General features: G+C 40.9%; 448 protein-coding genes, 1 other RNA gene, 5 pseudogenes, 4 riboswitches and 2 other annotated features. Of the genes and pseudogenes, 82 read left to right on the top strand and 372 right to left on the bottom strand.

Features of this window, described 5'->3' with window-relative positions; genetic code table 11:
* From IQ19_RS08660 to IQ19_RS08650, 3 genes are all read right to left on the bottom strand, one after another.
* Nucleotides 1-241, bottom strand: a 241-nt coding sequence (locus IQ19_RS08660; protein ID WP_199749410.1) for a transposase, incomplete at its 3' end; no start/stop codon positions are given.
* Nucleotides 242-274: 33 nt separating this feature from the next.
* Nucleotides 275-979 (bottom strand): PAS domain-containing protein, encoded by a 705-nt coding sequence (locus tag IQ19_RS08655; protein WP_242020937.1) that lies wholly within the window; start codon nt 977-979, stop codon nt 275-277.
* A 90-nt stretch (nt 980-1,069) separates the two neighbouring features.
* Nucleotides 1,070-1,906 carry a hypothetical protein gene (locus IQ19_RS08650; RefSeq protein WP_242020936.1) on the bottom strand — a complete coding sequence of 279 codons (837 nt, stop codon included), beginning with the start codon at nt 1,904-1,906 and terminating at the stop codon, nt 1,070-1,072.
* A 150-nt stretch (nt 1,907-2,056) separates the two neighbouring features.
* On the opposite strand from IQ19_RS08650, the gene IQ19_RS08645 reads away from it, so the two are divergent.
* Nucleotides 2,057-3,115 carry a DUF3900 domain-containing protein gene (locus IQ19_RS08645; protein WP_144541953.1) on the top strand — a complete coding sequence of 353 codons (1,059 nt, stop codon included), beginning with the start codon at nt 2,057-2,059 and terminating at the stop codon, nt 3,113-3,115.
* A 32-nt stretch (nt 3,116-3,147) separates the two neighbouring features.
* Here IQ19_RS08645 and IQ19_RS08640 read toward each other — a convergent pair whose 3' ends face one another.
* The gene (locus tag IQ19_RS08640; RefSeq protein ID WP_144541951.1) at nt 3,148-3,357 is read right to left on the bottom strand and encodes a cold-shock protein; all 210 of its coding nucleotides are present in this window, start codon (nt 3,355-3,357) and stop codon (nt 3,148-3,150) included.
* A gap of 290 nt (nt 3,358-3,647) precedes the next feature.
* Here IQ19_RS08640 and IQ19_RS08635 point away from each other — a divergent pair, with 290 nt between their 5' ends.
* Nucleotides 3,648-3,938, top strand: coding sequence for a DUF6509 family protein (locus tag IQ19_RS08635; RefSeq protein WP_144541949.1), 291 nt, complete (start codon nt 3,648-3,650; stop codon nt 3,936-3,938).
* Between the two features lie 40 nt (nt 3,939-3,978).
* Here the strand turns inward: IQ19_RS08635 and IQ19_RS08630 are convergent, their stop codons facing one another.
* On the bottom strand, nt 3,979-4,374 hold the full coding sequence (locus tag IQ19_RS08630; RefSeq protein ID WP_144541948.1) for a cytosolic protein: 396 nt from the start codon (nt 4,372-4,374) through the stop codon (nt 3,979-3,981).
* 167 nt (nt 4,375-4,541) lie between these two features.
* Between IQ19_RS08630 and IQ19_RS08625 the strand changes: the two genes are divergently transcribed.
* A complete protein-coding gene (locus IQ19_RS08625) occupies nt 4,542-5,381 on the top strand; it encodes a GNAT family N-acetyltransferase (RefSeq protein ID WP_144541946.1) in 840 nt (279 codons plus the stop codon).
* Nucleotides 5,382-5,411: 30 nt separating this feature from the next.
* Here the strand turns inward: IQ19_RS08625 and IQ19_RS08620 are convergent, their stop codons facing one another.
* From IQ19_RS08620 to ku, 14 genes are all read right to left on the bottom strand, one after another.
* Nucleotides 5,412-5,903, bottom strand: coding sequence for a metallophosphoesterase family protein (locus IQ19_RS08620; RefSeq protein WP_277875305.1), 492 nt, complete (start codon nt 5,901-5,903; stop codon nt 5,412-5,414).
* Between the two features lie 100 nt (nt 5,904-6,003).
* On the bottom strand, nt 6,004-6,204 hold the full coding sequence (locus IQ19_RS08615) for a cold-shock protein (protein ID WP_110064024.1): 201 nt from the start codon (nt 6,202-6,204) through the stop codon (nt 6,004-6,006).
* A gap of 146 nt (nt 6,205-6,350) precedes the next feature.
* Nucleotides 6,351-7,793, bottom strand: a complete 1,443-nt coding sequence (gene cshA / locus IQ19_RS08610) for a degradosome RNA helicase CshA (protein ID WP_199749409.1) — start codon at nt 7,791-7,793, stop codon at nt 6,351-6,353.
* 308 nt (nt 7,794-8,101) lie between these two features.
* Nucleotides 8,102-8,302 carry a cold-shock protein gene (locus tag IQ19_RS08605; RefSeq protein ID WP_009332508.1) on the bottom strand — a complete coding sequence of 67 codons (201 nt, stop codon included), beginning with the start codon at nt 8,300-8,302 and terminating at the stop codon, nt 8,102-8,104.
* Between the two features lie 212 nt (nt 8,303-8,514).
* A complete protein-coding gene (locus tag IQ19_RS08600) occupies nt 8,515-9,393 on the bottom strand; it encodes a bifunctional 5,10-methylenetetrahydrofolate dehydrogenase/5,10-methenyltetrahydrofolate cyclohydrolase (RefSeq protein ID WP_144541942.1) in 879 nt (292 codons plus the stop codon).
* 86 nt (nt 9,394-9,479) lie between these two features.
* A riboswitch (ZMP/ZTP riboswitch) is annotated at nt 9,480-9,562 on the bottom strand.
* A 605-nt stretch (nt 9,563-10,167) separates the two neighbouring features.
* A complete protein-coding gene (locus IQ19_RS08595; protein ID WP_144541940.1) occupies nt 10,168-10,662 on the bottom strand; it encodes a hypothetical protein in 495 nt (164 codons plus the stop codon).
* 487 nt (nt 10,663-11,149) lie between these two features.
* The gene (locus tag IQ19_RS08590; protein ID WP_144541938.1) at nt 11,150-11,635 is read right to left on the bottom strand and encodes a Rossmann-fold NAD(P)-binding domain-containing protein; all 486 of its coding nucleotides are present in this window, start codon (nt 11,633-11,635) and stop codon (nt 11,150-11,152) included.
* Nucleotides 11,636-11,726: 91 nt separating this feature from the next.
* Nucleotides 11,727-12,695: a nucleoside hydrolase gene (locus IQ19_RS08585; protein WP_144541936.1), complete on the bottom strand. Its 969-nt coding sequence runs from the start codon at nt 12,693-12,695 to the stop codon at nt 11,727-11,729.
* 300 nt (nt 12,696-12,995) lie between these two features.
* Nucleotides 12,996-14,660 (bottom strand): glycerol-3-phosphate dehydrogenase/oxidase, encoded by a 1,665-nt coding sequence (locus IQ19_RS08580; RefSeq protein WP_144541934.1) that lies wholly within the window; start codon nt 14,658-14,660, stop codon nt 12,996-12,998.
* A 436-nt stretch (nt 14,661-15,096) separates the two neighbouring features.
* Entirely contained in the window at nt 15,097-16,587 is a 1,491-nt protein-coding gene (gene glpK / locus IQ19_RS08575) for a glycerol kinase GlpK (protein ID WP_144541932.1), read from the bottom strand.
* A 34-nt stretch (nt 16,588-16,621) separates the two neighbouring features.
* The gene (locus IQ19_RS08570; protein ID WP_144541930.1) at nt 16,622-17,446 is read right to left on the bottom strand and encodes an MIP/aquaporin family protein; all 825 of its coding nucleotides are present in this window, start codon (nt 17,444-17,446) and stop codon (nt 16,622-16,624) included.
* Between the two features lie 190 nt (nt 17,447-17,636).
* Nucleotides 17,637-18,182: a glycerol-3-phosphate responsive antiterminator gene (locus IQ19_RS08565; RefSeq protein ID WP_144541928.1), complete on the bottom strand. Its 546-nt coding sequence runs from the start codon at nt 18,180-18,182 to the stop codon at nt 17,637-17,639.
* 66 nt (nt 18,183-18,248) lie between these two features.
* Nucleotides 18,249-18,908, bottom strand: coding sequence for a phosphatase PAP2 family protein (locus IQ19_RS08560; protein ID WP_144541926.1), 660 nt, complete (start codon nt 18,906-18,908; stop codon nt 18,249-18,251).
* A gap of 392 nt (nt 18,909-19,300) precedes the next feature.
* On the bottom strand, nt 19,301-20,155 hold the full coding sequence (gene ku, locus IQ19_RS08555) for a non-homologous end joining protein Ku (protein ID WP_144541924.1): 855 nt from the start codon (nt 20,153-20,155) through the stop codon (nt 19,301-19,303).
* A 146-nt stretch (nt 20,156-20,301) separates the two neighbouring features.
* Here ku and IQ19_RS08550 point away from each other — a divergent pair, with 146 nt between their 5' ends.
* Nucleotides 20,302-22,131 (top strand): DNA ligase D, encoded by a 1,830-nt coding sequence (locus IQ19_RS08550; RefSeq protein WP_144541922.1) that lies wholly within the window; start codon nt 20,302-20,304, stop codon nt 22,129-22,131.
* A gap of 125 nt (nt 22,132-22,256) precedes the next feature.
* Here the strand turns inward: IQ19_RS08550 and dapF are convergent, their stop codons facing one another.
* The 7 genes from dapF to ribD all read right to left on the bottom strand — a co-directional run bounded on the left by dapF (nt 22,257) and on the right by ribD (nt 30,272).
* Nucleotides 22,257-23,240, bottom strand: coding sequence for a diaminopimelate epimerase (gene dapF / locus IQ19_RS08545; RefSeq protein ID WP_144541920.1), 984 nt, complete (start codon nt 23,238-23,240; stop codon nt 22,257-22,259).
* A gap of 376 nt (nt 23,241-23,616) precedes the next feature.
* The gene (locus tag IQ19_RS08540) at nt 23,617-24,861 is read right to left on the bottom strand and encodes an EAL and HDOD domain-containing protein (protein ID WP_144541918.1); all 1,245 of its coding nucleotides are present in this window, start codon (nt 24,859-24,861) and stop codon (nt 23,617-23,619) included.
* A 253-nt stretch (nt 24,862-25,114) separates the two neighbouring features.
* The gene (locus IQ19_RS08535) at nt 25,115-26,413 is read right to left on the bottom strand and encodes an NCS2 family permease (protein ID WP_144541916.1); all 1,299 of its coding nucleotides are present in this window, start codon (nt 26,411-26,413) and stop codon (nt 25,115-25,117) included.
* Nucleotides 26,414-26,798: 385 nt separating this feature from the next.
* Nucleotides 26,799-27,278 (bottom strand): 6,7-dimethyl-8-ribityllumazine synthase, encoded by a 480-nt coding sequence (ribH, locus tag IQ19_RS08530; protein WP_144541914.1) that lies wholly within the window; start codon nt 27,276-27,278, stop codon nt 26,799-26,801.
* A gap of 15 nt (nt 27,279-27,293) precedes the next feature.
* Nucleotides 27,294-28,487 (bottom strand): bifunctional 3,4-dihydroxy-2-butanone-4-phosphate synthase/GTP cyclohydrolase II, encoded by a 1,194-nt coding sequence (locus IQ19_RS08525; protein WP_144541912.1) that lies wholly within the window; start codon nt 28,485-28,487, stop codon nt 27,294-27,296.
* Nucleotides 28,488-28,518: 31 nt separating this feature from the next.
* The gene (ribE, locus tag IQ19_RS08520; protein WP_144541910.1) at nt 28,519-29,172 is read right to left on the bottom strand and encodes a riboflavin synthase; all 654 of its coding nucleotides are present in this window, start codon (nt 29,170-29,172) and stop codon (nt 28,519-28,521) included.
* Complete coding sequence (gene ribD, locus IQ19_RS08515) at nt 29,172-30,272, bottom strand: bifunctional diaminohydroxyphosphoribosylaminopyrimidine deaminase/5-amino-6-(5-phosphoribosylamino)uracil reductase RibD (RefSeq protein WP_144541908.1); 1,101 nt, start codon at nt 30,270-30,272, stop codon at nt 29,172-29,174. Before ribD ends, ribE begins: the two co-directional genes overlap by 1 nt.
* A gap of 585 nt (nt 30,273-30,857) precedes the next feature.
* On the opposite strand from ribD, the gene IQ19_RS08510 reads away from it, so the two are divergent.
* Nucleotides 30,858-31,661 carry an EcsC family protein gene (locus tag IQ19_RS08510; RefSeq protein WP_144541906.1) on the top strand — a complete coding sequence of 268 codons (804 nt, stop codon included), beginning with the start codon at nt 30,858-30,860 and terminating at the stop codon, nt 31,659-31,661.
* Nucleotides 31,662-31,704: 43 nt separating this feature from the next.
* Here IQ19_RS08510 and IQ19_RS08505 read toward each other — a convergent pair whose 3' ends face one another.
* The 9 genes from IQ19_RS08505 to IQ19_RS08465 all read right to left on the bottom strand — a co-directional run bounded on the left by IQ19_RS08505 (nt 31,705) and on the right by IQ19_RS08465 (nt 39,999).
* Nucleotides 31,705-32,280 carry a TlpA disulfide reductase family protein gene (locus IQ19_RS08505; protein ID WP_144541904.1) on the bottom strand — a complete coding sequence of 192 codons (576 nt, stop codon included), beginning with the start codon at nt 32,278-32,280 and terminating at the stop codon, nt 31,705-31,707.
* A gap of 98 nt (nt 32,281-32,378) precedes the next feature.
* On the bottom strand, nt 32,379-33,167 hold the full coding sequence (locus IQ19_RS08500) for a hypothetical protein (protein WP_144541902.1): 789 nt from the start codon (nt 33,165-33,167) through the stop codon (nt 32,379-32,381).
* 301 nt (nt 33,168-33,468) lie between these two features.
* Nucleotides 33,469-34,809 (bottom strand): S8 family peptidase, encoded by a 1,341-nt coding sequence (locus IQ19_RS08495; protein WP_144541900.1) that lies wholly within the window; start codon nt 34,807-34,809, stop codon nt 33,469-33,471.
* Between the two features lie 278 nt (nt 34,810-35,087).
* Nucleotides 35,088-35,933, bottom strand: coding sequence for a patatin-like phospholipase family protein (locus tag IQ19_RS08490; RefSeq protein ID WP_144541898.1), 846 nt, complete (start codon nt 35,931-35,933; stop codon nt 35,088-35,090).
* An 89-nt stretch (nt 35,934-36,022) separates the two neighbouring features.
* A complete protein-coding gene (locus IQ19_RS08485; protein WP_144541896.1) occupies nt 36,023-36,799 on the bottom strand; it encodes an ABC transporter permease in 777 nt (258 codons plus the stop codon).
* Complete coding sequence (locus IQ19_RS08480) at nt 36,796-37,701, bottom strand: ABC transporter ATP-binding protein (protein WP_144541894.1); 906 nt, start codon at nt 37,699-37,701, stop codon at nt 36,796-36,798. Before IQ19_RS08480 ends, IQ19_RS08485 begins: the two co-directional genes overlap by 4 nt.
* Nucleotides 37,701-37,901 carry a PLD nuclease N-terminal domain-containing protein gene (locus IQ19_RS08475; protein ID WP_144541892.1) on the bottom strand — a complete coding sequence of 67 codons (201 nt, stop codon included), beginning with the start codon at nt 37,899-37,901 and terminating at the stop codon, nt 37,701-37,703. The genes IQ19_RS08480 and IQ19_RS08475 overlap by 1 nt, the downstream gene beginning before the upstream one ends.
* A gap of 662 nt (nt 37,902-38,563) precedes the next feature.
* On the bottom strand, nt 38,564-39,646 hold the full coding sequence (locus IQ19_RS08470) for a helix-turn-helix transcriptional regulator (RefSeq protein WP_242020935.1): 1,083 nt from the start codon (nt 39,644-39,646) through the stop codon (nt 38,564-38,566).
* Between the two features lie 14 nt (nt 39,647-39,660).
* Nucleotides 39,661-39,999, bottom strand: a complete 339-nt coding sequence (locus IQ19_RS08465) for a DUF4870 domain-containing protein (protein ID WP_144541891.1) — start codon at nt 39,997-39,999, stop codon at nt 39,661-39,663.
* 490 nt (nt 40,000-40,489) lie between these two features.
* Between IQ19_RS08465 and IQ19_RS08460 the strand changes: the two genes are divergently transcribed.
* The 4 genes from IQ19_RS08460 to IQ19_RS08445 all read left to right on the top strand — a co-directional run bounded on the left by IQ19_RS08460 (nt 40,490) and on the right by IQ19_RS08445 (nt 44,472).
* Nucleotides 40,490-41,269, top strand: a complete 780-nt coding sequence (locus tag IQ19_RS08460; protein WP_199749431.1) for an undecaprenyl-diphosphate phosphatase — start codon at nt 40,490-40,492, stop codon at nt 41,267-41,269.
* Between the two features lie 37 nt (nt 41,270-41,306).
* A complete protein-coding gene (gene uptA / locus IQ19_RS08455; protein ID WP_144541887.1) occupies nt 41,307-41,891 on the top strand; it encodes an undecaprenyl phosphate transporter UptA in 585 nt (194 codons plus the stop codon).
* A gap of 579 nt (nt 41,892-42,470) precedes the next feature.
* Nucleotides 42,471-43,595 (top strand): amidohydrolase, encoded by a 1,125-nt coding sequence (locus IQ19_RS08450; RefSeq protein WP_144541885.1) that lies wholly within the window; start codon nt 42,471-42,473, stop codon nt 43,593-43,595.
* Between the two features lie 316 nt (nt 43,596-43,911).
* On the top strand, nt 43,912-44,472 hold the full coding sequence (locus IQ19_RS08445) for a GNAT family N-acetyltransferase (protein WP_144541883.1): 561 nt from the start codon (nt 43,912-43,914) through the stop codon (nt 44,470-44,472).
* Nucleotides 44,473-44,554: 82 nt separating this feature from the next.
* On the opposite strand, the gene IQ19_RS28060 is transcribed toward IQ19_RS08445, so the two are convergent.
* Together IQ19_RS28060 and IQ19_RS08440 are read right to left on the bottom strand one after the other, a co-directional pair.
* Nucleotides 44,555-44,713 carry a hypothetical protein gene (locus tag IQ19_RS28060; RefSeq protein WP_199749406.1) on the bottom strand — a complete coding sequence of 53 codons (159 nt, stop codon included), beginning with the start codon at nt 44,711-44,713 and terminating at the stop codon, nt 44,555-44,557.
* 403 nt (nt 44,714-45,116) lie between these two features.
* A complete protein-coding gene (locus IQ19_RS08440) occupies nt 45,117-45,278 on the bottom strand; it encodes a DUF2639 domain-containing protein (RefSeq protein ID WP_242020934.1) in 162 nt (53 codons plus the stop codon).
* Between the two features lie 210 nt (nt 45,279-45,488).
* On the opposite strand from IQ19_RS08440, the gene IQ19_RS08435 reads away from it, so the two are divergent.
* Together IQ19_RS08435 and IQ19_RS08430 are read left to right on the top strand one after the other, a co-directional pair.
* Nucleotides 45,489-46,598: a mechanosensitive ion channel family protein gene (locus IQ19_RS08435; protein WP_144541879.1), complete on the top strand. Its 1,110-nt coding sequence runs from the start codon at nt 45,489-45,491 to the stop codon at nt 46,596-46,598.
* A 343-nt stretch (nt 46,599-46,941) separates the two neighbouring features.
* Entirely contained in the window at nt 46,942-48,309 is a 1,368-nt protein-coding gene (locus IQ19_RS08430) for an MATE family efflux transporter (protein WP_144541877.1), read from the top strand.
* A gap of 270 nt (nt 48,310-48,579) precedes the next feature.
* Here the strand turns inward: IQ19_RS08430 and IQ19_RS08425 are convergent, their stop codons facing one another.
* Nucleotides 48,580-49,353: an SDR family oxidoreductase gene (locus tag IQ19_RS08425; RefSeq protein WP_144541876.1), complete on the bottom strand. Its 774-nt coding sequence runs from the start codon at nt 49,351-49,353 to the stop codon at nt 48,580-48,582.
* A 239-nt stretch (nt 49,354-49,592) separates the two neighbouring features.
* Between IQ19_RS08425 and IQ19_RS08420 the strand changes: the two genes are divergently transcribed.
* Entirely contained in the window at nt 49,593-50,072 is a 480-nt protein-coding gene (locus IQ19_RS08420) for an Hsp20/alpha crystallin family protein (RefSeq protein WP_144541874.1), read from the top strand.
* A 27-nt stretch (nt 50,073-50,099) separates the two neighbouring features.
* Entirely contained in the window at nt 50,100-50,597 is a 498-nt protein-coding gene (locus IQ19_RS08415) for an Hsp20/alpha crystallin family protein (RefSeq protein ID WP_144541872.1), read from the top strand.
* Here IQ19_RS08415 and IQ19_RS08410 read toward each other — a convergent pair.
* From IQ19_RS08410 to IQ19_RS08380, 7 genes are all read right to left on the bottom strand, one after another.
* Complete coding sequence (locus tag IQ19_RS08410) at nt 50,594-51,091, bottom strand: GNAT family N-acetyltransferase (RefSeq protein WP_144541870.1); 498 nt, start codon at nt 51,089-51,091, stop codon at nt 50,594-50,596. The two genes, IQ19_RS08415 and IQ19_RS08410, sit on opposite strands and share 4 nt — an antisense overlap.
* A gap of 156 nt (nt 51,092-51,247) precedes the next feature.
* Complete coding sequence (locus tag IQ19_RS08405; protein WP_144541869.1) at nt 51,248-52,006, bottom strand: CAP domain-containing protein; 759 nt, start codon at nt 52,004-52,006, stop codon at nt 51,248-51,250.
* 439 nt (nt 52,007-52,445) lie between these two features.
* Entirely contained in the window at nt 52,446-52,922 is a 477-nt protein-coding gene (locus IQ19_RS08400) for a FixH family protein (RefSeq protein ID WP_144541867.1), read from the bottom strand.
* Between the two features lie 34 nt (nt 52,923-52,956).
* Entirely contained in the window at nt 52,957-54,360 is a 1,404-nt protein-coding gene (locus tag IQ19_RS08395) for a sensor histidine kinase (RefSeq protein WP_144541865.1), read from the bottom strand.
* Nucleotides 54,357-55,037, bottom strand: a complete 681-nt coding sequence (locus IQ19_RS08390) for a response regulator transcription factor (RefSeq protein WP_199749404.1) — start codon at nt 55,035-55,037, stop codon at nt 54,357-54,359. Before IQ19_RS08390 ends, IQ19_RS08395 begins: the two co-directional genes overlap by 4 nt.
* Nucleotides 55,034-56,014 (bottom strand): YncE family protein, encoded by a 981-nt coding sequence (locus tag IQ19_RS08385; protein WP_144541863.1) that lies wholly within the window; start codon nt 56,012-56,014, stop codon nt 55,034-55,036. The genes IQ19_RS08390 and IQ19_RS08385 overlap by 4 nt, the downstream gene beginning before the upstream one ends.
* A 181-nt stretch (nt 56,015-56,195) precedes the next feature.
* On the bottom strand, nt 56,196-56,462 hold the full coding sequence (locus IQ19_RS08380; protein ID WP_144541861.1) for a hypothetical protein: 267 nt from the start codon (nt 56,460-56,462) through the stop codon (nt 56,196-56,198).
* 116 nt (nt 56,463-56,578) lie between these two features.
* Here IQ19_RS08380 and IQ19_RS08375 point away from each other — a divergent pair, with 116 nt between their 5' ends.
* Nucleotides 56,579-56,821: a DNA alkylation repair protein gene (locus tag IQ19_RS08375; RefSeq protein WP_144541859.1), complete on the top strand. Its 243-nt coding sequence runs from the start codon at nt 56,579-56,581 to the stop codon at nt 56,819-56,821.
* 61 nt (nt 56,822-56,882) lie between these two features.
* Here the strand turns inward: IQ19_RS08375 and IQ19_RS08370 are convergent, their stop codons facing one another.
* From IQ19_RS08370 to IQ19_RS08360, 4 genes and pseudogenes are all read right to left on the bottom strand, one after another.
* The gene (locus IQ19_RS08370; protein WP_144541857.1) at nt 56,883-57,719 is read right to left on the bottom strand and encodes a hypothetical protein; all 837 of its coding nucleotides are present in this window, start codon (nt 57,717-57,719) and stop codon (nt 56,883-56,885) included.
* 356 nt (nt 57,720-58,075) lie between these two features.
* Nucleotides 58,076-58,225: pseudogene (locus IQ19_RS28055) on the bottom strand (DUF2188 domain-containing protein); the annotation flags it as partial.
* Nucleotides 58,226-58,307: 82 nt separating this feature from the next.
* Entirely contained in the window at nt 58,308-59,240 is a 933-nt protein-coding gene (locus IQ19_RS08365) for a CobW family GTP-binding protein (RefSeq protein WP_144541855.1), read from the bottom strand.
* Entirely contained in the window at nt 59,233-59,634 is a 402-nt protein-coding gene (locus IQ19_RS08360; RefSeq protein ID WP_144541853.1) for a hypothetical protein, read from the bottom strand. The genes IQ19_RS08365 and IQ19_RS08360 overlap by 8 nt, the downstream gene beginning before the upstream one ends.
* A 116-nt stretch (nt 59,635-59,750) precedes the next feature.
* Between IQ19_RS08360 and IQ19_RS08355 the strand changes: the two genes are divergently transcribed.
* Nucleotides 59,751-60,365 (top strand): class I SAM-dependent methyltransferase, encoded by a 615-nt coding sequence (locus IQ19_RS08355; RefSeq protein ID WP_144541851.1) that lies wholly within the window; start codon nt 59,751-59,753, stop codon nt 60,363-60,365.
* Between the two features lie 120 nt (nt 60,366-60,485).
* Here the strand turns inward: IQ19_RS08355 and IQ19_RS08350 are convergent, their stop codons facing one another.
* The 3 genes from IQ19_RS08350 to IQ19_RS08340 all read right to left on the bottom strand — a co-directional run bounded on the left by IQ19_RS08350 (nt 60,486) and on the right by IQ19_RS08340 (nt 63,446).
* Nucleotides 60,486-61,415: an LCP family protein gene (locus IQ19_RS08350; RefSeq protein ID WP_144541849.1), complete on the bottom strand. Its 930-nt coding sequence runs from the start codon at nt 61,413-61,415 to the stop codon at nt 60,486-60,488.
* A 143-nt stretch (nt 61,416-61,558) separates the two neighbouring features.
* Nucleotides 61,559-63,037: a lmo1851 family serine protease gene (locus tag IQ19_RS08345; protein WP_462936490.1), complete on the bottom strand. Its 1,479-nt coding sequence runs from the start codon at nt 63,035-63,037 to the stop codon at nt 61,559-61,561.
* Between the two features lie 202 nt (nt 63,038-63,239).
* Nucleotides 63,240-63,446: a heavy-metal-associated domain-containing protein gene (locus tag IQ19_RS08340; protein WP_144541845.1), complete on the bottom strand. Its 207-nt coding sequence runs from the start codon at nt 63,444-63,446 to the stop codon at nt 63,240-63,242.
* A gap of 435 nt (nt 63,447-63,881) precedes the next feature.
* Here IQ19_RS08340 and IQ19_RS08335 point away from each other — a divergent pair, with 435 nt between their 5' ends.
* On the top strand, nt 63,882-64,127 hold the full coding sequence (locus IQ19_RS08335) for a hypothetical protein (protein ID WP_144541843.1): 246 nt from the start codon (nt 63,882-63,884) through the stop codon (nt 64,125-64,127).
* A gap of 22 nt (nt 64,128-64,149) precedes the next feature.
* On the opposite strand, the gene IQ19_RS08330 is transcribed toward IQ19_RS08335, so the two are convergent.
* Both IQ19_RS08330 and deoD read right to left on the bottom strand, forming a co-directional pair.
* A complete protein-coding gene (locus IQ19_RS08330; RefSeq protein ID WP_144541841.1) occupies nt 64,150-65,040 on the bottom strand; it encodes a M15 family metallopeptidase in 891 nt (296 codons plus the stop codon).
* Nucleotides 65,041-65,246: 206 nt separating this feature from the next.
* Nucleotides 65,247-65,951 carry a purine-nucleoside phosphorylase gene (gene deoD / locus IQ19_RS08325; RefSeq protein ID WP_110064081.1) on the bottom strand — a complete coding sequence of 235 codons (705 nt, stop codon included), beginning with the start codon at nt 65,949-65,951 and terminating at the stop codon, nt 65,247-65,249.
* Between the two features lie 152 nt (nt 65,952-66,103).
* Here deoD and IQ19_RS28935 point away from each other — a divergent pair, with 152 nt between their 5' ends.
* Both IQ19_RS28935 and IQ19_RS27720 read left to right on the top strand, forming a co-directional pair.
* Nucleotides 66,104-66,232: a hypothetical protein gene (locus tag IQ19_RS28935; protein WP_277875301.1), complete on the top strand. Its 129-nt coding sequence runs from the start codon at nt 66,104-66,106 to the stop codon at nt 66,230-66,232.
* Between the two features lie 13 nt (nt 66,233-66,245).
* A complete protein-coding gene (locus IQ19_RS27720; RefSeq protein ID WP_158638750.1) occupies nt 66,246-66,398 on the top strand; it encodes a hypothetical protein in 153 nt (50 codons plus the stop codon).
* A 60-nt stretch (nt 66,399-66,458) separates the two neighbouring features.
* On the opposite strand, the gene IQ19_RS08320 is transcribed toward IQ19_RS27720, so the two are convergent.
* A complete protein-coding gene (locus IQ19_RS08320) occupies nt 66,459-66,767 on the bottom strand; it encodes a YodL domain-containing protein (RefSeq protein WP_144541838.1) in 309 nt (102 codons plus the stop codon).
* 447 nt (nt 66,768-67,214) lie between these two features.
* On the opposite strand from IQ19_RS08320, the gene IQ19_RS08315 reads away from it, so the two are divergent.
* Nucleotides 67,215-68,084, top strand: a complete 870-nt coding sequence (locus IQ19_RS08315; protein WP_242020932.1) for a glycerophosphodiester phosphodiesterase — start codon at nt 67,215-67,217, stop codon at nt 68,082-68,084.
* 64 nt (nt 68,085-68,148) lie between these two features.
* Here IQ19_RS08315 and IQ19_RS08310 read toward each other — a convergent pair whose 3' ends face one another.
* Entirely contained in the window at nt 68,149-68,919 is a 771-nt protein-coding gene (locus IQ19_RS08310) for a sporulation protein (protein WP_144541836.1), read from the bottom strand.
* A gap of 491 nt (nt 68,920-69,410) precedes the next feature.
* The gene (locus IQ19_RS08305) at nt 69,411-69,584 is read right to left on the bottom strand and encodes a YozD family protein (RefSeq protein ID WP_009332582.1); all 174 of its coding nucleotides are present in this window, start codon (nt 69,582-69,584) and stop codon (nt 69,411-69,413) included.
* A gap of 196 nt (nt 69,585-69,780) precedes the next feature.
* Between IQ19_RS08305 and IQ19_RS27715 the strand changes: the two genes are divergently transcribed.
* Nucleotides 69,781-69,945, top strand: coding sequence for a hypothetical protein (locus IQ19_RS27715; protein ID WP_158638749.1), 165 nt, complete (start codon nt 69,781-69,783; stop codon nt 69,943-69,945).
* Between the two features lie 37 nt (nt 69,946-69,982).
* Here IQ19_RS27715 and IQ19_RS08300 read toward each other — a convergent pair whose 3' ends face one another.
* From IQ19_RS08300 to IQ19_RS08230, 15 genes are all read right to left on the bottom strand, one after another.
* Nucleotides 69,983-70,678 (bottom strand): hypothetical protein, encoded by a 696-nt coding sequence (locus tag IQ19_RS08300; protein ID WP_144541834.1) that lies wholly within the window; start codon nt 70,676-70,678, stop codon nt 69,983-69,985.
* 232 nt (nt 70,679-70,910) lie between these two features.
* On the bottom strand, nt 70,911-71,132 hold the full coding sequence (locus tag IQ19_RS08295) for a YozE family protein (protein WP_144541832.1): 222 nt from the start codon (nt 71,130-71,132) through the stop codon (nt 70,911-70,913).
* A gap of 345 nt (nt 71,133-71,477) precedes the next feature.
* The gene (locus tag IQ19_RS08290; RefSeq protein ID WP_242020931.1) at nt 71,478-71,672 is read right to left on the bottom strand and encodes a hypothetical protein; all 195 of its coding nucleotides are present in this window, start codon (nt 71,670-71,672) and stop codon (nt 71,478-71,480) included.
* Between the two features lie 123 nt (nt 71,673-71,795).
* The gene (locus tag IQ19_RS08285) at nt 71,796-72,080 is read right to left on the bottom strand and encodes a YokU family protein (protein WP_144541830.1); all 285 of its coding nucleotides are present in this window, start codon (nt 72,078-72,080) and stop codon (nt 71,796-71,798) included.
* Nucleotides 72,081-72,090: 10 nt separating this feature from the next.
* Nucleotides 72,091-73,521 carry a lysine 2,3-aminomutase gene (gene kamA, locus IQ19_RS08280; protein ID WP_144541828.1) on the bottom strand — a complete coding sequence of 477 codons (1,431 nt, stop codon included), beginning with the start codon at nt 73,519-73,521 and terminating at the stop codon, nt 72,091-72,093.
* A gap of 193 nt (nt 73,522-73,714) precedes the next feature.
* On the bottom strand, nt 73,715-75,151 hold the full coding sequence (locus IQ19_RS08275) for a sigma-54 interaction domain-containing protein (protein WP_144541992.1): 1,437 nt from the start codon (nt 75,149-75,151) through the stop codon (nt 73,715-73,717).
* Nucleotides 75,152-75,555: 404 nt separating this feature from the next.
* Nucleotides 75,556-76,425 carry a putative beta-lysine N-acetyltransferase gene (gene ablB / locus IQ19_RS08270; RefSeq protein ID WP_144541826.1) on the bottom strand — a complete coding sequence of 290 codons (870 nt, stop codon included), beginning with the start codon at nt 76,423-76,425 and terminating at the stop codon, nt 75,556-75,558.
* A gap of 251 nt (nt 76,426-76,676) precedes the next feature.
* Entirely contained in the window at nt 76,677-77,954 is a 1,278-nt protein-coding gene (locus IQ19_RS08265) for a peptidase (protein WP_144541824.1), read from the bottom strand.
* 54 nt (nt 77,955-78,008) lie between these two features.
* A complete protein-coding gene (locus tag IQ19_RS08260; protein WP_144541822.1) occupies nt 78,009-78,671 on the bottom strand; it encodes a 3-oxoacid CoA-transferase subunit B in 663 nt (220 codons plus the stop codon).
* Nucleotides 78,656-79,348, bottom strand: a complete 693-nt coding sequence (locus IQ19_RS08255; protein ID WP_144541820.1) for a CoA transferase subunit A — start codon at nt 79,346-79,348, stop codon at nt 78,656-78,658. The genes IQ19_RS08260 and IQ19_RS08255 overlap by 16 nt, the downstream gene beginning before the upstream one ends.
* A 1-nt stretch (nt 79,349) precedes the next feature.
* Nucleotides 79,350-80,708, bottom strand: coding sequence for an aspartate aminotransferase family protein (locus IQ19_RS08250; RefSeq protein WP_144541818.1), 1,359 nt, complete (start codon nt 80,706-80,708; stop codon nt 79,350-79,352).
* Nucleotides 80,709-80,946: 238 nt separating this feature from the next.
* Nucleotides 80,947-85,155 carry a tetratricopeptide repeat protein gene (locus tag IQ19_RS08245; RefSeq protein WP_158638748.1) on the bottom strand — a complete coding sequence of 1,403 codons (4,209 nt, stop codon included), beginning with the start codon at nt 85,153-85,155 and terminating at the stop codon, nt 80,947-80,949.
* A 132-nt stretch (nt 85,156-85,287) separates the two neighbouring features.
* A complete protein-coding gene (locus IQ19_RS08240; RefSeq protein WP_144541814.1) occupies nt 85,288-86,265 on the bottom strand; it encodes a S66 family peptidase in 978 nt (325 codons plus the stop codon).
* A 472-nt stretch (nt 86,266-86,737) separates the two neighbouring features.
* The gene (locus tag IQ19_RS08235; protein WP_144541812.1) at nt 86,738-88,204 is read right to left on the bottom strand and encodes an NAD(P)/FAD-dependent oxidoreductase; all 1,467 of its coding nucleotides are present in this window, start codon (nt 88,202-88,204) and stop codon (nt 86,738-86,740) included.
* Nucleotides 88,205-88,891: 687 nt separating this feature from the next.
* Complete coding sequence (locus IQ19_RS08230) at nt 88,892-89,056, bottom strand: YjcZ family sporulation protein (protein ID WP_144541810.1); 165 nt, start codon at nt 89,054-89,056, stop codon at nt 88,892-88,894.
* Between the two features lie 193 nt (nt 89,057-89,249).
* Between IQ19_RS08230 and IQ19_RS08225 the strand changes: the two genes are divergently transcribed.
* Both IQ19_RS08225 and IQ19_RS08220 read left to right on the top strand, forming a co-directional pair.
* Nucleotides 89,250-90,341, top strand: coding sequence for an SGNH/GDSL hydrolase family protein (locus IQ19_RS08225; protein WP_144541808.1), 1,092 nt, complete (start codon nt 89,250-89,252; stop codon nt 90,339-90,341).
* A gap of 37 nt (nt 90,342-90,378) precedes the next feature.
* Nucleotides 90,379-90,978 carry a DUF502 domain-containing protein gene (locus IQ19_RS08220; protein WP_144541806.1) on the top strand — a complete coding sequence of 200 codons (600 nt, stop codon included), beginning with the start codon at nt 90,379-90,381 and terminating at the stop codon, nt 90,976-90,978.
* Nucleotides 90,979-91,029: 51 nt separating this feature from the next.
* Here the strand turns inward: IQ19_RS08220 and IQ19_RS08215 are convergent, their stop codons facing one another.
* The 4 genes from IQ19_RS08215 to rsgA all read right to left on the bottom strand — a co-directional run bounded on the left by IQ19_RS08215 (nt 91,030) and on the right by rsgA (nt 93,719).
* Nucleotides 91,030-91,527 carry a PTS sugar transporter subunit IIA gene (locus IQ19_RS08215; RefSeq protein WP_144541804.1) on the bottom strand — a complete coding sequence of 166 codons (498 nt, stop codon included), beginning with the start codon at nt 91,525-91,527 and terminating at the stop codon, nt 91,030-91,032.
* 18 nt (nt 91,528-91,545) lie between these two features.
* Complete coding sequence (msrB, locus tag IQ19_RS08210; protein ID WP_144541803.1) at nt 91,546-91,986, bottom strand: peptide-methionine (R)-S-oxide reductase MsrB; 441 nt, start codon at nt 91,984-91,986, stop codon at nt 91,546-91,548.
* Nucleotides 91,983-92,522, bottom strand: coding sequence for a peptide-methionine (S)-S-oxide reductase MsrA (gene msrA / locus IQ19_RS08205; RefSeq protein WP_144541800.1), 540 nt, complete (start codon nt 92,520-92,522; stop codon nt 91,983-91,985). Before msrA ends, msrB begins: the two co-directional genes overlap by 4 nt.
* Before the next feature lie 138 nt (nt 92,523-92,660).
* Nucleotides 92,661-93,719 carry a ribosome small subunit-dependent GTPase A gene (gene rsgA / locus IQ19_RS08200; RefSeq protein ID WP_144541798.1) on the bottom strand — a complete coding sequence of 353 codons (1,059 nt, stop codon included), beginning with the start codon at nt 93,717-93,719 and terminating at the stop codon, nt 92,661-92,663.
* Between the two features lie 387 nt (nt 93,720-94,106).
* Here rsgA and IQ19_RS08195 point away from each other — a divergent pair, with 387 nt between their 5' ends.
* On the top strand, nt 94,107-94,877 hold the full coding sequence (locus IQ19_RS08195; protein WP_144541796.1) for a DUF4397 domain-containing protein: 771 nt from the start codon (nt 94,107-94,109) through the stop codon (nt 94,875-94,877).
* A gap of 76 nt (nt 94,878-94,953) precedes the next feature.
* Here IQ19_RS08195 and IQ19_RS08190 read toward each other — a convergent pair whose 3' ends face one another.
* The 9 genes from IQ19_RS08190 to ilvA form a co-directional block, all read right to left on the bottom strand.
* Nucleotides 94,954-95,538: a YpmS family protein gene (locus IQ19_RS08190; protein ID WP_144541794.1), complete on the bottom strand. Its 585-nt coding sequence runs from the start codon at nt 95,536-95,538 to the stop codon at nt 94,954-94,956.
* Nucleotides 95,528-96,373, bottom strand: coding sequence for an SGNH/GDSL hydrolase family protein (locus IQ19_RS08185; RefSeq protein ID WP_144541792.1), 846 nt, complete (start codon nt 96,371-96,373; stop codon nt 95,528-95,530). The genes IQ19_RS08190 and IQ19_RS08185 overlap by 11 nt, the downstream gene beginning before the upstream one ends.
* A gap of 121 nt (nt 96,374-96,494) precedes the next feature.
* Entirely contained in the window at nt 96,495-97,073 is a 579-nt protein-coding gene (locus IQ19_RS08180) for an SCO family protein (RefSeq protein ID WP_144541789.1), read from the bottom strand.
* Between the two features lie 304 nt (nt 97,074-97,377).
* Nucleotides 97,378-98,994: a sensor histidine kinase gene (locus IQ19_RS08175; protein ID WP_144541787.1), complete on the bottom strand. Its 1,617-nt coding sequence runs from the start codon at nt 98,992-98,994 to the stop codon at nt 97,378-97,380.
* A gap of 229 nt (nt 98,995-99,223) precedes the next feature.
* A complete protein-coding gene (locus IQ19_RS08170) occupies nt 99,224-100,069 on the bottom strand; it encodes a DegV family protein (protein WP_144541785.1) in 846 nt (281 codons plus the stop codon).
* A 153-nt stretch (nt 100,070-100,222) separates the two neighbouring features.
* On the bottom strand, nt 100,223-100,474 hold the full coding sequence (locus tag IQ19_RS08165) for a DUF2535 family protein (protein ID WP_144541783.1): 252 nt from the start codon (nt 100,472-100,474) through the stop codon (nt 100,223-100,225).
* Between the two features lie 346 nt (nt 100,475-100,820).
* Nucleotides 100,821-101,573 carry a twin-arginine translocase subunit TatC gene (gene tatC, locus IQ19_RS08160; RefSeq protein WP_144541781.1) on the bottom strand — a complete coding sequence of 251 codons (753 nt, stop codon included), beginning with the start codon at nt 101,571-101,573 and terminating at the stop codon, nt 100,821-100,823.
* 340 nt (nt 101,574-101,913) lie between these two features.
* On the bottom strand, nt 101,914-102,111 hold the full coding sequence (locus IQ19_RS08155; protein ID WP_144541779.1) for a twin-arginine translocase TatA/TatE family subunit: 198 nt from the start codon (nt 102,109-102,111) through the stop codon (nt 101,914-101,916).
* A 147-nt stretch (nt 102,112-102,258) separates the two neighbouring features.
* Entirely contained in the window at nt 102,259-103,527 is a 1,269-nt protein-coding gene (gene ilvA, locus IQ19_RS08150) for a threonine ammonia-lyase IlvA (RefSeq protein WP_144541777.1), read from the bottom strand.
* A gap of 173 nt (nt 103,528-103,700) precedes the next feature.
* Here ilvA and IQ19_RS08145 point away from each other — a divergent pair, with 173 nt between their 5' ends.
* Complete coding sequence (locus tag IQ19_RS08145; protein WP_144541774.1) at nt 103,701-103,937, top strand: hypothetical protein; 237 nt, start codon at nt 103,701-103,703, stop codon at nt 103,935-103,937.
* Between the two features lie 60 nt (nt 103,938-103,997).
* On the opposite strand, the gene IQ19_RS08140 is transcribed toward IQ19_RS08145, so the two are convergent.
* The 26 genes from IQ19_RS08140 to IQ19_RS08015 all read right to left on the bottom strand — a co-directional run bounded on the left by IQ19_RS08140 (nt 103,998) and on the right by IQ19_RS08015 (nt 135,755).
* A complete protein-coding gene (locus IQ19_RS08140; protein ID WP_144541772.1) occupies nt 103,998-104,729 on the bottom strand; it encodes a lysophospholipid acyltransferase family protein in 732 nt (243 codons plus the stop codon).
* Nucleotides 104,730-105,166: 437 nt separating this feature from the next.
* The gene (locus IQ19_RS08135) at nt 105,167-105,652 is read right to left on the bottom strand and encodes a dihydrofolate reductase (protein ID WP_144541770.1); all 486 of its coding nucleotides are present in this window, start codon (nt 105,650-105,652) and stop codon (nt 105,167-105,169) included.
* Nucleotides 105,649-106,443, bottom strand: coding sequence for a thymidylate synthase (locus tag IQ19_RS08130; RefSeq protein WP_144541768.1), 795 nt, complete (start codon nt 106,441-106,443; stop codon nt 105,649-105,651). The genes IQ19_RS08135 and IQ19_RS08130 overlap by 4 nt, the downstream gene beginning before the upstream one ends.
* 135 nt (nt 106,444-106,578) lie before the next feature.
* Entirely contained in the window at nt 106,579-107,280 is a 702-nt protein-coding gene (locus IQ19_RS08125; RefSeq protein ID WP_144541766.1) for an anthrax toxin lethal factor-related metalloendopeptidase, read from the bottom strand.
* A gap of 258 nt (nt 107,281-107,538) precedes the next feature.
* A complete protein-coding gene (locus IQ19_RS08120) occupies nt 107,539-108,150 on the bottom strand; it encodes a TerD family protein (RefSeq protein ID WP_144541764.1) in 612 nt (203 codons plus the stop codon).
* A gap of 52 nt (nt 108,151-108,202) precedes the next feature.
* A complete protein-coding gene (locus tag IQ19_RS08115) occupies nt 108,203-109,309 on the bottom strand; it encodes a toxic anion resistance protein (protein ID WP_144541762.1) in 1,107 nt (368 codons plus the stop codon).
* Between the two features lie 2 nt (nt 109,310-109,311).
* The gene (locus tag IQ19_RS08110; protein WP_144541760.1) at nt 109,312-110,955 is read right to left on the bottom strand and encodes a YceG family protein; all 1,644 of its coding nucleotides are present in this window, start codon (nt 110,953-110,955) and stop codon (nt 109,312-109,314) included.
* 589 nt (nt 110,956-111,544) lie between these two features.
* A complete protein-coding gene (locus IQ19_RS08105) occupies nt 111,545-112,327 on the bottom strand; it encodes an HAD family hydrolase (RefSeq protein WP_242020939.1) in 783 nt (260 codons plus the stop codon).
* A gap of 2 nt (nt 112,328-112,329) precedes the next feature.
* A complete protein-coding gene (locus IQ19_RS08100; protein WP_144541757.1) occupies nt 112,330-113,448 on the bottom strand; it encodes a cysteine protease StiP family protein in 1,119 nt (372 codons plus the stop codon).
* Nucleotides 113,441-114,817: a phosphoribosyltransferase family protein gene (locus IQ19_RS08095; RefSeq protein WP_242020929.1), complete on the bottom strand. Its 1,377-nt coding sequence runs from the start codon at nt 114,815-114,817 to the stop codon at nt 113,441-113,443. Before IQ19_RS08095 ends, IQ19_RS08100 begins: the two co-directional genes overlap by 8 nt.
* Complete coding sequence (locus IQ19_RS08090) at nt 114,744-115,955, bottom strand: HpcH/HpaI aldolase/citrate lyase family protein (RefSeq protein WP_144541755.1); 1,212 nt, start codon at nt 115,953-115,955, stop codon at nt 114,744-114,746. The genes IQ19_RS08095 and IQ19_RS08090 overlap by 74 nt, the downstream gene beginning before the upstream one ends.
* 136 nt (nt 115,956-116,091) lie before the next feature.
* Nucleotides 116,092-116,862 carry a TerC family protein gene (locus tag IQ19_RS08085; RefSeq protein WP_144541752.1) on the bottom strand — a complete coding sequence of 257 codons (771 nt, stop codon included), beginning with the start codon at nt 116,860-116,862 and terminating at the stop codon, nt 116,092-116,094.
* A 92-nt stretch (nt 116,863-116,954) separates the two neighbouring features.
* Entirely contained in the window at nt 116,955-117,536 is a 582-nt protein-coding gene (locus IQ19_RS08080) for a TerD family protein (protein WP_144541750.1), read from the bottom strand.
* Between the two features lie 110 nt (nt 117,537-117,646).
* Nucleotides 117,647-118,234, bottom strand: a complete 588-nt coding sequence (locus IQ19_RS08075; protein WP_144541748.1) for a YpjP family protein — start codon at nt 118,232-118,234, stop codon at nt 117,647-117,649.
* 21 nt (nt 118,235-118,255) lie between these two features.
* Nucleotides 118,256-119,434 carry an LL-diaminopimelate aminotransferase gene (locus tag IQ19_RS08070; protein WP_144541988.1) on the bottom strand — a complete coding sequence of 393 codons (1,179 nt, stop codon included), beginning with the start codon at nt 119,432-119,434 and terminating at the stop codon, nt 118,256-118,258.
* A 318-nt stretch (nt 119,435-119,752) separates the two neighbouring features.
* Nucleotides 119,753-120,526 carry a class I SAM-dependent methyltransferase gene (locus tag IQ19_RS08065; protein ID WP_144541746.1) on the bottom strand — a complete coding sequence of 258 codons (774 nt, stop codon included), beginning with the start codon at nt 120,524-120,526 and terminating at the stop codon, nt 119,753-119,755.
* A 566-nt stretch (nt 120,527-121,092) separates the two neighbouring features.
* Entirely contained in the window at nt 121,093-121,527 is a 435-nt protein-coding gene (locus tag IQ19_RS08060) for a BrxA/BrxB family bacilliredoxin (RefSeq protein ID WP_144541744.1), read from the bottom strand.
* Nucleotides 121,528-121,940: 413 nt separating this feature from the next.
* The gene (gene ilvD, locus IQ19_RS08055; protein WP_144541986.1) at nt 121,941-123,611 is read right to left on the bottom strand and encodes a dihydroxy-acid dehydratase; all 1,671 of its coding nucleotides are present in this window, start codon (nt 123,609-123,611) and stop codon (nt 121,941-121,943) included.
* A 354-nt stretch (nt 123,612-123,965) separates the two neighbouring features.
* Nucleotides 123,966-125,102, bottom strand: a complete 1,137-nt coding sequence (locus IQ19_RS08050) for a conserved virulence factor C family protein (RefSeq protein WP_144541742.1) — start codon at nt 125,100-125,102, stop codon at nt 123,966-123,968.
* A gap of 375 nt (nt 125,103-125,477) precedes the next feature.
* Entirely contained in the window at nt 125,478-127,358 is a 1,881-nt protein-coding gene (locus tag IQ19_RS08045) for an ABC-F family ATP-binding cassette domain-containing protein (RefSeq protein ID WP_144541740.1), read from the bottom strand.
* Entirely contained in the window at nt 127,355-128,002 is a 648-nt protein-coding gene (locus IQ19_RS08040) for an HD domain-containing protein (RefSeq protein WP_144541738.1), read from the bottom strand. Before IQ19_RS08040 ends, IQ19_RS08045 begins: the two co-directional genes overlap by 4 nt.
* A gap of 270 nt (nt 128,003-128,272) precedes the next feature.
* The gene (locus IQ19_RS08035) at nt 128,273-129,121 is read right to left on the bottom strand and encodes a DegV family protein (RefSeq protein WP_144541736.1); all 849 of its coding nucleotides are present in this window, start codon (nt 129,119-129,121) and stop codon (nt 128,273-128,275) included.
* A gap of 100 nt (nt 129,122-129,221) precedes the next feature.
* Nucleotides 129,222-130,076 (bottom strand): amidohydrolase family protein, encoded by an 855-nt coding sequence (locus IQ19_RS08030; RefSeq protein ID WP_144541734.1) that lies wholly within the window; start codon nt 130,074-130,076, stop codon nt 129,222-129,224.
* An 11-nt stretch (nt 130,077-130,087) separates the two neighbouring features.
* On the bottom strand, nt 130,088-133,168 hold the full coding sequence (locus IQ19_RS08025; protein WP_242020928.1) for a GNAT family N-acetyltransferase: 3,081 nt from the start codon (nt 133,166-133,168) through the stop codon (nt 130,088-130,090).
* A 251-nt stretch (nt 133,169-133,419) separates the two neighbouring features.
* Entirely contained in the window at nt 133,420-133,953 is a 534-nt protein-coding gene (locus tag IQ19_RS08020; RefSeq protein ID WP_144541732.1) for a hypothetical protein, read from the bottom strand.
* A 113-nt stretch (nt 133,954-134,066) separates the two neighbouring features.
* Nucleotides 134,067-135,755, bottom strand: coding sequence for a formate--tetrahydrofolate ligase (locus IQ19_RS08015; protein WP_144541730.1), 1,689 nt, complete (start codon nt 135,753-135,755; stop codon nt 134,067-134,069).
* Between the two features lie 181 nt (nt 135,756-135,936).
* Between IQ19_RS08015 and metA the strand changes: the two genes are divergently transcribed.
* Nucleotides 135,937-136,845 carry a homoserine O-acetyltransferase MetA gene (gene metA / locus IQ19_RS08010; protein ID WP_144541728.1) on the top strand — a complete coding sequence of 303 codons (909 nt, stop codon included), beginning with the start codon at nt 135,937-135,939 and terminating at the stop codon, nt 136,843-136,845.
* A 200-nt stretch (nt 136,846-137,045) separates the two neighbouring features.
* Here the strand turns inward: metA and IQ19_RS08005 are convergent, their stop codons facing one another.
* Nucleotides 137,046-137,738 (bottom strand): AIM24 family protein, encoded by a 693-nt coding sequence (locus tag IQ19_RS08005; RefSeq protein ID WP_144541726.1) that lies wholly within the window; start codon nt 137,736-137,738, stop codon nt 137,046-137,048.
* Nucleotides 137,735-138,439, bottom strand: coding sequence for a class I SAM-dependent methyltransferase (locus IQ19_RS08000; RefSeq protein WP_144541724.1), 705 nt, complete (start codon nt 138,437-138,439; stop codon nt 137,735-137,737). The genes IQ19_RS08005 and IQ19_RS08000 overlap by 4 nt, the downstream gene beginning before the upstream one ends.
* Nucleotides 138,440-138,592: 153 nt before the next feature.
* Here IQ19_RS08000 and IQ19_RS07995 point away from each other — a divergent pair, with 153 nt between their 5' ends.
* Nucleotides 138,593-138,811, top strand: a complete 219-nt coding sequence (locus tag IQ19_RS07995; RefSeq protein WP_144541722.1) for a DUF3892 domain-containing protein — start codon at nt 138,593-138,595, stop codon at nt 138,809-138,811.
* 50 nt (nt 138,812-138,861) lie between these two features.
* Here the strand turns inward: IQ19_RS07995 and mntR are convergent, their stop codons facing one another.
* The 4 genes from mntR to IQ19_RS07975 all read right to left on the bottom strand — a co-directional run bounded on the left by mntR (nt 138,862) and on the right by IQ19_RS07975 (nt 145,095).
* A complete protein-coding gene (gene mntR / locus IQ19_RS07990) occupies nt 138,862-139,287 on the bottom strand; it encodes a transcriptional regulator MntR (RefSeq protein WP_144541721.1) in 426 nt (141 codons plus the stop codon).
* 145 nt (nt 139,288-139,432) lie between these two features.
* Complete coding sequence (locus IQ19_RS07985) at nt 139,433-141,595, bottom strand: DNA topoisomerase III (protein ID WP_144541719.1); 2,163 nt, start codon at nt 141,593-141,595, stop codon at nt 139,433-139,435.
* 150 nt (nt 141,596-141,745) lie between these two features.
* Nucleotides 141,746-144,640 (bottom strand): type I pullulanase, encoded by a 2,895-nt coding sequence (gene pulA, locus IQ19_RS07980; protein ID WP_144541982.1) that lies wholly within the window; start codon nt 144,638-144,640, stop codon nt 141,746-141,748.
* A 164-nt stretch (nt 144,641-144,804) separates the two neighbouring features.
* Nucleotides 144,805-145,095 carry a hypothetical protein gene (locus IQ19_RS07975; protein WP_144541717.1) on the bottom strand — a complete coding sequence of 97 codons (291 nt, stop codon included), beginning with the start codon at nt 145,093-145,095 and terminating at the stop codon, nt 144,805-144,807.
* A gap of 318 nt (nt 145,096-145,413) precedes the next feature.
* Here IQ19_RS07975 and cspD point away from each other — a divergent pair, with 318 nt between their 5' ends.
* Nucleotides 145,414-145,614, top strand: coding sequence for a cold-shock protein CspD (gene cspD, locus IQ19_RS07970; protein WP_009332654.1), 201 nt, complete (start codon nt 145,414-145,416; stop codon nt 145,612-145,614).
* 67 nt (nt 145,615-145,681) lie between these two features.
* Here cspD and IQ19_RS07965 read toward each other — a convergent pair whose 3' ends face one another.
* Both IQ19_RS07965 and IQ19_RS07960 read right to left on the bottom strand, forming a co-directional pair.
* Nucleotides 145,682-145,858 (bottom strand): zinc-finger domain-containing protein, encoded by a 177-nt coding sequence (locus tag IQ19_RS07965; protein ID WP_144541715.1) that lies wholly within the window; start codon nt 145,856-145,858, stop codon nt 145,682-145,684.
* 26 nt (nt 145,859-145,884) lie between these two features.
* A complete protein-coding gene (locus IQ19_RS07960) occupies nt 145,885-146,541 on the bottom strand; it encodes a ribonuclease H family protein (RefSeq protein ID WP_144541713.1) in 657 nt (218 codons plus the stop codon).
* A gap of 188 nt (nt 146,542-146,729) precedes the next feature.
* On the opposite strand from IQ19_RS07960, the pseudogene IQ19_RS07955 reads away from it, so the two are divergent.
* The 3 genes and pseudogenes from IQ19_RS07955 (at nt 146,730) to IQ19_RS07945 (ending at nt 148,896) form a co-directional block, all read left to right on the top strand.
* Nucleotides 146,730-147,405: pseudogene (locus IQ19_RS07955) on the top strand (queuosine precursor transporter).
* Between the two features lie 163 nt (nt 147,406-147,568).
* The gene (locus IQ19_RS07950; protein ID WP_144541710.1) at nt 147,569-147,976 is read left to right on the top strand and encodes a reverse transcriptase-like protein; all 408 of its coding nucleotides are present in this window, start codon (nt 147,569-147,571) and stop codon (nt 147,974-147,976) included.
* Nucleotides 147,976-148,896, top strand: a complete 921-nt coding sequence (locus IQ19_RS07945; protein WP_144541708.1) for a DMT family transporter — start codon at nt 147,976-147,978, stop codon at nt 148,894-148,896. Before IQ19_RS07950 ends, IQ19_RS07945 begins: the two co-directional genes overlap by 1 nt.
* A 44-nt stretch (nt 148,897-148,940) precedes the next feature.
* Here IQ19_RS07945 and IQ19_RS07940 read toward each other — a convergent pair whose 3' ends face one another.
* Nucleotides 148,941-149,204, bottom strand: coding sequence for a DUF6123 family protein (locus IQ19_RS07940; protein ID WP_144541706.1), 264 nt, complete (start codon nt 149,202-149,204; stop codon nt 148,941-148,943).
* 151 nt (nt 149,205-149,355) lie between these two features.
* The gene (locus IQ19_RS07935; protein WP_144541704.1) at nt 149,356-149,817 is read right to left on the bottom strand and encodes a divergent PAP2 family protein; all 462 of its coding nucleotides are present in this window, start codon (nt 149,815-149,817) and stop codon (nt 149,356-149,358) included.
* Between the two features lie 230 nt (nt 149,818-150,047).
* Between IQ19_RS07935 and sspL the strand changes: the two genes are divergently transcribed.
* Nucleotides 150,048-150,185 carry a small, acid-soluble spore protein L gene (gene sspL / locus IQ19_RS07930; protein ID WP_026581140.1) on the top strand — a complete coding sequence of 46 codons (138 nt, stop codon included), beginning with the start codon at nt 150,048-150,050 and terminating at the stop codon, nt 150,183-150,185.
* 443 nt (nt 150,186-150,628) lie between these two features.
* Here sspL and IQ19_RS07925 read toward each other — a convergent pair whose 3' ends face one another.
* The 13 genes from IQ19_RS07925 to IQ19_RS07875 form a co-directional block, all read right to left on the bottom strand.
* Entirely contained in the window at nt 150,629-151,519 is an 891-nt protein-coding gene (locus tag IQ19_RS07925; protein WP_144541702.1) for a 5'-3' exonuclease, read from the bottom strand.
* A 266-nt stretch (nt 151,520-151,785) separates the two neighbouring features.
* Complete coding sequence (locus tag IQ19_RS28435; protein WP_242020927.1) at nt 151,786-151,929, bottom strand: hypothetical protein; 144 nt, start codon at nt 151,927-151,929, stop codon at nt 151,786-151,788.
* Nucleotides 151,911-152,387 (bottom strand): hypothetical protein, encoded by a 477-nt coding sequence (locus tag IQ19_RS07920; protein WP_242020926.1) that lies wholly within the window; start codon nt 152,385-152,387, stop codon nt 151,911-151,913. The genes IQ19_RS28435 and IQ19_RS07920 overlap by 19 nt, the downstream gene beginning before the upstream one ends.
* 90 nt (nt 152,388-152,477) lie before the next feature.
* A complete protein-coding gene (locus IQ19_RS07915; RefSeq protein ID WP_144541700.1) occupies nt 152,478-153,314 on the bottom strand; it encodes a sulfurtransferase in 837 nt (278 codons plus the stop codon).
* Complete coding sequence (locus IQ19_RS07910) at nt 153,311-153,502, bottom strand: hypothetical protein (protein ID WP_144541981.1); 192 nt, start codon at nt 153,500-153,502, stop codon at nt 153,311-153,313. Before IQ19_RS07910 ends, IQ19_RS07915 begins: the two co-directional genes overlap by 4 nt.
* A 32-nt stretch (nt 153,503-153,534) precedes the next feature.
* Complete coding sequence (locus IQ19_RS07905) at nt 153,535-154,284, bottom strand: nucleotidyltransferase domain-containing protein (protein ID WP_144541698.1); 750 nt, start codon at nt 154,282-154,284, stop codon at nt 153,535-153,537.
* A gap of 25 nt (nt 154,285-154,309) precedes the next feature.
* Nucleotides 154,310-157,975: a dynamin family protein gene (locus IQ19_RS07900; RefSeq protein ID WP_144541696.1), complete on the bottom strand. Its 3,666-nt coding sequence runs from the start codon at nt 157,973-157,975 to the stop codon at nt 154,310-154,312.
* A gap of 534 nt (nt 157,976-158,509) precedes the next feature.
* Nucleotides 158,510-159,073, bottom strand: a complete 564-nt coding sequence (locus tag IQ19_RS07895; RefSeq protein WP_144541694.1) for an isoprenylcysteine carboxyl methyltransferase family protein — start codon at nt 159,071-159,073, stop codon at nt 158,510-158,512.
* Nucleotides 159,074-159,077: 4 nt separating this feature from the next.
* Nucleotides 159,078-160,163, bottom strand: a complete 1,086-nt coding sequence (locus IQ19_RS07890; protein WP_144541692.1) for a type III polyketide synthase — start codon at nt 160,161-160,163, stop codon at nt 159,078-159,080.
* A 232-nt stretch (nt 160,164-160,395) separates the two neighbouring features.
* The gene (locus tag IQ19_RS07885; protein ID WP_144541690.1) at nt 160,396-161,169 is read right to left on the bottom strand and encodes an SDR family NAD(P)-dependent oxidoreductase; all 774 of its coding nucleotides are present in this window, start codon (nt 161,167-161,169) and stop codon (nt 160,396-160,398) included.
* A 76-nt stretch (nt 161,170-161,245) separates the two neighbouring features.
* Complete coding sequence (locus IQ19_RS28050; protein ID WP_199749402.1) at nt 161,246-161,392, bottom strand: hypothetical protein; 147 nt, start codon at nt 161,390-161,392, stop codon at nt 161,246-161,248.
* Nucleotides 161,393-161,503: 111 nt separating this feature from the next.
* Nucleotides 161,504-162,814, bottom strand: coding sequence for a nucleobase:cation symporter-2 family protein (locus IQ19_RS07880; protein WP_144541689.1), 1,311 nt, complete (start codon nt 162,812-162,814; stop codon nt 161,504-161,506).
* Nucleotides 162,811-163,413 (bottom strand): xanthine phosphoribosyltransferase, encoded by a 603-nt coding sequence (locus IQ19_RS07875; RefSeq protein ID WP_144541686.1) that lies wholly within the window; start codon nt 163,411-163,413, stop codon nt 162,811-162,813. The genes IQ19_RS07880 and IQ19_RS07875 overlap by 4 nt, the downstream gene beginning before the upstream one ends.
* Nucleotides 163,414-163,549: 136 nt before the next feature.
* Nucleotides 163,550-163,651, bottom strand: a riboswitch (purine riboswitch).
* 371 nt (nt 163,652-164,022) lie between these two features.
* Between IQ19_RS07875 and IQ19_RS07870 the strand changes: the two genes are divergently transcribed.
* The 3 genes from IQ19_RS07870 to IQ19_RS07860 are packed head-to-tail and all read left to right on the top strand — an operon-like array spanning nt 164,023 to nt 166,327.
* Nucleotides 164,023-164,172 carry a cytochrome c oxidase subunit 2A gene (locus IQ19_RS07870; protein WP_144541684.1) on the top strand — a complete coding sequence of 50 codons (150 nt, stop codon included), beginning with the start codon at nt 164,023-164,025 and terminating at the stop codon, nt 164,170-164,172.
* Nucleotides 164,173-164,195: 23 nt separating this feature from the next.
* Nucleotides 164,196-164,672 (top strand): cytochrome c oxidase subunit II, encoded by a 477-nt coding sequence (locus IQ19_RS07865; protein ID WP_144541682.1) that lies wholly within the window; start codon nt 164,196-164,198, stop codon nt 164,670-164,672.
* Nucleotides 164,672-166,327: a b(o/a)3-type cytochrome-c oxidase subunit 1 gene (locus tag IQ19_RS07860; protein ID WP_144541681.1), complete on the top strand. Its 1,656-nt coding sequence runs from the start codon at nt 164,672-164,674 to the stop codon at nt 166,325-166,327. Before IQ19_RS07865 ends, IQ19_RS07860 begins: the two co-directional genes overlap by 1 nt.
* 50 nt (nt 166,328-166,377) lie before the next feature.
* Here IQ19_RS07860 and IQ19_RS07855 read toward each other — a convergent pair whose 3' ends face one another.
* The 3 genes from IQ19_RS07855 to IQ19_RS07845 all read right to left on the bottom strand — a co-directional run bounded on the left by IQ19_RS07855 (nt 166,378) and on the right by IQ19_RS07845 (nt 169,297).
* The gene (locus IQ19_RS07855; protein WP_144541679.1) at nt 166,378-167,298 is read right to left on the bottom strand and encodes a DMT family transporter; all 921 of its coding nucleotides are present in this window, start codon (nt 167,296-167,298) and stop codon (nt 166,378-166,380) included.
* A 67-nt stretch (nt 167,299-167,365) separates the two neighbouring features.
* A complete protein-coding gene (locus IQ19_RS07850; RefSeq protein ID WP_144541677.1) occupies nt 167,366-168,877 on the bottom strand; it encodes a carboxypeptidase M32 in 1,512 nt (503 codons plus the stop codon).
* Nucleotides 168,878-169,063: 186 nt separating this feature from the next.
* Complete coding sequence (locus IQ19_RS07845; protein WP_144541675.1) at nt 169,064-169,297, bottom strand: DUF2249 domain-containing protein; 234 nt, start codon at nt 169,295-169,297, stop codon at nt 169,064-169,066.
* A gap of 172 nt (nt 169,298-169,469) precedes the next feature.
* Between IQ19_RS07845 and IQ19_RS07840 the strand changes: the two genes are divergently transcribed.
* Nucleotides 169,470-170,630 carry an MFS transporter gene (locus IQ19_RS07840; protein ID WP_144541673.1) on the top strand — a complete coding sequence of 387 codons (1,161 nt, stop codon included), beginning with the start codon at nt 169,470-169,472 and terminating at the stop codon, nt 170,628-170,630.
* Between the two features lie 6 nt (nt 170,631-170,636).
* On the top strand, nt 170,637-170,777 hold the full coding sequence (locus IQ19_RS28045; protein WP_199749400.1) for a hypothetical protein: 141 nt from the start codon (nt 170,637-170,639) through the stop codon (nt 170,775-170,777).
* Between the two features lie 25 nt (nt 170,778-170,802).
* Here the strand turns inward: IQ19_RS28045 and IQ19_RS07835 are convergent, their stop codons facing one another.
* Nucleotides 170,803-173,169: a nitric-oxide reductase large subunit gene (locus IQ19_RS07835; protein WP_144541671.1), complete on the bottom strand. Its 2,367-nt coding sequence runs from the start codon at nt 173,167-173,169 to the stop codon at nt 170,803-170,805.
* A 215-nt stretch (nt 173,170-173,384) separates the two neighbouring features.
* On the opposite strand from IQ19_RS07835, the gene IQ19_RS07830 reads away from it, so the two are divergent.
* The 5 genes from IQ19_RS07830 to IQ19_RS07810 are packed head-to-tail and all read left to right on the top strand — an operon-like array spanning nt 173,385 to nt 176,111.
* A complete protein-coding gene (locus IQ19_RS07830) occupies nt 173,385-174,074 on the top strand; it encodes a Crp/Fnr family transcriptional regulator (protein ID WP_144541669.1) in 690 nt (229 codons plus the stop codon).
* A gap of 24 nt (nt 174,075-174,098) precedes the next feature.
* The gene (locus IQ19_RS07825; protein ID WP_144541667.1) at nt 174,099-174,341 is read left to right on the top strand and encodes a DUF2249 domain-containing protein; all 243 of its coding nucleotides are present in this window, start codon (nt 174,099-174,101) and stop codon (nt 174,339-174,341) included.
* The gene (locus IQ19_RS07820; RefSeq protein ID WP_144541665.1) at nt 174,338-174,544 is read left to right on the top strand and encodes a DUF2249 domain-containing protein; all 207 of its coding nucleotides are present in this window, start codon (nt 174,338-174,340) and stop codon (nt 174,542-174,544) included. The genes IQ19_RS07825 and IQ19_RS07820 overlap by 4 nt, the downstream gene beginning before the upstream one ends.
* Nucleotides 174,545-174,557: 13 nt before the next feature.
* The gene (locus tag IQ19_RS07815; protein ID WP_144541663.1) at nt 174,558-175,799 is read left to right on the top strand and encodes a hypothetical protein; all 1,242 of its coding nucleotides are present in this window, start codon (nt 174,558-174,560) and stop codon (nt 175,797-175,799) included.
* 12 nt (nt 175,800-175,811) lie between these two features.
* Nucleotides 175,812-176,111 (top strand): metal-sulfur cluster assembly factor, encoded by a 300-nt coding sequence (locus IQ19_RS07810; RefSeq protein WP_144541661.1) that lies wholly within the window; start codon nt 175,812-175,814, stop codon nt 176,109-176,111.
* Between the two features lie 42 nt (nt 176,112-176,153).
* Here IQ19_RS07810 and IQ19_RS07805 read toward each other — a convergent pair whose 3' ends face one another.
* The 9 genes from IQ19_RS07805 to IQ19_RS07770 form a co-directional block, all read right to left on the bottom strand.
* Nucleotides 176,154-178,088, bottom strand: coding sequence for an ATP-dependent DNA helicase (locus IQ19_RS07805; RefSeq protein ID WP_144541659.1), 1,935 nt, complete (start codon nt 178,086-178,088; stop codon nt 176,154-176,156).
* Between the two features lie 244 nt (nt 178,089-178,332).
* Nucleotides 178,333-178,500, bottom strand: coding sequence for a hypothetical protein (locus IQ19_RS28040; protein WP_199749398.1), 168 nt, complete (start codon nt 178,498-178,500; stop codon nt 178,333-178,335).
* 339 nt (nt 178,501-178,839) lie between these two features.
* Nucleotides 178,840-179,979 (bottom strand): THUMP domain-containing class I SAM-dependent RNA methyltransferase, encoded by a 1,140-nt coding sequence (locus IQ19_RS07800; protein WP_144541657.1) that lies wholly within the window; start codon nt 179,977-179,979, stop codon nt 178,840-178,842.
* Between the two features lie 438 nt (nt 179,980-180,417).
* Nucleotides 180,418-180,808, bottom strand: an RNA gene (gene rnpB, locus IQ19_RS07795) — RNase P RNA component class B.
* Between the two features lie 81 nt (nt 180,809-180,889).
* On the bottom strand, nt 180,890-181,189 hold the full coding sequence (gene gpsB, locus IQ19_RS07790) for a cell division regulator GpsB (RefSeq protein ID WP_144541655.1): 300 nt from the start codon (nt 181,187-181,189) through the stop codon (nt 180,890-180,892).
* A gap of 77 nt (nt 181,190-181,266) precedes the next feature.
* A complete protein-coding gene (locus tag IQ19_RS07785; protein WP_144541654.1) occupies nt 181,267-181,836 on the bottom strand; it encodes an SLOG family protein in 570 nt (189 codons plus the stop codon).
* Between the two features lie 189 nt (nt 181,837-182,025).
* Entirely contained in the window at nt 182,026-182,412 is a 387-nt protein-coding gene (locus IQ19_RS07780; protein ID WP_110064181.1) for a CotD family spore coat protein, read from the bottom strand.
* Nucleotides 182,413-182,760: 348 nt separating this feature from the next.
* Nucleotides 182,761-184,014, bottom strand: coding sequence for a ribonuclease H-like domain-containing protein (locus IQ19_RS07775; protein WP_144541652.1), 1,254 nt, complete (start codon nt 184,012-184,014; stop codon nt 182,761-182,763).
* Nucleotides 184,004-186,304 (bottom strand): DEAD/DEAH box helicase, encoded by a 2,301-nt coding sequence (locus tag IQ19_RS07770; RefSeq protein WP_144541650.1) that lies wholly within the window; start codon nt 186,302-186,304, stop codon nt 184,004-184,006. Before IQ19_RS07770 ends, IQ19_RS07775 begins: the two co-directional genes overlap by 11 nt.
* Before the next feature lie 293 nt (nt 186,305-186,597).
* Between IQ19_RS07770 and IQ19_RS07765 the strand changes: the two genes are divergently transcribed.
* A complete protein-coding gene (locus IQ19_RS07765) occupies nt 186,598-187,290 on the top strand; it encodes a Crp/Fnr family transcriptional regulator (RefSeq protein ID WP_144541648.1) in 693 nt (230 codons plus the stop codon).
* Nucleotides 187,291-187,405: 115 nt separating this feature from the next.
* Nucleotides 187,406-187,876 (top strand): Hsp20 family protein, encoded by a 471-nt coding sequence (locus IQ19_RS07760; protein ID WP_144541646.1) that lies wholly within the window; start codon nt 187,406-187,408, stop codon nt 187,874-187,876.
* 153 nt (nt 187,877-188,029) lie between these two features.
* On the opposite strand, the gene IQ19_RS07755 is transcribed toward IQ19_RS07760, so the two are convergent.
* From IQ19_RS07755 to IQ19_RS07745, 3 genes are all read right to left on the bottom strand, one after another.
* A complete protein-coding gene (locus tag IQ19_RS07755) occupies nt 188,030-190,441 on the bottom strand; it encodes an ABC transporter permease subunit (RefSeq protein WP_144541644.1) in 2,412 nt (803 codons plus the stop codon).
* Nucleotides 190,434-191,297 (bottom strand): ABC transporter permease subunit, encoded by an 864-nt coding sequence (locus IQ19_RS07750; protein WP_144541643.1) that lies wholly within the window; start codon nt 191,295-191,297, stop codon nt 190,434-190,436. The genes IQ19_RS07755 and IQ19_RS07750 overlap by 8 nt, the downstream gene beginning before the upstream one ends.
* Nucleotides 191,298-191,609: 312 nt before the next feature.
* Nucleotides 191,610-192,233, bottom strand: a complete 624-nt coding sequence (locus IQ19_RS07745) for a YppG family protein (protein ID WP_144541641.1) — start codon at nt 192,231-192,233, stop codon at nt 191,610-191,612.
* A 386-nt stretch (nt 192,234-192,619) separates the two neighbouring features.
* On the opposite strand from IQ19_RS07745, the gene IQ19_RS07740 reads away from it, so the two are divergent.
* Complete coding sequence (locus IQ19_RS07740; protein WP_110064189.1) at nt 192,620-192,835, top strand: YppF family protein; 216 nt, start codon at nt 192,620-192,622, stop codon at nt 192,833-192,835.
* 19 nt (nt 192,836-192,854) lie between these two features.
* Here IQ19_RS07740 and IQ19_RS07735 read toward each other — a convergent pair whose 3' ends face one another.
* Together IQ19_RS07735 and IQ19_RS07730 are read right to left on the bottom strand one after the other, a co-directional pair.
* Nucleotides 192,855-193,232, bottom strand: coding sequence for a YppE family protein (locus IQ19_RS07735; protein WP_144541639.1), 378 nt, complete (start codon nt 193,230-193,232; stop codon nt 192,855-192,857).
* Nucleotides 193,233-193,304: 72 nt separating this feature from the next.
* Nucleotides 193,305-193,568 carry a hypothetical protein gene (locus IQ19_RS07730; RefSeq protein ID WP_144541637.1) on the bottom strand — a complete coding sequence of 88 codons (264 nt, stop codon included), beginning with the start codon at nt 193,566-193,568 and terminating at the stop codon, nt 193,305-193,307.
* Nucleotides 193,569-193,686: 118 nt separating this feature from the next.
* On the opposite strand from IQ19_RS07730, the gene IQ19_RS07725 reads away from it, so the two are divergent.
* Nucleotides 193,687-193,923 (top strand): hypothetical protein, encoded by a 237-nt coding sequence (locus tag IQ19_RS07725; RefSeq protein WP_144541635.1) that lies wholly within the window; start codon nt 193,687-193,689, stop codon nt 193,921-193,923.
* A gap of 39 nt (nt 193,924-193,962) precedes the next feature.
* Here IQ19_RS07725 and IQ19_RS07720 read toward each other — a convergent pair whose 3' ends face one another.
* Nucleotides 193,963-194,955: a DUF2515 domain-containing protein gene (locus IQ19_RS07720; protein WP_144541633.1), complete on the bottom strand. Its 993-nt coding sequence runs from the start codon at nt 194,953-194,955 to the stop codon at nt 193,963-193,965.
* A 294-nt stretch (nt 194,956-195,249) separates the two neighbouring features.
* On the opposite strand from IQ19_RS07720, the gene recU reads away from it, so the two are divergent.
* Entirely contained in the window at nt 195,250-195,861 is a 612-nt protein-coding gene (gene recU / locus IQ19_RS07715) for a Holliday junction resolvase RecU (RefSeq protein WP_144541631.1), read from the top strand.
* Nucleotides 195,862-195,901: 40 nt separating this feature from the next.
* Nucleotides 195,902-198,598, top strand: coding sequence for a penicillin-binding protein 1A (locus tag IQ19_RS07710; RefSeq protein WP_144541629.1), 2,697 nt, complete (start codon nt 195,902-195,904; stop codon nt 198,596-198,598).
* A gap of 319 nt (nt 198,599-198,917) precedes the next feature.
* On the opposite strand, the gene IQ19_RS07705 is transcribed toward IQ19_RS07710, so the two are convergent.
* The 19 genes from IQ19_RS07705 to IQ19_RS07615 all read right to left on the bottom strand — a co-directional run bounded on the left by IQ19_RS07705 (nt 198,918) and on the right by IQ19_RS07615 (nt 217,010).
* Nucleotides 198,918-199,448 (bottom strand): YpoC family protein, encoded by a 531-nt coding sequence (locus tag IQ19_RS07705; RefSeq protein ID WP_144541627.1) that lies wholly within the window; start codon nt 199,446-199,448, stop codon nt 198,918-198,920.
* Nucleotides 199,445-200,101 carry an endonuclease III gene (nth, locus tag IQ19_RS07700; RefSeq protein WP_144541625.1) on the bottom strand — a complete coding sequence of 219 codons (657 nt, stop codon included), beginning with the start codon at nt 200,099-200,101 and terminating at the stop codon, nt 199,445-199,447. Before nth ends, IQ19_RS07705 begins: the two co-directional genes overlap by 4 nt.
* A gap of 46 nt (nt 200,102-200,147) precedes the next feature.
* A complete protein-coding gene (locus IQ19_RS07695; RefSeq protein WP_144541623.1) occupies nt 200,148-200,858 on the bottom strand; it encodes a DnaD domain-containing protein in 711 nt (236 codons plus the stop codon).
* A 233-nt stretch (nt 200,859-201,091) separates the two neighbouring features.
* Nucleotides 201,092-202,387 carry an asparagine--tRNA ligase gene (gene asnS, locus IQ19_RS07690; protein ID WP_144541621.1) on the bottom strand — a complete coding sequence of 432 codons (1,296 nt, stop codon included), beginning with the start codon at nt 202,385-202,387 and terminating at the stop codon, nt 201,092-201,094.
* A 170-nt stretch (nt 202,388-202,557) separates the two neighbouring features.
* Nucleotides 202,558-203,742: a pyridoxal phosphate-dependent aminotransferase gene (locus IQ19_RS07685; protein WP_144541979.1), complete on the bottom strand. Its 1,185-nt coding sequence runs from the start codon at nt 203,740-203,742 to the stop codon at nt 202,558-202,560.
* A 60-nt stretch (nt 203,743-203,802) separates the two neighbouring features.
* Nucleotides 203,803-204,276 carry a cell wall elongation regulator TseB-like domain-containing protein gene (locus tag IQ19_RS07680; RefSeq protein WP_144541619.1) on the bottom strand — a complete coding sequence of 158 codons (474 nt, stop codon included), beginning with the start codon at nt 204,274-204,276 and terminating at the stop codon, nt 203,803-203,805.
* 15 nt (nt 204,277-204,291) lie between these two features.
* Nucleotides 204,292-204,462, bottom strand: a complete 171-nt coding sequence (locus IQ19_RS07675; RefSeq protein WP_144541617.1) for a YpmA family protein — start codon at nt 204,460-204,462, stop codon at nt 204,292-204,294.
* Nucleotides 204,463-204,723: 261 nt separating this feature from the next.
* Complete coding sequence (locus IQ19_RS07670; RefSeq protein ID WP_144541615.1) at nt 204,724-205,575, bottom strand: ComEC/Rec2 family competence protein; 852 nt, start codon at nt 205,573-205,575, stop codon at nt 204,724-204,726.
* Nucleotides 205,576-205,875: 300 nt separating this feature from the next.
* The gene (dinG, locus tag IQ19_RS07665; RefSeq protein WP_144541613.1) at nt 205,876-208,680 is read right to left on the bottom strand and encodes an ATP-dependent DNA helicase DinG; all 2,805 of its coding nucleotides are present in this window, start codon (nt 208,678-208,680) and stop codon (nt 205,876-205,878) included.
* Nucleotides 208,681-208,861: 181 nt separating this feature from the next.
* Nucleotides 208,862-209,245, bottom strand: a complete 384-nt coding sequence (gene panD, locus IQ19_RS07660; RefSeq protein ID WP_144541611.1) for an aspartate 1-decarboxylase — start codon at nt 209,243-209,245, stop codon at nt 208,862-208,864.
* A 12-nt stretch (nt 209,246-209,257) separates the two neighbouring features.
* Nucleotides 209,258-210,115 (bottom strand): pantoate--beta-alanine ligase, encoded by an 858-nt coding sequence (gene panC, locus IQ19_RS07655; protein ID WP_144541609.1) that lies wholly within the window; start codon nt 210,113-210,115, stop codon nt 209,258-209,260.
* Nucleotides 210,112-210,948: a 3-methyl-2-oxobutanoate hydroxymethyltransferase gene (gene panB / locus IQ19_RS07650; protein ID WP_144541607.1), complete on the bottom strand. Its 837-nt coding sequence runs from the start codon at nt 210,946-210,948 to the stop codon at nt 210,112-210,114. Before panB ends, panC begins: the two co-directional genes overlap by 4 nt.
* Before the next feature lie 462 nt (nt 210,949-211,410).
* Nucleotides 211,411-212,394 carry a biotin--[acetyl-CoA-carboxylase] ligase gene (locus IQ19_RS07645; protein ID WP_144541605.1) on the bottom strand — a complete coding sequence of 328 codons (984 nt, stop codon included), beginning with the start codon at nt 212,392-212,394 and terminating at the stop codon, nt 211,411-211,413.
* Nucleotides 212,367-213,578, bottom strand: a complete 1,212-nt coding sequence (locus tag IQ19_RS07640; protein WP_144541603.1) for a CCA tRNA nucleotidyltransferase — start codon at nt 213,576-213,578, stop codon at nt 212,367-212,369. Before IQ19_RS07640 ends, IQ19_RS07645 begins: the two co-directional genes overlap by 28 nt.
* Nucleotides 213,575-214,720 (bottom strand): N-acetyl-alpha-D-glucosaminyl L-malate synthase BshA, encoded by a 1,146-nt coding sequence (gene bshA, locus IQ19_RS07635; RefSeq protein ID WP_144541601.1) that lies wholly within the window; start codon nt 214,718-214,720, stop codon nt 213,575-213,577. The genes IQ19_RS07640 and bshA overlap by 4 nt, the downstream gene beginning before the upstream one ends.
* Nucleotides 214,717-215,433 carry a bacillithiol biosynthesis deacetylase BshB1 gene (gene bshB1, locus IQ19_RS07630; protein WP_144541599.1) on the bottom strand — a complete coding sequence of 239 codons (717 nt, stop codon included), beginning with the start codon at nt 215,431-215,433 and terminating at the stop codon, nt 214,717-214,719. Before bshB1 ends, bshA begins: the two co-directional genes overlap by 4 nt.
* Nucleotides 215,420-215,845 (bottom strand): methylglyoxal synthase, encoded by a 426-nt coding sequence (gene mgsA / locus IQ19_RS07625; RefSeq protein WP_144541597.1) that lies wholly within the window; start codon nt 215,843-215,845, stop codon nt 215,420-215,422. Before mgsA ends, bshB1 begins: the two co-directional genes overlap by 14 nt.
* A gap of 14 nt (nt 215,846-215,859) precedes the next feature.
* Nucleotides 215,860-216,663: a 4-hydroxy-tetrahydrodipicolinate reductase gene (gene dapB, locus IQ19_RS07620; RefSeq protein ID WP_144541595.1), complete on the bottom strand. Its 804-nt coding sequence runs from the start codon at nt 216,661-216,663 to the stop codon at nt 215,860-215,862.
* 14 nt (nt 216,664-216,677) lie between these two features.
* Nucleotides 216,678-217,010, bottom strand: a complete 333-nt coding sequence (locus tag IQ19_RS07615) for a nucleotide pyrophosphohydrolase (RefSeq protein ID WP_144541593.1) — start codon at nt 217,008-217,010, stop codon at nt 216,678-216,680.
* 464 nt (nt 217,011-217,474) lie between these two features.
* Here IQ19_RS07615 and IQ19_RS07610 point away from each other — a divergent pair, with 464 nt between their 5' ends.
* Nucleotides 217,475-218,347, top strand: a complete 873-nt coding sequence (locus IQ19_RS07610; RefSeq protein ID WP_144541591.1) for a YitT family protein — start codon at nt 217,475-217,477, stop codon at nt 218,345-218,347.
* Nucleotides 218,348-218,432: 85 nt separating this feature from the next.
* On the opposite strand, the gene IQ19_RS07605 is transcribed toward IQ19_RS07610, so the two are convergent.
* From IQ19_RS07605 to IQ19_RS07450, 32 genes are all read right to left on the bottom strand, one after another.
* Entirely contained in the window at nt 218,433-219,113 is a 681-nt protein-coding gene (locus IQ19_RS07605; RefSeq protein ID WP_144541589.1) for a zinc metallopeptidase, read from the bottom strand.
* 199 nt (nt 219,114-219,312) lie between these two features.
* Nucleotides 219,313-220,092: a sporulation protein YpjB gene (ypjB, locus tag IQ19_RS07600; RefSeq protein WP_144541587.1), complete on the bottom strand. Its 780-nt coding sequence runs from the start codon at nt 220,090-220,092 to the stop codon at nt 219,313-219,315.
* Nucleotides 220,093-220,203: 111 nt separating this feature from the next.
* Nucleotides 220,204-220,800, bottom strand: coding sequence for a lipoprotein heptaprenylglyceryl N-acetyltransferase LhaT (gene lhaT, locus IQ19_RS07595; RefSeq protein WP_144541584.1), 597 nt, complete (start codon nt 220,798-220,800; stop codon nt 220,204-220,206).
* 122 nt (nt 220,801-220,922) lie between these two features.
* Nucleotides 220,923-221,690, bottom strand: a complete 768-nt coding sequence (locus IQ19_RS07590; protein WP_110064218.1) for a menaquinol-cytochrome c reductase cytochrome b/c subunit — start codon at nt 221,688-221,690, stop codon at nt 220,923-220,925.
* A gap of 187 nt (nt 221,691-221,877) precedes the next feature.
* Nucleotides 221,878-222,552 (bottom strand): menaquinol-cytochrome c reductase cytochrome b subunit, encoded by a 675-nt coding sequence (qcrB, locus tag IQ19_RS07585; protein WP_009332736.1) that lies wholly within the window; start codon nt 222,550-222,552, stop codon nt 221,878-221,880.
* Between the two features lie 3 nt (nt 222,553-222,555).
* Nucleotides 222,556-223,062 (bottom strand): Rieske (2Fe-2S) protein, encoded by a 507-nt coding sequence (locus IQ19_RS07580; RefSeq protein WP_144541582.1) that lies wholly within the window; start codon nt 223,060-223,062, stop codon nt 222,556-222,558.
* A 149-nt stretch (nt 223,063-223,211) separates the two neighbouring features.
* On the bottom strand, nt 223,212-223,676 hold the full coding sequence (locus IQ19_RS07575) for a YpiF family protein (protein WP_144541580.1): 465 nt from the start codon (nt 223,674-223,676) through the stop codon (nt 223,212-223,214).
* 147 nt (nt 223,677-223,823) lie between these two features.
* On the bottom strand, nt 223,824-224,369 hold the full coding sequence (locus tag IQ19_RS07570; protein ID WP_110064221.1) for a ReoY family proteolytic degradation factor: 546 nt from the start codon (nt 224,367-224,369) through the stop codon (nt 223,824-223,826).
* 104 nt (nt 224,370-224,473) lie between these two features.
* A complete protein-coding gene (locus IQ19_RS07565) occupies nt 224,474-225,742 on the bottom strand; it encodes a tetratricopeptide repeat protein (RefSeq protein ID WP_144541578.1) in 1,269 nt (422 codons plus the stop codon).
* A 19-nt stretch (nt 225,743-225,761) separates the two neighbouring features.
* Nucleotides 225,762-226,667 carry a hypothetical protein gene (locus tag IQ19_RS07560; protein ID WP_144541576.1) on the bottom strand — a complete coding sequence of 302 codons (906 nt, stop codon included), beginning with the start codon at nt 226,665-226,667 and terminating at the stop codon, nt 225,762-225,764.
* A 114-nt stretch (nt 226,668-226,781) separates the two neighbouring features.
* A complete protein-coding gene (gene aroA, locus IQ19_RS07555; RefSeq protein WP_144541574.1) occupies nt 226,782-228,071 on the bottom strand; it encodes a 3-phosphoshikimate 1-carboxyvinyltransferase in 1,290 nt (429 codons plus the stop codon).
* A 49-nt stretch (nt 228,072-228,120) separates the two neighbouring features.
* Nucleotides 228,121-229,227 carry a prephenate dehydrogenase gene (locus IQ19_RS07550; RefSeq protein ID WP_144541572.1) on the bottom strand — a complete coding sequence of 369 codons (1,107 nt, stop codon included), beginning with the start codon at nt 229,225-229,227 and terminating at the stop codon, nt 228,121-228,123.
* A gap of 119 nt (nt 229,228-229,346) precedes the next feature.
* The gene (gene hisC / locus IQ19_RS07545) at nt 229,347-230,447 is read right to left on the bottom strand and encodes a histidinol-phosphate transaminase (RefSeq protein ID WP_144541570.1); all 1,101 of its coding nucleotides are present in this window, start codon (nt 230,445-230,447) and stop codon (nt 229,347-229,349) included.
* A gap of 250 nt (nt 230,448-230,697) precedes the next feature.
* Nucleotides 230,698-231,072 carry a chorismate mutase gene (gene aroH, locus IQ19_RS07540; RefSeq protein ID WP_144541568.1) on the bottom strand — a complete coding sequence of 125 codons (375 nt, stop codon included), beginning with the start codon at nt 231,070-231,072 and terminating at the stop codon, nt 230,698-230,700.
* A gap of 85 nt (nt 231,073-231,157) precedes the next feature.
* A complete protein-coding gene (aroB, locus tag IQ19_RS07535; RefSeq protein ID WP_144541566.1) occupies nt 231,158-232,243 on the bottom strand; it encodes a 3-dehydroquinate synthase in 1,086 nt (361 codons plus the stop codon).
* Complete coding sequence (aroC, locus tag IQ19_RS07530; RefSeq protein WP_144541564.1) at nt 232,243-233,415, bottom strand: chorismate synthase; 1,173 nt, start codon at nt 233,413-233,415, stop codon at nt 232,243-232,245. The genes aroB and aroC overlap by 1 nt, the downstream gene beginning before the upstream one ends.
* Nucleotides 233,416-233,792: 377 nt before the next feature.
* Entirely contained in the window at nt 233,793-234,566 is a 774-nt protein-coding gene (locus IQ19_RS07525) for a CheR family methyltransferase (protein WP_144541562.1), read from the bottom strand.
* A 129-nt stretch (nt 234,567-234,695) separates the two neighbouring features.
* Nucleotides 234,696-235,142 carry a nucleoside-diphosphate kinase gene (gene ndk / locus IQ19_RS07520; protein WP_144541560.1) on the bottom strand — a complete coding sequence of 149 codons (447 nt, stop codon included), beginning with the start codon at nt 235,140-235,142 and terminating at the stop codon, nt 234,696-234,698.
* A 246-nt stretch (nt 235,143-235,388) separates the two neighbouring features.
* Nucleotides 235,389-236,351 carry a heptaprenyl diphosphate synthase component II gene (hepT, locus tag IQ19_RS07515; RefSeq protein WP_144541558.1) on the bottom strand — a complete coding sequence of 321 codons (963 nt, stop codon included), beginning with the start codon at nt 236,349-236,351 and terminating at the stop codon, nt 235,389-235,391.
* A 76-nt stretch (nt 236,352-236,427) separates the two neighbouring features.
* The gene (locus IQ19_RS07510; protein ID WP_144541556.1) at nt 236,428-237,135 is read right to left on the bottom strand and encodes a demethylmenaquinone methyltransferase; all 708 of its coding nucleotides are present in this window, start codon (nt 237,133-237,135) and stop codon (nt 236,428-236,430) included.
* A gap of 3 nt (nt 237,136-237,138) precedes the next feature.
* Nucleotides 237,139-237,948 (bottom strand): heptaprenyl diphosphate synthase component 1, encoded by an 810-nt coding sequence (locus IQ19_RS07505; protein WP_144541554.1) that lies wholly within the window; start codon nt 237,946-237,948, stop codon nt 237,139-237,141.
* Between the two features lie 318 nt (nt 237,949-238,266).
* Nucleotides 238,267-238,503 (bottom strand): trp RNA-binding attenuation protein MtrB, encoded by a 237-nt coding sequence (gene mtrB / locus IQ19_RS07500; RefSeq protein WP_053434574.1) that lies wholly within the window; start codon nt 238,501-238,503, stop codon nt 238,267-238,269.
* A gap of 138 nt (nt 238,504-238,641) precedes the next feature.
* Nucleotides 238,642-239,208: a GTP cyclohydrolase I FolE gene (folE, locus tag IQ19_RS07495; RefSeq protein ID WP_144541552.1), complete on the bottom strand. Its 567-nt coding sequence runs from the start codon at nt 239,206-239,208 to the stop codon at nt 238,642-238,644.
* A 538-nt stretch (nt 239,209-239,746) separates the two neighbouring features.
* The gene (gene hbs / locus IQ19_RS07490) at nt 239,747-240,019 is read right to left on the bottom strand and encodes a non-specific DNA-binding protein Hbs (RefSeq protein ID WP_009332755.1); all 273 of its coding nucleotides are present in this window, start codon (nt 240,017-240,019) and stop codon (nt 239,747-239,749) included.
* Between the two features lie 614 nt (nt 240,020-240,633).
* Complete coding sequence (spoIVA, locus tag IQ19_RS07485; RefSeq protein WP_144541550.1) at nt 240,634-242,112, bottom strand: stage IV sporulation protein A; 1,479 nt, start codon at nt 242,110-242,112, stop codon at nt 240,634-240,636.
* Between the two features lie 353 nt (nt 242,113-242,465).
* Nucleotides 242,466-243,179 carry a hypothetical protein gene (locus tag IQ19_RS07480; protein WP_144541548.1) on the bottom strand — a complete coding sequence of 238 codons (714 nt, stop codon included), beginning with the start codon at nt 243,177-243,179 and terminating at the stop codon, nt 242,466-242,468.
* Between the two features lie 25 nt (nt 243,180-243,204).
* Nucleotides 243,205-243,408, bottom strand: coding sequence for a DUF2768 domain-containing protein (locus tag IQ19_RS07475; RefSeq protein WP_144541546.1), 204 nt, complete (start codon nt 243,406-243,408; stop codon nt 243,205-243,207).
* Between the two features lie 233 nt (nt 243,409-243,641).
* A complete protein-coding gene (locus IQ19_RS07470) occupies nt 243,642-244,712 on the bottom strand; it encodes an NAD(P)H-dependent glycerol-3-phosphate dehydrogenase (protein WP_144541544.1) in 1,071 nt (356 codons plus the stop codon).
* A 143-nt stretch (nt 244,713-244,855) separates the two neighbouring features.
* Complete coding sequence (gene der / locus IQ19_RS07465; RefSeq protein WP_144541542.1) at nt 244,856-246,166, bottom strand: ribosome biogenesis GTPase Der; 1,311 nt, start codon at nt 246,164-246,166, stop codon at nt 244,856-244,858.
* A gap of 244 nt (nt 246,167-246,410) precedes the next feature.
* The gene (locus IQ19_RS07460) at nt 246,411-246,596 is read right to left on the bottom strand and encodes a capping complex subunit for YIEGIA (RefSeq protein ID WP_144541540.1); all 186 of its coding nucleotides are present in this window, start codon (nt 246,594-246,596) and stop codon (nt 246,411-246,413) included.
* A 5-nt stretch (nt 246,597-246,601) separates the two neighbouring features.
* Nucleotides 246,602-247,489 carry a YIEGIA family protein gene (locus tag IQ19_RS07455; protein WP_144541537.1) on the bottom strand — a complete coding sequence of 296 codons (888 nt, stop codon included), beginning with the start codon at nt 247,487-247,489 and terminating at the stop codon, nt 246,602-246,604.
* Nucleotides 247,486-248,094: a YphA family membrane protein gene (locus IQ19_RS07450; protein WP_144541535.1), complete on the bottom strand. Its 609-nt coding sequence runs from the start codon at nt 248,092-248,094 to the stop codon at nt 247,486-247,488. The genes IQ19_RS07455 and IQ19_RS07450 overlap by 4 nt, the downstream gene beginning before the upstream one ends.
* A gap of 151 nt (nt 248,095-248,245) precedes the next feature.
* Between IQ19_RS07450 and IQ19_RS07445 the strand changes: the two genes are divergently transcribed.
* Nucleotides 248,246-248,389 carry a YpzI family protein gene (locus IQ19_RS07445; protein WP_144541533.1) on the top strand — a complete coding sequence of 48 codons (144 nt, stop codon included), beginning with the start codon at nt 248,246-248,248 and terminating at the stop codon, nt 248,387-248,389.
* A 45-nt stretch (nt 248,390-248,434) separates the two neighbouring features.
* On the opposite strand, the gene fni is transcribed toward IQ19_RS07445, so the two are convergent.
* The 9 genes from fni to prsW all read right to left on the bottom strand — a co-directional run bounded on the left by fni (nt 248,435) and on the right by prsW (nt 256,802).
* Nucleotides 248,435-249,496 (bottom strand): type 2 isopentenyl-diphosphate Delta-isomerase, encoded by a 1,062-nt coding sequence (gene fni / locus IQ19_RS07440; RefSeq protein ID WP_144541531.1) that lies wholly within the window; start codon nt 249,494-249,496, stop codon nt 248,435-248,437.
* A gap of 12 nt (nt 249,497-249,508) precedes the next feature.
* The gene (gene rpsA / locus IQ19_RS07435) at nt 249,509-250,648 is read right to left on the bottom strand and encodes a 30S ribosomal protein S1 (protein WP_144541529.1); all 1,140 of its coding nucleotides are present in this window, start codon (nt 250,646-250,648) and stop codon (nt 249,509-249,511) included.
* 275 nt (nt 250,649-250,923) lie between these two features.
* Nucleotides 250,924-251,505 (bottom strand): lysophospholipid acyltransferase family protein, encoded by a 582-nt coding sequence (locus IQ19_RS07430; RefSeq protein WP_144541527.1) that lies wholly within the window; start codon nt 251,503-251,505, stop codon nt 250,924-250,926.
* Nucleotides 251,502-252,182: a (d)CMP kinase gene (cmk, locus tag IQ19_RS07425; protein ID WP_144541525.1), complete on the bottom strand. Its 681-nt coding sequence runs from the start codon at nt 252,180-252,182 to the stop codon at nt 251,502-251,504. Before cmk ends, IQ19_RS07430 begins: the two co-directional genes overlap by 4 nt.
* Before the next feature lie 397 nt (nt 252,183-252,579).
* Nucleotides 252,580-252,765 carry a YpfB family protein gene (locus tag IQ19_RS07420; protein WP_394137267.1) on the bottom strand — a complete coding sequence of 62 codons (186 nt, stop codon included), beginning with the start codon at nt 252,763-252,765 and terminating at the stop codon, nt 252,580-252,582.
* 89 nt (nt 252,766-252,854) lie between these two features.
* Entirely contained in the window at nt 252,855-253,514 is a 660-nt protein-coding gene (locus IQ19_RS07415) for a flagellar brake protein (RefSeq protein ID WP_144541523.1), read from the bottom strand.
* Nucleotides 253,515-253,658: 144 nt separating this feature from the next.
* On the bottom strand, nt 253,659-255,008 hold the full coding sequence (ypeB, locus tag IQ19_RS07410) for a germination protein YpeB (protein ID WP_144541521.1): 1,350 nt from the start codon (nt 255,006-255,008) through the stop codon (nt 253,659-253,661).
* 14 nt (nt 255,009-255,022) lie between these two features.
* Nucleotides 255,023-255,853 (bottom strand): spore cortex-lytic enzyme, encoded by an 831-nt coding sequence (gene sleB / locus IQ19_RS07405; RefSeq protein WP_144541519.1) that lies wholly within the window; start codon nt 255,851-255,853, stop codon nt 255,023-255,025.
* Between the two features lie 259 nt (nt 255,854-256,112).
* Complete coding sequence (gene prsW, locus IQ19_RS07400) at nt 256,113-256,802, bottom strand: glutamic-type intramembrane protease PrsW (protein ID WP_144541517.1); 690 nt, start codon at nt 256,800-256,802, stop codon at nt 256,113-256,115.
* 155 nt (nt 256,803-256,957) lie between these two features.
* On the opposite strand from prsW, the gene IQ19_RS07395 reads away from it, so the two are divergent.
* Nucleotides 256,958-257,926, top strand: a complete 969-nt coding sequence (locus IQ19_RS07395) for an asparaginase (protein WP_144541515.1) — start codon at nt 256,958-256,960, stop codon at nt 257,924-257,926.
* Between the two features lie 60 nt (nt 257,927-257,986).
* Here the strand turns inward: IQ19_RS07395 and IQ19_RS07390 are convergent, their stop codons facing one another.
* From IQ19_RS07390 to IQ19_RS07355, 7 genes are all read right to left on the bottom strand, one after another.
* The gene (locus tag IQ19_RS07390) at nt 257,987-258,967 is read right to left on the bottom strand and encodes a YpdA family putative bacillithiol disulfide reductase (RefSeq protein ID WP_144541513.1); all 981 of its coding nucleotides are present in this window, start codon (nt 258,965-258,967) and stop codon (nt 257,987-257,989) included.
* Nucleotides 258,968-259,337: 370 nt separating this feature from the next.
* Nucleotides 259,338-260,612 carry a Glu/Leu/Phe/Val family dehydrogenase gene (locus IQ19_RS07380; protein ID WP_144541511.1) on the bottom strand — a complete coding sequence of 425 codons (1,275 nt, stop codon included), beginning with the start codon at nt 260,610-260,612 and terminating at the stop codon, nt 259,338-259,340.
* A 364-nt stretch (nt 260,613-260,976) separates the two neighbouring features.
* Nucleotides 260,977-261,555, bottom strand: coding sequence for a genetic competence negative regulator (locus IQ19_RS07375; RefSeq protein ID WP_144541509.1), 579 nt, complete (start codon nt 261,553-261,555; stop codon nt 260,977-260,979).
* 133 nt (nt 261,556-261,688) lie between these two features.
* A complete protein-coding gene (locus tag IQ19_RS07370) occupies nt 261,689-262,594 on the bottom strand; it encodes a MerR family transcriptional regulator (RefSeq protein ID WP_144541507.1) in 906 nt (301 codons plus the stop codon).
* 82 nt (nt 262,595-262,676) lie between these two features.
* Entirely contained in the window at nt 262,677-263,447 is a 771-nt protein-coding gene (locus IQ19_RS07365) for a metallophosphoesterase (protein WP_144541505.1), read from the bottom strand.
* A 24-nt stretch (nt 263,448-263,471) separates the two neighbouring features.
* Entirely contained in the window at nt 263,472-263,867 is a 396-nt protein-coding gene (locus tag IQ19_RS07360) for a hypothetical protein (RefSeq protein WP_144541503.1), read from the bottom strand.
* A 60-nt stretch (nt 263,868-263,927) separates the two neighbouring features.
* On the bottom strand, nt 263,928-264,560 hold the full coding sequence (locus tag IQ19_RS07355) for a CBS domain-containing protein (RefSeq protein ID WP_144541501.1): 633 nt from the start codon (nt 264,558-264,560) through the stop codon (nt 263,928-263,930).
* A gap of 145 nt (nt 264,561-264,705) precedes the next feature.
* On the opposite strand from IQ19_RS07355, the gene IQ19_RS07350 reads away from it, so the two are divergent.
* The 3 genes from IQ19_RS07350 (at nt 264,706) to IQ19_RS07340 (ending at nt 265,871) form a co-directional block, all read left to right on the top strand.
* Nucleotides 264,706-264,936: a spore coat associated protein CotJA gene (locus IQ19_RS07350; protein WP_144541499.1), complete on the top strand. Its 231-nt coding sequence runs from the start codon at nt 264,706-264,708 to the stop codon at nt 264,934-264,936.
* A complete protein-coding gene (locus IQ19_RS07345) occupies nt 264,933-265,193 on the top strand; it encodes a spore coat protein CotJB (RefSeq protein ID WP_144541497.1) in 261 nt (86 codons plus the stop codon). The genes IQ19_RS07350 and IQ19_RS07345 overlap by 4 nt, the downstream gene beginning before the upstream one ends.
* A 108-nt stretch (nt 265,194-265,301) precedes the next feature.
* The gene (locus IQ19_RS07340; RefSeq protein ID WP_144541495.1) at nt 265,302-265,871 is read left to right on the top strand and encodes a manganese catalase family protein; all 570 of its coding nucleotides are present in this window, start codon (nt 265,302-265,304) and stop codon (nt 265,869-265,871) included.
* 60 nt (nt 265,872-265,931) lie between these two features.
* On the opposite strand, the gene IQ19_RS07335 is transcribed toward IQ19_RS07340, so the two are convergent.
* From IQ19_RS07335 to IQ19_RS07315, 5 genes are all read right to left on the bottom strand, one after another.
* The gene (locus tag IQ19_RS07335; protein WP_144541494.1) at nt 265,932-266,390 is read right to left on the bottom strand and encodes a YpbF family protein; all 459 of its coding nucleotides are present in this window, start codon (nt 266,388-266,390) and stop codon (nt 265,932-265,934) included.
* Nucleotides 266,391-266,654: 264 nt separating this feature from the next.
* Entirely contained in the window at nt 266,655-267,377 is a 723-nt protein-coding gene (locus IQ19_RS07330) for a LysM peptidoglycan-binding domain-containing protein (protein ID WP_144541492.1), read from the bottom strand.
* Between the two features lie 75 nt (nt 267,378-267,452).
* Nucleotides 267,453-268,076 (bottom strand): CPBP family intramembrane glutamic endopeptidase, encoded by a 624-nt coding sequence (locus IQ19_RS07325; protein WP_144541490.1) that lies wholly within the window; start codon nt 268,074-268,076, stop codon nt 267,453-267,455.
* A 6-nt stretch (nt 268,077-268,082) separates the two neighbouring features.
* Nucleotides 268,083-269,582 (bottom strand): RecQ family ATP-dependent DNA helicase, encoded by a 1,500-nt coding sequence (locus tag IQ19_RS07320; RefSeq protein WP_144541488.1) that lies wholly within the window; start codon nt 269,580-269,582, stop codon nt 268,083-268,085.
* A complete protein-coding gene (locus IQ19_RS07315) occupies nt 269,579-270,640 on the bottom strand; it encodes a YpbB family protein (protein WP_144541486.1) in 1,062 nt (353 codons plus the stop codon). The genes IQ19_RS07320 and IQ19_RS07315 overlap by 4 nt, the downstream gene beginning before the upstream one ends.
* A 294-nt stretch (nt 270,641-270,934) precedes the next feature.
* Here IQ19_RS07315 and IQ19_RS07310 point away from each other — a divergent pair, with 294 nt between their 5' ends.
* On the top strand, nt 270,935-271,183 hold the full coding sequence (locus tag IQ19_RS07310; RefSeq protein ID WP_144541484.1) for a ferredoxin: 249 nt from the start codon (nt 270,935-270,937) through the stop codon (nt 271,181-271,183).
* Between the two features lie 157 nt (nt 271,184-271,340).
* On the opposite strand, the gene IQ19_RS07305 is transcribed toward IQ19_RS07310, so the two are convergent.
* From IQ19_RS07305 to IQ19_RS07220, 18 genes are all read right to left on the bottom strand, one after another.
* Nucleotides 271,341-271,925: an ECF transporter S component gene (locus tag IQ19_RS07305; protein ID WP_144541482.1), complete on the bottom strand. Its 585-nt coding sequence runs from the start codon at nt 271,923-271,925 to the stop codon at nt 271,341-271,343.
* A 162-nt stretch (nt 271,926-272,087) separates the two neighbouring features.
* Nucleotides 272,088-272,251, bottom strand: a riboswitch (FMN riboswitch).
* Between the two features lie 1,133 nt (nt 272,252-273,384).
* Nucleotides 273,385-274,329 (bottom strand): M23 family metallopeptidase, encoded by a 945-nt coding sequence (locus tag IQ19_RS07300; protein WP_144541480.1) that lies wholly within the window; start codon nt 274,327-274,329, stop codon nt 273,385-273,387.
* Between the two features lie 227 nt (nt 274,330-274,556).
* A complete protein-coding gene (locus IQ19_RS07295) occupies nt 274,557-275,822 on the bottom strand; it encodes a hypothetical protein (protein WP_144541478.1) in 1,266 nt (421 codons plus the stop codon).
* Nucleotides 275,797-276,348, bottom strand: coding sequence for an RNA polymerase sigma factor SigX (gene sigX / locus IQ19_RS07290; RefSeq protein WP_144541477.1), 552 nt, complete (start codon nt 276,346-276,348; stop codon nt 275,797-275,799). Before sigX ends, IQ19_RS07295 begins: the two co-directional genes overlap by 26 nt.
* A 195-nt stretch (nt 276,349-276,543) precedes the next feature.
* On the bottom strand, nt 276,544-278,328 hold the full coding sequence (locus IQ19_RS07285; protein WP_144541475.1) for an ATP-binding protein: 1,785 nt from the start codon (nt 278,326-278,328) through the stop codon (nt 276,544-276,546).
* Nucleotides 278,325-279,041, bottom strand: a complete 717-nt coding sequence (locus tag IQ19_RS07280) for a response regulator transcription factor (RefSeq protein ID WP_144541473.1) — start codon at nt 279,039-279,041, stop codon at nt 278,325-278,327. The genes IQ19_RS07285 and IQ19_RS07280 overlap by 4 nt, the downstream gene beginning before the upstream one ends.
* Before the next feature lie 344 nt (nt 279,042-279,385).
* Nucleotides 279,386-280,567, bottom strand: coding sequence for a c-type cytochrome biogenesis protein CcsB (ccsB, locus tag IQ19_RS07275; RefSeq protein WP_144541471.1), 1,182 nt, complete (start codon nt 280,565-280,567; stop codon nt 279,386-279,388).
* A 12-nt stretch (nt 280,568-280,579) separates the two neighbouring features.
* Complete coding sequence (gene resB, locus IQ19_RS07270; RefSeq protein WP_144541469.1) at nt 280,580-282,211, bottom strand: cytochrome c biogenesis protein ResB; 1,632 nt, start codon at nt 282,209-282,211, stop codon at nt 280,580-280,582.
* A gap of 20 nt (nt 282,212-282,231) precedes the next feature.
* Nucleotides 282,232-282,753, bottom strand: coding sequence for a thiol-disulfide oxidoreductase ResA (resA, locus tag IQ19_RS07265; protein ID WP_144541467.1), 522 nt, complete (start codon nt 282,751-282,753; stop codon nt 282,232-282,234).
* 237 nt (nt 282,754-282,990) lie between these two features.
* Nucleotides 282,991-283,716: a 23S rRNA pseudouridine(2605) synthase RluB gene (rluB, locus tag IQ19_RS07260; RefSeq protein ID WP_144541465.1), complete on the bottom strand. Its 726-nt coding sequence runs from the start codon at nt 283,714-283,716 to the stop codon at nt 282,991-282,993.
* A 256-nt stretch (nt 283,717-283,972) separates the two neighbouring features.
* Nucleotides 283,973-284,509, bottom strand: coding sequence for a spore maturation protein (locus tag IQ19_RS07255; protein ID WP_144541463.1), 537 nt, complete (start codon nt 284,507-284,509; stop codon nt 283,973-283,975).
* Nucleotides 284,510-284,516: 7 nt separating this feature from the next.
* Nucleotides 284,517-285,104, bottom strand: coding sequence for a nucleoside recognition domain-containing protein (locus tag IQ19_RS07250; RefSeq protein ID WP_144541461.1), 588 nt, complete (start codon nt 285,102-285,104; stop codon nt 284,517-284,519).
* Nucleotides 285,097-286,248 carry a D-alanyl-D-alanine carboxypeptidase family protein gene (locus IQ19_RS07245; RefSeq protein WP_144541459.1) on the bottom strand — a complete coding sequence of 384 codons (1,152 nt, stop codon included), beginning with the start codon at nt 286,246-286,248 and terminating at the stop codon, nt 285,097-285,099. Before IQ19_RS07245 ends, IQ19_RS07250 begins: the two co-directional genes overlap by 8 nt.
* Before the next feature lie 448 nt (nt 286,249-286,696).
* On the bottom strand, nt 286,697-287,587 hold the full coding sequence (locus IQ19_RS07240; RefSeq protein WP_144541457.1) for a superoxide dismutase: 891 nt from the start codon (nt 287,585-287,587) through the stop codon (nt 286,697-286,699).
* Between the two features lie 350 nt (nt 287,588-287,937).
* Entirely contained in the window at nt 287,938-288,426 is a 489-nt protein-coding gene (locus tag IQ19_RS07235; protein WP_110064283.1) for a YpuI family protein, read from the bottom strand.
* Between the two features lie 31 nt (nt 288,427-288,457).
* Nucleotides 288,458-288,877 (bottom strand): hypothetical protein, encoded by a 420-nt coding sequence (locus tag IQ19_RS07230; protein ID WP_144541455.1) that lies wholly within the window; start codon nt 288,875-288,877, stop codon nt 288,458-288,460.
* A 119-nt stretch (nt 288,878-288,996) separates the two neighbouring features.
* Nucleotides 288,997-289,587 (bottom strand): SMC-Scp complex subunit ScpB, encoded by a 591-nt coding sequence (gene scpB / locus IQ19_RS07225; protein ID WP_144541453.1) that lies wholly within the window; start codon nt 289,585-289,587, stop codon nt 288,997-288,999.
* Nucleotides 289,574-290,350 (bottom strand): segregation/condensation protein A, encoded by a 777-nt coding sequence (locus IQ19_RS07220; RefSeq protein ID WP_144541450.1) that lies wholly within the window; start codon nt 290,348-290,350, stop codon nt 289,574-289,576. The genes scpB and IQ19_RS07220 overlap by 14 nt, the downstream gene beginning before the upstream one ends.
* 237 nt (nt 290,351-290,587) lie before the next feature.
* On the opposite strand from IQ19_RS07220, the gene IQ19_RS07215 reads away from it, so the two are divergent.
* Together IQ19_RS07215 and IQ19_RS07210 are read left to right on the top strand one after the other, a co-directional pair.
* Nucleotides 290,588-290,689 (top strand): YjcZ family sporulation protein, encoded by a 102-nt coding sequence (locus IQ19_RS07215; protein ID WP_110064287.1) that lies wholly within the window; start codon nt 290,588-290,590, stop codon nt 290,687-290,689.
* 425 nt (nt 290,690-291,114) lie between these two features.
* Nucleotides 291,115-291,627, top strand: a complete 513-nt coding sequence (locus IQ19_RS07210) for a DUF309 domain-containing protein (RefSeq protein ID WP_144541448.1) — start codon at nt 291,115-291,117, stop codon at nt 291,625-291,627.
* A gap of 23 nt (nt 291,628-291,650) precedes the next feature.
* On the opposite strand, the gene IQ19_RS07205 is transcribed toward IQ19_RS07210, so the two are convergent.
* Complete coding sequence (locus tag IQ19_RS07205) at nt 291,651-292,022, bottom strand: GNAT family N-acetyltransferase (RefSeq protein WP_144541446.1); 372 nt, start codon at nt 292,020-292,022, stop codon at nt 291,651-291,653.
* A gap of 547 nt (nt 292,023-292,569) precedes the next feature.
* On the opposite strand from IQ19_RS07205, the gene IQ19_RS07200 reads away from it, so the two are divergent.
* Complete coding sequence (locus IQ19_RS07200) at nt 292,570-293,439, top strand: DUF1002 domain-containing protein (protein ID WP_144541444.1); 870 nt, start codon at nt 292,570-292,572, stop codon at nt 293,437-293,439.
* Nucleotides 293,440-293,480: 41 nt separating this feature from the next.
* On the opposite strand, the gene lysA is transcribed toward IQ19_RS07200, so the two are convergent.
* From lysA to spoIIM, 16 genes are all read right to left on the bottom strand, one after another.
* Nucleotides 293,481-294,800 (bottom strand): diaminopimelate decarboxylase, encoded by a 1,320-nt coding sequence (lysA, locus tag IQ19_RS07195; RefSeq protein ID WP_144541442.1) that lies wholly within the window; start codon nt 294,798-294,800, stop codon nt 293,481-293,483.
* A 250-nt stretch (nt 294,801-295,050) separates the two neighbouring features.
* Nucleotides 295,051-296,526 carry a spore germination protein gene (locus tag IQ19_RS07190; protein ID WP_144541973.1) on the bottom strand — a complete coding sequence of 492 codons (1,476 nt, stop codon included), beginning with the start codon at nt 296,524-296,526 and terminating at the stop codon, nt 295,051-295,053.
* The gene (spoVAEA, locus tag IQ19_RS07185) at nt 296,501-297,088 is read right to left on the bottom strand and encodes a stage V sporulation protein SpoVABEA (RefSeq protein WP_144541441.1); all 588 of its coding nucleotides are present in this window, start codon (nt 297,086-297,088) and stop codon (nt 296,501-296,503) included. Before spoVAEA ends, IQ19_RS07190 begins: the two co-directional genes overlap by 26 nt.
* 316 nt (nt 297,089-297,404) lie before the next feature.
* Nucleotides 297,405-297,827 (bottom strand): stage V sporulation protein AB, encoded by a 423-nt coding sequence (locus IQ19_RS07180; RefSeq protein ID WP_144541971.1) that lies wholly within the window; start codon nt 297,825-297,827, stop codon nt 297,405-297,407.
* Nucleotides 297,817-298,437 (bottom strand): stage V sporulation protein AA, encoded by a 621-nt coding sequence (locus IQ19_RS07175; protein WP_144541439.1) that lies wholly within the window; start codon nt 298,435-298,437, stop codon nt 297,817-297,819. The genes IQ19_RS07180 and IQ19_RS07175 overlap by 11 nt, the downstream gene beginning before the upstream one ends.
* Before the next feature lie 276 nt (nt 298,438-298,713).
* Nucleotides 298,714-299,472, bottom strand: a complete 759-nt coding sequence (sigF, locus tag IQ19_RS07170) for an RNA polymerase sporulation sigma factor SigF (protein ID WP_144541437.1) — start codon at nt 299,470-299,472, stop codon at nt 298,714-298,716.
* A gap of 12 nt (nt 299,473-299,484) precedes the next feature.
* Nucleotides 299,485-299,925 carry an anti-sigma F factor gene (spoIIAB, locus tag IQ19_RS07165; RefSeq protein ID WP_110064297.1) on the bottom strand — a complete coding sequence of 147 codons (441 nt, stop codon included), beginning with the start codon at nt 299,923-299,925 and terminating at the stop codon, nt 299,485-299,487.
* A 3-nt stretch (nt 299,926-299,928) separates the two neighbouring features.
* Nucleotides 299,929-300,279 carry an anti-sigma F factor antagonist gene (spoIIAA, locus tag IQ19_RS07160; protein ID WP_144541435.1) on the bottom strand — a complete coding sequence of 117 codons (351 nt, stop codon included), beginning with the start codon at nt 300,277-300,279 and terminating at the stop codon, nt 299,929-299,931.
* A 246-nt stretch (nt 300,280-300,525) separates the two neighbouring features.
* Nucleotides 300,526-301,689, bottom strand: coding sequence for a D-alanyl-D-alanine carboxypeptidase family protein (locus tag IQ19_RS07155; protein WP_144541433.1), 1,164 nt, complete (start codon nt 301,687-301,689; stop codon nt 300,526-300,528).
* A gap of 343 nt (nt 301,690-302,032) precedes the next feature.
* A complete protein-coding gene (locus IQ19_RS07150) occupies nt 302,033-303,337 on the bottom strand; it encodes a pyrimidine-nucleoside phosphorylase (RefSeq protein WP_144541431.1) in 1,305 nt (434 codons plus the stop codon).
* Nucleotides 303,338-303,372: 35 nt separating this feature from the next.
* Nucleotides 303,373-304,194, bottom strand: a complete 822-nt coding sequence (locus IQ19_RS07145) for a purine-nucleoside phosphorylase (RefSeq protein ID WP_144541969.1) — start codon at nt 304,192-304,194, stop codon at nt 303,373-303,375.
* Between the two features lie 258 nt (nt 304,195-304,452).
* The gene (gene deoB / locus IQ19_RS07140; RefSeq protein WP_144541429.1) at nt 304,453-305,637 is read right to left on the bottom strand and encodes a phosphopentomutase; all 1,185 of its coding nucleotides are present in this window, start codon (nt 305,635-305,637) and stop codon (nt 304,453-304,455) included.
* Nucleotides 305,638-305,913: 276 nt separating this feature from the next.
* Nucleotides 305,914-306,807 (bottom strand): site-specific tyrosine recombinase XerD, encoded by an 894-nt coding sequence (xerD, locus tag IQ19_RS07135; RefSeq protein WP_144541427.1) that lies wholly within the window; start codon nt 306,805-306,807, stop codon nt 305,914-305,916.
* Between the two features lie 9 nt (nt 306,808-306,816).
* Nucleotides 306,817-307,044 (bottom strand): YqzK family protein, encoded by a 228-nt coding sequence (locus IQ19_RS07130; protein ID WP_026584686.1) that lies wholly within the window; start codon nt 307,042-307,044, stop codon nt 306,817-306,819.
* Nucleotides 307,045-307,261: 217 nt separating this feature from the next.
* A complete protein-coding gene (gene fur, locus IQ19_RS07125) occupies nt 307,262-307,729 on the bottom strand; it encodes a ferric iron uptake transcriptional regulator (RefSeq protein ID WP_144541425.1) in 468 nt (155 codons plus the stop codon).
* 245 nt (nt 307,730-307,974) lie between these two features.
* Entirely contained in the window at nt 307,975-308,619 is a 645-nt protein-coding gene (spoIIM, locus tag IQ19_RS07120) for a stage II sporulation protein M (RefSeq protein ID WP_144541423.1), read from the bottom strand.
* A gap of 157 nt (nt 308,620-308,776) precedes the next feature.
* On the opposite strand from spoIIM, the gene IQ19_RS07115 reads away from it, so the two are divergent.
* A complete protein-coding gene (locus tag IQ19_RS07115; RefSeq protein ID WP_144541421.1) occupies nt 308,777-309,352 on the top strand; it encodes a GNAT family N-acetyltransferase in 576 nt (191 codons plus the stop codon).
* Between the two features lie 90 nt (nt 309,353-309,442).
* On the opposite strand, the gene IQ19_RS07110 is transcribed toward IQ19_RS07115, so the two are convergent.
* A complete protein-coding gene (locus IQ19_RS07110; protein WP_144541419.1) occupies nt 309,443-310,609 on the bottom strand; it encodes an endonuclease Q family protein in 1,167 nt (388 codons plus the stop codon).
* A gap of 1 nt (nt 310,610) precedes the next feature.
* Nucleotides 310,611-311,162 (bottom strand): NUDIX hydrolase, encoded by a 552-nt coding sequence (locus IQ19_RS07105; RefSeq protein ID WP_144541417.1) that lies wholly within the window; start codon nt 311,160-311,162, stop codon nt 310,611-310,613.
* Nucleotides 311,163-311,240: 78 nt separating this feature from the next.
* Between IQ19_RS07105 and mciZ the strand changes: the two genes are divergently transcribed.
* Entirely contained in the window at nt 311,241-311,375 is a 135-nt protein-coding gene (mciZ, locus tag IQ19_RS07100; protein ID WP_144541415.1) for a Z-ring formation inhibitor MciZ, read from the top strand.
* Nucleotides 311,376-311,473: 98 nt separating this feature from the next.
* Nucleotides 311,474-312,397: an aldo/keto reductase gene (locus IQ19_RS07095; RefSeq protein ID WP_144541413.1), complete on the top strand. Its 924-nt coding sequence runs from the start codon at nt 311,474-311,476 to the stop codon at nt 312,395-312,397.
* Between the two features lie 64 nt (nt 312,398-312,461).
* Here the strand turns inward: IQ19_RS07095 and IQ19_RS07090 are convergent, their stop codons facing one another.
* From IQ19_RS07090 to IQ19_RS07065, 6 genes are all read right to left on the bottom strand, one after another.
* Entirely contained in the window at nt 312,462-313,196 is a 735-nt protein-coding gene (locus tag IQ19_RS07090) for a hypothetical protein (RefSeq protein WP_144541411.1), read from the bottom strand.
* A gap of 73 nt (nt 313,197-313,269) precedes the next feature.
* On the bottom strand, nt 313,270-313,515 hold the full coding sequence (locus IQ19_RS07085) for a YqkE family protein (protein ID WP_144541397.1): 246 nt from the start codon (nt 313,513-313,515) through the stop codon (nt 313,270-313,272).
* A gap of 83 nt (nt 313,516-313,598) precedes the next feature.
* On the bottom strand, nt 313,599-313,970 hold the full coding sequence (locus IQ19_RS07080; RefSeq protein ID WP_144541395.1) for a VOC family protein: 372 nt from the start codon (nt 313,968-313,970) through the stop codon (nt 313,599-313,601).
* 299 nt (nt 313,971-314,269) lie between these two features.
* Nucleotides 314,270-314,938, bottom strand: a complete 669-nt coding sequence (locus IQ19_RS07075; RefSeq protein WP_144541393.1) for a CoA transferase subunit B — start codon at nt 314,936-314,938, stop codon at nt 314,270-314,272.
* A gap of 28 nt (nt 314,939-314,966) precedes the next feature.
* A complete protein-coding gene (locus IQ19_RS07070) occupies nt 314,967-315,656 on the bottom strand; it encodes a CoA transferase subunit A (RefSeq protein ID WP_144541391.1) in 690 nt (229 codons plus the stop codon).
* 234 nt (nt 315,657-315,890) lie between these two features.
* Nucleotides 315,891-317,078, bottom strand: a complete 1,188-nt coding sequence (locus IQ19_RS07065) for an acetyl-CoA C-acetyltransferase (protein WP_144541389.1) — start codon at nt 317,076-317,078, stop codon at nt 315,891-315,893.
* A gap of 205 nt (nt 317,079-317,283) precedes the next feature.
* On the opposite strand from IQ19_RS07065, the gene IQ19_RS07060 reads away from it, so the two are divergent.
* From IQ19_RS07060 to IQ19_RS07055, 3 genes are all read left to right on the top strand, one after another.
* Nucleotides 317,284-318,192 (top strand): hydroxymethylglutaryl-CoA lyase, encoded by a 909-nt coding sequence (locus IQ19_RS07060; protein WP_144541387.1) that lies wholly within the window; start codon nt 317,284-317,286, stop codon nt 318,190-318,192.
* A 198-nt stretch (nt 318,193-318,390) separates the two neighbouring features.
* Complete coding sequence (locus IQ19_RS28930; protein WP_258309328.1) at nt 318,391-318,522, top strand: hypothetical protein; 132 nt, start codon at nt 318,391-318,393, stop codon at nt 318,520-318,522.
* Between the two features lie 159 nt (nt 318,523-318,681).
* Nucleotides 318,682-319,608, top strand: a complete 927-nt coding sequence (locus tag IQ19_RS07055; RefSeq protein WP_144541385.1) for an alpha/beta hydrolase — start codon at nt 318,682-318,684, stop codon at nt 319,606-319,608.
* 142 nt (nt 319,609-319,750) lie between these two features.
* On the opposite strand, the gene IQ19_RS07050 is transcribed toward IQ19_RS07055, so the two are convergent.
* The 5 genes from IQ19_RS07050 to IQ19_RS07030 form a co-directional block, all read right to left on the bottom strand.
* Complete coding sequence (locus IQ19_RS07050) at nt 319,751-320,293, bottom strand: hypothetical protein (protein WP_144541383.1); 543 nt, start codon at nt 320,291-320,293, stop codon at nt 319,751-319,753.
* A gap of 361 nt (nt 320,294-320,654) precedes the next feature.
* Nucleotides 320,655-321,437 carry an HAD family hydrolase gene (locus IQ19_RS07045; RefSeq protein ID WP_144541381.1) on the bottom strand — a complete coding sequence of 261 codons (783 nt, stop codon included), beginning with the start codon at nt 321,435-321,437 and terminating at the stop codon, nt 320,655-320,657.
* A 240-nt stretch (nt 321,438-321,677) separates the two neighbouring features.
* A complete protein-coding gene (locus IQ19_RS07040) occupies nt 321,678-322,577 on the bottom strand; it encodes a carbon-nitrogen hydrolase (RefSeq protein ID WP_144541379.1) in 900 nt (299 codons plus the stop codon).
* A 33-nt stretch (nt 322,578-322,610) separates the two neighbouring features.
* Nucleotides 322,611-324,236, bottom strand: a complete 1,626-nt coding sequence (locus IQ19_RS07035; RefSeq protein ID WP_144541377.1) for an amidohydrolase — start codon at nt 324,234-324,236, stop codon at nt 322,611-322,613.
* A gap of 27 nt (nt 324,237-324,263) precedes the next feature.
* Nucleotides 324,264-325,619, bottom strand: a complete 1,356-nt coding sequence (locus IQ19_RS07030; protein ID WP_144541375.1) for an APC family permease — start codon at nt 325,617-325,619, stop codon at nt 324,264-324,266.
* A 708-nt stretch (nt 325,620-326,327) separates the two neighbouring features.
* Here IQ19_RS07030 and IQ19_RS28425 point away from each other — a divergent pair.
* Nucleotides 326,328-326,570: pseudogene (locus tag IQ19_RS28425) on the top strand (DDE-type integrase/transposase/recombinase); the annotation flags it as partial.
* Nucleotides 326,571-326,616: 46 nt separating this feature from the next.
* Here the strand turns inward: IQ19_RS28425 and IQ19_RS07020 are convergent.
* From IQ19_RS07020 to IQ19_RS06995, 6 genes are all read right to left on the bottom strand, one after another.
* Nucleotides 326,617-328,041, bottom strand: a complete 1,425-nt coding sequence (locus tag IQ19_RS07020; RefSeq protein WP_144541967.1) for an NAD-dependent succinate-semialdehyde dehydrogenase — start codon at nt 328,039-328,041, stop codon at nt 326,617-326,619.
* Nucleotides 328,042-328,081: 40 nt separating this feature from the next.
* Nucleotides 328,082-329,449 carry a 4-aminobutyrate--2-oxoglutarate transaminase gene (gene gabT / locus IQ19_RS07015; protein WP_394137321.1) on the bottom strand — a complete coding sequence of 456 codons (1,368 nt, stop codon included), beginning with the start codon at nt 329,447-329,449 and terminating at the stop codon, nt 328,082-328,084.
* Between the two features lie 42 nt (nt 329,450-329,491).
* The gene (locus IQ19_RS07010) at nt 329,492-330,865 is read right to left on the bottom strand and encodes a putrescine aminotransferase (protein WP_144541370.1); all 1,374 of its coding nucleotides are present in this window, start codon (nt 330,863-330,865) and stop codon (nt 329,492-329,494) included.
* A gap of 102 nt (nt 330,866-330,967) precedes the next feature.
* On the bottom strand, nt 330,968-332,461 hold the full coding sequence (locus tag IQ19_RS07005; protein WP_144541368.1) for an aldehyde dehydrogenase family protein: 1,494 nt from the start codon (nt 332,459-332,461) through the stop codon (nt 330,968-330,970).
* 848 nt (nt 332,462-333,309) lie between these two features.
* Nucleotides 333,310-333,555 carry a biotin/lipoyl attachment domain-containing protein gene (locus tag IQ19_RS07000; RefSeq protein ID WP_144541366.1) on the bottom strand — a complete coding sequence of 82 codons (246 nt, stop codon included), beginning with the start codon at nt 333,553-333,555 and terminating at the stop codon, nt 333,310-333,312.
* Between the two features lie 338 nt (nt 333,556-333,893).
* On the bottom strand, nt 333,894-335,240 hold the full coding sequence (locus tag IQ19_RS06995) for an APC family permease (protein ID WP_199749397.1): 1,347 nt from the start codon (nt 335,238-335,240) through the stop codon (nt 333,894-333,896).
* A 567-nt stretch (nt 335,241-335,807) separates the two neighbouring features.
* On the opposite strand from IQ19_RS06995, the gene speB reads away from it, so the two are divergent.
* The gene (gene speB, locus IQ19_RS06990) at nt 335,808-336,767 is read left to right on the top strand and encodes an agmatinase (protein ID WP_110067168.1); all 960 of its coding nucleotides are present in this window, start codon (nt 335,808-335,810) and stop codon (nt 336,765-336,767) included.
* 152 nt (nt 336,768-336,919) lie between these two features.
* Here speB and IQ19_RS28420 read toward each other — a convergent pair.
* From IQ19_RS28420 to IQ19_RS06945, 10 genes and pseudogenes are all read right to left on the bottom strand, one after another.
* A pseudogene (locus IQ19_RS28420) lies at nt 336,920-337,023 on the bottom strand (pyridoxal 5'-phosphate synthase glutaminase subunit PdxT); the annotation flags it as partial.
* Between the two features lie 90 nt (nt 337,024-337,113).
* Entirely contained in the window at nt 337,114-337,995 is an 882-nt protein-coding gene (gene pdxS, locus IQ19_RS06985; RefSeq protein ID WP_110067167.1) for a pyridoxal 5'-phosphate synthase lyase subunit PdxS, read from the bottom strand.
* 149 nt (nt 337,996-338,144) lie between these two features.
* Nucleotides 338,145-339,518, bottom strand: a complete 1,374-nt coding sequence (locus tag IQ19_RS06980; protein ID WP_144541364.1) for a putrescine aminotransferase — start codon at nt 339,516-339,518, stop codon at nt 338,145-338,147.
* 24 nt (nt 339,519-339,542) lie between these two features.
* Nucleotides 339,543-341,000, bottom strand: coding sequence for an aldehyde dehydrogenase family protein (locus tag IQ19_RS06975; protein WP_394137628.1), 1,458 nt, complete (start codon nt 340,998-341,000; stop codon nt 339,543-339,545).
* 239 nt (nt 341,001-341,239) lie between these two features.
* On the bottom strand, nt 341,240-343,378 hold the full coding sequence (locus IQ19_RS06970) for a sigma 54-interacting transcriptional regulator (protein WP_144541360.1): 2,139 nt from the start codon (nt 343,376-343,378) through the stop codon (nt 341,240-341,242).
* 133 nt (nt 343,379-343,511) lie between these two features.
* Entirely contained in the window at nt 343,512-343,766 is a 255-nt protein-coding gene (locus IQ19_RS06965) for a biotin/lipoyl attachment domain-containing protein (protein WP_242020925.1), read from the bottom strand.
* Between the two features lie 30 nt (nt 343,767-343,796).
* Nucleotides 343,797-344,087 (bottom strand): SAV0927 family protein, encoded by a 291-nt coding sequence (locus IQ19_RS06960; protein WP_144541358.1) that lies wholly within the window; start codon nt 344,085-344,087, stop codon nt 343,797-343,799.
* 26 nt (nt 344,088-344,113) lie between these two features.
* Entirely contained in the window at nt 344,114-345,397 is a 1,284-nt protein-coding gene (locus IQ19_RS06955; RefSeq protein ID WP_144541357.1) for a Glu/Leu/Phe/Val family dehydrogenase, read from the bottom strand.
* Nucleotides 345,398-345,747: 350 nt separating this feature from the next.
* Nucleotides 345,748-347,208 (bottom strand): Na+/H+ antiporter NhaC, encoded by a 1,461-nt coding sequence (nhaC, locus tag IQ19_RS06950; RefSeq protein WP_242020924.1) that lies wholly within the window; start codon nt 347,206-347,208, stop codon nt 345,748-345,750.
* Between the two features lie 329 nt (nt 347,209-347,537).
* On the bottom strand, nt 347,538-347,864 hold the full coding sequence (locus IQ19_RS06945; protein ID WP_144541353.1) for an iron-sulfur cluster biosynthesis family protein: 327 nt from the start codon (nt 347,862-347,864) through the stop codon (nt 347,538-347,540).
* Between the two features lie 144 nt (nt 347,865-348,008).
* Between IQ19_RS06945 and IQ19_RS06940 the strand changes: the two genes are divergently transcribed.
* Nucleotides 348,009-348,227, top strand: a complete 219-nt coding sequence (locus IQ19_RS06940; protein WP_144541351.1) for a CDGSH iron-sulfur domain-containing protein — start codon at nt 348,009-348,011, stop codon at nt 348,225-348,227.
* A 20-nt stretch (nt 348,228-348,247) separates the two neighbouring features.
* Here the strand turns inward: IQ19_RS06940 and IQ19_RS28035 are convergent, their stop codons facing one another.
* The 3 genes from IQ19_RS28035 to IQ19_RS06930 form a co-directional block, all read right to left on the bottom strand.
* Nucleotides 348,248-348,406: a hypothetical protein gene (locus IQ19_RS28035; RefSeq protein ID WP_199749396.1), complete on the bottom strand. Its 159-nt coding sequence runs from the start codon at nt 348,404-348,406 to the stop codon at nt 348,248-348,250.
* 105 nt (nt 348,407-348,511) lie between these two features.
* Nucleotides 348,512-348,847 (bottom strand): YolD-like family protein, encoded by a 336-nt coding sequence (locus tag IQ19_RS06935; protein ID WP_144541349.1) that lies wholly within the window; start codon nt 348,845-348,847, stop codon nt 348,512-348,514.
* Nucleotides 348,848-348,864: 17 nt separating this feature from the next.
* Nucleotides 348,865-350,124, bottom strand: a complete 1,260-nt coding sequence (locus IQ19_RS06930; protein ID WP_144541961.1) for a Y-family DNA polymerase — start codon at nt 350,122-350,124, stop codon at nt 348,865-348,867.
* Nucleotides 350,125-350,446: 322 nt separating this feature from the next.
* Here IQ19_RS06930 and IQ19_RS06925 point away from each other — a divergent pair, with 322 nt between their 5' ends.
* Entirely contained in the window at nt 350,447-350,653 is a 207-nt protein-coding gene (locus tag IQ19_RS06925) for a YqzH family protein (protein ID WP_144541347.1), read from the top strand.
* A gap of 62 nt (nt 350,654-350,715) precedes the next feature.
* Here the strand turns inward: IQ19_RS06925 and IQ19_RS06920 are convergent, their stop codons facing one another.
* Both IQ19_RS06920 and IQ19_RS06915 read right to left on the bottom strand, forming a co-directional pair.
* Nucleotides 350,716-351,510, bottom strand: a complete 795-nt coding sequence (locus IQ19_RS06920) for an SDR family NAD(P)-dependent oxidoreductase (RefSeq protein ID WP_144541345.1) — start codon at nt 351,508-351,510, stop codon at nt 350,716-350,718.
* A gap of 1 nt (nt 351,511) precedes the next feature.
* On the bottom strand, nt 351,512-352,486 hold the full coding sequence (locus IQ19_RS06915) for an MBL fold metallo-hydrolase (protein WP_144541343.1): 975 nt from the start codon (nt 352,484-352,486) through the stop codon (nt 351,512-351,514).
* A 610-nt stretch (nt 352,487-353,096) separates the two neighbouring features.
* Nucleotides 353,097-353,359: a binding site (T-box leader), on the top strand.
* Nucleotides 353,360-353,547: 188 nt separating this feature from the next.
* On the opposite strand from IQ19_RS06915, the gene proC reads away from it, so the two are divergent.
* The 3 genes from proC to namA all read left to right on the top strand — a co-directional run bounded on the left by proC (nt 353,548) and on the right by namA (nt 356,732).
* Complete coding sequence (gene proC, locus IQ19_RS06910; protein WP_144541340.1) at nt 353,548-354,378, top strand: pyrroline-5-carboxylate reductase; 831 nt, start codon at nt 353,548-353,550, stop codon at nt 354,376-354,378.
* An 85-nt stretch (nt 354,379-354,463) separates the two neighbouring features.
* A complete protein-coding gene (locus IQ19_RS06905) occupies nt 354,464-355,603 on the top strand; it encodes a glycosyltransferase family 2 protein (protein ID WP_144541339.1) in 1,140 nt (379 codons plus the stop codon).
* Nucleotides 355,604-355,712: 109 nt separating this feature from the next.
* Nucleotides 355,713-356,732 carry an NADPH dehydrogenase NamA gene (namA, locus tag IQ19_RS06900; protein ID WP_144541337.1) on the top strand — a complete coding sequence of 340 codons (1,020 nt, stop codon included), beginning with the start codon at nt 355,713-355,715 and terminating at the stop codon, nt 356,730-356,732.
* Nucleotides 356,733-356,996: 264 nt separating this feature from the next.
* On the opposite strand, the gene IQ19_RS06895 is transcribed toward namA, so the two are convergent.
* The 3 genes from IQ19_RS06895 to rnz form a co-directional block, all read right to left on the bottom strand.
* Nucleotides 356,997-358,334, bottom strand: coding sequence for a sodium-dependent transporter (locus tag IQ19_RS06895; protein WP_144541335.1), 1,338 nt, complete (start codon nt 358,332-358,334; stop codon nt 356,997-356,999).
* A 102-nt stretch (nt 358,335-358,436) separates the two neighbouring features.
* Nucleotides 358,437-358,652 (bottom strand) — a binding site (T-box leader).
* 88 nt (nt 358,653-358,740) lie between these two features.
* Nucleotides 358,741-359,286, bottom strand: coding sequence for a histidine phosphatase family protein (locus tag IQ19_RS06890; RefSeq protein WP_144541333.1), 546 nt, complete (start codon nt 359,284-359,286; stop codon nt 358,741-358,743).
* Entirely contained in the window at nt 359,287-360,225 is a 939-nt protein-coding gene (gene rnz, locus IQ19_RS06885) for a ribonuclease Z (RefSeq protein ID WP_144541331.1), read from the bottom strand. It abuts the gene before it with no gap.
* 462 nt (nt 360,226-360,687) lie between these two features.
* Here rnz and zwf point away from each other — a divergent pair, with 462 nt between their 5' ends.
* Complete coding sequence (gene zwf, locus IQ19_RS06880; protein WP_394137630.1) at nt 360,688-362,157, top strand: glucose-6-phosphate dehydrogenase; 1,470 nt, start codon at nt 360,688-360,690, stop codon at nt 362,155-362,157.
* A 365-nt stretch (nt 362,158-362,522) separates the two neighbouring features.
* Here the strand turns inward: zwf and gndA are convergent, their stop codons facing one another.
* The 6 genes from gndA to mce form a co-directional block, all read right to left on the bottom strand.
* Nucleotides 362,523-363,932, bottom strand: coding sequence for an NADP-dependent phosphogluconate dehydrogenase (gene gndA / locus IQ19_RS06875; protein ID WP_144541327.1), 1,410 nt, complete (start codon nt 363,930-363,932; stop codon nt 362,523-362,525).
* A 186-nt stretch (nt 363,933-364,118) separates the two neighbouring features.
* Nucleotides 364,119-365,420, bottom strand: coding sequence for a DNA polymerase IV (locus IQ19_RS06870; RefSeq protein WP_144541325.1), 1,302 nt, complete (start codon nt 365,418-365,420; stop codon nt 364,119-364,121).
* 125 nt (nt 365,421-365,545) lie between these two features.
* On the bottom strand, nt 365,546-366,022 hold the full coding sequence (locus IQ19_RS06865) for a chemotaxis protein CheW (RefSeq protein ID WP_144541323.1): 477 nt from the start codon (nt 366,020-366,022) through the stop codon (nt 365,546-365,548).
* Nucleotides 366,023-366,421: 399 nt separating this feature from the next.
* Entirely contained in the window at nt 366,422-367,540 is a 1,119-nt protein-coding gene (locus tag IQ19_RS06860; RefSeq protein WP_144541321.1) for a tripeptidase T, read from the bottom strand.
* Between the two features lie 78 nt (nt 367,541-367,618).
* A complete protein-coding gene (locus IQ19_RS06855; RefSeq protein WP_144541319.1) occupies nt 367,619-369,169 on the bottom strand; it encodes an acyl-CoA carboxylase subunit beta in 1,551 nt (516 codons plus the stop codon).
* A 3-nt stretch (nt 369,170-369,172) separates the two neighbouring features.
* Nucleotides 369,173-369,583 carry a methylmalonyl-CoA epimerase gene (gene mce / locus IQ19_RS06850; protein ID WP_144541317.1) on the bottom strand — a complete coding sequence of 137 codons (411 nt, stop codon included), beginning with the start codon at nt 369,581-369,583 and terminating at the stop codon, nt 369,173-369,175.
* Nucleotides 369,584-369,768: 185 nt separating this feature from the next.
* Here mce and prli42 point away from each other — a divergent pair, with 185 nt between their 5' ends.
* Entirely contained in the window at nt 369,769-369,864 is a 96-nt protein-coding gene (gene prli42, locus IQ19_RS27710) for a stressosome-associated protein Prli42 (protein WP_158638747.1), read from the top strand.
* 286 nt (nt 369,865-370,150) lie between these two features.
* Here prli42 and IQ19_RS06845 read toward each other — a convergent pair whose 3' ends face one another.
* The 17 genes from IQ19_RS06845 to IQ19_RS06765 all read right to left on the bottom strand — a co-directional run bounded on the left by IQ19_RS06845 (nt 370,151) and on the right by IQ19_RS06765 (nt 390,993).
* Nucleotides 370,151-370,681 (bottom strand): L,D-transpeptidase, encoded by a 531-nt coding sequence (locus tag IQ19_RS06845; protein WP_144541315.1) that lies wholly within the window; start codon nt 370,679-370,681, stop codon nt 370,151-370,153.
* Between the two features lie 27 nt (nt 370,682-370,708).
* On the bottom strand, nt 370,709-371,701 hold the full coding sequence (locus tag IQ19_RS06840) for an aromatic acid exporter family protein (protein ID WP_144541314.1): 993 nt from the start codon (nt 371,699-371,701) through the stop codon (nt 370,709-370,711).
* A gap of 127 nt (nt 371,702-371,828) precedes the next feature.
* Nucleotides 371,829-372,551 carry an amino acid ABC transporter ATP-binding protein gene (locus IQ19_RS06835; protein WP_144541312.1) on the bottom strand — a complete coding sequence of 241 codons (723 nt, stop codon included), beginning with the start codon at nt 372,549-372,551 and terminating at the stop codon, nt 371,829-371,831.
* Nucleotides 372,544-373,203 carry an amino acid ABC transporter permease gene (locus IQ19_RS06830; protein ID WP_144541310.1) on the bottom strand — a complete coding sequence of 220 codons (660 nt, stop codon included), beginning with the start codon at nt 373,201-373,203 and terminating at the stop codon, nt 372,544-372,546. The genes IQ19_RS06835 and IQ19_RS06830 overlap by 8 nt, the downstream gene beginning before the upstream one ends.
* A gap of 99 nt (nt 373,204-373,302) precedes the next feature.
* Entirely contained in the window at nt 373,303-374,094 is a 792-nt protein-coding gene (locus tag IQ19_RS06825; RefSeq protein ID WP_144541308.1) for a transporter substrate-binding domain-containing protein, read from the bottom strand.
* Nucleotides 374,095-374,293: 199 nt separating this feature from the next.
* Nucleotides 374,294-374,731: a BrxA/BrxB family bacilliredoxin gene (locus IQ19_RS06820; protein WP_144541306.1), complete on the bottom strand. Its 438-nt coding sequence runs from the start codon at nt 374,729-374,731 to the stop codon at nt 374,294-374,296.
* A 249-nt stretch (nt 374,732-374,980) separates the two neighbouring features.
* Nucleotides 374,981-376,096 carry a methylmalonyl Co-A mutase-associated GTPase MeaB gene (gene meaB, locus IQ19_RS06815; protein WP_144541303.1) on the bottom strand — a complete coding sequence of 372 codons (1,116 nt, stop codon included), beginning with the start codon at nt 376,094-376,096 and terminating at the stop codon, nt 374,981-374,983.
* Nucleotides 376,097-378,289 (bottom strand): methylmalonyl-CoA mutase, encoded by a 2,193-nt coding sequence (scpA, locus tag IQ19_RS06810; RefSeq protein WP_144541300.1) that lies wholly within the window; start codon nt 378,287-378,289, stop codon nt 376,097-376,099.
* On the bottom strand, nt 378,279-380,135 hold the full coding sequence (locus IQ19_RS06805; protein ID WP_144541297.1) for a methylmalonyl-CoA mutase subunit beta: 1,857 nt from the start codon (nt 380,133-380,135) through the stop codon (nt 378,279-378,281). Before IQ19_RS06805 ends, scpA begins: the two co-directional genes overlap by 11 nt.
* A 241-nt stretch (nt 380,136-380,376) precedes the next feature.
* The gene (locus IQ19_RS06800; protein WP_144541295.1) at nt 380,377-381,708 is read right to left on the bottom strand and encodes a dihydrolipoamide acetyltransferase family protein; all 1,332 of its coding nucleotides are present in this window, start codon (nt 381,706-381,708) and stop codon (nt 380,377-380,379) included.
* Nucleotides 381,709-381,856: 148 nt separating this feature from the next.
* Entirely contained in the window at nt 381,857-382,840 is a 984-nt protein-coding gene (locus IQ19_RS06795) for an alpha-ketoacid dehydrogenase subunit beta (protein WP_144541293.1), read from the bottom strand.
* Nucleotides 382,841-382,852: 12 nt separating this feature from the next.
* Entirely contained in the window at nt 382,853-383,848 is a 996-nt protein-coding gene (locus IQ19_RS06790; RefSeq protein WP_144541291.1) for a thiamine pyrophosphate-dependent dehydrogenase E1 component subunit alpha, read from the bottom strand.
* A gap of 81 nt (nt 383,849-383,929) precedes the next feature.
* Nucleotides 383,930-385,351 carry a dihydrolipoyl dehydrogenase gene (lpdA, locus tag IQ19_RS06785; protein WP_144541289.1) on the bottom strand — a complete coding sequence of 474 codons (1,422 nt, stop codon included), beginning with the start codon at nt 385,349-385,351 and terminating at the stop codon, nt 383,930-383,932.
* 15 nt (nt 385,352-385,366) lie between these two features.
* Nucleotides 385,367-386,476 carry a butyrate kinase gene (gene buk, locus IQ19_RS06780; protein ID WP_144541287.1) on the bottom strand — a complete coding sequence of 370 codons (1,110 nt, stop codon included), beginning with the start codon at nt 386,474-386,476 and terminating at the stop codon, nt 385,367-385,369.
* Between the two features lie 197 nt (nt 386,477-386,673).
* Nucleotides 386,674-387,768, bottom strand: coding sequence for a branched-chain amino acid dehydrogenase (bcd, locus tag IQ19_RS06775; protein WP_144541285.1), 1,095 nt, complete (start codon nt 387,766-387,768; stop codon nt 386,674-386,676).
* Nucleotides 387,769-387,843: 75 nt separating this feature from the next.
* Nucleotides 387,844-388,746, bottom strand: a complete 903-nt coding sequence (gene yqiS, locus IQ19_RS06770) for a phosphate butyryltransferase (RefSeq protein WP_144541283.1) — start codon at nt 388,744-388,746, stop codon at nt 387,844-387,846.
* A gap of 180 nt (nt 388,747-388,926) precedes the next feature.
* A complete protein-coding gene (locus IQ19_RS06765; protein WP_144541281.1) occupies nt 388,927-390,993 on the bottom strand; it encodes a sigma-54 interaction domain-containing protein in 2,067 nt (688 codons plus the stop codon).
* A 157-nt stretch (nt 390,994-391,150) separates the two neighbouring features.
* On the opposite strand from IQ19_RS06765, the gene IQ19_RS06760 reads away from it, so the two are divergent.
* Both IQ19_RS06760 and IQ19_RS06755 read left to right on the top strand, forming a co-directional pair.
* Complete coding sequence (locus IQ19_RS06760; RefSeq protein WP_144541279.1) at nt 391,151-391,387, top strand: DUF2627 domain-containing protein; 237 nt, start codon at nt 391,151-391,153, stop codon at nt 391,385-391,387.
* Between the two features lie 25 nt (nt 391,388-391,412).
* Nucleotides 391,413-391,550 (top strand): YycC family protein, encoded by a 138-nt coding sequence (locus IQ19_RS06755; RefSeq protein ID WP_144541277.1) that lies wholly within the window; start codon nt 391,413-391,415, stop codon nt 391,548-391,550.
* A 130-nt stretch (nt 391,551-391,680) separates the two neighbouring features.
* Here the strand turns inward: IQ19_RS06755 and spo0A are convergent, their stop codons facing one another.
* From spo0A to spoIIIAA, 23 genes are all read right to left on the bottom strand, one after another.
* Entirely contained in the window at nt 391,681-392,469 is a 789-nt protein-coding gene (spo0A, locus tag IQ19_RS06750) for a sporulation transcription factor Spo0A (protein WP_144541275.1), read from the bottom strand.
* A gap of 320 nt (nt 392,470-392,789) precedes the next feature.
* Nucleotides 392,790-394,079 carry a SpoIVB peptidase gene (spoIVB, locus tag IQ19_RS06745; protein WP_144541273.1) on the bottom strand — a complete coding sequence of 430 codons (1,290 nt, stop codon included), beginning with the start codon at nt 394,077-394,079 and terminating at the stop codon, nt 392,790-392,792.
* A 197-nt stretch (nt 394,080-394,276) separates the two neighbouring features.
* Nucleotides 394,277-395,959, bottom strand: a complete 1,683-nt coding sequence (gene recN / locus IQ19_RS06740; RefSeq protein WP_144541271.1) for a DNA repair protein RecN — start codon at nt 395,957-395,959, stop codon at nt 394,277-394,279.
* A gap of 168 nt (nt 395,960-396,127) precedes the next feature.
* Nucleotides 396,128-396,577: a transcriptional regulator AhrC/ArgR gene (ahrC, locus tag IQ19_RS06735; RefSeq protein ID WP_009332889.1), complete on the bottom strand. Its 450-nt coding sequence runs from the start codon at nt 396,575-396,577 to the stop codon at nt 396,128-396,130.
* Between the two features lie 202 nt (nt 396,578-396,779).
* Nucleotides 396,780-397,625: a TlyA family RNA methyltransferase gene (locus tag IQ19_RS06730; protein ID WP_144541269.1), complete on the bottom strand. Its 846-nt coding sequence runs from the start codon at nt 397,623-397,625 to the stop codon at nt 396,780-396,782.
* Between the two features lie 3 nt (nt 397,626-397,628).
* Complete coding sequence (gene dxs / locus IQ19_RS06725) at nt 397,629-399,524, bottom strand: 1-deoxy-D-xylulose-5-phosphate synthase (RefSeq protein WP_144541267.1); 1,896 nt, start codon at nt 399,522-399,524, stop codon at nt 397,629-397,631.
* Nucleotides 399,525-399,536: 12 nt separating this feature from the next.
* Complete coding sequence (locus tag IQ19_RS06720; protein ID WP_144541265.1) at nt 399,537-400,154, bottom strand: CNNM metal transporter family protein; 618 nt, start codon at nt 400,152-400,154, stop codon at nt 399,537-399,539.
* Nucleotides 400,155-401,013: 859 nt separating this feature from the next.
* The gene (locus IQ19_RS06715; protein WP_144541959.1) at nt 401,014-401,904 is read right to left on the bottom strand and encodes a polyprenyl synthetase family protein; all 891 of its coding nucleotides are present in this window, start codon (nt 401,902-401,904) and stop codon (nt 401,014-401,016) included.
* A 5-nt stretch (nt 401,905-401,909) separates the two neighbouring features.
* Nucleotides 401,910-402,143 (bottom strand): exodeoxyribonuclease VII small subunit, encoded by a 234-nt coding sequence (locus tag IQ19_RS06710; protein ID WP_110064367.1) that lies wholly within the window; start codon nt 402,141-402,143, stop codon nt 401,910-401,912.
* A 5-nt stretch (nt 402,144-402,148) separates the two neighbouring features.
* A complete protein-coding gene (xseA, locus tag IQ19_RS06705) occupies nt 402,149-403,489 on the bottom strand; it encodes an exodeoxyribonuclease VII large subunit (RefSeq protein ID WP_144541263.1) in 1,341 nt (446 codons plus the stop codon).
* 201 nt (nt 403,490-403,690) lie between these two features.
* Complete coding sequence (gene folD / locus IQ19_RS06700; protein ID WP_144541261.1) at nt 403,691-404,548, bottom strand: bifunctional methylenetetrahydrofolate dehydrogenase/methenyltetrahydrofolate cyclohydrolase FolD; 858 nt, start codon at nt 404,546-404,548, stop codon at nt 403,691-403,693.
* A gap of 100 nt (nt 404,549-404,648) precedes the next feature.
* The gene (nusB, locus tag IQ19_RS06695) at nt 404,649-405,038 is read right to left on the bottom strand and encodes a transcription antitermination factor NusB (RefSeq protein ID WP_144541259.1); all 390 of its coding nucleotides are present in this window, start codon (nt 405,036-405,038) and stop codon (nt 404,649-404,651) included.
* A gap of 288 nt (nt 405,039-405,326) precedes the next feature.
* Nucleotides 405,327-405,734, bottom strand: a complete 408-nt coding sequence (locus IQ19_RS06690) for an Asp23/Gls24 family envelope stress response protein (RefSeq protein ID WP_144541257.1) — start codon at nt 405,732-405,734, stop codon at nt 405,327-405,329.
* Between the two features lie 19 nt (nt 405,735-405,753).
* The gene (gene accC, locus IQ19_RS06685) at nt 405,754-407,106 is read right to left on the bottom strand and encodes an acetyl-CoA carboxylase biotin carboxylase subunit (protein ID WP_144541255.1); all 1,353 of its coding nucleotides are present in this window, start codon (nt 407,104-407,106) and stop codon (nt 405,754-405,756) included.
* A gap of 14 nt (nt 407,107-407,120) precedes the next feature.
* Entirely contained in the window at nt 407,121-407,618 is a 498-nt protein-coding gene (gene accB / locus IQ19_RS06680; RefSeq protein WP_144541253.1) for an acetyl-CoA carboxylase biotin carboxyl carrier protein, read from the bottom strand.
* 681 nt (nt 407,619-408,299) lie between these two features.
* Complete coding sequence (locus IQ19_RS06675) at nt 408,300-408,839, bottom strand: SpoIIIAH-like family protein (protein WP_144541251.1); 540 nt, start codon at nt 408,837-408,839, stop codon at nt 408,300-408,302.
* A gap of 3 nt (nt 408,840-408,842) precedes the next feature.
* Nucleotides 408,843-409,511 carry a stage III sporulation protein AG gene (spoIIIAG, locus tag IQ19_RS06670; RefSeq protein ID WP_144541249.1) on the bottom strand — a complete coding sequence of 223 codons (669 nt, stop codon included), beginning with the start codon at nt 409,509-409,511 and terminating at the stop codon, nt 408,843-408,845.
* Nucleotides 409,504-410,136, bottom strand: coding sequence for a stage III sporulation protein AF (spoIIIAF, locus tag IQ19_RS06665; protein ID WP_144541247.1), 633 nt, complete (start codon nt 410,134-410,136; stop codon nt 409,504-409,506). Before spoIIIAF ends, spoIIIAG begins: the two co-directional genes overlap by 8 nt.
* A gap of 11 nt (nt 410,137-410,147) precedes the next feature.
* A complete protein-coding gene (gene spoIIIAE / locus IQ19_RS06660; RefSeq protein WP_144541245.1) occupies nt 410,148-411,347 on the bottom strand; it encodes a stage III sporulation protein AE in 1,200 nt (399 codons plus the stop codon).
* 103 nt (nt 411,348-411,450) lie between these two features.
* The gene (gene spoIIIAD, locus IQ19_RS06655) at nt 411,451-411,840 is read right to left on the bottom strand and encodes a stage III sporulation protein AD (RefSeq protein ID WP_198029810.1); all 390 of its coding nucleotides are present in this window, start codon (nt 411,838-411,840) and stop codon (nt 411,451-411,453) included.
* 14 nt (nt 411,841-411,854) lie between these two features.
* Entirely contained in the window at nt 411,855-412,061 is a 207-nt protein-coding gene (gene spoIIIAC, locus IQ19_RS06650) for a stage III sporulation protein AC (RefSeq protein ID WP_110064378.1), read from the bottom strand.
* Nucleotides 412,062-412,153: 92 nt separating this feature from the next.
* Entirely contained in the window at nt 412,154-412,669 is a 516-nt protein-coding gene (spoIIIAB, locus tag IQ19_RS06645; RefSeq protein ID WP_110064379.1) for a stage III sporulation protein SpoIIIAB, read from the bottom strand.
* On the bottom strand, nt 412,670-413,593 hold the full coding sequence (gene spoIIIAA, locus IQ19_RS06640) for a stage III sporulation protein AA (protein WP_144541243.1): 924 nt from the start codon (nt 413,591-413,593) through the stop codon (nt 412,670-412,672).
* Nucleotides 413,594-414,004: 411 nt separating this feature from the next.
* Between spoIIIAA and IQ19_RS06635 the strand changes: the two genes are divergently transcribed.
* The 3 genes from IQ19_RS06635 to IQ19_RS28030 all read left to right on the top strand — a co-directional run bounded on the left by IQ19_RS06635 (nt 414,005) and on the right by IQ19_RS28030 (nt 416,435).
* A complete protein-coding gene (locus IQ19_RS06635) occupies nt 414,005-415,393 on the top strand; it encodes an alkaline phosphatase (RefSeq protein ID WP_144541241.1) in 1,389 nt (462 codons plus the stop codon).
* Nucleotides 415,394-415,484: 91 nt separating this feature from the next.
* The gene (locus IQ19_RS06630) at nt 415,485-416,171 is read left to right on the top strand and encodes an SIMPL domain-containing protein (RefSeq protein ID WP_144541239.1); all 687 of its coding nucleotides are present in this window, start codon (nt 415,485-415,487) and stop codon (nt 416,169-416,171) included.
* 96 nt (nt 416,172-416,267) lie between these two features.
* The gene (locus IQ19_RS28030) at nt 416,268-416,435 is read left to right on the top strand and encodes a hypothetical protein (protein ID WP_199749392.1); all 168 of its coding nucleotides are present in this window, start codon (nt 416,268-416,270) and stop codon (nt 416,433-416,435) included.
* A 43-nt stretch (nt 416,436-416,478) separates the two neighbouring features.
* On the opposite strand, the gene efp is transcribed toward IQ19_RS28030, so the two are convergent.
* From efp to IQ19_RS06610, 4 genes are all read right to left on the bottom strand, one after another.
* Complete coding sequence (efp, locus tag IQ19_RS06625) at nt 416,479-417,036, bottom strand: elongation factor P (RefSeq protein ID WP_110064382.1); 558 nt, start codon at nt 417,034-417,036, stop codon at nt 416,479-416,481.
* 23 nt (nt 417,037-417,059) lie between these two features.
* Nucleotides 417,060-418,121: a M24 family metallopeptidase gene (locus tag IQ19_RS06620; protein ID WP_144541237.1), complete on the bottom strand. Its 1,062-nt coding sequence runs from the start codon at nt 418,119-418,121 to the stop codon at nt 417,060-417,062.
* A gap of 2 nt (nt 418,122-418,123) precedes the next feature.
* The gene (aroQ, locus tag IQ19_RS06615) at nt 418,124-418,570 is read right to left on the bottom strand and encodes a type II 3-dehydroquinate dehydratase (RefSeq protein WP_144541235.1); all 447 of its coding nucleotides are present in this window, start codon (nt 418,568-418,570) and stop codon (nt 418,124-418,126) included.
* A gap of 328 nt (nt 418,571-418,898) precedes the next feature.
* Nucleotides 418,899-419,429, bottom strand: a complete 531-nt coding sequence (locus IQ19_RS06610) for a YqhR family membrane protein (RefSeq protein ID WP_144541233.1) — start codon at nt 419,427-419,429, stop codon at nt 418,899-418,901.
* Nucleotides 419,430-419,920: 491 nt separating this feature from the next.
* On the opposite strand from IQ19_RS06610, the gene IQ19_RS06605 reads away from it, so the two are divergent.
* Nucleotides 419,921-420,307, top strand: a complete 387-nt coding sequence (locus IQ19_RS06605) for an SA1362 family protein (protein WP_277875292.1) — start codon at nt 419,921-419,923, stop codon at nt 420,305-420,307.
* Nucleotides 420,308-420,338: 31 nt separating this feature from the next.
* Here the strand turns inward: IQ19_RS06605 and IQ19_RS06600 are convergent, their stop codons facing one another.
* From IQ19_RS06600 to IQ19_RS06585, 4 genes are all read right to left on the bottom strand, one after another.
* Complete coding sequence (locus IQ19_RS06600) at nt 420,339-421,223, bottom strand: patatin-like phospholipase family protein (protein ID WP_144541229.1); 885 nt, start codon at nt 421,221-421,223, stop codon at nt 420,339-420,341.
* A 188-nt stretch (nt 421,224-421,411) separates the two neighbouring features.
* The gene (gene splB, locus IQ19_RS06595; protein ID WP_144541227.1) at nt 421,412-422,437 is read right to left on the bottom strand and encodes a spore photoproduct lyase; all 1,026 of its coding nucleotides are present in this window, start codon (nt 422,435-422,437) and stop codon (nt 421,412-421,414) included.
* A 161-nt stretch (nt 422,438-422,598) separates the two neighbouring features.
* Complete coding sequence (locus IQ19_RS06590; protein ID WP_144541225.1) at nt 422,599-425,160, bottom strand: vitamin B12-dependent ribonucleotide reductase; 2,562 nt, start codon at nt 425,158-425,160, stop codon at nt 422,599-422,601.
* A gap of 494 nt (nt 425,161-425,654) precedes the next feature.
* A complete protein-coding gene (locus IQ19_RS06585; protein ID WP_144541223.1) occupies nt 425,655-426,491 on the bottom strand; it encodes a lipoate--protein ligase family protein in 837 nt (278 codons plus the stop codon).
* Nucleotides 426,492-426,672: 181 nt separating this feature from the next.
* On the opposite strand from IQ19_RS06585, the gene IQ19_RS06580 reads away from it, so the two are divergent.
* Nucleotides 426,673-427,056, top strand: a complete 384-nt coding sequence (locus IQ19_RS06580; RefSeq protein ID WP_110064391.1) for a rhodanese-like domain-containing protein — start codon at nt 426,673-426,675, stop codon at nt 427,054-427,056.
* A gap of 122 nt (nt 427,057-427,178) precedes the next feature.
* Here the strand turns inward: IQ19_RS06580 and gcvPB are convergent, their stop codons facing one another.
* Genes gcvPB through gcvT form a run of 3 tightly spaced genes read right to left on the bottom strand, consistent with a single transcriptional unit; the run spans nt 427,179 to nt 431,101 of the window.
* Complete coding sequence (gcvPB, locus tag IQ19_RS06575; protein ID WP_144541221.1) at nt 427,179-428,639, bottom strand: aminomethyl-transferring glycine dehydrogenase subunit GcvPB; 1,461 nt, start codon at nt 428,637-428,639, stop codon at nt 427,179-427,181.
* Entirely contained in the window at nt 428,632-429,978 is a 1,347-nt protein-coding gene (gcvPA, locus tag IQ19_RS06570) for an aminomethyl-transferring glycine dehydrogenase subunit GcvPA (RefSeq protein ID WP_144541219.1), read from the bottom strand. The genes gcvPB and gcvPA overlap by 8 nt, the downstream gene beginning before the upstream one ends.
* A gap of 16 nt (nt 429,979-429,994) precedes the next feature.
* Nucleotides 429,995-431,101 (bottom strand): glycine cleavage system aminomethyltransferase GcvT, encoded by a 1,107-nt coding sequence (gene gcvT, locus IQ19_RS06565; RefSeq protein WP_144541216.1) that lies wholly within the window; start codon nt 431,099-431,101, stop codon nt 429,995-429,997.
* A 161-nt stretch (nt 431,102-431,262) separates the two neighbouring features.
* Nucleotides 431,263-431,350, bottom strand: a riboswitch (glycine riboswitch).
* Between the two features lie 178 nt (nt 431,351-431,528).
* On the opposite strand from gcvT, the gene IQ19_RS06560 reads away from it, so the two are divergent.
* Both IQ19_RS06560 and IQ19_RS06555 read left to right on the top strand, forming a co-directional pair.
* A complete protein-coding gene (locus IQ19_RS06560; protein WP_144541214.1) occupies nt 431,529-433,217 on the top strand; it encodes a DEAD/DEAH box helicase in 1,689 nt (562 codons plus the stop codon).
* Nucleotides 433,195-433,989 carry a YqhG family protein gene (locus IQ19_RS06555; protein WP_144541212.1) on the top strand — a complete coding sequence of 265 codons (795 nt, stop codon included), beginning with the start codon at nt 433,195-433,197 and terminating at the stop codon, nt 433,987-433,989. The genes IQ19_RS06560 and IQ19_RS06555 overlap by 23 nt, the downstream gene beginning before the upstream one ends.
* A 54-nt stretch (nt 433,990-434,043) precedes the next feature.
* Here the strand turns inward: IQ19_RS06555 and IQ19_RS06550 are convergent, their stop codons facing one another.
* The 18 genes from IQ19_RS06550 to IQ19_RS06480 all read right to left on the bottom strand — a co-directional run bounded on the left by IQ19_RS06550 (nt 434,044) and on the right by IQ19_RS06480 (nt 442,644).
* Nucleotides 434,044-434,229, bottom strand: a complete 186-nt coding sequence (locus tag IQ19_RS06550; RefSeq protein WP_144541210.1) for a YqzE family protein — start codon at nt 434,227-434,229, stop codon at nt 434,044-434,046.
* Between the two features lie 118 nt (nt 434,230-434,347).
* Nucleotides 434,348-434,845 (bottom strand): shikimate kinase, encoded by a 498-nt coding sequence (locus IQ19_RS06545; protein ID WP_144541208.1) that lies wholly within the window; start codon nt 434,843-434,845, stop codon nt 434,348-434,350.
* Nucleotides 434,846-434,858: 13 nt separating this feature from the next.
* Nucleotides 434,859-435,242, bottom strand: coding sequence for a competence type IV pilus minor pilin ComGG (gene comGG, locus IQ19_RS06540; RefSeq protein WP_144541206.1), 384 nt, complete (start codon nt 435,240-435,242; stop codon nt 434,859-434,861).
* The gene (gene comGF, locus IQ19_RS06535; protein WP_242020923.1) at nt 435,232-435,711 is read right to left on the bottom strand and encodes a competence type IV pilus minor pilin ComGF; all 480 of its coding nucleotides are present in this window, start codon (nt 435,709-435,711) and stop codon (nt 435,232-435,234) included. Before comGF ends, comGG begins: the two co-directional genes overlap by 11 nt.
* A complete protein-coding gene (locus IQ19_RS06530) occupies nt 435,662-435,991 on the bottom strand; it encodes a phosphatase (RefSeq protein ID WP_144541204.1) in 330 nt (109 codons plus the stop codon). Before IQ19_RS06530 ends, comGF begins: the two co-directional genes overlap by 50 nt.
* On the bottom strand, nt 435,975-436,415 hold the full coding sequence (comGD, locus tag IQ19_RS06525; RefSeq protein ID WP_144541202.1) for a competence type IV pilus minor pilin ComGD: 441 nt from the start codon (nt 436,413-436,415) through the stop codon (nt 435,975-435,977). Before comGD ends, IQ19_RS06530 begins: the two co-directional genes overlap by 17 nt.
* Nucleotides 436,416-436,441: 26 nt before the next feature.
* Complete coding sequence (locus IQ19_RS27705; RefSeq protein ID WP_158638746.1) at nt 436,442-436,612, bottom strand: hypothetical protein; 171 nt, start codon at nt 436,610-436,612, stop codon at nt 436,442-436,444.
* A 44-nt stretch (nt 436,613-436,656) separates the two neighbouring features.
* Entirely contained in the window at nt 436,657-438,318 is a 1,662-nt protein-coding gene (locus tag IQ19_RS06520) for a recombinase family protein (protein ID WP_144541200.1), read from the bottom strand.
* A gap of 226 nt (nt 438,319-438,544) precedes the next feature.
* Entirely contained in the window at nt 438,545-438,808 is a 264-nt protein-coding gene (locus tag IQ19_RS06515; RefSeq protein WP_144541198.1) for a group-specific protein, read from the bottom strand.
* 14 nt (nt 438,809-438,822) lie between these two features.
* Nucleotides 438,823-439,086 carry a group-specific protein gene (locus IQ19_RS06510; protein ID WP_144541955.1) on the bottom strand — a complete coding sequence of 88 codons (264 nt, stop codon included), beginning with the start codon at nt 439,084-439,086 and terminating at the stop codon, nt 438,823-438,825.
* 1 nt (nt 439,087) lies between these two features.
* The gene (locus IQ19_RS06505) at nt 439,088-439,279 is read right to left on the bottom strand and encodes a MerR family transcriptional regulator (RefSeq protein WP_144541196.1); all 192 of its coding nucleotides are present in this window, start codon (nt 439,277-439,279) and stop codon (nt 439,088-439,090) included.
* Nucleotides 439,280-439,416: 137 nt separating this feature from the next.
* The gene (locus tag IQ19_RS06500; RefSeq protein ID WP_144541194.1) at nt 439,417-440,037 is read right to left on the bottom strand and encodes a hypothetical protein; all 621 of its coding nucleotides are present in this window, start codon (nt 440,035-440,037) and stop codon (nt 439,417-439,419) included.
* Nucleotides 440,038-440,134: 97 nt separating this feature from the next.
* Nucleotides 440,135-440,770 (bottom strand): M23 family metallopeptidase, encoded by a 636-nt coding sequence (locus IQ19_RS28925; protein WP_144541192.1) that lies wholly within the window; start codon nt 440,768-440,770, stop codon nt 440,135-440,137.
* Between the two features lie 11 nt (nt 440,771-440,781).
* The gene (locus IQ19_RS27700; RefSeq protein WP_158638745.1) at nt 440,782-440,940 is read right to left on the bottom strand and encodes a hypothetical protein; all 159 of its coding nucleotides are present in this window, start codon (nt 440,938-440,940) and stop codon (nt 440,782-440,784) included.
* 12 nt (nt 440,941-440,952) lie between these two features.
* Nucleotides 440,953-441,384: a hypothetical protein gene (locus IQ19_RS06490; RefSeq protein ID WP_144541190.1), complete on the bottom strand. Its 432-nt coding sequence runs from the start codon at nt 441,382-441,384 to the stop codon at nt 440,953-440,955.
* Between the two features lie 21 nt (nt 441,385-441,405).
* The gene (locus IQ19_RS27695; protein WP_158638744.1) at nt 441,406-441,543 is read right to left on the bottom strand and encodes a hypothetical protein; all 138 of its coding nucleotides are present in this window, start codon (nt 441,541-441,543) and stop codon (nt 441,406-441,408) included.
* Between the two features lie 2 nt (nt 441,544-441,545).
* Nucleotides 441,546-442,148: a replication-relaxation family protein gene (locus IQ19_RS06485; RefSeq protein WP_144541187.1), complete on the bottom strand. Its 603-nt coding sequence runs from the start codon at nt 442,146-442,148 to the stop codon at nt 441,546-441,548.
* On the bottom strand, nt 442,096-442,644 hold the full coding sequence (locus tag IQ19_RS06480) for a hypothetical protein (RefSeq protein ID WP_144541185.1): 549 nt from the start codon (nt 442,642-442,644) through the stop codon (nt 442,096-442,098). Before IQ19_RS06480 ends, IQ19_RS06485 begins: the two co-directional genes overlap by 53 nt.
* A gap of 152 nt (nt 442,645-442,796) precedes the next feature.
* On the opposite strand from IQ19_RS06480, the pseudogene IQ19_RS06475 reads away from it, so the two are divergent.
* A pseudogene (locus IQ19_RS06475) lies at nt 442,797-442,986 on the top strand (IS21 family transposase); the annotation flags it as partial.

Genomic DNA, 442,986 nt, shown 5'->3' with positions numbered 1-442,986 from the left:
TAGTTTGACGCATCGAGCGTATGCCAAAAAGATATTGAATGAACACCATTTTAATAAGGACAACAGGGTCAATACTAGGTCTCCCATTGTCTAAGCTATACTTATCTTTTACCAGGTCATAAATGAATTCAAAATCAATAGCTTGTTCGATCTTTCTAACCAGATGATCTTCAGGCACTAATTGGTCAAGAGCGACCATTTCTATTTGATTTCTTCCATCTTCTACGTGTTTTGATAACATTTGAATCCCCCACAAAAAATCTTTTCAACTTCATTATACAAAAAAAGCTTGTAGACGTGGTCCGTAAAGCAGACTTTGTCTACAAGCTGAACCTCTAACGGTTGTTAGAGGTTTTCTAATTTCATGCGCTATACCTGCTGCTATCCTGCCTGCAAGTGCCGCTTTCTCCGCTTCCTTAATTCCATTCAAGAATTGAAAAACTCCGATAACCCTTTGAATATTCCCATCCAGGTCCCTGATAATCCTTGTATTATTAATCCCATAATTTTTATCAAGTATTTCTCTATTTACTATAGCCTTTTCAGATCTTAGTGTCTCCAGCAAATTTATTTTCTCGTCTGGAATTTGCAATAGGTCTCTTATATGACGGCCAACTATATCTTCTTTACTCTTATGAAGATCTTCGCAAGCCTGTAAATTGCATAGAGTTACCACACCCTTTTTGTCAATAAAAACAATATGATGGGGAACGAGGTCAAGTATTGGTTCTAGAAAGTTTTCAATTTCAGTAAACGGAAGATCCACTAGCTTTTTATCAATATGCGACAGTTTGGTTTGCTGGATTCCCTCCTTATAAAAAATGGAATAGCATTCATCATTCCCCTTGTCAAGCTGCATTCCCATTTCAGCATCTCTATAAGAAAAGGAAAAAGGGAGCTGGCTGATGAGGTTTTTATAAAATTGAAGCTCTTTTTCTGTGCCCTGCAGTTTATTCAGGGCTCTTCCATTATCGTTCATTCGATACCTCTTTTAATAACATTAAGTCCTTCGTTTTTAATATAGAATAAATCTAATTATTTAAAAAATCTAATTTTAAGATCAAAAACACTATTTTTTTAATTGAGGAAACATATAAACGTTAAGCTTCCTAATCAGGATCATCAGTACAATAAGAATAATGCTAAAGAAAATCGGGTGCCAAAAAGAGTTTATATGCAATATTTCCATTTTTATAAGGATGATATGAAATAGGGAATCTGCAAGGAAAAGGATTGCGAGCCAAAGAAAGCGATAAAATTTTAAAATAATTAAAGTTAATAAAAATGCATAGATGATCCAAATTAAAACGTTAAAAGCAATATGATCCTGGTATGGCGATTCAAACCATCCGATCGTATACTTGTGTGTTTCAAATATGGCCTGCAAGTAAAAGGATACAGCTTGAAAGATAGTGGTGATGGCCATATAAATGGTTACAAATTGAATAAAAAAATCAGGTCCCTCGACTCTATTTCTCCACCATTTTATTATAAAAACAGATATAAACAAGATTACTACTGTGTACCAGGAGTTCCACCAATTATGCTTGTAAATCCCCAGCCAGAGGAAAAGCTCTTCAATTCCAAAGATATACACGATAATCAAAATAACCCACTTGAGATTAATACGGAAAGCTGCAATGGCCATAAGTATACTTGGAATAAAAAAGGCCTGAGAAATACTGGAGCCAAAAACATCATCATACCATTGGTTCGAAAAAACCCGCGGATAATAGGAATAGGCATCGCCTAAGATCAGAACAATGTACTCCATTAGAAAGGAAAGGCCCATGGTAAAAAAATATACAGCAAGATTAAGATGAAATTTAGTTTTCTTATATGTAATATACATGATCCATGCACTAATAAGGACCAAGCCAAGGAACCACAGTAAATTAGTTGACAATTTTTCCACTTCCAGTTTTTACTCGTTTCCATTATTTTGTTCATCAGACGCAAACATATACTTTACCAGCAAGAACTAAAACAAATTGACGTTGGTTCTCCCCTTTCCTATACTAGTAAAGTCAAATTAGAAGAAAAACAGGTGAATTAAATGGATTTTGAAATTAATTATTTATCTTTTTATGTGGTTCAGGTAGAAGGAAAAGGCGAAAACGCAGAAAAGTTCTCCAAACACTTTCAAACTCTTGATTCAGAGGATTACGAAAATAGTGCTTTGAAGGACTTTTTAGATGGAGAACTTGCAAAGATTTCAAAAAGGAAAGTTGAAAGACATCCGAAAACAGACCAGGCCCCTACTAAAATTGGGCGATTTATTGTGGAACCGGGACATGAATTAAGCTCCAACTCCAATTATAATCTTTTTAATCGCGTGAGAATGGCTGATACCAAGGAACTTTTCCGGGAGGCTAATGAACAAATCGTTAATGCCTATATTGATACAAGCGCTGTCCGTGGAGGAGTCTTGCTGGTGGCAAATGCAAAGCTGAGGAAATATTTCGATGAATCTTTCCTTTTTATCATGAAATGTGACTTTGAACCAAAGGTAGCATCTATTTCTGATGAGACTACCCTTATTAGAAATGTAGAAATGGCTATTACGACTAAAAATATGAAATCGATTCAGTACCCTTATATGCCGGAGGAAGGCATGATTGAGGAAGGAGAACTAAAAATCCACCAGTCTTCGCATGCTCGATATTTTGAAGACTTTTTAAGGTATGTAGACTATGAACCCTCCCTCCCGGAAATCGTTAAAACTCAAGTAATCGGAATGGTACAGGAACATATTGAAGAAACTTTTCAGCCAGAGAGCGAGGAAAAAGAACAGATGGAAGCGAGCATGGAAGTATGGGCTGCCAGCCCGAAAAGAGAAATACAAGAGAGATTTTCCTCTGACCAAGTAATCGAGGCGGCTGCACAAATTATAGAACATTCACCCGAGATTGAACTCAAGCTTAAAATGGATCATGTTTCCGTAAACAGCCTTCTCTCGGATTTCGGAGAAACCATTCATATGGCAAAGGTAAATGGCCGCTATGTACTGCTTATTGAAGCTGACAGTATTTTGTTTGAAAAGGGATTCTCCCCGATTGAGTTTTTAAAGCCTGATGAACTGGCTAATGTTATCGAGAAAATTAATCAAAAATAAAAGGGCGACTAAAAATAATCGCCCTTTTTTCATTATTTAGAAAAGATGCTGTTATTGTTAACGACCTGCAATTCTTTTGTCGTCTCGTTCATTTCACTTTTACAAATTGGACAGATAGGTACTTGGCTGCTTTTAAAATTGTCTCTCACCCAGCAGTTACAAGATTCTGATGAACATTCCCAGACCTTAACTTCCTCAACCTTTATTTCTTCCATATTCTTTCTGCCAAATCCCATTGCCATAGTCAGGCACCTCCCAAAGAGTAAGACCCTATACCCAAAATAAAAATCACTTGCTATATAAAGGGACAGAACTTACCGGCTCTATATAACAAGTGTTTACGGGCAATATTATATTCTTTTAACTAAAAATAGTATAACATATATAGGTTAACCTGTCAAAAAGATATACTTTTTAGTCAGCTTCATTTTACTCAAACTTATAAACAGAGTAAATACTATCATTCTCTTCGGGGAAAAGTGTATAATGACTTGTACAGAAGGTTATGTTTATGTAAGAAAGGGTGAAGGCCATGAACATTATAGGATATTCGGTTGAGTACATAAAAGATCCGACAGGCATCCTAGCCGGTGACCGCTACGAATTCTTTTTAGATATCGACGTTGATGAGGAAGATGAATTGTATTCAGTGAACGGCATAAAATTGAGAGTGCTTTTTTATAAAAACGACGAGGATGAAAGGATTCTAAATTACCACTTTCTCGAAAACCAGACAGGAAAGGTTTTAGAATTCGCATTGGACGAAGAGGAAGAGAAAACAGTTTCCCGCTTCTGCAGTGAAAACATTTCTCAAGCTGAATAAAAAGAGCAGGGTTCCCTGCTCTTTTTATTGTATATTATACCTAGATATTCTTGCCTTCCTCTGAAATGTGGTACATTAGGTGCGCTAAGTGTTGAATTGGCGTATAAACCTCTTCATCCTCATTCTGATCATTTTCCTCATTAAAGTCCAAATCATTCAGATGCAGTGCTGCAAATTGATAAAAGTCTTTTAATTCAAAAGCATAGCAAGCGCTCGGCTCTTCCTGGTCCTCTTCATATTGCAAAACCATATAGGATTCTTTGCCGTCATTATCAAGAGCATCGAAAAAAATAAAATAACCAATGTTGGTATCCAACTCAAATAAATGCCTTGTTCCACCCTCAGTGTATTGCTCAAAATCTTTTTCACTTAGTTTTTGAACATGCATAGGCTGTACCTGATCTTCTTTGTGGAAATTTACAGTATAAGTTTTCACGGATTCTCCCCCTCTACTCATCCCATGCTAACATAAAGAAAATTATATTCCTATTATTACCCTCTCTTAAAGGCTGTAACCTAATTTGGGTCTATTCGTTTGTAATTTTTTCCTATATGATATTTAAGAAGTAATTTAGACGGAGTAACTCCAGGGAGGCAGAAGAAGTGCTGGCAAATAAACAATTAGAAGATATTAGATCTCTGCAGCAAATATGCGAAGAGAAAGAAAATATTGAGTTAAAGCTAAATTGGGATAGCTTGCGGAACAGGCCTGATGGGCAGCAAAATGACCTTTTCCAATATGATGATAATGGAAAATTACTGGGTTATCTCGCTCTCTACACTTTCGGAGGGCCTATGGAATTATGCGGTATGGTTCACCCTGAATACAGACAAAAGGGTATTTTCAGCCAGCTGTTCAAGCAGGCAAGGCCTTCGCTGGAAAAAGCCAGCAAATTGCTTATTAATGCCCCCGCCAACTCTACTTCCGCAAAAAGCTTTTTAATATCCCGGCCCTGCACTTACTCTTTTTCGGAATACCAAATGAAACGCCAGGCAAGCAAGATAATAGCAGAAGTAAACCCGCAAGTAACTTTGCGAAATGCAATTGAAAGCGACCTCAAATTTCTCAGTTACCTGGATTCTGTCTGCTTTAATATCCCTGAGCAGGAGGCAATAGCTTTTAATAAAGAAGTTTGGCTTGGAGGAAATGAACCAACCTTTATCGTTGAATACGGAGGGAAAGAAGCTGGGAAAATAAGGATTCAAAAAGAAGAAAATGCAACTTGGATTTACGGTTTCGCCATTGAACCCTCTCTGCAGGGAAATGGAATCGGCAGAAGCGCACTTTCACAAGTTGTTATGAATGAACAAAACAAAGGGATTGAAAGGGTGCATCTTGAAGTAGCAGCAGAAAACGAGCATGCCCTTGGCTTGTACAAATCATGCGGATTTGAGCCATACGGCACTCAGGATTATTATGAATACGATCTAAATAAACTTTAAAAGTAGAAAACGGCTTTAAAGAGTCGTTTTTCATGCTTTTGAATCATAAAAGCTATGCCTGAGGTTCATTTTATCTTCTATTTCCATAATGCCAAATGAATATCGCGGCTGTCTGCGCTTGTCTGTGGGGGAACCCGGATTAAACAGCGTGAGTCCACCTTCCTCTTTATGGACCGGAATATGCGAATGCCCAAATATAATGATATCCACTCGATCTTTGCCAAAAGCCGCGATGCTTCTTTTTTCTGTGGTTTTCCCCTTCCCATGTCCATGAACCACCCCTATTTTATATCCTTCTATCTCAAGCAGAAGCCTTTCTCTAAAAAGACCGCATATCTCTTCGCTATCCGTATTCCCATATACACCTTCAACAGGCGCATATGCCTTTAATTTATGATATATATCAATGGTCTGCCAATCTCCGGCATGAATAATTAAATCGCAGCCATCGAGTTCCTGCAAAAGGACAGCCGGCAGCTTTTTCGCTCTTTTTGGCATATGGGTATCCGACACAATGATTATTTTAAAAAGTGCTCCTCCTCCCTATCAGCCGATCTAAAGTTCCTCTATTCCAGAGAAAAATAAAGGAGCCCCTTTTCAGCAAGGGACTCCTTTATTTGCATTATAACTTTGTTACATTAACAGCTTGAGGTCCACGCTGGCCCTGCTCTATGTCAAAGTTAACTTCTTGGCCTTCATCAAGGGATTTAAAGCCTTCTGTTTGAATTGCAGAGTAATGAACAAACACATCTTCTCCGCCTTCAACTTCGATAAAACCAAAACCTTTTTCTGCATTAAACCATTTTACTTTGCCTGTTGCCATTTTATTTCCTCCTAATATCTATAACTCACAGGGTGATATTTTACCCTGCATTTACTAATATGGGTAAAATAATCAGATTTTATAATAAGATGTTCAAAAAGTCCTTTAAAAATAGATGTAATGCCCTTTTTAAACACTAAAAATAATTATTTACTGCGATTTTTGCTGCGTCTGTCTCTTCCGCCTTTAAAATCTCTTCTATCCCGGCTGCCGCTTCTGGACCTGTCGCCAAATCTTCTTCCGCCACGGTCACCGCCTTTAGGCTTTCTCACACGGATAGGTTCAACAGCAGTCAATTTAACAGGTGTCACATCAGGACCCTTTGTCAGCAATTTCAAAGCAGCTGCCAGCATTGTAACAGAATCGGTATCCTCAAGAAGCGTTTCTGCCGCTCTCTTAAAGTCTGCATGTTCGCCTTTATCAATAACTTCCATTAACTTGTTGATGGTAGCCTGCTGATTGCCTTCAACCACATCCTTAAATGATGGTACCGGCTTTTTGGCCATTTTACTTTTTGTTACACTTTCAATAATTTTCAAATGATCAATTTCTCTTGGTGAAACGAACGTAATTGCAAGCCCTTTGTTTCCTGCACGTCCGGTACGGCCAATACGGTGAACGTAACTTTCCGGATCCTGCGGGATATCAAAGTTGTAAACATGGGATACGCCGGATATATCTAAGCCACGTGCAGCAACGTCTGTCGCAACCATAATCTCGATTGTCTGCTCTTTAAAACGGCGGATAACCTGGTCACGCTTTGCCTGAGGAATATCCCCATGAATTCCTTCAGCTGAATAACCCCTTTTAATAAGACCTTCTACTACTTCGTCTACCCGTTTTTTTGTTCTCCCAAACACAATCGCCAATTCCGGAGATTGAATATCCAAAAGATTGCAAAGCACATCAAATTTTTGTTTTTCATGCACTTCCATATAATATTGTTCAATATTTTTAACGGTCATTTCTTTTGCTTTTACTTTTACCATTTCAGGTTCCTGCATGAATTTTTCCGCAAGAGACTGAATTCTCCTTGGCATTGTAGCAGAGAAAAGAAGTGTTTGGCGCTCACCTTTAATTTCACTGAGGATTCGTTCAATATCCTCAATAAAACCCATATTAAGCATTTCATCTGCTTCATCCAAAACAACCATTTTAATGTTGCTTAAACGGATCGTTTTTCTTTCGATGTGGTCAATTAGCCTTCCGGGTGTTGCCGCAATGATTTGCGGGTGTTTTTTAAGGGCACGGATTTGGCGATTAATATCCTGGCCGCCATATACCGGAAGGGTTCTAACTCCTTTTACTTGTCCAATGCGATTCAATTCTTCAGCTACCTGGACAGCTAGCTCACGTGTTGGAGCAAGCACAAGCCCCTGAATGCCTTCATTAATATCTATTTGTTCTAATAGCGGCACTCCAAATGCAGTTGTCTTTCCTGTCCCGGTTTGTGCCTGTCCAATCATATCCTTGCCTTGCATACCGATAGGAATCGCTTGTGCCTGTATTGGTGTTGGTTCTTCAAACCCCATATTGGAAAGGGCTTTTACTATTTCATTACTTAAACCGAAATCTGAAAAAGTTGTCAAAATAAATTTTCCTCCTTGTACTAAAGCCTTTTGAAAAAGACCGTAACATTTAATTTGATGATGTTCACTACGTTACTAGGCTTTCCAGTTTGTATCTCTTTTTTACATTTCCAAATGTACTAATTTTAAACTTTATTTTGTAAGTGAAGTAATTATTTTAGAAGAAATGAAAAATGTTTTATTCCTAAAAAGCAGTTAGATGGGAAGAATCTGTTTAGAGGAATGCATGCAGACTACAAAGTGGATGAGTAAAATAACGTAAAAAGGTGATGCATGATTAGACATGCATCACCTCATTTTAAGCAAGATTATGCTTTTGTTACGTTTGCAGCTTGAGGTCCACGGTTACCTTCAACGATTTCGAAAGTTACGTCTTGGCCCTCTTCTAAAGTTTTGAAACCTTCAGTTTGGATAGCGGAGAAGTGTACGAATACATCTTGACCTTCTGAAGATTCGATGAATCCAAAACCTTTTTCTGCATTAAACCATTTTACTTTACCTGTGTTCATTTGTGTTGCCTCCTGAAAAATTGTTTTTCACTATAATGTACCATATAAACTTAAACATAAAAAAGTCGCAGCCGCCAGAAATGAGGATGAACGATCGCCTACATTTCTTTGCAGCTACGACTACTTATCCAAAAAGTATATAACGAACTTTACAGCGTTAACCTAATAATAAACGACGCATAGTCATAAGTCAATCTTTTAAGCGATCATTTTCAAATAGTGACAAATTGACTATTTGCGTCTTCCTTCTTTTTTCTCGCCTTTTCAGCCGCCTGGACTGTATGCTTTAAAAGCATGGAAATGGTAACCGGTCCTACTCCGCCTGGAACTGGAGTTATAGCAAAAGCTTTCTGGTGGCAGCTCACGTATTCAACATCGCCTATGTTTCCTTTGTTATAGCCAGCATCGAGGATTATGGCTCCTTCTTTGATCCACTCACCTTTTATGAAGTTAGGTTTGCCGACAGCAGCTATAACGATATCAGCCTGCTGAAGGATTTGCGGCAAGTTTCGGGTATGGGAATGGCATGTTGTCACGGTAGCGTTGCGATTAAGAAGAAGCGCAGAGACAGGCTTCCCCAGAATCGGGCTTCTGCCTACAACAACTGCATGCAGTCCATCTGCACCAAGCTTGTAGTAGTCCATAATTTCTAAAATAGCCGCCGGCGTACAGGAAGGGTATTCGCCAAATCCGAAGGCGGTTTGTCCGAACCCCAAACTAGTAACACCGTCAACATCTTTTTCGATAGCAATCGCTTCAAATGCTTGGCGTTCATCAATATGACCAGGCACTGGATGCTGCAGGAGTATTCCATGCACAGCCGGATCTTCATTTAATTCCGCTATAGTCTTAAGAAGTTCCTCAGTTGCAATATCCTTTGAAAGATGAATACGCTTGGAAATAATTCCGAGCTTTTCACAGGCATTGCCTTTCATTTTGACATATGTTTCCGATGATGGGTCATCCCCCACCAGAATGGTTGCCAGGCAGGGCTGTACACCGCTCAATTTCAATTCGGCGATTTTGCCTTTCAATTGTACCTTCACATGATTTGCGACAACGTTTCCATCAAGTATAAGCTTATTTTCCATGCATATCCCTCCAGATATGGAAAAGCGCATAATAAGGCAGACGGGCTTCTCCATTTAATTATGAAAAAAGAGACAAGGGAACCCCTTATCTCTGCCCAGACGACCGGCTATACATAGACGCAGCTCCCCAGCGGTTAATTCCGCATTGTCGTCAGTCACTGCGATTTGGTTTCTTATTCTAATAATGTCATCATACCATAAAAAACATATGTTTCAAGTTTTTTTACCAAAAACGTTCGTGTTTAAAGTAAAAAAAGAATAAAAAAGGACAGCAGTAACAATGCTGTCCTTAATAATGATATATTTGAGTTATTTAATTATGACCTAAAACAATGAAAGCCCTTCCTCTCTTCCATCCTTGCGGCTCCTAGACCGCGCCAGCGGGAATCAGGTATATCGGATTATTATCCGAATCGATGCTCTCTGAGATTTCAATTAATTAAAATGGTAAGAAACTTACTGAAGTAAAAAACGGAGAAGTGTCTGGTTTATAGAAGATGATTAAGAAGAAATTCGACATATAGCCGTCCACACAAATTATTTCTTAATTACAAACACATGCCTACTCTTTCAAAATCCTAAAGAGCATTAAACATAACAAAAAGCCGGACTTCCACACAAAATGAAGGAGCAATGGCGCGCCGACATTCAAGTGAATTCACGACTTCAAAATTGTACCTCAAATACTTCAATACCTATACTACCTCATAAATTTTGTTCTGTCAAGACAAAAAACTTGTCACCATTTGAATCATTCTAAAACTGTTATGCCTCTCAACCTTCCCCTTTATACTCCGTTACATCAAAGTAATCGGTTGTATCCTTATAGTCGTTATAATCAATATCAAGATCATGAAAAAAGCGATGGAGCTTAATAAGGGCTTCCTTATCCTTCGTGCCTCCCTGGACCTTTTCTGCCAAATTGCCGATCATGTTCAAATCCTGCTGCAAATCTTCATTTTCCGCTGAAAGGCTCTTTAGCGAGTTTGCAATTAATTCAGCTTGTTTCCGCTGTTTAGACCAACTGACAAAACGATCTCTGCCCCATCCAAGGGTTTCATTATAAAATGTATGGTTTGAGGCAATAAAATCCCCTAAATCACTGTACATCAAGTCCTGTTCAGCCATTTCTGCAGTTTTGGAACTTTTTTGCACCCGCGCTGTATTCTGTTCCTTGTTTAAATAAACTAGAACACTGTAAGCAATGGCGATGGCCATGATCATGCCTATTATGGAAAGAATTCGGTTAATTTTTTTACTTTTCAGCAAAGTTAAGAGCCTCCGCTTTTGTTGATTTTTAGTGAAACTAAATGGATTTTCTTTCATATTAATCATTAACAAACCTAAAGGACATTTTTTATTTTTCTTAGTTTGTTTAATAGAATCGGATTAAGTTATGAAAAATTTCATGTAAATCGGAAAAGGTAAATCCCAAGCTTTTCACCCGTTCTGTATTAATCGACCAAGAACCAGGCAGAGCATATGGCGAAGCATTATTTGCTTCTATCTCATCTGTTACTATTGCCTGTTATTTCTTCAATTTTACTAAGGAACTCGCTTAACGAGATATCTCCTTCGCTTCCTGGATTTAAGGCTCCGGTAAGCCCCGTCTCACCAACCCTGTATAGAAAATCTGCTGCTTCATCAGATAATATAAAGCTATATCTGGCTTCAGGTTCATGAATTCCTATTGGCTGCCCGTTCCTGATTTTTTCAACATGAAACTTCAGGCGGTTTGTATAATCATCCGTTCCGATTACGATCGGAAATCTTGCTGAAGATGATTGAAACCCCGGGTAATCAAATAGGACTGCTTCCCCAGCACGCTTGGCTTCCTGATAGCCTTCATACCCTTTATAAGCATTTCTTGGTCTATATGTAAAAGAAAATTGTTCCGGCTTAAAATGCCTTCTTTATGCAATGTCCCAAAATCGTAGACAGCCATTGAGGAGGTAAAGATATAATGTGCCACCTTTCCATCTAAAGCCTCTGCAGTGGCCTTCGCTTCTTGCGGGGAGAAACAGGATTGGTCATACACAACATTCCATTTCCTCCCCGAAAAAGCAGCACGCTGTGATTTGATATTTTCCCTGTCTATAATTAAACGCTCAACTTTGTCACCGAATGGATCTTTTGTAAGTCCTCGGGTAGCTATTGTTACCTTTTTCCCTTCTAGTAGCAGCTTTTCAACAAGCTTTTTTCCAAAAAATTGTGTGCCGCCCAAAACAAGAATATCATTCATGATGAGCTCTCCTTATTTGCAAATGGTTTCCTACTATTTCTATACTTAGGGGCTAATTCCCTTCATAAGAATAAAAAAGCCCTTAAGATGGTTAAAGGCTTTTGTTGTTCGTATTGGTTTGGAAAAGGAACACCTCCATAAAATCCATCACAAATCTTTCCACGTCTAGTTCAATCGCAATGTTATCAAGTGTTTCAGGCGGTTCTTCCTCAGGTTTCGGCCTAAAGTCTGCTATGCTTTTTCCTTTGGCTCTTCCAAAAAGCTCAACTGTAACCCTTCTCGGGATATACTTAACCATATCAGGATTCGTTAGCACACTTAACACCAGAACATCATGCAGCGGTGCCCCCTCTATTCCTGGAACTAGTTTTTTATATGCTTCATAGTAATAGTCATAGGCCGGCTTAATTAACTCTTTAAAGGGTGATTGGGTATTATTGGCCACAAAATTGATGGTTTCGGGACGAATCACGGCTTTATTAGTCACGTTTAATGGAAAAAGATATATGTTTTTTGCCTTTTCCAAAACTGAATTTGCAGCAATTGGATCTGCATAAAAATTTGCCTCTGCCTCTGCTGTGACATTTCCGGGTACAAGAAATGCACCGCCCATTAAATAAAGGGCATTTACGTTCTTATAGGCATCTTTTCCATAAAGTATCAGCGGCAAGGCCAGATCCGTTTGTCTTCCCAATCCTACAATTACGAGATTATTTTTATATTCATTTACTATCTGTATAACTTTATTGATATCAAATACATCCAAGCCCTCAAAATCCTCTGGCGGCTGTATAGGGCCAAGCCCTTCCTCCCCGTGAATTTCGGGATAGAAAACAGCTGTCTCCCCTGACAGCGGCCCACTGGCCCCTGCGATGACAGGGATGTCCTCCCTGCCGGCAAGCTTCAGTAAATAGGCAGTATTATTGATTGATTGCTCTTTCGTGATGTTTCCATATGCACTAACTACGCCAACAACATTTATATCCGGATGCTGAAGGGCATACATTAGCGCAAGTGAATCATCGACTCCCGAGTCAACAAACATCAGAACATTATGCATAGGCCACCTCCATAACTTATCTAGTCTATAATATGCCGCAGGAATGTACATTTTGTTAAAGAATGTTGTTTTCCTCTTTAAAGAAAAGGCTATATTAAAGCTTATTGTTGATTATGGTACACTTTTGATTGGAGTGGAAGGGGCGGGACTCCAGCGGGAGGAGCGAGTCAAAGGGAGAACCTGCAGGCGTGAATGCGCCGAGGAGGCTTCCGGAACGCCCGCAGTTCGCTGAGTCCCTGGATCGGAAATCAACAGGTAAGTTTAAAAGAGAGAAAGAAAAAACTCCCCAAAAGGAGAGTTTTAGTTTTGATCTGCCGGAATTGCAGCAAATCTGATTTCCTGGTTTAGCTGGTGTTTAAAATTCTTTTTTTCGGATAATTCCCATTTAAAGGAATCGGCCATATAATCTATAACTTGGTCTTGATAAGTCCTTACAGTTTCGATGTCAAAGAGAAGAGCACCTGTTCTGCGGTTAAAGAAATCGACTGGCGTTGCTGCCATTTCATGTTCAATCGCATATTTCAGCTTTGCCCATAATACAGTTGGCAGGCAAAAATCCTTTTCTTCGCTTCTTTTTTCCTTAATCATATTAAATAGGATTGGTACATTTGAACCGTACATACGAACAAGGAGAGAGGATTCTTCGTTTGTTAAGCCCATAGCTGCCCCTTTATCTGTCTGGAAATCAATGAATTCTTTAAATTTAACTGAGCCCCCGACATTCCCCCCGGAAATAGGCAGATTCTTCGTGACACTGCTGCTGTATGTTTGATTCAATTCCTGTTTAAATTTGTCCGCAAGCAGATCGACAATAGTCTCGGCCATTTTACGATAGCCCGTCAGCTTGCCGCCTGCGATTGTAAGCAAGCCTGTTTCTGATTCCCAGATTTCATCCTTGCGGGATATTTCAGAAGGATCTTTTCCCTCTTCCCATATAAGCGGACGAACACCAGCCCAACTGGATTCAATATCATCTACTGTAACCTTTACAGAAGGGAACATAAAATTGATTGCATTTATGATGTATGTTCTGTCACTTGTCATCATTTTCGGGTTAACCGGGTCTGAATCATAAAAAGTATCCGTTGTGCCCACATAGGTTTTTCCATCTCTTGGTATAGCAAAAACCATCCTTTTATCCGGTGTGTCAAAATATACTGCCTGTTTCAAAGGGAATTTCGACTGGTCTATTACAAGATGTACTCCTTTTGTCAGACGCAATGTTTTTCCGCTCCTGGAACCATCTTTCTCACGGATGGAGTCAACCCAGGGACCAGCTGCATTGACGGTTTTTCTTGCTTTTATTTCATGCTGTTTGCCTGTAAGCTGATCTGCAGCTAAAACACCGCATACTTTACCCTCTTCGTCATATAAAAGCTTTTCAACTTTCAAATAGTTAACAGGCAAGGCGCCTTTTTCAGCAGCAGCTTTCATTACTTCAATCGTTAATCGCGCATCATCTGTCCGATATTCCACATAATAACCGCCGCCTTTTAATCCGTCTTTTTTAACAAGCGGCTCTTTGGCCAAAGTTTCATGAACAGATAGCATGCTTCTGCGTTCAGACTTTTTAACGCCTGCCAAAAAGTCGTAAACCCTTAAGCCGATTGAGGTGCTGAATTTACCGAAAGTACCGCCCTTATGCATTGGAAGCAGCATCCATTCAGGCGTGGTGACATGCGGTCCGTTTTCATAAACGATTGCACGCTCTTTACCGACTTCCGCAACCATTTTTACTTCAAATTGTTTTAAATACCTTAAACCGCCATGAACGAGTTTGGTGGAGCGGCTGGAGGTTCCTGCCGCAAAATCCTGCATTTCCACAAGTGCTGTCTTCATTCCCCGCGTTGCCGCATCAAGGGCAATGCCCGCTCCGGTAATACCGCCACCGATGACCAGCACATCGAATTTTTCGGAAGTCAGTTTATTTATCATGTGATTACGATTTAAATTTGAAAATGTCATTGCTGTCTCCTCCTTAATGAAAAGGCTAGCTTTTTGTCTTACTACCCTTTATTTGCAGGGAATAAAAAAGAGACCACAAAATACATTATCGATTAGCCGATAATGATTTTGTGGTCTCTCCGCATCTCCTGCCGAACTATTAACTTGATTTCATTATAACATAAAGTGGTCTATTTGGGTACTTTTATTTGGGGTCCGTTAAACTTGCCTGTTGACTTCCCCTTCAGGCGCTCAGCAAACCGCGGGCGGGTCCGACGCTCCTCGGCGCATGACGTGCCTGTGGGGTCTACCTTTGACTCACTCTTCCGACAGGACATTGAATAAGCATCCTGAATAGGTACCGCCCGAAGAAAATGCGAATGCATTTTCGTTGATCTCGCGCCTTCCCCTCCAATCAACTGAATGCCAAAATCAGTATTTCGCTTTAACCTATCCTTTATTTAAAAGCGATCGCGGCCTCGACTGCTTTTTTCCATCCTCCATAAAGGTCAGTACGGACTTCCTCCGCCATTGATGGACTAAATGATTTGTCAATTGCCCATTGCTCAGCGATTTCTTCCTGGGAATTCCAATAGCCGACAGCCAGACCTGCAAGGTAGGCAGCTCCCAGGGCAGTGGTTTCATTAATAGTCGGCCTTTCAACAGGAACATTCAGAATATCAGACTGGAACTCCATTAAGAAGTTGTTTTTAACTGCTCCCCCATCTACGCGGAGCGTTTTTAATTCAATGCCTGAATCCGCTTCCATCGCGGATAAAACATCTTTAGTCTGGTAAGCGAGGGATTCAAGAGTGGCCCGGATAAAATGCTCTTTGGACGTACCGCGTGTCACTCCAAATACCGCACCTCGTACATCACTATCCCAGTACGGTGTTCCAAGTCCCACAAACGCAGGCACTACGTACACACCGTCCGTGGAGTCCACTTTTTTTGCATAGCTCTCGCTGTCTTTTGCATCCTTTAGCATTCTCATTCCATCCCGGAGCCATTGAATAGCAGAACCTGCAACAAAAATGCTGCCCTCCAGTGCATATTCGATTTTTCCGTCAAGCCCCCACGCAATGGTGGTTAGCAGGCCATGTTCCGAGCGGACCGCTTTTTCACCAGTATTCATAAGCATAAAACAGCCTGTTCCGTATGTGTTTTTGGCCATCCCTTTATCAAAGCACGCTTGTCCGAATAACGCAGCCTGCTGGTCTCCGGCTGCCCCCGCAATGGGAACTTCCTTCCCAAAGAAGTGATAATCAACCGTATGCGCATAAACTTCAGAGGAAGGCTTCACTTCCGGAAGCATTAATTTTGGAACCGCTAAAATATCAAGCAGCTCTTCATCCCATTTTAGATCATGGATGTTGAACATAAGCGTACGGGAAGCATTGGAATAATCGGTTACATGCACTTTACCGCCTGATAGCTTCCAAATAAGCCAAGTGTCAATGGTTCCAAATAATAATTTTCCCTGTTCAGCTTTTTCGCGCGCTCCTTCAACATGATCCAAAATCCACTTTATTTTTGTGCCAGAAAAGTAAGCATCAATTAGAAGCCCGGTTTTTTTGCGGAATAAATCGTTATATCCCTTTTCCTTCAGATCGTCGCAAATGCCGCTTGTTTGCCGCGATTGCCATACGATAGCGTTATAAACCGGAGCACCTGTTTCCTTATCCCATACAACCGTTGTTTCACGCTGGTTGGTGATACCGATGCCGGCAATCTGTTCAGGTTTGACTCCAGATTCTGAAAGGACGCCAGCGATAACAGATAAAATAGAACCCCATATTTCATTGGCATTATGCTCTACCCAGCCTGGCTTGGGAAAATGCTGAGTGAATTCTTTTTGCGCAGTATGCACAATTTCACCTTTTTTATTGAATAGAATCGCACGTGAACTAGTAGTTCCCTGGTCTAAAGATAAAATATATTTTTCCATTTAAAGCTCCCCCAATTCTTGTATATGCTATGCTTTATGCTGCCACTTTCGAAGAATCCATTTCTCCAGGCTGCTTTTTTCCTAAAGTATATGAAAGAATTAATACTATTATATTAACAGCTAGCACTCCCCATAACATACCGGAAGTCTTTCCTGCGAACATAAATTGGTAGAACACAGAGCCAAGTGCACCTCCAAGGACCGGACCGACGACAGGCACCCACGCATATCCCCAATTGGATTTTCCTTTGCCCGGAATCGGCAGCAGGAAATGGGCAATGCGGGGGCCTAGATCACGTGCCGGGTTGATTGCATAACCTGTAGTTCCTCCAAGGGACATGCCGATAACGACAATAAGGAGGCCGACAGCAATAGGGTTTAATCCTTCAGTAAATTGATTGGCTCCTATAAACATCAAGCCTAATACAAGAATAAATGTACCAATGATTTCACTTAATAGATTTGAAAAAGTATGCGGAATTGCAGGGCTAGTAGAAAAGACAGCAAGCTTCGCACCTTGATCTTCGGTTTCTTTCCAATGCGGCAGGTAGTGCAGGAAGACAAGAACGCCACCTAAAAAGCCGCCAATCAGCTGGGCGATGATATAGCCAGGCACATCTGGCCAAGGAAAATCGCCATTAAGCGCTAAACCAATCGTTACAGCCGGATTTAAATGTGCACCACTTATGGATCCGACTGCAAAAACACCCATTGTAACCGCGAGCCCCCATGCAATGGTGATGACAATCCACCCGCCATTAAATGAGAAGGTCTTTTTTAAATTCGCTCCAGCTACAACGCCTCCTCCAAATAGAATCAAAATCATTGTCCCAATTACCTCTCCCATAAAAGCAGACATTTTAAAATCCCCTTTCCAATATTGAGTGCATCGAAAAAAAAAAAGGAGATCCACGACAGAATAAACCCTGAAAGGTTAAACTGTGTGAATCTCCTAATCTCCGACACGTGAATTAACTTGTTAAATAGAGTATACAAGCCAATGAAAACGTTGTCAATCTTTTTTCGTGAAATATAATTTCAGGTTGTGTTCATGAGAAGATTTCCCATAAATCCATCTTGGATGTAGTAATTGCCGCAGCTCCAGCATCAAGAGCGTTCAATACTTCTTCCCTTGAACGGATTAGACCGCCGGCAAAAATTGGCGTATTCAAGCGTTCATTCACTTCTTTTATCATCCAAGGCATAGCACCCGGTAAAACTTCTATATAATCGGGTTTTGTTTTTTCTATCAGTTTATAGCTCTTTTCTAGAGCATGCGAATCAATCAGGAAAATTCTCTGGACCGCGATAACCCCTTTTTGCTTCGCTTTAAGGATTACGCTGGACTTGGTGGAGATTAATCCGTACGGCTTAAATTCCTGGCATATGTATTCAGTTGCATAATCATCGCTCTTAATTCCGTGAATCAGATCCACATGATAGATCATTTTTTTCTGGTGTTCTTTTGCCATCTGTGAAACATGCTTCAGCTGAGAGATATGCATGTCCAGAAAAACCCCTATTTCATAAGGGCATTTCAGGAACTTTTCAAACTCTTTCATGTTTGAAGAAGCAGGCAAAATCTTTTGATTCATTTTTTCCACTCCCGTTTCCGTTATTCTCCCTATGTTATAAGGAAAGTGGACAATTCTCAATACTTATTACAAATTTTTGCGGAACTCATAATAACGAAATCCTAATATCATAATCGTCAGCCATACACCGCCTGCAGCAAAACCTGCAATCACATCACTTGGAAAATGGACACCTAAATAGATACGGCTTAACCCGATTGAAACAATAAAAAATCCAAGCAGCAATACCCACGCAGTCTTCCATCTTCTTTTCTTTGCCAGATGAACAATCATATATGCAAGTGAACCGTAAAAGATGAACGAACCCATCGAATGACCACTCGGAAAGCTGAATCCCTGTTCCTCAATCAATGGCCTAATATCCGGGCGCTCCCTTTTAAAAATCCACTTTAATAATATATTGAAAAGCGCGCCAACTCCCGATGAAATAACCATAAAGAGTGCTAAAGAGCGCTTTTTAAAAATAAACAGCAGGACTGCTGCTATAATGACAGCAAAAGCCAGCCAATTTACAGAGCCCAGGAAAGTAATCACTTGCATGAACTCCGTAAGTCGCGGAGATATAAAAGCTTGAACATAGTTAATCACCCGCTCATCAAAACGGACGAGCTCTTTCTCTCGCAATTCATCAACAATCTCAATAAAAAGAAACAAAAACACGCCAAGAATAGCCGCTGCCGATGCAATATAGGTAATATTTTTTAAGGTTAACGCCTTCCAACTCATACACACAAATCCTTTTTAGTTATAGGATTACCACAAATTCGGGGAAAGTGAACGTGATTTTGGATTTTTATAAGAAGAAAAAGAATTTGTATTTATTTGAGGATTAACTCATTTGACCTTCACTACTTTTCAATGGCATTAATCACGATGATTAACTCCTTCAGCTTCTTTTTTTCGATTCCACGGGCACTATTCGCGGCCTTTAACTCCCTTCAGCTTCCCTTTTTCGATTCCCCGGGCACTATTCGCGCCCTTTAGTTCCGTTTAGCTTCTTTTTTTCTGTTCTACGAGGACAAATAATGCTTACGTTCCGGTATTTAAAAATATAAAAAAACCGATTTTACTTAAAGTAAAACCGGTTCAGATCTATCCCATGCGGGTATCCTACTGAATTAAGCTTGTTTTTTCACTTTTGTCTTTGCTGTAGCGCGTTTCTTTTTAGCTGCCGGTTTTTTCGGTGTTTCTTTTTCGGCCGGCTTTGTTTTATCAATGGATGCCTGCAGGGCAGCCATAAGGTCAGTAACATTGGCGGCTGGTTCTTTTTCAACAGGTGTAACGATTTCTTTTCCAGTCCGCTTCGCTTCGATGAGTTCAAGAAGCGCAGTCCGGTAATCATCATTATATTTTTCAGGCTTGAAGTCGGAAGTTAACTGGTCAATCAGCATGATCGCAGTTTCGATTTCTTTATCGGTTACTTTATCTTCTGCAGGTACATTTGGAACATCTGCCGCTTTGCGCACTTCATCCGGATAATGGATTGTTTCCATAACAAGGGTATTTTCATATACGCGGACAACCGCCAGCTGTTCCTTTGAACGGATGATGATTTTTGCCAAACCGACCTTTTCGGAATCCTCTAGCGCTTTTCTTAATAGTGAATAGGCTTTTCCTCCTCCATCTCCTGGAGACATATAATACGTACGGTTAAAATAAATCGGATCAATTTCCTGGATTTTAACAAAATCCATAATCTCAACGGCCTTGTCTTCATTTTCCTGTTTAAGCTTTTCGAGATCCTCATCCTCTAAAACCACAAATTTTCCTTTTGTGTATTCATACGCTTTGACGATATCCTCATTTTTAATTTCCACTTCGCAAACAGGACATGTCTTCTCATACTTAATTGGTGAATGGCATTCTTTATGAAGATTTCTCAGCTTTATATCTTTATCCTCTGTAGCCGCATGAAGCTTGATCGGAATATTAACAAGCCCAAAGCTGATGCTTCCTTTCCACATTGTATGCATAGTAAAACTCCATTCTTATTATGTTATATGTACTCTTAATTTGTGTTTTAACAAATTCGCACATACCCTTAAAGAATTGGAAACAGAGTAGTTTTTGCGGGAAAAGGTAAAACTAAAGTGGACTATCGGCAAGGAGGCCAACCCCAATGAGACCAATGCTTCCTACATTAACTTTTGATGTACCCGAAGGCGAGGAGTGGCTGTTTGAAGCCAAGTATGACGGATTCAGGGCTATTCTGCATTGGGGTCAGGAAATCAGCCTGACCAGCAGAAATGATAAACCATTATTAGACTTATTCCCTGAAATAAAAGCATTTTTGGAACAAAACAAAGAAAAGTTAGAGCCATTTCTTCCGCTAACATTAGATGGAGAACTGGTCTATTTAGAGAACGCCTATAAAGCTCATTTTGGTTCAATTCAGGTTAGAGGGAGAATGAGATCGGAAAAGAAGATAGCTGAAAAAGCTAAATCTGCTCCTTGCCGCCTTCTTATTTTTGATGTCCTGATGATAAAAGGCAAAAAAATCAGCAATAAAGAGTATCTTCTCAGAAAAGGGGAACTCGAGGCCCTTTTTAAAGATTGTGATTTGCCATTGAAACCTGATGAGACCAATCCTAAACTCATCCAATTAATCCCTAATTATCGAAGCTTTAACGAACTTTGGGAAAAGGTTGTCCTTCACGACGGCGAGGGAATAGTGGCAAAACAGACGAAAAATCAATGGGAAGAAGGCAAAAGATCATCTTTATGGCTAAAATTTAAAAATTGGAAGTATGTATCCTGCTTCATTACCGCCTACGAAAAATCAAATGGCTACTTTTATGCAGGCGTATTTCAAGGTGAAAAAATCTATCCTATCGGGCACTTTATCTTCGGCTTAAAACCTGATGAAAAACAAGCCTTGTTCCAAATAATCAAAGATAATAAAACAGATGAAGACAGCCGATATATTTACGTTGAACCGGCAATTTGCGTGGAAGTAAAATACCTGGAGATCTATGAAGAACAAATGCGCGAACCCCACTTCCACCAATTCCGATTTGATCTTAAGCCTGATGATTGTACGTATGATAAATTTATACAGCATCAAAAAAACCTGCCGCCAGAAATAGATATCACACATCCCGACAAGCCTTTGTGGGAAACTCCTTCTGTTCAAAAAATCGATTATATTCATTTTTTGCGGGAGATCGCTCCTTATATACTCCCATTTTTAAAAAACCGGCTGCTAACCGTCATCCGTTACCCGCATGGCATTTTTGGAGAACCTTTTTACCAGAAAAACTGCCCGGATTACGCGCCGGATTTCGTGGAAACAAAAATGTCTGAGGGCATTAACTATATTGTCTGCAACAATCTAAAGACTCTTCTTTGGCTAGGGAACCAGCTGGCATTTGAATACCATATTCCATTTAAAACAATTCACAGCAAAGGGCCCAGCGAGATCGTATTTGATTTGGATCCTCCTTCAAGGGATGCGTTTCCCCTTGCAATTAAAGCCGCTTTATATATTAGAGAGGTGCTTGATCACTTGGAGCTGATTAGCTTTGTCAAAACATCAGGCAATAAAGGACTGCAGATTTATATTCCCTTGCCTGAGAATACGTATTCCTTTAATGAAACGCGCCTGTTCACTAAATTTATAGCAGAATATCTTGTGTCCAAAGATCCGGATTCTTTTACAACTGAACGAATGAAGAAAAATCGGGGCGGCCGCCTTTATGTGGATTATATACAGCATGCGGAAGGAAAGACAATCATCGCGCCATATTCAGCCAGAGGAAATAAAGCGGCGACAGTCGCCACCCCTTTATTTTGGGAAGAGGTAAACGAGAGGTTAACGATGGAAAAATTCCAAATACCCAATCTATTGAAACGGATAAACAGTGGCGGGGACCCCTTCCACTCCTATTTCCAGACAAAAAATGTACAGAAGTTCTCGCCGGTGCTCGACTTTTTAAAACAGCAGCATTAGAAAGACTTGGCATAAAGCCAACCCATTTAGTTTCAGCAAGATCATAATTAAAAAAATCCATTATCGCTTTAGTATGTTATTAAAGTCAAACATAGCTAAAAAAAGGATAAGGCTTCCGCCTTATCCTACATCCATTCTTTTAAAAATTGCTGTGCATATTCCTGAAGCTTTGCATACTGTTTTATTTCATCAGCGAATTCCACTTTAGGCGACAGGGTAAATTCAGCCGGATTTTCCATATTCACATCTGCTTCAGAGCGGTATACATAGCTGGCATTCCCGATTAAGTCAATATACTGCCTTCCATTTTTCTCATGAACGACACAGCGCACTTTTCCGCCGTTATTATAAACTTCAACGGGTTCCCCTATTTCATTTAGGCCATTCATGCATGTAACTAGAGTTGAAGCGGACATTGCCGTCCCGCATGCATTGGTAAAACCAACGCCGCGTTCAAATGTCCGGACATAAATATGGCCTTTTTTTAGCGGTTTTACAAAACTGACATTCACACCATCAGGGAAGAATTCATTCGGTCCGTTCAAGTATTCGCTTATATTCTTTTGCAAATCAGAGGAAATATGCTCCTTATCAACAATTGAAACAAAATGGGGATTCGGGACTGCTAAAGCTGTAAAAGTTAATTCCTCAGAGATTTTGCTGATTTTTTCATTTATTAGTGTTTCTATTTCAAGGTTAAGCGGCAGGTCCTCCAAGTTAAAAGACACCGGTGAAATTTCTACCAGGTAAGTAGGAATTTCTTCAAAAATATCTTCCTGCTTTTTCACCTGCAGATCCGCTTTCATTGTCTCAATGATCGCTTCCTTCAAACCAAAAAGTTCACATACATAACGGGCAACACAGCGCAGCCCATTTCCGCACATGGAAGCTTCAGAGCCGTCCGGATTGAATACCCTCATCCTTGCGTCTGCCTTTTCACTTTTCAATACATAGAGAATACCATCAGCACCGAGGTCAGTGCTGCGGTCACACAACGCCTTTGCCAGCACGGCACGCTGTTCTTCAGTAAAATCATAAGTGTTGGATATTTCATCTATAATAAAGAAGTCATTTCCTGAGCCGTGGCATTTAATAAGGTCGATCTTCACAGTAAAACCTCCAAACAATTTCAAATAACTTATAGTAAGAGTGCCATAAAATCATTTATTATTCAATAATAGTTTTCTATATTATATTTATAATATACTATTTGGAGAATAAGATTCTTCCGCTGCATCCCAGGGAGCTCAGCAAACCGCGGGCGGTCCGAGGCTCCTCGGTGCATAACTCACCTGCCGGGTCTCTTTTAGATACGCTTTACCCACAGGACATTGAATAAGCATCCTCGAATAAACACCGACGAAGGAAATGCGAATGTATTTTCGAAGAGTCACTCCATCCGCTCTAATCAACTCAGTGCTAAAATCAACATTGAGCATAGCCATATGAAAAAAAGCCTGCAGATAGGCCAGTGCAGGCAGTCCATTATTGAAAGATATTTTCCGGGTTAAGCAATTTATTGGACCAATTCAATGATTCAGCATAAATTTTAAAAAGATCTTTTTCATCAATATTCAGCTTCTTGCATTTTTCACTGATTGTGCCCCATTGTGCTTTCTCCACAGCAACCGCAAGGTCAAGAACCTCTTTTAGCATATTGTCCCTTCCGTTTAGGGCTTCGCAAATATCATCCTGCAGAGGAAGGCCTGCCAAAATTTGATTCATCGGAATACTTAATAGTGAATCCATCAATGAAAACATTCCTGTCATAAAATAGCTGGATAAAGGGTTTTCACCTGATTTTAGCCTTTCAATTTCCTCGCACATTTTCGCTCGGGTCATAGATAATCTTATTGTTTCTTCAGCCATTTCTGATTTTTGGCTGGTTGTTTCCCTTACAGCCAATACATAAATCCATTTTTCGAGTTCAATCAGTCCAAGAAGAACAATCGCCTGACGGATCGAATTAATCTTTTGCTTTGGCTTGTATGTTGGCGAGTTTATTAATTTTAGCAGTTTATATGAAAGTGAGATATCTCTTTCAATTAACTCTGTAATACGATCAAGGTTTGGTTCTGCGCTGGAGAGGGTTTGAATCATTTCATAGAAAGAGTGAAAATAAGCAGGTACATCATGTGTTGACAAGATAACAGGCTTGGAAAAGAAATAACCTTGAAAATAATCATAGCCTTTTTTTCTCGCTTCCTCGTATTCCTCTCTTGTTTCAACCTTTTCAGCGACCATTTTAATATTCAGCTTTTTAACGAGCATTTCAATTCTTTCACGTATATTTTTCGGAGTATGGAGAAAGTCCACCTTAATAATGTCTGCATACTTTATAAGCCTGCTTGCATAGGGATTGCCTTCATTAATCACAAAATCATCAAGTGCAATTTTGTAGCCAAGCCCTTTCAGGTCCTTGCATACGTGAATTAGTTCCTCGCTGGGTTCAACAGTTTCCAGGATTTCAACAACGATTTCCCTGGGCCTGAAAAATGTAGGCAGCCTCAATTTAAGCAATTTTTCGGTGAAATTTATAAAGCATGGCTTGCCATCTGACAATTGGTCAATTCCAATATTCAAAAAGCTATTAATAATGACCTCCGCTGTTGCCTGGTCTCCATTTATGTCTGGAAAAGCATTATCCTGATTGTTTCTGTAAAGAAGTTCATAACCAAAAACCTCTTCTTTTACATTAAATATGGGCTGCCGCGCAACAAATACTTCCATCCTCATACCTCCGGAAACTAACTATTGCCGTATTTTTGTATTCTCATTCTATCCAAAAAGCTTTTATATTTCTGTCGAAACTTGTTGGAATAACAAAAAAATATGATCTTTCGCAAAAATAATTCTTTTTTCACTGGAAAAAGCTCACATTATGTCACTAAGGAAAGAACATTTTTATCCGAAGGAGCTGAGGACTCTATAGTCAGCAAAGCATGAAAAAAGGATGCCCTTTTTCAGGCATCCTTTCACTATATTAACTAATGACATGAAAAACAAAGTTAAACAAGAAAAGCACAGCAATTACATATAGCGAAACAGAGACTTCCTTTGCTCGTCCAATCGAAATTTTAAGAATTGGATATAGGATAAAACCAATTGCTATGCCATCTGCAATGCTGTATGTGAAAGGGATCATAGCAATAATGAAGAATGCCGGAAAGCTTTCACTTAAATCTTTTAAATCCAAATGGCGGATATTTTGCAGCATTAAACCGCCAATGATGATTAAAATGGGGGCAATTGCGCTATTAGGAATCAGCTTTATGACTGGGATAAAGAATGCCGATACCAGAAACAACAAACCTGTTGTTACGGTAGTCAATCCAGTCCGGCCTCCTGCTGCCATGCTAGCTGCACTTTCCACTGTCGAAACTGTCGGGCTTGTTCCAAAAATACCGGATAATAACGCTGAAACCGAGTTTGCCTGAAAGGCGCGAGTAAACTGTTCTGGTCTCTTGATAAAGCCTACATGCCCATGAACCAATCCGATATTTTCAAATACGAGCACCATTGTCAAAGAAAACACAGCAATCCAGAAAGTAATGGAAAGAACATTTTCAAATGACATCGCTCCGAAGACTTCCATATAATCTGAAATCGAGAACGATTTTCCCTCTGAACTTTGCACTTCTATCAGGCCAAAAGCCCATGCAATTATTGTGCCTGCTACAACCGTAATTAAAAAGTTGCCAGGTACGTTTCGCATAAATAAAATGATTGCAAGCAAGAAGGTTAAAATGGTTGCCAGTACGTGCGGATCTCCAAGTTCTCCAAGAGCAATGATGGAGTTTGTACCTTTTTCAACGATTCCGCCTTTTTCAAGTCCGATCAGCATTAAGAAAAGTCCCAATCCCACCGTGATCGCTTCTTTGAGTGATTGTGGAATTGATTCACTTAAAGTCTTTGCGAAACGCGAAAAGGCCACGAATACAAAGATAAGACCGGAAATAAAGACAACAGCCAATGCTTCCTGCCAGGAAAGATCCATGGATTGGACCATTGTGTATGAGAATAAAGCATTTATCCCCATTCCAGGCACAAGGAGGATCGGAACATTCGCCCAGAATCCCATAATAAGACAACCGGCAACCGACGTCAAAATCGTAGCCAGAATAGCGGCTTCCAAAGGTATTCCTGCTTCTGAGAGAATCAGAGAGTTAACAGCAATGATATAGACAATCGTAAAAAAGCCGATAGCTCCAGCCATTACCTCCCTTTTTACAGTTGTCCCATTTGAATCGAGTTGAAAAAGGTGGTTAAACCACTTGTTCATATATACTACCTATCTATTCAATTAGCCCTCTCCCTACCCGCTCTCCCCGATAAGCTGCTCTCTTCACACCAAAGAGGAGCCTGAAATATCAGGTGAGCCACAAGACAGTATTTTAACAAAAAATAAGCTGTCTGCCAATAGAAAGGTCAGACGTCTATTCAAATAAAGTGAAACTTCCATCAGTGGTAGCTTTATCCCACTGATGGTAAGTTGAGTCCCGCAAGAGGCAGGGTAACTCAGAATTTGCCACAGGACAAGGAAAGCTACGGCAGCTTTTGGGAGGACGTGGCGCCTTTAGTCTGAGTTCTGAAAGTCTGGCCTATACGGGAAGTTTTCCTCGTTTATCCTTCTTTGTTTTTCTTCAAGCGTAAATGCGGGGGGATTACTACCCGTTAATCTGCGATAATTGTTTATAAAGGTTGCCCATTTCAATGGCACCTGCAGCTGCTTCCCAGCCTTTATTTCCGGCTTTTGTTCCTGCACGTTCAATCGCCTGTTCAATTGTATCGGTTGTCAGAACGCCAAATATTACAGGTACTCCGCTTTGCATAGCAGTAGAAGCTACTCCTTTTGCCACTTCACCGCTGACATAATCAAAGTGTGGTGTCGCTCCACGGATTACTGTTCCAAGTGTAATAACGGCATCATATTTACCTGATTCCGATAGCTTCTTGGCTGCAAGCGGAATTTCAAATGCACCTGGAACCCAAACAACTGTTACATCTTCTTCATTTACACCATGGCGCTTAAGCGCATCTTCTGCTCCGCTCAAAAGCTTGCCTGTAATAAATTCATTAAAACGTGAAACCACAATAGCCATTTTTAATCCTGTTCCTACCAAATGTCCCTCAATTACTTTTTTCATCTCTTTATCGCTCCCTTAAAATTGTAATAAGTGTCCGAGCTTGGACTTTTTCGTTTTTAAGTAATTTTCATTCTCTGTTTTGGCAGGCATTTGCAGCGGAACGCGTTCGGCTACCTCTAACCCGTAGCCTCCCAAACCTGCTATTTTTCGCGGATTATTCGTTAAAAGCCGCATTTTTTTTACGCCTAAATCTCTAAGAATTTGAGCTCCGACTCCATAATCACGGAGGTCATCCTTGAAGCCCAGCTTATGGTTAGCTTCGACTGTATCATAGCCCTCTTCTTGAAGCTTATAGGCTTTCATTTTATTAATCAGGCCGATGCCCCGTCCTTCCTGTCTCATATAAAGAAGAATCCCTCTGCCTTCTTTTTCAATCTGCGTTAAGGCCGCTTCAAGCTGAGGCCCGCAATCACAGCGGTTAGAACCGAAGACATCGCCAGTAAGGCACTCCGAATGGACCCGCAGCAAAACAGGTTCATCTTCGTCGATTTCCCCCTTAACCAAAGCAACATGGTCTTTTCCATCGACAGTGTTTGTATAGCCTACAGCTCTAAAATCCCCAAACTCTGTTGGCAGCTGGATTTCCACTTCTCTTTTCACAATCGAATCATGCTTCAATCGATATTCAATCAATTGCTGAATGGTAATCATTTTTAACTCAAACTTTTCTGCCACTTTTTCAAGATCATCCACTCTTGCCATTGTTCCGTCATCTTTCATAATTTCACAAATAATCCCGGCTGGTTTAGCACCGGCAAGACGGGCAAGATCTACAGCAGCCTCTGTATGGCCTGCACGCCTTAGAACTCCGCCTTTTTTCGCTACTAACGGAAAGACATGTCCTGGACGGGAAAAGTCAGAAGGCTCAACATCTTCTTCTAGCATTTCCTTTATTGTAAAAGCACGCTCAAACGCACTGATTCCTGTTGTGGTTTTCACATGGTCAATGCTTACAGTAAAGGCTGTTCCATGACTATCAGTATTCACTTCCACCATTGGATTCAATTCCAGCTTTTCAGCCAATTCCTCGGTTATGGGAGCGCAAATCAAACCTCTTCCTTCTTTGGCCATGAAATTGATTGTATCAGGCTTCACATATTCGGCGATAGCCAGAAAGTCGCCTTCATTTTCCCTATCTTCATCGTCACAGACAATAATGACTTTTCCTGCTTTTAAATCTTCTAAAGCATCTTTAATTTCACTGAACATATCACTGCCCCCTCCTTCTGCTTGCTAGGTTTTATAAGAAGCCGTTTTCCTGCAAAAATTGCTCTGATATTCCTTTTTTGGGCGCGGCATGTTCCTGCTGTTTATTCATAAAGGAATACAGGTATTTGGCAAGCATATCAAACTCAAGATTGACGACATCTCCCACACTTTTGAAGCCTAGAACCGTCTCACTGGCCGTATGCGGGATGATTGATACCGTAACTGTATTCTCCTCGTTGCCAAAGACAGTCAGGGAGATGCCGTCCACGGCAATGGATCCTTTCATGACAAGCAAGTGGCTCAACTCCGGCGGAACCGAAATCTGAATATAGATCGCATTTTCACTCGCTGATTTTTTCATTATCTTGCCGGTGCCATCTACATGGCCTGTCACAAAATGCCCGCCAAATCGGCCATTGGCTGACATCGCCCGCTCCAAGTTAACTTTTGTTCGTTCCTTAATGGCTGATAGGGAGGTACTTTTGAATGTTTCCGGCATTACATCAGCCGAAAATCCATCCTTTGTAAATTCCGTTACTGTCAAGCACACGCCATTTACGGCTATACTGTCTCCCAATTGAAGATCTGTTAATATTTTAGAGGCATGAATGGCCAGTTTCATCGCTTTCCCCTGCTGCACTACTTTTTTTACAGTGCCAAGCTCTTCAATAATTCCTGTAAACATTAATCGGTTGCCTCCTCCCTTAAAGGTTTTGCTATAATTTTTAGGTCGCCGCCTATCCTTTCAACTTTTAAAAATTCCAGGCGAGGCGCTTCTTTTACATAATCAGCTCCACTTCCACCTACAAAAGGAATTGCTTCATTTCCTCCTATTATTTTGGGAGCCATATAAAGTATAATTTGCTGAAAAGCACTGTTTTTTATAAATGAAGCGTGGATTTCTGAACCTCCTTCAACAAAAAGAGTCATTATGCCTCTTTCTCCCAAATCTTTTAAAACATCAACTATAGGAACATGCCTGGAAGGAAAAGAGAAAATCTCAACGCCAAAGCTTTTAATATCTTCAGCCTTTGATTTGTCTATTTCGGACCCTGTATAAATAATGGTTTTCACAGCCTGATCACGAATGACATTGGAGTCGGCCGGGATTCTTAAATTTGTATCTAAAACGATTCGAATGGGATTTCGTCCGCCTTGGGGCAGCCTGGCGGTAAGAAGGGGATTATCGTGAATGATGGTATTTACACCTGTCAATATTGCGTCATGTTCATGCCGTAGCCGGTGGACATCCTGCCTGGATTCTGGAGAGGTAATCCATTTGCTGTCACCTGTTTTTGCAGCCGTTTTCCCATCAAATGACGAGGCTGCTTTAATCGTTACGTATGGTGTCTTTGTTTTTATAAAATGAAAAAACGGTTCATTGAGAGCGTCTGCTTCTTGTTGTAAAAGACCGGTAACAACTTCTATGCCAGCCTCTTGCATCCTGGCGATACCTTTACCCGCCACAAGCGGATTTGGGTCCACAGAAGCGATAAATACCCTTTTAATGCCTGAGTTAATAATTAAATCAGCACACGGCGGTGTCCTTCCAAAATGGCTGCACGGCTCGAGCGTAACATAAATATCAGCTCCTCTGGCATTTTCGCCAGCTGCAGCAATAGCATGGACTTCTGCATGGGGAGTACCTGCTTTAAGGTGAGCGCCCATCCCGAGTATTTCGCCATTTTTAACAACCACAGCTCCCACCTGGGGATTCGGGCTTGTTTGCCCTTTCGTTGCAGCTGCCAAGCTTAAGGCTAATTTCATATAATCAATATCGAGCAACTTATATTCAGCCTCCTTCCTTAATTTTTTCTCCAGTTAAGCAATTAACTATTTAAAAACGGCAAAACCCCGTACACCAAGGTGCTACGGGGCATAAAAATCACATGACGAAATAAGCGTTTAAACATTTCTTTTTTAAACGCAAACTGCTAATCATTCCTTCTCCCATCCAGACTTTCACTGTCGGCTTTGGAATTTCACCAAATCCACCGTTTTCATTAGAAAAGCGCAAGCGCCTCATTCACCCCCGACATGCACAAGACGAGCCTCACGGAAAGGCGTTCTTTGCCTTTGTGGGAGGATTGGCTTGTGACCTAGAGGGGGAGGCGCTGGAGCTAGACAGTAATCGAATCTAAATGCTTAAACTTACTGTCTAATAACGAAACCGGGTCACGGACTAAGAGGGCATACCCTCATCACCGCCGGTTGGGAATTTCACCCTGCCCCGAAGGAAATCCTATTCTATTATAAGATATCTTATCACGAATTATCGGAATATACAAAGAGAAATGGCTCAATAAATTGAAACTTTTGTGGCTATTGTACGTATTAATGCTATCAAGTAATTGAAAGGGCGCTGAAAATATGATTGAAACGAGAGAGCATTTAAGAATCGAGTTAAAAAAATGCGAAGACTGGGAAAAAGACCAGAGTGACTTATGGTTCTGGGAGAAGCTCGGGCGGCTTCCTTTCAAACTCATTGACAAATTCACACCCGAATTCATACAGAAAAAGGTTGGGGTAATGATTGATGAGCTAGGAACTTACATCCAATCAGGAGGCAGGTATTTAAGCTCGGTATCCTCTTTAAAAAGTTATTATTCAAATCAAAGTATTTATACTTTAAAAGATGTCAAGATACTGCCTATTGCAAGAATGGATGAAGCTGCTGCCAAACTGTCCTCCAACCGGAAAAGAGCAGCGGCATTTCAAGGGGCCAGTACAGGGATTGGAGGAATTTTTACTCTAACCATTGATATTCCCCTTCTCCTCGGCATCCAGCTTAAAACCCTGCAGGACATAGCTATCTGTTACGGCTTTGATCCTGGTGATAAAAATGAAAGAATGTTCATCGTCAAAATTTTGCAATTTGTATCCTCTGATATCGTTGGCAAGAAAGCCATTTTGCATCAGCTTTCAATGTTTGGCCCTAATGCAGACGAACCTAAAAGAGAAGTTGTTTCTGAGCTTCAGGGCTGGAGAGAGGTTGTATTTTCCTATCGGGACCAAATTGGCTGGAAAAAGCTCTTTCAGATAATCCCGATTGCCGGACTTCTATTTGGAGCTTTCATTAATCGTTCTGCCGTTAATGATATTGCAGAAGCTGGAATGATGCTCTACCGTAAAAGAGCAATCCTTAATCGCCTCGAACAGGAGAATCCTGAATAAAAAGCCGGAAAGCTGTTCACAGCTCTCCGGCTTTTCCAATAGTTTATGGAAGTTTCGTGATTTCCTTCTCCATATATTCTTCATTCAATGCTCCAAGAACTTTTGCTCTAATGACACCGTCCGAATCAATAAAGTAGCTTGTAGGATAAGCAAGCACTTCATAATCAGCACCAACAACCCCTTTTTCATCCATTGGTATGGTAAAAGTAAGGCCAAGTTCTTCAACAAACTTCTCGGCATCCCCGCTGCTTTTCTCCGTATTCGTAAGATTAACTGCAACAATATCAAAATTTTCATTTTTATATTTATTATAGAGCTTTTCCATATGCGGCATTTCCGCCCGGCATGGCGGGCACCAGCTCGCCCAGAAGTTCAAAAGGACCGCCTTGCCTCTTAAATCACTTAGCTTTACAGGGTTCCCATCCATATCTGTCAGCTCAAAATCCGGAGCAAGATTTCCTTTTTCCAGCCCAACAGGCAGATCTTCAGGATTTTCTATTTTTTCATACTTTTGCATTTGTTCAGCTTGTTCTACTACCCCTTTATCCTTAAGAATTGTTTTATCAACAATAAACAGCAAAAGGACAATAACTGCCGCTCCCAGCAAAAACTTTTTCATTTGGACACCTCTATATCAATTACTGTTATTCCCGTACATTGGCTAAATCTATCATACTATACGGGGAATAGGGAATCCATCTTTCTGCACTTTGCCTTTTAATGATTCCGGTAATGAAAAATACAAGCAAAAATAGCGTATATCCTGACTTTTTCTTCTGCAGCCACTCCGGCTTCAAAGGAAAGCACTGGTGTGTTAGGATCCTTAAAACGCTGCCCCCAGTCGAGCGGCATCCAGCCTTTGCGAAAGCGAGCAATTCTATTGAAGTCCCCTTTATAAACTTGCAAGTCAGTATAGAAGAAGGTTTTAGGAATATAGTATCTCTCATTGTTATGTTTATATATTAGATTTGGTCCTTCTTTTTTGAAAAATATCAATTCCTTTACTGAACCTTTGCCATCTAAAATTTCTATTCTAGTTTTCTTGAAAATGATTATGGCCTCAAGATCGTCAGCCTCATTAAAAATGCCCAGCTTTTTAGGAAAAAAACGATCGAAGGAATAGGGCAAGAACCATCGTAGTTTCCACATATGCATATCCCTGATTTCTCCTCTTCGCCTTCCTTCCGAGTCAAAAATGATCATTCTAAGAGAAGGCGCCGGCATAAAGGCAATCAGGGCATTAGATTGCGAAAGCAAGGGCCGCGCATATGGGCTACTATTGGATAAACTCCTTTCCACTGTCTCATCTGCCCTTTGCTTATTCAGCAAATAAATTTGATAGCAGAAAAAACTATAAATGACAAAGGGAATTACGAACAGAAACAAATTGATCCGGGGAGCGGCAATTATTGCATATATTAACAAAAACGAAGGAGGAACAAGTGCTGCAAGGCTGCTATTTAGTGAAATGTCAGCCGTGTTTCGGTAATATTGCTGGATATTCATCGTTTTGTCCTCCTGCTTTATATGATTCTTCTTTATTCTATTAATAAAATCTCGCAAAAATGAATTTTGGAAGGATTTTTTGCAGGAAAATGTTTTGCAATGTTTGATGACTTATTCGTCAAAAATTGAAATTCATTCGCAAAATTTGAAGTTTTATTCGGGGATTTTGAGAGTTTGTTCGTAATTTTTACTATTTTTTCGAAAGTTTCATTGTTTATTCGCAAAGTTCACAATTTCTCCTTCTATGTTGTATTCCATAATAAAAAGCTGACGGAAATTCCGCCAGCTCTTTTCTAAACTATTATTTTAAAGCATTGACTGCGTTAATTAAACCATGGCCTGATTTGGCATCATAGCCCGGCTCGAAGATGTCTTCAGAAGAAGACTGAATGATTTGTTTAACTTGGGCAGGTGTGATTTGGTCTTTGCCATGCTTGGCAATAATTACACCAGCTACAGCAGCAACTTTAGGAGCAGCCATTGACGTACCGCCTTTATAGCCATATTTTCCGCCTGGGATAGTAGAATACGCAAGATAAGTATTGTCCCTGCCAGCTCCAGTCGCAGGATCATAGTTCGGCCCCAAGTCTCCGCCCGGTGCCATTACATCAATTTTACCCACACCGTAGTTGGAATAGAAAGCAAGGTTCTTTAAAGCTCCTCCCGCAGACACTCTGATCATCAACTGGCTGCTGGGGCTCCTATGTGTTGCACCAGTATCAGTCCCGGAAAGCTGTCCTGGGCTCTTTAAATCAACAGCATTGTTTCCTGCAGAACCAACTACCGTTACACCTTTTTGAATGGCATATTTGATGGCTCTGTTGAACATTTGCACATCTGCAACTGTTTCACTTGTAGCATAATCCGGGTTTTGGAACCAGTCATAGCCGCCAAGAGACATGTTCACAACATCGACATTATCATCTGCAGCTGTTATTAATGCTTCTGCAATATGGGAAGTGGCTGCGCCGCCAGTAGGGCCGAATACACGGTAAGCCGCTACTTTTAAGTCAGGGCCGACACCCATTGTTCTGCCTTTCGCTGCAATTGAACCGGCTACGTGCGTACCATGGCTATTTTCATCCATTGCATCAGGATAGCCAGGAACAAATGACTTACCGTATGCATAGTTATCTTTTAAATCAGGATGGGTATAGTCAATTCCAGTATCGATAACACCCACTACGATATCTTTGCCAGAAGCAGTTTTTCCGGTTCCACCTGGAAGTTCCCATGACTTACCATTGTTTGTGACCTGTTTGATATCCCATTGAAGGTCGTTATATAAATCAGCGCTTTCCAATGGTAGGTCTGCTTCTACTGCTGGTGTTTCCGGATAAATAACATTTTCAGTTCCAGCAGCTGAAACCAGTGAAGACTTTTTTACTTCATTCAGGAAGTTAGGATTGCTGGATGTAACTTCAACAGCTCCTAGTTTATCAAGCTTATTTTCTACTTGACCGCCAGCCTTCTTCATTAAATCTGTATAGCCTGCTGGAAGCTTTGATTCATCCTTGAAGACCACCAGATATTTCTTCTCAATAGATTGTGCTTGTCCAATGCTGGCTGCACCAGCAAACACAGTCGATGCGCACAAAGCCAAACTTAATGCGCCTGCAAAGACACTCTTTTTCATATTCATTATTTAGACCCCCTTATAATTCCTAATTTTCATTATATTCAATATTATCCCTCTAGCAATCTTCGTATTTCGACACGAACCTTCTTAACTCTTCATCTTTCCACTACTAAAAACATAGATATCTTCCACTTTATACCATATATTAAAAATTCACGGATACTATAACCTATTTCCAACAGCCACCCAGCAGAAAAAAACATTTCACTTTTGTCGAAAATATCCTTCTATCTTCCTGCTATTAAATAATTAAAAGACCGCAGCTCAGTGGATGCGGTCTTTTAAAATTGCTTAATTTTTTCAAAGGATCTTCTGGCATCCTCATAACCTTTCAGATAAAGCTTTTCTAATTTCCGGGGATCCCGTTCCATTCGCCCAACTGCTAAGGGTTCCTGTGGCTGGATGACAAGGACGGTTCCCTTCTTTTCTTCCTGTTCAAGATAACGAAGTGTTTCGTTATAAATTTGATAACGGGCTGATAAAGCTTTCTGAAGCCCTGTATAATCCGGATACTTTCTTTTAACAAGGAACTCAAACTTTGATGGTTTTTTTAAATATCCCCTGTTTCTGGTTAAAATGACTATATTTTTTTTGAATCCATCTTGCTGGGCTTTCTTGATTGGGATTGGATCGCTGATTCCTCCATCCAGCAGAATACGGCTTTGAAAGTTTACTTCCGGTGCAATAAAAGGCAAAGAACTGGATGCTTTTAAAATTTTCACCAAGTCTTTTCCATAGTCTTCTTTCCTAAAATATACCGGTTCACCCGTATGGCAGTCCGTCGTTCCAATCACAAACTCAGACTGGTTTTTATAAAACTCATCATAGTGATAGGGAACGAGCTTATTGGGGATTTCATCAAAAATAAAATCCATGCCGAAAAACTGACGGGACTTAAAGTAGTTTCGCCATGAAATATAGCGCGGATCTGTCACATAATCAACATTCACAATTTTATTTCGGCCTTTTTGCTTGGATAAGTAAGAAGCGGCATTGCACGCACCTGCAGAAACGCCTATGACATATGAAAAAAAGAGCTCCTGCTCCAGGAAATATTCGAGGACTCCGGCTGTATAGACCGCCCGCATTCCTCCCCCTTCAAGAACCAGGCCTGTTTCACTGATCAATGGTAATCTTCCTTTCATTTTTTATAAAACTATACTATCAAAATAATTAACCCCAATATACAAATATGCCCAATAGAAGAGAACTTGCCTCAGGCAAGTTCTCTTTTTCGGAAGATTGCTATAGATGCAAAAAGGGACAGAATGATCATGAATAAGGAGATAAGAATGGTCGGCATCAATTCTTCCGGGAAACCGTTGCCCATTATAAGAGTATTTGTATAAACAGAGAGCAAAGCAGGACTCCAATCAAGCAAATGTGATAGGGAGCTGCTTACCAGGCTTAATAGGATTGTGATGCCCATAGTGATAAAACCAACAGCACCAGGCGATTGTAAAAAGCTATTGAAAAAAATTGTAATCGTTAAAACAAATGTCAGCCAAATTCCATAAACAAAAAAGGATTGTATAAAATCGGTGAAAGAAATAAACTCAAACAGGATTCCTACATAATACCAGGATAGAAAATACCCACAAAAATAGGAGAACCATATGAGCAGCATAACACCAGCCCACTTTGCTGTTACAAAACGGGCATAAGATACCGGCTTAACTAATATAATTCCTGCTACACCGCTTTTCCTTTCTCCGGCTATTACCCCCATAGTAATTAAAACAATAATTAGTACACCGAGTGTATTATACTGGCTAAGGCTTGCCGCGAGGGCTTCACCCGCAGACGGAACAGGGAGTTCTATAACAGCCCCCTCCGGCAGCCCGCCCAGCGAATCAATAATCTGCGGCATATAATATAATGTCATCGGCTCTTTTACAGCAATTAAAATAAAAGTAAGAGGAACCCAAATCCATTTATAATTCCGGACCATTTCGAGAAGCTCTTTCTTATATAGTGTCAGCCATTGCTTCATTTTTGCACCACCTTCATAAATACATCTTCAAGACTTGTTCTGCTAATCTCAAACTTAATTAAAGGCAAGTTTCGGCTGGTAATCTCTGTTAAGAATAACTTTTTTGCCCCTTCTACATCCTCAACGAACAAGCTGGCTTTTTCACCATTAATTTTTATAGAGGTAACTGGATAAAGAACGGATAATTCTTCGGAATATCGAGAAGTGTTTTCTTTAAAAACCAAGTCAATTTTGGCCTGCTGATGTTTATCTTTCAGTTGAGACATGGTCCCTGCTTCAACCAATTTACCATTATGGAGAAATAAAATTTCATCACAAACCTCTTCCGCATCATTCAATATATGGGTTGAGAACAGAATGGTTGTTTCTTTTTTCAGCTTTTCCATAAGCTCAAGCACTTCCCTGCGCCCAAATGGATCAAGTGCAGAAACAGGTTCATCAAGCATTACTAGTTTTGGACGGTGGATAATGGCCTGTGCAATACCCAGCCGCTGCTTCATGCCTCCTGAATACTTTCCGATACGACGATTTTTTGCATCAGCGATACCGACAAGCTCAAGAAGCTCCTGCGCTCTTCCTTTAGCTTCTTTATTGGAAAGCCCCGCAAGCTTACCTGTATATTCAAGAAATTCCCTGCCTGTCATCCAGTCATAAAAAACAGGATACTGGGGAAGATAGCCTATTAAACTTCGAAAATCCCCTTTTTCTGCTCCCTCAAAAACAATCGTTCCGGAATCAGGCTTCATAAGGCCCGAGAGCATTTTCAAAGTCGTTGTCTTCCCAGCTCCGTTAGCACCAAGAAGTGCTACGCACTTACCTTCTGTTAATTGGAAGTCCAGCCCCTTAATCACTTCCTGGTCCTGGAACCTTTTCTTTAATCCATTAATACTTACGACAGGCATCAGTAACTTCTCCTTCCAAAGATGAAATACATAATTGGTCCAAGCAGATTAATAAACAGAATGACTAAAGCCCATACCCATTTTGGTCCATCAGTTTTTTCTATTCTTACTAAATCAAAAATGGCAACAACCATTAAAATAAGCTGAATAATGACAATCGGAGCAAGAATTGCCCAGTTAATCCCTTCTAGTATTTCCATTTTAATTTCCTCCCTCGTTTGCTTTTGTCATCTATATGACGTGAAGCTTAAGAAATCGTTCACTGGAAAATAAAATTTATTAAATAAAAAGCTCTGCTATACTTGCCTGTTGATTTCGCTCAAGAAGCTCAGCGAACCGCGGGCGGTCCGACGCTCCTCTGCTACTTGCTTCTGCGGGGTCTCCCTTTGACACGCTTTTCCCGCAGGACTTTGGAAGAGCTTCCTCGAATAAACACCGCAAGAAGGAAATGTGAATGAATTTTCAAGGAGTCTCGCGCCTTCCGCTCCAATCAACATGTGCTAAAACCAACAATGAGCTTTTACATAGCCAAATAAAAAGAGGGTGTCCCAAAAGTATAAAGCTTTTGGGCACCCTCTTTTTTCCAAGAAAATAGCTCTATAAAATTGGCCTGTTGATTTCCGCTCCAGGGACTCAGCCAACGCGGGCGGTCCGGGAGCCTCCTCGGTGCATTCGCACCTGCGGGGTCTCCCGCTGACTCGCTTCTCCCGCAGGACTTTGAATAAGCTTCGCCGAATTTACACCGCACGAAGGAAATGCGAATGCATTTTCGAGGATCTCGCCCCTTCCGCTCAATCAACAGGGTGCAAAAACCTTTTGAGACAGCCTCTATAAATATATTAAAAATTCCAAAAAAACTGGATCAATCTCCTGTGTTTTCGTATACTGTCATCATATTGCGGATTTCATATACTACCTCATCAACAAGAGAAGGCGGCGAAAGGACTTTGGCCTGATTCCCCCAATTCAGCAGCCATTTTACCAAACCCTCACTGACAATTGCCTTGGCTGTTAAGATGAAATGTTCGTCATTCAGCTTGCGTATATCTGCATCTCTTCCAAATTTATCGATAATTACATTAATCAGATCATTATGGAATCGGATCTTTATCCACTCTTCCGACCCTGCATACATATGGAAGGTTGAGCTAACATATTTGGAAACATCAAAAGGCTCATATGGGAATTGTTCCTCCGTAATCCTCACATTGCGAAGCCGGTCAATCCGATAATGGCGAATTTCCTCTTTTGAAAAATAATAAGCTATTAAATAATAAAAATCGTTTACCCATGTTAGCGCCAATGGCTTTACTTTGTATTCCCCGCCATCATGGCTTAAAACAAATTCCTTGTTGATATTGTATCTTCCATATTGAAAGGTTACAATTCTCCGTTCGAAAATAGCTTCATGCAAGTCGTTGATAGCGAGGCGAACCATTTTGCTCTCGCTTTTAACAGACGAATCAATCAAAATTTCATTGTGCAGTTTTTTTGCATGATGCATGCTTGTCAGCTTTTTAATTTTGCGGATCAGCTGTTTCGTTTCATCTTTTGTTATGAATCTGGCAGAAGCAACAGCATCAATAAGCATCCGAAGTTCGTAGAGCTCAAACAGGCGATATTGATGGCTATAATATTTTGGCATACCTTCTTTTTCCTGATTGACCGTAATATCGAATTTCGCTTCGATGAGATGCTCAATATCATCTCTTAAAGAATTTTTATTCAGCCTTACATCCGGACCATATTCTTTTTTAAAGCACTCAGCGATGTCATCCAGGGTATACTCATTTTCTTCATCTGTCTGTTCCCTAAGAATCTCCATAAGCTTTAGCATTCTTTCTTTATTATCAATCCTGGTCATTTTATCACCCCTTGCACCTAAAATATAACGGATACAATATGTATTATTATCTATTAAAAAAAGCCCTGTGGCAACGGCCATGGGCTCTTCCTCCATCACTTCAAGATCCTGAAAACCAGCGGTATTCTGTATTCCTTTCCTTCATATGCTTTGACTGCAGCCACGATCGTGAAAATAAAGGCCAGAATCCCTACGATCCAAATAGTAATGACACCGATTAAAATAATCATTAAAACGACACTGATTGCACTATAAACAGTATAAGTAATCAGGAAGTTTAGGTATTCCTTTCCATGATAATCAACAAACTCCGAGTCATTTTTCTTCAAAAGCCAGATAATAAGCGGTCCGATAAAAGTGGTAAAAAAGCTGGTTACATAGATCGCAGCTGCTAAAAGCCTTTCATCATTGGAAGGCATTTTTAAATCGTTCATTCTGTTTCCTCCTAAAATTTCACCTTAATAAGATTAATTAATAATTCCTGCTTCTATATTATTTACGTTATTCATTCAAAAAGGTTTCATGAATTTTTAATTTCGGCTCTGTTAAACTTGACTGTTAATTTCCGCTCCAGCACTCAGCGAACCGCAGGCAGTCCGGAACACTCCTCAGCTACTTGCGCATGCGGTGTTTCCCTTTGACTCTTTCCGGTGCTTTGAATATACTTCCCAGAATTTACACCGCACGAAGGAAACACGAATGCATTTTCGACGATCTCACCCCTTCCGCTCCAATCAACAGAGGACCAAAATCAACAATGAGCTTTTACATAGCCTAATTTTTAAGCCTGCATTTCCTGAACCGCATAAGCCCGATTTTCAGTTCTCGATTGGGACTACTTGAATACACATGATAGAGACAGGCATCTTGCAGTTCTTTTGCTTAATTTTTGTTATTCAAACGTTTAGGAAGGTGATATAGATGATGTCAAAGCTTGAAGCCTTTATTCTTGGGATCATCCAGGGACTTACGGAATTTTTGCCCATTTCCAGTACAGGCCACTTGTACCTGGGGAGGCATCTTTTCGGGCTTGACGAAGCAGGCCTGTTCCTGGATACCATGCTTCATATCGGAACACTGCTGGCAGTCCTCGTCGTTTACAAAAATGAATTGCTCCAAATTTTAAAGAATCCGTTTGGCAAGTTATCCATGCTGCTTGTAATCGGCACAATTCCAGCAGTTATCGTCGGTTTATTGCTTAGTGACCTGTTCGATTCCATTTCCAAATCGGGGGTTACCATCGGCTGGGAATTTTTGTTTACCGGGTTCATTCTTTGGTTGGCTGACGGTATAAAAAAAGGTGCCAAAAAGATGGATAGCCTCAGCTACGGGGACGCCCTTTTCATCGGCACTTTCCAGGCAGCCGCCATTTTTCCAGCAGTATCCAGGTCTGGGCTAACCATTGCAGCTGGCCTTTTCCGGAAATTGGACAGGGAAACAGCCGCCTATTTTTCCTTTCTGCTTTCCATTCCTGCCATCGCAGGCGGTATCGTCCTCCAATTTGGCGAATTGATGTCTGGTCATACAGAAGCGGTAACTCTCGGCAGCATGCTTATGGCAACCTTGTCATCGGCTATCTTTGGATATATGGCCGTCGTTTGGATGATCAATTTTTTAAAAAGAAAATCGTTGAAGGTGTTTGCTGTTTACGTCTGGACTTTAGGCTTTACTGTATTAATCCTGCAGATGACCGGGATATTTTAATTCAACTTTAAAAACTCCTGCTGGGGAGGTTTTCATATTGAAAGAAATAATCAGCTATATTTTTGAAGTGCTTTCACAGCTAGGATATGCTGGGATTGCACTTGGCTTAATGGTTGAAATTATTCCAAGCGAAATAGTCCTAAGCTATGGCGGCTTTTTAGTCAGTACAGGCGACATTCACTTTGCCGGAGCCTTGCTTGCCGGGATTGCAGGAGGGACCCTTGCGCAGTTGTTTTTATACTGGCTTGGCACATACGGAGGAAGGCCCTTTCTTGATAAGTATGGGAAGTATCTATTGATCAAGAAAAGCCATTTGGATGCCTCTGAAAAATGGTTTGAGAAATACGGGACAGGGGTTATCTTTACAGCCAGGTTTATCCCCGTAGTCCGCCATGCCATTTCCATCCCTGCCGGCATTGCCAAAATGCCGCTTTCTGTTTTCACAGTCTATACAATAGCTGCAATGGTGCCATGGACTGTTCTCTTTTTATTGTTGGGAATGGAACTTGGAGATCATTGGAGAGATATTAAGGAATACGCGAAGCCCTTTATTATGCCGATTATAATCCTCGCCTTTTCATCCGGTTTGATTTATTTTCTTTATAAAAAGTGGAAAGAATGATGGCCTTTTATAGATTTACCGGTAAAAATGCTTAAGAATGAAAAAAATGAAATTTAAGAAAGAGTGTGGAATGGGCTGATTCCACGCTCTTTTATAGTTGGAAAAGCATTTATCATTAACTTCGGCTGAAAAAGTATCAACTGACTATATAAATATTGTCAACTATTGCAAAATATCGTCAACCTTTTAAATATATCATCAACTTATCCTGGCCATGCATAAATTACAAGGTGCTTGCTGGAAACGTTCTTTTTTTAAAGGCTCTGTTAAATTTGCCTGTTGATTTCAGCACGAGGCACTCCCTTTCCGCGGGCGGTCCGACGCTCCTCGTCGCTTTGCTCCTGTGGGGTCTCCCTTTGATCCGCACTCCCGCAGGAAATTGAATAAGCATCCTCGAATAAACACCGCACGAAGAAAATGCGAATGCATTTTCGAGGAGTTCGTGCCTTTCGCTCCAATCAACAGTGTGCTAAAAAACAACAATAAGCTTTAACAGAGCCTTTTTAAAAATTTCTGTTCCCCTTTTCGTTCCATTTTTGTAAAATAGAAAAAATACTACAGGACTAAAGGACGAAAACTATGACAAAAACCTTATTAAAAAATGCACAAATTTACCCGGTCACTTCAGCTTCTTTTCACGGTGACGCTTTGATAGAGAATGGGAAAATCTTAAAGCTTGGCAAAAACCTTAAAACTGATTCGAATGTAAAAATTATTGATTGCAATAACCTCCATCTTCTCCCCGGTTTCATAGATGTCCATACACATCTTGGCCTTTATGATGAAGGAACGGGTTGGGCCGGCAACGATGCAAACGAAACAATTGAGCCGCTTAGCCCGCATATCAGGGCAATGGACGGAGTGTATCCGCTGGACCCTGCTTTTTCGGATGCGGTGAAATACGGAATAACAACAGCCCATATTATGCCTGGCAGTGCCAACGTTATTGGCGGTACAACCTCTGTTATAAAAACCGCTGGAAAGAATATTCAAAAAATGATTATTAAGGAAACAGCCGGACTGAAGATTGCCCTTGGAGAAAACCCCAAGCGGATTCACAGTCAGGGAAATAAAGATTCCATCACCAGAATGGGCATAATGGGGATGCTTAGAGAAGCTTTTTATGAGGCGATTCATTGTGATAACCCGGAAGCGTTAAGATTTGCACCTCTTGTAAAAGCGTTAAAAAGGGAGATCCCAGTCCGAATACACGCCCATCGAGCAGATGACATTATTTCTGCCATTCGTTTTGCTGAAGAATTTAACTTGGATCTTCGTATTGAACATTGTACAGAAGGCCACTTAATTGCCGAGGAACTGGAGGGGATAAATTTAAAAGTATCTGTTGGCCCTACTCTAACAAGGCGGTCAAAAGTTGAACTGAAAAACAAAACATGGAAAACCTATCATCAGCTCACCGAACATGGAGTAGAAGTCTCTATAACAACAGATCATCCTTACACGCCTGTACAGTATTTAAATATGTGTGCGGCCATTGCAGTCCGGGAGGGTCTATCTGAGCAAAAAGCCCTGGAAGGCATTACAATTCTGCCTGCAAGAAATTTGCGAATTGATAACCAGCTGGGCAGTATTGAAGAAGGAAAAGATGCTGATTTGGTTCTATGGAGCCACCATCCCTTTCATTTTTTGGCAAAGCCAAAGTGGACCATCATAGGAGGAAATTTTGTGTTCAAAGAGGTGTGAATTTTTGTCGAAAATTACTGGTGTAATTTGACATAAAATCGCAAAAAAAATAATCAAAAAACCTATTTCCTTTTTGATTTTTTTTTAGTATTATACCTTAAGTGAAGTGAAAAATTTGCTTCTAAAATGACAGACAATCAAATATCGGAAACGATAGTTATAGGGAAGGCAAATGGTGCGCCACCAGGTTTATCTGGTTCTAGTGGGTTCGATTCCCACCCCGAAATTTTTTTGCAACATTATAAAAAATTTCGAGGGTGGACCGAAGGCTCTATTTGGCATGGAGTAGGACTGCCCTCAATTGGAGGGATAACCTATGCTCAAGAAACGTGATCTTCACGACTGCCATGCTTTGTATGATTTAATGACGCACCCTGATGTCTTCCCTTTTGTTCGCCAAAAAGCCAATTCCCATGATGAATTTATGTTTATAACAAAGCAGACAATCGAATCAGAAGAACGCGGTGAATTGATTTCACGCACAATTCTTGATGAATGGGGCGCTCCGATTGGGACGATTAATTTATACGACATCCAGGACAATGCCGGATTCTTAGGAACATGGCTGGGAAAGCCCTACCACGGGAAGGGCTACAACAAATTAGCCAAGGATGCCTTCTTTGAAGAGCTTTTTTATGAAACAGGCATTGAAACCATCTTCATGAGAATTCGAAAAGAAAATATCCGCTCGCAAAAAGCTGCAGAAAAGCTGCCTTATGTCATTTTTGCAAATGAAACAAGAAGGTCTGTGTATGATCAGTTAAATGCCAATGGCGATATTTACAATTTATATGAAATTCCAAAGGATTTATATATGCTGCATGTTATGCGGCAAGGTGTTGCAGCCCAAGAATCGTCCCAATTACTGGAGGCTTAGCAGATGTGAAAGCACTTGCTCTTTTGAACGAGTGCTTTTTATTTATATTAAGAAAAAACAGCTGCACCGAAATGGGCAGCTGTTAACTTGTTACACTGGATCCCTGTTCCTCTGCTTTTTCACTAATTCCCGTCTGTGACAGCAGATCTTCCAGTTCTTCATTTGTCAGTGTTTCAAATCGGCCATCGAAAAACATGACTTGGGTTTGATTCGGATTAATCCTGTTTAAATTAAAGCTCATCACCTTCTCCTCCTTCCTGAAAAATAAGTTGCAGACAGGAATAACAGTGTAATCCTAATTTGAAATGGTTTCTTTATTAATATATATATTCCACATTTGTAAGCGTTTTCATTCCTAGTTTTTAATAGTTCACATAATTGAAAAAATCCTGTGTCGATTTTATAACTTTTTATTCAGCCTGATTAAACCTTCAAGCAGGTGGGTTGAGGATTCATCATTCTGATGCCAAATCCTTGATTCAGGCTAATTACCTTTATGATATTCTTTTAAGAAAACTTCTGTGGGGATTTTTCGTCTGTATAGACCTTCTATAAAGAATATCTTTGGACTTACTTCTATTTTTTGTTGTCTGCCAGCATTAAAAAAGGTTCCCTGCTTCGAATTACAGGAAACCCTTATATTGCTATTCTGCTGCTTGTTTCTCCACTGAGGCATCATATAATTTTTTAACCACGAAGGTTTTGTAAAGCTCAAGTTTCCGTAACTCAACTGGATGCTTTGTGATTCCTTTTTCTCTAAGTTTTTGAATATACCATCCTTTTGCCCCCTGATATGCCACCTTCATCACCCTCTCAAAATGCTTGTCCATATAACTATATGCATGATCCGAAAATACAAGACTTCATCTAATTTTTGAAAAGATATCGATCTATGTTAAAATCCAATAAAAATAAACCTTTTTCACTATTAAACTATTTTTAAAAAGATGGTAAAGTAATCGGGTTATTTGTTTGACTGTTAGCATAGTAATAACCTTTGATATGGAGGATAAAGAATGGATTTTATTAACTTTGAAAATACATGGGTGCAGATAGGCATCTCAGCAGGTATTCTTTTACTGTTTTTAGCACTGAGAAAGGTTTTTACAACTTACGTTTTTAAAATGATTCTCTCTTTTATGCAAAAGAGGAAAGTTGAAACGGCAGCAAATATTTTAATTGCTTTTGAAAAGCCCGTTAGATGGCTTTTCGTCATTATAGGACTTCAGCTTGCTCTTAAATTCTTCCCTTATGATCTTATTGCCGATAACCGGGAAACACAGATTTTCCGGTCACTCTTTGTTTTATTGATCACCTGGGGTCTTTTTAATTTAAGTTCAACCATTACGCTCCTTTTCCCGCGCCTCATGAATAAGCTCGACATTAATGTCGATCGGATTGTTATTCCTTTTATAACGAAAATTGCAAAACTGATTATTGTTGTATTGGGCATTACAATTATTGCAGAGGAATGGAAATATAACATCAACGGATTTATTGCTGGTTTGGGGCTTGGCGGATTGGCTTTTGCACTTGCAGCAAAAGAAACGGTCAGCAACTTTTTTGGCGGTGTCATCATTGTGACAGAAAAGCCTTTTACCATCGGGGATTGGATTAAAACTCCAAGTGTGGAAGGAACAGTTGAGGATATTACCTTTAGAAGTACGAAAATCAGAACGTTTGCCCAGGCTCTTGTAACGGTTCCCAATTCAACGCTCGCCAACGAACCAATCATCAACTGGTCCAAAATGGGTAAAAGGCAGATTGCTTTCCATCTGGGCGTTACCTATACTACACCAAAATTTAAGCTCGAAAAATTGGTGAGGAGAATCGAGCAGATGCTCATTGACCATGAAGACATTCATAACGATACAATTCTTGTTAAATTTGATCGTTTTAACGATTCCAGCCTGGATATATACCTGTACTTCTTCACAACTGTCACTACATTTGCTGAGTACTTAAACATCAAAGAGGATGTTAATTTCAGAATTATGGACTTGCTTGAAGAAGAAGGTGTAGAAGTCGCATTCCCTACCCGAACACTAATTGTCCAGCAGGACGGATTGGCAGTTGGAGAACAGCAAGATCTGCTGAAAAAAGAACGATTGCATTCACATTCGTAAAAGAGGAAAAGTTAGTCTTTAGTTTAGGCTGCTTTCGCAAACTTTGTTGCTAAGTGAGGAGAGGTTGATTTCCGCTCCAGGATGCTCAGCGAACCGCGGGGGATTGAATAAGCTTCAGATTCCCTATTCCATAGAATAATGAAAGTGTCCCAATTGTTTGGGGCGTTTTTTTTTTTGCTTTTTTAGAATTTTATCAATCTAATTGTGTAGTTTGGGAATAGAATCAGCAGACTAATGGATAGAACAAAGGTTAAGGTTTATCCATACAAAAAAGATAAAAACAAGCCTGCTCCCCGTTTCTATGTTATAATTCTTTCGTCACTTCACAGAAAGAGGAAATTTCATGGATCAGACATACAACAAAAAAGAAAAACTGCGACAGCTTTTATTCATTTTAATTCCTATTCTTATTACACAGCTTGCCATGTATTCAATGACTTTTATTGATACTTTGATGACGGGACGCTACAGTTCAGATGATCTGGCAGGAGTAGCCATTGGCTCTTCCCTTTGGGTTCCTGTTTTTACTGGGCTGAGCGGTATCCTTCTGGCTGTTACGCCGATCGTTTCGCATTTGGTTGGGTCAAAGAAACAAGGTAATGTTGCTTTTTCCGTCATACAGGGTGTCTATTTGTCAGTTATTATGGCTCTCATTGTTTTAGCAGCAGGTGCATTTTCTTTAACACCCATTTTAAACGGGATGAACCTGGAAAGCCGGGTACACGAAACCGCATTTGATTATCTGGCAGCTTTAAGCACTGGATTGATTCCCCTATTTGTATACAATGTGTTAAGATCTTTTATCGATGCTCTCGGAAAGACACGGGTAAGCATGATCATCACACTCATATCCCTGCCTATCAACGTGGTTTTTAATTATTTGTTCATCTACGGAAAGTTTGGCTTTCCAGAACTGGGCGGCGCTGGAGCTGGTTTTGCTTCTGCAATCACCTATTGGCTGATTACCATTATCTCTTTATATATTATTCATAAACATACTCCTTTTTCATCTTATGGAGTATTCCGGAAATTTCATGCAGTATCTTTGGCAAAATGGAAGGAAATTCTATTGATCGGCATCCCTATTGGTTTATCGATCTTTTTCGAAACGAGCATATTTTCTGCCGTTACTCTATTAATGAGCAATTTTGAAACAGAGGTAATTGCCGCCCATCAAATTGCACTGAATTTCGCTTCTTTGCTGTATATGATTCCACTTAGCATCTCTATGGCTTTAACGATTGTAGTAGGTTTTGAAGTCGGGGCTGCAAGGTATGAGGATGCGAAAGAGTACAGCTGGATCGGTGTGGTCATTGCTGTTTTAATGGCATTGGTATGCGCTGCCATCCTTCTGCTTTTTCCGGAAGAAGTGGCTTCCATCTATACAAAAGATGCTAATGTCTTAAAACTGACGACACATTTCCTGATTTACGCATTGTTCTTCCAGCTTTCCGATGCCATACAGGCACCAGTCCAAGGGGCCTTGCGCGGTTACAAGGATGTTAATGTCACCTTTATTATGTCACTTATTTCCTACTGGGTGATCGGGCTTCCTTTCGGCTATTATCTTGCCAATTATACAAGCTGGGGAGCATATGGCTATTGGATCGGTTTAATTACCGGACTGGCTGCAGGTGCTATCACCTTAACGAGCCGCCTTATTTATATTCAAAAAAGGAAATTCCCTGCCGGTTTGCAGAAGAATTTTTAAAAGAAATGCTCTGTTAAACTTACCTGTTGATTTCCACTGCAGACGTTCGCTTTCCGCGGGCGGTCCGGAAGCCTCCTCGGGCCCAGCGTCTGTGGGGTCTCCCTTTGACTCGCTTCTCCCGCTGGACGTTGAATCAGCATCCTTGAATCATCACCGCACGAAGGAAATGCGAATGCATTTTCGAGGTCTTACCTTCCAATCAACAGGGTGCCAAGCTTAAACAGTGCCAAAAAGAAAACAAAAGCCATCGTGTTTTAGCGATGGCTTTTGTTATTCCTGAAATATTTTTCCCAAAACGTCTTTCCCGCCTGTAACAGGAATGATGCTGCCTGTAATGAAACCTGATTTTTCATCCGCCAGAAAACTGATTACCCTTGCGATATCCTCACCTGTCCCAGGCCTGCCCACAGGTGAGGCGCTGTCTTCAACTTTAGCGGTGTCTTCAATGTTTTTTTCCTTCCATTCTCCTATAATATCGCCGGGACATACCATATTTGCGGTTATTCCATTGCCGGCTTCTTCTAGCGCAATTGATTTTGTTAATGAAGCTGCGCCCGTTTTGGCAGCCGCAAAAGCAGAGCGGTAAATCCAGCCTGACGCTGCTTCCACCCTATCAAAACCGATGGTAACGATTCGACCCCACTTGTTTTCCCTCATCTTCGGAAGAAGCAGCTTGGATAAATAAAAAACTGCATTCAGATTTCCATTTATAAGGTAATTCCATTGTTCAAAAGTATAATCTGCCATCTCTTTCCGTTCATGGACGTATGGGCCGGCATTATGTATTAAAATGTCAATTGCGGGAAACTCGCTAAGTGCAGCCTCAGCCATCTTTTCACAATCCGAAGATATGGTAATATCTCCTTGAATAGCTATATTTCTTGTTCCATACTTCTCGGTCAGTTCATTGCATAATGAAACAGCTTCCTTTTGACTGCTACGGTAATTGATCACCAGATGGACACCATTTTCAGCGAGCGCAATCGCCGTTCTTTTACCGATCCCTGTTGCTCCTCCCGTGATTAAAGCTGCTTTATCTCTCACAAAATTACCCCTCAATTTATTAAAAATTTTATATACGCCATTAACAATATACTAGTAACTACGCTGTATTTATGCAAATAATAAGGAGTTTTTTCTTCCTGCCTTTTAATTATTTAAGGGGTAGGCAAGCTTTTGCAGTGAAATTTCTTAACGTATAGGCTCTTTTCAGCATAGTATAAAAAGACTTTAAATGCCTGGCTGAGCCTTGTCAGCAGTATAGCAAGGAAAGGATGAGAAGGATGTTCCCGTGGAATCTTTTTCCATTTAATAAAGATATGAAGAATCTTATGCAACAGATGAAACCGGAAGAGATAGATAAATATATCCAAAATATCATGGGGCAAATGTTCCCTCAAAATATGCAAGGGATGTCCGGCACCCCGGATTTTATGAAAGGATTTAATACAGCGGCGGCTGGCCAAAAACAGCCAAATCCTGCAGCTTTGGATTCCTCCGTATTTGAAACTCATGATCATGTTTATGTTAGAATGCTCATTAAAAAGGAAGATTGGCTCAAAGATATGAAGCTTTACCACACCTCAAATCAAATGATTATTGAACATATTCCTGAGAAGGATGATAAGCATATCATTACTCTCCCGGCCATTGTAAAAAGAAAAGGTTCAACTGCCCACTTTAAGGATGGATTTCTGGAGATTAAAATACCGAAAAACGTAGATATGCAATATTCAGAAATAGACGTAACCGAAATCCTTTAACTTCTCTGTTGAGAAAGGAGAACAAACATGGACATGGAAAAATGGACAGAATTGATTAAATTGTCAGCCCAGTATCAAGATCAAGATTTCTGGAAAGGCTTTTTGGCGCCGGAAAGTTCGGATTTAAACAAAAAACGCTCTTTTTCCGGCCTTGAAAAAGGAAAAATCAATACTTTCCTTTCCACCCAAGAAGTTTATCCCCGCTGTGATATGTATGAAGCCGGCGGAAGGATTATTATTGAAGCAGAACTTCCAGGACTGGAGAAAGACGACATAAAAGTAACCCTTATACAAGATGACCTTATTATTAAAGGAAAATGCAGCTCATTTCAGAATCATTTCCGCTATTTTTTAAAGGAAAGGCCGAGCAGAACTTTTGAAAAGAAGCTGACTATCCCTCTGCCCATTGATAAAAGCCGCATTGAGACCTCGTTCAGCCATGGAATTCTTTCGATCATCCTGCCGATCCGGAATGATGGGGATGAAAAGGTGCCTATTTATATGAAGAATGATGGAGCGAGCTAGCCCAAAAATTTATCATAGCAATAAAACGGATTGTCCCTGTCCATGTAAATGGTGCCAACTTTTGTATATTCATTCTTTTTAAACAAGCTTTGTGCCTTTTTATTTAGTGAGTATGTATCCGTTCTCATGTAGGGAACACCTTGGCCGACAGCATAACTTTCAGCAAATGCAATAAGCTTGCTGGCAATTCCCTCTCCCCTAATTTCAGGATCCACTGCCAGGCGGTGGAATACATAGCATGGCGCATCTTTTCTCCATCCGGCACCTTTATATTCTTCAGCCTGATTTTGGTCAACTGTAATGGAACCAGTGACACTTCCATTCAGGACAGCAGTATATAATGTTCCTGCTTTAATATCGGTTAAAAAATCTTGATCCTGTGGGTATGTGCGATTCCATTGGTCATTATTCTCAGATTCCATGATATCAACAGTTTGTTTAACGATATCCATAATTTTTCCCAGGTCCCGTTCTGTACCTTTGCGTATTTCCACTTAAAATCACCTGTCATTTCTAATGTAATGTCTTCTAAATAATGTTCCTTACACGAAGTAAATACATACATTAAATAGACAAGTATAATATACAGTTATGGCAGATAAAATACAAAAAGACAGCCTTGTCAGGCTGCCTTTTTGAAAAATTATATATTATTTTCCGATGAACATTTGTGTCCAGTAGTTTCCGTCTGCAACATGGCCCACTCCAAGATGTGTGAAACTTGCATTCATAATGTTTTTACGGTGGCCTTCACTGTTCATCCATGCATTTACAACTTCTTCAGGTGAACGCTGACCCATTGCAATGTTTTCTCCAGCAGTACGGTAAGAGATGCCGAATTGCTTCATCATATCAAATGGAGAACCGTAAGTTGGGCTTGTATGGCTGAAGTAGTTTTTAGCATTCATATCACGTGACTTTTCACGTGCTACTTTGCTTAGTTCAACATCTAGTTTAAGTGCAGGTACGCCTGCTTTAGCGCGTTCCTGGTTTGTTAATTCGAACACTTTTTGTTCAAATGCACTTACTTCAGAAGTTGCCGGTGCTGCTGCTTTTGGCTGCTCAGCTGGTGTTTTGGGCTGTTGCGCAGGCTGTTGAGCTGGTGCTTTTGCAGGTTCCTGAGCTTTAGCTGGTTCCTGAGCTTTAGCTGGCTCTTGAACTGGAGCCTTTGGCTGTTGTACTTCCTGTTTAACTACTTGAACATTTCCCCAATTAATATTGAAGTTTTTCATATATTTTTGAAGAATACTATTGATTTGTTCCTGACTTAGATTGCCAGCTTGTGATTGAACTATTTTTGCTTGTTCAGGAGTAGGACAATTTGAAGCTGCGTCTGCCTTATTAACTCCTGGAGTAGATACTAGTAATGCTGCTGCCGCTGCTACTGAAAAAATTACTTTTTTATTCATCTATTAAAATCCTCCCTGTTGTTTGTTTTCTTTGTTGTTGTTGCTGTGTGACTTGCAACATCATCATATCACAGGGTTTTTCGTAATATTTTTGGTTCGATTTTACAATTGTGCAAATAAAGCTCCCTTTTTAGAAAATTAGTAGACTGTAAAAATCATAAAAAAAATAGTAAATCCCTATATTAAAAGGTTTATGGACTTATAAAAACGGGTACCATTATGAATGGGCATTTTTTACTATAGTGGAAAACCTCCCAAATTAATGCCAGTTATATACTAAAACATTGCTGTTGACAGGTTTTTAGATGGACCGGTATCTTTACGTTTATTACAGCGATGTAACAAAAATGATAGGTTTTTTCACAAAAATATGGGTAATAGTGCCTATGATGGATAAAAATCTGAGTAAAAATAGAAAAAACAGCCATTGGCTGCTTTTTTAGTGGCTGCTATGTTCTTCCGTGTCTTCGGAACCTTCTTTATCTTCCATTTCAGAACCTGAGGAACCTTCTTCAGGTTCGCTAGGCTGTCCGATGATAAACTCTTTTTTTGGCATATTATGCATTCTCCGTGCAGTTACATGGGAGTATATATAGTAGGTTCCTTCTTCAGCAAAGCTTCTTTCAAGACGGTACACTCCATTTTCAGCGTGTTCAACAAGAATTTTCTCATGCTCTTCATCATTTGCTCTCCAAATTTCAAACTTAACTTCATCTGCATCTGTCACTTCTTCCTCATCATAAGTAACCTTTGCTTCAAAAACTACCGGTTCATTTACTTTTGCTTTGTCCGGGTTAATAGATAATTCTACTTCAAGAAATTGCGGCTCTTCCTCGACAGCATTATTATCACTGCATGCTGCTAAACCAAATAACAGAAACAGCATTGGGAGCAATCTACGTTTTATTCTTTTCATTATAATTCTCCTTTATATATACCTGTTAGTTATTCTAGTCCATTTCTAGGACAGGAAGCATAATCCTTACCGTTGTTCCCTTATTAACTTCACTTAATACAATTAATTCGCCTTGATGGAGTTTCACAAGTTTTTCTGAGATTGCAAGCCCCAGGCCTGTACCTCCATCTGATCTCGTACGCCCTTTATTCACTCTATAGAATCTTTGCTTAATGTTGTTTAAATGTTCTTCAGGAATGCCTATTCCGGTGTCTTCTATGTCGATCCAGCATTTTTCCTTTATTTGATATAAGCGGATGCTAATTTCCCCTTTTTCTGTGTAACGAAGTGAGTTATCCATTATATTTTGGATAACCTGCTCAATTCTGCCCTCGTCTCCATTAATAATAATGTCCGGATCTAAAGCATAATGAAGCTCAAGCCCTTTTTCCTGAATAAAAGGTTTGTATTTTTCTAAGGCATCTTCTATAAGCTGTGCAAGCGGCAGAGGCATTTTCTCCAGTTTGTATTCATTTGATTCAAGTTTAGACAGATCAAGCAAATCCCCGACGAGACGTTCCATTCTTCCGGCCTCTCTATGAATGAGCCTTAAATAATTATTTCTTTCTTCATCTGATTGGACCATGTCAGACATAAGAGCATCACTATAGCCTTTAACATAGCTGATGGGAGTTCTGAGCTCATGTGAGACATTTGCCAGAAAATCTCTTTTCCGTTCGTCCTCTTTTTGTATAGAAGAAGACATATGGTTAAATGCATGGGCCAGCTGCCCAATCTCATCTTTAGAATCAATGGCCAGGTGCACGTCATAGTGTCCCTGGGATACGTGCTCGGCAGCATCCTTCATATCCAGCAGCGGTTTGGTAAGTTTTTTGACAAGCATGGTTCCCAAAACAATACTGACCACTGTAAATATCATGGCTGCAATGAACCACAGATACGCAAAGCCTTGGGTGATTTCCGAAATCTTTGCAAGAGGCAAATATAAATAAATAATGCCCTGGAGCCTATTTTCATCTAGAAGTGGGATGATCACACCCATGATTTTGCGGTCGAACCTTTCTTCATAGCCCAATTTTTGTACAGCATTGCCTTTAAGGAGCTCTTCCCGCTCTTCCTTCCCTATCAAAGTCTGATAATCAATTTCAAAAGGCAAACAGGCACTTAACTCCCTAGGATTGCTGACGATGAAAATTTCTGTTTCCGATTTGGAATTATACCAGTCAATTTTCTCCCTGAGATCATCTGCCAATGGGCCGCCCTGGTACTCCAAAGCCAGGCGTTCCCCTTCAGCGAGCAGGGACTCCTCAACATTTTCCACATAAATTTTTTCATAAAAAAGATAAGATAAAAAGTAGGAATAAAGGATGGTAATTAAAATAGCAGCTGTTACAGTGAGCCACATTTTTTTGGCGAGACTATTAGTCAGAAACCTCATTCACTTGGCACCTCAAATTTATAGCCTACTCCCCAGACAGTCTGGATATAGTCGCCAACACCCAATTTCATTCTCAATGTTTTTATATGTGTATCAACAGTTCTTAAACTGCCTGTGTAATCCATGCCCCATACCCGCTCTAACAGCTGCTCCCTGCTTAATGCATGGTTTTTATGTTCGATAAAAAACAGGAGAAGTTCAAATTCTTTCAGAGTCAGTGCAATCTTCTTTCCTTCTACTAATACTTTCCGCGCCTTCTTCTCAACTGTAATTTTTCCAATTTGCAGATAACCTGGTTCAATTTTTACCCCGCCTGTTCTCCGGAGAACAGCATTCATTCTGGCAATAAGTTCTCCCGGGCTGAAGGGTTTAACAAGATAATCATCGCCCCCTAGCTGAAGGGCCTTAACTTTATCCCATTCCTCTCCTTTAGCCGATAGAAAAATAATAGGTATATCAGATTTCTCCCTGATTCTTGAGCAGACCTCAAATCCATCTTCTTCTGGCATCATGATATCAAGAATGATTAAATCGATTGATGTATTTTCAAGGATTTTATACCCTTCACTCCCGTTTTCTGCTGTATAGCATTGAAACCCGGAATTACCCAGGTACATTTCAATTAGATGCCTCATATCTGCTTCATCATCAATAATCAGGATGTTTAGCATGCTCATTTCATTCTCTCCCTTAAAACCATTTTGAAGGGTCCTTCTCCAACCTTTATTGTTTTCAGCGATTTTAAATTTTCAGGGTCCAGGATATGGACATCATTGCTGTCATATCCAGCAACCAATAATTTTCCTTCAGCAAAAGCCATTTCAAAAGGATTGGCTGCGATCGAAACAGAGGCAGCCAACTCGCCTGATTCTTTTATTTTATATAACATGTTTGACCCATGGCTTAAAACATATACATGGTTATCTTTTTCAAGAAAATTGATCGGCATGGACGGAGCCGGGATCGTCTTTTTTAAATCTCCAGTCTCCGAATCATAAACATGGATATCCTGTTCAATCTCTATTCCTTCCCCATGGCCGCCAATCCATAATTCATTGCTTTCTTCATTTAGCCAGGCGCCTGCAGCAGAAGGATGGGTGATGAATTCATCTGTTTTCTCTTTCGTTTGCAGATCGATCACAGCCAGCTTTTCATGATTGAAGCTGAGCACAAATAACTTTTTGGCTTTCCTTGACTCCAGGATTGTAAGCGGATTGCTTTCAGCCTCAATCTGCTTAAGTTCTTTCCCTTCTATATTAAAAAAACGTATTTTGTTCAGGTCCTGGTCGACCAGAGCGACTCCAGTCTTGTCCGCAAGCAATTTTCCGTTTACAATCCCGGTTCCCGTTTCCCAGCTGCCAATCTTTTTCCCTTCTTTTAAGGAATATAAATCAGCTGTCTCCAGCTGGTTTCCGTAGAAGAGAATCGCATCCCTGTCAGGCAGGATTAGTGCCCCTGTATAAGGCTTTTCCATTTTCCATTCCTCTGCAAGAGCCATCTTCTTTAAGTCCACAAACGAAACTGTCATATCCTTTATATTGACAGTTGCGGCAAAAGAAATATCCTCCGGTATGGAGGGCTGCCTCTTTTCTGTACAAGAAGAAAGAAGGATGGTTATCAAAATCAATCCGAAAAACCAATATTTTTTAAACATACCATTTTCTCCTTAAAACAATCTTAACTTCATCTTACATTAATTTTGTGTGATAAATGTGAAAGGACTTTGAATCTTGCACGAAAAGCTAATGATTATGGTATTTGTAAAATTTCCGACTCGAACCATACAGCAATAAAACTGAAAAAAACCCTAAAAAAAATAGGAAGCTGCCTACTTCCTATTTCATACTTTCAAGCTTCTCAATATGTAATTTAATGAGGGCATTTTTATCAGCCGCGTCCAAATTTGAACCTGTTACTCTTTTTACTGCAAGGAAAAACTTTTCATAAAGCGGTTTACGGACTCTCGGATGGGAATTTTCATCCTTTAGTTCCCTTTCGATCGCTTCTTTCAACACGGCCTCTGCATCTTCATCTCCAGCAAGCTTCCGATTATTCCAGAGTTTTCTATATTCATTAAGTAAATGGGTAAAATTTAGCTCCACTCTATGCACATCCCTTCCAATTCAGGAAATATTAATGATCTATAGATTTATTTTTACATAAATAAATTTGAAAATGCAAAAAATACAGCTAATATGCTAGAAAGGAGAATGATTGTATGAGTTCACCTTACCGATGCCCAAACTGTAAAACGAACAGAAGCCGATTTAATATCATTCAGCAGGTTCCACAATCGATCAAGATGGATCCCCAGACAGGGCAGGTACTCGAGGAGTATAGCAGTGAACAGCTATCCCCTTTTCACATGCCATATAAGGGCCCCGATAAAAGAGTGCAATGTGCTGCCTGCGGACTAGTAGAAGATGAACGGACATTTGTTAAATTTGGTGAGAAGCAATAAAAAGGCTGGGGCACTCATCAGAATACTAATAAATAAAAGCTTGAGATTTTGTCTCAAGCTTTTATTTATTTGAAATGAGATTGTTCTCCCGCAAAAACCGTTCATTATCCACTTTCCATGAGTCAGCTGGGGAAAAACGGACCAAGTACATGCTGCCTCGAAAATGCTGCCTGCCCTGATCTTTTATAAACCAATCTATTTCCACTGGTATTTCGAGGCTTATTTCCTCTGTTAAATCTTCAGCAGGCAAAACTGGCATTGCGCTTAGTCTCACATTCTCTATTTTTGGCAGCAATTTGTTCCAATTTAGTGTTTGAAGGGATATAGTCTTTACTATCTTAGGATCTTGCTGTTTCAAACCTGCGATAAATGCACTAATGACATCATAAGGATTTGCACTATAAAGATAGTCTTCCAGCTTACCCGCAGCTTTTAAAATCATCAATTTATGCGATAAGTCCATAAAATTCGTGCGGTGTGTTTTACTACCATAAAAATGTATACAAAAGTGGCCTGGGAAGTTATTTTTTAGTGCACCGCCGCCATGAGGCATTCCATGCATGGAAGCTGCAATCCATTGATCACCATGGATAACGATAATGGCTCGCCTCTTCCAGCTCCATTTTCCCCCATAAATGCTTTTCATAATCTTTGTTTCTTTGGCAGTTAATGGCTGCACATCCGCATGATGGCTCCCGGCTCTCCTTTGGACTTTAAATTTTTTGCCCGTTTCAACATCCAGAACCGTAAATTTGCTGTATTTCCGCAGGATTCCATTTACCTTTTCCCAGGGAAGCATTTCAATTTGCCAGCTAACGCCCTCTTCCTCTGCATATACATATGAACCACCCGCAGATAGGATAACGATGGCCAACACTATTGCTTTAAAAGTTTTCATTAGCTCCACTCATTTTTTATTTTTTTCAGTTCAGCTTTATATAAAGAAGTTTCCCAAAAGCCTGCTTACTTCATTCATTGAATCGAAAAAAATCGTACATGAACCAGATACGATTGAATTAGTTAATATAAGGCTCTGTTAACTTTGCCTGTTGATTTCCGCTCAGGAAGCTCAGCGAACGCGGGCGGTCCGGGAGCCTCATCAAGCATTAAGCCTGCTGGGTCTCCCTTTGATCCGTACTCCCCAGCCTATTCTTTTTTCTACATTTCACCATGATTTCTTAGCGTAAACTTTATTCTTTCAAACAAAAAAACCGGCCAATTTGCATAAGGCCGGTTTTCTTAGTCTTTTACTGTTTCTTTTGCTTTGTCTATAGCAATTGGAATGGCTCTTCCATCTTCATATCCGTCTTCAAGCAAGGCGTTTGCAATTTCAATTGCTTTATCACGGACCTCTGGATCCAGATTTTTCATTGCTGCCGGGTAATCATTTTTGGACCATGGCATCTTAACCATCTCCTTTATCCTATTTAATGAAAGTATACCCGGATGCTTTTTCGATAAACAAAGAACATTGAAAAGTCAAGCTTTAAAGGCTTTCCGCTGCCTTTTCCTCAAGTGCAAAAAGCTGCTGTTCGATTATGCCCCAATCCAAATTTTCTCCAATAAAGACTATATTCAGCGGCATATTGATATGTTCCTGCATATACAGCGGCATACCATAAGAGAACTGAAACAAAAAAGGATAGTTTGATGGATGCAATTTTAAGTATCCTTTAATTCTGTAGACAGTATCAGGAAGGCTTCTAAGAAAGTCTTCAAAGTCAGACTGGTTCACAGGATTTTGAAACTGGTAAACATATGTGCTTAACTTTAAATCCGAAAAAACATGCGAATGGGCTGGATCTCTCTTCTCCCCCGGGGACAACCCTCTGATCTGCTTCATAGCGACCTTGGAGTATGATGTTAATATATTAAATGCATGGCTGTTTAAAGCTTGTATCTCCATTGTGAGCAGGGCTTGCTCTGCTTCTGTTAGCGCATCAGCCTTATTTAAAACAATTAAGTCTGCATGCCTGACTTGCTCAATTAATAGCTGCTGTACCTGTGGACTTAACGACTTTCGATTAAGCCATCTTGGACCGTCAACTACAGATATAATCCCCTTTACAATCATACGGTCTGCAAAAAGCGGTGAAAGGATGCTATCAAGTACTTCAACCGGATGCGCAGCCCCTGTTGTTTCAATGTAAATGGCTTCCGGTTTTTCAACTGTAAGCAGTTCCTGAAGCTGTGCCTCCAGCTTATCTGAAATCGTACAGCATATGCAGCCGTCAAGAAGCTCCTTCAGCGGAACATCTTCATCCACCGAGTCTGAGTCAATCGATACTTTCCCGAGCTCGTTCATCATGACTGCTACTTTTCTGCCTTGTTTTTTTTCATCTTCCAGCAGCTGTTTAAGCAGTGTGGTTTTTCCGCTTCCCAGAAAACCGGATAATATATATATCTCTGTTTTATTCATGCTTTTCCCCTTCTTCACGTTCTGACAGTATTTCTTCAATCATTACTTTCATTTTTTTCTCGATCGAATCCATCGTTAAATCTGTTAAATATCCTACCGGCTGAAACATTTCCTGCTTGCATTTCCAAATAGGAATGTAGGCGTTTGGAAAATAATCATCTTCCGTCTCGATCCCAACTTCCAGAAAAGATTCATAATCAAATGTAAAAACATCATTATTGGCAGCATTTTTTCCTTTAATGCTTCTTACTAGATCTACAACAAGATATTCGTTTACAGTTTGGAAGTCTTGTTTATACTTATTATGAAGTTTTTTTGCTAGCTTTTCACATTCTTCTTCTATATAGGCTATCTTATCCCGTGTTTGGTCATGAAGATCTACGATTTGTTTCAAAGGATCACCTCTCCATAGCTATCCTGTCTAATGAGACATTTTATATGATTTTATCAGTGCGTACAAACCATAAGGCATATTTGTTATAATCTCCTTATTAAGGATGGTGTATTGAAATGCTGGAAAATACCGGAGAAAGGATTATTCCAGAGGAATTGCCGATAACAAATGGCATGCTGCTCGAACATTTGGCACGTTATTATTTTTCCCTCTACTACGCAAAAGGCAGAGTCCTCGATATTGCGTGCGGTACGGGTTATGGCTCCAAAATTATGGCTAAATCGAAAAAGGAAGAAATTAATGAAATTATTGCTGTGGATATTGATGAAGAAACATTGAAATATGCCAGGCAGAACCATTATCATCCTCATGTCAAATATGTGAAGGCAGACGCAGCGGATGAAAAACTACCTGATGATCTTGGGCTTTTTGATGTTATAACAAGTTTCGAAACCATTGAACATCTTGAAACTGAAGAAGCATTCCTTGATAATCTTTTTAAAATGCTGAAGCCTGGAGGCATCCTTATTTTGTCCACCCCTTTCGGAGCAGGCAGAGGCAAGCCAACCAGGGAACCTTTTCATATTCACCAGCTTACCGAAGAGGAATTTATCGAGCTGTTTGAACCGTATGGGGACACGGAATTTTATTATCAGCGAAGTGTTCTTATCGAACCAAAAAGAGAAGGTAAACATTATCCGATAGGTATTGCTGTCTGCAGAAAAAGATAAAGAGGAGCCTGCAAGCTCCCCTTTACCCTGTTTGTCAAACATACCTCCCCATCTTTTTGTATATAAACTGGTCGGAATCCGCTGCTCCGTCTATAATGCCGCCTTTTATTCTTTTTTTCTTTACTTCTTTTCAGCCTCCAGAAATTGCTTAAGGGCTTCAGTATTTTCCTCAAAGTTTATTTGAAGGACCGCTCCTGCATGCTCATAGGTTTTATTTTCGTAGCTGTCTGAAACAGGGACTCTCAGTGTTTCGATTTCAGTTACAGGATTCATCAGGAACGAGGCACCGATGGACAGAGCTTCATCAAGCTTTAAATCGGTTTCAACATATTTCATTGCTTGGCTTACAATATCCGGTAATCGTGCAATGCCGGCAGGCGAAGAGAATTCGTTCATGACCTGGTCCTTCAGTGAGATTAAAATTTCCTGCTGTCTGTCCACTCTTCCAAAATCACTTTGCCCGTCATGCCGAAACCTGACATAGGATAATAGATCGCTCCCCTTGAGTTTTTGTTTTCCTGGTTCAAGCTCCAGCCCCATATCCTCAATCATTGCAGAGGTTACGTTTACTTCAATTCCATCTGGAGCAATGGCATCCAGCATCTTTATGAAGCCTTGAAAATCAATGACAGCAGTATGGTCAATTGGCACGCCAAAGTTTTGTTCAATGGTTTCTTTTAATAATTCCTTGCCGCCTATATAGTAGGCATGGTTAAGCTTGCTATAGGTGTATGTATAGTCAGGTATTTTCACATAGCTGTCCCTCATCAGGGAGACCAATTTGATCGAATCTCCCGAAGGCTCATACCTGGCAAGCAAAATCGCGTCAGAACGAGAATCTTCTTCTCCACGGCTATCAACACCGATTAATAAAAAGTTTCTGGTTTCATTTGAAATTTTAAAAGGATTTTTTTCCTGATTTATTTCTTCAGACTTATTTTCCGGCTGGCTATTTTCGAGAAGATCTTTAGAATTTTCTTTTTGGAGGAAAGAAGTACAGCCAGAAAGGATTGCCGCAGCAAGCAAAAATACAATCAAAATTTTCTTCAAGTTAATCACCCCTGTGAGTTAATGCTCATAGTTAAAGTATAGTATCATTGTTGGAAAGAAAATTGCTTTATATACCCATTTTCTATAGAAGCAATACATGATTTCATACAAAAAAGCCCTCCAAAAATTGGAGAGCTCCTTCATTAAGAACCTATTTGCTCTTTTAAAATATCAGCAGCTTTTTGAATTTGTGTATCATTTTTGTCAATTTTCTCACGAAGTCTTTCCATCAGCTTGATTGTAGACTGTCCTGCTAACACGCCAGTTTCTTCAAGTTTTTCAGCAGCCTGGAATTCTTTAACAGCCTGCTCTGTCTTTTCATCGAAGAAACCATCTTCTCTGCCAGGTTCATATCCAAGTGCCTTCAGCATTTGCTGTGCTGCTTTAACCTGATTAGAAGAAGAAGAAAGCTTTAATTCTGTATCAGGATTAATAAATGATAATGTTGCATACTCTGGCAAGGACACCTTATGGTCAGGAGTTATTCCCTTTTTATGAATCCAATTGCCGTCAGGAGTAAGCCATTTTTCTGTGGTAAACTTCATGTTGGAGCCATCGGAAAAGTCCTGTGCACGCTGAACCGTTCCTTTCCCGAACGATTTTTCCCCAACAAGCGGAACATCCGCCGATTCATTGACAGCTGCAGCCAAAATTTCTGATGCACTTGCGCTTCCTTTATCAATGACAACGACTAAAGGAATATTCGGATTTTCTTCCTTTGTTGACTTAACTTCTTCTCTGTTGCCATTGCGATCTTCAATCTGGAATAAGATTTCACCATCAGGCACGAATAGACTTGAAATTTTAACCGCCTGATCCAGCAAGCCGCCCGGATTTTGTCTCAAATCAAGGATTAAGCCTTTCATTCCTTGCTGCTGCAGCTCATTCAGTGTCTCAACAAGCTCTTTAGAGGTATTTTCTGAGAAGGTGGTAATTTGCACCTTTGCAATTCCATCCTCCAACATTTCGCCATACACGGTTTCAAGCGGGATTGTATCGCGCGTAATGGAGATATTCATTGGTTCATCCACACCAGGGCGCTGTATAGCAAGTTCAACCTTCGTGCCTTTTTCACCTCTGATCAGCATCACTGCTTCTGTTGAACTCATCCCCTGCAGACTCTTTCCATCCACTGACAGAACCTTGTCATTCGGTCTAAGTCCTGCTTTCTCTGCTGGGGAGCCTTTTAATGGTGAAACAATCACAATATAGCCTTCCTGCTCCTGAATTTCAGCACCGATTCCCTCAAAAGAGGATGAGATGCTTTGATGAAAGCTTTTCGCTTCCTCCTCATTCATATAATCCGAATAAGGATCATCCAGAGCTTCAAGCATCCCGTTGATAGCCCCGTTTATAAGGTTGTCCTGGTCTACTTCCTGGAAATAGTTTGCTTTAAGCGTATCATAAGCTGTATAAAGCTTATCGAATTCCCTTCTCTCGCTGGTTCCTACATCTACTGCTTTTTCATCTCCAAATGCAAGGGCAAATGTAGTTATGCCCGCTGATAAGAAGACGATAAAAAACAGCAGCATAACAAAATGAAACTTTTTCATGCGGATAAAACCGGAGTTGTTTTTATCCGGAGTTTCAGATGTTCCCTTGTTTAAATCCTCATTTTGCAAACTCTTCACCACTTTCATGACCGTAAAATAACTATGTACAATCCTTAATGATTAGAATAACATTTTTATCGAAAAAATAACAAAGAAAAATGCACGAATCCTTTTTCTTAAAATTGTTCCCTTGCTGTATGGATAAAATTCTGTTTATTCCTCTCCATGCCTTAAAAGAGCGCTTAGCGAAATTGGCTAAGCGCTTTTTAGATCAGGCTGCTCCATAGCCTTGATCTTCGACTGCATTTATTAGGTTTTTCTTTGTTGCTTTTTCTGGATCATACTCCACTTCAACCTGTTCTTCATGGAAAGCAACCGAGACACTTGCCACACCATCCACAGACATTAGTGCATTTTTAACGGCTTCCTCACAATGGCCGCAGGTCATGCCCACAACCTTTAATGAAATCTTTTCCAAAATCAACGCCTCCTTCTTGCCAGTTAACCTTAATATATCATTACCTCAATAGATGAAGAGGATAAACATAAGCTTCTCCAGAATAGACAAAATGATCGACTCTTTGGAATAGTAGCCTTCACCGCGGGGAGGAACAAACTGTTCAAAATATATACGGTTTTCCTTTTCAAACTCTAGGAGTTTTTCAGCATATCCGACCGTAAGTTCTTTAAGAAAATTACCTTAATCCCTCATTTTGACCGATTTTCTTTCAGTTTAGCAATCTGTATGGAAAGATTCAGAAAAATAAAAGATTAATTGTTTTGCGAGTATAAACATATTTTATTATATGACCTGCTTATTCAAATGGCCCGCTAGCCGTCTCCATTACCCTTTCAGCAGCCCGCTGCAAACCTCAAGAGTTCCAGTCTTTCTATTTTAAAGGAGTGATCACATATGATAACAGCCTTATTATGGCTTAGCTTTGCCCTTTCTCTCATCAGCCTGATTGCCGGTATAATGAATCAGTCGTGGAAGCTTGCATTAGTCAGCGGCATCCTTCTGCTTCCCTTGGCTTTCTACTTATCAGGGGCAGAGAACGGCCTCCGCTACCTAATGTTCCTTCCTGCCGTTCCTTTTATTCTGGCAATCATTTATTTTTTTCAAACCGGCCAAAAAGCCCAAAAGCAAAAAGGAAATTAAAAAGAGGCCTTACATCAGGCCTCTAAATTTTCTTCACGATATTAAAGTATTCTTCGAGCGTCCATTTCTTTTCATAAATGACTGTAGCGGCATCAGCACCGACATAGCGGAAATGCCAGGGCTCATATTTATACCCAGTAACGCTTTCTTTTCCTTTTGGATATCGGAGAATGAATCCGTAGCGATGGGCATTTTCAGCAAGCCACTTTCCTTCCTTTGTTTCTCCGAATTTCTCTGACAACTCCAAATTCGCGCTTCGGCTGGAGATATCCATTGATAGACCTGTCTGGTGCTCACTGCTCCCTGGAAAGGCTACTGCCTGCACAGCTTTTTCTTCTCCAACTCTGCTTACTTCTGCTTCAAATACCTGAGTCTGCCGATCAAAAGAGCGGTAGCCTGAAACGGCAAACAGTTCCACTCCGGCTTTCTGTGCTACTTTAAAAAGCTCTTCCAAAGCTGCTGCAGCATCCTGGCGCATATAGCTTTTTTCCAAATCTAATTCTCCGTATGAAAAGGAAACATCCGGAATAACCATTTGAGAAGGTTCATAGCCATCTGGAAGGCTGAATTGCTTATTCACAAGAACCATAACGTTCTCGGGGTTTTGGATTACATTTTTTCCGTTAACCACTTTAACATCATTGAAGTACGAAGCCTCCAATGAAAGAGGGTCCCTTTCGGCAGGAGGTTCATTATTGTTTTCTGTGCCGGCATCCCCGGAAGCCTCATCACTGCTATTCTCTACCTCTTGTGGAGATGCATCTTTACCCTGGTTGTCCTCCATACTCTTATCTTCTTGCAGGAAAGGTACTTTTTCGATAAGCGGCTTTACTTTATCCATATATGGATCCAGTTGGCTGCAGCCAGAGAGAAACAGGCTAAGCGTTCCCGCTAATAATAAAATCTTTTTCATTCATTTCACCCATTTTCAAATTTCTTTGCAACATTACTATTTTAACACTACCCGTCAACTATTCCATACCTCTGAAAAAAACAGGACAAACGGCATAGAACCTGCATTAATCATTCAATTAATAGTCTTCGCCAAATGAATTCCAATTTAATCCATATAAAATAATAAAAAAACTGGCTCATTATTATGAACCAGTTTTTCTGTGCTTATTCCTTAATAGCCGCCTCGAGTGCAACTTCAATCATTTCATTGAAAGTCGTTTGTCTTTCTTCTGCTGTTGTTTCTTCGCCAGTTAAGATATGGTCGCTTACTGTCAGGACAGATAAAGCCTTGCGGTCAAACTTCGCAGCAAGCGTGTAAAGCGCAGCTGTTTCCATTTCAATGGCAAGAATTTGATATTTAGCCCATTTTTCAAGTTCGGCGTTGTCATTATAGAACATATCAGCTGTGAAAACATTTCCAACCTTAAGGTTTAAGCCTTTTTCCACACCAGCATCATAAGCTTTTTTCAGCAGGTCGAAGTTAGCTGTTGGCGCAAAATCCACTCCTCCGAAAGTAAGCCTATTCATTTGTGAATCTGTGGAAGAACTCATCGCCAGAATAACATCGCGGACTTTTACATCCTTTTGGATCGCACCGCAGGTTCCAACTCTGATTAGGTTCTGGACATTATAGCTCTGCATTAATTCATTAATATATATGGAAATCGAAGGTACACCCATCCCTGTACCTTGTACAGAAATGCGTTTTCCTTTATATGTTCCTGTATAGCCAAACATGTTGCGGACTTCATTATAGCATTCAGCATTTTCTAGAAATGTTTCTGCAATATATTTTGCACGCAACGGATCTCCTGGAAGAAGGACCGTTTCCGCAATTTCATTTTCTTTTGCACCAATATGTACACTCATATTTCAAACCTCCAATTCGTTCTGAAGCCTCTGAAACTGCTTCCAAGTCAAACTATACCATATGTGGCATGACTTAGAAACAAATAAGCAAAGGCATGTTTTTTCCCCAAACGGGAAAGCTATCAATAGCTTTTCCAAAGGAGGTCGTAATCATGCCACAAAAAGGGATGAGCAAAAAACTCAGACAAGCAGTACAGCATGCCAATGAAACAACTCCATCATCAAGAGCCAATACTGAGCCACATACATCGAAAACAGTTAAAACAATAAGCAAAAAATAAATAGGGAGGGGTTATGATGGGCAAAAAGCATCGGAACCGCATAAATTCGCCAAAGAAAAATAACCATATTCCTGCTGAAGCAATCATTGCCGAGCAGGAAGCCCATGGTAAAGAATATACGGCCAATAAACGCAAAAACAGCCCTGGGTCCAACATAACAGAATAGTTTATTGTTTTGGGAACATAAAGAGGAGAGCTTCCCGCTCTCCTCCCGTTAAATTATGTATTATCGAATATGTATACGATTTATTTCCTCCCAGCCGCCCGGCTTAAGCTGATAATAAAACTGTCCTCTCCGGCCTTCATCAATATAAAGAATGTCTCCCGTAGAAATAAATCGGCCATTAAAGTCAATAGGGATCCTGTCAGGGACATTAAACCTTCTAAAAACAGAATCAAGGCATTCCTCATGTGTTGATCCCTTGACATTCAAGCGGTAAACTTGCTGAAACCCCTTTTTCTCCCTAAACTTGGGTGTTTGGAAAATCGTCACATCATACTCTTTTCTTCTGATCCTGGTTAATTCCTTCAGCATATGGCATCCCCCTCGGTTTTGTGGTATCACCCTTTTACTCTTGGAACACTTCTTCTGTTTATGAAGATTTCCTGATGAAATGCTCTATGACGACCATTCTCCTCTTTCTTCGTGGTAATTCGTCCTCATGAACGCTCCATGGCGACCATTCTCCCTCTCCTCGGAAGAATATCGTCCTCATGAACGCTCCATGGCGACCATTCTGCCCCTTCTCCAAAGAATTTCGGCTTCATGAAACTATATTGCAACCATGCTTTTCTCCAAAATCTGGTCCTTACTAATATAATCAGGTATTATTATTGTTTAATTAGCCATTTTTCTTGTCGTTTCCTTCATCAAAAAAGTTCTAGTTTTGTCGATTCGCGAAAATTTTTATAATGAAACCGCTTTCAAATTAGTCCACCCCGCATAGTATATACAAATGACTTTTAATAGGGGTGATGAAAATTGAGGGTTTCTAAAAAGCCATTCTTGTTTTCAATCATTATCGGTCTGCTTTTAACCTCATTTTCTTACTTTTTTCAGCCTCTCATGCCCTTTCAATCCATAGCCCATCGGGGAGCGTCCACTTATGCGCCGGAAAATACGATAGCATCCTTTGAAAAGGCTGTCGATTTAGGCTTTGATTATATTGAGCTGGATGTGAGGTTCAGCAAAGATGGACATCTCGTTGTCATTCATGATGCAGACGTTCAAAGGACTACAGATGGGGAAGGGTTTATTGGAGATCTGACTGTTGACGAAATTAAAAAACTTGACGCTGGTTCTTGGTTTTCCCCTGAATTTGCGGGGGAAAAAGTTCCGCTTCTTAATGAGGTATTAGATCGCTTTACCGGAAAAGTCGGATTATTGATTGAAATGAAAGCTCCGGAAAATCAGCCTGGCATGACGGAAGTCCTTGCCGAGATGTTAATGAGCTACAAAAAAGACGGGCAACTCGTCAAAAACATCAAAGTCCAATCCTTCCATGTGAATGAAATGAAAAAATTTCACAAGCTTGCTCCAGATATCCCGGCAGGCATACTGCTTAGCAAGCAGCTGGATATGTTTCATTTAGCTTCCTACCGCCAATTCGCCTCTTTTCTATCTGTCCACCATCTTTTACTCTCCAAATCCTTCATCAAACAAGCTGAGTTATTCGGATATGACATTTACTCCTGGACCATAAAAAAACAATACCAATTTGCAGATATGCAGCGGCTCGGCGTTCATGGAATAATCTCTGACGAAGAGAAAAGGCTGCCGGATTCAAGGCTGTATGCGTTAATCACTCCATTTTTAAAAGGACAGGATTTTCTAAAAACCTTGCTGACTTAATTTTTTACAGAATAAAAAAACGATGGGCACTCCCCATCGTTTCCATTTTGTCACAATCCAACAATTAGGCATATTTTGCTATCACCGATTGCAGCTTTTGCTGCATATAAGGGATATCTCCATTTGTTACTGTAAAACGGACATATGATTCATCCATTTCAAGCGCTTCTGCCAGGAATCCGCCGAGCCCTCTTGCTCTGCGGTCTACCTGAATAAGTATTTCTGTCTCTCCGCTTGACTGAGGGAAAAATACAACTTCCAATTCATCAAGGCGGCCTCTAAAAGGCCCGGATACCGGCACAAATTCAAACTCCTGTATAAATGGCAGCCTGCGGCGAAGACGGTGCGGAGCCTGCTCGCATTCAGCTTCTCGTAAACGGAACCCCATACTTGATACAGCGTTTAAAACCGAATCCATTAAGGGGTTGGGAATAACTCTGATAAAATCCTGATCTGTTGGATCCACTGCATTTTTAATATCCAGCCCAGTCGCAACCCATATTTTCGTCTTGCCAAAAGATAACGGGGTATCAGAAGGCAAATTAAAGGTAAACGGAATTTCCTTACGCTCATTTGCAGCAAGGGTAAACGTTTCCGCCAGCCTGAAACGGTCAATCAACCCCGAGACTGTATACTTTTTATCATCTGATTCCTTTATATAAGTTGTATTCAATGAAAGATAAATATCGTCTATTTTCTGTTCGGTATTACCTCCTGTAATTTCCACAACACCCCTTAAAGCTTCTCCAGGTGAAACAGTATCTCTTTCAAGCTTGGTATCCACTTTTGCAGATCCAATTCCCACACTTGCCAAGACCTTGTTAAAAAATGACATGTTCTTCTCTCCCTAGTCAGATTATATTTATAAATTTCTCTTTGCAAGGAAGTTTCACCTTCCATCCCGCCAACTTTTTTAACCTTTTCCGGCGGCTTCTACTATATATAAACAAAGAAGTTCTTTCATAAAGATATACGTTATTGAAAGAAGAAAGTTTCACTTTTCCGGAGGGTTGCCATGAATTTTTTATCAATTGCTGAAAAAGCATTTTCTTTTATACCCTTTTTGTTTCTCTGCTGGATTGATTCCTTTAATTTTTCTTTTGGCCGGTTTCTTTCGAATGGAGATAAAATAGTCCTTTCTGCGAAAACTGGCTCTTTTTCTTAAAGCCAATATGTCATTTTGTCCACAATTGATATTATTGCAGGGAATTTTTGAATCTGAAACTGGCCTAACTTATGTATGATTAGCAATCTATTCCTTGCGGCAGCTCCTCCCCTTCCCGCGCAAAAAAATGACGAGCGCCTTTCCTCGTCATTTTTTTTATATTAGTCGTCTTCGATTTCCTCATCGATGATGCATTTTTGCAGTAAGTACTCAAACGTGATATCTGCGAGTTCATCCAATTCTCCTTCAGTAGGCACATATCCCCTTTTTGCCAGCTCATGAAAGAAAAATTCAGCAATTTCCTCCGTATCAATCACGACCTCTATTTCCTTCACAGCATCGCCCCCTTTGTACAAAATGTATGATGCTCTCTCTTAATTCATGCAAAACAACTGTCAGAAAAGTCTTATTCTTTATTTGCAAATAAAATAATTATTCTTTGGCATTTTTCCTTATTTAGGACATACATATGGGATAAGCAGCTTAAAATGATGATCTTTTTAAAGAAAATGTTTTGGGGAGGAAACTAAAATGTCCAGCATATCCAGACTAGCCGCTCTAATAAAAGAAGATGTAAATAACGAAGAAAGCTCGATTATTAGCTTATATGGCAAGCTATTAAACGGATGGTACAAGCTTGTTGTTTGGTTTGGCATCCCGTTTATGGTTTATATTTTGATGTCCGGGTTTTACTAGCAGCATTAACGTGTTTGCTTAATAACTTTACATTGAATTAAACGGTGCTTTTTCCATCATTATTAGCAAGGTGCTTCAGCTTTCTGAGTATGACGCGCATGATATGCTTATACTCATCATCATGAAACATTTCATATAGAATGCGATAATCATTATATATATCAAGCAAACCATCAATCAGCACTTTTCTTTCTTTTATGCCTTCAAGCAGTTCTTTTTCAGCTTTGCGGAATGAATTGGCCGTTTCCTTTAATTCAGGAAGCTTTTCTTTCTTGTTAATCATATAAAGCAGGCCTAATTTTTGAATAAAGGCATCTGCACTTTCTGCATCTGCAACGAGTGTCAATTCTTCTTCTCCCGCCTCAAGCCATTCTCCGTCATTTATTCTGGAAAGCTCATAAATTACATCCTCCCATGCATCCTCTTTGTATCTCCAAATCTCCGTCCTGAAGCCTACTATTTTGAAAAGATCCGAACCATACCCCTTAACCTGGACAAGGTCGCCAAAAAAGTATTTATATTCGATATCAATATGCTCCTTTTCCATGATCTCACCTTCATACTCAGACAGCATTTGAAGGCTGGATTCCATATAGAGACCTTCACTTTTATTGACTTCATAGACGTACATATCATCAAGCCACTTTACATCCGTCACTTTACCGACTGTACCATAAATAGTGATCACGACTGTATCACCGATTTTGTACTTTGGTTTTTTCCTTTTGCTCATGTCCTCCATCCTCTCAATGACTGAGTCGTGAGTATTGAATACAATAGTATATGCACTTTTCCTGAAAATCGTCCGTACGTTCATCACAATCGAACAGAAAAGCGCTGCGCCTGAGCTGAACAGTTTTCTAAATCCACAGATATAAATTTTTATACTAAAAAACACTCCTATGCAGGAGTGTTTCAAAATCCGTAAGACATTTAAGAACATGAGGATTCAATTTATTGGACCATCAGCTTTCAGAAAGGACATACAATTGCCATGCTTCATCAAAGACAGACATGCTTTCCATATAGGTTCCGTTCAATTCCAGGTAAGAGCTGATTTCATCATAATCATAGGATGTTTTCGGAAAACTGTGGTCCTCATATGCATGGTTGGCAAAATGGCTGATGCTATCCTTTGGTTCAGGATGCCTGTACTTCATTAAAAAATGATAAAAGGTTTTGGACATAATAACGCCTTCCTCTAAATTTATTCAATCTGGTTCCTTCAGTATTTTATCTACTACTATAAGCTAATCTCCTTGGGTGCGTCTACTCATAGTACTTTTTTTAAGCTCCATTAAACTTGTCTGTTGATTTCCGTTCCAGGCACTCGCTTTCCGCGGGCGGTCCGGGAGCCTCCTCGGCGTTTTACGCCTGCGGGGTCTCCCTATGACTCGCTTCTCCCGCAGGAGTCTCGCGCCTTCCACTTCAATCAACAGAGTGCCAATATCAACACTGAGCTTTAACAAACCCTTCTTTTAGAAAGAAAAAAGCAATCCGGCATCAGTTCCGGATTGCTTGATCTCATCACATTATTGCCAGCGGTCTGTTTTGGCTATTTCTGTAATAGCCCATATCACATTAAACATTAGAATGGCTATTGTAACAGGCACTGCATGAAGCCAATTCTTGCCGTACTTTTCTTTTATTACACCAACATAATAACCGCATAAGAATAAAACGCCCATTGCTGCTGCAAGCATTAACATTAACGCAAGCTCCATCATTCTTCCCCCTGTGACTATATATAATACTGCATACCCTCTAGTCTATTATAAATAATGGGAAGCTGAGGTTTGTGACGAACAGGTGAAAAAACTGTGAATTATTTCCTAACTGTGATTTTTCTCCTATGAAGTAAAATCAAAATAGTTTCTTTTCAGCAGCCGCGGCTGCTCCATCAGCTTTGCATAACTTATTTCTTTTCCAATTTTTTTCGTGTCGATTAAAAACAATTGATCCTCAATTTCCTTCACGAGATCATCAGACTGATACACCATGTCACATTCACTGCAGACAGTTGAAGGTGTGTCATTAATTTGAATGGCCCTGGTTCCATCCGGAAGCTCCCAATAGACGGTTTCCTTGCTATCACAAATATTTTTGCTTTCACACCAAGCACATTTATTTTGCATCCTTAGCCTCCTATTCCTTTGCCGCTGCCGGCCCTGCATCGCTTATATCTTTCGGATCCTGCTTTGTCTGCTGGGCTTTAAATTTCTTATCCTTTAATTCATCCCGTTTGTCACGCTTATCTTTTAATGAACTGTGTGACGGATCGCTTTCATATTTTTCACGGCGGTCCAGTCTTGCAAGTCCTTCAGGGACAAGGTTAAATTGCTGGTCATTCATCAAGGCGGCTATCCCAACATTCGATCTTTTCATATCCATATCCGGATAGATTTCTTTAAAATACCCTTCTGCACGGCCAGGCACATAATTTTCCGGTTCCGGATATGTGGTGATAACGCCTTCAAAATTGCGGAGCACCACTTTGTCAGCACTTTGTGAGATTAAATAATTCGGCTGAAGTGAAATTTTTCCTCCGCCGCCAGGTGCATCGACAACAAAAGTCGGAACAGCATAGCCGGAAGTATGGCCCCTTAAGCCTTCGATGATTTCAAGTCCTTTTGAAACAGGCGCACGGAAATGGCCGATTCCTTCAGAAAGATCACATTGATAAATGTAATAAGGCCGAACACGAATCTTTACAAGATCATGCATCAGCTTTTTCATAATTGGCACACTGTCGTTGATTCCGGCGAGGATGACAGATTGGTTTCCAACCGGCACCCCTGCATTGGCGAGCATTTCACATGCCCTCTTGGAATCTTCGGTAATTTCGATGGATGTATTAAAATGAGTATTTAACCAAACCGGATGATACTTTTTCAAAATATTGCAAAGGTTTTCAGTGATTCTCTGCGGAAACACCACCGGGGCTCTTGTTCCGATTCTGATGATCTCGACATGGTCAATTTCCCGCAAATTTTTCAAAATGTATTCAAGAATATTGTCATTGATTAATAGGCCGTCACCGCCGGAAATTAGAACATCCCTCACCTGGGGAGCATTACGGATATAATCAATTGCTGCATCAAGCTGTTTTTTCGGTACTCCCATGCCAATTTGCCCGGAGAATCTTCTTCTTGTACAGTAGCGGCAATACATCGAGCATTGGTTTGTCACCAGGAATAGAACACGGTCAGGATAGCGGTGAGTAAGCCCTGGCACCGGCGAATCTTCATCCTCGTGCAACGGATCTTCGAGGTCATATTTTGTTTTATAAATTTCCTTTGAAATTGGGACGGATTGCATTCGGACCGGACAGCGCGGATCGTCCGGGTTCATAAGGGATGCGTAGTAAGGTGTAATGTTTAACGGAATGGTTTTAGTTGAAATCACTACTCCTTCTTCCTCTTCAGGTGTAAGGTTAATGACATTTTTAAGATCATCAACAGTGCGAACCGTGTTTGTCAACTGCCAGAGCCAATCATTCCACTGCTCCTCCGTGACATCCTTCCATAGCTCTATGTCCTTCCAGTGCCGATCTGGTTTATATAAAAAGTTTTTCATTAAAATTCCCCCATGTCAGATTCTTATCTAGTTATCTTGCAAGAAGTGTGCCAAGTTAAAGAGTTTTTATATTATCCTATGAAAAAGGGGCTTGAGTGGAAGATTGTTTATGTTTTGGCAGATATTTAATTGAAGCGGTTTTTCAAATACAAAAAAAATGCCGATTATTCGGCACTGTGATGGTTTTATTCATTTAGGCTAACGGCTTTCCTCGCTGATCTCTGTCTTCGTGAATCCTGATTTTATACTTGGATAGCTTATATTGAAGAGTTTGCCGGGGAACATCCAATAGCTTTGCCGCTCTTTTTATATTTCCATCTGTTTGCTTAAGGGCATTTTCTATTAGTTCTTTTTCAAGACCCTCCAAGTTCGTCTTTAATGATAATCCCCTGGCTGGCACGTCTTTTTTATGCGTTTGAATTTGCTGCTTCATCATGACTGGCAGATCTTCTTCCTCCAGATAGTCTTTCTCGCATACATTCATCATGTACTCGATTGTATGCTTTAGTTCCCGGACATTTCCCGGCCATCTGTAGCCTTTGAAAAATTGATTTACCTCTGCATCGCTGCCTTTAACATTTTTATTAAATGCCCGGTTAAATTGCTTTATAAAATGCATAGAAAGGAATTCTATATCCTCTACCCTTTCCCTTAATGGCAGCAGCCCGAATGTGAGGACGTTCAAGCGGTAAAATAAATCTGTCCTGATTTTCCTTTTTTCAAGGGCCTCACCGGGATGGATATTCATGGCCGCAATCACCCTCACATTCACCTGGCAGCTTTTCGGGCTGCCCACTCTTCGTACTACCCCATCCTCAAGCACCCTGAGCAGTTTAGCTTGAAGCTCAATGGGCATCGCATGGATTTCATCCAGAAAAAGTGTGCCGCCATCCGCCAGCTCAAACAATCCAGGCCTGTCTACAGCACCGGTATAGCTCCCTTTTGCAGTCCCGAACAATATACTTTCCAAAAGTGACTCCGGAATAGCTGCGCAATTTTGGGCAATGAAAGGGCCATTGTTCCTTGAGGATGCATGGTGGATCCCTTGGACAAATAGCTCTTTTCCGCATCCGCTTTCTCCAAATACAAGAATGGGAGAGTCTGACTTTGCCAGTTTAGCTGCTTCATTTTTTATTTTCTGCATTTCCTTGTTATTCGTAAGAAGACTGTCCAAGGTATATTGGACATTGTTAATATTGTTAGTCTTTTTCGCAGGCTTTTTTATTTTTTTCTGCAAATCAAGCAGGCTTTCCGAGAGAAGCTTCAGTCTTGAATAATCTTTTGCAATCTCAACGGCTCCGGCTACTTTGCCATTTACCAGGATCGGCAATGTTGTGTTGATCGTTTCAATTTGAACGCCATGGACATTAACATACGATTGTAATTGATTGTATATCGGTTTTTTGGTTTTGATCACTTTTAATAGCGTGCTTGTCTCTTCATCCAATGATGGGAAAACGTTAAGGACTGATTTGCCCAGAACTTCGGAAACGTTCAAACCATCATGCTTAGCGGCAATTTCATTATAAAAAATGGTATGCCCATCCAAATCCACAACATGGATCCCTTCATCGATTCCTTTTAAAATGGCAGCAAGAACTTCCTTTGACATAGCTTGTGTTTCGGACAACATGATCCCCTCCCCTACATGTATATGAGGGGGTGCCGAAAACTTGTCATAACGGTGCCGGAATTCTGGCACTTTTTGGATTATAGCAGGGTACTCTTTTGAAGAAGGTCTGTTACTTCACATTTTGTAAAAGACTAAGTGGCGCCGGTAAAAGCAGAATAACTACCTTTTCCTAAGGGCTGTACCCTATCTCGTCGTTAATCAGCAGGATTAACTACCATATCTCGAGAGTCGCACCTTTTTCGTCGTTATTCACTCGGATTAACTACCATCTCTTGAGAGTCGCACCCTTTTTCGTCGTTATTCACTCTAATTAACTACCATATCTCTTGAACCGCACTCTTTTTCGTCGTTAATCATCAGGACTAAGTACCATACCTCGAGAGCCGCACTCTTTTTCGTTGTTAATCAAATTCATTACTTGAAGCCGCCAAGTCCTTTACCCACACATTCATATTTTCAAGTTTATCGAAAATATAGCAGTTATTTAGAAGACGGCCCCGATACGTATACCCAAGCTGATGCAGGACCGCATTCATTCCAAATGACAGGGCTCTTGCAATGGAGTAGGCACAATAGATTCCCTGCGACTGCAAGTCTTCTTCCAATTTTTCAAGCAGGATTTTCATTAGGCCGTGTTTGCGATGGGAAGGAAGCGTAGCACAGTCTGTTAATTCTGCATTTTTATAAAAAAGATTTACTTCTGCTGAAGCAGCGCTGACCAGATCTTCTCCATACTGAAATGCATAATAAATGGTGCCTTCTTGAATTGTTTTTTTAATATATGCGGGATCATGGAGGGGTGTTGGATAAATTTGAAATACTTCTCGATAAAGGGCGGCAAGCTTCTCGGCATCCACCTGTGTTATTTTTTTCAGCTTGTATTCGGAAGGAGGCATAATTACGTCCCTGTTTCTTTCAAGGGCCAGAATATTTTTAACGATACTATCTTCAGCAATCCAATGCCCGCTTGTCCTTCTTTCATCCGAATAATATTTGCAGAAGAAATATTGGTCAGATCCAAGGAAGTAACCGTCAATGATGGCCTCGCACTGAAATCCATGGGCAAGCAGGGCAGCATAATTCTCCGCTCTTCCTCTAAATATTAATTTTTCACTCTGCTGTGCCTTTGCGGCTGCTTCTGCCTCACGGATCACTTCCTGTAGATTGCCTAAATAATTGTCCACTCTTAGTCGTTTATTGAAAGGATCAATGTACATTTCGGCTGAAAAATTCTCTTTTTTAACCGTTTTAATGGATGCGGTACTATTCATTTATCCAGACCCCCTTATTTTTAATAAAATTGCCCGGCCATTCGGCCAGGCAGTAAAAGATCCATTAGGATTTACCGGCCAATTCCTTCATTTTACCGGCCAAAATGGCGGATTTACCGGCCGAATTCACTAAAATACCGGCCAAACGGGAGCATTTACCGGCCAACTGCAAAATTTTTTAAGGAAGTCCCAAGAATTTATCATTAAAAGCACTTCCGATTTCATTTGCCATGTTAAATAAACCCTCTTCTTCAATTGTGCCGATCACTTCCAGTACCGCACCACTCCATAATAGCAAGAGCAATAATCTCAGCAGCATGAAACACTTCCTGAATGGAAATATACTCATTCACATCATGGGCTGCTTCTGTTACGCCAGGGCCAAACACAACAACAGGGGTATCTCCTATCCGGGATAATATTCCGCCATCCGTTCCCCACGGTGATGCCTCAACTACAGGCTGCTTGCCTTTTACTGCTTCATAGGATTCTGATAGAACTGACATGAGAGGATGATTTTCTTCCAGATTCCCGGGAATCCATCGCCCGCCAAACCATTCGACTTGAGGGGGATTCTTTTTAAGCCAGTCATCTTTTTCAGCAACTTTCTTCATGCAAAATTCCAGCTCTCTTTCAGCCGATTTCATATCTTCGTCCGGAGCAACGCCCATCCTCCCTTCAATTACCGCAATATCAGGTACTGAAGAAGGCCATTCGCCGCTATTTATTTTTCCAATATTAATAGGAATCGGAATAGGAATTTTGCTATATAGAGGATCGGTTATTTTAAGGTTTCTCGCTTTCTCCAGATCTTGCAGCTTTGACATAACAATCATTGCTTTTTCTATTGCGTTAACTCCTTCATAACGTGTGCCTCCATGCGCAGATCGGCCTTTGACTGTTATGCGGAACCACATGGACCCCTGCTGTTTGGGGAAAATCTTCATATTAGTAGGTTCAGGAATAATCGCCCCATCGGCCTTATATCCCCGCAAGACAGCAGCCAGTGTGCCTGCACCGCCACTCTCCTCTTCTATGACACTTTGAAAAATAACATCTCCTTTAAGCTTAATGTCTAAGGAGATAATTGCTTCCATTGCAAGCAGAAGTGAGACAGTTCCGCCTTTCATATCTGTTGACCCCCGCCCGTAAAGCTTGCCATCTTCGATCCTGCCGCTAAAGGGATCATGTTCCCAATCATTCCTGTCCCCTTCAGGCACAACATCAATATGCCCATTCAGGATTAGGGATCTCCCTCCTCCTGTTCCTTTCAAGGTTGCCACTACATTAGGATTTCCGGAAAAATCCTTTCTGTCCGAGGAAAAGGCCGGATGTTTGATCAGAGCTTCCTTTCCAATCTCCCAAATATCGAGGGTTAGTCCCAGTTTCCGGCATTTTTCAATAATCACAGCCTGGGCACTGCTTTCATTTCCGCGGGTACTGCCTTCCTGAACGAGCTGCTGAAGAATCCGCACTCCCCGTTGTTTGTTTTCTTCGAGCCATTGTTTGATTTTTTGTTGTATTACCATATATCACCACTCCCTTATCCCAAATCTCTAACCCTATGAAGTTAGCAAAGCATATTAACCAATTACTCTTATATTTTCAGCGATTGTAAAGCTGCATCCCGTTTTAGCTCTTACTTCGTTAACCGAATGAGGCGCGAATAATTCCATTAGTTTCAAGCCTTCGTCGGATATTTGAAAAACCGCCATATCCGTTATAATCATGTCGACACAGTTGGCCGATGTGAGGGGGAGTGTGCACTCCTTCATTATTTTTGAATTTCCGTGTTTGTCTGTCTGGTTCATTAAGACAATGACTTTTTTTGCTTTTTGTGCGAGCTCCATTGCCCCACCCATCCCTGGCACTTTTTTGCCGGGCACGATCCAGTTGGCCAAGTCTCCCTTTTCACTCACCTGTAAGGACCCGAGAATGGTCATATCCACCCTTCCCTTTCGGATCATTCCAAAGGCAACAGCACTATCACAGTAAGATGCCCCCTTCACTGCTGAGACTGGAAAACCTCCGGCATTGCAGAGATTTTCGTCTTCCTTCCCTTTCTCCGGGCTGGGTCCCATCCCTGTAATGCCATTTTCAGCATGAAACATAACCTTCGTACATTCAGGCAAGTGGTTCGGAACCAGCGAAGGGATCCCTATGCCAAGATTGACAATCATTCCGTTCTTTATTTCCTCTGCAGCACGCTTTGCTATACGGTTCCTGACTTCTACTCCCATGCCCATTTCCAGTTCACTCCTTTCGAAGGGACAATATAATCGATAAAAACGCCAGGCGTTATAATTTCATCCGGTTCAAGGCTTCCAAGCGGGACAATCTCTTCCACCTCTGCAATGGTCATATCACCAGCCATTGCTACAAGCGGATTGGTATTTCTGGCACTCTTGTCATAGATCAAATTCCCATATGGATCGGCCTTTTTGGCAAAAACAATGGATATTTCCGCCGTTAAAGCAGTCTCAACCAGATATTCTTTTCCATTCAATATGCATCTCTGTTTATCCCCTGTTACGATGTCATTATCCATGCCGATATCAGAAAGAATAGCAGGAATACCAGCTCCTCCCGCACGAATTCTCTCTGCGAGTATTCCTTGTGGCGAAAACTCCACTTTCATTTTTCCATCTGTCATTAACTGGCCTGCGATCGGATTCGAACCAATATGGGAAGCAATCATTTTTTTCGCTTTCCCCCGGCTTACTACCTTCCCAATGCCAATATGGGGAAAGCCTGAATCATTTCCGATCAGAGTTAAGTCTTTTATCCCTTTTTCCAAAATGCCGTCAATGATGGTCGGAGGTGTACCAATTCCACCGAAACCGCCAAACATAATCGTCATGCCATCATAAAAATGTTCCATTGCTGCCTCAATATTGATAATTTTATGAAAAATGTTCTCCATTCTACTCAGCCTCTTCCTCAGCAAGGTTCAAATATTTCTCAGAAAAAAACTGCAGCGTTGTTTCAAGGCGCTTCACCAGCTCATCAATTTCTCTTTTGGTAATAGTCAATGGCGGCGCAATCAGGATCGCATCGCCGTTTATTCCATTTGTACCGGCACCTGCAGGGTAAATAAGCAGCCCTTGGTCCTGTGCCTTCTGTATTATTCTTTGAGTCAGCGCCAGCTCTCTTGAAAAAGGCTCTTTTGTGGCAGGATTTTTTACAAATTCAAGCCCCACCATCAGGCCTTTTCCTCTTACATCACCAATGACAGGAAACCTGGTCTGCAGGTTTAACAGTTTGTTTTTTAGATACACTCCTTTGCTGTCCACTTCAGAAATGATTTTATTTTTATCGATATATTCCAAAACAGCCAGCGAAACTGCACAGGATTGAGGGTTGGCGCTTAATGTATGGCCGCTCATGATGCTTTTGGATCCTTCCAAAATCGGCTCCATAACCCTATCACTGACAAGGGCAGCGGCAATCGTGGCGTATCCCGCCCCCATTCCTTTTCCAAGTGCGACTATGTCAGGTTTAACATTCCATTGTTCCGAAGCAAGCATCGTACCCGTTCTGCCAAATCCGGTCATAACCTCATCAGCTATAAATAAAATTTCGTTACGATCACATATTTCTTTAATAACCTTGTAGTAGTCCTTGGGAGGGGCAATAGCTCCTCCGGCAGCACCAATCACCGGCTCTGCAATAAATGCAGCAATGTTCTTCGCACCTATACGTTTTATTACTGTTTCCAGTTCATGTGCACATAAATAGCCGCAATCAGGCGCTTCGAGATTATAGGGGCATCTGTAGCAATATGGAGGGTGGATGACAGGAAAGTCCTCAAGAAGCGGTATGAAACGCGCCCTTCTTCCGGTGTGTCCTGACATCGATAATGCTCCAAGGGTGATACCATGATAGCTCATCCACCTTGAGAGAACCTTTGTTTTTGTTTGAGTCCCTTTTTCCTGCCAGTATTGAATTGCAATTTTCATAGCTGTTTCTGTGGCCTCTGAACCGCTGTTCACAAAGAAACTCCAATTTAAGTCACCAAGCGATAATTCGGCTATTTTACAGGCAAGCTTTTCTGCTGCCTCACTTGTAAATTGAGAACGGTATACAAAGGAGACCTTCTTTGCCTGTTCATGCATAGCATCAATAATCTCTTTTACACCATGGCCGATATTCGCGGTAATCGCGCCAGATGATGCATCCAAGTATTCCTTTCCATCGGTATCATATAAATAGACGCCCTTGCCGTAATCAATCACCGGATATTGTGCATCAAGCATCGGCTTAATTAAATTGGACTGGTCCATTAAGAATACTCCCTCCACCTAAAGAAATGCGAAATCGCCTGCGGCTTACATTGTTCTGCTGCTGGCATAACAGCCAAACAGCTTCCTGGCGTAAAACTCTTATCCTGTGTTTTGGCCAATATATTAAATTGTATGAAATGACTTATTAAATCTTTCTTAAAGAATGCTGATATCCCCAAAATGAAATATGCTTAAGAAGGCAAAAAAAACAGCCACACAATGGTGGCTGAAAGAATATTTAGATCATGCTTTTTTTCAAATTGATAAGGTCATTATCTTCTTCTGCAAGTTCATGAAAAAATCCATCTTCGTCATGGGCAAGCACATATTCCAGTTCTGCTTCAGCTTCAATAAGTCGGTGTAAGGTTGATAGATAACAAGCTTTATTATATCTTGCCATCAATAGGTCCGGATCTATAGCAAGCACTTCATCCATAAGCTGAAGGGATTTTTCAACGTTTTTCATTTTATGATAAGAGATGCCCATTTCAATAAATAGCGAAGAATCTTTTGGATGGATTTTTAGACCTTCCTCCATAACTGCTATCGCTTCTTCATATCTCCTTCTTGTGTTTAATAGATTGCCGTATCTAAAATGTGCCTCACTCTCATAGGGATTCTCCATAAGAATTTTAGTGAAAAGCTCTTCTGCTTTGGTAAATCTCATTCTTTGTGTATAAGCAATCGCCTTTAAAAGCATAAGATGGGTATCCCCAGGATTTTCTTCAAGACAGGCATCCAGCAGCTTTATTGCTTTATTTACCTCTGCTGCATCCTCGAGAGGATCGCTGCCGCCAGATAAATGCAGCTGGACAAGCTGGTAGGCTGTTAAGAAATCCCATCCTTTATCAAGAGAAGTATTTAATACCTTCTTTGCATCCTCCTCTAAATTGACAGATTCATAGAATCTGGCCAGGCTAACCGGGGCACTCTTGTTCATAGGATCATGTTTGATCGATAATTCATATAGATCAATAATTACCCCATATAAGGTAATCTGCCTTGTTTTATCTCTCATTTTCTGAACAACCCTTCCGAACAGGGATTGCCTTTGCTCATTCTCCCAATCTATACCGCTTGCATACTGGTCCAAGGCTTGTGCTGCCATGTGAAACACCCGGCTTTTTTCACTCTTTTCTGATCTAACCTTAGCCAGGAATATAGGAAGCTGAAGAAGTTTTTTAGTCTCTGCAAATAGAACAATTAAAGTCTCATATAAATCTTCGTCTTCCCAGTTTTCTTGAATTAATTCTTCCAGCAAACGTCTTGCTTCTTTATTTTTCTTTTTCTTAATGAAAAACTTTGAATAATGATGCTTTACCTCAGACAAGCCTGGATCTAGCTGCAAAGCTTCCTGCAGGCATCTTTCTTCCTCTTTACCGTCACCTGCTGCACCATACGCATATGCCAGGCTGTCCAGCCTCCATGTTTCAAGAACTTCGCCTTTTTTTCGGTGCATTTTTTCTATAAATTCACTAAGACCTTCACTGGTAATCAGGCTCGTTAAATATTCAACATTAACTCGAAGAGGAGCAATATCGAGCAGCTTAAGCATATTGGCTGCTTCCTGCTTTTCATCTCCTAGTATTCCGTATATCTGTGCAAGCCTGGTGTATGCTCCTTCTGCAGTGGGATTAAGTACTATACTCTGATTCAGAGCTTCAAGAGCGCGTTCGAATTGCTCAAGTTTAAAATAAGTTTCGCCAAGCCTGTAATACGGAAATCCAGTTTCCTGTATCCTAATGACCTTTTCGTAAATACGAATTGCCTCTCCATACTGGCCAGTGCTTTCATATAAAGTCCCTGCATAGCAAAGATACTCAGTTTGATCTTTTTCTACCTCTGCTTTGGCTTTAAGGAAAGATATGCCTCGCTCTAGAATTGGTGTTTCTTCCAGGATATTCACATAGAGCTCCAGGGCCTCATCCAGATTTTGATCAATATAGTCAAAACCTCTTTCTATTAAGGACAATCCCTCCTCCAGCAGGCTGATGTTTTCTGATTCTGCAGCCCATTCGGCAAACATCTTCCCTCCATTAATTAAAAACTCACTATCCCTTCCAAAACGCCCAGCATGTTTTCTTAAAAATTCAGCTGCGCTGTCTGGTCTCTTTATTTCTGAAAGGACAAATGCATAACCAAGATATGCGAAAATCTCTTCCGGAAAGTGATTTATGCAAGAGGCGTAAACTTGCTCTGCTTTTTCAAATTCCTCATGATCCTTGTAAAAGTCACCTAAACGAATAAGAAGCTGAGGGCTTTTGGCAAGCTTCTTGCCTCTAGTCAAGATTTCTTCAGCTCGGGTTTTGTCTTCCGAGTTATATTCATACAAATCGGCGAGAGCCAAATATGGGTAAGGGATTTCCGGTTCCAAGCTGGCCGAAACGATAAACCCTCTCTCAGCCTTGCGCAGCTTTCCTTTTATTTGGTCGAGTTTTGCTCTCTCGTACCATACATGTGCATCACCTTTATCTTCCCGCAGCAATTGGTCGTAAATTAAGCGGGCTTCTATGGCCATTTCCAAATCGGAGAGAATTAAAGCATGGTTAACCCTTATAAAGCGGTCATGCTCATGAAACGCCATTGCAATATCGGAAATTTCCTTTGCCTTTTCGGGCTCGGACTTATAAAGGAAGCATAAAGCAACATAACTCCATGTATAGAATTGATCAGGGTCAAGCTGCAAAGATTTTCTGAATAAATAGATAGCAGATTCGTATTTATCTTTATAAAGATGGATCCGTCCCAGCAAAAACTGATATAAAGGGCTAAAGGTTTTTCTTTCAACCATCGATAATACCCTCTCTGCCCTATCCATTTCCTGTAAGCGAATATAAGCCTGAGCTGCATGAAGTTTAAAAAAGTCAGACTCTGGATGGTTGGCCAGCAGTTTTTCTGCACAATTTATAACAAATTCCTTATGCGTATCGCCAGAGAAATACTTTACTGCATAAATAAGCGTATACGGTTCGTTCATATTGGAAGCTAAGAAATCGGCAATAATCGGTGTGTTTTCCTTTTCATCCTCTTCAACTTTCTCTGATAGGGAGTGCAGTTCCCTATAATACTGGTCTTCCGCGATATTTAAGAAGTTCAGCTCGTCTTCCCTTTCCATAGGAACTGCTGCAATTGACAAAAAGCTTGTGTTTATATGAAGCTTTGAAAATTCTTCATAGGTAACGTACATAGTTTCAAGAAAATTTGGATCCTGAACCATGTAAAAACCAAAACGGTCATCAAATCCGGTCATTAACTGGACATGGGATGAATGCTCAAAGTCGACGCTAAGTATGATTGGTATACCTTTTTGCAGTAAAGCTTTATATCGTTTTTCACTTCCTGTAAAAAACCGGCAAGCGAAGCCTTCCTTTTCAAGAAAGTCAACAGAGGCAGAAAGCTTGGAGCCTGATACATCAAAAATATGTTCGGCAATTTCATCCTGATTTGCTTTATTCCCGTAATAAGAATAGAGCATTTCAAAGCTGGCAGGGACACAATAATTGCTTTTCTGAATAACAGGCTTGATAGAAAGCTGTTTTACAGCCCCTTCATAATTGATTGCATTCTTTAGTGAAAAGGGACTTGCCTTCAGTTTCTTTTCAGCCACATATTCCATCAGATTTTTCAGATCATTTTTTTGATAAAAATAAAGAGTCCTGAGATGTTCAAAATACTGTTTATATCCGTGAGAGGGAACAAGGCTATCAAGCTGGTCCATTACTGAAAGCATTTTATCCATTAAGCCGGCATCTCTGTATCGGCGGATCAGTTCCATATGTAAGGCCGGTGCTTCTGGATGCTGCACGATTCCTTCTATTATTATGCTCAAGGATTCTTCCGACTCTCCATTTGCTGCATATAAATCGGAAAGAAAAAGATAGCAAACATGGCCGCGTTCCTGTTCCTTCAGACCTTTCTTTAAGAAAATCTCTGCTTTAGCCCGATCGCCAGCCTGCTGGTAAAAAAACCCTAATTTATCCCATATCGGCTTCTTGGCATTAGACTCCATTTCAGCAAGCCATTTTTCCGCTTCTTTCGTTCTCTTCATCTCCAAAAGGCTATGAATCTTTGTAAAAACAGCACTTACTGCCAGCTCTGTATCTTCTTCCCCTGATTGTTCACTCAAATATTCAGAAATGATCTCATCAGCTTCCAATGCTTTTCCGCTGTCATTCAACTCCTCGCAATACCAAACTGCAGTTTGAAACGTGTTGAACCTGCGATGTGCATATCGAACAAGGAACCCGCTGTATTGGTACATCATCCCCCGGTCAAATAATTGAATGAGCATCTGAAATTCTTCAATCGAAGAGATTTCCGCCAATTTCCTTTTAATATCTGAAAGCTTTAATTTTTTTATCTCGTCCAATTCTTTAGATAAAACACTAAGTGCTTTTATAAATCCCCTGTTTTCTACCAATCTTTTAAGCTCATTGATGATTTCCATCCTGCACCTCATTTGGATAAGTTAGAAATATCATACAAAGATTTACAGCAAAATACTACAGGAAATGGTTGTATTTTTTTTTGACATAAAAAAAAGGATTAAAAAGCCCGGACATTACTGCCCGGGCAACACTTATTTTTGATCAATCCATATTTCCGTATCCGATCCCTGAGCCGATATTTGTGCTTTTGCTCCAATCGGGATGGTGGCGAAAGGATGGACATGGCCAAAATTCACATTTCCAATGACTGGTACTCTCTTTAGCTCATTCTTAGAAGCGATAATTTTTCGCAGTGCTTCTTCGGTCACTTGAGAGTTTTTCTGAAATCTGCCAATCAATAATGCTTGGATACATTGTGCATCAGGGAGATGAAGCAGTGATTGGAGATCCCTGTCAAAGGTGAGTGGATGGGATTCCTCATCATCCTCAATAAAGAGGATTGACCCTTTAAGTGACGGCATGAATTCTGTTCCCTGCAGCAAGTTCAGGGTGCAAAGATTCCCGCAGATCAAAACGCCTTCTGCCTCCCCTTCCTGGATGACCATATAGCCATCTTGTTCGATGAATTGCCTGTCTTCCTGGTCCAAATACCACGGGTCATCACTCCAATGGGATGAAGGAACAATTTCATATGGCGCGTCATTCGTGACTGCATTAATAAAGGATTCAAGGGTGTATTCGAACCCATTCTTAACACCGAAGCTTGAAAAATGGGGACCGGAGTACGTAATTAATCCTGTTTTTCTATAAATCGCCCCCTGCAATGCAGTAATATCGCTGAATCCACAAAATATTTTTGGGTTATTTTTTATAATTTCAAAATCTATGTATTTTAAAAGCTGGTTAGCGTTATAGCCGCCGATTACTGTTAGAATCCCTTTTACATTCGGATCCGTAAAGGCTTCATGAAAGTCCTCCACTCTTTCTACTATGGAAGAACTGAAAAACTCATCATGGACTTCTGTATTTTTTCCGAAAGTTACTGTGAAACCAAATTGATTTAACCTCTCCTGTGCAATTCTTAATTGCTCCCCCTTAATGATTGCCATACTTCTGGACGGTGCAATCACCCTGATTTCATCACCTGGCTTCAATCGCTCTGCAAGCATTATGCTTCCTCTCCTTTTGACTTGCGTGTTAATTTCCGCTCCAATCAACACAGTGCTATATCAACTAAATACAACTTTCCCATAAATAACACTATTTTATCAAGGCTGTTTTCTCATAGATTGTTTTTTTGCTTATCAATTTTTCCCGTTGATTTCCGTTGCGGGCACTCAGCGAACAGCTGGGAGCGGATGTGAGCCTCCTCGGCCTCGCCTGTGGGGTCTCACACTTCCCTCACTTCCCGCAGGACATTGAATAATCATCCTTGAATAAACACCGCACGAAGAAAATGCGGATGCATTTCCGAGGATCAAGTGCCCTCCACTACAATCAACTCAGTTTGTTAAACTAAGTTTGCCTTCAAAAGCAACAAACTTTACGAAAACAGCCTTTATTAAAGATAAGGTGATAGAGAAATCACGGTTATCACACCATAGCAAAAAGGCCTGCTTTGCAGCAGGGCCTTTACTATTCTCACACAGTTACAGGTTCCCTTCTTGGGGCATTCCTTGTTTTTTCAACGATATCTCTTGCTATCCAAACTCCGCAAGCACCTGCCTGTGCAAGCCCTCTTGTTATTCCTGCACCGTCTCCGCCGACATAAAGGCCGCTGATCTCTGTTTCAAAGCGGTCGTTTAACTTCGGGCGGGCAGAATAGAATTTAGCTTCAACACCGTAGAAAAGTGTATGCTCGGATGCAAGGCCAGGTGATACATGATTTAACGCTTCTGTCATTTCTACAAGGCTTTTCATTGTATTGTATGGAAGCACCAGACCTAAATCTCCTGGTACAGCCTCCTTTAAAGTCGGCTCCAGGAAGCCTTCTTTAATCCTTTTCTCTGTCGATCTTCTGCCTTTTAAAATATCGCCATACTTCTGAACGATGAGACCGCCATTTGAGAGGCTGTTCGCAAGCCTGGAAATTTCGTGTGCGTATTCATTCGGCTTATCAAAAGGCTCAGAGAAGGTATGGGAAACAAGCAGCGCAAAGTTTGTATTCGGGCTTCCCAGCTTTGGATCCTTATAGGCGTGCCCGTTGGCAAGCATAATTCCCGAGTGATTCTCTACTACTACGTGGCCGGATGGGTTGCTGCAGAAAGTCCGGACTCTTGTGCCAACTGAAGTGTTAAAGGTGAATTTCCCCTCGTAAAGATGCTTATTTATCTCTTCCATCACAATATTGGATGTTTCAACACGAACACCAATATCCACCTGGTTATTAATCATTTTTAAACGGCGCGACTTAAGAAGATTCGCAAGCCAGACAGAACCGTCTCTTCCAGGTGCAACAACCACTTTTTCTGCATGAATTTCGTTTCCTGCTTTCAGCTTCACTCCCACAATCTGATGACCACCTGCTGTTTTTTCTGTGATTAGATCTTCAACCTCAGTCTTGTAGGACATATCAATTTTTTCGCGAAGATATTCATAAATGCTTTTTAATATTTGAAGGTTCTGCTCCGTGCCTAAATGTCTCACTTGGGCACGAAGAAGCTTAAGGCCGGCTGCATAGCCGCGGCGCTCGATATCTCTCACTTCATCAGTCATCGGATCGGTAATGCTTTCAGTCGCCCCGTGCTGCAGATTAATTTCATCAACATATTTTATCAATTCAACAACCTGGGAATCAGGGAGATAATCGGTCATCCAGCCGCCGAATTCACTTGTGATATTGAATTTCCCGTCTGAATAAGCACCTGCTCCGCCAAAACCATTTGTGATAGAACATGCTGGCAGGCATCCTGCAAACTCTTTTCTCCCTACAGCTGGCGGGCATTTCTCAATTTTCTTCTGTAAAATCGGACAATTTCTTCTATATATGTCATGGCCTTTATCAATTAATAAGATATTAGCTTCAGGCATTTTCAGCGTTAGCTCATAGCAAGTAAATATCCCCGCCGGCCCAGCGCCGACCACAATTACATCATAATTTGTTTTCATCGTCCCATTCCCCCAGACGCATTTTTCGTTTATTTCTTTAACCACAGGTAACTATATCAAATACAACTTAATTGGTCAATCGTTTTACGAACTATATTTTATTATAAAGGATTAATGTTCGGTTTTGAGTATTTTTGCATTCGATTCTTTAAATTCAGATAATATGTTTATGCGTGCGGGTTCGAGATTTTTGCGCGCTGAGATTCCCCGTTATGCGCTACTCGCTTGTTTTTGCGCGGAATTCTCTTGTTTGCGCGCGGGCTCTGGGGCTTTGTGCGCGGGTTCATTATCTTTGCGCGCGGTGATTTTCCCGTTACGCGCTACGCGCTTGTTTTTGCGCGGAATTCTCTTGTTTGCGCGCGGGCTCTGGGGCTTTGTGCGCGGGTTCATTATCTTTGCGCGCGGTGATTTTCCCGTTACGCGCTACGCGCTTGTTTTTGCGCGGAATTCTCTTGTTTGCGCGCGGGCTCTGGGGCTTTGTGCGCGGGTTCATTATCTTTGCGCGCGGTGGTTTTCCCGTTACGCGCGACGCTCTTGTTTTTGCGCACAGATTCGATGTACCTACGCTCGGAGTTTCCCCAGTTACCAGCGATTTTAAGCTCTTAATCCCGAATGCTCCTACCACCATATGCACAAAATAATAAAGAGGGCTGCCCCTTCAGGACAGCCCTCTTTAAATCCATTATATTACCATTTGCCGCAGCAGCATGCTCCGATGATAATTAATAAAATGAACAATACAACGATTAAGGCAAATCCACCATAACCGCCGTAATGAGCACCTGCTACAGGATATCCGTGTCCAGGATAGCATGGGTCGTAACCTGCACCAGCAACTGCACCTTTATACATTAACAATCACTCCTCAACAAGATTTCTTGGGCATTTTCAATATTAATGTATGTAGCAGGGACTTGACCCGCATGTGCTTTTGCCCATTTTTAATAAAAAGACGCTTTACCTCATATTTAAGCTTTTCACCATAGGCATTATTAGGGTACGATAACAATAAGAGAAATGTATAAAAATGGGGGGATTCAAACCAATGAAAAAAAGGAATATTGGCATATATTTTTTTATCACCATTTTTATCTATGGTTTGTATCAATTATTTGATAGCATATCTAAAGTAGAAGGAGCCAATCCTACAAATGTTTATGAAAAATTGACCGCTAAAGAGAATATCAATTATCTCATTATTGGAGATAGCATCGGCCGGGGTTCAGGCGCAACTTCAAAGTCAACGGCATGGTTTTCCCGGCTTGAGCGTTTTTTGAATAAAGAATATGGCATTAAAGCCAAGCGGCATCCATTAGTACAAAGCGGCGCAACGGCGTTTGAAGGTTTCTACAAGCTGCAGCAATCCAAGCATTTAGGCAAAATCGATTTAACGTTTGTAGTCTTTGGGGAAAATGACCGCAAATATATGGACGCAGAGCAGTTTTCATATTTTTATGAAGGACTGATCCGGAAGACTAAACAGCTTTATCCTGATACAGAAATTATGACAATAACTGAAAGCCCGCTTGACAACGAAGCGTTTGCTCAAGCCATAGCAGCTATTTCAAATCATTATGGAGCAAAAAATATTGATATGAGAAAGCCCTTTGAACAATCAGGATTGCCTGTCGAGGACCTGACAAAGGATATGGTTCATCCAAATGATGCGGGCTATCAAATTTATGCAGATACATTATATAAGAGGATAAAAGAATTAGTCGCAAATAAAGCAGAAACGGCTGTTTTATCTGCTCCAATTAATGAGGATACCGATTTTGAAATGGCTTCTATTCCGCATGTTACAGAAATATCCGGTTCTTTTATTCACAAAGACGGCATTTGGCAAAGCCACAAAGCTGGTGACAGCCTGGAATATGAATTTTCCGGCCCGTTTTTGGGAGTAAATATGATCAGAAGCGAAGTGGGCGGCAAGATGGATGTTTTTATAGATGAAGTTTTTGTCACCTCGCTTTCTGCATGGTGGCCCTTAACAAAAGAAAGGTATCAATATATTACAAGCAGCCTCGAAAATGGCCCCCATCATGTAAAGTTTATTGTGTCAGGTGAAAAATCAGTCAATAACAGCTTGGAGGATCCTGTCATTCAAATCTCTTCCATCCTGACAAAAGCAGAATAGATAAATTTTTCTTAATTGAAAGAGGAGCAATAAAGCAATGAAAAGCTTATTAAAGAATTTTATTAATGGGATCTTAACCATTGTGCCCATTATTTTGGCTATTTTTGTAGTTGTTAAAACATTCTTATTTTTGGATAGCCTTATGGGGAATGTCCTAAGGACCTATCTGAAAGATGATTATATTCCAGGTGTTGGGCTTTTGGCCACTTTAATTCTGATCACTCTTTTAGGTTGGCTTTCCACAAAATTTATTACCGGTTCCATTATTAAAGTTGTTGATCGTCTCCTGGAAAAAATACCGCTTGTAAAAACGATTTACTCGGTTATTAAGGATACTGTCCATTCATTTTTGGGCGAAAAAAAGTCATTCTCCAAAGTAGCACTTGTTACGATACCCGGAACTGAAATGAAGAGCCTTGGGTTCATTACATCCGAAGCGTTGGAGGATTTCTATCACCCTCTAAAGGAATATATTGCTGTATATGTGCCCCAAACCTTCCAGGTTGCGGGCTTCACCTTTCTGATACCGAAAGAGCAAGTTGAGATCATTGATGTCAAGCCAGAAAACGCCATGAAGTTTATTCTCTCTGGCGGTATGACCTCAAAGGGGAATCCAGTGAAGGAGCATTCCATGTAAGCAATAGGCAAAATCCTTAATAAAGCCGCCCATTTAAGGCGGCTTCTCTTATTACTTTGCTGTAATTTTCATGATTGGAGAAGAACCTCTGGTTACATTGCCTGGAGCATTTTTCTCAAGAGATGCAACCTGGTCTCCATTTGTCACGATAATAGGTGTGATCGTGCTTTTTGCTTTTTCTTTTACAAGCTCTAAATCAAACGTAACGAGCTTGTCGCCTTCATTAACCTTTGAGCCTTCAGAAACATGCGTCTCAAATCCTTCCCCTTTCATGGAGACCGTTTCGAGGCCGATATGAATTAATATTTCAGCGCCATTCTCAGCACGGATTCCAATGGCATGTTTTGTCGGGAATACTTGCACAATCTCTCCATTTACGGGCGAAACAACTACCCCTTCTGAAGGTTCGATTGCAATGCCATCCCCCATCATTTTTTCAGCAAACACGGGATCAGGAACTTCCTCAAGGTTAACGGCTGTGCCTGTTAAAGCAGCCTTAACTTCCAAAGTTTTTACGGTTTCTTTTTTGCCAAATAATTTCTTAAACATACAAACACCTTCCAATTCTTAGTTTGCTCCATCAAATAATTTCAGATATTCTTTGTAGCCTTCTTCCTCCAGTTTCTCCTTCGGAATAAACCTAAGCGCAGCTGAATTAATGCAGTAACGCAGTCCCGCCGGTCCCGGTCCATCATCAAAAACATGGCCAAGGTGCGAATCAGCTGTTTTGCTTCTAACTTCTGTCCTCACCATGAAATGGCTCCGATCTTCTTTTTCCAGAATTTCTTCCTCTTCGATAGGCTTGGTGAAGCTCGGCCATCCGCATCCTGCATCATATTTATCCTTTGAGGTGAAGAGAGGTTTTCCAGATACAATATCGACATATATTCCATCTTTAAATTCATTCCAATATTCATTGCGGAATGGCGGCTCTGTGCCATTTTTCTGGGTTACATCATACTGCACGGGACTCAGTTTCTGCTTCAAATCTTCTTTATTGCTCTTCATTTGCTTTCACCCCAATGTGCCTTTATAAAGGCCTTTCTTCCGGATCCGGTCTGATATGCATCGTACCTTCCTGGATTCTTTTTGTAGTAATGCTGGTGATAATCTTCTGCAGGGTAAAAGTCTGAAGCCGGAAGGATCTTTGTCACAATCGGTTTTGTAAAAGGTCCAGTTTCCTGCAGCTTCTGCTTCGATTCCTCCGCCTGCTGTTTTTGGTTTTCATTGTGATAGAAAATGGCTGTCTGGTAGGACTGGCCTCGATCGTAAAACTGGCCGCCCTCATCTGTAGGATCTATCTGCTGCCAATACAATTCCAGGAGCTTTTCGTAAGGAAAAACCTGGGGATCAAACACGATTTGGACTGCTTCATAATGGCCAGTTGTCTCTGAACATACTTCCTGGTAGGTAGGATTCTTTACAGTTCCTCCGGTATAGCCGGATATCACTTCCTTGATTCCGGGCTGTTCATCAAATGGCTTCACCATACACCAAAAGCAGCCGCCAGCAAATGTTGCTGCTTCGTATTGTTTATCTCCCATTCTGTCCACCTCTTTCCGGCACTTCTCTACCTTTTACTTTTTCCCTTTAAAAGATAATTTTACGCCATATACATAAGATTAATGAAAATATCTTTCATATGCAAAAGAAACCCCTTCAATGAAGAGGTTTCTGAATTTTTATACTCTTTTATGCTTTACGCCGGCGCTGATTTTTTTCCAGCGTCTGCGTTCCTCGGACTGGGCCCGCTTATCCTGTTTTCTGTCCAAATAAGCAAGCTCCTTCAGAAGCTTTTTATAGCTGTTAAGGCGTCCCCGGGTAAGGGTACCTTCCTCAATTTGCAGAATTACAGCACAACCGGGTTCATTCTCATGAGTACAATCCCTGAATTTGCAGTTTTCCGCAGCTCCTTCGATATCAGCAAAGCTTTCCGCGAGTCCTCCTTCGCTTTCCCACAGTTGAAGCTCCCTCATTCCGGGTGTGTCAATCAGAACCGAACCTTCAGGGAGCAGCACCAGTTCTCGGTGGGTAGTCGTGTGTTTTCCCTTGTCATCGCTCTCCCTAATATCCTGTACCTTTTGCTTCTCCTGCCCAAGCAGGTAATTTGTGAGTGTCGACTTTCCTACACCTGATGAACCAAGCAATGCTATTGTTTTACCTGGTAAAAGAAACGGCTTTAAGCCTTCGATTCCCTTCTCTTCAACTACACTGATTGAAACAACAGGCACTCCCATTGCAATACCTTCTACTTCAGCAAGTTTTTCCTGCAGATTGCTGCAAAGATCTGCCTTTGTCAGGACAATGACAGGGTTAGCTCCACTCTCCCAGGATAATAGCAAATACCTTTCCAATCTTCTTAAATTTAGATCCTCGTTAAGAGAGTTAACAAGAAAGATGGTATCTATGTTGGCGGCAACAATTTGTTCTTCGGTACTTAATCCGGCAGATTTTCTTGAGAATTTGCTTTTCCTTGGAAGGACAGCATGAATCGATCCGCGCTGCTCTTCTGCCCTTTCCTTTATTACGACCCAATCACCAACCGCCGGGTAATCTTCTCTTGCAGCAGCCTCAAATGCGAATTTGCCTGTTACTTCACAAAGCGATTCCCCATTTTCCGTCCAAACACGGTACATCCTTATATGCTCTAAGGCAACCCGGCCAATTTGATACCCGTTTTGTTCATATGCTGAAAATGCTTCTTTAAAATATTCATCAAATCCAAATTTATAAATAGTCAAAGTTTTGTTCCTCCATGCTTATTGTTATTTGGAAGGGCACTTTTGATGCCATTTCCATATTTTCGCAAACAAAAAACCATAGGCCAGCAGCCCATGGTTTAATAAGCATAGAGTACATGAGAGTTCTCGCTCGATTAAACGAATTCCGTTTGGGCTGTGCCTGAATTATCTAAAATGAACGTATAAACAAGAATTCCTTTTTTCATAGCACATCACCCGCTTTCGATTATTTGTTTTTATTATATGGAAGATTACGCCAAATGTAAAGCCTTTATTTCATTTTCTGATTCATTCAAAAAATAATAAGAGCTCTCCTTCAAGTTGTGGCATCAACCCAAAAAAGCGCATATGTTATTGAAGTAAGCAATGGAGATAGGAGCGAGGAGTATGGCTAAAAATAGAAACCAGCAATGGTATTTTCAAAAAGCAGCAAAGTATGACCTCTTAGCACAATACTTTAAATATATAAATCCAGCTAAACATATAGCCTATTATCAAAAACACCTGAACTGCCTTAACTATGCTATGCATATGATGCGCACAAATAATATGATGCCTGCAGGAGAAGAAACCCAGCAAAAAGCAGCTAAAGTGCGTATAGTCCATGCATCACCTGATGCAGGCCCGGTTGATATTTATGTTAATGGCACAAGAATATTAAGGGATTTCCCATATAAAGAAGCAAGTGATTATCTATCATTGCCAGCAGGCAGATACCAGGTTGATATTTATCCGGCAGGAAATATGGTTTCGACTGTTTTAAGCAGAAAGGTTACAGTTGAATCAGGAAAAATATACACAGTTGCTGCCGCAGGAAATGCCGCCAAATTAAAGCTTGTCATTTTGGAAGATCAGCCGGCTGTACCATCCGGAGAAACGAAAATCAGGTTTGTCCACCTATCACCGGATGCACCGGCCGTCGATATTGCTGTAAAAAATCGGGATGTGATTTTTCCGAACATATCGTTCCGGCAGGCTAGTAAATATCTGGCTTTAACCCCAATGACTGTGGATTTGGAAGCGAGAATAGCAGGTAGCTCCAATGTTGCCTTGTCCATACCGCGTGTCCAATTTATGGCAGATCAGGCATATACTTTATTGGCAGTGGGCTCAGTAGCAAGTGAGCCAGAATTAGAAGCAATCATTCTTCCAAACTGATGCTGATTAAAATAGGCAGTAGGCATAATAAAAAAAGGAATCCTCTCAATCTGAAAGGATTCCTTTTTCATGCTGTTTATTTTACAGGAACTAGAAGCGTAAATCGGATATCATCCTGTTTTAAATTAAATTCATCAACTTTTACTTTTACATCACTTTTTAGCTTCATCTGTTGCAGTGACACGTAAATTCTTTCTTCCTTCGGCTGAATGGTTACCCCTTCGGGAAGTTTATAGCGATCCCTGACCAATTTCAAAACATGTGAGACAGGCAAATTCAGCTGCCCAACGGATATTGATTTTTGCTGAAGAACCACATCCCCGTTTTCCAGCGCTTCAGGTTCGAATGAAAGTTTCATTTGAAGATCCTGGCTGAAAAATGGAATTGAACCATATAAGTCTACTTCGTCATTCAGCAGCACTTTGTAATCAATGGCCCCTCCGGTCAGCCCTTCTTTTTCAAGATAGTGGTTGATTACCCTATTGAGATCCTCTTTATTAGCTTGAATATTAAAAGGTACATAATTACCCCCATTAACTTCGTCTGCTATATATTCTTCATCTTCAACTGGCAAGCTAATAAAAATTAGCAAAAGAATGATAATAATTGCATTGATCGCCAGCAAAACAAAAAAGAGTTTTTTCCACTTGTTATCTTTCAATTACACTCTCTCCATTTCCAGTTGTTTCCCTTTTATAAGACAGGTCCTTTAAAACCTCTTTTATCAGGGTTTCATGGACACGCCCTGCTATTAATTCATACCCTTTGTCATTGGGATGAAAATAGTCGGTAAATAGAAGATTTTCCTGTGTATTTTGGAAAAGATCATCTATTTCAACAAAATAGGTTCCTGGATACATGGCCAATATGGCTTGGCTTGTACTGTTCCAGTCTTCAAGGATATCATTAATTTCCCTAATTTCTGAAAACCACTTCAAGAAAGGGTTATATAACCCTATTAAAACAATCTTAATATTTGGGTTTACCTCTTTTATAGTATTTAAAACATCCGTTAAATTTTTTTCATAATTTATTTTTTCCTGTGCGAAAGCTTTCATTTTTAGATTTGAAAAATTTTCACGGACTACTTTCATAACATCATTGCCGCCAATGGTCATAATAATTACGTCTGCGTTTTTCACAACATCTTTTACTTCTTCAGTCTCCAATTTTTTCAATAATTGATCCGAACGATTGCCTCTAACACCAAAATTATAAAAAGCTGCATCTTGAACACTTTTATCCTGTTCCAATAGATCTTCGAGATAAGGCAGATAACCGCCCCGTTCAGTGCTGTCGCCAACGCCTTGCGTTAATGAATCACCGACAGCTGCAATTGTAAGATTTCTTGGAAAGAAATCCATTGGAATTTGTTCTTTTGCTGTTAGCTCGGATTGTTTACCAGGCTGAACTATATCCTTATTGGTTAATGGACTAAAACTGCAGGAAACCAGCAGCAACAAGCTAAAAAAGATGAAGGTGAATTTTCTAATCATTTTATCACCTGCCCCATTAAGTCATTCATATTATAACATGTGCCTCTTATTTGAAAAAAACAAACCTCTTTTAAGTTTGAAGCTTTTAGGACAAAAAAGAAAATAGACCTTCTTAAAAGGTCTATTGTAAGGCTTTGATATTACTGATGATCTCATCGAAAGGAATTTCCGCAAGTCCAGTATAGTATTTCATTACATTGCCTTCCTGGTCGACTAAGTAAAAGTCTGTTCCATGTATCACCTGATCTCCAGTTTGCGGTTTTTTCACAATCGTTTTAAAGTTATCCATAGCATACTTCTCGATTTCTTCCTGCTCATAACCGGTTAAAAAATGCCAGTTGCTGAAATCAGCACTATATTGGGAACCATAATCCTTCAGCACTTCAGGTGTATCGACCTTTGGGTCAACACTAAAGGAAACAAATTCAATATTTTCAATTCCTTCTTCTTCAGCCAGCTGCTGAAGCTTTTTCATATTGGCTGTCATCGGCATACATACATCTTCGCAATTTGTAAAAATAAAGTCTGCTACCCATACTTTACCTTCAAGGTCCTTTAAGCCGAATTCCTTATTCTCCTGATTTGTATAAGTAAAATCGGCGAGCTCCCAGTTTAATGCGTCCTTGATCCCACTTTGTCCGCATGCTGAAAGAAGCAGCATAGCAGCTAAGCTAATCATTGCCAAAACTCGTAATTTCATAAATTCACCTGCTTTAATTAGTTACGAAGCTAATTTTAGCAAATATTCATGAAAGAAGAAAGAAATACATGTGACAAACCTGTGAACACAATTTGTATTTTGTCTATTACACCTGTTCTGACAAGCACATTGTCCACTTCTATTTCAAAGTTTGCATTTTATATACCTCCCGCCACTCTTTGTTTTTCATCGGCTTCCCTCTTGTTGTTTCTGAATTAATTAAGCATAAAAAAACACCCTAGGGTTTAGGGTGTTCTTGTCTTGTGGTTTGTCATAATCTTATAGAAGGTCTTATGTATTGTCATTAACCATTGGCAATAGGAATGTATATTCTAAAAACCGTTCCTTTTCCTTTTTCGCTGTCAACCTCAATTCGCCCTTTCATTCTTTCAATTATCTGGTAACAAACAAGCAGGCCCATTCCTGTTCCCTTTTCCTTTAAAGAATAAAAGGCTGTACCCAATCTTTCCAATTCCTCTTTTGTCATGCCTATTCCTGAATCACTTATTTCAAAAACGCCATATTGGCCATCCTGATAGACAGATAGAGCTAAACTTCCTCCATCTTTCATCGCTTCTATACCATTTTTATAAATATTAATCAGCACTTGCTTTAACTCACTCGTGTTCCCCCTAATGTAAACTCCTTCTGAAATATGAGAAGCTACAGAGATGTTTTTAGACATCATAGCATAAGAATTCATTAAGTCCATCACTTTGGACGCAAGTTCCGCCGCATCAAGGTCCTCGACCTGATCCAAATCTGGTTTAGCGAGGGATAGATAGTCATTAATAATTTTCTCAGCCCTCTCCATCTCATCAATCATTAGTTTAATGTACATACGTTCTTCTTCGCTCATTTGGTCCTTTGCCAAAAAGATTTGCAGAAAACCTTTAACCACTGTCATTGGGTTCCTGATCTCATGGGCGACCGATGCAGCAAGCTGGCCGATTGCATTCATCTTTTCTGCTCTCTGCAGTTCCTTTAGGATTTTTGTTTTTTCCATGATGTGTTCCATTTCGCCTATGGCTTCCTCAAACCGGTGTGAAGAAGGCATGTTCCTTTGAACAGACCCAAATTGTTCCGAAGTCGCCGACAATCGCTCAAATAGAATGGACAACTGGTTTGTCATAAAGTTAAATCTTTCAGAAAGAACCCCTAAATCCGACTGATTTGATGGTTTTAATTTCACGTTAAAGTTTCCGCTGCTCACTTCTTTAAATCCTGAGATTATATCATTGATCGGCTCTAGAACCTTCTTTAGCCCTCGTCTTAAAATAAAATAGACAAGGATTATAATGACTAAAAAGAACCCGGACAGATACAAAGCCAAATCTTTTTGAAATGAGTCTATCACGGTTGCATCAATATCAATACATAGAATTGCAGTAATATTGCCATGCGAGTCCGTTATAGGGACAAAGGCAGAAATCCACATTCCATATTTATCGAGATAAACATTGCTGGATGCCGTTTTATTTTGGCTAACGGCTTCAGAAAAACCCTCCAAAAAAGCCTCTCCTGCTGAATAATAGGAAAAAGGTTCCAATCCCATATTTTTTTGGCTTTTAGAAGTTGCCAGGTACATCACTGACCTTTCCTGACTTATTTCAGGCATAAACAGGGAAGCATTAGAAAAGGATGCTTTTTCATCTACCAAAGAAATAACATGTTCCAGCCTCTTATAGGCCGGATGTTCAGGATCTTGAAATTCCTTTACTCTTTCAACATCATCATGAGAAATAACAGAGCTCCACAGAGAGGCCATTTCAACTACTCTGTTTGAAAGCTGTTCCTCCATTTGTCTGGTTTCAACCATAAAGCTAATACCCGCTGTTAACACCGTAACCAGGAATGTTATAAGAAAGGAGAATAACAGCACTTTTCTGAATAAAGGCAGGTTTTTGATTTGATCTTTCATAAAAACAGTCACCGAATCCTTCTATTGTAAATAGCTAACTAACCTTTTTCGGCAGAACTCGAAAGAATACCTTTTATTTATAAAAAGTTTTAAGAATTGCATACAATTACTCATATGTAAAACTATTTAAATAAAAGGTTTTTCAACTTCGATTATTGGCCAACACCCAAAGGAGAAGTATTCTAAATAAAAAAAGCATGGTCTCATAAGGGAAACCATGCGTCCATATTTAATCCTCCAAATAATACATAAAGCCAATTGTCCCAGGACCAGTATGCGTGCTGATAATAGGCGTTGTTTCTTCTATTTTAATTTGTTCATATCCAGTCATTTCTTCAATCATCTTTTTCAGCTTGGAAGCCAGCCCATAACCTTCTGCATGTACGAGGCCTACTCCCTTAATAGCTTTTCCCTTAACATCCTCGGTAAATTGCTTAGCCAAATATTTTGCAACCTGAGTATGGCTTCTTACCTTCGAAACCGGTGTATAGACGCCCCCTTCGAGGGATGCAATTGGCTTTATATTAAGCAAAGAACCAATCATCGCTTTGCCTTTGCCAATTCTCCCCCCTTTTACAAGGTTTTCAAGAGTGTCCACCACTACAAATAATTTTGTATTCTCACGAATTGTATCAAGGCGCTCAACAATTTCTTCCACACTCTTTCCTTCCTTGGCCAATTTGGCTGCTTCCAATACCTGAAAGGCCAGCGCTTTGGAAATATATCTTGAATCTACTACTTTTACCTTTGCAGCTGACATTCCAGCCGCGCTTTCAGCCGATTGGACTGTGCCGCTCATCCCGCCGGTCATATGGATAGAAAGAATCTCAAATCCCTTTTCTCCAAATCGGTCGTATATCTCTACAAATGCTCCAGCAGGAGGCTGCGAGCTTTTTGGAAGCTCTTTTGCTGCTTTCATTTTCCCCATAAACTCCGAGGGGGTAATATCAACCCGGTCTAAATATGTATTTCCTTCAATGTGGATAGATAGTGGAACGACTTCAATATCATATTTTTCAATTATTTCATTCGACAGATCCGCTGTAGAATCTGTAACAATTTTAATTTTACTCATTGTACCTTCACATCCCTAGCATTAACAATTAGTTCATATTATACATTTAAGCAATATACAAATAAAGCGAAACATAAAACAAGCAATCGCATATTTGTCTGCCTATGCAAACCCCTAATAAAAGAGTACCGGCGACTGCCGGTACCCAAAATGTTAGGCGTTATTCTTTAATTCTGGAGTTTTAAAAATTTCTTCATAAACCGGCCATTTCAAAACTCTTTTTAGATACTCTCTGAATGAGTGGCTTCTGTTTGTTTTTCCATTGCCATATACGGCGGTAATAAAAGTTTGTAAACGGACTTGGATCATAAAATAATAATGGCTATCTTTCTCCAATACAGGAATTTCTACGATTTTTACCTTCTGTCCAACAGCATTTTTGAACTCTAGGCTTTTGAATAGCAAAATATCAATCCTCTTTTTCACCCGTTTGTTTATATTATACCCCAATTATGGCTCGAAATGTGTCTGAATATGCTGGCTTACTAATTTTTTTATAAAAATTGGCTCCGTTAACCTTGCCTGTTGATTTCCGCTCAAGAAGCTCAGCGAACCGCGGGCGGTCCGACGCTCCTCGGCGCCTTGCTCCTGCGGGGTCTCCCTTTGATCCGCACTCCCGTAGGACTTTGATTAAGCATCTTTGAATTAACCGCACGAATGAAATGCGGATGCATTTCGAGGATCTCGCACCTTCCGCTCCAATCAACAAATTGCCAAAATCATTAGGCTTTAACAAAGCCTCAAAAATAAATTATAAGCTTTTATCCTCAGTAAATGCTTCTTCTGCATTCTGATCTTTCTTCAGCTTTCGTTTATAAACAATTTTAGATAAGTTTATACTGATTTCATACAGAAGCAGCAAAGGGATTGTTACAAGAATATCAGACATAAAATCCGGTGGAGAAATGACAACGGATATTACTATAAGAACAAAATATGCATATTTCCTTATTTTTGTCAGCACATATGGATTAATAATCCCGAGAGAAGTCAGGAACATAATGACCACCGGGAGCTCAAACAATATCCCAAAAGGCAGGGTCATATGAAGGACAAAACGAAAATATTTATCTGCTGTGAAATTGGCCTCAAACATTTCTCCTCCCAATTCGACAAGGAAACTTAGGACTGTAGGAAAAATAACAAAATATCCAAAACATAAGCCTGCAATAAATAACATGAAAAGCGCCGGTACATAAGAGAGTGAAATTCTTCGTTCAGCCGCGGTTAATGCAGGCTTTACAAAAAGCCAAATTTGAAAAGCCAAGACCGGTATGGTCCCTGCTGCCGCAATGACAGTCGCAAGCATAAAATACACCCAGATGATATCGCTTGGCCCCAGGACAATTAATTTAACATCCAAGTCTTTTACGAGCCACTGATAAATATCTTTTACAAATACGAAACCTGCAATGAAGAATACAATAAATGCTGCTGCTGTTATGATAAGCCTTTTTCTCAATTCATCCAGGTGATCGATTAAATTAAGCTCTTTATCTTCCATATTGTTCTCCTGCCAATTTAATGAAGCCGGGCTCTGGCCCAGCCTTTATTTACTTATAATAAGGCTCTTTTGACCAGCCTGTTGATTTCCTCTCAATAAGCTCAGCGAACCGCGGGCGGTCCGGGAGCCTGGCGTCCTGCGCCTGCGGAGTCTCCCTTTGACCCGCTTCTCCCGCTGGACATTGTATAATCATCTATGAAAAAACATCGCACGAAGAAAATGTGAATGCATTTTCGAGGATCTCTTACCCTCCGCTCCAATTAACAGGGTACCAAAATCAACATTAAGCTTTAACTCAGCCTATAATAAAAAAAAGGCGCAAGAAATAATTCCTCACACCTTATTTAACCGTGTTTTTCTTTGTATCATCTTCAAGCTCTTCCATTACATCACTAGTCAGGTCACGAGTTGATTTCTTAAATTCCCTTAAGGTTTCCCCGAAAGCACGCCCGATTTCAGGCAGCTTTTTTGGTCCAAAAATAATAAGGGCCAAAACAAGAATTAAAATCAACCCTGGTACACCGATATTTGAAAGCATGCAGTACATCCCCTTTAAAATACATTGTTGTAAACCTACATTGATTATAGTATTTTTCATGGAAAATGTCGCAGATACAGAAAAAAGTTCATATTAAATTCACAAAAAAATATTTTACCCTCACTCACATACTTGCAGCGAGGATACTTACACAAGCAAATGGAAAAGGTTGCTATCCTTGTTAATCTCAGTATAGGAGAAGCCTTTTTTATTCATTCTTAAAATTAGATCACTATAGTCTTCTTTATGCTTTAGTTCTATTCCAACAAGTGCAGGCCCGTTTTCTTTATTGTTTTTCTTTGTGTATTCAAAACGGGTAATATCATCCGTTGGACCAAGCACCTCATCAAGGAACTCCCTTAACGCTCCGGCACGCTGCGGGAAATTAACAATAAAGTGGTATAGAAGGCCTTCATACAGCAAGGACCTTTCTTTAATTTCCTGCATGCGCCCAATATCGTTATTTCCGCCGCTGATTACACAGACGACATTTTTCCCTCTGATTTGTTCCCTGCACAAATCCAGGGCCGCGATCGGCATGGCTCCAGCCGGTTCAGCGACAATCGCATGCTCATTGTATAATTCAAGAATGGTGGTACAGACTTTTCCTTCAGGAACCATAAAAATATCATCTACGAGTTCATTGCAAATTTCATAGGTTTTTTCACCGACACACTTGACCGCTGCGCCATCTACAAATTTATCAATCTCATCCAGAGGAGCCACTGTTTGGGTCCTGATTGATTCGCTCATTGATGGAGCCCCTGCAGGCTCTACTCCGATCATCTGCGTTTCCGGGGAAATGCTTTTTATGTAAGTGCTTAAGCCTGCCATCAATCCGCCTCCGCCAATGCTGGCAAAAACGTAATCCACAGGTTCCTCGGAGTCATTCAGCATTTCAACTGCTACGGTACCCTGTCCTGCAATCACCATTTCATCATCAAATGGATGTATAAAAGCTCTGCTTTCCGCCTCAGCACATTTTATAGCTTCATGATAGGAATCATCAAAGGTATCTCCTACGAGGATGATTTCAACAGAGTCCCTGCCGAATAGCTCCACCTGGCTTACTTTTTGTCTAGGTGTAGTTGCCGGCATAAAAATTTTCCCTTGGACGCCCAGGTGCCTGCATGCATATGCAACTCCCTGTGCGTGGTTTCCCGCACTAGCACAGACAACGCCGTTTTCAAGTTCTGCTGCATTTAAGGATTTAACTTTATAGTAGGCACCTCTTAATTTAAATGAGCGGACATGCTGCAAATCTTCTCTTTTCAAATAAACATTGCACCCATATTTTTCAGATAGCCGTTCATTTTTCTGTAAAGGCGTATGGGCAACAATATCCTTAAGCTGCTGGAATGCAATCAAAATATCTTCCAACTGCACCCATTTCTTTGTCATTACCTTCTGTTCCATTTTGCCACCCTCTTCTTTACAAGTTATTAATTTGTACATTATACCATGTGATATCGTGATTTCAATCTCATTTTTTTAAAATTTACATTTTTCGAATTGTTTTATGGATAGAATCGAAGGAAACTAACATATAATAAGCAAAAGTTAATTCATATTTTAAAAGGGGTGCAGGTATGGAGTTTTCTTTATGCAGTCTGGATAGTGCTTTGCCGGTAGAAGTTACATTGGATGAGGACAATGGAAGATATATGATTCGGAAGAGCGACACAAGCGGTGAGTATTTTAATAGCGCCAATGAGTTAATACAGTGGGTTAAAACGAATTTCTCAGCGGAGGAGTTTTGCGACCCAAGGGAGTATCATGGAATGATCCAAAAGTTAACCGATTATCTTGTCAATCCTAATCTATAGTACAAACGGCTATAGAGAAAGCTTAATGAAAAGGCCCCTGAAAATTGGGGCCTTTTCCAATTATGAAGCAATTCTCTTTTCGGGCAAACTGCTGCAAATAATCTCTCTCACATCATGTGCAAGAAGCTTCGCATCCTTTTCTTTGACAATTTTGGGATTGACAGGCGGGCATACGCGAATATCTATTCGTGCAGGCTTAATAAGCCTGCCGTTCTTTTCAAATACATCTGCAGTCCCCTTTATTGAAATAGGAACAATCGGCACACATGCATCCTGTGCAAGACGGAAACCGCCTACTTTGAAAGGAGCTACTGGCCCTCCTTTACTTCTGGTTCCTTCCGGGAAAATAACCAGAGAATGACCTTGCCTCAAAAACTCAGCACCTTCCCTAAGGGAATTTATAGCACTTTGGCGGTTCCTGCGGTCAATGAACACACAATTCATGACTTTCATCCATGATGAGATAATTGGAGCTTTTTTTACTTCCACCTTGGAAATGAACCCAAAGGGCTTTTCAATGGAAGCAAGAAGAGCTGGAATATCAAAATCGCCTTCATGATTACAAACCATAACAACAGGTCCATCTGGAATGTATTCCTGTCCGGATACATTAACTATTGAACCTGATATTTTCATAACCGTTCGGGACCACTTCTGCGGTACATTGTGGATAATCTTATCACGTTCTTCCACTGGCATACTTGGGTCAAGCTTTTTTATGCGAGACAAAGCAGGCAGACTATAAGTCAGGTATCCCCCCATATAAAGAAAAAAGATAAACAATCGAAGCATAACAACCTCCTGATGTTCAGACGTCTCTCATTATATAATAATAAATTATCTTTAACTTATGTTTGCAACTTTGCTGTTCAGCCTCGTGCAGCGGTTTATTTTCTACCAAGTCAATCTGCGCTTAATTAACCATCAATTTCATTCAGCCACATTCTATTCTTTTACAAAATAAGTGTGTTAAAGCTCATTGTTGATTTTGGCACTCTGTTGTTTGGAGCGGAAGGGGCTAGACTCCTCGAAAATGCATTCGCATTTCCTTCGTGCGGTTTTTATTCGAGGACTCTTCCAAAGTCCTCCGGGAGAAGCGAGTCAAAGGGGGACGCCGAGGAGCGTCCGACCGCCTTCGGTTCGCTGAGCTTATAGAGCGGAAATCAACAGCAAGTTTAACAGAGCTGCGAAATAAATAAAAGCAGCCCTCTTTAGAGCTGCTTTGAGAGTTAAATTTTTTTATAAATAAGAAATTCATACTCATATGGATTTTTTTCGTCCTTAAGGCCCTTTTCCTTTGAAATGAGTTCCCAATCTGCCATATTTAATTCAGGGAAAAATGTATCCCCTTCAAATTGATCATAAATCATCGTTAAATATAGCCGATCAGCTGCGGGAAGAATGGCTTTAAAAATCTCTGCACCGCCAATGACAAAGATTTCATCCTCTTTCTCCCCGCTGTATTTAAGCAATTCTTCAATTGAATTTAAAACAGTACAGCCTTTGCACGTAAAGGTTTGGTTACGGGTAATCACAATGTTTTCCCTTCCTGGCAGCGGCCTTCCTATTGAATCCCAGGTTTTGCGTCCCATTGCGATTGGGTGCCCCATAGTAGTTCTTTTAAAAAACTTTAAGTCCTCAGGCAAATGCCAGGGAAGTTTATTGTCTTTTCCTATTACGCGATTTTCATCCATCGCCCACATTAATGAGATCATACACTGACAACCCCTTTAATATGTGGATGGGGTTCATAGCCTTCAAGTTGGAAATCGTCATATATAAAGCCGAAGATATCCTTAACTGCAGGATTAATAATCAGTTTTGGAAGAGAGCGCGGATCGCGGCTAAGCTGCAGATTCACCTGCTCAATATGATTCTGGTAGATATGTACATCACCGAAGGTATGGACGAATTCACCAGGCTCCAGATCACAAACCTGGGCAACCATCATCGTCAGCAAAGCATAGGATGCAATATTAAACGGCACGCCAAGAAATACGTCCGCCGATCTTTGGTAAAGCTGGCATGAAAGCTTACCGTCAGCAACATAAAACTGGAACATGCAATGGCACGGAGGCAAAGCCATTTTATCAAGTTCACCAACATTCCAGGCGTTAACAATCAATCTTCTGGAATCGGGGTTTGTTTTAATCTGTTCAATCAGGCCGCTGATCTGATCAACTGTATTTCCATCAGCACCAGTCCAAGATCTCCACTGATGGCCATAAACCGGCCCGAGATTGCCTTCTTCGTCAGCCCATTCATTCCAAATTCGCACGCCATTTTCCTGAAGGTACTTTACATTTGTATCGCCATTTAAAAACCAAAGCAACTCATGGATAATTGATCTTAAATGCAATTTTTTCGTTGTAACCAGCGGAAAACCATCCTGCAGGTTAAAACGCATCTGGTAACCAAAGGTACTGATTGTGCCGGTACCCGTCCGGTCCTCTTTTTTTGTTCCATTTTCCAACACATGCTTACAAAGCTCCAAATACTGTTTCATTTCAACCCAACCTTTTTTAAAATGCTTAATGCTATTGTACGGAAACTTAACGAAAAAAACTAGCAGTTACATATAATGAATTAATATTGAATAGTCTGCAAACAAAGAAGCCCCTGCATGTAAACAGGGGAAAATTTATTTTAATTTTTTTATAAAGTCATATGTTTTCGGTGCATTTACCCTTAATATTTTTCGTGACTCTCCCCCTGCAAAAAACATCGCAAAGGCTTCAGCGAAGTATTCCTCTGGGAATGTTAAAAAATAACTCTGTCCAGGGAATAGCTTGGCCTTCTCTGCTTTCCACACGGCAAGAAATTTTTGGTTATAACGGATGCCGTTATAAACGTGCCGGTCTATTGAATGGGCAAGTTCATGCAGCTCCAGGTTAATGGACCCATGGCCTTTTCCCTTTTCACTGAAGCCGATTTTTACGAGGACCGTTTTAGCCCCCCCTATGCCAGGCACATCATCCCAGGTTGTATCGCTTTTATAGCCCCTGGGGATTACTCCCTCAAGATGTTGGGCAGTGGGATTATCAGTCAATTTCCCAACAAATAATTTAACGGAGATATCTTCATTCTCAATTTTTGATAGAAGCGAAGCGGGCAGATTGTCCACTCTTGAAATCATATTTGAAGCCTCGGCTTCATCAAAAGCCTCCAATGGCAAAATAAAAATATCGCCCAGCAAATCTGGTGAATTTAGAATGAGAGATTCTTTAAGTTTGGATGATTGAGGATAGTCTTTAAGTTTTATGCCGCCAAGGGCAGCCTGTGAATTCCCTAAAAGTGCAAGGGAAACAATCATTATAGTAAAAGTAAGAACCATTTTACGCATTATCATTATCCCTTCTGCAAGTCTAAGATGTATAAAATATGAGCAACAGGGCTTTGCGGGATGTTAAGAAGGTAAAAGTAACTGCCTGCAAGGAGAATAATCGAATGAATTTTCTAGGATTAACGTCCTAATACTCTATTAAAATTATAACATATGAAGAATCAATTTGATGGAAACAAATCATGGAAAATTGAGCGAAAATTCAAAAAGGACCCGGCTTGATAGCGGGTCCTTTTAAGTTATGTTATTTAGTTATTATTAAGTATATGAACGAACAACATCGGAAAGTCCTGGTGATGCCGTGCCAGTTCCAACAGCAGCAAACTTCCAATCGCTTCCATGACGGTAAATCTCGCCAACAATCAAACTATTTTTTCCGCTATAGTCATCTGTGAGATTGTAATGGATCATTTCCTGTTTGTTGGAAGAATTTACAACGCGGATAAACGCATTTTGAATCATTCCGAAATGCTGCTTCCTTTTTACGCTATCATAAATGTTTACAACAAAAACCATCTTGTGGATATGTGCTGGCACTCTGCTTAGATCAATCATTACCTGTTCGTCATCGCCGTCTCCATCTCCGGTGAGATTATCTCCCGTATGCTGAACGCTTCCGTCTCCGCTTCTTAAGTTTCCAAAATAAATGACGTCACTGTTGTTTCTTAGCTTCCCATTTTCACCAAGCATAATAACTGAAGCGTCGCAATCGATGTTCGCACCGCCGCCTCCGCCAAATAGTGATCCAAGAAGCCCGCCGCCTCCGCGGTTTTGAACAGGATCCCAGCCCAATCCTACCATTATTTTAGAAAGTCCTGGATTTCCTTTTGTTAAGTCGACGCGCTGTCCTTTTTGCAAGTTAATTGCCATAACATTTCCACCTCATTAATTTATTTTCTATTAATCAAAATGAGCAGTCAGGTTAACCTTGCTGCTTCATTTTTTTAAAATTATCCTGAAGCTGCTCAAGCCTTCTCGTACCTTCTTGACGCAAGCGCTTGTTTTCTTCTTCGATCGATTTTGTCTCCTGCATGCCCTTCATGATAATATTCCAGGATTCCTCAATTGTCTCGACCTTAATGCTTGGGCCGCCAGCCAGACGTGCGATATCTGCACTTTGGTTTGAAATATTTTGAGCATTGCGCACAAGCATTTCGTTGGTCCTTCTATCAAGCTCGCTCATAGAATCTGCAACAAGCTTTTGCCTTTTTGCAGCAACTGCCTGGATAAGGCCGTTCTTAAAGATTGGAATGGTTGTAACAAATGCTGAATTAATCTTTCCAATTAGCTTCGTATTCCCTCTTTGCAGGAGACGAATTTGCGGTGCTGTTTGCAGGGCAACCATCTTTGCCATTTCAAGATCGTAAACCCTTTGTTCCAGCAGCTCAATAGCGTTTCTTAGAGTATCAAGCTGCATGGATGCCATTTGGTCGCCTTGAGCAGCCCGGGCCTCAAGCTGTGGAAGCTGATTGGCCTTAACTTCATCAGCTTTCATTTGCCCGGCAACAGCGTACTTCTCAAGCGTCAAATAGTACTGGTAATTCTGCTCATACATTTGTTCCAGCATAGTAGTGGAGTCTACCATTTCATTTTGGTATTTGGAAATTTCAACATAGACTTTGTCAATTTCCTGTCCCATTGTCTGATATTTTCCAAAAAGCTTCTCAATCATTTTTTCTCCACGCTTGAAAAGCTTTCCAAATATCCCTTTAGATCCTTGCTCAAAATCCTTTTTATCAAATTTGTCCATAATCTTGCCAAGCTGCTTTAATAGCTCACCAGAATCTTCTACTTTCGTGGATCGCATATTGCTTAATATTTGATCAGAAAAGCGGGAGATTTGGACAGCCGGTTCTTTACCGAATTCCAGGATCTGAATCTGGTCCCTTTCGTCAATGGATCTGGCCAAATTTTGCACTTCGGGCTCCTGCCTTAATGCCAGCTTAATTTCAGATACCTTATTTTCCGTTAATTTGTCATCCTGAACCTGGGTTGTTAAATTTAAATCTGTTTGCTGAGTCGGATTCATTTTCAATCACCCTTTAAATTTTTTAATAATCCTTGAAAGAGGACCTTCTTCAGAAAAGAAGGCTCTTTAAATTCCTGTTCAAACACAACATCCTCCAGCCAGTGGACATCATATAGACCTTCGGCAATGAAATTTTCAATATCGTTATGTCCTGGGGGATTATATAGTACAAGATCCAGCCCAAATTGATTGAGCAGCAATAGAAGTGCTGCATCTGTTCTTACCATGGTCCCATTCAGCTCATTGTTGTATAGAATGATCTTTGGAACGTCCTGAGAATAATCAAATTGCTGCATTAGCTTTAATATGCTGGGCGGAATCTGCATGCTTTGTGTAAAGAGATAAATTTTCAGCTCCTCTTCCGATTCTTGGGGGAGGGGCTTTAAATATGGACGGGCACAAATATTCCTAATGGCCATCGCTATTCCGTTTTGCAGCCCGGTAGGCAGATGCTGATATTTCCAATAGTGGGCACCCGCCATTTTTTCCGGATCAAGCAGCCCTTCACTGTCCAAGGCATTTCGGTAATGGAACCGAAAATCATTATTAACGCTGTTTGTAAAAGGGAACCTTCTGATCAATAAACTTTGGTCATACTGGCTTATCGTTTGTATCCGATCCCAGTACTCCTTCCGGTTCTTGCTTAAACCTTGAATTTTCGAAAAAACAGAAGGAATGATGACCCGCCCTTCTTTCACTTCAAAATTCGGCCGGATCATGGCCTTCTCTTTTATTAAAATAAATAATTCATCATAGGTGGTTTTTAATGTGACAGAAGAAGGTGTATAATCCCGGAGCTGCCATGGTTTATACAATCCGGAGCCCTCATGGTTCAAGATTGTTTCTATTTCCCTTGATGCTCTGTAGGCAACTGTTGCGCTCCTTCTCCTTTTTTCTTTCGGAAAAGGCTCGGGCTTCTTCTTCTCTGGATAATGATGGACAAATGACTCCTGGATGTCTGTTCCTACTTTTGCAAGAAGATCCTCGCCTGATGGAGAAAAATAAATAATGTCGCAACCCAGACTTAACAAGTAGTACAAAAAATAAAAATGGCTCTTTTTCCCATCGCCGTACCATAGGATTTTAGGCATGGCTTTTTCGGGATCAGTTTTCTTAATCTGGTGTCCGAGATGGTTGAAGGACCACTTAATGACATCGACAAGTACCCGGCGAATTTCCTGATTCTTCAAACCATCCGGTTCACTTTCAGAAAACAGCTTCAGCATTTTGATCATTGCTTCTCTTATTTTTCTGTGCAAGGAAGGCACTGGCGATTTCATCAGCAGCTGTTCGCCGTCAAGAAAAGCAGCAAATCGGTTTATGGATAAATTTTGCTCGCGGTTAATATTCAGTACCTTTTGGATCGCTTGAAATTGCTGATTGTTTATTGTTTTATCAAGATGGTCTTCACTTAAAAGCAACAGGCCCGCATCTTCTGTGTGGGTAAGGTCGAATAGGCGGTTATAATAAACGTCTTCGTCCAAAGGAATTCCGAGAAAACGGGCAACAATTTGTCCGACATGGAGTGTGTGCTGTTCCTCAGAAAATTTCTCCCTCTCAGGAATGGGCTGTTTCAGCTGTGAAAGCCAGTTTTCATATGTAACCTGCAGCATGTGAGCTTTAATTTGACTATATGATGGGTTCATTTATATCCCTTCCCTCTATGAGCGAAAGATGGCTTAGCATTATTTAAAACTAGTAAATCAGCGCCTTTCCACCAAAGCGCCCGCGCTGGCAAAAATAAAAGCCGGCAGAAATATGTAAACTTATTACCATCATATCATAGGTATGTAAGCTTTTTCTAAATTAGATTTACTTTCTTCTACGTAATAACAGAGAAAAAAGTTTCATTTTAGGTAAATAATCATTGATTCCTGTATGCTAAGGTTTTATTTCCAGACCCTCAAATTGGCCGCTTTCACCTTTATTCCCGTCCCAGCATAAATTGGGAGTACCCCGCAGAAGAAGGTGAGTTAGTATGAGGCTGCTTTTTGGAAGAGCAAGATACCGAGGTATTGAGGATGATTTAGATATCATAAAAAATGTTTTGTGTTCAAGTTCTTTTGTTTTCATGGACGTCTTTTTTTGGTCTTTTCTTCTGGCAATGCTTACTTTTTCACTGCATCAATCACTCGCTATTGGCAGTTTAATATTTATAGGAGCTAATACGTTTGGCTTCTGCTTGTTTTTGGCTTTAAAAAAATGGCTGGGGGACCAGCCGGATTAAATTTTTTGCTAAATATTGTTCAATATGTCAGCCAGAATTTCTTCACCGGCTTTAACTCCCCTGTTATTGGAAATTTTATATGGAAGGCAAAGTGATTTATATTTGGCAAGCTCCCCATGGTTTGGCACATACGGATAATCGCAAAACTGCAGAAAATCATGGTCTAGCACTGAATCCCCCGCTCCATAAACAGAGCATATCCCTTCCCGGTCCTTAATAAACTTCACTGCCTCGCCTTTACATATTGGGTTAGGCATAAAATAAAGCTTTCGGCCCTGCAGGGAAACTCTCCAACCAAAGGATTCAGCCATACTGCTTATAACGCCTTGGGCTTCACTTGTTATTTTCTCGCTCAAGATATAATAAAAGAAAAGGTCATCAGCTGCTTTAAGGGTCCCGTTCAACTCATATCCTTTCGTTTTTTCTACCATATCCTCAAAAATGGCACACTCGGTCTTTAAACGACCCCGGACAAATGCCGCCCATTCCTCCATCGGGTTCCCATGAAAATGAATATTTGCCCCATTCGATGTAACAGCATAGGGTACCGGAAAATCTTCCTGAAAAATAAATACCCGGTTAAATTGTTCGTAAGTTCTTGTAGTAACAGGAACAAAGAGCATATGAGAGCAGACCTCTTTTAATTTCTCGTGCGCCTCCTTTGTCATGAAGGCAATTTCCTGTCCGTCTTTGCGCTCAACCCCTACTAAGCTGCCTCTGCCGGGATGTCCTAAATCAGCGAGTGCCCTGTCAGAATAAATAAGTGTTCTGTCCAAATCCGATGCAAACATTATCACTGTTCTATCCCCGCCTTTTTAATTAATCCGCAGCAGGTGTAGCTCATGTTGGGATAATGGATAATATCAACATTGCGCTCCACGGCCAGCATTACAATATGGCGGACATAGGGACTCTCCGGATCTTTCATCAGAATTTTCCAAGGAAGCCTTCTGAGAAGAACCCTAGTTGTCTCCCCAACACCAGGCTTCACAAAATTAATCGATTCAATTTTAAATTCTTCTTTAATTTCCCGGATCTCTTCCATTCCCTGAAAGGTTGCTTCCCCTGGGTTTTCCATCAGGACTGCCGCTCGTTCTGCAGCTTCTTGCTTAATGGATTGAAACTCATTTCCTACAGCTGAAAGATATTCATTCGAAACATCCGCACTCTCCAGCTCTTTATAATATTTGGCACCATGAAAATCACTAGGCCCAATTAAGTTATTATTCAAAACAGTTCTGCTTACCAGCCCGGAAACTGTCGAGTTTAGGCAGGCACTTGGAATTAAAAAGTCTTCCCTAGTCCCATAAAGAGTCGTGCAATGCCCAGGATCTGCAAGTACGGCCAATGTATCGTCCAGCAAAACACCGTAAGTTTCATGGAACCCCTTGCAAGCCTTGGTCAATTCTATCGAAATAGCCCCTTTTCCCGTCCAGCCGTCAACAAATTGTATATTGCTTCCAGGGTGGGTTTTTAAAATATGTTTAATTGCGTTTTCATCAATTCCCCTGTCCCTGATAATTGATATGCTGTAATGCGGCAGGTTCACCCCATAGATTTCAGAAAGATACCGTTTTATTAAAATGCCAACCGGCGTACCTGCTCTTGCTAATGAAACTAAAATCGTATTTTCACCTTTTAGTCTCCATAACTGTTCAGAAACAATGCCTGTGCACAAGGCTACTTTTCGTTTGTACTCTACAAGTGTTTCCCAGAAAATGCTCAGGTAATTTTCGGGAGGCTGGTACTCAATCGGCAGTGTTTCACTGTAATGCTGGCCGGACTGAATATTTTTTTCCCTTTGCTCAATTGTTCCCTCAAGAGAAAAGCTGCTTAAATCCTTTAATAAAAAAACGACATCATTTTCACTATATGAACCAAATTGATTCTTTTGATCTGCAGCTCTAGTCATTTGATTCACCACCATTGAAGAAAACGATCTTAATATGCTTAATATATTTCTTTATATTGCTGATAAGAGGTTCAAGTGCACTACTAGCTGTCTCTCTCTCAAAAAACAGAAATACCTCATCATAGCATCCTTCAGGAATGTTATAAACAAACTGAGCCATGTCTAGGTCTTCAGGATTTGGGAAAGAAAAACCAAATTGAGCACCGTAATTTCCTTCATTCTTTACAAAAATCGGGCTCCGGGTCGTTGAATGGAACTTAATCCCTTCCCCCATTAAAGAAGCGAGTTTCATCGGGATATACATAAACTCTCCTGTACCCAAGCATAATGTGTTCTGCCCATCCCGTTTACTTGAAAGAAACCGCCCAATCTCCATAAGTGACTGATTTAACCTGGTTTGGCCTTCCGCATCCAATCCAAACCGGCCGGATTCCTTTACATAAGGTACATGCCTAATATCTCCACCTAGAGTAATAGATGGTCCGGCCACCTGATTTAGCAGGTTCGGGAAATCTTTGTTTATATGAATATATGAAATTACCGCAGGATCTTCGTCTATTCGAGGTTTTGCATGATTTTCACTTGCATCAGGCGAACCTTCAATACGAATTCTTCCTTTTAAAAGTGAGACACTATGGATAATAATGCCCAATTCCTTTTCCAGTTGATCAAAGCCCTTCTGATCTTTTTCAGAACGCCAATCCAAAATAGATACAACTGTATATACTTTTCTGGGAAATCTGGCATGAATGGACCGGATAATATTGATAGCTGTTTTTCCGGTAGTCATTTCATCATCGACAAGGATAATTTCCCTTTTATTATCTAAAATAATTTCATCGATATAGCAGCGGTGTGAAGTAGCATGGGAATGCTCTTCTTCGAATGTAATAACAGGATCCTTATCCACTAGTTGCTCTCTCGTAGTATGAAAGAAATCCGCTTTTTTAAATGATTGGAAAAAAGCATGTCCAAGCGCGGTTGCTGTTTCTGCAAATCCAATAATAACCGGTCTTTCTTCGTCATCAATAAATGGACTTCCATTAACAGCCACTGTACCGTTCCTAAATGCAGAAAGAAGCTCAGCGTTTTTTCCTGTCTCCTTTTTCTTAACCTTTTCCATATAACGGTTGGCAAGCAGTTCGCCAGTCAAAAGGCCGATCTGCGGATTAATGGGAATATGCTTCCCAAGAACTTTGCTGACAAACAAAAAGGACCTTTTTTTATTAATCCTCGCCGCCATGATAAATAAGTCCTCTGCAGGAATTTCATATGGATTTTCCGTAATATCGATCTCAACGCTTAACGAGTTGAGGATCTGAAGTGAATGTTTCGTTTTGGAGAATGTCAATGTATGTGTATTCCTCATGCAGCACCCCGTAAATTTCAGATTTCAACAATATTTTTTTAGCCCAATACAAATGAGGCTTAATTTCATTCATTTTATTTTGGTAAGAACTTTTCATAACACCGGTTTTTCCACCTGCCTGATCCACAATGCTTTTCGCGTCCAGATACTCTTCAAGCGTCACAGTATTAAGAGCCTGTACAGGCCTGATATGGGTGGGGTGAATAATGGTTTTGCCAGTCAGGCCATTTGAGATATCCATGGCTATTTCCCTGATTAACCCGTCCATATGCATGTCAATCAAATCTGTACGCATTTTGATACCATCCTGACCCAGCCGCTCACGGAAAGGTGTCTGCCTGATCTGAGGCTTAAGAAGGCGTTCCTTCGACGAGAAATATTCCCATACAGGACCGGAGATAACGTACGGGTTGTCAGCACGCAAAAATACATTAATGATATCGGAAATACAATCCCTTATGACAGCGATATCGTAAACTGTTGTATCCGAGTTTCTGCGGATACCGTACAGGCCGCTAAAGTCAGTAGCTCCAATCCTGACATTAAGTATTAAATCCTCGTACCTGTCCAGAACCTTTTTAATGCCAATTAGTTCCTTAAGCCTAGTTTCCTTTTGAATGATCTGTTTTGTCTCCAGGATCGGCATTGCATATAAGCAATAACCACTGTCATTGAGGTTTTCGATTTCGCTTAATATTCTGCTCCCCTCTGCTGGAGAAAACTTGGGCAGCACGAGTCCTGTTAAGAGATGCAAACCATTTGGGATTCTGTTTTTCATTCTGAGGAGCTGCTCATAGCTTCTGATTCTCACAAAAATTAATGGGAGGTCATCTTCATGGAAAAGGCCTTTCGCCAAATCAATACTCAGGCTTTCTAGTTCTGAAGACAGCAGTTCTTCTGCCCTTTCAACCTCATCATCTCCTATGGCATCCTCCAGGCAAATGACCATTGAAGTCAGGCCGGAATGCTTTTTTGAGAGCAGATCCTGATGGATATTAGGCCTCGTTGCTGGCATATATAAGGTTGCCCCCATTGCATATGCCAGCAATTCCCTATCGGATCTTTTATTAAAATATCCAGGTTTTTTATAGAAGACCTGTTTTATTTCTTCATCCTTGAGATCGGAAAATAGTCTCATTTTTGCAGCTCCATTCTTTCTTTTGTGGGCAAAAAGCCATTACAATTAACCCCTTTTATGCAAAAAAGGATAAAAAGAAAGGGAGCGGACATGAGTCTGATCCCTTTTGCTGTTAGTTGGTTATAATTGTTTAAGATTAATTTGCAGTTTCTTGTTCTTTCTTCTTGTTTCTGTAGTGGACAACGAATGTTCCTGCAAACACAACAAGCAGAAGGATAAAGAAATGAACATGTTCTACATGAACTCCAAATACGCCTAAAAGCATCTTCGCTGCGATAACTAAAATTAATACATAAGCAGCAGTCTCAAGTTCAGGTATTCTATCAATAAGCTTCAAGAAAACTCCGGCAACCCCACGCATCATCAATACGCCAAGCATTCCGCCTAATAGAAGAACCCAAATTTCCTCGCTGATCCCAAAAGCCGCTAATACACTGTCAACAGAAAATGCGATATCCATCAGCTCAACAGCTGCAACAGTTCCCCAGAAGGTTCCAAACAGACGAACGAGCAAGCCCTTTTGATTGATGCCCTCTATTTCCTCATCTTCAGCACCAAGACCTTTTTTCTTGTCAATAAAGTACTTGATGGATAACCATGCCAGATAACCGGCACCTAAAATTTTAACCCACCAAAATTCAATTAGATAAACACCAATACCAATTGCAATGAAACGGAAAATATAAGCACCAAGCAACCCATAGAATAGCGCCTTTTTGCGCTGTTTCTCCGGCAAATGCTTAACCATAACCGCAAGTACCAGTGCATTATCCGCAGACAAAAGACCTTCCATAATAACAAGTGTCCCAATTAATCCCCAGCTGACCGGGTTTGATAAAACATCAACCCACATTTCCCAGTTGAAGAACTGGGCATAAGTATGAAGAATTCCCTCTATAACTGACATTCTTGTACTGTTCCCCCTAGATAACTCAATCTATTTTGTCCGTATAAAAGACCCGGCACTGCCGAGCCTGATTATGCAAATATACCTCTTAATTATCCTACCTGTAAACCAAAATCTTTTGCCAATGCAGCAAGGCCGCCCTGATATCCGCTGCCAATTGCACTGAATTTCCATTCTCCATTATGTCTGTATAATTCACCTACTACAAGTGCTGTTTCAATGGAGAAATCTTCACCAAGATCATAACGGATCAATTCTTCACCAGAATCCTCATTTAAGATTCTTACATAAGAATTAGAAACCTGGCCAAAGTTCTGGTTGCGTGCTTCCCCATCATGAATCGTAATAGTAAAAGTAATGCGCTGAACGCTTGCAGGTACATTCGCCAAGTCAATTTTCACCTGCTCGTCATCGCCATCGCCTTCACCTGTACGGTTATCGCCAGTATGTACAACAGCACCGCCAGCGCCAGTTGTGTTGTTATAAAAAACAAAATCGCCTTCAGAGGTTACTTTTCCATTATCTCCAAGAAGGAAGACGGAAGAATCCAAGTCAAAGTCGTTGCCGCCATCATATTTGTTCGTATCCCAGCCAAGACCGACTACTACTTTCGTCATTCCCGGGTTTGTCTTTGTTAAATCTACTTTTTGCCCTTTTGATAAGCTTACTGCCATTTCAAATCAAACCTCCATTAAATAGAATAAATGTATATACGGTAGATATTATGGAAAGTTTCAAAATCCATAAAATTATTTTTTCATAATATGAAATTTATTTCAATCTTTTAACTCATCCATTTCGGAGGAGTATTTTTGTCCCAGTAAATTGCGCCTAATTCGTGATGAGCCTGGAAGTTGTCATGGTGTGTATGATAATGGAAATTAAACCAATAACCCTGCTGCGGCGGATGATCCCTTCTTACATGGAAGCGGATGACGTCTTCATTCGTTTGGCTATTAGCGATATGGAAGATCTTTTCAGATACTCCTCCTCCAGGAGTTTCAGTTACCATTAAATGGGCCAGGCTTTCTTCAGGATATTGAACGGCAACGTCCTGTATCGCTTTTTCAATTTTCGGAAGAATAATTTCATTGAACTCATCTTCAATAACCGGGCCAATTTTTGTTCCGAATTTTTCATATGACTGCAGCTCTGCTTCTTTGACCATCTGCCTGATAAAGACTTCTTTATCAATAAACTTGTCTTCTTCCGCAGAAGATTCTGCACTTCCATCTGTATCTTCAACATCTGATGCTTTAGAAGCCTTTAACTGGTTCGTATTTTCATAGAGCAAGGCTTGAGGCGGTGTAACCATGCCAAAGGTTAAAATGGTTACCAGCACAACAAAGGATTTTCTCAGCCATTTTGGCATTCTTTTCATCCCCCTTCCCTTTTAAGCAAGGACTTTTTTCAATATACCGCTTTGTCCGATATTGGATACAGCCTGCTTCAATACTTTTTCAGGCTGAACGAGAGCAATTCGAACATACCCTTCTCCCCAGCTGCCAAATGCATTGCCTGGTGTTACCACAACATTCGCCCGGTTAATTAGTTCAATTGCAAATTCCTTGGACATGTATGGCGCAGGCACCTCTGCCCATAAAAACATAGAGCCTTCTGGCTTGCTGACATTCCAGCCGATTTCATTTAAACCATCTACCAAAACATCTCTTCTGGTCCTGTAAATATCCCTCAAGCTGTTTAAGAAGCCCGATTGATCTCTTAACGCTTTAGAAGCTGCAGCCTGGACCGGAAGAAATACTCCATAATCCAAATTGGATTTGAATTTAGCCAGCATTGTGATCAGCTGATTATTTCCGGCAGCATAAGCTACCCGGCAGCCAGCCATGTTAAAGCTTTTGGACAGGGAATTCATTTCCAGCCCAACTTCCATGGCCCCTTCTACAGACAAAAAACTTAGCGGCTTGTGTTCATAGTAAAGCTCCGAATAAGCAAAGTCGTGCACTATAACAAAGTTATACTTTTTAGCAAGACAAATGGCTTGAAGGTAAAATTCCTCAGTAGCCATCGCTGGAACAGGGTTACCTGGAAAATTCAATATCATTAACTTTGTTTTAAGAAGGATCTCCTCAGGAATTCCACCCAGATCAGGAAGAAACTTGTTTTCCTTTTTCAGCGGCATGGAATACATTTGAGCCCCAGCCATGCCTGCACCTGCAGCATAGGCTGTATATCCCGGATCTGGTACAAGAATATAGTCATCGGGATCACAGAGAACCATAGGCAAATGCACAAGTCCATCCTGGGAACCCATCAACAGAAGCACCTCGGAATCAGGATCAAGGGGAACCCCAAAGTTACTCTTATAATAGTCACAGACGGCGGAGTGGAACTCATTTGTCCCCGTTAAAGAATAGCCGTATAAATCCGGATTCAGCGAACTTTTAGCCAATTCATCTGTAATAAAACTTGGTGGTGGCAAATCAGGGCTTCCAATGCTAAGGTCAATCATCGGAATTCCGTCTGAAAGTTTAGAATTCTTAATTTGCGCCAGCTCCGCAAACACACTTTCCTGAAAAGATGCCATTCTTTTTGAAATGGGAAAATTCATCATATCGTTCCTCACTATGTATCTCTTTTCTATTTTTCTATTATACTGTTTTTTGGAGTAAATGAAAATTGATTTCATTTTTCGGCAGCTAAAACAATAGTTATATAGTGAAAAATAAATATCATGTGATTACAAGGCAATAAAGCGGGAATAATAGAAACAAATCGTTTTATACGAGTCCAGAAGAGGAAAAAGGGGGAAATCAGGATGGATTGGTCTCTTGTCTTTGTGATTGCAAGCTTACTGCTGATGGCTTATTTTGTTTATCTGGCCATTGCAGATTAACTGTGAAGGTGCCGAAATGCTGCGGCACCTTTTTCATTTTTCAATGACCCCGAAATGAAATTTGGAAGTTTTTCTTTTATTAACACTGAAGCCATATTGCTCAAATCTGGAGCTTCTAAAATGGTCTTTCAAAACAACTCTTTCTTTGGCAACTCTTTTTGCCTGAAAAATTAATTCCTCCGACAGGTCTGCATATACAGCAAATCGGCTAAGGGCTTTGATTCCATCCGATTCAAGAATGTTTTCTTCGAACATCGGATCAAAATAGACCACATCATAAATATTATCAGGAAGCATTTTTAAATAAGGAAAAGAGTTTGAGGATTTAACATGGATTCTCCTCATTGCATGGTCCATTGATTCTAACCCGGATTCCCATTGTCCCAGCCCCTTACCTACTAGATAAGCGAGGTAACGGTTGCCCTCCAATCCTGTTACCTCCCCTTCTCTTCCAACAGTATAGCTCGCCACAATACTGTCAGAGGCAAGTCCAAGCGTACAGTCCAGCATGCTTTTCCCTCTCTCAAGGCAGGCTGCCTGAAGAAAAGGGTCACTTTCTCCCTTTAACAGCCGCTTAATTCTGAACATCGCTGAATTGGGGTGGAAAAAGAATGGCTGGTTTTCACCCAATGGAAAAAGCTCAAGGCGTTCCTTTCCCACTACAATGCAATCATCCCGGACTTGTTTCTGAATAGCTCCCACGGACCTTTTATTTCTGTCTATATATTCTGCGCCCAATTCGGCAGCAATCCTTTTGGCACTTTCCTTCATTTCCTGATTGGTCCGTCCTGCTGTTGTAATAATCATCGCGTTCTCCCAGCTCTTTTTTTATAAGGCTCTTTTCTCATAGATTGTTGTTTTTGCTTATGAACTTTGCCCGTTGATTTCCGCTACACGCACTTGCTTTCCGCGGGGACGATGGGTGCCTCCTCGGCTTCGCCTGTGGGGTCTCCCACTTTCCTCTCTTCCCGCAGGAGTCATGTACCCTCCGCTACAATCAACTCAGTTGGTGAAACTTAGTTTGCCGCCAAAAAGCAACAAACTTTACGAAAATAGCCTTTTATAAAGGTGGATGTCTCTTGTAAAACTTGTCTGTTGATTTCCGCTCAAGAAACTTAGCGAACCGCGGGCGGTCCGACGCTCATCAATCACTAAGCCTGTGGGATCCGCTTCTCCTGCTCGACTTTGAATAAACATCCTCGAATAAACACCGCATAATGGAAATGGGAATGCATTTTTCGAGAGTCTCGCGCCCTTCAGCTCCAATCAACGGAGTGCGAAAAAGTTATCAAATAGCTTTTACATAAAATTTACAAAGAAAAGGGTGCCAGCCGACACCCCTTTTCCTAAAAAACTATTTAATCCTATACGAATCAGCAGTTGGCTTCAAACGCCGCCAGAAGATTTTCCATAATAGCTTCCATCGGATGGTCTTCAATATCATAGCGGTGAATGAAGTGAACAACTTCCTTCCCTTTTAATAGGGCCATTGAAGGAGATGAAGGCTCATATCCCTCCAAGTATTCACGCATTTTTGCAGTTGCTTCTTTATCTTGCCCTGCAAAAACAGTTACTAAATGATCCGGTTTCTTTTCGCTTCTTAAAACTGCCTGTGTTGCCGCCGGACGGGCTAATCCTGCTGCACAGCCGCAAACAGAATTAACCACAACAAGCGCTGTACCTTCAAGCCCTTCTATAAACTGTTCTACTTCGTCAGGAGTTGTCAGCTCTTTAAACCCTGCCTGTACAAGCTCTGCGCGCATTGGCTTAACCATTTGCCTCATGTATTCTTCATACGCCATTGACATAATTATTGCCTCCTTCTCTGCAACTGCATTTTGTACAGTAAGCATACTATAATCATGGACGTTAATGCAATTTTTCAAGGCTCCCTTTTAAGTTATTACATTGCTTCAACTATGAGCCTGCTGTTTAAGTACTTTTGAGCAAAATCCGCCTTATGAGGTACCTTTTCACCGATTTTGTTAATAAAAACGTTTCAAAAAAGAACAGTTAGAGAGTTTTTAACGTTTAATCAGCTTAAAAAAGACTAAATTCTTGCCTGCTTTAAGGTCTTATCGGCCGATCATGCCTTTTTATCGGCCTAATCAATACATTTATCGGCCAAATAGGCAGTTTTAACGGCCAACCAAGGGAATTTATCGGACAAAGTTTTTTACAGCAAAAAAGCCAGTCACAAAAGACTGGCTTCTTTAATATCCTAAATTTTCATCACGCCGCCTGTGCTGGCATTGGTAACAAGCTTGGAGTAACGTGCGAGGTAGCCTCTCTTAACCTTTGGCTCGAAACCTTTCCAATTAGCTTTCCGGTTTTCAAATTCCTCATCGGAAATTTCCAGGTTGATCGTCCGGTTGTTTAAATCAAGCTCGATGATGTCTCCGTTTTTAACAAAAGCAATCGGGCCGCCTTCTGCTGCTTCAGGAGAAATGTGTCCGATACTGATGCCGCGGGATGCACCGGAGAATCGGCCATCTGTGATCAGGCCAACTTTCGCACCAAGACCCCGGCCGACAATCTGGGAAGTAGGGGCAAGCATTTCAGGCATACCCGGCCCACCTTTAGGGCCTTCATAGCGAATGACGACAACATGGCCTTCCTGTACTTTGCCGGTAATGATTCCGGAAAGAGCTTCCTCCTGAGAATCAAAGCAAATAGCAGGTCCTCTATGATAGCCGCCGACAGATTCATCAACTGCACCGACTTTGATGATGGAACCTTGCGGCGCCAGGTTTCCGAATAATACAGCTAGTCCGCCGCGCTCGGAGTGCGGATTATCCAAGGGATGGATCACATTCTTATCCAAAATCTCGCTGCCGGCAACATTCTCGCGCAGCGGATTTCCTGTTACCGTCAGACAGTCTCCATTTAAGGCATCAGGCTTTTTAAGCAATTCATTGATGATGGCGCTGACACCTCCAGCATTATGCACATCTTCAATATGATAATCCGAAGCAGGTGCAATCTTCGCAAGGTGCGGCACGCGGTTGGCAATTTCATTAATGCGTTCTATTGGGTAATCAATTTCGGCTTCATGTGCCAGGGCCAGAGTGTGAAGTACTGTGTTGGTTGAGCCGCCCATCGCCATATCCAAAGCAAACGCGTTATCGATCGCATCGATTGTGACAATATCGCGAGGTTTAATATCTTTTTTGATAAGCTCCATTAATTGCTTGGCAGAGCGTTTGACAAACTCTTTTCGCTCTTCTGATACAGCCAGAATCGTCCCGTTTCCAGGTAATGCAAGACCAAGGCCTTCAGCGAGGCAGTTCATGGAGTTGGCAGTGAACATTCCGGAGCATGATCCGCATGTCGGGCAAGCAACCTGTTCGATTTCCTGCAGCTTTTGTTCATCAATTTTCCCAGACTCATAGGCACCGACTCCCTCAAATACAGAGCTTAAGGATAAAGGCTTGCCGCTTGAATCTACTCCGGCTTTCATTGGACCTCCGCTGACAAAAACAGTAGGAATATTGACGCGCAGAGCGCCCATCATCATGCCTGGTGTAATTTTGTCACAGTTCGGAATACAAACCATTCCATCGAACCAATGTGCAGAAACGACTGTTTCCAGTGAATCAGCAATTATTTCACGGCTTGGCAGGGAATAACGCATTCCGATATGTCCCATTGCGATCCCGTCGTCAACCCCGATTGTATTAAATTCAAACGGGACACCGCCCGCTTCGCGGATGGCTTCTTTAACGATTTTTCCGAATTCCTGCAAATGGACATGTCCTGGAACGATATCTATATAGGAGTTGCATACTGCAATAAATGGTTTCCCAAAATCTTCTTCCTTTACGCCTGCAGCACGCAATAAGCTGCGGTGCGGGGCGCGGTCAGTTCCTTTTTTAATCATGTCACTTCTCATCTGTGTGTTAGACATAGTAAGTAAAACCTCCAATTTACCCTAGATTGAAAATCTATTATTCTATGGGATTGTTAAATAATGATCCTCCCAAATATTTTCTTTACAATATAGACCTTTTTTCTAACAATTTCAATAATTTTCACTAATTTAATATATTTTTTTACTTTAAAAGGGTAAAACAGCAGTGCGTGTAAGAGGCAAATTTGAAATAGACATAAAAGTATGCAGGACAAATTGGACTCGAATCGGAGAATTAAGATGAATGGCTCTCTTTCGTAATAGAAGTTTGGGAACGAGTTCATTTACAGAAAAAACCGCTCGAGGCTGCGGCCTATTGAGCGGTCTTTATGTCTGTTATTCTTGTCCTTGCTTTCGCGATTCAGTCATTTGCTTCCATACTGAACCCTTTGCTTCTTCTCCGTGTTCGATTCTTTCAATTGCCAGTTTGATTTGCATGCTTACTTCAAACTCTGGATCATCCTCAGCCGCTTTGAGAGCAGGAAGGGCACTCTCATCTCCCACTTCGTAAAGGAACATGGCTGCACGCCAGCGGACAAGCTTGCTGTTATCCTGCAATGCTTCCTTCATGGCATCCATCGCCTCTTCAAAACCTAAATCAGACAAACAGTCTCCCGCAGTACGCCTTACTGTTACCGTTTTATCCTTTAATGCTTTATATAAGAGCGGAAGGACTTTTTTATCTTCAATCATGCCAAGGTAAACTGTTGCAAGTCTTCTAATCGAAGCTTTTTCATCATTCAGGGCTTTTTCCAGAACAGGCAGATCATCCACTGCAGGATCATCCATTTGTTCAAGTTTTTGATAGCGGACTCGCCAATCAGAAGAGTCAAGGTCTTCATTCGAAAGTTTTAAACGAGGACGGGCATGCTTTTCCTCTGTTTTCTCGGAACTTTTAGCTATTTGGACTAGTGCCTGGAGTCTTTCCTCTGGATAGGCTGCCATAAGCTCCTCAACAATATCATGACCGACTTGTTCAAAGTCTCCATAACGGACGCCGAATTCCTTCCACTTCCGGACCATCACAACATTATCCGCAGGATCTTGAGCTTCTGACACTGTTTTAATAAAGTTTTCAGGCAGGCCAAAGCGCTTTTCTTCCGTACCATCGGTTAGCTTTATCTGCATCGGGATCCCTTTATACATTTGAACGAGGACTTGCACTTCTCCAAAGTGCTCATCAATGCCTGTTTCGGCGCTGTTTTCATTTTCTACATCTTCTCCAAAAGCCGATCGGACTTGAGGCAATAGCTCTTTCCAGTCATATTTGGCATTTCTTTCAACTGCCAGAAAGTCTGCAACATGGTAAACGCCTTTTACCCCTTCGATTTGGAGGATATCCAGAATGACCTTTGGAGCTCCTTCACTTTTATCCTTTTTATAGTTATTGCTTTTTCCCATTGGAAGTTCTTCATCAAGAATAACTTTCATGGTATTGGGACTTGGTGTTGGTTCAATTGCCTTTATCTTCAAAAGTATCACCCTTTTTAGTATTTTCACGTTGGTAACTAGTTTTATTTTAACATAAGAAAAATCGAGCAGCATTTCATGAGCTTTTATTAAAAGGCTATGTTAAAGTTCATTGTTGATTTTGGCACCCTGTTGATTGGAGCGGAAGGCACGAGATCCTCGAAAATGCCTTCGCATTTCCTTCGTGCGGTGTGTATTCGGGGATGTTTATTCAAAGTCCTGCGGGATGCGAGTAAACGGGAGACCCCGCAGGCGTCACGCCGAGGAGCGTCGGACCGCCCGCGGTTCGCTGAGCGGAAATCAACAGACGAGTTCAACATAACTTATTAGAAATGAAGAAAACCCGGAGCGTTTGCCCCGAGCCTCTTATCTAATTGCTTATTCATTTTCTGCTGCTTCTGAAAGGTAGCTCCACCTTTCAATTAAGTGCTCCAGCTCATCATTTAATTTCACTTCTTCTTCCATTAGGTTCTGGGCTTTTTCAAAGTCGCTTCCTATATTGGCCATTTCGGAAGCGATCACTTCTAACTGGCTTTCGACTTTTTCAATTTTGCCATCAATTTCTTCCCATTCCTTTTTCTCCATATAAGTCATTTTCTTCTTTTTCGGCTTGGTTTCTTTCGGCTTTTCAGCAGCATGTACACTTTCCTGTATGGGCTTCGCGCTTTCTTTTTCAAGAAATTCGCTGTAATTTCCATAGAAAGAATCGATTTGTCCTTCGCCTTTTAAAACAAGAAGCTGATCAGCAACTTTATCAAGGAAATAACGGTCATGAGTTACCGTGATGACTACTCCCGGGAATTCCTCCAAATAATCCTCAAGAACCGTTAATGTCTGGGTATCAAGGTTATTGGTTGGCTCATCGAGCAGCAGAACATTTGGCTCGGACATTAAGATTTTCAAGAGATACAGCCTGCGCTTTTCTCCGCCTGAAAGCTTTCTTATAGGAGTTCCATGCGTAAACGAAGGAAACAGGAACCGTTCCAGCATTTGGGCGGCAGATATGGTTTTTCCATCGGAGGTTTCCACTATCTCAGCAGTTTCCTTCAAATATTCGATCATGCGTTTATTTTCATCCATATCTTCGCTTTCCTGCGTGTAGTAAGCAATTTTCACTGTTTGGCCAATGATGCGCTCTCCGGAATCAAGCGGAATCTTACCTGCCAGGATGTTAAGCAGCGTGGATTTTCCGGTCCCGTTCCGGCCAATGATTCCAATCCTGTCTCCCGGTTTTACCAAGAGGTTGAACTTATCCAATATCACCTGGCTGCCGTAGCTTTTTGAAGCAGCCTCCAATTCAAAGACTTGTTTTCCTAGACGGCTTCCACTTAATGACATATCAAGCTTTTCAGAGGATTTGACAGAGGCGAGCTGGCTATCGAGTGCTTCGAACCGCTGGATTCTGGCTTTTTGTTTCGTAGTTCTAGCTTTTGCCCCTCTTCTGATCCATTCGAGTTCCCTTCTGAAGAGGTTTTTTTGCTTTTCGACAGTAGCAGCCTCATTTTCTTCTCTTATTGCCTTTGCTTCCAAAAATGCAGCATAGTTGCCTTTGTAACTGTAAAGATTTCCGCCTTCGAGTTCAAACATTCTATTTGTCACCCGGTCAAGGAAATAACGATCATGGGTTACGAGAAGAAGCGCTCCCCTGTATCGCCTTAGATATTCTTCAAGCCATTTGACGGATTCAAAGTCGAGATGATTTGTGGGCTCATCAAGAATCAATAAGTCAGGTGACTGGATCAGCACCTGTGCAAGAGCTACCCTTTTCTTTTGCCCGCCTGATAGTTCTCCGATTTTTTTGCTGAAATCTTCAATTCCCAGCTTTGTTAAAATCGTTTTTGCATCTGTGTTTACTTCCCAGGCATCCAGTGCATCCATTCTCTTTTGTAGCTCAAAAAGCCTTTCCTGTATAGCTGAATCTTCGGGACTTTGATTAAGCTTCATAAGAGCCAGTTCATAGTCTCTCTGCAATACAAGGATTGGGGCATCACCGGCAAAAACTTGCTCAAGTACTGTCAGCTCATAATTTAGTTCTGGCTGCTGGGCAGAATAGGAAATTGTATAATCCTTTGGAGTAACAATTTCACCGGAGTCCGGCTGGTCAACTCTTGCAATAACCTTCAACAGTGAAGATTTCCCTGTCCCATTTACACCGATAAGGCCTACTCTTTCTTTTTCAGAGATTGTAAAAGAAATATTGTTAAAAAGTTCTTTTTCCCCATAGGTTTTTGTTACATTCTCCACAGAGATCATTTTCATGCTTGACCATTCCATTCTTTATAAAATTGCTGCAAATATTCCTCCATAAACTGGTGACGCTCTTTTGCCATATTTATTGCTGTATCTGTATTCAGCCTTTCTTTTAGCTTTAAGAGTTTTTCATAAAAATGGTTGATGGATGATGACTTTCCATGCCGGTATTCCTCTTCCGTCATTTCATTTCTGGTTTCTAGGCCTGGGTCATAAATTGCCTGCCCTTTCTTGCCTCCATAAGCAAAAGCTCTCGCAATCCCTACAGCTCCGATAGCGTCTAGCCTGTCCGCATCCTGCACAATTTCGGCTTCCGGGCTTAAAAGCTTCGTGTTTTTTCCGCCTTTGAAGGAAATAGAATAAATAATTTCACTGATTCTAGTTATAGCTGCTTCTTGTATTTCCAAGTCCTGCAGGAAATCGGAAAGCTTCTTTTCCCCTGCCTCTTTTGATGCATTCAGCTTCTCATCGGGAATATCGTGAAGCAGTGCTGCCATCTCAATAATAAACAGATCGCCTCTCTGCTCTTTTTCAGCTATGTAAAGGGCATTTTTTCGCACCCGTTCGATATGATACCAATCATGCCCGGTTGAATCTTCTCCTAGTGTATGACGGACAAAATTTTCTGTAATATATATGTTTTTTCCATTCATCTATTTCACCTGCTTTCAAACTCCACTGTCCATTTTAACACTAGTCGAGAAAAAGAAACATTGGCAAGGTTATTCCATATCTTTAGACTTGTGGGGACGAAATATGAACATAACGCATAAAACTGGAAAATTAGCGAACAAATCATGAGAATTAGCGAATAATCCGATTAATCTAGGCAGCAAACATAAAAACCTGGCCCTAGAAACCATTAAAAACGATTTCTCTGAACCAGGTCTCTATTAAACAGTTTTATATTCCACTGGTCTCACTCAGTCCAGGCCATTTAACCAGCTAATTCCGAGTGTGTTTTCCCCTGCGTGTACGCCGATTGTAGCCCCCAAAGAATAGCATCCGAATTTAATATTCGGAAATTCTTCCTGAAGCTCTTCTTTCCACTCTTCTGCTTCTGCAGGATGCAAGCCGTATAGAATAAAAACCTCTTTCAGCGGTTTCTTTTCATGCGCGCTCCTTAGCAGCTTCACAATTTTGTCTTTTGCCTTTTTCTCGCTTCTAGCCTTTTCCCTGACGCTAAGCTCTCCATCATGGACAGAGATAATCGGTTTTACATTTAGCATGCTTCCCAGGAAAAATTGGACGCCTGACATCCTTCCGCTTCTATGAAGCTGTTCCAAGCTTCCGATCTGCACATATGTTTCACCTGTGTCCCGCAGCATCTCAAGCTTTTTTATCACTTCTTCAACTTCCATTCCTGATTCTGTCCATTCCATCCCTTTTAAAATCATTCTGGTTAAAGGGTATGATAGGATTTTGGAATCTACACTATACACCTGTATATCAACCAGCTGAGATGCCTGTTCACTTGATGAAACTGTTCCGCTCAGCTTTGCGGATACAAGTACAGCAATAATATAATCATAGTTTTCCTTCAGCTTTTCATATAAATCCTGAAAAGCCCCTATCGCAGGCTGAGATGTTTTTGGGGGAGTTTCTAGAGTCTTCAAACGCGCATAAAGCTCCTCAGAGGTTAAATCAACACCATCGGTATATTCTTTGCCATCCATAATGATTGTCATTGGTATCTGGTACAAATCAGGATGATTCCTTAAATCATCATTTAAAAATGCGGTACTATCGGTTACCCACGCAACTTTTGCCATTTAAGCGCCCCCTTTTTAATTATTTATTCGTGCATGTATGTAAATAAGACTATTTGAAAGGCTGGCAGCGAATAATTTCATTCACCCCAGCCTCTGTTCATTATGGCAGGAATGGCTTAATTTTTGGAAAAACCCTTAATGCGGTGTTGTAAAAAACATCGTCATGGTGTTCCTCCGGGATCAGCCCTTTGATGAAATCAATATATGGCCCAACAGGTGCAAGCGGCCAATCGGTCCCAAACAGCAATTTATCATAAGAATCGGCAAAAACCAAGGCATGCCTTAGATGATCCAAAAATCGATCTTCACTGCGTTTTTTCAGCTCTTTTTCGGTTCCGACAATCAAACCGGATAGGTCTGCATAGACATTGGAATTTTTATAAATGATTTCAGCTCCCGTCAAGGTCCAGGGATCCCCAAAATGGGCCATCATGAAACTCACATTCCGGTGTTTCACTGCGACTTCGTCAATTGCCAAAGGATGGGAATATTTCAGCAGCCCTCTTTCAGAATAAGTATCACCGGTGTGAAAGACAACTGGAACATTATATTTTTCCGCAAGAGCATACACTGGCTCATAGACCTCATCATACGCATAGTAAGGGTAATAGCCTAAATAAATTTTAATCCCTACCACATTAGGCTTTTGCAGGTCCATCTCCAATCTATTAAGTGATTGTTCATTTAAATCATATGGGTTTATGCCCGGGCAGTAAACGATATTATCCGGTATAGCTTTATCAAGGTCAAGGCCCATGGGTGTCCTTGCTCCGTAATCAGGAAAGCCCATTTGATCGGTTTCCGTTAGCCCCATCGCAATGCTGAGAACCACATTCGCTTTTTGAAACTCTCCTTGATGTCCTTTATACGAGTAATCAACAAAGGACACCTCTTTTGCTGTTTGATGAAATGACTTAATATCGGAAAAATGAATATGTGCATCTATGACTTTCATGATTTCTCCTTTTAGTGGAATTCTAGATTATGCAGACTTTTCAGGCTTGTTATCCTGATACTTCTTTCGTCAAATAAAATATATCCCGGTTTCGCCAAAAGTGCTGCTTTCCGTTCAGAAATAATCTGGAAAGCTTCTTTGTTCATATATGCTCCAAGGAATTCACGATCTTTACTCCCTGCCACATACATTTTTCCATGTCCATGGCAGTTTGAAATATAAGCGCCATCTTCCATCGTGAACGATTGCTCCTCAATTCCAGCTTGATAGTTTGACTCAGTACCTTTATCGAGCACTGTTAGAGTAAGGTCTGTTAAAGAAACGCCTGACAAAAATAGATCTGTAATCCATTTTTCATTTATGAAGGTATTTCCGCCTGAATCTGCCACTTTTACCCAATGGGCAATCACTGGCACCCCTGGGAGCAGTGCAAAATACTGGGTGTAATCAAGGCCTTTCCATAGAGAATGATGGGTAACTTTTGTTTGAAGGGCAAGTGCTGCCCACTCATTTCCATGCGAGTCTTTAAGGCTTGTAAATTCTGCAGAAGTTTCCTCTTTTAATAGAGAAAACACACTCATTTTTGAAGGGACGGTCTTCATGCCTCCTGCCCATGGGTTCCACCAGCCTTTCGCGGCTTTCTCAGGGAAGGAAGTATCAAGCCATTCCCGCTCCTGATAGGCCAGCGAAAAAAGCCCGGGATAAAAACTCGGTGCTGCTTTAAAACGGATGACTCCGTTGTCCATCATATAAACAGTTTTGCCACCCTGTTTTTCCGTAAACGTACGAACATCACCCGAAGGTACAAGAAGCAGATCACTTAGTTGTTTTCTCTCACTGTCCATTTTAATATCAGCCTTCACAATTGATAGAGGGATTGCCCCCGCAATAGGCAAATTCGCTGAATACTCTTTCATTTCCTCTTTTTGTTCTAGAATTGCGGATTGTTTTTTATCATCATTTAGGAAAAGGCCAATAGTGCCGTCCAGATAGCTTGAACGGTGTGTTTTTAAGGTGACTTGCACTTTTTCCAACCCGGCTGCCACAGGATTTCCTCCATTTAAAATGAAGGCTTTTTCATTCTGCACAATCTTGTTTTCCTTTTGAGTGGCCATATTGGCAAACGCCTGCAGTTCCTCCCATGATTGAAAAGCGCCAACTGATAAATAGGCTGGTTCCAATTTTACCCTTTCTCCAGGTTTTAGACATCCCACTTCATTTTCATAATAAAACTGCCAGCCATCCGGGTTGGCTTTGGCTTTTTTCGGCCAGCAAAACCCAATCGGTTCTCCTTCATGCTTGGAGAAATACCAATTTTCCGTCAGGCTGCTTGCAGAAATCTCTCCGAATTCAAGATTTTTGACACTCGAGAACTCTACCACTTCATTCTCCAGAGGGAAATAGGTATGATGCTTCTCATGATATAAAGGCTGATTGAATGATAGATTATCAAAAAGTGTTTCCCCTTCATTGTTCAGTTCAGCCCATGTTTTCACAATCCCTTCGCCATATAGCGACGTATACATAGAGACAACGATCCCAGGGAAATCCTTTGATCTGAAAACCAGTTTGAAGGTTATCGCTGAATCATCTGTGAACCACTCTACACTTTCGGGTTTTGCCTTTGAAAATTCGGTTGAGTATGGTCTGCCCAGCTTGGGGACGAAAAAGGCGAAATGCTGATTTACATTTCCGTTCCGGCCTGCAGTTATTTTATAATCCAATTTCCGGATATTTGCCTGGCAGATTCCATTACAGATAGACCAATACTCTTTTGACTCTCCGCCGAACTTCTGCCCAAAATTCTTAAGCAGAACACCAACTGCTTTGCTTTTAAAAGTCAGCTCATTTCCATCATTTTTCCTCGCCAGAATTTTGATCTCCGGCTGATAAAAGCCGTACTTTTTCACGATAAATGGTACTTTTATAAGCTTCCGTTCATTCTTGTGAAGTTTAATATCATAATCTGACTGATTTAATGAAACATGCTCATCTTCCTGAAAAGACAGGTGAAATACAGCATCCTCTGTAAGGCTATTTTCCACTTCAAGCTCCAGTTCCGCTTCCTGATTTAAAAATCGCAGGTTTCCTTTTGCACCCCCGGTTATTTTGGCAGGCTGCTTGGGAAGTAAACCAAGGCACAGCTCACATTCTTCTCCATCGATCCAAACCTTTACTGCCAAGGAAGGATGAGTTTTCCATACACTAGGTTCTTCTCCTCCATGAACAATTAACTGTTCTGCAATAGCAGCCTCGTTTTCGACTAACATCTCATAATCAAAAGTTGCCTCTATTCTGCCTTGGTTGTCTCCTTTTGCCCTAAATGAAACGGGTTTACCGGTTTTATTCACAAACTTCAGTTCGAAATTCCCGGTTTCATATTCTATTGTTTCATGGCTGATCATGGATAGTTCAAGAAAATAATTCTCTGTCTCTATTAAACTGATTCCCCTCCCGGTTTTTTCAAACCTAACGCGTGCGGAGGTCTGTTCGTTTTTCCATTCATACTCATAAAAAGTAAAGCCATTTTCCTTGACCCCATCCGGCTTAACCTCAATTTCTCTCACATTGTCCTTATACCAATCAAAGTCTTTAAGGAGAGATTTTAATAGTGGAGTTTGTTGGACCGCCGGGATAAAATTCATCAAATGTGTTGTATCATCCCTGTCCTCCCAGAAAAATCCGCATTTTTTATAAAGCGGAACAGCCTTCACATTTCCTGGCCATGTATATAAATCCAGACGAGGCCAACCCAATTCCACTGTTTTTCGAAGCGCTTTCAAAACAAGCAGCTTTCCTATTTTTCGCCCATGATAATCAGGTCTCACATTCAGAAGCGGGATATATAATGAACCTGTATCCTCTTTATATTCTGATAGTCCGCAGTAACCGACTACCTCTTCGCCATCCATGGCTAAATATAAAGCAATATTGCCGTTATTGGCTTCCTTCGTTCTCACCTGTTCTTCAGTCATGACGCTTGTATCGCCGCCCCAGCTATCGCGGCTAAGGTTCCACATTTTTGCGATACCTGCTGCAAGGCCCTCAGTATACTCTGTAATTTTAATCGTGTCCGTACTTTGGATCATCATTTTGTCCTCCTTGACTACGTTACGTCTTGTCTTTCCTCTTCCTTTTCCTTGTTAATAACAGATTCTTTAACCATTTCCTTCTCCTCCTTTAATGTATTTTTAGGAATGTTTTGCCATTCCTTCTTAATCGTATTAGTTAGAGCGAATGTTTGTAAATATAATTTTGAATTTTCAGGACAGTTTTAATAAAAAACGCCTCGCTCCCTTAAGAGCAAGACGCCATTGACTATTTTATTAAAAACCTGCTGGAATTATGAAAACCTAACGTTTCTCAAAGCCTGCAAGGAAGCAATCATATAGGCGATCATATCACAAAGATCATCAATTTGTTCTTCGTATATAAGCCGGTTGAAATGAACAACAGATTCCGCTTCAATCAGATTATTGATATCCTCCGGATTGAATTTTACAGTTTGTTTTATGATTCTCTCTCTTCCCCAAATATCTCTTAAAATTTCACGCATTTCTTGAAAGAGCTTAGAGTCATTTTTTTGCTTAATTGTAAACTTTACAAATACCTGGCAACCTGCCAGCTTTTCTGATTGTGCTTCAGGCAAAAGCTCAGCAGCCAGATTTTCGAGGCCAGCCTCCATAATAAAGGCACAGCTGATATCCTTATGTCCTTCAACATTTTCTTTAAAAGCAACCTCGTACCGGCGGGACATTTTGGCAGAATTTAAGATATCATTTCGGTCTATGATTCTAATCTCTCCGCTAAGATCCCGATCATAAAAGCCGCCATCCATCACAACCTTCATATTTTCAAAAGCTGTAGGATCAAACATGTACAGAACCTCCCTTACAAGAAAAGCGCAAGCGACTTGGTTACCCCCGACACCTCGAGGGGGTAGGCGCTGAAGCTAGACAGTTATCAAAGTACAAACTTAATAAATTTCTTCTAAAATAATCCAAGTGCATTACCGTCATCGTCTACGTCCATATTCATGGCTGCAGGCGCTTTAGGCAGCCCCGGCATTGTCATGACATCTCCGGTAAGGGCGACAATGAATCCAGCTCCGATGGAAGGCTTAAGCTCCCTGATCGTGATTGTAAAATTGGACGGCCTTCCCAGCTTTGCCGGATCATCTGATAGGGAATACTGCGTTTTAGCCATGCAAATCGGGAGACAGCCCCAGCCAAAGCTTTCAAAATCCCTGATTTGTTTTTTGGCTTTAGTTGAGTACTCAACTTTATCTGCACCATAAACTTTCTGGGCAATCGTTTGGATTTTTTCTTCAATCGGAAGCGAAAGTTCATATAAGTGATTGAATTGCGCCTCTTTATCTTCTAAAATTTCTAGCAGCTTGCCTGCAAGCTCGATGCCGCCTTCCCCGCCTTTTTCCCAAACCTCTGTCAGCGCAACAGGAATGCCGGCCTGATTGCATAAATCCTTAAGTGTATTCACTTCATTTTCGCTGTCGGAAATAAACCGGTTAATGGCCACAACGTATGGCAGCCCAAAGCTTTCAATGGTCTCAACATGCTTCTTTAAATTGGAGAATCCTGCAGTGAGAGCTTCTGTATCTTCTCTGCCCAGCTCAGTCTTTGCCACACCGCCATGCATTTTCAAGGCTCTTATTGTAGCTACTATGACTACCGCTTCCGGGTCTATCCCTTCTGTTCTGGCTTTTATATTCAGAAACTTTTCAGCACCAAGGTCAGCGCCAAAGCCGGCTTCTGTTACTACATAGTCAGCTAGCTTGGATGCTGCAGTCGTGGCAATGACGCTGTTGCATCCATGTGCAATATTTGCAAACGGGCCGCCATGGATTATTGCTGGCGTATGCTCGATTGTTTGGACCAGATTCGGTTTAACCGCTTCTTTTAGAAGCAACGTCAGGGCGCCTTCCACACCAAGATCAGCAACTGTTACAGGCTGTTTTTCATAATTATAGGCAATGACCATTTTTCCGAGTCTTTCCTTTAAGTTCTTAAGATCGGATGCAAGGCATAAAACCGCCATAATTTCTGAAGCAACGGTAATATCAAAGCCATCCTCACGGGGAACACCCTGCACAGGGCCGCCCAGCCCAATTACGATTTTTCGTAAAGCTCTATCATTCAAATCAAGTGCGCGCTTCCACACAATTCTTCTCTGATCGATGTTCAGCTGATTTCCCTGCTGAAGATGGTTATCGATTAGAGCAGCCAGCGCATTATTGGCTGTTGTTATGGCATGGAGGTCACCTGTAAAGTGAAGATTTATATCTTCCATTGGCAGGACTTGCGAATAGCCTCCGCCGGTTGCTCCTCCCTTAATTCCCATTGTAGGTCCCAGGGAAGGTTCTCTCATGGCGACCATTGCTTTTTTGCCGAGCCGGTTAAAAGCGTCACCAAGACCAACCGTTACTGTGGATTTCCCCTCCCCTGCAGGTGTAGGATTAATGGAAGTGACCAGGATTATTTTTCCGCTTTCATTCGTCCTGAGTTTTTTTAAAGTCTCTGATGATAATTTCGCTTTATACTTACCGAAAAGCTCTAGATCATCATCCTGAAGCCCAATTTTTTCAGCGATTTCTTTAATAGGTTTCATTGTTGATGCTTGAGCGATTTCAATGTCTGATTTCACAACCGGTTTCACATTCATTTTTATCCCCCTAGAATCCAATATGTATAGGTTCCTTACGGATATATTGTACCATTCCTGCATGGAATAATTGCCAGTTACTTTTGATATTTTTGAGATTTTCGCACACTAAAGCATTGATACAATTATGAATCGTCTTTATAATAAGTTTAATTGAAATTTTGTCCAGGGAGATGATCACTTGCCAATTAAAATTCCTAAGCAGCTTCCGGCCAGGGAAATCTTAGAGGAAGAAAATATTTTCGTGATGGATGAGGACCGTGCCAAAAATCAGGATATCCGTCCTTTAAATATTCTTATTTTAAATTTGATGCCTGAAAAAGAAAAAACGGAAGCACACCTATTGAGGCTTCTGGGAAATACTCCACTTCAGGTTAACATTTCATTTTTAAAAACTGCCACCCATCAGTCAAAAAATACAAGCCCAATGCACTTGGAGCAGTTTTATACAACCTTTGCCCAAGTTAAAAATCGAAAGTTTGACGGTATGATTGTTACAGGCGCTCCTGTAGAGCTCCTTGACTTTGAGCATGTGGATTACTGGGAGGAACTTACCGAGATTATGGCGTGGACGAAAACCAATGTTACCTCTACCCTGCATATTTGCTGGGGTGCACAGGCAGCGCTATTTTACCACTTCGGAATCGGCAAATACGAGCTGCCGGAAAAATGCTCCGGCATTTATGCGCATGAAGTTCATGACAGAACCGAGAAGCTGCTAAGAGGATTTGATGACACCTTCCTCGCTCCTCATTCACGCCATACTGACGTTTATAAGGAAGAATTGCTCAAGCACCCTGAAGTAAAGCTGCTATCATCCTCTGAAGAAGCCGGCCCTTTCATTATGAGCGCCAATGGCGGCAAACAGATCATGATAACCGGTCATTTGGAATATGAAGCTGCAACTCTTGCTGAAGAATACACGAGGGACAGAAGCAGAGGCCTCCAGGTGCCTATGCCAAAGCACTACTTCCCAAATGACGATCCAGGCAGGGAACCCTTTAACAAGTGGCGCTCGCATGCCCATTTATTATTTTCAAACTGGCTGAACTACTATGTTTATCAGGAAACCCCTTTCGAGTGGGATTAATTTTAAACCCGGCTTTGCCGGGTTTTTGTTCGGCAAGTTTGGTGCTTTGATGGATTTTCAATGGCAAATATGTCGTCTCGCGGATAAACTCAGAATTTGGCGGTTATATTGATTTTTTCACGGATTAAACATTAAAACATGTTATGCTAACATCAAAAAAGCCGGTTTTGAAGAGGTTTCCCTCGCAAAACCGGCTTTTCTTATGACTGCTGTGCGTAATATACTTCTTCAAACGGCTGAACAACGACGAAACCGTTTCCGGAAAACTTCATTTGGATCGATTCTCCGCTCCCTCTGCCCAAAAAGGTTTTAAATGAGATATCTGTTACAAATTCAGGTTCCAATGTTCCTGACCAGGCAACCGTAGCATTCGGGTCCGTATATACCGGGTTATCCGGTGTTACCATCAAGGTTAACGGTTCATAATGGGAGGTGATGGCGACCATTCCGGAGCCTTCCAGACGTACATTGAACAGGCCTCCGGCAAGCATACCGGCCATTCTTTTCATCAGCCTAATATCCCATTTGATGGAAGGCTCAAATGCCAGCAGGTCATTGCCGTTAACAAAAATAGAATCGCCATCGAGGTTCAAGATAGATATTTTCTTCCCTTGGTCTGCAAGATATAGCTTTCCATTGCCTGTTGCTTTCATGAGAGATGTGCCTTCTCCGGTGAGTGCCTTTTTAAACATTTTACCTAACCCATGCTCCAGAATTCCTTCGCGCTCAAACTTAATTTGTCCGCGATAGGAGACCATCCCTCCGGCTTTTGCCCACACTTGATTGGTTAAATTAATCTCAAGCATTCTTGGGGTTTCCAGTTCAAATAATCCTTCACCTTTATCCTGCTGCTTTGTCTGGTTTACGAACTCCTCGATCGAGTAACGGCTCATTCTTCACCCATTCCTTTCTGCTTCATATTTTCGAGCATAAAGACCCACATAAAAGACAATGACTGTTTCAAATTGACTGGCAGTGATCCTTTTGGCAGCTGTTCTGATGCTTTTTTATAGACACCGAGTTCATCAATTTTCACCCAGCCGTTTTCTTGTGCAAGCGCCTCAAATTCCCACGGCATCATCGTATTGCATATAACTTTTTCGTTATATAGGCGGCGATAGCTGTTTACACGCGGAGCGGCTGTCGGCCCTAGAATGCCGATGCATGCTCTTCCCTCTGGCTTGACAATTCTTTGCATTTCTTTCAAAACATTAAGGGGGCTTTCTGTCCATTCGAGTGAATTGATAGCAAGAACAGCATCAACCGAATTCTCCTCAAAGGACAGGCAGGAAATATCACCTTTTATAAATTCAGCACAGGTATCAGCATTTAGTGCTTTTGCTTTATGTATCATTTCTTCCGACACATCGATTCCTGTCACATTATAGCCTGCCAAAGCGAGCTTATAAGAACCATAGCCATCTCCGCACCCAAGGTCACATACTCTTGAACCTTTGTTTATATGCTTTTCAAAAAAGGAAACAATATCTTTTCTGCTTCCTTCTTCCCACATTTCGCGGCTTTTCGAATTCCAGGATTCCGAATTTTTGTCCCAAAGCTTCTCAGCTTCTGCAGACCAGTTAAATGTTTTCATCCTATCCCCTCCGTCAGTAACTTTACTTACGTTTATTCTAAAAAAAAGTTCCCAATATTTTTAATTCACTGGCTTCCGTAAAAAATCCTTTGATTATAAAGCTGCAGTAACGTCAACAATATTGATAGAAAACAATTAAAGGAGAATTATTCAATGAACGAAGAACAGCTCGTAGCAGTCCATCGAAACCATCATGGTGAAATTCTTTCTTTCCAAACCTCCTCAGGGAGGATCATTTCGTATCGAAAAGCTTTGCAGGAGGCTGAAGAGGGGTTAATTGAAGGCATACATATAGCTGAAGAAGAGGATGGTACTATGTCCATGATCCCTGCTGCCTCTTCTTCGTTTGATGAGTTTCCAAGCTTCTACTAGGGAGCTCCGGCAGCTGCAATAAATAAAACCTGACCGCGGTCAGGTTTTATTTATTGCTCTTCTTCATTTTTCCTCTGAATCTCTCTCAAAACTTCAATGCGGTTCTCATCTTCTTCAAAAAACTGCACTAAGTCACCAACCCTGTCAATAGCATCCCAGCTCAGGTGGTGTTCGATCCCTTCAACATCTTCATAAATATTTTCTTCTTTCACTCCAATTATGCGAAGGAGCTGTTCTAGAAGTTCGTGGCGGTAAACCAGCCTTTTACCGATTTTTTTGCCTTTAGGCGTCAAAATCAGCCCCCTGTATTTTTCATATACAAGATATTCATCTTTATCAAGCTTTTGGACCATTTTTGTTACAGAAGAAGGATGTACCGACAAGGCCTCGGCAATATCGGAAACCCGGGCATAGCCCTTGTCTTCAATTAACAAATATATTTGTTCTATATAATCTTCCATACTCGGTGTTGGCATTTCGCAACCTCCTGCCAATTAGAAAAGCGCAGCGCGCCCTGTTCACTTTCAATCTTTATAACGATTTGTTAATAAATATAAGACTTTAACGATTTTACTACAGTTGATAAAGGGAGACAAGGCAATATGTCACAGACAGCAAAATTTAGGCCTTTTGCGGGAAAACAAATTTAATTCTGTTGTCTTGTCCATCCCATGATAATTTGGCAGAAAAGGTTTTATCTTTTCCTTTGCTTGTAAAGCCTTCCACTACCTCTGTCTCTCCGTCATTTAAAAGCTGCTTAAGAAGTTTTTGGGTAATGGACTTTCCCATAATTTTTTTGGATATGGTAAAACCGCACTTGGTTTTATTGTAATTCGAGCAGCCGAAAAAGCTGCCTTTATCAACAACTTTTCCATCACACAGCTTGCATTGCCCCAGATTGACCGCTCTTTTTTGTTTGAACTTTCCTGGAGTAAAACCTTCTTTATCTTCTTCAGAGAATGTCCATTTTCCTGCATTATTAACAGAAGCATCAATGAGATGGGTCACCATTTTATTCGTTTGGTCCATGAATTGTTTTGGCGAAGCCGCTCCATCTGATATATCCTTAAGCCGCTGCTCCCATTTTGCTGTCATCTCCGGTGAAGCCAGTATTTCAGAGCCAATGGCTTCTATCAGGATTTTTGCTTTGGAATTTGCATAAACCAGGTTCTTTTTTATATCAATATATTTGCGGTCTTTAAGCATTGTAATAATTCCGGCCCTTGTGGCTTCTGTACCAAGGCCTTCCGTTTTCATCAATACTTTTTCAAGCTCTTTATCTTCGATTTGCTTTCCAGCTGTTTTCATAAGTGTAATCAGCTGTCCCTCTGTATAGCGTTTTGGCGGCTGTGTTTTGCTTTCCTTAACACCAGACTTAACCACTGTACCTTTATCGCCTGCCTGCAATGAAGGCAGAACAGGTTCATTTTCCTTCTCCTGCTGCGGAATCACTTTCCTCCAGCCTTCTTCCAGCTGTACTTTCCCTTTTGATAAAAATAAAGCTCTGCCATCAACAAGGGTTTTAATGGTTGTATATTCTGCTACAGCTTTGCCATAATGGGCAGCAATTAAGCTCCTCGTGATCAGGTCATAAAGAATTTTTTCATCCGTTGATAATTTTTGCAGGTCAGGTACTTGCTCGGTCGGAATGATTGCATAGTGGTCTGTAACCTTTTTTTCATTTACATACCGTTTATTTTGCATAATCGAGCTAACAGGCAGAGGAAATAAATCCTTGTACTCTTCCTTCGCTTCCATTTTCCTGAGGATTTCTGGGAACATTTCCGCTTCACCCTCTGTCACATGCCTTGAATCGGACCGCGGATAGGATACAATGCCTTTTTGATATAGCTTCTGCAAGACGTCAAGCGTCTTTTTTGGAGGGAATTTAAATCGGCGGTTGGCTTCTGCCTGCAATGCAGATAAGTTATAAAGCATCGGCGGAAGAAACTCTTTCTTTTCTGCCTGAACATCTTCTATTTGTGCATCTTTATTCTGGCAAAAAGCCGCAATTTTTTCGGCGAGCTCCTTTGTTTTAATTCTTGTTTCGCCATCGTTTTCCCACTTGCCCGTATATTTTTTTCCGTCCATATTAAATTGGGCAGTAACCTCCCAAAAAGGTTCGGATACAAAATTTTGAATCTCATTTTCTCTTTTTACAATTAAGGCAAGTGTAGGAGTCTGAACCCTTCCTACTGAAAAAACATCTGAAAAGCCCTGCTGCTGAAGAAGCAGGCTATACAAGCGCGACGCATTCATTCCAACGACCCAGTCAGCACACGCTCTCGTATAGGCTTCAAAATAGAGATTCCGTGTATCGCTTTCATCTAGAAGAGCAAGGAATCCTTCGCTGATTGCTTTAGGCGTTAGTGAAGAGATCCACAGTCTTTTCATTGGCACTCTCGATCCTGTAAGCCTAAGGATGTTTCTGATGATAAGCTCACCCTCACGTCCTGCATCGCCCGCATGGATGACTTCTGTCAGACTTGGATTAGAAAGAAGCTGTTTTATAATATTAAATTGCTTTGCTTTATCTTTTGTGACTTCGTATTGGAACTGCTCAGGGATTATGGGCAAGGCGTTAAGCGACCACTTTTTCCATTCCCTATCATATTTTTCAGGAGCAGAAAGCTGGCATAGGTGCCCTACCGCCCAGGTTACATATGCTCCCTGGGGAAATATATCATTTGGGAAGATTTCAATATATCCCTGATGTTTCTTCATTTTAAAAATAGAAGCCAGCGTTAATCCCTGGTCGGGTTTCTCCGCAATAATCAGTTTCATAATTTTACTCCCTTGCATAATAGAACAAAATATAGATTTCTATTTTAATATTAACCTAAAAAATTGGCAAAGAAAGCAAAAATACTTTTACAGGGGAAAATTTTTTAAAAACAAAAGAAGAACCCCTAAAGGGATTCTCCTTATGCCCGCTTATCTTTTCAGTACGAAGCTTGTTAAAGCCGGAACTTCGATGGTTTTTGAGCGGTACACTTTAAGTGTCTTTACACCTGCCTGATTGCCATCTGCGAGCAAATGCCATGGGCCATTGCCATGGAGAGTGACTTCCACAGACTCTTCATTGGCGTTATGGACAACAACAAGCTCATTGGCTTTATCGTTGAATGCTGATGCATCCAGGCTGTACGCTACTGTATTTTCCGGACCCTCCAGAAACTTAAGGTGTGACTGAATATCTTCTGCTGTAGTCATTCTAAATGATTCGTAATGCTTGCGAAGAGTAACCAGCCCTTTGAAATAGCCAACTTCATTGCTAAAATCTGCCCGGCGGTCCCAGTCAAGCTGGTTGATACTGTCAGGTGACTTGTAGCTGTTATGGTCTCCGTATTTTGTCCGCATAAATTCCTGCCCGGCATGGACAAAGCTAACACCCTGGGATGTCAATATAATGGCGGAAGCCAATTTGTGCATTTTCTTTCTCTCTTCTTCTGTAGCATCAGGGTTTGTTAGTTCAAGCTTATCCCAAAGAGTGTGGTTGTCATGAGCCTCAACATATGTTACTACTTGTTCAGGATCTTTATACGTGGCCATTGTTTCTGCATAATCCATTCCTGCTGCGATTCCCTGCTGAATGAATTCCTCCATGCCTTCTTTGCCGTTTACAAAACCTTTATCAAGTTCATTAAATACACTGCCCTTTAAGCCATCGCGGATGCCATCATTGAAATGGCCGATGCCAGGCATATCCTCTGCATTTTTCTGGTTGGCCTTCCTGTCAGCTGAAAGAGGAGTGTTTAAATCCCAGCCCTCTCCAATGGTGATAATAGAAGGATCAATCTTATCCAATGCATCCCTGACTGCATTCATTGTTTCACTATCATGGATCCCCATCAAATCAAAGCGGAATCCATCCAAATTATATTCCTTCGCCCAATAAGTGACAGAATCAACAATAAACTTTTCAACCATTTTTCTTTCAGAGGCAGTATCATTGCCTACGCCTGTGCCATTTGCCAGTGTTCCATCTTCGTTGTATCGGAAATAATAGCCAGGAACCAGCTTGTGGAAGCTTGACTCATTTACAGCAAATACATGGTTGTAAACTACATCCATTACAACCCGCAGCTGCTGATTATGAAGCTCCTGGACCATCGTCTTAAGTTCCTTAATTCTAGAAGCAGGATTGTATGGGTCAGTAGAATAGGAGCCTTCCGGTACATTATAGTTTTTCGGATCATATCCCCAGTTAAATTGAGGTTCATCAAGCTTCGTTTCATCTACCGTGCGATAATCATAGATTGGCAGGAATTGAACATGTGTCACACCCAGATCCTTAATATGATTTAAGCCCGTCTCCACACCATCAGAGTTTACGGTATTTTTCTCTGCTGCTCCAAGGAATTTCCCTTTATTTTCGATGCCGCTGTCTTCATGAATGGATAAATCCCTGACATGGACTTCATAAATGATAGAATCCTCAGGATTTGTTAATTTAGGCTTGCGGCTGTTCCAGTTGTCCGGGTCTGTTGAATCTAAATCCATTACAACTCCCCTGTCGCCATTCACCGTAACTGACCGGACATATGGATCTGTCGCTTCCGTCCATTCTCCGCTGATCTTAACTTTATAATTGTAAATTAAACCGTTTTGATCTCCAGCCATGACTGTTGACCATGTGCCTTTTTCCCCTTTTTCCAGAGGCAGTTCTTCACCGGTTTGGTCATCCCAGCTATCATACATAACTAATACTGCTTCACTGGCAGTAGGAGCCCAAAGCCTGAAGAAAGTCTCTTCCTTGGAATACTGGTTTCCCAGTTCACCATCATAATAGAACGCCTCATCAAATTCCTCTGACCTTACAACCTTGCCAATCGTAACATCAGCTTCTCCAAATGAATTCATGAAAACACGATAGGAGTGGTTGAAATCCAGTTTATTTTCGGTTTTCACTTTTACCTTATTAGTGAATTCTTTGTCTTTATTTCCGTCAAAAGGAACAACTTCTTTAATTTCTGCGTTCTCGATTTCTAATTGTGATTCCCATTTTCTCCACTCGAAAGGAAAATTGGTCTCCAGCGTTATTTGGTTAAAGCCATCCATTGCGGCATTTAAAATTCTTGGGTGCGTATCAATGTAGGCAGGATTATAGTAAATCCTTTCTGTGCCTTGTACAACCCAGATTTCAGCGTTCCCCTCTTCATCAAACTTTGTAATATAACGGTCACCGAATTCTTTCATGGCCCAATCATTTCCGTCTGCACTTTTCCTTACAATGAATCCAGACTTCGTCATCCCTTCTGGTTTCTCCAGTTCAAATTCAGCCACTTTTCCAAAATCATCCTCTGATGTAAAGTCTACTCTCTTTCCCTCTCCATCATATGGCCATGTCCATAAATTCCAGCCTTCATAGTTCCCATCATAACGGAAATAATGAAGCTTCACCTTTACCTTTTCAAAAGATGGAAAATTGCGGTATTCCCCGTCTGGAGGTGATGTATATGTATTTTCGTCGCCTCCTTTTACCCAGACTTCGTCATTGCCGCTTTGGACGTCAATAAAGCGGTCTCCTCCATCTTTTTCCCAGCTATCTGTACGAACGATAAATCCAACCTCATTGTGGATCCCTTGCAGGTCAACCTCGGCTACTAGCCCAAACTCATCTTCTCCCGAAAATTCAAAAACCTGTCCGTCACCGTCTTTGGGCCATATCCATAAATTCCAGTCCTTCGTATTGTCTTCTGCAGGCTGGTAATGAATAGTGACGCTCGTAACGGCACTGTTAGTTGTGTCCTCCGCTGATGCAAACGTTTGCATAAATGGGGATAAAAAATTAGATGTGACCATAATGATTGCTATGGCCATGAACATAATCTGTTTAAGCCCTTTCACCTTTGTCCCTCCTCATTTATTTTAATAGATTCCTACACACTTATTTTAAACCAATAAGGAAAGCGCTTGCATAAGGCGAAAGGCTCAGGTCTTTTTAACCTTTTCGCAATTAATTGCCCAACAAAAAAATCGGCTTTCGCCGATCAGTTTTTCTTGTACGGTTTTATTGTAAGATTCTTCTGGATGTACCATTTATTTTCGGTGACAATGTTGGAGACAGTTAAAATCATCGATGGGATTTTTTCAACATTAAATACGATGATGCCTAATAAGTCATTCATAATGATAAATGAATCTCCATGCGGAAAAAAAGGGAGCTCTCTTCCAAGCTGAAGGATTGAACTGATTATGGCCTGCTTTTCTTCCGCTTCAATTTGGATATTGGGTGAAAACCTCAAGATCCAATCCTGATTCTCAATGGAAAACCGGTACATTTCCTCACCCTTTAAGAAACAATATAATTAATAATAAATATGAAGAAAAAAATTAAATATGATATCAAAAACACTTATAAAATATTGAAAATCTAAAAATTGAGCACAAATTTTTAAATATTTAAAATATTTTATTGTTTTTTGTGAAAATGCCCTTGTATTCCTTGACGGAAAGTGCCCATTCGTGTATATTATAATCATCATTTAACAGAATATATTTCCGTTATTTCAAAAAATATCTGCTCTATGTTTTGTTAGGTGGTAATATTCATCTAAGGCACCAGAAGTGTCTTGAAAGGCTTAGGAGGAAAATTAAACATGCAAAACGGTAAAGTAAAATGGTTCAATAACGAAAAAGGTTTTGGTTTCATCGAAGTTGAAGGCGGAGACGATGTATTCGTACATTTCACTGCTATCCAAGGCGAAGGTTTCAAATCTTTAGAAGAAGGCCAAGAAGTTTCTTTTGAAATCGTTGAAGGAAACCGCGGACCTCAAGCTGCAAACGTTGTAAAACTATAATTCAAATATAACAATAATAAGGCTGGCATCTGCCAGCCTTTTATTTTGTCAGCAAACCGCCTAGAAGTCAGCTCAGCTTGCTTCCGATCGATTTAATTTTTTCACCAACCGTGCATTCAGTTATGCAAAATCGATGGGCATATCTGCGTCCTTTTTCCTCTTTGTGGTGTTTATGAAGAAAACAGCCTTTGCAATAGCTGGCCATCAGTTCCTCCACTTCATTGAATATTTCCTTTCTGCTCAAATTTTTCACGCCTTCCTTGTTTCCAATTATATGACCTGCATTCTGCTACTAATGAATTTCCCTTCAAGTGCCTGGCCGGCCAACTTATCCGCTTCTTTGTTCTCGTTACGCGGAATGGGTGTATATCTTGGGAGAATTCCAAGCTTTTTAATCTTTTCTTCAATCCGGTCAAGCCAGCGATTAAGGCTTTCTTCATAACATGGCCATTCACCTTCAAGCTGTTTCAGTACCACCTGGGAATCTCCCTTGAACTCACAGCTCATATGATGAACACCCATCTCCTCAAGAAGGTTTACTGTAAAATAAATGGCAGCATATTCTGCTTCGTTATTATTATCCATTTCATCAAAAAGCTCATTTGCCCGTATACGGTATTTCTTTTTGCCCTGTTTAAAGTAAATCACTGCCCCAAGTCCTGCCTGGTTTGTTTCTTTATTGAATCCGCCATCAAAAAATACGGTAATATCATGCGGATCCTCCTCTACTTCCGTTAAAAGCTTCCTCATTTCCTTGGTACTCCATGATGTGCCAATTTCATCATAGTAGATAACGTCTTTCCCCTTGCCGGACCTTTCTATATCCTCTCCTACTTGCAAAGCCGATTCCCCGTCAATCCAGTCTGAAGTAAAATGAACATCTTCATTCCCTTTTAGTTTATATTTCCATTCCACTTTATATTTCATTTTTTTTCAGCCTTTCTGTATTTTTTTAGCCGGTCAGCTTTATTAAAACGGTTTGCAATAGTTGCATTTCTTATTCTTTTCTCATTCTGGTACTAACTGAGTATATTTCAAGGTATAATGATCAATGACAATCAAATAGACACCTGCGGTTCGGAAACTCCCGCATTATCAAAACTAGGAGGTTAACGATGTTCAATGAATGGTTTGGATTATTCTTTGCACTTATCAATTTTATATTAGTTCTATCCATGTACCGCCTTTTTGGAAAAACCGGCTTGTTCGTATGGATTGGTTTTTCAACTGTAATGGCCAATCTTCAAGTAGTTAAAACGGTTGAAATGTTTGGCATGACTGCAACGCTGGGGAACGCCATGTACGGAACCGCTTTTTTTTGTTACGGATATTCTGAATGAAAAGTACGGGAAAGACGAAGCAAAAAAAGCAGTTTGGCTTGGTTTCTTTACACTTTTGGCAATGACCCTCATCATGCAGATGGTACTTTTGTTTAAACCGCATGAAACGGATTTTGCCCATGAAGCTCTTAGCACCATTTTTTCCTTTCTGCCGCGGATCGCTGCAGGAAGCCTGGCTGCCTATTTAGTCAGCCAAATGACTGATGTTTATATCTTTACCTATTTGAAAAAGAAATTTCCAAAAGAAAACCAATTCTGGATTAGGAATAATGGCAGCACTATGATAAGCCAATTATTGGATACGCTAATCTTTACCAGCATTGCTTTCCTTGGCGTATTCCCAATGGAGGATTGGATTCAAATATTCTTCACGACTTATGTCCTTAAATTTTTCATAGCTGTACTTGATACCCCATTTGGATATTTGGCCAAACGGTTTCTGGTAAAATAAGCCTAAATTATTGAAGGATGCCAAAATGGTATCCTTTTTCTGCTATATAAAGGATTTTTATGATAAACTACATTTAGTTTACCCTATTGCAGTATTAAATAAAGTGAAACTCACTCCTTGCCATAACCAGTTACCCCTACATAAAAAACAGGAGGCAGAGCAATTGATTGAAGTATATATTGATGGTGCGAGTGCCGGCAATCCCGGACCAAGCGGTGCAGGCATTTTTATAAAAAATAATGGAGAAGTTGAGCGCTACTCATTTCCTTTAGGTGAAATGGAGAATCATGAAGCAGAATACCGTGCATTTTTAAAGGCCCTGGAAATATGTATTGAAAAGGGCTATAAAATTGTATCCTTCCGTACAGACTCACAGCTTGTAAATCGTGCGGTAGAAAAGGAATTTGTAAAAAATAAAAAATTTGCCCCCCTGCTTGAAGAAGCCTTAAAGCTCACGAGTCAATTTGATTTATTCTTTATGAAATGGGTGCCTAGTTCGGATAATAAAGCAGCTGATGAATTAGCCCGGGCAGCCATCCGCAACATTAAAACGAAAGGGCAAGATAAATAATGAACAGATCTACAATATTCGCGGATATAAGCCTTTTGCTTGTTGCCTTAGTTTGGGGATCCACCTTTGTGCTCGTGCAAAATGCCATAGCATTTTTGGAACCATTCTCCTTTAATGGTGTTCGTTTTTTCCTTGCAGCCCTTCTGCTCGGAGGATGGCTCGTTCTTTTCGAGAAAAAACAGCTGAAGCTTCTAGATAAGAAACTGCTGGCTTCAGGGGTCATTATGGGCCTTTTTTTATTTGTTGGCTACGCTTTCCAGACAGTGGGCCTGCTGTACACTACTTCATCTAAAGCTGGGTTCATTACCGGTTTAAGCGTAGTAATGGTTCCTGTATTTTCTTTCATGCTTTTAAAAATCAAGCCGGGAATTAATGCCGTTACAGGAGTCTCAATTGCAACTGTTGGACTATATCTGCTTACAATGACAGATAAAGTCTCGCTGAATATTGGAGATGCACTCGTATTCATATGTGCTGTCGGTTTTGCACTTCATATTATTTTTACGGGAAAATACAGCAGCAAATATCCTGCCCTTCTGTTGACTGTCATCCAGGTAGCCACTGTAGCTCTGTTGTCGATGATTTTTGCACTTTTCATTGAGAACTGGCATCAGGCATTCCAGCCTGAAATTTTGTTTAAATCTAATGTGCTAGGGGCTCTCATTGTGACATCTCTTTTTGCAACTGCCATCGCTTTCTTTGCACAGACAACTTTTCAAAAATATACAACACCGACAAGGGTTGCCCTCATTTTTGCAATGGAACCCGTTTTTGCAGCTGCAACCGGATTTATATGGGCAAACGAAAGGCTATCTTATAGTGCAGTGATTGGCTGTCTGCTTATTTTTGCAGGCATGATTTTTGCAGAAATCCCTGCCAAGAAAAACTTTTTCATCCTGAAGAAAAAAGCGGCTTCTTAATTGGCAGCAAAACAAAAGGCGTGTTCTCAAGTGGACACGCCTTTTTAGATAATCAATTTTTCTTTTACAAACTTTACAGCTTCACGCCTGCTGCTGATCTCATTTGAAACCAGTGTTTCCAGTAATGATACGTAAAAACTCCCGTCAAATGATTTCTGCACTTTTAACGTTAATTCAATGGCCGCATTTGCAAGCTCATCTGAAGCATTTGTATAATTTTTGCCAAAGTAAATGAAGCCAATTGCGTCTTCTCGTAATTGAAAACCTTTACTTTGCAAAAAATGCAAATATTCTTCAACTGTCTTCACAAACCTTACCCTCTTCCCCTGCTCCCTTTACTTTCTCCTAAATCTTACCTGATTTTTCGACAATTATCTACCTTTTTCTGCAGAATGCAGGCAGGGTTTGTCCATCTTAGGAAAATGGATTGAAGGCGGCTTCACGTTGTGTCGTGTCTATTTATTTTTTCTTTGTAAGAAGATAGCCAAGCGCACCTGTAAGCACTCCCAAAAGAGCTCCTCCTAAAACCTCAGCAGGCTGATGTCCAAGCATCTCCTTTAACTTTTTTGGACCTTCCTCTTCAAATTTTACTGTCTCATCTTTGTGAATCTTATCCACCAGCTCGCCAAGGCTGTTTACCTTTAATGTAAGCTCACCAGTCTGGCGCCTGATTCCCTGTGCATCATACATAACGATCAAACCGTATACAAGTGACAGAGCAAAGTCAACAGTCGGAACTCCGCGCTTTAATGCAATAAAAGTCGTTAAGGAAGAAACACCTGCGGAATGGGAACTCGGCATGCCGCCTGTCTGGAAAAATAAATCCGGACGAAGCTCCCCTTCTTTTACATAATGGATGGGAATCTTCAGCCCCTGTGCCAATCCTATACTTAACAGAGCTATATAAACTCCTTTATTCATTTCAGACTCACCTCTTTTATATTGTGAAGTATGCAGATTGTTATTATTCCTCCAGAAAATGCTGAATAGAGCTTATTTTCATTGTGAAATAAAACCAGCATATTTGAGGAAAAAGCATGCAGCATCAGTTGCTAATTTGTACCCTGCATAGAGATGATTAAAACACAAAGACTTAAACAATAATAAGGTTATCAAAATCGGCAAATGATTATTTAAGGGAGGTGAATCACTTGAGCAAAAATGGACATACAAACAGAGGAAAGAAAGCTCCTGGCGTAAACCCTCAAGGATACGGGCAGGATGCGGAATTTGCAGAAGAGCCGAAGAGCAAGCTGGAGAATGCTGCGAAAAAGAAAAATACAAAATAATGCAGATATAGCCGCCTGTAGAAGGCGGCTTTTTGTTCGGGGCGGCTTTATGGGTCACTCAAATTGTTTTTGCGCGGTTTTGGCTGATTGTGCCGTAAGCCGGGGGTTGTGCGCGGCTTTATTTAGTTTAGGCGTGGGGATTTTGAATTTGCGCGCGGGCACTCGCTTTGCGCGGGGAGTTGGCTGATTTGTGCGCGTAAGCCGGGGGTTTGTGCGCGGCTTTATTTAGTTTAGGCGTGGGGATTTTGAATTTGCGCGCGGGCACTCGTTTTGCGCGCGGCGTTGGCTGATTTGTGCGCGTAAGCCGGGGGTTTGTGCGCGGCTTTGATTAGTTTAAGCGCTGAAGTTTGAGGTTTATTCCTGAACAACGAGTTAACACGCTGCCCCGCCTATATAACATGCATCAAAAACAAAACTCCATGCCGCAGCCTGGAGTTCGCATTTTAAGCATATTCTTTTTTTAGATCAAGAAAGCGGTGAAGGCCGCGGAATTCGATTTCGGTGAATTTTTGGATTACCTTTTCACGGTTCAAAGTAAATTGGGCCAGATCTAGTGGACATTCAACGGGCACATCGCATTTTATTTCTGCAAGCTGCCTGCTTAGGTGGAGCATCTCTAGATCCTGTTCAATTTTGGTGCGCTGCCCTTTTGTCAGCTGCTCCAGGTTTTCAAGGACGCCTTCAATATGCTCATACTGCTGCAGGAGCTTTAATGCGGTTTTTTCACCAATCCCTTTTACACCAGGATAATTATCGCTTGTATCACCCATGAAGGCTTTTAGGTCGATCATCTGCTTTGGTGTAATGCCTTTTTCTTCATAAAAGGTTTCGGTTGTATGAACCAGGTAATTGCCGTAGCCTTTTTGCAATAAAATAACAGAAATATTATTATCCAAAAGCTGCAGGATATCCTGGTCACCAGTCAGAATTAGCACTTCTGCTTCCTGGCTCGCTTTTTTCGCAATAGTTCCAATACAATCATCGGCTTCATATCCCTCTAATCCAATATTGGGAACATCAAAAGCTTCAACAACTTCCTTTACAAGATCAAATTGAGGCACAAGCTCAATCGGAGCCTCAGGACGATTTGCTTTATATCCATCAAACATTTCTGTACGGAAGGTTTTGCTTGCCATATCCCAGCAGACAGCCACATGAGTAGGACTGAAAGATGAAACTGCTGTTAAAAAGTGTTTTACAAAACCGTAGACTCCATTTGTTGGAATTCCTTTTGAATTTATCATAAACTGGCCGGACACGGCGGTGGCAAAATAGGCTCTGAATAAAAGCGCCATCCCGTCTACAAGCAGCAGTGAAGGTTTGTTTTCGTTCATTTCTTCGCCTCCCGGTTATAATCATTAGTGAAACTTTCATCAGAGGGAATGTTTTTTTTCCTCTGATGGTTAGCTGAGGCCCGCACGATGCGGGTCACTCAGACGTTGCCACACGATGTGGCGCCTTCAGTCTGAGTTTCATAATATCGACCATTACGGCCAGTTTGTCTTCCGCAAGAAAAAGGAAGATTACTGGCCGTTAATCTGCGGTAATTACTATTATAACATGGGAAACTCCCGCATTCTCTTGAAAAGTTTTACAGAAATTATTCTGTTTCCCTTATCAATTCAACTCCATGCTCTTCAAGTTCAAAATATGTCGCGATTCTAGCCTTGCGAATATTATCATTCAGCAGATAAGAATAGGCTGTTCCATCTTTAAAGGTAAAAATCAGTTTATCATCTGACATAATGCCCATTCATTTTTGACCGTTTGCCTCGCTTGTTTTATCTCTGACCACTCATAGTGCCTCTCTTCCAAACTGAATAATCGATTAAAGTAAACTCCGTTTTTATCGATGTAATGGTAATAGTCAAAGCTGAGTATTAATGTGGCGAGCGAAGAAAAAAGTCCGATGCCAACTATCAGTTTTCCAAGCTTGCCGAACTTCCCTGCGCTGTTAAGCCAAACCCCTGCAATCATAAAAATCGCTATCGCTACAAGTGCAAAACTAAATGTTAAATAAGCGGATTTAGGCGCTTCAAATACCCAGGTTCCTGATGGCCTATACATATACGCCTGAAATGGAGTCAGAAGGAAAATAGGAAGAAAGATTGCAGAAAGAATAAGAATTATAGCCGTTGTCACCAATATTTGATTAATATCGGTTTTTTGCTTTTTCGTTATGGTATAACCTGAAGTATTCATTTAGGACCTCCAATATCTAAATCTATCAAACCTTTTAAATTATATAATATTTCTTACAGTAAAAAAATCCCTTTTTTAGAAGGGATTTCTCTATTTTTCGACAGTTTCAATTTTATTTTCGTCATACGATATCCAATCACTAAAGCTTCCCGCATATAACTTTACATTGCTGTAGCCGGCTTCCTTTAAAGCAAGGAAATTGGGAGCTGCAGTGACCCCTGATCCGCAATAGACGATCACTGGCTTGTTTTTATCGATTTCTGCAAACCTTATCTCCTGTTCTGCAATTTCTTTAAATCTGCCATTTTCATAAGCCTCAAGCCAAACTTTATTGATTGCCCCTGGAATGTGTCCTGCTTTTTTGTCGATTGGCTCTTCAAGCCCCAAGTAACGTTTCGCTTCTCTGGAATCGATTAATACAGCAGCATCGATGTTTTCTGACAGACTTTTAACCTCTTCATAAGGAGCAAGAATTTCAGGCTGAAGCTCAATGTTAAAATCAGCAGATTCGAAGCTTGGTATTTCATTATTTACGGGATTTTCGCTGCCAACCCATTCTTTATATCCGCCGTTTAAGATATAGACCTCTTCATGTCCCAAATAGCGGAGCAGCCACCAGAACCGTGAAGCAAAAGCTCCTTCCCCTCCATCATAGGCAACAATAGTTGTTTTCCGGCTGATTCCCGCCCTTTCCAGTGCGTGTTTAAGCTGATCCAGCTTTGGCAGTGGATGCCTTCCTCCATGCTTTTTAACCTGGCCAGAAAGATCTTTCTCAAGATCAAAATAGACTGCATTTGGAATATGGTTTAAAGCATACAAGCTGCGTCCTTCATCAGGCGAGCCCAGTTTAAAACGGCAATCCGCGATTCTTACATTTGGATCGTCAAGTTTGTTTAAAAGCCATTCTTTTTCGATTACATACTTCATCCCAGGTTCTCCCCTTTTCTTTTTTCCATCAGCCGGACTACATTTTCCTTTGGAGTCCAGCAGTTAAATTGATAGTCAGGTTTCGTTTCATAGCCAAGCCTGCTGCAAAAATAATACATTCCATCTTTGCGCTTTTGAGTTTGGAAGTTAATACAGGTAGCGCATGCATGAAAAGAATTCTTCTCCATAGCTCTCCTTTTTTCGATTACAGACATTATGCCTATATCCCAAGCAGCTCCCAAAGCCATCCATTCAGGGACGTTATCTGGCTGCTGCCTTTATTCAATTTTTCAGCGGCAGCTATCATTGCCTCTTTTTCTTTCTCCAGTCTGCCAATCATAGTGTCAGCATATTCCCCATTAATAAGCCGTCCATTTTGTTTTTCTTCTGCAAGCTCCCGATAAAAATGCGTGAAATCATTTTCTTCCTTGGTTAGAAAAAGCCCTCTGAAAAGAAAATGGCCATCCAAATGATCAGTAACGAGTATCTGTTTTGCGATTAAAAAAGCTCTCACTGCCAGTATAAGCAATTTCTGCTTTTTCTCTGTGATTGTTTCTTTCTTGGCAGCTTCCTTTAAATTACGGGACAGGAGCTGGCTGTAATGCAGAAATAATTTATATTGTGAAAATTCATCTTCTACTATTCTCTTTAGCTTTACAGAAAATTGTTCCTTGTCCCGGTACATAATGGGTGAATATGCCCATTCGTAAATACTTGGATTGGACTTTTTCATCAGGCCAAATGCTTTGAAAATATCCCAGCCATGCGCATCAAAAGGAATATCTGTGTCGATAACCTCCTTTGCCCGTTCAAGGGAAAGATAAGCCTTTAAGTCTCTGTGTTTGTAAATGAAGCGGATATCATAGTCAGATTCCGTATCATCTGTACCCCAGGCCCTGCTCCCTGCTTCGCATGCAAAAAAGATATCGATATTATATTTTTCTTCTGTAGCACACAGCCATTTTTCCATGAGAAATACAGCAACCTTTCAAATATTATTTCTCGTATTGTGCAATTTCCCTCTCAATTTCTTTCAGTTCTTCAATTGGGAAATCATCTTTTAAAGCAGCGGTAATTCCTTCGTAGTATTCATTGGCCTGCTCAATGAGTGAATCGAGCAGCCGCTCAAATTCTTTCTTCAGCAGGCTGTTGTAATGGAACTTTAACCTTGCACTTTCAGCCTGCAAATAACGCTCAGCCGGTTCCTGCAAGCTATTCTCAAGCTCATCCGCCAACTGCTTCCGCTCATTTTTCTCAAAGAAAGATTTCGGGTTTTTGAAATAGGATAATGCTTTTTTAAACTGTGTATGATCCTCATTTGAAAAAGCAGATTCAAATTCTATTCCGTCCAATGCGGTTGGTTCATATAAACTAAAAGACAAATCGCTGTTCACATTCGCTGCTTTTTTCGAAATGGTCTCCTGCTGCTGCCCGAGAAGCCTGGCAATATAAGTTTCAAGTCTAAGGGTTGTTGCACGGAGCTCCTGGGCAAAATCAAATCCGAAGCTGGCAAGAAAATCATCAAGCGCTGCTTTCAGCATCTTCTTTAAGTTCCGGCCGTCATCCTTTAAAAGTGCCGGGTTGAAAGCCTCCTTAACGAAATCCCCAAAACGCAAAAATACTCTTTGATGAATATAATAAACAAGCTCTTCTGTTTCCTGTTCAAGCCTTTGAGACAGCAATTCAGGTTTTTGTTTGCGTATAAGGCCAGAAATTGTTTTATGCTCTTCTTCCAGCATCTTCAGCTTTAGAACCCTTACGTCTTTGTTTTCCTGGGAAGAAGAAATATAAGACCTTAACTGACCTAACAAACGTTTCCATTCTGTTTCTGCAGATGAAATAGAGATGTTCAGTAAATCTTGATTGATAAACGAATAAAAGCTTTTTTCAAAGGAGCTGATATTGGATGTTTCTTCTTTGCTTTTATCTATTTTTTCTGACAGAGCTTGAAGGCTGGATATCCCAAATAAATGAGGTCGGCGGATACCGTATTGCACCAATTGGTCTTCCACATAATCAAGCACTGACTCTTTTTCTTCCTCGTTATCCGCAAGGTCAATGGCATTGACGATAAAGAACATTTTATCGAGGGCAAAGGTATCTTTCACCCGTCCCAATTGAATAAGAAACTCCCTGTCTGCTTTCGAGAAGGCATGGTTATAATAGGTTACAAAAAGAATAGCATCGGAGTTTTTAATATATTCAAATGCAACGCCTGTATGTCTTGCATTGATGGAATCCGCACCAGGGGTATCAACAAGTGTGATTCCCTGCCTGGTCAATTCGCAATCATAATATACTTCGATCGTTTCCACGAAGCATGATTTTTCCTCATTGGCCACATAATCCTTAAATTCTTCCAGATCAGCTTTAATTGTGTTCCCAAGCAGATCACGGAACAAATTAAATCCACGCAAAAAAGCATTTAGAAAGGCAAAATGCGTCTTTTCATTCGCATCGAAATCCTGGTTGGCACCAGTAATTTTGTTTATAGCTTCAGCTGCTTCGCCAAAACTGCTGGCTGTATATTCAAAGACTCTTAAAGAATGATTTACATCGTTAAAGAGAGATTCGGAATCCTTGACCTTTACAAGAACTGTTCCGTGTGCATTCTCACTGGAAACAGGCTTTATTTTATTGATTGCTGCTGTTGTCGGGTTTGGGGAAACAGGCAGCAGCTTTTCGCCGATTAAAGCATTCGCAAAGGAAGATTTCCCAGCACTGAAGGCTCCGAACAGTGCAACAGTGAATTCTTTGCTCTCAAGCCTTGCTGCTTTTTCGGCCAAGTCTGCGGCAAGCTTCCTGAAGCCTGGCAGATCCTTAACAGCCTGAGCGGTGAAGTTCAGCTTTTCAATAACCGGCTGCACAGAAACGGCAGGTACAGCATCTTCAGCAATGCCCTGTTCTTCATTATGTTTCGGCTCCATTAACTGCTCTTCCTTCTCTTCCTGCCCTTCTTGCAGGAAAACAACTTCAGCTTCTTCAACATGCTCTGCTGTAAGAACTTTGGCTTTCTCTTGAAACTCTTCCTGAGCATACTTTCCTGCCAGGTATGCCTCCATTTGGCTTGCTGCTGTTTGGATTTTTTTACTAATTAAATTTAACGCATTTAATGCTTCGGAATAAGTTTCCAGTTGCAGCAGGTCATTTTCAAGCTTTACTTGCTCATGACTGATTTTATCCTTTAAGGCAGCCAGCAGCGCTTCTTTTAAAACGGCTGCATTGTTCTTGGCTACTCTTTTAACAGCTTCGGCCGTATCATTGGTATACTGCAAAACATAATCGCCTGAAACCATAGCGCCAGTCTTCACCGTTTCAGCTAAAAGAGCAGGCTTAAAGTGCATTCTGAATCCCTGGGCTTGTGCCAATAATCCAGGATCGTGAATATCATGTTTTTTGAATTGCTGCAGAAACAGCTCCTTTAAATGCCATTCCAATTGAGACTTAACTTTTTCGGAAAAGTCCTGATAAAAACGTTCAAGTCTTGCCTGCCTTTCCTGCTCTGTTTTCTGTTTGGTGAAAAAAAGGCCGACTTTAAACTCAGGCTGGCGGGACTCTAGGTAGGACTCAGCCAGTTCTCTAGTCTGGAAAGGCATTAGATATGCGTTTTTCAGTATTTCATCGATTTTGTCGCTAACCTCAATATCCGCTGTATCTATGGAAGTTTTCAGCTTCTTTAATTCAGTTTCTATAGTTGCCAATTTAATGGGAAGCTGGTCCCGTTCCTGCTGGTCAAGTTCCGCCAGTTTTTTCTCCCATTTCTCCCTTTCCGCTGCATTTGATTCATTCAGAAATTTAAGATGGTCCCCTGCAAGCTTCTTCAGGGAATTGAAGACGGAAGCAGGCAGGAGTTCTTCACGGTTAGCAATACTCTCATTAATAAAATGCTGAAGTGTGTAAAACTCATTTTCTTTATGATTTTCATCTTTTAAAGAAGTATAGAAAATCCGCGCAGGCTTCACTCCCCAGGAAGCAAATGAGTCTCTTACACTTTCTTTGAAGTGCTCAAAGCTTAGTTCCTCATCCCGGTGCTTATCTATTTGATTGATGACAAGATAAACTTCCTTGCCTGCAGCCGTCAGTTCTTTTGTAAAAAGGAAATTCAATTCGGACTGGACATGATTATAATCCATTACATAAAAAACAAGATCAGCCAAATGCAAAGCAGACTCTGTAGCAATTCTATGAGCATCATCCGTTGAATCGATTCCCGGTGTATCCATAATGACTGCCTTTTTTGGCAAACTTGTTTTGGAATGGCTGATCTCAATGGATTGGATCAAATCGCCATCCTTGCAATAAGACTTTACTTGCCCGTAATCATATGGTGCAGGATACAGTCTTGGCTTCCCTTCCTTAAATATAACTTTTGCGTAATCCTCTTCACCAGATTTAACTTTAACCAGATTAGCACTGGTTGGAATCGGTGATGACGGCAGGAGGTCCTCTCCCGCGAGTTTGTTAATCATGCTTGATTTACCCGCTGAAAAATGCCCGCAAAAGGAAATGGCGAATTCCTGGTCTTTTAGCTTTAACGCCAGATCTTTTGCCCTTTCAGCCGTCTGCCCATCCTGATTTTCCTTGGCATATGTATGTATAGCGGTAATTTTGTTCAATAATTCAGTTTGTTGTAATCCTGGTTGCATTGCCGTTTTAGCCATTTACATTTATCCCCTTGTAACTTCAATTTACTACCTATTTTAAATGATTTTCGTGCGTTTTCCTATACGGGAGTCCTTATTCATTGATTTTTCTAATAATCTTGTTAAAAATCCGCTTATCATAATAAGGTTATCATTTTCTTCGCAAATATTAGCAGCTTATTCGTTAATTCCCCTATAATGTTCGACAATTGACTATGTTTGTTCGCTAAATTACTAATTTTATTAGCTAGTTTCCACTGTTTATTCGTTAAGTTCACACATTTTCAAAAATATGGAAATTGATAACAAAACAAAAACCAGGCACCCGCCTGGTTCCAAACAATTCAATAATATTTATCTTGTGTGTGGTTTTGCAACGTTATTTAAGACATGTTTCATAACTAGTGAGTACGCTGCGATTGTACCGGCAACGAAAACGATTGTCATATGTAGCAACACCTTTCCTATTGGAATGATATTGAGAATAATTTTCAACTTCAATTAGAAGTTTATCACGAACGATAATCATTTTCAATAGGGTTCATATAATTGTCAAATTTTTTTAATATCTTTATCAGGTTCTGGCCTGATCCTCAAAAATGCGTCTTCGTATTCGGTTAGTTCCTTAAGTGCTTTTTCTTCAGCCGGTATTCTGATGGACAGGATCAATAAATTCAGCAATGTAAAGACAATCGCTGTAATATAAGCCTGAAACATTAAGGGAATCACCACAAATTCCGCTGATACAATCGCATAATTAGGATGCTTTATAAATTGATACGGTCCCCTTCTTACGACATTTGCACCTGGCAGGACAATAATTTTTGTATTCCAAAATCGCCCAAGAGAAAACAGAGCCCACATTCTGCCCGTCTGAGTGATGACAAATAAAAAGAGAAGTATTGGCCATAAACGCGACAGGCCTTTTTCAAAAAATAATACTTCAAAGATATAGCTGACAAAAAAGAGGACATGCATCAATACAATCCACGGATAATGCTGTTGGCCAAATTCAAGCGCTCCACGCTCTTTCATCCATCTTTCATTTTTTTTTGCAACCACAAGTTCAAATGCACGCTGTAAAATGATTATCGTAATAAATAAGAAAAATAACATGTTTTCACTCCCACTCCAAAAGCAACAATTCCGAACTGAATCCCGGACCGAGTGCGGTTGCAAGCCCCATTTCACCTTGCTGGCCGAATTCCATAAATCTTTTCAGAACATACAGGATAGTCGCTGATGACATATTCCCATATTCTTTTAAAACTTCAAGTGATATTTTCGTCATCGCCGGATCGAACTGCAGGGCACTTTGATAGGCTCCGATGACCTTTTTTCCGCCGGGATGGGCAACAAAATGGCTTACTTCCTCCATTTTTATTCCCTCCTTTTGCAAAAATTCCGATACATTCGGTTTTAGCCAGCTTTCTATAATAGCAGGGATGTCCTTTGAAAAAACGACATATAAGCCTTCATCCTTCACTTCCCAGCCCATCACATCCAAAGAATCACGCATCGTTGTTGATTGAGTCGCCAATATACGGGGAATGGCCGCCTGCTTCTGAAAATCTTCCATTTTAACATCATCGCCTGTTACAAGTGCACATGCTACTCCATCCGCAAAAAGGGATGTGCCGATTAAATTACTTTTTGATCGGTCGTTGCGCTGGAATGTCAAACTGCATAATTCAATCGATAAAACCAAAACCTTTGCCTTAGGGAAAGCAAGGCAATATTCATAAGCTCTCGAAAGACCTGAAGCGCCGCCCGCACAGCCTAAACCCCAAATTGGAATTCGCTTTGTGTGTTCCGAAAAGGGGAGCTTATTCATGATTCTTGCTTCAATACTTGGTGTGGCGATGCCTGAACTTGAAATCGTAAAGATCGCGTCAATCTCTGTATAAGGAATATGTTTCTTAAGAAACGTTTCGCTATTTAAACAATTCTTGATAGCTTTTGTACCTAACTCAATAGCTTGGTCAATATAAGCATTATTTCTTTCTTCAAACGATTTGTCTGCCTTAAACCATTCCAGATCCTTTGCAAAATGGCGTTTTTCAATTTGTCCGTTATGGAAAGCTTTTAAAAGCCGTTCTATATCCTTAAAGGATTCTGAAAATAAATCTCTGGCAAAATCCATTACCTTTTCCTGCCTTAGCACATGTGCAGGTACAGCTTCTGCAACTGATACGATCGCTGGCATACATGACTCTCCTTCTCAGGCTTTCTCTTAATATTTCCAAATAAATGCAGATTATGCTTAACCTGTTATGTATGTAACCTAACAGACTCTATTTGAAACTGGATAAAATAAAAAAAGCTCCCTCCGGATTGGAGGAAGCAATATGTTTTGAAGGAGTTGTTGTGCATCTTTATTATATATGAACACTCGAATTGATAGCATTACTAAATCTTTTCCAATTTAAAGTATGTGTTTAGAATCCGTGTATGGTCATACCGCCATCCACAAATAGGGTTTGGCCAGTGACATAGCTTCCGGCAGAGGAAGAGAGGAAGACCGCAGGACCAACCAGTTCTTCCAGCTCTCCTACCCTTTTTAGAGGAGTAACAGCCAGGATATCTTTTATGTATTCTTGATCAGCCAATAATTTTTCAGTCAGCGGGGTCTTAAAATACCATGGCCCGATGGCATTAACATTGATATTATAGGCGCCCCATTCCATGGCGAGGACTTTAGTCATTTGGATTAAAGCCGCTTTGGTTGCCGCATAAACGACTCCAGTTCTTAATGCTACATGTCCGGCAACAGACGCAATCGTAATGATTCTGCCAGGTGTATTCTTTTCCTTCATAACCTTTGCGGTTTCCTGTGACATCATAAACGCTGATTTAAGATTAGTATCCATAATGGTTTGCCACTCTTCATCCGTAACTTCCAATGCCTTTGAACGGATATTCATACCTGCATTATTTATTAAGATATTAATTTCATTCCATTCGGCAGCCACCTTTTGAACCGCATTATGTACATCTTCCCTTTTTGTTACATCCGTTTGGATTACTAAAGACCTTCTGCCCATACTTTGTATAATTCCTGCAGTCTCCTCTAAGTCAGAGACCGTTCTGGATAATAGAGCAACATCTGCTCCTGCTTCTGCCAGACCAATGGCCAAAGCTCTCCCAATTCCTCTTCCTGCGCCTGTAACAATGGCTTTTTGGCCATCCAGGCGAAATGTCGGTAAATACATATTTTATCCATCCTTTGTCTGAAAATTAATTTTATTTTAGCATAATAAATCCTTTTCACAAAAAAATGGCATCGGATTATTCCGATGCCCCAAAATGATTTTGATTTTTTTGATGTTTTTGAACTTCGATATAAATCCTCTTCGTAACAAGCAATCCGCATGCCTCACAAATTTCTTCTTCATTATATAAAAGCCGGCAATGGTCGCAATAATATTTTTCCATTCCTATCCACTCGCTTTCCTGTGAAGAGCAACAGCGTCGGGAATGTTGAAAAATATCCCGATAGAATATTATATTGATTGCCGGTTTTATTGTGAATACAATTGCGATGAATTAAGAAGCTTTCTGCTCAATAAAAGTATCTGGCTGAACCTGCTTATTTCCTTTAAAAACATTAAATACAAGATTTAAAATAATGGCCGTCATGCTTCCTGCCACAATCCCGTTATCCGTCAATATTCTAATGCTGGAAGGCATCTGGGCAAATAATTCGGGAACAGCAGTTACTCCCAATCCCATTCCGACAGAGCAGGCAATGATTAGTAGATTCTCCTGAGATGAAAACTCCACTTTGCTTAGCATTTTAATTCCATAGGCAACAACCATTCCGAACATGGCAACCATCGCCCCTCCAAGCACAGGTGTTGGAATAATTGTAGTTAATGCTCCAATTTTCGGCACCAGTCCTAGCAGTACAAGGAATGCACCTGCTGTATAAATGACATTTTTTGTTTTTACCCCTGACAGCTGAAGGAGTCCGACATTTTGTGAATACGTAGTATAAGGAAATGCATTAAAGACAGCTCCAAAGATAATGGCAAGCCCTTCAGCACGATAGCCATTTGAAAGGTCCTTTTCCTCAAGTTTCTCATCGCAAATGTCACCGAGCGCAAAGTAAACTCCCGTCGATTCTACTAAACTAACCATTGCAACCAGAACCATTGTCAGAATGGCAGTCACTTCAAAAGTAGGCAAGCCAAAATAGAATGGAGCCGGCATATGGAACCAGGAAGCCTCTCCAACTGCTGAAAAATTCACCATTCCCATAAAATAAGCAACAACTGTTCCTGCAGCCAATCCTAGTAAAATGGCAATGGCACGAATAAACCCTTTAAAGAAACGGAACAGTACAATAATGAACAGCAATGTTCCAAATGCTAGTGCAATATTTGGCAGAGAACCAAAGTCTGGGCTTCCCTGGCCCCCAGCCATATTATTCATTGCTACGGGGATTAACGTAATTCCAATAATCGTTACCACAGACCCGGTAACAACTGGCGGAAAAAATCTGACAAGCTTTCCAAAATACTTTGAAATAGCTACAACAAAAATTCCTGAGACGAGAATGGAGCCATAGATGGCAGATATTCCGTATTGGCCTCCAATGGCGATCATAGGTCCTACAGCTGTGAAGGTACATCCCAGGACAACTGGAAGGCCAATTCCAAAGAATTTATTGCGCCAAACTTGAAGGAGGGTTGCAATCCCGCACATGAAAATATCAATTGAAACTAAATAGGTAAGCTGTTCTCCTGTTAAGCCGAGGGCTCCCCCTACTATTAGCGGTACAATAACCGCTCCCGCGTACATAGCCAGCACATGCTGAATACCGAGTGAAGCAATTTTGATCGGATTCTGGTTCATCGCGCTAGTTCCTCCATTTTCTCTGATGAATTTTCAAAGCTGACCATACCGTTCTCAAGCGAGTCAAGAATTGCTAATGACTCTACTCTGTAGCCCTGTTCCCGAAGCAGACGGCCGCCATCCTGAAACCCTTTTTCTATAACAATCCCAATTCCTGCAATCGAAGCATTTGCTTTCTTTGCTATTTCTGCGAGTCCAAGTGCAGCTTGTCCGTTAGCAAGAAAATCATCAATGATTAACACTTTATCCTTTTCATCAAGATACTTCTTCGACACAGAAATTTCACTGGTTTCTTGCTTTGTAAAAGAATAGACAGAAGCTGTAATCAGATCATTTACGAGTGTCAAAGATTTTCTTTTTCGGGCAAAAACAACCGGAACTTTCAATTGAAGCCCCGTCATAACAGCAGGGGCAATTCCGGAAGATTCAATGGTCAATATCCTTGTAATTCCGCTATCAGCAAATCGTTCAGCAAATTCTTTTCCAACCTCTTGCATAAGCTGCGGATCTATCTGGTGGTTTAGGAAGGAGTCTACCTTCAGTACTGACGATGATAGAACAATCCCTTCGTTTTTTATTTTTTCAATAAGCAGTTCCATTTTCTTCCCCCTCTGTAAATAAGAGCCTTAAAACACAAAAAGCCCAAAGGCCATGCATTCACAACATAAAAATGAGTGAAGCAATGGCCTACAGGCTAATAAAACTAAGCTGCAGGCAATTAGAGGGTGGAATCCGCCCCGTACATTGCTCACCCATAGTCGGATCATTTACGGTAACCCGGTAGAAACTTGCAGGCCATATTCCTGCGATTATATGAGTGAATGTTATTAATTTATAAACATTATAACATCATTCATCATTTTTTCAACCCAAAAACAAGCTAAAAAACGAACTTAATTAAATCTATCACATAAATTGTTCGCTATTTGATCATTTTATTCATTCTGTGTTGGTTCATCGTTATCATTTGCAAAGTATTATCCTCCTGCAGAAGACCTATGTTAACCTTCACATTTTCTTCACATTTTTAGCTTGGTTTTTGTGACATATATCACTGTAGAATCAATTTTTCACTATTACCATAGTAATTAAGTAACGAATGAACAATTTGTGAACTCACGGAAAGCATCTAGAATCTTCCTAAATGTCTTGTATTATGAAAATGTAATCATTTACTTTTTCCAATTTTTCGAAGGGAGTGAAAGAAAATGGCGAAAACGGAACTCAGCCGCAAAACAAAAACTGAAATAGAGGATAGCTCTTCCTTAAAGGGAACGTTAGCTTCCGTTTTCTTATTAGGATTCTTCCTAGTAATTACATGGATAGGCGTTTACTTATTATTTGTCAGTCGCTTTTAAAAGATAGAAAGGGGAAAAAAGCCATGCATATGCATAAGTTTGAAAAAGCCTGGCTCATCTTTGGAATCGGATCACTTCTGGTTTTTTTAACAGTGTTGGGTGTCAGCGCATTTTATCTTGGGAACCAGCCGCCAAGCTGTTTAGCAACAATTGACCCTGAAAAGGTTGATACTACCGCTCCATTCAATGAGCCTGGATTGAAAAAAGTCGAGGGTAAAGATTGGGATTATGAATTGGTTTTTGTAGCATCCGCATTTTCCTATAGCCCTGCTTCCGTAGAGGTTCCTTATGGAGCAAAAGTTAAAATTATTGCTACAACAAAAGACGTTGTCCATGGATTCGAAGTAGCGGGCTCAAATATCAATATGATGCTAGAACCTGGATATATCAGTGAACATATAACAACATTTGATAAAACAGGTGAATACTTAATTGTTTGTAATGAATATTGCGGTGTTGGTCACCATATGATGTCGTCTAAAATTAAGGTGGTGAAATAATGTTTAATCCAGCAGCTAATCTAAAAGTAGACCGCCGTGACGGCAAATTGGCAATGGCTCACTTTTATGTAGCCTTTACTGCTTTGGCAATAGGAGGCCTGGCAGGTTTATTGCAGACTCTCGTTCGTTCTGGAAAATTCGAACTTCCTGCAGGAATCGGCTATTACCAGATTCTTACGGTTCACGGTGTTGTATTAGGACTTGTACTTACTACTTTCTTTATTATGGGCTTCCAGCTCGCTGCAACAAGCAAAACATCAGGCACCTTTACGAAAAAGCAGCGCATAACAGGATGGGTCGGCTTTTGGCTGATGACAGCAGGAACTGTTCTTGCTGCAACCATGATTCTCTTAAATGAAGCAACTGTGCTATATACCTTCTATGCTCCGCTTCAGGCACATGCATTGTATTACATTGGCCTGACACTGGTGATTGTGGGAAGCTGGGTTGATGGCGCGGCCATTATCATGAAATACGCTGAATGGAGAAGAAAAAATCCAGGCCAGCCGAGCCCTCTCCTAACATTTATGTCACTTGTTAACACAATGATGTGGATAGTCGCAACAATTGGTGTTGCATCAACTGTTCTATTCCAATTGCTTCCTTGGTCATTGGGCATTGTTGAAACCGTTAATATTGGAGTCAGCCGGACATTATTCTGGTACTTCGGACATCCGCTTGTATATTTCTGGCTATTGCCTGCCTATATGGCCTGGTATGTTGTTATCCCAAAAGTCATCGGCGGAAAGATTTTCTCTGATTCATTGGCACGCATGTCCTTTATTTTATTCCTGCTTTTCTCTATCCCGGTTGGTTTTCACCATCAATTAATGGAACCAGGAATCGATCCGGCATGGAAGTTTTTACAAGTTATTTTGACATTCCTTGTTGTTATTCCGTCTCTTATGACTGCCTTTTCCCTATTTGCAACGTTTGAAAGTTTTGGACGTGCAAAAGGTGCAACAGGATTATTTGGCTGGCTGAAGAAATTGCCCTGGGGTGATGCACGCTTTGTCGTTCCATTCATCGGAATGGTAACATTTATTCCTGCTGGTGCCGGCGGTATCGTTAATGCCTCCCACCAGATGAACCAGGTAGTCCATAATACGATCTGGGTTACAGGACACTTTCATTTAACTGTGGCAACATCCGTCGTACTAACATTCTTTGGAGTTTCCTATTGGCTTATACCGCATTTGACTGGCCGCAAACTAACAAAAGCTATGAATAAATTAGGCATCATCCAGGCTGTCATTTGGTCCATTGGCATGACTTTCATGTCAGGTGCCATGCATGCTGCCGGATTGCTTGGGGCTCCACGACGTTCATCTTACTCCGAGTATGGCGGAGCAGCACAGGCCGCAGAATGGATTCCATATCAAGTTGCCCAGGCGATTGGCGGTTCCATCCTGTTCCTTGGCATCATCTTAATGCTTTACATCTTTATCAATCTAGCTTTCTTTGCACCTAAAGGAGAACAGGAATTTCCTGTCGGTGAAGCGGCAGATGAGGCTGAAAAAGCTCCAATGGTATTTGAAAACTGGAAACTATGGCTTGGAATTACGTTTGTACTGATTCTGTTTGCTTACACCATTCCATTTATTGACTTAATTCAAAACGCTCCTCCAGGGGCTAAAGGATATAAGCTCTGGTAAATAGGCAAGACTATATGAAAAAATCTCCGGTCCCTCAGGATCGGAGATTTTTAATGTTCCAGTTTTTGTGATTCCGAAATAATGCCGGTGTTTTTTCTTTTTGAAGGAAGGTTTACAATAACAACCGAGCTAAGTATTAAAAGTGCACCGGCAATTTGTATGATACCGAGGTTTTCACCATAAAGAGAAACTCCCAATAGCATCGCAACAACCGGTTCAACCGTCGCAATAACAGCCGCTTTGCTTCCCTCTGTCTGCTCAAGGCCCCATGTGTATACAAAGTATGCCAGAACAGTTGGAATAAAACCTAAGCCAATACTAAGCAGCAAAACATCTGCAGATAGAAATAGTCCAGCTTTTGTCCATAATCGGGTCACTGGAATAAGAGCTGCTGCTGCGACCAGAAAAGTATAAAGCGTTACCGTAAATGGATGGTATTTTCTTAATGCAAATTTGCCGAAAATGGTATAAAGTGCATAACCGAGACCAGACCCTAACCCCGTCAATATTCCCAGGAATGTTATTTTGCTGTCTCCTGCCGTAAGGCCCGCAATAAGAATACAGCCCATAATTGTACCAGCCACTGCGCCAATTTTTCTGAAATCCACCTTTTCCTTTAAAAACAGGAAGGACATAACAGTAACAAATGCAGGAGCAGTGTAGAGCAGAATGACCGCCATCGAAACATTGATCTGATTTATCGTTGTAAAATAACAGTAATTAAAAAATACTATGCTTAATATACCGGTGCCTGCAAAAAGCCGAAGGTCCACCGGTGTTTTCAGCTTCAGCTGGTTTCTAAAGCGCGCCAAGCCAATCATAATTAGGAAAAACGCAGCAGAGATTACTCTTATTGCTACAATTTCCATAGCCGTAAATCCGTATTCTCCCAATCCCTTAACGAAAATGGCGATAATCCCCCAAAGGCTTGCTCCAAAGGCAATCATTAAATATGGGAATATTCTCTTCATAATTTACTCTCCATGAATGAAGAGGATGGCACAAGCGCCACCCTCTTAATTATTTTTAAAGGTTATTTTAGTTTAACTCGTACACTTTACCGTACTTATCATACAGATAATCAACAAGATATTGTGCATTAAGACCTTCGCCTGTTACATCATTTAAAATTTCCAGCGGTTTTTTCATTTTGCCGTAGTGGTGTACATTTTTTGTAAACCATTCCTTGATTGGCAGCAGGTTTCCTTCTTCAAACAGTTTATCATAGTCAGGCAAATCCTTTAACATGCTATTTTTCAGCTGTGCTGCATACATATAGCCCAGAGCATAGGAAGGGAAATAGCCGAAGCTTCCGCCTGCCCAATGAACATCCTGAAGGACGCCTTGTGCATCGTTTTCAGGCTTCACGCCAAGGTATTGTTCATACTTTTCGTTCCAGATCTCAGGAAGATCTTTGACTTCAATCTCGTCATTGAATAAGCCTTTTTCAATTTCATATCTGATAATGATATGAAGCGGATACGTTAATTCATCTGCTTCAATACGGATCAATGATGGCTTGGATTCATTAATCGCACGATAGAACCCATCCAAAGGCACTTCATCAAATTGTCCGCTTGCATATTCTTTAAGGAGCTGATAATTCTTTTTCCAGAATGAATAGTTGCGTCCGACAAAGTTTTCATAGAAAAGAGACTGAGATTCATGGATTCCCATTGATGTTCCTGTGCATAATGGCGTCCCCACCAGATCAGCAGAAATGTTCTGCTCATATAAGGCATGGCCGCCTTCATGGATGGTGCCAAATACAGCTGTACGGAAGTCCTCTTCATCATATTTAGTCGTTACACGGACGTCGCCAGGGTTTAAACCAATAGCAAAAGGATGGACGGTTTCATCAAGGCGCCCTGCTTTGAAGTTATAGCCCATTTGCTTAAGGATTTCAAGGCTGAAGCCCCGCTGTTTATCCTTAGCGAAATGTTCATATAAAAAGCTTGTTTCCGGCTTGTTCTGAGACTCTGAAATTTGCTGGACAAGCGGTACAATTTTTTCCCGTAATTGTCCGAAAACCTTATCAAGCGTTTCAACTGTGACACCAGGCTCATACATGTCCAACAGTGTATTATATTTGTTTCCTTCATATCCCCAATAACCAACGAAGCGCTTGTTCATATCCACAAGCTTTTCCAGGTATGGGCGGAACATATCAAAATCAGAGTTCACCTTTGCCTCTTCCCAGATGCTTTCCGCTTTGGACTGAAGAATAACATATTCCTTGTATTCTTCTGCAGGGATTTTTTTGTTCCGATCGTAATCTTTTTTGCATTCATCCAGGGTCTTTAAGGTCACTTCCGAAAGATTTTCCTTGCCTGAAAGCTTTGCTATGTATGCTGCCATTTCCTCTGAGGTTGACATCCTGAACACTTCTGAAGAAATCATTCCGATTACCTCAGAGCGCTGTTCCACTCCCTGTTTCGGAGCCCCTGTGCGAAGATCCCAAAACATTAGGGATAATGCTTCATTATATGCAGTCATTTTTTTTACATAATCCATAAATTGGCGCTCTGTCTCTTTTAGTGTTCCTGTCATAATTCTTCACCCCTCTTAATCTAATACAAAACCATTTTATCATATTTTTCTGAAAAGGCAGTCTTCATTTTCTAATTCTTTCATTCTTATATTTTTACAGTACGGAGCTTATCTGCCAAAAGAAAAACAGGCACCGTTATAGCTGGTGCCTGCTTTTCCGAGGAATGCTTTCAATAAATTTTGTTTTTATTTTTTGCCTATTGCTACTCTCCACGTTTCCGGGCCCTCTTCAATATACTCCCAAGTGAATTGATCTTCTCGTTCCATCATAAACTGATACCGAAGAGGACGCGGGTCATGGTCGTTGACAATCTGCATAAATTCTCCGTCTTTTAATGAATCAAATGTGCTGAAAATAACTGGATGCTTATCTTTTGGCGGATAGTCAGGCGCAATTACCGTGCGGGCAAATTCTCTCATTTCTTTCTCCCTCCTGTTCTTTTGTTTTACACTTTTATTTTAATGGAGCAGGTCTAAAAGATTAGTGAACCGCATCACAGCTATCCTATGATATTTACCGTTTTTCTTTTTAACCTTCTAGTTAAAGAGTTATAATGGTGTAAAGTGAACTATTCCCAGGAAGAGAGTTAGTATGAGATATTTTATTTTCTTTATTGTAATTGTGGCTTTTATAGATACATTTTCACAGCTGCCCATCATGAGCCCCTTTGCCAAGTCCATTAGTCCGTCACCAGCTTTTATTGGATTAATTGTTGGTATGTATTCATTTTCGAATATGATCGGCAACGTTTTGGCCGGTTACTGGATTGATAAAAGCGGCGCAAAAATTGTCCTGGTATCGGGACTTGCTTTAACAGGATCCATTTTGGTGCTGTACACACTTGTTGGTACGCCGATGCAATTAATTGCCATCAGATTTCTCCATGGCCTGTTTGGAGGCTTTCTTGTTCCAGCGGCATTCACAGTCATCGCAAACCGTGGAAAATCAAATAAACAAGGCAAATCGATGGCATTATCAGGTGCGGCCGTTGGAAGCTCAGCCATAATGGGACCTGCATTTGGTGCTGTTGTCGCCTCCAAATACAGCGTAGATTGGGTATTTCTAATTATTGCCGCAACAATGATCAGCAGCGCTGTCTTTGCTTTTACTTTTTTGGCCTCAAGGGGCAATGAAGAAGCAAAGCGGACAGATGCCCATTCAGAGAGACTATTGCCTTTAATGAAGGAACCGATGCTTGCTGTAAGCTATGCCGGAGCTTTTTCGCTTATGTTTGCACAGGGAACACTTGCCTATCTGCTGCCCTTACAGGTTGAGAACCTGCAATTCAATTCTATTTTCAGCGGAATTTTGTTAAGTACCTTTGGAATAACCGCTATCCTTATTTTTCTTTTGCCTATCAATAAAATCTTCGATAAGTATAAGCACCAAAACACAATGATGACAGGCATGATTATTATAGGCATGGCACTTATTGTTCTGAGTTCAGCTTCCTCTCTTACCTATATGTTTTTCTGTATGATCCTATATGGTACAGGGTTTGCGCTACTATTCCCTTCAATTAATGCGCTTATTGCAAAACATACGACAGAAAAAACAAGAGGTAAGGCATTTGGCCTCTTTTATGCATTCTTTTCGTTAGGTGTTGTTGCGGGTTCCACTTTTTTAGGCTTATTGGGTGTATCATTTAGAGCTGGATTTGTTATAGCTGCAGTAGTCTTACTGTTTACCGTTTGTGCCATGTACCTTTATTTTAAGAAAAACAGCACATCATTTTTAAAAAGCCAGGAGTGAATGAGTATGAAAGAATTAGTAGGCAGCTGCTGCGTTTGCGGTAAACAGCTGTATTGCCTGGACGGATTTTTCAACGGGGTTTACACCGAAAATAACGAAACCATCTGTTTTGATTGTTCAAAGGATAGGGAAAAATCCGCAGAGTGACTATCTGCGGATTTTTCTATATGCTTTATTCATCTTCATCCGTGCTAAGGTCTCTAACAGGAAGAGGTTCAATTTCCTTATGAGTTACTTTACGCAGATTGAACATAGCCTTTATTGAAAAAAGCACTAGTGCGACAACTCCAACCAGGAAGATTGTATCCGGTACGGATCTTAAAGTTAATAAAGATTGGATAATATCCTGCTTTAAAAAGTCTGCTGAACGGGAAGCAGCATAGCCGTTCACATAAGCTTCTTTCATTTGCAGGAATCCGACTGGAAGCAGGGAAGCAAAAACCATTCCAGCAAGCCCCACATTCAGCATGATGCAGCTGAATTTTAGCCATTTGTCGTTCCATTTCTCCGGTTTGACAATATTTCGTAAAGAGTAAAGCAATACTGCTATGGCAAACATGCCGTATACACCCATCATTGCTCCGTGACCATGTGCCGGAGTTAAGAATTGTCCATGCTCAAGGAAGCTGACAGCTGGCAGATTAATCAGGAAGCCCAATACTCCTGCACCAACCAGGTTCCAGATTGCTACAGAAATTAAGAACCAGAAAGTAGCTTTATAAGGGAAGTCTACACCGCCATCTCTCATCATTTTATATTGGTCATATGCTTCAAGGATTAAAAGAGTCAATGGAATAACTTCAAGTGCAGAGAATACAGCTCCCAAGCCGATCCAAATTTCAGAAGAGCCATTGTAATAATAATGGTGTCCTATGCCAATAACACCGCTGCCAAGCAGCAAAATCAACTGGAAGTAAAGAGCTTTAACAGTTGAGCTCTTAGTTACAAGCTTCATTTGTACTAACAGGAACCCAATAACTACCACAGCGAATACCTCAAAAATACCTTCTACCCACAGGTGAATGATCCACCATCGCCAGTAATCGGCAAAGGTAAAGCTTGTATCCGGATTCATTAAAAACGCGAACAGGTAGAAAAATGGTACAGCTATCGCTGAGTAGAATAAAAGGTGAATCAAGCCGCCTTTATCATTCTCTCGCTTTAACCCGCTCTTAATTCCACGGTATACAATGAACAGCCAGATTAACATTCCTGCAGCCAGAACTCCCTGCCACAAACGGCCAAGCTCCAAATATTCCCATCCCTGATGTCCGAGCAGGAACCACTTGTTTCCTAAATAACCGTTTGCTCCAAGCCATTGGCCTATCATGCTTCCCCCAACCAGGACAACAAGTGCCCAGAACAGGATATCAACAAGAAGGCCTTGCTTTTTCGGTTCATGTCCGCCTACTAATGGTGCAACAAAAATACCCATGCCGAGCCATGCTGTTGCAATCCAGAAGATGGCAAGCTGCAGATGGTAGCCTTTAGCAATATTGAATGGAAGGATATCATGGATCCACTTGATGCCAAAGAAGCTGTCAGGTTCGACATAATAGTGGGCAAGCAAAGCACCAAACATTGCCTGGACAAAAAATAGAACAGTTACAATTAAGAAATACTTTCCGGACTTTAATTGAGAAGAAGTTACCGGAAGCTTCGATAAATCAATTCGAGGGAAGTTTCCGTCTTTATATGCCTCTTCCATTCCCAAATGATAACGGTAAAATACAAACAGGATAATCCCGACAAACAGAATTAGGACTGTAACACTTGCTCCGCTCCACCAAATAGCAGAGAAGGACATTTCATTGCCTGCATCCTCGTAGTAAGGCCAGTTATTCGTATACGTAATATCATCATTCATTCGTTCCGTACTGGAAAGCCATGCTGTCCAGAAGAAGAAATCAGAAATCTGCTGGATTTGGTCTCCTGAAGCAACATAAGCTCTTTCCTCAGCAGGCATATGTTCTTCCTTAATTAATTCCGCTTTTAATCCCCAGCCGTCACCCTCGGTAAAGACTTTTCGATAGAACTCTCCTACTTTTTCATACCCATATACCTGTGCATCTGTTATCACCATTGTATCTGAATCAGGGTCATATCTGTTTTCCCGCATTTCCGTTTTTACTAGGTCCCTTATTACGGTTTGTTCCTCACCGGTAATCTCATCAAATGGCTTTCCATATTTTTCTTCAGCCCTAAAATCCTTCATGCCCTCGGTGTAAACCGTTAAGGCTTCAGCTGTGTAGTCCGGCCCCATATAGGAACCATGGCCAAGCACGGTACCATAATCCATCAATCCGTACTTCTGGAAAACCGCCTGGCCTCCCATGATCGTTTCCTTTGTAAGAATAACCTCCCCCTTTTCATTTGTTACCTCAAGCGGCCGTGGGGCCTGCTCCTTAAAGATCCAGTAGCCTCCCATCAAGAGAACTGTAAAGCTGGCAATTATGGTGAAAATAAGAATGGATTTTAATAGTGCATTTTTATTTCTTTTCACCACTTTATTAATAGGTGTTACGCGGTTGACTTCCATTGTTTTCGCTTCCTTTCTGTTTGAGTACGCTTTGATTCTATTACTCTTTTTAAAGTGTTTTTGTGAGAAACCTCATTAACGGGATGTGATTTTTCACACTATTTGAGAATGAGAATCATAAAATTTCTTTCTATATGATGCAGCTCACTTATTTCAATAGCTGCAGCTGTTAAACTGAGAGCAAATAGATGTAATTGCACTGGAAGGTGATCTAATTGAGAAAAGAGGAGATTGAAAAGAGGATAGGCAGTGTTCCTTTATTTAAAGAACTCAATAAAGAAGAGCTGTCTCCAATTGTTGAAATAGCCCAGACACGTTTCTATAAACAAAAGATGTATGTGTTTATGCAGGGTGATCCTCTGGATCGGGTATTTTTTATTCATTCAGGCAAAGTAAAAATATATAAAACTGATTTTTCCGGGAGGGAACAAATCGTTTCCGTTCTGGAAGCTGGTGAGATGTTTCCGCATGCAGGCTTCTTTAGAAAGGGCCTATATCCGGCACATGCAGAAATAATGGAGGAAGCACAGCTGGCTGCAATTCCAATTGACCGCTTTGAACAAATTCTTATTTCTTACCCTGAACTTTGCATAAAGCTCTTTAAAGTGCTTGGTGAAAAGATTATTGATTTACAGAATCGGCTGGAGGAACAAATTCTCCATAATACACATGAACAAATCATCATGCTTTTATTAAGGCTTTGCAAAACCAATGGCGTAAAAGCCGATGAGGTCTATAAAATCACCACCCACTTTACAAACAGAGAGCTTGCCAATATGATTGGCACTTCTAGAGAAACCGTAAGCAGAACCATTAACCATCTAAAGAAAAAGGGTTATCTTGCAACAGACGAATCAGGTTATTTCTTAATCAACCGCAGCCAGCTGAAAGACCAAATTATTTAGGAATTTTTATAAGGAGGATTAACAATGGAGAACAAAATAGTTGAGCTTGACGTAAGAGAGGATTTAAAAAACAAACTGGAACCGTTCCAGAAAATAATGACTGCCGTAACAGAGCTTGATTCGAATGATGTCTTTATTCTGCATGCCCCCTTTAAGCCTGTGCCTCTTTTGGGAGTGTTAAAAGCAAAGGGTTTTGAACACAAAGCTGAAGAGATTGAAAAAAAGCATTGGAAAATAACTTTTACCAAGAGGAGTGAATCATTATGAAGCTGGATAACCGGGGACTTGAGCCGCCCCAGCCAATGATGAGGACTCTCGCAGCCCTTGAAAGCCTTTCCGGCGGTGAAACCTTATTTATTATCAATGACAGGCGTCCAATGTTTCTTTATGAACAGCTGGATGAATTGGGTTACGAGCATGAAACCACTGAGCAGAATGATGGAAGTTTTTTAATAGAAATTAAGAAATAAGCAGGTGATCCCATTGCTTCCAAATACAAAAAATGAAACGAATATTAAACTCCCTTTTTCATTTATATTATTCAGCATGTTTAGTTTAATAGGATCCCTTTCCCTTATTCTTTTTCAGGGAGACTTCATGATTAACGGCCAATTCCGAGTACCGGGAATCTGGTCGGCTGCCCACCTATTTGTACTGGGATGGGCGTTAATGGCGGCAATGGGAGCCATGTATCAGCTTGTTCCGGTGGCCTTTCTAACACCAATATGGAATGAAAAATTCGGGTTCATCCAATTCGGAATAACAGCTTTTGGCATCCTGTATTTTGCCCATGTCCTCTTTTACCGCCCGCAGGATGCCCTGCTTCCTGGCCTTATTACATTAACAGGGATTATGATGTTCCTGCTGCAAATGCTGATGACATTAAAAAAACAAGCAAAGCCCAATGTACTGACTCTCTTTGTGGGAACCGCCCTGGCCAGCTTGTTCACCACCATCTTAATGGGCATCATGCTGGTAATCAGCATGAAGACCGGCTTTGCTTCTGATCACTATCAAGCTATCTTTAAAAGCCATTTGCTTCTTGGGACAGCAGGCTGGTTTACACTATTAATCTTTGGTTTTTCCTATAAAATGGTGCCGATGTTTTCCTTGTCTCATGGTTATAGCATGAAGCCGGCCAAATATGTTTTTGCCTTTTATGGAGCGGGTTTGGCACTGTCATTTATCGCATTAATTGCAGAACAGAATTCGCTTTTTACTGCAGGATTGCTCGTTCTTGCGGGCGGATTCACTTTCTTTGCCTGGCATATGCTGCAAATCTTAAAGAAAAGAATAAAGAAGAAACTTGATTATTCCTTCCGGTTTGCTCTGCTTGCAATTCCTGCCGGATTAATGATCCATTATGCAGCATTCGCATACTCGCTTTTTGGCAATTTTGAAAACACTGCAGGATTCATCATTTTTGCATACCTGATGCTGTGGGTGGCTTTAAGCATCTTCGGCTATCTATTTAAAATTGTTCCTTTTCTATGGTGGACATGGAAATACAGCAAGGAAATCGGCAAACGGAGTGTACCTTCACTAAAAGATATGATGGAAGACAAAGCCTCGATCCCAGTTCTCTCTGTCCTTATCCTTGGTGTCTTGGGTGTGATTGCTTCCATCATATTTGAAAACAGCGGCTTATTCTTCACTGGCCAGATGATGGTGTTGGGTACATGCCTTAGTTTCAGTTATTTGATCATAACAGTTATTAAAAAATAGGAGGAGATTTTCATGGTCTTAAAAGAATTAGTGCTAACTAACTTAAAAAGAGTAATGGATCCGGAGCTTAATATAAACGTAGTTGATTTGGGGCTCATTTATGATGTGGACTTCCCCGAAGAAGGCAAAGCATTAATAACGATGACCCTAACGACACCTGGCTGCCCGCTACATGACAGTATAGTCAGCGGCGTAAAATACTGTATCGAAGAGCTGGAGGAATTTTCTTCTGTAGATGTTAATCTTGTCTGGGAGCCTGCATGGACACCTGAAAATATGACGCCTGAAGGAAATAGACTCTTAAGGGGATAAAGTGAAAAAAAGTGCCCAATAATTATTGGGCACTTTTCCATTTTATATCTGTTTGCTTAAGGAAGCTTTCGTCGGCAAAACCTTTTTAATCATCTCAAGCACTTCGGGATTTTCATTTTCATTTACTAAAATATGAACAGTTCCTTTATCTTCATGGGTTCTGATTAATCGTCCAATTCCCTGTCTTAATCTCAAGATCATATATGGCAGATCAACCTCCCTGAATGGATCGGCTGCCCCTTCTCTCTTTGCAGTAAAGACCGGATCATGCGGAGGGAACGGCAGGCCAAAAATAATCACGTTTTCCAGAGATCTTCCCGGTATGTCGAGACCTTCCCATAAGTTAACGGAGCATAGAACAGATTGCTCGTCATTTTGGAAGTTTGACACCAGTGTGCTAATTTCCGCATCTCCTTCGAAAAAGAACGGGACATCCATTTTGCCGGCAGCATAAGCTTTAAATTCTGCCAAATCTGAACGATTTGTGAACAGCACCAAAGCTCGTCCTTCAGATTGCCTGATTTGCCCAATTGTATATTCCATTTTTGCAGCTGTATCATCCTCTGCAAATTCCGGCATGCTAATGGACATGTTTTCTTCATAATCAAACGGAGATTCTACTGTGAAGGATAAATATTCATTCACACCAAGACTTTTGGCCATATAATCAAAGGATTTATCTTCAGACAATGTTGCCGATGAAAAAACAAAGGGCTTGTTCTGTGAAAAAACTTCCTCCCTCATAATATCCTCGACCATTCTAGGCATTATCACCAGGGTTCTTTCACCATTATGGTCTTCAAACCAAGTAATTCCCTTTAAATCTTTAAGGAACAGAGACAGTGAGTATGAGATTTGCTCAAGGTATTCTTCGACGATTTTTAAATCATAGTCGTTAATGACATACATTTCACTTTCAAAAACCAGTTCCTCTTCAAGACTGCTTATTAAATCCTGCAGCTTTCTTCCTTCTCGCATGACATCAGCCGTTTTTTCAATGGCTTTCTTGTCTGAGCCTGTTTCAGCGGAAGCAGACATTGCAAGCGTTAAGAAGAAATGCTCATTCTGGTAAATAGCATCTTCAATGATATTCAAGGTTTTTTCCCGCACATCATTCGCCATCAGCCTTGTTAATAGAGATTCAAGTATTTGCTCAGTGAACCGATAGGTCAGCGCCTTCTGGGAGGCATATTCCAGCAAGTGTCCCTCATCGAAAACAACACAAGAGCTTTCCGGAAGCAGAGGGAGCTGTCCTTCCCGTTTTCTTGATTCCTTTGTCCAAATGTGTTCCATGTAAAAATCATGTGAACAAATAATCAAGTCCTTTGCACTCCGGTAATATTCCCGATGCAAGGTTTGGCCGCAGCGGTGGCGTTTTTCACACGTAAAACAATCCTGGATTGAGTCCCATGCAACATTTGCCCAATGCTCATCCGGCAAGTCTGGATAATCCTTACGATCACCATACCTCTCAAATTTTTGCATAGAGGAACCGGTTTGGACAAAGTCAGGAAGCTCATCAAAAATGCCGTTGTAATGATCATGTACATCGTTTGCCACAAGCTTGTCCAGCTTATTTAAGCATAAGTATTGATCGCGCGATTTAGCCAGCCTTACATCGATATTCAACCCCAATGCCTTTTCAAGCTTGGCAATATCGCCTTCCTTTTTAACAAGCTGCTCGATCAATGTTTCATCCGCACATGCGATAATGGCAGGCTTGTTTATGTACCTTGCATAGCTGATTGCATACAGCAAGTAAACAATCGTCTTGCCGGTTCCCACACCAGCCTCTGCAAAAATAACCTTCTTGTCTTTAAAAGCTTTTTCAAGCTGAAAAGCCATAAATATTTGTTCATCCCGTATTTCAAAACCTGCTTCAGGCAATATATCGTAAAAAACATCCCCGATCCACTCGCTTAACTTCTCGTAAAAAGATTCGCTCTTGGACACGGCAAAAGGCATTCGGTTAGACATGATACCCCTCCGTAAATAAAAAGTTAAAGCGTCTTAAATTGCAGACGCCGTTATTGCGGTTATATCATTATTTCAATTTTTTGCTGTTTATAAACAAATGAACATCATACAATTTTATCGCAAATATGGCAGCTGTCAAGAATAATACCATTTGAAGGTTGTGGGCAGTTCCGCCGCCGAAAATTCACAAAAAAGCAGGGGTGCTTTTACAGCCAGCCCCTGCAGCTACTTCATGTTTTATCTTTTAGTTAATGCGAGACATGGAAAATGACAATGCCTGCTGCAGTTCGTCCTGCGCATTTCTAAGACTCTCAAGAGCCTCAGCCGAAGAATCACCTTCTCCTTGAATTGCTTCCATTGTTCCGTTCAGTGCCTGCGAAATTTTATGAAAATCAATAGTAGAATGCTTCATTGCCATCCCTCCTGACAGAATTAGATAAGTATAGTCTATTCATAAACAGGAGGTTTTATGCTTAATGGCTTTATTTTAAAGACACTGTTAAATTTGCCTGTTGATTTCAGCACGAGGCACTCCCTTTCCGCGGGCGGTCCGACGCTCCTCGTCGCTTTGCTCCTGCGGGGTCTCCCTTTGATCCGCACTCCCGCAGGACTTTGAATAAGCTTCCCTGAAATAACACCGCACGAAGGAAATGCGAATGCATTTTCGCGGGATTAGTGCCTTCCGCTCCAATCAACAGGGTGCTTAAAAAACAACAATAAGCCTTAACAGAGCCATTTTAAAAGGAAAAGCTTATTTGTTTCTTGGCGGCCTTTTGCCCCAGTACTGATAATAATCAGTACGGATAAAACCGTTAAAGAGCTTGCGTTTCTTCGTTGCAGGTTTTCCAAAATGAGTCTCAAATTCTTCATCAGAGGTCAAAATATAGATCGACCATGTATCAAGTGGGGCTAAGGCTTTGCCCATTTCGGCATACATTCTCTGCACAGCCGCCTTCTCACCAAGCCTTTCGCCATAAGGCGGATTTCCGACAATCACTCCATATTCCTTAGTGGTCGTAAAATCTCTTACCTGCATTTGTTTAAAATTAATGAGTTCTCCCAAGCCGGCTTCAAAAGCATTCTCTTCGGCTATTTTCACCATTCTGTGATCAATATCGGCTCCGGCGATATCCAGAGGCTGATCATAATTTGCCAAATCCTCAGCTTCGTTTCTGGCATCCTCCCAGACTTTTTCAGGAATCCAGTGCCATGCTTCTGATATAAATTCACGATTAAAACCAGGTGCGATATTTTGGCCGATCAATGCAGCTTCAATTGGAATCGTGCCGGATCCACAGAAAGGATCAACGAACGGCTTGTCTGGAGTCCAATTTGTCAGCATCACCAATGCGGCTGCAAGAGTTTCCTTCAGCGGTGCTTCCCCTTGGCCAGCACGGTATCCTCGTTTATGCAGGCCGCTTCCGCTGGCATCAATCGTCAATAATGCCACATCTTTATGAAGTGCCACTTCTATTTTAAATAGAGGCCCATTTTCTTCAAGCCAGCCTGTTTTTTTATATTTCGTTCTCATCCGTTCCACGATTGCTTTCTTAACAATGGCCTGGCAATCGGAAACAGAAAAAAGTTTCGATTTTACAGATTTGCCCGAAACGGGAAACTCGGCGTTTTCCGGCATGTAATTTTCCCAAGGCAGAGATTTTGTTTTTTCAAAAAGCTCATCAAAGCTTGTTGCTTTGAATTCACCTACTTTTATCCGGACTCTGTCTGCTGTCCTTAACCATAAGTTAGAACGGACAATAGCGGCTTCGTCTCCCTTGAAAGTAATCCTCCCGTTTTCAACTTCGCACTCATATCCTAGATCTCGCACTTCTTTCGCTGCCAAAGCTTCAAGACCCATTGCAGTCGTTGCGATCAAATCATATTTTGACATAATTTCACCCTTACTTTAAAAATTGTTCTTTCTGATATGTACACTTTTAAGGAATTAGTATATGTGATTATCACATAAAGTATATATGTTTATTCGCCTGACCGCAACGAAGGCAGCGCTGATCATGGACCATATAGATTAGTATGGTGCGCATTTGTTGCTGGAACGGCGCAAATAATTTCTACCAACACAATTTTCACTTGGATCGGCGCATTCGGCGACCGTATCGGCGCATTTCCCCCTTGCTTGGATCAATAACTATTCTGTGGGACGCAATTATTTTCTGAGTTATAGCTCTTCGCTGCATTGATGCAATAAGCTAATGGTACACAATAAGCTATATGTATGCCTTACTATCATTCAATTGGTTAAATAAAAAAGCTCTCCTTAAAAAGGAGAGCTTGAATATATAACACTCATACTGTCTCACTAATAACGTTCTGTAAGCCATGTTTTGTACCATAGTACTGCAAGCGACTAATGTCTCGTACTCAGGTGGTAATCATCTATCTACAGGCGTTTGCCTGTCCTTCCCGTTGTTCATTTCCTCAGGGAAAGTGCCCCTACCATCATTTGGGTTTCTCGCTCGCGGGGTTTACCTCGTTCCACCCTTTTCATTTCTGAAAAGGCTACGTCACTGTGGCACTTTCAAGGTATTCATGCCATATCCCGAAGGACTTAGGCATTTTCCCTGCCGTCAGCCGAGCATAAGCTCAGGCTGCCCTAGCTTATGAATTGGCTAGGCACGAACACTACAGGCATCTCAGCCTGTGCGAGCATGGACTTTCCTCTACAATATGAAAACATCTTGCAGCGATTACCCGAACGCTATTAATGATCACAAAGATTATTATATGAAATCTCTGTTGGAATAGCAATGGTTTTAAATAGGAAAAACTGATAATTCCTGTCAATCATACAACTTACTGCCAAAAACGTGCTTTTCCAGGTTGGATAATCTTTTTAAAATGTCAAAATTCGTTGTGCCGGCAGTTTGTGCCGCTGGCCGGCGTGAAGCTTCTTCAACCTGCTTCTTTAATCTCATATTTTCCTGCTGAAGTTCTTCAATTTCCTGATGGAATGCTTCATAGTCTTTTATAACCAAGTCTAAAAATTTATCTACATCCTCAGGTTTATAACCGCGCATAGCTGTTTTAAACTCTTTTTCCAAAATATCTTTTGCCGTTAATTTAATTTTATCGGATAGCATTACACTCACCTCGGTATATCGCCAATCATCATTATTATTTTTTCAAAAATATGGACTTTTGTCAATTTATCTATGCACTATTCAAACTTATCTCGCTGTGACAATTGTTCTTCTTCTACAATCAATTGTAAATCATAAAAGGTGATTAGTCTAATTTGATATTCATTTTCTTCTTCATATTTTTGGGCGGTTTCGTATAGGTATTTGGGACTGCCCTCTTTTTCCGAATCGTAAAATAGAAGGAGCACATCGCTTTTATTAACAAGAAAATGATTTTTAAGCCTGAACTGCTGCGGGTTTTCATATGGTTTCCGGGATACGGAGTCAACAAAATCAGCCTGGACAAGTATGGACTCATACCATTCTTTATTAGTATCCTTCCAGGATGCCTCCTGTTCCAAAAAAGGAGTAATGACTGCAAGCTGCAGTTCCGAATACCCTTCCAGCTGCAGGTCAAAAACAACTTCAGCAGCCCATAGTTCTGTTCCAAGCTGGCCGCTGATGATTACCCACTCCAACCCATCGTCAAGCAAAGAAAGCAAACTTTTCTTTATTGCAGTTTTTATGTAACCGACCGCGGGATCATCGTTCTTGAATATCCCGACCTCAAATGGTTTATACCCCGAAACAACTGCTACTTTAGACAAGATGCAAAACTCCTTAAAACATTTCTGGCTGATAATGCCGTATTTGTGTTGGGTGTTTTCCTCTAAAGAAGTTTATTCTTATAGTATGCGCTTAAACTGATAATTTTTCCAATAAAAAATATAGTTCTGTACCTTATTGATTTATACAGAACCATAAGATAAAGAACAAGGGCATATAGCCCTTGTTCTTTATCTTCCGTAAAAACTTGGCCCTTGCTTAGGTCCCATTCCCGGGCCAGTTGATGCTCCAGCTACTCCTGTTCCTGGGCCACCATATCCAGGACCCATTCCCATTCCAGGTCCCGGACCTCCAAATCCTGGTCCCATTCCTGGACTATATGCTCCTGCTACACCTGGTCTTGGCCCCACATTTACATTAGAGGTTGTCACCTCATTCACAACTGATTGAGTATGAGGATAGGAATGCTGATTCTCATAGTTAGTGTGGTTTACATGTGTATGGTGTGTAGGATGAATGTGCGGAACCACTACGTTTTGAAACGAATGAGTTACACAGCATTTTGTCGGATGAACAACTGCAGGCATTACCTGCGATGGTCTTGGTCTGCAATGCATGTAAAGATCCCCTTTCTGAATTGTATTTACACTAACAACCTATGTAAGAAAGGGGATTCTTGTACTAATGAAAATACCTAATTTAGCATAGTTTTTTAGGTTTTTGTTTAGAGCATACTGTAAAAACTGTCTTTTAGGTTGGAAAAAACGATAGCTGTAGTGAAAATTACAAGGAAGAATAAAAATAAAATTGCTTTATACATATTACCAGCCTCACTATATATTATTCCTAAAAAAGTACCACACAGCTACTTATTTTACCGCTTACAAGAGGTACAGACAACTAGGAAATAGTGGATTTTTTTGTCTGGAATATTAAAGTTTTATTACAAATAAAATTGCAATCAATTAAATGCTTTTTCTGTTCAGGCGTTCAAGCCTCTTTTCAAGCTCTTCCTCTTTTATACTTGTTTTTTCCTTTTCTTTTCCGGAGGTTTCTCCGTATAGCTCTAGTGCTTTTTCTGCATATACCATAGCCTGGTCGATATCTTTCAAACGATGCTCATAGATTTTAGCCAGCTCAATGCAAGAAATCAGCTTTGATTTCAGGCTGCCTCTGTCTGCTATGCTTTTCCATAATCTTGCCGCTTCAGCCCAGTTTTTATGTTTCTTATGCTCAAACGCCAATGCAAATCTTGCTTCCAGGGCTTCTTGGGTTTCGCCATCGGAAATTTTATTGAATGCTGTTTTTGCTTCTGATGATTCTCCCAAAGAAGAAAGCCATCGACCCACCTCAAAAACCTCGCGGGGCGTTTGCCTATCATCAAGCCGCAATATTTGAAAGGATAGATGTGTATATAAACTGATCAGCGATAAAATATCAATTTCGTTATGTTTTATTATCCCGAGCATGCCTTCAGGGTTTTTCCTTTCAACGAAGTCAAAATAAATCATGGGAGCGAGAAATCCTGGAATATCATCTTTTCGTTCAATACCCAAAACATCTTTTTCAACTGCAGCCAGCTTTATTCTCTCAAGCTTATGCTTCCACATTCTCCTTGCAGCATGGTATAAATCAAAATGCCCGAATGGAGGCAGTTTTGGTACATGTTCCCTGATCAGGGTATGCCTCGTTTTAACCTGGGGCCAGTCGAAAGCTTTCCCGTTATAGGTCACCATCGTTGAATAATCAATACTTCCGAGAAAGCTTTTATATAAAGGAATCTCGGCGCCTGGATGCGGGAGAATATGCTGCTTTAATTTTACTTTATTTCCTTTAAGGCTGGCTTGTCCGAGAAGAAAAATAGAATTCCCGGCCCCTCCACCCAAGCCTGTTGTCTCTGTATCAAAGAAAAAAATATTTTCCGGATCATGGCCAGCGGCAGAGAGCGGGTGTCTGATACTTGAAGAATTCCATGCCTCCACTGCGGCCGCAAATTGGCCAAATGAATAAATGCCATGCATTTGATCGAGACTATATTCCTTTTCTCTTACAAGACAATAGGAATCTTCAAAGTAAAATGGATATACCCCATCCTTTTCCCAATCCTCTTTATAGGGCACTTCTATACTGGGTTCCTGTTTCTTAATAGGAGCAGGCTTATTGCAATTGTCAGTGCCAAGGTGACTTTTTAGCCTGTTCAGCTTATTCTTAATGGACAATGTTATCACCTTCACTGCTTGTCGCATTTTTAAAGGAGGCAAGAATCCTAAGCACGTCTTTTTTTGCTGTTTCAGAGGAAGTATCCGTACCAATGCAGGAAGGGCAGCCATGTTCACAAGAACATCTGCTGACCATTTCCATGGTTTCATGCATAATGTGTTCAACTCCCCCAAATATCTTCTCGCTTAAACCCACACCGCCAGGGTACCGGTCATAGAAAAAGATTGTCGGTTTTTCATTATGGGCAGCCTTTACTTGAGGTACCACATGGACGTCCTGCGGGTCGCACATAACAAACAGAGGAACAATATGCTTAAGCGCATGCGCTGTTCCAATAAGGCCCTGCTCGAGCCGATCCTGTTTAAACTTTAAGGATTCTTCCTTTAAGGATAACCAGGTTGAGCTTGTGTGGAGCTCCTCTTCAGGCAGGGTTATTGGACCAGACCCTATATTTTCGTGGGTTTCAAACTTTATTTTTTTAAAAATCGTTGCCATCGCCACAACACTTACATCTCCAAATCCTATCTCGCCTATGGAAGAAATCCTTGATTTATCCTGTTCAAGTACCTTCAGTTCAACTGCCAGGTTGGCATCTGTGAAGTAGTCGACATCCACCTCGCGGACGAAGGCTTTTTTCTCTTCCCAGTCCAGTATTTCCACTTGAAATTGTGTCCCTTGATGGAGATAGATTGCTTCTTCATGGAGAAGGGTCATCGCAGAAAAACGATCCATTTCACCTATTACCTTTACATTGGCTACATCAGACTGGTCAATAATGACCACATTCTCCTGGGAAGCTGAACGGAGGCTGATATTATGGGCAGGAAAAGAGTCATTCATCCAGTAAAATTTATCTCCATTTTGATGGAGAACTCTTTCCTCTGCCAGGTATTCCAGAACCTCTTCCGTTTCAAAAGTGCCAAAACGCTCTCCAACATTAAATGGAAGCTCATAGGCTGCACATTTGATATGATCCACTAAAATAATGAGGTTGTCCGGGTTTATTCGGGCAGTCTCAGGGCTTTTATTAAAAAAGTAATCTGGATTTTGAATGACGTATTGATCCAGCGGGCTTGAGCTTGCAACCATGATGACAAGCGATTCGCCATGCCTTCTTCCCGCACGCCCTGCCTGCTGCCAGGAGCTGGCAATCGTACCCGGATATCCAGTCATGACACACACCTGAAGCTGTCCTATATCCACACCAAGCTCAAGGGCATTGGTACTTACAACACCATATATATCCCCTGACCGCAGCCCTTTTTCAATTTCGCGCCTTTCGGTTGGCAAATAGCCACCCCTGTAGCCTCGAATGGCTTTGGGGCCAAGCTTATGTTTGACAAGTTCCTGCAGATAGGACAACAGAATCTCAACTCTGACCCGGCTTCTTGCAAACACAATGGTCTGTATTTTATTTTTCAGGAGCTCCCCTGCCAACTTTCTCGCCTCCAGGGTGGCACTTCTCCTGATATTCAGCGGTTTATTGACAATAGGCGGATTGTAAAAAACAAAATGCTTTTTCCCGCTTGGGGCCCCATTATTATCGACCAGTTTGACCGTCTTTTCCGTTAGCTTCTCTGCAAGCTCGAGCGGGTTTGCAATTGTCGCAGAAGTACATATAAAAATTGGATCACTTCCATAGAACCGGCAAATTCTCCTTAGACGGCGAATCACATTTGCCACATGGCTTCCAAATACGCCTCTGTAAATATGGAGTTCGTCAATTACTACGTATTTAAGATTCTCAAACAAAGAAACCCATTTTGTATGATGGGGCAATATTGCCGAATGAAGCATATCCGGATTTGTAATGACCACATGGCCAGCCCTCCGTACCTTTTGCCGGATGTTGGCTGGGGTATCTCCATCATAAGTATAGCTATTTATATTCAATCCCGATTCCTGAATAATTTCATTGATTTCACTTTTTTGATCCTGTGCCAGTGCTTTTGTCGGAAACATATAAAGAGCCCGCGCGTTTGGATCATTCACAATCGTTTGAAGCACAGGAAGGTTATAGCACAGCGTTTTCCCGGAGGCAGTCGGTGTAACCGCTACAAGGCTTTGCCCCTTCATCGCAGTTTGATAAGAGGTTTTTTGGTGATTATAAAGCCTCGTAATCCCTCTCTTTAACAACGCATCCTTTAAAGATGGATGAATGTCATCAGGAAGCTCCGCTGTTTTTGCTTCTTTTTCCTCAATTGTATGCCAATGAACGATATTTTCTTTGTATTGCTGTTCAGAAATGAGTTCCTTCATTATTTCAGGCAGATTCTTGCGTACTTTCATCTTTTTCACCTCATATCCCTATTCTAGCGAATAAACGTTCGTTCTAACAGAAGAAACTCGTAAATTTCATTAACTTTTTCTGGCAATCTATAAGTTGAATTTTTTGCTAATTTACTGAAGGTATGACCTATGAGGAAATAGCATGCATTTTATATACTGACTATTCGAGGCGGGACCATGATGGGCCGTATACTTAAATAAACTGGTATGTTTCTAGAATTTAAATGGATATAAAACTTCTTCCTGTTTTTTGTTACAATAAGATTATTAGAACGGGAAGTATGAGGTGGATTATGAAAGCAGCAGAAATTAAGAAAGTTCTTTCTCAATTCTCCCTTTTTCGGGAACTTAACGATGAAGAACTTGATAAAGTTGTTGAGATTTCAATATCAAGGGAATGGAAAAAAGGAAGCCATGTTTTCCTCCAGGATGATCCTTTGGAAAATGTTTATTTTATTAATAACGGCAGAGTTAAGATATATAAAAGTGATATTAACGGAAAAGAGCAAATTGTAGCGATTTTGACCAAAGGCGAGATGTTCCCGCATGTAGGCTTTTTCCGGAAGGGCGGATATCCTGCTTTTTCCGAAGTACTTGAAAACGCCCAGCTTGTTGTGGTCCCAATTGCTCAGTTTGAGAAAGTTCTCATCGAAAATCCTGAATTATGCATCAAAGTATTTAAGGTGCTTGGTGAAAAAATTGTTGATCTGCAAGAAAGATTAGAGGCACAGATTTTAAATAATACTTATGAGCAAATAATTAAGCTGCTGGTACGGCTTGCCAAAATGCATGGACAGGAGCTCGAAGAAGGCTCCTTCATCCTAAAGGGCGATTTTACAAATAAGGACCTTGCCAATATGATCGGCACCACAAGAGAAACTGTCAGCCGAACACTAACAAAGATGAAAAAAAATAATTTAATTGAAACAGATAAGGATGGGCATTTAATCATTAAGCCTGATCAACTACTTGAAGAAATTTTTTAAAAGCCGCATCTAAGCGGTTTTTTTTATTCTTCAATAGCCTTCTCCATCAGGAACATTCACCCAATGGGCAGCATAAGATATGATGAATAATCCTGTATGAGAGGGGATGCATGTTATGGAAGATCCAAAGAAGAGAGAAAGAGACAGAAACGAGCCGTTTGGTGATTTAATGAAGTCCATGAATCAGCTATTCCATGAAAAGCCGGTGAAAGGGTTTCTGCAGACAATGGATGATTTTTTTAAGAACCCCTTCCCTTTTGCTTCTTCCTTCCATGTGGATGTTGCAGAAACAGAGAAAGAACATATCATTACTGCAGAGCTCGCAGGAATAAACAAAGAGCAAATCCAAATCGATATACTGGACAATTATATTACGATATCTGTTAAATCTGCTGAAATGGTAACGGAAGAGGATGAGAACAGAAAAATCTTCAGAAGACAGCAAAGCCTGCAGCGCTCCAGCCGTACAATTCCCCTTCCACAGCCGGTAAATGAAAATAAAGTAAAAGCGGTTTACCAAAATGGACTGCTGCAGATTACAGTGCCAAAACAGCAGGGAAAAAGAATACTTATTGATGAAAGCTGACCCGGACCACTGCCATAATGCAGCTGAGAAGCCTCTTCAATTGAGCTCTATTAAATTGTCTGGGTAAACAAAAACAAGCAGAGTGATAGACTGCTTGTTTTTGTGTTAAGAAATTCAATTTTAAGGACATTCAAACTGACCGGATATAAAAGTTTAACTGCTTGCTTTATTTGAAGTATCCAGCCAGTTATTAAAATAGCCAGTGGGAACGCTGAAATAGTCTTTGGTAAACCGGATAAATTCCTGTGTATCTACCTCTTTATAACGGAACTTTTGATAATAATCGGATAGATACTGCATACCCACTTCCTTAGGTGTTTCGCCCTTTTGCCTGTACTTTTCCTGGATCATCTTATAGATTTCCAGGGTTGGCTGGCCATATATAAAGCCAGTATGTTTTACCTCATCAAGCGGGACATTGGAATACTGCCTGCCAAGACCTTCTTCCTCAATTGCCTCCATTCGATAACGGGAGATTCCAAACGCCTGCGGTTCGGGCTGATTTTCACCAGCGTAATAATACATGGATGTGGCAAACTCTGTCATACCTTCATCAACCCATGCTTGGTGGTAGGGATCATTAGCTACCACTCCATAAAAATATTGATGGGCAATTTCATGGACGATGGATATATCATAAAATCGTTTATCCCCTATGTAAGGGTTGATGGTTACGATTCCGGGATACTCCATAAATTGGCCCTCATCTAGAACAATATCAAGCTGGTTATGGGGATACCCCCCTATGTTCTCCTGATAAAAAGACAGTGCTTTACGGGCGAGTTCGAGGGAAGCAGCCGGATCTTTGTCATGATTATTTCTCGTAAACAACCGAATTTTCACACCATCCTCAGCTTCCGTTTCATACATATCCATATCCTTCATGACAGCAATGAAAAAGTCCCTGACTCTCTCTGCTTTAACGGCTCCTTCATTCTTTTCCGCTTCAGGATCCTTTTCAGCAGTTGAAACAAATGAATATCCATTAGGCAGTTTATATGAAATTTTGAAATCGGAGAAGCCTGTATGGAAGGTTTCCAGCCCCTCTTTATAAGGCTCTTTATTCCACTTGCCATTTTGGTAAACCGCTGCCATGGGATACCATTGAGCAAGATAGTGGTTAGGGCTCACCTTTGAAAAACGGCTTCCTTTTTCAGGCACTGTAAAGCCATACTTTATGTTTACTTTGTGTTTAGCCCTATCTGCCATACCTTTACTGACAGGGATTGTTAAAGTATCGTCCTCTAATGTATACTCCGCTTTCTGCCCATTCAGGGTCACTTCATTGATTTCTGATTCAGAGGTTCCTTTAACGGATTCGAATTGATGCCCCTCTTTAAAGACATTGGGTATAAAGTAAAATACAAGTTCTTCCCACTCCTCGTCCGATTTATTTTTTAATTGGATATCCGCTTCAGCTGAAAAGATCCCGTTTGCATCCATTTCCAAATTAAGGGTGTATTCAGCCTGGCTGCCGCTTTTGACACCTATATCCGCGTCCTTTGTAGCTGTCACATAAATACCGGCGCCAGCAAATGCAATTACCAGCGCGCCTAGAGCGATTTTGGGAGTGGAAAGCGTCCAAAAACTTCCCTTTGCACCATACTGCTTTCTCGCTGGAATCACTTGGGGCTCATGCCCAGTCTTAATCCACGGTGTACGCTGGTAGTTGGAATGAAAACGATTCTTCAATCCATTGGCAAGCAGGCTAAAGGATGCAGTCGTAAATAAAAGGACGATTAACGGCACAAGCAGAATATGGGTGCTTCCATAAATATTCCCTCTTGCCTGGCCGACGAGTCCCGCCAGTTCTTTTGTGACAGATAGATAGATGACCGGATCATATCTCATGATCGTACCGCCTATAAAAATATTCATGAGAGCAAGCTGTCCCATAAGGGCAATCACATAGACAATCTCCAGAATGAACATGACTAAAAAAGATTCCTTTAATTGCGGAAAGATGTGCTTCCATATGAGTCGGTGTTTGCCTGCCCCGAGTACCCTTCCAGCATCAATATAAACGGATTGATATAGTTCGGCTGTTTTAAGTCTTACTGACGAAACAATACTAGGAATACTGATTACCGATGCTATAATTATAAAATAACCAATAAGTGTACTGGTTTCTAAGGAGCTGTTAAAGCTAATCGGCGATAGAAAAAAATATAGAATTAAAAAAAGAGGGACATAGCTCCATGCATTTTCGAAAGCAATCATCCATCCCGGAGTTTTTTTCCAGGTTCCAATATACAAACCGATAATTGTCCCAAATAACATTTTAATGGCGGTGACGGCTGCAGCTATAAAGACCGTATATCGAAGCCCATTCAGTATCATGGACATTAGATCATAGCCCCATTTGTCAGTGCCTAGAGGGTAGGAGTCTGTTTCAAAAGGCTCCATCGGCGGTGCCAGCACTTTTCCATTTGTATATTGCGTTTCAAGTGTCGATGTCAATGAGTGCGGAGCGATCATTGGGCCAAAAATACAGAAAAAAAGCAATACCGTGACCAGGAAGGTCCCAATATATAATAAGTAATTTACCTTTAGCAGCCTATTCATAAATAAAACCCCGTTTAAACAGATAGAATAAAAGCCTAATTGAAACATAGACAATAAGAGATATTAAAAGCATGGCAAATAATCCAATTGCAATTGGCTGAACTTCATGGCTTTGGAAAACAAACTTTGTAATACCAGAGACATTCATTATGTATTCAATAATAAATAAATTGCCGATAGCCAGAGAAATTACTTTAACAAGCTCAGCTTTAATGAAAGGCTCTATATTTTTATAGACATGCTGAAAATTTATGTAACTCAAGCCCATACCCTTCGCAACAGCCGTTTTAATATAATCTTCACCGCTTGTTTGATAGTACTTTACCGATACGAGCTTAAACAAATATAACGTAGGGGCAATAGCCACAAGCATAGTTGGGAACCATGTGTTAAGTGCACCCCCATCCGGCCTTAGTGAAATCACTCTTATCCCCGTCACTTTATATACTTTTACCGCAAGAATCATGGACATGACGATGATAATGAAATCAGGGATTGCTGCAAGGATATTAAACATCATGCCAAAGATCTTCGTTGGCCGGAACCTGCTTATAAATACACCAAATAACAGGCTAATGAATACTGCTGAAATCACACCAGTTAGAACAATTTGTAAACTGGTTAAAAAATTATCTCCGATATCCTCTGCTATCGGCCGGGTTTGCCTGCCCAGCTGATATGATCCAAGGCTCCCATGGCTTATTTCCATGATAAAATCCCCATAAATCTCATGCAGGCTGCCAAAATTCCATTCAAGGCCTCCTTCCATCGGATCTACTGAAACGATTTTCGGCAAAGCTGCAAGAAGTAATATTAAAACAAATATAATAAATATTTGCTGTACAGCTCGAACCATAATCCCCCCCCCTTTAATGACTTCTAGTCATTTTTCTATTTTTTCATTTTTATCTAAATTTTGTCAATTATTCATCTGTAAATGATAGATATATTTTACTGCATATTTTGATACATTGTATGTAATGCAATATCTCTGTAAGTATTGTCTACTGTTTTCCGGTCCAGTTAACATTGTGCCGAAGTAAACAATGCGCAAGAACATAGTCATTGCAATAAATAGACCAGCTATTCTATTTTCAAATATATTCAATCTTTTTTCAAGTCTGATTTTTTATTACAACAAAAAAAGGCCTGAACGGCCTCTCTAAAACTAAACTTTAAATATGCCACCCAGCCCTTTTACCATCGACGAGACCTGTGTTACAGCATTCATCATTTGGCCAGCTGTATCCACCATCTTATTGAGATCCAGTGAGCCATCCTGTGCTTTAAATGAATTCATGATTGTCTGGACTCCAGAAGGCTGCTTTGGTATGAATGATTGTTTAGGATACGGGTTCATATAGGGGTAAGGAGGTACGGGCTGCTGCTTAGAATTAATTCCATAGTAACCTTCAGATTCTAATGGATTTTGGAAGATACTAGGATTTTTCGAGGCTTGAGCAGGGTGAAAATTGGACTCATAGCCCTGTGCAGGATATGGATTAGGGCTATAACTTGGCTGTACATCCTGCATCGGATATGGGTTAGGGCCAAAATTTGACTGTGCATCCTGCATTGGGTATTGTCCAGGGTAAGGCTGCTGGTAGGTCATTCCATATGGTGCATAATAAGGATTCCACTGCCCCGATGAACCCTGATAATCATGCATTGGCTGTTGCCTCATATAGTGTTGGCCATTCATCCCCAAATAGAATGGATCACTGGAAGGAAACTGCTTCCAATGCCCGTATGGCTGGAAATGGCTGGCTCTATTTATTTTTCGGCCAAACATGGGCAAACACCCTCCTTATTACAATAATAAATGTAAGGTACTCATTAGTTATGGTATAGGTATATCGCCTAACTCCTCTTCATCAATACAATATATGTAATACATGCCCAAAGTGTGAAAAGCCGGAATCTTTAATGCTCTTCCATCTCATCAACATTTTTATGAGTGCCTGCCGATAGGTGAATTAATAATTTTGGAAGCGTTTTCCGCTTTTGTCTAACCATGCAGAAACGTGTCGGAAGTTTGATTTTTTTAAAAACGATGAAAAATTAATTTTCATGTTAGGATATAAAAAAACAAACTATTTCTTGTCCCCTTATTCATGTCCACGGTACTGCGAGGAATCTGTTCTTCACGAATCAATATTTAAGAGGAGGCATTATCAAATGAATGTTCACGAACTAAAAAAGAAGTTTCAGCAATTACGGGAGTATACTCCTGAAAATGTTAATGAGTTATTGGATTTTGCCAAAAAGGCCTATATCCATAATGAAATTTCCAGTACAGATTATCGCAATCTTGTTCGTGAGCTCGAAGCTCAAGGAGCAGCCGTTCCGGAAAGCTATAAAGATAGCTCCCTCCATGATTCCATTAATGTTTAAAGTCGAAGAGGAGAACCGATCAGGTTCCCCTCTTTTCTTCTGTCAGTAAACCTATCAATTGCTTTAACACATACATTGCTGAGTTAACATAATTTATGAATCTTGTTTTGCTTGTTTCTGGGTAAAACGCCTGAATGGAAACCATTTCGATATGCTCTGAAGCCGAGTCAATTTGCTGCGGATAAAGATTTTTCGGTTTATGCCTATTAACCCACTCCACGGCTTCTTTCTTCCAGCTATCATTTATGGCTTTAACTTCATCTGCAAAAGGCTTCACTTCGTTATAGAAGTCAGCCTTTTCCCCTGACTCCTTTACACTTTTATACTTGTCATCGGAGGTTTGTACATATATTACTAACTGTTCTGTTAATTGCAGCAGTTCTAGTTCATTTCCCATTGATCATCAGCTCCAAAAATAAAAGTAGCTATTATAAATTAGCTACTGAATGTTATTGCTATTTTATTTCACTTAAAAGCCAAGTTCAAGCTGCATGCTTTTGGACCCTGTGGCATTGTTTGTCTCAGACTTTGTTTCGGAGAAGGCTGTTAGTTCATTTTCAATCGTTTCGAGTTTATTTCCACAGACTGTGATTTTATCTGTCTGATCTTCATACCAGTTTTGGCGAAGGCCTGATAAATTTGATTCCAGAACGCTTTCAAGCTCCTCAAGCTGGTCATATATTTCTGTCAGCATAGCAAGCAATTCTCTTTTTTCAACGATTTTCCCTTGCATGTTAAAACCTCCCCATTCTTTTCTCCATGCTTTCTTCATCACCTAATTTATTCTGGAAGCAATGATGATTTTTTTGCTGTGTGCCTACATATTTCTCTCTGGGAATGAGGTTTCCTTCATGGCTGACAAAACTAGAAGAGATTCGCCAAAGAAAGTACTAATTTGCATGAAAAATTCTTTGTTTCGACATCCGCCAAGGAATGAAAAAAAAGCCATTGAACAAACTAAATATCGGAGGTGTTTACTAATGGCAAAAAAAGAAAAACAAAATAAGGTTCAACCTAAGAAGATGGAAGAAACTAAGACTGGCTATGGAAATAAAAAACTTGAAGGCCCTGACCGTCCATCAACATAAGAATCTAAATCCGAAAAGCAAGGAAAATTCCTTGCTTTTTTATTTGGAATTAAACAGATTCCCCAACCATGCTGCTGCTTTCAGCTGCTTTTGTTTGTGCAAATACCACTCTGTTATATGGACTGGATGTCTTTGACTTACTGTTTCTTTTTGCCATTCTTTCCTAATTCGCTTTTTAGCAGACCAATCATTAAATTGATGAATGTGATGGGTAATTATTGGGTATGTACAACGTAGGAAAGGAGTATTTCTTGGTGCCCTCCTCTTAAAATATTTTTCATAATCGTGCCTTGAGCCTGTATGGATTGTGGTGGATGCGAATTCATAAATAGCCGTATAATAACCAGGATCAAACAAAATTTCAGCTAGTCTTTTCCCGAGATCTATCCTTTTAGATACCGACCTAAAGCCGTTTACACTGGCTCCGTATAATTCACCTTTACATGTAGGGAAGATAACCGAGCTAAAATGAAAATAATCCTGAAAGAAAAAAAGCACTGAATGAAAAACTTTATTTTTATAAACAGGGTGCTCCATCACGGGCTTTTGGATAACATTCTGTTCGTTGATAATAAGTGAAATTATTAACCTCTTTTTATTTCCTTCTCCCCAGAAATGCAGCCATTCCCGTTCCATAAATGAAGAAACATGAAAAGTTTTTAATAAATGAAACATTGGCCGATTCATTTTCGTCGAATAATGATAGAGGAGCAATTGAGGATAAGCGTCCTGAAAGATCATCCAATTCGCTCTTTCATAAGTGAGGTAAAGCATATCCCTCACCTGCTTCCCAATAAGTTTTGGAAAGCAGCTGCCTTCAAGATCGCACATATTCCATCCCGCATTACGTGACACCATGGAGGCAAGAAAAGCCCAGCATATTTCCGGGTGCTCCTTATAAAAATTTAAATAGGCATCAGTCCTGGAGATATTATCAATATTATTTTTTGCAGTCATTTTGTTAATGTGCTCTATTAAAAATTGCTCGTTTTCTGCAAAACGGGAAAGGGTATACTTTCCAGGGAAAGACATGCATTTCACCTCAGGAAATGAATAGATATTAACGCAGATTAACAGCTTAAAACTTTATCGAGCTGAAATTAAGTTAATGAGGGCAACTGCCCATAATGCCCGATTTGTTGAACACAAACTAAAAAACGCCGCATCGTATAGGACCATCTTAGTGACTGCGTTTAACGGGCCTAACTAACCATAGGCGGAAAATAACGGAAGTTTCACTTAGCGTTTGTTAATTAGAACTTTTTATTCAACCAAAGATTGCTGACTTTTGTTATGATAGGGAGTAGTTTAAAACGGGGTGACTGCATGAATTTTCATTATCCGAATGGCAGGAGATATGTTCCTGCTGCAAAAAGTACAAAAACAATAAAAGCAGAGAAAAAATGGTCCTACAGCAATCGCGGGATGACTCTGGAGGAAGATATTAATGAAACAAATGAGTTTTATTTAGAACACGGCATAGCTTCAATCCATAAAAAGCCTACGCCTGTCCAAATTGTACAAGTGGATTATCCAAAGAGAAGCGCAGCTGTAATCAAAGAGGCGTATTTTAAACAAGCATCAACAACAGATTATAATGGTGTTTATAAAGGGAAATATATTGATTTTGAAGCGAAGGAAACTCAAAACACCACCTCTTTTCCGCTTAAAAACTTTCATGAACACCAAGTTAAGCATGTGGAGAAGGTATTAGCCCAAAAAGGAATCTGCTTTGTAATTCTTCGCTTTTCAGCAACTGAAGAAGTATATTTCTTAGAGGCGCATTACTTGCTCTCCTACTGGAAGAGAATGAAGGATGGAGGAAGAAAGTCCATTACCAAGGCAGAAATTGAAAGCCACGGGCATCACATTCCGCTTGGATTTCAGCCCAGAATTGACTATATTAAGATAATAGATTATCTTTATAACCTTAACTAATAATTTTTCAGTTTGATTGTCAGAAAGGATGAACATATATATGGCAGAAAAATATCAATCAAGAGAGGAGCGCCGCAAACAGCAATCCAAGCCTAAAAATAAGGGCAAGAAAAAAGCTTCAGGTACTTTTAAACGCATTTTTCTCATTTTAATTGCTCTCGGAATCGCTGGAATGCTTTTAGGTGCTGGCGCATTTGCTTTCATGGTTAAGGATGCTCCCAAGCTTGATGAAAAGCTGTTGAAGGATCCGATTTCCTCGCAAATTTATGATATGGAAAACAATTTCATTGTAGATGTAGGCTCTGAAAACCGGGATTATGTTGCCTATGAAGATATACCCAAACTTGTTGAGAATGCCTTTTTGGCAACTGAGGATGTCCGTTTTTATAAACACAATGGGATGGACTTAATCCGATTAGGCGGGGCAGTTATTGCTAACGTAACCCGTGGATTTGGTTCAGAAGGAGCCAGTACCATTACCCAGCAGGTAGTCAAGAACTCATTCTTAAATAATGATAAAACGCTTAGCAGGAAAGCACAGGAAGCATGGCTTTCCTTCCAGCTTGAGCGAAAGTATACAAAACAGGAAATTTTCGAAATGTATGTCAACAAAATATACATGTCAGAAGGCCATGGTGTCCTAACAGCATCAAAGATCTTTTTTGATAAAGAATTAGATGAGCTGGAGCTGCATGAAGCTGCCCTATTAGCAGGCATGCCGCAAAGTCCCAACAACTACAATCCATTCGATTATCCTGAGAAAGCAGAAAAACGGAGAAACATTGTGCTTTCACTTATGAATCAGCATGGTTTCATTTCCAAGGAAGAAATGGAAGCAGCTCAAAAAGTGCCTGTTGAATCCACTCTCGTTGCAGAAGATAAAAGGGAAACTGATGAATCAAAGTATGATGCTTTTATTGATGTTGTGTTAGATGAAGTAGAAAAGAAGTACCCGGATCTCGATCCCTATTCTGATGGGTTAAAAATTTATACAACCCTGGATCCTAATGCCCAGAAGCATGTTGAAACAATTTTAAATACAAATGAGGCTGTTGAATATCCAGATGATGAGTTCCAGGCCGGCATCACCCTTCTAGATACTAAAACAGGTGAAATCAGGGCGATCGGCGGAGGACGAAACCAGAAAGTCAAACGCGGGTTCAACTTCGCCGTGGACCAAAAGAGACATGCGGGTTCAACATTTAAGCCAATTGTCGATTACGGCCCTGCAATCGAGAATTTAAAATGGGGTACCTACCATACAATTGTGGATGAACCTCATACGTATACAGGCGGAACAGAAATCAATAACTGGGATGGAAGACATATGGGCCCAATGTCCATGCGTGAAGCGCTCGCACGTTCACGGAATATCCCAGCCCTGAAAACTTTACAGGAAGTAGGATCTGATAAAGCCCTTGAATTCACCAAGAAACTAGGGATTCCAATGGATGAAATGTATGAATCCTATTCAATCGGTGCTTATGAGGTTTCTTCCATGCAGGTTGCCGGAGCTTATAGCGCTTTTGGCAACAATGGTTTTTACACGGAGCCACATGCAGTTAAACAAATTGAAATGCGTGATGGAACAAAGCTTGATTTAAAACCTGAATCTGAAGTTGTCATGAAGGATTACACAGCATTCATGATTAGTGACATGCTGAAGAGTGCTGTGAAGTCTTCCTATGGAACAGGCAGATTGGCTGACGTTCCCGGCCTCCCTGTTGCGGGGAAAACCGGGACTACGAATTATTCAAAAGAACAAGAACAAGAATTTGGAGTTCCAGACGGCGCCGTGCCAGATGCCTGGTTTGCTGGTTATACGACTAACTATACAGCGGCTATTTGGACGGGATATCAAGATAGAAAGAATTATATAAATGCTGGAGCTGACCAAAAAATTGCCCAAAAGCTGTTTAGCAATTTAATGGCACATGTGTCCCAGGGCAAAGAAACAGCAGACTTCAAAGTTCCTAAGACTGTGGAAAAGGTAGCGATAGAGAAAGGCAGCAACCCTGCTAAACTGGCAAGCCCATTCACACCAAAGGACCAGATTATTTATGAATATGCTGTAAAAGGAAATGCTCCAACAGAAGTATCCGAGAAATTTGATAAACTGGACTCCCCTTCCAATCTCGGAGCAAGCTATGACCAGGCAACAAATGAAATAACACTGACTTGGGAATATCCAGAAGATGCAGAAGGTACTCAATTTGAAATAACCGTATCGGTGAATGAAGGTGGTGACCAGCAGCTGAGCGTCACTTCTGAAAAAGGCTTAAAGGTGGCCAACCCGCAGCCGGGAGCTGTATACACCTTTAAAGTAACAGCCATTCGAGGAGACCAGCAAAGTGATCCTGCATCTGTCAAGGTTGAAATCCCTGACCCAAGCATCATTGAGGAAGATGATGCTGAAGGAGAAGAACAGGACGATACCGGTGAAGATGGCCAGGATGGCCAAGACGGCGATCCTGGCGGTAACCAGGATGACGGCGGTTCTGAAGAAGATGGCGGAAATGAAGAAGACCAAGGTGACGGAGAAGGTGACGGCACCGGTGAAGGTGAAGGTGGCGGCGACGGTACTGGAACTGGAGATGGCGGCACCGGCACCGGCACCGGTACCGGAACAGGCACTGGAGACGGCACAGGCGGCAATACTGGAGGCTCTGGAACTGGAACCAACAGTAACTCTGGTTCTGGAACTGGCTCAGGGTCTGGATCAAGTTCTAACAATTAAAGTAAATCAAAAAAGCTGACTCGAATATGAGTCAGCTTTTTTGATGTTGAGTGTGATTCGGGGTTTTTGTATGGACTCAGGGGTTACCTGAGGATTCCTTGATTTGGGCGCACGTTGTACTTGTTTCCGCGCGGGTTTCACCCTTTCCTGCGCGGCTTTTTCTGATTTGTGCGCGGATCCGGGGGTTTCGCGCGGGGTTTCTTAATTTGTGCGCGCGTTGAACTCTTGGTTTGGGCGCGCGTTGAACTCGTTTGCGCGCGGCTTTCTCGAATTTCCGGAGGATCTGTTTTTCATAAACACATCTAAATAAAAAAAGCGCCTATTTTCCAGGCCCTTTCTTCTTTATATTTTCCAATGTAATATGCTTTATATAGTGCTTTTCCATTTCAGCCATCAGTTCGGACAGCTGGATATAGGCGTGGTATAAAGCTGGACGCTTTAATATAAAATCGAGTCTTTCCTTAAGGTTAACCGGCTTTATCTTTAAATCCCCAAACTCCGCCTGAAAATCAACAGGCTTGCCGTTTGTCCAAAATAATAGCTGCAGAAATAACCCAATTGCTGTTTTCATTGGATCTTCGGCACCTTTTTGGTTTCGATTTGCGAAGTGCTCATCAAGAAGCCTTTTATGTTCTTTCCATTCCTCCAGGAGCACACGGATGCACTTCTCTTTTTTTTCCCAAGGCTTTAAAGCTTCCACCCCAGCGTAGTATGCAGCTTCATACAAAAATAGCGGGTGAATGTGCTGCGTTTTAAGCATTGATTCATCTGCTGTAATCAAATCTTGCGGCTTATTGAATATAGGATGGCAAAGCTTAGCTGAAAGGGAGATGATTATCTGACTATTCATTTTTCTTGCTTACCCTTCATGCGCTTTTTTCCTTCCCTGCATAGGTCGAGAAGAGGGCAGATTTCGCATTGCGGATTTTGTGCCTTGCAATGGTACCTTCCAAAGAAGATCATGCGATGATGGGTCACGGACCATTCATCCATTGGCACCTTTTTCATTAATGTTTTCTCCACTTCTAGCACGGAGTCCTTCCAGCGGCAGAAACCAAGCCTTTTGCTGACACGTTCTACGTGAGTATCAACTGCAATAGCTGGGACACCGTAGGCAACAGATACAACTACATTTGCCGTTTTACGGCCAACACCCGGAAGCTTTGTCAGCTCATCCCTGTCCTGGGGCACTACTCCATTATATTCATCAAGGAGCATCCGGCAAAGTTTTTGAATATTTTTTGCTTTATTCCGATATAGGCCAATTGAACGGATATCCTCCTGCAGCTCTTCTATGGGGACCTCAAGATAGTCCTGAGGAGCTTTGTATTTTTGAAACAGATTTCTTGTCACTTTATTTACCAGTGCATCCGTACATTGGGCAGACAAGGCGACTGCTATTACAAGTTCAAATGGATTGGAATGATTTAATTCACAGTGTGCTTCCGGGAACATTTCTCCCATCGTATCTAGGCAATATCGAATTTGTGTTTTATTTAACAAAGAAATCACCACTTACCGTTTGTCTATTTTTTCCATCAGTTTAAATTTACTGTTCAAGCCAATTGTAAAAAGGAACTGACTTCGCTGTCTGGGAAGGCATATCTTCTTTTTTATTTCTTTGCTGAGATTGGTTCTGCCTGAATTTTTTTCCATAGCTTTTTGCTTGTTCAATTGTCTTGATGCCGTTCTTTTTCCATTCAAATAAAATTCTGTCTATATATCTGAAGTTTAGCTTTCCGGACAGGACAGATTCTCTTAGTGCCGCTTTGATTATGTGGGGATCATGGTGGTCATCGTCCATCCATAGTGCAAGTGTCTCGCATTCAAACGGTGAAAGCGGCCTGCCAAACTCCCTTTCAAAGCATGTATACAAGTCTGTTTCGTCTTGCTGCAGCTTAACCGCTTCTTCCTTTTTGCCGCTAAGAAGAAATTGGTCGATAAGCTTCTCCCAAAGCGGATCAAGATGGTATTTTTCAAAACGGATGCCATCAGCTGAATAGCTGTCCTTAATCTCAATGTAACCTTTTTGAATTAATTTTCTTAGCATCTCCGTACATTCTGAAACAGATATAGTCATGCGGGAAGATAATTCAACTGGGGTGGGAAACTCATTCCCATGTTCAATAAAGGAAATTACATGAAGTAATAAAACGAGTTCATGTTCATTTAGATTCATTTCTTTGTATTGGGTTAACAGTACTCCAGGGATGGAAATATTCCCTTCCTGAAGCCATTTCAATAAACTGTTTTTTGACATTTGGGACACCTCCTTTTAAGTATATCATGAACATAAGGGCTAAAGCGTGGAGAATTACCGGTAAGTTTTCCATGAAATTTTATCTTGACTGACTGGCAAGACTTAATAGTCATGCTGACCGGCAATCAAACTTCAGAATGTTCTTTCGATATCGAAAGAAGCAAAAAATCCGCGGGAGGCGGATTTTTCACTTTACCCAATATTCATTTTTTCCGGGCTAACGGGCAGTTACATTATGGATATAAACGGTTTAGCAAACGAGGGAACGGGATTGTTTCACGTACATGCTCCACTCCGCTGATCCATGCAACTGTTCTTTCAAGGCCAAGGCCGAATCCGGAATGCGGTACGGAACCGTACTTGCGCAGTTCAAGATACCATTTGTATGCATCCATTTCCAAATTATGCTCCTCCAGGCGCTTCTTAAGAAGATCATAGTCATGGATACGCTCAGAACCCCCAATTATTTCTCCATAGCCTTCAGGAGCAATCAAGTCTGCACATAATACAACATCTTCCCGTGAAGGATCAGGCTGCATATAGAAAGGCTTCAGGGATGTTGGATAATGCGTGATAAAGACTGGCTTTTCATAGCTTTCAGCAATAGCTGTCTCATGCGGAGCACCGAAATCATCACCCCATTGGATATCATCAAAGCCTTTTTCCTTAAGGAATTTAATAGCTTCGTCATATGTGATGCGCGGGAATGGAGCTGTTATCTTTTCAAGCTTGTCTGTATCGCGGCCAAGCGTCTTAAGTTCAATTGCACAATTTTTCATAACGGATTGCACAATATTGGATACATATTCTTCCTGAACTTTAAGGTTATCTTCGAATTCATAGAAAGCCATTTCAGGCTCAATCATCCAGAATTCAATCAAATGGCGGCGCGTTTTGGATTTTTCAGCACGGAAAGTCGGCCCAAACGAAAATACTTTTCCAAGCGCCATAGCAGCAGCTTCCATATAAAGCTGTCCACTCTGTGATAAATAGGCATCTTCATCAAAATATTTAGTCGCAAAAAGCTCTGAAGTTCCTTCCGGTGCACTCCCTGTTAAAATTGGCGGGTCTACCTTGGAGAATCCCTGCTCATTGAAGAATTCATAAGTTGCACGGATAATTTCATTTCTAATTTTCATTACCGCATGCTGGCGGCGGGAGCGCAGCCATAAATGGCGGTTATCCATTAAGAACTCAGTTCCATGTTCTTTTGGAGTAATAGGGTAATCCACAGCCTGATGAATGACTTTAAGCCCGGTTACAAGGAGCTCGTAGCCGAAAGGCGAACGTTCATCTGTTTGAACCTTGCCAGTAACATATACGGAAGATTCCTGTGTTACTGACTTTGCTCCTTGGAATACTTCATCAGGGACTTCAGCCTTCACGACTACCCCCTGAATAAATCCTGTTCCATCACGAAGCTGCAAAAAAGCAATCTTTCCGCTTGAGCGCTTATTGGCAATCCATGCTCCAATGGTAACTTCCTGGTCAACATATTTATGTACTTGAGAAATTGTTGTTTTAGTCAATTTATGTTCCCTCCAAAAAATCTAGGCAATCACTTCTTATGTATCGCTATATATTATACCTTCCAGCCCTCTGACAAGCAATAATAGAGAAATTTACGGCCTGAATAACGATATTTTTCTTTAGATAACACTGAAGAAGGCCGGATATCATCCGGCACTCCAGCAAACAATTACTTCATATTCTTTTCAACAAAGCTATGCATACGTTCAACTGCTTTTTCAAGCAAATCAAGAGACGTTGCATAGGATAATCGGATATTTTCAGGAGACCCAAAGCCAGAGCCCGGAATTACAGCAACCATCGCTTCTTCCAAAAGAGCTTTTGCAAAGTCATCAACATTTTCAAAGCCTGTCTGTTCGGCAGCCTTTTGTACATTTGGAAATAAATAAAATGCTCCTTGAGGTTTAACACAAGTAAAGCCTGGAATTTTAATTAATTTATCATAAATGATGTTTAAGCGATGCTCAAAAGCTTCCCGCATTTCTGCAAGCATATCCTGGGGGCCAGCATATGCCGCAATGGATCCGTATTGTGCTGTTGTTGTCGGGTTGGATGTGCTATGGCTGGCAAGATTGGTCATCGCTTTAATGATTTCCTTATTTCCTGCAGCGTAGCCAATTCTCCAACCTGTCATGGAATGCGACTTGGATACTCCATTAATAATAATGGTTTGCTCTTTAAGTTCTGGTGAAAGCTCTGCAATGGAAGTATGCTTATGGCCGCCATATACCAATTTCTCATATATTTCATCTGATATTATTAAAACATTATGATTTAGGCAAACGTCTCCCAATGCCTTTAATTCATCTGCAGAATAAAGCATTCCTGTCGGATTGCTTGGCGAATTGATAATCACTGCTTTTGTTCTATCAGTGATGCTTTCAGACAACTGTTCCGGCGTAATCTTATATTCATTTTCCTCTTTTCCCACTGCATAAACCGGCACTCCGCCAGCAAGTTTAACTTGCTCAGGGTAACTAACCCAGTATGGAATCGGGATGATTACTTCATCCCCTTCGTTAAGCAATACCTGGAAAAGGGTATATAAGCCATGTTTTGCCCCGCTTGTAACGATAATTTCCGAAGGGTCATAATCAAGGCCCTGGTCCTTTTTAAACTTGGCTGCAATTTCTTTCTTTAAAGCTGGAAGCCCTGCAGAAGGGGTATATTTTGTATGTCCTTCATTCATGGATTGGACTGCAGCATCAATGATATGCTGAGGGGTATTAAAATCTGGTTCCCCGGCTCCCAATCCAATGACATCATGTCCCTGGGATTTTAATTCCTTTGCTTTCGCAGTAATTGCTAAGGTTGTTGATGGTGTTAATGCTATAACTCGCTGTGCCAGTTGAATCTCCATTGTGATTCCTCCCGTTTTTTCCTGCCGCCGATCAAGACTTTAATTAGGTTCGGCTTACAGGTTTTCGATTTTTTTCAGCCATTCTCCTGTTTTAAAATCTATATAGTAATAATTTATTAAATCACCTTTGGAACGATAATGAATTTCCCATAAGGGAATATTTTTCTCCATACCGAGGCGCACGGACATAATTTCAGCAGGATTCTTTTCCTGTTTAAGCCTGTTAATGGCTTCCTTGCTGGATATTCCATCAGATTGTCTTCGCGTAACTATTTTTCCGTTTTTCTCGGGAACCCACACAAATATGTTAGTTCCTTCTGCATCCTTGCCTTCGATTACATAGTAGGTTTCAGTGCCATGGTATAAATGGAAATCTTCAATCTCAGTAAGATCTGTTTCCTTTTTTGCAAGCTCCACGGCTTTTGATTCGGCCGCATTTACGGGCTTCATGCTGTTGAAGTAAATCCAAGTGCCTGCACCAATGCAAATAACAAGCAGAACTAGTATGGCTATTAAAGCTTTTTTCATTTTTTAATCACTCTTTTATGTACGATAAATGGTAAAAATCGCTTTATTTTGGTCATCCTGATCAAGCGCCAAGCCGAACATCAGGTCTTTTTCCTTCAAGGTTCGGTTTAGTGCATCAACAATTTTATACAGATCCGGGCTTTGCTGGATTTTAACTGTAGATAAAACCTCAATTTTACTTTCCATTCTGGAATTCCTCCTCAGCCTCTACAATATTTGTAACTTATATACCTTACCCTTTAGGTTAAAATATACTTACAAAGAAATACACTCTATAACAGTATACCAGCAGAATATGTTTCCTTGTATCAAACAAATACAAATTTTCTTCTAGTCCACCACATAATGCTGCGCCCTGAGCGCAGCCTTTTTCATTACAGAATAAATGCCTTACAAAGAATCTCCAGGAAGAGAATTTCCTGGAGGTTCCCTATAAAGCTAACTGTACTATTTATATTCCCCTTCCTGGAAAATCGTAATGACTTCATAGTTAATATCTGTAAATTTGATCGTGACAGTTCCATGCTTCCTTGTATAATATACATCAACCCATGCATCATTTAACAGTCCGAATAAATCAGAAGCCGGTTTTATTGATGACTTATGGAATAAGATGGCAATCTGCGGATCCATATGTTTAACCATTTGTTCTGAAATGGATCCTTCCTTTCCAAAGTCAGGAAGTTTTACGATATTGACATTGGATAAATCCTTCTTCATAAATACTTCTTTTGCTTTGTCACTAGTTGAATTCATGAATAGAATCCGATGTCTTGCGAAAGTAAAGGAAACATCCATTCCGTCCCCAGTTTCATTCCCTTCATAAAGAACTTCAGTATGAAGTCCGGGAAGAAGCTGCTGTTCAGTATCATGGCTCCAGGCATGAATATTAATATCGCCTAAATCAGCTTTTCCGTCTTTTAATTGAGAAGCAATGGGTTCCCCTGCTATGACCTGCTTTACATCATATTCTTTTATTAGCCAGGCGAGGCTTGACTCATTGTATAGTTCCTCATCTGTCAGAAGAATTGTCGATATCTGATTTGTCCTATAAAGCTGCAGAAGCTTTTTTAATTCAGGTTCAGTCCCGGGGCCGCCAGTGTTGATCAGGATATTTTGATCATTGCCATGGTGGATCAAGGATGCTTCTCCATCGGATAAAGAAAAAAAAGTAATAGCAAGCTCATCGCTTTTAAGTTTTAGATCAATGCTTTCCACTTTAACCGGAACAGCAGGTGAGTCCTTCGGTATGTAGTACCAATTAGTAAACATCAGCAAAAAGGCGAACAACACTTTCATCTATTCATTCCTCCTACCCTATGAACAAAAACGGAAGCGGGCATATGCATAAGCGTGAACCTTTCTACAAAGTCAGTTCCACCTTACATAAATTAACTTCCCAACAAATATAGAATGTGTTATTCATGCGAATTTATCCTGCTTCAAAGGTCTTTGCCAATGTTCATAAAATAGGTTGCAAATTATTCGATTTTGTGATGGGATTCTTAATTGATAGGCATCCCCCATAGGGCTAAGATTATCTTTAGCAACGCCTTCCAGCGGCTTTCACATAAAAAGTTCAGCCGCCTCAACATATATTTATAGCCAAGTATAAATTAATTCGACAATTTCATCAATATTGCTTTTTTGAACGGGTATAGGCGGGATGGAATCCAGGAATGCCTTTCCGTATTTTGTGGTGACGATTCTGCGATCAAAAACAACGATAAATCCTCTATCCGAGCTTGTTCTGATTAGCCTTCCAACACCTTGTTTAAACCGGATTACAGCTTCAGGCAATGAGTAGGAGGAAAATGGGTTCCCTCCCTCACTTTTGATTTGTTCATTTTTTGCCTGGGCCATTGGTTCATCCGGCGGCGAAAAAGGCAGTCTGACAATAACAAGGCATGAAAGATCCTCACCAGGGATGTCCACTCCTTCCCAAAAGCTGCTTGTTCCCAAAAGAATGGCTTTATCAAAACGCTGAAAATTCCTTGTAAGTCTTGATCGGCTGCCGCTCGTAATGCCCTGGGCAATCACAGCATAATCCTCCAGAAAACCTGATTCCTTTATAAGTTCATAAGTTTTCCTAAGCATCTCATGAGAAGTAAACAGAATTAGCATCCTGCCTTTTGTTGCTTCAGCAATCGAGATAATGTGCTCCGATATGGATGCGACATATTCCTCCAGCGGTACAGCATTCACTTCCGGCAAATCGCCAGGTATCAGCAGTTTGACCTGCTCCTGATAATTAAATGGCGATGGAATTTGTTCCAGGGTGCACTCCTGCTCTTCAAGTCCAAGTTCATTAAGAATAAAATGAAAGGAATCTTTTACAGACAAAGTAGCCGATGTAATGACGGCACTTTCCTTTTCACTAAAAAATTGTTCCTTAAGGTAATTTGAAACAGTTACAGGCTGAGCGTAAACCGTTGTGGCATTTTGGGCTGAACGCGTATCCATTTCAATCCAAACAACAAATTGGGATAAAGGCATTTGAAAAATATGTTTTACGTTTTCATTCAAATCTTTCAAATCCTCAAATATGGAGGCTACCTCCTCCATAAGTGCCTTTTCCTCCAGTGTTAAGGAACCCTTTATCTGAGCAACAAACATAACCCGCTTTTCTATAGCTTCCATTAGGTCTCTTAGGAGAAAACCAAATCGCTCTGCACAAGCAATAACAGCTTTTGACTCCTTGTCACTGCTTCCGTTTATAAATCGGACAGTTAAACGGGGACTGCTCTTCTTTGCTTTTGAATATTTTTTCGCATAAATTCCAATAACTTTAAATAATTCATCCATTTCATGAAGGAGATCCACTATGAGCTGATTAATTTCAAAGGAATGAATCATATCCTCCGGGTTCCCTGCTTTTTCTTCAACCAGTTTTTCAAGCTTATAAAAGAGCTGCTTTTGCTCAAACAATCCTATTTGCCCAAGCAGCAAACGTACTGTTAAATAATCAAGCTTATGGCCAAAATGTTTGCCGGATGCTTTCACGAAATGATGGCCCTCATCTATAATCACATGGCTGAATTTAGGCAAAATGGCGCTTTTAGCTACCAGATCGGTTAGAAGCAATGAATGGTTGGTAATGATAATATCCGCACTTTGTGCTTCCTTCCTTGCTCTCAAATAGAAGTCCCTGGATATCCACGATTTATCCTGCAAAAAAGCTGTTTCATCATTCTTGATTTTGCTCCAGAAAATCATGCCGCCACTCGAAAGGTTCAATTCGTCAATATCCCCTGTGTCCGTCTCCATCAGCCAGACTAGAATCTGCATTTTACTTAGAATCGTATCATAATTATCTTCTTCTTCATCCCTTAAGGTCTGAACAAATTTGGCAAGGCTGATATAATGGCTTCTTCCCTTCAGCAAAACAGCTTTGACTGGGAATGGCAGCATTTTATGGAGCAGCGGGATGTCCTTTGTTAACAACTGTTCCTGCAGCTGCGTTGTATATGTACTAATAATGACTGTTTTGCCGTTTTCCTTACCGTAAACTGCTGATGGAACCAGGTATGCCAACGATTTCCCAACGCCTGTACCTGCTTCTATTAATGCATGTTTTTTATCATTGAACGCTCCATAGACGGAATCCATCATCTTAAACTGGCCTTGTCTTATTTCATAGGAGGGAAAAGCTTTCATGAACATTTCCTGCTTTTCCTCAATGCCAAAGGGATATCCGGTACCTGTAAGACTATCAGGGTATTGGAGCATCGACCCTTTTTTCAATGCGATTCCTCTATGTATTTCAATAAAGTCAGGCAAATTTTCAATTTTGCTTTCTTTAATTAAAATGAGTTCGTCAAGCAGAATATCAAGGTCACTTTTTAATCCCCCCGAAAGCTTATGCAGCTGTTCGAGTGTTTTTAGCGGAAGGTATTCAAGCTTCTTTAACAGAATCAACAGGAGCTCTGCAGTTACATAAGCATCGCTATCTGCCTGGTGGGGTCGTTCATGGTTCAGCCCTTCACGGTGTGCAAGATCTGATAACTTGAAGCTATCCGCAGTTGGAAAAAGCATCCGTGACATTTCTACTGTGTCAAGAACCGGACCGTAAAACCCGTTATAGCCTGCCTCCAACAATTCTTCCTGCAAGAACGACAAATCAAATAGCACGTTGTGTGCAACAAAAAATGCGCCTTCCAGTATAGTCAGCACTTTTGGGGCAATTTCAGAGAACAGGGGTGCATCCTCCACCATGTGATCCGACAGTCCTGTCAATTCTTCAATAAAAGGGGGAATTGGCTGCTCAGGGTTCACATATGATGAATATTCCTCCGTAATTTTTCCGTTTTCGATCACCACAGCAGCAAATTGTATAATTTTATCGCCCTTTTTAGGGGCGTTTCCGGTTGTTTCCAAGTCAACTACAACATATTTATTACCCATGGCATACACCTCTACATTCAGTCATTCAAACGGTATCACAAAAACGGAAAAAGAAAAAGACAAATAGCTTTCTGCTCATTACTTTTCTTCCACCCGAACCTCACCCTTATTCATTCATGCCCTTTGCAACTTAAATAAAAAGCACTGATCCGGCATCCGGGTCAGCACTTTTTAAAATTTTTTATAGAACTGTACTTTCTGGCTCGGCATGGATCATATCCGAAATTCGATTGTTTCGGTCCATAATGGCCACTTTAGGTTCATGGTAAGGTACCTTATCATCAGGAACAAGTGCATAAGAGATTATAATTACAATATCCCCTTCTTGAACAAGACGGGCTGCAGCACCATTCACACAGATAACGCCGCTACCTCTTTCTCCAGGGATGATATACGTTTCAAAGCGTGCACCGTTATTATTATTGACGATCTGGACCTTTTCGTTGGGTGCCATTCCTACTGCCTCAATAATATCTGTATCAATGGTGATGCTACCTACATAATTTAAATTTGCTTCCGTTACAGTTGCACGATGGATTTTTCCATTCATCATGGTGCGAAACATGCTGGTTCCCCCTTAACTCTCTTTATTTATCGTAATAATAGCGTTATCAATCAGCCTTGCTTTGGTGAATTTAACAGCGATAGCAATAATGATCGTTCCTTCCAGACGGTCTAGTCCCTTAAGGTCCGGATAGGAAAGAATCTCGACATAATCAATATGGCCAGTAGTATTTTTCTCAATATGTTCCCTGATCTGAACAATGATCTCCCGGGGATCCTTTTCTCCTTCTACAATCATGGATTCAGCGATTTTTAGGCTTTGGTTTAGTGCGGAGGCCTCCACCCGTTCTGCAGGAAGAAGATTAATGTTTCTGGAGCTCTTGGCCAAACCATCAGCTTCTCTAACTGTTTCTATTGCCACTATTTCCACATAGAAGTTAAAATCCTTTACAAGGCCATCGACTACAGCTACCTGCTGGGCATCCTTCATTCCAAAATAAACCTTATCAGGCTGAACGATATTAAAAAGCTTTGTAAGAACCGTTGCGACACCATCAAAATGTCCCGGGCGGGATTTGCCGCATAATACGTCGGTCCGATCCTGCACTCTTGCGGTCACAGAGAGAGTGCCAGGATACATTTCTTCTGCGGAAGGATAAAAAATAAAGTCATTCCCTTCTTGCTCGGCCAATTTGCTGTCTCGGTCAAAGTCTCTTGGATATGTCGCGAGATCCTCTTTAGGTCCGAATTGCAGCGGGTTCACAAAAATGCTTAGTACTGTCACATCATTTTCTTTTCTAGCAGCTTTTAATAAAGAAAGATGGCCTTCATGCAAATACCCCATTGTGGGAACGAATCCAATTGACTTTCCTTCCCGCTTAAGCCGCAATGCTATCATTTGCATTTCTCTTACTGTTGTAATCGTTCTCATACTTTTCCTCCATACAAGCTAAGCAGTTCTTCTTCTTTCATAGTGAAAGAATGGCGATCCTCAGGGAAAGATCCGTTCTTTACCTCAGCAGAATAAGCGGATAAACTATCCTGGATAACAGGATTTAAGTTCTGATATTGTTTTACAAATTTAGGAACGCGATCAACTCCGTATCCCAAGACATCATGATAAACAAGAACCTGGCCATCTGTATCCTGGCCGGCGCCTATCCCAATAGTTGGTATTGTTAACTCCTTAGTAATCTGTTTTGCCAGCTGTTTAGGAACACACTCCAAAACTACAGCGAAAGCACCCGCTTTTTCACATTCCTTTGCATCCTCCATTAACTTTCTGGCAGCTTCAGCATTTTTCCCCTGGACCTTGTATCCTCCTAAAACCCCTGCAGATTGTGGAGTTAAGCCCAAATGCCCAACTACAGGAATGCCCGCCTTTGTTAATGACCTAATTTGTTCAGCAACTCTATCTCCGCCTTCAAGCTTGACAGCATTTGCACCTGTTTCCTGAATGAGTCTTGCTCCATTTATAAGTGTATCTTTAATGGATAAATGATAGCTCATGAATGGCATATCTATAACAATAAATGTATCTTTTGCTCCCCTTTTGACAGCCTTGCCGTGATGGATCATGTCTTCCATTGTGACAGGAACCGTTGAATCATAGCCTAAAACGACCATACCAAGTGAATCTCCGACAAGAATCATATCTACCTCAGCATTTTCTGCCTGTTTGGCAGCCGGATAGTCATAAGCTGTGAGCATTACAATTTTTTCTTCACATTGTTTCATCTTTAGAAAATCAGTTGTTTGCTTCATCTTTCGTCCTCCTTTTTTAGGAAGAGGAGATAAATCTTTCCCAATGAGTTAGCAGCCACATGCTGCTCCAACCACAAAAAAATCCTTCTGAAGGCAGAAGGATCTTGTAATAGCTCATTATAGTCGTTCATCCCTCTGTCCCGGTCCATTTTTGGATCTAGGCAGATATCTATTCGTTTAGGTTAATACTTTAAAGGTGCAGTTCTTTAAAGGATACTGCCCATAAAAAAAGTATAGCAAAAAGAAGAAAGAATTGGCTATAAAAATTTTTATAGCTCTGTTAAACTTGCCTGTTGATTTCCGCTCCAGGCACTCGTTTTCCGCGGGCGGTCCGGGAGCCTCCTCGGCGCTCTACGCCTGCGGGGTCTCCCTTTGACTCGCTTCTCCCGCTGGAGTCTCGCGCCTTCCGCTCCAATCAACAGGGTGCTAATATCAACAATGAGCTTTAACAAAGCCTTATAATTAGGAATCCAGCTCAATGTCTGCAGAGTATACGTGATGGACTTTTCCATTGCTATCTTCAATCATCAGTACGCCATCATCGGTTATTCCAAGGGCCTTTCCATAGATGGTGCCCGTAATTGTCCTGGCAGTGAGGCTCTTTCCGATGCTGACAGCGTAGCTCTCCCATAATAGCTTGATTGGATAGAAGCCTTTATCCAAGTAAAGTTTATAAAGGTTCTCCAATTTACCAAGAAGGATTTTTATCAGGTCAGCTCTTGAAAGCTTTTCCCCTTTTTCAATTGATAAAGAAGTAGCAATGTGTTTAAGCTCATCTGGATAATCATTCAATTGCTGGTTAACATTGATTCCTATACCAATTATGATTGAAATAATCCTATCCGCATCCGCCTGAAGCTCCGTCAGGATTCCTGTTACCTTTTTGCCGTTCATTAAAATATCATTAGGCCATTTAATTTGCGGAGTCAAACCAGTAAGCTCTTCAATCGCCTGCACGACAGCTACGGCAGTGATCAATGTAAGCTGGGGAGCTTTCGGAGGCGGAATATTTGGCCTTAGAATGACACTCATCCATACTCCTGTAGATTTTGGGGAATGCCATCTCCTATCCATTCTTCCCCTGCCTGAAAGCTGTTCTTCCGCAATAACCACCGTTCCCTCGGGTGAACCTTCATATGCCAGGCGATGGGCAATTTTCTGGGTGGAATCGACACTCTCTTCGTGATGAATATTGCGGCCGAGCGTTTCGGTTTTTAAACCCAGCCTGATTTCATCAGGGGTTACCTTTTCCGGCGTTTTTGTAATCCGATAGCCTTTTCTTCGCACAGCTTCCAGCTCAAAGCCTTCCTTTCTCAGTTCCTCGATATGCTTCCACACCGCAGTTCGTGAACAACCGATCAAATCTGCCAAATGCTGTCCTGATAAATATTCCTCTTTGCTGTTCGTAAAAGCATCAATCAATTTTTTCCTAAGTTCTGATTGCACTTCATTAGCCACTCCCTTATGGATTCATTGCTATTTCTTAACTCGCCCTTTAACACGGCATTTTCCGCTTTTTCAAGATCGGCCTTGATCCATGCACCAGGAGGCTTGCCAAACCAGTTCATCAAATCATTTCCTGTAAGCTGCAGCTCGCTTCGTTGCTTGATCGGCAAAGTATTATATAGTTCCATGAGATTGTCTGTATTTCTTTTTAAATCCGTATGCTGCAGTACATTGCGTATCTTTTCGGCGCTTAATAAAGATTCCCGCCCTGCCTGATAAAGAGAATAGGCATCCCACTCATTATCAGATCTATACCGGATCCATTTTAAAATTGATAATATCTTTCTTGTTTTCTTTACAGGTAATTTCCAGCTTTTAAAAAAGGACTCAGCGCCTGCTTGGTCTATATCAAAAAGGCAAGTAAGTAAGCCCCACATTTCTTCTCCTGTCAGTCCCTCTGCATGATAATTTGCTGAGCTGCAAAGCTGCTTCTGGAATGCTGACATTTGTGGAAGATACTTATATAACCCGGTTTCACCAATTATTTTAAGAGCCATCATGCGGTTCCATCCAGCCAAAAGCTTTTCGAATTCAGCCAGCTTGCGTTCCACTGCAATTTTTTCAAGCAAATGAGCAAGTGATGATAAAGCCTCATAGGTTGATTTCTCAATTTCAAACGAAAGCTGGCTATAAAAGCGGACTGCCCTCATCATTCTGAGGGCATCTTCCGTAAACCTTTCATCAGGATTTCCAACTGTTCTGATAACCCTTTCCTCAATAGCCTTCTTTCCCCCAAAAGGGTCTATAAACTTCCCATGCCTATCCATTGCAATGGCATTCATAGTGAAATCCCTTCTTTTTAGATCCTCTTCCAGAGACCTGATAAATTGGACCTCAGACGGCCTTCTGAAGTCCAGGTACTCAGCTTCAGTCCTAAAGGTGGTAACTTCATAAGGAATGCCATTAAACAGGACAACAACCGTCCCATGCTCGATTCCTACATCAAGAGTCTTTGAAAATATAGATTTCAATTCCTCAGGAGTAGCCGAGGTGGCAATATCGACATCGGCAATTTCTTTGCCCAGCAGAAAATCCCTGACCGCCCCCCCAACAAAATAGGCCTCATAACCGGCAGACTCAATTTTATTTAATACGGGAATTGCTTGGAGAAACGCTTCTTTCATAAAAGATCACCATTCTTTAGCAGCTCGTAATAGAACTCTTCATATTGGGAAACAATTCGTTCTGCACTAAAAACTTCTTTTGCAAGGGAAATGGATTGTGCAGAAAACTTGCGGTGAAGATTTGAATCCTTAAGGAGATTTATCGCTTTTTGTGAGACTTCATCAATATCTCCAAGCCCGCAAACATACCCGGTTTCTCCATCGTCTATTACTTCAGGAATGCCGCCAACATTTGTACCGATACATGGAACTCCGCAAGCCATTGCTTCCAAGGCAACAAGTCCAAAGCTTTCTTTTTCAGATAGCAATAGCATGAGATCGCTGATGCTATAAAGCTCTTCAAGATTATCCTGTTTGCCTAGAAACAAGACATTGCTTTTAAGCTTCAAATCATTAACAAGCTGGCATATGACAGTCATCTCCGGACCGTCTCCGACAAGAAGCAGCTTTGCAGGAATTTCTTTTGCTATTTTTGCAAAAGCTTTTATAACATCAGGCACTCTTTTTACGCTGCGGAAGTTCGATACATGAATGATAACTTTCTCTTCCGGCCTAATGCCGTACTCCTCTTTAAGATAATCTGAATCCGTTTTCTGGTAAACTCTTTCATCTATAAAGTTATAAACCGCTTTAATCGGTTTATCAGGTTTTATCAAGTCATAAGTTTGAGAAATTAAGGCATTGGATACAGCAGTAACCCCATCAGACTTTTCGATGCCGAAACGGATGGCATCAGTGAGGGACGGATCGTATCCAAGTACAGTAATATCCGTTCCATGGAGGGTAGTCACAATTTTAATATCCTTCCCGCTCATCTGCTTTGCTAATATGGCACAAACAGCGTGCGGAATCGCATAATGGACGTGAACTAAATCAAGATCCTCTCTTTTTATTACTTCCGCCATTTTGCTGGCAAGGGCAATATCATAAGGAGCATATTGAAAAACCGAGTATTGGTTTACATCCACCTGATGATAAAAAATATTATGGTACATTCTTTTTAACCGGAAAGGGAGGCTCGATGAAATAAAGTGAATCTCATGTCCCTTTTCAGCAAGCATTTTACCCAATTCAGTTGCCACAACACCTGATCCGCCCACTGTCGGATAACAGGTGATTCCTATCTTCAGTTTCTTGTTCATAATTCTTCACCAAATAAATCCATATTTACGAGCAGAGGCTTATTCACTATAAAGCCTTCTGCGTATTGAACCCCAGCCTGTTTTCCAAAAAGGTTTTCCCTAGACTGGACGGTTTCAATATAACCGTTGACCAAAGGTGTTTCGTATGACCCCGGGCTTTTAACAAATTGGCTTTTATAAGCCTCAAGGCTGGCTGTTTTTTTATCCATAAAAGATGAGATGTCAACCAAGAAGTCAGGAGAATGAAAGCCATTAATCATGTAAAAGTACAGGTTTTTCACCTTATGGGGAGGATAGGTGCCTTTTGTTTCAAATTTTTTGATTCCTGCTGAAAAGATAGCCTCCTCAACCAGGCGGGCACAATGCCCATGATCCGGATGCCTGTCCTCCATATAGGGAGCAAAAACGAGAGATGGCCGGTATTTACGGATCACTTCCGCGATTTTGGTTATGTATTCCTGATTATAATATAATCCCCTGTCAGGCAGATTAAGAGTCTCTCTAATGCCAACTCCCAATATATCCGCTGCTTTCCTGGCTTCTTCTTTGCGTATATCGACTGTTCCGTTTGAGGATAGCTCAGCTCTTGTCAGGTCGCATATCCCTATCCTTTTTCCGTATGATACATACTTGGCAATCATGCCGCCCATGCCGATTTCAACATCATCAGCATGTGCGCCAAATGCCAGTATATCCAGATCATCGTGGTTCATTCTTGTCACCTTTTTCTTCGCTCACAATTTTCCGCCAGGATATATCACCCCGTTCAAGGCCTTTAATTAATATTTCGGCAGTACCCATATTGGTAGCCAATGGAACAGCGTATACATCGCAAAGGCGAACCAGTGCGGAAACATCTGGCTCATGGGGCTGAACAGTAAGCGGATCTCTGAAGAAAAACACAACATCCATTTTATTATTGGCAATTAAGGCACCGATCTCTTGATCACCGCCAAGAGGGCCAGACTGGAAACGATGGATGTCCAACCCTGTTTCCTTCATAATCCGTAAACCGGTTGTTCCGGTTGCATAAAGGGTATGCTCTGCAAGTATGGACTTATAGGCGATAGCAAAACGCACAATATCATCCTTTTTCTTATCATGGGCAATTAGAGCAATATTCATGTTGGCACCCCTTTCTATTCCATAATATTTTCAAGACCGTATACGAGTGTATCTATTTTTACAACAGTATCCACTGCCAGCTTTACTCCAGACATAAAAGAAGCACGGTTATAGGAATCGTGGCGAATGGTTAATGTTTGCCCTTCAGATCCGAACATAACCTGCTGGTGGGCAATTAGCCCAGGCAAACGCACGGAGTGGATGTGCATTCCATCAAAGTTGGCACCTCTGGCACCAGAGATTGTTTCTTTTTCATTTGGATGGCCCTGCTGTTTTTGCTCTCTGACATCCGCAATCATTTCAGCTGTTTTAACAGCTGTACCGGAAGGAGAATCCAACTTTTGATCATGGTGCAGTTCTATAATCTCTACATCGTTAAAGTATCTGCCTGCCATTTGTGAGAATTTCATCATTAATACAGCGCCAAGAGCAAAGTTAGGGGCAATAATGCAGCCAAGTCCCTTGTCGTGGCAAAGCGCCTCAAGCTCTTGCAGGTTTTCTTTAGTAAAGCCTGTTGTTCCAACTACTGGCCTTACCCCATGCTCAAGTGCTGTTTTCGTATGGTGCATTCCCACTTCTGGAGTTGTCAGGTCAATCAAAACATTGGGTTCGATCTCTTGAAAGCAGACTGCTATATCTGAATATACAGGAATTTGGCCAAACTCTGAAAATCCATCAAAGTCCCCAAGATGGCCTCCTCCATTTTTATGATCAATTACCGCGGCCAATTCATAATTATCAGTTCTTTTAACAAGCTGAACAGCTTCCCTTCCCATTCTTCCGCGCGGTCCGGCTATTACAACTTTGACTTTATCCATTTGAATCTCCCCTTCTATTCTTCAATTCTTGTCCAACGGTCTTTATCGCGTGTATTAAATTTCTTCATAACCCGGTTGTGTGCTTCTTCCAAATCGATATTTAGCGAATTGGCAAAGCATATTAGGACAAAAAGCATATCTCCAAGCTCTTCTTCTATTGCCTTTTCTTCTTCAGTGGATTTTTTCGGTTTTTCACCGTAATGATGGTTCACTTCCCTAGATAGCTCACCAAGCTCTTCGGTCATTCTTGCCAGCAATGCCAACGGACTAAAGTATCCTTCTTTAAACTGGCTTATGTATGTATCTACCTCTTTTTGAAGCTCTTTCATCGTTTTTCTTGTTTGCATCTATTTCACCTCAGCTTTATCTTGCGCTTTTTAAACGAAGATTTCCACTTTTCATGTTAGCTAAAGCTTAGCCTCATTACAAATATTTTTAATTAAAAGCTCTATTATATTTACCTGTTGATTTCCGCTCAAGAAGCAGAGCGAACCGCGGGCGGTCGTGCAGCTCCTCGGCGCATGACGCGCCTGCGGTGTCTCCCCTTAACTCGCTTTTCCCGCAGGACTTAAATATGCATCCCGAAAAACACCGCAAGAAAGAAAATGCAAATGCATTTTCGAGGATCCAGGCATTCCTCTCTAATCAACATAGTGCCAAAATCAAAAATGTGATTAAACATAGCCAATTAAAAGTATTTCTTATTGCCTGTATTAACTCCCTGTCTCTTCGCCTTATTGCTCTTATAATCTGTATCTTATATAATTAGATACGCTTTGGATATGGGATATTTAGGTAGCGGAGGGATAATATGCTTTATGGATTAAAATTTAAAAATATCTTTTTTATTTTACTGGGAGCAGCCATTTTTTCATTTGGCCTCGTTCATTTTAATATGCAAAATAATTTGGCTGAAGGCGGGTTCACTGGGATTACCCTGCTGCTTTATTTTCTTTTCAAATGGGATCCTTCCTACACGAACTTGTTATTAAATATACCCCTCTTTTTTATCGGATGGAAGCTGCTCGGAAGAAATGTTTTTCTATACACTATTATAGGAACAGTCGGTGTCTCTGTGTTCTTGTGGATTTTCCAGCGGTACCAAATTGAAATGCCGTTAAATGAGGATTTGACTCTTGCTGCTCTATTCGCAGGTGTTTTTATCGGGATTGGCCTGGGCACTATTTTCAGGTATGGCGGAACGACAGGCGGAGTGGATATCATTGCTAGACTCACCCATAAATACGCAGGAGTAAGCATGGGCAAAACGATGTTCATTTTTGACTTCTTTGTTATTGCCCTTTCGCTAATAACGTATTTAAACTATCGCGAAGCCATGTACACCCTTGTTGCTGTTTTTGTCGGTGCCAAAGTTATTGATTTTATGCAAGAAGGCGCTTATGCAGCAAGAGGAGCCATGATTATATCAGAATTCAATGATGCAATTGCTGAGAAGATTATGAAAGAAATGGACAGGGGTGTCACCGTTTTAAAAGGCCACGGCTCTTTTACAAAAAAAGACCGGGAAGTTCTATATTGTGTTGTCGGGAGAAATGAAATTGTCCGGCTTAAAAACGTCATAACATCCGTTGATCCCCATGCGTTTGTATCTGTTACTGCTGTTCATGATGTTCTAGGGGAAGGCTTCACATTGGATGAAAACAAAAAGCCTGTTGAGCGTTAAAGATTAAAAACATAAGGTGTTCCGGGATAGGAGCATCTTTTTATATTGGATAAAATAAAAAGCCGGCTTTCTGAAAGCCAGCTCCCTACTCAGATCTTGTCATTCCAGTGTATATAAGTATTAAACGAAGCAATTCCAGTACAGCAACCGCTGCTGCCGCTACATAGGTCAATGCAGCCGCGTTCAATACCTTTTTGGTTTCCCTTTCCTCATCATTTCTTATAATACCCAGGGAAACAACCTGGTCCATCGCCCGATTTGAAGCATTATATTCCACCGGCAGCGTAATAACCTGGAAGACTACAGCTGCTGCCATGAAAATAATTCCCAATAAAACCATACCGCTCATTCCCGCAAAAAATCCAATCATAATCAAAATCCAGGAAAAGTTTGAACCAAGGTTTGCTACTGGCACCAATGCATGGCGGAAGCGCAAGAACGCGTACTCCTGATGATCCTGGATTGCATGCCCTACTTCATGGGCAGCTATTGCAGCTGCTGCCACAGAATGCCCATGATAATTTGTGGCTGAGAGCCTAACAGTCTTTGATCGCGGATCATAGTGGTCTGTTAAATGTCCGCGGGTTTCTTCAACTCCTACTTGATATAACCCATTGGCGTCCAATATCTTTCTTGCTACTTCAGCACCTCTCATTTGGGTTGAAGAAGGGACTTTTGAATACTTGCTATATGCTCCCTTTACTTTCATTTGTGCCCAGAGTGGGACAATAATAATAATCGCAAAATAAATGAGATATCCTCCCATTCTTTTACCTCCTATCAAGCTGATCATGGTGTCCTGCGTCAGCTCAATTGTACCCTTTATTAAGGAATTATCCACTTTCTAACCTTTTCCCTTATTCCCTGTTTGCAAAACGGGGACATCGTTAAAATCTTGGCTGAGGCTGTATGAGTTTAAAAAAATTGGATTTTGCCATGGAACAGCACAGTCAATCTATTAGCTCTCAGGAACGATTTTTCTGTCTCGCCTTATCCCCCTTATATTTTCTCCAACCAACGTAAGATAATGTAAGGATTATAATGCTCCCTGTCGAAATAATCACCCACCAAAGGGAAGGATCTGCTTCATCTTCTGTCATTTCATCAAAGATTGTCTGCAAATCACTTTCTAATGCCTCAAGCTCCTGCTGGCTTGCCTGCTGAGTTAGTACCTGCGGTCGATAATGATCAATAAAATTAATGCGGGCATTCAATTTTTGAACCCGTTCTGCATCCACATCTATTTTCATGCTTGGATAAATAACCTCGTATAAAGATAAAAAGGAATTCAAATTCGAATGGAAGTTTTCATTATTTCCGCTATAGGCCGCTTCCTTAACATCCCCGAACACGGCCATAATAGGCTTTTCCATTTCTGTCCATAAAGGCTGATAATTAGATGAAATCGCATCCATAACCAGCCGGAATTTTGTCACGTTATTTAGCCTTTCATCATGGCTCATGGATGCATTTACGGTAGCTTGTACAGCATCATTATGTGATACCGTAACGATACGCAGTTCATCCATCGTAAACGGCCTTTCCTTCCCGTTAACAGCCACGAATTGCTCGGAGAAATATTCAAGAAGCTTCTTGGCATCTTCGTATCTGTGAAGCTTAACCATTTGCAGCGCTTCATCAGATAACTTGTCTAATTTATCTATGTGTGAGGTCTTATCCGCAAAACCTTGTCCAGGCATTAACATAAAAATAAAAACTAAGACTGCGATCAATTTCCGCCCCATTAACTTGTCCCCCCTCAAATTACTATTAGATATGTATGAAAAGGAGGACAAGGTTAGACCATAAATTATTACGGGCATCCATGATATTATTACGAAATATTTTTTTGCAAACTACTTTACTATATCTAAGCTAAATCGATTCTTTTTTAATACTAAATAATAAGCAGCACCCAATGAGAAAATACTCAGCCAAAATGTAAAGTAGCCTATTTGAGGTGTATACAAGTTCAGAATTGGATATCGGGGTAGCATAAAAAAGACATAATCAATCACATCATTATGGAGAGTCCATATTCCAGTTACAACAAGATGCCAGGTTTTAAACCGGTAAAAAGGTGCGTATAACACGCCTTGAAGGGCCATGGCTCCATGCGAAAAGATAAGCATAAGGGCAGCAGGATCTAAATCGCCAGTCACACGATAGACAAGCAAATTCATGACTACAGCCCAAATTCCGTATTTAACCAGCGTAACAATAGCCAAGGCTTCAAGCAAAGGCCAATTCTTGCCCATTAAAAAGGCCATCAGGACAAACACAAAAAACAAGCTGGCGGTCGGGCTATCGGGGACAAAAGCCAGGAATATAGCAGGGGTGTCCACCAGCTGCCATTTGTACCATATGTACCCATAAATTGTCCCTGCGGTGTTGATAATCAGCAGCATCATCAAAACGGCTCTGCTGCCCAATAAAGGATAAATCCACTTCATATTTGCTCCCCTTCTCTATATACATCATTTTTTCATTATTTTACCATAGTGTGCCTTTTATAAAAAAGAGCAGCTTCTATAGAGAATAAAAAAGAAGCTGGCAGATGCCAGCTTCTTCATAATTATTTACTTTCAAGGCCAGAGATAAACTCAGCCAATTTTTGAAGTTCTTCATCAGTGCCTTTAAACATACCGGCAGGCATCGCACCTTTACCGTTCTTGGCAATGTCAGCAACTTCTTCAGGTGTTAAACCAGTGTCAACAAGGGCAGGTGAACCTGCACCACCCTGAAGGTCTCCACCATGGCAGGAAATACAGCCATTGGCTTCAAAAATTTTGTAGCCTTCGTCTTCCTTGTCGAATTCTACTTCAGCTACAATCTTACCTTGTTCAGCTGCAGCTTCCCAGTCATGGTGCGCTACAGATTCCCATGTCAAATAAGTGATACCGGCTAACGCCAACAGCATAAAGCCAGTAGCTAAAGGACGCTTAGATGGACGGCGTTCAGGTCCGCGGTCAAGGAATGGAGCAAGCATTAATGCTCCAAATGCAAGACCTGGAATAATGAACGCACCAATTGCATTATAAGGTCCGGATGCATAGCTATATTTCAGTAGCTGGTATAAGAACAAGAAGTACCAGTCTGGCAGCGGGATATAAGCTGTATCACTTGGATCAGCAATTTTTTCCAATGGCGGCTCATGCGCAATTGTCAAACTGAGGAAACCGATTAGGAAAACAGCTCCCACCATCCATTCCTTTAATAGGAAATTTGGCCAGAATGCCTCTGTTTTACCTGGATATTCCGAATAGTCTTTCGGGATATTCGGTTTGCGTTCAGCAGGAACACGAGAGTCACCTACGAATTTCATACCTTTACCACGATGCATTGGGCGATTTCCCCTCCTTTTTTATAAGTAGGCAGCATTTCATTTTTGAACTTTGCTAGTTGTTCAGCTACGAGCCCCATCGGCTCGAGGTCTTAAGCCAATCACTTCTGAAGGCAAAAAGCGCCTTCGCCAGCGCTTGACTTAAGCTTGTCGCCGATAAGCGGGGGCTCTCCGCTTTTTGTTTATCTTACAACGGTCCGGAAATACCTTGTTTACGGATCATAATAAAGTGGGCAGCCATTAACCCGAATAGTGCAGCCGGAAGGAAGAATACATGGATTGCAAAGAAACGGGTGATGGTTTGTGCGCCGACAATATCAGAATGACCGGCAATAAGTATTTTTAAATATTCTCCAATCAATGGAGTTGATTCTACGATCTGGATTGTTACTTTTGTTGCAAATAGGGCTTTCATATCCCATGGCAATAAGTAACCAGTTAGTCCAAGTGCAAGCATTATGAAGAAAATAAGCACTCCGACGATCCAGTTTAATTCACGGGGCTTCTTGTAAGCTCCCTGGAAGAAAACACGTAACGTATGTAGGAACATCATTACGATTACCAAACTAGCTCCCCAATGGTGCATTCCGCGGACAATTTGTCCGAATGCAACATGGTTTTGAAGATAATACACAGATTCCCATGCGTTTTTAATATCCGGAACATAGTACATTGTCAGGAACATACCGGATAAGATTTGAATTACAGTAACGAAGAACGTCAGACCGCCAAAACAGTAAACAAACGCAGAGAAATGATGCGCAGGGTTTACATGCTCGGGCACTTCATGGTCAGCAATATCCCGCCAGATGGGCGTAATATCTAAACGTTCATCTACCCAATCATAAATTTTGTTTAACAATTATTACGCCTCCTTTCGCGGTTCAGCCTTGCCTAAATACAAAAAGCCGTCTTTTTCTGTGTAAGGAAATACATCAAGCGCTGCAATCGGCGGTGTACCTGGAACGTTTGTCCCATCCTTTGTATAAAGGCCGCCGTGGCAAGGGCAGTAGAAATGATCAGGGTTTGATTTGTCAGTATTCCAGTCAACTACGCACCCTAAATGCTTACAAACTGGAGACAATGCCACAATTTCACCCTTTTCATCCTTATAAACCCACGCAGTGCCGGTAACTTCGGATGTGTACCATGCATCCTGCTGCTCATAAGTGTAATCAACCCTTGTCGGAGTTTCGGTAATTTCAGCCACTTTTTGCTTTGTTGGGATAAAATCACTTTCGCCAGCTGCCTGCAATACCGGATCAACCGCAAATCGAACCATCGGCATTAGCATACCAGCTGCCATGAAACCGCCTACACCAGTAAGTGTATAGTTTAGGAATTGACGTCTAGAAACTCGATTTTTGCTCATACTTTTCCCCCCTCTATTATGAAGTTAAGTCCAACGGACAAAATTCAACACAATATAAAACTAGGACATAACAATGATATATCAATCTTTATGTAAGGTCAATATAATCCTTTGGTGAAACATGTCAACAGAGCGACTTAAAATTCACACTATTCACCATTTTGCCACTTTTGCACAAATAAGGCCAGAAGCTGTTTCACCTGGTCTTCCAAAATGGAATTTTTATAGTTTTCCTCCATATGCTCAAGAGGCAGGGATGGAAGCCATATTAACCCACCCTCCAAACGGTCTTCAAGTGCATTCCACATGCTGTCCGAGGTTAAATGGAATATATGCTTAAACCCTTGGGATTTCAGCTCTGCTTCCCATTCGCCTAAACTGCTGACAAGCTTGTCCTCTGATACTGATTTTATATAAGCATACCCAGGGAGCATAATGAGGCGGCCCCTAAATTGCCGTTCAAGCTGCACGCTGAGGAGAGATATAAATTCAGTCATCGCGACTGACTTTTTTATATCATCCCCGAATGAAACCGGGAGCAGGGGCAGTACAGCAGTATCTACATATTGTTTTTCTTTCAGGAACATATCGATGTCCTGTGAAATCCACTTCATTTAATTCACTCCATTACAGTATTTTACCTATTTAATATATCATTATCTATCGCTATGCTACAAATCAGAAAATCCTAACCGGGCTGGAGGCTGGCTATTCATATCGCCGATAAAAAATAAGAGCCTTGCTTTTAAAAAAAGCAAGGCTTAGGTTGTTTCCAATTTATTTAACTGCTGGGTTAAGATACTGAATGCTTTTTTATCCTGTTTATCCAGCGCTTCATCAATTAGCTCAAGAAGCTTTTCCCTTCTGAATTTCTCCAGGCTTTCAGCCAGGAACCTTTCAGCAATCAGCCGATCCTTTTCGCTGATCTGCAGGCTTTTTGGCATAAAAGGATTTTCTTCCATAACTGCAGCATACTGATGAGCCTTGTTGGAAGCGTGGAAATTAAGCTGGATGTAAATTTCCTCATCACGATTTAACCTGATATCATGGAACGATTTCTCAGCATCTGTTGTCATGACATTCTCTTTGTAAAAACGGAAAGGAACTTCATCCACACAATGGGTGGACATAATCAAGCCGCGCGGGCAGTATTGTGCCTGCTCCACAAAATGCACTTTTTCCATCAGCTGGTCATGGCTCATCAAATAATTGAGGATCCAGACACATTCCCTTCTTTTCAGCTGATAATGATTTAAAAACCAGCGTATAAAGTCTTTCTTCTCGTTGACAGATACAGGGGTCGCCATTTTTGATTCCCTCCTCTGCTTACAAACAAATTTGGCCAAAACTGAGTTTTCAATAAGTCAGCCCTCCATTGGGAGAAATACTCCTTTTTGGCAGGCTTCCTTATTTAAGCAAGAAAATCATCCGTAAGCCTTTGCAGAACATCCTGATACTCTTCATTGCCTGGTTCCAGTTTGATTAATGTATTAAAAATTTCGGCAGCCTCTTCCCTTTTTCCTTCCTCAATTAAAAAATATCCGTAATCGGAAAGAAAATCAGGCTGCTGTTTAAAGAAAGTATATGCAAGCTGGTATTTGTTTAATGCCTTTGAATATTCTTCTGTATTTTGGTAGGCAATAGCTGCATCCCATAAAAGCTGCGGTTCTTCTTCATTAAGGTCATTCATCATATTTGCAATTTCGATTACATCATCATATCTTTCCTGCTGAAGCAGGAGTTTATTTAATATATTGGCAGCCTGAATATATTCAGGATCAAGCGCGAGAGCCTGCCTGAACATATCTTCAGCTTCTTTTTCATCACCATTCTTCAGAGCCAATTTCCCTCCGTAAAAGAATAGTTCCTTATTGAATTCATCCTGCTTAATGCCTTCTCTTACTGCTTCTAGTCCCTTAGCAGCCTCTTCTTCACGCTCATGAGCCTGGGCAAGATATAGATACAGGGAATGATATTCAGGATCAAGCTCTTTTAACTCGGTAAATTTTTCGATAGCTGTCTGGTTAAAGCCAGCCTGAAGTGCTGTAAAGGCATAACTGAAGAGTGTATTGATTTCCAGTTTATCCTCCAGCGCTTTTTCGTAGTATGGGAGTCCTTCTTCAAAGGCTCCCCCAGCACTAAGGACATCTGCCATTCTTTGGTTAACATTAATGCCTGCAATGATTTCCTCTTTTTCTAGAACCTTTTCATAAACCCGGATGGCTTCAAGAAATTTTCCTTGTTCAGCATAGAGCTCTCCTAAGGCAAAATCCACAATAACCTCATCGGGAAGTATATTTTTGGCTTTTAGCAGTTTTTGTTCACTTACCTCGAATAAGCCGTCCATTTGATAAAGATCGGCTAGCAAGAGCAATGACTGCGGATAACTGGGATCTTGCTCGCTTATTCTTTCAAGGACGAGGATTGCTTCCCCCTCATTTCCCAGATCGATATGTGTCTCCGCCAATAATACAAGCAGTTCTCCCTCTTCCGGGTAAGCTTCAAGGAGGCGTTCATATAGCGCTTTTGCTTCTTCCAGGAAACCATACAGGAATAGTTCTTCTGCCAGCAGGAACCTTTCCTCATGCGAACCGCCAAGCAAGATTTGCTGGTAGCTCTCCAATGCTTCTTCATGTTGACCGTTCTCTAAAAGAGTAATGATTTTGTTTACTTTATCCATACTAAATTCCTTTCGAATGCTAATCGGCTATTTTAAAGTAAGCGGGTGTATTGATTTTAACATGCTCGCCAGAACCGGAACGAAAAACAACTTCTTGTCCCGCCCGGACCACTTTGCCTCTAAGGACAGTGACAGCAAGTTTATCTTTATGATAATGAAACAGCTCCGATTCTTCAATAGGAAGGCCTTCGCTGGGCTTTAAGTATAAATTATAGGTAATCTCGCCGCCCTGCTGAATATTGCCCTTCAACGGATAGATTCCAGCCTTGGAAAGGATTGTGCGGGAAAGAGGTTCATGCTCTTTCAGCTCGTCCGGCATGGAAGGAATTTTCTGTTCCTTCATCAATCTGTCCCATACTGCTTTAATTCTGCTTTTCTCCTTCCCATTCCTGCCTAGAAAAACAGGAGCAAGCGGGCAATTATAAGGAAACATGGATTCACGTATCCATCCCCAAGGAAGTTGTTCCAGCTCTTGCTCATCCGTAACTTCAACGAAGACAACTGGCACTCTCTCCCTCTTGCACTTTCTCATAAAAGAAGGTGTCAGCAGACGAACTGGAATCCTTACCCCAATAATATAATCAATCGGACTGCTTAACAAACGTGCCCTAAGGCCTTTAATATCATTCTTCATGGAGTATTCATGTTTAACAGAAGCAGCAGTAAGGAAAGCCGTACAACCTTTAAGTATGAACTCCCTTACATAATAGTCCTTCAGCTCAAAAAAAGGCTTTTCCAAAGGAATAGCAGTATCCAGGACAATAAAACCTGAAGTCATGATAAATGGATCAGCATCCATTCTGGTGAAATGAAACCTTTTCAGTTCAGGCTGCATCAAAGAAATTTCATTTTTCTTGACTAGCAGTGATACCCTCTTCAGCTTGGCTTCCTTTAAAATATTCGCATTCTCAATTATATAAGTCATAAAACCACCCTCTAAACGGTCTTATGACAAGCTATGTATTTTTACAGAAAATATGACTATTCAATAGAAAAAGAGCTGCAGAGAACAGCCCTTTTTCTTATTATTATCATCCGCTTATTTAATAAGGCTTTCCAAATGCTCAAAAAACGAAGGATAAGAAACGGAAATCGCTTCTTTCTGATCTAAATGGACTTCACCGCTGGAAATGGCTGATGCTATCGCAAGCATCATCCCTATTCTATGGTCCCCATGGCTGGATACATGCCCGCCTGAGAGCGAAGATTTCCCTTTGACTATCATTCCATCTTCAGTGGCAACAATGTTAGCCCCAAGCTTTGACAGTTCATTGACAACCGTATCAATCCGATTGGTTTCCTTTACTTTGAGTTCCTCTGCATCTTTAATGACCGTATCTCCTTCTGCTTGTGTAGCCAGCAGGGCAATAACGGGAATTTCATCAATTAGGCGTGGAATAAGATCTCCCTCAATGACTGCTCCTTTAAGGGCTGATGTTTTAATGGTAATATCTCCAGCAGGCTCTGATGATCCGTTCTCATAAGGTTCTACGATGATTTCTGCCCCCATTCTATGCATCACGTCAATAATGCCTGTTCTTGTCGGGTTTAATCCTACGTTTTTCAATCTGATTTCACTTCCGGGCACAATGGCGCCTGCAACCAGGAAGAAGGCAGCAGAGGATATATCACCAGGGACATGGATATCAGTTCCTGTTAATGATTGGCCGCCATGAATGCGGATTGTGCGGCCGTCAGTCTGTATTTCCCCGCCGAACTGCCTGATCATTCTTTCCGTATGATCACGGGTCTTTACGGGCTCGATTATCACAGTTTCACCGCTGGCCTGCATGCCAGCGAAAAGCAGCGACGATTTAACCTGTGCACTTGCAACAGGCAGCTCATAAGTGATTCCCTCTAATTGTCCGCCCTGAACCGAAAGGGGTGTATACTCGCCATTATTTCTGCCACTTATTTCCGCTCCGAATATGCTTAACGGTTTGGTCACTCTTGTCATTGGCCTTTTTCCAATGGACTGGTCACCAACAAGCACTGAATGAAAAGGACGGCCAGCAAGGATTCCCATCAGAAGCCGGATTGTGGTACCGGAATTCCCGACATCCAAAATATCCGCGGGCTCTTGAAGCCCTTCTAGGCCCCTGCCGCTTACTGTGACCTGATGTTCTTCCTGTTCGATGCGTACGCCAAGCTTTCGGAAACAGGCAATGGTACTTAAGCAATCTTCGCCCAATAAAAAATTGGTTATATTGGTCTTTCCTTTTGCAATTGCTCCAAACATAATGGATCGATGGGAAATGGATTTATCCCCAGGTACAGCTATTTCTCCTCTTAATCCTTGTATATTTGTATTCAGCTTTGCTGGATTCATATTATCACCCTTTTAAACTGATTTAAAGAAGACAATGTCCTGCTCCTCTTTATAAGCCGATGGTTGTTTCATAGCTAGTATATTGCTCTATACAATTAATTGCACGTTCACGGTCCTCTTCCGTTTGAAAACTGATTGCAAGGACTCCATATATTTCTTCTCTTGTTTCCAGGATTCTTATATTTGTAATGCTGATTTCTTCCTTCGCCAAATATCCCGTGATCTCGGAAATGACACCAGGGTAATCGGGAACATCGACAAATAGATCATAAAATGCCGGAATTGCACCTTTTTCTTTTCGCGGCAACTCATCCCTGAACCTTTTGGCCTGAGAAAAATATTCAAAAATGCCAGCACTGTTTTCTTTGTTCAGCATCTTTTTTACTTTCTCCATTTCTTCCTGCCATTCCTCCATCAAATCCAGAAGAACTTCTTTATTCTGAAGCAGAATATCTCTCCACATGGAAGGGCTGCTGGAAGCAATTCTCGTAATATCCCTGAAACCGCCTGCAGCCAATCTTGGTATAAGTGTTTGGGTGTGGCTCGTTTTTTCTGCCTGATGGACAAGGGAAGCGGCAACCATGTGAGGAAAATGGCTGACTATTCCCGTAATATAATCATGTTCCTCCGGCGAAATGGTTAAAAACTTCGCTTTCGTACCTGAAAGCCATTCCTTTAGCATGGCTATCTCAGAATCTGAAATATGCTTGTCAGGTGTCAGCAGATAAAAGGCATTTTCAAACAACAAAGTTTTGGCTGCCGTTACACCGCTCTTGTGGGACCCAGCCATTGGATGGCCGCCAATAAATGTGATGCCTTTTTCTTTTAGGACCTTGGCACAGCCCACAATTTCTTTTTTGGTGCTGCCGGCATCCGATATGATAACCGTTTCCTTCAATTTGCAGTCTTTTAGCATATGTATGATTCTTTCTGTTTCCTGTACGGGTGCAGCTATTAAAATCAGGTCGGCTTCTGAAGCTCCCTCTTCAATCGTAAGGGCAATTTCATCGACGACGCCCAGCATTACAGCCAGACGGGACTGCTCTTTATTTACATCATAGCCAATAATGACTGATTCTCTGTGAGTACTTTTTATGGACAATGCCAGAGAACCGCCAATTAACCCAAGGCCAATCACAAAGACTTTTCCTCTCATCCCCTCACCGCCTTTTTAAAAATAATTCAGAGGCATGAAGATGCCTCTGAATGGAAGGATTTTTCTATTATGGAATATATCAAAATATATAACCAGACTATTTCTGCGGAACTTTTATATTATAACGCAGCCGCCTGTTTAACCAGATACTGTTCCATTGCTTCAAGTACACCTTCGTTTTGCTCCCTGGAACCAATTGTCACACGGACAGAACCCGGGAAACCAAGTGCTTTTCCAGAACGGACGATATATCCCTTTTCAAGCAGGAACTGAAACACTTCGTTCGAATCAGCATTAAAATTAATTAAAATGAAGTTTCCTTGTGACGGAAAGTATTGAAGTCCGTGCTTCTTGCAAAAAGCATAAAATTGTTCAAGGCCTTCACGATTTTTTTGCCTGCAGCTTTCAATAAACTGCTGGTCGCCAATAGCTGCAGATGCAGCTGCCTGAGCAAACTTGTTAACATTAAACGGCTCCCGGACAGGCTCCAAAGCTCTAATTGTTTCAGGGTTTGCGATTCCATATCCCACCCGAAGGCTGGCTAATCCGTAAATTTTAGAAAAAGTGCGCAGTACGATCAAGTTTTTAAATTGGCTGATTAAATCAAGTGCCTTATAATAGTCATCGGCTACTACATATTCATAGTAAGCTTCATCAAGGACAACCAAAATATCTTCAGGCACTTCTTTCAGGAATGATAGTAAAGAAGATTCATTTACATAGTTCCCTGTTGGATTATTAGGGCTGCAGACCCACACGACAGCGGTATTCTCATCGATAGCAGCCAGCATTGCATCAAGGTCATGTTCTCCATTCACCAATGGAATCTCCCTGATTTCAGCACCTTCTATGACAGCATTATGCTTATATTGCGGGAAAGTCGGCACAGCCATAACGGTGTTTGTTTCGGGGCCAAGCAATGCCCTTGAAATCATTTGTATAATTTCATCGGAGCCATTTCCAAAAATGATCTGCTCTTCTTCGACCGACAAGTGATTTGCCAGCACAGAACGCAATTCAGTGGCATATCCATCTGGATAAAGCGCAAAAAATGAAGGGGACTGATTCATTGTAAAAAGAACTTTTTCCGAACACCCAAATGGATTTTCATTAGAAGCAAGTTTCACTATTTTATCCAGCCCAAATTCCTTTTTGACTTGTTCAATTGATTTTCCCGGCTGGTAAGGAGTTAAATTCAGAAGCTGTTCCTTCCATTTCATACATTTCCACCTCTTATTAATTACTTTTACTTATTATCGTATTAAAGTAAAAAATGATATGCTCCTATATCAGAAAAGCGCAAGGCGCCCGCCTTTCGGCGATAAGCTTAAGACGAGCCCTGGCAGAAGGCGTTTTTTGCCTTCAGAAGCGATTGACTTAAGACCTCGAGCCGATGGCGCCTAGAGCTAGACAGTTATCAAAATTCCAAAATTAAATATCTTATCATAAAACTCTCCGTTAAAGAGAGTCTTATGTTGTGCTGCTTGTTTTAAGATCAGGACGAAGCTGGACTGCGTCACGCAAATAAATATGATGAATATTCTGCTGCTGAGAGTCCGAATTAACATGCATCATCACTCTAATACACTTGGGCAAAGACCCTTCAACCGGTATTTCCCTCATGCACATCACAGGAACATACGTCCAGCCTTCTAGTGACCTCATCGCCTTTGCCGGAAAGGCTGCTGTCAGTTCTTCCGTAACAGAGATAAATACGGACGCTACATCTTCTGCTTCTAAATTATTTTTCTGTATCATTTCCCTTATAAGCATCCCCGTTGCCTCAATAATCTCTGATTCATTATTGTCTTCAACGGTGACGGCTCCCCTCACCCCTCGAATCACTTGCAACACCTCCATTAAAAAACGGTATAGAGCAGCATCTCTTTCCTGTCTGCTCAAGCCTATTATTCTTATTCCAAGGCTCAAGTCAACCTTGCTGCTTCGAAAAACTTTCAAGTTCCTTTAGCAGCAGTTCATCAGAAACTTGGTATAATACCGGCTTGCCTATTTCCTGTAATAAAACAAACCGGACTTTTTGTCCTTCTGATTTTTTATCCTGCTTCATGCGTTCCAGCAGGCTTTGATGTGATAGTTCCTGGGGAAGGGTAACCTGATATCCAAGAGAAGAAAGCCAGTTTTTAAATTCGCCAATTTCGAATGTTAAGCCAAACACCTTCCTGCTTAATTCCAGAGCGAAAATAATCCCTACAGCAACGGATTCTCCATGTGTCCATTCCCCATAGCCCTTCTCTGCTTCAATTGCATGGCCAAGTGTATGCCCAAAGTTTAGAAAAGCGCGTACCCCTGACTCCTTTTCATCCTCGCCAACTATGGCGCCTTTTATTTCTATTCCCTTTGTAAGGATCGTGCTCAATTCCTCACTCGGTATATTTTCAAGAGAATGAATCTGCTCCTTCAGACTTAAGTAGAAGTTCATATCATGGATCAAGCTATGCTTGATCACCTCCGCAAAGCCGGAACGTTTCTCTTTCGGCGGCAAGGAACCAAGAAAATCCAAATCATAAAACACTGCAGACGGTTGATAAAAGGCCCCAACCATGTTTTTGCCTGACGGATGATTAATTGCCACTTTCCCTCCGACTGCACTATCATGGGCCAGTATAGTAGTAGGAATTTGAATAAAAGGAATCCCTCTCATATATGTGGCTGCGACAAAACCACCCAAATCGCCGACAGCTCCGCCGCCAAATGCCAAAATGAGTGATTTCCTGTCAAGCTTGTGTTCTAAAGCAAAAGTTAAGCATTGATAGTACACATCAAATGTTTTTGCCTTCTCCCCGCTTGGAACTGTGCAAATTTTTGCATCAATGCTCTCAAGCTCTGATTCTAATGCAGGAAGGTGGAAATCCCGAACGGTTTCATCTGTAATAACCATTAAATTTGTCATGGCCGGAAAAGCCTCTTTAATAAATGTGCTTAATCCGCCAATTGCCCCAGAACCTATAAAAACAGGATAGGTTCTGGTATCTGTCTGGATAGAAACACTTTTCATTAAAACTCCCTCGCAAATTTTCTTTGCTCTTCAACCGTTGCTTTTAATGTCTCAAATCTGTCTGAATAAAACTGATCTACAAGTGCCGCGGCAAGTTCCCATGCGATAACATTTTCTGCAACCACTGCCGCTGCCGGAACAGCACAGCTGTCAGAACGCTCAATGCTTGCGGAAAACGGCTCTTTCGTTTCAATGTCTACGCTTTGAAGAGGTTTATATAGTGTAGGGATCGGCTTCATCACACCTCTGACAACTATTGGCATTCCGGTTGACATGCCGCCTTCAAAGCCGCCAAGGCGATTTGTTTTGCGGTAGTAGCCTCTTTCAGGATCCCACACAATTTCATCATGAACCTCACTGCCCGGCTTTCTGGCTGCTTCAAATCCGATGCCGAATTCAACGCCTTTAAAAGCATTAATACTAACCATTGCACCTGCCAGCTTGGAATCAAGCTTGCGGTCATAGTGTACATAGCTTCCAACTCCAGGCGGCATTCCTTCAACAATCACTTCCACAACTCCGCCAATGGAGTCACCATTTTCTTTCGCAGTGTCAATCGCTTCCATCATCTTTTGCCCGGCATCCGGGTCAAGACAGCGAACCGGCGATTCTTCCGTAATTTCTTTTAATTCTTCTAATGAGGAGTATTCTTTTACTGAGGAAGCAACTCCGCCTATTTCAATTACATGTGCTGCAACCTGAATCCCAAGCTCAGATAACAGTTTTTTGGCAACTGCTCCGGCTGCGACTCTTACTGTAGTTTCCCTTGCAGAAGATCGCTCAAGTACATTTCTCATATCCCTGTGCCCATATTTAAGGGCTCCGTTTAAATCTGCATGCCCTGGGCGCGGACGGGAGATCTTCCTTTTTACCTCTGCCTCATCTTCCGGATTTAGAGGTTCCTGGCCCATAATCTTGGTCCAGTGCTTCCAGTCATTATTCTCTACCACAAGGGCGACTGGCGACCCCAATGTATAGCCATGCCTGATGCCGCCAGTTATTTGGACGGTATCCTTTTCAATTTGCATCCTTCTGCCTCTGCCATAGCCTTTCTGGCGTCGGGCCAATTCTTCATTTATATCGGAATCAAGCAACGGCATTCCGGCAGGCAACCCTTCTATTATAGTGGTTAGCTGCGGTCCGTGTGATTCACCAGATGTAAGATATCTCAAAACTCTTTCCCCCTTCAACTCATTAAAGGATTATGTACCAATATAACATAATGATAAATATAAGAATAGATAAAATTTGAAAATTTCTATAATATTTTATTTCTTCTTATGAATGGAGCCATTTTAACACGTAAAGAAATATACCACAAAAAATAGACGGGCTGTGACCCTCTCTGGATGATTGAAACGCCCTTTGGCTGTTTTTCAGAACGCAAGCCGGAGCCCAAAAAGGAGTTAAATCAAAAAATTATTTCATAAATCAGCGAACACTGGTGATATATCAACGATAAATTGATTTTATCAACGAAAACTCCTATTATTTCAACGAAATTAAATAAGAGGATGACAGCAAATCATCCTCCATACAGGCTTTTCTATTAAAGCTTTCTGTAAAAGAAGGTTTCAGCAGATTCCAAATGATAGCGCCCAGGATTGAAGATTTGTTCAGTGCTGCCTACAAAGAATATTCCATCCTTTTTTAATGCACCGCTGAATTTATGATAGAGACTATCCTTGGCCTCTTCCGTAAAGTAAATTAAGACATTCCTGCACACAATTAAATCGTAGGGCCCGCCAAATTCATCAGCAAGCAGGTTTTGTTTTTTAAACAAAACTGTCTTCTTTATGTCTTCAGATATATTATAAAAACTGCCTTCACGGCTAAAAAACTTTTGTTGCATAGGTTCAGGGACTTCATTCAGGGATCTTTCAGGATAAACGCCCATCCTGGCCCGCGCAAGGGCGTTTTCGTCAATATCCGTCGCGGACACCTTAATCTTTGATAATGGCATAAATTTAGACAAAATCATTGCTATCGTATAAGGCTCTTCACCCGTCGAGCAGGCTGCACTCCAAATCTTAAGATTCCTGTTTTGTTTAAGCACCCCAGGGAGAATCTGTTTTTCCAGCACCTCCCAGCGCTTCGCATTTCGGTAAAATTCTGAAACATTAATGGTCATTCGATCTAAAAATTCGTTCAGCAATTCTCGATCCCTGCTTATGCCACTATAAAAATCTCCAAATGATCTATAACCCTTTTTCTCATAAAGAGAGATAAGCCTTCTTTTCATTTGTGTTTCTTTATATAGTGAAAGATCAATCCCCGTTTTCCGTTTAATATTTATAATAAATTCCTGATAATCCTGATTCATCTTTTTCCCCTCTAATTTACAGCGGTGATCATCGTATTTTACCCTTGCAGATTTCCGGTCACTCTTATCCGGGCTTGTTGTATTCGGTTACAAAAAAAGCACTTGTCAGGGACAAGGGCTTTTTTCACATTAGTTAATCCATTCATTCATTAATTTAGTGTATTCTACTTTTTCCTCTTCTTTGAAGAATAGACCGATTTCACGTTCTGCACTTGCAGGTGAATCTGAACCATGGATTACATTTTTTCCTACAGTGATGCCGAAGTCTCCGCGGATCGTCCCTGGAGCCGCATCTTTAGGATTAGTTGAACCCATCATTTGGCGAGCAGTCGCAATAACATTTTCGCCTTCCCAAACCATAGCAAAAACAGGGCCGGAAGTGATAAATTCTACTAGTTCGCCGAAGAATGGGCGCTCTTTGTGCTCTCCATAATGCTCTTCCGCAAGTTCTTTGCTAATGCTCATAAGCTTACCGCCAACAAGCTGGAAACCTTTCTTTTCAAAACGGGAAACGATTTCACCGATTAAATTGCGCTGTACTCCGTCAGGTTTAACCATTAAAAATGTTCTTTCCATTTAGTTCCACTCCTAAAACGTATGTATAGTGATTAATCATTGTCTGACAATCCACGAAAATATTAACATTGTTTTGACAATTTAGCAACAGAAACTTGAAAGCGCTTTTAAAAAAACACACGTAAAATGCATGTTTCCCGACTATCCTGCCGAAATTTAAGAAGCAGGGTAAGGAAACAGCCAAAGAAAAGCATAGCATGCAATGATGGGCACCCTCGCTGGAATTAGGTGCCCCGGCAGGCCTTCTTAAAATTTTCTTTTTCCAATAAACTTGGCAATATCCCGTAAAGCCTTCTTAGATTTTGATGGCGGAAGCTCCTCCAAAACCTCCAATGCCTTTTGCAGATACTTGTCGCTTATATGAAGAGATTTTTCGATTGCACCTGAATTCTTGACTAGTTTAATGATTTCCTCAATATCCGAACGCTCAGTTCCTTCGTGGACTTTGATAATTTCCTCACGGATGGTCCTATCCTCCATTGCAAAAAGGACAGGAAGTGTTATATTGCCCTGGTGGAGGTCCCCTCCAGCAGGTTTGCCGAGTTCCTTTTCCGTTCCGACAAAGTCCAGGACATCATCAATAATTTGATATGACATCCCGACAAAATAACCAAATTTGAAAAGCTTCTTATGTATTTCGTCTTCTACATTGGCTGCAATGGCACCCAATTGACAGCTGACAGCTATCAGCATCGCAGTTTTTCTTTTGATTCTGCGGAAATAAGTCCTTACATTTTGGTCGTAATTATACTTATCTTTGATTTGCTCGATTTCGCCTATACATAGCTCAACCAGTGTATGGGATAGGATTTTATGCGCGTGCGGATTTTCAACATTTGTTATTAATTCAAGAGCACGCGCAAAAATGTAATCGCCGGTATACATGGCAATCTTGTTGTCCCACTTCGCTTTGATTGTCGGCTTGCCGCGGCGCAATTCGGCATCATCAATGACATCATCATGTACAAGAGATGCCATATGGATAAGCTCAAGTGATACGGCCACATTTTTAATTTTATTTATATCGTAATCTCCGAACTTTGCTGCAAGCAAGACAAAAACTGGGCGAATTCTTTTTCCCCCGGCCTGCAATAAATGCAGTGATGCCTGATGCAATAGAGGAGACTCTGCTTTAATCGTCTCCTCCAGCTCGTCCTCTATCACATTTAAATCTGAATTCAAAAATGAATACATCATTTTCAATTTCATCTTCTAACTCACCCAGCTTATCAATCCCGTCTGCTGTTTTCTGCATTGTGCAATGAGAAACATTCAGAACAAGTTATTATTTTTGTTTCGTTCCAATGTGTACAGCTGCCACTCCGCCACTATATGGCTTATAAGTGACATTCTTAAAGCCTGCCTTCTCGAACATTTCTGCCAGTTCTTTCATTCCCGGGAAGTCTCTTGCAGATTCCTGCAGCCAAGAATACTCATTAAAGCTTTTGGCAAATAGTTTGCCGAACATAGGCATAATAAAACGGAAGTAGAAATAATAGGCTTGTTTATAGCCGAACATAGTCGGCTGTGACGTCTCCAGACACACTGCTATTCCGCCAGGCTTTACAACACGGTGCATTTCTTTTAATACCTGCATGTAGTCAGGTACATTCCTTAACCCAAATCCGATGGTTACATAATCAAAGGAATTATCGGGAAAAGGCAGATCCATGGCATTTCCGTGAACAAGTTCAACTTGATCAAGTTTCCGTTCTTTAATTTTTTCCTCACCGATTTTCAGCATATTTTTGCTGAAATCAAGTCCGACTACTTGTCCATTCTCACCAACAGCTTCAGCAAGTGCAATGGACCAATCGGCTGTGCCGCAGCAAATATCAAGAGCCTTCGTACCTTTTTGGACATTCATTTTTTTCATGGTGTCCTTGCGCCATCTGAGATGCTGCTGAAAACTAATAACTGAATTCATTTTATCGTAGTTGCCATAAATCTTTTCAAATACACTATGAACTCGCTCTTCTTTTGATTGCTGCATACATTACCCTTCTTCCACAAAAGTTTTAGCCACAGACTGACTATGATTAAAGATGAAATGAATACGCTGCTCTAACAATTCGTTTACAAAAGGGATTTTCATCAGATATTGATCAACCAGCTTTCTAGAAAAGTCAATATATCTGTCACAAATCAGAAGCAGATAGTTTTGCTGTTCAGCAGACATCTCTTTCACTTTTGGGAATGTCAGCTTTTTCAGCGCTTCAAAGACAATTGAAGTGCCATTCTTAATAAATTGCTCTTTCTCGGCAATTAGCCGCTTAATAAATAGCAGATTGGATGCAACCTCTTTCCAATCAGTCTTGGAATAAGCATCCGTCAACTTTTCGAAGAGAGCCGCCTCAATCTTCTTGACGGAATTCATTAAGTGGTCAACAGCCTCAGGGGCTTTCTGGTAGAGGGATATCTTATGCTCATTCACATCTTTAATCCCGTCAGCCAGTGCACGAATCATGTTAATATCATCGAGTGCGGCAAGAATTTTATAATATAAGCCGCTGTAATACACGCCTGCAAGGACGGTAAGCTGTCTGTGTTTAAGGTCTTCACCTTCAGACTCATCGTTCATTACAAGTTCATGGGTATCAAGGGCGATTTGGATAAGCATAGCCGTTATGGCATATTGTTCTGCCTTTGTTTCCGAAAGTTTTAATTCATCCAGGATAGAAATTAAGAGCAGAAGCTTATCTTCGTCTATAACGGGAGAATCGATATACCTGAGCAGATAAGGGTGGTGTACCTTTTTCTCAATCTGTTCTTTAATATCTGCCAATTTAATCTTCACGTCATGCATGCAATCACCCTTGTTTCCCCTAAGTTTTCTATTTCCCGCAGCAGCCTCCTTGCTCCCTGAGCATGCAAAGCTAAAGGGAAAAAGACAGGAGAAGCTTTATCAAAATTGTTAAACACACTTATCTTTAAGATTATATAGTCTATTTTTGACCTATTGATCGTTTAGTATGAAATATAAATAAATCGGGCATAAAAAAAGCCCTTTTTACTGGTATCTTGTTATCAAATGTATTATTAATTAAGCAGAGACAATTATATCATAAATTACAGAAACATGTCAGGACATTATCTTGAAAAACAATTATGTCCATTTTTACTATTATTTTTTCGCTTCGCTTTCCAGTTCTCCATAACAGGTCATAATCCTTGCGTTTCCCCTCACCTTTATAGCAGATGTGTGCTCTGTAAATTGGGCAATCATAACTTCTCCCTGATCCAGCTTTTCGGAATGATGGAATCTTGTATCAGAACCCCTCGTTAAACCAATGACATTTACACCGTCTTCTTTTGCTTTAATAACTATATAATCATTTCCCGATGGACTTTTCTTTTCCATTGAAAACATCCTTTACAATATATTTTGGCAAAAATAATTTCTTACAAAAAAAGGCCAAAAGTAGTTATCTTTCAGCCTTTCCCGAATTCTTTTTCTTTCTTTAAGAATGAGACGCATATTTTAGTCTTGTTTCCAAGCTTATTGTTTGATTAATGAAAGAACCTCTGCCCGTGCTCTTGCATCATCTGCAAACACACCTCTTACAGCGGAAGTAACTGTTTTAGAACCTGGCTTTTTAACTCCCCGCATTGTCATGCACATATGTTCCGCTTCTACAACGACCATAACGCCATGCGGCTCAAGCTTCTCGAGAATTGAGTTAGCAACTGTGGATGTAATGCGTTCTTGAAGCTGCGGCCTTTTTGCTACTGCCTCTACAGCCCTGGCAAGTTTACTTAAGCCAGTTACCCTTCCGTTCCTTGGAATATAAGCGACATGGGCTACACCGAAAAATGGCACAAGGTGATGTTCGCACATAGAATAAAAAGGAATATCCTTCACGAGGACAAGTTCTTCATGATCTTCGCCAAATACTGTCTCAAAATACTCTTTAGGATCCTGGTTTAATCCCATAAAAACTTCTTCATACATTTTTGCTACTCGTTTTGGTGTATCAAGGAGCCCTTCCCGATTTGGGTCTTCACCGATTGCTTCTAATATTAAACGTACCGCATCTTCTATCTGGGCACGATTTACGTCTGCCATAATTACTTCCTCCTATGCTATAACACTGTGTTTGATAATATGTTCATATTAGCATAACCCTTTTGGTCTGCGCAAAGCAGAAACTGTATGGCGTATAGCATGAGCCGGGTCTGTTAAACTTGCCTGTTGATTTCCGCTCCAGGCACTCAGGGCGGTCCGACGCTCCTCGGCGTCTTGCGCCTGCGGGGTCTCCCTTTGATCCGCACTCCCCGCAGGACATTGAATAAGCATCAGTGAATTAACACCGCACGAAGAAAATCCGAGAGCATTTTCGAGGAGCTCGCAGCTTCCGCTCCAATCAACAGCGTACTAAAATCAACATTGACCTTTACACAGCCCTATTTTAAAATAGAAAAAACCGCGAACGAATCGCGGTTTTTAGCTCAAGCATAAGCTTTAAGCACTTTTATCGCTGGTTAACCGGCAGGTAATACCTCCTATTCTAGAGTAGGAAAACTGCCAGTAAACGCCCGATTGGTTCAACTAACATTCAGTTCAGCAAAATGCCTGCCCTGAATGATGTTTCACTCTATGTAGATTACTTAACTGCATCTTTAAGCGCTTTGCCTGGTTTGAAAGCAGGAACTTTGCTTGCAGCGATTTCGATTTCTTCACCAGTTTGCGGGTTGCGTCCTTTACGGGCAGCACGTTCGCGAACCTCGAAGTTTCCGAAACCAATTAGTTGTACCTTATCACCATTTTTCAAAGCATCTAAGATTGTATCGAAAACAGCATCAACTGCTTTAGTTGCGTCTTTTTTAGAAAGTTCGCCAGCTTCAGCAACTGCGTTAATTAGTTCTGTCTTGTTCATGCCTTTCACCTCCTCCCAAATATCGATAAAACCCAGTAAAATAACAATCCTTACATACATTTGTAAACAAAATTACTGAATTCTATACGTTATGGCGTGTTTTTATTTAACAAGCCTAATAATAAAGTATGAACAGAAAAATTTCAATCCATAAATTATCAAAAATCCTTTGATAATAAGGGTTTCGGCCGCCACAACGGTAATTCTGTTAAAAGATTATCACAATCATTTACTCTTATCAAGAATATTTCATGATTTAATGGGAATCTTTTCTTATCTGCAACATATTTGTAATAAGTTGACCTTTATTTCATACCCTAAGGGCGCTTTAATAAACATAAAAAGAAATTTTTAAAAATAACTCTGATAAACTGGCCTATTGATTTCCGCTCCAGGTGCTCAGCGAACCGCGGGCGGTCAGGGAGCCTCCTCGTCGCTTTGATCCGCACTCCCGCAGGACTTTGAATAAGCTTCCCTGAAATAACACCGCACGAAGGAAATGCGAATGCATTTTCGCGGGATTAGTGCCTTCCGCTCCAATCAACAGGGTGCTAAAAAACAACAAAAAGCTTTAACAGAGCCAAATAAAAAAAGACTCCAAAAGGAGCCTTCATTTAAAGGATTATCGCTATTAATCCGCCAGAGCCTTCGTTAATAATTCTTTCCAGAGTTTCTTTAAGCTTATATCTTGCGTTCTCAGGCATTAGGGAAAGCTTTGCCTGTATTCCTTCCCTCACAATTGAGCTTAAGCTTCGACCAAAGATATCAGAGTTCCAGATGGATAGAGGATCATCTTCAAAATCCTGCATCAGATAACGGACGAGTTCCTCGCTTTGCTTCTCTGTACCGATAATCGGCGAAAACTCGGATTCTACATCAACTTTAATCATATGGATAGACGGTGCAACTGCTTTTAGACGCACTCCGAAGCGTGAGCCATGGCGTGTGATTTCCGGTTCATCTAGGCTCATATCAGCCAGCGAAGGAGCGGCAATTCCATAACCTGTTTGCTTCACCATTCTTAAAGCATCGGATATTTGGTCATATTCTGCTTTTGCATGGGCAAATTCCTGCATCAGTTCAAGCAGATGGTCTTTTCCTCGGATTTCCACACCGACAATTTCTTTTAGTACTTCATCATAAAGATCATCCGGGGCGTACAAGTCTATTTCTGCCACACCCTGCCCCATTTCAATGCCAGCGAGCCCTGCACGGTCAATAAACTCAAAGTCGCTAAATTGATGGACTACACGGTCTACATCTCTAAGCCTTTTAATGTCTTTAACAGTTTCTTTTACTGCTTCCTGGTAGCTTTCACGAAGCCAATGATCTTCATGCAGCACCATCACCCAGCTTGGAAGGTTTACATTAACTTCAAGCACCGGGAATTCATATAGAGCTTCACGCATTACATTCATAACATCCGTTTCCCTCATGCCTTCTACACTCATGGCAAGAACCGGAATATCATACTTCTCGGAAAGCTCATTTCTAAGCACATCCGTATTCGGATGGTGAGGCTGTACGCTATTAATAATCATGATAAAAGGCTTACCGACTTCCTTCAGTTCATCAATAACCCTTTCTTCCGCCTCCAGATAATTGGCACGCGGAATTTCGCCAATCGTTCCATCTGTCGTAATCACGACGCCGATAGTTGAGTGCTCCTGAATAACTTTTCTCGTACCTATCTCTGCAGCTTCATGGAAAGGGATCGGCTCTTCATACCAAGGTGTATTGATCATTCTTGGGCCATTTTCATCTTCATATCCCTTAGCTCCGGGGACTGTATAACCTACACAGTCAACCAGTCGTATGTTTACATCCAGGCCTTCTGCCACATGGACTGTAGCAGCCTGGTTAGGCACGAATTTCGGTTCTGTGGTCATAATCGTTTTGCCGGCAGCACTTTGCGGAAGTTCATCCTGAGTACGGGCACGGTCTGCTTCATTGTCCATATTCGGCAATACAACAAGCTCCATAAATTTCTTTATAAATGTGGATTTGCCGGTGCGAACGGCGCCAACTACTCCAAAATATATATCGCCGCCAGTTCTTTCGGCAATATCTTTAAAAATATCAACCTTTTCCAAGTGATCCCCTCCCGAATCATAGAGTTAGTGGGATAATATTATCCTATCTATTATGTTTGGACATTATATGTGTATGATGTTGTCCTACATTGTTATGACAGTTTTTTTAAATTTTTACCCCCTTATCAGGAAAGTGAGGCACCCGCCGGCCGGCAAAGAAATTCTCCATGCCATCAGGCGATCTGGAATGGACAGCTGGCCGATCCCAAATTTCCCTCTAGAATTTAATAACTCCCTTTACGCTTTATTTCTTTTTCTTTATGCTATTGGTCAGGTTGAAGAGTGTCTTTATAAAAAAAATAATAAAAAAAAACCCTTCTCCTACAATATATTTTACAGAAGAAAGGTTATGACTATTTCACCAAAAAGATTGGTTCATTTGTTTCAGCATCTATTGTATATGGCAAAGAATAGGAGGGAACAAAAGCAGAATCTTCAACTAGTATATCCCTGACATCTTCTCCAGGCTTATACTTGTTTTCCTTTTCCTTCAGGGCCTGATAAAGATCAATCCGGTAATCAACATATACATCGGCATCGCCGGTTACTACAAACGGAAGGTTTTGGCCGCTATATGGGCTAAGCGCTTTTGGCTCTTCTTTAAATCCTAATTTTTTAAAATCCATTGTAAAAACATTATCAGCAATTTGTTCTTTGTAAGGCGGGAAACCATGTGCTTTAATTCTCAGGTTAATATCCCTGATCGTTTCTGCGATTCTCAAATCGAATATTTTTACTTTCGGGTCCGTTTCTGCATCAACTAGCACATATTGGAATACGCCACCAGACTCAAATGCATTTCCAGGAGGCTCAGCCATATATTGAGGCGCAATCTTTTTAAAGTCAATCGGATACTTTTGATAAATCGGGGTTGCCTGATCCTTTGTCTTGATCGGAAGAAGCCCGCCATTATCTTCTCTATACTGATCTACTGCCGATTGGACAGACTGCAATTGGTCCTTATAGGCTATCTGATTTTGGGATAGCTTCTCTTCAGGATACATACAGCCAGTCAGGACCATCCCTGTAATCAAAAGAAGCAAGAACGTGTTACATGCTTTTCTCATCTAATCAACCCTTTATGTAATATAGCTAGCTGCTTGTCGGGCCGCTGAACACGACAAGAACAATAATAATTCCGCTTATGATCATCAAAATATAAGCAATAATAGCCGTAATAAGCTTCAATATCCCAGCTTTCAGTTTAAAGCGGCTAAGATAAATCAGAACTATAGATAAAAACATAAATCCCATTGAAGCCAGTGATATCCACATTTTCATTAAAGCCGGTGACATTTAATCAACTCCCTTTTCCGAAAAGTATTATAACATACCAATGGGAAAAATCTAAAAGCTTTTCCTCTTCAAATTTTCAGGCATAAAAAAACTGAGGTAAAGAAGGGGCAATTCTTTACCTCAGCCAGTTGACTAAATAACCCAACACCCTGTTCATTTCACTAGTTTGCTTCGTTGCATTGTATGCAGGAACCTGCCAACTCGCATCATCTAATGCCTATATTTTTCAATTATTAAAGATTTTCCTGATTTTTGCTTCCTCTTTGATCCTCCAGGACATTTGCAAGGTCTTCCATTTCGTGTGTTTTTCCTCGTCCCATCAAAAGATCAACTGCATCCTTGGCATTAACATTATTAAATAGGACATCATAAAGAACATTTGTAATTGGCATTTTTACATCATATTTTTTAGCAAGCTGATGGGCTGCTTTCGTAGTTCTTACCCCTTCTACAACCATACCCATATTATCAAGTACTTCCTGAAGGTTATGCCCCTTTCCAAGAAGGTTGCCAGCTCTCCAATTGCGCGAATGGACTGATGTACATGTAACGATCAAGTCGCCTATACCAGCCAATCCGGAGAAGGTAAGCGGACTGGCCCCCATTTTCATGCCAAGTCGGGCAATCTCTGCAAGCCCTCTTGTTATTAGGGCAGCCTTTGCATTGTCGCCATACCCCAAACCATCTGTAATTCCTGCAGCAAGCGCAATAATGTTTTTAAGGGCACCGCCAATTTCTACTCCAATAATATCTGGGTTCGTGTACACTCTAAAATTGTTATTAATAAACAAGTCCTGAATTTTCTCAGCAGCTTTCATATTTTTTGAAGAAACTGTAACAGTAGTTGGATGCCGCAGGCTTACTTCTTCAGCATGGCTTGGACCTGAAAGCACTACAACACTATCCAAAAGGTTTTCGGGCATTTCTTCCTCAATCATTTCTGAAATCCGCAAAAGTGAGTCTGGCTCAATTCCCTTGCTGACATGAACAATGGTGATAGGCTCTGTCCTGATTTCTCTAATTTTACCGAGAACTTCACGAATTGCCTTTGTCGGTACAGCCAATATCATGATTTCTGTTCTGGGTAAAGCCTCTTCAAGTGATGAATAGCCTCTGATCTCTTCCGGCAGGTGAATTTCTGATAAGTATTTTTTATTGGTATGCTGCGTATTTATTTCTTCAATTTGCTCGGGATTATGGCCCCAAAGCCTAACATCATGCCCATTATCGGCCAGGACCATAGCCAAAGCTGTCCCCCAGCTGCCCGCTCCTACAACTGCAACACTTTCTCTATTCCGCTCCATTTGATCACTGCCTTTTAATTTATTTGGATGTTTTAAAACACCATCCGGCTCAGTCAGCAATACGGAGTATGATCATATAACAGGTACCGATATACTCCCTAATGTTATGCTTTCTGTTTAAACAAAGACATCTGCTCTTCCTGCTATTTTCTTTCCCTTGCAAATATCTTAATAGGTGTGCCTTCAAAACCAAAAGCGTCTCTTATCCTGTTTTCAAGAAAACGTTCATAAGAGAAATGAAGAAGCTCGGGATCATTTACAAATACTACAAAGGTTGGCGGCTTCACAGCCACCTGTGTCGTGTAATAAATCCTTAATCGCCTTCCCTTATCTGTAGGTGTCGGATTCATGGCTACAGCATCCATGATGACATCATTCAGCACGCTTGTCTCTACACGAAGTGCATGATTTTCACTCGCTGTGTTAATCATTGGGATAAGCGTGTGAATCCGCTTCTTCGTTTTTGCAGAAAGGAAAACAATAGGTGCATAGTCGAGGAATTGAAAATGATCTCGAATATTTTGTTCAAAAGCTTTCATTGTTTTTTCATCTTTTTCGACAGCATCCCATTTGTTTACCACAATAACAACCGCTCTTCCCGCTTCGTGCGCATACCCGGCAATACGCTTATCCTGTTCAATAATGCCTTCTTCTCCATCAATGACTACTAGAACGACATCTGAACGCTCAATTGCCCGCAATGCCCGCAGAACACTGTATTTTTCTGTTGTTTCATAAACTTTTCCTTTTTTGCGCATTCCGGCAGTATCGATAATGACATATTCCTGGCCGTCAACCTTCAGCTGGGAGTCAATTGCATCCCTTGTGGTTCCTGCGATGTTGCTGACAATAACACGCTCTTCCCCAAGGATGGCATTTACTAAAGACGATTTTCCGACATTAGGACGGCCGATTAATGAAAACTTAATTACTTCTTCACCATATTCACCCTGTCCGTGTTTCGGAAAGTGTTTGGCTGCTTCATCCAGCAAGTCCCCCAGCCCAAGTCCGTGCGATCCTGAAATAGGGAATGGTTCCCCAAATCCAAGAGCATAAAAATCATAAATCAAATCTCTCATTTCCGGATTATCAATTTTATTTACACCCAGCACAACAGGTTTTTTGGCTTTATATAAAATTTTTGCGACTTCTTCGTCTGCGGCTGTAACCCCTTCTCTGCCATTTACAAGAAAAATGATCACATCTGCTTCATCTATGGCAATCTCAGCCTGAAGCCGGATTTGTTCCAGGAATGGCTCATCACCAATATCGATTCCACCTGTGTCGATAATATTAAAATCATGTGTCAGCCATTCAGCCGAACTATAAATCCGATCCCTTGTTACTCCAGGAATATCTTCGACAATTGATATCCGTTCTCCTACAATTCTGTTAAATATCGTTGATTTTCCAACGTTTGGACGCCCGACAATAGCCACAACCGGTTTTGCCATGAACATCACCCTTTCAATTCTTTATTCTTAATATGCTTCAACATCCTATTTTTGTTCTAGAAATGTCTATTCCTTTTTTAAGCGTGAAGATGGCTGTCCTTAATTTAGTTTTAAACTTTCTAAAGCCACACTATCTATACCGCTTTACATTTATAAAATAAACCCTTCTCAAAGATAGAAGGGTCTAACTTAGATATTTTAACAAAGAGAAACCTTCCTAGCAATGAAAAACTTGGAAACACCTTCAATGCTTAACAATTACGTATAATTCTTCTGTTAAAGCATGGGCAATTCCATCAAGTATGGCTTCAAGATTGGCTGCTATGATCTCCATTTCTTTTTTATCTTCACAATGAAAAACTGCCGCTCCTGAAGGTACTTTGGAAGGATTTGTTGTAATAACAGCAAGTATGTATTTTTCAAGTACCATTTGCCTTAACTTCCTTTCCCATTCGTTTGCCTTTCAGACGGCATCCTAATTGCATTCTCAAGAGTTGGAACCGCTCCGATAATTTTTAGAGCTTTATCGATATCCTTTTCCTGCGGCAATACAAAAACCCCTACGCGTCCATCATCGAGGTCTCTTTTCGCCAGTGGTACAAGAGCCGGTGTTCCCGAGTCACGATAAACTCCCAAAGCAGTTGAAACATCATGCAAAATGGCCTGTCTTTGCCCGAGATTAGCTATGGTTGACCTGGCATTAAAGTTTTTGGGCTTTAAAATGAAGCCCATCCCATATCTAAGTACCTCCTCCTGTCTTTCTGGGAGTCCAATATTCATTATATAAATGTTATCCACATACAAACCTGCACCATCAAAACGAGGCTCAACATATTCCACATCAACAATATCCTTCAGCCTTCCTCCTGTCATAAGCAATTTCGAAATAATAACGGCTATTATAGCTGCTGCAAGTCCGCCCAAAATATTAAAAAGCAGATAACCAAGCGTGCATAATAAGGATGTGAAAATAACAAGATAATTTCTGCTTTCAAAAGCAATTGCTATGCCTTCTATATATGTTTTCCCTCTTGATACCAATTCATAGCTGTCCAGCTCAGTCAATGTATTTCTTTCCATATTTCTTACTTCCCTGAATTGAGAGGCTGCAAGCGTCAGAAAAGTTACAGCGGTAAATTGTTCTTCCATTATGGAAGGAATTGCAACAGTGCCTAATCCAGCTGCAATAAATCCCAATGCAACGTGTATGATTTTCCCATGCAAATAGGTAGGATATTGCCGGTAATCTGTTCTAAGCATATAAACACGAGTCAAGGTACCTACTGCAAGTCCAAAAAGTATTGGGTATGTATATTCACTCATGATAATTTTTGTTTCTCCCTTTCAAAATGTTTGAAGTTCGTTTCAAAATAAGAAGCAGTCCATTGCATTGCACTCCAAGCAGCAACAATTGAAGCCGAGAGGGCCATAATATCAAAGAATGCCAAAGAACCGATTATATAAGGAAAAGAATATTGCCCAAGAATAAGAGCATACAAAACCTCACCCTGAATTCCCCCAAGCAGTATTAAAGGCAAGCGAAGCACTCTTTTTTTCTGCAGGAGGACAGCCATATAAACAAGCAGAAAGGCCAGCATCCACTTCCGTGAAAATATTACCCATACAGGATCAAACAGTTCAAATAAATGAAAGCTCACATATGCCATCATCATGATAAAGGCGCAAAATAGAAAATAAGCCCTTTTTAATCTTTCCAGCCTGCTTGCTAATATGTATAAAGTCCCCATTAAAAAAACTCCCGCCGTACTTGTTTCCACACTAAAAACTTTAAAAGTATAGGGTGATAGAATGATTAATAGCAGAAGCCAGGCCGAAAATTTGGCCCTATTCTTATTTTTTCGGTCTAGAAAGAAAGTCGCCATAACCCAAAAAATCCATGAAACCCAATAAAAAATTAACCCTTCCATCCTCTTCCCTCCTATCATTTCCAGTATAGCTTTTTGATATGTACTTTAACCCTGCCAGTTCAAAAGGTTTAATGGAATACAATGATAATGCCTTTGTTCTGTATAAATTTTTAAAGCAGACTTCATCTTAAGAAGAGGGAGGTGTGTAATTATGGGCAAAGACCGCCAGGAGAGAAAATTGAAGGAAAGCAGACGAGTGGAATCAGATCGCGATCAGGCGCTTCATTACCCGGGAGCTTCCAAACTGCAGAGTGCCGAAGAAGCAAGATCCTTAAATGATTCAAAATACAGTTAAGATATATCTTTAGACAACAAAAAGCTCTCGTCTTTGACGAGAGCTTTACTTTTGGATTATCCTCTGGCTGAATGCTTTTGTATCAATGTTTCGTTCATTTAACCAGTGATGGGTCTTTCCCGAAATAATTACTGGAGCCTGCTGCAGCTGCCTGATATTCGAGGCGCCCAATGCAGTCATAATCATTTTTAATTCATTATGTATGATGTTTATTTCTTCTATCAATGGTTCAAGTCCTTCTTTAATAAGAACTTTTAAAAAATAACCGGCCATGCCAGCAGCTCCGGCACCCAGCGCAAGGGCTTTGGCTATTTCAAAGCTTGTTTGAATGCCTCCAGAAGCAATTACAGCGATTTCATCTTTTTGGACGACAGCTTCAGCAATGGATACTGCAGTGGGGATTCCCCATTCATCAAAGAAACTTAAAAGCCTTTCTCTTCTTGCGTTTTCAATGCGCGAAAAATTTGTACCGCCAAAACCTCCAACGTCTACAGCCGATACGCCAATGGAGGCCAACATCGATACGGTTTCTTTATTCATTCCGAATCCTACTTCCTTCACAACCACAGGAACTTCAGAATGCAAAACTATTTGTTCAATCCTTTTCAATGCTCCACGAAATTCCCTATCTCCTTCAGGCATGGTCAATTCTTGAACGACATTTAAATGAATTTGCAATGCGTTTGCCTCTATCATATCAACAGCTGCTTTTGCCTGATCGATTGTGGCTTCACTGCCTAAATTGCCGAAGATGATTCCTTTGGGATTTTCTTTTCTAACCACCCTGTATGATTCGATCTCATTCGGATCTTTCAGAGCGGACATTTGAGACCCTACCGCCATTGCCAAGCCTGTTGCCTTGGCAGCAGACGCAAGGTCCCGGTTTATTTTGATTGTTCTATCTCCACCGCCGCCAGTCATCGCATTTATAAAAATTGGCGAACTTAATGAAAGTTCGCCAACTGAAGTGCCTAAATCAGCCTGATGCAGAAAAGTATCAGGAAGACTTTGGTGGATAAAGGCTACATCCTCGAAACCAGTAAGGCTTCTCTGGCCTGTTGCCAAAGCATACTGAATGTGATCCCATTTTCGTTTTGATCTAGACACAAGTTATCACCATTACTTTTTTAAATTCTTTAACTGATCCCCAATCATTTCGCCTAGCTGGAAACCCTTCGTTTCCTCAGGAAGTTCATAATCAGTCACTTCTTCATTTTCTTTTTCCTGAAGGTCTTTAATGCTCAATGACAGGCGCTGATCCTGCTCATTTACATCAAGTACCTTTACTTGCACTTCCTGTCCCTCGCTCAATACTTCATGAGGGGTGCCGATATGCTTATGGGCAATTTGCGAAATATGGACAAGTCCTTCTACTCCAGGGAAAACTTCAACAAATGCACCGTATGAGACAAGTCTCTTAACTGTACCATCAAGCGTGCTTCCTTTAGGTGCCTTTTCACGGATATTATCCCAAGGCCCAGGCAGCGTTTCTTTAATAGATAAGGAAATCCGCTCATTATCGCGATCCACGCTTAATACTTTAACTTTAACCTTTTGCCCTTCTTCTACAACATCGGAAGGTTTTTCCACATGCTCATAGGATAGCTGGGAAATATGGACTAGGCCATCAATTCCTCCAATATCTACGAAAGCGCCAAAGTCTGTGATTCTTTGGACTGTTCCATCCAGAACCTGACCTGCCTGAAGGGATTCAAGCACCTGATGCTTTTGCTTGCCTTTTTCCTCTTCAATAACAGCTCGATGGGAAAGAATCAGGCGATTCTTTTCTTTATCCAGCTCCACAATTTTAAATGTCATTGTTTTGCCTTTATAATCAGTAAAGTCTTCAACAAAATGAGCTTCTACAAGGGAAGCAGGAACAAATCCGCGCACACCCAAGTCTACAACTAATCCACCTTTTACAACATCTTTGATTTCAGCTTCAAAGACTTCGCCTTCATTGAATTTCTTCTCAAGTGTTTCCCAGGACTTTTCTGCGTCTACTTTACGTTTAGAAAGAATAAGTGCTTCTTCCTCCACTTTTAACACTTCAAGCTCAAGCTCATCCCCTTCAGAAACAGCATCACTTGCTTTTTCAATATGAAGGCTTGAAAGCTCACTGATCGGAATAATACCATCCAGCTTGCTGTCAGCAATGTCAATAATGACTTGCTTTTCTTCTACTTTGGTAACCTGGCCCTTTACCTTGTCACCAACCTCAAAATTTTTGACTTCTACTTGGTTCATTTCCTCTGACATATGTATTCCTCCTTAATCCAATGGCTGCTTTCAAATTTTTAATTTGTATTCAACTGCCTGCCATCCAGGCAAGAACCCTGTGTCAGCAGCAGAAATACTCGAATGGCTTTTTAATGCAGGCTATTTTTCAACTGTGTTGAATGTCTCTTTTCTGCCCTAATTTGAGAATCGTCAGCAAAGGACAGCCTCTTTATTTTTTCGAATATTCTCGCCTTTTTAAAAAATGCCTTTTTACTAACTTCTTACAAAAGAAGTTTTTTGTCAAGCAAGAAGGGTTAGGAATTTTCCTCAATTAATTTACGGATTTCTGCCATGATGAATTCGGTCGTTTCTTCAGCTGATGCTTTCCGTTCCCTAAGCTCTTTCATCTCAATAGGCTTTCCATAAACTACTTTCAGCTTGGAGAAGGCTTTATATGGGCCAATGATAGCACATGGCACAACATGCGCTTCGGATCTAAGGGCAAAGAATCCAGCACCGGCAAGCCCCTTCCCCAATTGCCCCGTCTTGCTTCTAGTACCCTCTGGAAACAGCCCTAAAACCTTTCCTTCTTTTAAGGTTCCAAGGCCTTTTCTAAGAGCTTCCCTGTCACTCATTCCCCTTTTGACGGGAAAAGCATTAAGATGGGGCAAGATTGTACCAAGACCAGGTACTTTAAAAAGCTCTTCCTTGGCCATAAAGTGCACAGGCCGAGGAGCATTAATGCCTACAACGGGAGGATCCAGATTATCAATATGGTTGGAACATAGAAGTACACCGCCATCAGAAGGAAAGTGCTCCCTTCCGATCACTTCGAATCTGTAAACTGGTTTTAATGCACCGTAAACGACTGCTTTAGCAAAAGAATAGAGGTTCACTTTGATCCGATCCTTTCATAGGCCAGGTCCATTATTTTTTCTACCACCTGTACAATTGATAATGAGGTCGTATCAATTTCTACAGCATCTTCTGCTTTCTTTAATGGAGCAACTTCGCGCTCTGAATCGAGCCTATCCCTCAGAGAAATTTCTTTCTTCAGCTTTTCAAGGTCCGATGGAAAACCCTTTTGAACATTCTCAGTATGGCGGCGAATCGCTCTTTCATCGACTGAAGCCAAAAGGAATATTTTTACTTCCGCTAAAGGAAGGACATGTGTCCCGATATCCCGGCCGTCCATTACCACTCCTCCATTTTGGGCGAAGCTTTGCTGTCTTAATACCATTTCTTCTCTTACAAGCTTATGCCTTGAAACAATCGAAACGGAATTTGTAACTTCTGATGACCTGATTTGATTGGTCACATCCTGTCCGTCCAAATAGATTAATTGCCCTTCTGTGCCAGGCTGCAAATCGATAGTGGTACTGTTCAGTATTTCCATCAATGCTGCTTCATCTTCAATGCTCGCCTGCTGTTGAATGGCTTTATATGTCAAGGCACGATACATGGCTCCCGTATCAATGTATATGTATGATAATTTTTCTGCCACAATCTTGGCTACTGTACTTTTGCCAGCAGCAGCAGGCCCATCTATTGCTATCGATATTTGTCTGTTCATAGTTCCTCCTGTACTGCCTGGCCAGGTTCTTTAAGCCAGGTTCCTTCAGCTTTATTTTAACATAATAAGTCGATTTCAGGTCATATTATACAGCTTTTTTACCATTAACCATTCTCTTAAAAATAGGATATGTTAAACATGTCTGTTGATTTCCGCTCAGGGAAGCTCAGCGAACCGCGGGAGGTCCAACGCTCCTAAAACAATAAGCATGCGGGGTCTTCCTTTGACTCGCTTCCCCCGCAGGACATTGAATAAGCATCCTCGAATAAAACCGCACAAAGGAAATGCGAATGAATCTCCGAGGATCTCGCTCCTTCCGCTCCAATCAACAGAGTGCTAAAATCAACAATGAGCTTTAATATAGCCTAAAAATAAAAAATAAGCAGGCGGCTGCCTGCTAGTAATTTTCCTTGAACGTTTCCAGCAGCTCAGTAAAATTCTGGTCTGTAACACCCTCATATTGTGTCAGCTGCTTTAATTCAGGAAACGCATTCATATGATGAAAGAATAATTGAGTAATCAGCAAAAAAATAAACTGCACAATGATTAATTTTAAAAGAACCCTCTCTATCGTTTTCATCATTGCATCTCTCCATAGTTAAAAATACGTTCAAGTCTATTTGACTTCTTCATCTATTATGAGAGCAGTGCATTAAAAATATTCCCATCCCTTTAAATTTCAAGCCCTTTTTTCTTCATGGCCAATTGCCTGTCAAAGCAAAAGCGCAGCAGCAATTGCCGGTCTTGGGGACTAATATCCAAAAACTGAACAGAAATTATGGACTTTCCATTACTAATTTCCGAGATTCTTATTACTTTGCTTTTTACCTTCAAATAATGAGATTCACCATTTTGCATAGGCAATACAAAATAAGTATGTATTTGCATATTTGCTTTTAACGAACAGGATTTGCCTGCAATAATTGCGGCACCTCCTGCGCTGATATCATCTGTAACAGACACAAACGGTGTAAATTCGTCCATTACCGGGTGAACTGCTATGTCAACAGACGTTTCAATCCTGACAAACTGGCGGCGCTGAACCTTCATTAAATGTTCATTCCCTGGATATGAAATGACCATCATAGGAATTTTAATCTTCACCCTGCCAAGGACTTCACTTTCAAAAAGGTAAACGGAGCCATCAGCTGCGACAAAAGTTACTTTTAGCTGAGTTCCGTCCAGCAGGAAAGCAGTCTTTTTCGTTTCCTGATTAATGGGATAATCAATATAAAGGTTACTTTCTTTCCTCTCGACAAGCTTGCATTTATATTTCTCTGATTTATCAGTATATTTCAGCTCCAATATTAGTACTTCTCCAATTTTCATCATGCTGGCTACACTTCCCTATTCAAAAGGATAATCTTGTCATTTAATTATGACATGCTTTAAAACAGTCGTGCAACAGCAATTTACATAAAAATGAGCAAAAAGACCCATTAGTAAATAAAAAAGAGAAAGCCTCTTCGGCTTTCTCTACACAACATCTTCATAAATTGGTTCAGCATTTTTGAGCTTTTCTACTTTCTCTTCTTGGCCTGTTTCAGCATTAATATAAATCCTGTAGGTATCTTCACCCATTGTGCCAAGGAATTCATAGCAGGAAACTTCCTGATTAAGATCATTTATGATAACTGCCCGCCTGTCTTCCATGACTTTTACCTGGGGATTAATTTTTGCTCTTGCCTCTTCCTTGGAAATTGCAGGTTCTGGAATATCCCTCTGGTGATGGGACTTTAAATAATCCTCTGCCGAAAAAGCAGCCATCTTGCCATTATCCAATGCCACTTTCACACGAATGGCATCCGGATAGATTCTTACCCCATTTTGATTGGAAACAAAGGTAAACACCCCAAGCTTGTCATATTGCGCGCTTTCAAATAAATCAAGACCCTGGAATCCATTTTCTTTTAGGAATCTAATTGCATTGTTGCTTGCTTCATTAAGGCTAATTTTTTGCTGTGCTACTTCACGGTCCAGTATGAACCAAATCGGGTAGCCGCCCTTTTTCGTGATATCCATGTCTGCTTCTTCTTTAGTTTTCTTATTTTGTACGCTTACACTGAAAAAACCGTAGTCCGACCCTTTGCCGTTTTCGGTAACTTTAATATTCACATTATTTCCAAGCGCTGCGTATTTCTTTGCTATGCGGGCAGCTTCATCCTCTGAAATTTCATCGCCCTTTAAATATTTAAAATTCTCATCTTTCTTCTGCATATTTACAAAAGCAGGGCCAAAGTCTGTTTCTCCATAACCTTCAACTGTTTTTTCCACAGTTTTAAATCCATCGATGATCGTATTGTCAGCGGCCTCCTGATTGGAAGCCAGCGCCATTTCAACATCCATCCAGCGCAAATTCTTTTCCAGCACCATATGCTGGACCTTCCGCAGATCCTGTTGAATATCTGCAGACTGAGTATAGAGTTTCTTTAGCGTTTGATACTCTTTTTCCGTTAAAGGTTCCTTCTCCAAATCTCTTACTGCTGTACGATAACTGAAATCGCCGATATTGGACAGGAATTCTTCTGTTTTATTGAACGGAAGCAGCGCAAGCGGCAGCTGGCCTACGTCTGAGTGGGCTTCTGAGGTTAACCTCCAAACCTCTGCCAATTCCGGCGATAAAGAGGATCTGGAGTTCATCGCCAAAGTAGTTCCGATTCTATCGTGCAAAAGGTCCATCTGGTAAGTTAAATCATGGAATGCCCTTTGATAATTGTTTTCAGCATTAATAAGAATTGCATTTTTCTCGCGATGTTCCTGATATCCCCAAAACGCAGTGCCGGCGACACCCAACGCAAGTACAACAATTAGAATTCCTCTAAGCATAGTTCTTCACCCCTCTATTTACAGAATATGTGCTTGCCAATTCGCTTGATTTGCGGCCGTGTCCAGATCCAGCCGCTTGTCGCGGTATCAGGATTGAAATAATAAAGTGCGCTTCCGGTTGGATCCCAGCCATTAATGGCATCAAGGACAGCTTCCTTTGCTTTTTCATTTGGCGTCAGCCATATTTGTCCGTCAGCAACTGCCGTGAAAGCCCGCGGTTCAAATATTACACCTGAAACTGTATTTGGAAATGTTGCACTGTTTACACGGTTTAAAATAACCGCTGCTACTGCCACCTGGCCTGTATATGGTTCGCCCCTGGCTTCACCATATACAGCGTTGGCCATTAGCTGAATGTCATTTTCAGAAAAGCCATTGGGCATGTTTGTTGCAGTTGGCTGCTTCGGCTTTTCCTGTTGCTGAGGAGCTGCGGTTCCCCCTTGAGGCTTTTTCTGCTGTTCCAAATTCACACCGCCATAGTGGGTAAATTTATTTCCTTTATTAATCTGTTCTTTAACATATTGTTTATTATATTGTGATGCCTTTACGAGCTTATTCTTTGTTTCCTGGCCTGCCAGCCCGTCAATCGGAAGCCCAAACTCATACTGGAAGTTCCTTAATGCCCAATAGGTTCCCCATCCAAAGACACCATCAATCTTTCCATTGTAAAATCCCAAATACTGCAGGCGGGATTGGAGTTCAATAACATCATCCCCTACCGCTCCGTGCTGGATAACCTGATTGGAAAATGCGCTTGCTTTATCCACACTTCCGATCATGGGAATAGCCAGGACACAAAGGGAGATTATGAGTAAAACCTTCGCTGCCAAAAAGTTCTTTTTCATGGATTATAACCTCCAAAAGTCAATCTTTTATCATTGACCCTATTTTTTGTAGTCTTTGGTTTTTTATTCAATAACTTCAGGGTTTTTATAATAATAGGCAAGTTGCCCGCCTATCGGCGACAAGCCCCTCAAGCCAATAGCCCCTCCTCGTAATTGCTCCCGCTTCCGTCGTGCGAAGGAAATTCTGGTGAAGCCGTTACTTATGGAGCTAGAAAGTTATCGAAGTTCTTTCTTATTCTTAAAAATAAAAAACTCTCCATCAGGAATGGAGAGTTTTCTGGAAATCCAATTGATTATCAATATGATTGACACTGTGTTCCCTTGCTTTCTTAACCTTTCTAAGGCCAAGCCACCAAAGGAAGATCATAAATGGGAACATGATATAAATCCAATGTTCAAGGGAAATTAAGATGTAGTCGTAAATGCCATGAAGCAGGAAGGGTACAAATAGCGAAAGGGCTATCCATTTTTTAGTAGCAGTTGCCGTGAATTTTCCTTTTCCTATATAATAGCCCATGATGACACCAAAAAGAGCATGGCTGGAAACAGGGAGCAGAGCCCTTCCAATTGCATGCTCGACTCCCAGAGCTAGCAGATAAAAGATATTTTCCGCAGTAGCAAAGCCAAGTGAGACAGAAGCACCATATACAATGCCATCATAAGGCTCATCAAAGGTTATATGCTGATAGATCGTATAGAACAATATAAACCACTTAAAAAATTCCTCAAGAAGACTGGAAGAAAGAAAAGCATCCAGCAGGCTTGATTGGAGTACACTTTCCGTTTCAAGAACATATTGGATAAACATGATGGGGAATACGAGCAAAGCACCAAACAAAAAGGTTTTAAATACCATTGAGATAGGCTCAGACTCATATTGATCTTTTAAATAAAAATAGCTTAATAATGCCAATCCAGGGGCGATGCCCGCAGATAATATACCCAGCATGAGCTGTCCTCTTTTCAATCTGTTTTCTTAATCGTATCATGATATAGAGAGAATTTAAATGATTATTCAAATTTTGGAAAAAAGAAATGCCTTTGATCACCTTTTATTTTTCATGCTATTAGAAAGACAAAAATGCAATTATTCGGGGGATTAATATGGAGAAGAAAAAAATTCTTGTTATTCATACCGGCGGCACCATTTCAATGAGTGAGGATGCCGCAACAGGCTCTGTAAAACCAACAGATTACAATCCTTTAACTGAAAAGACAAAGGAACTTTTATCTCTGGCTGAATTATTGATTGAAGAACCTTTCCATCTTCCTTCACCTCATATAACACCAAAGGAAATGCTTAAACTGAAAGAAATTATTGAAGGATACATGGCAAAAGGAGATATATGCGGAGTCGTTATTACACATGGAACCGATACCCTGGAAGAAACGGCCTACTTTTTGGACTTAACTGTTAAGACGTCTCTGCCAATTGTTGTTACCGGTGCGATGAGGTCCAGCAACGAAATTGGTTCTGATGGTTTGTATAATCTTATCTCTTCCATCAGGGTTGCTGTTTGTAACGAAGCTAAAGACAAGGGTGTCCTCGTTGTGTTAAATGATGAAATCCATACTGCTGAGAATGTCACCAAGACACATACCAGCAATGTTTCAACATTCCAAAGCCCGCAATACGGCCCCATTGGAATCGTCACAAAACGGGGCGTATTATTCCACCATGCACCAACAAAAAGAGAATATTATCCGATTAAAGTTGTTTCCAAACGTGTCATCCTTATAAAGGCCCACGCTGGGATGGATTCCTCTCTGCTTTTGGCGATTAGAGATTTGGATGTCGACGGATTAGTCATTGAAGCACTTGGACAAGGCAACCTCCCTCCTGCTACTATTCAGGGTATTAAAGCACTTACCGAGAAAAAGATCCCCATTGTCCTTGTATCCAGAAGCTTTAATGGAATTGCCCAGGATGTATACGGTTATGATGGAGGCGGGAAGCATCTTAAAGAAATGGGCATCATCTTTTCCAATGGCCTTAACGGACAAAAAGCCAGGATTAAGCTGCTGATCGGACTCGAAAGCGAGCAAAGCATTGAAAAGATTTTTCAACTTTAAACCAAAGCGAAAATGACCAATTTGTGTTTTAATTTTAAAAAGGCTGATCCCAAGCAAGGGTCAGCCTTTTTTTTCTCTATTCTCTTTTTTCTTAATGGCCTGGGCTATTAAACCGCCGTGGAAACGGCCATTTTCTATAAAGATTTCGTTAGCGTTATTGCCGGCTGCTATAACACCTGCAATAAAGATACCTTGATTATTTGTTTCCATTGTTTCCGGGTCGAAAAGAGGGCGGCCTGTTTCTTCATCAATCTGAATCCCCATATTTTTTAAAAAACCATGATCAGGATGATAGCCTGTCATCGCAAACACAAAATCATTTTTTATTTCATATTGCTGATTTTCTTTCGTGTAAGTCAGTTTATCTTCGCTAATTTCTTTCACATGAGCATTAAATTCCATCTTAATAGTCCCATTGCGGACTAATGCTTCAAACTCCGGTAAAATCCAAGGCTTTATGCTCGGGGAATAGTCTTTCCCCCTATAGATGACTGTTACTCTGGCTCCAGCTTTAACCAATTCAATTGCGGCATCCACACTGGAGTTTTTTCCGCCTATGACAGCTACGTCCTTATCAAAATAAGGATGGGCTTCTTTAAAATAATGGTAAACCTTCGGCAAATCTTCACCTGGGACACCCATAAAATTTGGATGATCATAATAGCCTGTAGCGATCACTACATACTTTGCAGCATAGTGGCCCTTATCGGTTTTAACTCCAAAGGCTCCCTCATCCTTTTTGGCTATCTCCAATACTTTTTCATACGCGTTAATCTTAATGCCTTTTCTTTTCACAACTTCTCTGTAATAAGTAAGCGCCTGATTTCTTTTTGGCTTATATTCTTCTGTAATAAAGGGTACTCCACCTATTTCAAGCTTTTCACTGGTACTGAAAAAAGTTTGGTGTGTTGGATAGTTGTAAATCGCATTTACAATATTCCCTTTTTCGATGACAAGCGGATTTTTCCCCATTTCCTGAAGGGCTATGGCTGCTGCCAATCCGCACGGGCCACCCCCAACAATAATTGCGTCTATAGTCAAGATGTTCTCACTCCTTAGTTCACGACCAAAAGAAGGCAATGCTTGCTTTCATCTTTATTTTTCCTTTGGCTGCCTGTTGATTTCCGCTCCAGGCACTCAGCGTACGCGGGCGGTCCGGCAGCCTCCTCGACATGAACGCCTGCGGGGCCTCCCGCAGGACATTGAACCAGCTTCCTTGAATAAACACCGCATGAAGGAAATGCGAATGCATTCTCGAGGATCTCGTACCTGCCACTCCAATCAATAGGGTGCCAAAATCAACAATGAGCTTTAACATAGCCTTTCCTTAAAAAAATCTCCCATCAGTCTATGATAGGAGATTTTTTATGATTATTCAAATGTCTTACTTCCATGTACTATAATTCTATTCTTAAATCCAGCCGCGGAATCTTGAGGCTTCTGCCATTTTCCGCACACCAACCATGTAAGCAGCTAAACGCATATCCACTCTGCGTGTCTGGGCTGTCTGGTAGATATTATCGAATGATTTAACCATTACCTTCTCTAGCTTTTCTTCCACTTCTTCTTCAGTCCAGTAGTAGCCCTGATTATTCTGTACCCATTCAAAGTAAGAAACCGTTACTCCTCCGGCGGATGCCAATACATCAGGAACAAGTAAAATCCCTCTCTCTGTGAGGATTTGCGTTGCTTGAAGGGTAGTTGGCCCATTGGCAGCTTCCACTACGATGCCAGCTCTGATGTTATGGGCATTTTCTTCTGTTATCTGGTTTTCAATAGCAGCAGGAACAAGGATATCGCACTCAAGTTCAAGCAGCTCTTTATTTGTAATTGTATCATTAAAGAGTTTAGTTACAGTACCAAAGCTGTCACGGCGATCAAGAAGATAGTCAATATCAAGGCCGTTTGGATCGTACAAACCGCCATATGCATCCGAAATGCCGACAACCTTCGCACCAGCATCATGCATGAATTTTGACAAGAAGCTGCCTGCATTTCCAAAACCCTGCACTACAACTCTTGCACCTTCCAAATTGATGCCTTTTTTCTTTGCAGCTTCACGGATACATATCGTAACGCCTTTAGCTGTTGCAGATTCCCTGCCATGGGAACCGCCAAGTACAAGAGGTTTACCTGTAATGAAACCAGGAGAGTTAAATTCATCAATCCGGCTGTATTCATCCATCATCCACGCCATAATTTGGGAGTTCGTAAAAACATCAGGTGCTGGAATATCTTTAGTAGGGCCAACAATTTGGCTGATGGCGCGTACATATCCCCGGCTTAACCGTTCTAATTCTCCAAAGGACATATCCCGTGGATCACAGACAATCCCGCCTTTGCCCCCTCCGTATGGAAGATCGACAATTCCGCATTTTAAGCTCATCCAAATAGACAGTGCCTTTACTTCCTTTTCAGTTACATTCGGGTGAAAACGAATTCCGCCTTTAGTAGGACCAACAGCATCATTATGCTGGGCCCGGTAGCCAGTAAAGACTTTTACTGTTCCGTCATCCATCCGTACAGGAATTTTCACTGTCATCATACGAATTGGCTCTTTTAGAAGTTCATATACTTCATCTGGATATCCCAGCTTTTCCAAAGCTTTATGTATGACAGTTTGTGTCGACTTTAAAACATCTAGTTTTTCAGCTTTATTTGAATCAGTACCTTTCTCGGCTACCATTTGTAAACCTCCTAGAAAAATCACTTTCATTAGTTGTCCGCTTCCATGACATAGTATACACCTTTGCCTAATTTATGCAAGAAGAAAAATACACTTTTCCGCATTTTTTGATTTTTTTATGAAACCGTTGCCAATGCTGATTTTAAAGGGAATTTTCTGTTTATTCTTATTACATGTTTTCCCGCTCACAGGCAAAGAAAACATCTATTTTTATTCTGCAATATACATGAAAGTCAACTGTTTCTTCGGTGGCTTTTGCGGCACATGAACTTAACATTGTTTTACCCAATTTTTGCTTTGTTCATGAGTAATTAAGAGAATTTCCTTAAAATAAGAAAGAGGAGGAACCTTTCCCCCTCTTATTTTATGAAAAAAAATGAACCAGTTTTTTAACAGCTTTGTTTTCTATAATGATTTTGCCATACTCCTCAATGAGATGGATGCTGGCAAATGAGGGATTTCCGAATTCAGCTAATATGGCAACTGCCCGATGGATATCTTCACCGCAAATATCGGCGGCATAATAATAATATTGTTCTTTATAGGAATAGAGGCTTCCATTCTCAATATGAACAAGGTTTAGCCTTTTAGCCATTTGAATTACATCCTCAAAATCCTGAAATTCGAACAAGATATCTTCACTGCCATCGACAGTTACTTGCATTTCAATAAAACCATCCTCAAGGAGCTCATCATCCTGCTGCTCATCCATCGTTACAATCATGACCATTCCTTGAGCCTGCATTGAAAAAATTTCTACAGCGACTGATCCTTGAATGTCAACTCCAAATTCTTCACTTGCTTCTTCGAGCATCTCATGGAACAGCTGATGCCATTTTAAAGAGTCTTTCCAGACATCTTCCTTTGTAAGTCCCCTGTCTGTTAAATCGTCTAATGTAAGAAAGATTTTGATCTTATTATAATTCAAACGTTCTAAGCGCATAATAAGCCCCCTGCCCTGAACAAACTCTTTGGTTTAGTGTATGAAGATAATAGAAGTTTGTGAGTCGTCTCCTTTTAAATGAAGGCGAAAAATTAAATTAGCCGGCAACACGTACCGACTAATTTAATTTAATTTAATTTAAATGTTCTTTTATCCATTCTTCCCATTCGCCCTTTGAGCTCCCGGGAATAAATTCCTTATATTTCTTTTTTTCTTCTTCCGTCATGCTGTCAATAGCGAATCCTCCTATCCCCACATTGAGTCTCTCATAAGATTCAACCAGCCTCTCGGACAGTTTAAGGGTTTCGGATACATTTGCCTTCATGGTACAGGAAAAAAATAAAAACTTAGGTTTTACGATATCGATTACTGTATAGATATCTTCGTCTGCAATGCTTGTCCCAAGATAAACCACTTCAAAGCCCTTTCGCCTTAAAAAGAGAGTGAATATCAGAAGGCCCAGCTCATGTGCTTCACCGGGCCCGCATACTGCTATCGCTTTTGGCAATACAGAATTATGCGGAAAAGAATGCAGGATCATCCCGATCCTTGATCTTAAAATAGACGAAGCAAAGTGCTCATGTGCGCTGGTAATCTTGCCATCTTCCCAAAGAGTCCCGATATTAACAAGCAATGAGCCTAATATATCAACAAGAACTTTATCAATTGTATACAAACTAAACGCCTGGTTGATCAAATCATGCGCTTTTGGTTCATCAAATTGAAGAAGAGACTCCAACAGCTCATTTGCTAAGATACTGGACCTGTCACCTTCTTTTTCCATCTGAATGGGCTCTGTATTTAGTTCATTGTTTTCCAGCAGAGAAACGGCCTGGCTTATTGAAAAACCCTGATTAACCTTCATCAGCAGCCATTTTAAAATTCTTACATGTTCCTCAGTATAAAGCCTGTGGCCTGATTCATTTCTTTTAGGGGCAACAATTTGATAACGCCTTTCCCATGCTCTTAAAGTACCTGGCTGAATGCCGAGCATTCTTGAAACAGCCTTAATATTGTATTTTCCTTCTTCATTTGACATGCTCAGCCCTCCATTCATTACCAATTATAGAAGTTACCAATAAGTGTGTAAGCTCTGTATAAGTTTTAAATAACATCATGGATCAGCCGTTCTTTAGAGTAATGAAATGAGTTTCGGCCTTTGCGCCTAGACGCAGCGGCACACCAGTTGTTCCGAATCCATTGCTTATCAGAATCGTTGTTTCGGGAAGCTTTTTGATCCGTCCCTTTTCATATGGGCTATAACCTAAGATATGAATTTGGCCTCCATGCGTGTGTCCGCTCAGCACAAGGTGAATGTTGTGTTCTTTTTTTATCTGTTTTGCGATTCTGGGATCATGGCTTACTAAAACCCGAAAGCCGCCTGTTCCTGCATCTTCAAGAGCAAGATCCAGTCTTTCCCTATCCTTGCTTAGATCGTCTGTTCCAATTAAAACAAAGCGATCCCCTTTCTGAGATTCAAAGGAAAGCGCTGTATTATCTAGGATTTTTACACCGCATTCCAAAAGAAGGGCATCGAGCTGGTGAAAGTCTACTTCATAATCATTATTTCCCCAAACAAAATAAACCGGTGCGATTTCCATTAACATTAAAACGTTTTTTTTCACTCTTTCAAAAGGAACTCCCTTTTCCATAAGGTCTCCACCGATAATCACCAAATCCGTTTTTTTCCCTTTGACCTCATCAATAATCTTCTCGGAAATCAGCCGCCTATGAATATCAGAAATAAAAAAAAGCTTTACTTCTCCGAAGCTTTCCGGGAATTCGGAAAAAGAAAGCTCTTTATATATAATTCGATCCGCGAATGCCTCCTTGAGCATATAGATGAGTAATCCTGCACCGCCTATTAAGGCCAAAGCCGCTATATAAATCATAATTCCTCCTGCACTACATTGCCTCTATTCATAGTCTTCAGCAAATTTCAGTTTCTTAAAATCTAAAGAAATAATACCATAGATTAACGAAAAACAGAAAAGTGCAATCGTTTCCCAAAGAGAAATCGCAGACAAAATAAAAAAGCTTCCGATAATTAATAAACTCAGCATAAGTTCAAAGAAATGTGTTTTTTTATATTTTACAAGCAATGCAGTCAATTCTATGGCGCTTCTGATCATCTCTGCGTTGGCAATAAAAGCAATAATAAAAAAAATCATACCTAAAAAAAACCCGCCCGGCTCCAGTACGAATATGACAATCATATCTGAAATACTCATTGGGATGGAAACCGGAAAAAACTTTATAAATAAAAAACCGCTTATTAAGCCAGTCAGTAGTTTCAGCAAGTGATAATACACAAAAAATCCCTCCCATACAAATTGTATGAGAAGGATTCGTTTTGTTGACTATTTTCAAAATTAATCTTCTGTAATGTCGAGAACGCGAAAGCCCGATTTTTCAAGTTTGCTAATGAACTTATCCAGGTTGTTATTTTTCTCCACTTTCATAACAATCCGGCGTACCAGCTTATCTGTTTCATCAAATGTCACTAGGGAAATGATGTGTTCATGGAAGTAGTGAGAAATTTCTGCCAATCTTGCTATCCGCCCTTCCGTTTCTACAGATGTAAACGCTATCCTTACACCTGAACGATTGGTGCCGAATGCAGATTGGAATTGAGCAAGCACATCAAATCTGGTGACTATACCCAGAAACTTTCGATTTTCTCCCAGAACCGCAAGCAAAGGAAAGTCCTTTAAGGCCAATAATGTTTTTTCAAAAATTTCATTTCCCTCAAGATAGTGCTCCTGATGTGTGGCAATATCTTTAACCAGCGCTGCAACCAAAAAATCCTCTTTTAATTTTCCTGATGAAAAGAAGTTCTCATATATTCCATATCTGGTGATAATGCCGACGTATTTATCGCCCTCTAAAACTGGAAGCCCATCAATTTGATGCTCCTCAAGCATTGCTAATGCTTCTTTCAATGTTTCATCCTGACCAATTGTATAACAGGTGTGCTTTGGAATCATGATACTTTTCACAAACATTGCCATCACCTCAGAGTAATTAATAAGACCCACTTATAATTTCGCCATCACTACCGTTATCCCCTCTTCTTGTCAAATAAAACTAACATGAAAACCCAAGATTTCTCATAAGATTCAATGACGCACAAATAAGGAGGGATTAAACATGAACACACCCCGTAAAACCTGGCACCCTTATGTAAGCCCTTTTGACCCTTGCAAACCCATTACCGTTAAAACATATTCAACACCTCCAAATCTATATATGGGATTCCAGCCGCCAGGTCTTGAGCAATTTACACCAATGCAAGCCTTACGGACAGGTACTTTATGGAAAGCTTTCTATGACCCTTGGTATAGTCCCTATGAAAAGGCCAGGGAGGGGCAGCAGCCATGAAACAGATGCCAGCAGAGTACTACCAGCTTCTCGAACAGCTGCAAGCAGTCGATTTTGTGTTAGTTGACTTAACTCTGTATCTTGACACACATAATGGTGATGCAGAAGCCATTAAGCAATTCAACCACTATGCGAAGGAACGGAAAAAACTGAGAAATGCAATCGAAAGCAAATATGGCCCGTTAATGCAATACGGCCATAGCTACTCCGGCCAGCCTTGGAATTGGGATGACGCTCCATGGCCATGGCAAGTGTAATATTCGTCAGCAGGCGCCTTCAATAACCGAGGCGCTGATAACTGGAAATATTCTTTTAAATGGATAACGTTATTCGAAGGCAGAATTTCAGGGAGGGGTTGAAGAGAGATGTGGGTTTATGAAAAAAAATTGCAATACCCAGTCCGGGTTAGCTCATGCAATCCGAAGCTGGCAAAGTTTTTAATAGAACAATACGGCGGTGCCGATGGAGAACTGGCTGCTGCCCTAAGATATTTGAATCAACGCTATTCAATACCAGATAAAGTAATCGGCCTTTTAACAGACATCGGAACTGAAGAATTTGCCCATTTAGAGATGATTGCTACGATGGTTTATAAATTAACAAAAGATGCCACACCTGATCAAATGAAAGCAGCTGGCCTTGACGCCCATTATGCAAACCATGATAATGCACTATTCTATCATAATGCAGGCGGTGTCCCATGGACAGCTACTTATATTCAGGCTAAGGGTGATCCGATTGCGGATTTATATGAAGATATTGCGGCAGAGGAAAAAGCGAGAGCAACATATCAATGGATCATCAACATGAGTGATGACCCGGATTTAAATGATGGCTTGCGCTTTTTAAGGGAAAGGGAAATCATCCATTCGCAGCGATTCAGGGAAGCAGTAGAAATCCTTAAAGAAGAACGGGACAAGAAGAAATTCTTTTAATTTTAATACTTAAATTAAAAAAAGAAGCAGTTGGGCTGCTTCTTTTTACTGTTTATCCACTTATTTATTCTCATGGTAGAGGTTTATGTCGTAATTTTTTTTCATCATTTCGAAAACGGTATGCCGATTTTTCCATTCTTCTTCTTTTTTCCATAGATCCTTGCTCTTATCTATAATTTCACATCGTAATGCGTGAAATTCCTTTTCTGCTTTTTCTCTTTTTTCTCTCAGCAGATTCATCAGCCCATATAATCCAACCGTAAAAACAAGCAAATAGAAATTAGCCGATTGGTTGACAAATGCTGAAAACATAGAGGCAAATGAATACGAAAAAGGCTGCATAACCGTTTTGTAAATATACAAAAAATATAAGAAAGATATAAAAACTGTTGCCCACATGGCAATCAAATGCCATGACTTAAACTTATCAAACTTTTGCTTTCTCTCCACTACTTTTTCAAGCATCTTTCGCGTAGCCTGGTCTGTTCGATCATCAAGCATTCTAATCGGCGACTCCAAGATTCTCCCTCCTCTTTTCATAATAATGTATGAGCTTGTACAACATTATATGACTACAGAGCGGAGCAAGCTTGTTTAGTGTGAAAGACTTTTTTCAACTCAATACGGTATTTTATCCATTATATTCTCAATGAAGGAACCTCTCCAACTTGATTACAGGATCTGTCCTTCATTTCCTCTATAAAGGGACTTTTCTCCAAGACCATTATAGGATTTTGTCTCTAACCCAACCTTGCTGCAGTTAGAGTCCCATCCTGCCTGCTCTTAATCCAGTGGAATTTGTAAAACCTGGCCAGTCTTAATTTCGTTGGACTGCAAGTTATTGGCTTTCTTTATTATATCAATACCAGCCTGTGATTTATAATAGGTCATCGCTATTCTGAAGATTGTTTCCTTTGGCTTAACCGTATGATAGACGATTTTCCCTTCTATTTTGGGCTCTTCCTGCTTCTTGGGTTCAGCCGCCTTTTCAGATACAGATTTTTCTACTGCTTTTGTCTGTTCTTCCTGCTCAGGCCGGGCTGCAGAACCCTTATCTTCTGAATCTGCCTTTTGAGAAGATTGTGTTTCAGAATCTGCTGTGCTTTCCCCCTGTGCAGGAGAATTCTCAGGCTTTGTTGATTCTGATGCTATATTATCTTCTCTTACTTCTATCGTAGTCCCTTTATTAGTATCGTTTGTCGCATAGCCAACTGTTTCAAAGCCTGTCTCGATAGTTCCAGCTTCTTCTGCAGCTCCCATGCCCTTTTCTTTGCTCAAGTAATTGTAAATACTGAAAATAGTAATGGGAAGAAGGATAAAAAACATAGCGAGCAAGCGGATGACAGGATATTTAAGCTTCCATTTATTCTTTTTTCTTTTTTCCTGATGCACCCTGCTCCTTGGCGGCAGAGCTGATTTTGATCCACCTTTGTCCGATTCTTGCTTTCTATCAATCTTCTTACGGAGCCGTTCCGCCTGATCTCTGTAAGGGCCTTCTTTATTCATGGAACATCCCTTCCTGTAATAATATTCATAAGGAGCTACTTTTAATAAGATAAAATTTTTTTATAAATGGATTTATTATTCGTTATGTATCACACTACCGTCCTGTTCATTCCTCTTCGGATTTTTGGAATGCCGGATACGGATAATGACTCCCAATAGAAAATCAATCAGGAAATGCATAACTATGGTAACTAGCAAATTTTCTGTTACAAGATAAATATAACCTATAAAAAAGCTTAATGTAATAATATTTAAAAACAAAAACCAATTAAATAAATATCTATAATGAACAAGTGCAAAGATAATGCTTGAAACGGCCAGCCCGAAATGCGTTTGAATGACTCCCCTGAATAACAGTTCTTCACTAAAGGCTACAACTGCCGCTATCAATGCTATATGCAACAGATTGCGGCTCCGGAAAATCCTTTCATTCAATCCCCCATCATTATACAGGGATTCAGGGAGCAGCTTCATGAGAATTAGATCCACAACTACAATAGCAGCTCCCGCAGTCCCCCCAACCAAAAGGATATTAACATCATTCCACCTGAATAGATCTAAAAAAACGCTCAGACTATCAAATAATATAATACCTAATATAAAAGAAATGATTAATAGCAGAATTTGCGTAATATAGAGGTGAAATAACAGTTCTTTGTCAGTCAGGTCCTTTATAATATCCGCATACTTCTTCTTCATTTTCATTCACTCACCCGGAATCAGAAGCGCATCTAAATGATTCTTCCAATCATATTGCAGGTTCTCCTGATTTTCTTTATTATTCTTTTTTGTAAAATCGTTTAGTTCCAGACCGCATACATCACAGCAGTTTCGGATAGCCTCTGTTTTTTCCTCTTTAAAAAAAGATAGAATATGCTCCCGGCGGCATACGTTCATACTAATCCAACTATATACTTCTTCAATACTCTGCCTCTTTGATTCCAGCCTTTTCTGATTATAGACCTTTATCTCCTCCACAACCCGTCCAAGAGGGATTCCTTGACTGCTTTTTCGCTGAAAAAAATCTTCAAAAACTCTCCATTGTGTGTCTGTTAAACCAGATACCTGCCTGATTTGCTCTTCGTATTGAGATAGACTTGACATAACCTCCGGATTTTCCTCCAGCCATCCCTTTATCCAATCAATTTGCACGTTATCAGGCAATTCGCTTTCTGCGAGCTGGTAGGGAAGCTGTTCATCCCCAGGAGCAAAGAGAAGAATGGCAATACTTTTCTTTCCATCTCTTCCGGCCCGTCCAATTTCCTGCAAATACGATTCTATCTGCAATGGCATGTGAAAATGAATAACATAACGGATATTCTCTTTATTAATCCCCATGCCAAATGCACTGGTTGCGCAAATAAGGTCGAGCTGTCCATGTATAAATTGCTGCTGCACCAGAATCCTGCTTTCCTGGTCCATTCCCCCATGGTAAGCCATAACACTTCCAACTCCACGGTCTCTAAGGAGCTCCGCAGTCTGCTCCGCTATTTTTTTGCTGGAAAAATAAATGATTCCGGGGCCCTCAAGCGTTTCTGCAAGTTCAACAAGTCTTTCAATTTTATCCCGATAGCTATTTAACCTTTCTACTGACAGTGATATATTGGGGCGGTCAACGGAATAAATAAATTCGCTGCCTTCTGTAATGCCAAGTGATTTTTTTATATCCTCCTTAACCGCTGGAGTAGCCGTAGCCGTTAAAGCCAATGTAAGCGGACTTCCGAGCCTCTTTCTGACTTCCCCAAGTTTTAAATAATCAGGCCTGAAATCATAGCCCCATTGCGATATACAGTGTGCTTCATCCACCACAAATAAAGCAATCCGCAATTTCTTTAACTGAGACAATACAGCCTCAAAATGAAGCATTTCCGGTGAAATAAAAATAAATTTATAGCGCCTTAAATTCATTAGCGATTGTCTCTTTTCTTCATGTGTCAAAAATGAATTGAAAGCAATCACCTTCTTCTCTCCGTTTAACATAAGCTGCTCTGCCTGGTCCTGCATCAGGGACAGCAAGGGAGATATGATAATCACTTGTCCTTCAAGCAAGTATCCGGGAAGCTGATAGCAGAGAGACTTGCCTGTTCCTGTAGGAAGCATGGCCACCGTATCTTTTCCGGAAAGCACGGATGCAATGATTTCTTTTTGGCCAGGCCTGAAGGATGTATAGCCATATGTTTTTTGTAAAATAGTTTCTAAATTCATCTTTCTTCTTCTCCAAACTTCGCCAAAACTAATCTTATTTCAAAGTAATCCGCTTCCGGCACCAATTGACGAATTTGTTTTAGCTGCCGTGACTCAGAGCTATTTGCTGCCTTAAGAATTAATTTCTGCCTATCATTCGCAACATACGGAGTGATATCAAAGCTGCTCTCATTTAAAGCCACTTCCACTACGTGATCTTCTATTGTACTTCTTTTTAAATTTCTAATGCGTGCTATTTCGTCTAAACCAAAGTCCTCGTTTAACAATGAGTAAGTTTTTTTAGTCGAGAACGTTAGTGGAACAGAATCCTCAGATCCAGAAACCAGTTTTCCCAGCAAAGGATACCGTGAAGGACTGTGTTTAATGCATTCCAAAATATAATGGAGTACACCAAGAAATTGATGGTGATAATAATCCTGGCCTAACCCCAGCTGCTTGGCAGCCTGCACATCAGTAAGGCCAATATGATTATAGCCTGTAAGCCTCAGGGTTAGAACAGCAGGATTAATATCACTTAGACTCCCAAGACAGTGCTGCAGTTCTTTATTTAAAAGAATTCCAAGTTCATTCCGGTCTGCTCCAGATGTTTTTAAAAAGTCTTTAAGCCAAGATAGGACATTCCGCTTTCTTTGAATTGGAAGATACTTTGCATGATTATAATTCAAATGCGAAATAACCTGAACAAGGAGTGAAAGCCTCTCCCAAAAAACGCCTGTGGACGTATGGTATTTCCAGCCGTTTAAGGAAGAAGGAATCGGGTATTCTAATAGAGCACTTTGCAAATACCTCCCTCCTTTTACACTTAAAGTAAAATGGCCATTTTCATCCTGGCTAATCCAATTGATGTTTTCCATTTCTGCAGCAAGCTGTTCAAGTTCTGATCGGGTTAATTGCCCAAATGTTTTAAAAAAACGGGTTAATTGGAATAAATGGGCATCCTGAATCGTTTGAGAAGACTTTTTGCCATTTAACAAGTGCAGAATAGAATAAATCGTCCTCTGGCCTTGCAGTTCTTTTATACAATACAAAATGACTATCTTTAAATAAGAACTTTCCATGTTTTTCACCTTATTGGTTGCTGGTTTTATTTTTTAGCACCTTTCATGATGCTTTTAAGGAATTATGTATATATAAGACAATTTGTGTTCCTTTTCATTTTATCATGAAAGAAATAAGCAAATCGTTTTAAATAATTTATTTAGGGTAAATTAAGCCCAAACCCAGTTATGATAAGCATTCTCAATACATTTTCTATTGAAAAGTTGCCCATACAGTTTTACAATAGATATGAGGAATGCGTTACCATCTAAATGATGGAAGATTATTTGTTTAAATCTTGGGAGGTTTTTTTCATGGCAAAGTATACGATTGTTGACAAAGAAACATGCATCGCATGTGGTGCTTGTGGAGCAGCTGCACCAGACATTTATGATTACGATGACGAAGGCATTGCATTCGTTACCCTTGATGATAACCAGGGAATCGTTGAAATCCCGGATGTATTAATTGATGATATGATGGATGCTTTCGAAGGCTGCCCAACTGATTCAATTAAAGTTGCTGACGATGCGTTTGACGGCGACCCGCTTAAACACGAATAGATCTTCAATTATACTCTAACCAATGTTAAGCTACTGCTCCCTTTCATTCATGAAAGGGAGTTTTTATTTGCTCTGAATCTGAAAGAGAGAGTTCAATTTGAAGACAGCAAAAAAGCAACGGTTCACATAGCCGTTGCTTTTTATATCTATAATTTAATTAAGCTGCATTTTTAAAAGTAGCCTGCTTGTTCATCCATGTTCCCATCCGTGTAAATAATAGCATGAATACGAGGGAGATAAGCAATCCTTTGACAATGTTAAATGGCAAAATACCTGTCACGATCATCGTTCGCATCTCCGGTGCAGACATTGCCGGGAAGTTTAGGAAGAATGTATAGGCTGGCAGGATAATCAGATAATTTAGTACGCTCATGATTACAGCCATAAATATTGTGCCAACGAGCAATCCAAAGGTCATGCCCTTTTTTGTTTTCAGCTTATTGAATACATAGTAGGTTGGCAAGACAAACAAAATGCCAGCTGCGAAGTTCGCGATATGGCCAACAGGGACTCCCGTTGCGCTTCCTGTCATAAAATAATCAAGGATATTTTTAATTAATTCAACTAAAACTCCTGCCGCTGGACCAAAGATTAACGCTGCGATCAATGCAGGGATATCGCTGAAGTCAATCATTAAAAATTGCGGAAATGGCGGAATTGGAAAATTCAGCAGCATTAAAATGTAAGCAATACTGCTAAGCATTCCGATTGATACTAAAGCTTTGATATTAAGTTTTTTCATGTTCCTCTCTCCTTTTTAGGACTATCTCTCCTACAGAAGAAAGGTTCGGCAAAGCAAATGTCTCTGCAATAAAAACCCCTCAAGCTATATCACTTGAGGGAGAATTACAAAGGCATGCTTAATAAACGTTCAAAACCTGCATTTTTTGAACGTCTGCAGAACCTCCATCTTCTCCCATCCAGACTGTACTGTCGGCTTTGGAATCGCACCAAATCCTGCCCAATTAAATCGTAAAGTATAAAAAACTTTACTCTCAGGCTCGCGGACTTAGAGTCATATAACTCATCACCGCCGGTCGGGAATTTCACCCTGCCCCGAAGATAGACCGTATTAATGTTTACATCACTTATTATACTGAAAAAAAGATGTAATGGGAAGGGATATATTCTTTGTGTGACAATGCAGGCGGAGACATTCAAGAGATTGAAACTTTTTAAGTGTTTTAAGTGTTTTAGCGTTTTAAGGTAGTAAGCTTGCGATTTTATGTTGATCGGCCAATAGATTTTCATTTTTGAAGAAAGCTTTTTTGTGAAAGAGGAAGTGAATCAAATTTTAACAAAGTATTTCCTTCCCTGTGATCTCTGCAGATTTTTGAGAAAATCCCCTAAACAAATTAGGCTTTACGCGCGGGTTCAGGCCTTTTATGCGCGGATATCCCTTTTGTGCGCGACTTTCCTCATTTTACGCGCAGATGATGCCTGGTTCTGCGCGCCCTCTCACTCTTTACGCGCGGATTCTGTTCTTTTTTGCGCGGATATCCCTTTTGTGCGCGACTTTCCTCATTTTACGCGCAGACGATGACTGGTTCTGCGCGCTCTCTCACTCTTTACGCGCGGATTCCGGTCTTTTTGCGCGGATATCCCTTTTGTGGCGACTTTCCTTATTTTACGCACAGACGATGGCTGGTTCTGCGCGCCCTTACACTCTTTACGCGCAGATGATGGCTGGTTCTGCGCGCCCTCTCACTCTTTACGCGCGGATTCTGTTCTTTTTTGCGCGGATATCCCTTTTGTGCGCGACTTTCCTCATTTTACGCGCAGATGATGCCTGGTTCTGCGCGCCCTCTCACTCTTTACGCGCTGATTCCGGTCTTTTTGCGCGGATATCCCTTTTGTGCGCGACTTTCCTTATTTTACGCACAGACGATGGCTGGTTCTGCGCGCCCTTACATTCTTTACGAGCGGGTTCCCATTTTTCATGCGCGGAAGACCCTCTTGTGGGAACATTCCTTTTTTTTTGTGCGGATTCTGTCCACCTATCTCCATAAAAAAGGATGGCCTAAGAGCCATCCTTTTTATCATCCAAGCAGATATTCTCTTCTTTCCCCTTTGGAGAAGGTCATTATGGACAATCCACTTCTTTTGCGAGCGCAATTGCCTGGTCGCCTGTCAGCATTTCTCCTACTCCCCCAAGTTTTCTGCCATTATACTTTAAAGGAGTAAAGTGACTCAATCAAAATCTATTCATTTTGGCGGATTATTAGCAATTGTCCAACTTTAATGACATCCGCATCCAGTTTGTTCATTTCCTTGATTGCTTTTGCTGTAGTTTGATATTTATTTGCAATGGCTGTAAGGGTGTCACCTTTTTTCACAGCATATTGCTCATAGTTTTCTAATTTAATTCTTAGTTTTTGGCCAGAAACAATTTTATTTTGTTGAATATTATTCACACTCGCAATTTCGTTAACTGATAAATTATATACCTCTGCAATTTCCCATAATGTTTCACCCGGCTGTACCATATGCATCGCCTCTTCGCCCTGAACTGGTTCAGCTATTTCAGCATTTACAGATGAGTGGTCCTGTATTCGCGTCTGCCCTGGTCCAAGCTGAGATATTTGAGCAGATACTTCCTGCGCACTTTTTTCATTTAATGTTGCATACACGGGTTGTCCAATTTCTTCCCTGCCAAAAGCGACAAAAGGATCGACCGCATTTTCTTTATCAACTGTCCATTCTCGTTTATGTATTTCAAAGTGGAGATGCACTCCGGAAGAGTCACCGGTGCTCCCCATTGTTCCTATTTTTTGGCCCTGACTAACTTGTTGCCCTTTACCAGCCAAGCGCTCGTTCATATGTGCATAAACGGTTTCCGTTTGGTTGCTGTGCTTAATAAAAATAACATGTCCATAAGTTTGCGAGTAATACGATTTTGATACCATTCCGGAGTCGACAGCATATACTGGCGAGCCGGATTCGGCAGCAATATCGATTCCCTTATGATGGCCACGCCTTGTCCCAAAAGTATCTGTAATTACACCATCTGCAGGCCACATCCAGTCCTGTGTAAGCTCTTCAACATTAAGTTCTGCAGCTTTAGAATGCTTCCCTCCCAGAAATAATAGACCTACACAAAGAGCCATTATCCCTGCAATAAAGAAACGTCTTATGTAATCCCTCATTCTTTTCCTCCTAAATTGTTAGCTTGAATCACTAGCTGAATTTTGAGCCATCTGAATATCCTCAGACGCTCTCTTTTTCACCCTATGACAGCTTGTACTTTTTTAGAACCGAAATTTTGGTTCCAAAAGCACATTTGTTAGTATACTTCCTGCCTGAGGTTTTTTATGCAAAAGGAGGAAATTTTCGAGTTTACAAAAATAAAGACGGCCTCAATGGGCCGTCTTTTTTAATTTAGCAATTCACGTTTATTTGCCGCCACCGGCACTTTTAATTCATTAGAAAGATCAAAGTTGCCAATTTTATCAACATCAGCATTTTCCAGCTTAACTGTCTCAAAGTTAAACTCCTTTGCAGTCAGCAATATCGCTTCTATGGCATGGAGTGTTGGTTCATTATCAATAATTTCCGATTCATTTTCGAAGCGGATCAGCAGCTTCCGTTCCTGTATTTCCTCTGTTTCAAAATTGATATCTTCAGGAATGGATGCCTGCAAATTGTCTTCAACACGATTCTCCTTCATAGCCCTTAGAGCATCTTTGATAGAATTGAGCTTTTCCCTTAGTGGAACCATGAAGGGCTTGGATTCCGTTCCATTTGGATACAGAAAATAATATATTAAGTTTCCAGTGCCTATTTCAGGCACAAAGTTTTCTCTATATCCAAAATGGCTAAATTCAATGCCATCATGTCCCTCGGTTGTCAGGTTAACCTTTTCTATATCAAGATTATGCATAACATTTCCAAGAACCTTTTCAAGCAGCAGTTCAGTAGTAGAGGAGATACTGTAAGGGTGATCCTCTGGTACATCGACTGTTAATGTTCTATTTTCCTGGTCATAGCTAAAGCTTGCTTTTAGTGGATAATAATCGGTTAGTCCCCATTCCTCTTCAGTTAGCCTGCTCATGTTCTCTTCGAATAAGTCGAACTTGGATTTAGCGGGATCCTCTTCAACCAGAACACTGACCGGAACGATGTTTTGAGCAGTCTGATCCGGAATAGCATACGTTAATACTTCTTTCCCGGCCAAATCTTCCTCATAAACAGCAGTTGCACTCGTATCAGCAGATACAGATTGCAAGCTGATTTGATCATTTGGTTCTGTTTCCCCATTATTTTTAGAAGCATCATCAAATTGTTCAGCTTTGTCCCCGCCAATTTCTTCCTTTGCTTTTAATTCAGCCTTATTATCATTGGCTTCAAAAGTGTTATTTTCACTGGCAATCTCTGCAGATGATGAGGATTTATCGGCTTTGATCTCGACTGACTTATCGGCAGACTCCTGCCAATTCATAAGGCTTGGGGCAAGAATAAAAAATAGAAGCAAGGCAGCGGCTGCCGCTGCAGCAGGCAGGATCCATGTTTTTTGTTTTTGTTTCCCGATCTTCATTTCAATGTTTTGATAGATTTCGCTTGGATCACGGTTATCTTTTATTTTGGGCATTTGGCCTAATAATTCTTCCAGCTGCTCATCGCTCCACTTTGACTTCCTCATTATTCATCCCCTCCTTTTCCATTATGTCTTCCATATACTTTTTCAAAACCTTTAATGCTCTATGCTGAGTTGTCTTAACTTTGCTTTCAGTCCAGCCTAATGCATCGGCTGTCTCAGTAATCGTAAGTTCATGAATATATCTCATAATGATAACCAGCCGCTGGTCAACTGTGCACAAATCGAGGCATCGATATATAAGTTGAATTTCTTCCCTTTGCATGGCGATTTCTTCCGGCAGGGGAAGCTCATCCTTTACCTGCTGGGTCGACCAGTCAAATTTCTCCATTATCCTTTGCTTCCACCCTTTATGTTTGCGGAAGGAATCTATGGCAACATTGCGAGCAATCGAAAAAAGCCATGTTTTTTCGCTGCTTTTTCCTTCAAAACGTTCGTACGATTTTAATACTCTTATATAGACTTCTTGGACCAGGTCCTCAGCCAGTTCCTTGTTTTTGACCATATAAAAAAGAAATTGAAATACGTCATGATGGTATTTTTTATAAAGTTCATCAAAAACGGAGTCCATGGATTCCCCTCCCCGTTCAATAAAATAGTCGTTATCTCTCTAAAAAAAGTTACAATTTAACTATATTATTATTCATAAAAAAAAGGAAGGATATTTCGGATATCTCCTTCCCCAAGAATTCTATATATTTTCAGATGTTTTAATGTTCTGCAAATGTTTCCCGTGAATCAAGAAGAATCGGCACATTTTTCGATTTCATCCTTCATTTCGAGGAATAAAAATAGAAAATGTCGTACCTTGTCCAAGCTTGCTTTGAACGGTAATATGGCCTTTGTGTGCCTCAATAATATTTTTTGCGATAGCCAGTCCAAGTCCGGTTCCCGATCGCCCTCTGGTCCTTGCTTTATCTGCTTTGTAAAAGCGTTCAAAGACAAATGGCAGATCATCTTCAGGTATGCCTGATCCTGAGTCTTTGACTTCAATAAACAATCCGCGCTCGTCGCTGTGTTCCGTTACTTTAACTTGGCCATTCTCTGGTGTGTGGCGGATAGCATTGTCGATCAGGTTCGTCATTACCTGTTCAATCCTGTCCGGATCAAAAGGTATAAACGTTTCTTTGCTCTTCAAATCAAATTCAAGGCTGATATCTTTATCTTTTGCCAGGCCTTGAAATTTCCGGATGATCCTTTGCAGGTAAGAATTCACTTCTATTTCTTCCATTGTCAGTTGAATATGCCCCGCTTCCATTCTAGCGAGGTCAAGAAGTTCATTTACAAGCCGTCCCATTCTTAAGGATTCATCATAAATGACACTTGCCATTTCTTTTTTCTCTTCATCCGTTCCGGCAATATCATCAACGATTGCCTCACTATATCCCTGCATCATGGAAATAGGCGTCCTTAATTCATGTGAAACATTCGCAATGAAATCATTGCGGAGTTTATCAAGTTTCCGTTCTTCCGTCATATCCCTGATTACTGCGACAGCGCCTCGTATAAACTTGTTATTATACAAAGGGCTTACAATAATCACCCAGGAACGGCCTTGAATGGAGATTTCCCCGATCTGCTCTTTTTCCGTGTTAACAGCCAGCTGAAAAAGCTCCATTACTTTGGATGGAACAGCCTCTGTATTCTTATCAGCCTCACCCTGCTCGTAGAACCAGCTTTGTAAAAAGCGCTCTGCAGGAGGATTTGTTATGAGAATGGTACCATCTCTATTAAACGTGATAACACCATCGGCCATACCACTTAGAATGCTTGCAAGCTGTTCTTTTTCCTGGCTAAGGGCATTCATATTAAATTTCAGCTGTCTGCCCATTTGATTAAATGCGGTAGCTAATTCACCAATTTCATCATGCGTTAGAATCGGAACTTTTGTATCAAACTTTCCTCTTGCCACCTCAAAAGCAGCCTCTTTCATCTTTCTGAGCGGAGCGTTAATTCTTGTTGATAAGAAAAAAGCAAAAATCGTCGTTAAGATGATCGCAACACCCGCAGCAAGCAAAATGAATTTTGTTGTTGATCTTGTGGTTTCCTGCATAACCTCAATAGACTGGTAGATAAAAACTGCTCCATTGCTGTTACCCAATTCAAGCGGGACACCTATAATCAGAATCCTGCTTTCATCATCAGCGGCTGCATCCGTATATTCGGGATTGACGGATGATACTTTCTTAACCGTTTTATTTTTCGTAAGGACTTCTTTTAAGTCTTTCTCCTCTGTCAAATAAGAAACCGGCAGTTTCAATGAATCTGTATGGTTGGGAGAATAATAATATTCTGATGGTGTATTGATGATGACGACTTTTGTAACATCATCAACGAGCTCCCAGGAAATTTCCAAACCAACATCCCGGTCATGCTCTTTCAATATCCTGGTAATTTTATGAGCTGTATTGGTCAGCCCTTTTTCTGTTTCATTTATATGGTAATTCTCAAAAAACTCCAGCAGCATCACCGTTAATATTAGCAATACAAAGGAAACCAATAAGAGAATTGTACCCCAAAGCTTACCTACTACACTCCGCCAGAGCATCATTCATTGACAACCTCGAACTTATAGCCCACGCCCCATACTGTCACAATCATTCGGGCAGCCTGCTCGGAAACTTTGTTGAGCTTTTCACGCAAGCGTTTCACATGGGTATCCACTGTTCTTAAATCCCCAAAAAATTCATAGTGCCATACTTCTTTTAACAGCTGCTCACGGTCAAAGACCTTATCTGGTGCCTTCGCAAGAAAGTACAGCAATTCATATTCTTTTGGAGTCAAACTTACTTCTTTCCCATCAGCCAATACTCTGTGGGCATCATTATCAATTGTTAAATGCGGAAACACGATGACATCTTTGGCTGTGGTTTCTGTTTGAAGGTAAGTCGTTTTGGAAGATCTGCGCAATAAGGCCTTTACGCGCAAAACAACTTCCCTTGGACTGAACGGTTTTACAATATAATCATCAGTTCCTACTTCAAACCCCTGAACACGGTTAACCTCTTCACCCTTGGCTGTCAGCATGATAACAGGAGTAGCTTTTTTTTCTCTAAGATCCCTGCATACTTCAATCCCATCTTTGCCAGGCATCATTAAGTCAAGAAGAATGACATCATAATCGTTAGCCAATGCCTTTGATAAAGCCTGATTTCCATCTTCTGCTTCATCAATTGTATAATTTTCGCGTTCAAGATACATTTTTAATAATCGGCGAATTCTTTCCTCATCATCCACAACTAAAATCTTTACTTCGTTTTCCATTTCACAAATCCCCCTAGTGATTTAATAAGGCTTTTTTCGCAAACTTTGTTGCTTTTTAAACAAGTAATGAGGAGAGGTTGATTTCCGCTCCAGGATGCTCAGCGAACCGCGTGGCGGGCGGTGAGCATCCTCGGTGCACAGCACCTGTGGGGTCTCACCTGTCCCACTCCTCCCGCTGGAGTCTCGCACCTTGCGCTCCAATCAACCAACCTTATTTATCAATGTTTTTATTTACAAACTCTATTTAAAAACAACAATCTTTTAGAAAAGAGCCTTTAATAATGAAATAAATGAAGTTTTAAATAAGCCTTCACTATAGTGAAGTGAAGGCTTAAATTTTCCAATTATGATCCGGCATAGGAGTGCAGACCCGCAATGACCAGGTTAACAGCAACAAGATTGAACATAATAATGATAAATCCTATTACAGCAAGCCAGGCCGACTTTTCACCATGCCAGCCTTTAGAAAGGCGAAGATGAAGGTAAGCTGCATAGAATAGGAACGTAATAAGCGCCCATACTTCCTTCGGATCCCATCCCCAAAAACGTGTCCAGGCAATCTGTGCCCATATCATGGCAAAAATCAGTGCTCCGAGCGTAAATACCGGAAATCCGATTAATACGGAACGATAGCCAATCTCGTCCACTAAGTCAAGATTGATATTCTTCGCAAGAGGCTGTAGCGCTGCACCAACCCGTTTGCGGAGAATCGCTCTTAAAAGCAGATATAGAATGATTCCTGAAGTCAATGACCATATAACCGTATTTAATTTTTTAGCATTAATTATTGCTGGCATTTCCGCTAATGGTTCAAATTTCCCTTCTGTCAGCAGCTGCCCCTCATTCGGACCTGTTAGAGCAGGCATATGATATTCAAGAACGGCTTCCTGCCCGTTCTTATCGATCCAATTAAATTCTGCTTTATAGCCCATAGCCGAGAAGGTTGAGCTGATGATGACAAAGCCAAGTGTACAAACCAATCCGAACATAACAGCTTCAAGCCAGAATCTCTGTTTGCTTTGTTTGGTCTGATCAACTGATTTTACTAAATAAATAATTCCTGCTGCGAAACTCACAGCCAAAATAGCTTGCCCAACGGCAGCAGTTGTGACGTGTATATGGAGCCAGTCACTTTGCAAAGCCGGGATCAGCGGTGAAACTTCCCTGGGAAACATGCTTGCATACGCGATCATAAGCAAGGCTACCGGAAGGGTAAAAACTCCCAAAATAGGTGTTTTATAAATTAGGTAGATAACAATAAATGCACCTACCAGCGACATTCCAAAGAATGTTGTAAATTCAAATAAGTTGCTGACTGGCGCGTGCCCGGCAGCAATCCACCGTGTAATAAAGTATCCAAGCTGGGCAATAAAACCAATTATAGATATCCATAGTCCGAGAGTTGCCGACTTGTTTGGCCCTTTTTTAGGGTTTTTCTTATCTTTAATGGAGCCAGCAAAAAAGACAGTAGCAATTAAATAGAGGATAAAAGCTGTATATAGTAAATTGCTGCTTAAATTAACCACTCCGATTCCTCCTTAGCTTTTCTTCTCACTTTGATTTTGCAGCTGGTCTTCAGGTTCGTTAATACCGGTTCCATCCAGAACTGCTTCAATTTCCCTTTTAAGCCCATGCCAGTTTTTATTTGTGTGGCCGGCTACCCACACTTCACCATTAACACGGCGAAGCCAAATGCGGCGATGGTTCCAGTAAGACCCCTGAGCAACACCAATCATGAAAATGGCACCGCCCAATGCGATAATCCATAGAGTCAAATCTTTCCGGACCGTCAGAGCCGATACATTCTTAGTATCTACTCCTTTAAATGCCATCTTGTATTCATTATCGCCAAATGGCTCAATTGTCTGCCTAATAGCAACAAAACTGATCTCACCATCAGGCTTATCAGGTGTAAACATCTTAAAAACAAAGGCAGGATTATTAGGAATTCTTGACTTTGTAACCGGCTCCCCGTTTTCATCAAATTCAAAGTCAGGGAAATAGCTGACAATTTCGGTTTTATATCCATTTCCGAGATCATAAATATCCTTAGGATCATTTAAATCAATTGTTAAATCACCAAACTCTTCACCCGTTTGTTTATTGGTCAAGGCGAAAGACATTTTATTTAATTCATCAAGTTTGTAATCCACTTGGTATAAGGCAAATTTTTCAAACTTAAGAGGCTCATTAACTCTAATTTCATAGTCCTTAACTTTCTCTAGGTCTGCCTCTTCCCCAGCAACTGCATCACCCTGTTTTTTATAAAGAGTGACGTTTGACTGATAATTTTTGGCTACCATACCGGCTTTATCGATGGCTTCCCCAAACACTTCATTATCTTTCTCTTTATCGTACACTTCAAGAATGAATGCATCATTCTTCAGGTAGTATTCTCCATTGGTTTCAGGGATGACTTTTGTCTCGCCTTCCCGAATCCATAGAATTTTATCTACATACATACCAGGAACAAAACGCAGCATTCCGCCTATTAGAAATATGATAAGTCCAACATGGTTAACATATGGGCCCCACCTTGAAAAACGGCCTTTCTCGGCAAGAAGGTTTCCATCTTCTTCTCTTATATTGTATTTTTTTTCTTTTAATTTTTCTTTTGCCATTGAAAAAGCCTTGTCTGTTTCTTCAACTTCTGAAACTCCAAAAACCCTTTGGCGCTGCAGATAGCTTTCGTGCCGGCTGACCCTCTGCTTCTTCAAAGCCCTGTATAAAGGGACAACCCTGTCAAGGCTGCATATTACCAGCGATATTCCAATGGAGGCAATCAAAATAAGATACCACCAGGAGCTGTAAAGATTATGGAATCCCAGATCATAGTATAACTTGCCTATCCAGCCATACTGATCTTCGTAATACTCGGCAGCAGGCATAATCGGCGGAATATACATTTCCTGGGGCAGGATCGTGCCAAGTGCTGAAGCAACCAGTGTAATTACAATAAGCCAGACCCCGACTTTTACGGATGAAAAGAAATTCCATATTTTATCAATAATCGTTTTATTATAGGTTTGCGAACGGCGGGCACTTCCTTCATATCGCATATCCAGAAGTTTCTTATCTTTTTCTTTTTCTTCCAGTACCTTGCCGCAAGATTCACAGAGAACCGTTCCATGCGGATTTACATGGCCGCAGTCGCATTTTAACTCTTTCATATATAAAAACTCCCCGTAACTTATGGTTTAATCTGTTCCATATAGTCCTTAATCGTCGCTTCAGTCATCTCTCCTGTTATATACTTGATCACCTTTCCTTCTTTATCAATTAAAAAGGTAGCAGGAAGAGGATTAATTCCATATGCTGATTGAACCTGGCCTTCATCTATTAATATTGGGAACGACAGATTGTAACGGTCAGAAAATTTATTTACTGCCAGTTCGGTTTCCCCTACATTGACTGCCAGCACCTGAACACCCATGTCTTTAAATTGTTTATATTGATTGTTCATATATGGCATTTCTTTTTCACAAGGCTTGCACCACGTACCCCAAAAGTTCAGGAAAACCCCTTGCCCTTCATAATCCGAAAGCCGGTGTTTTTCCCCATCCATATCTGTCAGAACAAAGTCAGGCGCTTTTTCTCCGACAGCGACCTTTTGCACCTGATCTTTTGTAAAATTAGCGTATAAGGTATATGCCACGGCAGCACCAAGGACAAACAGAATGACTGTTCTAATTACCAGACGCTTCTTTTTCATATAAAATTCCCTCCCTAAGCCAACCCCTTAACGATTCAATCAAAACGGGAAAAGGAGTCTAAAAAATTAAATTTCTTCATTAATAACAATTTATCAGGTACTATGTAGCAACTTAAGCTCATGAATTGCCTGCACAGCTGTTTACTATTATATCATTTTTCAACATCCCGACATTGTTAACAATCGAAGGTAACTGTGACACTTCTATGAATTTTTCCGAAGCTAACCAGCTATTTATTACTTTTTCTTCATCGCAAGTGCACGAAGCTGTTTCACTTCATGTGCTGTTAATTCTCTTGCATCACCAGCTGATAATCCCTGCAAAGTCAGGAATCCGTATCTTTCTCTTTTAAGCTTCAGAACAGGATGCCCTATCGCTTCAAACATTCTTCTTACCTGACGGTTGCGCCCTTCATGAATGCTAATCTCAATAATGGCTGTTTGTTTTTTCTTGTCCATTGATAAAAGCTTTGTCCTTGCAGGAGCTGTTTTTCCATCTTCTAATACAATCCCTCTTTGAAGGCTCTTAATGCTTTCCCTGGACGGAATTCCTTTCACCTTGGCAACATACACCTTCTCAATTTCATTGCTTGGATGCATTAACAGATTTGCAAACTCGCCATCATTGGTAAGAACCAGAAGGCCTGATGTATCATAATCCAGCCTTCCTACAGGATAAATTCTTTGTTTTATTCCTTCAAAGTAATCTGTAACAACTTTCCTTCCCTTATCATCGGATACAGCTGAAATCACACCTCTCGGCTTATAAAGGAGAAAGTATACAGGCTCTTCCCTTTCTACAGGGATTCCATCGACTTCTATTCGATCAGATGGCGACACCTTCACTCCCAACTCTCTGACTGTTTTTCCGTTTACCTTTACGCGTCCCTCAGCCATAAGCTCCTCAGCTTTTCTTCGTGAAGCAAACCCTGCATGGGCAATGACTTTTTGCAATCTTTCCATTTATGTCACCTCATAGATTTAATAACAGATTTTCATTCCTTTTTCACTCCTAATGAATTATGACACAATTCGCCATGTTTTCAAAGCAACCTTGATTAAATAAAGTGAGTTCACAGCAAGGGGTATTAGACTGCAAGTTCGAATAACAGCCCAAAAGCAAAGAAGATACCTTCAGCAGGTATCTTCTTTATAATACTGATTTATTAAGAACATATTAATTTCCTAAAAATTCCCCGGCCAGGAAAACAGCAGAATCTTATACACTTCCAAACACAAGCGTTACAACAATAATTGCAGCAATGATACCCGCCAAATCGGCAAGCAGGCCAACTTTTAAAGCATCCCCCATTTTCTTGATTCCAATCGCCCCAAAATAAACGGTTAATACATAGAAGGTCGTATCCGTACTTCCCTGCAGGACTGAAGCAAGCCTTCCAACAAAAGAGTCCGGTCCATGGACCGCTATTAAATCGCTGGTCATCCCCAGTGCAGCAGTTCCGGAAATGGGACGAATAATAGCCAAAGGCACAATATCTGGAGGAACGCCGATTGCTTCAAGTCCCGGTCTGATATAATCCATAAAATATTCAAGAGCTCCAGACGCCCTGAAAACCGAGATGGCTACAAGCATGCCGACGAGGAAAGGAATAATCGATACCGCAATTTTAATGCCTTCTTTTCCGCCTTCTACGAAACTTTCATATGTAGGAACCCGTTTAAAGGTACCATATAGTAATATAAAACCTATTAAAACTGGAATAAACCAGAGTGAGATAACCGATACGATCTCCATTTATACCTCATCCTTTACGGGTTCTTCGATAATAGAAATAACGGTCGATCATTATTGCCGCCAATGTAGAGCAAAAGGTAGCCACTAAAGTAGGTCCCACGATATCAGTCGGAGAGGCGGAGTCATAATTCATCCGGATCGCTATCACTGTTGTAGGTATTAAAGTGAGGCTGGAAGTATTGATAGCCAAAAAGGTAATCATTGACCGGCTCGCTTCATTTTTGCCCCCATTCAATTCTTTGAGTTCCTCCATAGCTTTAATGCCAAGCGGTGTCGCAGCATTTCCAAGGCCAAACATATTGGCCATCATATTGGAAAGTATATATCCCATTGCCGGATGGTCATTTGGAACCTCTGGAAAAAGCCTTTTTACAATCGGCCTGAAAAGGGCTGCCAGCTTTTTTAACAGTCCGGCATCCTCAGCAATTCTCATCATGCCAAGCCAAAAAACAAGGATGCTGATCAACCCGATACATAATGTGACCGCTTCTTTTGCACCATTAAAAATCGCTTCATTTACTTCATTCATGGTGCCATTAATCATCGCAAAAAGGATACCAATAGCAGTTAGCATTACCCAAATAATATTAACCATTTTTGTTCACTCCGGCGATGGAAGTAAACAGACTCCTAAAATAGTCTAATAGAGACTTATCTTCTTTTATTTTTTCCAATTTAAAATATATAGGAAGTTTTTTTACAGGCTGGTTATCAAAATAGACGGTTGCCTGTCCTACAACTTCCGGTATTTCCCGGCTGTCTTCCCACTCTTCCTTAGGCTTTTGAAGATTGAGGTCAATTTCAAACTGATTTTTTTCTTCTTTTGTCACTGGGTAGTTATATGCTTGTTTCAAATAAACTTTATTTTTATAAAAATCATTTTCTACATCCTTAATAATCCCTTTAGGCAGAACCTCTACGACATCATAAGTTTTAAATGCAGTCTCATACATATTAATATGGTCGTCCCAATCATCAGGTCCATTTAAGGTTACAGCTATCAGGTTCAAATTACCTTTCGAAGCAGTAGTGACAAGGGTTCTCTTTGCCCGTTTCGTATAACCTGTCTTTCCGCCGGTGCAATACTCATATAACTCTGTCAACAGCCTGTTCTTGTTTTTCCACACTCTGTCCCAGCTTTCATTCGGATTTGGAGCCCTGTGCACTTCCGTACCTGCAATCTGTTGGTACATTTCATTTTTCATGGCGTATCTTGTTAACAAAGCCATGTCATAGGCTGTTGAATAATGGTCCTCATGGTCATCTAGCCCATGAGGATTGGCAAAATGGGTATTTTTCATACCAATTTCTTCTGCTTTTTGGTTCATTAAAAAGCTAAATCCTTCCAGGCTCCCGCCAACATGCTCTGCAATGGCAACTGCAGAATCATTCCCTGAACGAAGCATTAGTCCGTATACCAAGTCCTCAAGCTTTATTTTTTCACCCGGCTGCAGATAAATCGATGAACCTTCAGCTCTTACAGCCCGATCACTGACTTTAACCATTTCATCCATCTTTCCGGATTCTATCGCCAGAATGGCAGTCATGATTTTTGTAATACTCGCAATTCTTCTGACTTTATTTGCTTCCTTCTCATAAAGGATGCGCCCTGAATCTTGCTCCATTAATATAGCGCTTCGAGCACTAACTGAAACAGAAGCTTCTGCCCTCTGCGGAATATTCATGATTACCAATCCGGCAACTAACGTTATGGCCATCAGCCTGTGTAAGATTTTCATTGCACAAAACCCCGTCTCCTTTTATGGATGTCTATTTTCTCAGAAAAGCTCGGGAAACTCATTTCATAATAAAAATTTTGCTCGAGAAGGATGCCGATTTGCTTTTCTTTTGTTTGTACAAGTTTATGCAGGACAAGTAGTGATATGACTATTAAGTAAAACTTGCCCTGATGCTATTTGCAGTACATAGAAGCTTGTCCTTTTTTCAAAGACCTTTTCTGTTGATTTCCACTCTGGAAGCTCGCTTTTCCCGGGCGATCCGACGCTCCTCGGCGCCGATCGCCATGCGGGGTTCCCAGTGCTCGCAGGACATTGAACCAGTATCCCCAAATAAACACCGCACGAAGAAAATGCGAATGCATTTTCGAGGAGCCGCGCCTTCCGCTCCAATCAAAAAAGCTTTTAAAAAAAGACGGGAAACAGCATTTTCTGTTTCCCGTTTACTTATTCAAAATGGCTTCCATTTCAGTTCTGATGCCTTCAGGTATCGGTCCTCTACATCCTTCCAGTTCACAACATTCCACCAGTTCTTCACATAATCGCCGCGATTGTTTTTGTATTGAAGATAATAAGCATGTTCCCATACATCCAAAACAAGCAATGGAATCGTATCCCATTGGGTCAGGAGCATATGCCTTTCTGACTGAAGAATTTCAAGCCTGCGGGCCCTTGGCGACCACACAAGAAGTGCCCAGCCTACACCTTCGACCTGCTTGGCTGCCTCAGAAAAATGAGCCTTGAACCGATCAAAGCTTCCAAAGTATTTATTGATCTCTTTCAATAAAGCCCCAGATGGTTTCCCGCCACCCTTTGGATTCATGTTATTCCAAAAAATCGTATGGAGATAGTGCCCTGAACCATGAAAAGCCAGTTCGCGGGACCAATGTTTTACAAGATTGTAATCACCTTTATCCCTTGCAATTTGCAGCATATTTTCGGCTTTATTTAATCCGTCCACATAGGATTGATGATGCTTGTCATGATGGAGCTTCATGATTTCGCCTGAAATATGGGGTTCCAGTGCCTTATAGTCATAAGGCAGCGGAGGCAGAACATGTTTGCCTGCAGCGATATAAGGTTCATTCATATAGATATTCCCCACCCGCTGCCTATTTGTAAAATAATTCTCCATGTCAGAATGCAGCCCATCCACCTGTTCCTGAATTTTTTCCAGCTCTTGAATATCAAGCGGGCCTGCAATTCCTTCCATTATGTCCGTAAAATTATCCAGCCTATGCCAAAGTTCATTATTTTTATCAACGTCCTCTGATTCCAAAAAATCTCTCAACTCCTTGTTCCATTGTGACACTTCTTTGATGTAGTCTTCCATTTTGCCCATACGATCCCTCACTACCTTCCTTATTTGACTCCCTTTCTATTTGTATGAGCGCATGTTTGTACGATTGCCTAGGAATATTAGAAAGGCTACGCCGAGGTTTGGCAATTGAGTTTAAAGACCTAAAATGAGCACGTTTCCGTTTGGTTTGCTTCTTTTGGAGCTGTGTCTTTTCGAGTTGTAACTACGTCTTCCCTGCTAATTTTTGCATCGTCGTTTAATGTTATTGCGTCATCCAACCGGTTCAAAGCTATTTTCAGATTTGCTTACAGGCTTTACACTGAGTATTTTTTTTCGCCAAAATCCAGACCATAAAAAAAAGAACAGCAGGCTGCTGTTCTTTCTTTACACTTTTATTTAGATTGAATCATTTTTGTACGGTAATCTGTTTCGTAATATTCAAGCTCTTCTCTAATCCTTTGGAACTCTCCTTCTAATTGACGGAAAACAGCTTTTAGGCTGTCAGGAACTTCCTCATGGAACTGAATGGAGTTTTTGCCTGTATAAGCTGAACGGCTATTCTCGAACCATGCATCATTTTTAGGAGAGAAAAACTCTTCAATGCATTGATGATAGATTCGATATAGAGTTTTCTCGGCAGCACCTTTTTGGAAAGGGTCGCTTTTCGAAATAATGTTGCAGGTATCGAGCCCTTCTTCACAAAAGACAAGCAGCTTTCTAACATGGGATAGGATACTCTTGTAATAATCCACATTTCCCTGTTTTTCTGCCTCCAAGTCCTTAATAGTTGTATTATTTAGAAAGTCTTCAAAAACTTTAACGCTATTACCGAGGAAATTTTTCACATCTTCCATTTGTGATTTAACGATTGAATTTCCCAATTATTACACCCCCATATTTGTACACTGGCTATTATTGCGGTTGAATAATAAATTCTAAAGGAGATCGCATATCATAGGATTTTTTATTCTCCAGTGCCTCAAAAATAGAGGGAAGCTTGGAAAAGTCAAGATCCTGAAAATAGGATGCAAAGTCAGCCTTTGAATTAATATAAATTCGTTTGCGGTGCCGGAAACCCGGATTTTTTAATAAACATGAAAGTGCAACAATATCCTTGAATTCCACTTCTCTGGAACCCGCAGCAAAGATCGGATCACTCTCATATGGTGTAAACTCATTCATGGATTCATCAAAAAAGCGGACATATAAAACATGAAAGGTCTTTTCCTGTCCATCTTCTTCAAACACAACTTCACTTCGATTAAAGAAGTCTTCAGATGTGTTCGGCTTTTCTTTTTCCAGTTCGTATCCCCTGCAATATTTAATTAGCAAGTAAAACCCTCCTAATCCCTCGGTGGTTATCACAAATTATGTATAACAGCTATTTAGAAAAGAAAAGGGAAAAATTTAAGTTTATTTTACCATACTTCCATTGTAATGTGTCAGAAAACTCAAGAATCAATCTCCTGAAACTTTTCAAAGAATAGGTCAGCTTCTTCCTGGAAAGAATCCTCTTCTTCACTTACTTTATCTGGAAGCGGCGGGAGTTCTTCAATACTCTTAAGTCCAAAATAATCGAGGAATTCCTTTGTCGTCCCATACAAGTATGCACGTCCGGTACCTTCTGCCCGTCCAACTTCTTTGATTAGCGCTTTTGCAGCGAGTGTCTGGAGGGGCCTTTCGGTCTTAACTCCCCGTATCTCTTCAATCTCTGTTCTTGTTATCGGCTGCCTATAGGCAATAATAGCTAAGGTTTCGAGCGCTGCCTGTGATAAGGTAGCAGCCGAAGGAGATTCCACAAGCTTCTTTAAATAATCGGAGAACTCTTTTTTTGTTACAAGCTGAAACGTGCCCGCAAGCTCAACCACCATAATCCCGCGTGTGCTATTGTCATTGTAATCTTCCATTAAGCCATCCATGATTTCACGAGCCTGTTTTTCCTCAACCTCTAGAACATGGGCAATTTGCTTGAGGGATAAGCCTTCATCTCCCGCTGCAAACAGCAGGCTTTCTGCTATCCCCTTCCAATTAATAATCTCCAAGCTTTTCTCCTCCTTCCATGGAAGCCACAACGATTTCTGAAAAATTTTGATCCTGTTCAACCAGTATTTCCCTGCGCTTGATTAACTCCAGCACCGCCAGAAACGTTACAACAATATGTTCCCTGTCAGGTACCGGAAATAGTTCATTAAAGCTTTTCCTGCCCTTAAACTTTTTTAGCTGCTCTACAATTTCGGACATCCGCTTTTCAATGGGAATTTCCTGGCGGGCAATTTTAGTAGACAAAGGCCTTTGCAACTTTTTCCTTCTCAATAACTTCTGCAAAGCCCCAAGCATATCATATAGGCTAACGTTCAACTCTGCCCTTTCTGGCTGGGCATCCTTTATAAAATCCGAAAGGTCGGCAGGCGGTTTCGTAAACATTAAGCTTCTTTCCTGTTCACGTTCTTTAAGTTCATCTGCCGCTTCCTTAAATTTACGATATTCAATAAGCCGTTCAACCAATTCATCCCTTGGATCTTCTTCCATATCCATTCCGAATTCGTCCTCCAGCTCTTCCTCTTCATGCTTCGGCAGCAGCATTTTGCTTTTTATAGCCAGAAGCGTAGCAGCCATTACAAGATATTCACTCGCTACATCAAGCTGAAGTTCCTTCATTGTATGTATATATAAAAGATATTGCTCGGTTATTTCTGAGACCGGAATATCATAAATGTCTATTTCCAGCCGGTTGATAAGGTGAAGGAGCAAATCGAGTGGCCCTTCAAAAGCATCAATCTTTACATTATAATGATCATATTGCATAAATTCCCACCAAATTTTTCTATAAAAATTAAATTTATTACCATTTCGATTCCCTGCAAACATGGTAAAAGACTATATCTAGTATAGATTATTCATTAGTGTTATCCAATAGAAAAATAACCCTATGGTCTAGATTGTCCGCGATTATCCCCAAAAAAATAATGAATCCGCCCAAACATTCCGGCTAATGCCTACATAGGATGTATGGAATCCAAAGATAAACAGGAGGTATTTAATATGTCTAATGTTGGAATTGGTGATTGCTGGGGAACCGGGTTTGCTTTGATTGTTGTTTTGTTCATTTTATTGATCATTGTGGGAGCTTCCTGGTGCTTCTAAAAACATAAAAAAGTATTTTATTTAGGCTGTTTTCGCAAACTTTGTTGCTATTTAATAAAAAGAGAGTAGGGGTTGATTTCCGCTCCAGGATGCTCAGCGAACCGCGGGCGGGCGCTGAGCCTCCTCGGCGCACTGCGCCTGTGGGGTCTCACCTGTCCCGCTGCTCCCGCAGGACTTTGATTAAGCATCCTTGAATAATCACCGCACGAAGGAAATGCGAATGCATTTCTGAGGATCTCGCAGCTTCCGCTGCAATCAACCACCTTGTTTATCTCTTATACCCTATTCAAAAACAACAATCTTTTAGAAAAGAGCCTTTATTTAAGTTAGCTTAAAGCCCGGATGATTCCGGGTTTTTATTTTTCAGCATAAATCCCTCCGGACAATATGTTAAAATATAGATAGAATTTGCAGGGAGTGAAACTATGTATCCGGATGATTATATAAAGTTTTTGACCCATTTTCATGGAGATCGCGATTATTTTGAATGCCATGAAATACTTGAGGAATACTGGAAGAGCGTTGATAAGAATAATAAAACCTCCCACTGGGTCGGTCTTATCCTTATGGCAGTTTCCTTTTATCATCATCGCCGAGAAAATGTCAAGGGAGCAGAACGTACCCTCCGGAAAGGAATTAGCATCCTGGAAAACCAGCCAGCTGAAATGGCAAAGCTAGGGCTTGAGCCTGACCAATTGATCGAGGATTTAAAAAATAGACTGCAAATAATTAAGGCAGGCGGGAAATACAAGAGCTATAATTTGCCCATTAAAGATCCAATTCTCCTAGCCAGAAGCAGAAAAATGTGCTCCGGACTGGGATTTACATGGTGTGCCGATAGCAACTTCAAGGATGATGATTTAGTGCACCGCCATAAAAAAAGGGATCGGAGCATGGTAATAAAAGAGCGGCTTGAAGCACTGCAAAGAAACAAATAAATGAAAAAGGCAGGAATAGTTTTCTATTCGCTGCCTTTTTCTTTATTCTCATTCAAATCGCATTTATTCAGGAATGATTCGGTTTCTTCCGTTGCTGTCAGGGTTTTCCCCGGATAAAGTTCATCTAATGCTTTTATCATCGTTTTGCCTATACCCTGATGGCGGTGTGAAGGATTGACAGAGATATGCTGAATTTCCAAGGTACTGTCACTTGCTGTTACACCTACCAGCCCAATTATATCTTCGCCTTCCTTCCACAGAAACAACTGCCTATTTTCTTCCGTTTCATATTGCTTCATCGTTTGCTGCAATCTTTTTAAATCTTTCTCGTTTGGCATAAAAGATAAAAGACCCATTGCAATTTTTTCAAATGATTTTTTATATCGAATTAGCATATTAATCCCTCATTATTTGAATAAAAACATCATAAACTATTTTTCCCAATTTTTTAACTTTGTAAACTTCCCTTACCATTATATGTATTAAGGCTGAATGTTGCTATTTTACGGGTAAAACCGGCTAATTCGCTACTTTCCGTTTTCCTGCCTTTATCCCTTAACCCGCACCAATCATTATACAATAAAAAACCAGTAAACCAGCCCCCAGCCGAGACTTAGCACCAGCAATAAAATAAAAAGAAGCCAATTGCTTTTTTTCATAATTATTTACTGCCTCCACTTTACAATATCAAACCTATCGCTAAACTATCATTCATTTTACACTATTCTCTTTTATAATTCCATTCCGCTTGCTGAATTAGGAATTTTGAGCTAATGTTTCGTTAAGGAACCTATGAAACCTTTTCTATTTTTTAATCGTCTATTATCAAGTAAAGCCATTCTGCTTCTGTATGAAAAGCAGTGAAATACAGGGTGTATCTCTTCTTAGGCTTCTAAAACTTGAACTAAATGGCTTTAATATTTTACTCCAGGAGGAAACAAAATGAAATGGAATAAATTGCTTGCCATATTCATGATTTCGCTACTATTTGTTTTGCCATTGCAAGCATTTGCTGACATGGCAGAAGGTGACATGATCGTAACTTTAGGAGAAAACTTGTCGGAAGAACAAAAAAATATGCTTCTTGCCGAGATGGAAGCTCCAAAAGATGCAACTATTATTACTGTCTCAAATGAAGAAGAACATAAATACCTGGGAAACTATATTTCCAAAGCACTAATTGGAACAAGGGCCATTTCATCTTCAGCGGTCACGATCGCAAAACCTGGCTCTGGACTCGAAGTAGAGACCAAGAATATTAACTGGGTTACCGATGAAATGTATATTAATGCGCTTATTACAGCAGGCGTAAAGGATGCCGATATCTATATTACAGCTCCTGCCCCTGTTTCAGGTACCGCTGCATTAACCGGTATCATTAAGGCTTATGAAATTTCAGCCGAAAAAACCATTCCCGAAGATGTAAAGCAGGCAGCTAACGAAGAAATGGTTGAAACAGCTAAGCTGGGTGATTCGGTAGGTACCGAGAATGCAGCTGCTTTAATTGCAAAGATTAAAGAAGAGATTGCGAAAAATGCTCCTGAGACAGATGCAGAGCTAAGAACCATTATCGAAAATGCAGCAAAGGAACTAGGCATCACTTTAACTGAACAAGAGATTTTAAGTTTAATAGATTTATTTAACAAACTTAAAGAGCTGAATATCGACTGGAATCAAGTAGGCGAACAGCTCAATCAAGCAAAAGATAAAATTTCCAAGTATCTTGAAAGTGAAGAAGGCCAAGGATTTTTAGAAAGCCTAAAGCGTTTTTTTGCAAGTGCTATCGACGCTATTAAAGCCTTTTTCTCTTAACTGCATAGCCTCAAAAGTAAAGCTGCCTGGGACCAGGCAGCTTAATTTTTTATTTTTTCATTGATCGGCAAATCCAATCGCAATATGTCCTCGTAAGTTTCCCTTTTGACAACCAGCTTCGCTTCGCCATTTTCGACAAATACTACTGGCGGCCTTGGAATACGGTTGTAATTGTTGGCCATGGAATAGCCATAAGCTCCGGTACAAAATACAGCCAAAATATCTTTATCCTCTGCCTTCGGAAGCGGCAAATCCCAAATAAGCATATCGCCCGATTCACAGCATTTGCCTGCGATCGAAACAGTCTCTTCCGGCTTCTCATTTACTCTGTTTGCTAAAACAGCTTCATACTTCGCCTGATAAAGAGCCGGTCTGATATTGTCACTCATACCGCCGTCCACAGCGAGATAGTTCCTAACATTTGGAACCTCTTTGCGGGAACCTGTCTGGTATAATGTAGTCCCTGCATCCCCAACCAGGGAACGGCCCGGTTCGATCCAAACCTCAGGCATCTTCATTGAATAATGCTCAGCCTGATTTTTAACTTCCCCAATAATCTCTTCAACATATTTAGATGCAGGAATCGGATCATCATCCCCTGTGTAGCGGATGCCGAAGCCTCCACCCAAATTAAGCACTTGGGGTTCATAAGAATATGCTTCTTTCCATTCGTTCATCTTTTCAAAAATTTTCTTGGCCGCCAAAATAAATCCTGTTGTATCAAAGATCTGGGAGCCAATATGGCAATGCAGCCCAAGCGTTTCAATCCATTCTGAATCCAAAGCCTTTTTTAAAGCCTCTTCAGCCTGGCCATTTTGAAGATCAAATCCAAATTTTGAATCCTCTTGCCCTGTTAAAATATAGTCATGGGTATGGGCTTCAATTCCGGGTGTCACCCTTAAAAGGATTTTTGTTTTTATGCCAAGGGATTCACAGATTTCCTGGAGAAGGTCCAGTTCATAGAAGTTATCGACTACAATGCAGCCCACATTATATTTAAGAGCCATTTCCAGTTCTTCTTTGCTCTTATTGTTGCCGTGGAAATGGATTCTTTCAGGTGGAAAATCTGCAGCAAGAGCAGTGTATAATTCCCCGCCTGAAACTACATCAAGGGATAGGCCTTCCTCATCAACCAACTGTACCATGGCTACAGTTGAAAAAGCTTTGCTCGCATATGCTACTTGAGCAGTAATTCCCAGTTTCTCAAAAGTCTGCTTAAATCCTCTTGCTCTATCCCTTATTAAAGCTACATCATATACATATAATGGCGTTCCAAATTGGCCGGCGAGTTCAACAGTGTCCATACCGCCTATTTCCAGGTGCCCTTTATTATTAACTTTCATGGTGCCGTGAAAAAACATGTTTCCCCCTCTTCCCTTTTAGCAAAGCACAGGACTCTTTATATCCGACAAGATCTTAAAAAGAAGCAACCCTCCCTTTTAAGAATCAAGCAAATATTGCCCCTGCTAGACATCGATTAAAATTTATTAAAGAAATAGACAGTTTCTGCAAGAGACTGTCTATTCTGTGTCCTTTAACCCTTTATTCAATTAAAAACACTTTACCATATTTCGTGTATTTGCGCAATCGGCATTCCGTGTATTTCTTGCTTCATGGCTGCTTATAACGATTCTTTGTCTGAACGATGCTTGGCCGGATTTTTGAACCAGGCATTGACCGGCGAATCAATATTTGAGTTAAAGCTACTGGACTGAACGGAATAAAGGGCCATAAATATGGAGTATTCAAAGACTTAATGCTCGCCAGCAACAAGATGACCAGGGTCAGCCCCACTACTAGACCCGGTGTATGGAAAAGGGCTACTGACACCAAAAGTCCCAGCCTTACTATTTTATTAGCGATACTCAACTCATAGCTTGGTGTCGCAAATGTCCCGATTGCCGCCAAAGCAACATACAAAATAACTTCCGGTACAAACAAACCGACATCTATGGCAATTTGCCCTATGAGTACGGCTGCAATTAAGCCCATTGCTGTTGAAAGCGGCGTCGGCGTATGAATGGCTGCAATCCTGAGAAACTCAATCCCGACATCAGCAAGGAATAACTGGACAATGACAGGTACATTTGTTTCTTCATTCGGGCCAACAAAAGCAATTCTTTCTGGCAAAAGCGAAGGCTCCAAAACAAATAAAAACCATAAAGGCAAAAGTACGATCGATGCCAGTAATCCCAGAAAGCGAATCCAGCGTACAAATGTACCAACTGCTGGCGATTGCCTGTACTCCTCAGCATGCTGTAAATGATGAAAATAAGTAGTAGGTGTAATGATTACGCTTGGTGATGTATCAACAAAGATAATGACATGCCCTTCAAGTAAATGGGCTGCGGCTACGTCGGCCCTTTCGGTGTAGCGAACGAGCGGGAATGGATTATAGCCTTGTTTTAATAAAAACTCTTCAACTGTTTTATCGGCCATTGTGATTCCATCTATTTTGATCTCTTTAATTTCTTTTCTGATTAAATCGATTAAATCCTTATTGGCAACATCTTTGATATATCCAATGGCAACATCCGTTTTGGAACGTTCGCCTACCCGCATAATTTCAAAACGGAGTCTTTCATCCCTTATTCTTCTTCTTGTCAAAGCTGTATTCACAATAATATTTTCAACGTACCCATCGCGTGAACCGCGGACGACTTTCTCGGTATCCGGTTCCTGCGGTGTCCTTCCTGGGTAGCTGCGGACATCGATAACAAGGCCTACTCCTTCTCCCTCTACAACCACTACGATAAGCCCTGACAGTACCTGATCAACCAGCTCATCCATTGTTTTTATATGTTCAACGGATTGGTGCATGATTCTGTTTTCAACTATCTCAAACAGTTTGGTTGAAAGTTTTTCATTATCGTTAATTTCAACAAGCCCCTCAACGATTTCAATGATAAACTGGGTATCGGTTAAGCCATTAATATAATAGAAATGAACATCTTTCCTTAGTACTTTTAACTTGCGGACTCCTAAGTCAAAGCTGTCTCCCAGCCCAACCCTGTCCTTCATATACTTTTCAATTTCTTGGACAGATTTAGGAATGGGCATTTTATTGTTTTTCTTGCTGTCTGACATCATAACCGCTCCTTTCCAAAACAAGTTCTACTGCCTTCCTGGTAATTGGTGAACCTTTATCGTAATGATCTTTTTTCGACATTTTTCCAATATCGCCAATCCCCACAATAATAGGGACATCTAATTGATCAAGACAATATACGGTATCCCCATTAATGCGCCCGATTTCCATCTCAGGTACGCCAAATTTATCTACCCCATAGGGAGTGAGCTCCCCATTGCTATCAATGCAAACATCTACCTTCGTCCATTCAGCCTGCCTCGTTTTCGAGGCGACCGCTATGATTCCCAAAACATGGATATCTTTATGGCACGCCACATATTTCAGTGCATTCTCACCAGCACCCTCCCCAATAAATCCGCTGTCATCAAACATGACAAGGACAGGGTCATGGGAGACTTTTTTAATAAGCTTAACGATTTGCTGGCCGGTTAAAACGGAAGGGTTTCCATGTGACAAGGACAAGCATCTGCACCCAATTTCCTTTGCAACAAGCTCAACAGTTTTCCTTGCATAGTCGTCTCCATCTGTTATAAGAATGACGTGCCTCCGATCATCCATAATAATTATTCCTTTCCGAATGCTATTGTTTGAACAAAAATTCTGCAGCCACCCTTGTATGTTATCTTATCTGTTGGCTCTGTTAACCTTGCCTGTTGATTTACGCTCCAGTCACTCAGCTAACGCGGGCGGTCAGGGAGCCTCCTCGGCGTGAACGCATGCGGGGTCTCCCTTTGACTCGCGTTTCCCGCAGGACATTGAACCAGCTTCCTTGAAAATACACCGCACAAAGGAAATGCGAATGCATTTTCGAGAATCTAGTGCCTTCCGGTCCAATCAACAGGTAGCGAAAATCTGCAATGAGCTTTAACATAGCCTATCTGTTAACAAAGTAAATCCATTGAAATAAAGAGCCGATTACTTTTCCAAATACAAATGCCATAAGCAATATGGCAATTTTCCCATCAACACCAATTCTTTTAGCCAGGATTGGAAAAACGTTCAACACTTCAGTTAAAGCGGCTGCAAGCATTCCTACAAATACACCAGCTGCCAAACCAAGCGGGATTAAAATATATGGAGTAAAAAACAAAACTGGATTCCAGAGTGAAGCTAATCCCCCTGCCAATGCTCCAAAAACGACTGCAGCCTCATAATGATGAATCATTTTCATCGTTTTGGTCAGCTGGGTGAGTCTCGGTATAATCCCCAATACTGCCAGAAATGCAACGAAACCTGAGCCGACCGCCAATCCTCCCGCAAATCCAATTATCATTACCAAAACAACATTAATTGTCATCAATGCGCTTCATACTCTCCTTGTTCTCATGCAAAGCAACATAATTATCAAGATCAAGCTGATAATTGAACATTTCTACTTCTAATGGGCTGGGCTCCTCATTAAGCCGTTTTTTAAAGACATGGTTAAAAAAGATGATCATCCCAAGACCAAGTCCTATTGAATATGGGATTTGAAATATGAGCGGCTTGCTATCTACTTCTCCTGTAATAATGGTGTAAATTCTCAGCTGAACAGCCTGCATGCTGACGTCTTCATGAAAATTCATAATGGCCAATGCAGCCCCAATAAATAGCAGAAACCAAACCAATAGGAAAAGAGGCAGAGAAACTTTTCGCTTTTTTGTGACAACCTCGACAATTGCCTGAGCTGGCCCTATTGACTGAACTTCCAATTTCGGAAATGTTTTGGTTATTGCACGGATCACTTTCATAACATCAATAACGACTATGTTCCGGTCATTGTCGGTTACCCGATACAAAGCAAGTTTGCATAGCGGTTCATAAATATCCTCATCCGCAATGACTTGAGCGATATCCTTGAGAAGTATAATCCCGTCCGGCCGAACCTGCAGACGATGCCGCAAGCGAATATAAACCGTTTTTTCCATTGCGCTCACTTCCCACACAGTGATTTCCTCGTATATTTAGTATGAGTTACAGATATTTGCTTCATGAAGACCAATAATTGGCTGTTTAAAAAGGGATTGGATATTTTGCTATGATGAAAGGTGCAAAGGCCATTATGCGTGGAAATTATTGCTTCACAGCTATTTCTTAAAAAATAGGCTCATTTAACCTTGGCTGTAGATTTCCGCTTCAGCCAACAGGGTGCCAATATCAACACAGAGTTTTAACAGAGCCAAAAATAAAAGACCGGATGGATTTTACAAATCCATCCGGTCTTTCATTTGCTGCAATATCTTTTTTTCGAGCCGTGAAACTTGGACTTGGGAAATGCCAAGCCTGGCTGCTACTTCTGATTGTGTCTGGTCTTTATAATAGCGCAAAAAGACAATCAATCTTTCCCTCTCGTCCAATTCACGAATCGCTTCCTTCAGAGCAATCTTATCAAACCATTTGCCTTCATTGCCATCATCAATTTGGTCCAGGAGAGTGATCGGGTCTCCGTCATTTTCATACACCGTTTCGTGAATGGATGAAGGAATCCGGCTTGCTTCCTGTGCCAGGATGATATCTTCAGGGGAAATCTCAAGATGCTCGGAAAGCTCTGTCACAGTTGGGACGCGGCCAAGTGTTTTTGAAAGTTCGTCCTTAGCCTTCCTGATTTTGTTGCTCATTTCCTTTAAAGAACGGCTCACCTTTACGGTTCCATCATCACGGATAAATCTTTGGATTTCTCCGATGATCATAGGGACTGCATAAGTTGAAAACTTTACATCATAACTGAGATCAAATTTATCAACCGATTTTAATAAGCCAATACAGCCGATTTGGAAGAGATCGTCCGGTTCATAGCCTCTGTTTAAGAATCGCTGGACAACTGACCAGACAAGGCGCATATTTTTCTGGACAATCCGATCCCTTGCACCCTGATCTCCGCTTTGGCTTTGCTTTATAAGCTCCTTGACTTCATGGTCCTTTAAATACGTTTGGCCCTTATCTGTTTTAACCTCCACATCCATAGCAAGACTCCCTTAATTGCATAGCATTTTACTATTTGATAAATGCTTCCTTAATCGGATTTCTGTGCCTATTCCCGGTTGCGATTTGATTTCAATTTCATCCATGAAATTTTCCATAATTGTAAAGCCCATACCTGATCTTTCTAATTCAGGCTTTGTCGTAAACAGCGGCTGGCGGGCTTCCTCCACATCCATAATCCCAAGGCCTTTATCCTTGATAGTCATATCAATGAATCCATCTTCAATTACAACAGAAATATTAACAACTCCATTAGGATCATTTTCATAACCGTGGATAATAGAGTTTGTCACAGCTTCAGAAACGACTGTTTTGATTTCTGTTAATTCATCCATTGTTGGATCCAGCTGGGCAATAAAAGCAGCAACTGTCACACGGGCAAAGGATTCATTTTGGCTTAATGCGCTGAATTCCAAGTTCATTACGTTTTTCATAGGTCAGGCAACCCCCAATCTTTGCAAAGCATTTTCCTCTGTCAGCTCTAAACGGATAATCTTAAATAAGCCTGACATATCAAATAGCCTTTGCACTGCCGGGGATATCGCACAAACAACCATTTCGCCATGTTTTTGTTTGACTTGCTTATACCTGCCCAAAATAACGCCCAATCCCGAACTATCCATAAAAGAGAGATGTTCAAGATTTAAAATAATATGATGGATATCATGATCTTCAATTGCTCTTGTCGCCTGTTCCCGCAGTTCATCTGCCGAATGATGGTCCAATTCTCCGCTTAGACGAATACACAAAACATCATGCTTTACTTCCAAATTAATGTTAAGACTCACTACTATAGCCTCCTTATCTGGTATCCTGCATCGAAAAAGCAAATATTCCTTTTCTTTTTCGCTTTTTCCTGCCGGATAGACTGAACCGGGAATCGGAAAAAATTCCGGGATCCGCCCTTATAGTGAGTCAATTTCGATGCCCAATGTTTTATTTCCTTCCTGAAGACAAAACTAGTGTATATTCGCTAAAAATAGTTGTCATATTGTATCTTTTCGACAAGTCTTCAAAGAGGAACCTGGCCTTTGCTATTCAGATTTTGTTAACATGCCCATCGATCGTTTGAATAATGTCCACCAGCCAGCTTCCTTGTTGTCTTCCTTTGCAACAAGTGGGCTTTCCACCAACGTCTTGCCATTCTTTGTCAATGTTAAAGTGCCTATCTTATCGCCCTTTTGAATAGGCGCTTTAATATTTTTATCCAAGGTCACTTTTTGCTCGATATCTTCTATGCCTTCGCCTTTTTTCGTTAAAAGGGAAATCGGCTCGCTAGTCAGTGCTTCAATCTTTTTCTTTTCACCTTTGCTTACAGATACCTTTCCAAGGGCGTGATTTCTTTCGTACATTGGATGTGTCTTATATTGGCTGAAAGCAAAGTCCAGCATCTTTGTAACTTGAGCATTGCGCTCCTTTGAGGTTGGCGCACCGAATACCACCGTAATGACCCGCATTCCTTCTTTCTGGGCGGTCGCTGTAAGGCAGTATTTTGCCTCCGAGGTAAAACCTGTTTTCAGCCCGTCTACCCCCGGATAAAAGCGGACAAGCCTATTTGTATTAACAAGCCAAAACTTATTATCTGTATCCTCGCGCAGATAAGCTTCATATGTGCCTGTGAACTTTGTAATATCTTCATATTTAAGAAGTTCTTTAGCCATCATGGCCATATCATAGGCTGTACTGTAATGATCTTCTGCAGGAAGGCCTGTCGGATTTTGAAACTTCGTATTCTTAAGCCCCAATTCCTTCGCTTTCTTATTCATCATTTCCACGAAAGCTTCTTCTGAGCCAGCAATTCTCTCAGCCATTGCCACTGATGCATCATTGCCTGAACCAATTGCAATACCCTGCAGCATTTGCTTTGTGGTCATTTCTTCACCAGGTTCCAAAAATATTTGCGAACCGCCCATCGACGCAGCATACTCGCTTGTTCGGATCTTCTCATCCCATGATAGTTTTCCTTCATCTATGGCTTCCATAATCAACAGCATTGTCATCACTTTTGTCATGCTGGCAGGAGGCAGCTCTTCCCCGCTGTTTTTTTCATATAAAACCGATCCGGTATCGCGTTCGATTAGTATTGCAGATTTCACATTATCCGCCAAATCTGCACCACTTTCCCTTGCAAATCCTGAAGGAACAAAGATTGTTGCCAATAAAAATGTTATTAACATTAATGAGACGATTCGTTTCATCACATAAAACCTCCATTCTTTATAGCCTCCATTTTTTCCAGTTAAAGAAAATTTATACAGAGCAAGAAGACTAAAAAGAAAATAAAGGAAAAATCATTCGCAGATTATTTTTTGTAGAGGAACTGTAAAATAGGCGGGATTTTAGGTTGTTTTCGGAGTTAATGCTTAATTTCTGCCATATGGTTAAATTCTTCAATATTCAGGGCTGAAAGCTTTTTCAATATGCTTTTGGATTTTTGCTTCATTCCGCGGTACCATGCAGTTTTTCCAAATCAAAACAGAATCTTAAAAACGGCAAAAAACCGCCAGACACATAGTCTTGGCGGCTTTTGCTCTTTCGATATTATTCAGTTATTTCTTCATGAATCAGTACAGGAACCGGTACTTTTTCGTTTGAGATTGCAATATTTTCATATAGCATATTTCTTACTTCGTCTACATTTTCGAAATTGCTGTAGATTGTAACAAGAGATTCACCCTTGTTTACCTTATCGCCGATTTTTTTTCTTAAAACAAGGCCAACAGCAAGATCGATTTCTGACTCTTTTGTAGCTCTTCCTGCTCCTAAAAGCATCGCAGCAGTTCCAATTTCATCCGCTACAATTTCAGACACATAGCCATCTACTTTGGCTTCCAGTTCAAATTTGTATTTTGCCTGGGGTAATCTTTGCGGATCATCTACAACAGATGCATCTCCGCCCTGAGAGCTAAGGAAAACTTTAAAAGTTTCCAAAGCAGATCCATCTTTCATCGCATTTTCAAGCTTTTCACGGGCTTCATTTAGGGAGTCTGCTTTTTTCGCAAGGAAAACCATATGACTGCCTAAGGTAAGGCAAAGCTCTGTCAAATCTGCAGGACCCTCGCCTTTTAGTGTATCAATCGCTTCCTTTACTTCAAGAGCGTTGCCAATCGCAAATCCGAGCGGCTGGGTCATATCAGATATAACTGCCATTGTGTTTCTGCCAACATTGTTTCCGATTCGTACCATTGCTTTTGCCAGTTCTCTGGAATCGTCCAGTGTTTTCATAAATGCGCCTGCGCCTGTTTTAACATCAAGCACAATTGCGTCTGCACCCGCTGCAATTTTTTTGCTCATAATCGAGCTTGCAATTAGAGGAATGCTGTCAACTGTTGCAGTTACATCGCGCAGTGCATAAAGCTTTTTGTCTGCAGGAGTCAAATTGCCGCTCTGTCCGATGACCGCAATCTTATTCTGATTGACAAGCTTAATAAACTCATCATTTTCGATTTCTACATGGAAACCTTCAACAGATTCAAGCTTATCAATTGTTCCGCCTGTATGGCCAAGTCCTCGGCCAGACATTTTCGCAACCGGGACTCCGACTGCGGCAACAAGCGGACCAAGCACCAATGTGGTTGTATCGCCCACACCGCCAGTGGAGTGCTTATCCACTTTAATTCCTTCTATTTTTGATAAATCGATTTGATCACCTGATTTAACCATAGCCATTGTCAAATCGGCTCTTTCATTCTCGGTCATTCCCTGAAAGAATATGGCCATTGTCAAGGCACTTACCTGGTAATCCGGAATTGATTCGTCTGTATATCCTTTAATTACGAATTGAATTTCTTCTGTCGATAATTCGTGTCCGTCCCTTTTCTTTTCAATAAGATCAACCATTCTCATAGCTAAACACCACAGCTTTCATATATTATCTGCTTTTACGCACCAAGTTCTTTTACTATTGCTTTTACATAACGAAGGAAATCTGCTTTGACTTTTTCAGTTGTTTCGATTACTTCTTCATGGTTCAATGGCTGGTCAAGGATTCCTGCCGCCATATTTGAAATACAGGAGATTCCAAGTACTTCCATTTCTGAATGGCGTGCGACAATGACCTCAGGGACAGTTGACATGCCAACCGCATCTCCTCCCATTATTCGAAGCATACGCACTTCTGCAGGAGTTTCATAAGTTGGGCCAGTATTCCCTACATACACACCCTCCTGGATGTTCAAGTTAAGATTATTTGCAATTCCTCTGGCAAGTTTTCTCAGCTCTTTGGAATATGCTGCCGACATATCAGGGAAACGCGGACCCATACGTGAATCGTTAGGCCCGATCAGCGGATTGCTGCCCATATTATTGATATGGTCCGAGATCAGCATTAAATCCCCAGGTGAAAAACTTTCATTCACACCACCCGCTGCGTTAGTTACAATCAGCCTGCCTACGCCCATTTCATGCATAACACGGACAGGGAAGGTAACCTTGTCAAATGTATAGCCCTCATAATAATGGAATCGACCTTGCATGGCTACCACTTCAATTCCATTTAATCGACCGAACACTAGCTGACCTGCATGGCCTTCAACTGTAGATACTGGGAAATCCGGGATTTCGTTATATGGGATTTTAACTGGTTCTTCAATTTCATCTGCAAGTACTCCAAGCCCTGACCCTAAAATAAGTCCAATTCTTGGCTGGCTGGAATATTTGCCTTTTAGAAACTCGGCTGCATTTTGAATTTTACTATAATCCATCATCAATTCTCCTTGTCTGCTTTTTTTATGTTGATTTCCGCTCAAGAAGCTCAGCGAACCACGGGCGGTCCGACGCTCCACGGCGCATGGCGCGCATGCAGGGTCTCCCTTTGACACGTTTTTCACGCAGGACATTGAACCAGCATCCTCGGATAAGCACCGCACGAAGGAAAGGCGAATGTATTTTCAAAGGTCTCGCGCCTTCAGCTCCAATCAACTAGTTCCAAAACAATAATGAGCTTTAAAATTGCCTTTACATTACTTCAATTGATTCAAAAAGCTTTTGCCGTATGCTGGCATTTTCACATTAAAGTTATCGGCGATCGTTGCCCCTATATCGGCAAATGTTTCGCTTATTGGAAGCTCTTTGCCTTCTTCCATGTCTTTTGCATATACAAGCAGCGGTACATACTCCCTTGTATGGTCTGTTCCGTGGTGGACCGGATCATTTCCATGGTCTGCTGTAATCATCAATAAATCTCCTTCCTGCATTTTTCCAAATACTTCAGGAAGACGGGCATCAAACTCTTCCAGCGCTTTTCCGTAGCCCTCCGGATTGCGTCTATGTCCGAATAAAGCATCAAAATCAACCAGATTTAAAAAGCTCAGGCCGGTAAATTCCTTATTAAACGTTTGGATTATCTTATCCATGCCATCCATATTTGAAGTCGTGCGGATTGCCTCGGTTACACCTTCACCATCATAAATATCTGAGATCTTGCCAATTGCTACTACATCCAATCCTCCATCAGCCATTTCATTCATAACTGTACGATCAAACGGCTTTAACGCGTAATCATGGCGATTGGAGGTTCTTTGGAAATTGCCTGGCTCTCCAACGAAAGGCCTTGCAATGACGCGGCCTACCATATATTTTTCATCCAATGTCAGTTCACGGGCGATTTTGCAGATCTTATACTGCTCTTCGATTGGAATGATATCTTCATGTGCAGCAATTTGCAGTACTGAATCTGCAGACGTATACACAATCAAAGCCCCTGTTTTCATGTGCTCTTCTCCAAGCTCAACCAGAATTTCTGTTCCGCTTGCAGGTTTATTGCCAATTATCTTTCTGCCTGTACGGGATTCGAGCTCGGAAATCAGTTCTGGAGGGAACCCGTCTGGAAACACTCTGAATGGAGTCTGGATATTCAAGCCCATGATCTCCCAGTGTCCAGTCATTGTGTCTTTTCCATTGGAAGCTTCCTGCATTTTCGTATAAAAAGCCATTGGCTTATCTGCTTTTTTGATTCCCTTGATTTCCCGGATATTGCTTAAGCCGAGCTTGCCTATGTTTGGCATATTTAAGCCATTCATTCTTTCTGCAATATGGCCAAGTGTATCTGCGCCTTTATCGCCGAATTTCTCGGCATCAGGCGCTTCCCCGATTCCAACTGAATCCATAACAATTAAAAATACGCGCTTATATGTATATGCGGACATCTAAAAACCTCCTATTTATTTGAATACGGTTACAAAAAATCATATTCGTATAGTACCCTTTTCAGGTGCATTTAACTCAGATTCCCTTATTGTAAAAAGGGTATTCTGCCAGTTTATTTACAGAAGAGAATCCAGATTAGCCTTTGTATTCGTCAGAAGTCTGACATCTACATTTTACATAATAAACAGGTAAAAAAACAAGAAAAAGCTGCCCGATTTCGTGGCAGCTTTATGACATTTTATTTTTAGGTGGTTATTCCTGTTCAAACCACCACTTTAAGCTCGTGGATGAAACTGGCTGTAAACATCCTTAAGCCGTGTTTTCGTTACGTGTGTATAAATTTGAGTGGTAGAAATATCAGCATGTCCAAGCATCTCCTGGACTGCACGCAAATCGGCACCGTTTTCAAGCAGATGTGTTGCAAACGAATGCCGCAATGTATGTGGAGTCAAGTCCTTCTCAATGCCCGCCTCCTGGGCAAGCCGTTTTAATATTTTCCAAAAACCCTGCCGTGAAAGCCGTTTTCCATGATGATTCAAAAATAACGCTTCGTCTTTATGCTTTTTGGAAACAAATTTTCCTCTTCCCTCATTTAAATACCTTTCAAGGGCTTCAGTTGCTGTTTTGCCGATCGGCACAATCCGCTCCTTGTTGCCTTTGCCGATACATCTTACAAACCCCATTGTTAAATGGACATCTCCTCTATCCAGGCCGGTCAGCTCGCTTACACGAATCCCGGTGGCATATAGCAGTTCAAGCATGGCTTTATCACGCAAGCCAAAATGGTCCTTTATCTCAGGAAAATCCAATAAGGTTTCAACCTCTTCCATATTTAGCACTTTTGGAAGCGTTCGTTCCATTTGCGGCGATTCTATATGTACGGAAGGATCATGGCCAACTGCTTTTTCGCGCAGAAGGAATTGATGGAAGGCTCTTACTGAGGCGATGTGCCGTGCCAATGTTTTCGAAGATTTCCCCTGTTTTTTTAAAAAACCGAGGAAATGGACAATCTGCACACGCTGTACATTCTCAAGGCTAGATATGTTTTCTTCAGCCTTTAGGTATTTCAAATAACTTTTTAAATCTCTCTCATAAGAAACAATCGTGTTATTCGCAAGTCCTTTTTCTACAATTAAATAATGAATAAAATCTTTTAACTGGTCCTCCATATGATTGCATTACTCCCCATTTAAGTAGAAAAGAATTAACCGGTCCAGCCAGCTTGCATCTTGGTCCGTTCCGCTGGCAGAAACTTTAACAGCCGCTCCCTTTGGTTCGTCATAGCGGTGATAATCCTGGTATTCTTCATTTAACCACATAATACCATAATAAAAAAGGATTGTGCATCCGGTAAAAAGGACAAACACTTTTATTGTTTGAAAAGCCATACTCAACCAGGATTTCATTCTTTTATCCCCCAAAACACATGATTATAAGAAAAGCTAAAACTACAGCTTTCTTATCTTTTAATAAAGGGTATGCCATTTTGGACAAGAATTATACCTGTTTCTGAATAATTGCCCTTCACGCTGGGCATACTCCCTCCACGCTGCTGCATGAGGAAATAAAGATACAATAAAAAAACCTTCTCTTATATTAAAGAAAAGGTTTTGTTAACAAGGTTTAGTTTGCATCTGTCTCGTTATCTGTTTTTTTATCCTGGCAGCGGTAGCAGATGCCATGAAAAGTAAGGCGGTGGTCCTTTATTTTAAAGTTCCAGCGGCGCTCAACCACTTCCTCTACATCCTCCAGCAAGTCTTCCTGAATTTCATCAACAGCTCCGCATTCAATACATACTAAGTGATGATGGAAATGGGCTGCCCCTTCCTGACGAAGGTCATAGCGGGAAACTCCATCACCAAAATTAATTTTATCAACAATTTTTAATTCAGTCAGCAATTCAAGTGTTCTATATACAGTTGCCAAGCCTATCTCAGGCGATTTCTCTTTAACAAGGAGGTAGACATCTTCCGCACTTAAATGATCCTCTTCGTGTTCTAACAAGACGCGAACCGTTGCCTCTCGCTGTGGTGTTAGTTTATAGCTGGATGAATGCAACTGTTTTTTTATTCTTTCAATTCTGCTTTCCATACCGAAAGTCCCTCCCTCGCCACTAACATTCTCATTATAACAGAAATGCTTTCTGATTCAAAATAAAATTATTATAAATAACAAAAAATAGTTAATATCAAATAATAATCATTATAAATATTTTAGTTGCGATTTTAAAACCTTTTTATCTATACCCTAACTTGTATCTAATTATCCTTGTTTATACACAAAGCAAAAAAGGCAGGATACATCGTCCCGCCTTTCTTCTATATTTATTATTTAATTCAGGATTGGATGGAGTTTACTACAGACTTCATTAAAACAGGTGATATAAAAGCCTCGACTCCGGCTGCAGCGATAAGAAACAGAATCGCTACAGCAAAGGTAATCATATATCGCCCGAATAGCGGCATGATTGGCTGGCCCGCTTTTTTCATAAATTGTCTGCGAATCATCTTAAGTGAAAATGAAACAGCGAGAGTCGCTGCCAGAATAAAAATCGGGATAATGATCAGATTTTGCGGGAGGACCGATACAAATGAAAGCAAAAATCCTTCCCATCCCATTTGGTTAACCAAAAAACCAACTGTAAATCCTACCACCATACCTTTCATAAATAAAAGAATCAGAATGACAGGAAGTCCAATAATGGAGATTCCCAAAATCCACATCAAACCAATAAATTTCGTATTATGGAAAAAACTCTGTTTGAATAAATCATTTGCTGATGCCACTTGCCCATCAGATACTTGGCCAAAAAACTGAGACAGATAATAAAATAAATCCTCTTTTTGCGTGAAGCTTAAACTATTAACAACTATTGCCCCAAAAATCACACCCATCAGGAATAAAACAATGACAAACAAGTAAATTGAGGAATGTTCGCGAAAGTGGGCTGCGGCGACGTTCTGGTACATTTTTTTCTTCATTGCTCTTCCTCCTAAGACAAAACAAATTGATTATTAAATTGTATGCTTGTCCCTGGTTTGTATGACAGAAGAAGTATATAAGAAAGTAAAATCTTGAACATTCCATTAATTTCCGTTATAATTTCCGAAATTATTTAACTTTATGGGAGCTGATCGAGTGAAGGCCATTTTAACCGAATTTCCAGAGAGAATTGAAACTGCAAGGCTTTATCTGCGGCCGGCCATGCCGGGAGATGGGAAAGTAGTACATGATGCCATAATGGCATCTATTAAGGAGCTGAAGCAATGGCTTCCTTTTGCCCAGAACGAACAATCAGAGGAGGATGTAGAGGCTGGGATTCGAAGGTCTTACGCCCAGTTTATTTCAAGGGAAGATTTCCGAATTCATATTTATAAGAAGGAGGACAACACTTTTGTCGGCTCTACCGGCCTGCATCGAATTGATTGGGATGTCCGCAAATTTGAAATAGGATATTGGGGTGATTCGAGATATCAGAAAAACGGCTATATAACAGAAGCAGCTGAGAGTTTAACGAAGTTTGCCTTTGAGCATTTTCAGGCCAACAGAGTAGAAATCAGATGCGATCTCAGGAATATTAACAGCAGCAAGATTCCCGAAAGGCTCGGATACAAACTGGAAGGAATATTGGCTAATGACAGTTTAAGTGCTGATGGCAAAGAGCTTCGGGATACATGTGTTTATGCCAAAGTAAGCAAGGCAGCCAGCACCTAATATAAAGCCTCTGTTAAACTTGCCTGTTGATTTCCGCTCCAATCAACGGAGTGCCAAAATCAAAAAGCCTGCTCATATCGAACAGGCTTTTTAGCTATCTGCTATTTTCCCGTACTTTCCTCCGCCCCCTGCTTTAAGGTTTAACTTCCCTTCACGTGCTTTGCCAATAAGGCCGGCGGTTTTGGAAGGGATTACGCGGCTTAATTCGGATAACGGAACATTATGGAGGATTGCCATTTCTGTCCCAAAATGGTTTAACAGCTTCTCCAGCATTTTCGGGCCCAAACCAGGAATAAATTCGAGTGGCACCTGATGAATATAGGGAGGCCGATCTATTGAAGCCTCTCCGGCAGTTTTTAATTCTGAAATTCGGTCTGCTACCCCTTTGATAAACTTGGGATGATTGCATTGCTTGCAAACACCTTTGTCCGCTTCAAAAGGGCTAAAGCACTCTGAACAAACAGTTTGATGATATTTTCCAAGCAAGGGATCAAGGCCATAATTGGCTTTTACTTTGCGGTTGTTTATTCCTGCCAAAGCCTTTCTAAGCTCTCCAAAAGTCGGTTCCTTTATTTCGAGGATTTGATATTCTCTTGCAATTTTTTTTAATGAATGGGCATCTGAATTGGTGAGGAATGTATACCTGTGCAGCTCGCCGATTTGATCAGCCATTGCTGTATCAGCACTCAATCCCAGCTCTACAGCATCAATAAGGTCAGGATCAAAAACCTCACTCAGGGACCGCTGTACACCTTTTCCAAATAAGCTTTTAAAGGGAGTAAAAACATGGGCAGGAATAAATAGCCCATTCAGCTCCTTTACCTTTTTCTGCAGCACTTGTCCGGAAGCATATATCCGCTGTGAGCTTAACGTAATATTTTTCAAGTAGTCAGACAGCCAGCTTGAGAATTCCTTCATAATCGAAATGGAAGGAAAAAAGCAAAGTACATGAATAGGGCCCTTGCACTTTTCATCATAAATCTCCAGCTCAGACCCTGGTATAATGGTTAAATCCCCATATTGCAGCCCGCCATCCCTATGTTCCGATAAAGACCCTTCCTCTATCAGCCCTTCCATTTCAAGAATGACTTCAGGAGAGTGGCAATCTATAATACCGATTATATCCAGCCCTTTTTCATTTCGGGCATGCTTGATAATACTTGTAAAAGTAAGAGACTTTGCACCTGTTATTTTAACCGGCTTCCCTGTAAAAGTGCGTCCTATGTGGATATGAAAATCCGCAAAATACTGATTCATATTATTTCTTCAGCGCCTCTTGCAGCTGTAAATATTGAACAGCATAAGCCGTTTTCGCATCGTGGATTTTCTGCCCCTCCAGTAATGCCAATGCTTCATCCAGGGTTACCTCCATGAGATTCACAAATTCATCTTCATCAGGGGATGCGGCATCTTCTTTTTTCTCCAGTCCCTTTGCTATGTATAAATGGACAAGTTCATCCGCAAAGCCCGGAGAAGTATAGAATGAGATCAGCCAATCCATTTCCTTGCAGCCGTAACCCGTTTCTTCTTCAAGCTCCCTTTCTGCACAAACCTCCGGATCTTCCCCTGGTTCGAGCTTTCCAGCAGGTATTTCCGCAATTACTTTATCCAATGCTTTTCTATACTGTTCGACCATAACAATTTTATTATCATCCGTTACTGCCAAAACGGCTACCGCCCCAGGATGCTTGATAATTTCCCGCTTGGATGTTTTACCATTTGGAAGTTCAACATCCTCTACCTGCAGGCTAATCACTTTTCCAGAGAATATTTTTTCGGTTTTAATTGTTTTTTCTTCTAGGCGACTCATTGTTTTACAGTCACTCCTGTTCTATTCCGATAATGTTTGCTCATACATTTTATCATACTTTAATAGGGGGAGTATGGCATGAAGGTGTATGTCCACAGCAAGGGAATCGTATTGGCCGGAAAAGCCTGGGAAGTCCGAGAAAAACTGAAGCAATACAGCAAAAAGTATGTTCTTGTGAAAGACTGGGTTGAGTCGCAAAAGCTAACGAAGTGATGTTGTGAGTAAAAACTTGCTAAGGCTAAGCCTCTAATTTGAGTATGCCTCATTTCTTTCTGTACAATAATAGAAAACAATTGAAATGAGGTGGGCCCTTGAAAAAGAGGCGGATAGGAAGCTCTGATTTATATGTCAGCGAGCTTGGGCTTGGATGTATGTCCATTGGAACGAACCCTTCAAATGCGCAGGAGATTATTGAAGCTGCCCTTGAAGAAGGCATTAATTACTTTGATACCGCCGATTTATATGATTTTGGCGAAAACGAAAAACTCGTCGGGCAATTCTTAAAGAATGTCCGCGAACAAGTCGTCATTGCTACAAAGGCAGGAAACCGCTGGAATGAGCAAAAAGACAGCTGGAGCTGGGATCCTTCCAAAAAACATATTAAAGAAGCAGTTAAAGATAGTCTGAATAGGCTTGCTACTGATTATATCGATTTATACCAGCTCCATGGGGGCACCATAGACGATCCGATTGACGAAACCATTGAAGCATTCGAGGAACTGAAGGAAGAAGGCTTGATCCGCCATTACGGGATTTCCTCCATCCGGCCGAATGTCATCCGTGAGTATGCAGCAAGATCCTCCATTGTTTCTGTTATGATGCAATACAGCATTCTGGATCGGCGGCCAGAAGAAGAAGCACTTCCCCTCCTTGATAAAAATGGCATCAGCGCTGTAACACGGGGACCGCTGGCTAAGGGACTGCTAAGCAATAAAATGCTGGACAAAGCTTCTCAGTCTGTCGAAGAAAAAGGCTACTTAGATTACAGCTATTCTGAACTGGCAGAAACGATTCAAAGTATTAGAGAAAAGCTTTCCGGCGATCGATCCATGACAGAGATAGCCTTTCAGTATAACTTGACAAATCCGGCTGTTTCTTCTATAGTGGCTGGCGCCAGCCGGGTTGAACAAGTAAGGGAAAATGCAAAAGCAGCCAGGGCTAACAGGCTGACTGAAGAGGAATTGGCTGTTATAAAAGCTCTCGCAAAACAAAACACATATGAGCAGCATAGGTAAGAAACTCGTTACTTAGTTGAAACCTGCTAAATCGCCAAAAAAAGGCTGACGAAAAGTCAGCCCTTTAAATACTCATTAAAATAATCGTATATCCAACCACACCAGCAATAAAGGCTCCAAAGTTGCTTTCCCTGTCCTCAGGGAGCTCTTCCTTCAGTACATTTAAGATCACTCCGCCAGCCAAAGTGGCAAATAAAAAGGCGATCACCATTTCACTGACTTTTGTTAAGACCCCTATAGCCCATCCTATTAAAATGGAAAGAGTCAAAACCCAGCGGCCATATCGGTCGTATATTTTTTCATGCGACTGCCGCAGACCATGATCATTAGAAATAAAATGGACAGATAGTGCAAAGAAATAAATCAGCCATTCTTTCAGGTTTTCAAATTCACCATGTACAAGCAGATAGCCAATAAGCATATTATAAATAAAAAAGGTGGACATATGGAGCCAAAAAAGTCCGGTGGTACGCTGTTCCTCTTTGCCCTTTCGGGCTTTCTTTTGAGAATGCTTTACTGCTTTTTCTATTCCGTAAAAAGCGCAAAGGCCAAGCATCGCAAAAATATATACATGGCTATCAAGATACCGGAAGATTTCCGTGCTGCCGGTGCCCTCAATACTTTCCTGATGCTCTTTTAACTCAGGAAGGAGATGCACAAATACATAAGCTACGGAAATTCCGCTGGCAACAGATAAAAGCCTACTTCTTGGGATATATGTAAGGAATTTCATATACTTTGAAGAAAAATGAACCATTGAAAAACCGAGAGCGAATATAAAGCTTAATAAAGAATGCATGGAACAACTCCCATCTTTTTTTATTAATCTTTGCCCTCGGTTTTTATGGATGAAACTTGTTTTTTAGGTTGAATTATTTGAACTCTTTCCAATTGAGATGGCTTTCGCCCAGCAATTCTTCGAAGCTTTTATTCTTTTCGCGCAATCTTCTTTCCTCTTTTTTTCTACGCTCTTCCTCTTCCTTCTGTTTATCTTCAGCCTCTTTTAATTCTTGTTTTTTCCCTTTTAATTGCTTCATTAAGTCCTGATTTAACATGTCGCCAAGCGTAATAGGTTTATCATCCTTTTTCGGCTGGGAATGCTGTTTCTTCTTTTTCATAAAATCCCCTCGTCAACTATTTTTGCCATCCATTATAACATATTTTTTTAAACAACCTGCAGAAGTCTGACTGGCCATTGATGTTATGCCAAAAACTCCAGGAACTCAATTCTGTTGCCGAATGGATCATCTGCAAAGAATCGTTTTCTTCCTTCAATCGGGGCTTCTTCCTTTATAGCGATTTTAAGTTTTTGAAGGCTGCTCCTTAATTCTTCAAGGTTTTCCACTACCAAACCAGGGTGAGCTTTTTTGGCGGGCAAAAAGTTTTCCTGCACACCAATATGTATTTCCTGATTTCCGCAGATAAACCAGCAGCCACCGCGCTTTTGAAGGTTTTCAGGTTTAGGGATTTCCTTGAGTCCAAGCATATCTCCATAAAATCTCCGTGCCTGTTCTTCGCAGCCCTTTGGTGCTGCCAGCTGGATATGATCGATTCCTTTGAATGAGAAACTCATATTTTCTCCTCATCTCTTTTTAAATTTGCTCTGTTAAACTTGCCTGTTGAATTCCACTCAAGAAGCTCAGCGAACCGCGGGTGTTCCGACGCTCCTCGGCGCCTGCAGGCCTCCCTTTGACTCGCGTCTTCCGCTGGACATTGAATAAGCATTAATACCGCACGAAGGAAATGCGTATGCATTTTCGAGGAGCTCGCGTCCGCTCCAATCAACAGAGTGCCAAAATCAACAATGATCTTTAACACAGGCTTTAAATAAGGAAAAGCACAGCTTATGCAGCTGTACTTTTCTTAAAGTCATTAATAAGCATCTGTAACAACATTTCCGTCAACTTGCAATTCCGGCTCTGTTGAATTGATAATGTCCTCGACAGTGAAGCCTTTTGCGACTTCAACAAGCTTTAGACCTGAATCGGTTACATCGATGACTGCCCGCTCAGTTATAATGCGGTCAACAACGGCTTTTCCTGTTAAAGGAAGGCTGCACTCTTTGAGTATTTTTGAATCGCCAGTTTTATTTGTGTGATCCATAATGACGATAATTTTATTAGCTCCATGGACAAGATCCATCGCTCCGCCCATTCCCTTGATCATCTTTCCGGGAATCATCCAGTTTGCGAGATCCCCTTTCTCAGAGACTTCCATTCCCCCAAGAATGGCAATATTCACATGGCCTCCTCTAATCATGGCAAACGATTCGGCGCTGTCAAAATAAGCAGCCCCCGGGATTGCAGTAACTGTTTCTTTCCCCGCATTAATTAAATCAGGATCTACTTCCTCTTCCGCAGGGTATGGCCCGATGCCCAGCAATCCATTTTCCGATTGCAGAACCACTTCCTTATTATCTGAAATATAGTTCGCAACCAATGTTGGCATGCCGATTCCCAAATTTACGTAAAAGCCGTTCTCTATTTCCTTCTCAGCCCGTCTGGCAATTTTCTCGCGGACTGCCGCTTTATCATTACTCATGACATCCTCTCCTTCCGTCACTGCTTTTTTATTTCTTTACTGTCAATCTCTCAATACGTTTTTCCTGTTTGCTCTCTATAAGAGATTGAACGTATATGCTTGGCGTATGAATGTAATTCGGATTCAGCTCACCGATTTCGCAAAGAGTCTCCACCTCCGCAATGGTCACTTTTCCGGCCGCTGCAATCATCGGGTTAAAGTTCCGGGCTGTTTTGTGATAGACGAGATTTCCCATCTTATCGCCCTTCCATGCTCTAACCAGGCTGAAGTCTGCCTTAAGTGCTTCCTCAAGAAGATATTCTTTTCCGTCAAATACCTTTGTTTCTTTTCCTTCAGCAATCGGTGTTCCCACTCCTGCTGGCGTATAGAAAGCTGGAATGCCGGCACCGCCTGCACGGATTTTCTCTGCAAGTGTCCCCTGTGGCAGAAGCTCTACTTCGATTTCGCCTGATAGAACCTGTCTTTCAAACTCTTTATTTTCGCCGACATAGGAGCCGACCATTTTCTTAATCTGCTTATTTTTTAAAAGCAATCCAAGTCCCCAATCATCAACCCCGCAGTTATTCGAAATGACTGTAAGGTCTTTTACCCCTTTATCCACTAAAGCCAGAATAAGGTTCTCCGGAATTCCGCATAGGCCGAAACCGCCAACCATAAGGACAGCTCCATCATGAATATCCTGAACCGCTTCTCCGAAGGAAGTACAAATTTTCTTCATTTCAATCGCTCCTTTCACTGAAAAACGTATTTTTTATCCCACTCCATTTATTTGCAAGACTCTGTTAACTTGGGTGTTGATTTCCGCTGCAGGTGGTCCGACGCTCCTCGGCGCATTCGCGACTGCGGGGTCTCCCTTTACACACTCCTCCCGCTAAGAGTCTCGCGCCTTCCGCTCCAATCAACACGTTGCTAAATCAACAATTAGCTTTAACAAAGCTATTAGCAAAAAGCACTATTCAAGCTCCACTACTGTGGCAACACCCTGTCCTCCGCCAATACAAAGAGTTGCAAGGCCTTTCTTTGCCTGCCTTTTTTGCATTTCATGTATTAGGGTTACAAGGATTCTCGCTCCGCTCGCCCCAATCGGATGGCCTAACGCAATTGCTCCTCCATTTACATTCAAAATTTCCTTGTTAAAACGAAGCTCCCTATCAACTGCAAGCGATTGGGCTGCGAATGCTTCATTGGCTTCAATAAGCTCCAGCTGATCCATGGAAACAGCCGCTTTTTCAAGCGCTTTTTTTACAGCGGCAACAGGGCCGATGCCCATAATGCTAGGATCTACGCCTGCACTGGCATTCCCTTTAATTGTAACTAAAGGCTTGAGCCCCAGCTCTTCCGCTTTCTTTTTGCTCATGACAAGCAATACAGCTGCACCGTCATTAATGCCTGATGCGTTGCCGGCTGTAACGCTGCCGTCTTTTTTAAATGCCGGGCGAAGGCCACCAAGCTTTTCAGGAGTCGTTCCTTTCTTCGGATACTCATCCGTGTCAAACACGATCGGATCTCCTTTTCGCTGCGGAATTTCCACTGGAACGATTTCATCCTTAAATTTGCCTTCTTCAATTGCCCTAGCTGCCTTTTCCTGGCTCCCAGCTGCAAACTCGTCCTGCTCTTCCCGGCTTAAATCATATTTGGTACAAAGGTTTTCAGCGGTTACACCCATATGGTAATCGTTGAAGGCACACCAAAGCCCATCCGAAATCATGGAATCAACAAGCTTTTGGTCCCCCATTTTAAAGCCTTTTCTTGCATTTTTCAGTATGTAAGGTGCCTGGCTCATATTCTCCATTCCACCGGCGATAACGGCTTCTGCATCTCCTGCCATAATCGCCTGGGCTGCTAAATGGACCGCTTTCAATCCTGAACCGCAAACTTTATTGATCGTCATCGCGGAAACGCTTTCAGGGAGGCCCGCTATAAGAGCTGCTTGCCTTGCAGGATTCTGGCCAAGTCCTGCCTGAAGAACATTCCCCAAGATTACTTCATCTATTTGCTCCGGTTTTACACCTGCTTTTTCAAGAGCTCCTTTAATGGCTATTGCTCCTAGCTCGGGAGCCGACACATCTTTAAGGCTTCCGTTAAAACTTCCGATTGCTGTCCGGACAGCGCTGACTATCACTGCTTCTGTTTGTGGCATTTCTCTCATCCTTTCAAAAAACATCTCTCTGCTTATATTCGTGCCAAGTCTCAAAATTCCTTTTATTTTGTCAAAATTTCTATTATTCTTGCATTCAAAAAAGCTTTCCTACTACAATTATCTTGTATGCAGTATGTATAATTCTTCGCAACAAAGAAAGCGCTTACGATACACGATAAAAAAATATGTGACGGGAGAGGAAAACATGACGCTTGGATTGCCTAAAAAAGTAACAATTATCGAGGTTGGCCCACGGGATGGGCTGCAGAATGAAAAATCCTTTGTTCCGACAGAAGTAAAGAAAGAGTTCATTAAAAGTCTGAAAAATGCCGGTTTAACAGAAGTGGAGCTGACTTCCTTTGTTTCGCCGAAATGGGTTCCGCAAATGGGAGATGCGGCTGAGATTGTGGCAGATTGCCTGGATGGGGATACAAGGGACATCGTGCTAGCGCCTAACCGCAAAGGCATTGATAGAGTAGTTATGACGGATTGCAAGGCAGTTGCTGTATTCGTCGGTGTAAGCAATACGTTCAATAAGAAAAACATCAATAAAACAACCCTGGAAAGCATGGCAGAACTAAAACCAATTATTGGTGAATTAAAGGAAAAAGGTTATTTTGTCCGTGCCTGCATCTCCACAGCTTTTTATTGCCCTTATGAAGGAGAGGTTAAACCTGAAGATGCAGTCGAGCTGTGCCGCCAATTTGTAGAGGCTGGCGCTGACGAGCTAAGCGTGGCAGATACGATAGGAATGGCTGCTCCCCATGAATCTTACGAGCTTTTTTCCCGTTTAAAAACAGAGTTTCCAAATACACTTTTAACTGCACACTTCCATGACACAAGGAAAATGGCGCTAACAAACATTTTTGCAGCTTTACAGGCAGGTGTTGACAGATTTGATACATCAGCAGGCGGACTTGGCGGATGCCCATTTGCACCAGGTGCTGCCGGCAATGCAGCCACAGAGGATGTGGTTTATATGCTTGAACGGATTGGAATCGAGACGAACGTTGATCTGGAAAAATTAATGCAGGCTGTCAAGATTGTTCAGCCGCATCTCTCAAGGCCGATTGAAAGCACCTATTTCCGGTTGAATGCAGAAACTGTTAAATAGCCAAAAGCAGCATTGCTTTGCCTGACGCAAACACTAGCAGCAAGATACAATTTCCAAATCTGTCATTCATGAATAAGCCTCTCCTTCTTAAAGCATCTTATTAGGTGAAGACACCGAGCACAGCTCCGTACTTGTGGGTAGCCGACTTCAGCTAAAAACATGGCAACGGAGCACTATTTTAGAAGGGGGATAAGAAAGATGAGCCAAAAACGCGATAAAGGATATAGCCAGAAGGGAAAGCCCAATTCGGATACAGTAAGCCAGACGATTGCTGCTGAGGAATTGGAAAAAGCAATTCACCCTACCAAAAGACAGAACTCCCAGCAATAAGCCGCAAAAGCGGCTTTTTCTCTTGCTGCAAGCAGGAAAAATTTTGGGAGAGGCAGTTCGAGTACCTCCCCAAGACTTTTTCAATTTGTCCCTGCTCGCTTCTATGTTTTAATTTCCGACGGAATGGTAAAATAAAGGAAAACAGGTGGAGGGATGGGGTTGAGAAAGTTTTTTCGTTACTTATTTTCAATCATTCTCTTTCTTTCATCACTCGGCGTCTATTTTACAAATAGGCTTATGTATATGAAAAAGAAGGAAGATGAATTTATTTTGGAAAGGGAGAAGGGGGCAGGCAGGCTTGATCTTATTAAGTATGAAAGCCTTCCAAAACGAGAAGTGCTGATTCCCTCCCCTTTTGGATATAACTTAAAGGCTGTGGCTGTTGAACCGCATGAAAATAACCGTTATATCATTATCTCCCATGGGGTAACCGAGAATAAAATGAACTCAATTAAATATATGAACCTCTTCCTGGAACGGGGATTTAACGCTGTTATTTATGATCATCGGCGACACGGGGAATCTGGCGGAAAAACGACAAGCTACGGGCATTATGAAAAGTTTGATTTAAAAGCAATCGTTGATTGGCTCAAAGCTGAAAAAGGGCCTGGCATAAAGGTTGGCATTCATGGCGAAAGCATGGGAGCTGCCACCATGATTCTCTATGCCGGAATGCTCGAAGACGGTGCTGACTTTTATATTGCCGACTGCCCGTTTTCCGATTTTAAAGAGCAGCTTGCTTATCGGCTGAAAGCGGAAATGAAGCTGCCTCCGAAGCTCTTTTTGCCTGTTGCCGATTTATTCCTGCGAATGCGCGAGAAATATTCCATAGCAGACGTCTCCCCTATTTCAGTGATTGAAAACATAAAGAAGCCTATCCTGTTCATTCACAGCGAGAAGGATGATTTCATTTTGCCAACCATGTCCGAAGCATTGTTTGAGAAGAAAAAGGGCCCTAAAAAGCTTTACCTAGCCGTTAACGGCATCCATGCCCAATCGTTCAATGAAAATAAAGAAGACTATGAGAAGGTAATTGATGAGTTTTTGGAAGAATACATTTATAAAAATAAAGAACTTTTTTCGTAATAGAAAAAAAGCTGGCTCACATTTAGGGCCAGCTTTCTTTATTGCTTGGAGATTACCTTTTCTTATTGGGCAGGCTTTTGGCTTTGCTCTCGCTTTACTACTCTCACCATATTTTAAGAAAGGTGCTCATACCTGGACACCCCTAATTTTGCTTCTGTTTCAGAATTTCCTTGCCGTCTGCCGTTAATCCTCTTGCTGTGTGGAAGTCTCCCATTTTAAAATAATAGCGTCCGCTCTTTTTTTCGATGATTGCTGCTTCTTCAAATTTCTCTTCCTGGCCGGCTACTTCTACTTTTTGGATATCCTGATTATGAATCTCCCCAAAAATGATCGGAATCCTGCTTTCCAATTTTCCTTCCTTATCATAATCATAGAAATCGTCTGTATAAACAGTCATGTGTTCATTTTCATAATGCTCCCAGTGGTTGTGCCCTTCATTTTTCCAGCCGTTTTTATCGCTGCCCTTCAAATACGCAGCCGCCATAGCATCGAATTCACCCTGCCCATTTTTCTGATGTGTCGTATATAAGAGAATGATTCCGTCTTTTACTTTTTCTTTATGTAGAATTTCTTTCACATTAAAAGGGATATCCTCATCAATTGCCTGGCCCATTGTCTGTGTACTGCACGCTGACAATAGCAGAATGGACGCGGCCAGCAAAAGCAGTATATTTTTCTTTTTCATGACTTCTCCTTTCATTCTAAATGTGTCTCTACAATTTAATGGCAAATGTTATTGAAACATTCGTTTTTTTGATGTTCTAATGAGTCTGTAGCCTATTCTTTAGCGGTTAAAACATTTTTCCAATTATTTATTTTTGGCTCTGTTAAACTTGGCTGTTGATTTCCGCTCCAGGAGTTCAGCGAACCGGGGGCGGTCTGACGCTCCTTAAGCATTAAGCCTGCGGGGTCTCCCTTTGACTCGCTTCTCCCGCTGGAGTCTCACGCCTTCCGCTCCTATCAACAGGGTGTCAATATCAACACAGAGATTTAACAAAGCCTATTTTTTACACAAAATTACTATAAATATAGGAAATCCTAAATTCCTATAACTTCTCTAAAATGCCATAAAGCTCTTCCAAATGCTGAATCTCATATGTAGGAATAACTTCATTTGGCTTTTTATTATGACGGTTAAGCCACACAGATTTTATACCTGCACGATTTGCCCCAAGAATGTCTGTCATTAAATTATCCCCGACCATAATAACTTCATCTCTCTCAATAGACATTAGGGTCAATGCATGTTCAAAAATAGCAGGATCTGGCTTTCCTCTTCCAAAATCGCCTGAAATGACGATTTGGTCAAAATAAGGGATAAGTTCTTTTGTAATGGTTAGTTTCGTTTTTTGCAGATCTGGTGAACCATTTGTTAAAAGCAGAAGCTGATAATTCTTTTTTAACTCATCTAGCGTTTTAAACGTTTCTTCATAAACAAACGGTGCCTTCTTCCGTTCCTGCGGGAAACGTTCCGCTAATTCGTATCCAAAGTCTGGATCATCCACCCCCATGGTTTTTAGACCTGTTGTCCAGGCATCTTTTCGATAGGAGGGAACGATTTCTTTCATTTTTTTAAAATCATCCTGTTCATCTAAAAAATTCCCCCACAATCCTTCAAATGGGTTGATCCCAATCATTCTCGTAAAAGGGTAAATTTCATAGGAAGAGTATAAGTTTCTTGCTGCTTCCCGAACAGCCTCTTCTAATTGATTTGAGTCAATGCCATATCGTTCTTCCGCTAATTTACAAGTGGCTGCAAAGGCTTCTTTTATACTTTTTTGATCCCATAGTAGTGTATCATCTAAATCAAAGAAAATGGCTTTTATCATTTTGATTCTCCTTTTAATAGAATGTTATTTTATAATAGTTTATCATTTTTTAAAATTTTTAAAATATATTTTCCGTTTTCGTTTGATGTTCTTCAACTGATTTGTAATGATGATAAGACAATAAACACAAGAAACGCATGGGTCATTTTCAGATCCATGCGTAATTTTTATTTTCTATCAATTAAGCCAATACACCCATTTAAACTCAGCTTAAAACTTTGACGAGCTTTGTTTATAATATCAACTAAACAGCGCTTTGTTTGTTGCTTTTTTTGAAAGGGATGGGGTTGGAAGTATTTCTTTTTGTAATATAGGGTCGTATGTATCGACACGACGGTCTCTAAAGAATTGTAGAATTTTTCTAGTCTCTTCTATTTCTTTTAAATCAATCTCTTGTACAATAATTCCTTCTTCATCATCAAGTGACGCTAAAATATTCCCTAATGTATCGCTAATAAATGACCCACCGTAAAAATTCATGTCCTTTTCCTGGCCAACTCGATTTGTCGCAGCAACAAATACACCATTAGAAATGCCATGAGCAGAAATTACCTTTTCCCATGACGATCTTGTTGATATTTCAGGATGATCTGGCTCTGAACCAATAGCAGAAGGATAGAATAATATCTCTGCACCTTGTAAGCTTAAAATTCGGGCAACTTCTGGAAACCACTCGTCCCAACAAATCCCAACTCCTATTTTTCCATAAGCAGTTTCATAGACAGGATATCCAGTATTGCCTGGAACGAAATAATATTTTTCATGATACTGCGGACCATCTGGAATATGATTTTTCCTTGTAATGCCTAAACATTCTCCATCAGCATCAAATACAGCTGCACTATTAAAATAAATACCAGCACCTGCTCTTTCGTAAAAAGGCACAATCAAGACAATTCCTAATTCCTTTGCTAATTCACCCATTTTAGTTAATATACCGCTATCTACGTCTTCAGCTAAATCATAATTTTCCACACTAACTGTTTGTGGAAAATATTGCGAAGAAAATAATTCCTGTAAGCAAACGATTTGTGCCCCTTTATTTACTGTTTCTTTTATTTTCCCTATTGTTTTTTGAATATTTTGCTCAATAAATTCTCCGCAATGAATTTGAATAAGACCAACTTTTACTTTTGACATTTTCTCACTACCTGCCTTTTTTATTTTTTTGAATTATACAGTTGGGACCACCTGGTTTTCATATACAACCTTTCCATCCATAATCGTCATTTTCACTTCAGTTTCAAGAATTTCATCCGTTGATATGCTAAATAAATTTTTATTTAATACTACGATATCCGCTAACTTCCCTGCTTCCAATGTGCCTAATTCTTTTTCTCTAAAAGACCCAAATGCTGGTGTAGCCGTATAGTATTTTAACGCTTGTGCTAATGTAACTCCTTCCGACTTTTGCCACGCCTTCCCAGTTAAATCTTTTCTGGTGATTGCCTGATAAATACCCATCATAGGATTTAGGGGTACTACAGGAAAATCTGTACCAAAGGCAGCATTTGCACCAGTATCTACTATTGTTTTAATAGGGTAATAGAGAGGTTGTTGATTTTCACTGATTCTAGTTGTATATGCTTCACTTTCCATTAATTCAATATGTTTGGGCTGAAAGGAAGCGATTACACTTAATTCCTTAAAGCGGTGGACATCTTCTGGATGCAATACCTCAACATGTTCAATGACATGTCTAGCATCTCTTTCCCCATTTTCGTTTCTCGCTTCTTCAAATGCATCCAATGCTAAGCGGACAGCACCGTTACCAATAGCATGGAAACGAATTTGGAATTTTTCCTTATCGGCCTTTTTTACTAATTGTTTAATTCTTTCAGGTGGATAGTTGGTTTCACCTTTTGTTTCCGGACGGTCTTTATACGGATCTAGTAAAAATGCAGTATGGCTTGTTACAACTCCATCTATAAATTGTTTTAATCCAGCAAAGGTAAGCTTATCTGATTGGTAATTTATTTGTAAATCCTTTGCTTCAGCTAAATCCATTTTTAACTCTGGCGAAAAGTGGATTCTAGTTGTAAGTAACCCTTCTCTATCAAATTCCTTAAAAATTTCAAGATCGTCTAATGGGTTTGGCGCAATTTTTGCTCCGTATAAATCATTAACGGATGTGATTCCTAATTTTTTTGTTTCATTAAGAAAGCCTTGGAATAGTTTTAAACGTTTTTCTTTCGGTATTTTGTATGCATGTTCTGTTGCATACCCAATTGCATGTTCAAATAGAATGCCTGTTAATTCCCCATTTACATCTTTTCCAATTTTTCCATACTCAGGATCTGGGGAGTCCTTCGTTAAATGAATCATTTCTATTGCTTTACTATTGATCCATGCGTAATGCACTTCTGCGTTGAATAATAAAACAGGACGATCATTAATATATTTATCTAATGTCGTTCTATGTGGCAGCGCTTTCTTTCTCCAACTGGTATGATCCCAACCAACCCCCAATATCCACTCATCACTCGGTCTCGTTTCTGCAAAATTAGCTACTATTTTAGCTGCATCTTCTTCTGAAGTAGCATCAAATAATTTGGCACTATCCTTCTGTAAAATGCTCCCCATCATTATGTGCATATGAAAATCATGAAATCCCGGAATAATTAGTTCTTCTTCCATGTCAAACACTTTTGTTTGATCCCCAATGAATGACAATATTTCTTCTTTAGAACCAATCTCAATAATTTTATTATCTTTAATAGCGATAGTTGCTTTTATAGGCTCATCTTGTAGCCCAGTAAAAACATGTTGACTAGAAAGAACGATGTCTGCCTTTACCATTTTTACCCTCCTTGGTAGATCTAGCTTTTATGCTTGAATTTCATTTACCTCCGCATTATCAATAGAAAGCTCTGGCGGCCGTTTACTAAACATTTTCGTAGTAGAAAGGAGCATGATGAAACCAATACCAAGCCATCCTAGTCCGAGTAAAAGTGCCTTTAAATCAAGACTAGTCCATAACCAAATTGTGAAACTAGCACCAATCAGTGGCAAAATTAGATATTTTAATGTGCCAAATCCGTTTCTCTGTTTCTCTCTAATAAAATAATGAGAAATAACCGAAAAATTAACAAATGTAAATGCAACAAGCGCTCCAAAATTAATAAAGGATGATGCTGTCACTAAATCAACAAACAAAGCAGATAAAGCAAAAATACCCACTAAGATAATGTTGTGTGATGGAGTTCGAAATTTTGGATGAATATGACCAAATATTTTCTTAGGAAGAACTCCATCTCTCCCCATCGCATACAAAAGCCGCGAAACACTTGCGTGAGATGATAAACCAGATGCCAGTCCCCCTGTAATATATCCTGCTAGAAAAATAGATTGAAATAAATTACCTCCGACGTATATTGCAATTTCTAAGGCAGCAGAATCTGGATCTTTAAAGGCTTGAAAATTTGGGAAAACAAGGTGACTGATGTATGAAATGATGACAAACAGAACTCCTCCTATTAATGCGACGAGGAAAATAGCCTTTGGTATTACTTTTTTAGGATTAATGGTTTCCTCTGAAAAAGTAGTAACAGCATCAAACCCTAAAAAAGATAAACATAAAATAGAAGATCCTGCTAATACTAAAGATAGTGGTATTTCTCCATTCACAAATGGAGAACTCATAAATAATGTTCCAGAACCCATTCCGTTAACTAACCCTTTAATTGAGAGGAATGTAAATATAACTATTATTAAGAATTGACAGGCAACTAATAATAGATTTATCTTTGTTGCTATTTTAACTCCGATTATATTTACAATGGTAGTTAAAATTACAAAGGCAATTAACCAGACGGAAAAAGGAACAGATGGAAAATATGCGTTTAAGTAAATAGCGATTAGTAATCCATTAATCATTGGCAAAAATAAATAGTCTAGTAGGATAACCCAGCCTACTAAGAATCCAATATGAGGATTAAAAGCCTTTTGAGAATAGGTATATGCAGAACCGGCAACAGGAAAGGCTCTAACCATTTGACCATAACTATAGGCTGTAAACAACATACCAACTAAAGCTATAATATAAGCAGCTGGTACCATCCCATTTGTTATTTCCGCAACAACCCCATAAGTAGAAAAGACTGTTGTAGGTGCCATATAAGCCAATCCAAATAGCACTAAAGGAAATACTGTTAACGAACGTCTTAATTTTGAATTCTCCATGTATCACTCCACCCTTAATCGTATTTAATTAACTAATATGCAAATTTCATACCAAGTGGGGATTGATTATATAGTGATTGAATTAAAGAGTTTTCTTAATAGTTGTAAAATACCGAACTTTTAATGAATTCATAGTTTTATGCAACATTACATAAAATATGTAATATTGCATAATTAGTCGTTAGAGATGGGTTTTAAATTTTCTATACTAGTCTATTTCCTTATAAACAGCCCGATTGCGGATGATCTTATCGACATTAATATGTTAAAAATTACTGACCCCTTCCTGAATTAGAACCTCTGTTAGTTGCATAAGAAAAGGTCCAATTAAGTTGCCTCTATGGGAAATCAACAATATTTCCATTTTCAAATGCCTTCAATTCAAGTTCAATTTTGAGTAAATCTAAGTTCTTTTCCAAATGATCACTACCTTTATAAAATTAATTTTCATAATATTAAGATGCCATATATTACTCCAACAATGACGACACCGCCTAGACGACTTTTAATATTAAATTACAAGTATATTCGTCCTCTAATGGCTGCCTGAAATTAAGAAGGTAGGACTTTACGCAATTTTTTTCTTCAACAAGATGAAATTGTTGAATATAAAACCCCAACCTCTCAGTAATATTAATGAGAAATTGGGGTTTTAATAGTAAAAATCCCTTTACTTTTTGTAAATCCGCGTTTTACTGGCGGTACCCCATTATGCGTTTAGTGCGTCAAAATGGGCCCGAATTAGAAGAAAGAGTACGACATCATCTAAGGCTAACAAATGATTCCTGGAGAGTATATGTAACGTAATAAAAGTAAAAAGGTCAATGGATGTATTTATATCGTACAGTCGATTCAGAAAGGAAAACAATTGAATTTTTATCTAAGTGAATCAAAAGATAAACAAGCAGCCAAGCGCTTTTTTTCAAGAAATCCTTGGCTGCTTCTTATATTTGTAACTAATAGATTATTCCGCGCTACGTTTAGGTAGGACTCCGCCTCAAAACAAGTCCAAACCTATGGATATATATTTCACTTCTAAAAACTCTTCGATCCCGTATTTGCCACCTTCACGACCGAGGCCGCTTTCTTTATAGCCGCCGAATGGAACTTGAACAGCTGAAGGCAAGGCGTCATTAAGCCCAATAATCCCGTACTCAAGCTGCTCTGTGATTCTATAGGAACGATTTAAGTTTTCTGTATAAACATACGCTGCCAACCCGTAACAAGAATCGTTAGCTCGTTCAATGACTTCCTCTTCCGTTTTGAAGATCGAGATTGGTGCCAGTGGCCCAAAAATTTCATCCTTCATACATTCCATATCGTCGTTAATATCGGTCAATATTGTAGGGGCAAAGAAATAGCCGTTTTCTTCAGCAGGTTTAAGTCCACTGTAAGTGATCCTTCCACCCTTTTTAATTGCATCATTGACAAGTCCCTCTACTTTTTTATATGCAGCTTTATCGATTAATGGACCGATATCCGTTTCCTCTTCAAGTCCGTTGCCGACCTTAAGCTTTTCTAATTCTGCTTGGAAAAGCTTCATAAATTCTTCTGCAATCCCTTCTTGCACATAAATTCGATTGGTGCAGATACAGGTTTGACCAGCGTTGCGAAATTTCGATTGAACAAGTCCTACAGCAGCCTTTGCTAGATTTGCATCATCCATAACGATAAAAGGTGCATTCCCGCCAAGCTCAAGTGATACCTTTTTTACATTTTCAGCAGCTCCGCGCATCAGTGTTTTCCCAACCTCTGTCGAACCAGTAAATGTAATTTTCGTTACTCTAGCATCCCTCAGCCACACTTCACCAATTTCTGACGCCCTTCCGGTAATTATGTTTAACACACCCGCAGGAATCCCTGCTTCATGGGCAAGCTCCACCATTTTCAAAGCCGTAAGAGGGGTTTGGTTTGCTGGTTTCACAACAGCTGTACACCCTGCAGCAAGCGCTGGAGCTACTTTTCTAGTAATCATCGCTGCTGGGAAGTTCCACGGAGTAATCGCGGCAACCACACCAACTGGTTCTTTCCTAACTAATATTCTTTTATTAGGGTGAGAGGCTGGAATTGTTTCACCGTAAATCCGTTTGCCTTCTTCTGCATACCAAGAGATAAACCCATTCGCATACTGGACCTCTCCAAGAGCCTCATTTAATGGTTTTCCTTGCTCAATCGTCATGATCCTAGCAATTTCATGTTTGTTTTCTTCTATTAATTGGTACCATTTCATGAGGAGTATATAGCGCTCATCCGCTGTTTTCTTCGACCAGGCTTTGAAAGCCTGGTGGGCAGCATCGACAGCCTTCTCCGCTTCATAAGCACCACCCGTTGGCACAGCACCAACAACTTCCTTTGTAGCCGGATTTATAATTTCGGTATAAACTTCATAATCATTTCCAACCCAGTCTCCGTTAAGATACATAGGATAGATTTGAAACTTTTTCTCTACTTTATCCATTTCATTACCTCCCAGCAGATACGACATGATCATTCATCAAAACTGCATCAAACGCTTCTTCAAGAATTTGCAATCCTTCTTCAAGCTGATCGTCCGTTATCGTTAACGGCATAAGAATGCGAATGACGTTACCATAAAGCCCGGCACTAAGTAACATAAGACCCCGTTCCCCTGCAGCTTTTACAATTTTCCCAACCGTCTCCTTATCAGGAGTTTTCGATTGTCCGTCTTTAACAATTTCCATCGCGCACATCGCACCTAAGCCTCGAACATCCCCAATGCATTCGAAGCGTCCCGCTAAAATCTGCATTTTTTCAATTACCCTATCTCCCAATATTCTTGCTCGATCATTGAGATTTTCACTCTCAATGATATCTAAAACACTCAACGCAGCTCGGCAACCGAGAGGGCTTCCTGAATAGGTTCCACCAATTTCTCCAGGCTCAACAGCATCCATAATCTCTACCCTGCCAATCACTCCACTAATTGGCACACCCGCTCCCATAGATTTCGAAATCGTAATTAAATCAGGAACGACATCAAAATGTTCAATCGCAAAATACTTTCCAGTCCGGGCAAATCCAGTTTGAATTTCATCGGCAATAAACAAGATTCCATGCTGACTGCAAATTTCTCTAACCCTTTGAACAAAGGCGATGTCAGGAACTATAAATCCGCCTTCCCCTTGAACAGGTTCCATCACGACGGCTGCTATCGTCTCTGGGGCCACTTCAGCTAGTAAAAACTGCTCAAATTGATCAATGATCATCGCACTATATTGCTGTTCGGTCATTCCTACAGGGCGTCTGTATACATATGGATATGGTGCCTTATAGACCTCTGATGCAAATGGGCCGAAGCCGAACTTATATGGTTTTACTTTACTTGTCATTGTCATAGTCATTAAAGTCCGGCCATGGAAGCCCCGGGTAAATGAGACGATTCCTTGGCGTTTCGTATATTTTCTAGCAATTTTTACTGCATTTTCAACGGCTTCCGCACCACTGTTAAAAAAAGCAGCCTGTTTATCAAAATTTCCTGGAGCAAGCTTACAAAGTCTTTCAGCTAAATTAATGTATGATTCGTACATCATGACGTTAAAGCACGTGTGAATAAATTGACTTGTCTGCTCTTGAAGCGCCCTTACTACCCTTGGATGCGTATGCCCGACGTTTAAAGTACCAATTGCACCAGCAAAATCAATGTACGAATTTCCATCTACATCTTCAACAAGGGCTCCTGTTGCTTTTTTCACAAAGGAATGGCAATTATTGCTGATTCCTTTTGGTACATATTTATTTCTCCGCTCCAACAGTTCTTTTGATACCGGACCAGGTAGATGTGTTTGTTGTTTAATAAATTTCTTTTCCACTTTCATGCTCCTCCTAGTTTTGATTCATCTTAAAAATAAGCGTTATTTTTTCACCTGTGATAACACTTGTTTAAATGTGCTAACCACTTTATCTACTTCTTCATAACTAATTGTTAAAGCAGGCTCGATACGAATGGTCTTCGAGTTGATTAATGTTCCGGCAACAAGGATACCGTGATCAAACATCCCTTTTGAAACCTCATAACCGATTTCATCTTCATGGAATTCAATCCCAATCATCAGTCCTTGTCCGCGAATTTCAAGAACCTTATCCTCTTGACCTTTAGCCGCCTCTTTTAACTCTTGAAGGAAGTATTCACCAACCTCTGCTGCCCGATCTGGTAATTTTTCCTCAAGCAAAACTCCAATCGTTGCAATCGCCGCGGCACACGCAAGTGGATTGCCACCAAAGGTTGTTGTGTGCATAAACGGATTATCAAACCAGCTCTTGAATACATTTTCTGTCGCTACAACAGCACCAGCAGGCATGACTCCGCCGCCAAATGCTTTTGCCAGACAGATAATATCCGGAACAACGTTATACAATTCAGCTGCGAACATTTTTCCAGTCCGTCCCATACCCGTTTGTACCTCATCAAAAATCAGCAAAGAACCGTATTGATCACATAGCTCCCTAACTTCTTTTAAATAGTTTTCTGGAGGAAGAATGATTCCGCCTTCACCTTGAATCGGTTCAAGAACAACGGCAGCCACATCTTCGCCAACTGAAGAACATACCTCAAAAGTTTTTTTCATCATATCGATATCCCCGAATGGGACATGGCGGAAGCCTGGAATTAACGGAAGGAAAGGTTTACGGAACATTCCTTTTGCCGTTCCAGACAACGCGCCTAAGCTTTTCCCGTGGAAAGCACGAGTAGTCGAAATAAAAGTTGTCCGCTCACTGTACATTTTGGCAAGCTTTAATGCGGCCTCAACACTTTCTGTTCCACTGTTTGTAAAAAAGGCATATTTCAAATCGCCAGGAGTAATCTCACCTAAAATTTTAGCTAGCATGGCTCGAAGCGGATCAAGTAAATCTTGACTATGAAGAGCCTGGCGTTTCAATTGATCGGTAACTGCCTTTACCACTTTGGGATTTCGGTGCCCGACATTATAAATGCCAAAACCACCAAGACAATCGATATATTCCTTGCCATTTACATCTTTAAAACATGATCCATTATCAGACCATTCCACCGAAGCAAATTGGCCATCCTTTGTTACCGTTTTGCGATACGCTAGAAACCCAGGATTGACGTTCTCGCGAAAGCCCTCGACCGTTTCCACTGTAATCCATGCAGCTTCTTCTTGATTTATTTCCTCTTTTTCTATTAAACTTAGAACCTTATTAATGTATTCGCTCACGTTTTGATACTGCTTATTCTTCAATTCTTGTTTTAAGTCGATACTCATGATTTTGTTCCTCCTGAAAAAATAAATTTTGAAATTTGATAATTGTCGGACGCAAGCAACCCTACGGCTAGTGTACTTCCCTAAACAGGCGCTTCCGCTTTTCTACTTTGAAAACCATCCTATTGGCTCTACCTGCAAATTGATATTAATTTGTTTAATTTCCTGGAATTCCTCAAGACCAAATGTTCCAAGGCTGCGACCAATTCCACTTTGCTTATAGCCACCCCACGGTGCTTCATTATAAGTAGGATGATAGGAATTAATCCAAGTAATCCCGGCACGAAGCTTTTTAATGACGCGAAGACCTTTTGCACCATCATTGGTAAACACACCACCAGCAAGCCCAAAAACAGTACTATTCGCAAGCTTTATGGCTTCGCTTTCATCCTTGAACTTCTGAATGACAACGACCGGGCCAAATATTTCTTCCTGAACAATTCTCATGTCTTGTTTCACATCGACGAATACCGTTGGTTCAACAAAGTAACCATTATCTAATCCATTTTTAACAATTCGATTTCCACCGCATGCAAGCGTTGCACCTTCCTGCTTACCAATCTTAATGTAGGAGAGAACCTTTTCAAGATGCTCTGCACTCACAAGCGGGCCCATCTCGGATGAAGGATTATTTCCGGGGCCTACTTGAATTTTCTTGGCCCTTTGGACAAAACGTTCCACAAATTGATCATATATCTTTTCTTCGACAAGGATTCTTGAACCTGAGGAACAGACCTGACCTGCGCCAGAAAAGATTCCAAATAAAGCATAATCGACCGCGGTTTCAAAATCAGCATCGGCAAAAATGATATTTGGTGATTTCCCACCTAATTCTAGAGAAACCTTTTTCATTGTGTGAGCCGCAGTCTTCATGATATGCTTCCCAGTTTGCGTCCCACCCGTAAAAGAAACCATGTCTACTTCTGGGTGGGAGACGATTTCATTTCCTACAACGGAACCCGCTCCCATAACCATATTGGCTACCCCTTTTGGCAAGCCCACTTCCTCAAAAATTTCAAATAGCCTTTTCGGAGTAACTGGAGTAACCTCAGACGGTTTATAGACAACCGTATTCCCGGCTGCTAAAGCGGGCGCGAGCTTCCATACACTCATTAACAGTGGATAATTCCATGGAACAATAAGACCACAAACTCCAACAGGTTCACGGACAACCATTGCTTGCATCGGATCTGTAACATGGTAGGTCTGGCCATCAGGTTGTGTAATCATTCCCGCATAATAGCGGAAACATGCGGCTGCATCACCCACATCATAGCCCGCTTCTCGTAAGGTTTTTCCGTTATCCATGGTTTCAAGCTGAGTCAATTCATCAGCATAATCATCAATTTTGTCAGCTATTTTTAATAAATAGGAGGCCCTTTCCTGCGCTGAAATGCCTGACCAAACACCCTCTTCGAAAGCTCTACGGGCAGCAAAGATGGCCATGCGGGCATCGGAAACTGTTCCTTCAGGTGCATAACAAATGACTTCACTATTTGCTGGATTAATTACCGGACGCGTTTCATTATTTTCAGAATCTCTCCACTCGCCATCAATATACATCTTAAGGTTTGTAACAAGTTTTTTTATCTCTACCATTTACTTATCCTCCTTTTATTCCCTTACTTACTATTAGATAATGCAAAAAGTGTGCCAAGTTTAAAAGATTGCTAACTTACCAGTTTCCCTTAATCTTTTTAACAAAAGTTATTCATTTTTGCATAACTCTATTTCTCTGTGCATAATAAAAAAAGCTGTTATAGGGGGAGGCGATCCAAAACAGCTTTTTTATAAAAAGGTAGACAAGTTTTCGATTTAAATATTTTTATAACTTAATATTTTCTGATATTTTCTACTTCCTGAGGATCATAATTCCTAAAGCTTTTACTGCTTTTAAATGGGTATGGAGATATGCTGGCTGAGATAGCTGATACTTTCTATTGATATGGCATGTTCAAGCAAAAATTCAACCGAAAAATTTTGTTTTTCCAATCTTTTAAAGCAAATAATTATTTAAATCAACAAAGGCAAATAATTTATCGTGTTTTTTTAAAATAAAGGCTCTGTTAAAGCTTATTGTTGTTTTTTAGCACCCTGTTGATTGGAGCGGAAGGTACGAGACTCCTGCGGGAGTGCGGATCAAAGGGATACCCCGCAGGAGCAAAGCGACGAGGAGGCTCCCGGACCGCCCGCGGAAAGGGAGTGCCTGCAGTGGAAATCAACAGGCAAATTTAACAGAGCTAAAATAAAAAGGGTTCTTCTAGATTGTTCAGGGTTAATCCTATAACTTCCTCTTTTTCAACCACTGAGACTTAAGTAATCGGTTAATTTTTTCTTCTGCAGCGGAAAACATCGTTTACATCCCCTTTAAACCCTATCACTATAGCTATTTTCGGAATCTTTTAAATAAAAAAAGAAGATGTACATTCCATCTCCTTTTCTAAGGGCTAGTCACTGCCAGTAACAAATAGGTCCTCCTTAATATATGCAAGGACCATTCCAGGAATAACGTAATCTCCTTCTTGTACTGCAAGTGATTCTACTTCTCCACTCAAACCCATTTGTATCTTTTCTAGGTTGCCTTCTTCCGTTTTAATCTGAAATAATGTTTCCCACTCATAAATTCTTGTATCACTTTTAATCGAAACCTTTTCAACCTTCCCGTAAACAGGACTAACCACTTCAAAATACATGAAATTCCCCCCTCATTTTATTTTAATATTGTTCCTGAAAAGGTCGTGTATCTAAAACAAGTCCAAAGAACTCTTGGAATTCCGGGATGTCCCCTACTTCAATTCCTAGTCGTTCGACTGCCATTATTAACACCTCATTTTTCTTGTTATTAAAGGTAATAGCAAGTTTCGTGCCAACTTTCTAAAATCGCTTCCAGTAGCTTTATTCAAGATAATTGGGCAAAACCGTTTTGGGATTATGAATAAATGACTAGAATTTTTCAATTTTGCATTATTTCGAAAAAGATTAAAAAATGCATCCTACTTTGAATTAGAATGCATTTTTCACTATTTATCTTTTAAATTTCTGCTTCTTCACTTACAAATTGAGGAGGTGCTGCTCGAAAGGCCTTTGTGAGATAGACTAAGTAAACAAATCCTACAGCAAACCAAGCGGCCCCCATGATAATGGAACTAATGTTAAGATTGATCCACAGGATACCAATCGAACCGGCTCCCAGTAATGGCATGATCACGTAATTAAAAAACCCCTTGGGATTCCGGTGCATTTTTTGACGGAAGGCAAAATGACCAATAACGGAAAGATTTACAAACGTAAACGCCATCAATGCGCCAAAATTAATTAATGAGGCTGCTGTCACTAAATCAAAGAACCAAGCAGATAAAGAGATGACCCCGACGATTACAACATTAATCGCAGGGGTTCTCCATTTTGGATGGACATATCCAAACCATTTCTCCGGAAATACTTTGTCACGTCCCATTACATACAACAGTCGCGAAACACTTGCATGTGAGGCAATTCCGGAGGCTAGCGTATTCACAAATGTTGTACATAAGAAAATCGATTGGAACAGCTTTCCACCGACATAAAGAGCAATTTCCGGCAGAGCTGCGTCAGGTTCCTTGAACCTTGATATATCTGGAAAAAATAATTGAATAAAAAACGATGTTGTGATAAAAATAAGCCCGCCGCATAAAGCTGTAAGCATAATTGCTTTTGGAATTGTTTTTTCTGGATTGGGTGTTTCTTCAGCTAGAGTCGTAACCGCATCAAAACCGAGGAAAGAAAAACAAAGAATCGTTGCACCTGTAATGAGAACAGGTATGTTCATCCCTTCAACAAAAAACGGTTGTAAACTTAAAACTGTGCCTGTTCCCTCACCGGCATTTAACCCTTTTACTACAAGGATAATAAAAACGATCATGATGAGAATTTGAATTAGAACAAATAATGTATTAAAATTTGCCAGAACGTTTACACTTCGCAGGTTTAAGAAGGTAACAATTCCTACAAACACTAACACCCAAATAAAATCCGGAACGGACGGAAATAAAGCATTGAGGTAAAGTTTTGTTAACAAAGCGTTAACCATTGGCAAAAGTAAATAATCAAGTAGCGAAGACCAACCAACTAGAAAACCGAGATGCCTGTTCATTGCTTTTTGAGTATACGTATAGGCTGAGCCTGCCTGAGGAAAAACCTTTACTAGCTTCCCGTAGCTAACAGCAGTGAATAGCATCCCTATTAATGCAATAATATAGGCTGTTGGAACATGACCTTTCGTTATACCAGAAACAATTCCAAATGTGTCAAATACCACCATTGGCGTCATATATGCTAACCCCATGATAACGATTTGCCACAGATTTAACGATCTTTTCAGCTTTACGCTATTCTCCACATATCATTCCTCCCCTTATTTTAAACCGCTTTCATTTCGAGACAGCCCCTTGGTCTTCTTATAATTTTTACTCCCTCCTTTTTTGAAAATTCAGTATGTATACCTTGCAATTTTTGTGCCAAACTATAGCACTTCTAAAACTTCTGCTGTTTTGTTCAATTATCATTTGGAAAGGTTTAGGGTGAGTAGTTTATAAAATTCGGAAGGTTTCGGATTACTCATCCGCGCATACATTATTCCATATTAAATAGAATTTATAAAAAAAGCGGAAGAGCCCTTCTAGCGACGAATGGACTGGACCCTTCTACTGAGATTTAAACTCCCCGAAATGCCTACACAGAAGCCTAGTTGAATTTATGCGTTCAGATTTTAGGCAATAAAATCAAATTAACAAAAGAAAACACGATTCGGTGTTGACTTATATTAGGAGATGGTCGAAGTACACCAGCCGGTGGGCAATTTTAAAATTAAATTAAAACTTTCTTATCTACTAGCAAAGTCCTCATAAATTCATTTGGCACAAAACTTGCATTATTACTTTTGAAAATAAAAATTGGGGGAATTAAAATGCAATATCCATTATCACCTGATGTTAAACCGGAATTTTGTACGACCGGAACTTTTATGAGGTTACCATCTCAACGTGAAGATGCTAAACTGGCCATCGTCGGGGTACCATTTGATACAGCAGCCTCCTTCCGTGTCGGAGCCCGGTTTGCACCACAAGCCATTCGTCAGGCTTCTATGACCTTATTTCCTTATCATCCGACACACAAGGTTTATCCATTTGAGGATTGTAATGCCATTGATATTGGTGATGTATCCGTCATCCCGCATAATATCCATCGAAGCTATGAAATAATTGAAAAAGTAATGATGGAATTGATGGAGAAAGGAATTATCCCGATTGGACTTGGAGGAGATCATTCCGTAACATTAGCCCATCTTCGTGCTGCTGCTAAAATACACGGGCCTGTAGCCTTAATCCATTTTGATTCCCATACTGATACATGGGATACCTATTATGAAGAAAAATATTGGCATGGTTCGCCATTCATTCGTGCATATGAAGAAAATTTACTCATACCAGATAAAGTTTTTCAGGTTGGAATTCGCGGAACACTTAATCATCCAGGTGACATTGATGCAAGCACGGATTTAGGATACCATGTGATTACAACACCGGAACTAAAAGAACGCGGTATGGATAGTGTTATTAAGGAAATGAAGGAAAAAATCGGTGATACTCCATGTTTCATAACCTTTGATATCGATTTTGTTGACCCATCATGTGCACCTGGAACAGGAACACTTGAGGTCGGTGGTTTAAATAGCTTTGAAACCTTGCAAATCATCCGCTCTTTAACAGACTTTAATTTTGTCGGCTTTGATTTGGTCGAGGTTTTACCTTCCTATGATCCAACTCAAATTACTTCCTTACTTGCAGCTACGATCATACATGACTTTGCCAGCCTTGTAGCACTTAAAATTAATAAGGATTCATTAATCAACATTTCTGATAAATAATTCCTTCTAAAAAGGCAAAAAGCAGTGAATTCCGATTTTTTCAGGAATTCACTGCTTTTTTGTATAAAATCCACCTTTTTTAGCAATGGAAGTTATTAATATTGTCCTGCACAGGTGCGAAAAAATTGGATTTTCATACGAGCAAATTTTTTTTAATAGCTCCATAAGGTCATACTTATCAATTAATCCGCATTGTAGTGCTCTTGCCGACAGATAGAATTAACCCATCAACTTCTTCAAGCTGTTCTACTTTTTTATCACAACGCTTTTGCCCCGGACTACTCAATGTAGCAGGCATCTCACTTACTGTATTTTAGAACAGCTATTTTCACCAATGTTTTACTCCTTACCAGCCACGTTCCTGCATACGAGCTCCAGGAGCAAGCGTGGAAATTTCAATTCCTTTCATTGGATCACCAATGTCCTTAGAAAGGTTCGCAATCAATTCATAATCTTGATAATGAGTAGTTGCTTCTACAATTGCACGGGCAAATTTCGTTGGGTTTTCAGATTTAAAAATACCCGATCCAACAAACACACCATCAGAGCCAAGCTGCATCATTAGTGCAGCATCAGCTGGAGTGGCCACACCACCAGCAGCAAAATTAACGACTGGAAGTTTTCCAAGACGTTTGATTTCTAGTAATATTTCATAAGGAGCCCCAAGAAGCTTAGCTTCTGTCATAAGCTCGTCCTCATTCATACCAATCACTTTCCGTACTTGTCCATTTACTTGGCGAATATGACGAACCGCTTCAACAATATTACCTGTTCCCGGCTCTCCCTTTGTACGAAGCATAGATGCACCTTCTCCGATACGACGTGCAGCCTCTCCTAAGTCACGGCAGCCGCAAACAAAAGGAACTGTATAGTCTTTTTTATTTAGGTGGTACTCTTCATCAGCTGGTGTTAAAACTTCACTTTCGTCAATGTAGTCTACGCCCATAGCTTCTAAAACACGTGCTTCCACAATATGTCCAATACGAGCTTTAGCCATTACAGGGATTGAAACAGCCTTAAGTACCTCTTCAACTATACGAGGATCAGCCATTCTCGCTACCCCGCCGGCTGCACGAATATCAGAAGGCACTCGTTCTAAAGCCATAACTGCTACCGCACCTGCTTCTTCAGCAATTTTAGCCTGTTCAGCATTGATAACGTCCATAATAACGCCACCTTTTTGCATTTCTGCCATTCCTCTTTTTACTCGATCTGTTCCTGTTTGCATAGAATTTTTCCCCCTTAAAGCCTGGCTGATTTTTATTTTTGTCAATTTTGTACACCACCCTATTTATCACCCATAATTTATTTAACTATGTTAGTAGAGCGGTGTATGTATGGTTTCCAATTACAAAACATGATATACAACGAGAAAAATTAAGCTTTTACCTGTGACAAAACTTCTTTAAAGGATCTAACGACTGTATCGACTTCTTCATAACGAATTGTTAACGCTGGCTCAATACGAATTGTTTTAGAGTTTATAAGAGTTCCCGCTACAAGAATTCCCCTATCAAACATTCCCTTTGACACTTCATATCCAATTTCGTCCTGATGAAATTCTATCCCAATCATTAGCCCTTGACCACGGATTTCAAGAACTTTTTCTTCATGTCCCTTCGCAGCATCCTTTAATTCTTTCAAGAAATATTCCCCTACTTCTTCCGCTCTTTCAGGTAATTTTTCTTCAAGAAGAACACTTATCGTTGCAATGGCTGCAGCACAAGCCAATGGATTTCCCCCGAATGTCGTCGTATGCATAAATGGATTAGAGAACCAGCTTTTAAATACATCTTCCTTTGCTACAATGGCTCCTGCTGGCATAACCCCGCCTCCAAATGCTTTAGCAAGACATAATATATCTGGAACAACATCATATAAATCTGCTGCAAACATTTTTCCTGTTCGGCCCATTCCTGTTTGAACTTCATCAAAAATAAGTAAAGCACCAAATTTATCACACAATTCTCTGACTTGTTTTAAGTAATTTTCCGGTGGAAGAATGATACCACCTTCGCCCTGGATTGGCTCTAAAATTACAGCGGCAACATCTTCACCAACTAGGGAACAAGTTTCGAACGTTTTTCTCATCATGTCAATATCCCCAAACGGCACATGGCGAAATCCAGGTATTAGAGGAAGAAATGGCTTTCGGAACATCCCTTTTGCTGTTCCGGATAAGGAACCTAAACTTTTACCATGAAAAGAGCGCGTTGTGGAAATAAAGGTTGTTCTTTCACTGTACATTTTTGCAAGTTTTAATGCTGCCTCCACACTTTCTGTTCCACTGTTTGTAAAAAAGGCATATTTCAAATCACCAGGGGTAATCTCTCCTAAAATTTTAGCCAGCATGGCTCGAAGCGGATCAAGTAAATCTTGACTATGAAGAGCCTGGCGTTTCAATTGATCGGTAACTGCCTTTACCACTTTTGGATTTCGGTGCCCAACATTATAAATGCCAAAACCGCCAAGACAATCGATATATTCCTTGCCATTTACATCTTTAAAACATGATCCATTATCTGACCATTCCACCGCAGCAAATTGGCCATCCTTTGTTACAGTTTTACGATATGAAAGGAATCCAGGATTTACATGTTCCCGAAAACCCTCCACTGTTTCTTCTGTAATCCACTTCGCATCTTCCTCAGTAATTGAATCTTTTTCTATTAAACTAAGAACCTTGTTAATATACTCATTTACATTTTGGTCCCTTTTTTGTGTAACTTCACCTTTTAAATCGATACCCATTTGTGTTCGCTCCTTTACCTGAGTTTAGTTTTCAAACCAGCCAATTGGCTCCACTTGCAGGTTAATGTTAATTTGCTTAATCTCCTGGAACTCTTCAAGTCCAAATGTCCCTAAACTGCGGCCTATTCCGCTTTGCTTATAGCCGCCCCAAGGTGCTTCATTGTAAGTTGGGTGATACGAGTTAATCCAAGTAATCCCGGCTCGGAGTTTTTTGATTACTCTTAAAGCTTTTGCTCCATCATTTGTAAATACACCGCCTGCTAGGCCATAATCCGTATGATTGGCTATCTCAATTGCTTCTTTTTCGGTGCTGAATTTTTGTATAACGACAACCGGACCAAAAATCTCCTCTTGAACGATCCTCATTTCCGGTTTCACATTGGTAAATATCGTAGGTTCTACAAAATAGCCTTTTTCCAAACCATTGCTAACCATTCGTCTTCCTCCGCAAACAATAACTGCACCTTCCTCTTTTCCTAGCTCAATGTAGCTCAAAACTTTCTGTAAATGCTCCTCACTTACAAGTGGACCCATTTCCGATCTTGGGTCGTTTCCTGGGCCTACCCTAATCTCTTTAGTCCTTTCTGCAAAACGATCGACAAACTTGTCGTAAATGCTTTCTTCTACAAGTATTCTAGATCCTGCTGAACAGACTTGACCTGCGCCAGCGAAAATACCAAAAAGTGCATAATCAACTGCGGTCTCAAAATCTGAGTCAGCAAAAATGATGTTAGGCGATTTTCCGCCGAGCTCTAACGAAATCTTTTTCATAGTGTCCGCTGCTGTTTTCATGATGTGCTTACCAGTCTTTGTTCCTCCAGTAAAGGAAACCATATCGACCTTTGGGTTAGCAGCAATTTCATTTCCCACAATGGCGCCGGCTCCCAGAACCATATTGGCAACACCTTTTGGTAATCCCACTTCATCAAAAATCTCGAATAATTTCTTTGAGGTTACAGGAGTAACTTCAGATGGCTTAAATACAATCGTATTTCCTGCGGCTAAAGCAGGTGCGATTTTCCATACACCCATTAAAAGCGGATAATTCCAAGGAACAATAAGTCCGCAAACACCAACTGGTTCACGTACAACCATTGCCTGCATTGGATCTCCCACATGATAAGTTTGGCCATCCGGCTTTGTAATTAAGCCCGCATAGTAGCGAAAACACGCAGCTGCATCTCCCACATCGTAGCCTGCTTCACGAAGCGTTTTCCCGTTATCCATTGTTTCTAGACGAGTTAATTCATCCTGATATTCTTCAATTTTGTCTGCAATCTTAAATAAGTATGAAGCCCTTTCTGCAGCAGGTGTATCTGACCAAGTTCCATCATCAAATGTTTTGCGAGCGGCATTTATGGCCTCTGCAGCATCTTCAATCGTTCCTTCTGGAGCATATGCAATGATTTCTTCATTAGCAGGATTAATTATAGGCCGTTTTTCTTTGCTCTTGGATTCTTTCCATTGACCATTAATGTACATGCTTATTTCTATCACTCTAAAAACCTCCTTCATTCACATATCATTTACTATTATTGCAAGAAGTGTGCCACCATCTAACACCTTTAAATAAGCATTTTATTAGGTTTTTATTGATTATCTATTCAATATTGCATAGACTATTGATTTTTGCATAAAAAATAGTGTAATTAGTTTTCGACAATTTAGGATAGGACAAAAACAAAAAAGCTGTTTCAGTAAATCCTGAAACAGCTTCAATGTTAGTTAGGTACTGTATTTTCTATATTCATATTTCTGTCATTTAATATTTTTTGATATTTTCTACTTACGGAGGATTGGCTAACTCCCAGCGCCTTTGCTGCCTTAGTAGTAGTCTTAAACTGTTTCATTGCTAAAAGGATCAGCTGTTCCTCTACATGGTCTATGGCCTCCTGTAAAGGAATCACTCTTGTAATAACTGGCTTTGATTTTTTTAAATCATACCCCAGTTTCAGAAACTGACTAACAAATTCTGCATTAATGGCCGGATCTTCGGACGAAACAATTAATCTTTCAATAATGTTTTGCAGTTCCCTTACGTTACCTGGCCACGGATAAAATTCTAAAACATTTATTGCATCAGGTGTCAGGTGAAAACTTTTATTGTATTTGTCATTTAGTTGCTGGAGGAAATGAAATGCCAGCACCGAAATATCCTCTATTCTTTCTCTTAGTGGAGGTATATGAAGAGGAATTACATTCAGGCGATAGTAAAGGTCTTCTCGAAAAGTACCTGCTTCAACCAATTTCTCTAATTGTTTATTCGTTGCTGCTATAATTTGAACATCAACTTTAATAGGTGTGGTACTGCCTACAGGGATTACTTCTTGTTCTTGAAGTACTCTAAGAAGTTTTACTTGAAGGTGTAAGGGCATTTCGCCAATCTCGTCTAAAAAAATTATTCCTTGATCAGCCTGTTTAAAATATCCTTCTTTCCCATTTTTATCAGCACCTGTAAACGCCCCCTTGGCATAGCCAAAAAGCTCACTCTCCAATAAATTTTCAGGAATAGCCCCGCAATTTAATTTTAAGAACGGTTTTGAAGACCGATTTCCAAGCTGGTGAATGGCTTGTGCAATGACTTCTTTACCAACACCCGACTCTCCATGAAGAAGAACAGTAGAAGAAAAATCAGCTATTTTTCTTGCTTGATTAATGATTCGTTCCATTTTAGGACTGCGATAAATTAATTTTTTTATGAATCGGTCCTTATTTTTAAAATCATCTAATTCCTTTTTATATTGCTCTGAAATTTTACGTATTTCCTTAAGCTCGGTTTTCAAACGTGTTGTTTCGGTAATGTCTCTTGAGGCAATAATTATCCGGTCAATTTCATTTTTCTCATTTAAGACAGGGTTTCCGACTGCTAAAATTTTCCTTCCATTCCTTGTCTCTTGTACGATAGAAACTTTCTTCTTTTTTTCTAAAACCATTCTTGTCACAGATGGACAAAATAACCCTTGATTCTCAAGCTCTAAAATATTTTTACCAATCATTTCTTTTAAATCAACTTTCCAAAACCCGGGTATGACATTATCGCTAAAACGGATGAGCTCTCCCTTTTGATTCACAACAAGAATTTCGTCATAAATACTTGATAAAATGGCGTTCATGTCTTTATTTAAATTTTTAATATATTCAATTTCCATGGCCATTTCCTCTACCATTGGAAGATCTTGAACAACAATAACAATGCCTTCTACTTCCTCTTTAAAATTAAAGATCGGGCTGTAGTCCAAAAGAACTCCTGTATCGCCCGTAATTTGAACGTGATTAAGAATTGTTTTACCAGTTGCAAACACATTTTTAATATGATCGCCGCTGAAAAGCTTTTCTGCAGGCTGATTCATGACCTGTTCAGCAGTCGACTTCATCATCTTCAATCCTGAATCATTACAATTAATGATTATCTTTTCTCTATCAAGAATAAAAATCCCCATCGGTATCGAGGTTAATATAATTTTAAGTAAATCCACACTTTTATTTTCCTGTTTAAATAATTCAGCCAGTACATCCTCACGCCGAATATAACCATCAAAGCCCCCATTTTCCCTTTTAACAATGGCAATTGGTTCTCCAATTATTTGAAAAAGAACCGGTAAAGATATCTGCTCATTAAGGCGGCAGACGCTGTCAATAGATTTTGAACTATCCAATAAAGTTTTTAGTTTAATTTGTTGGTTTTCTATATTTACTTGCAAAAGATTATTTAAATGAACGTAGGCAAACAATTGATTTTGTTTCTTTAAGAACAAGAAAGGTTCTTTAAAGTTAGAAACCTGAATATCACTTTCTTCTTTCAAGTTATCAATATTAAAAGTAATGATAGGCCTTACCTTTTCCCTGGCTATTGAAAACATATGTCCATCTCCCTTAAGCTGTTTATGTTATGTCTAATAGTATCACTTTTTATAGAATTTTTTAATGAATTCTAAAAATACAAAATCGACACAAAAAAGAAGATGATACCCTCATCTTCTTTTCATAACTTCATCAATCGGTCCCGGTGACATATAAATCTTCTTTAATATAGGCCAGCACCATACCTGGAATAACCGCTTCCCCCACTTGTACTTCCAGCGACTCTATTTCTCCGCTGACACCTATTTGGATTACTTCCACATGCCCTTCTGGCGTTTTAATATAAAATAAAGGATCCCATTCATATATTCTGGACTCATTTGTGATTTCAACTCTCTCAACTCTTCCTTGGCATGGACTTATAATCACTCCAAAATACACAGCCATTATTCCTCCCTATCAATCTCTGATACATTTTCAATACTGTTCAAGGTATAAACCCGACCGTAACACTTGCCAAAAAAAGTCCTGAAATTCAGGAATATCCTCTTGCTGAATGTCAAGTTTTGGCGCCCAATAATAATCATTATAAATATCCTCTGAACATAGCAGTACCATTCTGCCGCTTTGAAGTGATGTAACCATTGCCTTTCCAAAAAAATGCCCTGAATAAGCTATTGTAAGGTCATATCTATGGTCATTCGATAAAATACAGAAGTAATGAATAGATTGTTTTTCATTTCTTTCAGAAATAATGTCTAAGTTCATTTTTATAATTCCCCCCATTTTTCATATCAAAAGCGTACCCATCCCCGAAGGCGGGATGCCTCTGCCATTTTACGAATACCTTCAATATAAGCAGCGATTTTCATATTTACCCCCAATTTTTTGGAAGTGTTATAGACATTTAAGAAGCTAGATGTAATTTTGTCTTTTAATCTTTTATCTACCAGCTCTTCCTCCCAATAATAGCCTTGATTATTTTGACACCATTCAAAATAGGACACAATCACTCCCCCTGAATTAGCTAAAATGTCAGGAACCACCAAAATATTATGATCATCCAAAATATTAATTGCTTCTTTCGTAGTTGGGCCATTTGCAGCCTCAATAACGATTTTGCATTTGAGGTTGGAAGCATTGCTTTTGTTAATAACTCCACTAATCGCAGCAGGAATAAGAACATCACATTCTTTTTCCAGTAGTTCCTGGTTAGAAATCGAGTTTGTAAATAAATTTGAAACAATCCCAAAGGAATCCCGATTTTCCAGGAGGTATGGAATGTCTAATCCGTCAGGTTCATATAAACCTCCAAGTACATCAGCAATACCAACAACTTTTGCACCAGCCTCGTGTAAATATTGACATAAATAACTTCCTACATTGCCAAACCCCTGAACAATCACTCTCATATCTTTCACAGGGATTTTCTTTAATTCACTAACGAGTTCAAGTGTATATAGAACACCTTTTGAAGTAGCTGTTTCCCTGCCCATAGAGCCTCCTAAGGCTAGCGGTTTACCTGTAATAAAACCCGGAGAATCGAATTCCCGGATGTGATCATACTCATCTAGCATCCATGCCATGATTTGCGAATTCGTATACATGTCTGGTGCTGGGATATCTTTTGTCGGTCCCACTATCTGACTAACTGCTCGCACATACCCTCTGCTTAACCGTTCCAATTCTGTCAGACTAAGCTGTCTTGGATCACAAATAATTCCCCCTTTTGCACCCCCGTAAGGAAGTCCGGTAATTCCACATTTTAAGCTCATCCATCCAGCCAAGGCTTTTACCTCTTCCGGAGTAACATCGGGGTGGAATCGTATTCCTCCTTTTGTTGGACCGGCAGCATCATTATGCTGGGCTCTATACCCTTGAAAGGTTTTTGTTTCACCATTATCCATAAGAATTGGAATACTAACTTCCAAAAAACGCATGGGAGTTTTCAAGAAATCATACACCTGATGAGGGTAGCCCAAGACCTCGATTGCTTCCCTTAACGTCTCTTGAAACTCTTTAAGAGAGTTATCTTTCTCCATTTGATTCCTGCTGCCTTCTGCAGATTTAACTGCCATTTTAACACCTCATTTTTAAAGTCTTAATATTTAATAAGCAATTTCCATGCCAACTTCAAAAATTCAGGCTAAACTGCAGAATAGAAGAGAGGAACACTCTTCTTTCAGGACTAATTGTTAGCTTCAAATTGAGGATGTATGTATGTGTGCTTGCATGAGTTATTCAGTTTTGCATTGCTATGTGAAACTGCCGATTTTACGGAAAACTTCTATGGGTGAAACTTTCTATAACCCGTGATAAAAAGTGAAAACGCACTCTATTCTTTAGAATGCGTTTTTCTATCATTAATCTTTGAAATTTGTCCTGGACCTGTTTCAAAAAGGATCTGATTTGTCTTTTGACTATTGTTTCAAAGGCTGGAGATGTGCTTCACATCACCTTCAAAGGGCTTGTTCGACTCATTTTCTATCATTTCAAAACGATCGATATCTTCCTGTGAAAGTTTTTCAATTTTAAATCCTGTAAATCCATATAGGATTGCAATGAGCGGACTGATTATACATAAAAATGCGTATGGTGCATACTGGAAAGTAGACACACCTAGTGTGGCAGCCATAAATGCACCACATGTATTCCACGGTACGAGCGGAGATGTCATTGTGCCTGCATCTTCAAGTGAGCGCGATAAATTTTTCGGATGAAGTCCGCGCTTTCGATATGCTGATACATACATTCTGCCTGGAATAAGTATTGACAAGTATTGATCACAAGCAACAACATTCGTGGTTATGCAAGTGGCAACAGTGGTTGCGATCAAGCTTCCGGTAGACTTCGCAAGTTTTAGCAAACTGGTTACAATTACGCCTAGAACTCCGCTCGTTTCTAATATTCCCCCAAAGCTCATTGCAATCATGACCAGGGATACTGTATACATCATGGCTTCCGTTCCACCATTATTCAACAAGTTATTAAGCACTTCATTCCCAGTTTCCTTTTCGAATCCATAAATCATTATGGCAAAAATGTCAGCGACTGCAGTGCCTTGAACAAAAACCGCTACCAATGCACCAATGAGTGAACCAATAATGAGGCCGGGAATAGCAGGTGTTTTCATAGCTATTAGTCCTAATACAACTACCGGAACGATTAAGAGCCAAGGACTGATAATAAAAATATCACTCAGGCTTTGCTGAAGCCCCTCTATTTTGTCTACTCCAGCTCCTTTACTATTTAAAGACAAACCTAAGAAGAAATAAATAACAACTGAAATAATTAACGCCGGTATGGTCGTATAAAGCATATGGCGAATATGGTCAAATAAAGCTACTCCTGTAATACCTGGCGCCATGTTAGTCGTTTCCGATAGAGGGGATATCTTGTCCCCAAAATAACAGCCAGAGATTACAGCTCCTGCTACCATTGCAGGATTTACACCCAGTCCAACTCCGACCCCCATTATAGCAATTCCAATTGTTCCAGCCGCCGTCCATGCATTTCCTGATGCAATAGCAACAATACTGCAAATTACTGCCGCTGCGGGTAAGAAATAGGCTGGCGGCAAAATCTCAAGACCATAATAAATCATTGTTGGAACAATACCGCCAGCCAGCCATGTACCAATGATCGTACCGATAATCATTAAGATTAGCAGTGCCTGTAAAGAGAGTGATACAGCATTGATAATACCTTTTTCGAGCTCACTCCACGTGTAGCCTAAATACATAGACACGATGGCTGCAACCAAGGCACTTAATATGAGCGGAATATGAGGATCGGCTTCAAACATAAAAATCCCGGCAAATAAAAATACAGCCATTGCAATGATTGGAATCACCGCAACTCTTAATGATGGTGTTTTCTTTTTTTGCATTATCATCCCTCTTCCTTAGAAAATATCTATCATCATATTCATTGCAATAATCGTGCCATTTTTAATATTCTCAATTTTCAATACATTAAATTTTCTAAATTAAAAATTATTATACACTACTGCATAAACTATTCATGTATGCATAATGAAAAATAAATGCATGATCTCTGTACACATCGTTACTGAATACCACTAATATTATTGGGACATGATGGGCTCCCCTAAATATTTTTTTGCAGGAAGAGGATAGCATGTAAAGAACTTCGTACGTGGACAGAACGGGAACTCAAAAAAATAAGGCAGCCATCCGCGGCCGCCTTTTATAAAATTTATTTTGTTTTATCAAAAAAACTCATTCTTGGATTCAAATACTGATTTGGGCTTTTTAACTGAAAGCAGTTTGCTTTCTCTGAAAAATCTATTTTTAAATCCTCGTCCAGGAATACTTCCTTTGACTTTTCCACATATATGCTTCCGGCATTGGTTTTGATTTCCCGATCATCATCATCGAGTTCATGCACAAGCCAGAGAGCCGTCACACCGCTCACAACACATCCGCAGCCATCTATATCATATTTCAGTTTTACACAGCCATCTTTTCCGGCAATCCGTTCGGATAATTTTTCTGCTGCCGTTTCGGTTACTGTAATTTTCATGTTTTAAAACTACCTCCCATTTGCATATGCTGTATTTTAACACAGATAGATTCATCATGCTCCAAAAGGGATAGTTGCTTTTTTCGCTTATTCCTTTTACCATCAAAGTGAATATGTGTCAATTTTGTGAAAGGGTGGTTATGTATGTCGAAGGTACAGATTAAAGTAATGGATAATGGCCCGCTGCGCGTAACAGGCGATGTGGAATTAATTGATGTGGATGGCAACAAATTTGAAACAAAGCAGGTATTCTCTCTTTGCCGATGTGGAAAATCATCAAAACTTCCATTCTGTGACGGAACCCATAAGGGAACTTTCGCATCCTGTGTCCGTGCCGAAAAGGTTCTGGACGACAAGGAGTAATCGATGGAAAACGGGGACATTTATCCCCGTTTTTTTTCGTTTTTTACTTTTGCTGGCGTTACCCTCTCTTCCTCTACAATGCCTTGCAGCATCTCCCGGTCCATTTCTGTGCTGTCATCTCCAGCGCCCGGCGCGATATTGGCCATTGGCAGCTGCTCCAGTTCTTTTCCTCTTGGCATGCGAAACACCTCCTTGCTGTTAAGGTGCTTCTGCAGCCTAAAAACTACCCCTTTTAATTACACCCATTATTTTCCATATACTTTCGACTGGGCAGTCCGCTACCTCTACTCATCCGTAAACCGGGCATCGGCTATTGCATTAATTGGAATGCGGTGAATTTCCTCAAAGCGGTCCACTATATGCAGCTTTTGGCCAAGTTCATCCCAGTAATGAATGTTTCCAATAACAAGTTCATAATTTCTGCCCCGATAATGAGTGAGTGTAACGGATTTTTGAAATTCCATCGCCTCTGAAAGAATTTCGTTCATAAACTCAAGCTTTTGCTCATCCAATTCCCGTTTTTGCTCGTACGTATCTTCCTTTGCCCAATCTCTTAATAGCTTTACATGTTCCGGCAGCATCATGGAAGTCCATTTTATTCTGCCCCGATCGCGAATCATAAGCTGTCCCCCTTTGTTTACATTTTATGACCGCCAACCAATGTCGCCCGGTGCTTGGCGGTTCCTGCACTTGTATATGATACAGCTCTTAACAGAGCGCCTCCTCCAAACTTGGAGCGAATCCGGTCCACCGTGTAGCCGAGCTCCCGTTTTTTCCAGCCATCCAGATCAAACAGACTCAGCTGCATTTCGCAGTCATCCGTAATATTGCCGAGGGAGATAGAGATTTGCCGCACTGTTTTGCCTTCATAATTCTCGTGAAAAAGCTCCAGGCAGACCCGGTAAAGATCCATCGTGATATTCGTTGGCTGGTCAATCGTTCTTGAGCGGTAAAAGCCTCCTCCGAATTCATCCTGGCTGTATCCGAGGCCAAAGCTGACTGTCCTTCCGGCTTTGCGGTGGGTGCGAGCTCTTCTTGCCACTTCCTCGCACATTTCGAGGACAACTTGCTTAATTTCCTCCTCCTCCTTGTAATCCCTTAATAAAATTTGGCTTTTCCCAAAGCTGATCTGCCCTTCCATAATCGGTGCCCCCATTTCTGAAAGGTCAATTCCCCATGCATGGTGATAAAGCTGGTTGCCCATAATCCCAAACTTCTTTTCAAGCTTTTCCAGGTCATAGCGGGCAAGCTGGCCCACTGTAAAGATTCCCATCCCGTTCAGCGTTTTTTCGACGCGCCGCCCTATTCCCCACATTTCCCTTAAAGGGGATACGTTCCACAATTTTGTCTTTACATCTTCATACGTCCACTCAGCGACTCCCTTCTTTTTCGCTTCAAGATCAAGGCAGAGTTTGGACATGAGCATATTCGGCCCTATCCCGATGGCACACGGAAGCTGAAACTCCCGTTCAATATCATCTTTTATTTTCCAGGCAATCGTCTCGGCATCCCCCCAGAGATGGAGTGCCCCGTCTACTTTTATAAAGCTTTCATCGACACTGTACGTATGGATGGCTTCCTTGGGGACATAGCGGTTAAACACCCGGGTGATTTCGGTGGAAATCCTTAAATAGGTGGCCATTTTCGGCTCCTCAACCCTAATGCGGGGGTCATTGGGAACCTCAAACAGGCGGGATCCAGTCTTTATCCCAAATTCCTTTTTCATTCTCGGAGAGGCAGCCAGAACGACACTGCCCTTCCGCTCCACGTTTCCGGCAATCACAAGGTAGCAATCAAGAGGGTCCAGGCCAAGCATGACAGCAGAACAGCTCGCGTAAAAGCTCTTCATATCAACACACAAAATTTTATTTTCCGGCATTGCGCTGTAATCAACCATGACTTCCGACATCCTCCTTAGAAAAGCGTAAGGCGCCCGCTTATCGGCTTATGACCTCGAGCCGATGGCGCCTGAAGCTAAACATCATCTAACTTTAAAACGTTATAAATTACCCTTAAAAACATCTTGCCCTGCAGGACCTCCCAAAAGCTAAAGTTTTCCTTAGACAAAGAACGTTTGTTCTGTATATGTATACCCATTATATTAAGCGAATATGCGTTCGGTTTCAATGGAAATTTTACGGGCTTTTTCTTAAATCAGGTTCTTTTGCCAGGTGCCGATATTCCCAGAAACCTGTATAATCAGCATGAGGTGCAATAAAATGAACAAGAAACTAATTTTTAAAATGGTGCAAAACTGTTTAAAACAATACAATGAGGACAGTCATTCCATTTCGCTGGAAAGCAGAGAGTTTGAAGAAATTTACAGTAAAATTATTGAGGCAAAAAATAAAGAAGCTGACAGCGATCTGCATGAAATCGTAAATGATGCAGTGTACGGATATATCACAGATTCGCCGTATTTTTAAGGGGACAGCGGGATGAGTGCAAAAGAAAAGCCGCCAGGCAATGCTGGTGGCCATTTAGTATTTTATTTCTGATTAAAAGCGCGTTTTCCGATTCTTTCAAATAACCTCGGAAACAGAGTATAAACAATGCTTCCCGCATTCATCCACTGCGGGAGATTAATTTCCCTGGCAGGCGTCAGCATGGCATCAACCACTTTAAGCGCCACATACTCCGGTTTGAGCATATACCGCTGAACATTTTTAACATACGTGCCCTTTTCATCAGCAATATTAAAAAAGTTTGTTTCTATAGGGCCGGGATTTACAGCTGTTACAAATACATTGCTGTCAGCCAGCTCCATCCGGAGGCTGTTCGTATAGCCAAGAACTGCATGCTTGGTTGCGGAATAAACACTGGATTTCGGCGTGGCAATCTTGCCGGCCTGTGAAGCGATATTGATAATATGGCCGCTCTTCTGCTGCCTCATCGCCGGCAGCACCATGCTCGTGCAAGCCATCAATCCGACTACGTTAACGTCAAACATACCCTTTATTTCTTCGATTTTCGCTTCATGTGCCTCCCGAAAAATTCCGTATCCGGCATTATTAACAAGAATATCCACACGGCCGATTCGGGCAAGAATCTCTGAAAACACAGCAGAGACCTCATCAGTGTTGGAGACATCAAGTTTATGTACATGAATGTCCACCGAAAAGCGGCTCTGCAAATCGGCCTTCAGCGCATTCAATTTTTCAAGATTACGGGCAAGAAGGACAAGATTTGCCCCTCTCTCGGCGCAAAGAGCAGCCATATGGGCTCCAATTCCGCCCGATGCACCCGTAATAATCACATTTCTATTTTTTAGTCGACCTGACAAATCAAACCACCTCTTTGGATGCGGAATACAGGAATGCTTTCTCCTCTTTATTTATATAAATCTCCCCTATAGAATGCAAATAGTCAAGCTGGGCGACTGTTTCCGATATCGTCAGAGAAAGCTCTTTCTCATACACTTTAGGAAATAGGCGGCAGCAAGCTTCAAAAACAGTGAGTGATTCGGATTCAAGCCATTTTTTCACTTTCATGGCACGGTCGTGCTGGCGCCCAAGCCTCTCTTCAATTAGTTCATTTACATTTGTGATATCTTCCCCGTGTCCAGAATAAAAAAGGCTGATCGGCAGATCCTGCACTTTTTTTAAAGACTCATTGTATTGCAGCTGAGGCTTTGGCCGCTCCGTTTTTCCAGGCAGCGGCGGCTCTAATATAGGATTGGGAGAAATATGGGCAAGCAAATGGTCTCCGCCTATAAATACACCGTCTTTTTCCCTTAGCAAGCCGATATGGCTCTGGGCATGGCCCGGTGTCTCAATAACGGTCCATTCATCCAGCCCGGCAGGTTTATCACCTTCCTGCAGCTCCCCCGTTAATGAGCGATTGCAGGAAAAGCGAAGGGTCTTTCTCATCAAGCCAATAAAGGATAAATACTTTTCCGGAACCCCGAATTCAGTAAAAAGCTTATAATAAAATTCATCATGGGCTTTTAAAAAGGCTTCCGTCCGGGACAGCCACCTTTGATTTACTCGATGCCCATATATCTCCATATTCTGAGGGAAGAAGTCCAGCAATCCTGCATGATCGGGATGATGATGAGAAAGGACAACCTGTTCGAAATCGCCGGGAATTAAATGCAATTCCTTTAATTGCTCTTTTAATGCTTCCCATGCTTCATCTGTTTTCGGACCCGCGTCCACGAGAGTCAGCTTTTCTCCTTTCACAGCATATACATTAACGTCTCCGACAGCAAAAGGTGTCGGGATAATGAGTTTTGCAATTCCATCTTTCCATTCTGCCATTTTTCCAGCCCCCTAAAAACGCTATATTTAAATAAGATACATTTCTTTTTCATATATTTCCGCAGGCAATTCTGCTGATACATAACAAGTCCTTAGGATATAAACCATATTACTTAAGTCTTTTAAAATAAGGCGGTTAACTATAGCACAAATTTCTGAAACCCTATAACATAATGTAGAAATTTTCATATATAGAAATAAGTGTACCGCTCTTTTTGGTAATTGTCATTATTTTCACATAATTTTTCTTGAACTTTAATAAAAATTAGGCTCTGTTAAATTTGCCTGTTGATTTCAGCACGAGGCACTCCCTTTCCGCGGGCGGTCCGACGCTCCTCGTCGCTTTGCTCCTGCGGGGTCTCCCTTTGATCCGCACTCCCGCAGGACTTTGAATAAGCTTCCCTGAAATAACACCGCACGAAGGAAATGCGAATGCATTTTCGCGGGATTAGTGCCTTCCGCTCCAATCAACAGGGTGCTAAAAAACAACAATAAGCTTTAACAGATCCAAAAATTAAAAAATACTTCTTGACAAACAGGGTTGTCTTCTTGCATAATCACAATTAAAATTTGATTTTACAGACCAAAGCTGCACTCAACTGCAGCAGAAAAAAAAGCTATGATTAAGATTAGTAAATGGAAAACGGCGAAAGAGAGTGAAGCTCAGCGGCTGAAAGGCTTCACCGCCCACTTGACCATTGAACCTGCCTTATGAGCTGTTAGGAAAACCTAAACGCATTCCCGGCGTTATCGGGATAGAGATGCCTTTTCAAAAGAGTGCCAATGGCTGCGTTTATAAGCAGTTCAGCTGCTTCTGATACAGGAAAGGCAATGAAGGTGGTACCGCGGAAGCAAAGTCTTTTCGTCCTTTACTGGATGAAAAGACTTTTTTTATTTTTAGGCTCTGTTAAATTACCTGTTGATTTCCGTAACAGGGTGCCAATATCAACAATGAGCTCTAACATAGCCTATTTTTATGATAGTTAGGAGCGGCCATCGCAGCGTCAGATTCAGTTTGGTCAGCAGGCTTAGGAAACATTCATTTTAAAGGAGGAATAGCAATGAAAAAGTTGGCTGTTGTTGGAGCAGGATCCATGGCAGAAGCATTAATATCAGGAATCGTAGAAAGCCGGCTCATCACTGGGGACAACATATGGGTTACTAATAAAGGCAATGAGGAAAAACTGCAATTCATGCAGAAAACCTATGGCGTACAGGCAACCTATAATCTTGAAAAAATTTTCAAAGGGGCTGAAGCCGTTATTTTAGCCATAAAGCCAAAGGATGCAGCTGATGCCATTACCCTCATTAAGCCTTATTTAAAAACGGATATGCTGATCATTTCCGTGTTGGCAGGCGTATCTATTGAAAGCATTGAGCTTTTGGCAGAAAGAAAGCTTCCAGTGGTCAGAGCCATGCCAAACACATCCGCAGCAGTCGGCAAATCGGCTAGTGCCTTATCAGTCAATGAAAGAGTGACAACAAAACAAATGGAGCTAGTGAAGGAAATGTTTGAAACGGTCGGAATGGCTGCATTTGTAGAGGAAAAACAGTTGGATGCGGTAACAGGCTTGTCAGGAAGCGGCCCAGCGTATATTTACTACCTTGCAGAAGCAATGGAAAAAAGCGCCGAAGAAATCGGGCTCGAAAAGGAAATGGCCAAAGAATTCATCATTCAAACGTTGATTGGGGCAGCTGAGATGCTGGCAAAATCGGCTAAAGAGCCTCAGCAGCTAAGAAAAGAAGTAACAAGCCCTGGCGGCACAACAGAAGCAGGTGTAAAAGTGCTTGAAGAGAATGGTGTCCAGAAAGCCTTTATTGAATGCATCAAGCAAGCGACAGCCCAATCCCAACGGCTTGGCCACAGCTTCAGCAGCACTGTGAAAATTTAACTAATACAGTACTTTCTAAAAATTAACGGAAAAGCTCCCCTTTACTTGGAACAAACTAAGAGAAAAGCATGAGGAAGTGCCTGCAATGTTCGCTTTATTATTAAGCCTAAGCCTGCTTGTATGGCTGGCTGTTTTCATTGATGCCTCTTTGGGATTTAAGCGGCTCGATCGCCTTGAGGATTCCGAAAGCATGAGTGAAGGGCCCCGCTTATCCGTGATTGTAGCGGCCCGGAACGAAGAAGCCCAGCTGGAAGAAAGCTTAAAAAGCCAGCTGAAACAAGGCTACAAAAACATGGAATGGATATTGGTAAATGACCGCTCAACTGACAAAACAGGAAAGACCATGGATCGTATCCAGGAGTCTGATTCAAGGGTTAGAACCATCCATATTGAGTCTCTCCCGGATGGGTGGCTAGGAAAAAATCACGCTCTTTATAAGGGGTACCGGGAAGCATCGGGAGAATTGATTCTGTTCACTGACGCTGATGTTTTATTTAAAAAAGATGCCATTGGTAAGGCCATTTATTATTATAAGGAGCACGGTCTCGACCATTTGACTGCAGCCCCCAATTTAAACGGAAAAAGCTTCTGGCTTAAAGCGTTCATCGCCTTTTTCCTTTTTGGTTTTTCCTATTATAAACGCCCATGGCTGGCAAATAATCCCCATTCTAAAATCGGCATGGGAATCGGGGCGTTCAACCTGATCTCCAAACAGGCCTATGAGGCGATCGGCACGCATGAAGTGATAAAAATGCGTCCGGATGATGATTTAATGCTGGGAATAAAGTTGAAGCAAAAAGGCTTCAGGCAAAAAATTGTAACGGCGGTCAATCTGATCGAGGTTGAATGGTATGAAAGCTTAAAGGAAGCCTTTAAGGGATTGGAAAAGAACACTTTCGCGGGGCTCCATTACCGAATCAGCATGGTCTTGTTTGCGATTGCCGGTACGTTTATTTCGCAGGTACTGCCCTTCTTCACCATTTTTTCACCTGACAAGATCATTTCCGGCTTAAGCCTTGCGAATGTCTTTCTGCTGGCTATCGTTTACACAATAATTACTAAAAGGATGTCCGATTTCTCTCCTCTCCTGTTTCTTGTATTCCCACTTACAGCGCTCCTTTTTATTTATTCCATTATACGCGCCAGCCTTTTAACACTTGTACGGGGCGGAATTGTTTGGAGAGGCACTTTATACAAGTTAAGTGAACTGCGGCGCAAGCACTAAGGATAGCAAGCTGCAAAGGAAAACACATTCGAAAGTGCTTGTTCTTTTTCATTTGATATCTCGCCTGCTATACTTAATATTTAGGATAGCGAAACAAGGAGGCTTCTATATGGAAACAAAGCTTTTTTCCCCTTTTACAATTAAAGACGTAACCTTTAAAAACAGAATCGTAATGGCACCGATGTGCATGTACTCAAGTCATAATGAAGACGGCCTGGTTCAAAACTGGCACCGGACACACTACACGAGCCGGGCTGTCGGCCAGGTAGGCTTGATTATTCTCGAAGCGACTGCTGTTACTCCACAGGGCCGGATTTCCCCGCAGGATTTGGGAATATGGAGCGATGACCATATCCCCGGATTAAAAGAATTGACTGATTTAATGAAAGAATATGGTGCGGCTACAGGAATCCAGCTTGCACATGCCGGCAGAAAAGCTACAGTTGAAGGTGAAATTCTCGCCCCTTCTGCCATCGCTTTTAATGAAAAAATGAAAAAACCAAAAGAAATGACAAAAGAAGAAATCTCTGAAACTATCGATGCATTCAGACAAGGTGCTGTTCGAGCCAAAAAAGCAGGGTTTGAAGTCATAGAGATTCATGCTGCACACGGCTATTTAATCAACGAGTTTCTATCACCGCTTAGCAATAAACGCACCGATGAGTACGGCGGATCAGCAGAGAACCGCTATCGAATTCTGCATGAAGTCCTTGAAGCGGTTAAGACTGTATGGGAGGGCCCGCTATTTGTAAGAGTTTCAGCCAATGACTATCAAGAAGAAGGGTTAACGGCAAAAGATTATGCTGAAATGGGCAAATGGATGAAAGAACAGGGCGTAGACCTAATAGATGTTAGCTCGGGTGCAGTTGTCCCGGCAAGAATACATACCTATCCAGGCTACCAGGTCAAGTATTCTGAAACAATTAAAGAAGGCGCCGATATCCAGACTGGCGCTGTCGGCTTAATTACATCCGGCTTGCAGGCTGAAGAAATACTGCAAAACGATCGAGCTGACCTAATTTTCATCGCCCGCGAATTGCTGCGCGATCCTTACTGGCCACGAACTGCAGCCAAAGAACTGGGCGTTTCTATTGAGCCGCCCAAGCAGTACGAACGTGGATGGCTGTAACAGCTCCTGAAAGATAGAAAAAGGGATGGTATGGTACCATCCCTTTTTTCTATTGGCTCTGTTAAAGCTTATTGCTGATATTGGCACCCTATTGGTTAGAGCGGAAGGCGCGAGCTTCTCGAAAATGCATACGCATTTCCTTCGTGCAGTGTTATTTCAAGGATGCTTATTCAATGTCCAGGGACCCCGCAGGCGCAAGTCGCCGAGGAGCGTCGGACCGCCCGCGGAAACCCAGTAACAGGCAAGTTTAACTGAGCCTTTCTATTAAAATAACTGCAATGAATCAAGAAAAACAATGATAATGACCAAAGGCACCACATAGCGAAGAAGGAAGTGCCACACGGAAAAAATGCCGTTCAGCGATTTTGAACCTTGGATCAATTCATTTCTCAGCAGATCTTTTTTCATTTTGTATGAAACAAAAATGGAAATGAGCAAAGCTCCGACCGGCATAAGGATGTTGCTTACGAGAAAATCCGCACTGTCAAAGATGTTTTTTCCAAATATCAATATATTTGATAGCGTGCTGAAGGAGAGCGCTGATGGGATTCCAACAATAAAGATAGCCAATCCTGTCAGCCAAGCTGCACGAGTTCTGCCGCTCCCCTTCTTATTCGTTAAGGCTGCTACAACAATTTCCAGCATAGAAAAAGCGGAAGTTAGGGTTGCAAATAAAAATAATGCTAGGAATAATAGCAAAAACACTTTTCCAAATAGAATCTGATCAAAAACAGATGGCAGGACAATAAACAGCAATCCAGGCCCTGCAGCAGGTTCAAACCCCAGTGAGAAGACAGCCGGGAAAATTGCAAGGCCAGCAAGAATGGAAATAAACAAGTTCATGCCGACAACGGAAAAAGCAGGCTGCAGCAGGCTTTCTTTCTTGGACAAGTATGAGCTGTACGTCACCATAACTGAAACCCCGACACTTAGAGAGAAAAAGGATTGTCCCATTGCATAAAGAACGGTTTCGGAAGTTAAATTTGAAAAATCAGGCTTCAAAAAGAAAGATACGCCATCCATTGCATTTTCAAGTGTTAATGAACGGGCAATCAAAACAATAAAAAGCAGGAACAGGGCCGGCATGAGAATTTTACTAACCTGCTCAATCCCTTTTTGAATCCCTTTAGCCACAACTAATATGGTTATTAATAAAAAGATTCCTTGTGCTGCTACAACTGATGCAGAGTCTGATACTGAACTGCCAAACAGCGCTTCATAGTCGCCCGCTGCATCCATAGAGCCCGTGATGCTGTACGCAAGGTACTTAAGGACCCAGCCGCCAATTACACTATAAAAAGATAATAGAAGAAAACATGTGAATACACCAAGATAACCGATCCAGTGCCATTTCGATCCTGGGGCAATGTCCCTGTATGCGGAAATCGCTTCTTTCCCTGTACTTCGCCCAATGACAAACTCACCAAGCAAAAGAGGAAAACCAATTAACAGTGAAAATAAAAGAAATAATAATATAAATGCCCCGCCACCGCTTGTTCCTGCCACATACGGAAGTTTCCAGATTGCCCCGAGCCCGATAGCAGAACCAGCTGATGCTAAAATAAACCCAATTTTCGATGACCATTGTTCATTTTGCTGCATGCTTGTACCTCCAATATTTTACTAAAATCAAATAGAAGCCGGCCGGATTTCCATTGTTAATGAAAGTTATTTTTCCGAAAAAACAAAAAAGCCACATTCTTCAAAAGGGACGCGAATTCAATTCACGCGGTACCACCCTTTTTGAAAGCATGTGACTTTCCACTCGAAATATAACGGATTAACCGTCTTTTCCACTGAAGTGCAGAAAAGAAAAGCTCCAAGGTGAAATTCATCTTATCTTTGTGCCAGTTTCCACCATACACTGGCTCTCTATATACAGGGAGATAAGACTTAATAGGTTCTTTTCATAGCTTTTTAAATATAATGTTTTAAGTATAAGTGTGATTATAGTACGCTCACATCGAACCGTCAATGCCAAATTTAAAAAATTCAATTTTTCCAGTCATTACTCTCCGCTCCAAATCCTTTTCCAAACAGCGCCTTCATGGGTTCCTTTGATCTCATAAACATCCGGATTGCTCATTTTCATAAGATGGTCAAAACCCACTTTTTCATCGAAATAGCGCAGCAATAGAGTTGATAAATTTCCATGGCTGACCAGCACTATATGGTCTTCTTCAGAAGCAATCAAATCTTTCAGAATGGAAGCAGCCCGCTCCATACCGGATAAATGGGATTCTCCCCCTTCAAAAACAAGCTCAAAATCTGAAAAGCTTTCCTTTAGCTTATCCTGCCAATCCTCATAATTAACAGAACTGAGGACTCTTTCCCCCAAACGCTTATCCTCGATAATGTTCAAATTTCTTGATTCCGCCAACGGCTTAATCGTTTCAAGCGCACGCACAAAAGGACTCGAATAAATTCGGTTAATTTCTTTATCTTTAAAAAAGGCAATAAGCATCTGTGCCTGCTTCCTGCCTCTGTCTGTCAGTTTAGCGGAGAAAGGCTGGCCTTCAGCCTTTGCATGACGAACGATATAGAAGGTTTTCATTTAATCTTCATCCCCCTTAACTAGCGGTATATGGATCTCTTTGAAGTCCTCAGCTATGTCAGTGTTTGGAAAAATGATTTGTGATTCCTTAACAAGCATATCCCAGTCTGAGCGTTCATATCTTGAACTAATATGATTCAGGCAAAGCCTTTGGGCATTCGCTTTTTGAGCAACCTGGGCTGCCTGAATGGTTGTCGAATGGAAATAATCATAAGCAAGCTTTTCTTCCCCTTGTGAAAAAGTGGCTTCATGAATAAGCAAGTCAGCGTCCGCAGCCAATTCAACAGCTGCATCACAAATCCTTGTATCGCCAAGAACCGTGATAATCCTCCCTTTTTGGGCGGGCCCAAGAAAATCTCGGGCATCTAAGATTCGCCCATCCTCAAGCTCAATATTTTCGCCATTTTTAATCCTTTTATAAAGCGGGCCTGGTTTAACACCTGCCTCAGTAAGCTTATCCGCCAGCAAAGAACCTGGCCGGTCCTTTTCAGTAATCCGGTATCCATATGAGGGGATCCCGTGCTGCAGCAAACGTGCCTCGACTTTGAAATCAGGGTCTTCAAATATTACCCCATCTGCAATTTCTACAACTTTCAAAGGATATTTAAGGTATGTACCGCTGACAGAAAGCGAGACTTCAACATACTCCTTAAGCCCTTTTGGCCCGTAAAGAGTTATCTCTGTATCCCCGCCCTGGAAAGAACGGCTGGATAATAAACCGGGCAAACCGTATATATGGTCTCCGTGAAGGTGGGTAATAAAAATCTTTTCAATCCTTCGCGGTTTGATGCTTGTATGTAAAATTTGATGCTGGGTAGCTTCACCGCAGTCAAAAAGCCAGATACTGCCTCTTTCTTCAAGAAGTTTTAAAGCCATGGACGAGACGTTGCGGAGCTTAGCAGGAATTCCAGCTCCCGTCCCCAAGAAAAACACATCCATTATAAAAAAGCCCCTTTCCAGCAGAATAGCAAAGAGCCCCACCTATCGGCAAAAAGGATTGAACAGGCGGCACTCAGGGCTAGACAACTGCCAAAATCAAAAATTTTCATTAAAAAACTTCCAGCATGGTGCGTATATCGTACACTGGTTCAGTCTAATTACTATCACTATACCATAGAGGCAAGGCAATTCTCTTTCAAATCAATTCGTTTTTGTGGTATTTCATTGGATAGTTACCCTCCTTTAGACGGAAACTATCTGTAGAGTGCATACATAATGTTTGCGAAAACAGTCTGAAACAGATAAAATTTAATATTTGTACAGGCGTTTTTTAGCAGTGCAACATACCAGCATATCTAAAACTGCGGGTGGACACTTGGAAGTCCAGCCTTACATACAGAATTTTTGTCGAAGAGAGGTTCTAGAATCGTGAAACTAAACGAAAAACCGACCGCATTAATTATGATATTTGGAGCAACCGGAGATTTGGCGAAAAGAAAATTATTTCCGTCACTTTACCGTTTGTATAAGAAAGGCAAACTATCTGAACGATTTGCGGTAATTGGGATTGCCAGAAGGCCGCTTTCAAATGATGAATTTCAGGCGAATGTAAAAAACTCTGTCGAATCAGCTATTAAAGACAGCGGAGAGCTTGAGGATTTTGTTTCCCATTTTTACTACCATTCACATGATGTGACAGATGCAAGCTCATACTTGGCTTTAAAGAGTATGGCCGAAGAATTGGATACACACTATTCTCTTGAAGGAAATCGAATTTTTTACCTGGCAATGGCACCTGAATTCTTCGGGACCATCGCAGAACACTTAAAAGCTGACGGCCTGACTGACGTTGACGGCTTTAAACGCCTTGTGATCGAAAAACCATTTGGCCATGATTTGGAATCAGCGAAACAGCTAAACAAACAAATCAGAAAAGCCTTCTCTGAAAATGAAATCTACCGGATTGACCATTATTTAGGAAAAGAAATGGTGCAGAACATTGAAGTCATCCGTTTTGCCAATGCCATTTTTGAACCGCTGTGGAATAACCGCTATATTTCAAATATCCAGGTCACTTCCAGCGAGGTGCTCGGTGTAGAAGAACGCGGACGATATTATGAAAAAAGCGGCGCCCTTCGCGATATGGTCCAAAACCATATGCTGCAAATGGTCGCACTGCTTGCAATGGAACCGCCAATCCGTCTCACTACCGATGAAATCAGATCTGAAAAAGTTAAAGTTTTAAGAGCGATGCGCCCATTGGAAGGCGAACAGGTAAAGGAATATTTTGTGCGCGGACAATACGGCAAAGGATCAATGAGCGGCAAAGAAGTCCAAGCTTATCGCGAAGAGCCGATGGTGGATGAGCAATCCAATACCGAGACCTATGTGGCCGGCAAGCTGATGATTGATAATTTCCGCTGGGCAGGTGTACCAATATATATCCGCACAGGAAAAAGAATGGCAGCTAAATCAACGAAAATCGTCATCCAGTTTAAAGACATTCCAATGAACTTGTACTATCAGACTGAGCAAACGCTGAATCCGAACCTGCTTGTCATCCATATTCAGCCTGAAGAAGGCATTACCCTTTATTTAAATGCCCAAAAATCTGGCCAAAACATGGAGGCTACACCGGTTAAATTAAACTTTGCCAACAAGGGCATTGATGGAATGAACACGCCGGAAGCCTACGAACGTCTTTTATATGACTGCATGCGCGGTGACGCCACAAACTTTACGCATTGGGATGAAGTCGCCCTGTCATGGAGCTTCGTTGACAAAATTTCGGACGTATGGGAAAGCACAAAAGAAGACGGTTTCCCGAACTACGAATCTGGCACTATGGGTCCAAGAGAAGCAGACCAGCTGCTTGAAAAAGACGGGTTCTTCTGGTGGCCTGTTACCGACCTTGATGTGGAAGAGTGTTAAATAAATGAATAAATGAATGAATGAAAAAACCCCTGCTGCAGGGGTTTTTATTTTTTGTGTCCATAATGCTGTGCTCCTCTTGTGGCATGGGCGTCATGAACGCTTTATGGCAGCTATTTTGCCTGCTTCCTCTCTGAAATGGGCGTCTATGAAGACCATTCTTCTTGCTTCCCTTCTGATATGAGTGTGATAACCACTTTATCGCGTCCAGTCTCTTTGCTTTCTCCCTGATATGGCGACATGAGCTCAAACAGATTGAGTGACTTTTTTCGAACGATTCCTATAGTTATCTTTAAAATCCAGATAATTTATTGCCACCAAAAAAAACAGCGCCCCCGAGGGCGCTGCTTTTCTTTAATCTTTAATTATTCCATCCAATTTGTATGGAAGATGCCTTCTTTGTCTACACGCTGATATGTGTGTGCACCGAAGTAGTCACGCTGCGCCTGAAGAAGGTTTGCAGGCAATGTTTCTGTGCGGTAGCTGTCATAGTAGGACAGTGCTGCAGAGAAGCATGGGACAGGGATGCCGTTCTTTACAGCAACACTGATGATTTCGCGGGTTGCATCCTGGTAGCTCTCAACAATTTCCTTAAAATAAGGATCAAGAAGAAGGTTCTTAAGACCAGGTTCGCGGTCATATGCTTCCTTGATTTTTTGAAGGAATTGAGCGCGGATAATGCAGCCGCCGCGGAAAATCATCGCGATGTCGCCGTATTTCAAATCCCATCCGTATTCTTCGGATGCTGCTCTCATTTGCGCGAATCCTTGTGCATAGGAGCAGATTTTGCTCATATAAAGGGCTTTCCGGACACTTTCAATAAAGGCTTTTTTATCGCCTGTGAATTGTGCTGAAGCTGGGCCGCGAAGAACCTTGCTTGCATTGACGCGCTCATCTTTCATTGCGGAAATGAAGCGTGCAAATACAGACTCTGTAATGATCGGAAGCGGAACGCCAAGGTCAAGCGCGCTTTGGCTTGTCCACTTGCCAGTGCCTTTTTGGCCGGCTGTGTCAAGAATGACATCCACCAGCGGTTTGCCTGTTTCATCATCTTTTTTCGTGAAAATGTCAGCTGTAATTTCGATTAGGTAGCTGTCAAGCTCTCCTTTATTCCAATCGGCAAATACTTCATGAAGCTCATCTGCACTTAATCCTAGCACATGTTTTAATAGGAAATAGGATTCAGAAATAAGCTGCATATCGCCGTATTCGATTCCATTATGGACCATTTTCACATAATGGCCAGCCCCATCCGGACCGATATAAGTTGTGCAGGCTTCGCCATCTACTTTTGCTGCGATGTCTTTAAAAATTGGTGCCACTAGCTCATATGCTTCTTTTTGTCCGCCAGGCATGATAGAAGGGCCCTTCAAGGCGCCTTCTTCTCCGCCGGATACACCCGTACCGATGAAATGGATGCCAAGCTCGCTTAACTCCTTGTTGCGGCGCTGTGTATCCACAAAGAACGTATTTCCTCCGTCGATAAGGATATCACCTTTATCCAAAAGCGGTTTTAGCTGTTCAATCGTTGCATCTGTTGGACCTCCCGCTTTTACCATAAGCATGATTTTGCGAGGTTTTTCCAAAGAGTCAACAAACTCTTCAATTGTATATGTACCTTTAAAATTTCTGCCTTCTACCTCTTTAAGCATTTCATCCGTTTTTTCACGTGAACGGTTATATACAGATACAGTGTATCCTCTGCTTTCAATATTCATGGCAAGGTTTTTGCCCATGACCGCTAAACCGATAACACCAAACTGTGATTTCGTCATATTCGATAACTTCCCTTCTACCCTTTATCTGCGTAAATTAAGTGTTCAAAAAGGAGAACAAAAAAACCGCTATTTTCACCGGCGAATTTCTGAACATCCCCAAAAAAGAATCCACTATACTTTAGCAAGATTCCTGCCCTTATTCAACTTTCCTGTCTTAGTTTTGCATATTATCGCAAGAAAAAATCATGATTTATCATCTTTTTCTTCTTTCGGTTTCCTCATTGGATGACTATTATGCAAAAAATCTTTATTAAAGCTTGTGTCCGTGCCAATTTTCGGCACCTGGATGTTTATTTCTGATAGAGTGCCTGCATGGTCAATGATCTTGGAGCCGTATTTTTTTCGTAAAAGGTTCATTGTTTGAAAAAGCGGCTCCTTTTTGGCATCTTTTTCGTAGCTGAACAGATCCAGCTGTTTGACAGCCTGCTGGGGCTCGACAAGGTCGGTCCCTGTTATGCCGAGCAGCCTGACTGCATTTCCGTTCCAATGCTTGATAAATAGTTCTTTTGCGATTTTAAAAATCTCATCATCCTGCTGAATGGGATTTTTAAGCTTCCGGCTTCTTGTGATTGTTTTACGGTCCTTGTACCTGATTGTAATGCCAAGCGATGTCGCCAAAACCTTCTTCCTTTTCAATCTGGAAGAGACCTGTCCGGCCAATTTTTCAAAAACCTGCAGGAGCTCCCTCTGGTTTGTAACGTCCCTTGGCAGAGTGGTCGAATTTCCTACACTTTTAAATTCGGCTGCTGAATCAGGATCGACCTTCCTGCTATCGTTGCCATTCGCTTTTTGCTTTAAGCGAGGCCCATTGATTCCCAGAGCGGCTTTTAACTGTACTTCATCCGCTTTTGCTAAATCGCCAATTGTGGTGATCTTGAGATTGCGGAGCTTTTCACCAGTTTTCTTGCCAACACCATGCATCTCTTCCACTTCCATCGGCCAAAGAATATGGGGAACATCTCGTTTTCGGAGAACCGTAATCCCCATTGGCTTTTTCATATCAGACCCCATCTTGGCTAAAAATTTATTGGGTGCAATGCCAATGCTGCAGGGCAAATCAAGCTGCTGGAAAATTTGCTTTTGAATGGTTTCGGCGATTTCTAAAGGGCTTCCAAACTCATAGCTGTCTGTTATATCCACATAGCCTTCATCAATCGATACCGGCTCTACAAGGACTGAATATTCACGTAAAATATCAAACATCCCCATTGAAGCGGCACGATATCTCTCAAAGTTTGGTTTCATAATGATCAGCTGGGGGCAGAGCTTTTTGGCTTCCCACAATGGCATCGTTGTCTTAACGCCAAAGCTCCTTGCCTCATAGCTGCAAGTGACAATAATTCCCCGCCGCTCCTCCGGATTACCCGCGATCGCCAAAGGCTTGCCCTTTAATGATGGATCATAAGCCATTTCAACCGAGGCATAAAAACTATTCATATCAACATGGAGGATAACTCTCCCGTTTTTTGGATACATATGTTTCATGCCGGCACTTCCCTGTCCCTTAATCTTATTCTATTTTAACAGAATAACAGCGTTTCTATCACGTACCGGCTTTTGCATAAAAAATAAAAACAGAGAACCTGTAATTCCCTGTTTTCATTTCAGAATTATGCTGTTGTTTGCTGAGATTTTATATAATCCTTTATCTCCCGTACTCCTTCAAGGGATTCAACTAATTTAAATGGGTCAATCAGCGTAATCAGCCGTGCATCCATATTGGCCACACCAGTAAAGTAATTGGTTTTCTGATAGGCGATCAAGCCGGGCTGTTTCAGGTTACCTGAAGGAATATCGAGAATCTCCTTCGCTTCATTAACAAGAACAGCGAATGAAAGCTCTTCAGTTTGCAGTACGATCATTCTGGACAGTTCAGTTTCCTGAATTGTTCGGCTGTAAAGAATGCTTTCAGAGTCAACAACAGGAATTAGCTCTCCTCTTACTTTAGCAATTCCTTTCATATAATGCGGCAAATGCGGAATCGGTGTGATTCCTTCCACTTTTTCGATTGAAATAACAAAAGGAATTGGAATCGCATATTCCTCTTTTCCTACCCGGAACACGACAACTTTATTAATCGCAGTCATTCCTAAGCCTCCTCGAGCAACACTTATGTATATAACTAATATATCATAGCCATTATTTTCTAACTAGTCCAGATGGTCCATATCTGCAGATTAATTAAGATTATGTCTCTGTTAAACTTGCCTGTTGATTTCCGCTCAAGAAGCTCAGCGAACGCGGGCGGTCCGACGCTCCTCGGCGCTTTCGCGCCTGTGGAGTCTCCCTTTGACTCGCTTCTCCCGCAGGACTTTGAATAAACATCCTCGGATAAGCACCGCACGAAGAAAATGCGAATGCATTTTTGAGGAGCTCGCGCCTTCCACTCCAATCAACAGGGTACCCAAAGTCAATATTGAACTTTAACACAGCCAAGATTATAAAAACAAAAAAAGAGAACCGTTCTAGGTTCCCTTTCCGATAAATTAGGCTGATACTTCTTCGATAATAGCAATCACCATTTCAGCCAGTTTATTCAATTCTTCAATTGGCATGCGCTCATTTGTTGTATGAATTTCTTCGTACCCTACAGCAAGGTTGACTGTCGGGATGCCAAAGCCAGCGATTACGTTGGCATCACTGCCACCGCCGCTATGAAGAAGCTCTGAGCTGCGACCAATTTTAGCAGCGGCTTTTCGTGCTAATTCTACTACATGGTCGCCTTCACCAAATTTAAAGCCCGGGTACATAACCTGTACATCAACTTCTGCTCTGCCGCCCATTTCATCTGCAGCACTTTCGAATGCTTCCTTCATCTTGGCTACTTGCTGTTCCATTTTTTCAGGAATTAAAGAACGTGCTTCAGCAAGAATATCAACATGGTCGCAGACGATATTCGTCTGCTGTCCACCTTCAAAGCGTCCGATATTGGCAGTTGTTTCTTTATCAATGCGTCCTAATGGCATTCTGGAAATGGCCTTGGCCGCCATTGTAATAGCAGAAATGCCCTTTTCAGGTGCTACGCCAGCATGTGCAGTTTTACCAAGAATTGCAGCCTTCACTTTAGCCTGGGTTGGAGCTGCAACAATGATGTTGCCGACTTTTCCGTCACTATCAAGCGCGTAGCCGTATTTCGCCTTCACAAGGGATGGATCGAGTGCCTTGGCTCCCACCAAACCGGATTCTTCACCAACTGTGATAATGAATTGAATTGTTCCATGAGTAATGTTCTGCTCTTTTAATACCTTAACAATTTCAAGCATAACAGCAAGGCCTGCCTTGTCGTCCGCTCCCAAAATGGTTGTTCCGTCCGTTACGACATATCCATCCTTGATGGAAGGCTTAATACCCTTACCAGGAACCACCGTGTCCATGTGAGACGTGAAATAAATAGTATCCACGCCTTCTTTTGTTCCCTGCAGGGTACAAATTAAGTTGCCTGCTCCATGGCCAGTTTTGGCTGTTGTATCATCTTCGTACACCTCAACACCAAGATCCCTGAATTTTTTCTTTAGAACTTTCGCAATTTGAGCTTCATGCTTTGTTTCCGAATCAATCTGCACGAGTTCCAGAAATTCGTTCAATAAACGTTCCTCATTAATCATTTATGTACAAACCTCCAAATTAAATGCTTACTAGGCAAGTATAACCCCAATATTTATGCACAGCAAATCAGGATTCTCTTATAGCGGGATATTTCCATGCTTTTTATGCGGTCTGGTTTCTTTTTTATTGCGCAGCATTTCAAGTGCCTGAACAAGCTTTATTCTAGTTTCACGCGGGTCTATGACATCATCGACCATGCCTCTGCTTGCCGCAACATATGGATTGGCAAACTTTTCTCTATACTCTTCAATTTTTTGCGCTCTTGTTGCTTCCGGATCTTCACTGTTTTGGATTTCCCTTGCAAAAATTATATTGGCTGCCCCCTGTGGACCCATTACAGCCACTTCCGCATTCGGCCATGCATATACAAGGTCTGCACCAATCGATTTACTGTTCAATGCAACATATGCTCCGCCAAAGGCCTTCCTTAAAATGACAGTTAGCTTGGGTACAGTCGCTTCTGAATAGGCATATAGAATCTTTGCCCCGTGCCGGATAATACCGCCATGCTCTTGCTTAACACCTGGGAAAAACCCTGTAACGTCTTCAAAGGTGATGAGTGGAATATTAAAGGAATCACAAAACCGGATAAAGCGTGATGCCTTATCAGAAGAATCAATATCAAGACCGCCTGCCATTACCTTCGGCTGATTGCATACAAGCCCAACAGTTTCCCCCTTGATTCTCGCTAAACCTACTACAATATTTTTAGCAAAATCCTGCTGGACCTCCATAAACGTATCCTCATCGACAACCTGTTCAATGACTTTTCTGACATCATAAGGGCGGAGGGCGTCAAAAGGAATAACATCCGTCAAATCCGGACGATAATCTTCATCCTCGTCTTTTTCTGCCATTGGCGGCTTTTCCTCATTATTTTGCGGCAAGTAGCTTAAAAGCCTGCGCACCTGCTCAATAACTCCTTCTTCGGACTCCCCTCTAAAGTGTGCGTTTCCGCTGATCGAGTTATGCACCCTTGCACCGCCCAGATCTTCAGGTGAAATTTTCTCCCCAGTTACCGTTTCAATAACCTTTGGGCCAGTGATGAACATCTGGCTTGTTTTTTCCACCATGAATACGAAATCGGTAATAGCAGGAGAGTAGACGGCCCCCCCGGCACAAGGCCCCATGATGACTGAAATCTGCGGAATAACCCCTGAGTAAATGGAATTCCGGTAAAAGATATGGCCGTACCCGTCAAGTGAAACAACGCCTTCCTGGATTCTCGCTCCTCCGGAATCATTCAATCCTACAAATGGAGCACCATTTTCAGCTGCCAAATCCATAACATTCGCAATCTTCTTTGCATGCATTTCCCCCAGTGCCCCTCCAAAAACTGTAAAATCCTGAGAGAATAAAAAGATTGGTCTTCCGTTTACTTTTCCATAGCCAGTTACAACACCGTCCCCAGGACCTTTCTGATTTTCCAGTCCAAAATCGGTGCTGCGGTGTTCAATAAATGGATTCAGCTCAACAAAGGTTCCCGGATCTACTAATAGATCAATTCGCTCACGGGCAGTCAGCTTCCCTTTTTCATGCTGCTTTTGTATACGCTCATCTCCGCCGCCCAATTCAACTTCCCTGCGGCGATCGTATAATTCATTAATTTTTTCATAGATGTCTGCCATGCTTTATTTCAATCCTTTCTTTTCACAAAATTCATATAGAATGCCACCAGTCGACTTTGGATGCATAAAAGCTACCTGTGCACCGCCCGCTCCAGGCTTTGGTGTATCCTGAAGCATTCTGATCCCCTTCTCCTTCATTTCATTGATACGCTCCTGGATGCTGTCGACACCTAATGCCACATGATGAAGGCCTTCTCCGCGCTTTTCAATAAATTGGGCAATCGGACTTTCGGGGCTGGTTGGCTCCAATAACTCCAGTTTGGTTTCACCTGCTTTTATGAAAGCAACCTTTACTCCCTGGCTTTCCACTTCCTCAATCCCAAGGAACGGCAGCTGAAGAGTTTCTGTGTAAAATGGAAGCGCTTTATCCAAAGATCTGACAGCAATCCCTATATGGTCCACCTTTTTGATCACTAATTTCTCCTCCTATGAATGTCGAAAGATTGTATAATCTTATTCCCATAAAAAACGGGCAGTTTAAGGTCTATTATTTAATTATTCGTCAAAAATGTCGAAAATCCTTTTAAAAATTGAGCGGTTGTTCAATTTGAAAATTCTTAGTAAAATAATATTAAAGAATTTGGGCGAGGAGGCATAGAATGTCTAACAAAAAATTGATGAAATTGGTTGTATATTTAATGATATTTGCCATGCTAGCATCAACCCTTATTATGGGTGTGGCGATGTTTTTTTAATAAAATGAGATAATTCCTGATATATAAGCGAGAAGTGCTTTATAAACTTCTCGCTTTTGTTTTTGGCTTTTTTTATGGATAGCATTTATAGAGATTTTCTAGTATGTTTTACGTTTTATCTAACATATTTCTTGTTTTATCTAGCATCCGCTAATTTTTATCTAACAAGTTTTTTAATTTATCTAGCATAATCTACATTTTATCTGGCATCTGGCATCTGGGACAGTGTGAACCGGCAGTCAGCCCTGCAGAAAAGAAAGAGCTGCCCCAAATGAGGTGCAGCCCTTTATTGTTTTATATAACCTTCATCTATCGCCCCGTAATCCCTGCCAAGTTCCTCGAAGCTTTTGGCTGAAGTAACAACTAGGATCTTGGTTCCGATCGGAACATATTCGTAAAGCGATTCGACTGCCTCATTCTGCATTCTGATACACCCCTGGGAAACGTATTTCCCAATGGAGGATGGATCATTGGTTCCATGAATGCCGTAAATCCTTCCATCTGTATCCGCTGCATCAAAACCGATCCATCTAGTCCCCAGAGGATTATTCGGGTCGCCGCCCTTTATATCTCTCTTTCGGTAATAAGGGTCGGCCGCCTTTATGGTCACTGTAAAAAAGCCTTCAGGCGTGAGGTCCTCCGTCTTTCCTGTTGCCGCTGTGATGACTGTTTGGACTTTACTGTCCTGTATAAATGCTACTTCATTCGTTTTTTTATTTACAATTAAAAAGGGATCTCCCGGCAGCGGGTTTGGCCCAAGTGGCCAGAGCGGGAAAAAAGAAAAAAGCATAACCGCTGCTGCAGCAAGCTTAAGCATGTAAAATCACGCTCCCGTTCATTTCCCTTAGCTTGCTTCAGCAGGCTCGCTTTGATTCATTTCCCTGTCTTTCAATCCCTTAAATGAGCTCTTAATAATCAAGTATTGTTCCATTTCTTTTACAAAATGAAGAAGGGCGGCACGAGCTTCGAATTCCTCCCTCGTCTTCGGAAGCTCCATGTCTTCAAAAGAAACCCTCATTCGATACAACTTTTCCAGGAATTGAATGGCCGTATTCCCCGGATGAATATGTTCCGATAGTTCTTCGATAAAATCAGCAATCATCTCCCCCTGTTCCACCGTAAGGGAAATGGAGGTTACACTCGGAAGGACACGTTCGATGATTTCAAATTGTTTTTCCCGCATTTTAAAGTAGTTATAGTATAAATTATCATTTCTTAGAAAATGGTTCTCGACATCCCTGAAAGCCAGTGTTTTTGCCTCATCAATCAATTCCATTGTCTCAGTTATTTCCCTGCCGTCCCATTTGCTTTCATTGGTCCGTAAATAAATGACAATTTCATCAAAGATGATCTTAAAGTTTTCTTCTATTTGCAGACGATACTCCTTTAATTTAGAATCAAGGCTTGGCATATAGAGATTAGCGATTAGCGCCACACCAATACCGACAATAATAATGCCCGATTCATTTAGAAGGAGTTCCTTCGTCACATCCCCCGCAGAATAAATATGGAGGATGATTACTGAGCTTGTGACAATGCCATCACTCACTTTTACCATAACAGCAGTGGGAATAAAAAACAGAAGCAGCAGCCCGACCACCAGGGGATGATAGGCAACTCCCTCAAAAAAAAGAGAAGAGAATGCCATTGCCATTAAACAGGCAAAAAAACGATCCCAGGAAGCACGCAGTGATTTTTTCTTTGTTACTTTTATGCAAAGGATCGTTAAAATGCCTGCTGAAACGAAATTATCCAACTGCAGCATCTGTGCAATCATAATGCTAATGGAGGTACCCAACGCAGTTTTAATCGTTCTATAGCCGATTTTGTACTTCATATTGTCAAACTCCTATGTTTATCTGCCAATTTAAAATTGGGAATAGAAAGCAGATTATCTTCAAAGCCATTTATATAGCAAGAGAAGATGATCCTATTGACCATCTTCTCCCATAAGCATATATCGATTATAGCATCTTTTGCAAGAAATCCCTTGCACGGTCACTGGCCGGATTAGAAAAGAACTCTTTTGGCGCAGCATCCTCTACAAGCACCCCGCCATCCAGGAAGAGTACCCGGTCAGCTACTTCCCGTGCAAAGCCCATTTCATGGGTAACAATAGCCATTGTCATTCCAGTATGGGCTAATGCTTTCATGACCTCCAGCACTTCCTTCACCATTTCAGGATCAAGCGCTGATGTCGGTTCGTCAAAAAGCATCACATCCGGCTGCATAGCTAGAGCTCTAGCAATAGCTACCCTTTGTTTCTGGCCGCCGGATAATCGGTTGGGATACTCATGTGCTTTAGCGGACAAACCAACCTTTTCCAAAAGTTCAAGCCCGATTTTCTCTGCTTCCTGCTTGGAAATTCCATTTACTTTTACAGGAGCATAAGTAAGATTTTGCAAAACTGTTTTATGAGGAAATAGGTGAAAGTGCTGGAAAACCATGCCGACATTCTGGCGTACCTTCATAATATTTGTACTTTTATCTGTAATGTCCTGTCCATTGATCAGGATCCGGCCATCTGTTGGGGCTTCCAGCAGATTGATGCAGCGGAGAAAGGTTGACTTACCTGAGCCAGAGGGACCGATAATGGCAACGACTTCACCGTCCTTAATGCTTGTAGATATTCCTTTAAGCACTTCCAGTTTACCGAAACTCTTATGCAAATTTTCCACTTTAATCACTGCGTCTCATTCTCCTTTCAATCCCTTTGCCAAGCAGAGTCAGGATCATGACCATAATATAATAGATCAAACCGGCAATCAGAATCGGTTCAAAGTAAGAAAATTTCTCACCGCCAACAATATAAGCACGGCGCATGACATCGGTAACCCCGATAACCGTAACGATTGCGGATTCCTTTGTAAGGGTAATAAACTCGTTCATCAAAGCAGGCAGAATATTTTTCATCGCCTGCGGAAGGATGATATCCATCATTGCCGGCCTATATGGAACACCCAGAGCCATCGCCGCTTCGCTCTGCCCTTTATCAACGGCCAGGATACCGGCACGGATAATCTCCGAAATATAGGCAGCCGAATTTAGTCCAAAAGAAAGAACGGCTGCAGTCGATGGATCAATTTTATAGCCAATCAGCTGTGGAGACCCATAGTAAATCAGCATCAGCTGGAGTACAAGCGGTGTCCCTCTGAAAACGGATGTATATGCATCTGCAATCCATCCGAGAAATTTAAATCTGCTAATTTTAAAGAATGATAATACGATGCCTAATACAAATCCCAATATACCTGCAAGAGAAACAATTTGGAGTGTTACGCCAATGCCCTTAAGTATATAAGGAAGGGAGGGAATGAACTGCTGAAAATCCAGATTCACTTTCTTTCCATCCTCTCTTTTAGTAAATTAATTTTTTTAGCTTCATGGAAGAATAAAGCGTCCAAAGGAAGAATGCCTTGGACGCCAAATCCCAACAAATTATTTATTATCAAACCATTTAACGATAAGCTCTTCCAATTCACCATTTTCTTTCATTTTTACAAGTTCTGCATTAAACTCTTCAGTTAGCTCGCTTCCTTTAGGAAAAGCAATGGCAGAGCCAGCTTCCTGTTCATCTTCTTCGATCGTAAAGCCTGCAAGATCTTCATTTTTTTCAAAGTAGCCTTTTGCAACGGTGTCTTCAATGATGGCAGCATCAAAACGTCCTGCCAGAATTTCCTGAACCAATTCAGGGATGCGGTTGCGGTTTTCAACAGTCAAGTCAACTGTCTCAGCAATTTCTTCTGCTTTATCAGCTTGAATCGAAGCTAGCTGTACCCCTACTGTTTTGCCGTTCAAATCTTCAAGTGACTCAATGCCGCTGTCTTTTTCAGATACAATCATATGGCTCGCTGTATAATATACATCGCTGAAATCAACGTTTTTCTTACGCTCATCAGTTGGCGTCATGCCAGCCAGCACAAAATCAACCTGGCTCGTTTCCAATGCAGGAATCAATCCATTAAAGTCCATATCCTTCACTTGAATCTCATAGCCTAACTTTTCGGCAATAGCCTTAGCCAAATCAACATCAAATCCAATAATTTCTTCGCCTTTTGCAGAATCTACATATTCAAATGGCGGATAATCAGCTGAAGTACCCATTACTAAAACTTTTTTATCAGACTCTTTTTCCCCTGATCCATTTCCTGAATCTTTCTCACTAGTACCGCAAGCAGCCAATAAACCTACTAAAAGGACGCTCATAGCTAGCATGATGACTTTTTTCATTTTGTATTCCCCCTATATATTCTAAAAAAAATTTTGAAATAATAGTATTAATTATTCACTAAAATGAATTTTAACAGATTTTTATATTTATGCAATAAAATTTTTAAATATAAATTAGAAGTTCTACTATTCTGATAAATGAGAGCGTTTTTAAAAAGTTTATAAATAAAAAAAGCCCCAAAACTGGGGCTTTTCGCAATTATAGCTCTTCGCAATACTTCTCGTAGGCATCCTGCAATTTTTGTACAACAGCCATTGGTTCATGGCCTTCAATATCATGGCGCTCAATCATTGTGCATAATTCACCATCTTTAAGCAGCGCAAAAGATGGTGATGAAGGCGGATAACCAGTAAAATAAGATCTTGCTTTTTCCGTCGCTTCCTTATCCTGGCCGGCAAACACAGTTACCAGATGGTCAGGTCGCTTATCATAATGCAAGGAATGAGCAGCCGCCGGACGGGCAATCCCGCCAGCACATCCACATACAGAATTGACCATTACAAGTGTAGTCCCTTTTTTGTTAAGGACCTCATCCACTTCTTCCGGAGTAGTTAATTCTGTATAGCCCGCATGCACGATTTCCTGGCGCGCCTGCTTAACGACATCATTCATAAATAAATTAAAATCCATATTCATATTTGATCTCTCCTCTTCTGAGTAAAGTTAGTGACTATATACATAATACCAATACAGGAACAAAATTTACAATCACGACAATTTTTCACAAAAAAAAGTTTAGCTTCCTGATAAAGGGGAATGATAAAAGTACAGCTAGATCCATACCCCTAAACTCCCTAGATTCGCCAGTGCCATTAAGGCACTGGCCATTTTTTTCATCCTTTTTTATGTAAAAAGCTGCCCTTTTGCCAGGGCAGCTTTCTTCAATTATTTTTTAGAATACACATTAAATAATTCTTCAACTGCCGAGGTAACGGTCCGGTTTCCGGCAATTACTTCATTTTCTATTCTAGGCAGGAGAGGTTTGACATCAGGATCATAAAAAAAGCTGAACTGAAGCTGATCCATGATCATTGAGTGAATCCATTCTTTGGTCTGCAGCCTTCTTCTTTCTTCAAATACGCCTGATTTTTTTGTATTCTCTTCAAACCTGCTGATCATTTCCCATATCTCCCGGATTCCCTCGTTTAAGGTAGATGAACAGGTATAGGCTTTTGTTTGCCAGCCTTTGGTGGCTGGCTGAAGAAAGTGGAGGATGCGGTCATATTCCGCTTTCGTTTTTTCGGCCAGCTTCTTATTGAGGCCATCCGCTTTATTTACAATAACTGCATCTGCCAATTCCATAATGCCTTTTTTCATGCCCTGCAATTCATCTCCAGCCCCTGTCAAGGTCAAGAGCATAAAAAAGTCCACCATATCCCTTACAATAACTTCGCTCTGCCCGACACCAACCGTTTCAACCAGGATAACATCAAAGCCTGCTGCTTCGCATAGCAGCATTGTTTCCCTTGTTTTCCTGTGAACTCCGCCAAGCTTTCCTGAAGACGGAGAAGGCCTTATAAAAGCATTCGGGTTTCTTGAAAGCTGCTCCATCCTCGTTTTATCGCCAAGAATGCTCCCGCCGCTCAAGCTGGAACTGGGATCGACAGCGAGAACGGCAACCTTCAACCCTGAATCACATAAGAACGTGCCGAAAGATTCAATGAACGTGCTCTTTCCCGCACCAGGCACACCTGTAATGCCAATCCGCAGAGAGTTTCCTGAATGGGGCAGAAGTTTCTGAAGCAGTTCCTGGGCATGGCGAAAGTGATGCTCCGCGTTGCTTTCGATCAGGGTGATGGCACGGGCAAGCAAGCTGCGCTCACCCTTCAGGATGCCTTCTTCCAAAACGTTAAGATCAGGCAAAGAGGGAGACTTTTTCTGAAAACGTCCTTTTTTCACAAATTGCTGAGATGATTCTCCAGTCTCCACTCCTTTGCGGACGATACTTGTAAAATTGTCTGCTTTTTTTTCATCAAACCACTCAGGCTTCTTATCAGGCATTTACTGGGTCACTTCCTCATACCCGAGGCGGCTGTAAATTTCTCTGATGACTTTTTGGGCAGCCACAGGAATCACTGTACCCGGGCCAAAAATGGCAGAAGCCCCGTGCTCATATAGATAATCGTAGTCCTGCGCCGGAATGACCCCGCCAATCACGACCATAATATCATCCCTGCCCAGCTTTTTGAGTTCCTCAATAAGCTGCGGAAGAAGTGTTTTATGGCCGGCTGCAAGTGAACTGATTCCTATCACATGGACATCATTTTCAACGGCCTGCATCGCTGTTTCTTCAGGTGTCTGGAAAAGAGGGCCGATATCCACATCAAATCCAAGGTCAGCAAATGCGGTTGAAATAACCTTTGCACCTCTATCATGTCCGTCCTGTCCCATCTTGGCAATCAAAATTCTAGGTCTTCTTCCTTCATTCTCAAGGAATTCGTCGGTCATTTGTTTCACTTCTGCAATTTCTTCTTCATTTGAAAAAGCAGAGCTGTATACACCGCTGATCGAACGGATAATCGCTTTATGGCGGTTTGCCACCTTTTCAATCGCTTCAGAGACTTCACCAAGCGTTGCCCTGACTCTTGCTGCCTTTACTGCCAGCTCAAGCAGGTTCCCTTCACCAGTCTCTGCTGCTCTGGTAATGGCGTTCAAAGCTTCTGATACTTTTTCATTGTCACGGGAGGCTTTGAGACGCTCCAGCTTTTCAATTTGCTTTAAGCGGACAGCTGTATTATCAATATCCAGAATTTCAATCGGATCTTCTTTTTCCAAACGGTATTGATTAACACCAATGATGGTTTCTTTGCCTGAATCGATCTGCGCCTGCCTCCTGGCTGCCGCTTCTTCAATTCTCATTTTGGGCAGTCCAGTTTCAATCGCCTTTGCCATACCGCCCAGATTTTCGATTTCTTCAATATGCTCCCATGCACGCTTAATTAATTGGTCTGTCAAAGCTTCTACATAATAAGAGCCGCCCCATGGATCAATTACATTCGTAATTCCTGTTTCTTCCTGAAGATATAGCTGAGTATTCCTTGCAATGCGGGCTGAGAAATCAGTCGGCAATGCGATGGCTTCATCCAGTGCATTCGTATGAAGGGATTGCGTGTGGCCCATGGCCGCAGCATGTGCTTCTATAAGAGTCCTGGTTACATTATTGTATGGGTCCTGCTCCGTTAAACTCCAGCCCGAAGTTTGGGAATGCGTCCTGAGAGCCATGGATTTTGAATTTTCCGGCTCAAAGGTTTTCATCATTTTTGCCCATATATAGCGGGCTGCCCTCATTTTCGCCACTTCCATAAAGTAATTCATGCCGATTGCCCAGAAAAACGAAAGCCTTGGTGCGAATGAATCGATATCAATGCCGGCTTTAAGTCCAGTTCTTACGTATTCCAATCCATCTGCCAGCGTGTAGGCCAGTTCGATGTCAGCAGGAGCTCCCGCTTCCTGCATGTGATAGCCCGAAATACTGATGCTATTGAACTTAGGCATGTATTTGGATGTATATTCGAATATATCGGCTATGATTTTCATGGACATTTCCGGCGGGTAAATATAGGTGTTCCGTACCATATACTCTTTTAAAATATCATTTTGAATCGTCCCTGAAAGCTTTTCCTGGCTGACTCCCTGTTCTTCCGCTGTGACGATATAGAAGGCCATTACCGGCAAAACAGCTCCGTTCATCGTCATGGATACAGACATCCTGTCCAAGGGAATTCCATCAAAAAGTGTTTTCATATCAAGTATGGAATCAATCGCTACCCCTGCTTTTCCAACATCCCCTACTACTCTGGGATGATCGGAATCATAGCCTCTATGTGTAGCTAAGTCGAAAGCAACAGATAAGCCCTTTTGCCCCATCGCAAGATTGCGGCGATAAAAAGCATTGCTTTCCTCAGCTGTAGAAAATCCGGCATACTGGCGGACTGTCCAAGGTCTGTTCACATACATGGTTGCGTATGGCCCTCTCGTATAGGGGGGCAGCCCAGGCTTATCATTAAGATGCTGTAAACCTTTAAGATCTTCTTCTGTATATAATGGCTTAATCTTAATTTGTTCATTTGTTTCAAAAAGAAGATTGTCAATAGTTTGATTGATTTCTTCCTCCGCTTTACTTTTCCAGTCCTCTTTAGTTGCTTGTTTCTTACCAGAAATGTTTATGCTTTTAAAGTCCGGTTTATTGGCCATTGCTTGCCACCTCCAATTCGTTCAGAAGACTCAAGAGAGTTTCATAGCAATTGCTTTTAATATGGACAAATCCTTTAACGCCCGCTGCAGTATACTCCGACTGTTTGCTTTCTTCCGGGAGACCTGCTAAGAAAAGTTCAGTATCCGGAAAAGCTTCTTTAACATATTTGATAATAGGAAGAGCCATGCCGTCATATTGCTCATTTGATCCGCAAATAAAATAGTGCCTGCAGTTTGATTCTTTTATAAAGGCTGCAGCTGTTTCCGGTTCTTCCACCGATTCACTTTTGACAGCTCTTATTGCCCCTGGTGCCAAAAAGCCTGTAATAAAATCCGCCCGTGCTTTATGGTCCTTCAGCGGTCCAAGGCAAATAAGCCCTGCTTCCGGATTAATGCCTTTTCTGCTTAAATTTTCAGAGGCCCTGCGCAAGCTTTCATACGATTCGGAAAGGCGAATTTGAGGAATAGGCTGGATAACGCCGCTATTCTTTGGGACAGTTTTAATTTGAAGCGGCTTGTCATCCAAATTGGCATAAATATTTGTTCCGATTATACTTTGTTTTCGCGTTTCGATATCTTGTTTCCGCTTCTCAAGGACTTGCGAAATCTGTTCCTGTACCCACCCGGATTTCAAGGCTTCAGCCATTCCATCACGCTCTTCAATCTCAAGGAAAAGAGCCCAGGCTTTTTCAGTGAGTTCATTCGTCAGGTGCTCAACGTACCAGGAACCGCCTGCCGGGTCCGAAACCTTAAGCAAATTGACTTCCTCCTTTAATATCAGCTGCGTATTACGGGCAGTCCGGTCACCCAGGAGAGAATCACTTGCTTCCGGTTCATTATACGGACTCACATGAAGGTATTGGACTCCGCCTAAAACAGCTGCAAACGATTCATTTCCTGCTCTCAGCATATTTACATAAGGATCATAGGCTGACTTTGAAAAAAATGAAGTTTCAGCCGAAATAACCATTTTTTTGCTATCCTTTGAAGCACCATATGCGTCTGCCACTTTACTCCATAAAACCCTTGCGGCGCGCAGCTTGGCTATTTCCATAAAAAAGTTCGAGCCAATGGAAAACTTAAATACCATTTTAGACAAAATGTCCTCGAGGTTTTGCCCTTTATCAAGAAAATACTGAAGGTGATTCACTCCGGAAGCAACTGCAAATGCAAGCTCCTGGACTGCATTTGCTCCGCCATTATGATAGACCGCAGAATCGGCCAAGATCGTTTTAAGCTTTGGCATTTTTTCTGCTGCCAGGCTGATTGTATCAATCCATTGATCATATGCTTCATCGATTGAGCGATCGTTCAATTTTGCTGCAGCGGCAGCAGCCAGTGGATCGCAGGCAATATATCCCGAAATTATTTCACTGTCTTCCAATTTTGCAAGTTCCTCAATCAATAGCTTCTGATTCTGGTAAGCCTCAACGCAGAAAGGATGATTTTTATAAAGACCTCCAACTTTCTGGCTTATCTCGTTAAGGTCTTCCAATTGATCCGGGTGGAAAGCAAGAGCAGTCTGCCCTTTTTCTGTGGCTGCAAGAAGCTTTTCTGATAACTCATCAGTGGTTAAGGCACTAATTTTTTGTGCGACCTTCCATTCTTCTGACAAGTATCCTCCGGCATTTGATCCTCTTCTGAAATCAGCTTCACCAGGATACTGTGATAATGTATGTGCCTCCACATCCTCTTTTGAATAAAGCGGTTTCAATTTTATGTTTTCATATGTAGTTTTAGACAATAATTCAACGGACTTTCCTTTGAGTGTTTTTTCCGCATTTTGTTTCCAGTCTTCCATTGTCTGTTCCGGAAATCTTGCTTCCATCATTTTTTTAAATGACATAATAGGCTGCCATATAACTGACAGCGTTCCCCTCCCCTCACTAATGAAACAGGCTGTCACGGCACTGCGGCTTAAAAAAGAGCATGAGACGCAGTATTCAATTATATTAAAATTCAAAATTCTTTATATAACCATTTTAGTATACATATTGGAAACAAGCAATGAACATCGAATCTTTTAGGACTTTCTGTCTCCCGCTAATAAATAAACCACTGCCCTGGGGCAGCGGTTCAATTTCACATTAATATACAGATGTATTTTCCTTGGCCGTGTTCTCAAGAATTTCTTTAACACGCTGCAGGAAGCGGCCGCAAACAAGTCCGTCCAATACACGGTGGTCCAGCGACATACAAAGGTTCACCATATCACGGACAGCAATCATGCCATTGTTCATAACCACTGGACGCTTGACGATGGATTCAACCTGCAAAATCGCCGCCTGCGGGTAATTGATAATGCCCATTGATTGGACAGAACCGAATGATCCCGTGTTATTAACTGTAAAAGTGCCGCCCTGCATTTCAGCGGAAGTCAGTTTTCCTGTGCGGACCTTTACTGCAAGCTCATTGATTTCACGGGCAATCCCTTTAATTGTTTTTTCGTCTGCAGCTTTGATGACAGGAACAAATAAGGCATCATCAGTAGCAACAGCAATGGAGATATTTATATCTTTCTTCTGGATAATTTTATCTCCAGCCCACATTGAATTAATTTGCGGGAATTCCTTTAGAGCCTGTGCGACAGCTTTTACGAAGAAAGCAAAAAATGTAAGGTTAAAGCCTTCTTTTTGCTTAAATTCACCTTTGATGCTGTTGCGGTATTCAACCAGGTTTGTAACATCCACTTCCATCATGGTCCATGCATGGGGCGCCTCATGCTTGCTTCGAAGCATGTTGGCTGCAATTGCTTTACGGACTCCTGTAACAGGAATCTCAATATCTCCCGGCATTACCGGCACATTTGGAGCAGGCGCTGCCTGTTTGGCTGGGGCAGCCGGTGCAGAAGGGGCTGCTGCTGCAGCTGGCACTTCTGTCTGGGACGGTGCTGCTGGTGCAGTATCACCTGTTGGAATATTCCCTGACTCAATGATTTTCATAAGGTCTTTTCGGGTAATACGCCCGCCGCCGCCAGTACCTGTGACCTGATTTAAATCAATTCCATGTTCCTGGGACAGTTTCAAAACCGCAGGAGAATAGCGGACTCCCTTTGGACTTTCTGCCTTAGCCGAGGTGGCTGGAGCAGAAGCCGCTGTATTTCCGGCTGATTGTACAGGTGCTGCCTTTTCTTCCGTTTTAGGCTCGGATGCCGCTGCTGGAGCTGCTTCACCGCCGCCTTCTGTTTCAATCGTCAGGATTACCTGGCCAACTTCATAGGTTTCACCTTCTTCGGCGATCAATTCCTTGATCACTCCTGTAAAAGAAGATGGCACTTCGGCATTTACTTTATCCGTCATGACTTCTGCAAGCGGATCATATTTATTTACTTTATCTCCAACGGAAACCAGCCATTTGCTGATCGTACCTTCTGTTACACTCTCCCCTAGTTGGGGCATTTTAATTTGCTCGATAGCCAATGGGTATACCTCCTTCTAGCTACCCGCACAATGCGGGATATACAGACTGTGCAGTTTTTTTCTGTATGATTCTTAAAAAGGCTCATATCAGAAACAGCTGCAGCCAAATCTGCCTTTCCATTTTAAATTAGTTGAATAGCCAGTTCTATTAAAATTCCGCCAATTCACGCATTGCCTTTTCAACTTTATCCGGATTCACCATGAAGTATTTCTCCATTGTAGGCGCGTATGGCATTGCTGGAACATCCGGGCCTGCCAGGCGTTTAATTGGTGCATCAAGTTCAAACAGGCAATTTTCTGCAATAATGGCAGAAACCTCGCTCATAATGCTTCCTTCTTTATTGTCTTCAGTCAGAAGCAATACTTTTCCTGTTTTTGATGCGGCTTCAATAATCGCTTCCTTATCAAGCGGATATACAGTTCTTAAGTCAAGAATGTGCGCAGAGATGCCGTCTTTCGCAAGCCTCTCAGCAGCCTGAAGGGCAAAATGCACGCATAGGCCATAAGTGATGACTGTGATATCTTCACCCTCACGCTTAACATCTGCTTTTCCAATTGGAAGCACATAATCATCTTCAGGAACCTCTCCCTTAATAAGGCGATATGCACGTTTATGTTCAAAAAACAGTACCGGATCTTCATCACGGATCGCAGCTTTTAATAATCCTTTTACATCATAAGGAGTAGAAGGCATAACAATTTTTAAACCAGGCTGATTCGCAAACACTGCCTCAACTGACTGGGAGTGATAAAGGGCTCCATGAACACCTCCGCCATATGGTGCACGTATGACAATTGGACAGTTCCAATCATTGTTGGAGCGGTAGCGAATTTTTGCTGCTTCTGAAATAATCTGGTTCACAGCCGGCATAATAAAGTCGGCAAACTGCATTTCAGCAATCGGGCGCATTCCGTACATAGCAGCACCGATTCCTACCCCTGCAATGGCAGATTCAGCAAGCGGCGTATCAATGACACGCTCCTCTCCAAATTTGTCATATAAACCTTGGGTCGCTTTAAAAACTCCGCCTTTTTTACCTACGTCTTCACCTAAAACAAAAACCTTCGGATCTCTTTCCATTTCCTCGCGGATAGCCATTGTTACCGCATCAATATAAGAAATTACAGCCATACTCTCTCCCCCTTACTGTTCAGCATAAACATGTTTTAAAGCGTTTTCCGGCTCGGCATATGGAGCGTCTTCAGCATAATCAGTTGCTTCGTTTACCAATTTCATAACACGGTCATTAATCTCTTTTTCTGATGTATCGTCCATTACTCCATTTTCTTTTAAATAAGCACCGAAAGTAATGATTGGATCTTTTGTTTTCGCTTCTGCTACTTCATCAGGAGCACGGTAGCTGCGGTCATCATCATCGGAAGAGTGCGGAGTCAAACGGTAAGAAATGGTTTCGACCAAAGTCGGCCCTGCTCCGCGGCGGCCTCTGTCTGCTGCTTCTTTTACTGCTTTATATACTTCAAGCGGGTCATTGCCATCAACTGTGACACCAGGCATGCCATAGCCAATTGCTCGGTCAGAGACGTTTTCGCAGGCAAGCTGCTTTTCCACCGGAACTGAGATGGCATACTTATTGTTTTCACACATAAAGATAACAGGAAGTTTATGAACTCCGGCAAAGTTGGCACCCTCATGGAAATCTCCCTGGTTTGAAGAACCTTCGCCGAACGTTACAAAGGTTACGAGGTCTTTGCCTTCCAGTTTCCCTCCAAGAGCTACTCCAACAGCATGCGGAACCTGGGTAGTAACTGGTGAAGAACCTGTAACAATCCGATTTTTCTTTTGGCCAAAGTGGCCAGGCATTTGGCGTCCGCCTGAGTTTGGATCTTCCGCTTTCGCAAATCCGGACAGCATTAATTCTTTTGCAGTCATACCGAATGTAAGAACTACACCCATATCACGGTAATACGGAAGGACATAATCTTTCTCCCGGTCAAGCGCAAAGGCAGCACCTACCTGGGCAGCTTCTTGCCCCTGGCATGAAATAACGAACGGGATTTTCCCCGCGCGGTTTAAAAGCCACATACGCTCATCAATACGGCGTGCCAATAGCATCGTCTCATACATTTCAAGAACTCTCTCGTCACTTAAACCTAATTCTTTATGACGGTTTTCAGCCATTTTATACAACCTCCTAAACTTTTATGTACTTGCCGGTATCCTATTCAGGAGGCCGGCATTTTTAGTTGCATCAAATATCTTTTACCCGTGAATCGCTTTTCCATCAACAGCAAGAGCTGCTTCTCCAATTGCTTCCGATAATGTTGGATGCGGGTGAATGGTATGTGCCACTTCCCATGGTGTAGCATCAAGAACACGCGCAAGGCCTGCTTCTGAAATCATATCTGTCACATGCGGGCCAATCATATGTACACCAAGGATATCGTCGGTATCTTTATCAGCCACTATTTTGACAAATCCATCTGATTCTCCAAACACAAGCGCCTTTCCGATTGCCCGGAATGAAAACTTGCCTGTCTTCACGTTAAAGCCTTTTTCCTTTGCCTCATCCTCTGTCAATCCTACACTTGCTGCTTCAGGTGCACTATAAATACATTTTGACACCAGGCTGTAATCGATTGGAGAAGGATTTTGCCCGGCAATGTGTTCAACGGCAACAATGCCTTCATGGGATGCAACATGGGCAAGCTGAAGACCGCCAATGACATCACCAATTGCATATATATGTGATTCCTTTGTTTGGAAAAATTCATTTGTAGTAATAAATCCTTTTTCAATTTGGATATCTGTATTTTCAATGCCAATTCCCTCGACATTTGCCTGGCGGCCAACGGAAACAAGCAGCTTTTCAGCAGAGAACTCCTTTGGTGAACCTTTCACTTCTGCAGAAATCGTTACCCCTTCACCTTTTTGCAAAGTTTCAGAAAGTACCTTTGCTCCCGTTACAATTTTTACGCCTTTCTTTTTCATAAGGCGCTGCATTTCTTTTGAAATCTCACTATCTTCTGTAGGAATAATCCGGTCAGCATATTCAATAACCGTTACTTCTGCACCAAAATCAGATAACATGGATGCCCATTCAATTCCAATTACACCGCCGCCCACAATTATAATAGAATTTGGTATCTCCTCCATTGCCAGCGCCTCATCAGAGGTCATGACAAGTTGGCCATCAATATCCAGCCCAGGAAGTGTACGTGGCCGCGATCCTGTAGCCACAATGACATTTTTAGGGATCAGCATTTCGTTTTCATCACCATTATTCATCTCAACAGAGATTGTGCCAGGCATTGGAGAAAAAATGGAAGGTCCTAAGATGCGTCCTATTCCTCCAAAAACATCTATCTTCCCTTGCTTCATCAAGTGCTGAACACCCTTATGCAGCTGTTCAACGATTTTATTTTTTCTCTCCTGGACTTTTCCAAAGTTGATGGATACATCACTTGTGACAACACCAAAATCCTCACTATGCTTTGCCGTTGCAAATACTTCAGCACTTCTCAATAATGCCTTGCTTGGTATGCATCCTTTATGAAGGCAAGTGCCGCCAAGTTTCGCTTTTTCAACTATTGCCGTTTTTAATCCAAGTTGTGAAGCGCGAATGGCAGCTACATAACCGCCAGTGCCTCCGCCAAGAATGACTAAATCATATTCCTGTGCCAAGTTGCTTCCCCCTTTTTATTTGATTGCTGCTTTGTCAGCAGCTTTTCCTGGATATTCTTTTTCTGTTTCCTCACCCCGAAGAACACGCAATGCTCCCTCCGCCAGGGCCTGAAGCTCATTTTCGCCCGGCTGGATGATTACGTCCGCGATCCAATTTATGCGTTCGCTGATTTGCTTCACAAAACCTTTTCCATAAGCAAGGCCGCCAGTGAGAATAATGGCGTCCACCTTGCCTCCCAGTACAGCACTGGCAGAGCCAATCTCTTTAGAAACCTGATAAGCCATAGCTGAATAGACTAGCTTTGCTTTTTCATCGCAGTTTTGGATCATCTTTTCAACTTTTACAGCGTCGTTCGTTCCGAGGTAACCGACAAGGCCGCCTTGTCCGACAAGTTTCTTCATTATTTCTTCACGATAAAAACTGCCGGAGTAGCAAAGTGCCACCAAATCACCGGCTGGCACTGTTCCTGCCCGTTCAGGGCTGAAAGGTCCATCTCCATGTAATCCGTTATTGACATCTACTACTTTTCCCTGTTTATGGGCACCTACTGTAATTCCGCCGCCCATATGTGTAACAATTAAATTTAGTTCCTCATATTTTCTCCCAAGATCTTTTGCGACTCTTCTTGCTACAGCTTTCTGATTCAAAGCATGAAATATGCTTTTTCTTTCTATCATTGAAAAACCGGAAATTCGGGCAATTGAATCTAACTCATCAACAACAACCGGGTCAACAATATAAGAAGGAATATTTAATCCCGAAGCAATTTCGTATGCCAGGATTCCGCCCAGGTTTGAAGCATGCTGCCCTGCAAAACCAGCCCGCAAATCCGTAAGCATCGCCTCATTAACAGAATAAGTGCCTCCTTCGATAGGGCGCAGCAAACCGCCCCGGCCGCATACAGCACTTAACTTTGAAATATTTATCCCTTCAAGATCCAACGTTTCCAGAATGGTTTGTTTACGGAATTCATATTGATCGATAATATTTTCAAACGAGTTTATGACATCTGAATCATGGCGCAATGTTTTTTCCAGGACAGAAATCTCATTATCGAAAACTCCAATCTTTGTTGAAGTGGATCCCGGATTGATGACGAGAATTCGATGTTCTTGTTCTAGCACGTTTAAACCTCCATTAGAAAGCGGAAATCTTCCTTGTAAAAAGCAACCTTTTACAAAGGAACTCAAGCTGCCGCTGCGTATTTTTTCTATTCAATATTTAAAGGCAAAGACGCTGAATTTTCATTCAGCGTTTTGCTTTCCGGGCATGAATGGCCATGAATTGATTCTCATAAATAAGCAGCCATTGCCACGAAATTTTATCTGCGGCTAAGGATATGGTGGCCGTTTTGCAAGAATTGGCCACGGGAATTGCGCATTCTTTCAATTCTTTCCTCAGCCATACGATCAGCCGCTTTGTATGTTGGAATGCCATCTCTTTTAGCAATTTCAATAACTTTTTCTATATTATTGTAAACAGTTTCAACTTTTTTCATGGCACGCTCACGGTTGTAGCCATATAGCTCATCTGCAACGTTAATAACCCCGCCTGCATTTATGACATAGTCAGGAGCGTAGACGATCCCCATTTCATGTATTTGATCGCCATGGCGTGTTTCTTTTAGCTGATTGTTGGCAGCTCCTGCGATAACTTTTGCTTTTAGCTGAGGAATTGTATCATCATTAATTGTTGCACCCAAAGCACATGGAGCGTAGATATCACATTCAACTCCGTAAATCTCATTAGGTTCAACAGCTTTTGCACCAAATTCTTCAACTGCACGCTGAACTGCTTCTTTATTAATATCTGTTACAATGAGCTGAGCTCCTTCTTCATGCAGGTGGCGGCAAAGATTGTACGCAACATTTCCTACACCCTGAACAGCAATTGTCTTGCCTTCCAAAGAGTCTGTTCCAAAGGCTGCTTTAGCTGCCGCTTTCATTCCTCTGTAAACGCCATAGGCAGTTACAGGCGAAGGGTTTCCTGAAGAGCCGAAAGCTGGAGATATACCTGTTACATAATCTGTTTCCTCGTGGATCAGGTCCATATCAGCTACAGTAGTTCCTACATCTTCCGCAGTGATGTAACGGCCATTCAACCCTTGAATATAGCGGCCGAAAGCACGGAACATCTCTTCATTTTTGTCTCTCCGCGGATCGCCGATTATAACTGTTTTTCCGCCGCCAAGATTTAAGCCGGCTGCCGCATTTTTATAAGTCATGCCGCGAGCAAGACGAAGCGCATCCTCAATAGCCGCTTCTTCAGATTCATAAGTCCACATGCGTGTTCCGCCAAGGGCAGGTCCCAAAGTGGTGTCGTGGATAGCAATAATCGCCTTTAATCCTGATTGCTTATCCTGGCAAAAAACAACTTGCTCATAATCATAAGTTTCTAAGTACTTGAAGATTTCCATCTTAAAATTCCTCCCGGATTCTTTTAAAGAAGTATGTTATTTCCACCTGATATATCGTGTTTTTGCAGTTATATTCTATTTTGCAGAGCAGATAGCCAGCGCTAATGAATACACTTTGCTTTCAGCCGAATCAGCCCTGGATGTTAGAACGATAGGCGCTTTAGCGCCGGCAATAACCGCGCCCACCTTTGCTTTTGCAAAGTAGACGAGAGATTTATATAAAGCATTCCCAACTTCTATTGTTGGCACTAATAAAACGTCTGCCTGTCCGGCAACCTCACTCTTTATTCCCTTATGTTCAGCAGCCTCAAAAGAAATTGCATTATCCAAAGCCAAAGGGCCATCCACAACACAATCTTTGATTTGTCCCCGCTTGTTCATAAGGGTTAAAGCAGCCGCATCCAGCGTGGCCTGCATAGCCGGATTAACAACCTCCACTGCAGCAATAGGTGCAACCAGCGGCTTCTTAATCCCAATGCACCTTGCTATGTCAACTGCGTTTTTCACAATTTGGGCTTTCTGATTAAGATCAGGTGCAATATTCATAGCTGCATCAGTTACAATCGTAAATCGGTCAAAGCCAGGAACCTCAAAAACAGCTACATGTGATAATACATTTCCTGTCCTTAAACCGAAATCTTTATTCAAAACAGCCTTTAAGATTCCTGCAGTAGGGATATTCCCTTTCATCAAAACGTTGGCTTTAAGCTCCTTCACAGCCCTCACTGCCTGTTCTGCCGCTGAAGCTGCAGATCCTGCATGAATAATTTTAAGCTTCGGGCTTTCGGCAATTCCACTATGCTTCTGATTTATTAACTCGTGAATTTTTTCTTCATTCCCGAATAATAAAAAGCTTGCTAAGTTACGCTTAATCGCTTCTGCGACAGCTTCCAGCACCTCATCGTCTTCTGCTGCGGCTACGGCTACCGTTTTATCACCAAATTGGGTTGCTCTTGTTATAAGCGAATCCAATTCCATCTGTTCAACCCCCTTACCAGAAAAAGCACAAGGCTCTAAGCCAAGCTTCTTCACTTTGCTTTCAAATCTTTGATGCTGCATCCGATTATAATACTTGCAAGAAGTGTGCCAACTCAAAAACCCAATGAAAACGCTTTATTCATCATGCTAAAGCATGAAATAAATTGCATACTATGAAAATTATTGCATGCTATTATTTGCAATATTATATCTCTCCAGCTTATAGTACAGATTCCTTACAGACAATCCCAGCGTTTTTGCTGTCAGTGTTTTATTTCCTTCATGCTTCTGCAGCGTCTGGCGGATCATTTTTTCCTCATATTGCTCAACCAATTGAGACAGTGTTTTATCCTGTGTCGCCTCGCTTATTTCCTGACTGGCAGCTGTGCTGTTCGAACTGATTAGTTCCGGGATATGCCATTCCTCTATTTCCGTTTCATTGTAGCTCATAAAGATGATGGCTCTGCCGAGTATGTTATCCAGTTCTCTTACGTTCCCTGGCCAATCATAGGCCATCAGCTTTTCAATCGCTTTTTCCGTTACTCCCTCAACATTTCGCCCATATTCCTGATTAATTTTTTGGATCAGCCTGCTGCTAAGCAGCGGGATATCCTTTTTCCTTCGCCTTAAAGAGGGAATATGTATCGGCATCCTATTTAGCCTATAGTATAAGTCTTCCCTAAAAGTGCCATTAGCAATTCCTTTTTCTAAATTGACATTTGTTGCAGCAATAATCCTGACATCAATATGAATTGGCTTAGTTCCTCCGACCCGCGTAATTTCATGCTCCTGTAGAACCCTTAGCAGCTTCGCTTGAGTATTGGCCGTCAACTCTCCAATTTCATCCAGAAAGATGCTCCCTTTATCGGCCTCTTCAAAAAGCCCTCTTTTTCCGCCTCTCTTGGCTCCGGAGAACGCACCTTCCTCATAACCAAATAGTTCGCTTTCCAATAATGATTCAGATAAAGCAGCACAATTCACTCTTATAAATTTGTTATATTTTCTGTCACTCGCATTATGGATGGCATGGGCAAACAGTTCTTTGCCGGTGCCAGATTCGCCTCGGAGCAGAACCGTTGCCGGTGTTTTGGCGCCGAGCTTCGCCTGTTCTATTGCAATGGTCATTTCTTCTGATGTTCCAATGATATCTTCAAATGAATATTTTGCCTCCAAGGTTCGGATAATCTGCCTGGCCCGATGCAATTCTCGGTTCAGGCTTTGAATCTCCGAGACATCATGAATAACGCCTACACTTCCTTTTAATTTTCCATTAACGATAACAGGAGCGACATTAACCACAACATCCTTCCTTTTCGGTCCGACCCTCATGGCCACTCCCCTCATCGCTCTTCTAGTTTGAAGCACCTTCATATGTACACTTTCACCTTCAGAGATATCTGCAGTCGCAGGATGGCCGATAACCTCTTCCTCTTTAAGTCCTGTCAGCCGTGAATAAGCCGGATTAATTAATATCCCTTTCCCATTTTCATCTACAACTGAAATAGCTTCTTCACTGGACTGGATAATTGCCTGAAGCATTGTCTGTATTTCCTTGAGATTTGTTATTTCCTCAGCCAGCGTGACTACCTCAGTAATATCTTTAAAAACAGCAAAGGCACCCATCAACTCATTATTTTCACCAAGCATTGGGATTCTCGTTGTGATAATCTTAAGGCCATTCTCTAAAATCATTTCCTGATTGGCCTCTACCCTTCTCGTTTCCAATACTCTGGGCAGCAGGCTATCCGTAATGACGTCACTCACCTTTTGGCCGATGGCGTCTTTTCTTTTTATTCCGGTCATTTTCTCTGCACTTCTGTTAAAAACAGTAATTTTGGCATGATTATTAATAACGATCATGCCATCATCAGTAGAATTAAAAATCAAATCATGTTTATAAGCTTCATTTCTGAACTTTGAAATCAGCTCTTCCTTTTCTTCAAGCAACTTTGCGATTAAATAAGCAACACTTCCCGGTATTAACACAGTGTCCTTGCTTCTTGCTTCTCTTATATCTACAAAAACCTGTTCATTTCCAGTAACCTCAATAATAATATCTATATTTTGATTCATGAATTCGCGCCAATTGGTGCCAACAGGAATCCCATTTTCTTTCGCAAGCTCTAGTCCAGGAGCATCGGAATTAACATCTACCATAGCTTTAACATCCAAAACAGCTGTTTCTTTTATAATTTTCAATATAGCTGTTCCACCTTTTCCTGCTCCAACAATCATTACCGTTTGCATAATCTAACCCGCTTTCATTGAAAATCTTTGCATGCTCACCCATTATGAACATGCAATATTCTTCACGTTTTTATTTTAGCATAGTTGCTGCACTTGACAAATTTCATTAATGATTTATTATTTCGGTAGATGACTTCGTTATGAAGGGAACTGTTATATGATCAGACTAATTGCATTATTGATTCTTTTGATTCCAGGTGTGTTAGCTGTTTATGGAATAAAATTAATGAGAGATATGGTCTTTGGCATCCTACAGAGCCCATTTCCTTATTTATGGCTTCAATTTATTGCAGGATTGCTGTTTTTACTAATCGGGCTTGGCTTTATCGCAGGCTTTGTCCTTTACCGCGATCGAAAAAGAAATAAGGTGCAAGCACGGTTTAAGATAAAATAAGTTAATTATAGTGAGGGGAATATAATTGAGACCATTACAAATCTCGCCGGAAACAGCTCTGAAGCTATCCGAGAAACTTAATCTCCCTTTGGAGCAAATCATGCATATGCCTCAGCACATATTAATTCAAAAAATGATTGAGCTTGAAAAGGAAGAAAAGTAAAATACAAAAAAGGTTCAGTATGAATTACTTTCACACTGAACCTTTTTTATTGAACTTTAAAACGCCACTTAAAGGAGCGTCTAAAGAACATGATGAAATTTATAAGGAAGTGGAATTAGTCCTTACCCTTTCAAGAAGCCTTATGCTCCAAACGAAGCTTGTCGGCAACCATTGCGATGAATTCAGAATTCGTTGGCTTGGCTTTTGTCATGCTGACTGTATAACCGAACAGTGAAGAAATGGAGTCGATATTTCCTCGGCTCCAGGCAACTTCAATTGCATGTCGGATCGCACGTTCCACACGGCTCGCAGTTGTGTTAAACTTCTTTGCAATATCAGGGTATAACACTTTTGTAATGGATCCGAGAAGTTCAATATCATTGTATACCATAGAGATCGCTTCACGAAGATATAAATAGCCCTTAATATGGGCAGGCACACCAATTTCATGGATGATGCTTGTGATGCTCGCATCCAGGTTCTTTGGCTTTGCCTCTGCCTGCGGACGGTAAGCAGAAGATGGCTTCCGAAGTACAGCACTGGACTTTCCGCTGACCTGGCGGATATGGCTTGCCAAATTGTCCATATCAAAGGGCTTCAGGATAAAGTAAGAAGCTCCCAGGTCTACTGCCTTCTTAGTGACATCTTCCTGGCCAAAAGCAGTCAGCATAATGACATTCGGGAGAGTATTCAAATTTAAATCTCTCATTTTTTCAAGGACAGCAAGTCCATCTAAATGAGGCATGATTATATCTAATACAAGAACGTCAGGATGAGTCTGCTCCAAAACATCTAAACATTCCTGTCCATTATGGGCTACCCCTGCAACATCCATATCTTCCTGGGAAGATATATATTCTTCTAAGAGTCCGACTAGCTCCCTGTTGTCATCCACAACACAAACTTTTATTTTCTTCACTTACTTTCCTCCTCGGTCCATTTATGGTCTCTTTTAAAAGATGTTCAATAAGTTTGAACACGCTCTTTTCGGTATCTATTTTCTATTCTAAATGACAAATTCGACAATGCAACAAAAAATCCTTTAGTTTTTTGAAAATTTCTTAAAAAACCGGCAAAATCTCAATTTTTCTTTTGTTTTCTTCACTTTTCGACTACTTTCGTCATATACTTTAATTTCCAAATGCCTTTGTCGAAAAATCTTTATGTAACCTATTTTAACATAAAAACAAAAAAAGACGGGACTTTCCCGCCTTTTTCATTAATCCATACTTTATTTATTTACGACGCCTTTTCCTCTGTCTTTTCATATATATCAATCCCGGCTTCATTTAACATCCATTCAATATGGACACCATATCCAGAAGTCGGATCGTTTACAAAAACATGTGTTACCGCTCCAATAATTTTGCCATCCTGTATAATTGGGCTTCCGCTCATTCCTTGGACAATTCCGCCTGTTTTATCCAATAGCTTTTGGTCCGTAACTTTGATGACCATGCCTTTGGTTGCAGGGAATTTTTGCGGAATGGTACTTACAATTTCAATATCGAATAATGAAACTTCATCATTATCGACCACAGTCAGGATTTGTGCCGGACCTTCTTTTACTTGATGTGATAACGCAATAGGCATTGGTTTGTCAAAAATCCCATTCTTCATATCCCGGTTTAATTCCCCAAATATTCCGAAAGGGCTGTTTCTGACAATATTGCCGATGATTTCTTTATCAGAAGAGAATCGAGCCAATTTTTCTCCCGGATTTCCGTTGCTGCCTTTTTCAATGGAAGTGACAGTAGATCTTACAATTTGGCCGTCCTCCACCACAATTGGTTTCTTTGTGTCCATATCAGAAATAACATGGCCTAAGGCCCCATATTTCTTTGATTCAGGGTGATAAAAAGTCATTGTGCCAATACCTGCTGCGGAATCGCGAATATAAAGTCCAAGCTTGTAGGTTTCTTCCCCTTTTTCTTTCAAAGGAGTAAGCTCAGTCTTTACTTTGCCGCTTTCACGGCTGACAACAATCTGAAGCGGATTTCCCTTCTTTCCTGCTTCTTGTACAAATGGAGCTACATCTGACATTTTCTCGATTTTCTTGCCATTAATTTCAGTGATGATATCCCCGATTTTTATGCCTGCTGTTTCCCCCGGTGAAGCTTTTCCTTCAGCAGTATTTACCTGATGGTGACCAACTACTAACACGCCCACAGTATTAAGCTTTACCCCAATGCTCTGACCGCCAGGGATTACTTTGAAATCTTTTAATACGTTAACATCAACCTTCTTAATCGGAAAACCAGCCAATTCTAAAAACATTTCATTTTTCCCATTCTCTCGTGCGTGAAGAGAAACTGAATGGTTATCTTCTTTCAGTGAAATACTTGAATTATCTATGGACAATCCAGCTGATACTGCTTCTGCTTTAACAAAATCAAGCTGCTGTCCTTCAAAAAGAGTTATATTTGCAGGTATTTGCAAATAATCTTGAACAGGCTTAGAAAAACCTAATGCAATTAATGAAACAAGGAGAATTCCACCAATTATTTTACGCAAAACTTCATATGTCAAATTTTTCACTCTCCTCGCTTCTAGTCCACCCACATTAAATGGCTACATCTTTAATTTTGCCTGCATTGAAGGCATTTATAACAGCCATTGATATAAAAAAAGCTATCCTTCTTTGGATAGCTTTTCAAGGTATCAGCATCCCGCCTGCCCATACTGCTTTTCATACAAAAAGAGCAACGGCTTTGGACATCTGGTAATTATTTTAACTGATTGGCTAGCTGGAGCAATTCCTTGGCATGCTCTTTTGTTAAATCGGTGATTTCAACTCCCGAAATCATTCGCCCGATTTCTTTAATTTTTTCATTATCCGTTAAAGGTTTGACGGTTGTTTTTGTTCGCCCGTCTTTTATGTTTTTGGCAATAAATAAATGTGTATCCGCCATTGCAGCAACCTGCGGCAAGTGCGAAATGCATAAGACCTGCGAGTTTACGGAAACATGGTGAATTTTTTCAGCAATAGCCTGCGCAACCCGGCCGCTGACCCCTGTGTCTACCTCATCGAAAATGATACTGGTAACACCTTGATGCTTTGAAAAAATGCTTTTTAAAGCCAGCATTATTCTCGACAGTTCCCCACCAGAAGCAATCTTTGACAATGGTTTGACAGGCTCTCCTGGGTTGGTGGAAATATAAAATTCTGCCCTGTCAATCCCATTCTTTAAAAAGCTGTCAGGTTCAGAAGAGAATCTGACTTCAAAAACGGTCTTTTCCATATATAATTCCTTAAGCTCTTTGTGGATTAACTTTGTTAATTGAAGTGCCGCCTTTTTCCTCAGCTGGCTCAGCTCTTCCGCTTCAACCAAAAGGTCTTTTTTCAGCGCAGCAACTTCCTTCTGGAGTTTATCAATATGCGTCTCTTTATTTTGAAGCGTTTCGATCTCCTCTTCAATCTTCGCTGCATACTCCAGGACTTCTTCCACCGTCTTCCCATACTTTCGTTTTAAACCGTTAATTTCGTTAAGCCTGTCTTCTATTTCATTGAGCCGCTGAGGGTCATATTCCATAAAGTCCATCTCATTCCGAAGTAATCTTGCAGCGTCCTCCAGCATATAGAAGCTGTTTGATACATTCTCGGCTATTTCTTTATAGGAGGGATCCAGCTCAGCTGCATCCTGCAAATGCCCCATAACCATCCCTATCCAGTCAAGGCCCTTTTGTTCGCCCTGAAGGCCATTATAGCCTGATTGCAGGGAATCATAAATACGCTCAAAGTTAGAAAGCTTTCTTCTTTCTTCGAATAGCTCTTCATCTTCATTTATTTTTAACTGAGCCGACTGGATTTCATCCATCTGGAATTGTATTAAGTCCAGCCGGTGTGCCATTTGCTGTTCATTTTCGCTTAAATTTTTCAGTTTTTTTAACGTACTTTCATACGTTTTGTAAACCCTCTGATATTCTGCTAAAGCGTTCGATATTTTATTCCCGCCAAATTGATCCAGAAGTGATAAATGCATAGTTTCGTCCATCAGCTCCTGGTGCTCATGCTGTCCGTGAATATCGATGAGGGTACTTCCTATTTCCCTTAAGGTTGAGATGGTAACTAGTTTCCCGTTAACTCTGCAGACACTCTTCCCTGACTTTGATATATCCCTCCGCAGGACTACCATGCCATCTTCAATTTCTATGCCAAATTCCGATGTTTTCCTATAACAGGGATGTTTAGGGTCGTCCAGTTGAAACAGCCCTTCAATTTCGGCCTTATCCTCTCCGTGGCGGACAAACTCCGCCGATCCCCTGCCGCCAACAAGCAAATGAATCGCATCTATGATGATGGACTTCCCTGCCCCGGTTTCACCGGTTAAAACAGTTAAGCCCTTTTCAAATGACACAGAAAGGGCTTCTATAATAGCAAAATTTCGTATTGATATTTCATTTAACAATCATATCACCTCATTAGAAAAGCGGAGGCACCTCGGTCACCCCCCGACAAGCACAAGAGGAGCCTCACGGGAAGGTGTTCTTTACCTTTTCTGGGAGGCTTGGCTTGTGACCTCGAGGAGGTAGGCGCTGAAGCTAGACAAGTATCGAAGTACTAGCTCATTTATAATCTAGAGCATTTCAAGAAAACGGTTTGAAATCGCTTCTGTATCCTCTGGTGTTTTGCATATGATTAAACATGTGTCATCGCCGCAAATGGTTCCCAAAATTTCTTCCCAGTCCAAATTATCAATTAGAGCCCCGATGGCCATTGCATTACCAGGAAGAGTCTTCATAACAAGCAGGTGGCCTGCTGTATCTACCCTGACAAAGGCATCCATCAGATTTCTTTTTAGCTTCTGCAATGGATTAAAGCGCTGGTCGGCAGGAAGGCTGTATTTATACCTTCCATCCATTAATGGAACCTTCACAAGATGAAGTTCTTTTATATCCCTCGAGACGGTTGCCTGGGTTACATTAAACCCGGCATTCTTTAATTCATCAACAAGGTCATCCTGAGTTTCAATATCGTTGTTCGTTATAATCTCGCGAATTTTAATGTGTCGCTGGCCTTTATTCACTTTTATCACCTCTATAATTTAAAAGCGTGTATCCGCTTATAGGTACGGCTTTTAAATATTAAATCATAAACAAAGTATAATCTAATCATATGTTAGCCGATTTTCCCTATAAAGTACAATTTTTCCCCGTATAGCATTATAATTCGTGAAAACTCGACAAAATCCCTTCTGGTCAAACAATAAAAGAGGAACAGGCTACCGCCTATTCCTCCCCATTCTCCTGCTTTGTCTTTAACCCGGCATGCGCTTCTTTTACAACTGCATCAGGCTGGAGTTTTAAAAGATATTCTCCTTCTTCTTTGCTGCCCGCCCAATGCAAATGGAGTAAAAACTCTATATTTCCGTCTCCGCCTGTGATTGGCGAGAAAGAGACGTCTTTCACATCATAGCCAAGGCCAAGCGAAAATTCAATAATTTTTCCAAGTACTGATTCATGGACCTTCGGATCTCTGACAATCCCTTTTTTCCCAACCTGTTCACGGCCTGCCTCAAACTGCGGCTTAACAAGAGCCACTACATCACTTCCGGGTACCAGAAGTGTTTTTAGGACAGGCAGAATCAATTTTAACGATATGAAAGAAACATCTATGGAAGCAAAATCAGGCATTCCTGAAGTAAGATCGGCTGGCGTAACATAGCGGAAGTTTGTCCTTTCCATGACCACTACCCGTTCATCCTGCCTTAGCTTCCAGGCAAGTTGATTATAGCCTACATCCAGCGCGTAAGACATCTTGGCGCCGTTTTGCAGTGCACAATCCGTAAAGCCACCTGTGGAGGAACCAATATCAAGCAATATTTTGCCTTTGACATTTAAATCAAATACCTTTAGGGCCTTTTCAAGCTTTAGCCCCCCGCGGCTGACATAAGGCATCACTTTCCCTTTTAAAGTTAAAGGGATATCAACGCTTACTTTCTCGCCGGGTTTATCAAGGCGGCTTTCATTGCTGAATACCAGGCCAGCCATCACAGCTCTTTTAGCTTTTTCCCTAGTTTCGGCAAGACCTCTTTCAACTAATAAAACGTCTAATCGTTCTTTCTTTGTTTTCATTCTTTAAGCCCTTTTTTGTTTTTTTCTTGCTAGTTTGCCGATTCTTTCAACGACATTTTCCACTGTCATGCCGATTTCCTCTAAAAGTTCTTTTACGCTGCCGTGCTCGATAAATTTATCAGGTATGCCCATCCTGTCAATCTCAGCATGATGAAAGCCTTGTTCATGTGCATATTCCAGAACCGCACTCCCAAAGCCGCCCTGAAGGACAGCTTCTTCTATCGTCAGGATTGGCATATTTGCCCCGAACAAATCCTGCAGCATTTTCTCGTCAAGCGGCTTAATAAACCTAGCATTCACCACTTTAATGGAATATCCCTGTTTTTCCAATAGTGAAGCAGCTTTTAAAGCCATGGGAATGGTTGTCCCGAAAGTTAAGATAGCTGCGTCATTTCCTTCTCGAAGAACCTCCCAGGTACCGATAGGAATTGGTTTGAGCTTATCATCCATTGGCACTCCGATGCCATTTCCGCGCGGAAAACGCATGGCGATTGGACCATCATTATATTCGATAGCCGTTTTGACCATGTGCTGGCCTTCATTTTCATCTTTCGGCATCATTAGAACCATGTTCGGCAAATGCCTTAAGAAGGCTATATCAAAGACTCCCTGATGTGTTTCCCCATCTGCCCCCACCAGTCCAGCACGGTCTATTCCAATAAATACATTTAAATTTTGACGCGCGATGTCATGCACAACCTGGTCATAGGCACGCTGCAGGAATGTAGAATAGATAGCAAGGAACGGCTTCATATTTTGCGTTGCCAGCCCAGCAGCAACAGTGGCTGCATGCTGTTCTGCAATTCCTACATCATACATACGATCAGGGAACTCACTTGCAAAGCCCTCCAGCTTTGATCCAACAGGCATTGCAGGGGTTATAGCGACGATTCTTTCATCATTTCTGGCCAGCTTCCTAACTGTCTCGCTGACAAGCTTGCTCCAGCCAGGAGGAGGAGCACTGACAGGTTTAACAAAATCCCCTGTTTCCATCTTATACGGGCCTGTACCATGCCATGTGCCAATCCGATCGCTTTCGGCAGGCTGATAGCCCTTTCCTTTCTTCGTTATGACATGGAGAAGAACAGGTCCCTCAGTTTTCTTCGCATAAGCCAAATTCTCAAATAAATCGTCATAACTGTGTCCGTCCACAGGTCCCAGGTATGTAAAGCCCAACTCTTCGAAAAACATTCCTGAAACAAATAAATATTTCAGGCTATCCTTTAGCCTCTCAGCAGTAGAGGCTAATTTTCCGCCCACTGCAGGCACTTTCTTTAAAAAATATTCAAGTTCATCTTTTACCCAATTATATTTGCCAGCTGTCCTTAGTCTTCCCAGGACATTATGCAATGCTCCAACATTTGGGGCAATCGACATTTCATTATCATTTAAAATAACAATCATATTCTTTTTTTCATGGCCAATATGGTTTAAGGCCTCTAAAGCCATTCCGCCGGTTAATGCCCCATCCCCTATGACTGGAATTACATAATTATTCTCTTTTTTCAAATCTCTTGCGATGGCCATTCCCATTGCGGCAGATAAGGATGTGGAGCTATGCCCCGTTTCCCAAACATCATGCTCGCTTTCAACCATCTTAGGGAAGCCGCAAAGACCCTTATACTGCCTTAATGTATCAAATTGGCATGCACGGCCCGTCAATACTTTATGCACATAGGATTGATGTCCGACGTCCCATATAATTTTATCCTTGGGGCTATTAAAACATTTATGAAGCGCTACAGTTAATTCCACGACACCGAGGTTTGGGCCGATATGCCCACCGGTACCCGACAGCTTTTCGATCAGGAATTCTCGGATATCCTGGCTTAGATTTTCAAGTTCCTTATTAGAGAGCCCCTTTAAAAAGGAAGGGTCTTTAATTGATAACAGATCCATTCTGCGGACCACTCACTTTCTTCTCTTATTCGTCCGTTGTTTTAATTTCGTCTTTTTCTTGTCTTTTATTATAACAATATGGAATTTATCCTCAAGAAAATGCAGGACCTTCCCTACCTGGAAGATAATATCTTTAGAGTACCTTATTGCAAGCGATTTTCCAAATGCTTTTCCTCCCACGGTCGTGGCAGCAATAATGCTTGTTATGATTACTGAAGAAGCATATTCAAAAAGGCTGCTGTCATTCATCTTAAATGAGACCGTTAGCTGCACTATGACGATTGCAGCCGCCGCCCCGCTGATAATGCCAGAAATATCGCCAATAACATCATTGCAAAAACTGGCGAACCGGTCGGCATTTCTAACGATGCGAATCGAATGCCTGGCTCCAAAAACTTTATTCGAGGCCATAGAATGAAAAGGCACCTCATCTGCAGCAGTGGCAGCAATTCCTATCATATCAAAAAAAATGCCGATTAAAACAATAAATCCAACAACAATCAGTCCAGTTCCCCATGATACACCGTTTAATATGGAGTTTGAAATAATTGAAAAAAGAGCCGCTAGCACAAAAGTGATAACGGCAATACTGAAGCTCCATTTAATCGAATTTCGCAGCAACTCTCTCATTTCTGTAAAACTTCCTTTTTGGATAAAGAATGAAAAAGAGGCGGAGCTCGCCGTTTTTTCGCGAAATCGATTCCGCTTGTCAGCTTCAGCAAGAGCTTCGCCACTTTATTTGTGCTTATTAAGCTTTAACCGCTCGTCAACCTGCCATTAAAGCGCTTATATATGTATAAGAGGGGCAAACCCCTCAGAAACTCGAAAGAAGGATGGCCATACAAAGGGTTAAGATTGCGGCTTAGGTCCAGTAGGTTTTCCCAAGCGAATACCGGATGTCGCCATACCGGCGGTTTCCCTTTAAATCCGCCTTAGCCGTGTCGCCACCAGCTAGACTGGATTGCCACTTAGTCCGCACTATAATCCCCTTTATATGTCATTGGAACAGTCTAGGAGATTTCCTCGGCAGCCTTTAAACCATTTCCCTAGCCTCTTTTGCAAAGAAGATTTCATACAGGCGAAAAAGCATATATCAATGGCCAACTGATGTATGCCCTTATAACTGTAATCCCCTCTCTCTTCACTCAAGGCAGGCTACGCTGCTAGTGACCTCCCATGGGACCACATTGCAGGTTCATAACCCGAGACCATAGGGCCGTACGCTTTCGCTCAAGCCTGATCATCGGGGCCTCCGCGGTGAAAGGGTCAACGCCCACATGCCTTTGCAGATCGCCCTTACACCTTACTCCCTGAATCGACCCAAGGCTGGGCGCCTCAAGCCAAAACAAGGAACTTCATCGATGTGCCCTTTAGTGGATTTTTAGCCCCACCTTCAGGAATGGTAGACCGACTAGAATACTGCACCATCCATATATATCTATTATACCATATTTGCGATTGTCCAACAATCGGCCCCTGCCCAGCCCTCTTAATGGTCCCTGCTGGCTATTAAATCTGTTATCGCCTCAAGGAGTTCCGTATTTAATCCAGTTTCTCTCAATTTTTCCTTGGCAGCCTTTATGTGGCTATCAAGCGCTTCTTTAGCCCCCTCCATTGTAAGAAGGGAAGGGTAAGTGCTTTTGTTTTTTGATTCATCGCTGCCAATAGGCTTTCCAATCTTATCTTCTGTGCCTTCAAGATCGAGAATATCATCCCTGATTTGGAAAGCCAGCCCCAGATGATAGGCAAAACGGGATAAAGCCTGAACGGTTTCCTGACCGGCTTGTGCCAATATTGCCCCCGATACAACACTGCACTCCAGAAGCTTACCTGTTTTATGCAAGTGGATGTATTCAAGATCTTCCAAAGCTAACTGCTGCCCTTCCCCATTAATATCTGCTACCTGTCCGCCAACCATCCCTTCTGCTCCGGATGCTTTGGACAGTTCCTTAATTAAAGAAAGCTTTATCTCAGCTGAAGCAAATTCATCCGGTGTTTCGGCGACGGACTGGAAGCTATATGTAAGCAGTGCATCTCCTGCCAGAATGGCAAAGGCTTCTCCAAAGATTTTATGGTTCGTTGGTTTTCCTCGCCTCAAATCATCATCATCCATGCTCGGAAGGTCATCATGTATGAGCGAGTATGTATGAACCATCTCAATTGCTGCAGCCGTCCACAAACCTTTAACAGTATCCTCCCCAAATGCAGCCAATGTAGCAAATAACAGCATTGGCCTAATGCGCTTGCCTCCTGCCTCAAGAGAATAAAGCATTGATTCTTTTACCGCAGGAGGAGCATTCAATTTGCTGATGCTTTCCTTTAGCTGGTTTTCCAAAATTTGTTTATGGTGTTCAGAAAAAGAAACAAAGGATTGTTGCAGCAATGTTATTCCTCCTCAGGAATGGCGAAGTTTTCCTTACGGCCATCCTCCGTCAGTATTTCTGTTAGCTGTGATTCAACATTTTTCAATTTATCATGGCATAGCTTAGAAAGCTCCATGCCCTTCTTATATATATTAATTGCTTCTTCAAGGGGGACATCCCCTTCCTCAAGCTTTTCGACAATAACCTCCAGCTGATCCATTGCTTCTTCAAATGTAAGCTTTTTCTCATCCGCCATGCGATTCACTCCCCAATATCCGTTACCCGGCAATTAATTGTACCATCTGAAACTTTAACCTTTATTTGGTCACTCACCTTAATTTGAGTGACGGTCTTTATCAGTTTTTCCTTTTCTGTATATGCAAGGCTGTAGCCTCTATCCATTATTTTAAGAGGGCTAAGTGCTTCCAAAGTAGAAACAGCCCTCGCAAAGTCCTTTTCCTTGGCAGCAGCAATATTGCCCATCGCTCTGTTAAGAAGCTTATGCAGCCTGTCGTGCTTTTCCTTGGCCTGCTCCTTCAATTGTCCAGGGTGGCTGCGGTGCAATCGTTTCTGCAAAGCATCTGCTTGCTCAAGCTTTAAATCATGCAGCCTTTTGGATCCCCTCACAAGCTGTTCGTTCAGTTTATCAAGCTGCTCTAATTTCTGCTCATACAGCTTTTGAGGGTACCGGAAAGCATAAGACTTTTGCACCCTTAGGATCCTTTCATTTTGAAGAACAACTTGTTCTTTCATTGCTCTTATTAGCCTCGATTGCCTATTGAATAGCCTCTCTGTTAAATCGTCAATATGAGGGACAGCCATTTCGGCTGCTCCCGTAGGTGTAGGAGCCCTTAAGTCTGCCACAAAGTCGGCTATAGTAAAGTCGGTTTCATGTCCAACAGCTGCTATAATAGGAACTTCAGATTGAAAGATTGCCCTTGCGACCGGCTCTTCGTTAAAAGCCCAAAGCTCTTCAATGGAGCCACCTCCCCGGCCAATAATTAAGACATCAGCCTCTCCGGAGACATTCGCCATTTGTATTGCTCTCACGATGGATGGCGCAGCCTGGTTTCCTTGAACCAATGCAGGATAAATAAGGATATTTGCAATCGGATAACGCCTTTTAATTGTAGTTAGAATATCTCTGATAGCAGCTCCTGTTGGCGAGGTGACAACAGCTACTGTTTTTGGATAACGAGGTATGGCTTTTTTATAATTGCGTGAAAACAGCCCTTCTTTTTCAAGCTTTTCTTTTAGCTGTTCGTAGGCAAGATAAAGTTCTCCAATCCCATCCGGCTGCATTTCTTTTATATATATTTGATATTGCCCGCTTGGTTCGTAGACCGAAATTTCACCCCGGACCAAGACTTTCATGCCATTCTCTGGCCTGAATTTCATTGATCGGGTATTCCCTGCAAACATTACAGCCAAAATGCGGGCCTTCTCATCCTTCAATGTAAAATACATATGGCCGCTGGAATGCTGTTTAAAGTTTGATATTTCTCCCTTGACCATAATATTTTGCAAATGAGGATCAGCATCAAATTTTCTTTTTATGTACTTTGTTAAAGCGTTGACTGTTAGATACTGCTGTTCCTTCATAACAATCTCCTTTTATGCAGAAGACGCCAATTGAGCATCAAAAGCAAGAGCAATAAACTGCATAGACAGCAAAAAACTGCCCCTCCACTTAATATTTAGTCTTTTGGCCTGCATGCATTCGCACTCAAAACAAAAACCTAAATATAGCATAATGGAAATGGACAGATTTTGCATCTGCATTGGAAGTTAGCAAAAAAACGATTAGTGTTTGCTTTGGGCAGACCTTGCTGCTTTTAATGTGTTATACATAAGCATTGTAATTGTCATCGGGCCTACTCCGCCTGGAACTGGCGTTATATATCCAGCTTTTTCTTTAACCCCGTCAAAATCAACATCACCGCAAAGCTTGCCTTCATGATTTCGATTCATGCCAACATCTATAATTATTGCACCTTTTTTCACATGGTCTTCTGTTATTAACCCTGCCTTTCCCACAGCTGCAACGAGAATATCCGCTCTTCTTGTATGTTCCTTTAAGTCAGCTGTTTTGGAATGGCAATAGGTAACCGTAGCATCTTCATTTAAAAACAACTGCCCCGAAGGCTTTCCAACTATATTGCTTCGGCCGACAACTACCACGTGCTTGCCGGCAATATCAGCCCCGATATAATCCAGCATCTCCATAATGCCAAAGGGAGTACAAGGAACAAAGGCATCTTGGCCGGTCATCATTCTGCCAATATTTATCGGGTGAAAGCCATCCACATCCTTTTTAGGCGAAATCGTTTCAATTATGACCTTTTCATTAATATGGACAGGAAGCGGCAATTGGACAAGTATTCCGTGTATATCCGGATTTTCATTTAACTCTTTTATTTTCCTGATAAGCTCTTCCTCACTGACTTCTTTCGGAAGTTCAATCAGCAACGAATACATCCCCAGTTTATTACAGGTTTTTTGTTTATTGGACACATAGGTTTTAGAAGCCTGATTATCTCCCACTAAAATAACTGCAAGGCCTGGTGTAATTCCATTTGCCTTCAGCTTTTGCACTTCATCGCCTATGAAACCCTGTTTAACTCTTGCAATCTCTTTGCCGTCTATTAATTTTGCAGCCATTATTTATCCCCCTATCAGGACAGCGGAAGCGCCTAATGATGAGGAACACCGGCATAGCACCGGCGCCCGCACATCCTGTGCAAGTCCGAACCAGATATTTTTAAAGCTGTTCTTTCACCTTGGAAAGGACACCATTTATAAACTTGCTTGACTGTTCATCGCCGTATAATTTTGCAATTTCAATTGCTTCATCCAGCACGACATTTGCTGGAACATCCTCACTAAGATACAGGAGTTCAAACACTGATAATCGCAAAAGGTTGCGGTCCACTGTAGCAAGCCTTTCCAAAGTCCACTTTTCAAGGTGTTTTTTTATCTCCGCATCAATTTTTTCCTTATACTGAGAAACACCTGATACAAGTTTGCTTAAATACTCATCAGTTGGTGCACCTTCTAAAACATGTTCAATGGCGGACTCTGTTTCTACCTGGCTTACATCGATTTGAAATAAAGCCTGCAATGCTTTCTCTCTGGCTGTTCTTCTCTTCATCTTCTTCTTTAACTCCTTTATGGCTAACGTTGTGGTTTTTCATTTTTGAGCATATACACGTCCAAAAATAACATAACAAGATAATAGCACAAGTAAGGGATATTCGCACTAAGCAATAACAATAAGGTTCATTTCAGTACTTGTATGGATAATCCGTTAAAAAGCCTTTCCTTTATAAAAGTTATTTTCCCATTAAAAAATTTCTTTATAACAGTCTTTGAGATGAAGAGAATAAAAAAACAGAAAAGCCAAAGACTCTGTCAGATGTCTTTGGCTTGGTGAAGTTTATTACATTTCCTGCTCGTATTCAATCTCATGCTTCTGGTTTTCGAACATGATTCCTACTACATGGATATTTACTTCCTGTGCATCAAGGGCTGTCATATTCAAAAGCGCCTGGCGGATATTGTCCTGAATTTCTTGTGCAACACTTGGAATGGATACGCCAAACTTCATCAGGCAATATACATCCACTTTAATTCCTTCTTCGGTTAATTCAACCTTAACCCCTTTGCCATGGTTCTTTTTGCCGAGCCTTTCTACTACACCTGTAGCGAAATTGCCGCGCATTTGCGCAACCCCTTCCACTTCAGAAGCGGCAATGCCAGCAATAACTTCAATCACTTCCGGAGCAATTTCAACCTTGCCAAGCCCTGAGTTTTCATGGCTCATTTCAAGAATGTTATTTTCACTCATTATGGCACCTCCATCAATCTTAAGAATTCATTACATCATGCAATTCCAGGAATTTTGTATTAAACTGCCCTTCCACGAATTTTTCATGGCTGAGGAGCTTGAGGTGAAATGGAATTGTCGTATGTACACCTTCAACAACAAATTCACTTAAAGCTCTCTTCATTCGGGAAATGGCCTCTTCTCTAGTATTGCCGTACGTAATCACTTTTGCAATCATGGAATCATAATATGGCGGAATCATATAGCCAGGATATGCCGCAGAATCGACTCTGACACCCAATCCGCCCGGCGGCAGATACATGTTGATTTTGCCTGCAGACGGCATAAAGTTCTTTTCCGGATTTTCTGCATTAATGCGGCATTCAATCGACCAGCCGTTAAAAGTAACATCTTCCTGGCTGATATAAAGCTTTTCACCGGAAGCAACTTTAATCTGCTCTTTGATCAAATCGACCCCAGTAACCATTTCTGTAACAGGGTGCTCCACCTGGATGCGCGTATTCATCTCCATAAAGTAGAACCTGCGATTTTGGTAATCGTAGATAAATTCTATTGTGCCTGCACCTGTATAATCAACCGCTTTGGCAGCTTTTACAGCAGCATTGCCCATCTCTTCACGGGTTTCCCCATCAAGGGCTGGTGAAGGAGTTTCCTCCAGAAGCTTTTGCAAACGTCTCTGTATGGAACAATCCCTTTCTCCCAGATGTATGGTGTTTCCGTAATTGTCTGCCAGCACCTGTATCTCAACATGGCGGAAGTCCTCTATATATTTTTCAATATATACTCCAGGGTTTCCAAACGCCGTTAAGGCCTCCTGCTGGGTAATGGTGATTCCTTTAATCAGCTCCTGCTCAGTACGCGCAACGCGAATCCCCTTGCCGCCGCCCCCGGCAGTTGCTTTTATAATCACCGGATATTCAATCTTCTCAGCAAGCTGAATGGCATCTTCAACATCCTTAATAATTCCGTTGGAGCCGGGAACAATCGGAACTCCTGCTTCTTTCATCGTTTCCCTCGCAATATCCTTCGTACCCATTTTGCTTATGGCTTCAGGAGTCGGGCCGACAAAAATGATGTTGCATTCCCTGCAAAGCTCAGCAAAATCAGCATTTTCTGCTAGGAACCCGTATCCTGGATGGATTGCGTCACAGCCTGTAAGCTTTGCAACACTAACAATATTTGTAAAATTCAAGTAGCTGTCCTTTGATGCTGTCGGGCCAATGCAATAAGCCTCGTCCGCAAGCTGGACATGCAGGGCCTCTCTGTCAGCCTCTGAAAAAACGGCTACTGATTCTATTCCCATTTCGCGCGCTGCGCGGATGATGCGAACAGCTATCTCTCCTCTGTTAGCAATCAAGAGTTTTTTTATCATTCTGTTACCGCTCCTTATTCAGGCTTTACTAAAAATAGTGGCTGGCCATACTCTACTAACTGACCGTCCTTAACAAGCACTTCTACAATTTCCCCATTGACTTCAGCTTCAATTTCATTAAACAGTTTCATTGCTTCCACTATGCAGACAATAGAATCTTTTGTAACTATAGAACCTGCTTTAACATATGCATCTGCATCCGGGGAAGAAGACTGATAAAAAGTCCCTACCATCGGAGACACAATTTTATGCAGGTTTGCGTCCGCGGATGGTGCTTGTTGGACAGGCTCTTGTGCAGGTGCTTCAGCTATAGGCGCTTCCACTTTTACAGCTGCCGGCTGGACTGGCTGCGGAGCCGGAGCTGCAGCTGGCTGAACTTGCTGTACAACTGCCGCTTCATTGCCTTTTTTCTTCATTTTAATTTTTGAACCCTCATACTCGTATACGAATTCATCAATATTTGACTGATCAACCAGCTTGATCAGTTCACGTATTTCCTGTACTTTTAACATTTTGGCACCCCTTGTTTTCTCACTGCTTTCCATCCCCTCTTTCGCCATTTAGAAAAACTTTGGAAGAATAGAGAAAGGAAGAATGGGAATGTTCCGCATGATTTAATTATGACTAGATACTAATATCATACGATAAGACCTTATCAAAGTTCAACATCGTATTATGTAATGTATACCCTTTCTCCATTCGTCCTCTAAAACCATTTTAATGTTTTTCGAAATTTTTGTGAAATGTTACGAAGGATTTTCACTAAATATCACGAAATATTGATTGTAAAGGGGACTTTAGTACCAGAGAGGATCTGTATAAGTAGGAAAACCATTGAGGAATTAAGAAAGAGGATCTTATTAGCAAAAATTCGCTTGTGGTGAAGGCTGCTTTTGTAAAATATATCAGATTATAACTCTTTAACCACTCAAATCCATAAGGCCTCTTCGTCCATAGGAGTATCAATTGGGGAGTTTAGTTCAGTTGTTGAGGAGGCGAGCGCTTCCCTCCAGGAAATTTCCTCCTCTGCCGCATTCCAGACTGAGCAATATGAACATCTTGTTAAATCGATTAAAAAAGCCCATTATTCGATGGAACACCTAATTAATCTTCAGAAATAGCATCATTTACATTTATGAGAACTAAAAAGGTCCCCGCAAGTTATTCCACGGGCACCTTTTTTAGTTCTGTGATTACTTGGCAACTTGGAATTCAACCGCAACTGCTTCAAGCTGTCCAATTTCATTTCTTACTTCCTGAATGATCTTGTTTGCTGCAGAAGGCGAATGGTCTTTTGCCTTTACTGTAATCTGAACCTTTTTGCCATCTGCGCGAACAAGCACATCTTCGTAATCCATTGCTCTGATTAACGTTTCAAGCATCGCTTCTTTTTGGGCTATTTCATTTAAATCATCGATTTGATCCTTTGCCTTCATTCTTTCTTCAGCAGGAAGGTCTGTCTGGCCCAGGACTGTTGTTAGCTCTTCTTTCATGCGGCTGCGCTCGTCATCAAGCTGCAGGCGCAAAGTTTCGAACATTTCATCACTGGCTGTGTTTGTAATAATGGCATTGCCATCTTCACTTTCAACCGCTTCCATTTCCCCATTTGCCTTCTCTTCCATTGCAGCGAGATCATTCCCTTTCTGCTCCGGAGATGTTACATAATACACGGACAATACAACTACCAAACTTAGCATTGTTAATAACCAAACCGTTTGTTTCTTTAAAAGCATCTATTATTCCCCCTTAGTTTTTTTAGGCATTACGGAAACTCTGTGGCTTGGTACATCAAGCGCTCTTGTAACTGCCTCAATAATCCATTTTTTCACTTGTATATTTTCAGCTCCCTTTGCAACAATCAGTACACCCCTAATTTCAGGTTTCTTGGTTTCTATTACAATCGGAACCTCTTTCTCGCCATTTCGGACAATCACAAGCTGTTCCTCCTGTGATTGGTCCTCTACTTTTCTTTTACCGCCTTCCCGATCTGTTTCATCGGTTTTTTGTTTTTGGGTCGTTTTGTTTTTTTCAAGCACTTTCTTCTCTGTTGCATCCACATTGACGACGACCGTAGTATCACCTACGCCGACAATCGCATCAAGAGCCTCTTTTATTTGTGCTTCATATGCCTTTTCATAATTGGCAATTTCGTCATTTCCCCCAGATTGCTTCTGGCCGAACACAGGTACCTCATCCTCCTGCTTCGCCTCTTCTTCGTTTTTAAAAACGGACATATCTTCAGTAGAGGCATTCTCTTTAAACAGCGTATTGCTGATCAGCATGATCGCTGCGCCAAAGAGGAGAACAAGAAGCAAGTATTGGTATTTACCGGCTTTTTTATCGGGCTGCCCGTCTTTAGAGAGTAATTTCTTTAACCATGCGAAAGGACCTTTTTCATTATCCATCCCTATCCATATTCCCCCCTTCTACCAGTACCTCGATTGATTTTGCGTCTACATTCCATTTTTGTGCGAGAAGAGAAGCGACTTTTTTTGCCTCATCATGTTCAGCCCTGCTGGATGGAAGAGGTTTCCCGGTATTGATTTCCACTTTTGTAACCACTTCTACAGCTTCAGCTTCTGCATCTTTTGCTCTTAATTGGATCATGACCTTTTGCAGGTTATCCGGGAAGGCTTGATCACTGCTTTCATCTACTAAAATATCAATGTTAGCAATTTCCAGACCGTACTGTTCCATCAACTCCTCTTCTGCGTCCTGTTTCATGTGGACAGCCATTTGTTCTAAAATATATGCATCACTTGAGGCTTGTATTTCTTTTTTCTTCATTTCTATTAAATTTTCCATATTTTTTTCGCCGGATGCTTCAAAAACAGGCACTGAAGCCATCGCTTCTTCAAAATCGCTGGATATCATTTTTAAAATTGGCGTAAGAATAATTGCGATTAGCAGAAGCCCTGTCACCATTTTTGTATACTTCTGCAGCTTTGAACTTGGAAGGAGCATATCAATGACAGTGGCCAGCAGAACAAATAATATGATGTTCGTTATCCATTCTTTTATAAAATCCACTTCATCCCCCCCTATCTAACCATCATGGTCAAATTCCCGGCTGCAATGATGACAGTAATACTAAGGAAAAACATCAAGGAAACTATGGCCAGAGCGGCAAAAACGTATATGACACTTTTGCTGATAATATCCAGGCAGGATATTATCGGACCTCCTCCCAGCGGCTGCAAAATGGCAGCAGCGAATTTATATATAAACGCAATCATTAGTATTTTGATTGCCGGAAAAGCGGCTATGATCAGGAGGATCGCTACACCTGCAATGCCTACTGTATTCTTTAATAGAACCGAGGCGCTAATGACAGTATCTGTTGCATCGGTAAACATCCTTCCGATAACCGGAATAAAATTCCCCGTGATAAACTTTGCCGTACGTATTGTAATTCCATCGGTGACTGCGGCGGAGGCTCCCTGTACTGAAATGACTCCCAAAAACACTGTCAGGAACATACCGAGAAGCCCTATACTCCAATTTCGGAGCAAATTTGCAAGCTGGGTTACCTTGTAATGCTCGGAAAGCGTGCTGACAATGCTTAATAATGCTGATAAAAATAGGAGCGGAAGGATGACATATTGAATAAACAAGCCGCTGACATTCATTAAAAACAAAATCACTGGGTGAAAAAAAGCAGCTGATACCACTCCTCCGGACGAAGCAATTAGGGCAAGCAGCAGCGGGATAAGAGCCATTATGAAGGAAACCATCGTTGAAATTGTTTCTTGTGTGTAGTCAATCGCTACATGGAAGCTATTTAGGGCAATAATGATTAAAACCATAAACACAATTGCATACGCTGCTTTGCTGACTGTGCTTTTTTCAAATGAATTTTGCAGCGACTGCAGAAACATGCTGAACACTGTCAGCAAAATTAATGTGCCAAGCAATTTTCCATTTACTATAAATTCATGAAAAACAAACTTCATTGCTCCGGAACCCCATTCTTTAAGTGAGAATTCCTTATCCCCCTTGATGAATTCATAGAGGCTCCCTTTTTGGCTTTCCGGCAAAAAACCTCCATACTCTGTCGTTATTTCTTCCCAAAAGCCTTTCAGTTCATCTAGATTAAGGGATTCAACCTGCGATTCCACTAAATCCTGGGGGGAAATCGTTTCATCTATTTCGCCGGTCTTTGGTGAGGCTTGTACAATTGGTGCCAGTAAAAAAAATAGGATTAGATTGGACAATAAAATTTTCTGCATCCTTTGCTTCATTTTTTCACCTCTTTTATAAGACCCTATCGTGCAGCTTTGCCAGCATCAGGGAGGCTTGTCTTTCATAACAGGCCTGCAAGGTTAATTGGCCGGCCAGCTCAATTTAACTTGGAATCATCTGGATAATGGTTTCAATCAATACAGTCAGTATGGGAATGGCCATTGCCAGGATAAGGATTTTGCCGCCCATCTCGATTTTTGCTGCAATAGCCCCCTGGCCTGCATCTTTCGTGATTTGTGCAGCAAATTCAGCAATATAGGCAATCCCAATTATTTTTAAAATCGTTTCCACATATACGATGTTTACCTTTGCATTTATGGCAATCTTTTCAATCATGTGGATAATGGCGTATATTTGGTCGACAAGAAACAAGAAAATGGCACAGCCTACAAAAACAATCAGCAAAAAGGCAAAATTAGGTTTTTGTTCTTTTACAATCAGTGCAAGGAACGTCGCAACAAGAGAGAATCCGACTATTTGAAGAATTTCAATGGCTGAGCCCCCCTTTAGCTCTGGAATAGGAACACTGATTTTATTTTTTGGAATAGGTTATCTACAATGGATGCAACCATGAATAATATATAAATAAAGCCGAAAAGCGTAACCCACTGTGCGTATTCCTTCTTTCCAACCTGATCCAAAATGGTATGCAAAAAGGCTACCACGATCCCGACACCCGCAATTTTGAATATGATATCAACCTCTAATCCCATCCTTTTCTCCTCCTAAGCTCTGTCCAGAGTCCGGCAGCCAATAGCTGCTGCCTGCTTCATCCGCTTTTTTGTAAAACAGCTGCCCGCAAAACCTACATTAATAAAATGATTAATAGCAATCCCGATAAAAAGCCGAGGCTTTTAACCATTCTTTCGTATTTCACTTGCTTGTCATGTGCATCTGCTTCTTCCCGTTCCAAATGGGAAAGGGTGAGCATAATCTGCTTTTGCTGCGAGAGCCGGTCATGCCGCCCAAGTGTTTCTCCAAATTGCTTCATAATCTCAAATTCACCTTGTTTAAAAGCGGTCATTTTCCATATTTCTTTTAAGCTTTGTTCCCAGGCATCCTTGACAGTTGTCTCAGAGTCAGTCAATTTTTTAGCGAAGGATTCGAAAAACCATGATAATGGCTTAGGCAACTGGGCAGACAGCCTTCTGGCTGCTTCATGAAGGGGTGTGTGGCCGTACATAATTTCAGCCTCAAGGGACTGCAGGGCCGATTTCAGCTGGCGCAGCTGCCGCGGACGTTCTGTCAGATGCCTGGAAGCTTCAAATCCAGCCCATGTTGTAGCGATTATTATAAAAACAGCTCCAATTAGCTTCATCATTTACGTCACTCTCACTTCTTGCAGGATCTCCTTGCCAGCAGCGTCCTTAATACAAGTAATGCTGCCTGGTCCGTCTTTCCTGCTGAGTTCAATAAACCTCTGGAAAATCCCCATCTCCAAAACTGCTCTTAAAGTGGGCCGTTTCTTAATTTCCTCCAGTGAGCTTCCATGTGTGGTCATTATCAGTTTGATTCCGGCATTTACGGCTTCCATAATGGCTTCTGCATCCTCCTGCCTTCCAATTTCATCGACGACTAAAACCTCCGGGCTCATTGAACGGATCATCATCATCATGCCCTCTGCCTTCGGGCACGCATCAAGGACATCAATTCTGTGCCCGAATGACATTTGCGGGATCCCACTAACACAGCCGGCGATTTCGGAGCGTTCATCGATAATTCCCACCTTGCTCGCCTGAAACGCCCCATCCGGGTCCCCGGATGATATAATTCTCGCTATATCTCTCAGCAATGTGGTTTTCCCTGTTTGCGGCGGGCCGATGATCATCGTGTGCAGCCAGCCTTCTTTATAGATGCGTGGAATCAGCTTTTCGGCAATGCCGATTTTTTCTTTGGCAACCCTTATATTAAAGGAGGAAATATCCCTGATTGCCTTCACTTTTCCTTCTTCAAGAATCACCTTGCCGGCGAGCCCGACTCGATGGCCCCCTTCAATGGTGATATAGCCCCTTTTCAATTCTTCTTCCAGTGTATAAATGGAAAAGTGGCTTATTTTATTCAGCAAGTGCACCGCATCTTCCGAATCAACAATATAAGGGAGGAAATGAGGCATTCCCTTCGTGGTCAATTCGAGCGGTCTGTTTATTCGGACCCTAACTTCTTCCAGATCCTTCAAAATTTGTGGAGGGATTTGTTTCAGCTTTTCAGAAATTTTTTTTGGCAAAAAGGCTATAATCGTTTCCATGTTTGCTCCTCCATTTTTAAATATTTCGTTTCGGACTAGCTTCTCATTATTTAAAATGTATGCCTCCAACAAAACATTATGACTTGGATTTGCTGGCTCTCCCATTTTCCTCGGGACAAGTTTTTTTGAATGGCTGTTTTTGCATACTTTGTTGCTTTTTAAATACAATTTACACCCAAAGCCTTGTCTTTTGATTTCCGTTGCAGGTGCTCAGCGAACTGCGGGCGGTCTCAGGAGCCTCCTCAGCGCTTTGCGCTTACGGGTCTCCTGAGACACGCTTCACCCGCAGGAGTCAAGCACCTTCCGCAATCTTTACGAAAAGGGCCTTTTAAATTGATCCAATCAGAGTAAACAATTAGATTTTTACAAAAAATAAGCCCAAGAAAAATTTAAAAAGGCTGGTGTCTATAGATGAAAGCAAAATGGATTTGCCTCATGCTAATCATTCAAATTGCCGTTCTTATGGGTTTGGGTTTCCCTGCTGAGGGGCTCGCTCGGCCTGCAAGTTTAGAAGGACCTCGGAATGTCATCCTGATGATTGGAGATGGCATGGGAGTTGGACAAATTGAGATCGCAAGAGAAATGGAGTACGGGAAAAATGGGCGGCTGTTCTTGGAGACTCTTCCACACACTGCACTTGTTCATACCGACTCTGCCAATAACCTGGTAACAGATTCCGCTGCAGGCGGGACGGCTTTGGCGATAGGCAAAAAGACCAATAATGAAATGATTGGAGTAACCCCGGACGGAATGGAAACAGACAGCATCCTGGATTTGTTTAAAAAAGACGGAAAGAAAACAGGAGTTATTTCTACGAATACGATTACAGATGCTACCCCTGCTGCGTTTACAGCAAGCGTCCCCAACAGGTGGTCCGGACAGGAGGAAATAGCACGCCAGCAGCTGAACAATCAAGTGGATGTGCTCATGGGAGGAGGAAGAGCCTATTTTAGACCCGAAAAACAGAATGGCAGAGATTTAATTAAGGAAGCCGCTCTAAATGGTTATACCTATGTAAGCAATCGGGATGAGCTGTTGAATGCAAAGGGCAATAAGCTGCTCGGTTTGTTCAATAATGGTTATATGAACTTTAAATTGGATCGCCCTCTAAAAGGGAGCAAAGAACCAAGTTTAAAAGAAATGACCGAAAAAGCAATCGGTGTATTGTCAAAAAGGGAAAAGGGCTTTTTTCTTATGGCAGAAGGAGCAAGGATTGACCATGCTTCACATGCTGGCGATATTACAAGCATATGGAAAGAAACAATTGAATTTGATGAGGCTGTAAGGTATGCGGTTGAATGGGCCAAAAATGACGGAGAGACACTCGTACTTGTTGCCGCAGACCATGAAACAATGGGGATATCTGCCTCAGAGCCGCTGGATATACAGCATCTGAAAAAAATTAAAGCCACTCCCCAATTTATGGTCAGCCAATTTGTGAAGGATCAAAATTCACGATCCTACAGAACAGCCAGCATCAAAGAGGTTATAAAGAAATACGCCAATATAAATCTAACTGCTAAGGAAATTGCAGCTTTTAATAACCACTTGCTAAATTCGGATAACAAAGTTTATCCTCAATACCTTGCAGCTTGGGAAATTGGAAGCCTGATTGCAGAAAGAAACCACGGGGGAATTATTACAAACAAAGTACGATCTTTAAGTTCAACTGGAGGGCACACAGGCAATATGATCCCTTTATTTGCTTATGGCAAAGGAAGTGAGGTTTTTTCAGGCGTCCTTGATAACACCGATATTCCTAAAAAAATTGCATCATTGATGAGATACAAATGGGAATAATACCTGTCAGGTAATTTAATGCGTATTTTATCCCCTTATCCGCCGTACATTCTAGAGAGATCTTAAATTATGAAAGCGGGGAGAGCATTTCATGTATTATCAGCAGCCATTCGTCCGCCATTCATCCCATTCTGCCAGCCAGGCCAGATCCAAACCCAATATCATGAGAGTTTCAGGCGAAGGGAAAATAGCAGTCCAGCCAAGCCAGTCCATAGTAACACTCGGAGTTTCAACCGAAGACCAAGTACTGCAGAAAGCACAGGAGAATAATGCACAGGCAATTGCTAACATTAAAAATGCTTTAAATAACATTGGAATACTGGATCAGCAAATTCGCACAGCCGATTTTTCGATTTTCCCGCAATATGATTTTGTGGATGGGAAACAGGTTTTTCGCGGTTACAAAGTGGAGCATGTGCTTGGCATTACTGTAGATAATATCGAAAATACCGGCCTTGTTGTCGATACGGCAGTGGACAGCGGAGCCAATCTTGTCAGGGGGATTACTTTTGAAATGGAAAGCCAAAGTTTATACTACCAGCAGGCATTGACCTTGGCTGTTGCGGATGCTTATAAGAAGGCCGAAACGATAGCGGCTGCCTTAAGAGTCCAATTAGTCGGGACACCTTTATCAGTTACTGAAGGTGCTTTTGACTTCGAAAGGCCTGTTCCCTACCAGCCTGCAGCTTTTGTTAAAAGCGAAGTGAGTACCCCCATCCAACCGGGAACGATTGATATAACGAGCCGAGTGACTGCAGAATTTATGTATTATAGCTAGGATGAATTCGACTTATAATTCTCTTCAATACGAGGATAATAAGATTGTGAACGAAAGCGTTTTTTTCACAATACGTAAAAAGAGAGGTCCTTGCAAATGAATGAAAATTTGGGGGAATTTTTAAAAAACCAGAAAAAAGGGGACAGGGCCTATCTCGGCGGAACACGGGATAACGAAACAGCGCCAACTTCCGACCCTGATTATAATAACCGCAATGACACCGATATATCACCTGGAGCGGAAGGCAGAAAATATAAAGGATAAAACAAAAAATCCCGAGAAGCTCGGGATTTTTTCTTTCTAATCATTAGGCTCGTGACACATAAGAACCGTCAGTTGTATTGATGATCAGCTTGTCTCCTTCATTGATGAAGAAAGGAACTTGTACAGTAAGGCCTGTTTCAAGAGTAGCCGGCTTTGTTCCGCCTGAAGCCGTATCCCCTTTAATGCCTGGCTCCGTTTCAGTTACTGTCAGCTCAACAGAGTTTGGAAGCTCGATTCCAAGGGATTCTCCATGGTAAAGCATGATTGCAACTTCCATATTTTCCTTTAAAAACTTTAATTCGTATTCAATTGAAGAAGCAGGAAGTTCAATCTGCTCATAAGACTCATTGTCCATGAATACGTGCTGGTCTCCGTTTGCATAAAGATATTGCATTTTACGGTTATCAATTTGGGCTTTCGCAACTTTCTCACCGGCACGGAAGGTTTTTTCCTGAATAGCGCCTGTACGAAGGTTACGCAATTTGGAGCGGACAAATGCCGCACCTTTTCCTGGCTTAACATGCTGGAAGTCCATTACACGCCAAATACCGTTATCAACTTCAATTGTTAATCCCGTTCGAAAATCGTTTACTGAAATCATGAATATGTCCTCCTAAAGTTCATTTAAAGAATAATCAATTCTTTGGTAGAATGAGTAAGCGTTTCATTATGATCCTTTGTAATTAATGTATCATCTTCAATGCGGACTCCGCCAAGACCCGGTATGTAAATGCCCGGCTCCACTGTTACCACCATGCCAGGTTCAAGAATGACATCGGATTTAAACGACAAACCTGGTCCTTCATGCACTTCCAGCCCTATGCCATGGCCAGTAGAGTGGCCAAAATAATTTCCATAGCCTTTTTCGGAAATATAGTCTCGGGTTAAAGCATCTGCTTCTTTGCCGCTCATTCCCGGTTTTATGCCTTCCATCCCGCGCTCCTGAGCTTCAAGGACGATATTATAAATTTCTTTCAGCTTATCTTCAGGTTCCCCGACTGCTACTGTACGGGTGATATCTGAAACATACCCTTTATAATAAGCGCCAAAATCAAGCGTGACGAAATCTCCTTTTTCGATCACCTTATCGCTTGCCACTCCATGCGGAAGGGCAGAGCGGTGTCCGGATGCTACGATAATATCAAACGAAGATGAAACTGCACCCGCTTTTCTCATAAAGAACTCTAATTCATTCGATACTTCCAGCTCGGTAGCCCCTGGACGAATGACATCTAGAATATGTTTAAATGCAGCATCTGCTATGTCAGCTGCCACCTTTATTATCTTAATCTCTGATTCGGTCTTAATCAAGCGTAACTTTTCAATGGTACCGGAAACAGGAACAAGTTCAGCTTCAACCGCTTTTTCATAGGCTTTAAAGGCGGAAAAAGTTAAATGGTCCTCTTCAAATCCCAGCTTCTTAATCCCAAGTTGTTTTGCCTGTTCTGCCACTTCTTCAGGAATGGCTCCGGAATGCTTAACAATCTCAAAGCCTTCGCATTGTTTTGCAGCCTGCTCTGTATAGCGGAAGTCAGTGATGAACAACGCTTTTTCTGCACTGATTAGAACCACGCCTGCCGACCCCGTAAAACCTGTCATATAAAGGCGGTTATAACTGCTTGTAATCAACATTCCATCTATACCTGATAGGTCGAAGCTTGAGCGCAGCTTTTGAATTTTTTCCATTCTTATCCTCTCCCCTTTGCAAGATCCATTAAGGCATAAAAAGCCAGTTCATAACCCTTAAATCCCAGCCCGACAATTTGTCCGTGTGCCACAGGGGCAATGACAGATGTATGGCGGAATTCTTCACGGGAATGAACATTAGATATATGTACTTCGATCACAGGAACCTGGATTCCTGCTATGGCATCCCGTATTGCATAACTGTAGTGAGTAAATGCTCCAGGATTAAATATAATACCTTTTGTTCCATCTTCATTGGCAAGATGAAGCCTGTCTAGTAATTCGCCTTCATGGTTGGATTGGAAACAAGACACTTCTATTTGGTGTGCATCACCTAATGAAGTGATGTTTTCTTCCAGATGCTTAAGAGTTTCATTACCATAAACGCCTGGTTCCCGCTTCCCAAGCAAATTTAAATTGGGCCCATTTAACAGGAGTATCTTCCTCATGATCAACCCCCTCTTACTTAGTCGCAATGTGCTTCTTTCCCGGAATTGTAATACATTAATAAATCTTTCTCGATCGCTTTTCGATTCCAGTGAAAAAGAATGTCCATTAAGAACATTCTAACATAAAGTGGAACTTCATACAGTTGAGATGTTTTCACTTCCACTCAGTATTCCCTGTATGAAGCTGTTTTTCTTTACAGCGGGAAGGCCGCCATAAGAGGAGGCTTTCTCCGCTTTAGTATTTTGCTTTTACCGAGAGCTCATCGCAGGAGAACTTTTGATAAGTGTCCTTTAACACCACTTCTTCTGCTTTTATAATCTCTTTTAGCTATGGAAACTCCGGATCTGTGCGGGCCTTCTTTTCATCTTCATTTTTGCCGCGAAGTTCATGCGCTTCGTAAGAGATGGAATACCCGACAAACACTCCAAATAAAATATAGAAACAAAGGGATGTGATAATCGTATTTCTCTCAAGCTCCCAGAAAGGGCTAATTCCCGGGAATATTGGATTTAATACAAAAAATACAACTAAGAAAAGGGCAATACCATAGCCAGCTCCCACGAATATGCTTTGAAACTTCCGCAATGCTGCATAATAAATAAGTGCAGCAACAATAGAAATGCCTCCAATCAGCAGAATGGAAATAACGGTTCCCAGCCAGCCTTCTTTCCAGGCTCCTATTGTCCAGGGCTCAAGAAAGACATTTGGACGTATTTCCGTAAAATTGAATACATAAGCCAAATAGGCCAGCCCGCTCCACAGGATGCCCCCGATCAAACCAGTAATGACTACCATAGCCATAAAAGACATCGGCTTTTCTCTCTGATTTTGTTCTAACTGCTCTCTTTCTTCTGCCATTTATGCCACCTCCATTTCCTATTATGTCCACCTGCAATTATTCCTTTGCACCATATCGAAAATTATATATAAACGGATCGTTCTTTCCCGAAAATAATTGGGGATATTTTTAAGATTTTTCCTGCTGGATGGAGGTTTTACGGGATTTTAAGTAGAATAAAATAAGTATACGAATATAAAAATTTAAAGCTCCCGGCTGATTGAACCCATTTCTCTAAAAGGGGGTTCCGGGATTGAAGAATAGAGCATAAATTTAAGTAAGAACGTAGGGGTGCAGCGGAAATGTGCAAGCCCACAATGACTTTTATTGCTGCCGGCATTTAAAAATGGGAAAATGTCAACTAATTACATTAAAGTTTTCATTCTTTCGTTTAAAAAGCGAACAAATAGGAAAAGAAAAAAATGATGACAACTTTTAGTAAAGAAATTACTTAAATCTTTGCATATATAGTTTAAAAGCTTAGAAATTTGCTCATCATGCTTTTAGGGAGGTGGCTTTCTTGAAAAATCGGATTTCATTTTATATTGTCTCGGGGCTTATAATTCTTGCTGCCCTTGGAGTGGCCGTCAGCCTGATCTCAGATCCTGCCGGTTTTTTGCAGAGAATAGCTGTCATTGTCATTATAGGTGCTGTTATATACTTTCTTTTTCAGCGCTTTAACAGAGCTAACCCCTCTAAGCGAGAGCAGCGGGCTTTTATACGGGCAGCTAAAAAATCTAAAAAACGTTTTAACCATAAAGAAGCAGGTTCAGCCAACGGCAAAAAGACTTCCATCGGCTACCTTACTTCAATTAAAAAATCCAAGAAAAAGTCTTCACCACACCTTACTGTCATAGAAGGCAAAAAAGGCAAAAAGAAAAATCGAGCATCCCTTTAATCAAGGGCTCGATTTTTTTATAGCTTACATATTAGTAACTCCAGCTTGCAAAAAATTGCTCCGCACATTGCCTGCCATGCTCAAGCAAATCCATTTTCTTTTGGTCAGTTAGCTCAAATTCGGCAGTCAGGACCCCATCAGTTGGGATAAATATGATATTTTGAGCGTGCTTCCTTGAAATGTATCGTGCATCATGCGCATCCTTCATTGTTTCGAAAAGGGCTTCGTACATTTGTATAGCATTCGAGATCTTATTGGGAGGCCGTTCACTTAGATTATGGCTTAACTTAATCCCCAATACTGGCCTGGTTTTTTTCACATTTTCCCTATCAAATAGCCACATCGGAAAATTGCTCAAAACTCCCCCATCAACGATTACACTTGAGCGGCTGTATGCCTGCAGTTTAACTGGCTCAAAAAAATAAGGAAGGCTGCAGCTCATCCTGATTGCCTTGGCCACGGGGAAAGAGCCCGGATCAATCCCATAGTGAACAAGATCATCAGGCAAAACAACAAGCCGGCCATTGGTCAGGTCAGAGGCTATTACCCTTAGTGACTGAGGCGGCAAGTCAGCAAATGTTCTTATACCTCTTGCAGCCAGCTTTTCAGCCATCCAATTCTCCAGTTCCACACCTTTGTATAACCCTAATCGCCAATAAAGCAGAAGCCATTTAGTGACAGAGAATGGTAACAATGTCTTTCTTTCATCAAGAAATTTTTTTACATCCAGTTCATCCACAAGCTGATATATTTCATTACTTGTATACCTGGCAGCAATTAATGCAGCCACTATGGAGCCTGCACTCGTTCCGGCTACCCGCTTGAATTGGAACCCCCGTTTTTGGACTGCGTCATACGCACCAATTAAAGCAAACCCCTTTATTCCTCCTCCAGAAAAAACACCGTCTATAAACATGTAAGCCACTCCTGTCGATGTACTTACTTATAGAGGAACTCTTACTTATACATCTTTAATCAGGAGCTTTTTAAAATAGTACGGCTGACAAGCAGAATTTCTTGCAATTTAAAAATTTATGATTTAGGAGGTTACCAAAACCTTGCGGAAGAGTTCTCTGCATCTAGCTCCGCTTCCGCTTTTGTTCCTTAAGTGAAATATTGGACTTCAGCCTCCGGAAAGAAGGAATGTACATATTCTCTGATTGTGTTCTCCAGATCTTTTGCTTCTTCCGTCGGATATACATATTTGCCGATTCCGTATCTTCCCCATTTATATTTGCGCTTTTCTTCATCCATTTCAAGCTTAGACTTTGGATAGCGCTTTTCAATCACCTTTTTGGCCGGTTTCGTAAATCTATGCTGAATCAATTCGAAGGTCAATCCTTGCAAGTTGATGCCCTCAAGCGATTTGCTTAACCTTTGGAAAAGCTCAAGATATCCTTCACGCCAGTCTTCGTGCATATAAATAGGCGCAACAATAAAACCTAGCGGATACCCCGCGTTTGCCACTTTTCGGGCAGCTTCAAGCCGATCATCAAAGGAAGAAGTACCCGGCTCAAAATTTTTAATCACATAGCGTGAATTGACACTAAAACGAAAACGTGTGTTTCCATTATGTTTGGCATCGAGCAAGTGATCAACATGATGGTATTTCGTTACAAAGCGAAGCTGGCCATATTCCGTCTGGCCCATAAATTCAATCGTCTTTTTCAAAGAATGAGTCAGATGATCCAGCCCGACAATATCGGAAGTACACGCCGCTTCAAAGCGGGTTATCTCAGGTTTTCTTTCCTCCATATATTTTGTGGCCTGGTCGAAGATTTCCTCCAGATTCACGTACGTACGTATATAAGGCTTGCTTCCTAGCGTCGTTTGCAAATAACAGTAGTGGCAATGGCCCATGCAGCCGGTAGCGAGAGGAATGGCGTATTCGGCTGAAGGCTTGGAAGTATCAAATTTCAGGGTTCTTCTTATGCCCACAACTAATGTGGATTTCGCATTGCGATACTTCTGCAATTCATTATCGCCGGGAATATTTCTTACCTGATTGTGGGATGTCGTCTCCCTAATTTCGATATTCATTTTTTCAAACTTCTCTTTAAGCTCTCTGCCTAAAGGATATTCCAAGGCTTGCGGTTCTATATAAACAAGCTGAGGGATAAAAGGCTTCAATGAAGTAACCTCACTTTTTAAGTTAGTCGATTGTTCAACGAACCATTTACTTTCATAACGGTTTGCTGAACCTTATGACAGTAGTATAAGCCAAATCCCCCAACAGCAAAAAAAGAAGATGGAACAATTATTTCCATCTTCTTTAGCTGTACTATTTAGTTTTACAGACCGCATTTCAGCTGGGCATTACAGTTCGTACACGTATTGCATCCGCCGATTTCTTTTACCTTCCCTTTTCGGCATACCGGGCAAGTATTGCCTATTTCTGAACCGATTGTAACATCTGTTGAACGAAGGTCGCTGATCGTATCAACTAAGACAACATGCTGCTTTGTTTTCTCTTTCTTAACGGTTTCTGTATCATCAAAGCTATTTTCTTCAGCTTTCAGTGTCAAGACCTGAGAATCGCGTGATCCGTCAACATAGACCGTTCCGCCCTTGGCACCGCCGCGGTATAGGCGCTCATACACTTTTTCTACCTGCTCAACACTATAGCCCTTCGGTGCATTTACCGTTTTGCTTATTGAGCTGTCAATCCAGCGCTGGATTACACACTGTACATCAGCATGTGCTTCTGGAGCCAAATCCATCGCTGCCACAAACCATTCAGGCAGATTATCTGGGTCTGCATCCGGGTTGCGGTCCAAATATTCCTGAACGATATCTGCCTTCACTTCAATAAACTTACCTAAGCGGCCGCTTCTGAAGTAAGAGAAGGAGAAATATGGCTCAAGGCCTGTAGAAACTCCAACCATTGTTCCTGTAGATCCAGTCGGTGCAACAGTTAATAGATGCGAATTCCGGATTCCATTTTCCAGGATAGACTGACGGACATCTTCAGGCATTTTCTTCATGAAGCCTGTTTGTGTAAATGCATTGCGTAAGCGGTTTGTATCCTCTGCATTCTCGCCTGTTAAGAATGGGAAGCTTCCCTTTTCCTTTGCAAGCTCTACAGAAACTCTGTACGCTGTCGTTGCAATTGTTTCAAAGACTTTGTCTATCAGATCATTTCCTTCTTCTGAGCCATATTCAGTTTCGCAGTAGATGAGCAAATCATGAAGTCCCATAACGCCAAGGCCAACACGGCGCTCACCAAGTGCCTGCTTTTGGTTCTCTTCAAGGAAGTAAGGGGTTGCATCTATTACATTATCCTGCATACGTACACCAACTTCGACAGTACGCTTCAGCTTTTCAAAATTTACTGTTTTGTTTTCCTTATCTGCCATTTCTGCCAGGTTAACTGCTGCCAGATTGCAGACAGAATATGGTGCGAGTGGCTGTTCCCCACACGGGTTTGTTGCTACAACCTTTTGTCCATATGCCTGTGCATTTGTCATTTCGTTGGCATTATCGATAAAGAAGATTCCTGGTTCTGCAGAGTATGTTGCACAGATATTAATCAAGTTCCAAAGCTCTTTCGCTTTAATTTTGCGGTAAACTCGAACCTTGTAGCCCAGCTTTTCCCATTCTCTTACGTCACCGACTTTGTGCCAATCTTCATTATATATTTTCATGGTCTCGGGATCGTAGGATTCCACATCCGGGAAGCGAAGCTCGTACTCTGCGTCATTCTCGACTGCATCCATGAATTCTTTTGTCAGGCAGACTGAAATGTTTGCACCTGTCAGGAATTCAGAGTTATGGACACTGTAAGTACCACCTGTAGCCATTTTTTCTTCTGCATCCTTTATGATCTTCTCGCTGAATCCGCCATATCCCGGAATAGTCTTGTAATTAACAATTCCCTGGTACATAGCAATTTCCTGTTCGGTAAAAGAAGTAAATTTTAATTTTTCTTTTGCATATTTTTTAATTGTTTCATCGTTTGTATTTTCTAGAAGGAATCGTAAAATCCTTGGATTTTGCATTTTAGAGATGATGAATTCAATAATGTCCGGATGCCAGTCCGACAGCATAATCATCTGAGCTCCTCTGCGGGACCCTCCCTGTTCAACAAGGTGAGTCAATTTCGCAATGTCATCCAGCCAGGAGACTGAACCGGAAGATTTACCGTTGACTCCTTTTGCCAGTGTATTGCGAGGTCTTAGTGTAGAACCGTTTGTTCCCACTCCGCCTCCGCGGCTCATGATTTCCATAACCTGTTTGCGGTGCTCGGAGATCCCTTCACGGGAGTCCTGGACAAACGGCATTACGTAACAGTTGAAATACGTTACATCCGTGTCAGCTCCTGCTCCGTATAGAACGCGGCCAGCCGGAATGAAGTTTAAGTTCTTTAGTTCCTGATAGAACTTTTCAAACCATTGCTTTCTCTTTTCTTCTGTCTTCTCTACGGATGCAAGGCCTGTCGCGTTACGCTTGGCAATTTGCTCATAAAAGATTTCCAAAGGCTTTTCGATTACATCCAGCGGCTTCGTAATAATACCTGTCTGTGCTTCCTCCGGATCATCGAGCACTCCTCTGTAATCTTCTTCGACTAAAACTTTAGCTGTCTTGTTTTCCCAGTCTATATCCAGGATGAAACCAAGACCTCGTGCAGGAAATTTCGGATCTTCTTTGATAGTGAGGACAACGAAGTCACCGTTTGTCAGAGTCACTTTCTCAGTATCTTTGAAAGTGTATCTGTCCAGCATGACTAAACGTGAAACACCTTTGTGGGTCATTTTCATATCCGGGGTTACAGGGTGAACCTGAGGGAATAAACGGATGTCCTTGTTTAAACGATCAATGTTCAATTTCATTTTTTGTCCTAGCGCAACAGACATTGTTACAACTCCTTCGATTTAAATTCAAGCAATTCTCTGTATGTTGTGTAAACATTTTCATAGATAGAGCAACTCTAGCTCTGTTAGAAGAGTACCCTAAAGTTACCACACCTCAAACCCTAAAATCAATATATAGTGTTTAAAATATTTTCGACACCACTATATATTGTGTTTAGTTCAGGCGTATGTGATTTTGTCAAACTTAAAAAATACTAGATTTTGAAGAAAACAGGAGGTAATGACAGATTTACGACAAATAACGATAAATTTTCATAAATTTCGAGGCTTGCACTTTTTTTATATATGAATTGGTAAAATATTCATAAAAAAACAAAAAAGCGACAGGGCCGCTTTATATCGCAGATTAACGGGCAGTAATGCCCCTATTGGCTAAATCTTCATATACAAGATGACCAAAGGCCAAACTGCCTGTAAAGGCCCGATTAGCTCAACTAACAAAAAGCGGGAAAATCACCCGCTTTTTGAATTTTCCCTTATCTTTTATAGTTCCATTCATCATTTTCATAGCGCTCTTTTGCAATTTTTTGCACATAAGCTATTTCTTCCGCTGTCAGTTCGTATGGCTCCAGCTCTATATTCAGGCCTTCTTCAAACCCTTTTTTGAAAGCCCGTTTAGCCTGGTCCAGAGTAATTTTTTTGGATGTCAGCTGGTTCATGGCGACAGCTTTATTTTTAAAAGCTTTCTGCATTCTCTCTTTTACTCTTTCGTTTGGATATTTGAATAAGCTAAAAAGCTTGTCTTCATCCAAATCAAGCAAAATGGATCCATGCTGCAGGATTACCCCTTTCTGCCTTGTTTGAGCACTGCCGGCCACTTTGCGGCCTTCTACTACAAGCTCATACCAGCTTGGTGCATCAAAACAAACAGCAGACCTCGGGTTTTTTAAAGAATCCCTTTCTTCAGCCGTCTTCGGTACAGCAAAATAAGCTTCCATCCCAAGTGCGTGAAATCCTTTTAGGATGCCTTCTGAAATGACTCTATAAGCCTCTGTTACCGTTTTAGGCATATCTGGGTGCTCTTCCGGAACGATTACACTGTATGTAAGCTCGTGTTCGTGCAGCACGCCCCTGCCGCCTGTCGGCCTGCGTACAAAACCCAATCCATGCTGTTTAACGGCTTCCATATCGATCTCTTTTTCAACCTTTTGGAAGTAGCCAATTGAAAGTGTAGCTGGATTCCATCCATAGAATCGAATAACAGGAGGCAGTTTCCCATCGCTGTTCCAATCAAGCAGTGCCTCATCCAAAGCCATATTAAAAGAGGGTGATCCCTCTCCTGAATCAATAAAACGCCAAACTTCTTTTGTCATATGTAACCCTCATTTACAGATTCTTTAACCAGTTATTTGCGGTTTATAGTCTACCAAAATTCATGAGAAAATCAAAGCAAGTTGATTTTCCAAATAAATTTAACAGATTCCCTTTACTCCCATAAGGAAAGGCTTATATAATATAAGTTGGCTTAGCTAAGTGTGAAAGGAGAAAGACACATTGGATACACTTTATTTCATTCTTATCATTTTAGGTGCAATTATTACCTACTCCGTCGTTACTTGGTTATATCAGCGCAGAATTGTTAAAACGCTTACTGAAGACCAGTTTCGCGAAGGTTATAGAAAAGCCCAATTAATTGATGTCCGGGAACCAAACGAATTTGAGAATGGCCATATTTTAGGTGCACGAAATATCCCGCTTTCACAAATGAAAACACGGATGAAAGAACTGCGCCCGGACAAGCCTGTCTATTTATATTGCCAAAGCGGCATGAGAAGCGCCAGGGCTGCCCAGTTTCTACATCGTAAAGGCTACAAAGACCTTTCACACCTTCAGGGCGGATTCAAAAAATGGTCCGGAAAAGTTAAAGCGAAAAAATAATAGCGATTATTCTAAAAGATCCCAGCCATTTCCGGCTGGGGTCTTTTGATTATTCCCTACTTACTCAATTAGCTTGTAAACACCAAAAAAGGATGCCCCAGTCCGGGGCACCCTTTATGTTTTTATTGCTTTTGATAGCGAAGTACAGGCTTACGGGCAGCCATTGTTTCGTCAAGTCGTCCGATAACTGTCGTATGAGGCGCTTCCTGAACGATTTCAGGGTTTTCCTCTGCTTCTTTGGCAATTTGGATCATGGCATCAACAAATGAATCCAAAGTTTCTTTTGATTCTGTTTCTGTCGGTTCGATCATGATGCACTCTTCCACATTAAGCGGGAAGTAAATGGTCGGCGGATGGTAGCCAAAGTCAAGAAGACGCTTGGCTATATCCAGTGTACGGACTCCAAGTTTTTTCTGGCGCTTGCCGCTCAATACAAACTCGTGTTTGCAATGCCTGTCAAATGGAAGGTCAAAGAACGGTGCCAGCCTCCTCATCATATAGTTTGCATTTAGTACAGCATATTCAGTTACAGCCTTCAATCCATCCGGGCCCATTGTGCGGATATAAGTGTAAGCACGCACATTGATTCCGAAGTTTCCGTAATAAGGCTTCACACGGCCGATTGATTGCGGACGGTCATAATCAAATTCATACTGGCCGCCTTTCTTAACCAATACAGGCTTAGGAAGGTATGGAATGAGATCTGCTTTTACGCCGACAGGACCTGATCCCGGTCCGCCGCCGCCGTGCGGTCCTGTAAAGGTTTTATGGAGATTAAGGTGAACAACGTCAAATCCCATATCTCCCGGGCGGGCTTTGGAAAGAACAGCATTCAGATTAGCTCCATCATAATAAAGCTTTCCGCCTGCACCATGCACAATCTCAGCCATTTCCAGGATATTTTCTTCGAACAGCCCCAAAGTGTTAGGGTTAGTCAGCATTAGGGCAGCAGTATCTTCGCCAACCACTCTTCTTAAGTCCTCTAAATCCACCAATCCATTTTCGTTGGATTTAACAGTTACTGTTTCAAATCCTGCTACTGTTGCAGAAGCCGGGTTTGTACCGTGGGCAGAGTCAGGAACAATGACTTTCGTACGCTTTGTATCGCCATTCGCTTCATGGTAAGCACGGATCATCATTAGTCCAGTCCATTCTCCGTGTGCACCTGCAGCCGGCTGAAGCGTTACTTCATCCATTCCCGTAATTTCAATTAAATGCTCCTGCAAATCATACATTAGTTCCAGTGCACCTTGAACAGAGCTTTCGTCCTGCAGGGGATGCAAATGGGCAAAACCATTAAAGCGGGCAACATTTTCATTGATTTTAGGGTTGTACTTCATCGTACATGATCCCAATGGATAAAAACCAGAATCCACTCCATGGTTACGTTTGGAGAGAGCAGTATAGTGGCGCATAATATCAAGTTCGGATACTTCCGGCAGCTCAGGCTCTTCTTCTCTTAGATAGCCTTCAGGGAGAAGTTCGCTTAAATCTGTTTCTGGAACATCCATTTCAGGAAGGCTATAACCGATACGGCCTTCAGTGCTTAATTCAAAGATGAGTGGCTGATCTTCCTTATGCATGGTAATCCCCCATTTCCTTTACAAATACATCGATTTCTTCTTTTGTTCTTAATTCAGTTACAGCAACAAGCATATGGTTTTTCAGGTCAGCAAAATCTCTGCCCAAGTCATATCCGCCAATAATGCCTTTTTCCAGAAGCTTTTGGTTTACTTCTTTGACAGGCGTATTCAGCTTAATGACAAATTCGTTAAACGAAGGACCTTCAAATGCGATTTCAAAACCAATTTCCTTAAATTGCTTTTTAGCATAATGGGCTTTTTGCATATTGGCTGCAGCCATTTCCTTAACGCCCTTCTTACCGAGAGCGGTCATGGCAACAGATGCTGCAAGAGCATTTAATGCCTGATTAGAACAAATATTGGACGTGGCTTTATCGCGGCGGATATGCTGTTCACGAGCCTGAAGTGTTAGAACAAAGCCTCTGCGCCCCTGATCATCAACAGTTTGGCCGACAAGGCGTCCCGGCACCTTTCTCATCAGCTTTGATGTAACAGCAAAATATCCGCAGTGCGGGCCTCCGAAAGCTGTAGGAATTCCAAACGGCTGTGCGTCCCCAGCCACAATATCGGCTCCGAATTTTCCAGGAGGCGTTAATGCACCTAGTGAAACCGGGTTGCTTGAAACAACAAACATGGATTTATGGGCATGAATAATTTCTTCTAGCTCTTTTAAAGGCTCCACTCTTCCAAAAAAGTTTGGATATTGGACAATTACTGCTGCGATATCATCGCCAATCATCTCATTTAACGCATCAAGATCTGTCACGCCATCTTTTTGAGGAATTTCAATTACCTCAATATATTGGCCCTTCGCATAAGTCTTGACTACTTCCTTTGACTCAGGATGGACGCTGCTTGAGATCAGTACTTTTTTGCGGCGTGTATTGCCTGCACTCAGCATTGCAGCTTCAGCAAGAGCAGTTCCGCCATCATACATGGAGGAGTTGGCCACATCCATACCAGTCAATTCGCAGATCATTGTCTGGAATTCAAAAATTGCCTGAAGCTCCCCTTGGGATATTTCCGGCTGGTAAGGAGTGTACGCAGTATAAAACTCTGAACGCGATAACACATGGTCAACGATAACCGGCATGTAATGATCGTATACACCTGCTCCAAGGAAAGAGGTGTTTGTGCGGAGATCGGCATTTTTCTGTGCCATTAAAGTGAGCTCTTTCATTAGTGATGTCTCAGATTTCGCAGGTTTAATTTTATATTCACCTTTAAATCTTACGCTTTCAGGAATGTCACTGAAGAGATCTTCCGCAGATTTAACGCCGATCGTTTCGAGCATTGCTTTCTGGTCAGACTCTGTCATCGGTAAATAGCGATGTTTCATCGTTTTCTCCCCCCGGTTAGTTATTTTCTCTTTTATAAAAAGGTGTAGATGCAATTTTTGCTTTTAATCGTTTGCCGCGAATTTCTACTTCCACTTCTGTTCCAAGTTCAGTATGTTCTTTTTTAATAAGTGCAAGGCCAATATTCTTTTTTAAGGTTGGAGATTGGGTACCTGTTGTCACTTCGCCGATAAGCTCTTCTCCTTTATAAACAGGGTAGCCATGGCGCGGGATTCCGCGGTCAATCATTTCAATCCCCGCCAGCTTGCGAGGAACCCCATTTTCCTTTTGCTGCTTAAGCACTTCCTTGCCGATAAAATCAGCTTCTTTATTCACTTTTACAGCAAACCCAATTCCTGCTTCAAGGGGTGTGATATCAGGTGAAAGTTCCTGGCCATAAAGAGCAAGGTTAGCTTCAAAGCGAAGTGTATCCCTTGCGCCAAGGCCACATGGAAGCACGCCATCTTCTTTGCCAGCTTCAAGTATTTCATTCCACAATGCTACAGCATCATTAGCATCGCAGTACACTTCAAATCCATCTTCTCCGGTATAGCCTGTTCTTGAAACAAGGGCTTTCTTTCCATTCAGCTCAACATCCTGCTGAAATTTGAAAAAGCCGATTTCCGTCAAGCTTGTATTTCCTGCAAGCTTTTGCAGCACCTTTTCGGCAAGCGGTCCTTGAAGAGCAAGCTGCGCCATGTCTTCGGAAAGATTTTTCAATTCCACATTGCCTTGAACATGATCTTGCAGCCATTGGTAATCCTTTTCAATATTTGATGCATTCACGACTAGCAAATAGTGGTCTTCTTCTATTTTATAGACAAGTAAATCATCAACAGTTCCGCCATTTTCATAACACATGGCCGTATATTGAGCACCAGCATTTTTTAATTTTGAAACATCATTTGTCATCATTTTTTGAAGATAGGCAAGGCTATCAATTCCTTTCACTTCGATCTCACCCATATGGGAAACATCGAAAAGGCCTGCCTTGTTACGAACTGCTTCATGTTCTTCTTTAATGCTTGAAAACTGTACAGGAAGGTCCCAGCCTCCAAAATCGATGGTTTTTGCTCCATAATCTTTGTACACCTCATACACAGGTGTGCGCTTTAACTGTGACATTTACTCGTCCCCCTCATAATCTTTTTAAAACGGTTTAGGAAACATAAAAAAGGACAGAAAATCCCCTCGTTACTGAGAAGATCTCTGTCCTTGCACCTGAAAGTTTACCGAAATCGGCTTTCCCCTTGGGTGGCTCCTTATAGAAGCACTCTCCAGAGCTGCGTCAAACAAGAGTTCTTTTGCCTGAGAGATTCACAGGATTGCTTGCTCCTTCGGCGCTACAAATGTAGTCTCTCCCCTTGTTATCATTCGCATTTATAAAATTTTCCAAGTTGGTCATACTTATACCAAACAGAAAAAATGACTCCATTATTTCGGTAAACTAAATTTAATGTATTAACTTTCAAAACTTTCAAAGCTATTATCATCCTACCACCTTAACCAGGTTTGGGCAATATGTTTTATATAGATTAAAGGAGCTGTTTTTATGACGGTGCAAATTGGCATTGATTCTTCCTGGCAGGATGAATTTTTAAAGAGAATAGAAGATGATGGTCCATGGGGAAATTGGGAGCTCTATAAGTTGGCTGTAGAAGTCGAAAACCATACGATAATACCTGAATTTGAAGGCCTGCAGGCTCCAAATCACCTGCCTAATCTGACACCGCTTCCCCATCAGCTTGAAGTAGCAAAGCAGGTTGTTGAAAGCATGAACGGAAAAGCCATCCTTGCTGATGAGGTTGGCCTTGGCAAGACAATTGAGGCTGGTCTTATTTTAAAAGAATATATGATAAGAGGTTTGGTAAAAAAAGTTTTGATACTCGTTCCGGCTTCCCTCGTATCACAATGGGCAATCGAGCTAAACAGCAAATTTTTCATTCCTGCCGTTGCCCAGCGGAAAAGCTATGTATGGGAGCAATGCGATGTTGTCGTTTCTTCCATAGACACCGCCAAGCGGAATCCGCATCGGGACATTATTTACAGCCTGGACTATGATTTAATCATTATTGATGAAGCTCACAAGCTTAAAAATAATAAAACAAAAAACTATGAGTTTGTGCAAAATTTAAAAAAGAAATTTTGCCTTCTGTTAACCGCAACCCCGATCCAAAACCGGATCAGCGAGATATTCAACTTGGTTTCCCTGCTTAAACCCGGCCATCTTGGCACTGAGTCTGCCTTTTATGAGAGCTATAAAAAAGATTCACGTTCATTAAATGATGATGAACATTTAAAAGAACTAGTAAATAAAGTTATGATTCGAAACCGCAGGGCGGACACAGGGATAGAATGGACCAAAAGACATGTGGAAACCATTCCGATTGAATTTTCCCAGGAAGAGAGAGAGCTATATGAGGCTGTTACGGAATTGCGGGGAGAAGGCGATTGGGTGAGTTCGAGCCAGTTTTCTGTGATGACTCTGCAAAGGGAAGCCTGCAGCAGCAGGGAGGCTGTTTATTTCACCTTGCAAAACATGCTCAAAAGACAGGAAGAACCTACTAAATATTTCCAGGATCAAATTCAATACCTTGTTTCCAAGGTTGAAGCTGTACAGCAAAATTCCAAAGCTCAAAAAGCTCTAGAATTAATTCAAAAAATTAATGATAAAGTAATTATTTTTACAGAATACCGTGCAACCCAAATGTATCTGCAATGGTTTTTAAAACAATATGGCATTACATCTGTCCCTTTTAGGGGCGGATTCAAACGGGGCAAAAAAGATTGGATGAGAGAGCTTTTTCAAAAGAATGCACAGGTCCTCATTGCCACAGAAGCAGGAGGAGAAGGAATAAACCTTCAATTTTGCAATCACATTATTAATTTCGACCTTCCCTGGAATCCGATGCGCCTGGAACAGAGAATTGGCCGTATCCATCGTCTTGGCCAGGAGAAGGATGTTATGATTTATAACTTTGCCACTAAGGATACAGTTGAAGAGCATGTTCTAAAACTGTTATATGAGAAAATCAATCTGTTTGAAAAAGTCATTGGAGATTTGGATGATATTTTAACAAAGCTTGAATTTGGAAATATTGATGATCACCTTGTCGAAATTTTTGGTAAGTCAGCTTCAGAGGGTGAAATGAGAATTAAAATGGAGAATTTAACTAGCATGATTCAATTTGCAGAGGATATGAAAGAAGGTGGACTGAATGCAGCAACAGGAAATACATAAGTTTCTTGAAAGGTATTTTCACGCAAATGGATGTGAGGTCGTCGATAAAGGCCCCGGTTATATGACCGTCCAACTTACCATCGAACTGGATAAGGAACTCATGAACCGGCCGTTTTATTGGCATTATCTTGAGAAAACAGGCGGAATCCCCAATCCTATGCAGCTGACTCTTATTACAAACCAACAGCTGGCTCCCGATCAGTTGAAGGGAGAGGTCATTCATTTTGGATCCCCCCGGCTGCATCAGATATTTGAGTCAGCACGAAACCTTGCAGGCTATATCAGGCTTTATGAAAATCATCATCATGCTCCTGGCCAGCAAACTCCATTAAGGCCCTGGCTGGGTATGAACGTCCGCATCTCCTATCAATGCGACCGAAAAAGAGACGTTTTCAAATCGATTGGCCTCCAATTAATAAATGGTCAGATGGTAGAAGACTTCCATGACAAGCTGCTTGAAATGAATTTAACACCCAAGATCCCTGATTACTCATTTACTCTCTCTCCCCTCATTATGCCGAAGAGCGGTGTATCGAGGGTAGCGAATTTTTTAAAAATGGGGATTGAGCAAGAAGAACATAACTGGGCTGATGAAGCCCTTATACGATGGCAAAAGGACCTGGATCTGCTGGAGCATTTTTATGAGGATGCTGAGGAGAAAGGCGAAAGCTACGAAACGGAAAAGACTGCCCTAAAAGAACAGTATGAGCCAAAAATTAATATTTCCATAATTAACGGAGGGCTCTTTTACCTGACAGACAGCGCTGTCTGAAGCATAGCAGCAAAACAAAAAACCAGCAATTGCTGCCGGTTTCCTGTTTTGCTGCTATTTATGTTTTTTCTTCTTTATGCCAAAGTAGAAAATATAAGGAAGCACGCCAAACCACCTGTATAAAAAAGGTTCTTTCATATCCTTCTTCTCCATTCGGTGCTTTTTTCGTTCATCCTTGGGCTGGTCAATATATTTAACTACCGTCTGTGTGATATATTTTACGTACTCGTTTGATTTCAATTAGACACACCTGCCTTTTCAGCTCGCTCATTGTTCAACCAACTATCAGTGATGGAAAACGCCCTTTCACTTATAGATGTTTTACAGTATAGACATTAACAAGTATGTCCAGGAAGGACTATTCTAAACGGCTTATAATTTCTTTAATGATATCATTAGCCTCCTTATTGGTTGTATCGATAATCACATTAGCTGCATCTTTATATAAAGGCATTCTTTCTTCATAAAGCTCACGGATTAGCTTCATTTTATCACCTTTAAGCAGCGGCCTGGATTGGTCACTTTCAAGCCGCTTAAATATTTCCTCCGGTGTAGCATAAAGAAAAAAAACATTCCCTTTATGTTTTAAAGCCTCCCTGTTTTCATGCTTCACTACTATTCCGCCGCCTGTTGTAATAACAGCATCCCGATCATTCAGCTCTTGCAGCGTTTTAGTTTCCAGAAATCTGAAATATTCTTCACCCTTTTCAGAAAAAATGTCATTTATGCTTTTTTTCTCCCGTTTAACAATCTCTTCATCAGTATCAATTACTGCTTTATTCACACAAGCCGCTAGTTCTTTACCTATGGTTGTCTTTCCTGCACCCATGAATCCGATTAAGTAAATTGATTTCATGCTTTTTCCCCAATCAGTTTTTTTCAATCCATTTTATCACTTTTTCCAAATCGATGTCATAATAAGCGTACGTTGTGATTTCAGAATCGGAGCCGACCTTTGTTTTGAATGTGATTTGATACAAGCTTGCGGCTAGAGGGGACATACTATATGAAACGTTCCCTTTTGCAAAAGAATAAGATCCTGATAAATCATATTCTTTTTTCTCCTTTAGCAAGATTTCTGTTCTTTTGAGGGAGTTTAATAAATAATATTCCTGCTTCAAGACTGTTTCTGCTTCTTCGGTGAGCCTTTTTTCCGATATATACTGCTCCAATTGGATCGTTAGCAAAAAAAAAGCAGCAAAAATAATTGTAAATGTAAGAGGATAGACAAATCCCTTCTCGTTATGGTACATCTGAAACCTCCGAATTTATATAGTAATAAAGGGAAGCGGTATATTCCTGCTCAAAAGTATCTTTCACTATCATTTCCAATCCCCCGACTATACTAGTAAAGGAGACAGAATCAACCTCCTGGAGAACAATTTCATGACCCTTCAAGTCCACTCGCCTTCGCAAGTTTGAACCGTATTTTTCATAGACTACGTTTTGCCCTGCTATCGCTAATGCTATTCTTTCATTTGAGACATCTGCATAGTCTGCTATCCTTACTTCTTTTTTCATCTGATTGATAAATACCAGCCATTCAAGCCGCTGAGTCCTCGCTTCAAATTTCCAGTCGTGAAAGAGAAAGTTAAAGCTAAGCGGCAAAAAAGAAACAAGCATCAAGAATATTGAAAAAGCAAAAAGCATCTCAAGCATGGTAAAGCCTTTGCTATTTATAAACCTCACACTTTTCATTTGCTTTTTGGAATATGTCTTCATACTTTATACAAACCTCCGTCAATTCTGAGCCTTCCTTCAGGAATATTTCATATACAGTTTGGTTTTTCTTAACAGATTTACCGGAAGTAAAGTGCCCTTCAACCACTGTTTTTTGCAGGCTTTCATAAAGTAGTTGTGTACTTTCAAAATCCTGTTCTATTTCAACAGAGTGCTCAACTGCCCTTATTATGAGAGGGAAAAATACGCCCGCTACAATCAGCCAGGCTGTTAATGAGAGCAGCAGCTCAGCCATGAAGAAGCCATCATTCTTTCGCCACATAAAACCTCCCTCTCCCTATTAAAAATGTAATCAAGTACCTTTCCTCGCCCGCCATGATATAGAAACTGCCAAATTTATTCGTATTCCCGCTTGGTCCATACTGAAAATACAAAGGCATGGTCCCCTTCCTTATCTCAAACTGAGGAGAATATTCACGGCTAATAATAGTTTCAGAACCTAACTTCACCTGTGCGGTATACTTATGCTGGTCCGGTAAAAACTGGACGACCACATCTGTTTGATGGGTTAATGCATATTGCTGGGCATACAGCAAATCAGATTTTATTTGGGAAAAAAATATCTGTTTTTCAAAGTAGAAGAAATGTGGTTTGACCAAAACAGCCGTAATTGAGGCAATGATGAGGAATATGCTGAGGACAAAGAGGGATTCAATTAGCGTAAACCCTTGATTATTTCGAATCATGGCGTTGAAGGATCTGATGTAGTCTCTCAAGTTGAACCAGGAGTTGTTCGTTCAACTTTTCCTTCTGCAGTTATTTGAATGGCATCTCCATTTGGGCATGAAGTTTCCTCTAGGTATCCTGCAATTTTTAAAGCAGAAATATCTGCAGGAAGTTTCTTCTCTTCTATTTCATACGCCTGAACCTGAGCTTGAACCATTTGTATAGTTGTACCCAAAAACAGGTAGGTTAAATCCCTACCTGTCAACTCTTTAATAATTCTTTGGTTTCCTTTATTAATTTCTCTAAATTTGATTGACCAATTTTATTAACATCAATGTTTAGCAATGGTTCTAATTTTCCATCTGATAATACATTGAAAGAAATATCATCCCCATCAACTGTAATCTTACCTATATACTTTAATGCTTCCTCAAATGAATATTCTTCTTTAACCATCTTATCTAAATCACTATAAGAATCATCAAGTTGATTAATTTTACTCTCAATGGAAATTACATCATGATCAAGCAACTGATTATTTAATTCTTGCTTGGTTAATTCTAATTCTTCAATTTTCTTTTCAATAACTGAAACAACAGTTGAGCTACTTTTTGCAAATGCGGTAATAAGTTTATTAACTTCATCATCAATCTGTGCAATTTTCTTTTTAATCGAACCACACATTCTTTCTGACAATTTCATTTTCCCTGTCAACATTTTCTTTTCTATAGAAATAATTCGTTTAAGCATGTCCCTTTTTTCCATAAGAACATTAGGAAGTTCATTTGCTGCGAACTCATTAATTCTTTTTTCAAGTACTCCATGAGTCTTCATTGTATTGTCACAGCTTTTTCTTTGCCTTCTATTTGAACATATGTAGTTATACTGTACAAATGTTCCATAACTTCTTTCTTTAGTTGCTGAAACTCGAACAAAAGGTTTCCCACATCGTCCACAATACAACTTATTATAGAAAATGTTCTTTACTTTTCTTGAACCAGTTAAACTTCCTTCTTTTGATTGATCTACTCGTTTTGAAATTACTTCCTGTGCTTTGTTCCATGTATCCATATCAATAATAGCTGGTATAGCATCTTCATGAATTACCCATTCTGATTCAGGTCTTTTTATTTTCTTATTTGAGCCAGTAATTCCACTATTAGTATACTTATTTAAAATTACACGACCTATATATTTTTCATTTCTCAATAACCTTCTGACATTTCCTCCAACCCATTCTTTACCGTTTTGAGTTTTAATGTTGTTTTCATTAAGGTAATTTGAGATGTTTTTTACACCATATCCATTGATATATAAATCGAACATTTTTCTTATGACTTCTGCTTCTTCCTCTACAACAGATACAATTTTCGTTTCAGGATTATATTTGTACCCATAAAGATTTCTTGCTAAATGAAAAATACCAGATTTAGAACGCTGCTTATAAGCAAATGCAACTTTCTTTGAACGGTCAATACTTTCCTGTTGAGAAAATGTTAAGAGTAAACTTAATCTCAATTCCCAATCATTATCATCTGTACTGAATCCTGCATTTTCAAAAAGAACATATACACCTTTTTCTCTTAACTTTCTTGCTAACACAATTGCATCAGTATTCCTTGCAAAACGTGATACGTCTTTGGTGATGATTAAATCAAATTTTGGTGTTCTTTCGGATAGTTTAAAATATAAAATTTCATTTGAATTTTTATCTCTAATGAAATCTAAACCTGCATCATAGATCATTTCAAGATATTCTTTACGCTTAGGACTGGTTGCACTTAATCCTTCATCAGAATACAATTTGACCAAGTTATAGTTATTTCTGTCGCAAAAGTCAATATAGTGTCTCTTCTGGTTCTCCATTGAGGATAACTGTTCCTCATGCTTAGTACTTACCCTAGTGTATACAGCGACATCCAAATATTCTCACCCCATGTACCTGTAATACAACCATTGTATCAAATGATTACATAATATAACTATTTAATATCTAATTTTCGACATCCTTTAAACGCTCCTTCATCTTGAAGGTTCCCAACAACATCGACTTCCGAACAATTCACAACCCACTTACTATAGATTCACAACCTACTTTCGAAACCACCTTCTGAACCATTCGGAACCAAAAAAGAGCAAGGAATAATCCTTACTCTTGTTCATCAAGCCATTCGAGTAAAAATTCTTTTGTTTTACGTGCAGGAAATAGCCACTTTCGACCAAGTTTTCTTTTAGGGAATCTAGGATCATAAAAGAATTCTTTTTGTATTGTGTTCCATGAAAGCCTTGTTTGTTTCATTAAATCATCCGTATCCCAAAACAATAATTCATTATCCATCTTTTCTAAATGCTCATCTAGTTTCTTCAAATAAATTTTTCTCAGTTCACTTTCATCTACTTTAACCTCAAACATAATCTTACCTCGTTCTATTTTGTTTCATCTATCCAGTTTAGTAAAAATTCTTTCGTTTTTTGTGCTGGATAATACCACTTATTCCCTACTTTTCTTTTCGGAAATCGAGGATCATAAAAGAATTCTTTTTGAATTGTATTCATACACATACATGTTCTCTTCTCTAATTCTTTAGTATCCCAAAAAACCAACTCTGCATCTACTTTGCTAACGTGTGATTTCAGTTCTTCTATGAATAACTTGCGTACTTCACCTTCATCAATTTTTACATTAATCATTTTACTCTCCATCAAACCACCTAAAAAATGCTTTCTTTGATATCTTATATAACCTGCCAACTTTTACTACATGAAACGGTGGATTTTCCATCATTTCATAAGTTTGTTTTTTACCGATACCGAGTATTTCTTGTATATGTCTCGGACTTAATGCTTCGGGTAATTGATCCCTATTAATCTCTGCTGTCTTCAATGTTGCACCTCTCTGTTATTAATACTGTTACATATCCTGCAGAACACTTTGGTTATTATACGGGTAAAATATTATATTGTCAAAATAATCAGTTAATATGAAATAATTTAATATAAAAAAAGAGCAAGGAATAATCCTCACTCATCATTTCCTTTATTTACAGGCATTTTCACTTCAAACTCTTTAACTTTTGTTACTAAATCAGAGGATAGTTTATTGGCTTCTTGGTTATATGTCATTAAAGAACCACTTGGAGAAAGTGCAAAGGTAATATATTTTTCATATAAACTATACATTTCAAAAGCAATATCATAAGCGTCTTTATACTTTTCAGGAGGATCATTTAATTTCTTAATCAATTCGGTGACTTCTTCTCTATTCGACTCAATCTCTCCGCTTTTCCCTGGCTTTTTAAAATAGTATTGTGTTTTACTTAATGCTTTTTCAAAATTCCCTTGAAAAGCAATATAACCTCTATCATCGCTTTTAAAATATTTTGGCACATCATAGTATTCAATATTTAAAATACTAGCCATAGCCGAATCATCTATTGTTATGTCTATACTGGTACTCCAAACCTCTGAATAAATACCTATCATTTCTTCGGCGCTCACAGATTGAGTTAGCATTAAACTGACAACTTTCTGTAAGTCAATTTCATAATCATCGGTATTATCTTCTTCAACTTTTGTAGGACTAGAAGAGCAACCAGTAATTATAACCAATATTATAAGAAATAAAAAACTTACTTTCTTCAAAATTATCACCCCTAAAGTTTATAGCTAAATTTTACCACAAAACAACGGAAACCATAGGGAAATTTTACTAATATCTTTTTTAAAAAAATAATGACATTTAGCCACTCTCTATAATCATCATTCCATATATTATTGTACCTATTGCACCCCATTTAGCAGCATTCTTACTAAACATGTTAATAAGAGCATACACGCTACAGCTAACAACGGTGAGGATAGGAAACGCAAGAGTAAAATCCGCAATGAAATCAACAGTATTGTTAAGGGTAACTTCTGAAACTTTTCCACCTAACCACTCCCAAACATTGAAGTACTCCACTTGACCAACTTTTCCATTTTGAATAAAAGCATCTAACCATGAATGATTAATCGTTTTATCAACTATTGATGATGGATCTATATACTCCCCATTTTTCTTTAATGCAAAATGCAAATGTTCACCTGTTGACCTTCCTGTATTACCCGATAAACCTATTATTTGCCCATCCTGAACCATTTCCCCTGCTTTTACTTTCACCTCACTCAAATGACCGTATATGCCTTCTGTACCGTCTTTAAACTGTATCTTTACACCTTTTCCTATATTTGTACTCCCATCATATACTTGCTTAATTACTCCATCATAAACACTTCTTAAAGGTGTACCTTCATTTAATCCAATATCAATTCCAGTGTGAGGTGTTTTATGAATTGAACTAACTTCTCCAAACTTTGATGTAATCCGAACAATCATGATTTACACCTCTAATCGTGAAAATGCCATTGATATGAATATTGAAGATTTCCATCTTTATCACGAGTTTTAATTATATAGTCAAGTGCTTCTTTTTCATCAAATGTCACTAATACAACTTTATTGGAGGCTTTATGAAACACAACATACTTGATAATTTCTGTATTCATTTTTATTCCCCCTTAAATAACTTTCATTGCTTCCACAAGAATATTAAGGACTAAAGGAGTCATTTGAACAAGGACATAACCTAATCCAGCACCTTGCATCATACTAAATCCTTTATCCTTATTTCCAATCATAATGAATAAAGCACCACCTAACACCACAACCATTGCCACAGGGTAAGCTAAAGCTTGCACAAGGGTAATCAAAGGATCAAACGCGTGAAGCATCTTCTCATACATTGCATTTGTGACTTCTGTTGCTGTAACTGGTACTGCTTCTGCAGCAAATGCACTTTTAACTTTTAATAATGGAGCAACTGCAAATGGAATTAATATACCAGACTCAAAGAATAATTTCTTTTCTTTATCAGATAACGGAACAACAGTCTCTTTTTTTCTATTCATAAATTTTTTAATGGAATAAACCTCTTCTTTACGTTTAAACATGCTGTTTCCTCCTCAGAGTGTTTATAGTTCCACTAATCCTTTTTCCTTTAAATATTCAAATTCAGCATCCAATACTTTTAGGACAACTTCTACATCTAAACCTGTCTTTTTATAAATTTGATAAGCCATATCAGCATAATCTACAAATACTTCTTTCATAATTATCTCCCCTTACCTTTGAAATCGGATAGCAAGTAAACTTCTACCTTTAAACCTTCACATGCTTTAAGCAATTCCTTTTTCCGATAGTCAGTTCTGGTGATCCAAACAAACTTAGGGGAAACCAATCCAAAAGCACCACGCAATATTAATTGTCTGTATTTATCAATTTTGTTTTGATTCTCATTCATCTTCTGCATGTTATCGACTTCAATAACTGTGTAATCACTCCCCTTTTGAATTAAAGCATCAGGTCTACATCTCAATTTATCCTTCTGCTTAATGCTGATAATTTCGACCTCATTTTTCCATTCAAAAGGGTAACCTAAAGCAATATACAAGTAATTTCGCATGATATAATGTTCAACTGTCGTGGTCTTTTTCCTAACCTTTTCAGAACTCACTGTTTCTCGACCTTTTGCATTGAGATAATAAATGTTCTCCCCTTCCTTTAAAACGTGCACATACTCCTCCATTTCCTTCATTATCCGTTGAGCATTTCGATCACTTTTTAAATTATGAATCTGTTGTATTTGCCATCTGGTTAAATAATCAAACTTCTTTAAAGATAGTAGTATAGCTTCTTGTCTCTGAAGTTTTCTCATTGTTGAGTGATGCACTACTCTTTTCACCCCTTGATTTAAACGTGATATGAGGCTCTATAACCTTATTAATCAAATCATCATCCATAAGATAGGTTTGCATTTCAACCTTCCTAAAACGCTTGTATATGGCTCTTCCTTGCACATCAGGAAGTTTCTCTGCTCCACCTTCATCTAATACAACTCCACTTGCTGTTGCAGTATCTACAGGTAAACAAATTCGTGCTAATAAGTTCCTCTTTACTTGAGAACTGACTGTCTCAACAGTTGGATACTGGGTACAGTAGAGCAATTTCATTCCACTAGCCCTTCCACGTCTTGCAATGTCCTTTATGATGTTTTCACATTTAATTTTAATTTCCTTAACTTTTGGATCTGTTTCACCTGAACTTGCTAACTCTGCAGCTTCATCTATAATGATAAAATGTCTTGTTGGAATATTGGCTTTCTTAACATTTTTAAACCCTTTAGACCTTAACATGGTAAATATACTGGTCATCTTGTTTATGGCATCATAAAAATGTAGGTTATGGCATTTAATTTGTGCAGGCCCCGAGGGGCCTGCACAAATTAAAAAAGGCCACTTGTCAACATTCCCAAATACACATACACTTCCTGTTGGGTACAAAACGTGCAGGAGGTATTAAGGAGATGTTGGCTGTGGCCGAGATTAATTATATCAGACATGAAGTTAACTTTAAAGGCTGCGGATATTCCAGTGTGGCTAAAAAAATGGGGAGAGATCCCAGAACCGTTAAGAAGTATGCAGAGATGGAGGACTTCAACGAAAAACCTAAAAAGAAACTAACTAGGACTGCTCCTGTGATAGGACCAGTGAAAG

The sequence above is a fragment of the Cytobacillus oceanisediminis genome (assembly GCF_007830235.1).
GTDB classification, from domain to species: Bacteria; Bacillota; Bacilli; order Bacillales; family Cytobacillaceae; genus Cytobacillus; species Cytobacillus oceanisediminis.
Note: the sequence above shows the minus strand (reverse complement) of the source record. Positions and strands in the feature narration are given on the sequence as shown.

Bases quoted from the DNA above. Each gene is read 5' to 3' on its own strand.
- IQ19_RS08655 (WP_242020937.1), bottom strand. From the start codon at position 979: ATGAACGATAATGGAAGAGCCCTGAATAAACTGCAGGGCACAGAAAAA.
- IQ19_RS08645 (WP_144541953.1), top strand. From the start codon at position 2,057: ATGGATTTTGAAATTAATTATTTATCTTTTTATGTGGTTCAGGTAGAA.
- IQ19_RS08640 (WP_144541951.1), bottom strand. From the start codon at position 3,357: ATGGCAATGGGATTTGGCAGAAAGAATATGGAAGAAATAAAGGTTGAG.
- IQ19_RS08635 (WP_144541949.1), top strand. From the start codon at position 3,648: ATGAACATTATAGGATATTCGGTTGAGTACATAAAAGATCCGACAGGC.
- IQ19_RS08615 (WP_110064024.1), bottom strand. From the start codon at position 6,204: ATGGCAACAGGCAAAGTAAAATGGTTTAATGCAGAAAAAGGTTTTGGT.
- IQ19_RS08605 (WP_009332508.1), bottom strand. From the start codon at position 8,302: ATGAACACAGGTAAAGTAAAATGGTTTAATGCAGAAAAAGGTTTTGGA.
- IQ19_RS08600 (WP_144541942.1), bottom strand. From the start codon at position 9,393: ATGGAAAATAAGCTTATACTTGATGGAAACGTTGTCGCAAATCATGTG.
- IQ19_RS08590 (WP_144541938.1), bottom strand. From the start codon at position 11,635: ATGAATGATATTCTTGTTTTGGGCGGCACACAATTTTTTGGAAAAAAG.
- IQ19_RS08585 (WP_144541936.1), bottom strand. From the start codon at position 12,695: ATGCATAATGTTCTGATGTTTGTTGACTCGGGAGTCGATGATTCACTT.
- IQ19_RS08580 (WP_144541934.1), bottom strand. From the start codon at position 14,660: ATGACATTTTCAAATTTAAATCGTAATCACATGATAAATAAACTGACT.
- glpK (WP_144541932.1), bottom strand. From the start codon at position 16,587: ATGGAAAAATATATTTTATCTTTAGACCAGGGAACTACTAGTTCACGT.
- IQ19_RS08570 (WP_144541930.1), bottom strand. From the start codon at position 17,446: ATGTCTGCTTTTATGGGAGAGGTAATTGGGACAATGATTTTGATTCTA.
- IQ19_RS08565 (WP_144541928.1), bottom strand. From the start codon at position 18,182: ATGAATCAAAAGATTTTGCCTGCTTCTTCAAACATGAAAGAGTTTGAA.
- IQ19_RS08560 (WP_144541926.1), bottom strand. From the start codon at position 18,908: ATGAGTTGGAAGGCGTTAACCTTAAAAAATATTACCTATATTGCATCG.
- ku (WP_144541924.1), bottom strand. From the start codon at position 20,155: ATGCATACAATGTGGAAAGGAAGCATCAGCTTTGGGCTTGTTAATATT.
- IQ19_RS08550 (WP_144541922.1), top strand. From the start codon at position 20,302: ATGAGACCAATGCTTCCTACATTAACTTTTGATGTACCCGAAGGCGAG.
- IQ19_RS08540 (WP_144541918.1), bottom strand. From the start codon at position 24,861: ATGGAAGTATTTGTTGCGCGGCAGCCCATATTTAATGTAAAAGAAGAG.
- IQ19_RS08535 (WP_144541916.1), bottom strand. From the start codon at position 26,413: ATGAACAAGTGGTTTAACCACCTTTTTCAACTCGATTCAAATGGGACA.
- ribH (WP_144541914.1), bottom strand. From the start codon at position 27,278: ATGAAAAAAGTAATTGAGGGACATTTGGTAGGAACAGGATTAAAAATG.
- IQ19_RS08525 (WP_144541912.1), bottom strand. From the start codon at position 28,487: ATGTTCAGTGAAATTAAAGATGCTTTAGAAGATTTAAAAGCAGGAAAA.
- ribE (WP_144541910.1), bottom strand. From the start codon at position 29,172: ATGTTTACAGGAATTATTGAAGAGCTTGGCACTGTAAAAAAAGTAGTG.
- IQ19_RS08510 (WP_144541906.1), top strand. From the start codon at position 30,858: ATGATTGAAACGAGAGAGCATTTAAGAATCGAGTTAAAAAAATGCGAA.
- IQ19_RS08505 (WP_144541904.1), bottom strand. From the start codon at position 32,280: ATGAAAAAGTTTTTGCTGGGAGCGGCAGTTATTGTCCTTTTGCTGTTT.
- IQ19_RS08500 (WP_144541902.1), bottom strand. From the start codon at position 33,167: ATGAATATCCAGCAATATTACCGAAACACGGCTGACATTTCACTAAAT.
- IQ19_RS08495 (WP_144541900.1), bottom strand. From the start codon at position 34,809: ATGAATATGAAAAAGAGTGTCTTTGCAGGCGCATTAAGTTTGGCTTTG.
- IQ19_RS08485 (WP_144541896.1), bottom strand. From the start codon at position 36,799: ATGAAGCAATGGCTGACACTATATAAGAAAGAGCTTCTCGAAATGGTC.
- IQ19_RS08480 (WP_144541894.1), bottom strand. From the start codon at position 37,701: ATGCCTGTCGTAAGTATTAATGGATTAAAGAAAAGGTTCCAGGACCAG.
- IQ19_RS08475 (WP_144541892.1), bottom strand. From the start codon at position 37,901: ATGGAAATACTAGAAGGGATTAACTGGGCAATTCTTGCTCCGATTGTC.
- IQ19_RS08470 (WP_242020935.1), bottom strand. From the start codon at position 39,646: ATGGCCGTTGCCACAGGGCTTTTTTTAATAGATAATAATACATATTGT.
- IQ19_RS08465 (WP_144541891.1), bottom strand. From the start codon at position 39,999: ATGAACGATTTAAAAATGCCTTCCAATGATGAAAGGCTTTTAGCAGCT.
- IQ19_RS08460 (WP_199749431.1), top strand. From the start codon at position 40,490: ATGTCAAAGCTTGAAGCCTTTATTCTTGGGATCATCCAGGGACTTACG.
- IQ19_RS08450 (WP_144541885.1), top strand. From the start codon at position 42,471: ATGACAAAAACCTTATTAAAAAATGCACAAATTTACCCGGTCACTTCA.
- IQ19_RS08445 (WP_144541883.1), top strand. From the start codon at position 43,912: ATGCTCAAGAAACGTGATCTTCACGACTGCCATGCTTTGTATGATTTA.
- IQ19_RS28060 (WP_199749406.1), bottom strand. From the start codon at position 44,713: ATGAGCTTTAATTTAAACAGGATTAATCCGAATCAAACCCAAGTCATG.
- IQ19_RS08440 (WP_242020934.1), bottom strand. From the start codon at position 45,278: ATGAAGGTGGCATATCAGGGGGCAAAAGGATGGTATATTCAAAAACTT.
- IQ19_RS08435 (WP_144541879.1), top strand. From the start codon at position 45,489: ATGGATTTTATTAACTTTGAAAATACATGGGTGCAGATAGGCATCTCA.
- IQ19_RS08430 (WP_144541877.1), top strand. From the start codon at position 46,942: ATGGATCAGACATACAACAAAAAAGAAAAACTGCGACAGCTTTTATTC.
- IQ19_RS08420 (WP_144541874.1), top strand. From the start codon at position 49,593: ATGTTCCCGTGGAATCTTTTTCCATTTAATAAAGATATGAAGAATCTT.
- IQ19_RS08415 (WP_144541872.1), top strand. From the start codon at position 50,100: ATGGACATGGAAAAATGGACAGAATTGATTAAATTGTCAGCCCAGTAT.
- IQ19_RS08405 (WP_144541869.1), bottom strand. From the start codon at position 52,006: ATGAATAAAAAAGTAATTTTTTCAGTAGCAGCGGCAGCAGCATTACTA.
- IQ19_RS08400 (WP_144541867.1), bottom strand. From the start codon at position 52,922: ATGAAAAGAATAAAACGTAGATTGCTCCCAATGCTGTTTCTGTTATTT.
- IQ19_RS08395 (WP_144541865.1), bottom strand. From the start codon at position 54,360: ATGAGGTTTCTGACTAATAGTCTCGCCAAAAAAATGTGGCTCACTGTA.
- IQ19_RS08390 (WP_199749404.1), bottom strand. From the start codon at position 55,037: ATGAGCATGCTAAACATCCTGATTATTGATGATGAAGCAGATATGAGG.
- IQ19_RS08385 (WP_144541863.1), bottom strand. From the start codon at position 56,014: ATGTTTAAAAAATATTGGTTTTTCGGATTGATTTTGATAACCATCCTT.
- IQ19_RS08375 (WP_144541859.1), top strand. From the start codon at position 56,579: ATGAGTTCACCTTACCGATGCCCAAACTGTAAAACGAACAGAAGCCGA.
- IQ19_RS08370 (WP_144541857.1), bottom strand. From the start codon at position 57,719: ATGAAAACTTTTAAAGCAATAGTGTTGGCCATCGTTATCCTATCTGCG.
- IQ19_RS08365 (WP_144541855.1), bottom strand. From the start codon at position 59,240: ATGAATAAAACAGAGATATATATATTATCCGGTTTTCTGGGAAGCGGA.
- IQ19_RS08355 (WP_144541851.1), top strand. From the start codon at position 59,751: ATGCTGGAAAATACCGGAGAAAGGATTATTCCAGAGGAATTGCCGATA.
- IQ19_RS08335 (WP_144541843.1), top strand. From the start codon at position 63,882: ATGATAACAGCCTTATTATGGCTTAGCTTTGCCCTTTCTCTCATCAGC.
- IQ19_RS08330 (WP_144541841.1), bottom strand. From the start codon at position 65,040: ATGAAAAAGATTTTATTATTAGCGGGAACGCTTAGCCTGTTTCTCTCT.
- deoD (WP_110064081.1), bottom strand. From the start codon at position 65,951: ATGAGTGTACATATTGGTGCAAAAGAAAATGAAATTGCGGAAACGGTC.
- IQ19_RS28935 (WP_277875301.1), top strand. From the start codon at position 66,104: ATGCCACAAAAAGGGATGAGCAAAAAACTCAGACAAGCAGTACAGCAT.
- IQ19_RS27720 (WP_158638750.1), top strand. From the start codon at position 66,246: ATGATGGGCAAAAAGCATCGGAACCGCATAAATTCGCCAAAGAAAAAT.
- IQ19_RS08320 (WP_144541838.1), bottom strand. From the start codon at position 66,767: ATGCTGAAGGAATTAACCAGGATCAGAAGAAAAGAGTATGATGTGACG.
- IQ19_RS08310 (WP_144541836.1), bottom strand. From the start codon at position 68,919: ATGTCATTTTTTAACAAGGTCTTGGCAAGTGTGGGAATTGGATCTGCA.
- IQ19_RS27715 (WP_158638749.1), top strand. From the start codon at position 69,781: ATGTCCAGCATATCCAGACTAGCCGCTCTAATAAAAGAAGATGTAAAT.
- IQ19_RS08300 (WP_144541834.1), bottom strand. From the start codon at position 70,678: ATGAGCAAAAGGAAAAAACCAAAGTACAAAATCGGTGATACAGTCGTG.
- IQ19_RS08295 (WP_144541832.1), bottom strand. From the start codon at position 71,132: ATGTCCAAAACCTTTTATCATTTTTTAATGAAGTACAGGCATCCTGAA.
- IQ19_RS08290 (WP_242020931.1), bottom strand. From the start codon at position 71,672: ATGATGGAGCTTGCGTTAATGTTAATGCTTGCAGCAGCAATGGGCGTT.
- IQ19_RS08285 (WP_144541830.1), bottom strand. From the start codon at position 72,080: ATGCAAAATAAATGTGCTTGGTGTGAAAGCAAAAATATTTGTGATAGC.
- kamA (WP_144541828.1), bottom strand. From the start codon at position 73,521: ATGAAAAACTTTTTATATAAACCAGATCGGCACTGGAAGGACATAGAG.
- ablB (WP_144541826.1), bottom strand. From the start codon at position 76,425: ATGAATAGTACCGCATCCATTAAAACGGTTAAAAAAGAGAATTTTTCA.
- IQ19_RS08265 (WP_144541824.1), bottom strand. From the start codon at position 77,954: ATGGTAATACAACAAAAAATCAAACAATGGCTCGAAGAAAACAAACAA.
- IQ19_RS08260 (WP_144541822.1), bottom strand. From the start codon at position 78,671: ATGGGCATGGGAGTAGAAGTCAGGAACCGTATAGCAAAGCGTGCTGCA.
- IQ19_RS08255 (WP_144541820.1), bottom strand. From the start codon at position 79,348: ATGGAGAACATTTTTCATAAAATTATCAATATTGAGGCAGCAATGGAA.
- IQ19_RS08250 (WP_144541818.1), bottom strand. From the start codon at position 80,708: ATGGACCAGTCCAATTTAATTAAGCCGATGCTTGATGCACAATATCCG.
- IQ19_RS08245 (WP_158638748.1), bottom strand. From the start codon at position 85,155: ATGGAAATCATCAATGAGCTTAAAAGATTGGTAGAAAACAGGGGATTT.
- IQ19_RS08240 (WP_144541814.1), bottom strand. From the start codon at position 86,265: ATGCTTGCAGAGCGATTGAAGCCAGGTGATGAAATCAGGGTGATTGCA.
- IQ19_RS08235 (WP_144541812.1), bottom strand. From the start codon at position 88,204: ATGAAAACAAATTATGATGTAATTGTGGTCGGCGCTGGGCCGGCGGGG.
- IQ19_RS08230 (WP_144541810.1), bottom strand. From the start codon at position 89,056: ATGTATAAAGGTGCAGTTGCTGGTGCAGGTTACGACCCATGCTATCCT.
- IQ19_RS08225 (WP_144541808.1), top strand. From the start codon at position 89,250: ATGAAAAAAAGGAATATTGGCATATATTTTTTTATCACCATTTTTATC.
- IQ19_RS08220 (WP_144541806.1), top strand. From the start codon at position 90,379: ATGAAAAGCTTATTAAAGAATTTTATTAATGGGATCTTAACCATTGTG.
- IQ19_RS08215 (WP_144541804.1), bottom strand. From the start codon at position 91,527: ATGTTTAAGAAATTATTTGGCAAAAAAGAAACCGTAAAAACTTTGGAA.
- msrB (WP_144541803.1), bottom strand. From the start codon at position 91,986: ATGAAGAGCAATAAAGAAGATTTGAAGCAGAAACTGAGTCCCGTGCAG.
- msrA (WP_144541800.1), bottom strand. From the start codon at position 92,522: ATGGGAGATAAACAATACGAAGCAGCAACATTTGCTGGCGGCTGCTTT.
- IQ19_RS08195 (WP_144541796.1), top strand. From the start codon at position 94,107: ATGGCTAAAAATAGAAACCAGCAATGGTATTTTCAAAAAGCAGCAAAG.
- IQ19_RS08185 (WP_144541792.1), bottom strand. From the start codon at position 96,373: ATGATTAGAAAATTCACCTTCATCTTTTTTAGCTTGTTGCTGCTGGTT.
- IQ19_RS08180 (WP_144541789.1), bottom strand. From the start codon at position 97,073: ATGAAATTACGAGTTTTGGCAATGATTAGCTTAGCTGCTATGCTGCTT.
- IQ19_RS08175 (WP_144541787.1), bottom strand. From the start codon at position 98,994: ATGAAAGATCAAATCAAAAACCTGCCTTTATTCAGAAAAGTGCTGTTA.
- IQ19_RS08170 (WP_144541785.1), bottom strand. From the start codon at position 100,069: ATGAGTAAAATTAAAATTGTTACAGATTCTACAGCGGATCTGTCGAAT.
- tatC (WP_144541781.1), bottom strand. From the start codon at position 101,573: ATGGAAGATAAAGAGCTTAATTTAATCGATCACCTGGATGAATTGAGA.
- IQ19_RS08155 (WP_144541779.1), bottom strand. From the start codon at position 102,111: ATGCTTTCAAATATCGGTGTACCAGGGTTGATTTTAATTCTTGTTTTG.
- ilvA (WP_144541777.1), bottom strand. From the start codon at position 103,527: ATGGAACAGAAGGTAATGACAAAGAAATGGGTGCAGTTGGAAGATATT.
- IQ19_RS08145 (WP_144541774.1), top strand. From the start codon at position 103,701: ATGGAGTTTTCTTTATGCAGTCTGGATAGTGCTTTGCCGGTAGAAGTT.
- IQ19_RS08140 (WP_144541772.1), bottom strand. From the start codon at position 104,729: ATGCTTCGATTGTTTATCTTTTTTCTTTATATGGGGGGATACCTGACT.
- IQ19_RS08135 (WP_144541770.1), bottom strand. From the start codon at position 105,652: ATGATCTCATTAATGTGGGCGATGGATGAAAATCGCGTAATAGGAAAA.
- IQ19_RS08130 (WP_144541768.1), bottom strand. From the start codon at position 106,443: ATGAAACAGTATTTGGAGCTTTGTAAGCATGTGTTGGAAAATGGAACA.
- IQ19_RS08125 (WP_144541766.1), bottom strand. From the start codon at position 107,280: ATGCGTAAAATGGTTCTTACTTTTACTATAATGATTGTTTCCCTTGCA.
- IQ19_RS08120 (WP_144541764.1), bottom strand. From the start codon at position 108,150: ATGGCAATTAACTTGCAAAAAGGACAGCGCGTCGACTTAACAAAAGGA.
- IQ19_RS08115 (WP_144541762.1), bottom strand. From the start codon at position 109,309: ATGAATCCGACTCAGCAAACAGATTTAAATTTAACAACCCAGGTTCAG.
- IQ19_RS08110 (WP_144541760.1), bottom strand. From the start codon at position 110,955: ATGAACCCATCATATAGTCAAATTAAAGCTCACATGCTGCAGGTTACA.
- IQ19_RS08105 (WP_242020939.1), bottom strand. From the start codon at position 112,327: ATGTTTGCATCGGATTTGGACAGAACACTTATTTATTCTGACAGGGCA.
- IQ19_RS08100 (WP_144541757.1), bottom strand. From the start codon at position 113,448: ATGACTAGAGCTGCAGATCAAAAGAATCAATTTGGTTCATATAGTGAA.
- IQ19_RS08095 (WP_242020929.1), bottom strand. From the start codon at position 114,817: ATGAGGAATACACATACATTGACATTCTCCAAAACGAAACATTCACTT.
- IQ19_RS08090 (WP_144541755.1), bottom strand. From the start codon at position 115,955: ATGAGACTATTTTCCGATCTCAAGGATGAAGAAATAAAACAGGTCTTC.
- IQ19_RS08085 (WP_144541752.1), bottom strand. From the start codon at position 116,862: ATGTCAGTTATAGAGGGAATTCTTCATACTTATGCCCAGTTCTTCAAC.
- IQ19_RS08080 (WP_144541750.1), bottom strand. From the start codon at position 117,536: ATGGCAGTAAGCTTATCAAAAGGGCAAAAAGTAGATTTAACAAAGACA.
- IQ19_RS08075 (WP_144541748.1), bottom strand. From the start codon at position 118,234: ATGCCAAAATGGCTGAGAAAATCCTTTGTTGTGCTGGTAACCATTTTA.
- IQ19_RS08070 (WP_144541988.1), bottom strand. From the start codon at position 119,434: ATGAATTTTCCCATTTCAAAAAGAATGGCATCTTTTCAGGAAAGTGTG.
- IQ19_RS08065 (WP_144541746.1), bottom strand. From the start codon at position 120,526: ATGATTATTACAACAGCAGGACGGACCAATCAGGAAATGAAGGAAAGT.
- IQ19_RS08060 (WP_144541744.1), bottom strand. From the start codon at position 121,527: ATGTCAATGGCGTATGAAGAATACATGAGGCAAATGGTTAAGCCAATG.
- ilvD (WP_144541986.1), bottom strand. From the start codon at position 123,611: ATGAGAAGTGACATGATTAAAAAAGGAACTGACCGCGCCCCGCACCGC.
- IQ19_RS08045 (WP_144541740.1), bottom strand. From the start codon at position 127,358: ATGAAAATGATCTCTGTGGAGAATGTAACAAAAACCTATGGGGAAAAA.
- IQ19_RS08040 (WP_144541738.1), bottom strand. From the start codon at position 128,002: ATGAATGGAAAAAACATATATATTACAGAAAATTTTGTCCGTCATACA.
- IQ19_RS08035 (WP_144541736.1), bottom strand. From the start codon at position 129,121: ATGGCAAAAGTTGCGTGGGTAACCGATAGTACCGCATTTTTAAATGAT.
- IQ19_RS08030 (WP_144541734.1), bottom strand. From the start codon at position 130,076: ATGAAAGTCATAGATGCACATATTCATTTTTCCGATATTAAGTCATTT.
- IQ19_RS08025 (WP_242020928.1), bottom strand. From the start codon at position 133,168: ATGATGATCCAAAGTACGGACACGATTAAAATTACAGAGTATACTGAG.
- IQ19_RS08020 (WP_144541732.1), bottom strand. From the start codon at position 133,953: ATGTTTGATCCTACAGCTTTTGAAAATATGAAGGTTGTGATGGATGGC.
- IQ19_RS08015 (WP_144541730.1), bottom strand. From the start codon at position 135,755: ATGAATGTGAAACCGGTTGTGAAATCAGACATTGAAATCGCTCAAGCA.
- IQ19_RS08005 (WP_144541726.1), bottom strand. From the start codon at position 137,738: ATGAGCCGTTACTCGATCGAGGAGTTCGTAAACCAGACAAAGCAGCAG.
- IQ19_RS08000 (WP_144541724.1), bottom strand. From the start codon at position 138,439: ATGAAAACATTTAACTGGTCTGCAGAAGCTGAGAAGCTTTGGGACAAA.
- IQ19_RS07995 (WP_144541722.1), top strand. From the start codon at position 138,593: ATGAACGAAGAACAGCTCGTAGCAGTCCATCGAAACCATCATGGTGAA.
- mntR (WP_144541721.1), bottom strand. From the start codon at position 139,287: ATGCCAACACCGAGTATGGAAGATTATATAGAACAAATATATTTGTTA.
- IQ19_RS07985 (WP_144541719.1), bottom strand. From the start codon at position 141,595: ATGAAACTGATTATTGCGGAGAAACCCGACCAGGGATTAACGCTGGCT.
- pulA (WP_144541982.1), bottom strand. From the start codon at position 144,640: ATGTTCATGGCCATAGCAATCATTATGGTCACATCTAATTTTTTATCC.
- IQ19_RS07975 (WP_144541717.1), bottom strand. From the start codon at position 145,095: ATGTACCGGTTTTCCATTGAGAATCAGGATTGGATCTTGAGGTTTTCA.
- cspD (WP_009332654.1), top strand. From the start codon at position 145,414: ATGCAAAACGGTAAAGTAAAATGGTTCAATAACGAAAAAGGTTTTGGT.
- IQ19_RS07960 (WP_144541713.1), bottom strand. From the start codon at position 146,541: ATGAAATATAAAGTGGAATGGAAATATAAACTAAAAGGGAATGAAGAT.
- IQ19_RS07945 (WP_144541708.1), top strand. From the start codon at position 147,976: ATGAACAGATCTACAATATTCGCGGATATAAGCCTTTTGCTTGTTGCC.
- IQ19_RS07935 (WP_144541704.1), bottom strand. From the start codon at position 149,817: ATGAATAAAGGAGTTTATATAGCTCTGTTAAGTATAGGATTGGCACAG.
- IQ19_RS07925 (WP_144541702.1), bottom strand. From the start codon at position 151,519: ATGAACGAAAACAAACCTTCACTGCTGCTTGTAGACGGGATGGCGCTT.
- IQ19_RS28435 (WP_242020927.1), bottom strand. From the start codon at position 151,929: ATGTCAGATGATAAACTGATTTTTACCTTTAAAGATGGAACAGCCTAT.
- IQ19_RS07920 (WP_242020926.1), bottom strand. From the start codon at position 152,387: ATGAATACTTCAGGTTATACCATAACGAAAAAGCAAAAAACCGATATT.
- IQ19_RS07915 (WP_144541700.1), bottom strand. From the start codon at position 153,314: ATGAAGTATGTAATCGAAAAAGAATGGCTTTTAAACAAACTTGACGAT.
- IQ19_RS07910 (WP_144541981.1), bottom strand. From the start codon at position 153,502: ATGGAGAAGAATTCTTTTCATGCATGCGCTACCTGTATTAACTTCCAA.
- IQ19_RS07905 (WP_144541698.1), bottom strand. From the start codon at position 154,284: ATGGAAAAATGGCTGTGTGCTACAGAAGAAAAATATAATATCGATATC.
- IQ19_RS07900 (WP_144541696.1), bottom strand. From the start codon at position 157,975: ATGGCTAAAACGGCAATGCAACCAGGATTACAACAAACTGAATTATTG.
- IQ19_RS07895 (WP_144541694.1), bottom strand. From the start codon at position 159,073: ATGTTATTTTTCTTATTTATTACGATAATCATTTTACAGCGTGCATTT.
- IQ19_RS07890 (WP_144541692.1), bottom strand. From the start codon at position 160,163: ATGCCAGCGATCGTATCAGTTGCAGAAGCTGTACCTGCACATGTGCTA.
- IQ19_RS07885 (WP_144541690.1), bottom strand. From the start codon at position 161,169: ATGTATTTACCGACATTTCGCCTGGATGGCCAAAAAGCCATTGTTACA.
- IQ19_RS28050 (WP_199749402.1), bottom strand. From the start codon at position 161,392: ATGGAAAAATATTATTGCGACCATTGCCGGCTTTTATATAATGAAGAA.
- IQ19_RS07880 (WP_144541689.1), bottom strand. From the start codon at position 162,814: ATGAACCAGAATCCGATCAAAATTGCTTCACTCGGTATTCAGCATGTG.
- IQ19_RS07875 (WP_144541686.1), bottom strand. From the start codon at position 163,413: ATGGAACTGCTTATTGAAAAAATAAAAAACGAAGGGATTGTTCTATCA.
- IQ19_RS07870 (WP_144541684.1), top strand. From the start codon at position 164,023: ATGGCGAAAACGGAACTCAGCCGCAAAACAAAAACTGAAATAGAGGAT.
- IQ19_RS07865 (WP_144541682.1), top strand. From the start codon at position 164,196: ATGCATATGCATAAGTTTGAAAAAGCCTGGCTCATCTTTGGAATCGGA.
- IQ19_RS07860 (WP_144541681.1), top strand. From the start codon at position 164,672: ATGTTTAATCCAGCAGCTAATCTAAAAGTAGACCGCCGTGACGGCAAA.
- IQ19_RS07855 (WP_144541679.1), bottom strand. From the start codon at position 167,298: ATGAAGAGAATATTCCCATATTTAATGATTGCCTTTGGAGCAAGCCTT.
- IQ19_RS07850 (WP_144541677.1), bottom strand. From the start codon at position 168,877: ATGACAGGAACACTAAAAGAGACAGAGCGCCAATTTATGGATTATGTA.
- IQ19_RS07845 (WP_144541675.1), bottom strand. From the start codon at position 169,297: ATGAGAGAATTTGCCCGCACGGTAATTGCGCCTGACTATCCGCCAAAA.
- IQ19_RS07840 (WP_144541673.1), top strand. From the start codon at position 169,470: ATGAGATATTTTATTTTCTTTATTGTAATTGTGGCTTTTATAGATACA.
- IQ19_RS28045 (WP_199749400.1), top strand. From the start codon at position 170,637: ATGAAAGAATTAGTAGGCAGCTGCTGCGTTTGCGGTAAACAGCTGTAT.
- IQ19_RS07835 (WP_144541671.1), bottom strand. From the start codon at position 173,169: ATGGAAGTCAACCGCGTAACACCTATTAATAAAGTGGTGAAAAGAAAT.
- IQ19_RS07825 (WP_144541667.1), top strand. From the start codon at position 174,099: ATGGAGAACAAAATAGTTGAGCTTGACGTAAGAGAGGATTTAAAAAAC.
- IQ19_RS07820 (WP_144541665.1), top strand. From the start codon at position 174,338: ATGAAGCTGGATAACCGGGGACTTGAGCCGCCCCAGCCAATGATGAGG.
- IQ19_RS07810 (WP_144541661.1), top strand. From the start codon at position 175,812: ATGGTCTTAAAAGAATTAGTGCTAACTAACTTAAAAAGAGTAATGGAT.
- IQ19_RS07805 (WP_144541659.1), bottom strand. From the start codon at position 178,088: ATGTCTAACCGAATGCCTTTTGCCGTGTCCAAGAGCGAATCTTTTTAC.
- IQ19_RS28040 (WP_199749398.1), bottom strand. From the start codon at position 178,500: ATGAAGCATTCTACTATTGATTTTCATAAAATTTCGCAGGCACTGAAC.
- IQ19_RS07800 (WP_144541657.1), bottom strand. From the start codon at position 179,979: ATGTCAAAATATGATTTGATCGCAACGACTGCAATGGGTCTTGAAGCT.
- gpsB (WP_144541655.1), bottom strand. From the start codon at position 181,189: ATGCTATCCGATAAAATTAAATTAACGGCAAAAGATATTTTGGAAAAA.
- IQ19_RS07780 (WP_110064181.1), bottom strand. From the start codon at position 182,412: ATGCATTGCAGACCAAGACCATCGCAGGTAATGCCTGCAGTTGTTCAT.
- IQ19_RS07770 (WP_144541650.1), bottom strand. From the start codon at position 186,304: ATGAAAGTACGCAAGAATCTGCCTGAAATAATGAAGGAACTCATTTCT.
- IQ19_RS07765 (WP_144541648.1), top strand. From the start codon at position 186,598: ATGAAAGCAGCAGAAATTAAGAAAGTTCTTTCTCAATTCTCCCTTTTT.
- IQ19_RS07760 (WP_144541646.1), top strand. From the start codon at position 187,406: ATGGAAGATCCAAAGAAGAGAGAAAGAGACAGAAACGAGCCGTTTGGT.
- IQ19_RS07755 (WP_144541644.1), bottom strand. From the start codon at position 190,441: ATGAATAGGCTGCTAAAGGTAAATTACTTATTATATATTGGGACCTTC.
- IQ19_RS07750 (WP_144541643.1), bottom strand. From the start codon at position 191,297: ATGGTTCGAGCTGTACAGCAAATATTTATTATATTTGTTTTAATATTA.
- IQ19_RS07745 (WP_144541641.1), bottom strand. From the start codon at position 192,233: ATGTTTGGCCGAAAAATAAATAGAGCCAGCCATTTCCAGCCATACGGG.
- IQ19_RS07740 (WP_110064189.1), top strand. From the start codon at position 192,620: ATGAATGTTCACGAACTAAAAAAGAAGTTTCAGCAATTACGGGAGTAT.
- IQ19_RS07735 (WP_144541639.1), bottom strand. From the start codon at position 193,232: ATGGGAAATGAACTAGAACTGCTGCAATTAACAGAACAGTTAGTAATA.
- IQ19_RS07730 (WP_144541637.1), bottom strand. From the start codon at position 193,568: ATGCAAGGGAAAATCGTTGAAAAAAGAGAATTGCTTGCTATGCTGACA.
- IQ19_RS07725 (WP_144541635.1), top strand. From the start codon at position 193,687: ATGGCTGACAAAACTAGAAGAGATTCGCCAAAGAAAGTACTAATTTGC.
- IQ19_RS07720 (WP_144541633.1), bottom strand. From the start codon at position 194,955: ATGTCTTTCCCTGGAAAGTATACCCTTTCCCGTTTTGCAGAAAACGAG.
- recU (WP_144541631.1), top strand. From the start codon at position 195,250: ATGAATTTTCATTATCCGAATGGCAGGAGATATGTTCCTGCTGCAAAA.
- IQ19_RS07710 (WP_144541629.1), top strand. From the start codon at position 195,902: ATGGCAGAAAAATATCAATCAAGAGAGGAGCGCCGCAAACAGCAATCC.
- IQ19_RS07705 (WP_144541627.1), bottom strand. From the start codon at position 199,448: ATGAATAGTCAGATAATCATCTCCCTTTCAGCTAAGCTTTGCCATCCT.
- IQ19_RS07695 (WP_144541623.1), bottom strand. From the start codon at position 200,858: ATGTCAAAAAACAGTTTATTGAAATGGCTTCAGGAAGGGAATATTTCC.
- IQ19_RS07680 (WP_144541619.1), bottom strand. From the start codon at position 204,276: ATGAAAAAAGCTTTAATAGCCATACTAGTTCTGCTTGTTATTTGCATT.
- IQ19_RS07675 (WP_144541617.1), bottom strand. From the start codon at position 204,462: ATGGAAAGTAAAATTGAGGTTTTATCTACAGTTAAAATCCAGCAAAGC.
- IQ19_RS07670 (WP_144541615.1), bottom strand. From the start codon at position 205,575: ATGAAAGTGTTGTTCGCCTTTTTGCTGATGTTTACTAATTGGTACTAC.
- dinG (WP_144541613.1), bottom strand. From the start codon at position 208,680: ATGGGTAATAAATATGTTGTAGTTGACTTGGAAACAACCGGAAACGCC.
- panD (WP_144541611.1), bottom strand. From the start codon at position 209,245: ATGTTTCGCACCATGATGAATGGAAAAATCCATCGTGCAACTGTAACG.
- panC (WP_144541609.1), bottom strand. From the start codon at position 210,115: ATGAGAACGATTACAACAGTAAGAGAAATGCAAATGATAGCATTGCGG.
- panB (WP_144541607.1), bottom strand. From the start codon at position 210,948: ATGAAGCAAACAACTGATTTTCTAAAGATGAAACAATGTGAAGAAAAA.
- IQ19_RS07640 (WP_144541603.1), bottom strand. From the start codon at position 213,578: ATGAAAGAAGCGTTTCTCCAAGCAATTCCCGTATTAAATAAAATTGAG.
- bshA (WP_144541601.1), bottom strand. From the start codon at position 214,720: ATGAACAAGAAACTGAAGATAGGAATCACCTGTTATCCGACAGTGGGC.
- bshB1 (WP_144541599.1), bottom strand. From the start codon at position 215,433: ATGAACCACGATGATCTGGATATACTGGCATTTGGCGCACATGCTGAT.
- mgsA (WP_144541597.1), bottom strand. From the start codon at position 215,845: ATGAATATTGCTCTAATTGCCCATGATAAGAAAAAGGATGATATTGTG.
- dapB (WP_144541595.1), bottom strand. From the start codon at position 216,663: ATGGATAAAGTCAAAGTTGTAATAGCCGGACCGCGCGGAAGAATGGGA.
- IQ19_RS07615 (WP_144541593.1), bottom strand. From the start codon at position 217,010: ATGCAAACAAGAAAAACGATGAAAGAGCTTCAAAAAGAGGTAGATACA.
- IQ19_RS07610 (WP_144541591.1), top strand. From the start codon at position 217,475: ATGCTTTATGGATTAAAATTTAAAAATATCTTTTTTATTTTACTGGGA.
- IQ19_RS07605 (WP_144541589.1), bottom strand. From the start codon at position 219,113: ATGGGAGGATATCTCATTTATTTTGCGATTATTATTATTGTCCCACTC.
- ypjB (WP_144541587.1), bottom strand. From the start codon at position 220,092: ATGGGGCGGAAATTGATCGCAGTCTTAGTTTTTATTTTTATGTTAATG.
- lhaT (WP_144541584.1), bottom strand. From the start codon at position 220,800: ATGAAGTGGATTTATCCTTTATTGGGCAGCAGAGCCGTTTTGATGATG.
- IQ19_RS07590 (WP_110064218.1), bottom strand. From the start codon at position 221,690: ATGCATCGTGGTAAAGGTATGAAATTCGTAGGTGACTCTCGTGTTCCT.
- IQ19_RS07580 (WP_144541582.1), bottom strand. From the start codon at position 223,062: ATGAGCAAAAATCGAGTTTCTAGACGTCAATTCCTAAACTATACACTT.
- IQ19_RS07575 (WP_144541580.1), bottom strand. From the start codon at position 223,676: ATGAAGTGGATTTCACAGGACATCGATATGTTCCTGAAAGAAAAACAA.
- IQ19_RS07570 (WP_110064221.1), bottom strand. From the start codon at position 224,369: ATGGCGACCCCTGTATCTGTCAACGAGAAGAAAGACTTTATACGCTGG.
- IQ19_RS07565 (WP_144541578.1), bottom strand. From the start codon at position 225,742: ATGGATAAAGTAAACAAAATCATTACTCTTTTAGAGAACGGTCAACAT.
- IQ19_RS07560 (WP_144541576.1), bottom strand. From the start codon at position 226,667: ATGACTTATATAATTGAGAATGCGAATATTTTAAAGGAAGCCAAGCTG.
- aroA (WP_144541574.1), bottom strand. From the start codon at position 228,071: ATGAATCCAGCAAAGCTGAATACAAATATACAAGGATTAAGAGGAGAA.
- IQ19_RS07550 (WP_144541572.1), bottom strand. From the start codon at position 229,227: ATGAGAGGAAAAGTCTTTGTGATTGGCCTTGGGTTAATTGGCGGTTCT.
- hisC (WP_144541570.1), bottom strand. From the start codon at position 230,447: ATGAAATGGAAGGAACAGCTTCTGAATTTAACTCCTTACCAGCCGGGA.
- aroB (WP_144541566.1), bottom strand. From the start codon at position 232,243: ATGAAAAGTGTTTCTATCCAGACAGATACCAGAACCTATCCTGTTTTT.
- IQ19_RS07525 (WP_144541562.1), bottom strand. From the start codon at position 234,566: ATGAATCAGGATTATCAGGAATTTATTATAAATATTAAACGGAAAACG.
- ndk (WP_144541560.1), bottom strand. From the start codon at position 235,142: ATGGAAAGAACATTTTTAATGGTTAAACCTGACGGAGTACAGCGCAAT.
- hepT (WP_144541558.1), bottom strand. From the start codon at position 236,351: ATGAAATTGAAAATGATGTATTCATTTTTGAATTCAGATTTAAATGTG.
- IQ19_RS07510 (WP_144541556.1), bottom strand. From the start codon at position 237,135: ATGCAGCAATCAAAAGAAGAGCGAGTTCATAGTGTATTTGAAAAGATT.
- IQ19_RS07505 (WP_144541554.1), bottom strand. From the start codon at position 237,948: ATGCATGACGTGAAGATTAAATTGGCAGATATTAAAGAACAGATTGAG.
- mtrB (WP_053434574.1), bottom strand. From the start codon at position 238,503: ATGGAAAAGAAAAGTCCATCGGGAAATGATTATATAGTTATTAAAGCA.
- folE (WP_144541552.1), bottom strand. From the start codon at position 239,208: ATGGCAGACGTAAATCGTGCCCAGATAGAAGATGCGGTACGTTTAATA.
- hbs (WP_009332755.1), bottom strand. From the start codon at position 240,019: ATGAACAAGACAGAACTAATTAACGCAGTTGCTGAAGCTGGCGAACTT.
- IQ19_RS07480 (WP_144541548.1), bottom strand. From the start codon at position 243,179: ATGAGAAAAGCATGTAACACGTTCTTGCTTCTTTTGATTACAGGGATG.
- IQ19_RS07475 (WP_144541546.1), bottom strand. From the start codon at position 243,408: ATGTCACCGGCTTTAATGAAAATGTGGATATCACTGGCTTCAATGGGA.
- IQ19_RS07470 (WP_144541544.1), bottom strand. From the start codon at position 244,712: ATGGAGCGGAATAGAGAAAGTGTTGCAGTTGTAGGAGCGGGCAGCTGG.
- der (WP_144541542.1), bottom strand. From the start codon at position 246,166: ATGGCAAAACCGGTTGTGGCTATTGTCGGGCGTCCAAACGTTGGAAAA.
- IQ19_RS07460 (WP_144541540.1), bottom strand. From the start codon at position 246,596: ATGGTACTTGAAAAATACATACTTGCTGTTATTACAACAAATCCTTCC.
- IQ19_RS07455 (WP_144541537.1), bottom strand. From the start codon at position 247,489: ATGAGTGAATATACATACCCAATACTTTTTGGACTTGCAGTAGGTACC.
- IQ19_RS07450 (WP_144541535.1), bottom strand. From the start codon at position 248,094: ATGGAAGGGTTAATTTTTTATTGGGTTTCATGGATTTTTTGGGTTATG.
- IQ19_RS07445 (WP_144541533.1), top strand. From the start codon at position 248,246: ATGGGCAAAGACCGCCAGGAGAGAAAATTGAAGGAAAGCAGACGAGTG.
- rpsA (WP_144541529.1), bottom strand. From the start codon at position 250,648: ATGTCAGAGGAAATGAACCAAGTAGAAGTCAAAAATTTTGAGGTTGGT.
- cmk (WP_144541525.1), bottom strand. From the start codon at position 252,182: ATGAACAGACAAATATCGATAGCAATAGATGGGCCTGCTGCTGCTGGC.
- IQ19_RS07420 (WP_394137267.1), bottom strand. From the start codon at position 252,765: ATGATGAAAACGATAGAGAGGGTTCTTTTAAAATTAATCATTGTGCAG.
- IQ19_RS07415 (WP_144541523.1), bottom strand. From the start codon at position 253,514: ATGATGAAAATTGGAGAAGTACTAATATTGGAGCTGAAATATACTGAT.
- ypeB (WP_144541521.1), bottom strand. From the start codon at position 255,008: ATGCTTAGAGGAATTCTAATTGTTGTACTTGCGTTGGGTGTCGCCGGC.
- sleB (WP_144541519.1), bottom strand. From the start codon at position 255,853: ATGAAAAAGAACTTTTTGGCAGCGAAGGTTTTACTCATAATCTCCCTT.
- prsW (WP_144541517.1), bottom strand. From the start codon at position 256,802: ATGCTGGGTATATTATCTGCGGGCATCGCCCCTGGATTGGCATTATTA.
- IQ19_RS07395 (WP_144541515.1), top strand. From the start codon at position 256,958: ATGGAGAAGAAAAAAATTCTTGTTATTCATACCGGCGGCACCATTTCA.
- IQ19_RS07380 (WP_144541511.1), bottom strand. From the start codon at position 260,612: ATGGTAGCCGAGAAAGGTACTGATTCAAATAAAGCTGAAAAACTAGAT.
- IQ19_RS07375 (WP_144541509.1), bottom strand. From the start codon at position 261,555: ATGCGCTTAGAACGTTTGAATTATAATAAGATCAAAATCTTTCTTACA.
- IQ19_RS07370 (WP_144541507.1), bottom strand. From the start codon at position 262,594: ATGTCAAATGAAGAAGGAAAATACAATATTAAGGCTGTTTCAAGAATG.
- IQ19_RS07365 (WP_144541505.1), bottom strand. From the start codon at position 263,447: ATGATTTATATAGCGGCTTTGGCCTTAATAGGCGGTGCAGGATTACTC.
- IQ19_RS07355 (WP_144541501.1), bottom strand. From the start codon at position 264,560: ATGTTTGTGAAAAGTATCATGATTCCAAAGCACACCTGTTATACAATT.
- IQ19_RS07350 (WP_144541499.1), top strand. From the start codon at position 264,706: ATGAACACACCCCGTAAAACCTGGCACCCTTATGTAAGCCCTTTTGAC.
- IQ19_RS07345 (WP_144541497.1), top strand. From the start codon at position 264,933: ATGAAACAGATGCCAGCAGAGTACTACCAGCTTCTCGAACAGCTGCAA.
- IQ19_RS07340 (WP_144541495.1), top strand. From the start codon at position 265,302: ATGTGGGTTTATGAAAAAAAATTGCAATACCCAGTCCGGGTTAGCTCA.
- IQ19_RS07330 (WP_144541492.1), bottom strand. From the start codon at position 267,377: ATGAATAAAGAAGGCCCTTACAGAGATCAGGCGGAACGGCTCCGTAAG.
- IQ19_RS07325 (WP_144541490.1), bottom strand. From the start codon at position 268,076: ATGAAGAAGAAGTATGCGGATATTATAAAGGACCTGACTGACAAAGAA.
- IQ19_RS07320 (WP_144541488.1), bottom strand. From the start codon at position 269,582: ATGAATTTAGAAACTATTTTACAAAAAACATATGGCTATACATCCTTC.
- IQ19_RS07315 (WP_144541486.1), bottom strand. From the start codon at position 270,640: ATGGAAAGTTCTTATTTAAAGATAGTCATTTTGTATTGTATAAAAGAA.
- IQ19_RS07310 (WP_144541484.1), top strand. From the start codon at position 270,935: ATGGCAAAGTATACGATTGTTGACAAAGAAACATGCATCGCATGTGGT.
- IQ19_RS07305 (WP_144541482.1), bottom strand. From the start codon at position 271,925: ATGAAAAAACTTAATATCAAAGCTTTAGTATCAATCGGAATGCTTAGC.
- IQ19_RS07300 (WP_144541480.1), bottom strand. From the start codon at position 274,329: ATGAGGGATTACATAAGACGTTTCTTTATTGCAGGGATAATGGCTCTT.
- IQ19_RS07295 (WP_144541478.1), bottom strand. From the start codon at position 275,822: ATGAGGAAGTCAAAGTGGAGCGATGAGCAGCTGGAAGAATTATTAGGC.
- sigX (WP_144541477.1), bottom strand. From the start codon at position 276,348: ATGGACTCCGTTTTTGATGAACTTTATAAAAAATACCATCATGACGTA.
- IQ19_RS07285 (WP_144541475.1), bottom strand. From the start codon at position 278,328: ATGATGCTCTGGCGGAGTGTAGTAGGTAAGCTTTGGGGTACAATTCTC.
- IQ19_RS07280 (WP_144541473.1), bottom strand. From the start codon at position 279,041: ATGGAAAACGAAGTAAAGATTTTAGTTGTGGATGATGAGGAAAGAATT.
- resB (WP_144541469.1), bottom strand. From the start codon at position 282,211: ATGAAAGAGTTAAAATGCGACTGCGGCCATGTAAATCCGCATGGAACG.
- resA (WP_144541467.1), bottom strand. From the start codon at position 282,753: ATGAAAAAGAAGCGTCTGGTAATTAGAACAGTCATTCTGTTTGTCCTT.
- rluB (WP_144541465.1), bottom strand. From the start codon at position 283,716: ATGGAAAGATTGCAAAAAGTCATTGCCCATGCAGGGTTTGCTTCACGA.
- IQ19_RS07255 (WP_144541463.1), bottom strand. From the start codon at position 284,509: ATGGAGATCGTATCGGTTATCTCACTCTGGTTTATTCCAGTTTTAATA.
- IQ19_RS07250 (WP_144541461.1), bottom strand. From the start codon at position 285,104: ATGGTTAATATTATTTGGGTAATGCTAACTGCTATTGGTATCCTTTTT.
- IQ19_RS07245 (WP_144541459.1), bottom strand. From the start codon at position 286,248: ATGAAAATCTTACACAGGCTGATGGCCATAACGTTAGTTGCCGGATTG.
- IQ19_RS07240 (WP_144541457.1), bottom strand. From the start codon at position 287,587: ATGGGCAAAATGGAAGACTACATCAAAGAAGTGTCACAATGGAACAAG.
- IQ19_RS07220 (WP_144541450.1), bottom strand. From the start codon at position 290,350: ATGCAATATGATCATTATAATGTAAAGATTGATGCTTTTGAAGGGCCA.
- IQ19_RS07215 (WP_110064287.1), top strand. From the start codon at position 290,588: ATGTCTAATGTTGGAATTGGTGATTGCTGGGGAACCGGGTTTGCTTTG.
- IQ19_RS07210 (WP_144541448.1), top strand. From the start codon at position 291,115: ATGTATCCGGATGATTATATAAAGTTTTTGACCCATTTTCATGGAGAT.
- IQ19_RS07205 (WP_144541446.1), bottom strand. From the start codon at position 292,022: ATGCTAATTCGATATAAAAAATCATTTGAAAAAATTGCAATGGGTCTT.
- IQ19_RS07200 (WP_144541444.1), top strand. From the start codon at position 292,570: ATGAAATGGAATAAATTGCTTGCCATATTCATGATTTCGCTACTATTT.
- lysA (WP_144541442.1), bottom strand. From the start codon at position 294,800: ATGTTTTTTCACGGCACCATGAAAGTTAATAATAAAGGGCACCTGGAA.
- IQ19_RS07190 (WP_144541973.1), bottom strand. From the start codon at position 296,526: ATGTCAGACAGCAAGAAAAACAATAAAATGCCCATTCCTAAATCTGTC.
- spoVAEA (WP_144541441.1), bottom strand. From the start codon at position 297,088: ATGGATGATCGGAGGCACGTCATTCTTATAACAGATGGAGACGACTAT.
- IQ19_RS07180 (WP_144541971.1), bottom strand. From the start codon at position 297,827: ATGACAATTAATGTTGTTTTGGTAATGATAATTGGATTTGCGGGAGGA.
- IQ19_RS07175 (WP_144541439.1), bottom strand. From the start codon at position 298,437: ATGGAAAAAACGGTTTATATTCGCTTGCGGCATCGTCTGCAGGTTCGG.
- sigF (WP_144541437.1), bottom strand. From the start codon at position 299,472: ATGGATGTGGAGGTTAAAACAGATAAGGGCCAAACGTATTTAAAGGAC.
- spoIIAB (WP_110064297.1), bottom strand. From the start codon at position 299,925: ATGAAAAACGTAATGAACTTGGAATTCAGCGCATTAAGCCAAAATGAA.
- IQ19_RS07155 (WP_144541433.1), bottom strand. From the start codon at position 301,689: ATGAAACGAATCGTCTCATTAATGTTAATAACATTTTTATTGGCAACA.
- IQ19_RS07150 (WP_144541431.1), bottom strand. From the start codon at position 303,337: ATGAGAATGGTTGATCTTATTGAAAAGAAAAGGGACGGACACGAATTA.
- IQ19_RS07145 (WP_144541969.1), bottom strand. From the start codon at position 304,194: ATGGATTATAGTAAAATTCAAAATGCAGCCGAGTTTCTAAAAGGCAAA.
- deoB (WP_144541429.1), bottom strand. From the start codon at position 305,637: ATGTCCGCATATACATATAAGCGCGTATTTTTAATTGTTATGGATTCA.
- xerD (WP_144541427.1), bottom strand. From the start codon at position 306,807: ATGGAGGACCAGTTAAAAGATTTTATTCATTATTTAATTGTAGAAAAA.
- IQ19_RS07130 (WP_026584686.1), bottom strand. From the start codon at position 307,044: ATGAAATCCTGGTTGAGTATGGCTTTTCAAACAATAAAAGTGTTTGTC.
- fur (WP_144541425.1), bottom strand. From the start codon at position 307,729: ATGGAAAGCAGAATTGAAAGAATAAAAAAACAGTTGCATTCATCCAGC.
- spoIIM (WP_144541423.1), bottom strand. From the start codon at position 308,619: ATGAAGAAAAAAATGTACCAGAACGTCGCCGCAGCCCACTTTCGCGAA.
- IQ19_RS07110 (WP_144541419.1), bottom strand. From the start codon at position 310,609: ATGAATCAGTATTTTGCGGATTTTCATATCCACATAGGACGCACTTTT.
- IQ19_RS07105 (WP_144541417.1), bottom strand. From the start codon at position 311,162: ATGAGTCGCCTAGAAGAAAAAACAATTAAAACCGAAAAAATATTCTCT.
- mciZ (WP_144541415.1), top strand. From the start codon at position 311,241: ATGAAGGTGTATGTCCACAGCAAGGGAATCGTATTGGCCGGAAAAGCC.
- IQ19_RS07090 (WP_144541411.1), bottom strand. From the start codon at position 313,196: ATGCATTCTTTATTAAGCTTTATATTCGCTCTCGGTTTTTCAATGGTT.
- IQ19_RS07085 (WP_144541397.1), bottom strand. From the start codon at position 313,515: ATGAAAAAGAAGAAACAGCATTCCCAGCCGAAAAAGGATGATAAACCT.
- IQ19_RS07080 (WP_144541395.1), bottom strand. From the start codon at position 313,970: ATGAGTTTCTCATTCAAAGGAATCGATCATATCCAGCTGGCAGCACCA.
- IQ19_RS07075 (WP_144541393.1), bottom strand. From the start codon at position 314,938: ATGAGTAATGATAAAGCGGCAGTCCGCGAGAAAATTGCCAGACGGGCT.
- IQ19_RS07070 (WP_144541391.1), bottom strand. From the start codon at position 315,656: ATGAAGAAAATTTGTACTTCCTTCGGAGAAGCGGTTCAGGATATTCAT.
- IQ19_RS07065 (WP_144541389.1), bottom strand. From the start codon at position 317,078: ATGCCACAAACAGAAGCAGTGATAGTCAGCGCTGTCCGGACAGCAATC.
- IQ19_RS07060 (WP_144541387.1), top strand. From the start codon at position 317,284: ATGACGCTTGGATTGCCTAAAAAAGTAACAATTATCGAGGTTGGCCCA.
- IQ19_RS28930 (WP_258309328.1), top strand. From the start codon at position 318,391: ATGAGCCAAAAACGCGATAAAGGATATAGCCAGAAGGGAAAGCCCAAT.
- IQ19_RS07050 (WP_144541383.1), bottom strand. From the start codon at position 320,293: ATGAAAAAGAAAAATATACTGCTTTTGCTGGCCGCGTCCATTCTGCTA.
- IQ19_RS07045 (WP_144541381.1), bottom strand. From the start codon at position 321,437: ATGATAAAAGCCATTTTCTTTGATTTAGATGATACACTACTATGGGAT.
- IQ19_RS07040 (WP_144541379.1), bottom strand. From the start codon at position 322,577: ATGTCAAAAGTAAAAGTTGGTCTTATTCAAATTCATTGCGGAGAATTT.
- IQ19_RS07035 (WP_144541377.1), bottom strand. From the start codon at position 324,236: ATGGTAAAGGCAGACATCGTTCTTTCTAGTCAACATGTTTTTACTGGG.
- IQ19_RS07030 (WP_144541375.1), bottom strand. From the start codon at position 325,619: ATGGAGAATTCAAAATTAAGACGTTCGTTAACAGTATTTCCTTTAGTG.
- IQ19_RS07020 (WP_144541967.1), bottom strand. From the start codon at position 328,041: ATGTATCTTAACGGAGACTGGGTTGGAAATGATTATGAAGTTTATACC.
- IQ19_RS07010 (WP_144541370.1), bottom strand. From the start codon at position 330,865: ATGAGTATCGACTTAAAACAAGAATTGAAGAATAAGCAGTATCAAAAC.
- IQ19_RS07005 (WP_144541368.1), bottom strand. From the start codon at position 332,461: ATGGTAGAGATAAAAAAACTTGTTACAAACCTTAAGATGTATATTGAT.
- IQ19_RS07000 (WP_144541366.1), bottom strand. From the start codon at position 333,555: ATGTATTTTGAAGTGGTTAGTCCTGTTTACGGGAAGGTTGAAAAGGTT.
- speB (WP_110067168.1), top strand. From the start codon at position 335,808: ATGCAATATCCATTATCACCTGATGTTAAACCGGAATTTTGTACGACC.
- pdxS (WP_110067167.1), bottom strand. From the start codon at position 337,995: ATGCAAACAGGAACAGATCGAGTAAAAAGAGGAATGGCAGAAATGCAA.
- IQ19_RS06980 (WP_144541364.1), bottom strand. From the start codon at position 339,518: ATGGGTATCGATTTAAAAGGTGAAGTTACACAAAAAAGGGACCAAAAT.
- IQ19_RS06975 (WP_394137628.1), bottom strand. From the start codon at position 341,000: ATGTACATTAATGGTCAATGGAAAGAATCCAAGAGCAAAGAAAAACGG.
- IQ19_RS06970 (WP_144541360.1), bottom strand. From the start codon at position 343,378: ATGTTTTCAATAGCCAGGGAAAAGGTAAGGCCTATCATTACTTTTAAT.
- IQ19_RS06965 (WP_242020925.1), bottom strand. From the start codon at position 343,766: ATGGCTGTGTATTTTGGAGTGATTATAAGTCCATGCCAAGGAAGAGTT.
- IQ19_RS06960 (WP_144541358.1), bottom strand. From the start codon at position 344,087: ATGAACTTAGACATTATTTCTGAAAGAAATGAAAAACAATCTATTCAT.
- IQ19_RS06955 (WP_144541357.1), bottom strand. From the start codon at position 345,397: ATGGCAGTTAAATCTGCAGAAGGCAGCAGGAATCAAATGGAGAAAGAT.
- nhaC (WP_242020924.1), bottom strand. From the start codon at position 347,208: ATGCAAAAAAAGAAAACACCATCATTAAGAGTTGCGGTGATTCCAATC.
- IQ19_RS06945 (WP_144541353.1), bottom strand. From the start codon at position 347,864: ATGAAAATTACAGTAACCGAAACGGCAGCAGAAAAATTATCCGAACGG.
- IQ19_RS06940 (WP_144541351.1), top strand. From the start codon at position 348,009: ATGTCGAAGGTACAGATTAAAGTAATGGATAATGGCCCGCTGCGCGTA.
- IQ19_RS28035 (WP_199749396.1), bottom strand. From the start codon at position 348,406: ATGCCAAGAGGAAAAGAACTGGAGCAGCTGCCAATGGCCAATATCGCG.
- IQ19_RS06935 (WP_144541349.1), bottom strand. From the start codon at position 348,847: ATGATTCGCGATCGGGGCAGAATAAAATGGACTTCCATGATGCTGCCG.
- IQ19_RS06930 (WP_144541961.1), bottom strand. From the start codon at position 350,124: ATGGTTGATTACAGCGCAATGCCGGAAAATAAAATTTTGTGTGTTGAT.
- IQ19_RS06925 (WP_144541347.1), top strand. From the start codon at position 350,447: ATGAACAAGAAACTAATTTTTAAAATGGTGCAAAACTGTTTAAAACAA.
- IQ19_RS06915 (WP_144541343.1), bottom strand. From the start codon at position 352,486: ATGGCAGAATGGAAAGATGGAATTGCAAAACTCATTATCCCGACACCT.
- proC (WP_144541340.1), top strand. From the start codon at position 353,548: ATGAAAAAGTTGGCTGTTGTTGGAGCAGGATCCATGGCAGAAGCATTA.
- IQ19_RS06905 (WP_144541339.1), top strand. From the start codon at position 354,464: ATGTTCGCTTTATTATTAAGCCTAAGCCTGCTTGTATGGCTGGCTGTT.
- namA (WP_144541337.1), top strand. From the start codon at position 355,713: ATGGAAACAAAGCTTTTTTCCCCTTTTACAATTAAAGACGTAACCTTT.
- IQ19_RS06895 (WP_144541335.1), bottom strand. From the start codon at position 358,334: ATGCAGCAAAATGAACAATGGTCATCGAAAATTGGGTTTATTTTAGCA.
- IQ19_RS06890 (WP_144541333.1), bottom strand. From the start codon at position 359,286: ATGAAAACCTTCTATATCGTTCGTCATGCAAAGGCTGAAGGCCAGCCT.
- rnz (WP_144541331.1), bottom strand. From the start codon at position 360,225: ATGGATGTGTTTTTCTTGGGGACGGGAGCTGGAATTCCTGCTAAGCTC.
- zwf (WP_394137630.1), top strand. From the start codon at position 360,688: ATGATATTTGGAGCAACCGGAGATTTGGCGAAAAGAAAATTATTTCCG.
- gndA (WP_144541327.1), bottom strand. From the start codon at position 363,932: ATGACGAAATCACAGTTTGGTGTTATCGGTTTAGCGGTCATGGGCAAA.
- IQ19_RS06870 (WP_144541325.1), bottom strand. From the start codon at position 365,420: ATGAAACATATGTATCCAAAAAACGGGAGAGTTATCCTCCATGTTGAT.
- IQ19_RS06865 (WP_144541323.1), bottom strand. From the start codon at position 366,022: ATGACTGCGATTAATAAAGTTGTCGTGTTCCGGGTAGGAAAAGAGGAA.
- IQ19_RS06860 (WP_144541321.1), bottom strand. From the start codon at position 367,540: ATGATTAATGAGGAACGTTTATTGAACGAATTTCTGGAACTCGTGCAG.
- IQ19_RS06855 (WP_144541319.1), bottom strand. From the start codon at position 369,169: ATGGCAGACATCTATGAAAAAATTAATGAATTATACGATCGCCGCAGG.
- prli42 (WP_158638747.1), top strand. From the start codon at position 369,769: ATGTCTAACAAAAAATTGATGAAATTGGTTGTATATTTAATGATATTT.
- IQ19_RS06845 (WP_144541315.1), bottom strand. From the start codon at position 370,681: ATGCTTAAGCTTGCTGCAGCAGCGGTTATGCTTTTTTCTTTTTTCCCG.
- IQ19_RS06840 (WP_144541314.1), bottom strand. From the start codon at position 371,701: ATGAAGTACAAAATCGGCTATAGAACGATTAAAACTGCGTTGGGTACC.
- IQ19_RS06825 (WP_144541308.1), bottom strand. From the start codon at position 374,094: ATGAAAAAAGTCATCATGCTAGCTATGAGCGTCCTTTTAGTAGGTTTA.
- IQ19_RS06820 (WP_144541306.1), bottom strand. From the start codon at position 374,731: ATGAATATGGATTTTAATTTATTTATGAATGATGTCGTTAAGCAGGCG.
- meaB (WP_144541303.1), bottom strand. From the start codon at position 376,096: ATGCCTGATAAGAAGCCTGAGTGGTTTGATGAAAAAAAAGCAGACAAT.
- scpA (WP_144541300.1), bottom strand. From the start codon at position 378,289: ATGGCCAATAAACCGGACTTTAAAAGCATAAACATTTCTGGTAAGAAA.
- IQ19_RS06805 (WP_144541297.1), bottom strand. From the start codon at position 380,135: ATGTCATTTAAAAAAATGATGGAAGCAAGATTTCCGGAACAGACAATG.
- IQ19_RS06795 (WP_144541293.1), bottom strand. From the start codon at position 382,840: ATGGCTGTAATTTCTTATATTGATGCGGTAACAATGGCTATCCGCGAG.
- IQ19_RS06790 (WP_144541291.1), bottom strand. From the start codon at position 383,848: ATGGCTGAAAACCGTCATAAAGAATTAGGTTTAAGTGACGAGAGAGTT.
- bcd (WP_144541285.1), bottom strand. From the start codon at position 387,768: ATGGAAATCTTCAAGTACTTAGAAACTTATGATTATGAGCAAGTTGTT.
- yqiS (WP_144541283.1), bottom strand. From the start codon at position 388,746: ATGGAATTGGATTCGCTTATAACAAGAGCAACCCAATTTGGTGATAAA.
- IQ19_RS06765 (WP_144541281.1), bottom strand. From the start codon at position 390,993: ATGCAAACGGTAATGATTGTTGGAGCAGGAAAAGGTGGAACAGCTATA.
- IQ19_RS06760 (WP_144541279.1), top strand. From the start codon at position 391,151: ATGATCAGACTAATTGCATTATTGATTCTTTTGATTCCAGGTGTGTTA.
- IQ19_RS06730 (WP_144541269.1), bottom strand. From the start codon at position 397,625: ATGAAAACAAAGAAAGAACGATTAGACGTTTTATTAGTTGAAAGAGGT.
- dxs (WP_144541267.1), bottom strand. From the start codon at position 399,524: ATGGATCTGTTATCAATTAAAGACCCTTCCTTTTTAAAGGGGCTCTCT.
- IQ19_RS06720 (WP_144541265.1), bottom strand. From the start codon at position 400,154: ATGAGAGAGTTGCTGCGAAATTCGATTAAATGGAGCTTCAGTATTGCC.
- IQ19_RS06710 (WP_110064367.1), bottom strand. From the start codon at position 402,143: ATGGCGGATGAGAAAAAGCTTACATTTGAAGAAGCAATGGATCAGCTG.
- xseA (WP_144541263.1), bottom strand. From the start codon at position 403,489: ATGAAGGAACAGCAGTATCTAACAGTCAACGCTTTAACAAAGTACATA.
- folD (WP_144541261.1), bottom strand. From the start codon at position 404,548: ATGGCTGCAAAATTAATAGACGGCAAAGAGATTGCAAGAGTTAAACAG.
- nusB (WP_144541259.1), bottom strand. From the start codon at position 405,038: ATGAAGAGAAGAACAGCCAGAGAGAAAGCATTGCAGGCTTTATTTCAA.
- IQ19_RS06690 (WP_144541257.1), bottom strand. From the start codon at position 405,734: ATGAGTGAAAATAACATTCTTGAAATGAGCCATGAAAACTCAGGGCTT.
- accC (WP_144541255.1), bottom strand. From the start codon at position 407,106: ATGATAAAAAAACTCTTGATTGCTAACAGAGGAGAGATAGCTGTTCGC.
- accB (WP_144541253.1), bottom strand. From the start codon at position 407,618: ATGTTAAAAGTACAGGAAATACGTGAACTGATCAAGCTGGTTGATCAG.
- IQ19_RS06675 (WP_144541251.1), bottom strand. From the start codon at position 408,839: ATGCTTTTAAAGAAACAAACGGTTTGGTTATTAACAATGCTAAGTTTG.
- spoIIIAG (WP_144541249.1), bottom strand. From the start codon at position 409,511: ATGGATAATGAAAAAGGTCCTTTCGCATGGTTAAAGAAATTACTCTCT.
- spoIIIAE (WP_144541245.1), bottom strand. From the start codon at position 411,347: ATGAAGCAAAGGATGCAGAAAATTTTATTGTCCAATCTAATCCTATTT.
- spoIIIAC (WP_110064378.1), bottom strand. From the start codon at position 412,061: ATGGGATTAGAGGTTGATATCATATTCAAAATTGCGGGTGTCGGGATC.
- spoIIIAB (WP_110064379.1), bottom strand. From the start codon at position 412,669: ATGATGAAGCTAATTGGAGCTGTTTTTATAATAATCGCTACAACATGG.
- spoIIIAA (WP_144541243.1), bottom strand. From the start codon at position 413,593: ATGGAAACGATTATAGCCTTTTTGCCAAAAAAAATTTCTGAAAAGCTG.
- IQ19_RS06635 (WP_144541241.1), top strand. From the start codon at position 414,005: ATGAAAGCAAAATGGATTTGCCTCATGCTAATCATTCAAATTGCCGTT.
- IQ19_RS06630 (WP_144541239.1), top strand. From the start codon at position 415,485: ATGTATTATCAGCAGCCATTCGTCCGCCATTCATCCCATTCTGCCAGC.
- IQ19_RS28030 (WP_199749392.1), top strand. From the start codon at position 416,268: ATGAATGAAAATTTGGGGGAATTTTTAAAAAACCAGAAAAAAGGGGAC.
- efp (WP_110064382.1), bottom strand. From the start codon at position 417,036: ATGATTTCAGTAAACGATTTTCGAACGGGATTAACAATTGAAGTTGAT.
- IQ19_RS06620 (WP_144541237.1), bottom strand. From the start codon at position 418,121: ATGGAAAAAATTCAAAAGCTGCGCTCAAGCTTCGACCTATCAGGTATA.
- aroQ (WP_144541235.1), bottom strand. From the start codon at position 418,570: ATGAGGAAGATACTCCTGTTAAATGGGCCCAATTTAAATTTGCTTGGG.
- IQ19_RS06610 (WP_144541233.1), bottom strand. From the start codon at position 419,429: ATGGCAGAAGAAAGAGAGCAGTTAGAACAAAATCAGAGAGAAAAGCCG.
- IQ19_RS06600 (WP_144541229.1), bottom strand. From the start codon at position 421,223: ATGTTTATAGACGGTGTTTTTTCTGGAGGAGGAATAAAGGGGTTTGCT.
- IQ19_RS06590 (WP_144541225.1), bottom strand. From the start codon at position 425,160: ATGTCTGTTGCGCTAGGACAAAAAATGAAATTGAACATTGATCGTTTA.
- IQ19_RS06585 (WP_144541223.1), bottom strand. From the start codon at position 426,491: ATGACAAAAGAAGTTTGGCGTTTTATTGATTCAGGAGAGGGATCACCC.
- gcvPB (WP_144541221.1), bottom strand. From the start codon at position 428,639: ATGCATAAGGAAGATCAGCCACTCATCTTTGAATTAAGCACTGAAGGC.
- gcvPA (WP_144541219.1), bottom strand. From the start codon at position 429,978: ATGAAACATCGCTATTTACCGATGACAGAGTCTGACCAGAAAGCAATG.
- gcvT (WP_144541216.1), bottom strand. From the start codon at position 431,101: ATGTCACAGTTAAAGCGCACACCTGTGTATGAGGTGTACAAAGATTAT.
- IQ19_RS06560 (WP_144541214.1), top strand. From the start codon at position 431,529: ATGACGGTGCAAATTGGCATTGATTCTTCCTGGCAGGATGAATTTTTA.
- IQ19_RS06555 (WP_144541212.1), top strand. From the start codon at position 433,195: ATGCAGCAACAGGAAATACATAAGTTTCTTGAAAGGTATTTTCACGCA.
- IQ19_RS06545 (WP_144541208.1), bottom strand. From the start codon at position 434,845: ATGAAATCAATTTACTTAATCGGATTCATGGGTGCAGGAAAGACAACC.
- comGG (WP_144541206.1), bottom strand. From the start codon at position 435,242: ATGTACCATAACGAGAAGGGATTTGTCTATCCTCTTACATTTACAATT.
- comGF (WP_242020923.1), bottom strand. From the start codon at position 435,711: ATGAAGACATATTCCAAAAAGCAAATGAAAAGTGTGAGGTTTATAAAT.
- IQ19_RS06530 (WP_144541204.1), bottom strand. From the start codon at position 435,991: ATGTGGCGAAAGAATGATGGCTTCTTCATGGCTGAGCTGCTGCTCTCA.
- comGD (WP_144541202.1), bottom strand. From the start codon at position 436,415: ATGATTCGAAATAATCAAGGGTTTACGCTAATTGAATCCCTCTTTGTC.
- IQ19_RS27705 (WP_158638746.1), bottom strand. From the start codon at position 436,612: ATGGTTCAAGCTCAGGTTCAGGCGTATGAAATAGAAGAGAAGAAACTT.
- IQ19_RS06515 (WP_144541198.1), bottom strand. From the start codon at position 438,808: ATGTTTGAGGTTAAAGTAGATGAAAGTGAACTGAGAAAAATTTATTTG.
- IQ19_RS06510 (WP_144541955.1), bottom strand. From the start codon at position 439,086: ATGATTAATGTAAAAATTGATGAAGGTGAAGTACGCAAGTTATTCATA.
- IQ19_RS28925 (WP_144541192.1), bottom strand. From the start codon at position 440,770: ATGATTGTTCGGATTACATCAAAGTTTGGAGAAGTTAGTTCAATTCAT.
- IQ19_RS27700 (WP_158638745.1), bottom strand. From the start codon at position 440,940: ATGAATACAGAAATTATCAAGTATGTTGTGTTTCATAAAGCCTCCAAT.
- IQ19_RS06490 (WP_144541190.1), bottom strand. From the start codon at position 441,384: ATGTTTAAACGTAAAGAAGAGGTTTATTCCATTAAAAAATTTATGAAT.
- IQ19_RS27695 (WP_158638744.1), bottom strand. From the start codon at position 441,543: ATGAAAGAAGTATTTGTAGATTATGCTGATATGGCTTATCAAATTTAT.
- IQ19_RS06485 (WP_144541187.1), bottom strand. From the start codon at position 442,148: ATGAGAAAACTTCAGAGACAAGAAGCTATACTACTATCTTTAAAGAAG.
- IQ19_RS06480 (WP_144541185.1), bottom strand. From the start codon at position 442,644: ATGACCAGTATATTTACCATGTTAAGGTCTAAAGGGTTTAAAAATGTT.